Source organism: Nonomuraea soli (assembly GCF_013761175.1).
In the GTDB taxonomy this organism is placed as follows: Bacteria; Actinomycetota; Actinomycetes; order Streptosporangiales; family Streptosporangiaceae; genus Nonomuraea; species Nonomuraea soli.
Window position 1 is genome coordinate 1 of sequence record NZ_JACDUR010000004.1, and the last position, 455,407, is coordinate 455,407.

Genomic DNA, 455,407 nt, shown 5'->3' on the forward strand with positions numbered 1-455,407 from the left:
AGAAGGGTGTTGAGGTCGTTCGTCACACATCGATCCTCGACACCCTTCGCTCTGCCCGCACTGGCATGACAGCGACTTAGGACTTACTCGTCTAGGGGGCCAGGTAGCGCAGCACCTCGGGAGGCAGCTTCTGGCTGGTGGCCTCCTTGAAGGCGGTGAAGCACTCACCCTGCGCCGCGACCGTGCCGGCGCCCTTCATGCACTCGGTGTAGGCGGAGTACTCGTCCATGAGGTACAGCTGCATGCCGGTGGCCATCAGCGAGAACAGCAGCACGACGGAGGAGACGACGATGCTGCCGACCGCGGTGCCGCGCGGTTTGTTCTCCTGCCGGAGCAGGGGCAGCGCGCGGATGCCCGCGACCAGGGCGAACAGTGCGAGCACCAGGCCCGCCAACGGCAGCATGAACACCATGGCGAGCGCCGCGATGGACAGCCAGATCGCCCTGCGCCCCGCGGCCTCCGCGGACGCGCGGACAGGTGTGACCACGTACCCTCCTCTGCTTCACCGGTGACGGAACCGATACCCTGGCTACCCACCCAACACTGGAGCGTGCGTGTCCAATTCTGTGGGGCGGCTCGTCGTCCTCGTCTCCGGCTCTGGAACCAACCTACAGGCCTTGCTCGATGCTGCGGTCAATCCGTCGTTCGGCGCGCGAATCGTCGCGGTGGGCGCCGATCGCGAGGGCATCGAAGGACTGGCCAGAGCCGAGCGAGCGAGCATCCCCACCTTCGTGGAACGGGTCAAGGACCACCCCTCGCGTCAGGAGTGGGACGAGACGATCGCCAGACGCATCGCCGTACACGAGCCTGATCTCGTGGTCTGCGCCGGCTTCATGAAGATCCTGGGCGCTCCGACCCTCGACGCCTTCCCCGTGCTCAACACCCACCCCGCGCTGCTGCCCTCCTTCCCGGGCGCTCACGGCGTGCGCGACGCGCTGGCCGGCGGGGTCAAGGTGACCGGCTGCACGGTGATGCTGGCCGACGCGGGGGTGGACACCGGGCCGATCGTCGCCCAAGAGGCCGTGCGGGTCTTCGACGGCGACGACGAGGAGCGCCTGCACGAGCGCATCAAGACCGTCGAGCGAGGCCTGCTCGTCGACACCGTGGGCCGTATGGTCCGCGAAGGCTGGACCGTTACCGGGCGAACAGTCCGGATCGGCAACTAACCAGGAGGATCAGGAACGTGTCACGCATTGCCATCCGGCGAGCGCTTATCGCGGTGTACGACAAGTCCGGGCTCGAGGAGCTGGCCCGTGCGCTCGACGCCGCCGGGGTGGAGATCGTGTCCACGGGCGGTACGGCTGCCGCCATCGCGTCCTACGGCATCCCCGTGACGAAGGTCGAACAGCTCACCGGCTTCCCCGAGTGCCTCGACGGCCGGGTCAAGACCCTGCACCCGCGCGTGCACGCCGGCCTGCTCGCCGACATGACCAAGCCGCACCACGTCGCCCAGCTCGAAGAGCTCGAGGTCGAGCCGTTCCAGCTGGTCGCGGTCAACCTCTACCCGTTCCGCGAGACGGTCGCCTCCGGCGCCGCCGACGACGCGGTGGTGGAGCAGATCGACATCGGCGGTCCCGCGATGATCCGCGCCGCCGCCAAGAACCACGCCACCTGTGCCGTCGTCGTCGACCCGTCGGGCTACGACGAGGTCGTCAAGGCCCTGGGCGAGGGCGGCTTCACCCTGCACGAGCGCCGCAGGCTCGCCGGCCGGGCCTACGCGCACACCGCCGCCTACGACGTGGCCGTGGCGAGCTGGTTCGGCAACGTCTACGCCGCCGAGCAGGACAGCTGGCCGGCGTTCATGGGCGCCACCTGGGAGCTCGACGACTCCCTGCGCTACGGCGAGAACCCCCACCAGAGGGCCGCGCTCTACACCTCGGGCCAGGGCGGGCTCGCGGGCGCCGAGCAGTTGCACGGCAAGGAGATGTCGTTCAACAACTACCTCGACACCGACGCCGCCTGGCGCGCCGCCTGGGACTTCTCCGAGCCCGCCGTCGCGATCATCAAGCACCAGAATCCGTGCGGCATCGCCGTCGGCGCCGACGTGGCCGACGCCCACCGCAAGGCGCTGGCGTGCGACCCGGTCTCCGCCTACGGCGGCGTGGTCGCGGTCAACGGCCTTGTCACCGCCGAGCTGGCCCGCCAGCTCACCGAGGGCTTCACCGAGGTCCTGGTCGCTCCCGCCTACGACGACGAGGCGCTGCGGATCCTCAAGGAACGCTGGAAGAACCTGCGCATCCTGCTCTGCCCCCAGGGGCCGTCCAACTCCGCCGAGTTCCGGCGGATCGACGGCGGCCTGCTGGTGCAGTCGGCCGACCGGATCGACGCCCCCGGCGACAGCGCGGCGGCCTGGGAGCTCAAGGCGGGCGCGCCCGCCTCGCCCGAGCTGCTGAAGGACCTGGAGTTCGCCTGGCGCGCCTCGCGCTCGGTCAAGTCCAACGCGATCCTGCTGGCCGCCGACGGCGCCACCGTGGGCGTCGGCATGGGCCAGGTCAACCGGGTCGACTCCTGTAAGCTCGCCGTCATGCGGGCCGGCGAGCGGGCGGCGGGCTCCGTGGCCGCCTCCGACGCCTTCTTCCCCTTCGCCGACGGCCCCGAGGTGCTCATCGCCGGCGGCATCAAGGCCATCGTCGAGCCGGGCGGCTCGATCCGCGACGAAGAGGTCATCGAGGCCTGTGAGAAGGCCGGGGTCACCCTCTACTTCACGGGGACCAGGCACTTCTTCCACTAACGTGGAGGCGTGGACAAGCTGCGCGCCTGGTGGGCACACCGGCAGGGGCTCGACGGCGGGCTGACCGGCGCCCCGCCCGCCCAGGTGCTGGCCGAGACCGGGTGGGCGAGGTCGGTCGGCGGGTCCAACCCGTACCTCACCTTGTTCGCCCGGGCGGGCAGCTCCCGCGAGCAGGCCGACCGGGCGGCGGCCGGCCTGGAGGTCTGCGAGCTGCCCAGCGCCCGCGGCTGCACCTACGTGCTGCCCGCAGCCGACTTCGCCCTCGGGCTGACCGTGGGCTCGGGCGCGGCACAGGGCGAGGCGGCCAAGGCCATCAGGCTCGGCGTGAGCGAGAAGGAGCTCGAAGAGCTGGCGGCGGGCGTGCTGTCCGTCACCGGCGACGCGCCCCTCGACCCGGCGGCGCTCAAGCCCCTGCTCGGCGATCTGGTGCGCAACCTCGGCGAGGCCGGCAAGAAGGCCGGCGTCACCACGACCCTGCCCGTCGTGCTCGGCCTGCTCCAGGCCGCCGGCGAGATCCGCAGAGTGCCCGTCAACGGGCGCTTCGACCAGCAGCGCTTCGGCTACGTGAGGTGGGGGCTTGGCGGCATGCCCGTCGACAACGCCCGGGTCGAGCTCGCCAGGCGCTACCTGCGCTGGACCGGTGCGGCCACGCTGGCCAACCTGCGATGGTTCACCGGCTGGACCGTGCGCGACGCCAAGGCCGCCGTGGCCGAGCTGGAGCCCGTCGACCTCGGCGAAGGACTGCTGACGCTCGACGCCGACGCCTACTTCGCCTACGAACGTCCCGCCGAGCCGCGCTACGCGCTGGTCGCGGGCATCGACGGCATCACGCTGCTGCGCAGGCAGATCGACACCCTCGTCGACGGCGACGAGACCAAGGGGCAGCTCGACCTGCAGAGCCACGCCATCCTCGACCGCGGCAGGCTCGTCGGGCTGTGGGAGTACGACCCGGCCGAGGGCGAGCTGGTCTGGGGCACCTTCGAGCCGCCCGCCGACGCCGACGCGCTGCGCGAGCAGGTCGCCAGGACCGAGGCCTTCGCCCGCGAACAACTCGGCGACGTGCGGAGCTTCAGCCTCGACAGCCCTGCGTCCAGAGCGCCGCGACTGGCCGCAATACGCGCGATGGACAGATGAGGGTGACGGTAAGGAGACATACCAAAGCAGGTCAATCACTCGTCAAGTTCGGCTAGCCTGTGCCGAACGGCCGTGCGGATGACACGGTCATCAGTGTCGTCCTGCCTTGGAGTCCCCCTTGCTCGATGTGACCCTGCATGCCTTCGTGACCGTCATGGGCATCTCCAGCAGCCCGTTCGTCCTGATCGCCCTGGCCTTCGTGGGGGCGTTCCTGGGGAGCAAGCTCGTCGAGGTCATTCCGGCCACGAAGCGGATCATCGAGCGTCGCGAGGCGCAGTGGGCCGAGCGCCAGTAACCGCGGGCTGAGCGGCAGTGGCCGTGGCTTGAGCGCCCTTGGCCGTGGGCTGAGCCGCAGTGGCCGACCACGCCAGCCTGGCCGCTCCGGCCAGGCCCGCCCGCACTCCCAGGGTGCTGCGGGTGATCTCCACCGACTTCACGAACGCCAGGCCCCCCAGGTCATCGACGGCCCGCCGTAGCGGGGCGAACAACACCTCACCGGCGTTGGCGACACCGCCGCCGATGACGACCTTGCGCACGTCGACGACGGCGGTGGTGGAGACGACCATCGCGGCCAGCGCCCTCGCACCGCGCTCGAACGCGGCGACGGCAACCGGATGCCCCGCGGCGGCATCCTCGGCCAGGGACCGCGCATCGACCGCCCGCGTGCCCAACGCGCCGGCCCGCCCATCGCCCGAGCCGGCCCGCCCGTCGGCCGAGCCGGCCTGCCAGGCGCGTGCGTCCGGGTGCCAGCCCTGTTCGACCGCCCATCGCGTCAGATGCGGTCCGCTGGCGTAGCGTTCGACGCAGCCGCGGCCGCCGCAGTCGCAGGGCTCGCCCGCCACCTCGACGGTCATATGCCCGACATGGCCGGCGTTCCCCGTAGGCCCGAGCAGCGGCACGCCGCCCATCACCAGGCCGCCGCCGATGCCCGTCGAGACCACCACGCCCAGCAGCGCCTCGCTGCCCTGCCCGGCGCCCAGCCAGTGCTCACCCAGGGCGAAACACTGCGCGTCGCCCGCCAGCGTCGTCGGCAGCCCGGTGAGCGCGGCCACCTCGTCCCGCACGGGGAAGCCGCGCCAGGTGCCGATGTTCACCGGGCTCACCGTGCCCGCCGCCAGGTCCAGCGGCCCGGCGCACCCGATGCCGACCGCGACGGGGGGCGGGCCGGAGCCGGTCAGCTCGGCGATCAGCGAGGCCAGCGCGCCGAAGACGTCGGCGGGCGGGGTGGGCCGCTGGGCTGAGGCGAGGATCTCGCCGTCCGCGTCGACCAGCGCGCCCGCCAGCTTGGTGCCGCCGATGTCGATCGCCAGCACATGGGGTGTCGTGGGCATCAGTGCTTGTGGTGGTTGTCGGGCTGGCGGGGGTCGCCTGGATGCTCCAGGCCGGGGACGAGGTCGACCTTTTCCGCCCTGAGCCGGTCGAGCCACTGCGCGAAGAACCGCCGCTTGGCGGCCTCCACAAGGGCCGGATGACCGGCCGCCCCCCTCGTCCCGCCGACGCCGGGGCCGAGGGAGGGGTTGAGGGCGGGACGGGGAGCGGGAGCGGGGGCGGTGGCCGGTGCGGGGGCGGTGGGCGAGGTGGTGCCGCGGGCGGAGGTGGTGCCGGGGGCGGCGGTGGGGACGGGGGCGATGGGCGGGTTTTGTGTGCTCGCCGACGCCGGGTGGGCGGTGGCGAGGTGCCAGCCGAGCGCGTCGTGCACCGGTCCCACCACGGTCCCGTACGGCGAGCGGCGCAGCTCGGCGGCCACGGCGGCGGGCAGGGAGGCGAGTTCCACCACGCCCAGGTCTTCCAGCGCCTCCTCGCCGCCGGGTCGTCCGGCGAAGCGGCGGTGCCGTACGTGGAACAGCTCGCCCGCCTCCGCGGCCTGCGGGGGCTGCCAGGCGGAGGGCACCGTCGCGTCTGCGGTGACGTGGTCGAACAGTGCCCGCACCCATGGGTTGCCGTTGAGCGCGGCCGCGTTGATGGAGCCGAGCTCGACCGATGCGAGGCGGTCCAGGGCGGGGCGCTCGACGGGGGAGAGGCCGAGTGAGCGGGCCTCGTCCTCGCACAGCACCTCGGTCAGGATCACCTGCGTCAGCCACCGTGCGAGCTGTCGGTCTTCCGGGCTGCCCGGGGTGGGGAGGGCGGCGTTCATGGGTCCGGCGCGCAGTTCGCCGATGCGGCGGTCGAGGGGTGCACGGGGCACGGGACGGCCGTTGACCCAGCCGATGACGGTTCCGCCGAGGGACGATCCGGTTGCGGGCGGCCGCGTCCTCAAGGGAGCGGGCGCGGGAGCGTGGGAGTGACCGTGGCTCATCGGGTGACCTCCAGGCGGACGACGGGGGCGTACTGGCAGCGGCCGAACCACATGACCTTCGCCAGCGCCCACGCGTGACCGGCTGGCATGCCGAGCGGCACCTCCACGGGAAAGGCCAGGTCGACGGTGGCGCCGGGGGCGACGGTGAAGCCCTGGACGACCGAGGGCAACATCTCCCACGTCCCCCAGGGCGCCGCGAGCTGGCCTTCGCCGCGGATCTCGGCCGAAGTGGTGTTGGCCAGCCGTACGACCAGGGACCCGCGATCGCCGGGACGCAGGGTGAGCGTGTCGGCGGGGGAGGTGACGACGAGCCCGGTGGCGCGGCCCTCGGTGGCCTTGGTGCCCTGGGCTGCGACGCCGTCCTCGGGGGCGGTTCCCGGTACGGGCAGCTCGGGCGCATCGCCGAGGGCGACGGTGAGGACGTCCTCGATGACCTGGCCGCCGGCCTCGGTGCGGGCGGTGACGAAGTGCAGGCCCTGCCCGGCGGCCGGGGTGACGGTGATCGGGAAGCGCAGGTGCCCGCCCGCCTCGACGCGGTAGACGCGTTCGGCGGGTGAGACGCTCCAGCCGTCGGGCACCTCGAAGCCGACGACGCCTTCGACGGCGGTGTCGAGCAGGTGGGAGGCGACGACGACGTCGGCCTCGAACGGGCCGTCCTGGGTGACCAGGCCGGGGGAGACGGCGATGGAGACGGGCAGGTAGCCGAGCGGTGCCGGGCCCTTGTTGTGCAGCCAGTAGCGGCTGTACACGGGCTGGGCGGTCTCGGCGGTCTGGCCGAGCTCGGCCCCTTGGGTGAGGGTGGCGGGCGCGAGGTAGGTGGCGACCTCGGAGCCTGCCAGTTCCAGCCTGGCGGGGCCGCCGGGCGCCTCCAGCAGGTCCGATTGGATCAGGGAGCCGAGTGGCAGGACGGGGGAGTCGAGGGCGGCCCGAGCGCCGAGGCCGGTGGACTCCACCAGGCGGATCGTCACGCCGTCGCCGGGTGTGGCGGCCAGTCCGTGGGCGTGCGGGTTGCCGGTGGCCTTGACGGTGCCGAAGAGTACGTCGCGGGCGGGCTCGACGCTGAGCAGCGAGTGCACGGCGGGCCAGCGGCCGTCCTGACCGGGGACGTACCGGGGCAGCAGCGGGGTGATGAACTCCTGTCCGGCCGAGGGCAGCTTGAGCGCGCGCCAGTCGCCGGGCCCCGCGGCCAGGCTGTAACGGAACTCGTGGGTCCAGTGCTGCAGCTGGAAGGCCGATCCGTCGGGGGCGGTACGGCGGGGCGGGTCGAGCCACACGCCCGAGGGCCAGCCGGTGCACGAGCGCATGAGCGACAGGTGCAGCGCCCCGGAGGGGTCGACGGCGAAGCCGGGCAGGCCGTACGTCAGCAGGGTGACCGTACGGTCCTCCAGCACCTCCTCGCCGAGCGGGCAGGCCGCTTCGATGGCGGCGTCGGCCAGGTCGGCGACCAGTTCCTCGACCGGTCCCGTGACGATCAGGGCGGGCAGGGCGCGCAGGTCACGGAGGTCGGCGCTGGGTCGCCAGACCTCGCGCAGCGGCTTCTCGGCGGGCACCCACACCCGGCCGGTCTTGGCGAGCGTCTCGGCGAAGACGTCGTCGACCAGCTCCAGCAGCTCGCGTGCCAGCGGGTTGTCCTCGCCCACGATGATGCGCACGTCGGGCAGGTTGGAGTCGACGTCGAGCCAGCCGTACCTGGATCCAACTGCGGTGGAGGTCGTGGCGGTGACGCCGACGCGAGCCAAAGCGACGAGCAGGTCACGGGCCACCGGGGCGTCGTCGAGCGTGGGCACGACGACCTCGGCCACGCCGATGGCTCGCTGTCCCGCCTCGCCGAGGTCGACGCGGGCGGTGCTCGACAGGCCGAACCAGGTGTTGGCGGGGTTGTCGAGCGTCCACGGGTGCTCGGCGGAGTCGGCGTCGGGCAGCGCGAAGCCACGTCCGATGACGGCGCCCGCGACGTCGGAGACGGGCAGGGCGCCGGGGACGTGGGCGGGGAAGCGCACGCGCAGCAGCCGGTCCTGGCCGGTGTAGTCGAGGATCCTGGTGGTGAAGTCGACGTTGCCGGAGCCCGCCCACAGGGTGACGATCTGCTCGAAGGCCAGGCCGTCGAGCTCTCCTGTGATGATCAGCCGGGAGCCGAGCGCCGAGTTCTCGGCCCGTACGGCCGCGGCGGAGGCGCCCTGGCCGATGGCTTCCCCGGTGGGCATCAGGTGCCAGGGCCCCTCGCCCATGTCGGGGTGGTGCGGGTATTCGCCGTAGAGGCGCAGCTCGTTGCCCGCGCCGGTGAGCAGTTCGCGGCCGTTGTCGAGGATGGAGGTCAGGGTGCCGCCGCGCGCGGGGTCGGCGGTGATGCTCCAGCGGTCGTTCTCGATGCTGACGCCGTCAACAGCCTGCCATCCCTGGGGAGCGCCCTCGATGACCGGGTAGCTGCGCCAGCCCATGGCGGGCACGTCGGTGGCCAGGAAGGTGAGGACACCGTCCTCGTGAAGAGCGGGCGCGTCCACGGTGAGACCCTCGGCGAGCCGTACCCTGACCAGGCCGTCGCGGGCGAACGACAGCGTGTTGGTCACCACGATGCTCCGGCCCTCGACGGAGATCTGGCCGGTCAGCGCGTCGAGGGCCCGGTCGCGGGCGTCGGCGGCCAGGTCGTGGGCCTCGCGCCAGCCGGTCAGCAGGTCGATGTAGACCTGGTCGGACTCCGAGCCGGTGATCGCGTCGTGGTGGGCGCCGTAGGCGAGCTGCCGCCACACCTTGTCGAGCGCGGTGTGCGGGTAGGCGCCCAGGCCCAGCAGGGAGGCGAAGGCCGCGAGCTTCTCGGCGTCGGTCGCGGCGACCTCGGCGGCGCGCTGTGCCTGCTTGGTGTCGATGTAGGAGACGTCCTTGCCCGTGTAGATGGGGTTCATGTCACGGGTCTGCGGGCTGAAGAGGCGTTGTTCGGAGCGGACGGCGTCGAGGAAGTCGCGCGGTGTCCCGCACACGAATCTCGGCCACACGTACGCCTCGGCGAACGAGCGGTGGATGTCGGTGACCCACTTGTTCGGCGGGGTGTAGTCGGTGCCGACCGGCAGCAGGATGTTGCGCGTGGCCGCGACCGGCTTCAGCGCCCGGTAGAGCTCGAAGACGGCCTGCGTGGCCTCCTCCAGCGAGGCGGAGGAGTCCATCCACCAGCCGGCCGAGTAGTGCGCGGGCATGTAGTGCGTGAGCACTCCGGCGCCGGAGGGCGAGATCCACTCGAACTCGCTGGGGAACTGCATCAGCGTGGCGTCGTTCTTGGCGGCCTTGAAGTTCTTGCTGATGGGCCCCCACTGGTGGAAGGGGCCACGCGCCCAGGCGGAGCCGGTGAGCCCGGCGGCGGCCAGGTAGCCGGGGAACTGCGGGTCGTGCCCGAACGCGTCGAGCTGCCATGCCGTGCGAGGGTCGCCGCCGAGGATGTCACGCTGGTAGCCGATGCCGTAGACGATGTTGCGGATCGTGGTCTCGGCGCCGGTCAGGTTGGTGTTGGGCTCGTTGTAGGTGCCGCCCATCAGCTCGACCCGTCCGTCGGCCATCAGGCGGCGCAGGTCGGCGCGGCGCTCGGGGTGGGTGTCGAAGAACGGCTTGAGATAGTCGATCTCGGCGAGCACGAACTTGTAGTCCGGGTCACGCAGCGCGAGGTCGATGTGCGCCTCGACCAGGGCGAAGGCGTTGCGCTCCCACAGCGGCCTGGTGGTGGCGTCGCCGGAGAGGAACTCCCACGGCGAGGTGTAGGCGGCCTGGGTGTTCCACCACACCGGGTCGTAGTGGAAGTGGGAGACCATGTACATGGTCCAGCCCGGCTCCTCCACGGTGACATCGACGGACAGCTCGGCGTCCGCGGCGGTGACGACGCAGGCCACCCGGGTCCCGTGGTCCCGCGTGATCCGCAGCGGCACCTCGACCACGATCTCGCCGTCGCCGGCGGGCACGACGACGGGCGACGCCGGTCCGACGCCCTCTCCCCGCACGTCGAGCGGGGTGTCCACCTCGCCCCGCGCGACTGTGACCTTCAGGATCTGGTACGGCTCGGCCTCCGTTCCGACGAACAGGTCGGTGGACTGGGCGGACAGCAGGCGTACGGGCACGGCGTCTCCCCGGGGGATGCTTCAGTGGCGAACGCCACCCTAATGGCAACGTTGTCATCAAGCTAGAGGCCCATGGAGAGCCGCCGAGAAGATAACGTTGTCACCCGTGACACGTCGCCCGACCATGAAAGATGTCGCCGAAGCCGCCGGAGTGGCGCTCAAGACGGTCTCGCGCGTGGTGAACGGCGAGACCACGGTGGCCCCCGAGACGCTCGGCCGTGTCCAGGCGGCCATCGACCGGCTCGGCTACCGGCGCAACGAGGGCGCGCGCCAGCTGCGCCAGGGCAGGTCACAGGCGATCGGGCTGGTCGTGCGCGACATCGCCGACCCCTTCTTCGCCGCCATCGGCAAGGCCGTGGAGACCCGCGCCGAGGAGGACGATCTCGTCGTCATGATCGGCTCCAGCCACGACGACCCGGCGCGCGAGCGGGACGTGGCGCTCGGCTTCACCGCCCGCCGTCCCAACGCCCTGATCCTGGCCCCCATCGCCAAACGCCAGGACTACCTGCTTCCCGACATCTCCGACGGCCTGGCGGTCTGCGCCGTGGACCGTCCCGCCCAGGGAATCGCGTGCGACGCCGTCCTCAGTGACAACGCTGTCGGGATCAGGCTGGCCGTGGAACACCTGCTCAAGCAGGGTCACCGCCGCATCGGCTATCTCGGCGACGACCCGGCTGTCTTCACCGCCCGCGAGCGAGTCACCGCCTTTCGCGCCGTGATGGCCGAACACGGCGTCCCGGTCGACGAGCACGAGGTACGGCTCGGCAGCCCGAGCCCCGAGTTCGTCACGAGCGTCATGCGCACGATGCTCGACGAGTCCGACCCGGTCACCGCGCTGATCACCGGCAACAACCGGATCACGCTGGAGGTGCTCAAGCGCCACCCGTCGCTCCCGGCCGCGCTGGTGGCCTTCGACGACCTCGAACTGGCGGAGCTGCTGCGGCCCGGCCTCACGGTCGTCGCGCAGGATCCGGAGGCGATCGGGCGCACGGCGATGTCGCTGCTCTCCGACCGCCTGGCCGAACCCCTGCGCGAGCCTCGGGAGATCCGCGTGCCGGTGCGCCTCATCCCTCGTGGATCGGGTGAAACCCTCCTACGATGACGATCGTGCGCAAGGTGGACAGAGGGTCATCAGAGGTCGGTTGCCCCGTCGAACGCGGCGACGACGGCGTGTGGCGGATCCGCGGCCACGCCCAGGGCCGGACGGTGTTACGCAGCACCGAGACCGTCCAGGCGGGCCTGGGCGTCGAGACGATGGACAGGCTTCCCAAGAAGATCAGGCGGGCCGTGCTCTACCGCGACGGCCCCGAGCACCGCGAACACCGGCGGCAGACCGCCCGCTACTTCACCCCGAAACGTGTCGACGAGAAGTACCGCGAGCTCATGGAGCGTGTCTCCGACGAGCAGATCGCCAGGCTGCTGCGCGACGGCAGCGCCGACCTGGGCGAGCTGAGCTTCAACGTGGCCGTCGAGGTGGCCGCGGCGGTGATCGGGATGACCGAGAGCAGGCCGGGCCTGTCCGCCCGGCTCGAACGGTTCTTCCCCGAGAAGTGGGGCCGGCCGGGCTTCACCAGCTTCCACGGCATCTACTGGTTCTTCCGCCAGATCCGCACCTTCGGCTCCATCTACTTCAAGGACGTACGGCCCGCGGTGAAGGCCCGGCGTGCCGAGCGGCGCGACGACCTGATCAGCCACCTGCTCGACGAGGGCTGCCACGGCGGCGACGTGCTCGGCGAGTGCGTGACCTTCGCCGCCGCCGGCATGGTGACGACCCGCGAGTTCATCAACATGGCCGCCTGGCACCTGTTCTCGCAGGAGGAGCTGCGCAAGCGCTACGTCGGGGGCTCCCAGGCCGAGAGGTACGCGATCCTGCACGAGGTGCTGCGGCTCGAACCCGTCGTCGGCAACCTCAAGCGGCGCACCGTCGCCCCGCTCGACGTCGACGGCACGGTCATCCCGGCGGGGGAGATCGTCGACATCGCGGTCAGCGCCACCAACCTCGACGGCTCGGCCGTCGGGCCCGACCCCGCTGACCTGTGTCCCGGGCGCGCGGTGGCCGACGGCGTCTCGCCCCACGGGCTGACCTTCGGCGACGGGCCGCACAAGTGTCCCGGCGCCCACCTGGCCGTGCAGGAGTCCGACGTCTTCCTGACGAGGCTGTTCGCGGTGCCGGGGCTGGCCATGCGCACCCCGCCGCGCGTCACGATGAAGGAGGAGATCTCCGGGTACGAGCTGCGCGGCATGATCGTCACTGCCGGTTCCTGAAGACCTCCAGCGCCGCCCTGGTCGCCTTGAGCGCGGCCTCGGCGGTGTCGTAGGTGCGCTGGGCCAGGCCGACGAAGATGCAGTCGACGATGAGCAGCTGGCTGATCCGGCTGGCCAGCGCGCCGGGGCGGAAGGCCGTCTCGCGGCCCGCCGACACCAGCGCGTGGTCCGACAGGAGGGCCAGCGACGAGCGCGGATTGTTGGTGATCGCCACCACCAGGGCGCCCGCCGCCTTGGCCGTGCGCACCGGCACCAGCACGTCGGGCGTCTCACCGCTGTAGCTCACCGCCACCACGACGTCGTCACTCTTCAGCAGGGCCGCACTGGTCAGCGCCAAATGCGCGTCGCTGAAGGGGCGGCTGGACAGGCCGATGCGCAGCAGCTTCTGCGACAGGTCGGTGGCGACCAGGCCCGAGGTGCCCACACCGTAGACGTCGACCCTGCGGGCCTCGGCGATGGCGGCCACGACCGCTTCCAGCTGCTCGGGATCGAGCTGGGCCGCGGTGTCGGCCAGCGCGTCGGACTCGGCCCTGGTCACCTTGGCGATGACGTCGGTGAGCGGGTCGTCAGGGCCCAGGTCGCCGGGGACGAGGCGTTCCGGCGTGTCTCGGGCGACCGCGGCGGCCAGGGCGAAGCGCAGCTGGGAGTAGCCGGAGTAGCCCAAAGCCCTGGCGGTGCGCACGATCGTGGCCTCGCTCGTGCCCGAGATGCCGCTGAACTCGGTGATGGTGCTGCGCACGACCACGCCGGGATCGTCGAGGATGATGCGGGCGATGGCCTGCGCGGCGGGCGTCAGCGACGGCAGCACGGCGCGCACCGCGGTGACGGGGTTGGCCGGCTCGGTCATGCGGTCTCACCGGTCGTGTGCGCGTCCGCCTGTGTCGTTGGCTCCGCCAGCCATTCCGCGGCGGCGATCGCCGATGCGCGGGAGATGCCGTGGGTCTCCAGGTAGGAGGCGCCGACCGGGGTGTCGGGGATGCCCGTCTCGACGACGATGGCGTCGGGGCGCGCCGCGGTCAGGCCGGCCAGCGCCTGCCGTACCCAGGGGTGGCGGGCGGCGTCGTGCACGACGAGCACGACCGGGCCCTCGGGCAGGGGCGGCAGGTCGTCGCCCATCGCGACGCGCACGCGGGTGGTGCCGGGCAGGCGCTCGGTGAGGGCGGCGGTCAGGCCGGTGGGGGTGCCGGGCCCGACGGCGAGATTGAGGCGGGGGTTGATCTCCAGGACGTGGGGCGGGGCCGTGAGCCTCGCGGCGCCGGTGACGGTGAGCGCCGCCCGCGCCGCCTCCAGCCCGACCGCCAGGTCGGGGGAGCCAGGGCCGGTGGCCGCCCGGCCGTGGGCCGCACCCGGGGAGCCGGTGGCCGCGTGGAGGGCCGCCTCCGTGGCGCGTGCGCCCTTGCCGTACCAGGCGGCGACGGCGGCGACCCGCGCGGAGGCCTCGGCCAGACGCTCCTCGGGCAGCGACCCGTCGCGTACGGCGGCGACGACGGCCTCGACGATCTCGGCCAGCCCCTGCTCGGTGGTCTGGCCGACGCAGATGGCGTCGCACCCGGCGGCCAGCGCCCGCACGGCGATCTCGCCGGGGGAGTGCAGCGCGGCGACCGCCTTCATCTCGATGGCGTCGGTCACCAGCATGCCCTCGAAGCCGAGCTCGCCGCGCAGCAGGTCGGTGAGGATCGCCCGGCTCAGCGTCGCGGGCCCCGAGGGATCCAGTGCCGGTATCAGCAAATGTCCGCACATGATGGCTTTGACCCCGGCCTCGATCGCCGCCCTGAACGGCGGCAGGTCACGCTCGTGGAAGAGCTCCGCCGAGGCGTGCACGGTCGGCAGCGCCAGATGCGAGTCGGTGACCGTGTCGCCGTGCCCGGGGAAGTGTTTGGCGCACGCCGCCACGCCCGCGCTCTGGTGCCCCTCGATCCACGCGGCGGTGTGCCGGGCGACCAGCTCGGCCGTCGGCCCGAAGGATCGCACGCCGATCACCGGGTTGGCCGGGTTGGCGTTGACGTCGGCCGACGGCGCGTAGTTCAGGGTGATGTCGTGCGAGCCGACCAGGGAGCCGATCGCGTGACCCACACGACGGGTCAGGTCGAGCGAGTCCGCGACCCCGAGCGCGCGGTTGCCGGGAAAGGAGCTGCCGGCGACGGCCTCAAGGCGGGTGACGACCCCGCCCTCCTCGTCGATCGCCACGACGACGTCGGCATTCTCCGCCCGGAGCTCGTCGACGAGCTCGCGACGCGGCAGGTTGCGGGCGAACAACACGGCGCCGCCGAGCCCCTGGCCCAGCGCACGGCGCAGCCAGTCGGGAGCGGAGGTACCGTCGAAACCCGGTTGCAGCACGCTGAGAGCCAGCTGGGAGAGCATGACATTTTCCTTCATCAATATTGATCGGAAGGTAATTTTCTGTCATCGTCGCCCTGGATGACAACACCCCCCAGGAGTTCACGATGAGCGCGCCCTCCAGAAGGACTGTCCTGCGCGGCCTGGCGTTGGCCGCGGCCGCAACCGCGGTGCCGCTGCCCGCCTTCGCAGAATCGGTCGCCGTGCCCCCGCCGCTGCACCAGATGCGCGGCATGTGGATCGCCTCGGTGCTCAACATCAACTGGCCCTCCAAGCCCGGCCTCACGGTCGAGCAGCAGAAGGCTGAATACATCGCCTGGCTGGACGTCGCCCAGTCGCGCAAGCTGAACTCCATCTTCCTGCAGATCCGCCCCACCGCCGACGCCTTCTGGCCGTCGGCCTACGAGCCGTGGTCGCAGTACCTGACCGGGACGCAGGGCCAGGACCCCGGCTACGACCCGCTGGGCTTCGCCGTGGAGGAGACCCACAAGCGCGGCCTGCTGCTGCACGCCTGGTTCAACCCCTACCGCGTCTCGATGCAGGCCGACCCGGCCAAGCTGCACCCCGAGCACCCCGGACGCAAGAACCCGACCTGGATCCTGCCCTTCGGCGGCAAGCTCTACTACAACCCGGGCATGCCCGAGGTGCGCAAGTTCTGCCAGGACGCGATGCTCGACGCGATCACCCGCTACGACCTCGACGGCCTGCACTTCGACGACTACTTCTACCCGACCAACACCACAGCCTTCGACGACAGCGCGGCGTTCGCGCAGTACGGCGCCGGCTTCCCCGACCTGGCCTCCTGGCGGCGCAACAACGTCGACCTGATGGTCTCGGAGATGCAGCAGCGGGTGCTGGAGGTCAAGCCGGAGATCGCCTGGGGCATCTCGCCCAGCGGCATCTGGCGCAACAAGGGCACCGACCCGCTCGGCTCGGAGACCAACGGCGGCCAGTCGTACGACAACCTGCACGCCGACACCCGCGGCTGGGTCAAGAAGGGCTGGCTCGACTACATCGCGCCGCAGCTGTACTGGTACATCGGCCAGCCGCCCGCCGACTACTCCAAGCTCGTGCCGTGGTGGTCCGACGTCGCCAAGGGCACCGGCGTCGAGCTGTGGATCGGCCAGGCCGCCTACAAGGCGGGCGACCCCGTCCAGGCGCCCGAGTGGCAGGACCCCAAGGAGCTGTCCGACCACCTCACGCTCAACAAGAACCACCCCGAGATCGGCGGCGACATCTGGTACAACGCCAACGACGTCAAGGTCGACAGGATCACCTCGATCTCCACCGCCGTCGCCGACCACTACGTACGGCCCGCGCTGGCTCCCGTGCTCGGCCGCCTGGCGAGCGGGCCCAAGCCGCGCCGCCCTGTCGTCGCCGTGGCCCGCACCAAGGACGACGGCGTCGAAGTGCGCGTCGTGGCCACCGGCAGGGACGAGCCCTTCCAGTTCGCCATCTTCCGCTTCGACAGCAGGCCGGGTGAGGGCGCCTTCGGCACCGCGGAGAACCTGGTCGCGCTCGTCCCCGGCGACCGCCACGTCACCGTCTACGACGCGAAGGGCAAGGAAGGCCAGTACTACTACGCGGTGGCCGTCGACCGGGTCAACCGGACCAGCGGGCCCAGCAACGGCTTCCGGGTGATCTTCTAGATGCGTGTCCTCGGCCTGATGTCGGGCACCTCCCACGACGGCATCGACGCCGCTGTCGTCGACTGGGAGCTGCGCGGCGACACCCTCGTCGGAACGGTGGAACAGGCCGGGGAGACGCCGTACCCACCCGAGCTGCGGGAGCGTATCGTGGGCGCGCTCCCGCCCGGCCGGGTCGACCTGGCCGAGGTGTGCGCGCTCGACACCCTGATCGGCCAGGCCTTCGCCGACGCCGCCGAGCCATACGAAGCGGACCTGATCTGCTCGCACGGCCAGACGCTCTACCACTGGCCTGGACTGGGCACCCTGCAGATGGGCCAGCCCGCCTGGATCGCCGAGCGCACGGGCCTGCCGGTGGTCTCCGACCTGCGGGTGCGCGACATGGCGGCGGGCGGGCAGGGCGCGCCGCTGGTGTCGTACCTGGACCTGCTGACGCTCCCCGAGCGGTCGGGGGCGCTGAACATCGGCGGCATCGCCAACCTGACCGTGCGCGACACGGGCCTCGCCTACGACACCGGGCCCGGCTGCGCGCTCATCGACGCCGCGGCCCCGCCGTACGACAGGGACGGACGGCTGGGCGCGGAGGGACGGGTCGTCCCCGACCTGCTCGACAAGCTGCTCGCCGAGCCGTACTACGCGCTGACCCCGCCCAAGACGACGGGCAAGGAGCTGTTCACGCCCGACTACGTCGACGCCGGCGTACGGCAGGCGGACCTGGTGGCGACGCTGACCGCGCTGACGGCCGAGACCGTCGCCGCCGAGATCAGGCGGCACGCGCTGCGGCGCGTCGTCGTGTCAGGCGGAGGCGTGCGCAATCCCACGTTGATGGGCATGCTGCGCGCACGCGTGGACGCCGAGGTGACCGTGCACGAGTTCGCCGACGCCAAGGAGGCCATCGCCTTCTCGCTGTTCGGCTGGCTGACCGCGCACGGGCTGCCCGCCACGGTGCCGAGCTGCACCGGGGCGTCCGGCCCTCGCATCCTCGGGACGATCACACCCGGCTCCGGGCCGCTGAGGCTGCCGGAGCCGGTTGCCGTGGGACCGCTCCAAGTGCTCCTTCAGGACGCGCGTCGTCCGGCGGGCTGACCTTCGGGCGCGGGCGTGGCCGAGCGCTGCGGCGGCACCACAGGTGTGGGCCTGACCAGGCCCAGCGCCACCACCTCGTTGGCCAGCCTGGTGCGCCGGTTGGTGCCCTCGGGGATGCGGAACTTCTGGTAGAGCCGCAGCAGGTGCTGCTTGACCGCCGCCTCGGTGACGACCAGGTCGTCGGCGATCTCGCGGGCGGTCGCCGGGGCGACGAACGCCTCGTCCGACAGCGCCGGACGGCACAGCGACGTCAGCACGTCGACCTCTCGCCTGGTCAGCTCGGGCGCGGCTGCGCGGCGCAGCTCCACCTCGGGTGCGAAGTCCTCGCGAGGCACGCCGCCGACCCGGCATCGAGCGGCACCGAAGGAAACGACGTCGCCGTCGTCGAGCACCCTCCGGGCGATCGGCCTGCCGTTCACCCGTGTGCCGTTGCGGGACAGGCCCAGGTCAACGACGTACAGGTAGGGTCCTCGGCGTACGAACTCGGCGTGGAGCCGAGACACGCTCGGGTCGGTGAGCCGGATGTCGACACCCCGGCCTCTCCCGACCGTCGTGATCTCGGGGCGCAACGGGACCACGTCACCGGTGTCCTCGATGCGGATGAAAGGCCCCTCCACTGCGTGTCCTCCCTAGCAGTCGCAGCAATTCACAGGCGCTGCTTCTCGCGGCACGAACGTTCCTCCCAGCTAGCCCGGCATTACTGTTGCTACAGATCCGGCTTACCCAGGCGGACGGATGTGGAATCTCCTTTGCCATAAGGAGAATCCGGCGTGAAATTGGTCTGGACCTCCTCCGCGCCTTTTACCTGCTCACAGGTAGACTTCGGGGACAGATAAGCGGAGGAAACACTTATGGCGGACAAGCCCACCAAAGGCCTCGCCGATGTCGTAGCCGCGTCGACAGCGCTGTCCGACATCGACGGCAAGGCCGGTCGCCTCTTCTACCGCGGATACGACATCCACGACCTGGCCGGCCGAGCAACGTTCGAAGAGACCGCCTACTTGCTGCAGCGCGGCAAGCTGCCGACCCGCGAAGAACTGGCGGACTACGGTCAGGAGCTGGTCAGGGGACGCGAGCTCGGGGCACTCGTCTCCCAGAACATCGCGGAGATCGCCGAGAAGCAGAAGCCCATGGAGGCGCTGCGCTCGCTCGTCTCGCTGGCCGGCGCCGACGATCCCGACAAGGACTCCATCACGCCCGAGGCCAACCTGTGCAAGGCGGCCCGGCTCGTGGCGCAGCAGCCGCTGCTGATCGCGCGCTACCACGCGGCCCGCACCGGCGGCTCCGCCGTACCGGAAGCCGACGACTCGCTCAGCATCGCCGGCAACTTCCTGCTCCAGGTGACCGGCCGCGCCCCTGACGCGCGCGCCGCGGAGATCTTCGACGAGTGCCTCGTCCTGCACGCCGACCACACGATGAACGCCTCGACCTTCGCCGCCCGCGTCTGCGCCGCGACGTTGTCGGACATGCATTCGGCGATCGTCGCGGCCATCGGCACGCTCAAGGGCCCGCTGCACGGCGGAGCCAACGAGCAGGTCATGCGGACCCTGGAGTCGCTGGACCAGTCGCAGGTCGCCCAGTCCGTGCGCGACAAGCTCGCCGCGGGCGAGAAGATCATGGGATTCGGCCACCGCGTCTACAAGACCGAGGACCCGCGCGCCACCCACCTGCGACGGATGTCGGAAGAGCTGTCGGCGAACGGCGACCCGAAGTACTACCGTATGTCCAAGGACATGGAGGAGGTCGTCTTCGAGACGAAGGGCCTCTACCCGAACGTCGACTTCTACGCCGCGTCGGTCTACCACTACCTCGGTATCCCGACGGACCTGTTCACGCCGGTCTTCTCGGTGAGCCGGATGTCAGGGTGGACCGCCCACGTCATCGAGCAGCACGCCGACAACCGGCTGATCCGGCCGGACAGTGAGTACATCGGGGAGCGCGACCAGAAATGGAAGCCTATTGACGAGCGATGAGACCTGGGGACCGTACCCGCTGATCCTGGCGGGTGCGGTGTTCGGCGTGCTCGCAATCTTCTGGTTCGACCCGGAATGGGGGGCGTTCGCGCTGGGGTCGGTCATGCTCGTGGCCGCCGCGTTGCGCTTCGCCGGGTACGGCGGGCAGCTGGCTGTACGCTCCCGCCGTACCGACATGATCGTGCTCGGCCTCATGGGCTCGGGCCTCGTCACCGCCTCGTTGTTCATGGAGTTCGGCGACGTGCTCAAGCCCATGGTGCTCGACCTGTTCGGCTAGAGGCTCGCGAGGGCCTCGTTGAAGGTCTTCGACGGCCGCATGACCGCCGCCGCCTTGGCCGGGTCGGGCTGGAAGTAGCCGCCGAGGTCGACCGGGGAGCCCTGGACGGCGAGCAGCTCGGCCGCGATGGTCTCCTCCTGCTCGGTCAGCGTCTCGGCCAGCTTCTTGAACGACTCGGCCAGCTGCGCGTCGTCGGTCTGCCTGGCCAGCTCCTGGGCCCAGTACATGGCCAGGTAGAAGTGGCTGCCGCGGTTGTCGATGCTGCCGAGCTTGCGGGCCGGCGACTTGTTCTCGTTGAGCAGCGACGCCGTCGCGCGGTCGAGCGTGTCGGCCAGGATCTGCGCGCGGGCGTTGTTCGTGGTGGCGGCCAGGTGCTCGAAGCTCGCGGCCAGCGCGAGGAACTCGCCCAGGCTGTCCCAGCGCAGGTAGTTCTCCTTGACGAGCTGCTGCACGTGCTTGGGAGCCGAGCCGCCCGCGCCGGTCTCGAACAGGCCGCCGCCGTTGAGCAGCGGGACGATGCTCAGCATCTTGGCGCTGGTGCCGAGCTCCAGGATCGGGAAGAGGTCGGTCAGGTAGTCGCGCAGCACGTTGCCGGTGACGGAGATGGTGTTCTCGCCGCGGCGGATGCGCTCGACCGACAGCTTGATCGCCTCGACCGGGGAGAGGATCTTGATGTCCAGGCCCTCGGTGTCGTGCTGCGGCAGGTAGGCGTTGACCTTCTCGATGAGGCTGGCGTCGTGGGCGCGGGTCTCGTCGAGCCAGAAGACCGCGGTGTCGCCGGTCGCGCGGGCGCGGGTGACGGCGAGCTTGACCCAGTCCTGCACCGGGATGTCCTTGGTCTGGCACATGCGCCAGATGTCGCCCTGGCTGACGACGTGCTCCAGCACCACGGTGCCGTCGGCGTCGGTGACCTTCACGGTGCCGGTGACCGGGATCTCGAAGGTCTTGTCGTGCGAGCCGTACTCCTCGGCCTTCTGCGCCATCAGGCCGACGTTCGGCACCGAGCCCATGGTGGCGGGGTCGTAGGCGCCGTTGGCGCGGCAGTCGTCGATGACGACCTGGTAGATGCCGGCGTAGCTGCTGTCGGGGATGACCGCGAGGGTGTCGGCCTCCTCGCCGTCGGGGCCCCACATGTGGCCCGACTGGCGGATCATGGCGGGCATCGACGCGTCGACGATGATGTCGGACGGCACGTGCAGGTTGGTGATGCCGCGGTCGGAGTCGACCATCGCCAGCGCCGGGCCGTCGTTCATCTCCTCGAGGAACGAGGCCTTGATCTCCTCGGTGGTCGCGGCGAGGATCGTGCCCAGGCCGTCGTTCGGGCTCAGGCCCGCCGCCGCGAGCTGCTCGCCGTACTTGGCGAAGGTGCCCGGGAAGAACGCGCGGATGACGTGGCCGAAGATGATCGGGTCGGAGACCTTCATCATGGTGGCCTTCAGGTGTACCGAGAACAGCACACCCTCCTGCTTGGCGCGGGCGACCTGCTCGGTGAGGAACTCGCGCAGGGCGGCCACGCGCATGACCGCGGCGTCGACGATCTCGCCGTCGAGGGTCTTGACCCCGTTGTGGAGCACGGTCGTGCTGCCGTCGTCGCCGTGCAGCTCGATGCGCAGCGTCGTGGCCTTGCCGAGGATCGCGGACTTCTCCGAGGAACGGAAGTCGTCGGCCGTCATGTGCACGACGTTCGTCTTCGACTCGGGGGTCCACTTGCCCATGCGGTGCGGGTGGGCCTTGGCGTAGGCCTTCACGCTGGCGGGCGCGCGGCGGTCGGAGTTGCCCTCGCGCAGCACCGGGTTGACCGCGCTGCCCTTGACCTTGTCGTAGCGGGCGCGGATGTCGCGCTCCTCGTCGGTCTGCGGGTCTTCCGGGTAGTCGGGCAGGGCGTAACCCTGGCTCTGCAGCTCGGCGACGGCCGCCTTCAGCTGCGGGATGCTCGCCGAGATGTTGGGCAGCTTGATGATGTTCGCCTCGGGCGTGTTGGCGAGCTCACCCAGCTCGGCCAGCGCGTCACCGATCCGCTGCGCCTCGGTCAGGCGCTCGGGGAAGCTGGCGATGATCCGCCCGGCGAGGGAGATGTCACGACTGTCCACCCGCACGCCCGCCGTGGCGGCGTACGCCTGGATGACCGGCAGGAACGAGTACGTGGCCAGGGCTGGGGCCTCGTCGGTGTGCGTGTAAATGATGGTCGAATCAGTCACGGGAAGTCCGCTCCACGTATGCGAGATTGCTTGATATCAAGATATCGGGTGCCCGGCGCCGCTGCGACCTGGGTGACTTTTCATGATCTGGCTGGCTAGTCTTCGCATATCCGACGAGGAGGTTCCGGTGGAGATCGACTCGACGACCCCGAGCGTGGCGCGGATCTACGACTTCTTCCTGGACGGCAAGAACCACTACGAGGCCGACAGGGTCGCCGCGGAGCAGATCATCCGGGCCTATCCCAACGTCAGGCAGCTGGCCAGGGAGAACAGGGCCTTCCTCGGCCGTGCCGTACGGCACATGCGAGCATGCGGAGTCGAGCAGTTTCTCGACCTCGGCACCGGCCTGCCCGCCACCGGCAACGTCCACGAGGTGGCCGGTCCCGACGCCCGCGTCGTCTACGTCGACAACGACCCCATCGTGGCCGCCCACGGGCGGGCGCTGCTGGAGAACACCCAGGCGGTGCTGCTGCAGCGCGACGTGCGCGACGCCGAGTCCGTCCTGGCCGACGCCGCCTCCCACCTCGACTTCTCCCGGCCGGTCGGCGTGCTGTTCGTGGCGATCCTGCACTTCATCCCCGAAGGCGCGCACGAACTCGTCGCGCGCTTCCGCGAGGCGCTCGTGCCGGGCAGCTTCCTGGCGATCACGCACGGGTTCTGGGACGAGGAGACCGAAGCCGACCCGCTCGACGTCTACAAGCGCACCAACGCCCCCGTCACCGTCCGCACACGCGGCGAGATCCTGACCTTCTTCGGCGGCTTCGAACTCGTCGAGCCAGGACTCGTCGACGTGTCGCACTGGCGTCCCGACGAGCCCGAGCCGTCCGAGCCGTCCGAGCGCCTCTGGCTGGCCGCGGGGGTCGCCCGCCGCCCCTGACCTTGGGGATCTCTTGCCCACCGGCACGGCGTGGCATCTCCGATCTTGCGGTAGGAGTCCCCGTGACTGACGTCCGGGTTTCGGGGGGTGTGGGCATGCGTAGAGGGATTCTCGTGGTGGTCGCGGCTGTGTTGTGCGGGTGCGGGACGCCGCCGCCCGCGCAGGTGGCCAAGGTCGCCGACGACGCCGCCAAGGTGAAGCAGGCCAAGGAGGCCAGGGCGGTCGCGGCCAAACAGGTGAAAGCCAACGAGCTCGGCCAGATCCCGGTGCTGATGTACCACCGGATCATCGACAACCCCGGCTCCCAGGACGACCGCACGCCCGCCAAGTTCCGCGCCGACCTGGCCCGGCTGGCCAAGGACGGCTACGTGCCCATCACCGCGGCCGAGTTCGTCACCGGGAAGATCGACATCCCGGCGGGCAAACACGCCGTCGTCCTGACCTTCGACGACTCCTCGCCCTCGCAGCTGTCGCTCGACGAACTGGGCAACCCCAAGCCCGACACCGCGGTGGCCATTCTGCGCGAGGCGGCGGCCAAGTACGAAGGCTTCAGGCCGGTGGCGACCTTCTACGTCACCCGCGACATGTTCGGCAAGTCGACGCCGGAGGAGCAGGCGCAGACGCTGCTGTGGCTGAAGGACAACGGGTTCGACATCGGCAACCACACGCTGGACCACGTCAACCTGCGCAGCCGCTCGCGGGAGGAGGTGGCCAGGCAGATCATGAGCGTGCAGAAGATGGTGAGCAAGTTCGCCTACCACACGCCCGTCACGCTCGCCCTGCCGTACGGTAACCAGCCTCGCAAGCAGGCGTGGGCGCAGAAGGGCAGCGGGTACGCGCACAAGGGCGTGTTCCTGGCGGGGTACACGCCGTCGAACGCGCCGTTCAGCAAGAGCTTCGACGCGCTCAACATCCCGCGGATCCGGGCGATGGACCGCAAGGGAGACTGCGCGCAGTTCTGCTCGACGGCCTGGCTGGACTGGCTGAAGGACAACCCGGACATGAGGTACACCTCGGACGGGGACGCGGCCACGGTGGCGTTCCCCAAGTTCAAGGCACCCTTCCTGCGCTCGTCGTTCGCGGCCAGGGCGTTGCCGTACTAGGAGAACGTGATCCCCGCCGCGTGCAGCCGTCGGATGAGCGGCTCGCCCATGGCGCTGGCCGTCGTCACCGAGCCCGCGATCTTGGGGGTGTCGTCGAACGCCAGGCACAACGCCGACTCCGCCAGCATCTTGGCCGTCTCGTCGTAGCCGGGGTCGCCGCCGGCGACGTGCGTCACCACACGGCGGCCGCCGCCCTGGCCGAGGAAGGTGGCGCGGAACCAGTGGGCGGCGCGCTGCGACGGGGTGGGGCCCGAGCCGGCGGGCAGGCGGCGGGCGAGCCACGAGCGGGCCGGCGGGATCTGGGCGAGGGCGACGAGCGACAGGGCTCCGGCGCCCGCCGACAGGGCGGCGGGCAGGGAGCCCGCGCCGTAGTACTGGCGGTAGGTGAAGTCGGGGCCGTAGCGGTCGAGGAGGCGGGCCGAGCGGCCGACGATCTGGTGGTCGATCGTGGGCATGGGGATGGCCCAGCCGCCGACGTAGCGGAGCAGGCCGGGCTGCGAGCTGATGCGGCGGCCGTGCGGGGACGGGTCGGCGGTGCGGCGCTGAGCCCCCGCCTCGATCATGTGGGGCAGGCGCGAGAAGGCAGTCAGCGCGGAGGCCAGGGTGCCGCCGGAGGCGCGCAGGTGACCGCGCAGGAAGCCGCGGACGGTGATGGGCACGCCTTCGGGCAGCTGCAGCACGGTGTGGAGCACTCCGAGGTCCCACGGGATGGAGTCGAAACCGCACGCGTGGACGATCTTGGCGCCTGACGCGGCCGCCACGGCGTCGTAGCGCAGGAACATGCGGTCGACGAACTCCGGCTCGCCGGTCAGGTCGAGGTAGTGCGTGCCCGCCTCGGCGCACGCCTTGACCAGCGGCTCGCCGTAGCTGACGTAGGGCCCGACGGTGGTGGCGATGACGCGCGCCTGCGCGGCCAGGGCGGCCGGGTCGGAGGCGTCGGCGACGATCACCGGGACGTCGAGGCCGAGTGCCTCCAGCTTGGCCCGGTCGCGCCCGGCCAGGGCCCAGCGCACGTCGGGTCCCGCATGCCTGGCCAGGTATTCGGCGGTGAGCCTGCCGGTGAAGCCGGATGCGCCGAACAGCACGATGTCGTACACGCTCACCAGAATGTCACTCTGGAGGCTTCCGGTCGATCGTGGGCGGTCCGTAACGAACGACTAACTGTTAACTGTGGACTTCCTGAGCGTCGTAAAGTTTGCCTCGTCAGGCTTTGTGCTACGTGGGGATGACGAATGCCGCAGATCGCGCCACTGGTGGCGGGCGATCCCAGAGAACTGGGCTCGTTCAAGCTGGCCGGGCGCATCGGCGAGGGTGGCCAGGGGGTGGTCTACCTCGGCGAGAACGGCCAGGGCGAGCGTGCGGCGATCAAGTTGCTGCACATCAAGTTCAGCGGGGACAAGTCGGCGAGATCGCGTTTCGCGAGGGAGCTGAAGGCGGCCGAGCGGGTCGCGTCGTTCTGTACGGCGCGCGTGGTCGAGGCCGACCTGGAGGGTGACACTCCGTACATCGCCAGCGAGTACATCGACGGCCGCCCGCTGCGGGAGGTCGTCGAGAGCGACGGGCCGCTGAGCGGCGCCAAGCTCGACCGCCTGGCGATCGGGACGGCGACGGCGCTGGTGGCCATCCACCACGCCTCGATCGTGCACCGCGACTTCAAGCCCGACAACGTGCTGATCGCGGCCGACGGTCCGCGCGTCGTCGACTTCGGCATCGCGCGCATCATCGACTCGACCGGCACGATCACCAGCCGGGCGATCGGCACGCCCGCCTACATGGCGCCGGAGCAGATTTCCGGCGACGACGTGGGCCCCTACACCGACGTGTTCGCCTGGGGCGCGACCATCGCGTTCGCGGCGACCGGCCAGGCCGTCTTCGAGGGCACCTCGATCGCGGTGGTGCTCAACCGCATCCTCAACCACGAGGTCGACGTCAGCGGCATCCCGCAGCCGCTGCGCGGTGCCGTGCAGGCGGCGCTGACCAAGGAGCCGGGCAAGCGGCCCACGGCCGACCAGATCCTGCTCAGGCTGCTGGGCCAGCCGGAGACCCACGGGGCCGACACGGCGGTGCTCAGCCAGGGCGCGGTCCTGGCCAGCGACGACACGGCGCCGATCCCGAGGCAGCGGCTCACGGTGGCCGAGCCGTCGCAGCCGATCCCGGTCCCGGTGCCGGTCCCGACCGTCGAGTCGGCGGGCCCCGAGGTTGCGGCACGGCAGCGCAGGAAGGGCCCGTGGATCGGCCTGGCCCTGGGCGTGGTGCTGGTGGTCGCGGCGGTGGTGGCACTGGTGATGCAGGGTGTGATTCCGCTCACCTTCAGCCAGCGGCCCACGGCCGGGCCCACCAGCCCCCCGGAGGAGAAGTTCTCCTCGCTGGCCGACAAGGTGGCCAAGACCGGGAAGATCGTGATCGGGGTCAAGGCCGACCTGCCGAACATCGCCCTGGAGGACAAGAACACCGGCGTCATCACCGGTCTCGAGGTGGAGCTGGGCAGGCGCATCGCCCTGGCGCTCAATCCCAAGGCCGACATCACCTTCAAGCCCGTCGCCCGCGCCGATCGCGCCAAGTGGCTGGCCAACGGCACGGTCGACCTGGTGATCGCCACCTACACGGTCAACGACAGCGACAAGGTCACGTTCGCGGGGCCGTACTACATGGCCCACCACGACGTCCTGGTGGCCGACGGCGCGGGGATCGCGAGCGCGGAGGACCTGGAGGGCAAGGCCATCTGCGCGCAGCCCAGCGCGGCCGTGGGCAGCCTGCAGGACGTGCTGAAGGACTACAAGATCGTCCGCGGCCTCGACTACGGCGACTGCATGAACCTGCTCAAGAGCGGCGCCGTGCACGCCGTCCCCGGCGAGGACTACCTGCTGGCCGGGTTCGCCCAGCGCGAGCCGGTGCGCTACCGGGTGCTCGGGCTGAAGATGAGCAACGAGCCGTACGGCATCGGCATCAAGCAGGGGGACGTGCGCACCTGCAAGGCCGTCAACGGCATCATCTCCGACCTGTACTCCAGCGGCCGCATGGCCAAGCTCATGCGCCAGTACTTCGGCAAGGTGCGCTTCGAGGCCGAGACCAGGCAGCCCACCGCCACCCCCTGCGATTGACGGGCGGTAACATCCACACGTCACCATCCAACTGCGAGTGAGGGGAAGGCCATGGCCACGCCCGTCAAGGTAACCGTCACCGGAGCCGCCGGCCAGATCGGCTACGCGCTGCTGTTCCGCATCGCCTCAGGGCAGCTGCTCGGCGCCGATGTGCCCGTCAAGCTGAGCCTGCTGGAGATCCCCCAGGCGGTGAAGGCGGCCGAGGGCACCGCCATGGAGCTCGACGACTGCGCGTTCCCGCTGCTGTCGGGCATCGAGATCACCGACGACCCCAACGTCGCCTTCGACGGCGCCAACGTCGCCCTGCTGGTCGGCGCGATGCCGCGCAAGGCCGGCATGGAGCGCGGCGACCTGCTCAGCGCCAACGGCGGCATCTTCAAGCCGCAGGGCCAGGCGATCAACGCCCACGCCGCCGACGACATCCGCGTCCTGGTGGTCGGCAACCCGGCCAACACCAACGCGCTCATCGCGCAGCAGAACGCGCCCGACGTGCCGGCCGACCGCTTCACCGCGATGACCCGCCTCGACCACAACCGCGCGCTGGCCCAGCTGGCCGCCAAGCTGCAGGTCCCGGTCACCGAGATCAAGAACATGACGATCTGGGGCAACCACTCCTCGACCCAGTACCCCGACCTGTTCCACGCCGAGGTCGGTGGCAAGATCGCGGCCGAGCAGGTCGACGAGGCCTGGTACAAGGAGACCTTCATCCCGACCGTCGCCAAGCGCGGCGCGGCGATCATCGAGGCCCGCGGCCTGTCCAGCGCGGCCAGCGCGGCCAACGCCGCGATCGACCACGTCTACGACTGGGTCAACGGCACCGACTGGACCTCGGTCTCGCTGCCTTCCGACGGCTCGTACGGCGTGGCAGAGGGCATCATCTCCTCCTTCCCGTGCCGTTCGGTCGGCGGGCAGTGGGAGATCATCCAGGGGCTGGAGATCAACGAGTTCTCCCGCCAGCGCATCGACGCCTCCGTCGCGGAGCTCACCGAGGAGCGCGACGCGGTCAAGGAGCTCGGCCTCATCTGACCGGCGCCCCGTTTGGGGTGTGTCGGACAACCCGTTCCCCCTGGTCACAGCGTTGAATGTGACCAGGGGGTTTTCAATGGGGCGCTTTCCGGCACAGTTGTGCGCCGGTCTTGTCGGCATGGCGGTGATCGTGGCACCCGGCGCGGTGTACGCGGGCGAATGGGGCAGCGCGGACCTTTCGGTTCAGCTCAGTTCGCATCCGGGAATCGCCCAGCCCGGCCAGCCCATCCTCTACCGCGTACGGGTGAAGAACGCCGGGCCCGGCGACGCCGTGCTCCCGGTGCTCAAGGTGACCCTGCCCCGCGACGTCGACATCGTCGGGGTGAACGTGGCGACCTGCCGTCCCGGCCGCACGGCCCACGAGGTGACCTGTCCCTCGTCGTCCGACGTGCTCGCGGGCGGCACCGGTGAGGTGCAGATCAGCGGCGTCGTCCGGCCGGGCGCGATCGGGCCGCTGCGCGCCGTCGCCTCCCTGACCTCGGAGGTCTCCGACGACAACGAGGCCGACAACACACACATGACCTTCACGCGGGTGGACGAGGGCGCCGACCTGCAGGTACGGCTGCGCTCGGCGGGCAGCCACCAGCTGTCGGCGGTGGTGCGCAACCGCGGGCCGCGTGCCGTACGCGACGCGCTGCTCTACTTCCGCACCGGGGCCAGCAGGCTCATCTCGGCGCAGGGCGCGCGGTGCCGGCCCCGCCCCGGCCACGTGTTGTGCCGCCTGCGGACCGTCGGCTCGGGCAAGCGGCTCAGGCTGCGCCTGGCCCTGGGCGGGCGGCGGCGGCCGGTGGTCGCCAGCGTCTACTCGACCGTGCTGGGCGACCGGCGGCCGGCCAACAACGTCTCGCGGGTGATGCTCAGGCCGTGACCGCGACGGTCTCGCGCGGGCGGCTGCGCTCCGCCCAGCGGGTCGCGGGCGGTACGGCACAGCCGGCCGCGACGAAGACGAGCCCGATCAGCAGCCAGCCCGGCCAGCCCCAGCCGATGATCACGGCGGTGAGCAGGGCGGGGGCGGCGACGTTGGCCGCCTGCCAGCTCATGTTGTACAGGCCCTGGTACTGCCCCAGGGCGTGGGCGGGTGCCAGCTCGTACGACAGCCCCCAGGAGCCGGCCGCCTGGAGGATCTCGCCGAAGACGTGCAGGATCGCACCCGCCGCCAGCACGGTGATCGCCAGCCACGCCGGCTGACCGGCGGCCAGCGCGAACAGGCCGCAGGCGATCAGCAGCAGGACTCCGGCCCGTCGCTGGGCGTTGGCGGAGCCGGTCAGGTCATGGGTGTTGCGGCTCAGCCGTACCTGCAGGAACGTGACCATGACCGTGTTGATCAGGCCGATCGCGGCGACCATGAGGTTGGGCGCGCCGACGTGCTTGACCCACATCGGCAGGATGACCATGAGAAGCGGCCCGTGGATGACCAGGATCGCGTTCAGCACGGCCAGCAGCGCGTAGGGGCGGTCGCGCAGCACCACCCAGGTGGGGCCGTCCTTGGGCTTGGCGACCGGCTGGACGTCCGGCACGCGCAGCGTGAGCGCGGCGGAGGCCAGGTAAGCGGCGGCGCAGCCGTACAGCATGACCAGGTAGGCGGGACGGGTGCCGACCGCCAGCGCGATCATGGCCACCAGGCCGCCGAGCGACCAGCCGACGTTGGTGACCGCGCGCAGGTAGGCGCGCACCTCGACGCGCCGTTCCGCCGGTACGGCGCCGCCGATGAGCGTGGCGCGGGCGGTGCCGTCCGCGGCCTCGGCGAAGGAGACGAGGGCGGCGACCAGGGCGAAGCCGACGAAACCGGTGACGAAGCCGTAGCAGGCGACGAGCAGGCCTCCTGCGGCGCAGAAGGCGACGTTGACCGCGCGGGGCCCGATCACGTCGCACAGGCGTCCGGCGGGCAGGCTGCCCAGCAGGCCGGCGACGCCGGCGATGGTCAGGCCGAGGCCGATCTGGGTCTCCGAGAGGCCGACCACGTTGAGGAAGTAGAGCACGCTGACCGTCAGGAACAGCCCGCGACCGGTGGATCGCAGGAGGACGGCGAGGGAGAGCGCGCGAACGGGGCCGGGTTCGGGGAGCATGCCCGGAAGATTACCGTTGAGGCGTTTTATCCCGATTGAGGGGTGCAGGTGGACTGCGGCACGCGCGCCGGAGCGGGTGCGGATGTCGCGAACACCACTCCGGCCGCTGCCAGGCTGCTGCCGACCAGGATGAGGGCGACAAAGATCAACCTCGTGACCCTTGGTGAAAAGCTCCTCACATTCGGCATCACAGCATACTTTCAGCTTTGGCGCGCTATTTCAGGGGAAGCGCCTCCCAGGCATCCCTGACGATGTCCGAAATCTCGGTTTTCTCGGGCTTCCAGCCCAACTCCTGCTGGATCTTGTCGCTCGAAGCGACCAGGGTCGCCGGGTCGCCCTCCCGGCGCGGCCCGACCTCCGTGGGGATCGCGTGACCGGTCACCTCGCGGCAGACCTCGATCACCTCCTTGACCGAGAAACCCGTGCCGTTGCCCAGGTTGTAGATGCGGTGCTCGCCCGGCGTGCAGGCCTCCAGGGCCAGCAGGTGGGCCCTGGCCAGGTCGGAGACGTGGATGTAGTCCCTGACGCAGGTGCCGTCGGCGGTCGGGTAGTCGGTGCCGAACACGTTGACCAGGGACTTCTCGCCGGTCGCGACCTTGAGCACGTTGGGGATGAGGTGCGTCTCGGTGGTGTGCCGCTCGCGAAAGCTCTGGTAGGCGCCGCCCACGTTGAAGTACCTGAGGCTCACCGCGCCCAGGCCGTACAGCCCGGCGAAGGTGGTCAGCGCGGTGTCGACCGCCAGCTTGGAGGCGCCGTAGGGGCTGGTAGGGCGGGTGGGGGCGCTCTCCAGGATGGGGGAGCCCTCGGGATTGCCGTAGACGGCCGCCGTGGAGGAGAACACGATCCTGTTCACGTCCGCGCGGCGCATCGCGTCGAGCAGGGCGAGGGTGCCGCCCAGGTTGTGCGACCAGTACAGGCCCGGCTTCTCCACCGACTCGCCCACGAGGGACTTGGCGGCGAAGTGCAGCACCGCCTCGATGCCGTCGAGCGGGGGCTCGGCGATGTCGCCCCGGACGAAGCGCGCGCCGCCGGGGACGGCGTCGGCGTGCCCGGTGGACAGGTCGTCGAGCACGGTCACCTCGTGTCCCGCTTCGAGCAACTGCGCGGCGACGACGCTGCCGATGTAGCCCGCGCCTCCGGTGACCAGAAGTCTCATGTTCACCTCTGTTGGAATAAGTTTGAATGTGTAGGTCTTCTCAGCATACGCCTCCCGAGTACGCTGGCACCGCCGTGAACGCGCTAATCGCCAACATCGCCCTCGTCCTGCTCTTCATTGTGGTGGGCGGGTACTTCGCCGCGGCCGAAATGGCCATGGTCTCCCTGCGTGAGTCTCAGGTGCGCAAACTCAGCACCCGGGGCCGACGCGGAGCCCACGTGGCCAAACTCGTCCGCGACCCCAACCGTTTCCTGTCCGCCGTGCAGATCGGCGTCACCCTGGCCACGATGCTCTCGGCCGCCTTCGGCGCCGACCGCTTCGCGGCCGTGCTCTTCCCCGTGCTCGAATCCTGGGGAGTGCCGCACGCCATCTCGCAGGTCGTCGCGCTGGTGCTCGTCACCATCGCCATCTCCTACGTCTCGCTCGTGCTGGGAGAGCTCGCGCCCAAACGCCTGGCCAGGCAACGAGCCGAAGGCTTCGCGCTGTTCGTGGCGCCGATGCTCGACCGGATCGCCTCTCTGTCGCGGCCGGTCATCTGGCTGCTGTCCAAGTCCACCGACGGTGTCGTACGGCTCCTGGGCGGCAACCCCGAGGCCGACCGCGAGAAGATGACCACCGAGGAACTCCGCGACATGGTGGTCGGGCACGCCGAACTGACCGCCGACGAGCGCAACCTCATCGCCGAGGTCTTCGCCGCAGGCAAACGGCAGCTGCGCGAGGTCATGCTGCCGCGCACCGAGGTCGAGTTCATGGAGGCCGACACCCCTCTCGCCGAAGCCGCCGTGCTGGCCGCGGCCATGCCGCACTCCCGCTTCCCCGTCTACCGCGAGTCATACGACGAGATCCTCGGATTCGTCCACGTGCGCGACCTGCTCGACCCGGTCCTGACCGGCCGCATCGAACCGATCAGCCAGCTCGTGCCCATCCGCCCCGTCAAGATGGTGCCCGCCTCCAAGAGGATCCTGTCGACCCTGTCGGAGATGCGCGGCGAAGGACACCACCTGGCCATCGTCGTCGACGAGTACGGCGGCACCGCCGGCATCGTGACCCTGGAGGACCTCGTCGAGGAGCTCGTCGGCGACATCCGCGACGAGTACGACTCCGAGGACGCCACCGTGCGCCTGCCGGGCGAGATCGAGATCGACGGGCTCACCAACCTCAACGACTTCGCCAGCGAGACCGGCATCCGCCTGCCCGACGGGCCCTACGAGACCCTCGGCGGCTTCGTCATGGCCGCGCTCGGCCACGTGCCCGACCTCGGCGAGCAGGTCGAGATCCCCGGCTTCCGCATGACCGTCACCGAACTCGACGGCCGCCGCGTGGCCCGCGTACACGTCAAGCGGCACGCCGTGATCGAGTCGCCCCCCGCCGCCGAAAGCTGACACAATTGACGGCTATGGCCAGACCTCGTGTTCTCTCCGGCATCCAGCCCACCGCGGACTCCTTCCACCTGGGCAACTACCTGGGTGCGGTCCGCCAGTGGGTCACGCTGCAGGAGACGCACGACGCGTTCTACTGCGTGGTCGACCTGCACGCGATCACCGTGCCGACCGACCCCGCCGACCTGCGCCGCCGCAGCCGCGTCGCCGCCGCGCAGCTCTTCGCCTGCGGCCTCGACCCGTCGGCCTCCACGGTCTTCGTGCAGTCGCACGTGCGCGAGCACACCGAGCTCGCCTGGATCCTCAACTGCATCACCGGGATGGGCGAAGCCGCCCGCATGACGCAGTTCAAGGACAAGTCCGCCAAGTACGGCGAGAGCTCCGCCAGCGTCGGGCTGTTCACCTACCCGATCCTGCAGGCGGCCGACATCCTGCTCTACCAGGCCAACCGGGTCCCCGTCGGCGCCGACCAGAAGCAGCACCTCGAACTGACGCGTGACCTGGCCCAGCGCTTCAACCACCGGCTCGGCGACACCTTCACGCTGCCGGAGCCGTACATCCTCAAGGAGGTCGAGAAGATCACCGACCTCCAGGACCCCACGGCCAAGATGTCGAAGTCGTCCTCCTCGCCCGCCGGCATCCTCGACGTCCTCGAGCAGCCGGGACCGCTGCGCAAGAAGGTCATGCGCGCCGTCACCGACACCGGGTCCGAGGTGCTGTTCGACGAGGAGGGCAAGCCGGGCGTCTCCAACCTGCTGCGCATCCAGTCGGCCCTGACCGGCACGCCCATCCCCGAGCTCGTCGAGCGCTACGTGGGGGCGGGCTACGGGACCTTCAAGAAGGACGTGGCGGAGGTGGTGGTCTCCACCTTCGAGCCCATCCGCGAACGCACGGAGAAGCTGCTCGCCGACGAGGCCGAGCTCGACCGGCTGCTCGCGGCCGGTGCCGCCAAGGCCCGCGCGGTGGCGCAGGAGACCATGACGCAGGTGCGTGACCGGGTGGGGTTCCTGCCCGGGGTGTGACGCCCGGCTCGTGACGGAGTTCACCGGAGGTCAGGCGCAGCTCCTCCGCTCCACCGCGCAGACCTTGACCTCCGGATGGCCCGCCGATGCCCGGTCGAGCATGGGCTGCGGCGTGCCGCGCAGGTGCAGATCGAGGAAGGCCGCCACGTAGGCACGGGTGATCTCCATCGATCGGGCGGCGGGCAGCGTGGCTCCGGTGCGCAGCCCGGCCTGCTCGCCGAGCAGGCCGGTGTCGGTGAAGGAGGCGTGTTCCGCGCCGGTGACCACCAGCCAGCGTTTCCATCCGGTCAGGTTCCGCCAGGCCGTCTCCCATGAGGCGGCCTCCCGGGTGCCGGGAGTGCGGGTGGCCTGCGCGCCGAGGAAGAGGAAGGGCTTGCCCAGCCCGCTCGGAGGCACGGGCACGATGGCCAGGCCGTCGATGTTCATTCCGGCCTTGATCCTGGCATCCTTCAGCAGGGCGGCCACCGACCCGGCGCCGCCGGCCGAGTGGCCGACCATGGCGATCCTGGAAGTGTCGATCCTGTCGTAGCCGTCCCACGCCGAGGGCAGCCGGTCGAGCACGAAGGAGACGTCGCCGGCGCGGGTGGCGCCGACCTTGTCCCAGAAGGCCTGGTCGTGCGGGTGCACCTGGCAGGCTCGGCAGGCGGCCACGCGGCCGTCGGGGAAGACCGTGGCGAGGTTCTCGTGCGTGTGGCTGATCGCCGCCACGGCATAGCCTCTGCTCGCCAGGTCCTCGGCCAGGCCGGTGAGTGAGCTGAGGGTCTTCTCGAACCCCGGGGAGAGCACGACCAGAGGCAGCTCGCCCGCCCTGCCCGCCGGCGGGGCGTCGACGCGGGCGTGGGTCCTGGTGCGCGCGAGCAGATCGGACGGGACCCCGGCGACGCCGGCGCCCTTCAGGGTGAGCTCCGACTCCTTGACGCTCATGTACGGCGCCGCCCGCCCTGCCGTCTCCGTGGCGGGGTACCACAACGAGACCATGAGCTCTCTGGTCTTCGACGCGGGATCCCATGGGTCGGGGCGTGCGGTGTCGGTGAGGTGGAGCGAGACGGTCCCGACAGGCTGCGAGCCGGTCGGTCCTGGCAGGGAGAGCGCGACGGCACGCGCCGTCCTGGGCGGCTCCGCCGGGGCGTTCGGTGAGGGGTTGCGGGACGGGCGGTCCACCGGGACGTTTCCCGTCCCTGGTGCGGGCACCGACGCGCACGAGGCGGTGATCGCCACGAGGAGCAAGCCGGCGGCGAAGGCCGTACGACGCATGATTCGCCTTTCGAAGATGGACGGCGACGACGCTAGGCGCGGGCGGTGCCCTGCCGCGTCGGCCTTCGTGTCGATATCCGGGGCCAGGTCATCCTTGCGATGTAGGCACGCCGGCCGACGCGGCCCTTATCGGACATACGGGACACTGTGCGGGTGTCTTCGTGGCTGGCTCTCCTGCGCCCCGACCGGCGTCGTCCGCGTCCGTCCCGGCGGGCGCTGGCCGCCGACGTGCTGGTGGCCCTCGTCCTGACCGTCCTGGCGGTGTCGGCTGCCCCTTCCGGCCCCGGCGGCGCTCATCGGGTGCCGCTGGCGGAGTCCTTGAGGTTGCAGCCCCTGCCCGTCCCCTCGGCGGCGGAGGCGCAGCCCGTCGTGCCCACACCGGATCCGGCGCAGGGCCCGCTCCTGCCGCTGGTGATCGCCACGGCCCTGCCGCTGGCGGCGCGGCGGCTGAGCCCGCTCGGCGTCTTCTGGGTGGTGCTGCCCGCCGCGCTGGTCATGCACGACGACGCCACCTGGATCACCGTCGCGACCTGTTCCCTGGCCGCCTACAGCGCGGTGGCGCACAGCCGGCACCAGGGTGCGGCGATCGGCGCCCTGGCGGTGGCGACGGTGCTGGCGGGCGTGGCCTTCCAGGACTCGGTCGGGCGCCTGCCCGCCTGGCTGGGGCCGTTCACCGTCCTGCTGAGCGCAGGGGTGGCGGCCGGCTCCGTCCGCCTGTGGCGTCGGCGGTCGGAGGAGGCGAGCCGTGCGCAGGAGCGGGCCATGAGCCGGGCGGTGGAGCGGGAACGCTCCCGGATCGCGCGTGAGCTGCACGACGTCGTCACCCACAACGTGAACGTGATGGTGATCCAGGCCGGAGCCGCGCGCAAGGTGATGGACGCCGCGCCAGAACGCTCGAAACAGGCCATGATGGCGGTCGAGGCGAGCGGCCGGGCGGCGATGGCCGAACTGCGGCACGTCATGGGCCTGCTGGCCGGTCCTGGCGAGCCCGGGCGAACCCCCGCCGACGGGCTGGAGCCGCAGCCGGGGCTGGACCAGCTCGATTCGCTGATCGAGCGGGTGCGCGCGGCAGGAGTGACCGTGAGCGCGGAGGTGGCCGCCCCGCCCGAGCCGCTGCCGCCCGGGGTGGAACTGGCCGCCTACCGGGTGGTGCAGGAGGCGCTGACCAACGTCATGAAGCACGCCGACGGCGCGAGGGCGTCGGTCACGATCCGCTACCACGAGGACGGCATGGAGATCGAGATCAGCGACAGCGGCGGTAAGCACGCGGCCCGAGCGGCGGCCGGGCAGGGCCGAGGGCTGGCCGGGCTGCGGGAACGGCTGGCGATCTACGGCGGCGCCCTGCGGGCGGGGCCGGAGGGCGACGGCTACCTGGTGCGAGCCCATCTGCCGTGGGGCAGATCGTGAGCCGGCCGCTGCGGGTGGTCATCGCCGACGACCAGGCGCTGGTGCGCAGCGGGTTCGCGATGATCCTCACCGCCGACGGCATCGAGGTGGCCGCCGAGGCGGCCAACGGCGCGCAAGCCGTCGCAGCAGTACGGCGGAGCGCGCCCGACGTGGTCCTGATGGACATCCGCATGCCCGACATGGACGGCATCGAGGCCACCAGGCGCATCATCACGGGCGGCTCCGGCGACACGCGCGTCCTCATCCTGACCACCTACGACCTCGACCAGTACGTCTACGCGGCGCTGACCGCCGGAGCCAGCGGCTTCCTGCTCAAGGACGTCACCCCGGAACAGCTGGTGGCCTCGGTCCGGCTCGTGCGCACGGGCGACGCCCTGCTCGCCCCGGCCATCACCCGCCGCCTGGTCGAACGCTTCACCCTGCGCGACGGGCCGGTCCACCGTGACCTGTCCGGCCTGACCTCCCGCGAACTGGAGGTGCTGAGCCTGATGGCCACCGGACTGAGCAACGCAGAGCTGGCCGACCGGCTGGTCCTCAGCCAGGCCACGGTGAAGACTCATGTCGCGCGCATCCTGGCCAAGCTGGATCTTCGCGACCGGGTGCAGGCGGTGGTGCTCGCCTACGAGGTCGGGCTGGTCACCCCGGGCCCCTCCAGGAGTACAGGCGCCTGATCTACTGTGATCCGCATGTTCGTCGTCCTGGTCAACGGCCTGCCGGGCGCGGGGAAGAGCACCCTTGCCGTGCGCCTCGCCCATGAGCTCGGCCTCCCGCTCCTCAGCAAGGATCGTGTCAAGGAGGCTCTGGCCCACACCCTGGAAGCGCCCCAGGAGATGTGCCCCCGCGCCTGGAGCCGGCGGCTGGGGGCCGCGGCGGGGGAGACGTTGTGGGCCGTGCTGGCCGATTCGGCGCGCGGGGCGGTGCTGGAGAGTTTCTGGCGTCCCGGTCTTCGCCAGGTGGCGGTGGAAGGCCTGCGGCGGGCGCACGCTGGCGCCGTGCACGAGGTGTGGTGCGAGGTACCGGTCGCGCTGGCGCGCGCGAGGTACGAGGCGCGCGAGCCGTACCGGCACGCGGTGCACCACGGCGCTCTCGGCGGCGACGACGACTGGCGGCGGATCGCCGAGGAGGCCGGGCCGCTGCGGTTGCGGTGCACCCACGTGGTGGACACCGGGCGTGAGGTCGATGCGGCGGAGCTGGCCGCCGGAGTGCGCGGCTGCCTTGTCGGTGGGCTCGGTTAGGTTCCCGGGCATGAACGAGCCCGGCTTCCTGAGCGCCACACGCGACTCCTACGACGCCGTCGCCGCCGACTACGCCGAGAAATTCCGCGACGAGCTGGCCGCGACGCCGATCGAGCGAGGGCTGCTGGCCGCGTTCGCCGAGGAGGCCGTGGGGGCGGTGCTCGACGTGGGGGCGGGGCCGGGGGGCGTGACCGCCTACCTTCACGGGCTGGGCGCCGACGTCTCGGGGCTCGACCTGTCGCCGCGGATGGTCGAGCTCGCGAGGCGGGCCCATCCGGGGGTGCGCTTCGAGGTGGGGTCGATGACCGCCATCGCTCGCGGTGACCGGTCGCTGGGCGGACTCGTCGCCTGGTATTCGATCATTCATGTGCCCGACGAGCGGCTGCCCGAGGTGTTCGCGGAGTTTCGCCGGGTGCTGGCGCCCGGCGGGCGGGTGGCGCTCGCGTTCCAGGTGGGTGACACCACCCGGCACCTCACCGAGGCGTTCGGGCGTGACATCTCGCTGAGCACCCGGCTGCGGCCGGTGGAGCGGGTGGCGGGCCTGCTGGACGCGGCAGGGCTGCCGGTCGACGTGCGGATGGTGCGGTCGCCGGAGGGGGTGGCGCCCCGGGCGTGTCTGATGGGGCGCCGGGTGGAGTAGACGGCCGTTCACCAGGGCGGCGGCCCGCCCCGGCAGGGCACGTCACTCCCCGGCCGCCGCGCGCCCGCGAGTCAGCACCTCCAGGACCGGGCGGGCCGCTGCCGCCGGGTCGTCGCCGACGAAGGACGGCAGGGCGCCGGTCAGCCACAGGTTGGCGAACCCGTGCGCGGTCGACCACGCGGCGATCGCCCCCGCCCAGTCGCCCTCGACGTTCCCCGGCAGCGAACGGGATCCGGACACGAGAATCTCCCCTGCTCGGCCACGGGCACGCACCACCGAGGCGTCGTCGGTGTCGTACAGCTCCGGGCTCCACATGACCTCGAAGTAGGCGCGACGCTCGACGGCGAAGCGCACGTACGCGACTCCGACGTCGAGGAAGTCGTCACCGGCGGCGCCGAGGGCGTCGGCGAACAGCTCGAACCCCTCGGCGGCGACGGCCGTCAGCAGTCCGGCCTTGTCGCCGAAGTGGTGGGCGGGCGCGGCGTGCGAGACGCCCGCGCGTCTGGCCAGCTCGCGCAGGCTCCAGGTGGCGGTGCCGGTATCGCCGATCGCCTCGACGGCGGCGTCGATGATGGTTCGCCGCAGGTTCCCGTGGTGGTACGACATCGTGCTCCCATCTTGTCATTGACAAGTTTAGCGCATCGTGGCATCTTGTCAGTGACAAGATTGGAGTTGGTTCCCATGGCCCCCCTCGTTTCCCTCATCGGTGGATTCATCGTCCTGCGCCTGATCGGCCTGGCCGGGGTGGAAGCACTCGACGGCTGGCAGCCGGCGTTGCGCGGCGGGCTGGCGTTGATGTTCACGGTCACCGCCAGCGCCCACTTCGTGCCCGGCATGCGACGCGACCTCATCGCCATGGTGCCGCCCTCGTTGCCCAACCCCGGACTGCTGGTGACCGTCACCGGCGTGCTGGAGCTGGCCGGTGCCGTCGGGCTGCTGATCGAGCGCACGGCCACCGCGGCCGGCATCGCGCTGGCCCTGCTGCTGGTCGCGATGTTCCCCGCCAACGTCTCGGCCGCCCGCAGGCAGATCACCATGCTCGGCAAGCCGGCGACACCGATCGTGCGCAGATCCCTCGAGCAGGTCCTCTACCTCGCCGCCGCCGTCGCGGCCTCCCTCTGAAAGGACACACCATGCCCACCATCCCGTGGATCAAGACCGGTGACCACGACGGCGAGGCCGTCGTCATGGCCTCCCGCCTGGAGGTCACCTCGCTCCGTGACGTCCCCCGCTTCTTCCTGAAGTCGATCTCCGTCTGGCGCCAGGCGCTGCGCTCCCCGGGCGCCCTGGGCGTCTCACTGCGCGCCGACCTGACCAAGCGCACCTTCTGGACCGTCTCCGCCTGGACCGACAAGAAGGCCGTCTACGCCTACGCCGCCGCGGAGCCCCACAAGACGACGATGAGAAAGCTGCGCGGTGTGATGAAGGAGTCGACCTTCGTCTTCTGGCAGGCCGACGCGAGCACGCTCCCGATCGACTGGACCGAGATCGAGTGCCGGATCACGACCGAACGCGACGCAGAGCTGTCCAGGTGAGCACGGTCGCCACCAGCCCTCCTGTGCCCGCCACGACGAACGCCACAGGCGGCGAGGTGATCTCCAGCAGCGCCCCGCCGCCCAGGTACGACAGCGCCGCGGCCACGCCGATGGCGCCGTAGAGGGTGCCGAAGACCCTGCCGAGCAGCTCCGCGGGAACCTCCCGCTGGATGAGCGTGTTGGAGGCGACGTCCATGGCCGCGATCCCGAGCCCGCGAACGACCTGCACGGCCATCGCCGCCCACACCGCCCACGCGAAGCCGGTGGCCAGGTTGCCGGCACTGCTGACGGCGAATCCGAGCAGCAGCAGCGTCACCATCGACAGCCGGACCGTCCTGGTCAGCAGCAGGTATCCGGCGAACAGCCCGATCCCCACCCCGGCCAGCAGCAGTCCGGCGGCCGCCTCGCCCGCGTCGAAGGTCTCGGTGGCCAGGAACACCAGCGCCACGTCGTCGATGCCGTTGAACAGCACCACCGAGAAGAAGCCGAGGCCGACCGCCCGCACCAGGCGCGTCGTGAAGATGTAGCGCAGCCCCTCGCGCGTGTCGCCGAGCAGGGAGCCGCCAGGCTCCGGGGCCGAAGGTGAGGCGGGCATGCGCAGGAGCAGCACGGCGGAGACGGCGAAGGTGGCGGCGTCGACCAGCAGCACGCCCCTGATGTCGGAGACGGCCAGCAGGGCCGCCGCGGCGATCGGCCCGAGGGCCTCGCCGCCGTTGGTGCCCAGCCCGAGCAGGGTGTTGGCACGCGCCAGCCTGGCATCGGGGACCAGCTCCGGCACGACCGAGCGGGAGGCGGCCTGGAACAGCTGCCCGGCGATCGCCCGCAGCCCGACGAGCACGAGCAGCACGGGAAGCGGCGGCAGCCAGATCGCGATCGCCGCGACCAGCAGGCCCTGGACCACCTCGCACCCCACCATGACGCGCCGCCTGCCGTACCGGTCGGCGATCGCGCCGGTCAGCGGACCCAGCAGGGCGGGCGCGAAGTCGCCGACGAGCAGCAGCAGCGCGACCGCCAGGGCGCGGCCGGTGGAGTCCGCGACGTGGACCATCAGCGCCACCAGGCTCAGCGAGTCGCCGGTGAAGGAGATCGTCCGGGCTGTCCACAACCGCCAGTAGGAAGCCGTCAGCGAGGGCACGGCGCCGATCATAGGTTGACCATCCACCGGGTGGCACGTGGGTTTTCGTCGGGCAGCCCTACAGCGTGGGGGTGTATGAGACCAATCTGGCGATCGCCCTGATCATGGCGCCGTTCTTCATCGTGCTCGGCGCGCTGCCGTTCGTCTCGCGGCAGTACGCCAGGTTCGGCAGGGTCGGGCTGTGGTCGGGGCTGGTGGCGGCCGCGCTGGTGCTCTACGCGTGCGCGGTGGTGGCCTTCACGCTGTTCCCGCTGCCCGAAATCGATGACCCTGCGCAGTTCTGCCGCGCGCACGCCGCGCTCGCCCACCCCCAGCTGCGCCCGCTGGCCTCCCTGGACGACATCGTGTACGGCGCCGACCGCGAACAGGCCTTCCTGCAGGTCTTCTTCAACTTCGTGCTCTTCGCCCCGCTCGGCTTCTTCCTGAAGTACCGCTACGGCCGCGGGCTGACGCACAGCGTCGTGGTGGGCCTGGCTCTCTCGCTGACCGTCGAGTTCACCCAGCTGACGGGGAACTGGGGCCTGTACCCCTGCCCCTACCGGCTCTTCGACGTGGACGACCTGATCACCAACACGGCGGGCACCGCGATCGGCTGGCTGCTGGCCGTACCGCTGATGAAGGTCCTGCCGTCGGCGTGGCCGCGGCCGCGCGCCGACCTGCGGCCTCCCGGTCTGGTACGGCGGGGCCTGGGCGACCTGCTCGACTTCGCCGTCTGGTGGCTGGCGGCCGCGGCGGCCTCGATCGTGCTGGCCGTGTTCGAGATCGACTCCGAGCTCGCCGGCGACGCGATGCTCTACTTCATCGGCTTCATGTGCCTGCTCGGTCTCCCGCTGATGCGGAGGGACCGGTCCGGACCCGGCCGGGCCTCGCTGCACCTGGCCCTCGCCGAAACGGGCAGGGCGGGGCCGGCGAGCAGGATGCGGGTGTTCGTCAGGTTCCTGGTGTTCCCGCTGCCTTTCGTGGTGCTCTTCGCACTGGAGGAACCTCTGTGGATCGGGGGGCTGGCAGTGGCACACTTGATCGTCGCACTGACCGGCCGCAGTATCGCCGGGCGCCTGAGCGGTACATCCACGGTGACGAGGGCAGTGGTGATGGGGCGATGAAGCTGATCGAGCGGGCCAACTCGGCCAAGGAGCGGGGCAGGCGCCTCGTCGACCACTGGCGGGTGCGACGACACTGGATCGACCACCTGATCAGGACCGTCCAGCGTTACCAGCTGCTGTTCGGCGACCGCCTGGCCGGGGCGGTGACGTATTTCGCGTTCCTGTCGTTCTTCCCGCTGATCGTGCTGGCCTTCTCGATCTTCGGCTTCGTCCTGGCCGACAACGCCGAACTGAAGGCGGAACTGAACAAGGCGATCGCCGACCAGTTGCCGGGCGTGGCCGACAAGCTCGACCTGCAGGCGATCGCCGACTCCAGGGCGAGCGCCGGGATCATCGCCCTGATCGGTCTGGCCTATGCCGGGCTGGGTGCGGTCGACGCGCTGCGCGGGTCGCTGCGCGAGATGTACATGACCACCACGCCGCCGCTCAACTTCTTCCTCGGCAAGCTGCGTGACGTGGCCTCGCTGCTCATGGTCGGCGCCACGCTGCTGGCCTCGGCGCTCGTCACGGGGTTCGCCACGACGGCCACCAGGACCGTCGCGGGGTGGCTCGGGCTCCAGGACGTCAGCACCGTCTGGTTCACCGGCACGCTGGCCTCGCTGCTGGCCGACTGGCTGATGTTCGTGATCGTGCTCGGCTGGGTGGCCAGGCCCGTGCAGCCCTTCAAGGTCATCGCCCGTGGCGCGCTGCTCGGCGCGATCGGCTTCGGGATCCTCAAGCAGCTGGCCTCGCTGCTGCTCGGGCACACGCTGGGCAACCCGATCTACGGCACGTTCGCGGTGATGGTCGGCCTGCTGGTGTGGATCAACTTCTCGGCCCGGCTGGTGCTCTACGTGGCGGCGTGGACGGCCACGGCGGGCATGAACCCGCCGCCCTCGCCGACCCCGCCGCCAGGCAACGGCGACTCACACCCGTGAGCGGCGCCTGCGCCGCAGGCCGTAGCCCAGCCAGACCAGGCCGAACAGCAGCCCGGCGCCGATGACCGCCAGGCCGGCCGTACGGCTGGTGCCGTCCTGGCCGTCGGCCACCGCGTCGGTGAGCGGCTGCGCCCGAGCGGGCACCGACGCCGATGGGGTGGCGCTCGGCGCGGAGGCCTGGGCGATTGCGGGGTCGGGCAGCGGGTCGACCAGCTGTCCCACCGGGGCGACCTTGCCGCTGGCGGCGAAGCCCCAGTCGAGCAGGTCGGCCACCTCCTCCCAGAAGTACCCCTCGTGCCGCATGACGGCCACGATGATGGTCTTGTCGCCCCTGGTCGCGGCGCCGACGAAGCTGCCCAGGGCCTTGGAGGTCCAGCCGTTCTTGACCCCGATCATGCCCTTGTAGCGCCACAGCAGCTTGTTGTGGTTGGCGATCTCGTACCACTTCTTGGGCGCGGGGAACTTGGCGACCTTGGTGGTGATGTATTCGCGGAAGGACGGGTTCCGCAGCCCCGCCCTGGCGATGAGCGCCAGGTCGTAGGCGGAGCTGCTCTGCCCCTTCTTGTCGAGGCCGCTGGGCGTCTTGGCCACGGTGTCGAACGCCTGCAGCCGCCGCGCCTCGGCGTTCATGTCGGCGAGAGTCCGATCGAGGCCGCCGTTGGTCTCGGCCAGCGCCATCGCGGCGTCGTTGCCCGACGACATCATCAACGCCCTGAACAGGTCGGAGACCTTGTAGGTGGTCTTGACCGACAGGCCCACGGCCGAGCCCTCCTGGTTGACCGCGTTGGCGCTCGGCCTGACCTTGAGGTCGGGATCGAGCTTGGGGATCAGGGTGAGCGCGGTCAGCGCCTTGAGGGTGCTGGCCGGAAGGTAGCGCCCGTGGGCGTCCTTGGCGGCCAGCACCTGTCCCGTGCCCGCGTCGGCCACGACGAAGGAGGTGGCCTTCGTCTTGGGCGGCGCCTTGATGCCCTCGGGCCGGACGATCCCCTTGTTGCCCAGCAGGTCGCCGCCGACCGGGGGAGTCTGGGCGAGTGCGGGCGCCTGCCACGCGACAACGCCCACAAGTGCCGCGGACACCACAAATCTCTTCGCCATAGCGCTCTCAGCGTAGCCGCCCATGTGGCGACAGTTCCCCGAAGATCAACCCGCGATACTCGAGGGATGATGATGTCACGAAAGGTCGCCGCATTCCTGATCGGGCTGGCCGCATTCATGATCTTCGAATGGATCAGCCTTGGGTTTAACCTGGCCGACGATCACCCCACCGCCTTCTACGTGGTCCACGGCATCCTGATCGGGGTCAACCTGGTGCTCGCGGCCGTCCTGGGGATCATCGGGTTGCGGGGCATAGGACGCGGCGCGTGAGCGCGTGCAGCTCGTCGGCTTCCTCCCTGGAGTTACCGATCGTGGTGAAGCCGAGCTTGCCGTACTCCGGGATGGCGCCCATCAGGTGCAGCACGTTGCCGGTACGGCGGGCGTGGTCGAAGCCGAGCCCCGCCGCCTCGACGGCACGGATGGCGTCGGCGGGCGTGCGTCCCTTCATGCAGGTCGTGTAGCAGTTGTCGGTGGCGGTGTAGTACTTCGGCTGGTCTCCCGCCATGAGCAGCCCCGAGGCCGGGTCGTAGGTGGCGCCCGTGGTCAGCAGGGTCGCGCCGAAGGGGTGCGTCGTGCCGCCGATGCGCAGGTTGATCTCGCACAGCAGGGCCGCGTAGCCGGCGTCGGTCTTCATCGCGAAGAAGTCCATGCCGAAGATGCCCACCACGCCGTGCCCCGCCAGCGTCTTGGCGATCCTGGAGGCCGAGCGGGTGACGTGCTCGCGGTACTCCGGGCGGGCGGGGAAGGTGCAGCCCTGGTAGACGTGGCCGTCGAGCACCTGGTCGTGGGTGGCGACCACGTCGTAGTGGCCTCCGGGGGTGATGCGCGCCAGCGCGCTGGGGTAGAACAGCGGCCGGTGCTCGATGAACTCCTCGACCACGCCTCCGCGTTCGGCGAACTTGGCCATGAAGCTCTGCCAGGTCTCGCCGTCGGCCGAGAAGTCGATGGCGTTCCAGTCGTCCTTGGGCAGGATGGCGTTGCCCAGGCCGGAGTAGCCGTCGTTGAGCTTGACGATCACGCGTTCGCCGGGAAGGGAGTCGACGGCGTCCTCGATCTCCGCCACGGTTCGCAGGTCGCCGAAGCCTCGTGCCATGGGCACGCCCGCCTGCCTGCCGATGTCGCGCGAGCCGCTCTTCGAGCCGAAGTAGGCCAGCTCCATCGCCGGTCCGTAGATGGGGATGCCCAGGTAGTCGGCGAGCCGTACCTCCATGTCGCTCATCACGAAGGGCACCAGCCACGCGTCCTGTCCGGCGAGCATCTCGCGCATGCGCTCCACCATCTCGCGTCGTCGCAGGATGGTGCGGGTGAGGGGCTGCGAGTCGGGTTCGTCCAGGCTGATCATGGTCAACCGCTCGCGGGCGTCATCCGGGTCGGGCAGGAAGCCGAAGTAGTAGTCGACGATGGCCGGGTCAACGGGCGCGGACGACAGGTAGATCACCTTGACGCCGGGTTCCTTGAGGGTCAGTAAGAGGAACAACAACCGTTCCTCGTAGCACCTGGCCCCCGTGATCCTGCGGAGTTCGTCCTGCGGCAGCGAGAGAGAGGGCACGACCACCAGGGTCCCCTCCCTCGGTTCGAAGATGCTCAGATGTGCATGCTTCGCCTCGAACGGGATATTGGTGATCATATAGCGAGTGAAACACGCATTCTTCTCAAATGCATGCCTCGATGGAGTGTGATGAACAGCACCGGAGGTGACAGGATTCGGGGCCAAGCTCAAGTTTGAAAGTAAGCACTTCGGGTGATGATCTAATGATCCCTTGTGACTATTTCGTGGGTCGCGCATCGTGACGACCTGCGGTTTCGGTCGTGCCCGAGGTCAACTTTTGGTGTAGTTGTCCACGTCGAGGGCAGGCGGAGCGTTAAAGTTGGTGTCATCGTTATCGGGGTCCCACCCTTCAGCCTCTCTGACGATCTCGGCACCGACACCAGCGGGTGCGATCATCGGACATTCCTCGCGTCGCCTGGCGGCGCTTTTCTCAGTTCGGGACGGTGAACAAATGCAGGGACGTGAGCTGCGGGGGGAACTCGACGCGTTCCTGGCGGAGACCGAGCGGGAGCTCAAGGCATTCCGCCGTGACCTGCACATGCACCCGGAGCTCGCCTTCGCGGAGTACCGCACCACCAAGCTCATCGCCGAGCGGCTGACGGCGGCCGGTTTGTTCCCGTCGATCCTTCCCCGGGGCACCGGCCTCATCTGCGAGGTCGGCAGCGGCGACGGTCCCCTCATCGCGCTGCGCGCCGACATCGACGCGCTCCCGCTCCAGGACGAGAAGGACGCTGCTTACCGCTCCACCGTCCCCGGCGCCTGCCACGCGTGCGGCCACGACGTCCACACCACGATCCTGCTCGGCACCGCGCTCTTCCTGGCCCAGCAGGCCGACGCGGGGCTTCTGCCCGGCCGGGTCCGGCTGATCTTCCAGCCCGCCGAGGAACTGCCAGGCGGCGCCCTCGAGGTGATGGCCCACGGCGGCATCACCGGCGTCGACCGCATCTTCGGCCTCCACTGCGACCCTCGCGTCGACGTCGGCCAGGTCGGGCTCAAGACCGGCCCGATCACCTCCGCCTGCGACAAGCTCGCCATCAGGGTCAGCGGGCCCGGCGGCCACACCGCCCGCCCGCACCTGACCGCCGACCTCGTCTTCGCCCTGGCCAAGATCCTCACCGAGCTGCCCGCCGCGCTGTCGCGCCGCGTCGACCCGCGCTCGTCGTTGTCGCTGGTGTGGGGGCGCGTCGAGGCCGGCACCGCCGCCAACGCCATCCCCGACGAGGGTGTGGCCGAGGGCACCGTGCGCTGCCTCGACGAGAACGCCTGGCACAGCGCCCCCGACCTGATCAAGGCCCTGCTGGAGTCCGTCGCCGCGCCCTACGGCATCGAGGCGACGATGGAGTACACCCGCGGCGTGCCGCCCGTCGTCAACGACGACGCCTGCGTGCAGATGTTCGCCGAGGCCGCGGCCAGGGCGCTGGGCGACGGCTCCGTCGTGCCGACCCAGCAGTCGCTCGGCGGCGAGGACTTCGCGTGGTACCTGGAGTCGATCCCCGGCGCCTTCGCCCGGCTCGGCACCCGCTCGCCGGAGACCGGGGTGACCTACGACATCCACCAGGGCACCTTCGACGTCGACGAGCGGGCCATCGGGATCGGCGTGCGGCTCATGACCAACACCGCGCTGACCGCCCTGTTCGGTCAGGTGACCGAGCCGGGGAGCGTGCCCCTGGCCCAGCACGCCTGAGGTCCTAACGCCTGGCGTGCGTCACGGCCGTCAGCGACGTCCAGATCAGGGCGAGGGCGATGGCGGCCGCCAGGGCGAGGTTGCCCGCCCGCGACCCCTGCAGGGCGAAGAGCGCCAGCCACGACGCCAGGAAGAGTGTGCCGACGCCCGCGCTGAAGGCCGCCCAGCCGCCGCGTCCCTCGGCGGCGAACCTGCGGGCGAACACGAAGCAGGCGGCGATCAGGGCGAGGAAGGCGAGCCCCGACACCAGGAAGTGCACCAGGCCCTGCCAGCTGACGGTGAGGGGCGGCCCGGCCGGGGTGCCGGGCGGGAAGCCGTCGACCGGATCGGCGGAGAAGAGCGCGGCGGCGACCATTCCGGCCCCGAACACGCCGATCAGGCGCGGTCCCCAGGTGCCGGCGCCCACCCGGCGCAGTCCGGCCGCGCCGGCGACGAAGAGCAGGCCGGTGACCGCGAAGTTCCCGATCTGCAGCCAGCCCAGCTCGCCGTTGCTCAGCACGCTCGCGGGATGGCGGCCGATGTCGTAGCCGTCCCTGACGAGCAACTGCAGGACGACCACGACGATGTAGAGCGGCCCGGCGGCCGTCCCGCACAGGAGCAGCGTCCTGGTCGGCCCCGCGACCTCAGCCCTCTTCACCGGTGCCCGCCTGCGGGGCGAAGTGCTGCACGCCGAAGGCGACGGCCGCCGCGATGTCGTCGTCGCCGATGCTCCACGCGGCCTGGACGACCGCTCCCCACGCGTGGCAGGAGCGGGCGGCGAACTCCCTGGCTTCTGCCGAATCCTCCCAGGTGACGGGATCGAACTCGGCGCCGGTCAGGTGCAGGTCGAGGCCGAGCAGGGTCAGGTCCCAGCCGCCGCCGATCCCGATGGTGCCGCCAGGACCGTAGGCGCGCACCATCTCGTCGACGATCGCGGCCGGGCTGGAGTGCACCAGCTCCAGGTCGGTGCGCTCACCTTGGCCCGGCGTGAGGCGGAGTTCGACCTCGGTGTTCATGGCCTCGCCCAGCACCCAGGTGACCTTGAGCAGGCGGGGCTCCTCGCACCGGAGGATCGTCCCGCCGGCGTTGTCCTTGAGCTGGTAGGTGCCGCCGGGCCGCAGATCGCCTTCCACCGGCGCCAGCCATCGGCCGAGCCGCTCGGGGTCGGTGCAGGCGTCCCACACGTCGTCGATCGCGGCGTCGTAGGTACGGCGGAGCACCAGCGATCGCCCCGCGCCCTCGGCGACCGGGTGTTCACCGAGCTCGCGGGTGGTGGCGTTGATCTGGTTGACGATGTCGATCATGGACCGTCCTCGCTCGTTTCAGGGGGTGGTGCGGCGGCGTTGGTCCGCCTGCCCGACGGCCCGAGCGCGTCGAAGGCTTGCATGTCGGCAAGAATTTCAGCTATGACTTATATAAGTCAACTCTTAAGGAAGGTGGAACATGGAACCGGAGTACGAGTGGGGATGAGCCGTCAGGGAACCCCGACCTCGCGGCCGGGGTTCCGGTCAGGCCGTCAGGCGATCCTGCCCAGCACCACCGGCAGGACGATCGACGAGAGCCCGGGGGTGACCTCGACGGTCGTGCCCTCGGGATAGCGCAGGGTGAAGTCGCGGTCGGTCGAGGTGATCATCAGCCCGATGCGGTGACCCTTCTTGAAGACGTAGTCGTTGGGCTGCAGGTCCCAGCGGAAGGTGTAGTCCCTGCCCGCCCTGATCGGCTCGGTCCTGCTGTCGCTGTGCCGGTTGCGCACGTCGATCCAGCCCCGGGTGACGATCTTGAAGGGCGCCTCGGCCACCGCGTGCCTGCGCAGCCCCAGGCAGCCGGAGTCGCCCGGCACGCTCTCGCCGTAGCAGTAGGTCTCCCCGGTCAGCACCGAGCCGCCGGTGGGCCGCGCGTCGGTGCCGAAGTCGACGAGGAAGGCACTCAGGTACGGCGACGCGCCGGACTTGACGGCCGCCCTGATCGACACCGACGGCGTGCCGGAGACGCGCACATCCGTCGGCAGAGCAGAGGTGAGCCACGCCAGCCGGTTGGGGTCGGCGGCGGGTGCGCTCGCGACCAGCTGCTCGGCCGTACGGCTCTTCTGGTCGACGTACGACTCGCGGGGTGACAGCGGCCCGGGCAGCAGGCCGAGCCTGGCGCCCGACGAGGGCCACAGACGCACCGGAACGGCGCCCGGCAGCGGCCACGAGCGGTGTTGCCCCCAGACGCCCGGGGCGCTCTCCACGTCGGCCGCCGGCTCGCGGTCGATGCCGGTGTCGAGGCCGTGGAGCCACTTGTCGAACCACGCGTGCAGCTGGCGGAACCACTCCTGGGTGCGCAGGCTCCACGGGTCGCGGTGCCCGCTCATGTGCAGCCAGATCTTCTTCGGGGTCCTGATCCGCTCCCACCACTGGGAGAACTGCTTGGTCTTGACGTTCCAGTCGTTGAGCCCGTGCACCACGAAGACGCTGGCCCTGACCTTGCTCACGTCGTTGAGGTAGTTGCGGGCGTCCCAGAACGCGCTGTAGTCGCCGGTGACGCGGTCCTGGGTGGCGGTCAGCTGGTCCATGACCGGGCGGCAGATCTCCTTGCCGTCGCGGGTGAGCACAGCCTTGGCCAGCACGTCGGCGTCCTCGCCCTGGTAGCCGCCGGGGGCCACGACGCCGCCGTTGGCGCGGTAGTAGTCGTACCAGGAGGAGATCGCGGCGATCGGCACGATCGTCTTGAGCCCTTCGACGCCGGTCGCGGCCACGGCGTTGGGCAGGGTGCCGTTGTAGGAGGTGCCGATCATGCCGACGTTGCCGGTGGACCAGAAGGCGCTGACCGGCGCGCCCGCCGCGTCGAAGCCCCTCGCCCTGCCGTTCAGCCAGTCGACGGCGGCCTTGGGGCCCGCGGTCTCGTTGACGTCGCCCGTGGTCGGGCAGCCGGTGGCGCGGCCGCTGCCCAGGTTCTCCACCAGGGCGATGGCGTAGCCGCGCGGCAGGAAGAAGTTGTCGTAGTAGCCGTCGAAGGCGAAGGACCTGGGCGTGGCCTCGGCGGCCAGGAGGGAGGGCAGCGGGTTGCCGTTCTCGTCCACGTCCACGACGTGGTTGGGGACGGTGAAGTCGATGCCGGCGTAGTACGGGCTGGCCTCCATGATCGTGGGCACCTTGAGTCCCTGGTCGGTCTCCTTCGGGCGCAGGATGTCGACCGCGACGCGGTCGCTCTGGCCGTCGTGGTCGCTGTCGGTGCCGGCGACCTCCACGTAGACGGTCTGCAGGACGGCGTCGGCCCGGGAGAACACCGGCTGGGTGGCGTTGTTCTCGACCTTGACGCTCGGGGGCTCTCCGGCGATGGCCGGTAACGGCGGCAGCAGGGCGCTCGCCAGGAGTACGGCGAGCACGATCGCAATTCTTCGCATGAGCGCAATGTCGGTCAGGAGGCCGATCCAGGCAAGACCAAGGTCGGCTTCGAGACCTCTACCACGGCGCCGGGAGGGTGCCTCAGCGTGTAGTCGCGATCCGTCGAGGTGATCACCAGGGCGATGCGGTGGCCCTTCTTGAAGAGGTGGTCCTGGGGGGTGAGCTCCCAGGTGTAGGTGCCCTTCTGGTCCCTGGTGTCGAGCCACCCCCTGGAGACGATCTTCCACGGCGAGCTCTTCGTCTCCAGGCGGAACAGGTCGTAGCAGCCGCCGCCCGGGAAGCAGTGGTTCTCGCCCGTCGGCTCCTGCGAGCCGGTCGCCCTGGTGTCCTTGCCCACATCCACCAGGAGGGCGGTCAGGTAGGGGGAGGGCCGGACGGCGCCGAGCGTGACCTTCGGGGTGCCGGCCAGGCGGAAGTCCTCGGCCAGCTCGGCGCTCTGCCAGAGGGCCGCGTGGGGGTTGCGGGCGACGAGCTGCTCCGCCGTACGGGAGCGCTGGTCGGTGTAGGTCGCGCGGGCGGGGCCTTCGAGCACGGCCCTGGTCTGCTGGGTGCCGGGCGGCGGCCAGGCCGACGACGTGTGCCACTGGCCCGGCGCCGTCTCCACGTCGACCGCGGGCTCGGTCTCGATGCCGGTGTCGAGGTCGTACAGCCAGCGGTCGAACCAGGCGTGCAGCTGCCGCAGCCACTCGGAGGTGCGCAGCGTCATGGGGTCGAGGTGGGCGCCCTGGTGCAGCCACATCTTCTTCGGCGACCTGAGCGCCTGCCACCAGCGGGTGGCCTGGTCGGGGCGGACGTTCCAGTCGTTGAGCCCCTGGACGACGAAGACGCTCGCCCGCACGCCGTCGGCCTGCCGTACGTAGTCTCTGGCTCGCCAGAAGGCGTTGTAGTCGCCCGTCTCGCGGTCCTGGGCCCTGGCCATGTCCGACAGGATGCGCTCGCAGGCCTTCGGCGGATCGGGGCGCGTCAGGATGAAGCGGCCCGCGACGTCGGCGTCCTCGCCCTGGTAGCCCTGGGGAGCCACGACCGCGCCGTTGGCCCGGTAGTAGGAGTACCAGGAGGAGATCCCGGCGATGGGGACGATCGTCTCCAGGCCCTCGACGCCCGTCGTGGCCACGTTGTTCGGGATCGAGCCGTCCCACGACACCCCGATCATGCCGACCTTGCCCGTCGACCACGTCGCCTCGGCCGGCCTGCCGTCGCGGGTGAACGCCCTGGCCCTTCCGTTGAGCCAGTCGATCACCGCCTTGGCGCCCGCCGCCTCCACCGCGTCGCCCACCGTCGGGCAGCCCGTGCTGGTGCTCGTGCCCAGGGCCCTGACGTCGACCGTGGCGTAGCCCCTGGGCAGGAAGTAGTCGTCGTAGTAGGAGTCGGGCTCGGTGCCGGGGGAGCCCTCGTCGGCCTGGCCCCTGCCTTCCGGCTCGCCGCGCGCGTCGAGGTCGACGGCGTGCATCGTCACCGGGGCGCCGCCGCCGGAGTAGGGGCTGATGGTCATGATCGTGGCGACCTTCAGGCCCAGCCGGGTCTCGCGCGGGCGCCTGACGCTCACCGCCACCCGGTCCGCCCGGCCGTCCGCGTCGCTGTCGACGCCCGCCACCTCGACGAAGAGCGACTCGTGGATCGCCTCGGCGAGGGAGAAGACCGGCTGGGTGGCGTTGCCGCGGACCTCCAGGCCAGGAGGGTCGGCGATCGGGAACAGGGTCGTCATGGCGACGAGCAGGCTGGCGAGCAGACGCATCCGGCCTCCTATCGACAGCCATGCTAATCGCCGGATTCTTTGCCAGAAGGCGTAGTTGGCCATACCGGAAGCCGGTCACTGAAGGGAGTAACGGGCTTAAAGAAGGAGATACCGTGCGTTCCATCACCAGGCTCCTGGCCGTCGCCGCCCTCATGACCGCGGCCGCCTGCGGTTCGTCCGACAGCGGCGGCTCGTCGAACTCCGGCGGCGGCGGTGCCACCGGCGGCAGCAGCTCGATGAAGGTCGGGCTGGCCTACGACATCGGCGGCCGAGGCGACCAGTCCTTCAACGACTCCGCCGCGGCCGGGCTCGACAAGGCCAAGAAGGACTTCGGGCTCGCCGAGACCAGGGAGCTGGAGGCCGCGAGCGGTGAGACCGACGCCCAGAAGGAGGAGCGCCTGCGGCTCCTGGCGGACGCCGGCTACGACCCGATCATCGCGGTCGGCTTCGCCTACGCGACCTCGCTGAAGAAGGTGGCGGGGGAGTTCCCGGACGTGAACTTCGCCATCGTCGACGACGCGTCGGTGACCGCGAGCAACATCTCCAACCTCGTCTTCGCCGACGAGCAGGGCTCCTTCCTGGTGGGCGCGGCCGCGGGGCTGAAGACCACCAAGAACAACGTGGGCTTCGTCGGCGGCGTGCAGGTGCCGCTGATCAAGAAGTTCGAGGTCGGCTACGCGCAGGGCGTCAAGCACGTCAAGCCGGACACCAAGGTGCAGACCAAGTACCTCACCCAGCCGCCGGACTTCAGCGGCTTCGCCGACCCCGCCAAGGGCAAGACGGCCGCCGAGGGCATGTACGACGCCGGCGCGGACATCGTCTACCAGGCCGCGGGCGGCTCGGGCGCCGGTGTGTTCGAGGCGGCCAAGGCCGCCAACGCGTGGGCGATCGGCGTCGACTCCGACCAGGCGCTGACCGCGTCGGCGGACGTCCGCGACCGCATTCTCACCTCAATGGTGAAAAAGGTGGACGTGGCGGTGTATGACTTCATCGGTTCCAACGTCAACGGCAAGGTCCAGACCGGTACGGTGATGTACGACCTGGCCAAGAACGGTGTCGACTACGCCACCACGGGTGGTCACGTCGACGACATCAAGGCGCAACTCGACGAGCTGAAGCAGCAGATCATCGACGGTGAGATCAAGGTGGCCGCAAGCTAGACAAATCACGAACAAGCCTGAGGTGGATAACGGACCTGTTGCGGAGCTATGCCCAGGTTCTTAGCACTCCCCGTCAACAACTATCTTCCCTGTGTGAGAGTTGCCGTGCGTTCCGCGCGTGCGACGTGTTAGTGCGCACGGAGAGGGAGTTCCCACCTTGCTTCGCAACCGAGTCAGTAAGCTGGCCGTCACTGGAGTGACCGGCGCTCTGCTCATGGCTGCCGCCGCCTGTGGCGGCGGCGGCACCACCGCCACCGAGAGCCCCGCCCCGGGCGGCGCCGCCTCCTCCGCCCCGGCCGAGCCCGCCAAGTCCGGCGCCAAGGTCGGCCTGGCCTACGACATCGGCGGCCGCGGCGACCAGTCGTTCAACGACGCCGCCGCCGCGGGCCTCGACAAGGCCGTCTCCGAGTTCGGCCTGGAGCCCAAGGAGCTCGAGGCCGCCAACGGCGAGACCGAGGCGCAGAAGGAAGAGCGTCTGCGCCTGCTCGCCTCGGGCGGCTTCAACCCGATCATCGCGGTGGGCTTCGCCTACTCCGGCCCGGTCGGCAAGGTCGCCAAGGAGTTCCCCGACGTCAAGTTCGCGATCGTCGACGACGCCGTCGAGGGCGCCAACATCTCCAACCTCCTCTTCGCCGAGGAGCAGGGCTCCTTCCTCGTCGGCGCGGCCGCCGCGCTGAAGTCGAAGTCCGGCAACATCGGCTTCGTCGGCGGCGTCGACGTCCCGCTGATCCACAAGTTCCAGGCGGGCTTCGAGGCCGGCGCCAAGGCCGTCAAGGCCGACATCAAGATCCAGACCAAGTACCTCACCCAGCCGCCGGACTTCAGCGGCTTCGGTGACCCGGCCAAGGGCAAGACGGCCGCCGAGGGCATGATCGACGGTGGCGCCGACGTGGTCTACCAGGCCGCGGGCGGCTCCGGCGCCGGTGTGTTCGAGGCCGCCAAGGCCTCGAACACCCTGGCCATCGGCGTCGACTCCGACCAGGCCCTGACCGCCGACGCCGCGGTCAAGGACGTCATCATCACCTCGATGCTGAAGAAGGTCGACGTCGCGGTCTACGACTTCCTCAAGTCGGTCGACGGCGGCACGGTCAAGGCCGGCCCGACGATCTACGACCTCAAGGCGGGCGGTGTCGACTACTCCGTCACCGGCGGCAAGGTCGACGACATCAAGTCGAAGCTCGACGAGTACAAGCAGCAGATCATCGACGGGAAGATCACTGTTCCCCAGAAGTAGTCTGATCTGAGACTTTATGAGGGCCCGGTGCTCATCACACCGGGCCCTTTGAGTTACCGTCAGTAATCAAACGAAAGATCCGGGGCCGTCCAGTGAGGGAGGCCGACATCAGCGCTCAGCCGCCTGCAGTCGAGCTCGTGGGAATCACCAAACGATTCCCCGGCGTCGTCGCCAACCGCGACATCCACCTCAGCGTGGAAAAGGGACAGATCCACGCCATCGTGGGTGAGAACGGAGCGGGCAAGTCCACGCTCATGAAGATCCTGTACGGCATGCAGAAGCCCGACGAGGGCACGATCGCCGTCAACGGGACCAAGGTGAGCTTCCACTCTCCCGCGGACGCGATCAACGTCGGCATCGGCATGGTCCACCAGCACTTCATGCTCGCCGACAACCTCACCGTGCTCGAGAACGTGATCCTCGGCAGCGAGCCGCGCAAGGGCGGGGTCGGCATCGACTTCGGCGCCGCTCGCAAGAAGATCAAGGAGATCTCCGACTCCTACGGCCTGGGCATCGACCCCGACGTCCTGGTGGAGGACATCGGCGTCGGCACCCGCCAGCGCGTCGAGATCCTCAAGGTCCTCTACCGCGGCGCCAAGATCCTCATCCTCGACGAGCCCACGGCCGTGCTGGTCCCCCACGAGGTCGACGAGCTCTTCGAGAACCTCAAGGGCCTCGTGCGCGAGGGCCTGACCATCATCTTCATCTCCCACCACCTCGACGAGGTGCTCAAGGTCGCCGACGCCATCACGGTGATCAGGCGCGGCACCACGGTGGCCAGCGTCGACCCGGCGTCGGTGACCGCGCGCCAGCTGGCCGAGCTCATGGTCGGCAGCGAGCTGCCCAGCCCCGAGACCCGCGAGTCCACCGTCACCGACGTCGTGGCCGTGTCCGTGCGCGGCCTCACCGTGCTCTCGGCCGACGGCCGCCCCCTGATCGACAACATCAGCTTCGACGTGCGCAAGGGCGAGGTCCTGGGCATCGCGGGCGTCGAGGGCAATGGTCAGGCCGAGCTGGTCGAGGCCATCATGGGCATGCGCGTCGCCGCCGGCACCATCACCCTCGGTGAGGCCGACATCTCCGCCTGGCCGACGCTCAGGCGCCGCGAGGCCGGGGTCGGCTTCATCCCCGAAGACCGTCACCGCCACGGCCTGCTGCTGGAGTCGCCGCTCTGGGAGAACCGCATCCTGGGCCACCAGACGCAGAAGCCCAACGTCAAGGGCCCGTGGATCGACCGCAAGGGCGCGCGCGCCGACACCCAGCGCATCGTCGAGGAGTACGACGTGCGCACCCCCGGCATCGACGTCAAGGCGGCGGCCCTGTCGGGCGGCAACCAGCAGAAGCTGATCGTCGGCCGTGAGATGAGCGGCGACCCGGTCTTCCTCATCGCCTCCCACCCCACCCGCGGTGTCGACGTGGGCGCGCAGGCGGCCATCTGGGACCACCTGCGCCACGCCCGCGCGGCGGGCCTGGCCGTCCTGCTGATCTCCGCTGACCTGGACGAGCTGATCGGCCTGTCCGACACGCTCAAGGTGATCCTGCGCGGCCGCATGGTGGCCGACGTGGACCCGGCGAACGTCACGCCGGAAGAGCTCGGCTCCGCCATGACCGGCGCCGGAGAGGCGACATGAACCAGACAAGTCCTGCGACGAAGGACAGCTTCCTCAACCGGCTGCTCGGCCGCATCCCGCTGAGCGGATGGCTGGCCCTGGCCGCGCCCGTCGTGGCCATCCTGTTCGCGGGCATCGTCACCGCGATCGTGCTGGCCGTCACCGGCAACCCCCCGCTCGAGACGATCGGCATCATGGTGGAGTACGGCACGCAGCCGCGCACCATGGTGCTGACGCTGAACCTGGCCACGCTCTACTACATCGCGGCCCTGGCGGTGGCACTCGGCTTCCGCATGAACCTCTTCAACATCGGCGTCGACGGCCAGTACCGCCTGGCCGCGATCATGGCGGCGGCGCTGGGCGGTTCCGGGCTCAACCTGCCGGGCTGGCTGATGATCATCCTGATCATCGTCACCGCCGCGGTCACCGGAGCGGTGTGGGCGGCCATCGCCGGTCTGCTCAAGGCCTACCGGGGTGTCAGCGAGGTCGTCTCCACGATCATGCTGAACTACATCGGCACCAGCGTCGTGGCCTATCTGCTGGTCAACGTCTTCGGCGTGGCGGTCGCGGGCAGCAACAACATCGGCACCGCTCCCATCCCCGAGGACGCGCGGGTGCCGGGCGTGGCGTTCATCCCGGGCACCGAGGCCAAGGTGTTCGGCCTGATCTTCCTGGCCATCGCCCTGGGCATCGGCTTCCACGTGCTGCTCAACAAGACCCGCTTCGGCTTCGACCTGCGCACCACCGGTCTCAACCAGGAGGCGGCGGTCGCCAGCGGCGTCAACGTCAAGCGCATGGTCGTCACCGCCATGGTCCTGTCGGGCGGCGTCGCCGGCCTGATCGGCATGCCCCAGCTGCTGGGCGCCTCCTACAGCTACAGCCTCGACTTCCCGTCGGGCATCGGCTTCACCGGCATCGCGATCGCGCTGCTGGGCCGCAACAACCCCATCGGCATCGCGTTCGGCGCGATCCTGTGGGGCTTCCTCGACAGCTCCTCCAACATCCTCAACCTGCACGACATCTCACCCGAGATCGTCCAGATCATGCAGGGCATCATCGTGTTGTCCGTGGTCGTCGCCTACGAGCTGGCGCACCGCTACCGGATCTCGGCCGAGCAGCGCCGCGTCAGCCGCGAACTGGCCGCTCCCGTCAAGGAAGGGGCCTCGGCATGAGCGTCACGACGGCGGCTCCCGCCGCACCGGTCAGGGCTCCGCGCAAGTTCAAGCTGACCTGGCGGACGCTGCTGCTCGGGCTGCTTGGCCTGCTCGTGCTGCTGTCGGTCACCCGTGTGGTCTCCGGCGCCAACGACATCACCTCGGCGGGCACCATGTCGGCCGCGCTCGCGGCGGCCGTGCCGATCGGCCTGGCCGGTCTGGGCGGTCTGTGGTCGGAGCGGGCCGGTGTGGTCAACATCGGTCTCGAAGGCATGATGATCTTCGGCACCTGGTTCGGCGCGTGGGGCGCGATCATCTCGGGCAACCCGTGGGTCGGCGTGATCATGGGCGCGCTGGGCGGCGCGATCGGCGCGGTCCTGCACGCGATCGCGACGGTCACCTTCGGCGTCGACCACGTCGTCTCCGGTGTGGCCATCAACATCCTCGGCCTGGGCGTGGCCAAGTACCTCGCCGCCGCGGTCTTCGCCGACATGAAGGGCGGAGGCGACACCCAGTCGCCGCGCGTGCCGTCCATGGGCACCTTCAGCGTGCCGGGCATCGGCGACCCGCTGAAGTCGCTGGAGCAGACGCACATCTTCTTCCTGTCGGACCTGGCGGGCGTGCTGCGCGGCCTGACGCAGAACGTCTCCTACTTCACGATCCTGGCGATCCTGCTGGTGCCGCTGACCTTCTGGATCCTCTGGAAGACCGCGTTCGGGCTGCGCCTGCGCTCCTGCGGCGAGCGGCCGGTCGCCGCCGAGTCGCTGGGCGTCAACGTCTACTTCTACAAGTACGTGGCCGTCATCGTCTCCGGCGTCATGGCCGGGCTGGGCGGCGCGTTCCTGTCGCTGATCGCCGCGGGCATCTACCGCGAGGGTCAGACGGGAGGCCGCGGCTTCATCGGTCTGGCCACGGTCATCTTCGGCAACTACCGGCCTGGCGGGCTGGCGGGCGGCGCGCTGCTGTTCGGCTACACCGACTCGCTCCAGCTTCGCCAGGGCGGCACCTCGGTGCACGCCCTGCTGTTCACCATGGCGCTGCTGCTCGCGGGTGCGGCGGTCTTCCTGCTGGTGCGCCAGCAGCGCACCGTCGCCGCCGTGGTGACCGGGGTCATCGCGATCCTGGTCTTCTGGGTCTACGCGATCACCGACACGGTGCCCGAGCAGTTCACCACCGCCGCGCCGTACGTGGTGACCCTCCTGGTGCTGGCCTTCGCCTCGCAGCGGCTGCGCATGCCCGCCGCCGACGGCGTGCCGTACCGGCGCGGGCAGGGCCACTGATGGTCGATTGGGCGGTCCTGCGCACGGCCGCGCGGAAGGCCATGGAGCGGGCGTACGCGCCCTACTCCGGCTTCCCGGTGGGCGCGGCCGCCCTGGTCGACGACGGGCGCGTGATCTCCGGCTGCAACGTGGAGAACGCCTCCTACGGCCTGGGCCTGTGCGCGGAGTGCGGACTGGTCTCGGCGCTGCACGCGACCGGCGGCGGACGGCTGGTCGCGTTCACGTGCTGCGACGGCGAGGGCAACCTGCTCATGCCGTGCGGGCGCTGCCGCCAGCTGCTGTACGAATTCGGGGGCGACGACCTGCTGGTCGAGACCCCCGACGGGCCGCAACGCATGGCGCAGGTGCTGCCCTACGCGTTCGGCCCCGACAATCTCTCGCGGGGAGCGTGACATGGACGTCATCGAGGTCATCAGGACCAAACGTGACAAGGGCGAGCTGAGCACGGGCCACATCGACTGGGTGATCGACGCCTACACGCGTGGCGAGGTCGCCGACGAGCAGATGTCGGCCCTGGCCATGGCGATCCTGCTGAACGGCATGAACCGCAGGGAGATCGCCGACTGGACCGCGGCCATGATCCGCTCGGGCGAGCGCATGGACTGGTCGATGCTCGACCGGCCGACCGCCGACAAGCACTCCACGGGCGGCGTCGGCGACAAGATCACTCTGCCGCTGGCCCCGCTGGTGGCCGCCTGCGGCGCCTACGTGCCGCAGCTGTCGGGCCGCGGGCTCGGCCACACCGGCGGCACGCTCGACAAGCTGGAGTCCATCCCCGGCTGGCGGGCGTCGTTGTCGAACGACGAGATGCTCGGCGTCATCCGCTCGGCGGGCGCCGTCGTCTGCGCGGCCGGCACCGGCCTGGCCCCGGCCGACAAGAAGCTCTACGCGCTGCGCGACGTCACCGGCACGGTCGAGTCGATCCCGCTGATCGCCTCGTCGATCATGTCGAAGAAGATCGCCGAGGGCACCGGCGCGCTCGTCCTCGACGTCAAGGTCGGCTCCGGCGCGTTCATGAAGGACGTCGCCAACGCCCGCGAGCTCGCCGCCACCATGGTCGCCCTGGGCAAGGACGCGGGGGTCAGCACCGTCGCCCTGCTGACCGCCATGGACCGGCCGCTGGGCCTGGCCGTCGGCAACGCCCTGGAGGTCCAGGAATCGATCGAGGTCCTGGCCGGCGGCGGCCCCGCCGACGTCGTCGAGCTGACGGTACGGCTCGCGCGCGAGATGCTGCGGCTGGCCGGGGTCAACGGCAAGGACCCCGAGGAGGCGCTGAAGGACGGCTCGGCGATGGACGCCTGGCGCCGGATGATCTCCGCTCAGGGCGGCGACCCCGACGCCCTGCTGCCCACCGCGCCCGAGAGCACGGTCGTGGTCGCGCCCGCCTCCGGCGTGGTCACCCGCATGGACGCCTACGCCGTGGGCCTGGCCGCCTGGCGGCTGGGCGCCGGGCGGGCGCGCAAGGAGGACCCCGTCTCCTTCGGCGCGGGCATCATGCTCCACGCCAGGCCCGGCGACATCGTGCGGGCGGGCCAGCCGCTGATGACCCTGTACGCCGACGAGACCTCGCGCTTCGAGCGCGGACTCGAGGCGCTGGAGGGCGGTTTCGAGGTCGGTCCCGCCTCCGTCGAACAGTTGCCGCTGATCATCGACCGGATCGAATAGCAGAACCGAGCCTTGCTCGGGAGCCTTCTCTTTGGCAGGGTTCGGGCATGGCCGAGCCGCTCACCCTGGCCGGGTGCCCCGTGCACGAGCTGCTGGAACGCCAGACGCGCAGGCTGGCGCGGCAGCTCGTGCAGGCGTTCGCCGACGAGATCCCCATCTACCGGCGGCTGCCGAAAGAGGAGCTCGACGGCGAGATCCTGGCCATCGTGGAATACAACCTGCGCACCATCGGCCGCATGTTCCGCGACCGCCGCTCGCCCACCCGCGCCGAGCTGGCGCCGCTGCGCGCCTCCGCCGCCCGCCGCGCGCAGGAGGGCGTGCCGCTGGAGGCGCTGCTGGCCGCCTACCACCTGGGCGCGCGGGTCATCTGGGAGCACCTGTTCGCCGGGGCCAAACCCGACGACTTCGCCGACGTGCTGGCCGCCAACCGGCTCGTCCTCGTCTACACCGAGGCCGTCACCGCGGCCGTGTGCACCGCCTACGTCGAAGAGCGCGAGGGCATGCTCAGCCAGGAGCAGCACGCCATGCACGCCACCGTCTCGGCGCTGCTGGCGGGCGACCAGGAGGCGCTGGCCGGCGTCCGCCTCGCGGCCCGCTACCTGGTGCTGGCCGTGGCGATCGGGCCGCACCCCGACGAACGTGCCTCCGAGCCCGGCGCGGTCATCGCCGGACGCCGCAAGCTGCACCGCATCAGGAACCTGATCCAGCGCCACTCCGACGAGCAGGTGCTCTCCGTGCTCGACGGCACCGGCGGTCACGTGCTGATCCCGCTGCAGGGGGAGGAGCCCGAGCTCGCCGAGCTGGTCGAGGCGGTGAACACCGCGGCGAGCGCGCCCGTGTGGATGGCCGCCGAGGTGGCCGCCCCCGACGGGGTGCCAGGGGCGGCGCACCTGGCCAGGGAGGTGCTGGAGGTGGTGCAGGCCTTCCGGCGGCCTCCCGGGTGTTACCGGCTGGCTGACGTGTTGCTGGAGTACCAGCTGACCCGGCCGAGCGAGGCGACCGCGGGACTGGCGGGACTGCTGGATCCGCTGCTCGACCACCCGGACCTGCTGCGGACGCTCAAGGTCTACCTCGACTCGGGCCTCGATCGGCGCAGGACCGCCGAGCTGCTGCACGTGCACCCGAACACCGTCGACTACCGGCTGCGCAGGACCGTGCAGCTGACCGGGCTGGACCCGGTGGATCCGGGCCATCTGCAACGCATCGGAGCGGCGATGGCGGCCCGGCGCCTGGCCGGACCGCCTGCCGTACTGAGTGTCAGTGAGCCGCGGAGACGGAGGCTATGACGGCGGTGGCGAAGCCGCGCATGCCGTTGGCGTTGGGGTGGAAGGGCGTGGCCGGGTTGGCCGGGACGTAGGGCTCGATCCAGCGGGTGTTCGGCCCGGTGCACGGGTCGTGGCCCACGCTGGGCGACTGCAGGTCGATGAAGCCGACTCCGGCCGCGGCCGCCTGCTCGGCGAGCATCTGGTTGAAGTACACGAGGGTCGAGCGGATGTAGTTGGCGTCACGGCGCAGGATCGGCACCGTCGGGTAGCAGCCGTTCTCGCGGGCGTAGGTGGCGTAGCCGACGACGAAGATCCTCGCCTGCGGGGCACGGGCCCGGATGTCGGCGGCGAGCTGCACCAGCACCGGACGCAGGTTGTCGGTCTTGACCCGCCACTCGTCCTGCCCGCCCGACTGGTAGTCGTCGTAGCAGTAGTCGCCGACCGGCGGCGGCAGCAGGTTCAGGCAGTCCTCGATGAAGCCGGTCAGGCCGACGTCGTTGGCGCCGATCTGCACGGTGACCAGGGTGGTGTCGGCGCTGAGCGCGTCGAGCTGCGGCGGCATGGAGCCGAGGTCGGTGTTCTGCGACTGGTACATGTCGCGGGTGTCGGCGCCCGAGCACGTCACGTCGCGGAAGGTCGAGGCCCCGATGGCGGCGGCCGTCAGGTGGGCGTAGTTGCGGTCGGAGCGGAAGCAGCCGAGCTGCGGCAGGACCTGGTTGGGGATGAGGGGGCCGGAGGCGGCCGAGTCGCCGAGGGCGACGTAGACCTCACCGGCCGCGGCCTGCGCGGGGATGGTGAGTCCGACGAGAACGAGGACGGCGGCGAACAGGGTACGGACGGTACGGATCACGCGGCGCTCCTTTCCAGACGGGCCGAACGGGACCTGAGCAGGAAACCGGCCGCCGTCGCCGTGAAGAACATCAGCACGCCGTAGGTGGCCGAGGGGATCGACATCTGGTCGTTGGCCAGCAGGGTGGTGGCCACGGTGATCGAAAGGGTGGCGTTGTGGAGGCCGATCTCGAAGCACGAGGCGATGGCCTGGCCGCGCTCCACCTTGGCCAGGCGGGGCGCGTAGTAGCCGATCGCCAGGCTGACCGCGCTGAAGATCAGGCAGATCAGCCCGACAGAGGCGATGTAGTCGCCGAGGTTCTCGCGCTCCTTGATCAGGACGGCGGCGATGACGAGGAGCAGGACCACCGCGGAGGTGATCTTGACGGGCTTGGCCATGCGGTCGGCGAAGGCGGTGGCGTAGGCGCGGACCAGCATGCCGATCGCGACCGGGATCAGCACCAGCGCCACGACCTTGGCGAACTCCGCGAACTCCAGGCTCAGCAGGGTGCCGTCGGAGGCGAAGTAGCCGATCGAGAGGTTGGTCACCAGCGGCAGCGTGATGATCGCCAGCACCGAGTTGATCGCGGTGAGGGTGATGTTGAGCGCCACGTCACCGCCGAACAGGTGGCTGTAGAGGTTGGCGGTGGTGCCGCCCGGCGAGGCGGCCAGCAGCATCATGCCGACCGCGAGCACCGGCGGCAGGCCGAACAGGATGACCAGGCCGAAGCAGAGCGCGGGCAGGACGACGATCTGGCACCCCAGGGCGACCAGGGTCGCCTTGGGGTAGGCGAGCACACGCTTGAAGTCGGCCAGGGTCAGCGACAGGCCGAGACCGAGCATGATGATCGCGAGCGCGAAGGGCAGGAGGGTGGCGGCGAGAGCCATGCTTCTCAACCTCTCGGGGGGTGCTCCTGTGGTGGGTTTTTTCTAGTGTCTGAAAGGCCCGGTGACCTCGTAGGTGATGCCGCCGGTCCCGGCCCGCTCGCCGCTCGTCCCGCGCTGGGAGGAGAAGTAGAGGCGGGATCCGTCGGGTGAGAACGCCGGGCCGGTGATCTCCGACTGGCTCTGGCCGTCGAGCCTGATGACCGGTGCGATGATCCCGTCCGGCGTGATGATGTTGATTTCCATGTTCCCGCCGTCCTCGGCCACGTACAAGTCACCCGACGAGACGCCGGTGATGTTGTCGATGCCGTCGAGGCTGCCGCCGCCGTCGTAGACGAATCCCAGCGTGTTGCGGTTGGCGTCGTAGGCCCAGACCTTGCGGTCGCCCTTGGCGGTGAAGTAGCAGATGCCGCCGCCGTAGTGACAGCCCTCGCCGCCGTCGAAGTGCAGGGCCGAGCTCACCTGGTGGCGCGTCTGCGTCTGGAACACGCCCGGGGTGGCGTCGGGGACCGGCCGCCACACCGGGCCCTCACATAACACCTCCAGGCGGCCGCTCGACAGGTCGCCCCAGGTGGTGGGGATGAAGCGGTAGAAGCAGCCGTCACCCTCGTCCTCCGTCAGGTAGACGACCCGGTGGTCGGGGTCGCAGGCGGCGGCCTCGTGCTTGAACTTGCCCATCGCCGGACGCTGGACCGCCGCGCGGTTGCCGAACGGGTCGGTCTCGTAGACCTTGCCCCGGAAGATCTCCTCGCACGACAGCCAGGTGTTCCACGGGGTGCGGCCGCCGGCGCAGTTGAGGTTCGTGCCGCTCAGGATGCGGTAGGCGCGGTCGACGGAGCCGTCGGCGCGGAACTTGATGGCCGAGGCGCCGCCCGCCAGGGGGATCTCGGAGTTGGAGACGTAGATCCAGCCGGTGCCGTCGGCGAAGCAGGCGCCGCCGTCGGGCGCCGGGTGCCAGAGCGTGCCGCCGACCAGCTGGCCGGTCCTGGCCACGACGCGGCTGCGGAAACCCGCCGGGAGCGCGACGCCGTTGGCGTCCGGCGCGCCTAGCGGGCCGTACGGGCTGGCCCCGGCTCTGGTGGAGGCGAGAGCGGCCTCCTGCCACATGGCTCCGGAGAAGGCCACGGCGCCCAGTCCTGCGAGGAAGGTACGTCGCTGCACGTGCGGACTCCCTTTGATCGAGGTCAGGTGCAGAATCAATGAAACGATGCGGCCACCCGCCAGGGAACTGGACAGCGCAGTAAAGCTATGGGTCAGGCTTTGTGACCCATCACAAAGGTGATTGACGGGGGTGAGCCGGGCGCTCGACCATGTGGCGCGTGCGCCCCCTCAGCCTGCTCGCCGCGCTGGTCCTCTCCAGCACGTTGCTCGTCACGCCGGCCGCCGCCTCGGAAACCGCCCTCGCTCAGGGCACCGCCCTCGCTCAGGGCACCGCCCTCGCCCAGGACCCGGCCTTCGCTCAGGACCCGGCCGTGTGCGACCCGATCGACCCGGCCGCCTGCCTGCTGCCCTTCCCGAACGACTTCCTCACCGTCGCCGACCCCGCCACCGCCACCGGCCGACGGGTGTCCTTCGCCCCCTCGGCCATGCCCGTCACCGTGGCGGGGACGCCGATCGACCCGGCCGAGTGGAACCGCAACGACGGCTTCTCGCCGGGCTCCATGCTGCTGGCCAGAGTGCCCGGCCTGGACCTCGGACGCACCGGCGCCGCCCCGATCACCGACATCGGGCGATCGCTCGAGCGTGACGCGCCCATCGTGCTGCTCGACGCCGACACCGGCGAACGCTGGCCGTACTGGGCCGAACTCGACGCCAACGCGCCCGCCGACCGGCAGCTGCTGATCATCCGGCCCGCGCGCAACCTGAACGAGGGCCACCGCTACGTGGTCGCGCTGCGCGGCCTGCGCGACGCGGGCGGCGCGCCGATCCCGCCCGGCGCCGCCTTCGCCGCCGTCGCGGGCCCGCCGCTCCCCGCCGGACACGAGCTCGCCGCACGGCAGCGCCAGCTCGCACCCGCGCTGAGGCAACTGCACCGGCACGGCGTGCGCGACCCCTACCTGGCCTGGGACTTCACCGTCGCCAGCGAGCAGAACCTCGCGGGACGCGCCCTGTCGATGCGCGACCAGGCGCTGCGCGCCCTCGGCGGGCGCTCGCCCGCCTTCGAGGTCACCACCGTCACGGAGTTCACGCCCGAACAGGACTCCCAGATCGCCCGCCGGGTCGAGGGCGTCGTCCGCGTGCCCAGCTTCCTCGACCGGCCGGGCGGGCCCACCGGCTCCCGCCTCCACTACGGCCCCGACGGCCTGCCCGCCCAGCTGCCCGGCAACGAGCAACTCGCCCGCTTCCGCTGCGAGATCCCCCGCACCGCCCTCGACCGGCCCGTCCGCTTCTCCCTGTACGGCCACGGCCTGCTCGGCAGGCACACCGAGGTGGGGGCGGGCAACGTCAAGACCATGGCCCAGGAACGCGGCTTCGCCTTCTGCGCCACGCCGTGGATCGGCATGGCCGAGGACGACATCCCCACCGTGTTGTCGTCGTTCGCCGACATGTCACGCTTCCTCGCCGTGCCCGACCGCAGCCAGCAGGGCTTCCTCAACGCCATCTTCCTCGGCCGCGCCATGACCGCGCACGACGGCTTCACCTCCCACGACGCCTTCCGCGCCTCCGGACGACCGCTCGCCGACATCCGCAAGGGCCTCGTCTACGACGGCAACAGCCAGGGCGGCATCCTCGGCGGCGCCCTCGTCGCCCTGTCGCCCGACATCAGGCTCGGCGTGCTCGGGGTCACCGGGATGAACTACAGCACCCTGTTCAACCGCAGCTCCGACGCGGCGCCCTTCCAGCAGGTCTTCGACCGGTCCTATCCGGACAAGCTGGACCAGCAGCTGGTGCTGGCGCTGATCCAGATGTTGTGGGACAGGGGCGAGACCAACGGCTACGCGGCGCACCTGACCGGCTCGCCCTACCCGGGCACGCCGCGCCACCAGGTGCTCATGCAGGTCGCCTTCGCCGACCACCAGGTGGCGATGGTCTCCGCCGACGTGCAGGCCAGGACGATCGGGGCACGCGTGATGTGGCCCGCCGTGGGCGAGGGACGCAGCCAGGACCGCGTGCCGTACTGGGGCATCAAGCGGGCCGGGGGCGCGGTGTGGCCGGGGTCGGCGCTGGTGGTGTGGGACAGCGGCACACCGGCGCCGCCGCTCACCAACACCCCGCCCACGCAGGGCACCGACCCCCACGAGGACCCCCGCCGGACGCCCGCGGCGCAGCTGCAGAAGTCGGTGTTCCTCAAGACGGGGCTCGTGGCGGACGTCTGCGGTGCCGGCCCCTGCCTGACCTCGGCCCATCCGTAATTGGGAATTTAGCAACTATTAGCTGGATTTTCGGTCTAACATTCCGCTATTGCGGCATTCGATCGCCGAGTGATGCCTTTTCTGTCGGTGTCTCGTGTTTCCATCTGACACGTAGCCATTCCGGCTGAATTCGATCACCAAGGCGAGGGGAAGATCGGCATGCCGCAGGACAAGTACTGGCGACGAGGCCATTACGTCAGGCGCCGCAGGGTGAGCAAGAAGACGTCGGGCTGGGTCATCCTGGCGGTCGCGGCGGTGGTGGGCTGGTTCGCGGTCTCCGGGTTCGGCGCGCAGGCGGAGGGGGATCCGCCTGCGCCCACGGAGACCCAGGTCGTCGTCCCCGCGCACGAACCCCAGGTGGAGCCGCCCGCCGAGGTCTGGCCGGTCATGCCGTCGGGCGGGTCGTGACCGCCCGGCGCCGGCCGTCGTTCCTGCCCCGCCCCCGCATGCCGGTGGGCGGACAGGAGTGGATCGCCGCTGCGGTCGTCGGCGTCATCGCCACCGCCGCGCTCACCCGGATCATTCCGGCCATTATCGAATGGCTGTTCAGTGATTGGAGAATATGTGCGGCCATGACGGCCGCCGCATTTCTCGGGATAGTGGCATGGCAGTGGTGGAAGTCCGCCGTGCTCCTGCGCCGCGCCGCCAGGCTCGAGAATCTCCGGCTGTCGCTGGAACAGATCGACGTGATGTCGCCGACGTGTTTCGAATGGGCGGTCCGCGACCTGATGATCCGCGACGGCATGCAGGCCCAGCACGTCGGCCAGCGGGGCGACAAGGCGGCCGACGTCATCGGGCACGACCGCCGCGGCCACCGGATCGTCGTGCAGTGCAAGCACACCGTCACCAGCAGGAAGGTGACCGCCCAAGTCGTCTACCAGGTCAACGGCACGGCGCGGCCCGCGCACGGAGCCGAGTTCGCCGTCATCGTCACCAACGGCGATTTCACCCGCGACGCCCGCAAGGCGGCGGGCGACTTCCGTATCCAGCTCGTGGGCCGGGGAGAGCTGGAGCAGTGGGCGTCGAACGGCGTCTCACTCGCCGCACTGCTCGGCCTGGGCGCCCCGCTCCGGCATCGCCGGCGCCTGCGCAGGACGGCTCCCCTGCTTCACCCCCGAGCCCACGACGAGGCCAACGATCGTTGACCTCGTCAGGTTCTCACTCGTCGCGGGCGGCCGCTCGTTCGATGGCCGCCCGTACGAGGCCGAAGATCGCCCCCTGGATCGCCGCCGCGACGAGGACCTCGCCCCAGCCGTACTTGGTCGAGTCCGCCACCGGCGGTTCCGGCTTGCCGGAGGCGAGCTTCCACACATGCTTGAAGATGGTTCCGGCGACGAGGCCGCCGAGCACGCCCCCCGCCATCCTGGTCGGTTTCGCCATGGTCTGCTTCATGAGGTTCGCGCTTACCCACATACCGCGCTCCTAGTCGCGGCGGGGCAGCGGCCTGGTGGCGGGGCCGTTCAGCACCTGGCCGTCGGTGCCGAAGCGGGAGCCGTGGCAGGGGCACTCCCACGCCTTCTCGTTCTCGTCGAAGGCCACGACGCAGCCCAGGTGGGTGCAGAGCGCCGAGAGCTGGTGCAGCTGCCCTGACGGGTCGCGGTAGACCGCTCGCCGCTCGCCGCCGACCCTGACGATGGCGCCGCTGTCCGGGCCGATGTCGTCGACGTGGTCGGCGTGGGTGCGCAGCCGGTCGCCGACGAAGTGCCGCGCCACCTTCAGCTGCAGTTTGGCCATGGGGGCCGCCTCGCGCAGCGGGTGCAGCCTGCGCGGGTCGTACAGGTCGCGGTAGGGCGAGTCCTGGCCGGTCAGCTCGGCGGCGAGGAGCCGCCCCGACAACACGCCGGTGCTCATGCCCCAGCCGTTGAAGCCGGTGGCGACGTGGACGTGCTCGCTCCCGACGTGGAAGCGGCCGATGTACGGCAGGCGGTCGGTGGTCTGGTTGTCCTGCGCCGACCAGGCGTGTGTGACGCGCAGCCCGGGGAAGCGTTCCTGGGCCCAGGCGCGCAGCCGCTCGTGACGCTCCCGGGCGTCGCGTGATCCCGGCTCGTGCCGCTCTCCCGTGACGATCAGGAACCTCTCGCTGTCGCGGTATGGGGCCGTGCGCACAGAGCGGGTGTCGTTCTCCACGGTCAGGAACATGCCGCCCGGGTCGCTGCCGGCCGGGATGGGGCCGGCCACCACGAGCTCCCTGCGCGGCTCCAGCCGGGCGAACAGCAGGGCGCGGTCGAAGACCGGGTAGTGGGTGGCGACCACCACGTCCTGAGCGGTGACGGTGTGGCCGTCCTCGGTGACGAGCCGGCACGGGCTGCCCTCGTGCAGTTCCGTCACGCGGGTTCGCTCGTGGATCACGACGCCCTGTCGTGCCATCAGCTCGGTCAGGCCGAGCAGGTACTTGCGCGGGTGGAACTGGGCCTGGTTCTCGACGCGGACGGCCGCCGCCACGCCGTACGGCAGGCCGGTTCCGGTGACCAGCGTCGCCTCCAGCCCGGCGGCGCGGGCGGCCGAGGCCTCCGCCTCGATGTCGGCCACCGCGTCGGCGGACTCGGTGTAGGTGTAGGCGGGCAGCCGTTCGAGGTCGCAGTCGATCGCGAACTGCGCGGCGGTCGCGGCGACGTGCTCGACCGCCTCCTGCTGCGAGGCGGCGTAGAGGGCGGCGGCCTGTTCGCCGGCCGACTTGCTCAGCTCCGCGTAGATGAGCCCGTGCAGCGCGCTCAGCTTGGCCGTCGTGTAGCCCGTGACGCCGGCCGCGACGCGGTCGGCCTCCAGCACCACGACCGTGCGTCCCGCCCGGCTCAGTTCCCAGGCCGTGCTCAGCCCGGCGATGCCGCCGCCGACGACGGCGACGTCCGCGTCCAGGTCGCCGGTCAGCGGCGGATGGGACGTCGCCGGGGCGGTGTCCATCCAGTACGACTCGCGTTTGTCACCCATGCATGCCGTCTTCCCGCAGGTCACGTCAGCATGCATGGGGCCTGCCCGGGTAGTCGGCGGGTATGGACGACGGCATCACCGTCGGTGTGGAGGAGGAGTTCCTGCTGCTCCACCCGGCTTCGGGGGAACCGGCCGCGCGGGCCGCGGAGGTGTTGCGCGCCGCGGGCCGGCACGCGGCCGCCGACGAGTACGGCGGTTTCCACAGGGAGCTCTTCCAGACCCAGGTGGAGGCGGCGACCGGGGTCTGCCGCACGCTCGGCGCGCTGCGCTCGCAGCTCCGGTACGGCAGGGCCACGCTGGCGGAGGCGGCCAGGTCGCGGGGGCTCACGCTGGTGTCGGTGGGTACGCCCGCCGAGCCCGGGGCGCCCCCTCTGACCCCGGGCGAGCGGTTCGAGCGGATCGGCGGCATGTACGCGGGCGTCATCGCCGACTACCAGAGCTGCGGCTGCCACGTGCACGTCGGCGTGGGCGACAGGGAGACGGCGGTCGCCGTGCTGAACCACCTGCGGCCGTGGCTGCCCACCCTCCTGGCGTTGTCGGCCAACTCGCCGTACGGCCCGGCAGGGGATTCCGGCTATGCCAGCTGGCGCATGGTCCAGCAGTCACGCTTCCCCGGCTCGGGAGTGCCGCCGGTGTTCGGCTCGGCGGCGGACTACGACCGCGCGGTGGACGCCCTGGTGTCCTGCGGCGTGCTGGTGGACGCCTCGATGTCGTTCTGGCTGGCCAGGCTGGGCTCGCGGCTGCCGACGGTGGAATTGCGCGTGGCCGACGCGGCGGCCACCGTGGACGACGCGATGCTGCAGGCGGCTCTGTCCAGGGCGCTGGTCAGGACGGCCCTGGCCGATCTGGCCGCTGGCCGGGCCCCTGCCACGCCGTCGGACCAGCTGTGCGCCGCGGCGGTGTGGAGCGCCGCCAGGTACGGCATGGACGGCCCCGGCGTCGACCTGGTCGCCGGGCGGCGCCGGGACGCATGGGAGGTGGCGGAGGCACTGGTGGAGCACGTGGGCACGGCCCTGGAGGAGGCGGGTGACCTGCTGGAGGTCAAGCGCTTGATGGAGTGGATGAGGCACGACGGCACGGGAGCCGAGCGGCAGCGACGCGCCGCCGTCCCCACGATCGAGGAGGACACTCATGAACGGTGACGCGCCGAAGCTGCCGTCCCCGCGCGGACCCCTCTCGGAGGCGGTCGTCGCGACGCTCTCCGGGCGCAAGGACGTGGTGGCACCGCCCGTGGGTGACGCCGATCCGTTCGGCGAGGATCTGCAACTGGCCCTGTACGTCTGCTACGAGCTGCACTACCGGGGTTTCTGCGAGGTGGACGACGCCTGGGAGTGGGATCCCGATCTGCTGCGCGTGCGCGGGCGGCTGGAACGGGCCTTCGAGGCCGGACTGCGTGCGGGTGTGCCCGGCGGCGACGACGTCGACGAGGTGCTGGAGCCCCTGCTGGTCGAGCCGGTGGACGGCGACGGCCTGTCCTACCACCTGAAGGACCGCGGTGACCGGAGGCAGTTGCGGGAGTACGTCGCCCACCGCTCCATCTATCACCTGAAGGAGGCCGACCCGCACGCCTGGGTCATCCCGAGACTGACGGGCCGGGCCAAGGCGGCGCTGGTGGCGGTGGAGTTCGACGAGTTCGGCGGCGGCCGGGCCGAGATGATGCACTCCCGCCTGTTCGCCGACCTGATGGAGGAGCTGGACCTGGACCCGGCCTACGGCGCCTATCTCGACGTGGCCCCGGCCCAGATGCTCGCCGTGGTCAACATGATGAGCCTGTTCGGCCTGCACCGGTCCCTGCGCGGCGCGCTGGCCGGGCACTTCGCGGCGGCCGAGATCACCACCTCACCGAGCGCGCGGCGCATGACCCAGGCCCTGGAACGGCTAGGGGTGGGCCCGCGCGGCACGCTGTTCTTCACCGAGCACGTCGAGGCGGACGCCGTCCACGAGCAGGTGCTGCGCACGGACGTGCTGGGCGACCTGCTGGAGCGCGAGCCGGAACTGGCGGCCGACGTGGTCTTCGGTGTGCAGGCGACCGAGCTCGTCGAGGAGCGTTTCGGCGCCCACGTCCTCGGGTGCTGGAGGGCGGCGGAACCGGTGTCCTCGCTGCTGAAGCCACTGCCGTGACGTTACTTGTGTCTGTTTCGAGGTAGTTGAGTGTCATGTTCTTGCTGAGGCCGCCGGGGGTCTACCGGCCGCAGGGCGACACCGCTCTGCTGTCGGAGGCGCTCGGCCTGCTGGATCCGCCTGACGGCGCCAGCATCCTGGACATCTGCTCGGGGACCGGGGTGATGTCGGTCATCGCCGCCCGCCATCCGGGTGCGCGGGTGACCGCCGTGGACCTGAGCCTGCGTGCCGTCTTCGCCGCCTGGTTCAACACCGTCGTGCGCGGCAGGCGGGTGCGCGTGCTCCGCGGCGACCTGTTCGACCCGCTCGCGGGCGAGCAGTTCGACGTGATCCTGGCCAACCCGCCCTACGTGGCGGGGCGGGCGGCGGCGCCCGGCGCGCACAGCAGGGCGCGGGCCTGGGACGCCGGGCTCGACGGCCGCAGGCTCGTGGACCGCATCTGCGCGGCCGCGCCGCGTCACCTGGCGCCAGGAGGCTCGCTGCTGATGGTGCACTCGGCGCTGAGCGGCGTGGAGGCGTCGCTGCGGCGCCTGCGCGCGGCGGGCCTGCGGACCCACGTCATGACTCGCAGGCCGGAACGTTTCGGCCCCGTCATGCGGGCGCGGGTCGCCCAACTGGAGGCGCAGGGCCTCATCCGGCCCGGCCAGCGGGAAGAGGAACTGGTGGTGATCTGTGCCCAGCGACAAGCGGCAGAAGAACGGCGGATCGCCTGACGGGACCAGGGTGAGGCTCGTCCAGGGCGGACCCATGCTGGTCGAGGGCCCGGTCGAGGTGGTGCTCGACGACGGGTCCACGGCCAGGTCCGACCGGTTCCTGGTGGCGTTGTGCACGTGCAGGCGCAGCCGCGCCTATCCCTTCTGCGACACCAGCCATCGGCGCCGCGAGCGGCCGCCCGGCTGAATCTGTTTGCCGATTCCGGCACTGCCGTTGGTGCTGGCCGCGATCGGAGGTGGCAAGGCTCTCCTACGGAGAGGACCTGTGCATGACTACCGCCGAACCGCAGGCCGTACTGGCGCCGCTGACCAATGCCGCGATCTTCGTTGTCGTCGTGCTCGGCGACGGGACCCAGGACGCCGTGCGCGACCTGTGCGACGACCTGCCGGGGCTGGTACGGACGGTGTCGTTCCGCGAGCCCGCCGCGCGCCTGTCGTGCGTGATCGGCTTCGGCTCGCGGCTGTGGGACACGCTCGGGGCCGGGAAGAAGCCGTCGGGGCTGCACACGATGGCCGAGATCCGCGGCATGCACCACGCCGTCTCCACTCCTGGCGACCTGCTGCTGCACGTGCGCGCCGAGCGCATGGACCTGTGCTTCGAGCTCGTCAGCCTGATCATGGCCAGGCTGGGCGACGCGGTGGCGTACGCGGACGAGGTGCACGGGTTCCGCTACTTCGACGCCCGTGACCTGCTGGGCTTCGTCGACGGCACGGAGAACCCCGAGGGGGCGCTGGCAGCCGAGTCGGTGCTGATCGGCGCCGAGGAGCTCGAGTTCGCCGGCGGCTCCTACGTGATCGTGCAGAAGTACCTGCACGACCTGGCCGCCTGGGAGAGGCTCACGGTCGAGGAGCAGGAACTCGTCATCGGCCGCACGAAGTTGTCGAACGTCGAGCTCGACGACGACGTCAAGCCCGCCAACGCGCACAACGCCCTGACCGTGATCGAGCGCGACGGTCAGGAGCTGAAGATCCTGCGCGACAACATGCCCTTCGGCAGCGTCTCGCGCGGGGAGTTCGGCACCTACTTCATCGGCTACAGCCGCACGCCGGACGTCATCGAGCTGATGCTGACGAACATGTTCGTGGGGGATCCGCCGGGCAACTACGACCGCATCCTCGACTTCTCCACGGCCGTCACCGGGTCGCTCTTCTTCGTTCCTTCCACGGAGTGGCTGAAGCGGCTCGCCCAGCCGCCGCCACCCGCCTACGCCGGATCGCTGGACGTGGGCAGTCTCAAGGGAGTGCCGTCAGCATGAACAACCTGCACCGCGAACTGGCCCCGGTCTCCGAAGAAGCCTGGGAGCAGATCGAAGAGGAAGTCCTGCGCACCTTCCGCCGCCATCTGGCGGGGAGGCGGGTCGTCGACGTGAAGGGCCCCGAGGGCCCGTCGTTGTCGGCCGTGGGCACCGGCCACCTGACGGCCGTCGAGGGGCCCGCCGGCGGGGTGGTGGCCCGGCAGCGGGAGGTGTCGCGCCTGGTCGAGCTGCGCCGCCCGTTCACGCTGGCCCGCGCGGCCGTCGACGACGTCGAGCGGGGCTCTGGTGACTCCGACTGGCAGCCGGCCAAGGACGCCGCGCATGACCTGGCCGTCGCGGAGGACCGCGCGGTGCTCGACGGGTATCCGGCGGCGGGCATCGCGGGCATCATCCCGACCGCGACCAACCCGCCGATCGTCCTGCCCGGCGACGTGCGGGCCTATCCCGACAGCATCTCCCAGGCGCTGAGCAGCCTGCGGATGGCGGGCGTGGACGGTCCCTACAGCGTGCTGCTGGGCGCGCAGGCCTACACGGGCGTGAGCGAGACCAGCGACCACGGATACCCGGTGATCGACCACATCCGCCGCCTGATCGACGGCGACATCGTCTGGGCCCCGGCGCTGAGCGGCGCGGTCGTGCTCACCACCCGTGGCGGCGACTTCGAGCTGCACCTGGGCCAGGACCTGTCGATCGGGTACCTGGGGCACACCGGGTCCGAGGTGACGCTCTACCTGCAGGAGTCGTTCACCTTCCTGCCGCTGACGGGCGAGGCCGCGGTCTGGCTGCGGCCCGGTCAGTCGCCCCAGTAACGCTGCTCGTGCCACGGGTCGCCGTAGTTGTGGTACCCGGCGGTCTCCCAGAAGCCCGGCTCGTCCTGGTCGAGCAGGCGGATGCCTCTCACCCACTTGGCCGACTTCCAGAAGTACAGGTGGGGGACCAGCAGCCGGGCAGGGCCTCCGTGCTCGGGTGCCAGCGGCCGGCCGTCGAAGGCGTAGGCGATCCAGGCCTTGCCGTCGAGCAGGTCCTCCAGCGGCAGGTTGGTGGTGTAGCCGCCGTAGCTGGACACCAGCGCGTACTCCGCCGCGCTCTCGACGTCCTCCAGCAGGACGTCGAGCGAGACGCCCTCCCAGTCGGTATCGAACTTCGACCAGCGGGTGACGCAGTGGATGTCGACGTGCGGCGTGCTCTTGGGCAGAGCCATCAGGTCCTGCCACGACCAGGTGTGGCGGGCGCCGTCCTCCGTGTCGATGGTGAACTGCCACTCGTCGACGGAGATGTACGGCGTGGGGCCGGCCGACAGCACCGGGAAGTCGTGGGTCTCGTACTGCCCGGGCGGCAGCCTGTCGTCGCGCCGGCCGCGGCCCTGGAAGCCCTGTGAGATGACGGACATCGTGCTCCTCCTAGATGGGTACGGCCAGCCAGCGCAGCCCGGCCAGGCGGGCCAGGATCCTTCCCGGCGCCTCCACGAGCGTCATCAGGACGTTGTCGCAGGTCGGGCAGCGAAACACGGTGCCGGCCGCTTCGCCGTACACGACGGCCTCGGCCAGCGGGCCGTTGTGCCCGCATGATCCGCAGGTGCCGTGCGCACCTGTCATGTCCCGCGCGAAGACCTGCGTGAGCAGGCCGGCGGCGGCGTTGCCGTCCACGTGCATGGGATCCTCCCGGTCAGCCGTAACGTTCGGTGCGGATGTCGCCGGCCCGGTAGCCGAGGTCGAGCAGCGCTCCGGAGAGGTGCTCGACGAAGGCGGTGGGCCCGCAGACGTAGGCGAGGGGAGAGTCGACGGGCGGCCAGGCCACCTCGCGCAGGAGTCCCTGGTCGATGTGCCCGGCGGGCCTGGGCCAGCCGGGTGGCGTGGTCCTGGTGTAGACGAGGTGCTCCGCCTGGAGCTCCTCGCGGTAGATGACGAGTTCCGGCGCGCGCACGGAGTAGACCAGCCGCATGGGCGTGGGGTCCGCGCTCTGGCGGTGGTGGCGCAGTATGGAGCGCAGCGGCACGACGCCGGAGCCGCCGCCGACCAGCAGCACGGGCCGGTACGGCATGGCGGGCTCCCACACGAAGTACCCGCCGACCGGGCCGCGGATCTCCACCCGGTCACCCGGCCTGGCCACGTCGACGAGGTAGGGCGAGACCTCCCCGTCGGCCACGCGGGCCACGGTGATCGCCGGCTGCTCGCCCGGCGCCGAGGCCAGGGAGTAGCTGCGCACCGCCTGGTAGCCGTCGCCGGCGGTCAGCCGTACGTCGACGTGCTGGCCGGCGCGGTGGCCCGGCCAGCCGGGCACGTCGAGCACCAGCGTGCGGGCCTGTGGCGTCTCGGCCCGCGCCTCGGCGATGACGGCGGGCAGCCACGTCAGTCGTTGAAGTAGCGCTGCTGGCGCCATGGGTCCCCGAAGTTGTGGTAGCCGGACTGTTCCCAGAAGCCGGGCCTGTCCTCGTCCATGAGCCACAGCTCGCGGATCCACTTGGCGCTCTTCCACAGGTAGTGGCCAGGGACGAGCATGCGGACGGGCCCGCCGTGCTCCGGCGTGATCGGTTCGTCGTCGTAGAGGTACACGAGCCAGGCCTTGCCGCCGGTGATCTCGGCGACGGGCAGGTTGGTGGCGTAGCCGCCGTAGCTGACGGCGAGGCCGAAGGCCGCGTCGTGATCGGCCTCGGCGAGCAGGGTGTCGAGTGGTACGCCCGTCCACGTGGTGTCGAGCTTGGTCCAGCGGGTGACGCAGTGGATGTCGACGGTGAACCGCTCGGCCGGCAGCGCGAGCAGGTCGTCCCACGTCCATCTGGGCTCGGCCCGGCCGCCGCGGATGGTGAAGCTCCACAGGCCGGTTTCGATGTGCTGGGTGGTGCCCGCGGTCAGGACGGGGAAGCCTGCGGCCAGATACTGTCCCGGAGGCACCCGGTCCGCCAGTTCGGGGCCGGGCCTGCGGAAGTGCGTGCCGCTGAACCCGCGCGAGACGGTTCCCATGAGCAGGGGCATCCCCGCGTGCTCATCGCGCGCATCTCAAGGGATGGCACGCTTTGGGAAGATCGCCGCTCAGCGCGCGGGGGCGAAGATCTCGTGGAGCACGGCGCGGTGGGTGGGCAGGGCCTCGGCGTGCTTGGCGCGGCCGCTGTCGGTGATGCACACCGCGACGCCGCGTCGGTCGCTCGGGCAGACGCCGCGGCTGACCAGCCCGGCCTTCTCGAGCCTGGCCACGACCCGCGACAGGGCGCTCTGGCTGAGGTGGACCTCGTCGCACAGCTCCTGCACCCGGGCGGTGCGGTCGAGATTGACCATGCGGTCGAGCACCTCGAACTCGCTGGGGCCCAGGTCGTGTTTGGCGCCCAGCTCGCGCTCCAGCGCGCACATGGTCTTGGCGTGCTTGGCGAGTACCTCGCGCCAGGCCTCAACCTCGTTCATGAGCCGGAGGTTACCATGCCGTTAAATCGTATGCAACGGAATTAAATGCTGTTGCATTAGATGCAAGTGCATGTAATGTAGCCCGCATGACCTCCTCTTCCTCAAAATTCGCCTGGGGCGCACTGGCCGTGCTCTCCACAGTGATCTTCCTTGACGCGCTTGATGTGTCGATGGTCGGCGTGGCGCTCCCCGCCATCCAGGCCGACCTGGGTTTGAGCACCTCCTCCCTGCAGTGGGTGGTGAGTGGCTACGTGCTGGGTTACGGCGGTCTGTTGCTACTCGGGGGCCGGACCGCCGACCTGCTCGGCAGACGCAGGGTCTTCTTGGTGGCACTGGGCGTCTTCGCGGTCGCGTCCTTGCTCGGCGGCATCGTCGACGACGGCGCCCTGCTGATCGCCGCCCGGTTCGTGAAGGGCGTGAGCGCCGCGTTCACCGCCCCGGCCGCCTTGTCGATCATCACGACGACCTTCCCCGAAGGACCGATCAGGAACAAGGCGCTGAGCATCTTCACCGCCGCGGGGGCCAGCGGCTTCTCGCTCGGCCTGGTGCTGTCGGGCTTCCTGACCTCGCTCGGCTGGAGGTGGACGTTCCTCATGCCGGTGCCGGTCGCGATCATCGCGCTCTTCGCCGCGATCAAGACCCTTCCGAAGGTCGCCGAGGAGAAGGCCGAGGGCGGCCACGACATCTTCGGCGCCATCCTGATCACCGCCTCGATGCTGCTGCTGGTCTTCACCGTCGTGCAGGCTCCCGAGGCCGGCTGGGTCTCGGTGCGCACCATCGGCTCGCTCGTCGTGGCCGCCGCCCTGCTGACCGCCTTCGTCGTGCTGGAGCAGCGGCTCAAGCACCCGCTGGTGCGCCTGGGCATCCTGCGCTCCGCGCCGCTCGTGCGGGCCAACCTCGGCCTGGTGATCCTGTTCGGCTCCTACGTCGGTTTCCAGTTCGTGATGATGCAGTACTTCCAGAACCTGCTGCACTGGTCGGCCCTGCAGACCGCCCTGGCGTTCCTGCCCGCGGGCCTGCTGGTGGCGCTCACCTCGACCAAGATGGGCGACTTCGCCGACCGCTTCGGCACCGGCAAGCTCATCGCCGTCGGCTCGGCGGCCCTGGTCGGCGGCTACGTCTTCTTCCTGAACATCGACACCGACCCGAGCATCGGACTGCTGGTCCTGCCGGGCATGATCCTGCTGGGCATCGCCTTCGCGCTGTCGTTCCCCTCGCTCAACATCCAGGCCGTGGCCGGGGTGAAGGACGAGGAGCAGGGCCTGGCCTCCGGCCTGCTGAACACCTCGGGCCAGGTCGGCGGCGCGATCGTGCTCGCCGTCGGGACCGCGGTGCTCACCTCGCAGTCCACCTCGGGGCTGACCATCGAGGCGCTGCGCTCGGCCATCTGGGTCTCGCTCGTCCTCGGCGTCATCGGCCTGGCGATCTCGCTGACCGGGCTCAGGGCCCGCAAGGCGGTCCCGGTGGCCGACGAGGCCAAGGTCTTCGAGACCGTCTGACCGATCCGCGCCCTCGACGGGCCCCGCCGGACTCCGGCGGGGCCCGTCGCCGTGCCGTGCTCCCGCCCGTGTCATGCCCGTCCGTGATACTGCGAGCATGCGCGGTAGCGGTGCTGGGAATCTAGGGAACATGCGTCCCTCACACGCCACAACAGCCCTGATCGGCCTCCTCCTGCTCGCCGGATGCGGCGGCACGGGGCCGGGCGAGACCTCGGCCGGCGTGTCACCCGGCAGCCAGGAGCCCACGAGCCAGACCACGGGCCAGAGCACCACGGGCCAGAGCACCGCCGCGCCGTCGCCGGCGAGCCCCGCTCCGACGATCACCAACACCAAGGCGGTCCAGGTCGACCGCGACGGTGAGCCCGCCATCGTGACAGGGGTACGGCACGCGGCCCACCCCGGCTTCGACCGCGTCGTGATCGACTTCAAGGGCGAGGTGCCCGGATACACCGTCGAGTGGCAGGACGAGCTGACCGAGGACGGCTCCGGCGAGAAGATCGACGTGCCGGGCGTCTACCTGCACGTCAGGCTGACCCCCGCCAACGCCCACGACGACGACGGCAAGCCCACCTGGGTGGGCGGCCCCATCTACCAGGCCGACCTGGGCAACGTGCGCAACGTGGTGCGCACCGGCGACTTCGAGGCGCACGTCGGGGTCGGGATCGTGCTCGACAGAACGGCGCCGTTCCAGGTGAAGGCCTACGACGACCCCGCGCGTCTGGTGATCGACATAGCGAGCTGACTATTGTCGGCCTCATGCCAGCCCCGTTACCCCCGGGAGCCCCCTCCCGCATCGCCGGCTACACGCTGACCGGTCTGCTCGGGGAGGGCGGCCAGGGTGTCGTCTACCTGGGAGAGGACGACGACGGCCGGCAGGTGGCCATCAAGGTGATGCACGCCGGCGCGCTCGACGGCAGGTTGCGCAAGGAGGCCGAGGCCGCCCAGCGGGTCGCCTCGTTCTGCACGGCGGCGGTCCTCGAGGTCGAGCTGACCGGCGAGCGGCCCCACATCGTCAGTGAGTACGTGCCGGGCGAGTCGCTGCAGGCCCGGGTGCGGGCCGAGGGGCCGCGCTCGGGCGGCGCGCTGCACCGGCTGGCGCTGGCCACCGCGACCGCGCTGGCCGCCATCCATCGTGCGGGCGTGGTGCACCGCGACTTCAAGCCCGGCAACGTCCTGCTGGGGCCCGAGGGGCCGGTCGTCATCGACTTCGGCATCGCCCGCGCGGTGGACGCCAGCCTGACCCGCTCCGGCGTGGTCGGCACCCCGGCGTACATGTCGCCCGAACAGGTGGCCGGCCATCCCGTGGGCCCCCCGTCCGACGTGTTCAGCTGGGCGGGGACGGTGCTGTTCGCCGCGACGGGCCGCTCGCCGTTCAGCGGGGTGACCGTTCCCGAGGTGCTCAGCGCGGTGCTCTACCGCCACCCCGACCTGTCGTCGCTGCCCGAGCCGCTGCGCGGCCTGGTCGGCGCGGCCCTGGTCAAGGACCCTCGCGGCAGGCCCACGGCCGGCCAACTGGTCCAGGCGCTCAGCGCCGGAGCGCAGGAGCCCGCCGTACGGCAGGCGGCCACGATCGAGCGGAGGCGCCCGCGCACGGCCCTGCGCGCGGGTGTGGCCGGCACGCTGGCCGTCGCCGCGCTCGCCGTCCTGGTGACGGTCTCCCTCCAGGATTCGGGCACGACGGGCACGTCGGGGACCTCCGCCTCCTCCTACCGCCCGCCCACGACGTGGCGGCCCCAGACAGGCGGATGGGCCGAGCCCGTCCGCGAGGCCGGCGACCGCTACAGCCGCGTCCGGGCACTGGCGATCGCCACGGCCGGAGGCAGGCCCGTGGCCCTGACAGGGGAGTACGACGAGGTGCGCGGCTGGGACCTGACCACCGCCGCCGCCGCGGGCGAGCCCCTGAAGACCCGCGTCGACACCCTGGCCGCGCTCGAGCTCGACGGCAGGCAGGTGACGCTGATCGGCGGGGACGAGAGCCTGGGCGTCTGGGACTCCACCACCCGCGAGCGGCTGAGCACGATGCGCGTGCCGGGCGAGGACCAGGAGGCCTTCGGCGCGATCGCGACGGCGGGCGGGAAGCTGGCCGTCACGGGAGGGGCGTGGGCGCGCCTGGTCGTGTGGGATCTGAAGGCCGCCAAGCAGGTGAGGCAGATCGCCACCGACCACACCGGCACCGTGCTGGCGCTGGCTGTCAGCGGCCGGACGGTGGTCTCGGCAGGCGGCGACGCGACCGTGCAGCGCTTCGACCTCGACACCGGCGAGCCCCTCGGAGAGCCGATGATCGGTCACAGCCAGGCGGTCGCCGCGCTGGTGGTGACCGACGGGCTGATCGTGTCGGCCGGGTACGACGGCACCGTGCGACGCTGGGACCTGGAGAGCGGCAGGCCCGTGGGCGCCGCGATGCGCGGGCACGACGGCGCCGTGACCGACCTGGCCCTGGCCGAGGTCGGGGGCAGGCGGGTGCTGGTGTCGGGCGGCGCCGACGGCACCCTGCGGATGTGGGATCCGCGCACCGGCGAGCGGCTCGGCCAGCCCATCGACGCGCACCAGGCCGCCGGCCAGGAGACGGGCATCGCCGGTCTTGAGGCGACCACCGTGGACGGCGCACCCGCCGTGGTCACCACCGGCCAGGACATGACGCTGCGGCTGTGGCGGCTGGAGCTGCCCTGATCAGTCGCGCAGCTCGGCGATCTGGAGCAGCAGCACGTCGACCTGGGCCTCCTTGAGCGCGACCTCGGCGGCGTAGGTCTGGCCCCAGTAGTCCTGCTTGGCGCCTGCCGTCCAGAACACGCGCCACGTGTCACCGCGCACGGCGCACGACACCGTCAGCTTCTGCTCCTTGGAGCTGTAGGTGAAACGTCTGACGGTCTCGCACGAGCCCAGCTTCTTCTTCTTGGTGTAGAGCATCATGCGGCCCACCGCCGCGCCCCTGCCCGAGCCCTCCCCGACGGTCATCGTGACCTTCATCGTGCACGCGGAGCCGTCGCACGAGCCCCACTTGAACGTCGTGAACGCCTGCGACGACCACATCGAGGCCGCCGTGCGCAGGCCGTCGACCGCGTCGACGAGCTCGTCGTAGACGGGCTGGCGCTCGAACCGTGGCACCACCGTGTAGGTCAGGTCGTACACGCGGCCCTGGTTGACGTCGGTGCGGACCTTGAGGGTGAACTCCTTGGGGTCGTCGGAGAGCCAGAACTCCTGGCGGTAGTCGCCCTCGCCCAAGCTCCACGCGATGCCCTTGCCGTCGGCGGTGTAGCCGGTTCCCCGCGAGGCGGCCAGGTCGAGGGTGTTGGCGATGGACGAGGGCGTCAGGCCGATGTGCAGGTCGTGGCCGAGGCCGTCGCCGTTCTCGTACCAGTGGCCGGCCAGCAGCCAGGCGTACTCCTGGTCGTCGTCGTACTGGTCCCACCACCAGGTGACGTCGCCGTTGACGAACTGCTTGCCGTAGGCCACGACGACCCGCGCCCTGCCCTTGCCCCTGACGTACTCCCCGACCGCGAGGTCGTCGCGCACGTAGACCACCTGGCCCGTGACGTCGGCCTTCTCCGAGGCGGGGCGGTAGCTCAGCTTGACGACCTGGCCGCTGGTGAGGAGCGCTGAGGCCTGTTCGAGCTGCTCGGCTCGCTGCTGGGGGCTCGGTGACGACGTCGCCGCCCGCTTGCCCGTCTGCGGGGCCGTACGGAGCACGAGGGCGACGAGCAGGGCCAGCAGGGCGAGCAGGACCAGCCCGCCGAGCAGGACGGCCGTGACGATGACACCGGTGTAGCTCTTCCGCATCGGCCACCTCGCGAGCACCCTAGCAGCGCGTGACAAACTGGGTCGATGGTGAGAATTCTGGAGGGTGCCACCCGGATCCCCGTTCCGGGCGGCAAGGTCATCGCGGAGCACATCGGGCGCGTCAACAGCGGCGACGAGGCCATCTCGATCGCGCACATGGTGGCGCCCGCCGGCTGGGAGGAGCCTGCCCAGACCCCGCTGTTCACGGAGTACACGGTGGTCCTCAAGGGCGCGGTGATCGTCGAGCACGCGGGCGGCACCTCGACGGTGAAGGCCGGCCAGTCGATCGTCACCCCGGCGGGGGAGAAGGTGCGTTACTCCACCGGCGACGAGGGGGCGGAGTACATCGCGGTCTGCCTGCCCGCCTTCTCCCCGGATACCGTGAACAGGGACGAGTGACCATTAAGATGACGAGATGAGCCAGCGACCCACTCTCGAGGAGATCCGCCGCGCGCCCAAGGTGCTGCTCCACGACCATCTCGACGGCGGCCTCCGGGCCGAGACGATCGTCGATCTGGCGCGGGAGACCGGCTACTCGGCGCTGCCGACCACCGACGCGGGCAACCTGCGCCAGTGGTTCGAGGAGGCGGCGGACTCCGGCTCGCTCGAACGTTACCTGGAGACCTTCGACCACACCGTCGGTGTCATGCAGACCAGGGAGTCGCTCGTGCGCGTGGCCGCCGAGTGCGCGCAGGACCTGGCCGACGACGGCGTGGTCTACGCCGAGGTGCGCTACGCGCCCGAGCAGCACACCAGCGCGGGGCTCTCGCTCGACGAGGTGGTCGAGGCCGTCCTGGAGGGCTTCAGGCTGGGCTCGGAGGGGCGCAACATCCGCGTCGGCACACTGCTGACGGCGATGCGCCACAAGGCGCGCTCCATGGAGATCGCCGAGCTCGCGGTGCGCTACCGCGACGTCGGCGTCGTGGGCTTCGACATCGCCGGCGCGGAGGCGGGTTTCCCGCCCACCCGCCACCTCGACGCCTTCGAGTATCTGCAGCGCGAGAACGCGCACTTCACGATCCACGCGGGCGAGGCGTTCGGCCTGCCGTCGATCTGGCAGGCCATCCAGTGGTGCGGCGCCGACCGGCTGGGCCACGGCGTGCGCATCATCGACGACATCTCCGGCGACGGCACCAAGCTGGGGCGCCTGGCCGCCTACGTGCGCGACAAGCGCATCCCGCTGGAGATGTGCCCGACCTCCAACCTGCAGACCGGTGCGGCGGCCTCGATCGCCGAGCACCCGATCGGCCTGCTGCGCCGCCTGCACTTCAGGGTCACGGTCAACACCGACAACCGGCTGATGAGCGGCACCTCCCTCTCGCGGGAGTTCGCCAAGCTGGTCGAGGCCTTCGACTACGACTGGGATGATCTGCAGTGGTTCACGGTGAACGCCATGAAGTCGGCGTTCATCCCCTTCGACGACCGCCTGGCGCTCATCAACGGCCTCATCAAGCCCGGCTTCGCCCAGCTGAAGTGGCGCGCATGAAACCGACGACCTACCGCTCGACGACCGCCTTCGTCTTCGGGTGGATCTGGCTGGCGTTCGTGGCGTTCAACGTCTACGACCTGACCGTGCGCTTCAACGGCAAGTGGACCCTGGTGGCCGCGGCGGTGCTGGCCGTGCTGACCGCGGTCGTGTACCTCACGAGCCTGCGCCCGGCCACGATCATCGCCGACGAGGGGCTCAAGGCGCGCAACCCGCTGCGCAACGTCGAGGCGCCCTGGTCGGCGCTGGGCGAGGTGAAGGTCGGCCACTCCGTCTCCGTCGAGTACGGCGAGGGCAGGCTGATTCGCCTGTGGACCCCGATGGCCTCGGCCAGGGAGCGGGCCAAGGCGCAGCGGCGGGCGATGCCGCGCGTCGAGCGTGGCAAGGTGCGCACCGAGCCCGTCTTGTCCAAGGGCGAGCAGTCCGCGCACGACGCCCTGGCGGGCAAGACCCACGCCGACTGGGTGGGCGAGCAGATCACCCAGAAGGTCGAGACGGCCAGGCTTCGCAAGGAGGAGCCCGGTCAGGTCCGCAATGTCCTGGCTCCCGACGCCATCGCGGTGATCGCGCTGGCCGTGGTCATGATCGTGATCGCCGCGCTCGCCTGACATCGCACGAAACGCAGCGCCTCCATCGGTGATGGGGGCGCTTTTTCGTGTCTTGCGCGTGCGGGGGAGTCGTAATTAGGTATGGCTTGCCTAACTAAGGCATGCCTTACCTAAGTCAGCAAGGATTCTTCATGTCAGACGCACGGCTGGTCGAGCAGGCCCACGCCGCGACCTACCGCTGGCCACTGGACCTGGCCGGGTTCGAGGCCGAGCTCGTCCTCACCGAGGACGGCCGGGCCCACACCGGACACCTGTCCGTGGAGCTGCGGCCGGGCAAGCCGCCGAAGGTCTCGGTCACCCTGGAGGGCGCCGCGACCGACCAGGTGCACTGGACCACCCGGCAGCTCACCCGGATCGTCACCCACCGCCAGGAGAGCCCGTTCGCCAAGGAGCTCACCGTCGTCCCCGAGGAGCGTGAGCACCCCCTGGGTGTCCTGCTCAAGGCCGACGACCGCTTCTCCAGCCTCTTCCGGGTGCGCGGCGACTGGATCACCGAGGTGACCAGGACCATGGCCGACACCGTCAACCGGGTCTTCCACCTGCGTCGCGAGAGCGCCCCCGACGGCCGGCACCTGCCCGCCGTCCTGGCAAGCACGCGCAGCTCCCTCGACGGCCAGATCGTCCAGGTCGAGCTCATCGAGGACACCTACGCCGAGGTTGGCGGGCTGATGTTCCCGCGCAGCCGCTCGGTCATCAGCCAGAGCGCCACCGGCGTGCACACCCGTCTGATCGAACTCAACGTCAAGGAGGTGGCCAGGTGAAGCGCGTCGTCGCCCTCCTCGCCCTGGCCGGAGCCCTGGTCGCCTGCGGCACTGCCCCCGCCGCCCAGCCTGCCACGCAGCCCGCCACGCAGTCCGCCGGCTCCGAGGCTCCCGCCGCCGCTCTGCCGGTCACCATCAAGTCGGCCGACGGCACGGACGTCGAGGTCAAGGACGCCGGCCGGATCATCCCGCTCAACGGCGAGATCGCCGAGATCGTCTTCGCGCTCGGCCTGAAGGACAAGGTCGTCGGCGTGGACCTGTCGGCGATGGGACTGCCGGAGGCGCAGGGCAAGCCCCAGGTCGGCTACGCCCGCACCCTGGCCGCCGAAGGAGTCCTCGCGCTCAAGCCGACCGTGCTGGTCGGCACCACCGACGCCGGGCCGCCCGAGGTGCTGGCGCAGATCAAGAACGCGGGCGTGCCGCTGGTGCAGGTGCCCACCGCCGCGGACTCCGTCGACTCGGTGCCCGCCAAGATCGAGACGGTCGCCGCGGCCGTCGGCGAGCCGGCCAAGGGCAAGGAGCTGGCGGCCAGGGTGGCCGCCGAGATCGCCGCGGCCAAGACCAAGGGCGCCGCGGTCACGACCAAGCCCAAGGTCGCCTTCCTGTACCTGCGCGGCCAGCAGAAGACCTACATGATCGGCGGCAGGGGCGCGAAGGCCGATGCCATGATCACCGCCGCGGGCGGCATCGACGCCGGCTCGGAGGCGGGCATCCAGGGCTACAAGCCGATCACCGCCGAGGCCATGGTCACCGGCGCTCCCGACATCATCCTCGTCATGGACGACGGGCTGGAGTCGGTGGGCGGGATCGACGGCCTGCTCAAGCTGCCGGGCGTCGCCCAGACCCCGGCGGGCAGGAACAAGCGCGTCGTGTCGATGGACGGGCTCGAACTGCTCGGCATGAGCCTGCGCACCGGGCCCGCGCTCGACAAGCTCGTCGCCGCCTTCCAGGCGACATGACCCAGCAGGTCCGGGGCGCCCGGCCTGACAAGACGGCGGCACGGACGGACCACCGTGCCGCTGCCGGAGCGGCGGGCGTCGCGCGGTCGCCCGCCGCCTCCCGGCTGCTGATCCCCGCCCTCGCGGTGCTGCTCGCCACGCTGTGCGTCGTGTCGGCGGGGATCGGCGCGGTCCAGGTGCCCTTCGACGAGGTACTCGGAGCGCTCACCGGCACCAGGACCGAGCACTTCGAGGTGCTCTGGGCGATCCGCTTCCCCAGGGTCGTCCTGGCCCTGATGATCGGCGCCGCCCTCGCGGTGGCCGGCGCCGGCATGCAAGGCGTGTTCGGCAACCCGCTGGCCGAACCCGGCGTGATCGGCGTCTCCTCCGGCGCCGCGGTGGGCGCGGTCGGCGCGATCGTGCTGGGCTTCAGCGCCCTGGGCGGCTGGTCGATCACGGTGGCCGCCTTCGCGGGCGGCTTCGTGGCGACCATCGCCGTCTACGCGCTGGCCAGGAACGGCGGCCGCACCGAGGTCGTGACGCTGGTCCTGACCGGCGTCGCCGTGAACGCGGTGGCCGGCGCGGTCGTCGGCATCTTCACCTTCGTCGCCGACGACGAGGAACTGCGCTCGATCACCTTCTGGAGCCTGGGCAGCGTCGGCGGAGCCAGCTGGGCGGTGGTGGCCGCGATGGCGCCGTTCGCCCTGCTCGGACTGGCCGCGATGCCGTTGTTCTCCAAGGCGCTCGACCTGCTGGCGCTGGGGGAGCGCAGCGCCAGGCATCTGGGCGTCGACACCGAGCGGGTGCGGATCGTGGTGATCGGCCTGGCGGCGCTGCTGACCGGCGCGGGCGTGGCGGCGGCCGGCATCATCGGCTTCGTCGGCCTGGTCGTGCCGCACCTCATCCGCCTGGTCGCCGGGCCCTCGCACCGGATCCTCATCCCCGCCTCCGCGCTGGCCGGTGCCGGCGTGATGCTGCTGGCCGACCTCGCCGCGCGGATGGTGGTCATCCCCGCCGAGCTGCCGATCGGGGTGCTCACCGCGCTGCTGGGCGGGCCGTTCTTCCTCTGGTTGCTGCGCCGTACGAGAAGGGAGCAGGGAGGATGGGCATGATCGACGCGGCGGGGATCACCTGGCGGGCCGGCCGGGCCACGCTGCTCGACGACGTCTGCGTCGAGGCGGGCGAGGGCGAGCTGGTCGCGATCGTCGGACCCAACGGTGCGGGCAAGTCGTCGCTGCTCGCGGTGCTGGCGGGCGACGTACGGCCCGACCGGGGCAGCGTCACGATCGCGGGCGCCGCCCTGCGCGGGCTGCGCCCGGCGGCGCTGGCCAGGCTCCGGGCCGTGCTACCGCAGAAGGTCACGCTGGCCTTCCCGTTCACCGTCGCCCAGGTGGTGGAGATGGGACAGTACGGCAGGCCGTACGACGAGCGCACCCAGCGCGAGGTGATGGACGCGACCGAGGTCGCCCACCTGGCGCACCGGGCCTTCCCCACGCTGTCGGGCGGCGAGCAGGCGCGCGTCTCGCTGGCCAGGGTCCTGGCGCAGGGCGCGCCCGTGCTGCTGCTCGACGAGCCGACCGCCCCGCTGGACCTGCGCCACCAGGAGCAGGTCATGGGCCTGGTGCGGCAGCGCGCCCGCCTGGGCGACACGGTCGTCGTGGTGCTGCACGACCTCAACCTGGCGGCGGCCTACGCCGACCGGATCGTGGTGATGCGCGAGGGCCGGGTGGCCGCCGACGGAGCACCCGGTGACGTGCTCGACGCCGGTTTGCTGAGCGAGGTCTACGCCTGCCCGATCGAGGTGCGCGACAACCTGGTGCTGCCGGTCCGTCACTGCGACTTCTTCCCCGAGGTGCGGCTCCCGCTCGGCGGGCCATCTCGCACCAGTTCTTCCGCCCCTGCCGGGTGACGTTCGACTTCACCTCGATGCGGCTGGAGATACTGGACCCTGACACCGTGTGAGGTCCTAAACCTGGAGGAGTCATGTTCAGCATCGGAGACTTCGCCAGGCTCGGCCGCGTGTCGGTGCGCATGTTGCGCCACTACGACGCCATCGGCCTGCTGCCCCCCGCCCACGTCGACCGCTACACCGGCTACCGGTCCTACCAGGCCGCCCAGCTGGCCAGGCTCAACCGCGTCGTCGCGCTCAAGGATCTCGGCTTCACCCTCGACCAGGTGGCCAGGATCCTCGACGAGAAGCTGAGCGCCGAGGAACTGCACGGCATGGTACGGCTGCGCAGAGCCCAGCTGGAGGCCCAGATCGACGCCGACCTGGCACGGCTGCGCGGGGTGGAGTCGAGGCTCCGGATGATCGAGAGAGAAGGCGCCATGCGAACCGCCGAGATCGTCGTCAAACAGGTCCCCGCCGTCCGCGTCGCCGAGCTCAGCGCGGTGGCCGCCAGCTACGAGCCCGGAGACATCGGTCCCGTGATCCAGCCGCTGTACGACCGGATCATGGAGCGGATGGAGGCCGCGGGGTCGCCCTTCGCCGGGCCCTCCATCGCCTACTACCTCCCGCTCGGCGACGGGACCGTCGAGGTGCACGCGGCCTTCCCCGTCACGGTCGCGAGCGTGCCCGGCCTGACCATGGTCGACCTGCCCGCCCTCGCCGAGGCGGCCACGCTCGTGCACCACGGCCCGCTCGACACCGCCGACGCCTCGATCCAGGCGATGGCACACTGGATCGAGGACAACGGTTACCGCTCGCGCGGCCTGTCGCGTGAGGTCTACCTGCACTGCCCGCCCGACACGGGCCAGGCCGACTGGGTGACGGAGCTGCAGATGGAGATCGCCAAGGCATGACCGACGTGCTCGAACACCACCGCCAGGCCCTGACCGGCTACTGCTACCGCATGCTCGGCTCACCCTTCGAGGCCGAGGACGCCGTGCAGGAGACCCTGGTCAGGGCCTGGCGTACCTTCGACGAGTCCCGGGGGCCGCTGAAGGCGTGGCTGTTCAGGATCGCCACGACCGTCTGCCTCGACATGCTGCGCGGCGCCCAGCGGCGGGCCCGCGCCCTCGACCTGGCCGCTCCGTCCAGGCCCGGCACTCCGCTCGGCCCGCCGCTGCCGGAGAGCTCGTGGGTGCTGCCGATCCCCGACGACCGCCTCGACCCCGCCGAGCTGGCCGTCGCCCGCGAGTCCGTACGGCTGGCGTTCGTCGCGGCGCTGCAGCACCTGCCCGCCCGCCAGCGCGCCGCCCTCATCCTGCGCGACGTGCTCGCCTTCTCCGCCGCCGAGACCGCCGAGCTGATCGGCACCAGCGTCGCCGCGGCCAACAGCGCCCTGCAGCGGGCCCGCGCCGCGCTGCCCGCCACGCCGGAGGCGGAGCCGGTCGACGAGGACCTGGTGGAGCGCTACCTCGACGCGTTCATGCGCAACGACGTCGACACGCTGGTCAAGCTGCTCCACGCCGACGCCACGATGACCATGCCGCCGTTCGCCTGGTGGCTGCGCGGACGCGACGACCTGGAGGCCGTCCTGCGGCTCTCGGGCACGCCCTGCCACGACAACCGGTTCGTTCCCGCGATGGCCAACGGGGGCAGGGTGTTCGGGCAGTATCTCCCTGACGGCACGCCGTTCGCCCTGCTCATGCTGGAGACGCGGGGCGGGCTGGTGGTCGGGAGCTCGACGTATCTCGACGCGGAGAGAATCTTCCCGCTCTTCGATGAGTTCCGGGCGGCGGCGTCGTAGTAAGGAGTATGGAACCGACAATCATCGACCGTCCCGCGCAGCCGTACATGGGCATCAAGGGCACGGTCACCATGACCAGCTTCGCCAAGATCGCCGACCGCATCCCCGAACTGGCCGGCTGGCTGCCCGCCCACGGCCTGCAGATCGTGGGGGCGCCGTTCTTCCGCTACTACGTCATCGACATGGACGGCGACCTCCAGCTCGAGGTGGGCTTCCCGGTGGCGTCCACGACGGAGGGCGAGGGCGACATCAAGCCGGGCGAGCTGCCCGCCGGGCGCTACGCCTCCGTCATGCACCACGGTCACCCCGACGGGCTGAAGGAGGTGACCGCCGACCTGCTCGCCCGCGACCTGGCCTGGGACGTGCGGGACGATCGCTGGGGCGCCCGGCTGGAGGTCTTCCACACCAACCCGGCCGAGCAGCCCGACTGGAACGAGTGGGACACCGAGCTGCTGTTCAAGCTGAAAGACTAGCTCGGTATACGTAACTCATCCGATGCGCCCGCCGGGGCCTCGCCCGTAGATTCCGGACGAGGTGAGCCGAATGCGCAAGCTAGTTGTGCTGTTATCGACCGCGATCCTGGCCGCGTTCCCCGCGGGCGCCGCCGTAGCGGAGAAGAAACCACCACCACCAGCCCAGTCCGAGGTCGTCTACCAGCGCGCCGATCTCGGCGCCGGGCTGAGCTTCGGACAACCGGCGGGCACCATCGAGTACGGCGGAGCCACCTGGGAGTACTCCCAGTGGACGGGCCAGGACAGGCAGATCGGTTTCGGAGCCACCGAACTGATCGCCTCCTGGACCGCCGACACCCCGGCCGGTACCTGGATCCAGATCGAGATGCGGGGAACCGCGCCCGACACCAAGTGGTATGTCATGGGCCGCTGGGCCTACGGCGAGTCCGACATCCAGCGGACCTCCGTGCCGGGACAGGGTGACGCCGACGGCACGGTCTCCGTCGACACGTTCGTCGCCGCCGCGGGCAAGCCGATCGACTCCTACCAGCTGCGGGTGACGCTCTACCGCAAGCCGGGCGCCACCGGCGGACCCACGGTCCGCACCCTGGGGGCGATGGCCTCGGCGGTCCCCGAGCGCAAGACCGTCCCGGTGAGTCCGGGCGGCGAGGCCTGGGGCGTCGAGCTGAACGTGCCGCGCCGCTCGCAGAGCATCCACCAGGGCCACTACCCCGAATGGGACGGAGGCGGCCAGGCCTGGTGCAGCCCGACGTCCACCACGATGGTGCTCGGCTTCTGGGGCAAGTGGCCCAGCGCGGCAGACACGGCCTGGGTGGATCCCGCGGACCCCAGCCCCGAGGTCGACTACGCCGCCAGGTACGTCTACGACCACGCCTACCAGGGCGCGGGCAACTGGCCGTTCAACACCGCCTACGCCGGCCGCTACGGGCTCGACGGCTTCGTCACGCGGCTGCGGTCGCTGACGGAGCTGGAGAAGTTCGTCAAGGCAGGCATCCCCGTGATCACGTCGCAGTCGTTCAAGAAGGGCGAGCTGCCAGGAGCCGGGTACGGCACCAACGGCCACATCTTCGTGGTCATCGGGTTCACCGCCACCGGCGACGTGATCGTCAACGACCCGGCCAACTCGCCCGCGAACGACGACGCGCGCCGCGTCTATCCCCGCGCCGACTTCGAGAACGTCTGGCAGCGCAGCTCCAGCAGCGGCGGCATCGTCTACATCATCCGGCCGCCCGGCCACCCGCTGCCCGCGGGCGTGCCAGGGGTGCCGGCCAACTGGTGAGGTTCAGGCCGGGCCCGACCTCTGGCGGGTGGCCGCCAGAGGTCGCTACAGGCCCAGCGCGGCGCTCAGGTCGCGCTTGATCGCCTCCAGGTCGGCGGCGGCCCGCTCGCGCGAGTCGCCGACGACCTCCAGGTAGCACTTGAGCTTGGGTTCGGTGCCCGACGGCCGGACCACGATCCGGCCGTCACCGGCCAGCCGGTAGCGCAGCCCGTCGGTGGGCGGCAACTGCGCCGAGCCCTCGCTCAGGTCGTCGGCCGCCTCGACCGCGCGCCCGCCCAGCGAGGTGGGCGGCTCGGCGCGCAACCTGGCCATGGCGCCGGTGATCAGCGACAGGTCGTCGACGCGCACCGACAACTGCGAGGTCAGGTGCAGCCCGAACCGGCGCGCCTGGTCGTCGAGCAGGTCGAGCAGGGTGCGTCCCGACCGCTTGGCCTGCGCGGCGATGGCGGCGACGGTGAGCGCGGCGCTGATGCCGTCCTTGTCGTGCACCGGCAGCCCCGCGTCGGAGCCGACGCTGTAGCCCAGCGCCTCCTCGTAGCCGAAGACCAGGCCCTCACCCGCCCGCATGATCCACTTGAAGCCGGTGAGCGTCTCGGTATAGCGCACGCCGTACTCCGCGGCGATCTTGCCGAGCAGCGTCGAGGAGACGATCGTGGTGGCCACCAGTACATCACCCGAGGTGTGGGTGAGCACGTACTCCCCGAGCAGGCCGCCCACCTCGTCGCCGGTGAGCATGCGGAAGCCGCCGCCCGGCAGGGGCACGCCCACCGCGCACCGGTCGGCGTCGGGATCGTTGGCCAGCACCACGTCGGCGTCGATCTTCCTGGCCAGCTCGAAGGCCAGGTCCATCGCGCCCGGCTCCTCCGGGTTGGGGAAGGAGACCGTCGGGAACTCGGGATCGGGCTCACGCTGCGCCTCGACCGGCACCGGAGCGTCGAACCCGGCCGTCAGGAACGCGCGCTCCAGCAGCTCGGCGCCGACCCCGTGCAGCGCGGTCGAGGCGATGCGCAGCTCACGGGCGTCGCCCAGCGGCAACGCCGTGACCGCCTTCAGGTAGGCGTCGACGATCGGCTCGCCGAGCGTCTCCCACGAGTCGCCCAGCGGCAGCTCGTCGACCCGGCCCACGGCGTCGATCGCCGCGGAGATCTCGCCGTCGACCGGCGGCACGATCTGCGAGCCGTCGCCCCAGTAGACCTTGTAGCCGTTGTCGCGCGGCGGGTTGTGGCTGGCGGTGACCATCACGCCCGCGTCGGCGCCCAGCTCTTTGACGGCGAAGGCCAGCAGGGGAGTGGGCAGGTGGCGCGCCATGATCGACGCCTTCAGCCCGGCGCCCGTCAGCACCGCCGCGGTGTCGCGCGCGAACACGTCCGACTTGTGACGGGCGTCGAAGCCGATGACCACGTGCTTGCCGGGGCCGAGGACCGCGGCCAGGCCCGCCGCCGCGCGCATCACCGTCACGCGGTTCATGCGGTTGGGACCGGCTCCGAGCTCACCGCGCAGGCCCGCCGTACCGAACTCGAGCTTGGCCCCGAACCGCTCGGCCAGCTGTGCCGGGTCGCCCAGGATGGCTTCCAGCTCGGCCCGCGTGTCGGGATCGGGATCCTGCGCCAGCCATTCCTCGGGAGTCACAGGCGATCGACCACCTTGGCCAGCAGCACGCCCATGCGCGCCGCGGTCGCCTTGCCGACCTCGAGGACCTCCTCGTGGTTGAGCGGCTCGCCGACCAGGCCCGCGCCCGGGTTGGTGACCAGCGAGACGCCCAGCACCTCCAGCCCGGCCTCGCGGGCGGCGATGGCCTCGAGCACCGTCGACATGCCGATCATGTCGCCGCCGAGCGTGCGCAGCATCCGGATCTCGGCGGGCGTCTCGTAGGTGGGGCCGCGGAAGGCCACGTAGACGCCCTCGGCCAGGGTCGGGTCGATCTCGCGTACGAGAGCGCGCAGCCGCTTGGAATAGACCTCGGTGAGGTCGATGAAGGTGGTGCCGCTGATCGGGACCGCGCCCGTCAGGTTGATGTGATCGCTGATCAGCACCGGGTCGCCGACCTTCTGCGTCTCCGGCCGCAGGCCGCCGGCGGCGTTGGTCAGCACCAGCGTGCCCACCCCCGCGGCGGCCGCCGTCCGCACGCCGTGCACGACCGGGTCCACGCCGCGGCCTTCGTACAGGTGCGTGCGGCCCAGGAAGATCAGCGCATGGCGGCCCGTGTCGGTGCGAACGACGCGGATCTTGCCCCCGTGGCCGGCGACGGCCGGGGCCGAGAAGCCGGGCAGGTCGGTGAAGGGGATCTCGGCGACGGCCTGGCCGATGGCCTGCGCAGCCGGGACCCAGCCCGAACCCATCACCAGGGCGACGTCGAAGGACTCGAGCCCGGTGGCGGCCTTCAGCGCTGCCGCGGCCTCTTGGGCGAGGGTGTACGGATTGGTGCTCACTTTCAGTAGTTTAGGAGCAGCCTGTCCAGCACCCTCACACCGAACCGCAATGCTTCGACCGGCACTCGTTCATCGACCCCGTGGAACATCGCCGCGAAGTCCATGTCCTTGGGCAGGCGCAGCGGCACGAAGCCGAAGCCCCTCACGTTCAGGTCGGCGAAGAAGGTCTTGTTGTCCGTTCCGCCCGACATGCAGTACGGCACGGCGCGCGCGGTCGGGTCCTCCGCCTTGAGCGCGGCGATCATCGCCTCCACCAGGGCCCCGTCGAAGCCGGTCTCCAGCGCGATGTCGTGGTGGATGGACTCGCGGCGCACCTTGTCGCCCAGCAGGGAGTCGACGGTCTTGAAGAACTCCTCCTCGTGTCCCGGCAGGAAACGCCCGTCGATCACGGCCTCGGCGCGCCCGGGGATGACGTTGGCCTTGTAGCCGGAGCTCAACTGGGTCGGGTTGGTGGTGTGCTGCAGCGTGGCACCGACGAAGCGCACCAGCGGGCCGATCTTCTCCAGCAGGTTCGACGGGTCGGACTCGTCGAACGGCAGGCCGAAGGCGTCGGCGATCTCGGTGAGGAAGGTGCGCACGGTCGGGGTGTAGGTCAGCGGCCACTCGTGCGAGCCGATGCGCGCCACGGCTTTGGCGAGCTCGGTCACCGCGTTGTCGGAGTTCAGCATGGAGCCGTGACCCGCGCGGCCGTCGGCGACCAGCCGCATCCAGGCCAGCCCCTTCTGAGCGGTCTCGATCAGGTAGAGCCGCAGGCTCGGGTCGACCTCCAGGGAGTAGCCGCCCACCTCGCTGATCGCCTCGGTGACACCCTCGAACAGCTCCGGGTGCGCCTTGGTGAGGTACTTGGCGCCGTACTCCCCGCCCGCCTCCTCGTCGGCCACCCACGCGAACACCAGGTCGCGCCGGGGGCGGCGGCCCTCGGTGACCATCTGGCGCAGCACCGCGAGCATCATGGCGTCCATGTCCTTCATGTCCACCGCGCCCCGGCCCCAGATGTAGCCGTCCCTGATCTCGCCGGCGAAGGGATCGACCGTCCAGTCGGCCGCGTTGGCCGGCACCACGTCCAGATGGCCGTGGACCAGCAGGGCGGGCAGGCTCGGGTCGGTGCCCTCGATGCGGGTGACCACATTGGCCCTGCGGTCGGCGCTCTCGCTGTAGTGCGCCTCGACGCCCACCTCCGCCAGCCTGGCCATGACGATCTCGGCGGCCTCACGCTCGCCCGGTCCGCTGCCGTCGCCGTAGTTGCTGGTGTCGGCACGGATCAGCTCCACGCACAGGTCGGCCACTTCGTGTTCAGCGTGCGTCATGACTGCTCTTTCCTGAAATGTGCGCTGGTGAGTCGATCTCACGGTATCGACCTGGTGACACCGGTGATGAACGCGGCCATGGCGGCGGCGCACTCGGCCCAGTGCGTTTCCAGCAGGAGGTGGCCCGCGTCGAAGACGTGCATCTCGAGCCGGTCGACGGTCCGCGCGTACCCCATGATCTCGGCCAGGTCGAAGAACGGGTCGTGGCGGCCCCAGAACAGCAGGCACGGCGGCCGGTGGGTGCGGTGGTAGCGGGCCAGCTCGCCGAAGCGGGCGACATGCGAGGCGTAGTCGGTGAAGAGCTGGAACTGCACGTCGATGTTGCCGGGCCGCGACATGCGCTCCCAGTCGAGATGCCACGACTCCGGCGGGTGCAGGTCGCGCACCCGCTCGGGCAGCCCGCCCAGATACTGCTCGCGGGTGCCCTCGAAGTTCAGCCACTCGGGCAGCTTGGCGCGAGTGGCCTCGGAGGGTTCGGCCCAGAAGTCCCTGACGACGTCCCACTGGCTGCCCAGGCCGTCCTCGTGGGCGTTGCCGTTCTGCACGATGAGCCCGAGAATCCGGTCGGGGCGCCGGGTGGCCAGGTGGTAGCCCACCGGCGCGCCGAAGTCGTGCAGGTAGACGAAGAACTTTTCGACGCCGATCTGATCGAGGAACGCCTCCATGGTGTCGGCCAGGTTGGCGAAGGTGTAGTCGAACTCGTCGACCAGGGGCGCGGACGAGAAGCCGAAGCCCGGCAGGTCGGGTGCGACGACCCGGCTCACCTCGGCCAGCGGCGCCATCACGTGGCGGAAGGTGTGCGAGGAACTCGGGAAGCCGTGCAGCAGCAGCACGCAGGGCAGGTCAGGCCCGCCCGCCTCCCGGTAGAAGATCTCGAGTCCGTTCACCTCGACGGTGCGGTGGCGGGTCTTGCGCATGAGCGGGCTCTCCTCGGCTGATCCGCGGTGCGACGGCGCCGACCGGCCGGCATCGGATCAGCTCCCCCGTGCGACCAGGTCGCGCCCTTCCACTCCCACGGCTACCCGGGCAACCCCCGCCTACCCCCTAGAGGCTGTTGCAGGGCCTGGCCCGCAGCTCCTTGACGTAGTCGTCGGGCGCTCCCGCCAGCTCGGCCGCGTCGGCCAGGATGCCCAGGTATCGGGCGCTCGGCAGCCCGCCCTCGTAGGCGTCGAGCACGTAGAACCACGCCAGGACGTCGCCCTCCAGGGTGTGCACCCGCAGCCGGATCTTGTGATACAGCCCCCTGCTGGCGCCCTCCCACTGGTCCAGCTCGGACTCGTCCCACTCGGGCACGTCGTAGAGCACGACGAAGACCTGCTGATTCGGCTCCTCGACGATGGTGGCGAGCGCGCCCTCCCAGCCGAGATCCTCCCCGCCGAACGTCAAACGCCATCCGCTGACCCAGCCAGATCCCCTGATCGGGGAGTGCGGAGCCCGGATGGCCATCTGCTTGGGATCCATGTTGGAGCCGTAAGCGGCGTAGACCGGCATAGCCACCTAGGGTACCGCTTCACCTCCTGCTTGGCGGATGCGGGAGAATGGGATACGTGACGAGGATCGTGATCATCGGTGGCGGACCTGGCGGATACGAGGCGGCATTGGTGGCCGCGCAGCTAGGTGCGCAGGTCACCATGGTCGAACAGGACGGGCCAGGTGGCGCCTGCGTGCTCACCGACTGCGTGCCCTCCAAGACCCTCATCGCCACCTCCGTGCGTAAGCAGGCGCTGCTCGACGCCCCCTCACTGGGGGTGCATTACAGCGGTGGCGCCGACGGCGACGCAGGCACGGCCGAGATCGACGTGCCGCTGGTCAACCAGCGTGTGAAGGAGCTGGCCCAGGCGCAGTCGGTCGACATCGGCACCCGCCTGGCCGCCGAGGGCGTCGAGGTCATCAAGGCGGCCGGCCGCCTGGTCGACCCGCAGGTCGTCCGGGCGGGCGACCGCACCATCCGGGCCGACGTCGTCCTGGTCGCCACCGGCGCCACCCCGCGCGTGCTCAAGGGCTCCGAGCCCGACGGCGAGCGCATTCTCACCTGGCGTCAGCTCTACGACCTCAAGGAGCTGCCCGAACACCTCATCGTGATCGGCTCGGGCGTCACCGGCGCCGAGTTCGCCGGCGCCTACCGCTCGCTCGGCTCCGAGGTCACCCTGGTCTCCTCGCGCGACCGCATGATGCCCAACGAGGACGCCGACGGCGCCGAGGTGCTCGAAGAGGTCTACCGGCGGCGCGGCATGAACGTCATGGGCCGCTCCCGCGCCTCCTCGGTGCGCCGCACCGCCGACGGCGTGGTCGTCACCCTCGAAGACGGCAGGATCGCCGAGGGCTCCCACGCCCTGATGACCGTCGGCATGGTCCCCAACACCTCCGGCCTCGGCCTGGAGGAGGCGGGCGTCCAGCTCGACCAGGGCGGCTTCGTCAAGGTCGACAAGGTCTCACGCACCTCCGCCCCCGGCGTCTACGCCGCGGGCGACTGCACCGGGGTGCTCATGCTCGCCTCGGTCGCCGCCATGCAGGGCCGCATCGCCGTCTGGCACGCCCTCGGCGAGGCCGTCCAGCCCCTGCGCCTGGCCACGGTCGCGAGCAACATCTTCACCGACCCCGAGATCGCCTCCGTCGGCGTCTCGCAGAAGCAGATCGAGGCCGGCGAGATCGAGGCGAACGTGGTCAAGCTGCCGCTGGCCACCAACGCCAGGGCCAAGATGCAGGGCTTCCACGACGGGTTCGTCAAGCTCTTCTGCCGCCCGCACACCGGCATCGTGCTCGGCGGCGTGGTCGTCGCGCCGCGCGCCTCCGAGCTGATCCTCGCGGTGTCGGTGGCGGTGCAGCAGCGCCTGACCGTCGACCAGCTCGCCCACACCTTCGCGGTCTACCCGTCGTTGTCGGGCTCCATCACCGAGGCCGCGCGCCGGCTCATGCAGCCCATGGCCGCCATCGGGATCTAGACGAGCGGTCAGTCCCAGGGGAGCCAGGTGTCGGTGGGGATCCGCAGGTTGAGGGGATCAGGCAGGGCGATCGCCTCGCCGAACGGCCAGACCTCCTCGTGGAGGTAGGCGGCCGAGGCGGCGTCGGGGATGGAGTAGAGGGTGGTGGCGGCGACCTTGGGGTCGAGGTCGACGAGGAGGTAGTAGGGGACTTCGGCGCGGGCGTAGGCGCACCATTTGCCGGTCCCCTTGCCGGGGCGGTCCCGGCGGGCGTTGCCTTGCGAGGTGATCTCGACGATCACCTCGGCTTGATCGGGGACGAGCCGGGCGGATCGCGCCTCCACGGCGTCCTTCAGGAGGTCGTGGTCCAGGAGCATGATGTCGGGGATGTAGCCGTCCTCCCAGGCCATGAAGTCGAGCTGCGGGCCTTGCAGCGCCCTCCAGGGGTAGCCGGGGTTCTCGAACTCGCGCCGGTACACCGCCTTGCAGATCGTTTCGGCGATGTAGGCGTGGGGCACGCCGGGGGCTACCGACACGACGATCTCTCCATCGATGATCTCGACTCGGCTCCCGTCGGGAACGTGCAGGTAATCGTCGAGGGTGCCTTCCAGCCACATGCGATACGGAGAATCCGGGAGAAGGACGGGTCCGTGCATTTGGGCGATGGTCACCTTACGCACCTCCTCGTTCACGATCAGCTCCCGTCACCCTAGCGATCACTCTTACTCAGAGTAAGCCAAATGAGCGAAGAGCAACCGATCCAGCCCCTCATCGTCCAGCCGGGTGCTCACGTACCAAGCATCCCCGTTCCGCGTGATCGCCGGGGTGCCGTCCGGGTAACGCACCACCGCCGAGGCCCCCCGCAGCTCCACGGACTCGCTCCACGCGGCGGCCGTGCTCCCGTCCGACAGCTTCACCGGTTCCGCGAGCGGCCGGAACTCGTCCACCCGCACGCCCAGGCGCTCGCGGAAGGCGCCCGGGTGGCCGCCGAGACGGACGCGGTTGTGCTCGTCCGTGACGCCGCTGAAGAACGAGACGACCAGGGTCCCTGGGAAGGCGCGCAAGCGTGCGGCGTCGGCGTCGGAGACGGGAGGCAGGCAGGGGACGAGGATCATGCGATAGGGGGAAAAATCGGCGGAAGGGCTGACGAAGTCGATGGTGATGCCCCGCCGCGACAGCACCCGGTGCGCCTGCCGCATCGCCTCCCAGTAGTCCAGGTCGGGCGAGGGCAGCGACGGCGACTGCAGTGACCACCACGCCTGGTCGTCCCAGACGATCGCGACCTGGGCGGGACGCGACGGGGGCAGGCCGAGCAGGTCGCGCGCGTCGTCGGCCGAGGAGATCCCGCCGAGCGTGCGCCCCAGGTCGCAGACCTCCCTGAAGGTCCGGCTGTCCGCTCCGGCGTGCGGGACCATCCCGTGGTGCCACAGCTCGGCGCCGCCGCGTGAGGCGCGCCACTGGAAGAACAGCACCCCGGACGCCCCCGCGGCGACGTGGCGGAGGCTGTGCGTGGCGAGCTCGCCCGGCGCCTTCGGCAGTGTGCGGCCGCCGGAGTAGACGACGCCGGCGGCCTGCTCCATCAGCATCCACGGCTTGCCCGCCGCCCACGATCGGGCCAGGTCGGCGGCGAAGGCGCTCTCCTCGTCGGCCGTGTCGGGTGAGGACGGGTAGTGGTCGACGGCGACGACGTCGACCTCGCGCGACCACGCCCAGTGGTCGACGTCGACCCACGGGCCGAACACGTAGTTGGTGGTCACGGGCTTGCCGGTGGGCGCCAGGAGGCGTTTGGCGTCAAGGAAGTGTTCCAGCATCGCGTCGGAGCGGAAGCGCCGCCAGTCGAGCACGTGGGCGGGGTTGGGGTGCCACTGGGTCTGCAGCGGCGGCGTGATCTGCTGCCACGAGGAGTAGCGCTGGCTCCAGAACGCGGTGGTCCAGGCGTCGTTGAGCGCTTCCAGCGTGCCGTGGCGCTGCTCCAGCCAGGTCCGGAAGTCCTCGGCGGCGTGCTCGCAGTGGCAGGCGGAGCCGTACTCGTTGTGCACGTGCCACATGGCCAGGGCGGGATGCGTGCCGTACCTGGCGACCAGTTCGGAGACGATCGCCCGCGAGTGTTCGCGGTAGACGGGGGAGTGCACGCAGTAGGTGTCGCGGCTGCCGTACGCGAGGCGGACCCCGGAGGCGGTCACGTTGCGGGCCTGCGCGGGCATCCACGGCGGCGGCGAGGCGGTGGGGGTGGCGAGGTCGACCTGGATGCCGCCCTCGTGCAGCAGGTCCATCACCCGGTCGAGCCAGCCGAAGTCGTAGACGCCGGGTGAGGGTTCCAGGCGTGACCAGGCGAAGACGCCGACGGTGACCAGGTTGACCCCGGCCTGGCGCATGAGGGCGACGTCCTCGTGCCAGACCTCTTCCGGCCACTGCTCCGGGTTGTAGTCGCCGCCGTAGTACACGTCGCCTCCGATTGACGTTTGTTGGTATGGCGACCAAACTAATTGAGAGAAGAGCCCGCTGTGAAGGAGCCGTCATGCCCTACCGCCCTCCTCTGGTCGCGCGCGAGTACTTCGTGGCCGACCCGCCCGAGCTACCGGTGCGCGCGCACGGTGAAGAGGGTCTGTCCGCCGTGAGCACCGCCGAGGTGGTGGCCGCCGACGACGCCGGGGTGACCCTGAAGGGGAGCACCTCCGCCGAGGAGACCCTGGTGGTCCAGGTGGGCGTGGCCGGCGAAGGGGTGATCAGGGTACGGCTGGCGCAGGACGCCGAGGCCCGCACCCGCTCGGCGCGCGCGATCTCCATGGTGACGCCGGGCGACTACCCGGACGCCAGGGTGGAGGTCCACGAGGACCGGGTCACGGTGGACGCGGGCTCCCTCAGGGCGGAGATCACGCTGTCGCCGTGGCACCTGCGCTTCACTGACGCAACAGGAAGATTGCTGGTCGAGCAGGACGGCGGCCATACCGACATCAGCGGACGCCTGCGCACCCTGCCCTTCGGCCGCTCCAGCGTCGACGGCGGCACCGTCGCCTACCACGAGAGCTTCGCCGCCGGCCCCGACGAGGCCTTCAGCGGCTTCGGCGAGTCGTTCACCCCGCTCGACAAGCGAGGCCAGCGCCCGCTCATGTGGAACTTCGACGCCTTCGGCGCCGAGTCCCAGCGCGCCTACAAGAACGTGCCCTTCTACCTGTCGAGCAGGGGGTACGGCATCGCGGTCGACAGCGGCATGCCCACCGAGTTCGACGTCTGCCAGACCACCCACAGCACCGTGCAGATCGTCGTCCCCGACGACCTGATCGACTACTACGTGATCGCCGGGCCGACCCCGCCCCAGATCCTCGACCGCTTCGACGGCATCACCTGCCGCCCCGCCCTCCCGCCTGACTGGGCCTTCGGCACCTGGATCTCCTCGGGCTTCTTCGTCGACTCCCAGGAGCGCGTGCTCGGCCGCGCCCGCACGATCAGGGAGAAGGACATCCCCTGCGACGTGCTGCATCTCGACACCTACTGGCAGACCGAGGGCCACTGGTCGGACCTGCGCTGGGACGCCGAGCGCTTTCCCGACCCGACCGCGATGCTGCGCGAGCTCGACGAGATGGGCTTCAAGGTCTGCCTCTGGATGAACCCCTACATCTCCCACCTGTCGCCCGTCTTCTCCGAGATCTCGGAGTTCTTCCTGAAGACGCCCGGCGGCGAGCCGTACGTCGCCGACTGCTGGCACGGTTCCTTCCCGGCCTGCGCGATCGTCGACTTCACCAACCCCGACGCCGTCACCTGGTTCAAGGACCAGCTGCGCCCCCTGCTCCAGCAGGGCGTGCAGGTCTTCAAGACCGACTTCGCCGAGGGCGTGCCGCACGACGCGGTGGCCTTCAACGGCATGACGGGCACCGAGCTGCACAACGTCTACACCCTGCTCTTCAACGACGTCGTCGCCGAGGTCACCCACGAGGTGCACGGGCACACCCTGGTCTGGGCGCGCTCCAGCTTCCTGGGCGGGCAGCGGCACGCGGCCCAGTGGAGCGGCGACATCTACACCAGCTACGCCGCCATGGGCAGCACCATCAGGGGCGGCCTGGCGCACGGGCTGTCGGGCATCCCGTTCTGGAGCCACGACGCGGGCGGCTTCACCGGGCGGCCCACCGACGACCTGTACGTGCGCTGGACCCAGTTCGGGGCGCTGTCGCCGCTGCTGCGGCTGCACGGCACCACCACCCGCGAGCCGTGGGAGTTCCCCGAGGTCGAGGCCGAGGCGATCGCCGCGCTCAAGCTGCGCTACCGGCTCATGCCGTACATACTCAAGGCCGCACGCGAGGCCGCCGAGACCGGCGCGCCGATGATGCGCGCGCTCTGCGTCGACTACCCGGAGGACCCGGTCAGCTGGCAGGCCGACCTCGAATACCTGCTCGGGCGCGACCTGCTGGTCGCGCCGATGATCTCCCCGGAGGGCACGCGCCAGGTGTACCTGCCGCACGGGGAGTGGGTCGACTACTGGACCCGCGAAGTGCTCATCGGGGGGCGCTACGTCCAGGTCACCAAGCCCCTGGACCAGATCCCGCTCTACGTCAGGAGCGGCGCCGTCATCGAGGAGACACCGTGAGACGCATAGCAGTTGCCGTACTGGCCCTCGCCCTGGTCGGCTGCGGAGCCGACGCAGGAGACCCCCAGCCCGCCGCCTCGGGCAGCGCGTCGGGAGGCGCGGCACCCAGGACGCTGACCCTCTGGCACTACGAATCGGCCGACGGCGCGATGGGCAAGGCCTGGGCCGAGGCCGTCAAGAAGTTCGAGGCCACCCACCCCGGCGTGACGGTCAAGTTCGAGCAGCAGAGCTTCGAGCAGCTGCAGAAGACCGCGAGCCTGGCGCTCAACTCCGACTCGGCGCCCGACGTGATGGAGTTCAACAAGGGCAACGCCACCACGGGCCTGCTGTCCAAGCAGGGCCTGCTGACCGACATGTCCGCGGAGGTGACCAAGCGCGGCTGGGACAAGAAGCTCCCCGGCGGCCTGCAGACCACCTCCATGTACGACGAGCGCGGCGTGATGGGCTCGGGCAAGTGGTACGGCGTGACGAACTACGGCGAGTTCGTGATGGCCTATTACAACAAGGCCCTGTTCGACAAGCACGGCGTCCAGGTGCCGACCACCTACGACGAGCTCGTCAAGGCGCTCGACGCCTTCGTCGCCAAGGGCGTCACCCCGATCGCCAACTCGGGCCAGGAGTACCCCGCCCAGCAGATCTTCTACTCCCTGGCGTTGTCGAAGGCCGACAAGGCCTGGGTGGACGCCTACCAGTCCTACAAGGGCACGGTCGACTTCCACGGACCGCAGTTCACCCATGCCGCCACGACCTACGCGGACTGGGTGAAGAAGGGTTACGTCGCCAAGAACTCGGCCGGCCTGGTGGCCGAGGACATGGGTGTGGCGTTCATGGGCGGCAAGTTCCCCATCATGATCTCCGGCAGCTGGTGGTACGGCCGCGTGCAGTCCACGGTCAAGGACTTCGAGTGGGGCATCTTCCCCTTCCCCGGCAACACGCTGCACCCGGGCTCGGGCGGCAACCTCTGGGTGGTGCCGGAGAAGGCGAGGAACAAGGATCTGGCCTACGACTTCATCGACATCACGATGAGCCCCGAGATCCAGAACATCATGGGCAACTCCGGCGGACTGCCCGTCGCCGCCGAGGCGAGCGCGATCACCGACGCCAAGTCCAAGGAGCTCATCGAGACCTTCGGCAAGGTCTCCAGCGGCCTGGCGTTCTACCCCGACTGGCCCGCGCCCGGCTACTACGACGTGCTCGTGGGCGGGGTGCAGAAGCTGATCAACGGCAAGGCCGAGCCCGCCGCGGTCCTCGACGAGCTGGCCAAGCCCTACCAAGAGAACCTCGAAAGCCTTGGCAACTAGACGCTGGTGGCTGTACCTGCTCCCGAGCCTGGTGCTGTTCGCCGTGGTGATCGTCGGGCCCTTCCTGATGAACATCGCGGCGAGCTTCACCAAGTGGTCGGGAGTGGGAACTCCGCGCTGGGCCGGGCTCGACAACTACGCGCGGCTGCTGGAGGACGAACGTTTCTGGGCGTCCTTCCAGAACAACGTGGCGCTCATCCTGGCGATGGCGGTGGTGCCGACCGTCCTCGGCCTGGTGCTGGCGGCGGTCCTGTTCGACCTGCGCGGCCGCTCGTCGGTGGTGCTGCGGGCGTTGTACTACCTGCCGCAGGTGCTGCCGGTCGCGGTGGCCGGCGTGGTGTGGCGCTGGATGCTGCACCCGGAGCACGGTCTGAAGGTGGACTGGCTCGGCAACCCGGACACCGCGCTGGCCACGGTGATGGCCGTCATGGTGTGGTTCCAGCTCGGGTATCCGCTGGTGATCTTCATGGCCGGGCTGGGGCGCATCGATCCCGCTCTGGGCGAGGCCGCTTCGATCGACGGCGCCGGCTGGTGGCGGCGCTTCTGGAACATCACGCTGCCGCAGCTGCGGCCGGAGATCTTCGTGGTGCTGGCGACGTGCACGATCGCCGCGCTGAAGGTGTTCGGCCCGATCTTCGTGCTGACCCGGGGCGGGCCTTCCGACGCGACCCTGGTGCCGTCGTACTTCTCCTACCTCAACTTCTTCACCAAGCTCGACGTCGGGTACGGCTCGGCGATCGCGACCGTGCTCGCCCTCGTCATCGTCGTGGTGACCGCCCTGTTCCTGCGCGCCCAGGAGCGGCCATGAGACGCGGATCGTTGATGGTCGCCCTCTTCACCCTGGCCGGGGCCATGATCTTCCCGTTCGTGCTGGTGGCGCTGAACGCGGTCAAGTCGCCCGCCGACTACAGCACCAACGGGCCGTTCAGCCTGCCTTCCGAGCTCTACTTCAAGGGCCTGGTGGACTTCTGGTTCCGGGTCGACTTCGGGGAGAAGATCTGGAACAGCTTCCTGATCAGCGCCTCGGTGGCGGTGCTGGCCGTGGTGCTGTCGGTGCTCAACGCCTACGCGCTGGGCATCGGCCGGATCAAGGGGCGCCTGTGGGTGCTGGTGCTCTTCCTGGTCGGCAACACGCTGCCGCAGGAGGCGCTGGTCTTCCCGCTGTTCTACCTGGCCCGCGAGGTGGGGCTCTACGACACCCACCTCGCCATGATCATCATCTTCACGGTCGTCCAGGCGGCGTTCGGTACCTATCTGCTCAGCGCCGTCCTGGGCCAGTTCCCGCGCGAACTGATCGAGGCGGCCTCCATGGACGGGGCCGGGCGCTTCACGGTCCTCATGCGGGTCGTGGTGCCGATCAGCCGTCCCACCCTGGCCGTGCTGCTGATCTTCTTCTTCATCTGGACCTGGAACGAGTTCTTCCTGCCGCTCATCTTCCTGGTCTCCAACGACCTGCAGACCGTCCCGGTCTCGCTGGCCGTCCTGCAGGGCGAGAAGTTCATGGACGCCACCACCTCCAGCGCCTCCGCCCTGCTCGGCATCGTTCCCGCCGTCGTCTTCTTCCTGCTCTTCCAGCGCACACTCACCCGTGGCATCACCGTAGGAGCCATCAAGTGATCAGACGCACGCTTGTCGCGGCCTGCCTGTTATCCACCCTCCTCACCGGGGCGGCCGACCCCGGCCTCCCCTTCCAGGACCCGTCCAGGCCGGTCGCCGAACGCGTCGACGACCTGCTCGGGCGGCTCACGCTCGACGAGAAGCTCGCCCTGCTGCACCAGGCCCAGGCGGCCATCCCGCGGCTGGGCATCGCCTTCCACAAGAACGGCACCGAGGCGCTGCACGGCGTCGGCTGGTCCAACGACCAGAACGACGGCTGGAAGCAGAAGATCGCCGGCGGGACCGTCTTCCCGCAGGCGCTCGGCCTCGGCTCCACCTGGGACCCCGCGCTGATCCAGCGCGTGGGCTCGGCCGTCGGCGACGAGCTGCGCGGCCTCAACAGCGAGAACCCGGACCTGTGGGGCCTGCAGGCCTGGGCGCCCGTGGTCGACCTGCTGCGCGACCCGCGCGCCGGGCGCAACGAGGAGGGCTACTCCGAGGACGCCCTGCTCACCGGGGCCATCTCGACCGCGTACGGCAAGGGCCTGCAGGGCGACGACCCCGCCCACCTGAAGGTCGCGCCGGTGCTCAAGCACTACTACGCCTACAACAACGAGAACCGCCGCGGCCTGGAGTCGTCCGACCTCACGCCGCGCATCGAGAAGGAGTACTACCAGCAGGCGTTCAGGACGGCGATCTCCGCGAACGCCGCCACCGGTGTGATGGCCTCCTACAACAAGGTCAACGGGCGCCCCACCCACGTCGACGCCGACCTGAACGCCGAGGTCCGCTCCTGGACCGACCAGAGGCTCTACAACGTCAGCGACGCATGGGCGCCCCACTCGCTGACCGACTACCAGCAGTACTTCGCCACCAAGCCCGAAGCCTTCGCCGCCGTGATCAAGCAGGGCCTGGACAGCTTCACCATCGACGACAACCGCGCCCAGCCGATGATCGACATCCTCAAGGAGGCGCTCGCCAAGGGCCTGCTCACCGAGGCCGACGTCGACGACTCGGTGCGCAGCGCGCTGACCATCAGGACCCGGCTGGGCCACTTCGACCCCGACGGCGGGCCGTACAAGAAGATCACCAAGGACGTCGTCGACAGCCCCGCCCACCGCGCGCTCAACCGGGAGACCGCGGGCAAGGCGGCGGTGCTGCTGAAGAACTCCGGCCTGCTGCCGCTCAAGAACCCGTCGTCGGCCGCCGTCGTCGGGCCGCTGGCCGACGCGCTGCACCGCGACTGGTACGGCGGGCAGCCGACCTACCAGGTGACGCCGCTCGCGGGCGTCAAGGAGAAGGTCGCGGACGTGAGCACGGGCACCGGCCTGGAGCGCATCGCCCTCAAGCACCTCGACACCGGCAAGTACGTCACCGCGACCGACGGCAACGTCGTCGTGGCCGACCGCACCGCCCTGTCCGAGTGGGACCTCACCGACTGGACGGGCCCGGTCTCGACCCTGCGCAACGTGGGCAACGGCAAGCTGCTCGGCGGCAACTGGGGACCGTTCAACACCGTGGCCGACAACCCCGACGGCTGGTACGTGCAGCAGCAGTTCGCCCTGGAGAAGCAGGCCGACGGCAGCTACCTGGTCAAGTACGAGGGCTACGAGATCGACGAGGGCTGGTTCTGGATCGACGAGCCCTATGTGACCGTCGGCGCCGACGGCGTGCTCGGCATGGGCACCAAGGACCAGGCCGCGCGCTTCGCCAAGGAGGTCCTCGTCGACGGCATCGCCGAGGCGGCCAGGCAGGCCGCGTCCAAGGACGTCGCCGTCGTGGTCGTCGGCAGCCACCCGTTCGTCTACGCCCGCGAGTTCCACGACCGTGACGACCTGCGGCTCGGCGACGGTCAGAAGCGCCTGATCGAGGCGGTGCGCAAGGCCAATCCGCGCACCGTGGTCGTCCTGGAGACCAGCTACCCGGTCATCGTCGACACCCCGAACCTGCTGTGGACCACGCACGCGGGCGCCGAGACCGGCCACGCCGTCGCCGACGTGCTCTTCGGCGCGGTCAACCCGGCCGGGCGGCTCACCCAGACCTGGTACTCCACCGACGACCTGCCGAGCATCCTGAACTACGACATCGCCGCGACCGGCATGACCTATCTCTACAACCGCCAGCCGACCCTCTACCCCTTCGGCCATGGTTTGTCGTACACCACCTTCGGCTACCAGGGCCTGAAGGCGCAGGGGAACCAGGTGAGCGTCAAGGTCACCAACACCGGCAGGGTCGCGGGCGACGAGGTGGTCCAGCTCTACACCAGCCAGCAGGAGTCCCGCTTCAAGCAGCCGGACAAGCAGCTGAGGGGCTTCCAGCGGGTGTCGCTCAGGCCCGGCGAGTCGAAGACCGTCACCTTCACCGTCGACTTCTCCACCTGGGACCAGACGCGCAACAGGTGGATCGTCGAACAGGCCACGCATGACGTCCTCGTCGGCTCGTCCTCCGAGCGGATCAGGCAGCGCACCACGCTCCAGGTCAGGGGCGAGGTCGTGCCGCCGCGCGATCTGACGGCGACGACGCGGGCGATGGACTTCGACACCTACGCCGGTGTGAAGTTCGTGCCGGAGACCCTGCTGCGGGGCGACGCTGTCGCCGGGCCCGGCACGATCTCCTTCACCAAGGCGCGCTTCGGAGCGGCCTTCACCGCCCTGGCGGCCGGGACAGGCACCATCGAGGTCCGCCGGGGCACCACCCTGATCGGCACCGTGAGCGTCTCCTCGGCCGAGTGGAGCACCGTCTCCGCCGCGGTCAGGGCCGGGAGCGGTGACCTGCGCCTGGTGCTGTCGGAGGGGGTGAGGCTCAGCTCCTTCTCACTGAAGTAGCAGCGCCAGCAACGGCACGGTCGCCAGGGACAGCAGGCTCGACACGAGGATGGCGTCCCTGGCCAGACCGGCCGGCCTGCCGTACACGGTGGCGTAGACGAAGGTGTTCTGAGCGGTTGGGAGCGCCGCGAAGACCACCGCCGACATCAGCGCCGCCGTGTCGAGTCTGAGCACGAAGCGCCCGATGAGGAAGGCGAGGGCCGGGTGAGCCAGGAGCTTGACGGCCACCACCAGGCTCACCGGGCGCAGGCGGCTCAGCTCCGCCCTGGGCACGTCGAGAGACATGCCCAGGGCGAAAACCGCCAGCGGTACGGCGGCCCCGCCGAGGGAGTCGAGCGTGCCCGCGATCACTTCGGGCAGCTCCAGGCCGGTGGCCGCCACCGCCAGGCCCAGCGCCGCGGCGACCATGTTCGGCGTGCGCAGCGGCGCCCACGAGAACCGTTTCTCGGAGCCGAGCGCCATGAAGATCGGGGGAGACATCACCATGATCTGGAAGAGCATCACCGAGAGCGCGAACGTGACGTCGTTCAGCAGGTAGAGCGCCACCGGCAGGCCCAGGTTGCCCGCGTTGACGTACGACGCGGCCATCGTGCCCACGATCCGCTCGTGCAGCCTGCCCTTGAGCACGAGCAGCATCACGCCGGCGACGACCGCGGTGGCGGCGGCGAAGGCGGCCAGCGGCTCGAAACGCACCTCGGCGAGGTCGGTACGGCTCAGCGTGGTGAACAGCACCGCCGGCATGGCCAGGTTGAAGGTGAACCAGGTGAAGACGCCCTGGGCGGGTGCGGGTACCCGCTTGCTACGGCTCGCCGCCCATCCGAGGAAACCGAGAGTCCAGATCGGGACAAAAGCGGCAAGGATCGATTGCACCCGCCAAACCCTATCAACCTGGTAATAGTTGGTTTTCAAAACAAACTATTGACCAGATCTTGCCCCTATGTGAACCTCGGTGTGCAGCAGTTACGCGCCGGCGTACGGCGACGGTCAGGGTCCCGGAACCGGTCTTTCGCACGCCTCCGAGAGGACCCACACAGATGCGCAGAGCACTCTTAGCCCTGCTCGTACTCGCCTGGCTGATCACCGTCCCGCAGAGCCCGGCGATGGCCGTCGCCGCCGAGCCGTACACCTTCAAGAACGTGAACATCGGCGGGGGCGGCTTCGTCCCCGGCATCGTGTTCAACCAGAAGGAGAAGGACCTCATCTACGCCCGGACCGACATCGGCGGCGTCTACCGCTGGGACAAGGCCACGGGCAAGTGGATCCCCCTCATGGACGGGATCGCCGGCTGGGACACCTGGAACCGCATGGGTGGCGTCAGCGTCGCCACCGACCCGGTGGACCCCAACCGCGTCTACGTCGCCGCCGGCATGTACACCAACGACTGGGACGCCAGGAACGGCGCGATCCTGCGCTCGACCAACCGCGGCGCCACCTGGGCCGTGACCGAGCTGCCCTTCAAGGGCAGCGGCAACATGCCCGGCCGCGGCATGGGCGAGCGCCTGGCGATCGACCCCAACAAGAACAACATCATCTACTACGGCACCGCGAACGCCAACGGCCTGTGGAGGTCGACCGACTACGGCGTGACCTGGGCCAAGGTCACCAGCTTCCCGAACGTCGGCAACTTCGCCCAGGACCCCAACGACACGCAGTACAACTACAACACGATGACCCAGGGCATCCCCTGGATCACCTTCGACCCGCGCACCGGCACGGCGGGCAACGCCACCCAGACGATCTACGCGGGCGTCGCCGACAAGGAGAACAACCTCTACAAGTCGACCGACGCCGGAGCGACCTGGACCCGCGTCGCCGGCCAGCCCACCGGATACGTGCCGCACAAGGGCGTGCTCGACCACGTCAACGGCTACCTCTACCTGGCCACCGGCGACACCGGCGGTCCCTACATCAACGAGGACGGCGAGGTCTGGCGGCTCACCACCGCCACCGGCGTGTGGACGGAGATCACCCCGACCCCCGACGCCGACCGCTACTACGGCTTCAGCGGCTTCACCATCGACCGGCAGGACCCCTCGACCATCATGGTCGCCTCGCAGGTCTCCTGGTGGCCCGACAACATCATCTTCCGCTCCACCGACAGCGGCGCCACCTGGACCAGGATCTGGGACTGGAACGGCTACCCCAGCCGCACCTTCCGCTACACCCAGGACATCTCCTCGCACCCGTGGCTGACCATGGGCAAGCAGTCGCAGCAGCCCGAGGTCGACCCCAAGCTGGGCTGGATGACCGAGGCCATGGAGATCGACCCGTTCGACTCCAACCGCCTGCTGTACGGCACCGGCGCGACGATCTACGGCACCACCGACCTGCTCAAGTGGGACAACAACCAGCAGATCACGATCAAGCCGTTCATCGCCGGCCTCGAAGAGACCGCCGTGCTCGACCTGATCAGCCCGCCCACCGGCGCCAACCTGCTCTCGGCGGTCGGTGACATCGGCGGCTTCCGCCACACCTCGCTCGACGCCGTCCCGTCGATGATGTACCGCACCCCGCTGCACGTCACCACGCGCAGCATGGACTACGCGGAACTGTCGCCCTCCACGATCGTGCGCGTCGGCGACACCAGCGAGACCGGCGTCACCCACCTGGGCGTCTCGACCGACGGCGGCGCCAACTGGTGGCAGGCCAACGGCGAGCCGGGCGGCATCACCGGCGGCGGCTACGTGGCCATCTCGGCCAACGCGGGATCCATCGTCTGGGCGCCGGGCGGCGCCGCCCCGCACTACTCCACCACCCTCGGCAGCTCCTGGACGGCCGTCTCCGGCCTGCCCACCGGAGCCCAGGTCCGCGCCGACCGCGTGACCGCGGGCAGGTTCTACGGCTACCACGGCGGCAAGTTCTACGTCAGCACCAACAACGGCGCGACCTTCACCCAGACCGCCGCGACCGGCCTGCCCACCGGCGGCGCCGGATGGGGCGTCGAGGGCGCGACCACCACCACGGTCCGCTTCAAGACGGTGCCGGGCCAGGCGGGCCACGTCTGGATCGTCGCGGGATCGCCCTCGACGGGGCAGTACAACAACGGCATCACCTACGGCGTGTGGAAGTCGACCGACGGCGGGACCAGCTTCACCCGCCTGTCCAACGTCACCGCCGCCGAGAACATCGGCTTCGGCAAGGCCGCCACGGGCGCCTCGTACATGGCCGTCTACCTGGTCGGCATGATCGACGGGGTGCACGGGCTGTTCCGCTCCAACGACGGCGGCACCTCCTGGGTGCGTATCAACGACGACCAGCACCAGTACGCCAACATGGGCGAGGCGCTGACCGGCGACCCGCGTGTCTACGGGCGCGTCTACCTGGGCACCAACGGCCGCGGCATCATCTACGGCGACCCGTCGGGCACCCAGACCGACACGCAGGCGCCGACCAAGCCGGGCACCCCGGTGGCGTCGGCGGTCACCTCGTCGGGCGCGACGCTGACCTGGACGGCCTCGACCGACAACGTCGCGGTGACGGGTTACGACGTCTACCGGGGCAGTACGCTGGCCGGCTCCACGACCGCGACCTCGTTCACCGCGACGGGCCTGTCGCCGGCCACCGCCTACACCTTCACGGTCAGGGCCAAGGACGCGGCGGGCAACACCTCGGTGGCCTCCGACGGGGTCACCTTCACCACCACCTCCGGCACCGACACGCAGGCGCCGACCAAGCCGGGCACCCCGGTGGCGTCGGCGGTCACCTCGTCGGGCGCGACGCTGACCTGGACGGCCTCGACCGACAACGTCGCGGTGACGGGTTACGACGTCTACCGGGGCAGCACGCTGGCCGGCTCCACGACGACGACCTCGTTCACCGCCACCGGGCTGTCGCCCAGCACCGCCTACACCTACACCGTCAGGGCCAAGGACGCGGCGGGCAACGTCTCGACCGCCTCCGACCCGGTCACCTTCACCACCTCGCAGGGAGGCACAGGCAAGGCCTGCACCGCCACCTACACCAAGAACAACGAGTGGCCCGGCGGCTTCGGCGCCAACGTCACGGTGGCCAACACCGGCTCGGTCGCCATGACCGGCTGGACCGTGACCTGGACCTATGCCAACGGCCAGACCGTCACCAGCCACTGGAGCGCCGACCTCGTGCAGACCGGTGCGAACGTGACGGCCAGGAACCTGTCCTACAACGGCGCCGTCGCCGTGAACGGTTCGACGAGCTTCGGCTTCAACGGAGCCTGGTCGAACGCCAACACCAACCCCACGCCGACCTGCACGCCGGCGTAAGGGGTTCGCTGGACGTACGGCCGGCGCCGGCCTTCCGCAGGCTTCGCTCGGTGCCGGCCGTACTCGCTTAGCCGGTGAACATGCGGGGATTTATCCCTGCATGTTCACCGCAAAGTCCATCGGCTACTGGATCGCCCTGGACGCCCCCGTGGCCACAGAACGCATCGCCCGGCTGGGCTACGACTACGTCGTGCTCGACGGGCAACACGGCTTCATCGACCAGCAAGGGCTGCTGGCCGGCCTCATGGCCATCGAGCTCGCGGGATGCGCGGGCCTGGTGCGGGTCGAGGCCAACAACCCCACCCCGATCGGCCGCGCCCTGGACGCGGGGGCACGCGGCGTCATCATCCCGCTGATCGACTCGGCCTCGGACGCGGCGGCCGCCGTCGCCGCCGCCCGCTTCCCGCCCCTCGGCACCCGCTCCTATGGCCCCATGCGCGACCCTGCGGGAACACGTCCGAAACCGGCCGACGTCAACGAGAACGTCACCGTCGTCGCCATGATCGAGACCCCCAGGGCGCTCGCCTCCGTCGAGGAGATCTGCGCCGTGCCCGGCCTCGACGGCGTCTACATCGGCCCCTCCGACCTCTCCCTGGCCCTGGGCGGCGCCTATCCCGGCGACCCGGCCATCGCCGACGTCTTCGAGCAGGCACTGGAACGGATCCGCAAGGCCGCCGCCGCGAGCGGGGTGGCGGCGGGCATCCACACCCCGACGGGCGAGGTGGCCGCCCGCCGCCTGGCCGAGGGATTCGTCTTCGCCACCATCTCCGGCGACCTGTCGCACCTGGAGCAGGCCGCCGCCGCCCACCTCGACCGGGCCAGGCGCTAGAAACGTGTACGGCTCCCGCCACCACGCGGGAGCCGTACGAGGTCTCAGCCCTTGACGGCGCCGATGATCACACCCTTGATGAAGTGGCGCTGGATGAACGGGTAGATGAGCACCACCGGGATCATCGCGAGCACCAGCACCGCCATCCTGACCGAGGTCACCGGCACCGCCGAGAGGCCCAGCCCGCTGGCGTCCATGACCCCCGAGGCGGTCTGCATGGGCTGGCCCTGCAGGATGTAGGTCCGCAGGACCAGCTGCAGCGGCCACTTGCCGCTGTCGTTGAGGTAGAGCAGCGCGTTGAAGAAGGCGTTCCAGTACGCCACGGCGTAGAACAGCCCGATCACGGCCAGCGCCGCCTTCGACAGCGGCAGCACGATCTTGCGGAAGATCTGGAAGTCGGTCGCCCCCTCGATCCTGGCGCTCTCGATCACCTCGCCGGGGATGGCCATGAAGAACGCCCGCAGCACCACGAGGTTGAACGCGGAGATCGCGGCGGGCAGGATCAGCGACGCGTAGCTGTCGAGCAGCCCGAGGCTGTAGACCATGATGTACGACGGGATGATGCCCGGCCCGAACAGGAACGTGATCAGCACGGCGAACAGCAGCGGCCGGTGCAGGAGCGAGCCGGGCCGCGACAGGCCGTAGGCGGCCATGGCGGTGACCGACAGGCTCAGCGCCGTCCCCACCACGGTGATCCCGATGCTGACCGTCAGCGCCTTCAGCACGACCCCGCCGCCGAGCACCTCGGCGTAGGCGTCGAAGCTGAAGCCGTTCGGCACGATGACCAGTCCGCCCGCCTCGTTGATCGCTTGGGCGGAGGAGATGCTGGTCAGCACCACGATGTAGAGGGGGAAGAGGACGGCGAGCGTCACGAGGGCCAGGGCCAGAGCCTTGCCGATCTTCCCGAGCAGCGAGGGTTCCTCGTCCCAGACGGGCCGGAGTGAGGTTTGCGTGACAGTGCTCATGATCGTTGGTAGATCCCCTGCTCGCCGAGCTTGTGGGCGACTTTGTTCGCGACCAGAATCAGGATGAGGCCGACGACTCCCTTGAACAGCCCGGCCGCGGCGCCGATGCTCCAGTCGCCGGTCAGCAGGCCCAGCCAGTAGACGTAGGTGTCGAGCACCTCGGCGGCTCCCGCTCCGACCGCGTCGCGCTGGAGGATGAACTGCTCGAATCCCACGTTGAGGGCGTCGCCCAGGCGCAGGATGAGCAGGAGCACGATGACCGGGCGCAGGCCCGGCAGGGTGATGTGCCACAGGCGCTGCCAACGGCTGGCCCCGTCGACGGCGGCGGCCTCGTAGAGGTTGGGGTTGATCGTGCTGAGCGCGGCGAGGAAGATGATCATCCCCCAGCCGGCGTCCTTCCAGATCGCCTGGACGGTGACCAGTCCGATGAAGGTGTCGGGGTTGGTCATCAGGTCGATCGGGCTCATGCCCCAGTCGCGCATCACCTGCGCCGTGAGTCCCGCGCCTCCGATCATCTGCTGGAAGACCGTGACCACCAGCACCCACGAGAAGAAGTGCGGCAGGTAGACGATGTTCTGGATGACCGCACGCAGCCTGGGACGCAGCACGCTGTTGAGCAGGATGGCCAGGGCGATCGGCGCCGGGAAGTAGAAGACCAGCTGGAAAGCGGTGATCGTCACCGTGTTGCCGACGGCGTGCCAGAAGGCGGGCTCGCCCATGAGATAGACGAAGTTGCCCCACCCGACGTACGGGCTGTTGGCGATGCCGTCGATCGGGGTGTAGTCGAGGAAGGCGATCATGTTCCACAACGTCGGCACGTAGTGGAAGAGCCCGAGCAGGCCGAGCGCGGGCACGACCATCAGGAGCAGCTGCCAGTCCCTGCGCAGGCGGCTGAGGAACGACGACTGGCTGGGGCGGCGGCGCTCGCGCCTGTCCCGCGGGCGTGCAGGGGTCGTCCCCGTGGCCGGGCTGCGCTCGGCCACGGGAACCGCACGACGATCAGACACGGCCGTTGTCCTTGAGGACCTTCATGAAGAAGGTGCGTGCCTCTTCGCCGCCGGCGTCACGCCACTCCTGGACGATCTTGGCCAGGTCCTCCAGCGGGCGGCGCCCCTTGACCACGTCGCGGACCTTGTCCTCGGTGGGCTGCTGCGCGGCGGCCAGCTTGGAGGGGTCCTGCTTGCGGATGCCCTCGAAGGGGTACTTCTCGCGGCTGTTGTACCAGGCCAGCTTGAGGTCGCCGGCGGCCTTGATGTAGCCGGGGAAGTACTCGCTGTCGGGCTCGACCTGGCTGGAGAGGAAGAAGAAGGTCGGTGGCTGCGACTCCTGCTGGCCCTTCTTGGTGTAGGCGGGGAACTCACCGGGCTTCTGCGTGTAGTGCACGTCCTTCACGCCGTAGCGCCACAGGTGGTACTCCTCGGTGCCGATCGGCGAGCCGAACCAGTTGAGGATGCGCAGGACCTCCTCGATCTTCTCCTTGGGCAGATCCTTGCGCAGGAACAGGTACATCCACGCCGGCTCCTGGTACCAGCCGAACGGCTGGCCGCCGTCGTGGGTCCAGTAGTGCGGGCTCATCACGAAGTCGGGGTTGACCGGCGCCTGGCGCGTCACGGCCTCGTGCCAGGCGCCGAAGCCGTCGTCGGTGATGACGGCCTGGCCGCCCTCGAACAGCTCCTTGCCGGCCGGGGAGGTGTAGCCCTGCGCGACGATCGTCGGGTGCACGAGCTCGGCCTCGTAGAGCTTGCGGATGAAGGCGATGGCGTCGGCGTACTCCTTGGTCTCGAACTTGTGGAGCAGCTTGCCGCCCTCCAGCCTCCAGCTGCTGGGAGCGCGGAAGGCCCGCTCGATCTCCTGGTGGATGCCGCCGAAGGCCCAGCGCTTCTGCTTGGCGTCGGTGATCTTCTTGCCCAGCTCGAAGAGCTCGTCGGCGGTGTTCCACGGCTGCACGCCGAGCTTGTCGAAGATGTCCTTGCGGTAGTACGTCACGCGGGCCGGGCTCTGGCCGGGGTGCGGGATCGACATGAGCTTGCCGTTCCACACGCCGAAGGCCCACGCCTCCTCGCTGATGTTGGCGAGCATCGGGTAGGCGGCCGACTTGTCGCCGGACAGGTAGGGGCCGAGGTCGGCGAAGAGCCGGTCGACGGTGCGGTCGAAGTCGGCCAGGGCCTGTACGTTCCAGCCGGGCACGGCGGTGATCTCCGGCACGTTGCCCGCGGCCAGCATGGGGCCGAGCTTGTCGACGTAGGCGTTGCCGTCGACGATGTTGAGCTTGACGGTGGCGCCGAGCGCCTTGTTGACGCCGTCGTAGTACTCGTTGGGCACCGGCGGCGGCGGTCCCCACAGGGGCGTCATCGCGGTGAAGGTGCTGCCCTTGCCCGGCACCTCGGGGATCGCCTTGACCAGGGTCTGCGGGTAGGAGGTGTAGCCGATCGAGACGGGGTTGCTGACGTCGGGCTTCACACCCGCGTAGGGGATGTGCTTGGGCAGCAGCTGGGTCAGCTTGTCCACCGCCTCGGCGGTGCCGGAGCCCTTGCGCGAGACCGGCGCGGTGCCGCCGCAGGCAGCGGCGAACGCGGAGAGTCCGGCAAGGGTGAGAAAGCCGCGGCGGTTGATCGCGCCCTTCGAGGACGATGTCACGGCGCGCTCCCTTCTGGTTCTCGAGCAGGGGACCCGATAGAGTTAGTTCGTCTGATAGCCAAACAAATTAGTTCAGTGTCAGACTGGCCACAAGGTGTGGCAGCGGTCACAGATTGATGACGGGAGCGCGATGCGGCGTTTCGGCGGACTCCATGTTCACGGTATGGGGCAGTCATGAGGCATGATGGGGCGGATCCGGAGTGGGGGCGGCTTTGATCACATCGAACATCGATCCGCAGCCGGCTGACTTCGCCGACGTCCGCGCCACCAACCTCTCGGTGGTCCTGCGCTTCGTCCGCGACCATGCGCCGTGCTCGCGGGCCGACATCGCGGCGGGGACCGGCCTCAACAAGGCGACGGTCTCCAGCCTCGTGGCCGACCTCATCGAGCGACGGCTGGTCCGCGAGATCGGGCTGACCGAGAACCGGGTGGGCAGGCCGGCGATCATGCTGATGCTCGACGGCGCGCCGTACGCCGCCATCGGGGTGGAGATCAACGTCGGCTACGTGAGCGCCGTCGCCGTCGGGCTGGGCGGCGAGCGGCTGCTGTCGTGGCGACGCGCCTTCGAGGCGGGGCAGCACGTCGGCGAGGGTATCGCGGCCGTCGCCGCGATCATCAGGCGCGTGGTCGCCCGCATGGCCAAGCAGAACCGCCAGGTGCTGGGGCTCACGGTGGCGGTGCCCGGCCTGATCGACGCCCAGGGGGCCGTACGGCTGGCGCCCAACCTCGGCTGGCGCGACCTCGACCTCGGCGGAGACCTGGCCAAGGCCCTGCGCGACCCCGGCTTCCCGATCCAGGTCGACAACGACGCCAACCTCGCGGCCCTGGCCGAGCAACGGTTCGGCGAGCACGCGGGTGCCACCGACCTGGTCTACCTGACCGGCGAGATCGGTGTGGGCGCCGGCGTCATCATGGACGGCGCCCTGCGGCGCGGCGCGCTCGGCTTCAGCGGCGAGATCGGCCACATCCAGCTCGACGCCTCAGGTCCGGCCTGCAGGTGCGGCCGGGTGGGCTGCCTGGAGGCGATGGCCGGCATCGGCGCCCTGCTCGACACCGTCTCCGGCGCCGAGGTCGAGGAGATCGAGCGCCTGGCGGGTGCGGGCGACGCTGCCACGATCGCCCGGATCGAGAGCGTCGGGAGCAACCTCGGCAAGGGCGTGGCCATCGTCGCCAACCTGCTCAACCCGTCGGTGGTGGTGCTGGGCGGCTTCTACGTGCCGCTGGCGCCCTGGCTGCTGCCCGCGCTCGAGACGGAGCTGCGTGCCAGGGCCATCGCGCCGGAGGTGACGGTGGTCGCCTCCTCGCTCGGGCTCGACGCCGCCGCGCTCGGGGGAGCGGCCCGCGTGCTCGACTCCGTCGACTCCGGCCGCCTGCCCTCGGTCACCTGACCCACGGCGGGCGGGCGGAGGGCTCGGCCGCCGGGTCCTGGCTGCTCGCCCGCACGGACCCTCCCCGGCTCTTGACCTTCGCCACGGAGGGGTGCACCCTTCTTGAAACACCGCGAAATCCCCCAGAAACCTCTCCGGCAACCGATCGAAGCGCTTCGACATGGGCCGTCGAAGCGCTTCGACAAGAGGATGACGATGAACGAGACGTTCCGCGACCCCGATCTCCCCCTCGCCGAGCGCATGGCCGACCTGATGGCCCGGCTCACCGTGCCGGAGAAGATCGCGTTGCTGCACCAGTACCAGCCCCCCATCGACCGTCTCGGCATCGACGCCTACCGCACGGGCACCGAGGCGCTGCACGGCCTGGCCTGGCTCGGCCAGGCCACCGTCTTCCCGCAGGCCGTCGGCCTGGCCAGCACCTGGGACCCGGACCTGGTCGCCAGGGTGGGGGAGGCGACCGGCGAAGAGGTCGTCGCCTTCCGCCACAAGGGTGCGGGGCGCAACGTGTGGGCGCCCGTGGTGAACCCGCTGCGCGACCCGAGATGGGGACGCAACGAGGAGGGCTACTCGGAGGACCCGTGGCTGACCGGGCTCATGGGCGAGGCGTACGCCCGCGGGCTTCGTGGGAGCGCTCCCGTGATGCGGACGGCCCCCACGCTCAAGCACTTCCTCGGCTACAACAACGAGACCGACCGCTGCGTGACCAGCAGCAACCTGCCCCCCAGGGTGCTGCACGAGTACGAGCTGCCCTGCTACCGCCCGGCCCTGGAGAGCGGCGCCGCGGTGGCGGTCATGCCCTCCTACAACCTGGTCAACGGCCGGCCCGCCCACCTCAGCCCGCTGATCAACGAGATCCTGCGCGCCTGGGCGCCCGACGACATCCACGTGGTGAGCGACGCCTACGCCCCCGGCAACCTGACCGGGCTGCAGGCCTACCACGACGACGCGGCCGAGGCCTACGCCCACGCGATCAAGGCGGGGCTCGACAGCTTCACCCAGGACGACGACCGCCCGCAGGACACCCTGGACCACATCGCCGACGCCCTCGCCCGCGGCCTGCTCACCGAGGACGACCTCGACGTCGCGGTACGGCACGCGTTGTCGATCAGGTTCCGCCTCGGCGAGTTCGACCCCGCCACGCCGTACGACCACATCGGCGAGGACGTGGTCAACAGCCCTGAGCACCAGGAGCTGGCCCGCGAGGCCGCGCGGCGCTCGATGGTGCTGCTGCACAACGACGGCTTACTGCCCCTGGCGCGCACCGCCAGGATCGCGGTGATCGGCCAGCTCGGCGACACGCTCATGGAGGACTGGTACTCCGGCAGCCTGCCGTACGCCGTCACCGCCAGGAAGGGGCTGGACGCGGCCGTCTTCTGCGAGGGCGTCGACCGGATCAGGCTCGCCGTCGAGGACGGACCCGAGCTGGGCTACTTCGACGTGTTCGACTGGGGCGGCGGCGCGCTGGCGCTGCGGTCCGTGGCCACCGGGCGGTTCCTGGGCGCGACCGAGGACGGCCAGCTGATCGCCGACCAGCCGGGGCCCAACGGCTGGGAGGTGCGCCAGACCTTCCGCTGGGTCGGCCGTTCGCTGCGCAACCTGTCGACCGGCCGCTACGTCGGCGCCGGAGGACTCCAGGAGGACCCGCTGCCGCTCACCGTCGAGGTGCTCGTCAACGGGGCCGAGCAGGCGGCGGAGGTGGCCAGGGACGCCGACGTCGCGATCGTGGTCACCGGTGACCACCCGCTGGTCAACGGCCGCGAGACCGAGGACCGCTCCGACCTGGCGCTGCCGCAGGCGCAGCAGGCCGTGCTGAAGGCGGTCGCCGCCGCCAACCCCGACACCGTGCTGGTGATCAGCAGCGGCTACCCGTTCACCTGGACCGGAGCCGAGCGCGCCGCCGTCTGGTCCGCGCACGGCGGACAGGAGTACGGCAACGCGCTGGCCGACGTGCTCTTCGGCGACGCGGAACCCGAGGGCCGCCTCACCCAGACCTGGTACAGGGACGCCTGCGAGCTGCCCGACCTGCTCGACTACGACATCATCACCGCCGACGCCACCTACCTGTACTACCTGGGCACCCCGCTCTACCCCTTCGGCCACGGCCTGTCCTACACGACCTTCGACTACTCCGGCCTGGTCGTGACCACCACCGCCGACGAGATCAGGGCGAGCGTGACCGTCACCAACACCGGCTCGCGCGAGGGCGGCGAGGTCGTCCAGTTCTACTCGCGCCAGCGGGTCTCCCGCGTCAAGCAGCCCCAGCGCAAGCTGCGCAGATTCGCGAGGGTACGGCTGGCGCCCGGCGAGAGCCGTACGGTGTCGGTCGCCTTCCGGATCGACGAGCTCGCCTTCTGGGACGTCACCCGCGGCAGGTTCGTCGTGGAGAGCGCACCGCACCAGCTCATGGTCGGCCGCAGCGCCACCGACCTGCGCCTGAGCGCCCGCTTCGACGTCGCGGGCGAGGTGGTCCCGCCGCGCACGGGACCTCTGGACGCGGTGGACCACGACGACTACGACGCGATCACCTTCGTGGCGGCCTCCAGGGAGCGCGGTGAGGCCGTCAAGGCGGAGGCGGACGGCGCCTGGGTCCGCTTCCGCCAGGTCGACCTCAAGGGCGCCAGAAGGTGCGAGATCGAGGCGGGCAGCACCGAGGGCGGCGTCATCACGCTGCGCCGCGACGATCCGCTGGGCGGTCAGGTGCTGGCCTCCTTCCCCGTGCCCAGAACCGACCGGTACGAGGCCGTGGTGAGCAGGTCCGCACTTGCCGAATACGAGGGTGTGCACGACCTTTATGTCGTGCTGGAAAACTGCGGGATCACCGTGCGCGGGCTGTGCTTCGCATGAAGGGCAGGGATGTGACGATCGCCGAGGTCGCCCGGCACGCGGGCGTCGCGGTGAGCACGGTCTCCTACGTGCTGAGCGGCAAGCGGGCGATCTCCGCCGAGACCCGCCGCCGCGTGCTCGACAGCGTGCGCGCGCTCGGCTACCACCCCAACGCCGGCGCGCGGGCCCTGGCCAGCAAGCGGGCCAACGTGATCGCGCTGGTGCTGCCGCTGCGCGCGGGCATGCACGTGCCGGTGCTGATGCAGTTCGCCACCTCCGTGGTCACCGCCGCCCGCAGCTTCGACCACGACGTGCTGCTGCTGACCGCGGACGAGGGCACCGACGGCATCCGCCGTGCCGCCGCCAGCGCCCTGGTCGACGGCCTGATCCTGATGGACATAGAGGAGCACGACGAGCGCGTGCCGGTGCTGCGCGAGCTGTCGGAACCGACCGTGCTGATCGGCTTCCCCGCCGACTCGGCCGGGCTGACCTGCGTCGACCTCGACTTCGAGGCAGCGGGCAAGCTGTGCGTGGCGCACCTGGCGGGCCGCGGCCATCGCGAGATCGCCCTGCTCGGCGCCCCCGCCGTGGTCTACGAGCGCGGCACCGGCTTCGCCCGCCGCACCCGCTCCGGCTTCGCCGACGCGATCGAGGCACGGGGCCTGTCCGGCGTCGCGCTGCCCTGCGAGGAGGGTTTCGACGACGTCCGTGTCACCGTCAAGCAGCTCCTGGCCGACCATCCTCAGGTCACCGGCCTGGTGGTGCACAACGAGGCGGCCGTCGGGCACGTCCTGGCCACCCTGCGCGAGCTCGACAGGCAGTTGGAGGTCGTGGCGATCTGCCCCGACGACATCGCCGACCGCGCCCGGCTCGCCTCGGTGCTGATCCCCGCCGAGGAGGTCGGCAGGGAGGCGGTGCGGCTGCTGATGGAGAAGCTCGAAGGCCGCCAGGTGCCCGCCTCGACCCTGCTCCAGCCCAGGCTCACCTACAGGAGGGCGTAGATCGCGATCAGCGCGGCGGGCACGGCACGTTCACCTACGGCCACGGCTCGCCGCTGAGGGAGCGGCCGGTGAGGTTCGTCAGGTGGCCGCCCAGCAGCAGGCGCGGCGTCCCACGGAATTGCGGAGAAAGTGGGCAAATAAGAAGGGGTGCACCCGTCGGGTGCCCCCCTTCCCGCGAGACTGCTTACCAGTCGCCGCCGCCGAAGTCTCCGCCGCCGAAGTCGCCTCCGCCGCCGAAGTCACCCCAGCCGCCGGCGTCGCCGCCGAAGTCTCCGCCACCCATGTCACCGGCGGCCGCGCCGTCGGCGTAGCCGGCGCCGTAACCGCCCATGCCCATGCCGCCGAACATCATGGAGCCCATCATCGTGCCGATGAACATGCCGGTCATGACGTCGCCGAAGCCGCCGTAGTAGCCGTAGGCGTAGGGCTGGTAGGCCGGGCCCGCGTTGTAGTAGGGCACGCGCTGGCCGTGGACCATGACCTCACGCGGCTGCGGGTCGTAGCCCTGCTCGACCGCCTGGGCGTCCATGGCGCAGGCCGGCACCTCGCGCACGGCGCCGCCGGGCGGGGCCCAGCGCACGTCGCGCACGGACGGGCCGTGCTGCGGGTTGAAGAAACAGGGAGCGCGGCGCTCGGGGATCGGCTCGTTGGCGACCTTGGCCTTCACCACGGCCAGCGCGTAGCGGCCGTCCTCGAGCGTCTGGGTGACCTCGCGGATCTGGTCGGCCTTGGTGACCGCGGCGAGCTGGGTCTTGGCCCGCTCGTAGGAGTCGAGGGCCTGCTGCCATTCGCCGATGTGCTGGCCGCCCTCGCCCTGAAGGGTGACGTCGGTGTCGAGCGCGGTGATCTCCTCACCGAACTTGGTGACGTCCTCCTCCACGGTGGACTTGACCGCGGCCAGGTCGCGGGCCTCCTGCTCCAGGCGCTTCTTCTTGGCGTTGCGCGAGTAGAGGAAGTAACCGCCGCCGCCGACCACGGCCAGGGCGCCGAGCGCGATCAGCACGCCGGAGCCGCCACCGCCGCCGCTGACCGGGCTCGAGCTCAGAGCCGAGCGGGTCTTGCCCGCAGCGGCCAGGTCGACGCGCTCGGTCCACTCAGCGATGCCCTTGGCGAAGTCGCCGCCGGCGTTCTGGATGGCCAGGCCCTGGATGCGGTTGAGGGTGGCCTGGTTGACCACCGTCGAGTCGGCGTACATCCGCGTGCCGACGAACATGGCGATCGTCGCGTCGGGGCGTCCGGCCGCGTCGAGCTCCTTGCCCAGGGTCTGGATGAAGGCGCCGGCCTCGGCCTCGGTCGCGGCGCCGTCGGCCACGGCGACACCGTAGATCTTGGAGCTGGCGTCCTTGAAGTCGTTGGTGATGTCGGACTGCTGGTCACCGCTGAGCGGTGATCCGGAGTCGACGTAGAGCGGGTCGCCCGACTTCCATTCGGCCATCACGGCGGTGGCATCGGGAAGCGCGGCGGCGTGGGCCGCTGGTTGGAATGCGAGAACAGCGAACAGCCCGGCGAGCAGCGCAACGAGCGCGGCCCCTGCCCGGCGCAGCGAGTGGGTCATCGGCAGCTAGCCTCCTTCGCCCATAGGGACGAACCGGCGATCGGCAAAGTTCCTCCTCCACCGAACTTACCTGCTATACGTCCTTGATCTCGCAGATAGCCGCGCCAGCCGTCACGGTCTGACCGACGGCCGCGTCGAGGCCGGTGATGGTGCCGGACTTGTGCGCCGTCAGGGGTTGCTCCATCTTCATCGCTTCGAGGACCACGACCGTGTCACCCTCGGCCACGGTGTCGCCGTCGGAGGCGACCACCTTGACGATGGTGCCCTGCATGGGCGTGACCAGGGCGTCGCCGCTCACGGCGCCGGCTTTCCTGCCGCCGGTCGCCGCGCGCCTCGGGCTCTTGTTCGCTGAGGGCTGAGCGGTGCGGGCGACGCCGAAGCCCGCGGGGAGCACGACCTCGAGCCGCTTGCCGCCCACCTCGACCGTCACCCGCTCGCGCGGCTCGGCCTCGGCGGTGTCGACCTCGCCCGCGTAGGGCTCGATCCGGTTGTCGAACTCGGTCTCGATCCAGCGGGTGTGCACGGAGAAGGGCTCGCCCGTGAACGCGGGGTCCTCGACGATCACGCGGTGGAAGGGCAGGACCGTGGGCATGCCCTCGATCTCGAACTCGGCCAGCGCCCGGCGCGAGCGCTCCAGCGCCTCCGCGCGGGTGCGCCCGGTGACGATCAGCTTGGCGATCAGGGAGTCGAAGGTCTGCGGCACGGTCATCCCGGACTCGTAACCGGAGTCGAGGCGCACCCCCGGGCCGCTCGGCGCCCGCATCGCGGTCAGCGTGCCGGGGGCGGGCAGGAAGCCGCGCCCTGCGTCCTCGGCGTTGATCCGGAACTCGATCGAGTGGCCGCGCAGCCGCGGGTCGTCGTAGCCGAGCTCCTCGCCCTCGGCGACGCGGAACATCTCGCGCACCAGGTCGACGCCGGCCACCTCCTCGGTCACCGGGTGCTCGACCTGCAGGCGGGTGTTGACCTCCAGGAAGGAGATCGTGCCGTCCTGGCCGACCAGGAACTCGCAGGTGCCGGCACCCACGTAGCCGGCCTCCCGCAGGATGGCCTTGGAACTGGTGTAGAGCAGGTCGAGCTGCTCCTGGTCGAGGAAGGGCGCGGGCGCCTCCTCCACCAGCTTCTGGTGGCGCCGCTGCAGCGAGCAGTCACGGGTGCTGACCACCACGACGTTGCCGTGGGCGTCGGCCAGGCACTGGGTCTCCACGTGGCGCGGCTTGTCGAGGTAGCGCTCCACGAAGCACTCGCCCCGGCCGAAGGCGGTGACCGCCTCGCGCACCGCGCTGTCGAACAGCTCGGGGATCTCCTCGATCGTCCTGGCCACCTTCAGGCCGCGGCCACCGCCGCCGTAGGCCGCCTTGATGGCGATGGGCAGCCCGTGCTCCTGCGCGAAGGCCACCACCTCCTCGGCACCCGCCACCGGGTCCTTGGTGCCGGCCACCAGGGGCGCGCCCACCTTCTGCGCGATGTGCCGCGCCTGGACCTTGTCGCCCAGCGCCGCGATGGCGCTCGGCGGCGGGCCGATCCAGGTCAGCCCGGCGTCGATCACCGCCTGGGCGAAGCCGGCGTTCTCGGCCAGGAAGCCGTAGCCCGGGTGGACGGCGTCGGCCCCGGTCTGCTGGGCGATCTTCAGCAGCTTGGCGACGTCGAGGTAGGTCTCAGCGGGAGACTGGCCGCCCAGCGCGTGCGCCTCGTCGGCGACCTTTGCGTGCAGGGAGTCCAGGTCCTGGTCGGCGTAGACGGCCACGCTGGCGATCCCGGCGTCCTTGCAGGCACGGGCCACCCGCACGGCGATCTCGCCGCGATTCGCGATCAGAACCTTACGCACGTTCTTCCCTTCCCGATTGACCCGGATCGAGTCTAACGACCCAGGTAAGCGCCACCATTGACGTGGACCACCTGTCCGGTCACATGCCGGGCGCCGGGCGAGGCGAGGAAGACGGCGGTGCCGGCCACGTCCGACGGCGTGCCCGCTCTGCCGTTGCGAGTGCCCTCGACTCGTCGCTTGATGCCCTCGTCCGTCAGGCGTCCCTTGAAGAACTCGGTCTCCACGACCAGGCCGGGGGAGATCACGTTGGCGGTGACACCCCTGGGGCCCAGCTCGGCCGCCACGTCCGCGGTCCAGGCCTCCAGGGCTGCCTTGGCCGCGCCGTACGAACCCGACCCGGTGCCGCGCGCGGCGATCGAGCCGATGGAGATGATGCGGCCGCCGTCGCTGATCCGGCGCTGGAGCGCCTTGGTGACCAGCACCGCCGACAGCAGGTTGGCGTTGAGATTGGCCCACCACGACTCGGCGACGTCCATGAGGTCGTCGGAGTCGGCCCTGTCGAGGTTGGTGTTGCCGCCCGCGTTGTTGACGAGCACGTCGACCTTCACCGGCAGCCGGCCGAGCGCGTCGTTGACCGCGACGGGGCTGGCGGCGTTGAAGGCGACGTAGGGGAAACCCGTCTCCTTCAGCACGTGCTCGCGGCGTCCGGTGACGGTCACGCTGTCGCCGAGCTCGGCGAACGCCTTCGCGATCGCCAGCCCGATCCCCGTGCCCCCGCCGGTCACCACAACCTCGCGCACAGTTGCTCCCCATAGATCCGAATAATCCTCTGGAAGACCATAGCCGCTCGCTATATCGCCGGGCGATGCCTTGATCCGAGACCTATCGTTGGGGCGCTTCTAGCGTCGATCCAGGAGGTACGGCATGAGCCAGAGCCTGCTCGGTGGCAATCCCGCTGAAATGCAGCAGATGGCGACGCAGTTCACCCAGCAGTCGGAGACCGTACGCGCCACCATGGCCGCGCTCGACCGGGAGGCTGCCAAGGTCGGCACCGCCTGGACCGGGCCCGGCGCCGACCGGTTCGGCAGTGCCTGGCAGAACTACCGGGCGGCGTTCCAGCGTATGACGGAGGAACTCGCCGAAGCGTCCCGCGTGATCAACACCTACCGGGGCAACATCGAGTCCGCCACCCGCTGACGACTCGGCCCACCACCGGGGTGCCCGCGCCGGCACCCCGGTCAGTCTTTATGGGGATAACTGCGCCATGTCTGGATTTGTGACTATTGTGATGGCTGTTATCTCTGAGACTGACGGTAAAGGGGAGATCCATGGGCGACGCTAAGGTCGGTGGAGTCATCGCGGACATGGAGAAGATGTCCCAGACCTTCAAGACCCAGTCGGGCGCGGTCCTGGACGCCAAGAAGGCGCTCGACGGCGAGGCGAACAAGATCCCGGCTTCGTGGTCCGGTCCCAACGCTGACAAGTTCAAGTCCGCGTGGGAGGCGTACAAGTCCTCCTTCGACAAGGTTTCCCAGGCCCTTGAGGAGGCCCAGGACGGCATCCGCAAGAACAAGGAAGCCATCCAGGCCGCGACCGGCGCCTGAGCTACACCGAAAGAGGGGCCTCCCGCCGAGGGAGGTCCCTCTTCGCGCGCAGGGCCGCTGAGAACAGGCCCGCGATGCCGCACAGCGCCAGGGGCGCGCACAGGATCAGGATCGCGGGCGCGGCGCCGGCGTACTGGCTGAGCACGCCGCCGAGCAGGGGAGCGAGCGGCGTGGCGCCCCCGAAGGCGACGCCGATGACGCCGTGGACCCGCCCCTGCATGTGGTCGGGCGCGGTACGGGCGATCTCGACCTCGATCGCGATGTTCAGCGCGGGCGCCGCCAGCATGGCGACGAACAGCACCACGGCTGCCCAGTAGGTGCCCAGCGGCAGCACCAGGAACGGCAGCACGGCCGCCAGGAACCACACGCCCGCGAGCATGAGGCGCCCGGTGGGGAGCAGGCGCATCAGCCGGGCCGAGATGGCCGCGCCCGCGAGGCCTCCGACGCCCAGGGCCGCCATCACCAGGCCGACGTCCGCCGGGGTGGCGACCATCACGATGATCGGCAGCTTCATCGCGTTGACCACCAGGTTGATCACGAAGGCGAGTGCGGCGGACGCCCTCAGCACGGGCTGGTTCCACAACCAGCGGAACGCCTCGCCGATGCCCTCACGCATGCTCTGCGGCTCCGCGGGCGTCTCCGGGCGTCTGGGCACCCGGGCGAACGCCACGCAGACGAACGAGACCAGGTACGTCACGGCGTCGACGAGGAACGGGATCGCGCGACCCAGGGAGAACAGCACGCCGCCCAGCGCCGGGCCCGCCAGGCCCGCGGCGTGCTGGCGGGTCTGCTCCTGGGCGTAGGCGGTCGGCAGTTGCTCGCTCGGCACCAGCGCGCGCAGGGAGGCGCCGTGCGCGGGCCAGAACAGCGCGCTCGCCACGCCGTTGACCACGGCGACGGCGAGCAGGTGCGGCATGGTCAGCGCGTCGGCCAGCAGGGCCAGCGCCAGGCTCGCCATGGCGGCCATGCGCACGAGGTCGGTGCCGAGCAGGACGCGCCTGCGGTCCCATCGGTCCACCAGCGCCCCGGCGGGGATGCCGCAGATGATCTCGGCGCCCACGGCGACGGCGCCGACCAGGCCCGCCTGCGTGGGGGAGCCGGTCAGGGCGAGCACGAGCAGGGGATAGGCGAGCCAGGAGAGCGTCGAGCCCAGCTCGGAGGCGGCCGATCCCATCCAGAACAGCTGGAAGCGGAGGTTCCTTCTCAACGGCTGCATGGTTCAACAAGATAAGTTGTACAAGAACTCTTGTACAAGTCTCTCGATAGGATCTCTTCCGTGGAGCAGACACGGCGGCACCTCGGCCCCGACGACGTGGGCACGCTCAAGGCGATGGCCCATCCGACGCGGGTGCGCCTGCTCATGGCCGTCGCCGAGATCGGGCCCGCCACCGTGGGCATGCTGGCCGCGCGCGTGGGCGAGGCGGTCGGGGCGGTCAGCTATCACCTGCAGCAGCTGGGGCAGCACGGGCTGGTGGCCGAGGCGCCCGAGCTGGCGCGTGACAAGCGCGAGCGCTGGTGGCGCTTCGTGCCGACCGACAGCCTGTCGATGACGCCCTCCGACTTCGCCGGCGACCCCGTCGGGCAGCACACGCAGCGGGCCGCCCTGCTGGCGTGGGTCGACGCAGCCGCCGAGCGCAACCGGCGGTCGGTGGAGGCCATGCACAGCCTGCCGCAGGAGTGGCAGGACGTGACGCTGCCCAGCGTCAACGGGCCCATGGAGCTGACCGCGGACGAGCTGAGGCAGTTCTACGACGACTTCAACGAGCTGATCGAGCAGTGGCGCGAGCGCGGCAGGGCCGCCGCCGATCCTGCTGACGACCGGCGGCGGGTCAACGTCTACATCCAGCCGATGGTGTACCCGCCCGCGAGCTAGGCGCTCGCCACCTGCACCAGCTCCCACGTGCCGCCCAGCACCATCAGCCCGCGACCCGCCGGTCCAGAGCCGGTGGCCAGGCTGCGCGGCAGTCGTACCCCGAGCAGGTCGCCCTGGCTGGTGGAGGTCGGCCGCAGGAGCAGCCCGTTGCGCGCCTTCTTCATGGCCACGACGGGACCGCGGTACATGGAGTCGAGGTCCTCGACGCTGCCCGCGCCGATGACCAGGTTGCCGGTGTCGCGCACCTCGCTCACGTAATCGGTCAGCCACTCGGCCAGCTCGCTGTCGTTGCCCAGCAGCTCCAGGTCGTCGACCAGCAGTGCGTGCTTGCCGGACAGCGCCTGCCTGACCTCGTCGGGCGAGGCCTCGCCGCCGAAGGAGGCACCGGGCAGGTCGCGCACCGGTGAGCGGCGCGGCGTGATGGTGACCAGCGTGTAGCCCCGCTGGGCCAGCCAGGTGCCCATGGTGACGAGCGTGGTGGAGCGCCCGCTCTTGGGCGGGCCCGCCACGACGAGGGCGGGGCCGTGCTCATCGGCGCGGAAGGCGCGCAGGCCCAGCGAGTCGCCGCCCACGCCGAACACGACCGCGTCGGAGGGCAGCGCCTCGTCGGCCATCGCCACCGCCTCGGCCAGCGTGATGCCGGTCGGCAGCGCGTCGACGCGGAAGGGACGCAGGTGCCGTGCCAGCTCGCCGAAGCGCAGCTTGGCCTCCCTGCCGAGCTGGTGCAGCGCGGCGACCTGCGCCGTGCCCGCCACATCGGCGGCCAGCAGGCCGACCTGGACCTCGCGCACCACCGTCGCGGCGCGGAAGCCGCGTCCAGGAGGCATGTGATCGGGCACGTCCTTGGCGCGCATGCCCACGTAGCTGTAGTCCGCCGGGTCCGACAGCTTGAGCACCAGGCGGTCGTCGAAGAGCGTGGAGATGCGCCCGACCAGCGTGGTGCGATCGCCCGACATCACCACCTTGACGCCGACGCCCGCGCCTTCCTGCAGGATCTGCAGCCACTGGTCGACGAGCTTGCCGCCGTCGTAGGACTCGAAGGCCGCGTAGAAGCCCTCCCAGCGGTCGAAGAGCACCAGCAGATACGGCAGGCGCTCGTGCTCCGGCACCGCCGCCCGCTGCTCGCTCAGGTCGGCGAAGCCCTGCCCGGCCAGCAGCTGCTGGCGCCTGGCGATCTCGCCGAGCAGCCGGTCGGTCAGGCGGGTGAGGCGGTCGGGCGAGTCACGGCCGACCACGGCGCCGGTGTGCGGCAGGCCGACCAGCGGGAGCAGGGCGTTGTTGCCGCAGTCGACGGCGTACAGGTGCACGTCACGCGGCGGCGCCTGGACGGCGACGGAGGCCGCCAGCGCGCGCAGCACGGTCGAGCGTCCTGAGCGGGCCGAGCCACACACCAGCAGGTGGCCGGAGGCCGCCAGGTCGTAGACCTCGGTGGAACGCATCTGCAACGACGGGACGTCGGCCAGGCCCAGCGGCAGCTTGGTCCAGGTGTCGGCCGGCTCCAGCTCGGCCAGGGTGAGCGTGTCGGCCAGCGGCTCCAGCCACGGGCTGCGCTGCTGGGAGACGCCCATGGCGCGGGCCGTACGGCCGATCACCTCGACCAGCACCGACAGGTCGGTCTCCATCAGCGACTCGTCCTCGGCCTGCGCGCGTGAGTCGAGCGGGGAGCCGAGCCTGATCCACGTGATCGGGCTGATGTCGATGAACTCCGTCTTGGCCTTGCCCTGGCCGGGGCGGCGTCCTCCGATGCGCGCCGACTGCACGGCGTGCAGCGAGGCGGCGCCGGAGCGCACGTAGCAGCGGCCGGGGGTGGTCTTGGAGATCTGCGCCGCGACCGGCGCGTTGATCACGTCGGCGGACTCCTCGTTGCTGGTCACGCGCAGCGCGATGCGCAGGTTGGTGTTGGCGGCGATGTCGGGGGTGACCACGCCGCCGGGGCGTTGGGTGGCCAGGATCAGGTGAACGCCGAGTGACCGGCCCCGGCGGGCGATGTCGACCAGGCCGACGATGAAGTCGGGCAGTTCCTGCACCATCGCCGCGAACTCGTCGATGATCAGGATCAGCCGCGGCATGGGCTCCAGCGCCATGCCCTGATCCCGGTAGTCGTTGTAGTCCTCGACATCCTTGGCATCGGCCCTGAGCAGCATGTGCTCGCGCCGCTTGAGCTCGGCGGCCAGCGATTCCAGGGCCCGCTCGGTGAGGTGGCCGTCGAGGTCGCTGACCATGCCGACCGTGTGCGGCAGCTTGGCGCAGTCCTTGAAGGCCGAGCCGCCCTTGTAGTCGATGAGCACGAAGTTCATCTCGTCGGGCCGGTTGTGCACGGCCAGCGAGGCGATGAACGACTGCAGCAGCTCCGACTTACCGGCGCCTGTGGTGCCGGCGACGAGGCCGTGCGGGCCGTCCAGGCGCAGGTCGAGGGTGTAGAGGCCGTCGGCGCCGATGCCGATCGGCACCCGGGTGGTGCGCCCGCGCGACCAGTAGGAGGCGATCTGCTCGGGGGCGGGGTCGGGCATGCCCAGCAGGTCGAGCAGCCTGGCCGAGGTGGGGATCGCGGAGTCGGCGTCCTCGCGGCTGACGTCGCGCAGCGGGGCCAGCGCCCGGCCGAAGCGGTCGCACCAGGGGCTGTTGACCTGGTCGGCGATGACCTCCGCGCTCTGCATGGCGCCGCTGAGCCGGACGAAGGCGGGCCTGTCGAGGTCGCAGACGGCGACCGTGGTGCACTCCTCGGGCAGCAGGCGCTGGTCGTCGTCGATGCAGATGCTGTAGACGCCGACGGTCGGGCCGAACTGCAGGATCTGCGGCATGCCGGGCAGGCTGCGCAGGGCCCGCGCGCCGTCGAGGACGACCAGGATGTCGTACGGCTTCTCGCTGGCGTACCCGGCGAAGGCGCGCTTGTCCTCGTTGAGGCCGCCGAAGCCGCCGAAGTCCATGTTCGACTTCTTGCTGGCCCGCCGCGCCTGGATCTTGTTGACGAGTTCGACCGCCCGCCTGGCCGCCGACTCGGGGTCGGCTCCGACCAGCGACAGGCACTCCTCGCCCTCGTGCGGGGCGGCGTGCGGGAGCCAGCGCACCCAGTTCCAGCTCGCCTCGCCCTCGTGGTCGGCCGACAGCACCACGATGGCCAGGTCGCGCGGGCTGTGCAGGGCGGCGGCCTGGGCGACCAGCCAGCGGCCGAGCGCCCGCGAGGTCTGGCGCGCGCCGGTCAGGCCCAGCACGCCGACCTGCGGCATCGGCACAGCCAGGGGTACGGCATGCGAGACCGGCACCGAGGGCAGCTCCCGGTTGGAGGCGTTGCTGCCGTGCTCGACGATCAGCTCGATGAGCGAGGTCTGGTCGGCCACGCCCACGCGCAGGTGGAGCGTGTCGGCGTCGTGGCTGCGGCGCTCCCACAACCTGCGTCGCGGACCGGTGGCGGTCAGCAGGGTCTCGGCGGGGTCGGGCAACTGGGCGCGCCGCTCGGCCTGGTCGTCGAGGCGCAGGAGTTCGAGCGCCTGGGCGAAGGTGTCGCGCTTGAGGCGGAACTCCTTCAGCGCCTGCTTGTGGCTGCGTTTGCCGTGGCGGCGGTCGCTGTACCACTGGCCGACCATGGTGAGCGGGGTCAGCAGCGCCATGAGCAGGAACAGCGGCTGGTTGAACGCGATGGCCATGACCACGCCGCCGACACCGAACAGCACGCTCGTCAGCAACTGCAGGCGCTGGTGGGTGGGGCGCTGCGGCTCGATCGGCACCTCGATGGGCTTGGTGCGGGGCGGCTGGCTCAGCCGCGGCGGCCGGTTGTAGGCCAGCCCGCTCTCGATCGGCGTCAGGTGCGCGTCGGGATTCTCCGGCAGCATGAGGGTCAGGACACTGGCCCCGGTGATGAGCACCTGCCCGGGAGTCCAGCGTTCCGGACCGGCCAGCTGCCTGCCCTCCAGCAGCACGAAGGCGCCGGGCGCGGGCTCGACCATGGCCTCGTGCACCGTCACGTGCACCGAGAAGGCGTGCGGCCCGGTGTTCTGGTCGGGCAGTTGCACCGAGCAGCCGGGTGAGGTGCCCACGGAGTAGGTGCCGAAGCCGAGCCGGTGCACGGCGCCGGCCGCGGGGCCGCTGGAGACGCGCAGCTCGACCGCTCCGCTGGGCTCGCCCCGATGCGTGGCGGCGGCGGCCGCCGGGTCGAAGGCGACGATGTCACCGTCACGCAGCACCTGCCCGGCGGGCGTCGACGGGTCGACGGGCCGGCCGTTGACCCACAGGCCGCCCAGGTGCCCGGCCCGCTGGTGCAGCGGACCGCTGGCCCAGGCGGGATGGGCGACGACCTGGGCGCGGGGCTCGCCGAGCGACTCGCCCAGCACCTCGGCGAAGCGCCCGGCGGTGACCGTGTCGTCGGCCTGGGCGACCACGTCGCGCGGGCCGTTACGGGTGAGCGCCGTGAGGGAGATGCGCATCATGGGACCAAAGCTTATGCTTCGCCCTGACCTGTCTGCAGGAAACCGACTACGCCGGAAATGGCGCGTCTTGTCAGAGTAAGTGGGTTGGTGTCCGCTCCCAGCAGGATCAGGGCCAGCGCGACCTCGTACGGCCCCGCCTCCGGCGACACCGTCACCGTGGTCGTCGACCCCAGGGGAGCGTGCGAGCGCACCAGGCCGGCCAGCTCCTCCACGTTGGCGCCCGTCGCCAGGTAGGTGTAGTCGCGGCCGCCCATCGAGATCTTCAGCGCCCGATCCTTCCTGGCCAGGCCGCGCCCCTGCGTCACGATCACCGGCAGCTCGCCGACCGTCAGCGTCGTGCGCTCGTCGAGCGGCACCCGGCCCTCCCGGGAGGTGTCGGGGTGGCTGAGCACCGCCCTGGGCAGCCCCGGGCATTCGAGAGTGGCCATGCGGGGGCGCTTGGCCACCGTGACCTCGATGGACCCGTACGGCTGAGTCGTACCGGACAGCACGATGACCGCCCCTGGTGGGACACTGCGCGTCAGGACGATCACGACGACGGCGGCTCGTCGGGGATCAGGTTGACGATCCGGTCCCAGAGCTCGCGCGCGTCGGCGAAGACCAGGCGCAGCTCGCTGTCGGGGGTCACCTGGCCGGGCAGGATCGGCTCGGCGGGACGCTCGCGCACCCAGTAGCCCAGCGGACCGCAGTCGAGCACCGCCATGCCGTGCACGTCGGTGCCCTTGCCCTCGGCGTTGGGCCAGGCCACGGTCATGCGCCAGTTGCCGGTCAGCTGCAGCAGCAGGTGGGTCAGGATCGTCAGCTCGGGGTCGGCCAGCCCGCTCGCCCGCGCGATGGCCGCCCGCACGGGCTCGGCCGCCTCGCTGGTGCTGTCGGTGTTGAGTCGGCCCAGCTCGGCGAAGCCGGCGTCCATCGCGGCCATGGTGGTGTGGATGACCGGCGCCTGCGGCGGCTTGGCGTCGCGCTCGCGCAGGCCCACCACCCGGGCCAGCGACCAGACCAGCGTGGACAGGTCGGTCGGGACGTACTCGGACTCGACCTCTCCCGGCCAGGTCTCGTAGACGTAGCAGGAGTCGTTGCCGACGATCGCGCCGTTGCCCGTGATGCCTTCAGGCCCCGTGACCTCGATGTTGACCACCATGACGGGCTCGGCCAGGGCGCTCACCAGCGGGGCGAGCTCGGGCATGGCGCTGTCGTCGTCGGCCAGGAACCCGGCCTCGCGCAGCTCCAGGTGCGCCTCGCGGAGCTCGGCGGGGATCGCCTCACCTGAATACAGGCAGCCGAGCACGCCCAGATGCGCCTGGGCCAGGCGGAAACGGTCACGGGCACTGTCATGCGAAGGCATCTGCGCGATCCTTAGTCGAACGGGTTGAGTGACTTGACGAGATCCTTGGCCTTGTCGACCACCTTGCCGGCGCCCTCCTTGATGTCATCCCAGTGTTCCACCACCTTGGCGCCCACGTAGACGGCGCCGAAGACCACGGTGGCGCCGATCGTGATCGGGTTGGGCGCGATCATGGCGGCGGTCAGCGAGGCGTTGAAGCCCAGCTCGGCGACATCGGCGACGTACCCCGCGCCCTTGCGCTTGAACGCGTCGACCGGGTTGCCCTGCGAGATGACGTTCGCGCCCGAATACAGCGTGGAGGCCACGCCGCCCGCCACGCCCAGCATGCGCAGGCCGCCCGCGCTCTTGGCGAGCACGCCCATGCGGGTCAGCTTCGACGGGTCGGCCTTGAGGATGACCGCGGCGGCCTCGAGCTTCTTGGGGTCGGCGGTGGCCGCCCAGACCTTGAAGAGGTTGGCCTGCCCGGCCAGGGTGGCGGTCTGCCCGGAATGGGTGCTGATCTCCAGCGCCTTGACCAGGTTGTTGTTGCCGAAGGTCAGGTTGATGAAGTTGTTCACCCGGGCGCCGAGCAGGGCACGGCCCGCGTTGGTGGCCTGGCCGACCCGGTCCATCTCGGCGTACTCGGGCAACATCGCGACGTAGTCGCGGTAGAGCTGGCTCTTCATGAAGAGCTTGCGGGTCAGCGTGCTCAGGTAGGTGCCGGGAGCGGTCGCCGACCTGGTCTGGATCGTCCACCTGCCGCCGGTGAGCTTGTTGATGAGCGGCTGCCAGGCCTTGTTGTTGGCCATCAGGCGCAGCAGCGCGGCGCTCTGGGCGGTGACGATCGGCGTGGCCGTGGCGACGCCGCGCGCGTCGCCGAAGACCTTCAGCACCTTGGCCACGGTCTCCTGGTGCGGCTCCAGCGCCGGGATGACCTTGGCGACCGCCGCGGCCTCCAGCCGCTTGAGGTAGTCGTCGATGCCCTCGCCCGGCTTGCGGCTCAGGTCGGTCTTGCCGTTCTCCGCCGCCCACGCGGCGACGGTGTTGACGTAGACCAGCGTGGTGGGGTCGAGCTTGTCGCCGTTGGCGGAGATCTCGAGGGGGGAGAAGCCCGCCCAGGCCAGCCCGGCGAAGGGATCGCCGGTCTGCAGCCGGAGCAGGGCCGCCCGCTTGCGCAGGTCGGGATCCTGCTTCTGGGCCCAGCCCGGCAGCTCGCGCAGCGCCGACATCTGGGGGGTCACACCCAGCGAACTGGCCCGTTTGAAGGCCTCGTCGGCCGACGTGCCCAGCCGGCCCATCATGCCCGCCAGTCGCTCCAGTTGGTCTGGTTTGAAGCCGCGGTCTCCCATGACGTGCCACTGTATATGTCAACAAAAGTCAGGAAGTAGGTGATTCACATATGCCGCCTCCCGAAGTCGAGGAGATGCAGGGCAAGGCGAAGAAGCTGCGCGACTTCGCCGACCATGTGGAGAAGCTGGTCGACGAGGTGCGCGACTACGCCGGCAAGATGGACTGGTCGGGCCCGCTGACCGACCGGGTACGCGGCGAGATCGGCACGTGGCGCACCCGCTGCTCCGAGACCGCGGGCAAGATCCGCGACGAGGCGGAGCGGCTCGACAAGGCGGCCACGGACCTGCTCAACCAGAAGTGATCTTGACGTCCACGGCGTCGTGGGCGCGCTGCCAGACGTTCCAGATCTCCACGAGGGTCAGGGTGCCTCCGGGGATCTCGATCGTCTGGCCCTTGCGCACCGTGGTCTCCTGGTGGGTGCCGGAGATGCCGAGGAAGACCTCGTCGTCGCCGAGCACCGCGTTGAGCGAGACCGTGCCGCCCGGGTAGCGGTGGTCGAGCGGGGGCAGGCCGGAAGCCCGCGGCAGCGTGAGCCGGGTCAGCCCCGCCGCAGGAGCGGGCGGGCGCTCGTTCCAGGCGAGCACGCCCATCACGGCGCCCGCCACGATCAGGGCCAGACCGGCGGCGACGACCCAGCGCCACCTCATTTCTCCTCCCCGCTGACCTCGACCCGGTTGAGGAGCGGGAAGGAGTTGTGGGCCCGATCCTTGATCCACTCCAGCGGGATCTCGACCTTCTGCTCGGGCCCCGGTCCCCAGGGGTTGGACAACAGGACCATCTCCTTGCCGCTGGAGTCCTTGAAGACCTTCTCGATGACGTAGACGTGGTCGCTGACCAGCTTGTTGCCGGGTCCTGTGCGACCGTCGAAGTTCACCTCGTTGGGAACACTCATCGTCATCGGCACCTTCTTGTCGACCAGGTCCTTGAGCCGGTCGTAGGTGATGTCGTCAGCGTCCATGGCCGGGCGGTCCTTGCCGGTCAGGTCCTCCCACGGCCGCAGGATGTGGCCGTCGCGCCAGCGGTTGGGCGAGAAGTACTCGCCCACGTCCGGGATGTACTCCGAGTCGCCCTCGATGCCGCGGAACCGGCCGTTGCCGCGGAACTGGGCGTAGGCCTTCTCGAAGATGTTGACCAGGGGCGGCCCGTTCTGGCCGTTGGACGAGACCTGCCCGTCGACCCGCACCTTCACCGGCTTTCCGTCGCGGAAGAACGTGACCGTGTACGTGCCGTCGGGATTGAGCACCATGCGCTTGGACAGGAAGTTCGGATCGCGCTTGAGCTCGGCGATCAACCCCGCCAGGAACCAGCAGTCGCCGATGCCGCCCTGCGACACCTGCTCCCAGTCGATCGGGAGCTTGGGGTCGGGCGGCGGGTGCAGCGGGCTGTAGGTCCCGCCGTTCAGCGTCTCCGGATTGGGCACCGTCAGCTTCTCGGCCCAGTCGTTGACGATCGTGTCCAGGGTCTTCTGGATGTCGCCGTGCGGGCTGGTGAAGCCGCGCTTGGTCTGGGTGAGGCCGAGTACCCGCGCCATCAGGCCCTCGGCCGGGTTGGGCCCGTTGGGGTTCATGCGCTCGTAGTTCTGCTGCGACTCGAGTGTGGCCGCGTTGACGAAGCGCGACAGCGGGCCGACGAGCTTGTCGTCCTTGATCTGCACCCAGCCCCACGCGTCGCCCGACACCATGGCGCTGATGCGCTCGAAGTTGTCGGAGTAGATCTGCGTGGCCGCGAAGGGGTTGCGCGCCGCGGCGTCGAGGAGTTTGGCGATCGTGTAGTTCTGGGCGCCGTCCTTGAGACCGCCGTTGACGATCTTGACGACGGTGTCCTTGTTCCAGGTGCCGTGCATCATCAGGTCGGCGAGCATGTTGTAGTCGGTGCCGCGGCCCATGGGGTCGAACTTCTTCAGCCAGTCGTCGTTGATCACGCCGCGGTGGCTGGCCACGGCCAGGATGTTGGCGATGGCGGTGAAGCGGCCTTCGGTGTCCTCGTCGTCGTCGCCCCACGAGTCGGGGTTCTTGGCCCGGCCGGCCAGCCAGCCGATCTTGTCGGGGCCGAGCTCCTTGGCGAACGCCTCGGCGAAGTCCGGGTCGAATTGATACGTCCGGATCTGCTCCCAGACGTCGGCCGGGAACTCGCCTGGATGCTCGTACTTTGCCGCCAGCTCCTTGGCCTTGGCCTGGGCCTCTTCCTTGCTCTTGAAGTGGCCCGTCCACTCCGACTCCACCATCGACCCGGTGAAGCCGTAGACGCCGTGCTCCTTGGAGATCTGCTCGGTCATCGACTGGCGCCTGCGTAACATCGGCAGCTCGCCGTAGATCCAGTCGGAGACGGTCTTCAGCGTGGTGATGTGCTTGGTGCCGAGCCCGGCGCGGCCGAAGTCGCGGTCAAGGTTGGACGTCTTCTCGTTGATCAGCGACTTGACGTCGTCGAGATCACCGATCATGGCCTTCAGCTGCACCGGATCGATGCCCGCGAACTCGCCGCCCTGGGGCTCGGGGGCCATCAGTACCTCGAGGTGCGGTTATAGGAGTTGACCTGCTGGTGCCAGCGGTCGGCCTCCTCCTGCGAGCACTTGCGCGGCGTGGCCGACAACATCGCCGACACCTCGTCGTCGAGCGCGCCGACCGCGCCGTTGTAGGCCTTCACCCGGTCGTGCAGGTGGCCCTTCCACTCCGTGGCCGTCTTGCTGGTCCACACCTTGCCGCTGTCCATGGCGTTGGCCGGCTTGTTCAGCTTCTTGTCCATCGCCCCCTGGATGGCGTGCACCTTGTCCAGGAGGTTCTTCAGGTACTCCCACTTGGGGTTGTCAACCTCGGCCATCGTCGTCACCTCGCAGCTTGGTCATCAGGACGTCGACCTCTTCCTTGCTGAGAGGCGGGTCCGGGGGCAGGGGGACGAGCTCCTCGATCTCGGCCTCCACCTGGCCGGGATGGCTGGCGGAGACGGAGATCCAGTCGACGCCCTCGAAGGGGCTCTCGTCGTCGAACCAGGTCGCGTCGGCCACGTCGGCGTCGCCCTCGACCGGCGCCTGGACCCCGAGCAGGCCGAGCACCTGGCCGACCAGCGTCACCGAGTCGCCCTCGCGCACGCCCAGGTCGGCCGTGACCATCCAGGTCCCCTCGATCTTCCAGTACGGCTCGGCGGACACGTCGCCGTAGCCCCCGAGGCGCTCCAGGATCGGGGTGGCGAGCCGCTCGACCTCGTTCCTGCCGGGGGCCGCCACGTTCAGCGTGATCGTCACCTGCCTGGCCATCAGTTGCCCACCCGCCCGGTCTCCCATTCGACGTTGAGATGCTTGCCGTCGGCGGTGAGCTTGGCCAGGCCGCCGTCCTTCTTGACCTGCACGTCCCATTCCTTGCCGACGTTGTTCTGGCCGCGGCCGTGCTGCTTGCCGCGCTGCCACACGTTGCCGAAGGCGTCGGTGATGCCGCTTCCCGCGTTGGCGCGGTTGGGGTCCCAGTTCTTCGGTGGCACGAACGGTACCGGTCCGTCGGTGGGCAGGCCCAGCTTCTTGGCCCGTTCGGCCCACTTGGGGTACTTGGCATAGATCTTGGCCGCGTCGGTGTGGAGGCGGTTGACGACACCGAGGGCGTCCATGACCTTGCCGGGGTTCTTCAGGTCGACGTTCTTGAGGGTGTTCTTGAGGTTGTCGAAGCCCTCAGTGATGACCTTGACGTAGGCCTTGAGCTTGTTGGCGTCGGTGGCGACGTCGTCGGGCACCTTGAAGAAGATCTTGAGTGCCGGGAAGGCCTTCACCAGCGTCATGAAGGTCTTGATCGGCTTGGCGGCGGCGTCCCCGAAGTAGGGGACCATCGCCGCCATGGAGAGCATGGCGCCCTTCCAGTCGCCCTCGCCGAGCGACATCAGGCCCGAGACGCCGTCGGAGATGGGCGTCGGGTCGAAGATGCCCACCAGGTCGGCGACGAGCTGGACCGACTGGTACCAGGTCAGCCCGCCCTCGGGAAGCAGGTCCTCGGTGTAGGTGCCCTTGAAGAAGCGCTGGACGATCTCGATGAAGGCGTCCTCGACGCCCTCGAAGGGGAACCGCTCGTCCTTGTGCTCGGCCACTTCCTGGAAGAGCTTGAGCACCAGCTCGTCGGCGGGGTTCTTGGCGCCGGGGTTCATGCGCTCGAACACGTCGGCGGCGTCGACCGTGGCGGCCTTCATGAAACGGCCCAGGGGATCGCCGAGCTGGGGGCTCTTGGTGTTGATCCACCCGATGTGCTTGCCGTACGCCATGGTGTTGATGAGCTCGAAGTTGGTCTTGTAGAGCTCGTGGGCGGCGATCGGGTTGCGGGCGACGGCGTCGAGGATCTTGGCGGTGATGACGTTGCCGCCGCCGAGCTGCATGCTCTTGAGCGCCTGGTTGCCGATGCGGACGAGGGTCTGGGTGTTCCAGGTGCCGTGCATCATCAGGTCGGCCATGAGGGGGAGACCCATCTTCTCCACCCACTTGTCGTCGATGACGCCCCGGTGGCTCGCCACGGCCAGGATGTTGGCGAGGGCGGAGAAGCGGCCCTCGGTCGCCTTCTCGTCGTCGCCCCAGGCGTCGGGGCTCTTGGCCCGAGCGGCGAGGAGCTGGAGCTTCTCCGGGCCGAGCTCCTTGGCGAAGGTCTCGGCGAAGTCCGGGTCGAACTGATATTTCCGGATCTGCTCCCAGACGTCGTCGGGGAACTCCGCCGGGTGCTTGTACTTCCCCGCGAGCTCCTTCGCCTTGGCCTGGGCCTCCTCCTTGGTCTTGAAGTGGCCCTCCCACTCCGACTGGACCATCGAGCCGGTGAACCCGTGGACGCCCTGTTCCTTGGAGATCTGCTCGGTCATGGAGTGGCGGCGCCGCAGCATGGGCAGCTCGCCGTGGATCCAGTCGGAGACGGTCTTGAGCGTGGTGATGTGCTTGGTGCCGAGCCCGGCCCGCCCGAAGTCGCGGTCGAGGTTGGACATCTTCTCGTTGATCAGTGACGTGACGTCGTCGAGGTCGCCGATCATGCCCTTCAGCTGGACCGGGTCGATGCCTGCGAACTCGCCGCCGCTGTCTCTGTCTGGAGGAGGCACGAGGGACACCTTACGATCATTTGCCGGACTCTCGCAGTTCACGGGCCTCGCGACGGAGGTTCTCGGCCGTCGTACGGCACGCCGAGCCCAGGTCGCTGAGGTTGTTGCGCTGCGTCTTGAGCGTGCCGTTGAACCGGTCGGCCGCCGGGCCCGTCCAGATCTCCCGCCCGCCCGAGGGCGTCGTGGTGATCTCCTTCAGCAGGCCCTCGACCTCCCCGGCCCAGCGGTCGAACTTCTTTGCCAGCTCCTCCTTGGCCGCGGCCTGGGCCGCCTTGTCACCCACGCTCAGCCTCCGCGCTTCTTCAGGGCATCGACCACGGCCTCGGTGTAGAAGCCCTGGATGGCGTTCTTGAGCAGCACCCGGTCCTCGGGACTGAGCGGGGGTGCGCCGGCGGCCTTGAGCCGGTCCTCGTAGGCCTTCATGTGCTCCTCCGACAGCTCGATGACCAGGTCGCTGGCCTCGCCGTTCTCGTTGCCGCCGAACAGCCCGCCGATGAGGGGCAGCTTCTGGAAGAAGTTGTCCTCCTTGTCGAGGGTCTTGGCCAGGTTGCCCGCGACGGGCCACTTGAGCCGCTCCTCCAGGAGGTTCTTCCAGATCGTGCTGGAGACCTCGCCGGGCACCAGCTTGCCCAGGCGGCCGATGGTCAGGTCGATCGGCAGGATGAGCGTCTCGACGACGATCTTGCGGCGCTCCTCCTCCTTGAGGTCGATGTCGTGCACGGCCCCGACCATGAGGCTGCCCAGGGCGCCCAGCTGCGCCATGGCGAGGGTGAACTTCTTGCGGTCCTCGGGGTTGTTGAGGTCACCGCCGCCCATGTCGAGCGAGCCGGTGAGCAGGCGCATGCCGTCCGAGAGGGTCTGGCGGCCCTCGGGGCGCTGGAAGATCCCGGCGATGAGGTTGGTCAGGTCCTTCTCGCTCAGGTTGTCCCAGCCCTTGCCGGGGTTGAGGTAGCCGAGCTCCTTGTCGTTGCGCGAGGCGGTGAGCGCGGCGATCTCCGGCAGCCAGGTGGCGGCGTGCTTGGCGACGATCGCGTTGATCTCGGCGTCGCCGAGGGCGGCCGGCTTGAGCCCGCGCGCGGACAGGGCCTTGGCGAGCGTCTGGAAGGCCTCCCTGCCGGTCTTCGGGTCGCCGAGTTCGGTGTTGAGCGCGTCGACGAGGGCCTTCTTGAGGACGGGGTCCTTGCCGAAGGAGTCGGTGTAGGCGGCGGCCGCGTGGGCGAGTGCCTTGCGCCGCTCGGGCCCGGGGAAGCCGCCCGTGAGCGCCTTGGCGATCGCCCCGCTGACCAGGGCGTCCAGGCCCGGCGGGCGGCCTTCCTCCAGGACCAGGGGCTGCAGCAGCCGGTCGGCGGTCGTCTGGTCGGTGGCCAGCAGCGCCTGGAAGGCCTCGGGATTGCCGTCGAGCGCCTTGAAGAACCAGTACAGCCGCCAGTTGTCCTCCGGTCCCGTGTGACCGGTCACCGCCGAGGCCAGGTACTTGCCCGCCTCGACGATGAACTCCTTCGACTGCGGAGCGGCCGCCAGCAGTGCCGTCATCACGTCGGGCCCGGAGGTGGTCAGCAGGTGCTTGCGCAGGTCCGGCACGAGCCCGGCGGCGTCAGCGGCGGCGAAGGCGTCGACCAGCGGGCCGAGCTCCTTCTTGAACTCCTCCAGCTCCTTGGGCGTCAGGCCCTTGCCGTACGGGTCCTTGTTGTACTCCATCCACTTGGCCATGATGTCGCCGTAGGCCTTGTGGCCCAGCTTGTTCAGGAAGCCCGCGGCGAAGGCGGGGTCCTTCATCTGGTCGCTCTTGAGCAGCTTGAGCATCTCGTCGAAGTTGCTCATGCGCGGGTCCTTCTCGTAGGCCGCCCACGCGTCCTTGAGCTTCTGCGCCTCGTCTTCGCCCGCTCGCTTGGCCGCGTCGGCGCTGGAGTAGGGGAAGTCGGCCACCCGGAAGTCGTCACGCACCCGCCGCGCGCCTGGCACGGACTGGATGGTCTGGATCCGCCATTTCAGGTCGCGCTCGGAGTCGCTGAGGAAGGTCCCGCACTGGCCGATCTGCTCGGAGCCCCTGGCCCCGCTGGGGAAGGCGGCGCCCGCTTCCGCGATGCCGCCCGACAGTGCGCCCTTGAGCGGACCCGCGGATTCCGCGGCCGTTTTGAGTGCGGTGGCCAGCTTGGTCGCGGCGCCTGGATTGAGCCCCACGAACTCAGTCATGTCGTGTCACTTTCATAACTTTTGTGACGCTATAGCCATGGAACGTGCCACGGCCGATCTTTCGGAAACGTTCACTATTCCGTCACTCTCGTGGCTGAGGGTGTTTCTGTGGTCGGTGTGACTTGACACGCTTCGGCTCGGTATTGTCGGAATTCGTCACCAGCGTCCCCTCAACTCTGGAGCCCCTGTAGATGAAGGCCACCGAGCAGTCCTTCCGCAGGCCCGAGGCGCAGCGCTTGGCTGATCAAGGTGTTCCCTCCCAGCCTGCACCGAGTCGCCGACTGCCCTCCGCGCCGCGTGAGCGCAAGCCTGCTCTCGCCGCCCTCGCGGTCCTGCTGATCGTCGGTGGCGCCCTGCTCACCGCCTACCTGGTCCTGCAGATGGGCAACCGGGTGCCGGTGCTGAAGCTGGCCAGGGACGTCCCCGCCGGCCAGAAGTTCCAGCAGGGCGACTTCGTCGAGGTCGACGTGCCCAAGGACATGGACGTGCAGTACATCCCGGCGGGCCAGATCGACCTGGCCCAGCAGAAGTACGCCAGGTTCGGCATCCCCGCGGGAACCCTGCTCACCGAGGCCCTGACCATGGACTCGCCCGAGGGACTCGTGGCCGGCAAGGCCGTGGTCGGCCTCTCGCTCAAGGCCGGCCAGGTCCCCGCGATGATCAACGCGGGGCAGCGGGTGCAGGTCATCTACGTCTCCGGTGACGAGGGCACCGCCGGCACCGGCAAGGTGCTGGCCGACCGCGCCCTGGTCCAGTCCGTCACCAGCCCGGAGAGCGGCAACGTGCTGGTCGACGTGGTCATCGACAAGGCCGCGGCGGCCAACGTCTCCGCCGCCGCCTCCGCCGGCCGCATCACCCTGGCCTACCTGCCCGGCGGCACCGGCAGCCAGGGCCAGCCCGCGGTCACCCCGACCCCGCAGCCCTCGGACTCCTCCACGGAGGACCCGATCGAGCCGACCACGAAGCCGTCCAAGGAGCCCACCAAGCAGTCGACCAAGCCCACCGCCAGCCCGTCGGCCACCGAGAGCGGGTGACGCATGGCGCTCATCGCACTGGCCGCCGACAAGGGCGCGCCCGGAGTGACCACCGCGGCGACCGCGCTGGCCGCCGTCTGGCCGCGCCAGGCGATGCTGGTCGAATGCGACCCCGCGGGGGGCGATCTGGCCTACCGGCTGCCCGGCGAGCACGGCCAGGCGCTCAACCCGGGCCAGGGCCTGCTCTCCCTCGGCGCCGCCGCGCGCAAGGGCCTCGGACCCCAGCAGATCGGCGAGCACACCCAGCGCCTCATCGGCGGCCTGGACGTCCTGCTCGGCCTCACCGCCTCCGAGCAGGCCGCCGGCCTGACCTGGTTGTGGGACCCGCTGGCGCAGGCGCTGCGCGGCCTGCCCGGCACCGACGTCGTGCTCGACTGCGGCAGGCTCGGCGCCTACCAGCCGCTCAACGGGCTGCTCGCCGCCTGCGACATGATCGTCCTGCTGGTCCGGCCGCAGCTGGACCAGGTCGCGCACCTGCGCGACAGGATCACCTCGCTCGGCGCAGCGCTCGGCGAGCGCACGCGTGCCGTACCGCCGCTGGGCGTGGTCGTGGTGGCCGAGCCCAAGCAGTACGGCAGGGCGATCGGCGAGGTGCGCCGCGTGCTCTCCGGAGCCGGGATGAACGAGAACATCGTCCTGGGCGGGCTCGCCCACGACGTCAAGGGCGCCGAGCTGCTGCGCGGCGAGTGGGGCGGGCGCCTCGACCGCACCCTGCTCATCCGCTCCACGCGCGAGCTGGCCACCACCCTGACCGGGCACCTGGCGAGGGTGGCGATGCCCCAATGATTGATCACGGGCTCGTCAAGCGGTTCCGTCAGGAGGTCGGCGACCGGCTGGCCAGCCAGCGCCGCATCGACGCCGCCAACGGCCTGGCCCCCATGACCGGCGAGGACGAGCGCCAGTTCGCCCGCGCCCTCATCGCCCAGGTCCTCGAAGAGCACGCGCGCAACGAGATCGGCATCGGCCGCACCCCGCCCAACGCCGAGGAGGAGGAGGCCCTCGCCGCCGGCATCCACGCCGCGCTCTTCGGCGTCGGCCGCCTCCAGCCGCTCCTGGACAACCAGGAGATCGAGAACATCGACATCAACGGCTGCGACAAGGTCTTCATCAGCTACGCCGACGGCCGCGAGGAGCTCGGCGAGCCGGTGGCCGAGTCCGACGAGGAACTCGTCGAGCTGATCCAGATCCTCGCCGCCTACTCGGGCCTGTCGTCGCGCCCGTTCGACACCGCCAACCCCCAGCTCGACCTGCGCCTGCCCGACGGCTCGCGACTGTCGGCGGTCATGGACGTCGCCGTACGGCCCGTGCTGTCGATCCGGCGCGCCCGCCTGGGCAAGGTCTTCCTGCCCGACCTCATCGGCAACGGCACCGTCAGCCCCGAGGTGGGCCGCTTCCTGGCCTCCGCGATCGCCGCGCGCAAGAACATCATGATCGCCGGCTCCACCAACGCCGGCAAGACCACGCTGCTGCGCGCCCTGGCCAACGAGATCCCGGTCAACGAGCGGCTCATCACCGTCGAGCGAGCGCTGGAGCTGGGCCTGGACCAGTTCCCCGAGCTGCACCCGAACGTGGTCGCCTTCGAGTACCGCCTGCCCAACGCCGAGGGCCAGGGCGAGATCACCATGGCCGAGCTGGTCAGAAGATCGCTGCGTATGAACCCCAGCCGCGTCATCGTGGGTGAGGTGCTCGGCGACGAGATCGTCACCATGCTCAACGCGATGACGCAGGGCAACGACGGCTCGCTGTCGACCATCCACGCCAACAGCTCGATGGAGGTCTTCAACAGGATCGCCACCTACGCGCTGCAGGCCTCGGAGCGGCTGCCGATCGAGGCCACCCACATGCTCATCGCGGGCGCCATCGACTTCGTCGTCTTCATCACCAAGCGCAACGACTACCACCAGGGAGGGCGGCTGCGCCGGTTCGTGTCGTCGATCCGCGAGGTCACCGGCGTCGACGGCAGGGTGCTGTCGTCGGAGGTGTTCGCGCCGGGACCCGACGGCGCCGCCGTACCGCACGCGCCCATCCAGTGCATCGAGGAGCTCGCCTACCACGGCTACCACCCCGGATACGGGGGCGGCTGGCGATGAACACCCTGATGATGTCGATCGTCGGAGGCGGCCTGATCTTCGGCGGGCTGTTCCTGCTGGGGCTGTTCATCAGGGGCACGGAGGTGCGCACGCGCGCCGCCACGCCCGCCGACCGCAAGGAGCAGCTGCGCAAGCTCACCACCAAGGTGGGGCTGGCCGTCGTGGTCGGCGTCGTGGTGCTGGTCCTGACCCGCTGGCCGGTGATCGCCGTCGGCTCCGGGCTGCTGGTGCTCGGCTGGAACGGCCTGGCCGGCGGCGCCGCCGAGGAGCGGGTGGCGATGAAGAACCTGGAGGCCCTGGCCGCCTGGACCGAGTCGCTGCGCGACACCATCGCCGGTGCCGCCGGCCTGGAGCAGGCCATCCCGGCCTCGATCCGCGCCGCCGCCCCGACGCTGCAGCCCCACCTGCGTGCCCTGGTCGACCGGCTGCACATGCGCGTGGCCCTGCCCGACGCGCTGCACCGGTTCGCCGACGACCTCGACGACCCCTCGGCCGACCTGGTCATCGCCGCGCTGGTGCTCAACGCCAAGCTGCGCGGCCCCGGCCTTCGCGAGGTGCTCACCGCGCTGGCGTCGTCGGCGCGCGAGGAGCTCGACGTGCGGCGCAAGGTCGAGGCGGAGCGGCGTTCCACACGGCGGTCCATGCAGATCGTGGTGGGCGCCTCCGTCGGATTCGCCGCCCTGCTGGTGATCTTCAACCCGTCGTACGTCCAGGAGTACCAGGGGTGGCTGGGGCAGGTCGTTCTGCTCGTGGTGGCCGGGTTCTTCGGCGCGGGATTCGCGTGGATGAGGCGGCTGGCCAAGTACAACAAGCCCGAGCGGCTCCTGGCCCGGGTCGCCCCCGCGGGTGAGGAGGTGGGTGCACGATGACCTTGGCCCTGCTCGGAGGCGCCCTGATCGGACTGGGCATCTTCGCCCTGTCGCGTTTCCTGTTCCCGGCCCGCCCCGGCCTGGCCGCGCGGCTGTCGGCCACCGACGGCCTGCGCCGCGAGGCGGCCGCCTCCTCCATCAGCGTGATCACCCGCGAGGAGGTCAGCCCCTTCAAGCAGCGCCTGGGCGAGTCGATCGGCCGCTTCTACGCCGCCCGCGGCTGGGAGATGCGCTCGGCCCGCGCCGACCTCGCGCTGCTCGGCCGATCGTGGGACGGCTTCCTGGCCACCAAGTGCCTGCTCGGCGCCGGCGGCCTGCTGTCGGCGCCGCTGGTCGCCGGATGGATCTCCCTCATGGGCTGGGACTTCAACCTGACCGTCCCGGTCTGGGGTGCGATCCTCATCGCACTGGTCTTCTTCATGCTGCCCGACGTGCAACTCAAGAAGGACGCCGCCGCCAAGCGCCGCGACTTCAGGCACGCCGTGGGGGCCTTCCTGGACCTGGTGTCGATGAACCTGGCCGGAGGCCGCGGCGTGCCCGAGGCGCTCATGATGGCCTCCTCGATCGGCGACGGCTGGGCGATGGTCCGCGTCCGCGACGCCCTGTCGAACGCCCGCATCGTCGGCATCACCCCCTGGCAGGCCCTGGGCCAGCTGGGCGAGGAGGTCGACCTGGACGAGCTCAGAGACCTGTCATCCGCGCTCGGGCTGGTGGCCGAGGACGGCGCCAAGGTGCGCCACTCGCTCGCCGCCAGGGCCGAGACCATGCGCCGCCGCGAACTGGCCGAGGTCGAGGGCCAGGCCGGCGAGCGCTCCCAGTCCATGCTCGTCGCGCAGCTGCTGCTGTGCGCGGGCTTCCTCATTTTCCTGAGCTTCCCAGCCGCTATGAAGATGTTGGGATCATGAAAGGGGACGTGTCCCAGTGAACTCACCTCTCGTCGTCTACCTGAGGGCCATGCTCGGCGTGCGCATCGAGCGCGCCCGCAAGGCACCCAGCCGTGGCGCCTCCGCCGTCGAATGGGTGATCATCACCGCCATCATCGCCGGGGTGGCGATGGGCCTGGCCGTGGTGATCAAGGGCCTGGTCGAAGGCAAGCAGGCCGAGATCTCTCAAGGTTTCGGCAACGGGGGAGAAGGCGGCGGCGGCTAGCCGGAGCCGATCCCATGACCGCCTCCCCTCCCACCCGCGAACGCGGCGCCTCGACGGTCGAGCTGGCCATCATCATGCCGATCGTTCTCGTGGTGATCCTGCTGATCGTGCAGTTCGCGCTGATCTTCCACGGGCGCCAGGTGGCCGACGCCGCCGCCCGTGAAGGTGCGCGGGTGGCACGCTCCGCCGGAGCCGAAGCGGCAGGGTGGGAGACGGCTGCCACCAAGCGGGCCAAGGACATCCTGCGCAACATGGGCCCGCAGATGCTCGAGAAGGCGACCGTGACCACCTGGCAGCGCGGCAGCCAGCGCGGCGTCACCGTGCGCGGCAACGCCGTGGCCGCCGTGCCGCTGCTGCCGGGCATGAGCTTCACGATCACCTCGGAATTCGGCGGGCCGATCGAGTGCTTCCGCCCGGACGACGGCTCGGGAGGCTGCCAGTGAACCGCGAACGCGGCTCCATGGCCGTCGAGACCGTGCTGCTCGCGCCGGTGCTGCTGCTGTTCATCCTCTTCCTGGTGGGGGCGGCGGTCATCGTGGAGCACCAGGGCGAGGTCAACGGCGCCGCCCGCGACGCCGCCAGGGCCGCCTCCGTGCAACGCGACTACGGCGGCGCCCAGCGGGCCGCCACCGACGCGGCCCGCGCCTCCCTGGCCAACGGCTCCTGCAAGGGAGCGAACGTCAGCCTGGCGGGATCCAACTGGACAGAGGGCGGAGAGGTGCACGTCGAGGTGAGCTGCACGCTCGACCTGGGAGCGGTGGCCGGGTTCGGCTTCGCCGCCACCAAGAGCATGACCTCGACGGCCGTCGCTCCGCTGGAACAGTTCCGGAGGATCGAATGAGGCGGCACCTGCCCAGGTTCGCGACAGCCGTACGGCAGCGCCCCGACCGCGGGAGCACCGCCGTCTTCGTGGTCATCTTCTCCCTGGCGCTCTTCCTGCTGGCGGGCCTGCTCGTCGACGGCGGCGCCGCGATGAACGCCCGCCTGCGCGCCGGCGACATCGCCGAGCAGGGCGCGAGGGCCGCGGCCGACACGATCGACGAGGACGAACTGCGCGCCTCCGGCACCATCCGCATCAGGGACGAGGCCGCCGCGTGCGGCCGGGCCCGCCGGGTGGTCGGCGCGCACAAGGAGGCCAAGGCCCAGATGACCCGCTGCAACGTCACCGGCGGCAACCGGGTCGACGTGAGCGTCGAGATCAAGTGGAACGCGATCCTGCTCAGCGTGATCGGGATCAACGAAGGAACCATGTCGGCCGAGGTGTCGGCCGGACCGGAAACGGGCGATTAGGGATGTCAAGACAACCAGTGCGAGTGCAGTCGCGATCGGCGATGGACGTCGTCCTCGGCATCCTGTCGATCATCGCGCTGCTCGGGCTCGTGGGCGGCGTGCCGTACGCGCTCATCCGATTCTTCGGCAACCCGCTCCCCGAGAGCATCTCCCTGGAGGCGCTGACCCAGCAGGTCGGCTTCCAGACGGTGCTCGACATGCTGGCCATCCTCGTGTGGCTCGCCTGGGCGCAGCTGGCCGTGTGCGTCTTCGTCGAGCTGTGGTCGGGCGTGCGGCGGGTGGGCGTGCCCGCCCAGGTGCCCTTCGCCCGCGGGCCGCAGGCGCTGGCACACCGGCTGGTCACCGCGGCGCTGCTGCTGTTCACCGCCGCCGCCGTGGTCGCGCCGATCGTCAACGCGGTGTCCGCCCCCTCCAGCGCCAAGATCGCCGCCGCCCAGCAGGCCGTGCCGCAGCCGGTCGTGCAGGAGGCCGAGTCGCTGACGCCGGTGAAGAAGGTCAAGAAGGTCTACACCGTCCAGCCGCCCGAAGGGCGCCACCACGAGTCGCTCTGGGAGATCGCCGAGAAGTGCCTCGGCGAAGGCCGGCGCTACAAGGAGATCTACGAGCTCAACAAGCACAAGGTGCAGCCCGACGGCACCAAGCTGCACATCGCCAGCCTGATCAGGCCCGGCTGGGTGCTGGAGATGCCCGACGACGCGCGCAACGTGCACATCGTCAGCGAGGACGACTCCCGTCCCGAGATCCTCCAGAACCACCCCGACAAGCCGGCCGAGCTCGACGGCAAGAACACGCACGTCGAGGTCAAGCAGGACCGCGAAGGCGACCGCTCGCGCGACGCCGGACCCTCCAACGACGCGTTCGACCCCGAGCAGACCATGAACGTGCGGCCCTCGGTGGTCCAGGACGCTCTGGGGCAGAACCCGCTGGAGCAGACCCAGAACGTGCGGCCCGACATGGTGCAGGCCCCGGCCGATGACGGCCTGGACCTGTCCGCTCTGCCCGACTACGTCGCCGCCGCCTCGCTGGCCGCGGCCGGACTGCTGGCCGCGCTCGGCCGACGCCGCCGCGAGCAACTGTGGGCGCGGGCCTTCGGGATGCGCCAGCCGATGCCCTCCGGGCCCGGCGCGCTGGCCGAGAAGGCGCTGCTGCTCGGCGCCGACGTGCAAGGCACCCGCCTGCTCGACCTGGGCCTGCGGCACCTGGCCAAGGAGCTCGGGGCCGCCGGCCGTACACCTCCCACGGTCTACGGCGCCTTCCTCGCCCCGACCCACCTCGACCTGTGGATCCACCCCGGCGACAAGGAGGCGCCCGCGCCCTGGCAGGCCGTCGACGGCGGCGCGGTCTGGCGGCTGGACGCCACGCAGGGCCTGCGCCTGTCCGAACAGGGCCTGAGCGGCGTGCTCGCGCCCTACCCCGGCCTGGTCTCGCTCGGCGCCAACGACGGCGGCCGGGTCCTGGTCGACCTGGAGGCCGCGCACGGCATCATCAACCTCGGCGGCCCGCCCGAATACGTGACCGCCGCGCTGGCGGCCGTCGCCGTCGAGCTGGCCACCAACACCTGGTCCGACCACATGAACCTGGTGCTCGTCGGCTTCGGCTCCGAACTGTCGATGGTCGCGCCCGAGCGCATCACCTCGGTGGCGACGCTCGCCGAGGCGCTGCCGGTGCTCGAGACCGCCGCCGGCGAGATCCGGAGCGCGCTGGCCGCCGTCGGCGCCGACTCCGTCCTGACCGGCCGGGCCCGCGGCGTGTACGGCGAAGCCTGGATGCCCACCTACCTGATCTCCGCGGTCCCGCCCACGGCCGAGGAGGCCCAGCGGCTGGCCGCACTGGCGCGCACCGGATCGCGGCTGTCGTCCGGCTACCTCATCGCGGGCCAGGCGACGCCCGGCGCGGTCTGGCAGTGGTCCGTCGACGCCTCAGGGCAGGCCACGCTGCCCGCCCTCGGCTTCAACGTCAAGGCCCAGCTGCTCCCCGCCGACCAGTACCAGCAGGTCATCGACCTGTTCAGAGCCGCCACCCGCCGCGACGGCCAGCCCATGCCCGACCCCTCGCCCGCGGGACCGGTCGGCCACCAGCTCCAGGCCGGCTTCCAGGCGCTCGCCGAGATCAGGGTGCTCGGACCCGTCGACGTGCAGGCCATGAACCCGCTCGAAGCCGACCGGCTGGCCCAGTGCCAGGAACTGCTCGCCTACGTCGCCACCCACCCCGGCGGCGTGCACCCGCGCGTGCTCGCCGGCGCACTGTGGCCGCGCGGCGTCGAGGAATCGGTGCGCGACGCGGTCATCGACCGGGCCATGGACTGGCTCGGCGACGACACCAACGGGCGGCCCAACCTCTTCCTGGACATGGAAGGGCGGCTGCACCTCGGACCGTTCGTCCGGGTCGACTGGGAGATCTTCAAAGAACTGCTGCGCCTGGCCCGCCAGGACCCGCAGCAGGAGGTCGCCATCCTGGAGTACGCCCTCAACATGATCCGCGGGCCGCTGCTGGCCGACCGGCCCTCCGGCCGGTACCTGTGGCTGGCGGGCGACCCCGTCGAGTCCGAGGTGACGGCGCGGATCTCCGACGCGGCCCAGCGGCTGTGGCAGCTGCGCATGGGCTCCTCCGACGCCGAGGGCGCGATCTCCGCGGTCCTCGCCGGGCTGCGCGTCTCCGAAGGAGACGAGGCGCTGTGGCGGGCGCTGCTGCGGGCCGCGCACGCCACCGGCGATGCCAACACGCTGCAGTTCTGGGTCGGGACGCTGAGGCAGCGCGCGGCCAACGCGCAGTACTGGGGGCGGCTGGTGCCCGAGACCGAGGCGCTCATCGAGGAACTGCTGCCCTCGGCCGTACCGTCGCAGGTGGCCGGATGACTCCGAGACGCGTGGTCACATGGGCCGCCTGCGCGGGGGCGGTGCTCGCCCTCGCCGCCTGCGGCCCCACCCCTAGGGCCGGCACCGGCTTCGGCTCGCCCACCCCGGCGCCCGTCGTGGTCTCGCCCTCGCAATCCGCCGCCCCATCGTCGGCGCCCTCGACAGCCCGGCCTCGCGTCAAGCTCGCCGACTACCCCTACCCCAAGGACTTCAAGGTCGTCTTCCCCGACTACCCCGGCGAGGACGCCGAGATCGTGGGAGTCTTCCGCGACTTCTGGGGCGCCTGGTGGTACTCCGTCACCACGCACGGCCGCGACCACCGCTACCGCGACTACCTCACGCTCGACGACCCGCTGAGCGGCGGGCTCACCGTCTTCCCCGAAGTCGTGAGCAGCTGGCAGCGCGAAGGCGTACGACCCACCGGCACCCTGCGCGTCGACAAGCTCCGCTCGACCCTCGTCGAGAAGGACAAGTTCGGCTTCGTCGGCTGCGTCGACGCCTCCAAACTCGGCACCAAGGCGACCACCTCCGGCGAGGAGCGCTGGACGCTCGGCAAACGCAAGACCTCTCGTTATCAGATGCGCGTCATGATGACGCACACCGCGGACGGCTGGAAGGTCAGAGCCTTCATGTCCGACTACGAAGCTAAGGAGTGCCGATGAAACGGCGCCTGGTCGCAGCGGCCCTGGCCGTCTCCGTCGTCTTCTCCGCCGCCCCGGCCCACGCCGACGACCCCAGCGTCGGAGGCGGGGGCGATGGCCGCGAATACTACGTCAACACCCAGGTGACCGTCTCAGGCAACGGCACCACACCCGGCGGCGACGTGCACATCCCGCCGGACTTCGACCCGCCCAAATGCTGGTGGGAGCCGAAGTTCACCTACGCCGAGATGGTCGAGTGGCTGACCAGCATCAAGAAGGCCTTCGACAGCACCTTCTTCGGCAGCCTGATCGAGTTCATCGTCGACGGCATCCTCAAGGAGTTCAAGCAGTACGAAAGCTGGCCCGGCAAGATCTTCTGGCTGCTCACCGACGACAAGACCGCCGAAGGCGCCGCCTGCTACCAGGCGACCGAGCCCAAGTGGCGCGTCATCCGCCAGGTGCCCGTCGCCGAGGGCGACAAGCTGATCGACCCGTGGGACCTGGCCAAGATCGCCCGCGCGAACCTGCGCCTGCCCCGTCCCGTCGTCACCATCAACCCGCCCGACGGCACCTCCTACGTCGGCCTCGAGACCTGGGTCGGCGTACAGCCGCAGGAGAACCTGTCGGTCACCGCCGCCGTCACCGGCTACCCGGAACTGTCGGCGACCATCAACGCCCGGCCCTCACGCGTCCAGATCACCACGACAGGGCCCGGCCAGATCAAGGACGGCGCCACCTGCCCGCCCTACCAGAAGGGCGCCTCGCTCGCCTCCGGGTGCTGGATCAAGTACAACAAGTCCTCCCTCGGCAGCCGGTACACGATCACCGTCACCCAGTTCTGGGAAGTGACCAGCACACCAAGCTTCAACCTGCCCCAGGGCGAGGTCTCGTCCACCGCCACCATCCGGATCGACGAGATCCAGTCGACCGTGCGAAAGTGACCACGTGAAAACGGTGCTCGTCTACGGCGCGACCGGCATGATCGGACAGGGCGTGCTGCGTGAATGCCTGCTCGACCCCCAGGTCGAGCAGGTCGTCGCGGTCACGCGGCGCCCCACCGGGGTCAGCGACCCCAAACTGGTCGAGATCGTCCGTGCCGACGTCACCGACCTGAGCGGGCTGCCCGACACGATCGACGCCTGCTTCTTCTGCCTCGGCATCTCGTCCATTGGCATGTCGGAAGACGACTACCGCGCCATCACCAACGACCTCACCCTGGCCATCGCCACCCCGCTCGCCGCCCGGCACCCGTCCATGACGTTCGTGTACGTCTCCGGCGCCGGCGCCGACGGGCGCGCGATGTGGGCGCGCGTACGGTCGAAGACCGAACAGTCGGTGCTCGCCCTGCCGTTCCACGGGTACGTGGTGCGCCCGGCCTTCATCCAGCCGATGCACGGCGAGGCGTCGCGGACGGGATGGGTGCGGGTGGCGCTCGACGCCACCCGGCCGCTGCAGTCGCTGATGGTGCGCTACGTGCCCAGCTACGCGACGACCACGGAGCAGATGGGGCGGGCGATGCTGGGGCTGGCCCGTCACGGGTTCCCGCGTCGGGTGCTGGAGAGCATCCACATCAACGCCGTGCGCGCCTGATGGGTGGCGAGCCGCTGGCGGAGATCCGTGAGGAGTCGGCCAGGGCCGCGTGCCACGGTGGCGGCTGAGCTGACGTTCGGCCCTGTGGCGGTTGTACGGGGATCGCGGGGGTCGTCGGCTGGCTTACGAGCGGGTCTACTTCGAGCACCGCCGCCGCTTAACGGCCCTGCTCCTCGACGCACACCTTCCCAGCGCGCCCGCGACGGACCCGGCCACGCGTTTCAATTCCGTTGGTGAGCCACCGACCCAGCCCAGCGCCAGCCTCGGGCCTCGCCCCCTGCTTCCCGGCCTCAGCCAGTCCCAGTCCCGCCCTGGGCCCAGGCAAGTGTCAGTCCCAGTTCAGGCCTCGCCCGGCCCTCACGCTCTGCCCTGGCCCAACCCCCGCGCTCTGCTGCGGCCAACCCTCCACGCTCAGCCCTGGCCCCCCGCTCAGCCCCGGCCCGACCCCAGGCTCAGGTCCAGCCCCTGCCCTCCCCCCAGCCCCTGCCCCCTGCCCCCTGCCCCCAGCCCCTGCCCCTGCCCCTGCCCCCAGGCCCAGCCCGGCCCCCAGGCTCAGCCCTGGCCCGACCCCAGATTCAGCACCAGCCCGGCCCTGCCCTCTGGCTCAGTCCTCAGCCCAGCCCAGCCCAGGCTCAGCCCAGCTCAGCTCAGCTCAGCCCGGCTCAGCTCAGCCCGGCTCAGCTCAGCCCGGCCCAGCTCAGCCCGGCCCGGCCGGCTCGGCCCCAGGCTCAGTCCATGGTCCGGCCCAGCCCAAGGTCAGGCTCGGCACGCATCCGTCACAGCGGGATCGGATCGGGGAGGGCAGCCTGGATCGGAGTGATCGTGCCCATCGTGAGCAGCAGCCCACGACCGGGTGGCCCGCCTACGGCGCCCCGCGGTAGCCGTACCGTGAAGAGATCCCCGTCGGCGGGGCTCTGCACGGACAGAAGCAACCCGGTGCGGGGTTTGCGGGCTTCGGCGACGAAGCCGCGGTAGGCGGTGGAGAGGTCGCCGGTTGCGCCGGCGATGATCAAGCCGTGGTCGCCGTCGCGGCCTGTTCGGAGGATCTCGTCCAGCAGTAAGCCGAGTGGGGCGTCAGGGTTGATCAGTTCGGCGTCGTCGACGATCACGACGTACGTGTCAAGGTCGGCGATCAGTTCCTGTAGGCCTATGCCGTTGCCGTCGAGGACGGCTCGGGCGCCTTCCAGGTCCCGCAACGGGCTGCGGCGTGGGACGACGGCGATCACGGGGGTGCCCTGAGCGATCAAGGAGCGAGCGGCTGTCACCAGGACGGATGAGCGGCCTGAACGGGGTGGGCCGGCGATCACCGCGCCGGGGCCTTGGGCGAGGAGGTCGATGCCCATGGGGGTGAGGGCGTCGCCGCCTACGCCGATGAGCGCCCAGAGGGGGGAGGGTGGTGTGAAGCCGGGCTGCAGGTCGAGGGCTTGGCCGGCGGTGATGCGGTTGGGGATGGAGTCGACCCGCAGCGGGGGCTCGCCCTGCCACGGCCAGGGGTTGGGGGTGGCCGCTGCTGGCCTTTGGCCGGGGGTGGGTGCGTCGGCTGAAGTGGCCGTGGCCGTGGCCGTGGCCGTGGCTGGGGGTGGGGCTGTGGCCGTGTGCGGTGCCGAGTCCGTGTCAGGGGTCGTGAGCAGGCGCGTGGTGGTGGCCGGGGTAGGGGCGGGGGAGTCTGTTTGCCAGGTTTGTCTGGCGAGGGTCTGGAGGACCGCCACCTGGGCTGGGCCTGATGGATCGGCGGCCAGGAGGGCGATCTGGCTCTCCTCCACGCCCTGCTCGCCCATGGTGAGTGCTCGGCCGGGGGGCATCGAGGTGGGGAGGTCCTTGGCGGGGAAGCCGGCCAGGGCGTAGTCGGAGGGGTCCGACAGGCGGAGCAGGAGGCGGTCGTCGAAGACGGTGGAGACCTGGCCGATCAGGGCGGAACGGTCGCCCGTCACGATGGCGCGCAAGCCTACGGCGGCGCCCTCTCGGAGCAGTTGCAGCAGGGCGTCGGTCAGTTTGCCGTAGTCGTAGCCCTCGAAGGCGGCGACGTAGCCTTCCCAGCGGTCGAGCATGAGGATCAGCCAGGGGAGGTGGTTGCCCGCTTGGCGGTATTCGGACAGCGAGGCGTGGCCGGCTTCGGCGAGTAGTTGCTGCCTCTGGCCCACTTCGGTGCGGAGGCGGGTCAGGAGGCGTTCGACGCGGTCGAGCTGGTCGCGGGTGACGACGGCGCCGCAGTGCGGCATGGCGACCAGGGGGAGGAGGGCTCCGGAGCCGCAGTCGATGGCGTGGAGGTGGACGTCGGCGGGGGAGGCGGTGGCGGCGATGCTGCCTGCCAGGGTGCGCAGGGCTGTGGAGCGGCCGGAGCGGGCGCTGCCGGCGATCAGGAGGTGGCCGCCGTGTTCGAGGTCGAAGGTGAGGGGGCGGCGTTTCTGAGCCCAGGGGAGGTCTGTGACGCCGAAGGGGAAAGGGCCGGGGGTGTGGGGGTGGGTGCGCCCGTGTGTGGAGGAGGTTGGGGGCAGGGAGGAGGTTGGGGGCAGGGCTGGGGATGTGGGGAGGGCGGAGGATGTGCGGAGGCCGGGGGTTGTGGCGAGGTCGGAGGATGCGGGGAGGTCGGGGATTGCGCGGAGGTCGGGGGCTGTGGGGAGGGCGAGGACGAGGTGGGCGGGGAGGGGGTCCAGCCAGGGGGTGGGCTGGGTGGGGGTGTTGGTCAGGCGTGCCGCGTCTGCGAGGGCGTCTACGAGGATGGCCAGGTCGGTGACGTCGTTGGTGTCCGTCGTCTCGCGTGGTGGGGGGAGGGGGCGGCCGAGGGTGCGCCAGGTGAGTTCGGAGACGCGGACGGGGCCGCGGGTGGTTGAGGTGGTGGCTCTGCCGCCGATTCGGGCGGTTTGTACGGCTGTCGCGGCGCCCACGCCTGAGCGGACGTAGCAGCGGCCTGGGGTGGAGCGCAGGATGTGGGCGGCGTCGGGGACGTCGATGACGTCGGTGGATTCGGAGGGTTCTGTCACTCTCAGGGCGATGCGGAGGGAGGTGTTCGCCTGGATGTCGGCGGTCACCACTCCGGCGGGGCGCTGGGTGGCGAGGATCAGGTGGACACCGAGGGAGCGGCCGCGGCGGGCGATGTCGACCAGGCCGGTGACGAAGTCGGGGAGTTCGGTGACCAGGGCTGCGAATTCGTCGATGATCAGGACGAGGCGAGGTAGGGGCTCCAGGTGGCGGTCTGTGGGGTCGGGGGTGTGGGGCAGAGAGTTGGGAGAGGGGGCAGCCTTGGGTGGCTCGCCGGTGGTGGGCCAAAGTGAGTGGGGGCTGGGGGACTGCGCCGCGGCGGAGGTGTGGGGGCCGGGCGTGGATGCCTGGGTGGGGTTGAGCGTGCGAGGGCCGGGGGCCTGGGCTGAGCCGGAGGACTGAGACCCGGGTGAGGGTGCGGAGGCGGCGGGGCTGGGGCCGTGGAGGTTCGACGGATGGGGATCCGACGAGTGGGACCGCGTTGATGTGTTGGGGGCGGGTGATTCGGCCGGATGGGGGGTGGCTGATTGGTCCTCGGTGTCGCGGGGGGTGGGGAAGGACCAGGTGCCCGATGGTTCGCCTGGGCGGGGGGCTGAGGGGCCGCTGGCGGCTGATTGTTCGTCGAGCAGGCGTGGGAGGTCGAAGGCGCGGCGGGAGAAGCGGGCGAATGGGGTTGGTTCGCTCGCGTAGGGGCGCTGGGTGGGTGCCGTGGTGCCGGGGGGTGGCTGTTTTGGGATGGGGGCGATGGGGGTCCATGTCGATGAGTGTGGGCGGGATGGTCCCGGCTCGGCGGGCGTGGGGTGGGGGCGGGTGGGGCCTTTCGGGGTGGGGGTTCTGCGGGGGGTGAGCGACGGGAGGTGCGGGTGGGTGGGGCGGGATTGGTGGAGCTTGTCCAGGTAGTCGTCGATGTCCTTGGCGCCTGCGGCCAGGAGGAGGCGCTCGCGGCGCCGGATCTCGGCGGCGAGGGAGTCGAGGGCTCGCTTGGTGAGGTGGCCGTCGAGGTCGGTGACCATGCCGACGGTGTGCGGGAGCCGTACGCAGTCGTTGAAGGCCGCGCCGCCCTTGTAGTCGATCAGGACGAAGGTGAGCTGGTCGGGGCGGTTGGCGACGGCCAGGGAGCAGATGAGCGTTTGCAGGAGTTCGGACTTGCCCGCTCCCGTGGTGCCGGCGATGAGGGCGTGTGGGCCGTCTTGGGTGAGGTCGACGGAGTAGGGGCCCTCGGGACCTATGCCGATCTGGGCGTTGGTGGTGCCTCTGACCGGCCAGCGGGAGGCGATCTCGTCGGCCGTGGGGGTGGGGAGGGCCAGGAGGTCGAGGAGGCGGGCGGAGGTGGGAAGCTGGGCGGACTGGTCTTCGCGGCTGACGTCGCGGACGGGGGCCAGGGCGCGGGCGAGCCTGTCGCACCAGGACGCCGAGACCTGGTCGGCGAGGATGGGGCCCAGCGAGTCGAGGCCGCCGCCGCGAAGCCGTACGTGGTCGTCGTCGCCGCACGTGGCGACCGTGGCGCACTCCTCGGGGAGGAGACGCTGGTCGTCGTCGATGGCCAGGGTGTAGACGCCGGCTCGTGGGCCCTGGCGCAGGACCTGGGGCATGCCGGGCAGACCGCGCAGGACCTGGGCGCCGTCGAGGATGACGAGCACGTCGAAAGGGCGTTCGTCGTAGGTGGCGAAGGCAGGCTCCGTGGGCGTGGCGGGGCCGCCCAGGTCGTCCCAGCCTGTGGGGATCTTGCCGAGCTCGGGGATGGCGGTGTCGAGGCGTTCGTCGATCAGCGAGGTCAGCTCGGCGACCCTGCGGGCGGCGGTCTCCGGGTCGGTGCCGGCCAGCACGAGACTGTCGGCGGCCAGCAGCCCGGGCGCGGCGCAGTGGGGGAGCCAGCGCGCCCAGCCCCAGCGTGACTCGCCGTCGGAATGCGCGGAGAGGATCACCACGGCCAGGTCGCGCGGGCTGTGCAGCGTGGCTGCCTGGCCGATGAGCCAGCTGACCAGGGCGGTGGAAACCGCGCGCGGGCCGGTCACACCCGCCACGCCGAGGCGGCGCATCGGCAGGGCGACGGGTACGGCACGGCAGGTGGGAGGGTCGATGGCGCTTCCGCGTTCCTCGCTGAGCTCGAGATTGGCGGGCAGATCGGCCAGGCCGACGCGCAGGCGCAGCGCGTCGGGGTCGTGGATGCGGCGCTCCCACAGGCGGCGGCGGGGGCCGGTGGCGGTGAGCAGCACCTCGGCGGCGTCGGGTGCGTCGGAGCGGCGGGTCAGCTCGTCCTGGCGCCTGGCGTGCTCGACGCTCTCGTCGTAGTCGGCGAGCAGCTCCAGGTGTTCGCGCATCGCCCGCCGGTGCTGCTTGCGGCCGTGGCGGCGGTCGCTCCACCACTGCCCGAACATGATGACGGGGCTCATCAGGGCGATGAGCAGGAAATACCACTGGTGGAGGAAGTAGGCGAGGGCCAGGCCGATGATCAGGGGGAGCAGGGCGGCCAGGAGCTGGAGCCGCAGCCCTTCGGTGCGGGTGGGCTCGCGGGGGCGCTCGAAACGACGCTCAGGCTCGGCTCTGCGCAGCCTGGGCGGGCGGTTGTAGGCGACTCCGCCCTCGGGCCTGGGGGCCAGGTGAGCGTCGGGCGACTCGATGGCGGTCAGGGCGAAGACGGAGGAGCCGCAGGTCAGCAGCACGTGTTCCGGCCAGTCGCGTCGCTCCGTCAGGGCGGCGGCGTCGAGGTGCAGGTCGCTGGGGTCCTCCGGGGGTTTGGGGGCGCGGGACTCGGCTCGGTCGAGAAGCTGGGCGACGTCTTCCGCGTAGCGGCCCTTGAGCTTACGGCGTGGAGCGAGGGCGGGGCGGGCGTGTCGTACGGGCTCGATGGTGATGGTTTCCGCGGTGATGCGCAGGACCGCGGTTTCCGGGGGGAGGCTGCGGTCGGGGACGGAGATGGCGCACATGTCGTCGGAGCCGATGACGTGGACGCCCAGGCCGAGGCGGTGGACGATGCCCGCGCCCGGGCCGCCGACCACGCGGATCTCGGCGACGCCGCCTGGCTCGTCGGTGACGGTGAAACGGGCGAGGGACTCTGTGAGGGCCACGCGGTCGCCGTCGCGGAGGACGGCACGGGCGGGGGCACGGGAGTCGAGGAGCTGGCCGTTGCGCCACAGGGTGGCGGTGGCGGGCGTGGTGAGGTCGCTTGGAGCGTGGGCCTCTGTCCTGGTGTCGTCGTGTCCGGGGGCTGCGGTCGACACGTGCGGGCGGGTGCGCTCCGATGAGGGGGAGTGGTCGCGGTCCGATGTGGGTGAGGTGTACGGGGGGCGGTCGCGTTCGGCGGGTGAAGGGTACGGCGGGCGGGTGCGCTCCGATGAGGGCGGGGGGTACGGCGGCTGGGTGTGTTGTGCGGGTGGGGTGGGTGACAGGCCGTAGGGGGCGCGGTTGAGGCGCACCACCTTGGCCAATGGCTCGTCGTGGCCGCGCAGCGCTTCCGCGACCCGGCCGACCGACAGGTTGTCGTCGCCCTCGATGACCACGTCACGATCGCCGCGCTCATCGAGCACGGTGAGCATGATCCGCATGTGCCGACTCCCTTTGACTGCGACCGGGGACAAGGTAACGCCGGTGACCAAGTTAAGCCGGGCGAATGACGGCACCGGCATGGCACACAAGATCTGTGGATAACTCGAAGCCTGTGGAAAACATTCCGGGATTTTGCCCATCTGCCTTGGGTGAGCTGTGGAAAGGGCTGTGGACGGCAAAGGAGTCTGTGCAGGTGAGCGGCGCGGAAGAGGCTCCGGGGCCAGGTCGCATGGCGTGATAAATCAGGGAAAAATGCGCCACATGTTAATGATGTGACTCCTATCACGATAAATCGAGCAAATGCAACTGACTCAATAAAACGAGTATGGAAAAGTCCGAGTTGACATCCGCCCACCTGCGAAACGAGCATGGTTCCCCGCATTCGCCCCCCGGTCCAACAATCGGGTGCACATAATGGCGTGAATTCCACAATTTCGTAATGGGAGCCCCCCACCCATGAGGACCACTGAAAAACCCGCCGTGAACTCGGCGGGCCCGGCCGGCGCGCTCTCCGGACCCGCCTCGCGCAAGCTTCCGGTGCCTCCGCGCGAGCGCAAGCCGGCGCTCGCGGCGCTCGCCGTGCTCCTCATCCTGGGCGGAGCGCTGGCCAGCACCCTGCTGGTCATGCGCAGCGGCGAGCGGATCTCCGCGATCAGGGTCACCCAGCAGATCGGTACCGGACAGCCCATTCCAGCCGAAGCTCTCGAAGAGGTCCAGATCGCCGACACCGGCATCGAGTACGTCGCCTGGGGTCGCCGGTTCGAGGTCGTGCAGACCTTCGCCGCCGCGACGATCCTGCCCGGTACCTTGCTGACCAGCCAGATGACCGTAACCGCGAGCCAGGAGCTGGGGCCCGGCAAGGCCAAGGTGGGCCTGGCGCTCAAACCGGGACAATACCCAGCCGGTCTGGCCAGGGGTGACCGGGTGCAGGTGGTCTACGTGCCCGGACGGTCCAGCCAGGCGCAGAGCCGGGTCATGGCGGCGAGCGCCCTGGTGCACAGCGTCAGCGCGCCGGGCCGTACGGGATCTTCCGGTCAGATCACCATCATCGTCGACTCCTCCGTCTCCCCGGAGATCCTCGCGCGCGCGTCCAGCGGCGAGATCGCCGTGGCCGAGTTGCCCGGAGCTCGCTGACGTGGCGCTGATCGTGCTTGCCGCCGACAAGGGCGCGCCGGGGGTGACCACGGCCGCGACCGCGCTGGCCGCGGTCTGGCCACGGCCGGTCCTGCTCGCCGAGTGCGATCCGTCCGGCGGCGACCTGGCCTACCGGCTTCCCGCCCAGGACGGCGGGGTGCTCAACCCCGGCAAGGGACTGCTCACGCTTGGCGCGATCGCGCGCCGCGGGCTGGAGCCCGTGCAGATCCACGAACACACGCAGAAGATCGTCGGGGGGCTCGACGTGCTGGCGGGGCTCAGCCATGGGGAGCAGGCCGCGGGCCTCGGGTGGTTGTGGGGGCCGCTGGGGAAGAGCTTCGCGGCCATGCCCAACGCCGACGTTCTCGCCGATTGCGGGCGGCTGGGGGCGCATCCGCAGATCGCCGACTTGATGAACGAGGCCCGGCTTGTGGTGCTCTTCACGCGGGCGAGCCTTGATCACGTCGCTCATCTGCGCGAACGGCTCAATCTCACGAAGGCCGAGCGGCTGGGGGTCGTGGTGATCGCCGATCCGCGGCAGTACCGCGCCTCGATCGACGAGGTGCGGCGCATCGTGGGGCCGTCCGTGTCGTTCGTGCACGGGCTGGCGTATGACACCAAGGGGGCTGAGCTGCTGCGCGGTCAGTGGGGTGGGCGGCTGGACCGGTCGCTGCTGATCCGTACGGCACGCGAGCTGGCCGGGCGGCTGCACGGGAGGCTCGCGTGAAGGCGATGCGGAGTGACGCGCGAATCAGGCGGCCGGCTCGCCCGACGGCGATGTGGAGTGATGCGCGAATCAGGCGGCTGGCTCGCCGGACGGTGACGTGGAGTGATGCGCGAATCAACCGGCCGGCTCGCCCGACAGTGACGTGGAGTGACGCGCGAGCCGACCGAGGGCCCCGCGCGACGGTGGCCGGTGCTCGTGGAGCGGGGAGGCGGCCATGATCGACCACGCCCTGGTCAAGCGTTTCCGCCAGGAGGTCGGCGACCGCCTGGCCCACCAGCGCCGTCTCGACGCCGCCAACGGCCTGGCCCCCATGACCGGCGAGGACGAGCGCCAGTTCGCCCGCGCCCTCATCTCCCGCGTCCTGGAGGAGCACGCCCGCAACGAGATCGGCCTCGGCCGTACGCCTCCCACCATCGAGGAGGAGGAGGGCCTGGCCGCGGGCATCCACGCGGCCCTGTTCGGCGTGGGCCGCCTGCAGCCGCTGCTCGACGACACCGAGATCGAGAACATCGACATCAACGGCTGCGACCGCGTCTTCGTCAGCTACGCCGACGGCCGCGAGGAGATCCATGATCCCGTGGCCGAGTCCGACGACGAGCTGATCGAGCTGATCCAGATCCTGGCCGCCTACTCGGGCCTGTCGAGCAGGCCGTTCGACACCGCCAATCCTCAGCTCGACCTGCGCCTGCCCGACGGCTCGCGGCTGAGTGCGGTCATGGACGTCACGATCAGGCCGTCGGTGAGCATCAGGCGTGCCCGCCTCGGCAAGGTCTTCCTGTCGGATCTCATCGGCAATCACACCCTGACCCCGGAAGTGGGACATTTCCTGCAATGTGCGGTGGCTGCCCGCAAGAACATCATGATCGCGGGCAGCACCAATGCGGGAAAAACCACCCTCCTGCGCGCCCTGGCCAACGAGATCTCGCCCACCGAGCGCCTCATCACCGTCGAGCGAGCGCTGGAGCTGGGCCTCGACCAGTTCCCCGAGCTGCATCCCAACGTCGTCGCCTTCGAGCAACGCCTGCCCAACTCCGAGGGCCAGGGCGAGATCACGATGGCCGAGCTGGTCAGAAGATCGCTGCGGATGAACCCCAGCCGCGTCATCGTGGGTGAGGTTCTCGGCGACGAGATCGTCACCATGCTCAACGCGATGACGCAGGGCAACGACGGTTCCCTGTCGACCATCCACGCCAACAGCTCGATGGAGGTCTTCAACAGGATCGCCACCTACGCGTTGCAGGCCGGCGAGCGCCTCCCCATCGAGGCCACCCACATGCTCATCGCGGGCGCCATCGACTTCGTCGTCTTCATCGAGAAGCGCAACGAGTACGAACGCGGCGGCACCCTGCGCCGCTACGTCTCCAGCGTGCGCGAGGTCACCGGCTGCGACGGCCGCGTGTTGTCGAGCGAGGCCTTCACCCTCGGTCCCGGCGGCGCCGTACCTCACGCGCCGTTGTCGTGCCTGGAAGAACTTGCCGCTCACGGCTACCACCCGGGGAGCTGGTAGATGCCCATCATCGACCCGCTGGTCCTGCTCGCAGGCGCCGCCGCAGGGGGAGGCCTCTTCCTGCTGATCATCGCCCTGTACGGCATGCGCCCGCGCCCCTCTCGCCCCAAACGCGAATCCGCCAGGAACCTCACCACCCGCACCGCGGTCGCGGCCATCGCGGCGACAGCCGTACTGGTTACCACCGGCTGGCCCGTCGCGGCGGTCGGCACCGTGCTGCTGGTGTTCGCCTGGCGCGGCCTGGCGGGCGGCGCGGCCGAGGAACGCGCGTCGATGCGGCGCCTGGAGGGACTGGCCGCGTGGACCGAATCCCTGCGCGACACGATCGCCGGCGCCGCCGGGCTGGAGCAGGCGATCCCCGCCTCCATCAGGGCGGCCGCGCCCATGCTGCGCCCGCACCTGCGGTCGATGGTCGACCGGCTGCACACCCGCATGGCGCTGCCCGACGCGCTGCGGTTGTTCGCCGACGAGCTCGCCGACCCCTCCGCCGACCTGGTGATCGCCGCGCTCATCCTCAACGCCAAGCTGCGCGGGCCCGGCCTTCGCGACGTGCTCGGGGCGCTGGCCGTCTCCGCGCGGGAGGAACTCGACATGCGCCGCCGGGTGGAGGCCGAGCGGCGGGCGACCAGGAAGAGCGTGCAGATCGTGGTGGGGACTGCGCTGGGGTTCGCGGTGATTCTGGTCGTCTGGAATCCGGGATACGTGGCCGAGTATCGCTCGTGGCTCGGCCAGGCTGTGCTGCTTGTGGTCGCGGGGCTCTTCGGTGCCGGTTTCGCGTGGATGCGCAGGCTGGCGCGCTTCGACAAGCCGACACGGCTGCTCATGGGCGGCCAGGCGACGGCAGCCGACAAGGCGACCCCAACGGCTGCGGACAGGGCGAACCCGCTGGCAGCCGACAGGGCGAACCCGACCGCAGCGGACAGGGCGAACCCGACGGCAGTCGACAGGGCGACCCCGACGGTAGCCGACAGGGCGACCCCGACGGTAGCCGACAGGTCGGCCGCAGCCGGCGCCACCATGACCGGTGCCGAGCGGGCCGGCCCGCCATCGCCGAGGGGGAACCATGGTTGAGACGGTCCTCGCAGGCAGCGGACTCGGGCTGGGGCTCTTCCTGCTCCTCCGCGCCCTGTTCCCCGCGCGCCCGGGCCTGGTCGCGCGCCTGCTCGCGCTCGATGCAGTACGGCAGGACGACGGCCCCAGGCTGCAGCTCGTCCTGCCCGACGAGGAGGTCGGCGCCTTCCGCCGGGGCCTGGGCGTACGGCTGGCGCGGCTGTACGCCGCCCGCGGCTGGGGCTCCCGCTCCACCAGGTCCGACCTGGCGCTGGTCGGGCGCTCCTTCGAGGGGTTCCTGGCCACCAAGGTGCTCCTGGCGGCGTCGGGGCTGCTCGCCTTCCCCGTGCTGCTTGCCTGGCTGCTCCTCATGGAGTGGGGTGTGTCGTTCGCGGTGCCGTTCTGGATGGCGTGCTTCGTGGCGCTCCTCTTCTTCTTCCTGCCCGACCTGCAGATCCGCCGCGACGCCGCGGCACGGCGGCGCGACTTCCGCCACGTCGTGGGGGCCTTTCTCGACCTGGTCTCGATGAACCTCGCCGGAGGTCGCGGCGTGCCCGAGGCGCTGCTGATGGCGGTGTCGGTCAGCGGCGAGCAGCCCAACTGGGCGATGCACCGCATCAAGGACGCCCTGTCCGGGGCCCGCATCGTGGGCATCACCCCGTGGCAGGCGCTGGGGCAGCTCGGCGAGGAGATCAACGTCGACGAGCTGCGTGATCTGTCGGCCGCGCTCGGGCTCGTGGCCGACGACGGGGCCAAGATCCGCGCCTCCCTGGCAGCCAGGGCCGCGACGCTCCGCCGTCGTGAGCTCGCGGAGGTCGAGGGGCGAGCGGGGGAGCGTTCGCAGTCGATGCTCGTCGCGCAGCTGTTGTTGTGCGCGGGCTTCGTGATCTTTCTCAGTTTCCCGGCCGCGATGAAGATGTTGGGGTCCTAGCCATGAACCATCCCTGGGTCGTGTACTTCCTCGCCTACCTGGGCGTGCGCATCCACCGAGCTCGCACCGCGCCGAGCCGCGGTGCCTCCGCCGTGGAGTGGGTGATCATCACGGCGATCATCGCCGGGGTCGCGCTCGGTCTGGCGACGCTCATCAAAACGCTCGTCGAGCAGAAGCAGAGCGAGATCCAAGGCAGCTTCGGCGGAGAGGGCGGCGGTGACGAGTGAGACCGTCGCCCGCCGTCGCGAGCGCGGTGCCACCGTCATCGAGCTGGCCCTGCTCATGCCCGTCATCCTCGCCGTCTCGCTGCTGGTCGTGCAGGTGACGTTGTGGTTCCACGGGCGCCAGGTGGCCGAGGCCGCCGCCCGGGAAGGGGCGCGGGTCGCCCGCTCCTCCTCCGACGGCGGATGGGAGGCCGATGCGGTCGACAAGGCCAGGGCCATCGCCGCCGCCGTGGGGCCGAAGCTGCTCTCCGACCTGCGGGTGAGTGTCGCCGAGCGCGAGGGCGACGAGCGGTGGGTGACGGTGACGGGCAACGCCGTCCAGGTGATCCCGCTGCTGCCGGATCTCACGTTCACGATCACCGCTCACTCGGGCGGGCCGGTGGAGTGTTTCCGCCCTGACGACGGCAGCAACAGCTGCGAGGCGGGGGGGACCCCATGACGGCGGTCCACGCGGTGGGGCACAAGGGCACGTCGTGCGGTCGCGAGAGCCGTGCGGAAGGTGCGCCCGCGCGCCGCGGCAGGTCAGCCGATCGCGGGTCGATGGCGGTCGAGACCGTGATGCTCGCCCCCGTCTTCCTCCTCTTCCTGATGTTCCTCGTCGGCGCGGGCCGCCTGGTCGAGGCGCAGGGCGAGGTGAGCGGGGCGGCGCGCGACGCCGCGAGGGCGGCGTCGGTGCAGCGCACGATGTCCGACGCCGAGCAGGCCGCGCAGAGTACGGCCACGCACGCCCTGGAGGGCCGGTGCGTCTCCCCGCAGGTGTCGCTGGCCGGATCCCGATGGGAGGAGGGCGGCCAGGTCACGGTGAGGATCGCCTGCGAACTCGACCTGGGCTTCCTCGGCTTCACCGCGACGAAGGAGCTGACCGGCACCTCGGTGGTGCCCCTGGAGACGTTCCGGAGGGTCGAGTGAGGAGGCGGGACCGCGGTTCGATGTCGGTGTTCACCGTGCTGTTCTCGGTCGTGGTGTTCCTGCTGGCCGGGCTGCTGGTCGACGGTGGCGCGGCGATCAACGCCCGGTTGCGCGCGGCCGATGTGGCCGAGCAGGCGGCCAGGGCGGGCGCCGACCGTGTCGACGTGGAGCACCTGCGGGAGACGGGCGAGGCGAGGCTGCTCGGCGGCGGGGAGGCGTGTGCCAGGGCTTGGGAGGTCGTCGACGCGCACGGCTCCGATGCGCTGCAGGCGGGCACGTGCGAGGTGGGCGACGGCAACACGACCGTGACGGTGACCGTACGGGCCGAGTGGACGGCCTTCTTCCTGGGAGCGATCGGGTTCCCCGGGTCGTGGATGGAGGGGCGCGCGACGGCGGGGCCGGACGCGCGGTGACAGATGGTGCGCGGTGACAGGCGGTGCGCGGTGAGGCGGCCCCGTGGGGACCTGAGCCTGATGGCGAGATAGACCGAAACCCACCACTCGGTGGCGTTGAGGACGGTCCAACGAAGACGCTGGACGGGAAAGGAGTGGCGATGCCGTCGGGTAAGAGCCCTGGGCAGGCACGCCCCGGAGCGTCGCGGCCACGAGCGGGCGGGCCCGGGCGCGGCAGGGGTGCGCCGGTGCGCATCCCGCAACGCCGTACGGCAGGAGACGTGCTCGCCGGGCTGGGCGCGCTGGTCGTGCTGGCGCTGCTCGTCGGCGGCGTGCCGTACGCACTCCTGACCCTGGCGGGACCGCCGATCTCTCCCGAGCTGCTCGACCTCGACCTGTTCACGAGCACGGTGGGTCCGAGCACGATCATCGCGGTGCTGGTGCTGCTGGTCTGGCTGGCCTGGTTCCAGCTGGTGGTGTGCGTGATCGTGGAGGTGTACGCCGGGGTGCGGCGGGTCGGCATGCCGGCCAGGGTGCCGCTGTCCGGAGGCACCCAGGCGCTGGCCAACCGGCTGGTCTCGGCGGTGCTGGTGTTGTTCACGGCGGGCGCGGTGGCGGTGCCGATCGCACACATGGGCAAGCCGGTGCCGGTCAGGGTGGCCCCGGTGGCGTACGCGGCTCCGGTGGCCGAGACGGCGACGCTGGAGACGTTCCGGACGACGAAGAAGGTCTACGTGGTGCAGCCGCCTCACGGGAGGCACCACGAGAGCCTGTGGGAGATCGCCGAGAAGTGCCTGGGGGATGGGCGGAGATATCCGGAGATCTACCGGCTCAATCAGCACAAGGCGCAGCCTGACGGGACACGGCTGCAGATGGCGGATCTGATCCGGCCCGGGTGGGTGCTGGACATGCCGGACGACGCGCGCAACGTGCACGTCGTGCCGAGCGAGCAGAAGCGGGCCGAGACGCTGGAGCTGCACCCTGGACGGGCCAAGGTGGTCGACAAGCCCGAGCCCAGGACCGGGGTGGAGGTGGGTGGCAAGAGCCTCGACCTGACACCGCCCGCCCAGCGCACCCAGGAGCCCCGGGAGGAGAAGCCGTCCCAGGAGCCCGCTCAGGAGCCGGCGACCGAAAAGCCGCGAGCCGAGGAGCCGCGAGCCGAGGTGCCGCGAGCCGAGGAGCCGGGCGCTCAAGAGCCGAGCGCTCAAGAGCCGAGCGCCGAGAAACCCGAGACCGAGAAGCCGCAGGCCGAGAACCCGCAAGCCGAGAAACCGCAAGCCGAGCAACCGGCCCCCGACGAGTCCACGCCCGGCCTTGACCTGGTCGACTACCTGGCCGGTGCGTCGCTGGCCGCCGCCGGTCTCCTGCTCATCCTCGGCCGCCGCCGCAGGGAGCAGCTCTGGCGCCGAGCCTTCGGCCACCGCGTCGCCCGCCCGAGAGACGACGCCGCCAAGGCCGAGACGGCCCTGCGCCTGGGCGCCGACGCCCCGGGCACGAGGATGCTCGACACCGGCCTCAGGCTCCTGGGCGCCGAGCTGGCCGCCCAGGACCGCACGCCTCCCACGGTCTACGCCGCTCACCTGTCGCCCCGCCGCCTCGACCTGTGGGTGCATCCGCCCCAGCAGAACGCTCCCGCCCCCTGGCAGGCGACCGACGGAGGCCAGATCTGGCGCCTGGCCGCCCACGAGGGCAGGCTGCTGGAGGAGCAGCCGGGCGGCGCGCCGTACCCTGGCCTGGTCTCGCTGGGCACCAACGGCGCGGGCAGGGTCCTGGTCGACCTGGAGGCGGCGCAGGGCCTGATCAACATCACCGGCCCCCAGACCACTGCGGCGCTGGCGGCGCTGGCCGTGGAGCTGGCGACGAACCGCTGGTCCGACCGTATGCGGGTCACTCTGGTGGGTTTCGGCGAGGAGTTGACCGCGATCGCACCCGACCGCATCAAGGCGGTCGGCAGCCTGGCCGAGGTCCTGCCCGATCTGGAGGCCACCGCCGCCCCGCGCGAGCAGGTGCTGAAGGGCCGCGTGACCGGCAGCCCGCGTGACGCCCACTACCTGCTGTGCGCGGTCACGCCGACGCACGACGAGGTCAGGCGCCTGGCGTTGCTGGCCAAGAACGACACGGCGGGCTACGTGGTCGCGGGCGAGATCGCCCACGCGACGTGGACGGTCGAGATCATCGACGACGGCCGGGCGAAGCTGCCCGAGCTGGGCCTGGAGGTCACCGCCCAGCTCCTGCCGCGCAGGCACTACAGGGCGCTGGTCGACCTGTTCGTCACGGCGGAGAACATGGACGGCGAGGCGGTGCCGGAGGCGGAGGCGCTCGACATCCTGCACCCGCCGATGGTGGAGATCAGGATGCTCGGCCCGATCGAGGTCATGGGTGCGGAGGCGCTGGAGGACGGCCGCATGGATCTGGCGGCCGAGCTGCTGGTCTACCTGGCCACGCATCCGGGCGGCGTGCATCCGGTGGTGCTCGGCGGGGTGTTGTGGCCGCGCGGGGTGCAGACGATGGTCCGCGACGCGACGATCGCGCGGGTGATCGACTGGCTGGGGCCCGACCACCTGTTCACCGACGAGGCGGGCAGGCTGCGGCTGGGGCCCGGGGTGCGCACCGACTGGGCGCTCTTCCGCGAGCTGGTGCGCCGTTCGCATCACGATCACTCGGCCCGTGCCGTCCTGCTGGAGCGGGCGCTCGGCCTGGTCAGGGGGCCGCTGCTGAGCGGCCGTCCGCGCGGGCGCTACGCGTGGCTGGCGGCCGACGAGCTGGAGTACGACGTGAGCGCGGGTGTGGCCGACGCCGCGCATCGCCTGTGCGAGGTGCGCCTGGCGCACGGCGAGCCGGAGGGTGCGATCGCGGCGGTGCGCGCGGGCCTGCTGCTGGCCGCCGACGACGAAGGGCTCTGGCGCGACCTGCTGCGGGCGACGCACGCGACGGGCGACGTCGTACGGCTGCGCGCGGTGGTGGAGGGCCTGACGCGCCGTTCGGCTTCGCATCCGTACGGCTCGGGCCTGGCTCCCGAGCCCGAGGCGCTGATCGACGAGTTGCTGCCGTCGTGGCGCATCCACGTGGTGAGGGAGTCGACGGCGTGACCAGAGTCCTGTTGCTGCTCCTGCTCGTGGCGGGGTGTGCCGGCCCCGACAAGCCGTTTACGCCCCGCCAGGCCGAGCGGCCCACCGGGCAGGCGGTCGCCAGCACCCCCAGCGCCGAAGTGATCACGATCGACGAGCAGATGTCGGTGTCGGTGGAGTGGCCCGCGGGCGCCGACACCACGATGCTCAGAGCCTTCACCGACCTCTACCTCGACTCCTGGCGTTCGGTGTTCACCGGCTCGCAGGCCTACCTGGAGCTGGTCGAACCTCCGGCCAGCGCCCAGGCCCACGACTGGGTGAAGAGCTTCGACGGCGCCAAGGTCAAGGGCTCGGCCCGGCTGTACTCCCTGCGGGTCAGCGCCGTCGTCGACGACGGCGCCGAGGTCAACGCGTGCGTCGACGAGACGGGCGTGCGCCTGCTCAACCGCAGCGGCAACGTGCACACCCGCCAGCCCCGCTGGACCCGCACCCCCTACCTGCAGGCCGTCGTCCTCCACAAGGGTCAGGACGGCACCTGGCGGGTCAAGGACTTCCGTCACGATCTGAAGGGATGCGCCTGATGTTGCGCCTGCTGATGGCCGGCCTGCTCCTGCTGGACCCCGGCGGCCCCCGAGGAGAGGGCTTCCAGGACGACCGTACGGCAGGCGTCAAGCTGGAGAACTCCGACATCGTCATCACCGGCAACGGCGCCCGCGGCGGCAGGGCCGACGGCTACCGGGTCAAACGCCCGTGCTGGTACGAGCCCGGTCCCGACGCCGGCCAGATGGCCAAGACCCAGGAGGAGCTGCGCGCCCAGTGGTTCCACCAGAACCCGCGCGGCACCGAGGAGCAGTTCCAGAAGTTCCTCAAGCAGTTCAAGGACAAGGTCGGCCAGCAGGGCCGCTGGTGGAAGCCCGCCTACAACGCCAGTGATCCGAAGGGGTACGCCTGCTGGGGCGGGCTGAACCCGTTCGTGTGGGTGCCGCCGGGCGCGACCCCGCCTGCCGGGATCACGCTGGAGGAGCTCTACCAGATCGCCCGCGCCGCGCTCACCGTGCCGGAGCCGCGGATCAAGCTCAATCCCGACGCCAAGAGCTACGTCAACCTGCCGACGTGGGTGTGGCTCGACGGGGTGGGCCAGACGTCGCGTTCGGTGACGGCGACCTTGCCGGGCATCATGTCCGCGACGGTCACGGCGCAGCTGGAGGACATCAAGATCGACGCGGGCACCAAGGACGCCGAGGTCCGCGAGAACTGCGGCAGCGCGGGCAGGCCGTACGTCAGGGGAGGCGAGTTCACCTGCGGCGTGCGATACCTGCGCGCGTCGATCAACGAGCCGCGCAAGGTCTACGTGCTGACGGTGACCACGGTCTGGCCGGTGGAGGCGGACGCCGACGACGACGTGGTGCCGTTCGCCTACGACCCGATCGAGGCGGGCGGCACCCGCGACGTCCCGGTGGGCGAGGTGCAGAGCACGGTCCAGGGCCGCTAGACCCCGGACCGTGCGGCGGGCACCTCAGCGAACGCCTTCGTGCTGCAGCAGCCATTCCTTGACGTGGGTGCCGTAGTAGTAGCCGCCGAAGCCGCCGGTGGTGGGCAGCACCCGGTGGCACGGGACGAACGGGGCGATGAGGTTCTGCGCGCAGGCGCTGCCCGCCGCTCTGGCGGCCGTCCTGGGCAGGCCGGCGCGTTCGGCCAGTTCGCCGTACGACACGGTGGTCCCGGCCGACACCTCGCGCAGCGCCTTGTGCAGCGCCTTGCGGGTGCTGCTTCCCGGCTGCTCGACGGGGATGTCGTCGATCGCCTCCAGCTCGCCGCCGAAGTAGCGGGCGACCTTGTGCGAGATGTCGCCCAGGTCGGCGACCCGCTCAAGGCCCTCCGACCGGAGCGACGGCGACAGCCGTGCGAACATCTCCTCCGGGTCGGCGGTGAAGCCCGCCGCCACCAGCACGCCGTCGCGGGTCAGCAGGGCCAGGGGGCCGATCGGGGTGGTCTCCACGCTTGCCTTGATCATGATGCACTCCACAGGTGAAGGGCGGCGTAGGCCCGCCAGGGCCGCCACCGCTCGATGTGATCGTCGGGGATGTCGAGGGCGGCCATGCGCTTGCGCAGCACCAGGTCGCCATCGGGCCAGGCGTCGGGGTCGCGCAGGGCGCGCAGCCCGATGTAGCCGGCGGTCCACGGGCCGATGCCGGGCACCTCCAGCAGGGCGTTGAAGGCCTCGCCCGGCTCCTGGCCGCCGTCGAGGTCGATCTCGCCCTCCGACACCCGCTCGGCGAGCGCCTTGAGGGTGGCGACCCGTCTGGTGGTCATGCCCAGGCCGGTCAGGTCGGCGTCGGCCAGGCTCTCCGCGGTCAGGAAGCCGGTCCTGGCCACGATCCTGCCCAGCAGGGTGCGTGCTCCCGCGACCGAGATCTGCTGGCCGACGACCGCCCTGACGGCCATCTCGAAGCCGTCGAAGGCCCCCGGCACCCGCAGGCCGGGCCTGGTCGCGACGAGCGGGGCCAGCGAGGTCTGGGCCAGGGCCTCTCCGATGGCCATCGGGTCGGCGTCGAGGTCGAGCAGCCGCCTGGACCTGGCCACCAGCCTCGACAGGCATCGGGTGTCCTCGACGGTGGCGTCGAGGGTGATGTGGCCTTCATGCGGGGTGAGCGTGATCGTCCCACCGGGTACGGCACGCGTGTAGCGGGTCGTGTCGGCCTCCTCCAGGCCGGGAATCGCCCTGGCGGCCAGGAAGCGGAAGATCGCCTCGGCGTCGTAGGGGTCGCGGCGGTGCAGCTTGAGCCGCAGGCTCGCCGTACCTCCGTCGGTGGGCGGGGTGGCGGCGCCCGCCCCGCGCGCGGTGGCGCGCAGCTCGCTGGGCGTGAATCCGTACGTGTCGCGCATCGTGGCGTTGAACTGGCGCACGCTGCCGAACCCGGCCGCGAACGCCACGTCGGTGACGGGCAGGTCGGTCTCGGTGAGCAGCTGCTTGGCCAGCAGCAGCCGCCTGGTGCGGGCCACCGCCAGCGGTCCGACGCCGAGTTCGGCGACGAACAGCCGGTGCAGGTGCCGTTCGGTGATGTGCAGGCGGCGGGCCAGGCCGGCCACGCCCGCGTCGGCGGAGCCGTCGTCGATGAGCCGCAGGGCCCTGCCGACGAAGTCGCCGCGCACGTCCCAGCCGGGGTCGCCGGGCGACAGCTCGGGTCGGCACCGTTTGCAGGGACGGAACCCGGCCGCTTCCGCGGAGGCGGCGTGCCGGTAGAAGCGCACGTTGCGCGCCGCGGGGGTGCGCGCCGGGCAGATCGGCCGGCAGTAGATCCTGGTGGTCTTCACCGCCGTGTAGAACCGCCCGTCGAACCGGGCGTCCCTGGCGGATACCGCGCGGTAGCAGGCGTCGAAGTCGAGGTTCTGAGCGGTCATGTGCATGACTCTACGGCGCTGGAGTACCCTGCCACTGGCGGGAATCGGACCCGACCGTGAAACGGCAGGTCAGCTGGTCAGGACCGGTGACTGGCGGAATTCGGACCGCGCCAGCGGCAGCCAGCTGAGGGCCATGACGGCGGCTCCCGCCCACAGTGCCGCCGTGACGCCGAACGCCTCGCCGATCACCCCGGCCAGCAGTCCGCCGATGCCGACGGCGCCCATCAGGATCAGGCGCATCGTCGCGTTCATGCGCCCCTGGAGCTCGTCGGGGGTGACCCGCTGGCGGAAGCTGACCAGCATCACGTTGTTCATCCCCGTCCGGAAGGTGAGCACGAACCAGCCCGCGGCGGCCACCCAGATCGCCTGCTCGGCGAACGGCACCAGGAACGCGGCGGGCGTGGTGGTGAGGCTGACCAGCCAGACCGCGCGGGCGTTGCCCAGCCACCGGCCCATCACGTGCGCCAGCGACGAACCGGCCAGGACCCCGGCGCCACCGACGGCCAGGAACAGCCCGAGCAGCCACGCGGGCCTGATGACCATCGGCAGCAGCACCGACATCAGGGGGAAGCCGACGTTGACCATCGCGCCCTGCAACGCGATCGGCCGCAGCACCGGGTGGTGGACCACGAAGCGCACGCCCTCGGCGACCTGCGGGCCGAGCCGTTCCCTGCCGGGCGCCGGCGCGGGCGAGGGCAGCCTGCGCAGGAACAGCGCGGAGACCAGGTAGGAGACCGCGTCGATGACGATCGCCAGCGGCGGCCCGGCGAGCCCGACCAGCACGCCGGCGAAGCTGCGCCCGGCGATGTCCATGCCGGCGCTCGTCCCCACCAGCAACGAGTTGGCCTTGGTCAGGCCGTCGCGCCCGACGATGTGGGGCAGCACGCTGTGCGAGGCGACGTCGAAGAAGAGCGTGCCCACGCCGGTCAGCATCGCCACCAGGTACAGCTGCCAGATCGTCAGCCCGCCCAGCCACCACATCAACGGCAACGATCCCAGAAGGACGGCACGCGCCAGGTCGGCCGTCACCATCACCGGCCGCTTGCGCACGCGGTCGATCCAGGCGCCGGCGGGAAGTCCCGTCACCAGGACGGTGATCGTCGCCAGCGAGCTGAGCAGCCCCAGCTCGGCGGCTCCGGCGTCCAGGGCGGTCACGGCGAGCAGGGGAAGGGCGACATAGCTGATCTGGGAGCCGAACTGGCTCACCGCCGCCGACAGGTAGAGATTGCGAAAGCTCATACGCCCAACGCTGCTCATGGCCGCCATGAGCCGCTATTAATTAAGTGTGGAGCTAATCTTCACCACGCAGGACGTGGCCAACACCCGCTTCGCGATCTCCCCGCTCTGGGAGGTCGTGGCCAGCGTGCGCGTGGTCAAGAACCCGGCCGCGCACTCCCTGCTCAGGCCCTGGGCCGAGCAGGTGTCCAGGCGGCTGCGCGACGTCGACTGGCGGCTGCTGTCGGACCTGGTCCCGGTGCCCACGCCCTACATCCCCGGCTTCGTCTGCCCGCCGCCCGCCACCTCGGTGCCCGACCTGGAGGTGGAACTGGCGGCCATGCGGGCGCTGACCGACGACCTCACCGACCTGCCCGACACCCGGCACACGCGGGCGCTCCTGGCCGATCCGGAGCGCGGCCTGGAACGGCTCTCGGAGGAGATCAGGAACTACTGGGCCGCCGCGATCGAGCCGTACTGGGCCCGCATCGGCGCGCTGCTCGAAGGCGACGTGCTCTACCGTGCCCGCACGCTGGCCGGGCACGGCCTGCGGCAGATGCTGGCCGACCTCGACCCCGGGGTGAGCTGGGAGGGGGAGCGGCTGCGGCTGCCCAGCGTGCACTGCACGGGCGAGCGGCCCCTGCGCGGCATGGGGCTGCTGCTGGTGCCGTCGGTCTTCACCTGGCCGCGCGTCTTCTCCGTCACCGCGCCGCCCTACCAGCCGACCGTGCGCTACCCGCCGCGCGGCCTGGCCACGTTGTGGGAGCACGCCGAGGTCGAGCCGCCGCAGGCGCTGGCCGCGGTGCTGGGCCGTACGAGAGCCAGGTTGCTGGCCGAGCTCGACCAGCCGGCCTCCACCCGCGAGCTGGCCCAGCGCACGGGCCTGACCGAGCCCGGCGCGAACCAGCACCTCACCGCGCTGCGCAAGGCCGGGCTCTGCTCGGCGCACCGCACCGGGCGCTTCGTGCTCTACGCCCGTACGGCGGTCGCCGAGACGCTGTTGCGTCAGGACGCCCGCGCGTAGCGGGCCCGGCTCACTTCGACGAGATGCCCACGCCCAGGTCGAACTCCCGGTAGACGCGCGCCCAGAAGCCGTCGCGCAGCCACACCCTGGCCTCGGGGTAGGGGCGCAGCGAGTGGCCGAGCTCCTTCTCCGCCTCGATGAGCAGCTCGGTGTCGATGACCGTGGGCAGGATCGGCCCGGGCAGCAGGTCGCGGATGTTGTCGCGGCCGCGGGTGAGGATCCACTTCTGCGCGACGTGCTCGCCCACCTCCTCGACGCGAGGCCGGGAGGGCCCGAGCTTGGCCACCTGGCCGGGCTTGAGCGAGGGCTTGACCGGCTGGGTGCGCCCAGCGAAGACCTGGGCGGGCGAGGGCGTGGCCACCGTCGGGGCGACGACGGGCACGGGCTGCGGAGCACGGTTGAAATAGGGACGCAGGAAATCGGCCGAGATGACCTCAACAGTGTCGGACTCCCACACCAGGCGCTCGGCCTGGTTGGTGCCGTACGGCGGCTCGACACCCCACAAGTGGATCCGCACGCCGTACGCCTGCGCGGCCTCGACGGCGGGCACCATGTCCTCATCGCCCGCAAGCAGGATCGTGTCGGTCACGGCGTGGTGCCTGGCCAGGGCCTCAAGGTCGCTCCTGATCTGCGCGTCGACCCCCTTCTGCTGGCCACGGGCGTTCAGGTTGCCAAGACGGACCTTGACCCAGGGCAGCTGGGCGATGACCCGCTGGTCAACGGTGGGCACTCGGTCGCGGGCGGCGTCATACCAATAGATCCGCAGAAGTTCGCCGGAAATTTTCACTTCGGCATGTTTCTGCAGGGCCTGGATCAGCTCATCGGCGGCCACCCGATATTCCTTGCGCTCCTTGGCCCCAAGGAGCACTTCACCTGCGGCAGCGTACAGATAACCGACATCCACGAGCACGGCGTACTTCGCTGCGACAGGATGCGGCGTGAGGTCTGGGATGGCCATGTGTCCTCCAGGCCGCGACTTAGTTGATCGGCTGACTATATACGCCTATTTTCTAGATACTCCCAAGTCTCGGGGAAGTTGACACCCGATTCTTCGGATCCAACTATGGTAGGGCGCTGTTCCGCCATGCCGACTTCCCTGGCACCAGCTGCTTACGCATGGATCTGGCAGGGTTTCGCCATGATTCGGGCTTCGCCTCTGTCGCGGTCGCGGGGTTCTCGCCGCGCGCGGCCAGCACGGCGACCAGCGCGGCGATCTCCTCGGGTGTCGCGTCGCCGCTGACGACCTGCATGTGGTTCACAGCGGGATGTTCCCATGCTTCTTCGGCGGCAGCGAGGCCCGTTTGTTGCGCAGCGCCCTGAGGGCCTTGACCACCTGGGCCCGGGTTTCGGATGGCCGGATCACGGCGTCGACATATCCGCGTTCGGCGGCGATGTACGGGTTGGCCAGGGTGTCTTCGTACTCCGTCACCAGCCGGGCGCGCTCGGCGTCGGGGTTCTCGGCCCCGGCCAGCTCGCGGCGGTAGAGGATGTTGACCGCGCCCTGGGCGCCCATGACCGCGATCTGCGCGGTGGGCCAGGCCAGGTTGATGTCGGCGCCCAGGTGCTTGGAGCCCATGACGTCGTAGGCTCCGCCGTACGCCTTGCGGGTGATGACCGTGACCAGCGGCACCGTGGCCTCGGCGTAGGCGTAGAGCAGCTTGGCGCCGCGCCTGATGATTCCGTTCCATTCCTGATCGGTGCCAGGGAGGAATCCCGGTACATCGACAAATGTCAAGATTGGAATATTGAACGCATCACAAGTGCGAATAAATCGGGCCGCCTTCTCCGATGCGTTGATATCGAGGCATCCCGCGAAATGCATGGGCTGGTTGGCCACCACCCCGACGGGCCGCCCGTCCACGCGTCCGTATCCGACCACGATGTTGGGCGCGAAGAGCGCGTGCACCTCCAGGAACTCGTCGACCACGTGGTCGATGACCTGGTGCATGTCGTAGGGCTGGTTGGCCGAGTCGGGGATGATCGCGTCGAGCTCGGGCACCGGCTCGTACGTCTCGACGGGATCGTAGGCGGGCGCCTCGTCGAGGTTGTTCGAGGGCAGGTAGGACAGCAGTGCCCTGACGTACTCCAGCGCGTCCTTCTCGTCGGAGGCCTGGTAGTGCGCCACACCCGACTTGGTGTTGTGCGTGTGGGCGCCGCCGAGCTCCTCGAAGCTGACCTCCTCGCCGGTGACGGTCTTGATGACGTCGGGCCCGGTGATGAACATCTGCGAGGTCTGGTCGACCATGACGACGAAGTCGGTGAGCGCGGGGGAGTAGACGTGGCCTCCCGCCGCCGCCCCCATGATCAGCGAGATCTGCGGGATGACTCCGCTGGCGTGCACGTTGCGCTTGAAGATCTCGGCATAGAGGCCGAGGGCGACCACGCCCTCCTGGATGCGGGCGCCGCCGCCCTCGTTGATGCCGATGATCGGGCAGCCGGTCTTGACCGCCAGGTCGAGGATCTTCACGATCTTCTCGCCGTAGACCTCGCCGAGCGAGCCGCCGAACACCGTGACGTCCTGCGAGAACACGCAGACCTGGCGGCCGTCGACCGTGCCGTAGCCGGTGATCACGCCGTCGGAGTACGGCCGGCGGTTCTCGAGCCCGAACATCGTCGAGCGGTGCCTGGCGAACTCGTCGAACTCCACGAACGAACCCTCGTCGAGCAGCGCCAGGACCCGCTCGCGCGCGGTCATCTTGCCCTTGGCGTGCTGTTTCTCCACCGCGGCCGCGGACCCTGCGTGCGCGGCCTCGTCGAGGCGCCGCTCCAGGTCGGCTATCTTCCCTGCCGTGGTGTGAATGTCGATCTCGGCGCTCATACGCACCAGGCTAGTACGTGTTCTACCTGCGGTTGAAGATCATAGGGCCGCTCGTCGGGAACCTTCTCGCTCTAGGCTGGCGGGTATGACAGTGGACGCGGTTCGCACGCACGGGCTGGCCAAGCGCTTCGGCCGCCAGGTGGCCGTGGCCGGGGTCGATCTGACGGTCCCGGCGGGCAGCTTCGCGGGCCTGGTCGGACCCAACGGCGCGGGCAAGACCACCACGCTCAGCATGATCACCGGCCTGCTCCGGCCCGACGGCGGCGGCGCCGAGGTCGCGGGCTTCAACGTCTGGCGCGATCCCGTCGAGGTCAAGGCGCGCATCGGGGTTTTGCCCGAGGGCCTGCGCCTGTTCGAGCGGCTGTCGGGGCGCGAACTGCTCATCTACAACGGCCGGCTGCGCGGGCTCCCGCGCGCGGAGGTCGCGGGACGGGCCGAGGAGCTCCTGCGGGTCATGGACCTGACCGAGGCGGCCGACAAGCTCGTCGTCGACTACTCCACGGGCATGCGCAAGAAGATCGGCCTGGCCGCCGCGCTGCTGCACAACCCGTCGGTGCTCTTCCTCGACGAGCCGTTCGAGGGGGTCGACCCGGTCAGCGCCAACACCCTGACCGAGGTGCTGCGCCGCTTCACCGCCTCCGGCTCCACCGTCATCTTCTCCAGCCACGTCATGGACCTGGTCGAGCGGCTGTGCGACTGGGTGTCGGTGATGGCCGGCGGGCACATCGTCGCCCAGGGCCCGCTGGACGAGGTCCGAGCCGGGCGCAGCCTCAACCAGGCCTTCCTCGACCTCGTCGGGGGCGGCAGCCGCGACTCCGGCGACGAGGGGCTGAGCTGGCTGGGGGCCCAGCGGTGAACACCTTCCGGCTGTTCGCCGGGCTGAAGCTCAGGCTGATCGCGGGCAACCTGCGCGGAGCCGTCGAGCGCAAGGTCGGCTTCGTCTTCACGCTCATCGCCGCGGCCTTCGTGGCGGGCATCGGATTCCTGTCGATGTCGGCGATCCGCTTCGCCGAGCCGGATCTGGCCGCCGACCTGGGCGTCGTCGTGTTCAGCGCGCTCGTGGTCGGCTGGGCGGTCATCCCGCTGCTGTCCTTCGGCGTCGACGACACCCTCGACCCCTCCAGGCTCTCGCTCTTCCCCCTGCGCACCAGGGAGATGGCGATCGGCCTGTTCGCCGCCTCGGCGACCGGGGCATGGCCGCTGGCCACCCTGATCGCCCTGCTCGGCGGCGTCGTGGGCCTGTCGCGCGGCCTGGCGGGCGCGCTCGTCGGCATCGCCGCCGTGCTCCTGGTGTTCGCGCTCTGCCTGGTGGTGTCGCGGCTGATCACCACGGCGCTGTCGAGCGCGCTGCGCTCACGCAGGGGCCGCGACGCCCTGGCCGTCGCGGCGATCGGGATCGTGCTGCTGTTCCAGCTCCCCAACGTGATCGTCAACCGGGGCGTCGGCGACCCCACGGCGCTGCTGCACGGCGCGGCCGGCGTGCTGCGCTGGACCCCGCCTGGCCTGGCGGCCACGTCGATCTCGACCGGCAACCCGCTGTGGCTGGTGCCGGTCGCCGCCGCGATCGTGCTCATCGGCTGGTTGTGGATCAAGGCGCTGGCCCGTGCCCTGGTCACGCCCGACTCCAGCAGCCAGGCCGCCTCGGTGCGCGGCTCCACCGGGCTGCTCGACCGCCTGATGCCCGACGGCCCGCTCTCGGCGGTCGTCTACAAGGAGCTGCGCTACATCCGCCGCGACCCGCGCTTCCGGGTGGGCTGGCTGGTCTCGCTCGTCGTCGTCGGGGTGCTGGCCTTCTCCCAGAGTGGCGGCGACTCGACGGCCGGTCCCGGCCTGGTGATCTGGCTCACCTGCCTCGGTGCGGTCATGATCGGAGCGCAGCAGCAGTTCGGCAACATGTTCGGCGCCGACGGGCGTGCCCTGTGGATGAACGCGGTGGTGTACGCGACCGACCGCGACCTGCGCACCGACCTGCGCGGGCGGCACCTGGCCGCCACCACGATCGCGGTGCCGCTCATCGCCGTGCTCGCCGTGGCCGCCGGAATGTTCACCGGCGCGACGTCAGGAATTCTTCCCGCCATGCTCCTGGGCTGGGGACTGCTCGGCGTGGCGTTCGGATCCGGCGCTCTGACCAGCGTGCTCGTGCCGTACACCATCCCCGACCGGCTCAACGCCTTCACCGGTGCCGCGCCCGGCCAGGGCGGGCAGGCCTTCCTGGGCTCGATGGGGGCGATGATGGCGACCGGGGTGGTCGGGCTGCCGATCATCGTGCCCGTGGTGCTCGGAATCGGCTGGATGGGCGTGGTCGCCCTGCCGTACGGCGTGGCGATCGCCCTGCTCGGTGAGCACCTGGCGGCGAAGATCGCCCGGATGCGCATGCCGGAGATCCTGGACGCGGTCACGAAGGCCGCGTGAGCAGTGGTCTAGTCCAATACCTGAGACCGGTATCCAGCGTTCGAGAAGGCCTCGCTACTCTCGGACCTATGGTTGCGCGCCACAGTGCCGTCGTTGAAATGCCCGATGAGCTCCGCCGAGACGTGCGGCTGCTCGGAGCCCTGCTGGGTCAGGTGATCGCCGAACAGGGCGGTCCCGATCTGCTGGAGGACGTCGAACGGCTGCGTAAAGCCGTCATCGGCGCCCGTCGTCGTGAGGTCGCCTTCGATGAGGTGGCGGCCATGGTCGGCGAGTGGGACATCGACCGCGCGGTGCAGATCGCGCGGGCCTTCACCTGCTACTTCCACCTGGCCAACCTGGCGGAGGAGCACTACCGCATCCTGACCCTGCGCGAGCGTGACGCCGACGGCGGCGTGCAGCGCGAGTCGATGGCCTCCGCGGTCCAGGACCTGGGCGCTGAGCGCGTCGCCGAACTGGTCGGCGGGCTCGAACTCCACCCGGTGCTGACCGCCCACCCGACCGAGGCCAGACGCCGCGCCGTCGTCACGGCGATCCAGCGCATCAGCCACCAGCTGGCCGAGTACAACACGCCCGGCAGGGGCTCCACTGAGCAGGACGAGAGCAAGCGCCGCCTGCTGGAGGAGATCGACCTGCTCTGGCGTACGGCCCAGCTGCGCAACACCAAGCTCGACCCGCTCGACGAGGTGCGCACCGCCATGGCCGCCTTCGACGAGACGCTCTTCCGCGTGGTCCCGCAGGTCTACCGCTCGCTCGACAGCGCGCTCGGCGAAGGCTCCGGCACCCGGCCGCCGCTGGCCCGCTCCTTCATCCGCTACGGCAGCTGGATCGGCGGCGACCGCGACGGCAACCCCAACGTCACCGCCAAGGTGACCCGCGAGGCCCTGCTGATCCAGGCCGAGCACGTGCTGACCGCGCTGGAGACCGCGGCCACGCGCATCGCCCGCACGCTGACGGCCGCCGCGCAGTTCACCCCTCCGTCCTCCGAACTCCTGGGCGCGATCAAGGCCGCCACCGACGCCAGCCCCGACCTGGTCTCCGAGCTGGCCACCCGCTCGCCCGCCGAGCCGCACCGCCAGTGGCTGCTGTACGTGGCCGCCCGCATCGGCGCCACCAACCGGCGTGACCTCGACCTGGCCTACCGCTCGCCCGAGGACCTGCTGGCCGACCTGCGCCTGGCGCAGGACTCCCTGGCCAAGGCGGGCGCCGTGCGCCAGGCCTACGGCGAGGTGCAGCACCTGATCTGGCAGGTGGAGACGTTCGGCTTCCACCTGGCCGAGCTGGAGGTGCGCCAGCACTCACAGGTGCACGCCGCCGCGCTGGAGGAGCTCTCAGGCGAAGGGCCGGTCTCGGAGCGCACGGACGAGGTCCTGGCGACGATCCGCACCATCGCCTGGATCCAGGAGCGGTTCGGCGTCACCGCCTGCTCCCGCTACGTGGTCTCCTTCACCCGCAGCGCCCACGACATCGCCACCGTCCACGAGCTGGCCCGCCACGCGCTCGGAGAGCGCGCGCCCGTGCTCGACGTGGTGCCGCTCTTCGAGTCCGGTCAGGACCTCGACAACTCCGTCGAGGTGCTGACGGGCATGCTGGAGATCCCGCAGGTCCAAAAGCGCCTGGAGAGCAATGACCGGCGCATGGAGGTCATGCTCGGCTACTCCGACTCCGCCAAGGAGCTCGGTCCCGCCGCCGCGACCATGAAGCTCTACGAGGCCCAGGAGCGGCTGACCGCCTGGGCCGCGGCCAACGACGTCAAGCTGCGCCTCTTCCACGGCCGCGGCGGCGCACTCGGCCGCGGCGGCGGCCCGGCCAACCGGGCGGTTCTCGCCCAGCCGCCCGGCTCCGTCGCCGGTCGCTTCAAGGTCACCGAGCAGGGCGAGGTCATCTTCGCCCGCTACGGCCACCAGGCCATCGCGCGGCGGCACATGGAGCAGGTCGGCAACGCGGTCCTGCTGGCCTCCTCGCCGAGCGTCGGCCAGAGCGCGGCGGCGGCGGCCGACCGCTTCCGCGCCGTGGCCCACCGCGTGGCCGCCGCCTCCGAGCAGGCCTACCGGGCGCTGACCGAGGCGCCCGGCTTCCCGGAGTGGTTCGGCCTGGTCAGCCCGCTGGAGGAGATCGGCTCGCTGCGACTGGGCTCGCGCCCCGCCCGCCGCGGGCTGGGCGCGCCGCGCTCGCTCGACGACCTGCGGGCCATCCCGTGGGTGTTCTCCTGGGCGCAGACGCGTGTCAACCTGCCCGGCTGGTACGGCCTGGGCAGCGGTCTCGAGGCCGTGGCCGAGATCGACGAGCTCCAGGCGGCCTACCGCGAGTGGCCGCTGTTCAGCTCGCTGCTCGACAACGTCGAGATGTCGCTGGCCAAGACCGACCGCTCGATCGCCAAGCGCTACCTGGCGCTCGGCGGGCGCCCCGACTTCGCCGAGCAGGTCCTGGCGGAGTACGACCGCACCCGTGACCTGGTGCTGCGCGTCACCGGGCACACGCGGCTGCTGGAGAACCGCCGGGTGTTGTCGCGTGCCGTCCAGCTGCGCGACCCGTACGTCGACGCCCTGTCGCACCTGCAACTGCGGGCGCTGACCGCGCTGCGCACCACGGAGGACCTGTCCGAGCACGAGCGGGAGCGGTTGTCGACGTTGCTGCTGCTGTCGGTCAACGGCGTGGCGGCCGGGCTGCAGAACACCGGATGATCAGAGCGGCCCTCCCGGACGACGTGCCCGCGATCGAGGAGATCGTCCAGGCCGCCTACCAGCCGTGGGCCGAGCTCATCGGGGTACGGCCCAAGCCGATGGACGAGGACTACCCGGCGCTGCAGGCGGCCGGGCGGATCTTCGTCCACGGCTCGCCCGTCGACGCGCTGATCGTGCTGGTGCCCGAGCCCGGGGTGCTCTACGTCGACAACGTCGCGGTCAGGCCCTCGCTGCACGGGCGGGGCGTGGGCAGGCGGTTGCTGGCCTTCGCCGAGGAGCGGGCGCTCGATCTCGGGCTGCCCGCCCTGCGGCTGATCACCAACGTGATGATGAAGAGGAACATCGCCCTCTACGAGAGGCTCGGCTACGTGATCACTTCGGTGGAGCCGATCGGGCCGCGTGAGGTCGTCTCGATGAGGAAGACCCTGCGTAGGTGACCCTGCGCAGGAGCATCTCGACCGGGCCCTGCTGGTGGCTTCTCAGCCACCGGCGGCTCAGCGCCAGCAGTGTCGCGTAGATCAGCGCCGCGACCCCCATGACCGCGATCGGCGGCAACCGGCCCGCGAGGCCCAGGCCGTACCCGGAGAAGACCAGGCAGGCCAGGACCGACTGGCCGATGTAGTTGGAGGCGGCCATACGGCCGGCGGGGGCGATCGTCCGGACCAGGCGCGGCAGTCGCAGCAGGGTCGCCACGTAGGCCGCGGCCAGCAGGGGCGCGGTCAGGGTGGTCAGCGCCAGCGCCAGCACGCTCGCGGCGCCCTCGGTGCCGGAGGTCAGGCCGAACAGGACGGCGACCGGCAGTCCCGCGCCGTACCCGATCCACTGGATCCTGCCGAGCGGCAGCGGCCGCTCCAGGACGCGCGACTTGCCCGCCGCCAGGCCGAACAGGAACATCGCGAACGCGGGCGGACCCTGGAAGACCCAGACGAGCGCGGCGAGCGACGGGTAGGTCTCCAGCTGGAAACGCAGCATGCCCAGCGGGCCGTCGGTGAACGTCGTCTGGCTCACCGTGGCGACGGGCGCCGCCTGCTGGCCGGGGTCGAGCATCGCCAGGCCGGCCAGGGCGAGCCACAGGACGGCCCAGACGCCGAGGATCCAGCTGCCGGCCTTGACCGCGGTGCGCGGCGCCATGTCGCGCATCGGCAGCAGGAGCAGGCCGAGAACGGCGTAGAGCGTGAGGATGTCGCCGATCCACAGCAGCAGGCCGTGCGCGACGCCGAGCACGAGGAGAGCCAGGCACCGCCGTACGGTCCTGGCCTTGGTGTCGTCGCCCGCAGAGCGCATCTGGAGGGTGAAGGAGTAGCCGAACAGGAACGAGAAGATCACGTAGAACTTCGACAGGACCAGGGTGTTGACCAGGAAGGCCACCGGGCCTTGCTGGAGGGAGACGGTCATGCCGACCTCTGACAGGCCGGGGTTGGCGAAGAAGCCGATGTTCGCGACCAGGATGCCGGCCAGGGCGAAGCCGCGGATGCCGTCGATCTCGGTGACTCTGTTCACCCTTCCGATAATGGAAAGCGGCCAAGGTCCGAGTCATCGAACCTTGGCCGCGAGCCGTACCGACTTTAGTGGGTGAACTCCACGTCGTCCCTGGCCTGCTTGGGGAGCAGGAGGCCGACCACGAAGGTCACCGCGATCATCGCCGCCGCCACCGCGAAGGTGATCGTGCCGCTCTTGGTGGTGAAGAAGATGGTGCCGAGCACCGCCAGGCCGAGCGCGTTGCCGATCTGCTGGACCGCGGTCAGGGTGCCCGAGGCGGAACCGGTCTCGGAGGGGTCGACCGCGGCCAGGACGATGTTGTAGAACGGGCCCATGATCAGGCCGCTGCCCAGGCCCACGAAGACCAGGGCCGGAGCCAGCTGCCACGGCGAGACGGCGGGGTTGGCGATGGCGACCACGGCCAGCGAACCCAGGCCCATGACCACCGCGCCGGCCAGCAGGACCTTGCGACCGTACTTCACGGTGGCCTGGGCGATGCCCATGCCCACGATCATGCCGACCGAGGAGGGGACGCTGGTCAGCGCGGCCTTGAGCGGGGTGTAGCCCAGACCCTGCTGGGTGTAGAAGCCGAGGACCGCGAAGATGCCGCCGAAGGCCGCGAAGTAGATGGCGCCGACGGCCAGACCGGACAGGAAGGCGGGCTTGCGGAACAGGCTCGGGACGATCAGCTGGTCGCTCTTGCGCTTCTTCTCGTAGATCACGAAGAGGGCGAAGACCACGACCGAAGCGGCCATCATCGCGAAGCTCCACAGCGGCCAGCCGTGCTCGCCGCCCTGGATCAGCGGGAAGACGATCAGGACGGTGCCGAGCGAGGCCAGGAGCGCGCCGGGGATATCGAGCTTGACGCCGCCGGCCGGCCGGGTGCTGGGCAGGAACTTCATGGCCGCGACGGCGGCGGCGATGCCGATGGGCAGGTTGATCAGGAAGATCATCCTCCAGCCCGGCCCGCTGACCAGCGCACCGGCCAGGATCGGGCCGCCCACCGCGGACAGGCCCAGGACCGGACCGAACAGACCGAACGCCGCGGTCAGTTCCTTGTCGCGGAACATCTCCTTCATCAGGCCCATGCCCTGCGGGATCATCGCCGCGCCGAACAGGCCCTGGATGATCCTGGCGCCGATGATGGTCTCGGGGGAGACCGCGATCGCGCAGAGCAGCGAGCCGACCGTGAAGCCGGCGATGCCGATGAGGAACATGCGCTTGCGCCCCACGATGTCGCCCAGGCGGCCGCCGATCAGCAGGCCCGCGGTCATCGCCAGGATGTAGGCCGCGCCGAGCCACTGGATGAGGGAGTTGCCGCCGCCGAGGTCGGCGCGCATCGTCGGGCCGGCGATGTGGGTGACGGTCGCGTCGAGGAGCTCCATGACGGAGCCGGCGAGGATCACGCCCAGGGCTGCCCAGCGCCACCTGTAGGCGGGAGCCTCGACCTCGGGGGTCTCGGTGACCTCTGCGGGCCGGATGTCGAGAGCGGTCATGTCGGGCCTCCATGGAACGGAACGGCTTGTTCTGTTCCAGAATAGCAGAACGGAATGCTTCATTCCATACCGCTTCCAAGATTCTTCCGGCCGGGCTACCGGAGGGTGGCGAGGCGCTGGTGTTGGTGAACCAGTAGAGGGCGACGTTCGTGAGGATCACGTCCGGGCTCGCGACGTCGCCCAGGAGTTGCCCGCTCCAGGCGACCTGGCCGGCGGGGGGAGTCCGACGGTGCGGGCCTGGGGGATTTCGATCCTGAAAGGAGTGATTGCAGCCATGTAAAGCTTCTTTCGTGGCCTTTGTGAAATAAGAGGGAAGTTAGTCGGAAATACCCCGCGCCCCCGTCTGCCTGGGCCTATGCGGCCTCGGGGAGCATCGCAGAGAGTACTTATCGCTGATCTATGTGACTGGTATGGGCCGAAGCTATAAAAGGCGATATAAACCGACCTGACCGGTGATGTCGGCGTTGGAGGCGGGGATGAGGTTCGTCATCCTGGGTCCGGTGATGGCCTACGGGAAGGATGGCCAGGTGCCGCTGGGGCCGCCGAAACGCCGGCTGCTCCTCGCGCTGCTGCTCACCTCGGGGGAGCGCGCCGTACCGCTGGAGACGGCCGTCCAGGCCGTCTGGGGCGGCAACCCGCCCGCGTCGGCCGTGCAGAACCTCTACCAGCACATCTCCCACCTGCGCCAGGTGCTCGGCCACGACACCATCGCCGGGCAGGGCAGGCCGGGCTACACCGTGGCCGGGCTGCCCGGCAACCTCGACGCCCACACCTTCGAGGACCTGGCGGAACGCGGCTCGCGCGCCCTCGCCGGCGGCGACGCCCCCACGGCCGCGCGCAGCTTACGGCAGGCGCTGGCCATGTGGCGCGGGCCCGCCTTCGGTGACCTGGCCGGCGAGCCCGCCCTCCACCAGGAGGCGGAACGGCTGGAGGAACTGCGGCTCGCGGCGCTGGAGAATCGCATCGAGGCGGACCTGACCCTGGGGCTCCACGAGCCGGCCATCGCCGAACTGCTCGTGCTGACCAGGAGCCACCCCTACCGGGAGCGGTTCGTCACGCAGCTCATGCATGGGCTCAGGGTGGCGCAGCGGGCCAGCGAGGCTCTGGAGGTGTACAGGCGGACGCGGGCGCTGTTCGTCGAGGAGCTCGGCATCGAGCCGGGGCCCGTGCTGCGCCGGTTGCACCAGGCGATCCTCACGGGCGAGCCGTACACCACCGGCCCGTCCGCAGGCTCCGTCCGGCCTTCCGCCATCGGACCGGCGGCGCCTGACGACGAGCCCGCACTCGCGGGCGTGGCCGTGCCTCACGAACTGCCCGCCGGAGTCGCCCGCTTCGTCGGCCGCCGGGCCCAGCTCCGCGAGCTGGACCGGCTCCTCCCGCGCACCACCGACCGCACCCCGCCGACCGTGATCGTCGCCGCCGTCGTCGGTACGGCAGGCGTGGGCAAGACCGCGCTGGCGGTCCACTGGGCCCACCGGGTGGCGCACCGCTTCCCCGACGGCCGGCTCTACCTCAACATGCACGGCTACTCGGCCGAATCTCCCCGGCAGCCGCTCCACGCCGTATCGGCGCTGCTGCGCTCGCTCGGCATGCCCGCCGAGCAGATCCCCGTCGACCTGGCCGAGGCGGCCGCCCGCTACCGATCCCTGATCGCCGGGCGCCGCATGCTCATCGTGCTCGACAACGTCCGGTCGGCGGCCCAGATCCGCCCGCTCCTCCCAGGAGAGGGCGCCTCGTTCGTCCTGGTCACCAGCCGTGACCGGCTCACCGGTCTCGTCGCGCAGGATGGAGCCTGCCGTCTCACACTCGGCGTCATGACGGAGAAGGAGTCCGTCGCCCTGCTCGCGCGCACACTCGGCGCCGGCCGCGTCCACCACGAGCCGCAGGCGGCCGCCGCGCTCGCGGCACGCTGCGCCCACCTCCCGCTGTCGTTGTGCATCGCGGCCGCGCTCCTCAGCGACCACCCCAAGCAGGACATCACCCACTTCGTGGGGCAGCTGGCCGGCGGCGAGGCCCTGGCCGGGCTGACGGTCGACGGCCAGGAAGACGGCGAGATCGCCGTCCGCGCCGCGTTCGACCTCTCCTACCAGGCGCTGGACCCGTCGCTCCGCAGCGTCTTCCGTGGCCTGGGCCTGGTCGGCTGCCCCGACTTCACCGCGGAGGCCGTGGGAGCCCAGACCGGTGCGGAACCCGCCGCGGCCGACCGCGCGCTCCGCCGCCTGGCGGCGGCGCACCTCGTCGAGGAGTCGCAGCCCGGGCGCTACACCCTGCACGACCTGCTGCGGGAGTACGCGAGCCGGCTTGCCACGACCACCGACGACGAGGAAACGCTGGCCGCCGCCAGGCGACGGCTGTGCGACTGGTACCTCACGACGGTCACCACCGCCCAGCGCCTGCTCCACGCCGGACAACGGCAGAGCCCGCCCGAGGACTTCGTCGGTCACGCCCCGCCCGCCCTGACCGACTACGACTCCGCCCTCGCCTGGCTCGACGCCGAACGCCACAACATCGTCGAGGTCGTCAAATGCGCCTCCCGCCACGGACTGGACGCCATCTGCGTCCACCTGGCCGACCGGCTGCGCGGCTACTTCGACCTGCGGCGCCACACGGCCGACTGGGAAACCGTCGCGCGGCTCGCGCGGGAGACCGCCGCGAGAGGCGGCGACGAGACCCTCCACCCGATAGCCCTCCACGGCGCCGCCCACCTCGGCTTCGTCCTCGCCAGATACGCCCAGGCCATCACCTGCGTCAAAGAACTGATGGCGCTCACACCCGCGGACGCCCCCGCCAAAGCCCGCGCCGACCTCATGTGCAACCTCGGGTACCTCCTGACCAGGGTCGGCCGTACGGCAGAGGCGGAATCGACGCTCGACGAGGCCCGCGTCCTGGCCCGTACGGCAGGCAGTACGGCCAGCCAGGCGGCCATCCTGCTCAACCTCGCCAATCTCCACCTCGACTGCGGCAGCCTCGCGGAGGGCAGGACCGCGGCCCTCACCGCCCTGCGCCTGTCCCGCAACAGCGACGAGCCCCGCTGGGTGGCCATGTCGCTGGGGACACTCGGCGAGCTGGCCCAACTCCAGGGGAGCTACGCGGAGGCCATCAGCTACTTCGACGACTGCTTGGAGATGCACCGGCGGCAGGGCGACCGGCCCGGGGAGCTGGCGTCGTTGTCGTGGCTGGCGCGCACCTGCCTCGACCTGGGGCGCTGGGAGGAGTGCCACCATAACGCGTCGGCGGCTCGTGACCTGGCTCGTGAGATCGGCGACCGGCATCAGCTGGTGCACTCGGTGACCGTGCTCGCGGCGCATTCACGCGCCACGGGCGACCTGGAGGCCGCCCTGTCCACCTCCCGGACCGCGCTCGGCATGGCGGCGGAACTCGGCGACCCGTACCTGGAGTGCGACGCCGCCTTGGAGGCGGCGCACGCCGCTGCGGGGACGGGTTCGCAAGCCGAGCAGCTGGCCCGCCGAGCCCTCACCATCGCCCGCCGATGCCGCTTCCGCCTGCTCGAAGGCCGCGCCCTCACCCTGCTCGCCACGCTCGCCCACGAGCGGGCCGATCACCACGCGGCGGTGGAACAGGCCTTCCACGCTCTCGCCGTCCATCGCTCCACCGGCCACCGCCTCGGCGAGGCCCACACGCACGCCCTCCTCGGCCAGGCCCTGCGCGCAGCCGGCGACCCCCGGGCCGAGGAACACGGTCGAGCAGCGGAGCGGACCCTCGCCGACCTCGGCCTGACAGGCCGCCTCAAGAGCTGACCTGCGTCAGGTCAGCACCGACCGCGTGACCAGCCGGCCGATCCGAGCCAGCAGCTTGCGAGGCCGCCGGGGCATGAGATGCGCCATCGGGAAGTTCGCCGCCCCCGGCACCACGTAGCCGCGGTCCCGCTCCAGCCCTCTGAGCGCCGCCTCCACCACCGCACGCGGCGTGGCCATCCGGCCCCCGATCGCGGCCTTCCGCGTGCCGATCACGTCGAAGAACGCGGTCTCCACCGGTCCAGGCGTGACCGCGAGTACCTTGACGCCCCGCCCGCGCAGCTCACTCCACAGCGCGAGGCTGAAGTTGAGCACGAACGTTTTGGACGACCCGTAGGTCGCGAAGTACGGCGCGATGTTGAACCCGGCCGTGGACCCCACGTTGATAACACCGCCCGAGCCCCGCTCGACCATCCCCGGCACCACCGCGTGCGTCAGCCCGACGAGCGCCACGACGTTCACCATCAGCTCGTCGCGTTCGCGCTCGGCCGGGATCTCCTCGAATCGCCCCGTCGTCCCGAACCCCGCGTTGTTCACCAGCAGATCGACCTGGATGCCACGGGCTTCGAGCTCCCGCTCGACCCTGGCCGCGGCGTCGGGCTCCGCCAGGTCCTGACCGATGACCTCGACGTGCACCCCGTCGAGCTCCTTGGCGAGGGTTTCGAGCCTGTCGACGGACCGGGCCACCAGGACCAGGTTGTGGCCCCGCGCGGCCAGCTGACGGGCGAACTCCGCCCCGATGCCAGAAGACGCCCCTGTTACAAGTGCAGCAGTAATCATGGACATAACGTAGCAGCTTCTCAGTTATCTGCAACAGATCGTCTCAATTAATCATGCGATACGGTCTATCCATGAGCACCAACACGGGCCGCAAGCTGCGAGCGGACGCCGAACGCAGCATCCGCACGATCATGGAGGCGGCGGAGCGCCTGCTCAGCCAGAACCCCGCCGCGACCATGGAACAGATCGCCCAGGCCGCCGGCGTCGCCCGTGCCACCATCCACCGCCGCTTCGCCAGCCGCGAAGAACTCATCGACACCATGACCGCGGCCGCCTGGAACGACATCGCCCAGGCCGTCGAAGCCTCCCGCCCCGCCACCGCCCCACCGCTCGTCGTCCTCCACCAGGCGACGGCCAACGTCCTGCAGATCAAGTCCGGCTGGCGCTTCGCGCTCGCCCAGACCACCCCTCCCGGCGCCGCGGCCCAGCAGACCTTCGCCGAGGTCATCGCGGTCTGCGACGCCCTCTTCGCCCGAGCCAGGGAAGATGGCCTGATCAGGCAGGACGTCGACCTGGTGTGGGTGAGGCGGATCTACCTCGCCCTCCTCGGCGAGGCCGCCCACGGCGGCATCACCGGCCAAGCCCCGGCCGAACACCCGGACACCGTCGCCGCCAGGGTCGTCGACACCCTCCTGCACGGGGTGGGGTGAAGGCCGCCCACCGCGCTACGAGGGCTTCGAAACGTGGGGCACCGAGGTTCGTCTTCGGCCATCACCGCTTGGCCCTCTGGAGGTTCTACGGCTGGGTGTGAGGTGAGCCCGGACTCCCGGCCTGATCTTCGCGGTCGAGCCCGGCCAGAAGCGCATCGAGCCCCGCCTTGACCTCGGACGCCTCCCGCTCCCGATGGATCACCAGGTTGGCCGCGAGCGGCGCGAGCAGCGCATCGGCCAGGAAGGCCGCATCGGCCGCGTGACCCAGCCGGCCGATCAGCATGGCCAGATGCTGATGGTAGGCCTGATAGGCGCCGCCGAAGCGCGCGAACTCCCCGGCGGTCTCGGCCATGAGCAGCAGGTCGAGCTGGGCGAAGGTGCGATCGGTCAGCGCGTGCAGGAACGCGCGCACCCGCTCGGCGGGCGGCGCGCCGGGACCGAGTGGCGGGGGGCCGGCGAGGAAGGCCTGCTGGAACTCGCGCTCCTTCTCGTCGATGAGCGCGTAGGCCAGCCCGGATCTGTCGCCGAACCGCCGGTACAGCGTGCCGACCCCGACGCCGGAGGCGGCCGCGACGTCGGCCATCGCCAGTCCGCGCACACCCTGGGCGGCGACGATCTCGGCCGCTGCGGCGAGGATCTTCGACCTGTTCCTGGCGGCGTCGGCCCGTTCCTGTGCCACGAAGCCACTGTAGCGACCTTGCTAAGGGGAATAGATTCCGTTTACTCTCACAAGTGGAATCAATTCCGCTTATCTCTCCTTGGGGGCATCATGCTGAACGGCAAGGTCGCGCTCGTCACGGGCGGCAGCAGGGGCATCGGGGCGGCCATCGCCCGCGGCCTGGCGGGGGCGGGCGCCGAGGTGGCCATCACCTACGCCACCTCCGACGTCCGGGCCGAAGCCGTGCTCGCGCAGATCGAGGCGACCGGCAGCCGCGGACTGGTCATGGCCGCCGACGCCGCCGACGCGGAGGCGCTGCGAAGAGCCGTCGCCCGCACCGTCGCCGTGCTCGGCCGTCTCGACATCCTGGTGAACAATGCCGGAATCGCTCCCTACGGCCCCCTTGCCGAGGTCTCCCTGGACGAGGTGGACCGCACGCTGGCCGTACACGCGAGAGCGGCGTTCGTCACCGCACAGGCGGCCGCCGCGCACATGGGCGCCGGCGGGCGGATCATCACCATCGGCAGCAGCCTGGCCGAACGCGTGACGACCCCGGGCTGGGCCCTGTATTCGATGAGCAAGTCCGCCCTGATCGGCCTGACCAAGGGCCTTGCCCGCGACCTGGGCCCCCGCGACATCACGGCCAACCTCATCCATCCTGGCTCGACCGACACCGAGATGAACCCCGCCGACGGCCCCGACGCCGACGGCGAGCGCTCCTACACCGCCCTGGGCCGCTACTGCACCCCGGAGGACATCGCCGCCACCGTCCTGCACCTGGCCGGACCGGCCGGGCGCAACATCACCGGCACGGCGATCGCGGTGGACGCGGGGACGACGGCCTGATGGCCTGGCTGTGGCTGCTGGGCGCCGCCGCCCTGGAGGTCGTGTGGGCGATCGCCCTGGAGCGTTCGCAGGCGTTCACCCGCCCGTGGCCGGCCACGATCGCGATCTCCTCGGCGGCCGCGAGCTTCGTCATGTTGTCGCTGGCGCTGAAGGACCTGCCGGTGGGCACGGCCTATGCGGTGTGGGTCGGGCTGGGCAGCGTGGGGGTGGCCGTCGCGGGAATCGTGCTGCTGGGGGAGGGGTCATCCCCGGTACGGCTGGCATGTCTGGCGCTGATCGTCGCCGGCGTCATCGGCTTGAAGGTCACCTGAGGCGCAGGCCGGGGGCCGGAAGGCCCCCGGCGGAAGGGCTGCCCATGACGAGAAGGGTCAGGGCAGGAAGAAGGCTCGCAGGTCGTCGGCGAGCAGGTCGGGCGCCTCCATGGCCGGGAAGTGCCCTCCACGGTCGAACTCCGACCAGTGCGAGGCCGCCCCCGCGGCCCCGACGGCCGAGCGGATGCTGTTGTCGGCGGCGAACACGGCGACTCCCATGGGCGGTCCCTGCGGCGGCGCGAAGTCCGGTGCGGAGTCCGATGCCTCGTGGGACGACGCCATGGCCTTCCACGCCTGCATGCCCTCGTACACCATGTGCGCCGAGCTGGCCCCCACCCCGTTGAACCAGGTCAGCGTCACGTTGGTCAGCAACTGGTCCCGGTCGATGGCCGACAGGTCGTGGGACCACTCCCGGTACTTCTCCACCATCCACGCCAGCTGCCCCACGGGCGAGTCCTGCAGCGAGTACCCCAGTGTCTGCGGCCGCGTCGACATGATGTGCAGGTACCCCGCCCCCTCCGAGCGGAAGGTGTTGAAGCGTGCCGCCCGCTCCTGGTCCTGCGGTGACAGCCCGGCGGGGTCGATCGGCGGGCCGAACGGCATGGGTGTGGGCCCGGAGATGTGCACGCCGACGACCGCTTCCGGGGCGACCATGGGGATCAGCCCCGCGACTCCCGATCCGACGTCGGTGCCGTGCACGCCGTACCTGGTGTAGCCGAGCCGGCCCATGATGGTGGCCCAGGCGCCCGCGACGCGGAAGATGTTCCCCCACCCCTCCTCCTTCACCGGGGTGGACCAGCCGTACCCGGGGAGGGAGGGCATGACCAGGTGGAAGTCCTTGGTCAGGAGGTCGACGAGCTTGATGAACTCGACGTTGGAGCTGGGCCAGCCGTGGGTGAGGATGAGCGGCAGCGCGTCGGGCGAGGCCGAGCGGATGTGGAACAGGTGGACCGGCTGCCCGTCGACGGTGGTCATGAGCTGCGGGTAGGAGTTGAGCAGGGCTTCCTGGGCGCGCCACGAGTAGCCGTCGCCCCAGTAGGCGACGAGGTCGCGCAGGAAGTCGAGCGGCACCCCGCGTTGCCAGCCCTGGCCGGGGATCTCGGAGGGCCAGCGGGTACGGCTGAGCCGCTCCTTCAGGTCGTCGAGGTCGGCCTGTGGCACGTCGATGGCGAAGGGGTTCATGGGTGGCTCCTTTGGGCGATGGGAATGGGGGCGGGCTATGACACGGTGCGGGCGTAGTCGGCGGCCCACTGCTCGGGGGTGCGGGCAGGCCGGCCGGTGACGCGTTCGATGGTGTCCGTCACGCGCGCGGGCCCGTCGAGGTGGCGCTCCCAGGCGGCGAAGAGCACGTCGGCGGGGGCGTAGGGGCTCATGGCGGCGCGGGCCTGCTCGGCCGGGAGTTCCTCGTATCGCAGGGGCCGGCCCAGGGCCTTGCCCAGCAGGCCGATCTGCTCGGCGTGCGTGAGCGAGACGGGTCCGGTGACGTCGTAGGTCCGGCCTTCGTGCGCGTCGGAGGTGAGGGCGGCGATGGCGATCGCGGCGAAGTCGGCCGGGTGGATGGGCGAGGTGGAGGCTTCCGCGTACGGCCCGCGGACGACGTCGCCCGCCTTGAGCTGGCCGGGGACGTCGTAGGCCCACTGGAGCGGGTCGGCGGAGCCGATGTCGAGGCGCAGGAAGGTCCAGCCGAGGCCTGAGGCGCGGATCTGCTGTTCGAGGTCGTGGTGGAAGGCGGCGACGTCGTCGGGCTGCGGGTCGGCGCCGTCGACGATGGCGCCGCTGGACTGGAACACGATCCTGCGTACTCCTGCCTCGCGCGCCGCCTTGAGGAAGGCGGGGGCGAAGCCGGGCACGACGGCCAGCAGGAAGACGGCGGTGACGCCCTGGAAGGCGGCGGCGAGGGACTCGGCGTCGCCGAGGTCACCGGCGGCCACGTCGGCGGCGGCGGGCAGGCCGGAGTTGGCGGGGTCGCGGGTGAGGGCGCGGACAGGGGTGCCGGCCTCGACGAGCTGCTCGACGATGGAGCGGCCGACGGGGGCGGTGGAGGCGGTCACGAGGATCATGAGTGAGTCCCTTGTTCGAGGTAGAGCACCACATTAGGAAGTAATGCGGAAAAGTTCGTTCCTCATTGGCCGGAGGTGTGTCTCACGCTATTTCGCGGGATCCAGCGGCGAATCAGTAGCGCATCAGCATTCGTCCAGCGGGGGTGACTAGCGTCGCGGGCATGTTGCGCGGGCGTTCCGCTGAGCAGGCACGCATCGACGGCCTGCTGGCGGGGGCGGTGGCCGAGTCGAGCAGCGGGTGCCTGGTGGTCCGGGGGGATCCGGGCATCGGGAAGACGGCGTTGCTCGACTATGCGGATGCCGTCGCGGAGGGGGTGCGGATTCTGCGGTGCACGGCGGTCGAGTCGGAGGCCGAGCTGCCGTTCGCGGGACTGCATCTGCTGCTCAGGCCGGTGATGGGGTATGCCGGCCGGCTGCCGCCGCGCCAGGGGGCGGCGCTCAGGGGTGCTTTCGGGCTGGGGGCCGGGCACCGGGGCGCCGCCCCCGACGAGGTGGCGGGTGATCCGTTGCTCGTCGGCCTCGCCGTACTGACGTTGTTGTCGGAGGTCGCCGAGGAGCGCCCGCTGTTGTGCCTCGTGGACGACGCGCACTGGCTCGACCAGGCCTCCGCCCAGGCTCTCGGCTTCGCCGCCCGCCGCCTGGAGGGCGAGGGCGTGGTGATGCTCATCGCCGCCCGCGACACCTTCGCCGCCGACGGCCTGCCGTGCCTGCGGCTCGAAGGTCTCGATCGGCCCTCGGCCGTACAGCTCCTGGCCGACAGGGGAGCGCCGGCCGGCGAGCAGCTCATCGCGGAGTCGGCCGGCAACCCGCTGGCCCTGATCGAGCTGTCGGCGCGTCCGGCCGTCGAGACGCCGTTCCAGGTCGGGCCGGTCCCGCTGACGGGACGCGTGCAGGAGGCCTTCCACCAGCAGGTCAGGGTCCTGCCGGGGGCGACGCAGCAGACGCTGCTCCTGGTCGCCGCCGACACGACCGGGCGCCTTGAGGTGATCATGAAGGCGGGCCCGGAGCTGGGTGTCACGGTGGCGGACCTGCAACCGGCCCTCGACGCGCGCCTGGTGATGGCCGACGGCGGCGGGGTGGCCTTCCGCCACCCGCTGATCAGATCCGCGACCTACCACGGCGCCCCGCTCCACGCCCGCCTGGCCGCCCATGCCGCGCTGGCGACGGCGCTCGACGGCGACGGCGACGCCGACCGGCGGGCCTGGCATCGCGCGACGGCGGTGGCGGGCCCTGACGAGCAGGTGGCGGCCGAGCTGGAGCGCACGGCGGCCAGGGCGGCGGCGCGCATCGGTCACGTCGCCGCGGCGGCGGCCTACGAACGTTCGGCGCAACTGTCGGCGGAGGCCGGCGCCAGGAGCAGGCGGCTGACCCTGGCCGCGGAGGCGGCCCTGGCCGCCGGGCAGCTGGAGCGGGCGGTACGGCTGGCGGCGCTGACCCGCGAAGGCACCCGCGACCCGCTGCTGCTGGCCCGCCTGGACCAGATCAGGGCGGCGGGCGCCCTGGCGGCCGGAGAACTGCGCACCGCCTACGACATCCTGCTCGACGGCGCCGCCTCGATCGGCGGGTCCGATCGGGAGCGGGCCTTCTGGATGGCCATGGAGGCGCTGTACTGCGCCTGGTTCCTGCCGCTCGACACGGGCCTGATGAGCGGCGGCCTCGACCGTCTCGCCGAGCTCGGGCAGGCGGCGGGCGAGCCGTACCTGTCGCTGGTGTGGCTGATGCGCTGGGACACCGCGCCCCTGCTGGGGCGTTCGACGCGCGGCTATCCGCCGCTGGCCGAGATCATGGCGCCGGCCCGCGAGGCGGGCGCGCGGGAGGGGCTGCGCGGCCTGGTGCTGGTCGCGGGATGCGCGCTGATGATCGGCCACGAGCAGGCCGCGCGCGAGCTGGCGGCGTCGATGGTGGAGCGCAGCCGCCGGAAGGGGGCGATCACCTGGCTGGTGCCGGGGCTGACCATCCTGGCCGAGGCGGAGCTGCTGGCGGGCAGGACCCGCGAGGCCGGCGAGCACCTGGCGGAGGCGCGCAGGGTGGTGCGTGACACCGGGCAGCGCCAGTGGGACAACCACATCGGCGGCGCCCTGGCCTACCTGGCGGCGATCAGGGGCGAGGCGGACAGGTGCCGTGCGCACGCGGCCGAGGCGCTGACCGGGGCCAGCTCGGCGGCGGGCTCGGTGGGGATCATGTGGGCGCAGTGGGCGCTGGCGCTGCTGGACCTGGGCCAGGGCAGGGTGGAGGCGGCGCTGCTGCGGCTGCGCGAGATGGCCGGGGGCACCCGCAGCCACCTGCTGCCCGGCATGCGCTGCCTGCCGGACCTGGTGGAGGCCGCCGTACGAGGCGGTCATCGCGAGCTCGTGGGCCCGCCGCTGGCGCGGTTCTCCGAGTACGCCGAGCGTATGGGCCGGCCCTCGCTCGACGCGCTGCTGCACCGCTGCCTGGCCCTGGCCCAGGACGACGAGGCGCACTACGAGGCCGCGCTGCGCCTGGACAACGGCGTGTTCGAGCAGGCGCGCACCCGGCTGCTGTACGGCGAGTGGTTGCGCAGGGCACGCAGAAAAGCGGAGGCCCGCCTGCAGTTGCAGGCGGGCCTGGAGAGTTTCGAATGGCTGGGAGCCGTGCCGTGGGCCGCGCGGGCCCGCGCCGAGCTGGAGGCCGGCGGGGCCCAGCCGAGCGGGCCGCCCGCTCCCGGCGAGCCGCTCGACGGCCTCACGCCGCAGGAGCTGCAGATCGTCCGGCTGGCAGCCCGCGGGCTGTCGAACCGCGACATCGCCGCCCAGCTCTTCCTGAGCCCCAAGACGGTGGCCTACCACCTCTACAAGGCCTATCCCAAGCTGGGCATCTCCTCGCGGAACGAGCTCAGAGAGAGGTGAAGAACTCGCGCACGTCGCGCACGAACAGCTCGGGCGCCTCCAGAGCGGCGAAGTGGCCGCCTTCGTCGAACTCGTTCCACCGCACGATCGTGTTGGCCTCCTCGGAGAACTGCCTGATGGCGATGTCCTGGGCGAAGTTGGCCACGGCGGTCGGCACGCCCGAGTTGTAGGGCCAGTTGGAGCTGTGCATGCTCTCGTAGTACATCTGTGCCGACGAGGAGCCGGTGTTGGTGAGCCAGTAGATCATCGCGTGGGTGATCACGTGCTCCTTGTCGATCGAGCCGACCGGCTCGGCCCAGTCGTGGAACTTCTCGGCGACCCAGGCCAGCTGGCCCACGGGCGAGTCGGCGAGGGCGAAGCCGAGGGTGTGCGGCTTGGTGGCCTGGATCTGGAAGTAGCCGTTGCCGTTGTTCATGTAGTCGTTCATCCGGGCGAGCCTGACCTGCTCGCTCTCGGTGAGGACGGCGTCGCCGGGGCCCTGGAACGGGATGAAGCCCATGGTGGCGGCGTTGACGTGCACACCCACGACCCGGTCGGGGGCGACCCTGGCCAGGTCGGGGGCGATGAAGGCGCCGTAGTCGCCGCCCTGGGCGCCGAAGCGCTCGTATCCGAGGCGGTTCATCAGCTCGGCGTAGGCCTTGGCGATGCGGAAGCTGTCCCAGCCCGCCCCCGCGGGACCGGAGAAGCCGAAGTTGGGGTGCGACGGGATGACCAGGTGGAAGTCGGCCGACAGCGGCTCGATCACGTCGAGGAACTCCACCACCGAGCCGGGCCAGCCGTGCGCGAGCAGCAGCGGCAGCGCCTCGGGGTTCTCGGAACGCACGTGGATGAAGTGGATGTTCTGGCCGTCGATCTCGGTGGTGAACTGCGGGTGGCTGTTGAGCCGCTTCTCCCAGGTCCGCCAGTCGTAGCCGCCGGCCCAGTAGGCGACGAGCTCCTTCAGGTGGTCCAGCGGCGCGCCCCGGTCCCAGCCCACGCCTTCGACCTGGGCGGGCCAGCGCACATCTGCCAGGCGGCGCTGCAGGTAGTCGAGCTCGGACTGCGGGATCTCGATGCGGAACGGGTTCATGGCAGGTCCTTTCAGGTGGAAGTGATTACTTCAGGCCGGCGAAGAAGGTCTTCACGTCCTGGGCGAAGATCTCCGGTACCTCATGGGCGGCGTAGTGGCCGCCGACGTCGTAGAAGTTCCACTGCGCGATGGCCTTGTGGTCGCGTTCGGCGAAGCGGCGGATCGACTGGAAGTCGTTGGCGAAGTTGGCCAGGCCGATCGGGACGGTGGTCGGCTCGGTGAAGGGCTCGGCGCGGGTGTTCTCGTAGTAGAAGCGCGCCGAGGAGGCGGCGGTGCGGAAGAACCAGTGGATGGCGATGTTGGAGACGACCCAGTCGAGGCCCAGCTCCTCGCCGAGCAGCTGACCCATCCAGCCGAGCAGTCCCGCGGGGGAGTCGGCCAGGGCGTGGGCCAGGGTCTGCGGCGCCTGCGACTGCATCTTGTCGTAGGCGCCCATGTTCTCCCAGAACCACTGCAGGAACTGCAACCTGGTCTGGTCCTCCTCGCTCAGGCCCTCGAACTCGGCGGGGTCGCCCGAGGGGAAGGAGAAGACCTGGGTGACATGGACGCCGACGACGTGCTCGGGGTCCACGCGGCCGACGGTCGGGGAGACGATCGAGCCGCCGTCGTTGCCGACCGCGCCGTAGCGCTCGTAGCCGAGCCGGCTCATCAGCTCCGCCCAGGCCCGGGCGACGCGGATGTGGTTCCAGCCCTTGTCCCTGGTCGGGCCGGAGAAGCCGAAGCCCGGCACCGACGGGATGACCAGGTGGAAGTCCTGCGAGAGCGGCTCGATGACGTCGACGTACTCCATCACCGTGCCGGGCCAGCCGTGGGTGAGGATCAGCGGCAGGGCCTCGGGATTGGCCGACCTCACGTGGATGAAGTGGATGTTCTGGCCGTCGATCTCGGTGGTGAACTGGGGGTGGGCGTTGAGCCTCGCCTCCAGGGCCCGCCAGTCGAACTCGGTGCGCCAGTGCTCGACCATGCGCTGGACGCGGCCCACGCTGACGCCGTAGTCCTCGCCGGATTCCGGGAGTTCGTCGGTGAAGCGTGTCGCCGCCAGTCTCGCCTGGACCTCGTCGAGCTCGGCCTGCGGGACCTCGATGCGGAAGGGATGAATCATGCCCTGCTCCTTCGTCTGCGTTGCTTCCATAGTACCAGAACGGAATCATCTATTCCACTATCTGGAGGGGCACCACTGACGTTAGGAGGAACGGCGCAAGGCCGAATCAGGAGCGCATAGGTAACACCAGCGCCAGAAATGTGGGTGTTCAGTACAGTTATCGGCATGCTGTTCGGGCGGGACGACGAGATGACAGCCTTGACCGGCATGCTGGACCGTGCCCGGGGCGGTGAGAGTTCGGCGCTGGTGATCATCGGACAGCCCGGCATCGGCAAGACGGCCCTGCTCGACTACGCGGCCCAGGCCGCGACGGGCCTGCGCGTCCTGCGCGGCACGGCGATCGAGTCGGAGACCGAGCTGCCCTACGCCGCGCTGCACCTGCTGCTCAAGCCGCTGCTGCCGTACGCCGACAAGCTGCCTGAACGGCTGGGCACCGCCCTGCTCGGCGCCTTCGGGCTGGCGCCGGAAGGCGCCGGCGACCCCTTCCTGGTGGGCCTGGCCGTGCTGACCCTGCTGTCGGAACTGGCCGAGGAGTCACCGCTGCTCTGCCTCGTCGACGATGCCCAGTGGCTGGACCAGGCCTCGTCGGAGGCGTTGTTGTTCGCGGCCAGGCGGCTCGAGGGCGAGGGCATCGTCCTGATCTTCGCCCGCCGCGAGACCGGTCACGAGGCGCCCGTGCGCGGGCTGCCCAGCATGCGGCTGGAGGGCCTCGACCCCCGGTCGGCGGCCGAACTCCTGGAGGCCCAGGGCACCAAGGTGGGCGCGGCGCTCGCGGCCCGCATCCACAGCGAGACGGAGGGCAACCCGCTGGCGCTCATCGAGCTGCCCGCGCTGCTGGCCACCGACTTCGCCAGAGACTCCTACCTGGTCCGTCCCGTCCAGCTCACCGGCCGCGTGCGAGAGGCCTTCCACCAGCAGGTCCGCAGCCTGCCCGAGGCCACCGGCACGCTCATGCTCGTCGCCGCCGCGGGCGGCACCGGCGACCTGTCGGTGCTCCTGCGCGCGGCGGGCAGGCTCGGGGCCGGGGTCGCCGACCTGCACCCGGCCGAGGAGCGCGGGCTGGTGAGCATCGACGGCGCCCAGCAGCTGATCTTCCGCCATCCCCTGATCCGGGCGGCGACCTATCACGGCGCCACCACGAGCGCGAGGCTGGCCGTGCACGCGGCGCTCGCGGAGGCGCTCGACGCGCCAGAACACGCCGACCGGCGCGCCTGGCACCTGGCGTTGGCAGCGACGGGACCCGACGAGCGGGTGGCCGTCGAGCTGGAGAAGACGGCCGCCAGAGCCGCCGCCCGCATCGGTCACGCGGCGGCCGCGGCCGCCTACGAGCGGGCCGCGCAGCTCGGCACCGACCACGGCGCGATCGGCCGCCGCCTGACGTTCGCCGCGGAGGCGGCGGTGGCCCACGGCGCCTTCGGCCGGGCCGGCGGCCTGGCCCAGCAGGCGCGCGAGCGCACATCGGATCCCGTGCTCATCGCCAGGCTCGACCAGATCCGCGCGATCGGCGGCCTGGCCCAGGGCGAGCTGCGCGTCGCCCACGACATCCTCGCCGAGGGCGCACGATCCATCGCCGAGCTCGCCCCCCAGCGGGCCTTCTGGATGCTGATGGAGGCGCTGCACTGCGCCTGGTTCCTGCCGCTCGACGTGGAGCTGCTGGGAGCCAGCATCGACCGCCTCGGCACGCTGGCGCTCGACCCCGACGACCCGCTGCTGGCGCTGGTGTGGCTGCTGCGCTGGGACACCGCCATGGCGCTGGAACGCGACACCGCAGACTTCCCGCCGATCGCCGGGCTCATGGACGCCGCCCGCAGGGGCAGCGGCGCGGGCGGCCAGCGCGGCCTGGTCTCCGCGGCCGGCTGCGCGCTGCTCGTCGCCCAGGACGAGCCCTCCAGGGAGATGGCCTCGACCCTCGTCGAGCAGAGCCGTGCCCAGGGCACCATCACCTGGCTCGCCCCCGGGCTCGCCTACCTGGCCGAGGCCGAGCTCTTCCTCGGCCGCCACCGCGAGGTGCACGTGCACCTCGCGGAGGCGAGCGGCGTCGCCCGCGACACCGGCCAGCTGCAGTGGCTCAACCACATCAACGGCGTGACCGCCTACCTCGCCGCCGTCCAGGGGGCGGAGGAGACCTGCCTGGCCCACGTGGAGGAGGCCCTCAGCGGGGCCACCGCGGGCGCCGGCTCCGTGGGCATCGTCTGGGCGCAGTGGGGCCGGGCCATGCTCGACCTCAGCCTCGGCCGTATGGAGGCGGCGCTGTCGAGGTTCGAGGAGATGGCGCGCGGGCCCAGAAGGCACCTGATCCCCGGTGTGCGCAGCCTCACCGACCACGTCGAGGCCGCGGTCCGTGCGGGCAGGCCGGAGCTGGCCGCCGAGCCGTACTCCCGTTTCGCCGGCTACGCGCGCCGGATGAGCCAGCCCGCGCTCGACGCGCTCGAACGGCGGTGCCTGGCGTTGCAGAGCCCCGACGACGAGGCCGAGCGGCTGTACCTGGACGCGCTGGCGCTCCACGACGCCGACAGCCGCCAGTTCGAGCACGCCCGCACGCGGCTGCTCTACGGCGAGTGGCTGCGGCGTGGCCGCCGCAAGAGCCACGCCCGCGGGTTCCTGGAGGCCGCGCTCGAGGCCTTCACGGCGCTCGGCGCGGCGCCGTGGGCCCAGCGTGCTCGCGCCGAGCTCGCGGCGACCGGCGCCGTCGCTCCGCACGGGGCCACCGACCTGTTCGCCTCCCTCACGCCTCAGGAGCTGCAGATCGTACGGCTGGCCGCCCAGGGCATGTCCAACCGCGACATCGCCGCCCAGCTGTTCCTGAGCCCGAAGACGGTGGCCTACCACCTCTACAAGGCCTATCCCAAGCTCGGCGTCTCCTCCCGGGGTGAGCTCAGCGAGGTGCGGTGACCGACGCGTAGCGCTCGCGCACGGCGGGCTCGGGGCGCCCCTCGAAACGCTCCGTCCCGCCCTGCTCCCACTCGGGCGGCTCGGCCTGGCCGCCCAGCAACCACGCCGCCTGCCTGGCCGCACCGTCGGCCACGTACTCCCCGGGCTCCGGCACGATCACCGGGCGCCCGAAGACGGACGGTGCCAGTTCGCGCACGGCCTTCGCCCGCGCGCCGCCGCCGATCAGCAGCACCCGTTCCGGCTGCTGGCCCAGCGCGTCCAGCGCGTCGGCCAGATGACACAGCAGTCCCTCGACGGCGGCGCGTGCCAGATGCGCGGGAGCCGAGGTCTTCAGGGTCAGGCCGTGCAGGGTGCCCGTGGCGCCGGGCAGGTTCGGGGTGCGCTCTCCTTCCAGGTACGGCACCAGCACCAGGCCGTCGGCGCCCGCCGGTGCCCGCAGCGCCAGCTCGCTCACCTCGTCGAGGCCGACGCCCAGCATGGACGCCGCGGCGTCGAGCACCCTGGCCGCGTTGAGCGTGCAGACCAGCGGCAGGAACCGCCCCGTCGCGTCGGCGAAGCCCGCCACGGCTCCGCTCGGGTCGCGGCTCGGCCCGTCGGCGACCGCGAAGGCGGTGCCCGAGGTGCCGATGGAGACGATCACATCGCCCGGCCTGGCGCCCACCCCTAGCGCGGCGGCCATGTTGTCGCCGGTGCCGGGGGCGACGCGGGAGGCGGCCTCGGCACGCGGGCCCAGCACCATCGGGAGGTGCGGCACCCGGCCGAAGGCCGCCTTCAGCAGGTCGGTCCGATACTCCCCGGTGATCGGCGACCAGTAGCCGGTCCCCGAGGCGTCGCCCCGGTCGGTGGTCAGGCGCTCCAGCGGCGGCGCGGGCGCGTCCTCGGTCAGCGTGCCCGACTCCAGGGCCCCGGCCAGGCGCCAGGTCAGCCAGTCGTGCGGCAGGCAGACCGCGGCGGTGCGGCGGGCGTTGTCCGGTTCGTGCTCGGCCAGCCACCGCAGCTTGGTCACCGTGAAGGACGCCACCGGCACGCTGCCGACGGCGTCCGCCCAGGCCTGGGGACCGCCCAGCTCGGCCACCAGGTCGGTGGCCGACTGGGCCGAGCGGGTGTCGTTCCAGAGCAGGGCATCGCGCACGACCTCGCCGGAGGCGTCGAGGCAGACCATGCCGTGCTGCTGCCCGGCCACGGAGATCGCCGCCACGTCGTCGAGCCCGCCCGCCTGCCGTACCGCCTCCAGGAAGGCCGTCCACCAGTGGCGCGGATGCACCGACGTGCCCTCCGGGTGAGCGGCGCGGCCCTGTCGTACCAGCGCGCCGGTCTCGGCGTCGCGGACGACGACCTTGCAGCTCTGCGTGGAGGAGTCGACCCCGGCCACCAGGGTCATCGGACGCCCAGCAGGTGCTCGAGGGCGAGCTGGTTGAGCCGGGTGAAGTGGAAGCCGCGGGCGGCCACGGCGTCGATGTCGAAGTCGTCGCCGTCGAGCGAGGCCAGCGTCTCGCCGCGTCCGAGGGTCGGGATCGTCAGGTCGGGCACGCGCGAGGCCGCCAGCGCCTCCTGCACCTCGGGGTCGGCGCGGTACTGCTTGGACTTCTCCTTGAGGATGAGGTAGGTCCGCATGTTGGCCGCGGCCGAGTCCCACACGTCGCCGACGTCCTCGGTGCGCAGCGGCTTGTAGTCGAAGTGCCGCACGCCCTCGTAGCCGCCGTTCTCCAGCAGGTCGACGAGGAAGAAGGCGCTCTTGACGTCGCCGTGGCCGAAGATCAGGTCCTGGTCGTACTTCGGCCCGTGCTGGCCGTTGAGGTCGATGTGGAAGAGCTTGCCCTGCCAGAGGGCCTGGGAGATGCCGTGCACGAAGTTGAGCCCGGCCATCTGCTCGTGCCCGACCTCGGGGTTGAGCCCGACGAGCTCGGGGTGCTCCAGCTCCTGGATGAAGGCCAGGGCGTGCCCGATGGTGGGCAGCAGGATGTCGCCGCGCGGCTCGTTGGGCTTGGGCTCGATCGCGAAGCGCAGGTCGTATCCCTGGTCGAGCACGTATTGCCCGAGAATGTCGAAGGCCTCCTTGTAGCGGTCGAGCGCGGCGCGCACGTCCTTGGCGGCGTCGGACTCGGCGCCCTCGCGGCCGCCCCAGCAGATGTAGGTGTCGGCGCCGAGCTGGGCGGCCAGGTCGAGGTTGCGCTTGACCTTGCGCAGGGCGTAGCGGCGCACGTCGCGGTCGTTGCTGGTGAACGCGCCGTCCTTGAAGACGGGGTGGGTGAAGAGGTTGGTGGTGGCGGAGGGACACTTCAGGCCGGTGTCGGCCAGGCCCTTGGTGAAGTTGGCGACCGCCAGGTCGCGGTCGGACTCGACGGCGAGCAGGTCGTCGTCGTGGTAGTTCACGCCGTAGGCGCCCAGCTCGGCCAGGCGGTGCAGGGTCTCGACCGGGTCGAGCGCGGGACGGGTGGCGTCGCCGAAGGGGTCGCGGGCCGGCCAGCCCACGGTCCACAGTCCGAAGGTGAAGCGGTCTTCGGGGCGAGGGGTCAGAGAATTAGTCCACATAATGCACTTAATATTGGAAGGTGACGATGAAGCCGTCAAGACACGACTCGATGCGAGCCAGCAATCTGGCCCTGGTGCTGGGTGAGATCCACCGCCGCGGACCGCTCACGCGCGCCGCCCTCAGCGAGCTCACGGGACTGACCAAGACCACCTGCTCCAAGCTGGTCGGCGACCTCGTCGAGGCGGGGCTCGTGGTGGAGAGCGGCGCCCTGCGCGACGGCGAGCGCGGCCGTCCCGGCGTCGAGGTACGGCTCAGCGGCGATCGTGTGGCGGCGCTCGGACTCGAGGTCAACGTCGACTACCTGGCCGTGTGCATCGTGGACCTGACCGGCCGGGTGCGTCAGCGCCGCCAGGTGCACGTCGACAACCGAGGCTCCCGGCCCGGCCGCACCCTCGCCGACCTGAGGGAACTCGCTGAGGCGGCCGTCGCGGAGAGTGGCCTGTCCATCGCCGGCGCCGCGCTCGCCGTCCCGGGACCCGTCCACGACGGCGTGCTGCAGCACGCGCCCCACCTCGGCTGGCACGACGTGCACGTGGACCTCGGCATGCCGCTCACCGTCGACAACGAGGCCAACCTGGCCGCCCTCGGGGAGTTGTGGTTCGGATCGGGGGCGCGTGACTTCCTCTACGTCTCCGGCGAGATCGGCATCGGCGCCGGCCTGGTCGTCGACGGCGCGCTGTTCCGCGGGGCGTACGGCTTCGCGGGCGAGCTGGGTCACGTCGTCGTCTACCCCGACGGCCCCGGCTGCCGGTGCGGCGCGCGGGGATGCCTGGAGGTGTACGCGGGGCAGGAGGCGCTGCAGGCGGCGTCGTCCATGGAGCGGGCGGGCGAGGCGCTCGGGCTGGCGCTCGCCTCGGCGGTGCACCTGGTGGACCCCGGGCGGATCATCCTGGGCGGTGTCTTCGCGCCGCTCTTCCCGCAGCTGGAGAAGCCGGTGGAGCGGGTGTTGTCGGCCAGGTTGGGCGGGATGCGGACGCCGCCGTCGCTGGGAGTGTCGGAACTGGGCTCCGACGCGGCGATCCTGGGCGCGGCGGGCCACGTGATCCGCCAGGTGGTCACCGACCCCGCGCCCTACACCTCGACGCGTTCCGCCCCCGCGTAGACGTTGCACCGCTCGTCGCGCAGGAACCCGACGAGCGTCATGCCGAACTCCCTGGCCAGGTCGACCGCCAGGGAACTGGGCGCGGAGACCGCGCAGACCATGGCGATGCCGGCGGCCAGCGCCTTCTGCATGATCTCGTAGCTGCTGCGCCCGCTGACCATCAGCACATGGTCGGAGAGCGGCAGCAGACGCTGGAGCGCCGCCCAGCCGACCACCTTGTCGACCGCGTTGTGCCTGCCGACGTCTTCGCGGACGGCCAGCAGCTCGCCCGCCGCCGTGAAGAGCCCCGCGGCGTGGAGCCCGCCGGTCCTGCCGAAGACGCCCTGCGCCTGGCGGAGCTTGCCGGGCAGCCCGTAGAGCGTGGAGGCCGTGACCCGCAGGGCGGACTCGAGCCTCACGCAGCGGTGGTGGAGCGCTTCGAGACTGGCGGAGCCGCAGACGCCGCAGGCGCTGGAGGTGAGGAAGTGCCGTTCGAGGGCGGGGAGCTCGGGGAGCGGTCCGGCGACGCGGACGGTGACGGTGTTGTAGCGGGCCTCGGGCGGCACGTCGTCGTCGGTGCAGTAGGCGATCGCCTCGATCTCGCCCGCCAGGCCCTCGCCGTGGAGGAACCCGGCGGCCAGCTCGAAGTCGTGGCCGGGGGTGCGCATCGTGATGGCCACGGTCCGGCGTTCCGGCGGGCTGGCCAGGCGGATCTCCAGCGGCTCCTCGGTGGCCAGGTCGTCGCGGCGGTCGCGGGCGGCCAGGCCGGACAGGGCCAGCACGCGGGTGCGGGTCGTGGGACCAGGGCGGTCGGTCACGGCGAGAGCTTCCGCAGGGTGACGACGGCGTTGTAGTCGGGGATCTTGGCGTCGGGGGAGCGGCGGGCCTCGTCGAGCAGCACGTTGCCCTCGGGCCAGTGGATCTGCAGGTTGCCCGGCACCAGAGGGGCGCGCAGGATTCGGCCCGTGAACGTGCGGGCGCCGTTCGACAGCTCGACCGGGCACCCGTCGGGCAGGCCGAGGCGGTCGGCGTCGTAGGGGCTGATCAGGACCGCCTCGCGGGTGGCGCCGTTGAAGCCGTCGAGGCGCTCGTGGACCATGCTGTTGAACTGCTTGCCGCGCCGGGTGGCCACGGAGAAGGCGCCGTCGGGGCGCCGCAGCTCGGGCACCGGCACGGCGGAGAAGCGGGCGAGCCCGTCGGGCGTCTGGAAGCGGCCGTCGGCGAACAGGTGCCGCCCGCCGTACTGCACGTTGTCACCGAACTCGCGCAGGGCCGAGATGCCCTCGTAGAACGGGACCGCGCGTTCGATGTCGTCGCGGATCTGCGGGGTGCCGGTGTAGCGCACGTCGGCGTCCGGCCGCACGAGCGAGGCGAGCTCGGTGAAGACCTTCCACTCCGGCCACGCCTCGCCGACGCGCGGGCCCTCGACCTCGGGGGAGAAGATGACGCGCCGCTCGGTGGAGGTCTCGGTGACGCCGCCGACCATCTCGTAGCGGGTCTGGGCGGGCAGCAGCAGCACGTCGCCCTCGCCCGGGACCAGCATCTGGGAGCTGAGCACGATGTCGATGTGCACGCGCAGCCCGAGCCGGGACAGGGCCTCGCGGCAGTAGGCGGGGTCGGGCAGCACTTCGAGGAAGTTGCCGCCGCTGGAGACGAGGGCGTCGAGCTCGCCGGAGTGGGCCGCGTCGATCATCTCGGTCGCGGTCAGGCCGGGCGAGCCGGGGACCTCGAATCCCCACATGTCGGAGAACTTCGCGGCGTTCTCGGGTGTGATCGGCAACCCGCCCGGCAAACCGGTGGCGTAGGCGCCCATCTCCGCCCCGCCCTGGACGCCGCTGTGCCCGCGGATGGGCATGAGCCCGCACCGGTCGCGCCCCACGAACCCGCGGGCCAGCGCCAGGTTGACGATGGAGCGCACGTTGTCCTCGCCGAAGGCGTGCTGGGTGATGCCCATCGACCAGACGAAGACGGCCGACTTCGCCTCGCCGAGCAGCCTGGCCAGGTGCAGCATCTCGGCGCGGGTGGAGCCCGACAGCGCTTCGAGCTCCTCCCAGCTCTGCTCGGCCAGCGCCTGCCGTACGGACTCGAAACCGCTGGTGCGGGAGTCGACGAAGGCCTTGTCGATCCAGTCGTTCTCGACGAGGTGCTTCAGCACGCCGTTGAGGAAGCCGATGTCGCCGCCGACGTTGACGCCGAAGAACTCGTCGGTGATCTTGGTGCCGAAGAGCGCGGACTCGGCGTTCGACGGCACCCAGTACTTGTCCATGCCCGGCTCGCGATAGCTGTTGACCATCGCGATCCTGGTGCCGGCCTTCTTGGCGTGGAAGAGGTACTTCATCGCCACCGGCTGGTTGTTCGACGGGTTCGAGCCGATGAAGACGATCAGGTCGGAGCCGATCCAGTCGGTGTAGGAGCAGGTCGTCGCGGCCGCGCCGATGGTCTGCTTCAGCGCCACGGTCGAGGGCGAGTGGCAGATGCGCGCGGCGTTGTCGATGTTGTTGGTGCCCATCGCGCGCACGGCCTTCTGGGCGGCGAAGTAGTTCTCGTTCGGCACGCCGCGGCTGGTCAGGTAGGCGCCGAAGCGCGCCCCGCGCAGGCCCTCGGCGGCCACGCGCAGGGCCTGCTCCCACGACAGCCGGGTGAAGCCCGGCTCGCCCGCGCGCCTGATCATGGGGTACGGCAGGCGCCCCAGGTCGCGCAGCTCCGCCGACTTCTTGCCCGCCAGCCCGGAGACGTCGGCCAGGAGCCGGTGGTCGAGCGCCGGCATGGTGTTCAGCGGCAGCAGGCGCAGCCGGATGTTGCACAGGTGGATCTCGTCCATGGTCCAGTCGCGCATGCCCATCGTGCCGAGCGCGCACCCGTCGCAGGTGCCCTGGTTGAGGATGCGCCAGGCGAATCTCCTGTTGCCCTTCACGGCCTTGAAGGCCTTCCAGAGCTCCAGGTAGTTGTTGGGTTTGCGCAGGCCCAGGCCGAAAGGTCGCCACGAGGCCCAGTTGCGCGGATCAGGACGCTTGCTCACCTAGACATCTTCTCTCGCGTGCCGAGCCGGGGCGACAACGCCTCCGGCACCCTAAGGTTGAAAGGTGTCCGACTCCCGCTACACCGATCTCGACCGGCCGCCGCTGTCGCAGGCGGCGCTGACGCGCGCCCTCATCCGCCCGGGCGGCCTGTGGACCGGCCTGACGGTGGTGGACCGGACCGCTTCGACCAACTCCGACCTGATGCAGTCGGCGCGCGGCGGCTCGCCCGAGGGCATGGTGCTCGTCGCGGAGATGCAGTTCGCCGGCAAGGGCAGGCTCGGGCGCACCTGGACCGCTCCGCCGCGCTCGGGCCTGGCCTTCTCGGTGCTGCTGCGCCCGCGCGTGCCCGCCCAGCGGCAGGGGTGGCTGCCGCTGCTGTTCGGCGTGGCCGCGGCCTCTGCCGTGCGCAGGCTGGCCGAGCTCGACGTGCGCCTGAAGTGGCCCAACGACCTGCTCGTCGGCGATCGTAAGCTGGCCGGCATCCTGGCGGAGCGCTCCGACGACGCCGTGATCGTGGGCACGGGACTCAACGTGTCGATGCGCGAGAGCGAGCTGCCCGTGCCGACCGCGACCTCGCTCGGCATCGAGCTGGCCGGGCGCAAGCTCGACCGCGAGCGCACCTCGGGCCTCGACCGCGAGCCGCTGCTCCGAGAGATCCTGCGCGAGGTCGAGGCCCACTACCGCGAATGGGTGGCGGCCGAGGGCGACGCCGACCGTTCCGGGCTGCGCGCCGCCTACCAGGCGGTCAGCGCGACGATCGGCCGCGAGATCCGGGTGGAGCTGCCCGGCGAGCGCATGCTGACCGGCGTGGCCACCGGCGTCGACCGCAACGGCCATCTGGAGGTCGACGACAAGCACACGCTGAGCGCGGGAGACGTCGTCCACGTGCGGTGAGGAGGCTCTGGCCCCAAGCGTGAGCCTCCGTCATGATTGCTCCCGACGGAGCGATCATCTGGAGCCCCTCATGGCCACAACCGACCCGTTGGCCCCTTCCGCCCTCGCCGAGCCCGAGCGCCCGGTCCGCGGAGGGTGGATCGCCGCCTGGACGGCGGCACTGTTCGGCATGTACGCCGCCTACTACGGCATCGCCCAGATCGTCCTGCCCAAGCAGGCCGACGAGCTGTTCGGCGACAGCGGCAAGGTCCCCCAGATCGCCTGGGCGACCGGCGTCTCGGCGCTCGTCACCGTCGTGGTGGTCCTGCTCGTGGGCATGCTCTCCGATCGCACGACGGCCGCGCGGGGCAGGCGCCAGGTCTGGGTGCTGGCCGGAGCGGTGGTCGCGGCGCTGGCACTGGCGGGCCAGGGGCTGGTGACCGGCGCGCTGGCGTTCGTGGCGGTCTGGGGGCTGGCCAACGCCGGCATCTCGGCCATGACCGCCGCGCTCTCGGCGGCGGTGCCCGACGAGGTCCCGGTCAACCAGCGGGCGTTCGTCTCGGCGTTCATGGGGATCTCGGTCTCCGCCGGGCCGCTCGTAGGCGTCGCGCTGGTGGCGCTGGTCGTCACCGACGTGCTGCCCGGCTACCTGGCGCTGGCCGGCCTGCTGTTGCTGCTGGCCCTGCCGTACAGCCTCGGGACTCGGGGGACGCGGCTGCACCCGCACGAGCGGCCGCGCGCCTCGGCGGGCGACTTCCTCAGGGGGATCGTGGCGCCGCTGCGGCACGCGGACTTCGCCTGGGCCTGGTCGGGGCGCTTCTTCATCCAGCTCTCCAACGCGCTGGCCCAGGTGTTCCTCTTCTACTACCTCCAGGATTTCCTGAAATATCCGGACCCGGAGATCGGCACCTTCATCCTCACCGCCATCTACGCCGCCGGCGTGTGCGCCGTCGCCGTCCCCGCGGGACGCATCTCCGACCGCACGCTCAAGCGCAAGCGCATGGTCTGGATCGCCTCCGCCCTCCAGGGCGCCACCGGGTTGATCTTCGGCTTCGTCCCGGTCTTCGAGGCCACCATGGTCGGCGCGCTGCTGCTCGGCATCGGCTACGGCGCCTACGCGGCCGTGGACCAGGCGCTGATCACCCAGGTGCTGCCCAGGCCGGAGGACCGCGGCAAGGACCTGGGCGTCATCGGCATCGCCAACGTGCTGCCGTACGCCGCCACCGGACTCATCGGCGGCATCGTCATCGAGGCGTTCGGCTACCCGGCCCTGATGGTGCTGGTCCTGGTCACCGGCCTGATCGCCGCGGCCACCGTGGCGCCGATCAAGAGCGTGCGGTGATCCTGGCCGGCGGCGGCGCCTCTCGACGACGGCGGCGTTTTCTGTGGCGCACGTCCCCCGAGACTCGGGCCCTGAGCAGTACATTTCACCCATGACACTCCCCGACCATCACTTGACCCAGGGCGAGCGGCGCATCCGTGCGTTCCACCCGCACTGGAAGCGGCTCGTGGGGCCGTTCCTCGCGCTGATCCTCATCGCGCTCGCGGCGGGCGCCGGTCTGTACTTCATCCCGGGCGACTGGGAGTACTCCACCTACGCGCGCATCGCCGTCGGCGTGATCGCGCTCCTCCTCCTGACGGTCTGGTCGTTCGTGCCGTACCTGCAGTGGAAGAACACCGGCTACGTGCTCACCACACACCGCTTCACGATCAGCACCGGCGTGCTCAACAAGTCGACGGACGAGATCCCGATGACGAAGGTGAACACGGTCAGCTCCGACCAGACCTTCTTCGAGCGCATCCTCGGCTGCGGCACCCTGACCGTGGAGTCGGCGGGGGAGAAGGGCCAGATGCTGCTCAAGGACATCCCCGAGATCCAGGACGTGCGCGCCGAGCTGTTCCGGCTGGTTGAAGACGCCTCAGACGGTGATATCTCCCAGCATGACTAGGCCGACGGCCGAGGAGATCGAGCGGCTGTTCGTCGGCCCCGGCGCCAGCTACACCCGGCTGCAGGTCGCGCAGGCGGCCGGGGTCTCCTCGGCGCTGGCCGAGCGGCTGTGGCGAGCCCTCGGCTTCGCCAGCCCGACCGACGACGAGGTCGTCTTCACGGAAGCCGACGTGGCCACCCTGCGCAGGGTGCGGACCATGCTCGACACCGGCCTGCTCGACGAGGCGACCTCCATCCGCATGGCCCGTGCCCTGGGCCAGACCACCGCCAGGCTGGCCCAGTGGCAGGCGGAGATCATGATCGGCGCCCTGCTCCCCGCCGACCCCTCCGACGCCGACCTCGAACGGGTCCTGCTGGCGGCGGAGAAACTGCTGCCCGACTTCGAGCAGGTGCTCGTCCACGTCTGGCGGGCCCAGCTGGCCGCCGCGGGGACCAGGCTGCTGACGATGGCGGACCTGACCGACGAGACCGTGCCCACCCGGGCCACCCTCGCCGTCGGCTTCGCCGACCTGGTCTCCTTCACCCGTCGCTCTCGCGAGCTGGGCGAGGACGAACTGGCCGAGCTCGTCGAGGGCTTCGAGTCGCGGGCCGCCGACGTGATCGCCGCCCACGGCGCCCGGCTCGTCAAGACCCTCGGCGACGAGGTGCTGTTCACCGCCGCCGACCCCGAGCAGGCGGCACGCGTCGCGATGGAGCTCGTCGGCGACGACATGCGGATCGGCCTGGCCTACGGGCCCGTCCTTCCGATGCTCGGCGACGTCTTCGGCACCACGGTCAACCTCGCCTCCCGCCTGACCACGCTGGCGCGGCCGGGCACCATCCTGCTCGACTCCGCCCTCGCCGAGGCTCTCACCGGCTTTCGGCTGGTCAGGCTCCGACGCCGGGCGCTGCGCGGGCTGGGATTGGTCCAGCCTTTCGTCTTGCGGCGATGACCCCGGTGATCCACGATGGCTGGCATGCCGTACGAAGTTCAAGGCGTCATCGCGCGTGGCAAGGGTGAGGCAGTATCCGTCGAGACCGTCCTGATCCCCGATCCCGGGCCAGGCGAAGCGGTCGTGAACATCAAGGCGTGCGGCGTGTGCCACACGGACCTGCACTACCGCGAAGGCGGTATCAACGACGACTTCCCGTTCCTGCTCGGCCATGAGGCGGCCGGCGTGGTCGAGGCGGTCGGTCCCGGCGTCACCGGGCTGGAGCCCGGCGACTACGTGATCCTGAACTGGCGGGCCGTGTGCGGCCAGTGCCGTGCCTGCCTGCGCGGGCGGCCCTGGTACTGCTTCGCCACGCACAACGCCGCGCAGAAGATGACCCTGATCGACGGCACGGAGCTCAGCCCGGCCCTCGGGATCGGCGCGTTCGCCGAGAAGACCCTCGTCGCCGCCGGGCAGTGCACCCGCGTGCAGGTCGAGGCGCCCGCCGAGGTCGCCGGCCTGCTGGGGTGCGGCGTGATGGCGGGCATCGGCGCGGCCATCAACACCGGGGGAGTGACCCGCGGCGACACCGTCGCGGTCATCGGCTGCGGCGGCGTCGGCGACGCGGCGATCCTCGGCTCGTCGCTGGCCGGCGCCTCGAAGATCATCGCGGTCGACGTGGACGACAGGAAACTGGAGTGGGCGCGCGGCTTCGGCGCCACCCACACGGTCAACTCCCGCTCGGCCGACCCGGTCGAGGCGATCCGCGAGCTCACCGGGGGCTTCGGCGCCGACGTCGTCATCGAGGCGGTCGGCAGGGTCGAGACCTACAAGCAGGCCTTCTACGCCCGCGACCTGGCGGGGACCGTGGTCCTGGTCGGCGTCCCGACGCCGGAGATGACGCTGGACCTGCCACTGCTCGACGTCTTCGGCCGCGGAGGCTCGCTGAAGTCGTCGTGGTACGGCGACTGCCTGCCCTCGCGTGACTTCCCGATGCTCATCGACCTGTTCCTGCAGAACCGCCTGCCACTCGACAAGTTCGTCTCCGAGACGATCGCGCTCGACTCGGTCGAGGAGGCGTTCGCCAAGATGCACCGCGGCGAGGTCCTGCGCTCGGTGGTGCTGCTTTGATCGACCGCGTCATCACTTCGGGGACCTTCTCGCTCGACGGCGGCACCTGGGAGGTCGACAACAACGTCTGGCTCGTCGGCGACGGGCGCGAGGTGATCGTCATCGACGCCGCCCACTCGGCCGAGGCCATCGCCGAGCGGGTGGGTGACCGCACCGTGCGGGCGATCGTGTGCACGCACGCGCACAACGACCACATCAACGCCGCCGCCGAGCTGGCCCGCCTGACCGGCGCCCCGATCCGGCTGCACCCGGCCGACCAGGTGCTGTGGGAGATGGAGTACGGCTCGGCGGTGCCGTACGACGACCTCGGCGACGGCGAGACGCTCAAGGCCGGCGGCGTCGCCCTGACGGTGCTGCACACCCCGGGCCACTCGCCGGGGGCGGTCTGCCTGTACGCGCCGGAGCTCGGCGCGGTCTTCACCGGCGACACGCTCTTCCAGGGCGGGCCGGGCGCGACGGGCCGGTCGTACTCCTCGCGGGAGACCATCGTGGAGTCGATCAGGACGAGGTTGCTGACCCTGCCCGCCTCGACGGTGGTGCACACCGGACACGGGGATTCGACCACGATCGGCGCCGAGGTACCCAACGTGGCGGACTGAACACGTTACGCCACGGGGGAATGTCCTCTCCTGGGAGGTTTGTGCCTGTGTCGTCCCTCACATAGGCAAGCCTTACCAATGTGAGGTACCTTAGGAGAGCCTTACCTATGGATCGAGAGGGCTTCCTCCGTGGCGTACATCTGTGTCTGTCGTGCAGTGACCGAAGGTGAGGTCCACGACTGCATCGCCGCAGGTGCGAAGTCCGCCAAGCAGATCCGCGACACCACCGGCGCCGGGGGCGACTGTGCCTCTTGCGTCAGGAAGATCTGTGCGATGCTGAAGCGGTCTGAAGACGTTGTTCCGATCGCACAGCACAAGGAGCCCGTTGATGCAGGGCGACAAGCAGATTATCGAGCTGCTTAACGAACAGCTCACCGCGGAACTGACCGCGATCAACCAGTACTTCCTGCATGCCAAGATGCAGGAGAACTGGGGCTACACCAAGCTCGCGAAGCACACCCGTGAAGAGTCGATCGACGAGATGCGTCACGCCGAGCGTCTCACCGACCGCATTCTCTTCCTTGAGGGCCTGCCGAACTACCAGCGGCTGGGCACGCTTCACATCGGGCAGACCGTCGAGGAGCAGCTCAAGGCCGATCTTGAGGTCGAGCTGAGCGTGGTGGCACGGCTCAAGCCGGGCATCCAGTTGATGCGCGAGAAGGGCGACACCACCTCGGCGCGCCTGTTCGAGGACATCCTTGAGGACGAAGAGCACCACATCGACTACCTCGAGACCGAACTGTCGCTCATCCAGAGCCTCGGCGAGCAGCTCTACCTGGCGCGTTATGCCGAGCCTCCCTCGGCTGACTGATCTTGTCATTGCGCGACACGCCCGCCGAGAGAACAACCGGCGGGCGTGTCGCATTTGTGCAACGGCCGGTTTTCCTTAAGGGCTGGGAGTTCGCGGTTATTTAACCCCGACTAACCGACATTTATCTGCGTTTGCCCAGGTCAATGGATAGGTCAACGACAAGTCAAACCGTGCGCTGTAGCCGGGAAACGATCGCTTAAGGTCCTACGATCGCTTCATGACCAGCGTACTTCTCGCCGAGGATGACGCCTCGATCTCGGAGCCGCTCGCTCGCGCCCTGCGCCGCGAGGGCTACCAGGTCGAGGTGACTCCCGACGGCCCCCAGGCCCTGGAGCGGGCTCTTTCTGGTGGGATCGACCTCATCGTGCTCGACCTGGGCCTGCCCGAGATGGATGGCCTGGAGGTCGCCCGCCGTATCCGGGCCGAGGGACACGGCACCCCTGTGCTCATCCTCACCGCCCGCGTCGACGAGGTCGACACCGTGGTCGGCCTCGACGCCGGCGCCGACGACTACGTCACCAAGCCCTTCCGCCTGGCCGAGCTGCTCGCCCGCGTCCGGGCGCTGCTTCGGCGCGGCACCTCCGAGACCCCCGTGGTCCAGGGCGTGCGCATCGACGCCGACTCCCGCCGCGCGTGGATGGGCGACAAGGAACTCCACCTGACCACCAAGGAGTTCGACCTGCTGCGCGTCCTGGTGCGCGACGCGGGCAAGGTGGTCACGCGCGAGCAGATCATGCGCGAGGTGTGGGACACCAACTGGTGGGGCTCCACCAAGACGCTCGACATGCACATCTCGTGGTTGCGCCGCAAGCTGGGCGACGACGCCGCCAAGCCCCGTTACATCACCACCGTCCGGGGAGTCGGCTTCCGGTTCGAGCGCGAGTAGGCGATGCGGCGTCGCCTGCTCTCCTCCACGCTGGTCGTCGCGGTCATCGCGGTGTTGCTGCTCGGGGTGCCGCTCGGCATCGTCGTCAGCCGCCTGATCGTGGACGAGGCCGCCGCGGAGCTGCAAGGAGAGGCCAACCGCCTGGTACAGGAGGTCGGCTACGCGCAGATCCAGGATGCCCCGATCGACCCAGAGCAGATCGAGCAGAACTACCCGGACCGCTACATCCAGATCTACACCACCGGCAATCCCCCCAAAGCCCTGATCGTCGGCACCGAGGTGTCGTCCGATCAGGCCATGTGGGAGGACGCCAAGTCCGACGACGGCATCTACGTCCGCGTGACCAGAGACCGGGGTGAGGTCGAGGCGGACGTTCGTGCTCGCCTCCTGCTCATCGTGGCCCTGGCCGCCGCGGCCCTGGCCGTGGCGGTAGGGCTGGCCATCGTGCAGTCGCGGCGGCTCACCCTGCCCCTGCAGGACCTGGCCAAGATCGCCGAGCGGCTGGGTTCGGGTGACGCACGGCCCAGCAAACACCGCTACGGCATCGCCGAGCTCGACCGGGTGGCCGAAGTGCTCGACCGCAGCGCCTCGCGGATCTCCGACCTGCTCACCCGCGAACGCGAGTTCGCCACCGACGCCTCCCACCAGCTGCGCACCCCGCTCACGGGGCTGACCATGCGGCTGGAGGAGATCGTGGCCGCCTCCGACCAGCCCGTCATCGTGCGCGAGGAGGGCGAAGCCGCGATCGTGCAGGCCGAACGGCTCACCGCGGTCATCGACGAGCTCCTGGCCGCCGCCCGGCGGCAGCGTCACGCCCAGGCCGAGCCGATGTCGGTCGACGAGATCCTCATCCAGCAGATCACCGAGTGGGAACCCGCCTTCCGCCGCGCCGGGCGCGGGCTGCTGCTCGAAGGCTCGCGCGGCCTGCGGGCCCTGGCCACGGAAGGCGGCTTCGGCCAGGTCGTGGCGACGTTGCTGGAGAACTCCCTGCGCCACGGCGGAGGAGTGGTCACGGTCACCACCAACCTCAGCGACAACTACGTCGTGATCGAGGTCGCCGACCAGGGCTCGGGCATCCCCGACGAGCTGGCGCCGAAGGTCTTCGAGCGCAACGTGAGCGGTGGAGGCGGAACCGGGCTCGGACTCACCCTGGCACGAGCCCTGGCCGCCGCCGACGGCGGGCGCCTGGAGTTGATACGGCGCAAGCCTGCGGTGTTCGCGTTGTTCCTGCGCCCGGCGAACGAGCGCAACCGGGTGGTTACCGGTCCTGCTTGACGCCGGGCAGCTCGGCGGGGATCTGCTCGGTGGCCTCCAGGAAGACCCAGCGCCGGTAGGACCAGAAGCGGAACAGCGTGCCGAAGCCGGTGCCCACCAGGGAGGCGATGTTGTTGGCCAGCAGGCTGTTGTAGCCGAGCGTGTATTTGCTGAAGCCGAGGCAGAGGACTTCGATCAGCAGGCCGATGCCGTTGAGCATGAAGAAGAGCAGGTATTCGCGCCCCAGGCCGTTCTGCTCGCGGTTGCGGTAGGTCCAGTAGCGGTTGCCGAAGTAGGCGAAGGTGGTGGCTACCACGGTGGCGATGACCGCCGCGGTCACGGTGCCTTCTGTGCCCCACCACAACCACAGGAGGTTGCGGACTCCGTAGTTGATCACGAAGGCGACGAGGCCGATCGTGCCGAACTTGGCCAGTTCGAGGACCATGCCGCGGATCCGCTGGTAGGCGCGTCTGAGAAGCTGCACGTCTCCTGCACGATCCTTTCCTGGTCAACCCGACACGACCTTCCCAGACTACCGGCGCCCGTGTGAGGTCGGGGTCGGGGAGGTTTCATCACCTTCGCACAAAGTGCGCTCCCCTAAATATCGGTCTATGAACGGAAATGTCGTAGGCGTCCCGTTACGCTGGCGTGGCCGATCGAGCTCCGGGAGCCCCTCGTGCCGCGACGACCGTCCGCTCTGCTGCTCGGCCTCTGCCTGGTCACAGCGTGTGGAAGCGCGCCTGCGGTCCAAGGGACCTCGGTGGTCGACACGCCCTCCCAAGGGACCTCGGCTGACCCGCTCTCACCGGGAAGGGCCGACACCGTCGCCGCCGAAGCCGCCTTCGGCCTGCTCGGACAGCTCGACAAGGCCTGGCGCGCGCTCGACTGCGCCGCCGTCGAGCACTTCACCACCTGGGCCGAGAACGTGCTGGGCGGCCGTGCCTGCGAGGCCGCCCGGAAGGACCGCCCGGCATCCCCGCCCGGCCGCCCGCCCTCCTCGGACTCCTCGCCGCCCGACCTGGGGGAGTACTCCGCGCCCGAGTTCTTCCTGCCCGCCGAGGACGACTGGTTCGCCGCCATCGCCACGAAGCCGTCGCCCGCCTACTTCGTCTTCGTCCGCGAGGACGACGACTGGCGCCTGGCCGCGGGGCCGATCCCGCTCGTCGACGAGGTGCCGTCGCTCGCCTCCGACGTCACTCCCGCCCCGGAGACCGCGGTCAAGGCCCGCCTCGTCCCCCAGCGGCACGTCACCTACCTCACCGACCCGGCGGGCGTCAGCGGCGTGCGCTTCCCCTCGGGTGACCCGGTCAGAGACCTGTTCTCCTCGACCACCAAGAAGCAGGCCGACGTGAAGCTCGTCCCCGGGCCCACCCGGGCCCTGGCCCTGGCCGACGGCGCGATGCTCGTCTTCCACGCGCTGGAGATCGACGCGTCGGACTACGCCGTCCTGGCCACCAGGATCACTCCCGGCAACAAGCTGTCGACCGTCGCCATCCGCCAGACCTCCGTGGGCTGAGCTGTACTGCTGGGCCAGAGCGTGGAACGCGCAGGTTCCCAGGTACGGCGGGCACACCGCCTGGCCTGCCGTGGGCAGGGCGCACGCGGCCCGATCGACGCCGGCGCCCTTGGTAAGCTCAGGACACGTGAGCACCCCAGTAGTCGGCATCGTCGGCGCAGGCCAGCTGGCCAGGATGACCCAACCACCGGCGATCGCACTCGGCGTCGAGCTGCGCGTGCTGGCCAACTCCCACGACGAGGGCGCCGCCAAGGTGATCGTCGACACCCGGATCGGCGACTACAGGGCGCTGGCCGACCTCCAGGAGTTCGCCAAGGGCTGCGACGCGATCACCTTCGACCACGAGCACGTCCCCACCGACCACATCAGGGCGCTGGTGGCCGAGGGGGTCAACGTGCATCCGGGCGCCGACGCCCTGGTGCACGCCCAGGACAAGGCGGTGATGCGCGAGCGCCTGACCGCGATCGGCGCGCCCTGCCCGGCCTGGAGCCGTGTCACGACCGTCGACGACGTCGAGCGTTTCGCGCAGGAGCACGGCTGGCCGGTGGTGCTCAAGGCGGTGCGCGGCGGTTACGACGGCCGCGGGGTCTGGGTGGTGCGCTCGGCCAAGGAGGCGCGCGAGACCGTCGCCACCGGCGTCGAGCTGATGGCCGAGGCGTTCGTGCCGTTCCAGCGTGAGCTCGCGGTGCTGGTCGCCCGCTCGCCCCACGGCCAGGGGGTGAGCTATCCGGTGGTGGAGACCGTCCAGGAGGACGGCATCTGCGTCGAGGTCATCGCGCCCGCCCCGGCGATCGATCCCGAGGACGCCGCGCAGGCGCAGCGCATCGCGCTGAAGATCGCCAACGAGCTCGGCGTGACCGGGCTGCTGGCCGTCGAGATGTTCGAGACCGAGCACGGCCTGGTCGTCAACGAGCTGGCCATGAGGCCGCACAACTCCGGCCACTGGACCATCGAGGGCGCCCGCACCTCCCAGTTCGAGCAGCACCTGCGTGCCGTACTGGACCTGCCGCTGGGCTCGCCGAAGCTGACCGCCAAGTGGGTCGTCATGGTCAACCTGCTGGGCGGCGACGAGCCCGACATCTTCAAGCGCTACGAGCACGTGATGGCCCACGACCCTGGCGTCAAGGTGCACTTCTACGGCAAGGACGTACGGCCGGGCAGGAAGATCGGCCACGTCACCGCACTCGGCGACGACCTCGACACCGTCCGCGCCAAAGCCAGGCACGCGGCCGTCTACCTGACCTCTGGGGAGTACACATGATCGGTATCGTCATGGGCAGCGACTCCGACTGGCCGGTCATGAAGCTGGCGGCCGAGGCGGTGGCCGAGTTCGGCCTGCCGTTCGAGGCCGACGTGGTCTCGGCGCACCGCATGCCCGCCGAGATGATCGAGTACGGCAGGCAGGCCGCCTCCCGCGGCGTCAAGGTGATCATCGCGGGCGCCGGTGGAGCCGCGCACCTGCCCGGCATGCTCGCCAGCGTGACGCCGCTGCCGGTCATCGGCGTCCCCGTCCCGCTGAAGTACCTCGACGGCATGGACTCCCTGATGTCGATCGTCCAGATGCCCGCCGGGGTGCCGGTGGCGACGATGGCGATCGGGGGCGCCAGGAACGCGGGTCTGCTGGCCGTACGCATCCTGGCCGCCACCGACGAGGCTCTGCGCGAGCGCGTCGTCGAGTTCCAGGACGACCTGCGCCGTCAGGCCTATGCCAAGGGTGACAAGCTTCGCGAAGAGGCGGCCAAACTGACACTCGGCTGACGAGGTCCTGCTTCACTACGCTCAGCGCGTGGACGTAGAGAAGCAGCACGCCGAGCGGGTGCGCAGGGCCGATCCGCTCGTCGCCGTCCCTGACACGCTTCCCGCCCCCGGTCCGGGTGAGCAGCTGGTCAAGGTGAAGGGCGCCGTGGGCGTGGCCGCGGTCAGCCGTACCGACCCCGGGTCGCTCAACGCGGCCTGGGGGCCTCTCGTCAAGTACACGCTCCAGCCCAGGGTCGCCACGGCCGAGGCATTCGGCGACCTGCTCGCCAAATGGCAGGCGGGGATCAGCGCGAGAGGCGACGACCACGCGCTGTCGGTCACCTGGCCCTCCCGCGACACCTCCACCGTCCTGGCGCTGGCCAGGCGCGGGTTCGCGCCGACGTCCGTCATCGCCGTCCGTACGGCCGGGCGTGCGCCGGGACGGCCCACCCCTCTCGCCGACGGTTACGGCGTACGCCGGGCGGTGCCGTCCGACCTGGAACGAATGAGCGTCCTGTACGAACAGCTCGTCGCCTACGAAGCCCAGTTCGGCTGGTTGCGGCTGCGGCCCTCCACGGCCAGGGGACTGCGCGGGCACCTGGGCGAGCTGCTGAACGCCGGCGAGTCGTGGTGCTGGGTGGCCGAGCGCGGCGGGCACGTCGCCGGGATGATGACCGTCGAGCCGCCCTCCGCCGCGGACTGGATCGCCTCGCTCACCACCGCGTCACCCGTCGCCTACCTGGGCCTGGCCTTCCTCGACCCGGCGCTGCGGGGTGTCGGCGTGGCCGACGCGATGGCCGCCAGGGTGGGCGCGCATCTTGACGCCGCGGGGGTGGGCGCGACGCTGCTGCACTACCAGGTGGCCAATCCGATGTCGGGCCCGTTCTGGGCGCGCCAGGGATACCGGCCCCTGCTGACGACGTGGGGCAAACACCTGGCCGCCGGGTAGGGTTCCCCGCTTCGTCAGCGAGATGACGGAGGCCCGGTCGAGGGGTGAACCTTCGCGCCGAAGGCTAGGGCCGGCCCAGGGCGCGGTAGTGCCAGCCGGCGGCGCGCCAGCGGGCCGGGTCGAGGGCGTTGCGGCCGTCGACGATCTTCCGCGTCGCCACCACCGCCCCGAGCTCCTCCGGGTCGAGCTGCACGAACTCGTTCCACTCGGTCAGCAGCAGCACCACGTTCGCCCCGCGCGCCGCCTCGGCCGCGGAGGTCGCGTAGCTCAGCTCGGGATGCGCCTTGCGCGCGTTGTCGAGCGCGATCGGGTCGTAGACGGACACGAGCCCGCCCTGCTGCCCGATCGTCGCCGCCACGTCGAGCGCCGGGGAGTCGCGGATGTCGTCGGAGTTCGGCTTGAACGCCGCGCCCAGCACACCCACCGTGCACCCGTGGAACGACCCGCCCGCCAGCTCGCGGGCCAGGTCGACCATGCGCGCCCGCCGCCGCATGTTGATCGCGTCGACCTCGCGCAGGAACGTCAGCGCCTGGTCGGCGCCCAGCTCGCCCGCGCGCGCCATGAAGGCCCTGATGTCCTTGGGCAGGCACCCGCCGCCGAACCCGAGCCCGGCGTTGAGGAAGCGCCCGCCGATCCTGTCGTCGTAGGACAGTGCCGTGGCCAGCTGCTGCACGTCGGCATGCGCCGCCTCGCACACCTCGGCCATGGCGTTGATGAAGGAGATCTTGGTCGCCAGGAAGGCGTTGGCGGCGGACTTGACCAGCTCGGCGGTGGCGAAGTCGGTCACCACCATCGGCACCTCGCCGAGCGGCCGGTAGACCTCGCGCAGGGTCTGCTCCGCCTTCTGCGACCGTACGCCGATCACGATCCGGTCCGGCTCGAGGGTGTCCTGTACGGCGAAGCCCTCGCGCAGGAACTCGGGGTTCCACGCCAGCTCCGCACCCGCGCCCGCCGGGGCGAGCCGCTGGATCTTGGCCGCCAGCCGCTCGGCCGTACCCACGGGCACGGTCGACTTGCCCACCACGAGGCACTCGCGGCCGAGATGCGGCGCCAGCGCCTCGACGGCGTCGTCGAGCTGGGAGACGTCGGCGGCGTACTCGCCCTTCTTCTGCGGCGTCCCGAGGCACATGAAGTGCACGTCGCCGAAGGCGGCGACCTCTTCGTAGGACGTCGTGAAGCGCAACCGCCCGGACTCCAGCCCGCGGCGCAGGAGTGGTTCGAGGCCCTCCTCGTGGATCGGCAACTCGCCGTTCTGGAGGCGGCGGATCTTGTCGGCGTCGATGTCGAGGCCGAGGACCTCGAAGCCGAGATCCGCCATGCACGCCGCGTGGGTGATCCCTAGGTATCCGGTTCCGATCACCGTCAGGCGAATTGGCACGTGGAGGCTCCCTTCATCGGCACGCATGTTACCGGCCCCCCACCACTACCTACCTCTGTGCCTCCACTCTGAGGACACAAACCGTACCCGCTAGTAACAAGATGGTAGGACGTCCTAGTATTTGTCCCATGTCTTTCTACGCGCCCACCGAAGAGCACGAGATGTTGCGCGAGACCGCCAGGGCCGTCGCCGACGAGAAGATCGCCCCCCGCGCCGCAGAGACCGACGAGACCGAGGAGTTCCCCTCCGACGTCTACAAGTCGCTGGTGGCGGCGGACCTGCACGCCGTCCACGTGCCTGAGGAGTACGGCGGCGCGGGTGCCGACGCGCTGGCCACGGTGATCGTCATCGAGGAGGTGGCCCGCGCCTGCGCGGCCTCGTCCCTCATCCCCGCCGTGAACAAGCTCGGCACCGTCCCCTTGATGCTCTCCGCCTCCGAAGAGCTCAAGCAGCGCTACCTGCCCCCGGTGGCCCGCGGCGAGGCGATGTTCTCCTACGCCCTGTCCGAAGCCGACGCGGGCTCGGACGCCGCGGCCATGAAGACCCGCGCCGAACTCGACGGCGACCACTACGTGCTCAACGGCACCAAGATGTGGATCACCAACGCCGGCGTGTCCGACTACTACACCGTCATGGCCGTCACCGCGCCCGGCGAGGGCGCCAGGGGCATCTCCGCCTTCGTCGTCGAGAAGTCCGACGAAGGCGTCTCCTTCGGGCCCAAGGAGAAGAAGCTCGGCATCAAGGGCTCGCCGACGCGCCAGGTCATCCTGGAGAACGTCCGCATCCCCGCGACCCGCATGATCGGCGAACCGGGCACCGGCTTCAAGACCGCCCTGGCCACGCTTGACCACACCCGCATCACCATCGCCGCCCAGGCCCTCGGCATCGCCCAGGGGGCACTCGACTACGCCCTCGGGTACGTCAAGGAGCGCAAGCAGTTCGGCAAGCCGATCGCCGACTTCCAGGGGCTGCAGTTCATGCTCGCGGACATGGCCATGAAGCTCGAGGCGGCCAGGCAGCTCACCTACCACGCGGCGGCCAAGTCCGAGCTCGCCATGCACGGACAGCCGCAGAAGGACCTCACCTTCCTGTCGAGCGCCGCCAAGTGCGCGGCCTCCGACGCGGCTATGGAGATCACCACGGATGCGGTGCAGTTGCTCGGCGGGTACGGGTACACGCGGGAGTTCCCGGTGGAGCGGATGATGCGTGATGCGAAGATCACGCAGATCTACGAGGGGACTAACCAGATCCAGCGGGTGGTCATGGCTCGCCAGCTGCTCAAGTAATCCCTCTTTTCTTTTTCGGTGGACGGCGAGGTCCCTCGCTGCGCTCGGGGCTGTGACAGTGGGGCTTCGCCCCACACCCCGGCGAGGGCGAACCCTCGCGCTCCCCGCGTGGTTGCTGTCTTCGGGTGCCGCCCGGTCTCGGCTGGGCGGGCCGAAGACGGCCGCGATGGGGCTGCCTGGCACGAGCCGACGGGGTGTTCACGATGCCCAAGAGTGATGACGGCGAGTTCCTCGACGTCATCCTCATGCACCGGGATGGACCCACATGTTCGGCCTCGGCCGTGATCCGCACCCCGGGGAAGCGCCGGATCTTTGAGCTCTACTTCGCAGGAGAGGTCGGTTCAGGGCTCGAGCCGCTGTATCTGCATTACGACGGAGAAATGCTGGGCGACATCCCCCCGCCGGCTCGTGAGGCCAGGCCCATGGTGGTCGGTGCCTCGGATCTACTACCGGATCGCCACTCCAGGGGAAGCGTCCTGACGAAGCTCTCAGCAGGCGCAGCACGTGTCGCCGCGCCAGGCCTCCCGGCCCTCCTTGGCGGCAACCCCGGCGATCACGAGCGCCGCCACCGGGTCGGCCCACCACCACCCGAACGCACTGTTGAGCGCCAGCCCCACCAGTAGCACTCCCGAAAGGTACGTGCACAGCAGGGTCTGTCTGGAGTCGGCAACCGCTGACGCGGAGCCGAGCTCCCGACCCGTGCGGCGCTGGGCGCGTGACAGCGAGGGCATGACCACGAGGCTGAGTGCGGCCAGGACCAGCCCCGCCGTCGAGTGCTCGGCCTGCCCGCCGCCCAGCAGGGCGCGCAGGGCGTCGAAGGTGACGTAGGCGGCCAGGGCGAAGAACGAGACGGCGATGACACGCAGGGCTGTGCGCTCGCGGCTCTCGTGGTCGGCGGTGGAGAACTGCCAGGCCACGGCGGTCGCGGAGGCGACCTCGACGATGGAGTCGAGGCCGAAGCCGATGAGTGCCGCCGAGGAGGCGGCGGTTCCGGCGGTGATGGCGACGATCGCTTCGATCACGTTGTAGGTGATGGTGGCGCCGACGAGCCAGCGGATGCGGCGCTGGAGCACGGTGCGGCGGGCGGGGGAGGGGCCCAGGGGGAGGGTGCTCATCAGCGGGTCCCCAGCGGGCTGCGCAGGGGAAGGGCGACCGTCTGCGGTCCGCGCCCGGGAGGGTGACCGTCAGTGGGCGTGCTGGCATGGGGAGTGTCACGGGGCCTGCGTGGCGTGGTGACCGTCAGTGGGCCGTGCCGCTGGAGGGTGGCCGGCAGGGGATCTGCTGCCGTGGCGACCGTCACGGGACCTCTCGGCAGGGTGATCATCAGGGCGCCGGGCGCAGCGTGACCGTGTGGCCGGTGGCTGAGAGCAGGTGTTCGGCCGAGGCGAGCAGGTCCATGAGCTCCGGGCGCGTCAGCGCGTAGAACGACTGCCGCCCCTCGGCCCGGTAGTCGACCAGCCCGCAGTCGCGCAGGCACGCCAGGTGCTTGGAGACCGTCGACTGGGCCAGGCCGAGCTCTGTGGTGAGATCGACGACACGGGCCTCTCCGCGCGCCAGGCGCCGCACGATGCGTAGCCGCGTCTCGTCGGACAGCGAGTGGAACAGGGCCGCGGCGGGTGAGACTCCTGCCGCGATGTCGGCGGAGACGCATCTGCCCGCATCATTGATCGCCATGTGGCGATGATAGCTGTGAAAGTGAATGAAAGGACAGACCCCCCGCATGCCTGCCGACCGCATCCGCCATGTCGCCCTCTCCTCCGTGACCCTCCCCTTGGCCAACCCCGTGAGCGATGCGAAGGTCCTCACGGGGCGCCAGAAGCCGATGACCGAGATCGCCTTCCTGTTCGCCGAGATCGCCACGCATGACGGGCAACGCGGCACAGGGTTCGGCTACTCCAAGCGAGCCGGGGGGCGGGCGCAGTACGCGCATGCCAAGGAGGTCGCCGAGGGCCTGCTGGGCGAGGATCCCTCGGACATCGGCCGGGTGTACGACAAGCTGTTGTGGGCCGGGGCGTCGGTGGGCAGGTCGGGGGTGGCCACGCAGGCGCTGGCGGCGATCGACGTCGCCCTGTGGGACCTGAAGGCCAGGCGGGCGGGGTTGCCGCTGGCCAAGCTGCTCGGTTCCTACCGCGACGAGGTGCGCACGTACAACACCTCGGGCGGGTTCCTGCACGCGCCGATCGAGGAGGTCAAGGAGCGGGCGAGCGCGTCGCTCCAGGCGGGGATCGGCGGGATCAAGATCAAGGTCGGCCAGCCTGACACCAAGGCCGATCTGCGGCGGCTGGCGGCGGTCCGCGAGCACATCGGCGACGACGTGCCGCTGATGGTCGACGCCAACCAGCAGTGGGACCGTGCCACCGCCTTGCGGTTCGGCCGGGCGGTGGAGGAGTTCGGGCTGGTGTGGATCGAGGAGCCGCTCGACGCCTACGACGCCGAGGGGCACGCCCGGCTCGCGGAGGCGCTCGACACCCCGATCGCGACCGGTGAGATGTTGTCGAGCGTCGCCGAGCACGTGCGGCTCATCGAGGCCAGGGCGGCCGACGTCATCCAGCCGGACGCGCCCCGGGTCGGCGGCATCACGTCGTTCCTGCGGCTGGCGACGCTGGCCGACCACGCCGGGCTCGACCTGGCGCCGCACTTCGCGATGGAGATCCACCTGCACCTGGCCGCCGCGTACCCGAGGGAGGCGTGGGTGGAGCATTTCGAGTGGCTGAACCCGCTGTTCGAGGAGCGGTTGGAGACGCGGGGCGGGCGCATGGTCGTGCCTGACCGTCCTGGGCTGGGGTTCACGTTGAGCGAGCAGTGCCGGAGGTGGACGGTCGAAAGGGTGGAGTACGGCAAGGCCTGAGGGTCGAGAGCCTCAGGCCCGGCGGGCGAGGTCGCGGGTGACGAGGATCCCGTCGTCGTCGCTGTAGAGGGTCGCGCCCGGCTGAAAGGTGATCCCTCCGAACGACACCGGCACGTCGCGCTCCCCCGTGCCCTCCTTGCCGCTCTTGCGGGGGTTGGACCCCAGGGCCTTCACCCCGAGCGCCAGCTCCCGCAGCGCCACGACGTCGCGCACCGCCCCGTTGATCACGACTCCCGCCCACCCGTTGGCCACGGCCGACCCGGCGATGAGGTCGCCCATGAGTGCGGTGTGTACCGACCCGCCGCCGTCGACCACCAGCACCCTGCCCTCTCCCGGCTCGCCCAGGATGGCCTTGAGCAGGGCGTTGTCCTGATGGCAGCGAACGGTCACGATCGGCCCGGAGAACGCCGCGTGCCCGCCGTACTGTCGTAGCTGCAGGTCGCAGGAGTCGAGCTCGTCGCCGCGCTCGTCGAACAGGTCAGCAGTCGAGATGCTCATGGAAGCTCACGCTAGTCGCAGGTGATCCCGGCAGGACAGGCGGCCGGCCGGGTGGCGGAGCCGTGGAACGTCACGCGGGTGCCCGCGGGGACGGTGATCGTGTAGTCCGCGCGGCATCCTTCGTCGCACGAGTAGCCGATCTCCAGGGCGCCGTCGTCCCAGGATTGGCTGTGCTCCAGCGGCCCGGCCCAGCTGCGCCTGCTGGTGACCTGGATACGCCCCGCCGTACCCGTAACGAGGGCGAAGCGGACGGGCCCGCTGGCGGAGATCGAGAAGGTGTCGCCCGTCAGCTCGTAGGCGGCGGTCTTGATGTCCGACTGAGGGACGGGCGGCTCGCGGTCGAACGGGCCGTTGGCGGCGAGGAGCGCTCCGCCGGCGACGAGGGCGCCGACGAGCAGGACGGGGGCGGTTCGCATGCCTCGACGATAGGAACCAGGTCGGTGGCGTGGCGATGGGGCGGGGTGCCGGTCTGCTGGTGGAGCCAGCACCACCACAAAGGCTGACTTGTCCAGACAAGTCAGTGCTGTGTACACGTGGGGTTCACGCCGCGCCGACAGGCTGTCCCCATGCGCAAGATTGTCGTGCTGACGGCGGCAGCCGTACTGGCTCTCATCACAGCGGCCCCGGCCGCGCAGGCGGCTCCCGACGGCGCCATCACCCCCGTCTCGACCACGGTGAAAGCGGGCGATCCCGCCACCTTCGCCTACACCACCCCCAGACCACACAAGAAGAACTGGATTGGCCTGTACACCGACCCGGGCAACGGCCCGGTGGACCAGAAGTACGTGGGCCCGTCGCTCGCCTGGGTCTACGTCCCGGACGCCACGGGTACGGCGAGCCTGGACACCGCGGGGCTGGAGCCGGGCGACTACGTCGCCTACGCCCTGGCCCAGGACGGCTATGAATGGCTGGCCCAGCCTGCGAAGCTGCGCATCGTGAGCAACGAACCGCTGCGCTTCGCCACCGATCGCATCCCCCTGCGCAACGCCCGTGCCAAGAGCGCCTACGCGGCCACGATCGCCGGCCTGGCCAGGGGCAACACCGAAGGGCTGAGCTTCGCCAAGACCGACGGTCCCGCGTGGGTGAACGTCTCCGCCGACGGCCGGGTGACCGGCACCCCGCCGGCGAGCGCCTCGGCCAAGACGGCGCGGGTCGGCGTGGCGGCGTCCAACGGCGCGGGCGAGAGCCGTACGGCGGAGCTGACGATCGACGTGCGCCCGCCTGGCGGCCCGCTGGTGCCCGAGCTGAAGGCGCTGAGCTGGAACCTGTGGCACGGCGGCAGCCAGGTGAACCACGGCAGGGACAAGCAGCTGAAGTTCCTGCTCGACCACGACATCGACGTCGTGGGCCTGCAGGAGACCTCCGGCACCGCGGCCAAGGCCCTGGGCGAGGCGCTGGGCTGGGACTACTACCAGAGCTCGGGAAGCGTCGGCGTGATCAGCCGCTACCCGATCACCGCGCGCACCGCGCCGGGCGGCCTGCCGGTCGTCGCCACCCGGGTCGACCTCGGCGGCAGGCAGCTGTCGTTGTGGAGCGCCCACCTCGGCTACACGCCCTACGGCCCGTACGACGCGTGCTTCGGCAAGATGACCGTCGAGCAGCTGCTCGCTCAGGAGGCCGCATCCGGCAGGACCGCGCAGATCGAGGGCATCGTCCGCGCGATGGCCGCAGACCTGGAGGCGGCGGGCCGCGGGACGCCGGTCCTGCTGACGGGCGACTTCAACGCCCCTTCGCATCTCGACTGGACGCGGGCGGCCGCCCGCTGCGGCTACGCCCAGGTGCCGTGGCCCACCTCGGTCCTGCCGGAGCAGGCGGGCCTGCGCGACTCCTTCCGCGTCGCCCATCCCGATCCCGTCGCCGAGCCGGGTGTCACGTGGTCGCCCATCTACCCGATCTTCACCGGGGGATACGGCCACGACGGTCACAAGGGCGAGCCCGAGCCGCAGGACCGGATCGACTTCATCCACTTCACGGGCGCCCTGGAGGTCGTGAGCTCGCGGACCGTCGTGACCGGCACGCCGGCGCCGGTGCCCGGCCACCGGGACAACGAGTGGACCTCCGACCACGCGGCCGTGCTGACGGTGTTCAGGGCCGGATGAGCAGGCCGGGCATGCTGGCGGTGATCAGGGCTGGGTGAGAACACCCGGCGTGTTGGTGATGATCCCGTCCACCCCGGCCGCGATGAGCCGGCGGGCCGCGGCGCGTGAGTCCACCGTCCACGGGAAGATCTTCATCCCGTGGCGGTGCACCTGCCGCACGTACGACGCGGTCACGTCGCGGTAGGGCGGGTTGATGTGGGTGGCGAAGCGCGCCAGCTCGTCCAGGCGTGACACCGCAGGGGTCCCGAGCAGGCCCACCGGCACGTCGGGGGCCCAGCGGTGGAAGCGCCGCATCGACGCCCAGTCGAACGACTGCACCAGAGCCCGCACCCCCGACGAGCTCAGTTCCGTCGCGACCCGCTGCTCGATGCCCTGGTACAGGCGCGGCGCCTTGAGCTCCACGAGCGCTCCCGCCCCGCTGCCGCGCAGCTCGCCCAGTACGGCACGCAGGGTCGGCACACGCTCGCCCCTGAACCGCGCGCCGTACCAGGATCCGGCGTCGAGGCGGCGGATCTCGGCCAGGGTCAGGTCGCGCACCCGCCACGGCGAGCGCCCGGGGAAGACCCGTTCGGCGTCGGTGGTGCGGGCCAGGCTGGTGTCGTGCATGAGCACCAGCTTGCGGTCCCTGGTCTGCTGGACGTCGAACTCGACCAGGTCGGCGCCGTGCCGCAGGGCGAGTTTGACGGCGGCCAGGGTGTTCTCGGGGGCGTCGGCCGAGGAGCCGCGGTGGGCGACGACCGTGACGGTGGCGGCGGCGGCGGGTGAGGCGGCGAGCAGCATCGTCGTGATCAGGAGAGCGCAGAGCGAGTGACGCATGCCGGGTATATGACCAAGATCACTGACTGTGAGTGGGACAAGTGAGTAACTTCAGCCGACCATGAGATGAGCGTTACCGCAGAAACCGGCGAAAGCCGCAAAGCGGTAGTTTGTCCGCGTGGGATCCGCGACCCTTGTCCCCCAGACGCGCACGATGGAGCTGTCCGCCGACGACGCCTGGACCACCCTGCGCCAGTACGGCCTGCGCCGCCTGGCCCATGACTCCTTCGTCCGTTTCCGCTACGGCGACGGCATGAGTCACTCGCGCGCCCTGGCCTTCCAGATGTGCCTGTCGATCATCCCCGGCGCCATCGCCCTGGTCGGCCTCAGCTCGGTCGCCCACCAGGAACACCTCGGCCAGGTGCTGCAGCTGGCCCTGAGCAACCTGGCGCCGGGCGAGGGCGGCGCCGCCGTGCTCGACATCCTCAACCGCGGAGCCAGGACCAGGGACGCGGTCGCCCTCTGGCTGGGCCTGGTCACCGCGGTGGTCTCGTTGACCAGCACGATGGCCCAGGTCGAGCGGGGCGCCAACCGGATCTACGGGATGGAGCGCGACCGTCCCTTCCACCGCAAGTACGGCAGGGCCATCGTGCTCGCGCTCACGGCGGGCGGCCTGATGGTGATCGGCTTCGTCGTCATGGTCGGCGGAGGCGCGATCGGCGACGCGCTGGCCCGGGTCTACCAGTGGGGCCCCGGTCTGCGCACCGCCTTCGACGTGGTGCGCTGGCCGGTGGGCTTCCTGCTCGCCCTGGTCTCGACCTCCGTACTGTTCCGCACCTCGCCCCGGCGCAGGCAGCCAGGGCACACGTGGCTGGCCTTCGGCGCGCTCGTGACGCTCGCACTCTGGATGATCTTCACGCTGGGCCTCGCGCTCTACACCACCAGGAGCGGCACCTTCGGCAGCACGTACGGCCCGCTGACCGCCGTCATGGCGCTGCTGCTGTGGTCGTTCCTCAGCTCCATCGCCCTCTTCCTGGGCCTGGCCTTCGCCGCGCAGCTGGAGAGCTGCAGGGCGGGCTGCCTCGACCCCGCCCTGCCCGATTCCGGCCCGACCGCCCACGAGGAGCGCGAACCGCTCGTCGGCGCGGTCGGCTCCGCGGCCATCGCGGCGACGAAGCGGCTCATCCGCCTAGCTCAGCGGAACCGTCCACCACTCGGACGCGACCGTGAGCCCGGCCAGCCGCAGGGCTGAGCGTTTGGCCTCGTCGGCCTGCCCGCACACCACCACGACCTGGACCGCGCCACGGGAACGCGCCTCGTCGCACGCCGCCTCCAGCAGCGCGACGCCCACCGTGCGCCAGGAGGTGTCGTCGATCACCGAGAAGTCGTCGATGAGGCAGGTGAGCCCGCCCGGGTCGTAGACCGGGGGAGAGGGCACCAAGGTCGCGATCACGAAGCCCGCGAAGCCGTCGGAGGCGGCCACCAGGCTGATCGCCGAGGGCTGCTCGACCAGCTTGGCCAGGAAGGCCGCGTGCCCCTCCTCGGCCCCTTCCGCACGCCGCCAGAACAGCGGCTGGTAGTGCTCGTACTGCTCACGCCGCCGCGCCATGAGCTTGACCATGTCGTCCACGTCGCCGGGTAACGCCGCACGGATCATGGATTGAGCGTAACTATTCACTATGTGTATAGTCGCGCCATGTCGATCGCTCACGTGCTCCTCGGTCTGCTCGCCGAGGGACCCAAGCACGGCTACGAGCTCAAGAAGGGGCACGACGAACGCCTGCCGGGCAACCGCCCGCTGGCCTACGGCCAGGTCTACGCCACGCTCCAGCGCCTGGAGCGCGACGGGCTGGCCGAGGTGGCCGAAACCCAGCGAGAAGGCGGACCTGAGCGCACCGTCTACGCCGTCACCGAGGCGGGCAGGGCCGAGTTGTCCAGGTGGCTGGAGGAGACCGAGCCGCCCGTGCCGTACATCTCCAGCCCGCTGTTCGCCCGCGTCGCCGTCGCGGGAGAGCGCGCCGACGGATACCTGGTCAGGCAGCGCGCCGCGCACCTGGCCCGCATGCGCGAGCTCACCGCCGAGAAGGGCGCGGGTACGCCCGCCCAGGTACTGGCGGCCGACTTCGCGCTGCAGCATCTCGACGCCGACCTGCGCTGGATCGAGACCGCCCTGGCGCGGTTGAAGGGGGACGATCATGCTTGAGGGCCGCAGCCTGATCAAGTCGTACGGCAGGACCACGGCCTTGTCGGGGGTCTCGCTCCGCCTGGAAGCGGGCGAGATCGTCACGCTGGACGGCAGGCGCATCGACACCCTTGGCGAGGCCGAGCTCACCCGGTTACGCAGGGAGAGCTTCGGGGTGATCTTCCAGTTCGGCGAGCTCGTGCCCGAGCTGACCGCGCTGGAGAACGTGGCGCTGCCGCTGATGTTCAACGGCCACGGCAGGAACGACGCGCTGGGCGTCGCGGCCGGGTGGCTGGACAGGCTGGAACAGACCGAGCTCGGCGGCCGGCGCCCTAGCGAGTTGTCGGGCGGCCAGATCCAGCAGGTGGCGCTGACCAGGGCGCTGGTGACCGGGCCGCGGATCGTCTTCGCCGACGAGCCCACGGGGGCGCTCGACACCCTGGCGGGGGAGCGGGTCATGCGGCTGCTCACCGACACCGCCCGCGCGAGCCGTACGGCCGTGCTGATCGTCACCCACGACAACCGCGTCGCGGCCTACGCCGACAGAGAGATCGCCCTGCGCGACGGCGTGGTGCTCGCCGGGAGCGCCCGATGACGGACCTGTTACGCATGCTCCGCCGCGGCCGCTCCCGGGCCGAGCGGATCCGCGACCGCCTCACCGCCGCAGGTTCCGCGATGGCCGCCTTCCTGCTCTGCTACGGCATCAGCCTGGTCGACCTCGGCGACGAGTGGAGCTCCCTGGCGGGCCTGGCGCTCGGCATCATGGCCGTTCCCGCCGCCGGGCTCATCCACCAGGCCCACCGGCTGGCCACGACCACCAGGGAGCGCCGTCTGGCGGCCCTGCGCCTGGCCGGGGCCACGCCCGCCGAGGTGCGGCGCCTCGGCGCGCTCGAAGGCGGCAGGCTGGCGCTGCTCGGCTCCCTGGCCGGGTCCGCCCTCTACCTGCTGACCCACCTGACCGGGCCGTACACCCAGGTCCCCGTGATCGTCGCCCTCGTGACCGCCGGCGGGGTCGTCGCGGGCGCTCGCGCGGGACGGCATGTCGTCGCCACCCCGCTCGGCGTGGTCCGCCGCGCGCGACGGCGGGGGCCGCGCGTGCTTGACCTGCTGCTGGCCGTCGCGGGCGTCGCCATGGTGGTCACCGGCTTCTTCGCGAGGGGCCGCTTCCCGCTCTTCGGCAAGTACGGCACGGCGGTGCTGATCGCGGCCGGCCTGGTCCTGATCCTCTTCGGGCTGACGCTGGCGGCGACGTGGCTGATCCGCGCCGTGGCCCGGCGGATCGGCAGCCGGGCGGCGAGCCCCGAGACGCTCCTGGCCGCCCGCGCCGTCGAGGACGACCCGCGGGGCTGGGCCAGGGCTCTGTCGCTGGTCGCGCTGGCGGTCTTCTTCGAGGGCGCGGCCGGGGCGCAGCAGGCGCTGATGGGCCGATACCTCGTGGCTCACGCCCTGGTCGACACCGCCGTGCTGATCGCGCTGGGTACCGCGGCGGTCGCGCTGGTGGTGCACCAGGCCGAGGAGCTCATCGACCGCCGCCGCTCCTACGCCACCCTCTCGGCGGCCGGAGTGCCCGCGCGCGCTCTGGGCAGGGTGCTGCTCAGGCAGGCGATGATCGCCTCGGCTCCGGTCTGCCTGGTGGCCTCCGCCGCTGGCCTGCTGGTCGTCGTCGCGGTACCCTCGCCCGATCTCGAAGGTATCGGGTGGGCCGTCTCCAGGGCGGTGATCGCGGCCGTGATAGGAGTCGCGGCCGCGGCCCTGGTGGCCATGGCGGCCCGCCCGCTCCTTCGGCAGGTCCTCAGCTCAGCGCGGCAAGAAGCTCGCTGACGTGGCGCAGCGGGTCGTCGTGGTCGGCCGGACGCAGCACCACGGTGTGCGCGCCCGCCCGGTCGAGCTCGGCCAGGCGGGCGGCGGCCTGCTCGGCGGTGCCCGACACCGAGAAGACCTCGCTGGGGTCGATCTTGAGGAAGCCCGCGGTGCCCTGGACGATCGCGTCGGGCAGGGTGCCGATCATCAGGTTGGTGAGGACCACGATCTCGTGGTCCGGCGCGGGGGCGATGTGCTTGAGCGCCTGGGCGAGCAGGGCGGGCCCGTAGCCCTCCGGCACGATCGTGCCCTGCGCGAGCCGTCCCGACGCCGCCAGTGACCGGGGGCCGAGGACGCCCGCCATGATCGGCGGGACGGCGGCGGGCGGGTGCACCAGTGCGACGTCCGACAGGTGCACCTCGCGTCCGTCGAGCGTCACCCGCTCGCCGCGCAGCAGCGCGCCCACGGCCACGATGGTCTCCTCCAGCAGCCCCAGCGGCGAGCGGGCAGCCGCGCCGACCTGGCGCATCCAGTCCTGCACGCCGTGGCCGATGCCCGCCACCAGGCGTCCGGGGTGCAACCGGGCCAGGTTGCCGAGCTCCATGGCGAGCAGCGCGGGGTTGCGCAGGGGAGCGGGGGCGATGCCGAGGCCCACCCGCAGGCGTCCGGTCACCGCCAGGGCGGTGGCGGCGGAGGTCAGCCCGCCGGTCCAGCCCAGGTCCTCGACCACCCACAGGTCGTCGACGCGGGGCATGGCGTCGAGGGCCCGCGCGTAGGGGATCAGCTGCTCCGGCGCCAGGTCGCGGTCGAACATCACGCCGATTCTCATCCGGATCTCCAGTAGTAGCGGAACAGCCGCCCGGTCTGGGCGTATCCGGCGCGGGCGAAGGCGGCCGCCATGGGAGCGTTGCCCACGTCGGTCGCGGCCACGATACGCTCCAGCCCCGCCTCGGCCAGGGTCCGGGTGCCGCGTGCCAGCAGGTCGTCGACCAGGCCGTGGCCGCGCAGGTCGGGGACGACGCCGATGTAGGCGATCGAGTGGTCGTCGGGCACGACCAGCCCGACCGGCCGGTTCCCCGAGAAGCCGACGACGAACCAGTCGGGCTTGCCCTTGCGGTGGACCAGGTCGGCGTACATGCCCGTGGCCTCGTGCAACGCGCCGCGTGTGGCGACCTCGATCCTGGTGTCGTGGTCGAGCGAGCCCCGCGAGATCTCCACGAGCAGGTTGACGACGTAGGGCGCCCCCAGGTCGCGGGCGGGACGGTAGGTCAGCCGCCCGGACTCCTCCGGCAGGTCGCTGCCCGCCGCCCACTCGAACCGCAGCCGCTCGACCTCCAGCCGGAATCCGGCCTCCAGCACCGCCGTGTGCTCGATGGAGCGATCCAAGGAGGGTGTCAGGCCGGGGCTGAGCGCGATGTCGTGGATCATCTTGTCGACGCCGAGCGAGGCCAGGCCCTCACGCAGCAGCGCGGCTCCCGCCGACGCGTCGAGCCCGGGCTCGAAGTACCAGGTGATCACCGGGTCGGCGCCGCGATAGGGAGCCCAGAAGCACACGCGCGCCTGATCCTTCACGAAACACCACTCGGGCCTGGTCCGGCCCTCTTCGCCGGCGGCGACCAGCGCGGAGCGGGCGGGCTCGGGGAACTGCTCGAACAAGGTCAGAGGCCTCCGGGGAAAGGGCGATCTCCTCCCAATCGATCATAGCCGGACGAGCCGGAAGAAGGCCCGGACCTCCTCGACGAACACCTCGGGCTGTTCCATGGCCGCGAAGTGCCCGCCCTTGTCGAGTTCGTTCCAGTAGCGCAGGTCGGCGTAGCGTCGCGCGGCCCAGCGGCGCGACGGGCGCGGCACCTCGCGGGGAAAGATGGAGCCCCCGGTGGGCACGGTGATGCGGTCGGTGGTGGCGGTGGTGAACCACGAGGACACCTCGCGGATGCTCTCCCAGTACAGGCGCGCAGAGGAGGCCGCCGTGCCGGTCAGCCAGTAGAGCGTGACGTTGTCGAGCAGCCGGTCGCGGGAGAACGGCATGCCGTCGCTCCAGGCGTGGAACTTCTCCACGATCCACGCGCACAGCCCGGCGGGGGAGTCGGTCAGGCCGTAGCCGAGGGTCTGCGGGCGGGTGGCCATCTGGCCGGAGTACCCGGACTCCCACTGGGCGGCGTGCTCCAGGTCGGCCAGGGCGGTGCGTTCGGCCGCGGTCAGGTCGTCGTGCAGCGGCGCGGCCAGGGGAGCGGCGAGCGGCGGCACGAGGTGGATGCCGGCCAGGCGTTCCGGGTGCTTCTTGGCCAGGAGGGTCGAGATGGTGGTGCCCCAGTCGTGGCCCTGCGCGCCGTACGTGTCGTAGCCGAGCCGGTCCATCAGCGTGGCCCAGGCCTCCGCGATGCGGTGGACGGTCCAGCCGGTGTGCGCGGGACGGTCGCTGAAGCCGTAGCCCGGCAGCGAGGGGCAGATCACGTGGAAGGCGTCACGGGGATCGGGCGGGTCGGTCAGCGGGCCGATCACGTCGAGGAACTCCAGCACGGAGCCGGGCCAGCCGTGCGTCATGATCAGCGGCATGGCCTCGGGATGGCGGGAACGCGCGTGCATGACGTGGATGCCGACGCCGTCGATCCGGGTGCGGAACTGCGGCAGGGCATTGAGGCGTGCCTCCACCGCGCGCCAGTCGTACTCCTCGGCCCAGTAGCGGCACAGCTCGCGCAGGTACGACAGCGGCACGCCCTGCGACCAGTCGCCGACCGGCTCCTCATCGGGCCAGCGTGTACGGCGGAGCCGATCGCGCAGGTCGTCGAGGTCGGCCTGCGCCGCCTGGATCCTGATCGGTTCCAGGCCCTCGGGTGATCCCGGGCTCGAACCGGTGGCTCCGGGAGACCCGGGACCCGAGGGCGTGGGCGCACCCGATGCGGGCGGCGGCACCCGTCAGGCCGCCGCGTCCAGGGCTTCGCGCATCGAGCGCGTCGTCCGGAAGTGCCCGTCGAGGTTGGTGATGGTCAGCAGCCGCTCGATCATCCCGGGCCCGACCACCAGCACCAGCGAGCCTCCCGCGTGCCGTACCCGCTGGAGCGTGCGCACCAGGAGCCCGAGCCCGGAGGAGTCGCAGAACGGCACCTCGCTCAGATCGAGGACGAGATGAGGAGGTTCCCCGGCCGGCCACGCCTGATCGATGAACGCTCGCACCCGCGGGACCGCGAGGTGGTCCAGCTCGCCGTGGAGCTGGAAGACAGTACAGGGGCTCTCCTGCTTCATCTGGACAACCATGGCTCTACCTCCGAACCAGGAGCTGCCCTAATTGAGAGGTTGTATGCCTATTTCTTGCAGATATTCTGACTTGCTGTTCGAGTCGCCGGAGCGGTCGAGGTGGGACCAGGGGTCGGCGTTACGGTGACTTTGACCTTGCGCACCTTGGGCTGGTCGGTGCCGAGCACCAGCTCGACGCCCTGGACGTCGGTCTGCTTCAGCTCCGCGCCCGGAATCGCCGCCGCCAGGGTGCGGGCGGAGTCTTCGCGTCCCGCGCCGTAGCGGATGACGGTCTTGGTGAAGTCCTTGCGCGCGGTGTTGCCCGCCGTCTCGGGCACCAGGAATCCCGCGCCCAGCAGCGCGTCGCGGGTGCGCGCGCCCATGCCCTGGATGTCGGTGCCGTTGAGCACCCGCACCTGGATGCGCTCGGGCGGCACGGTCAGCGGAGGAGCGCTGGGCGAGGCCGACGCCGACGCCGAGGGCGACGGCTGGGCGGGCTCGGCGACGTCCTGGTCCGCCTTGATCCTGCCGAACAGCTGGGCGGCGCCGTCCTTGTCCCACAGCACCGCCGACTCGCCGGTCGGGGTCTTGAAGTCGACGTCCGAGATCGGGATCTGGGCGAACCTCACGTTGTCGAGCGAGGTGTCGCGCAGCTGGGTGACCAGGGCGTTCAGGTCCTTCTGCGGGTCGATCTTGACGCTCGCCTGCACGCTCTGGATGAACTTGCCCAGCGCGGCGGGATCGGTCAGGGTCTGCGGGCTGAGCACCTTGTCGAGCAGGGCCGACATGACCTGCTGCTGGCGGTCGATGCGGTCGAGGTCGGAGCGCACGGTGGCGCGGGTGCGGGCGTAGAAGAGCGACTGCACGCCGTCGAGCTGGTGGGTGCCCGCCGCCAGATTGAACTTGATCTTCTGGTCGTTGATCGGCACCGGAGTGCAGACCGTGATGCCCTTGACGGCGTCGACCACGTCGATGAAGCCCAGGACGTTGACCTCGACATAGAGGTTGATGGGCAGGCCGGTGGCCTCCTGGACGGTCTTGACCGTCAGCTTCGGGCCGCCGAGCTGGTAAGCCGAGTTGATCTTGTGGTCACCCTTGCCCGGCACCTTCACCCAGGTGTCGCGCGGCAGGCTGACCACGGTGACCTTGCTGTGGTCCTCCGACAGATGGATGATCATCATCGTGTCGGTGCGCTGGCCCACCTCGCGGCCCAGCTTCAGCTGGCGCTGGTCGCGCCGCGACAGGTCGTCGCGCTTGTCGACGCCGACGAGCAGGATGTTCATCGCGCCCTCGGACTGGATGCCGGACGCGCCCGCGTCGACCGAGCCGAAGCCGCTCAGGCCGTACGTGGAGGTCGCCCACACCGCGCCGCTGCCGATCAGCACGACGCCCGACATCGCACCGGCGAGGATCAGGTTGCGCCGGCGCCTTCGCGGAGCCTTGCGCGGGGAGCGTGGGATGGTGACCCCGCCGTAGGCGTCGCCGCCCACATGCACACCACCGTCATCCACGCGCGCCCCCCGTTGGAGAAGGTTGCCCAACCACCCTGCTCGTACAGTAGCGTGAGCCCCGCTATGAAGCAGTTCCCCGACGCGCCGTCCACGCAGACCGGACTCTGGCCTCCCGTCTCCGTGATCATGCCCGTCCTCAACGAGGAGCGCCACCTCGACGAGGCCGTGACCATGGTCCTGTCGCAGGATTACCCAGGCCAGATCGAGGTCGTCCTGGCCGTGGGTCCCTCCCACGACCGCACCCAGGAGGTGGCCGACGCGATCGCAGCCCGCGATCCGCGCGTCACCGTGGTGCCCAACCCGACCGGCCGCACCCCCAACGCCCTCAACGCCGCGATCGCCGCCACGACCTGCGAGATCATCGCCAGGGTCGACGGCCACGCGATGCTGCCCTCCGACTACCTGAAGGTCGCGGTCGAGACGCTGCGCGAGACCGGCGCCGACAACGTCGGCGGCGTCATGGCCGCCGAGGGCGTCACCGCCTTCGAGCAGGCCGTCGCACGCGCGATGACCTCCAAGATCGGGGTGGGCGCCGCCGCCTTCCACGTGGGCGGCACGGCGGGACCCGCCGACACCGTCTACCTCGGCGTGTTCAGGCGCTCGGCGCTGCTGCGGGTCGGCGGCTACGACGAACACTTCCAGCGGGCGCAAGACTGGGAGATGAACCACCGCATCCGCCAGACCGGCGGCCTGGTGTGGTTCCAGCCGCGCATGCGCGTGTCCTACCGGCCGCGCCCCAACGTCAAGGCGCTGGCCAAGCAGTACTTCCACTACGGCCGCTGGCGGCGCGTGGTGGCGCGCACCCACGAGGGCACGATCAACCTGCGCTACCTGGCCCCGCCCGGCGCGGTGCTGGCGATGCTGGCCGGGCTGCTCGTGTCGCCGTGGTTCCCGCTCGGCCTGATCATCCCCGGCGGCTACCTGCTGGCGATCGGCGCGGGCACCGTGCTGACCGGCAGCGGCCTGCCTTCCGGGGTGAAGGCCAGGCTCATGCTCGTCTACATCACCATGCACCTCTCCTGGGGCTGGGGTTTCCTCACCAGCCCTCGAAAGCTCTCTCGACCGACCTCCTGAAGCGCGTCAGCGCGTCCGGGTAGTCGGGTCCGAGCTGGTAGGTGCGCAGCTTGCGGCGGGCCTCGGCCAACGTGTCGGGCCCGTCCAGCAGCACGTCGAGGCCCTCCAGGTCCTGGCCGATCAGCACACCCGCCTCCGAGCTCGGATAACGCTCGGCGAAGGCGCGGTCGGGCATGCCCGACACGTTGGTGACCGCGTACGGCTTGCCGCTGGCCAGGAAGTCGGAGACGACGCTGGAGATGTCGCCGATCATCACGTCGGCGTTGTTGAAGCACTCGTAGAGGTGCGGCTGCTGCCCGGCGACGATCAGGTGGGTGATGCGCGAGCCCGCCCCGCCCGACGACGGGTGACGGGCCTTGGCGTTGGCCAGGTTGGCCGACTCCAGCATGGCGACGATCTTCTTGCCCGCCCGCCTGGCCGCCTTGTCGCGGTGCCCGGTCAGCGGGTGCGGCTTGTAGATCACCCGCACCCCGCGCTCCAGGAGCGCCTTGACCAGGCGCGGGCCCATCGTCGTGAGCGACGTGTGGTACAGGTCGTCGGTCCAGCCCTCCCACGTGGGGGCGTACAACACCGTCATGTACGGCAGGGCGGGCCCTTCATGGGAGACCCCGTCGAGCTGCGGCCTGCCCACCTCGTGGACGTTCTCGTCACGCACCCCCACCCTGGCCTTCCGATAGCGGTCGCGCCCGGCGGGACCCGCCACCCACACCTCGTCGTAGACCTTGGAGAACGGGTTGAACGAGGCCTCCTTGTCGCTGTCGCCGTGGCCGATGAACGCGCTGCGCATGCCCTGGATGCGCAGCATGTGGATGTTCTTGCCCACGTTGGCGACGTAGAGGCACAACCGGGCGCTGGACAGCGCGTGGAAGCCCATGAGGTCGGCCGACGACGGGATGCACACGACCGGCAGGGAGGTCGCGCCCAGCAGCTCGGCGATGCCCCGCTCGCGCAGCACCACGATCGTGCGCCGGCCGGCCCGCTCCATTGTCCCGAGCCACATGCGCACCTGGTAGGCGCCCTGCGGCACGCCGGAGAAGTAGAGGACCACCTCCGGCTCGTACGCCCTGACCTGGCGCTCCACGACCTCCAGGACCCTCGCCGCGTTCGTGAGCGGCTCCGCCCGCCGTACGTAGGGGAGCAGGGCGGCCGAGCCCGCCAGGCCCAGCAGCAACGCCACGCCCGCGCCGACCGCCCCGGCCGTCGCGCTCACCGCGGCGCCCAGCACGGGCAGCGCGTCCAGGTAGAGGAAACGCACCCCCCGGTAGTTGGTGAGGAACTCGGGAGGCTCCGAGGGGATCCGCAGCTCGGAGACGTCGAGGTTGCGCGTCGTCACGGGCATCTGCGCCAGCGTGTGGCGCAGCCGTACGGCCAGGCCCGTCTGGACCGCGCGCACCCCGTGCATCGCGAACAGCCCGGCGGCCAGGGCGATGAACCACGGCGAGTCGGCGCCGGCCGTCCTGGCCACCAGCAGCAGCGCCGCCATCTCGCGGATCGTGAACCGCAGCGTCGCGCCCAGATGCACCTTCGACAGCACGGCCAGGAAGGAGCGGGGCGCGACGAGTTCGGCGGCGTAGGAGACCACGGCGACCGCGGCGAACCACAGCGGCGACGGCCACAGGGCGGTGATCAGCAACAGCGGATACACGCCCAGCAGCACGGCGATCGCACAGAGTCTCCTCATGTGATCACACGGTAATCGCCCCATCCAGCCGAACATCGACGACCTGGCCGGTGAGGTCGGAAATCAGTACATCGATGGAGGTCTGGGCCACCGCGCGAGGCGAGAGCAGCGTGTGCGCCGGCTCCTCGCCGAAGGCCCGCTCCCGCATCGGCGTGCTCGTGCGCTCCGGGTTGACGCAGTTGACCCTGATGCCGTCGCTCGCCCACTCGTCGGCCAGGGCCTGGGTCAGGTTGACCACCGCCGCCTTGGTCGAGGAGTAGATGCTGTAGTCGGCGCGGCCCCTGGTGTACGACGAGGAGGTGTAGAGCAGCAGCCTGCCGCGCGTGTCACGAAGGTACGGGTAGGCGGCGCGGGCCACGTTGACCGGGCCCAGGTAGTTGACGCCGACCGTCTCGGCGATCGTCTCCTCGCTGGACTCGGCCAGCTTGCCCATGTGCAGCACGCCCGCCGTGTTGACCACGTAGTCGGCGCGGCCCACCGCGGCCAGGGCCTTGGCGACGCTGTCGTAGTCCTCCACCCTGGTGTCGTTCTGGGTACGGGAGAAGGAATGCACGGTCGCGCCGTAGCCGCGCGCCAGCTCCACCACATCGGCGCCGATGCCGTACGAACCCCCGAAGACCACCACGGTCTTGCCCGCCAGCGCCTCGCGGTAGGCGAAACTCGACGGCAGCGGCGCGGTCACCGCGGTCAGCTGGAAGAGCTTGTCGGCGATGTGCACGTCGACCGGATGCGTGACCTTGATGTTGTGCTCGCTGCCCGGAACGATGTAGATCGGCACGTCGGGCAGGTAACGCAGCACCACACCGCAGTCGTCGGTCGCGGGATGCTTGTCGAAGTCCGCGTCGGCGAAGGCCCGCTCGTAGGCCTCGCGGATCACGCTGAGCCTGAAGCACTGCGGCGTCTGGCCCCTGCGCAGCCGCGACCGGTCGGGGATGTCGCGGATGATCTCACCGCGCGGCCCCGGCGCCGCCACCACGATCGTGTCCGAGCTCGGGATCGCGACGTCGACCGCCTCGTACAACTTCAGCGCCTGGACGCACTCGGTGATGATCGAAGGCTTCAGCAGCGGACGGACCGCGTCGTGCAGCAGCACGTTGCACTCCTGCGGCCCCAGCGCCTTCAGCGCCCGCCAGGTCGTCTCCGTACGGCTGGCGCCGCCCTCCAGCACCTGGCTGACCTTGCCGAACCCGGACCTGGCCACGAGCTCCTCGGCCTCGCCCGCGAAGCCGGGCGTCATCAGGACGATGATCTCGTCGATCTCCGGTGCGCCGTTGAACAGGGCGAGAGTGTGCTCCAGGATCGTCTTGCCGGCAATCTTGATGAGCTGTTTGGGCGTGTTCAGCCCGATCCGTTGCCCCACCCCTCCGGCAAGGACGACGGCCACGGAGCGAAGTCGAGAATCGCCAGTCATACGGCGAGGGTAACGGGGCTTTCGGGGGTTGCCTCGCTACGCTGTGTTCACGCACTCCCTCGCGACCGGGAGGAGACCTGCGCTTTGCCGGAACAGATGACCCGCGAGAGCACCACCACCGCCGCGGTGGTCCTGGCCACCACACCCGCCTGCCGGCTCGCCTGCGCCGACGGCACCCTAGTCGACCGGCTGAGCGGCCAGCTGGGCGAACTACCCGTCCGTGAGGTGCACATCGTGCCCTCGGGCGGCGGCCTGGCCGACGACCTGCGAGCCGTCGCCCAGCTCGCCCGCCTGACCCACGGCCCCGTCGTCGTGCTGCCCGCCGACATCGTCGCGCACACCGAGTCGCTCGCGCTCCTGCTCGAGCACCCGTCGCACGACACCGCCGCCCTCGTCTCGCCCGACCGCCCGCCAGGGCCCCTGCACCCGCCCGTACGGCTGCAAGGCGGGCGGGTCGCCGCCGCGGGCAGCTCCTTCCACACCGTCCCCGAGGCCAACGCGACCTTCCTGTCCGTGCTCCAGGTCGGCGAGGCCGACCTCGGCTGCCTGGCCGACATCTCCGACGAGCTCGCCGACCTCGTCGCCGCCGGACGCCTCGGCCCCGTCACCGCCATCGAGGCCACCGACCTGCTCCTCGTCGGCCTCGTCCGCTCCGGCGTCGGCGTACGCGCCGCCCAGATCGGACCCCTGCACTGCGGGCGCGTCACCGGGCAGAGCGGCGTCGACTCCGCCGTCACCCGCCTCGCCGACGTCGACGAGGCCCGCGTACGGCTCGACACCGCGGTCAAGACCGACGACGGCTTCTTCGCCACCCACTTCGTCTCGTCATGGAGCAAACCGCTGGTACGGCTCGCGGCCCGGCTCAAGCTGAAGCCCAACTCCGTCACCGGGATCTCGATCGGCCTCGCCGTCCTGGCAGCCGTATGGTTCACCTACGGCGCACGCTGGGCGCAAGTGCTCGGCGGGGTGCTGTTCTACCTGTCGTTCGTGCTCGACTGCGTCGACGGGCAGCTGGCGCGCTACACCCGCGAGTTCACCCCGCTGGGCGCGTGGGCCGACGCCATGGCCGACCGGTTCAAGGAATACCTCGTCTACGCCGGCCTCGCCATCGGCTACGCGGCCGGCCTCGGCAACCCCGACGGCATCTGGTACCTGGCCGTCGGCGCGATGATCCTCCAGGTCACCCGGCACACCGTCGACTTCTCCTTCGCCGGGGCAGTCTCCGACGCCGCCCGCGTCGGCGCCGCCTGGGCCCGGCCGCCCCGCTCCCTCATGGAACCCGCCGACCAGGGACCCCACGGCATCCGGGCCCGCCTCGAACGCGACACACTCACCCGATGGCTGAAGAAGATGATCGTCCTGCCGATCGGCGAGCGCACCGCGCTCATCGCCATCACAGCCGCCGTCTTCAACGCCCGCGTCACCTTCCTGTCACTGCTCGGCTGGGGGGCCGTAGCGCTGCTCTACCAGCTCATCGGGCGGATCGAGAGGGCCTCGACATGATCTCCGTGCACATGACGCCCATCCCGCGCAGCTCCGTCGTCGCCTACCGCGACGACGGGCCCATCTCACGGGCCATGGGATTCATGGTCGCCGGGCAACTACCCCCGCTGCCGCCCCTCGTCGTCGCGGCGTTCGTCATCGGCGTGCTGATGGTGATCGGGATCGCCGGGTCCAACGACTGGGCCGTGCTGGCGCTCGCGATGACACTCTTGCTCGCGGGGCCGGGCAGCTCACACCCCCACGACGGGCGCTACGACTGGATGGCGCCGCCGCTGTTGCGGGGGATCGAGTACATCTGCATCGCGGCGGTGGGATTCGCGCACGAGGTGGGACCGCTGTGGATCTTCGCGTTGCTGGGGGCGATGGCGTTTCACCACTACGACCTGGTGTATCGGCTCAGGCAGAGGGTCTACCCGCCGCCCTGGCTGTCGACGTTCGGGCTGGGATGGGACGGGCGGATGATCGCCGTCTCGCTGGGAGTCGTGGCGGGGTGGCCCACGGTGGGGTTCGGGGTGCTGGCGGCGTATTTGTGGGTGTTCTTCGGGTGGGAGAGCCTGACGTGCTGGCTGGCGGCGCCTCGGGGGGAGCGGCAGGGGTAGGTCTGCATCGTTCGGCACTCGTCAGGGGCTTTGTCGGTGCCTGGCTCGCTATGCGGCCCTCGTCATCTGCCGTCTCGCCAGCCCGCCTTGTCTCGCTAGCCCTTTCTAGCCCGCCCTCTCTCGCCAGTCCGCCCTCTGTCGCTAGCTCGCCCGCCCTCTAGCCCACCCTCCCTCTAGCCCACCCTCCTTCTACGCTCATCGCCGCGCGAAAGGTCCTCGCGAGCGGGCGCTGCGCACTTGCAGCTCGGGCTGTTCTCCCAGCCGCGCCAGGTCGCGGCCCCCGGTCGAGCTCGCTCCGCTCGCACGTCTCGCCCAAGGCCCGTGCTTCGCCCGGGCACCCCATGGTGAGGCGCCGGGTGAAGCCGGGCACTGTGGGCGGAGCAGTCATGCGAGCCCCGAGGCTAGCTCCCTGTGGGGCCGCGTGGCCTCGGGTCGACGGGGGTGTGCCGGAGTGCGCGAACCTTGGATGGAAATGCTCTGCTCGGTGAAGCTCCGCGGCCATTCTCGGGGCCGAGCGGCGTGGAGCTGCGCGGCCATTCCCGGGGCCGAGTGGCGTGGACTCAGACGGCTAGGACCTCGGCGGTGGTTGGGCATGTGAGAGCGCGGCGGATCCAGAGGTCAAGTTCGGCCAGATCCGTGCAGCCCTCGATGCGAGCGCGTTGCTCGGGTGACACGGTGAGGCCACGGGCTCCGAGCGTGATGAGCAGCGCTTCGACCTTGCCCTCGGCGCGTCCCTCGGCCTTGCCTTCAGCGCGGCCCTCTGCCCTGCCTTCTTCCCTGCCCTCGGTGCGGCCGATGCCCCGTTGTTCCTTCGCCATGTCGCTGTATGCGGGGATCTGGAGCCGCGTCACTGGACGACAGAACCCAGGACCTCGGCGGTTGTTGGGCATGTGAGAGCGCGGCGGATCCAGAGGTCAAGTTGGGCCAGATCCGTGCAGCCCTCGATGCGAGCGCGTTGCTCGGGTGACACGGTGAGGCCACGGGCTTCGAGCGTGATGAGCAGCGCTTCGACCTTGCCCTCGGCGCGTCCCTCGGCCTTGCCTTCAGCGCGGCCCTCTGCCCTGCCTTCGACTCGTCCCTCTTCCCTGCCCTCGGTGCGGCCGATGCCCCGTTGTTCCTTCGCCATGTCGCTGTATGCGGGGATCTGGAGCTTCATCGTCGCCTCCATGCGCTGCCTGATTGTCCGGGTGGCCTTGGCTGCCGCGTGTTCATAGTAATACGCCGCGTAGTCGCGAGGGAGGTGTGCCATCCCTCGGCAGAACGCCTCCGCCACGTCTGGCCGGTCTCCGTGGGCGATCACCGACAGGACGAACAGGGCGGGATCGGTCTCCATCATGGCGGGGTCGGTGATGGCGGGGATGTCGTCTGGTCCCACGAAGCAGATTTCCACCGACAGGGTGAGGCATCCCGACGTCACTGTGACCTCGCGGTCGAACTTCTTGTAGGTCGGGTCGGGTGTGAAGAAGACGATGTGGATCGGCTTGCGGTAGTGGAGCCACAGCGTGGCCGCGTAGCGGATCGTCTGATCCAGCTTGCCCTGGGTGATGCGGGTCTCGATCTCGCTGATGAGGGAGAAGCTGCGGTCGTGGATGGGGCCGCCGACGAGCACGGTGTCGGCGTAGCACGAGGTGGACACGCGGTCGTTGAGCTCGCCGTCGGTGGCTTGCACGGGGACGTCGGGGAGGGTGACGTGCCCGACGGTGCGCAGGAATCGTACGGCGAGCTCGGGATGTTCCCTGATCAGACTGTTGGCCGCGTCGTGGGAGGGGGTGGGCATGCCGAATATGTTCGGGCTTGGCTACACAGAGTGTCAACGCGATTTCGAAAATAGTAACGAGTTCTCGGTGGGTCAGTAGGGGAGGTAGTAGCTGAGGATGTCCGCGCTCAGTGGGGGGAACAGCGCGTGGAAGAGCTCTTTGTCCCTCGCGTACACGTCTGGGCGGAGGCGGGCCAGGCCTTCGGTTCCCAGGGGGCCGAAGAGTAGCGCCGGGAGGTAGTCGGGGGCGACTCCGATGCCGCCGGCGGATCCGGGGCTCTGCATGGCGCGGCCGGTGACGACCTCGCCGAGGCCGTTCTCCAGGACGGGCAGCCTGTAGTGCTTTCCGAAGGTGGAGATCACGATCTGCTCGCGCTCCAGGCCTGCTGCGGTGAGGCGCTGCCACAGGACGGGGCGTAGGTGGTTGAGGAGGGTCGCGGGGTCGGGGATGCGGACGTAGTACTGGTTCGCCTGGGTGTGGGGTTCCGGCTGGAGGTGCCGCTGCCAGGTGGTGCCGGTGACCGTACCGGATCGGTGGACGACGCGGACGCCCGCGTGGGCCGCCGAGGCGGCGCGCAGGAGGTCGGCGGCTGCCGCTTCGTCGGCCGCGGTGGCCTCGGCGAGGAGCACCTCGCCGTCGTCGGGCGGGGTGACGCGGGCGCAGGCGACCACGGTGCCGGAACGTTCGAGGACCCACAGGGTGCTGGAGTCGTGCGCCAGCAGCCAGCGCCAGCGGGGCGCGGGGTGCGGCATGGCGACGTCGAAGCGGCTCTGGGCCGCTTCCTGGAGGGCGATCATGGCGGGGATGTCGGCGGGCACGGCGGGCCGGAGGACGGAGCCGCCGGTGGGGGAGCCGGCGCCCTGCGAAGCACCGTCGCCCGTGCCTCGTACGGTGAGTGCCGGTGGGATGTCGATCGCGTACTCATACCCGAACACCCGATAGAAGTACGGAATCCCGATCATCACCTGCACGACCTGCCCCCGAGCCGCCGACCGCTCGTGGGCCCACGCCATGAGCGCCCTGACGAGCCCCCGCCCCTCGTAGGCCCGGTCCGTGGCGACCAGCTCGACCTGACCCGCGCCGAGCCGTACGGAGCCCACCCGGACGACCTCGTCCAGCAGCGTCGCCGTGGACACCACCCGGTCCCCGTCGACGACCACGGCGCAGGCGTCCCAGCCCACGTCGGGGTCCTCGACGACGAGCCGGTGGTCGAGGGCGTCGGCGGCGTCGCCGCGTTCGGTGAGGAGGGCGGTGATCTGGTCGAGGTCGGAGGGCCGTCCGGGACGCAAAATCAGGCCGTCGCCCAGGGGAGTCTCGGTCACGGCGGAGTACTATCGCACCGCCCGGTCCGCCCGTCCATCGGATTTCCACTCGACCGATCAGGGCCGCCTGGCAACTAACCTATGGACGTGGAGATTCTCCACGAATGCAATATCGAGCGGCCGAAGGCCTCTCGAAGCCTTTGGACCCTCCGGGAGTTTACGTTGCTGGGAATGGTGCTGGCCGCTGGGGCCGGACGACGGCTGCGGCCCTACACCGACACGCTGCCCAAGGCGCTCGTGCCGGTCGACGGCGACACCACGATCATGGACATCTCCATCCGCAACCTGGCCGCGGTCGGCCTGCGGGAGATCGTCATCATCGTCGGCTACCAGGCTCAGGCGGTCCATGAGCGCAAGGACGGCTTCGAGAAGCGCTACGGCGTCAAGCTCGAGCTCGTCCACAACGACAAGGCCGAGGAGTGGAACAACGCCTACTCCCTGTGGTGCGCGCGCGACTACTTTGCGCAGGGCGCGCTGCTCGTCAACGGTGACACCGTGCACCCGGTGAGCGTCGAGGAGACCCTGCTGGCCGCTCCGGAGACCAGCGACATCCTGCTCGCGGTCGACAACGTGAAGAAGCTGGCCGACGAGGAGATGAAGGTCACGCTCGACGGCGGCGACCTCAAGCGGATCACCAAGCTGATGGATCCGGCCGACGCCTACGGCGAGTACATCGGGGCGACGCTGATCCGGCCGGGTGCGGCCGAGCGGCTGGCCGACGCGCTGAAGACGACCTTCGAGGGCGACCCGCAGCTGTACTACGAGGACGGTTACCAGGTGATGGTCGACCGCGGCGAGAAGATCCACGTCGCGCCGATCGGCGATGTGAAGTGGGTCGAGGTCGACAACCACGACGACCTGGCCAAGGCGCGTCAGATCGCCGGCGGGTACGAGGCCGGCGCGTGACGCGCCGGCCCACCCGCCACGACGGCGGCGCGGCCGTCGTCATGAGTCCGACCGAAGTCCGCGACGCCGACGTCGCTTCCTGAGAGGGTGCGTAGATGCCGCTTCTCGCGAGGATGTTGCCCGCCCCCCTGACCATGGACGTACGGCGGGGCGCGGTCGCGCAGCTCGGCGCGGTCCTGGCCGACAGCCGGGTGGCCACCTCGGGCAGGGTCGCCGTGGCGGTCGGCCCCGGCCAGGGCGATGTGATCGAGGGCCTGATCGCCCCCACCCTCGCCGAGGCCGAGGTGTTCCGCGTGGCCGACGGCTCGGTCGACGCCGCCGTCTCGCTCGGCGCGGATCTGCGCAAGGGCGCCTACGAGGTGGTCGTGGGCGTGGGCGGCGGCCGTACGATCGACGCCACGAAGTACGCCGCCTCGCTGGCGGGCATCCCGATGGTGGCGGTGGCCACCAATCTCTCGCACGACGGCATCTGCTCGCCGACGGCCTCGCTCACCTACGAGGGCGGCAAGGGTTCCTTCGGCGTGCCGATGCCGCTGGCGATCCTGGTCGACCTGGATTTCGTGCACAACGCGCCCGAGTCGCTGGTGCGTTCCGGCGTCGGCGACGTGATCAGCAATCTGTCGGCGATCGAGGACTGGCAGCTGGGCAACGTCGAGCGTGGGGAGCCGATCGACGGCCTGGCCTGCTCGATGGCGCGCACGGCGGCGGAGGCGCTGGTGGGGCGGCGCGACTCGATCGAGTCCGACGCGTTCCTGACGGTGCTGGCGGAGTCGCTCATCCTGTCGGGCATGTCGATGGTGATCGCGGGGTCGTCGCGTCCTTCGAGTGGCGGTGACCATGAGATCCTTCATGCCGTGGATCAGCTTTTTCCCGGCACGTCCAACCATGGGGAGCTCGCCGGCATCGGCGCGGCCTTCTGCTTCTTCCTGCGGGAGGACCGGCAGCGCCTCGACCAGGTGAGCGACTGCCTGCGTCAGCACAAGCTGCCGCTGCTGCCGGATCACATCGGGCTGACCAACGAGCAGTTCACGCAGGCTGTGCTGTTCGCGCCTTCGACCCGTCCCGGCCGTTACACGATCCTCGAGCACCTGCGCCTGTCGGAGTCCGAGGTTCGGGATCGGGTGGAGGACTATGTCCGCACCGTCGGTAGCTGAGCTCCGGGCCGTCGCCCAGCCGGAGGGTCACCTCACGCGGCGCAACGGCGAGCACTGGGCGGGCGTGATGTACATGCGCCGCCTGTCGATCTACGTCACGTGGTTGCTGACCAAGACGTCGATCAGCCCCAACCAGGTCACCTGGATCATGACGTTCGCCGGCATTCTCGGCGGCGTCGTGCTGGCCTTCGACGGCCTGCTCGCCGCGGTCGGCTCGTTCCTGCTGATCCAGGTCTACCTGCTGCTCGACTGCTCCGACGGCGAGCTGGCCCGCTGGACGGGCAAGACCTCGCTGGCGGGCGTCTACCTCGACCGGGTGGGCGCGTACTTCACCGAGGCGGCGCTGCTGATCGGCCTGGGCTGGCGGGCGTCGCAGAGCCTGCCCGACTGGTACACCGTGCTCGGTTTCGCCGCCGCGCTGGGCGCGATCCTCATCAAGTCGGAGACCGATCTCGTCGACGTGGCCAGGGCGCGTGCGGGGCTGCCGGCCGCCACGGAGGCCAGCGCCGGCCAGATCAGGTCGGGTCTGCTGGCGCTGGGCCGGCGGATCGTGGGCTCGACCAAGTTCCACCGGATCGTGCAGCCGGTCGAACTCTCAATACTCGCCCTGATCACGGCCGTGATCGATATGGTGGTCGGCAACCTGACTGCGACGCGAGTGCTGACCGTGGCCTGTGTGGTCGCCGCCGCGCTGCAGGTGGTGCTTCACCTGGTGAGCATTCTCGCATCGAGGCGGTTGAGATGATCTGGAACCGGCCGGGGGGACTGTCCGTCGTACTGATCGGACGCCCGCGGTTCGGTGGGGGTTCACTGGCGGTTCCGATACTCTTGTCGACATCAATACCAGGACATAGTCAGACCAACAGACTCGGTGATCATGACAGAATGCCACGCCCGTGCTCTCGACGCGTCAAGGCGATGACCCGTTGAAGATCTCGTGCGTCGTCCTCACCATGGGAAACCGGGTCGCGGAGCTGAACCGGGCGGTCGAGTCCGCGCTGAACCAGATCGACGGCGACGTCGAGGTGGTGATCGTGGGCAATGGCGCCGACGTGCCCGAGCTGTCGGCTACGCCACCCGATGGCTCCTCGGCGACCGTCAAGACGGTCCGGCTGGAGGAGAACGTCGGCATTCCCGCTGGCCGTAACCGTGGTGTGGAAGAGTGCTCGGGCGATGTCGTGCTGTTCCTCGACGACGACGGCTGGTACGCCAACCAGAAGGTCGCCGCGCACGTGCGCGACCGGTTCGCGACCGAACCCGACCTCGCGGTGTTGTCCTTCCGGGTCATGGACCCTGAGGGCACCGGATCGCAGCGCCGCCACGTGCCGCGGCTGCGCGCGGGCGACCCCGAGCGTTCCTCGCCGGTGACCACGTTCCTCGGCGGCGCCTCTGCCGTACGGCGGAGCGCTTTCCTGCAGGTCGGCGGGCTTCCGGAGCGGTTCTTCTACGCCCACGAGGAGACCGACCTGGCCTGGCGGCTGCTGGGCGAGGGCTACCGCATCGAGTACGACGCCGAGACGGTCATGTACCACCCGTGGGTGCCGCCGACCAGGCACGACAACTTCTACCGGCTCAACGCGCGCAACCGCGTCTGGCTGGCCAGGCGCAACCTGCCGTGGCCGCTGGCGGCGCTCTACCTCATCGACTGGGTGGTGCTGACCCTCTTGCGTGAGCGGTCCGGCCAGGCGCTGAAGGCGTGGTTCGGCGGCTTCGTGGAGGGACTGCGCACTCCGGCGGGCGAGCGCCGCCCGATGGCGTGGCGCACCGCGTGGCGCATGGTGAAGCTGGGCCGCCCGCCGATCGTCTAGGCGCCCTCCCAGGCGGCGCCGTCCCAGACGGTGGCCTCGCCGAACTCCGCCGCGGCATGCCCTGTCACGCTGGTGAACAGGGCCCGCTTGGGCAGTCCGAGCTCGCTCAGCTCCTTGGCCACCGGATGGTTGCCCAGCCGGATCAGCGCCCCGCCCGGCCGTACCCTCGCCCCGGCGAAGGACGCCCTGGCGGGCACGGTGCGGGTCACCCCGTCCTGGTGGGTGTAGGCGGTCACGGGCATGAGCCCGCTGCCGCCCGGCATGGGCAGGCCCGGCCGCAGCAGCAGGTCGACCACCATGCGCCCGTCCTTGCGGACGATGCACCTCTTGTACGGCGAGGCGAGCCGCAGGTCGATCTCCGCCAGTTCCTTGGGGAAGCCCCAGATGCCGCGTCCCGCCGACAGGGTGAAGCCCTGGTCGACCGGCAGCCAGTGCACGAAGGCCCCGGCGTTCCTGATGTCGGACAGTCCGGGCGTGGCTTTCACGCCGGGTGGGCGGACCAGGAAGGTCACGCCGAACTCGTGGTAGGTGTCCAGGTCGCCGTCGCGGTAGTCGACGAAGACGAGCATGCAGACGGCCTTCCCGGGGAGGAACTCGGCGACGTCGAGGCCGGAGTAGGCCAGGACGGCGCGGGCGGAGTCGGCCCGTACGGCGTAGGCGGCTGTGCACACCGTCGCGTCGCGGATGCGCACCGGCATCTCGACGGTCCGGCCCTGGATCAGGTGCGATGCCATGCTTCAAGTACATCAACCGTGAGGCTCGGTGACCAGGAGAGTCCGGCGTATCTCTCCATCAGCCGCACGAAAGCCGGGGCGTGGTCGGGCCAGTCGTGGCGCAGCCGCGCCTCCACGTGGCCGCGGGTGCCCAGCAGGCCGCGCAGTCCGGGGTCCTCCTTGAGGTCCAGGACGGCCTGCAGGGCGGCCTCGACGTCGAGGGGCACGACCCGTCCGCAGCCGACGCGCTCGACGATCTCCTGCGGGGTGCTGACCACCGGGACCCCGCGCCCCATGTAGTCGAGGATCCTGGTCGGCAGCCCCTCGCGCCGGGTCAGCGACAGGCCCGCCAGCGCCCCCTCGGTCATCCTGAGGGCGTGCCGCAGCGGGACGTACCCGAACCAGTCCAGCAGCCCTTCCCGTTGCGCGTCGCGCAGCATGGGGCGCACGGCGGGGTCGGCGGCGCCGATGAGGTCGAGGCGAACGCCGTGCGGCGCCAGCCGCCTGGCCAGGCCGATGAGCTCGGCGACGCCGGACTCGGCCGACAGCCGGCCGAGATGGACCACCCTGGTGTCGCCCGGAGGCGGGGGAGACGGGGACACCAGGGTGGCCTCGGGAACGGAACCGGAGTCGACCACGTGGTGGCGACGGTGCGCACGCGCGGCTGTGAGCCTGTTCAGAGGCCCGTCCACGTGCTCGCGCATGTCCCAGACGACGGGAGGCCGTCGCAGCGGCAGGAGGCGCAGCAGGTCGATGTCGTGGGCGATGAGCAGGTCGGCGTCGCGGCAGCCGCGGCGAAGGGCGTGGCGGGCGGTGTTGAGCCCGCCGCCCCGCCGTACGTCGATGGCCCTGACCTTGGCGGTCGGGGTCACGTTGTAGAAGGAGAAGGGGGCGACATAGGTCACCTCGTGGCCCGCGTCGAGCAACGCCCTGATCTGCCTGTGCCTGATCCGGGCGTCCTCGGGGTGGTGGACGATCGTGGCGACGCATACCCGCATACGTCGATGCTGCGCTTTGTCCCCTTCGCTGACGTTAATGCGGGCGGAACTACGGCTTAACTTCCGCCGGAGGGGGCGCGGTCGACGGGCGGCGGTAGAGCCAGGTCAGCCTCGGCTCGATGATCCACTTGAAGACCGTGCGCGTGATCGGCAGGCACAGCACGATGGCCAGGGCGAAGGCGCTGGTGGCGATCGCCATCGCGCCCAGCGGCCCGTGGAGCCACGGCAGGTCGAGCAGGCCGGTCTCCTTGGCGATGAGCACCGGGATGCCGTGGAGCAGGTAGCAGTAGAGGGTGCGGGTGCCCAGGTCGGTGTACCAGGTCTCGCGGCGCGGTACGAGCGCCAGGAAGGCGAAGCAGACGGCCAGCGAGGCGCCCAGGATCGCCACGTGTTCCAGGAGGCCCATCCACCACGACAGGCCCATGTCCTTGTAGCTGTGCTTGAAGTAGAACGGCTTGAGCGAGAAACGCTTCAGGGAGATCAGCATCGCCACGCCGGCCGCGCCGAGCAGCGTGACCGCGGCCAGGATCTTGACCCAGCGGCGGTTGAGCCGGTCGAAGTGCTCCGGCTGCAGGGTCAGGCCGATGACGAAGAAGGGCATGAGGCCGAAGAAGCGGTCCATGCTGAACTCGCCGGAGATCTGCGAGAAGCCGGCGAACAGGTAGACGGCGATCGCCGCCGGGATCGGGAACTTCATGCGCTTCCACACCGGGGTGGAGAGCCGCCAGAACAGCAGCGCGACCAGGTACCAGTTCAGCCAGGCCGGGTCGATGATCGTCAGGCTCCACTTCTGCCCGAGGGCGGTGCGGAGCGCGGCGTAGCCCACCTCGACGATCACGTAGGGCACGAGGAAGGTGTCGACCAGCTTGTTGGTCTTGGCGTTGGAGTTCCAGAAGTTTCTGGACAGGTAGCCGCTGATGATGACGAACAGCGGCATGTGGAAGGTGTAGATGAAGATGTAGAGCGACCTGGACGAGTCGGCGTTGAGTGTGGGCACCAGGGAGTGCCCCACGACCACCGTCGCGATCAGCAGGAACTTGACGTTGTCCAGGTACGGCTCGCGGCCGCGCTTGGGCGGTGGTGCTTCCTGCTGCTCGGGCTCGGATTCCGGCTGGGGCTCCTGCCACTTGGTCCACAGGTCCCGGTCGTCGGGGCGAGCCGACTGCGCGGGGACCGCTGGAGAGTGTCGGGTGTCAGTCACGGAGGAAGACGCTCTTTCGGGGGATCAGCAGAACGGGCCTCCCTTTCAGGAGACCCGATCTAGCGTATCGTCCGGACTTGACTCCCACTTGCCCAAGCCTTGTTTCCACAGAAACCTTGCAGCTCAGGCGCACACGTTCTTCTGGTCGGCGGTGACGGTGTTGGCCTGGACGGCCTTGCTGGTGGTGGTCGGCACTCGTACGCCCTGGTAGTCGGCCCCGATGATCACCTGGACGATCGGGCCCTCCTTGACCTCGCCGGTCGCCTCGGGGGCCGTCACGCCCGCGCTGGGCGTGTAGGGGTTGAGGGTGGCGGGCTTGACCTTGGTCGCCTCGGCGGGCTTGGTGCCGCTCATCTTGGCCGCCGCGAGCTGGGCGTAGGGGGCGTCGGCCTCGGACTTGGCGGAGTAGAGCACCTTGGTCTTCCCGGCCTGCTCCTTGGTGTTGCCGATGCCGACGACCTTGAAGCCCCACTTGGTCAGCTCGTCGGCGACCCGCTGCGCCTCGCCCTGCCGGTCGGAGCCGTTGAGCACCTGGATGCGCACCTCCTGCGGCTTGACCGTGACCTTGGGCGCCGTGGCGGCCGGGCTCGGCTCGACCTCGATGTCCTGGGCGATCTGCTTGAACAGCTCGTTCGCCTCCGGCTGCTGCCACTGCACCCGGTTGGGGTCGGCCGGGTAGGCCACGACGGGCACCTTGATGAACTTGACTCCACTGGCGCTCAGCGACTTGGCGCTGGCGGCGATGTCGAGCAGCGTCTGCGGGTCGTTGGCGAGCTCGGGGTTCATGGTGACCGACTTGCCCGCCACCTTGATCAGTTCGAGCAGCTTGGCGGGGTTGGACAGCAGGCCCTCCTGGGTCACCTTCTTCACCATGTTGCTGAGGAGCTGCTGCTGGCGGGTGATGCGCTGCAGGTCGCTGCCGTCGCCGTAGTGGCGCAGGCGCATCACGGCCAGCGCCTGGTTGCCGGTGAGCAGGTGGTTTCCGGCGGTGATGTTGAGCTTGGAGTTCTTGTCCTGGACGGGCTGCTTGAAGCAGAACGACACGCCGTCCATGGCGTCGATGATGTTCTTGAAGCCGGTGAAGTCGACCTCGACGAAGTGGTCGATCGCGATGCCGGTGAGCACCTGGATCGTCTCGATCGTGCACGTGATGCCGCCGGTGTTGTAGGCGGAGTTGATCATGTCGGTGCGGCCCGCCTGGACGGCGCCGTTCTCCGCCTTGCACTGCGGGATCTGCACCATCGAGTCGCGGGGGAGGCTCAGCACCTGCACCTTGTCGCGGCTCGGGGAGATGTGCATCAGCAGGATCGTGTCGGTGCGCTTGCCGCCCGCGTCGGCCTGGCGCGACAGGGCCCTGCCGTACTTGGCGTTGTCGCCCTCGCGGGTGTCGGAGCCGACGATCAGCACGTTGAGCGCGCCGGTCTGGTTCACCGGGGCCTTGTTGATCAGGTCTTTCTTGAAGTCCTTGGTGTTCACCGCGCCGAACGCGTCGCGGTAGAGCCAGTAGGCCGTGAGCGAGGTGCCCACCATGATCACGGTGAGCGCGATGCTGACCCAGGCGAGGACCCGCATCTTGCCGGGGCCTTCCGGCTGCTTGGCGCGGCGGCCTCGTGGCGGCAGGTCGTCGGGGGGCGGCGGAGCGGAGGCACGGTGGGAACGGCCCGGCTGGGTGGGCGCCACGCGGCGATCCTGGACGGACACGCCTCGATAGTCACTCATACAACCATTCCTCTGCGCACACGGCCCTCCTCGTCCCGAAGATCGCCAGGCCGCTTACGCTGGCTCGGTCGCTCGGTCATCCGCGCCATGAGAGTAAGTCACCCGCGGCGCGCCCGTCGCCATGATCGAAGGAAATCGACCGTGACCCAGGCGTGATGTATCCGCCAGAGAGCATACTCAGACTCGGACATTTCGTGGAATAACAACGTGAAAAGCTTTACGGATCGCGACGAATCGACACCGCTGCGGCCAGGCACGCGAGAGGTACGGCGGGCAGGACGTAGCGGTAGTCGAACTCGGCCACGGCGGGCGGAGTCGCCAGCAACGCCCACGCGGTCGTCCAAGGCAGGAGCCAACGGGCAGGCTGGGAGCTTCTGACCTGCCGGAACTTCCGCGTCACGGCCATCGCCGGGGGGACGAGGAGGATCACGAGGAGGACCGCCCCCGGCAACCTCACGATTTCCTGATAATTCCGCATCCATCCGGCATACGGCTCGACAATCCGCGTCGAGATGTCGCCCTGCTCGTACTCCCTGGCGAAGTCGGCGCCCACCACGGCCGCGTGCCGCGTCGGCGCCGCAGGAGGCGTGGCGGGGAACCGGTAGTAGCCGTAGATCTCCGCGTCGGGGTAGACCGGACGGCCCCACATGAACGACCTGACCAGCTCGCCGCCGACCGACGCCAGGTAGTCGAGAGGCTGGGTGCGGATCGCCAGCAGCGCGAAACGCATCGCCAGCGCCTCGTTCTCCCGGGTGAAGGTCTCGCCCGGCAGCTTGACCAGGGGAGCGCCGGGCGACCAGACGTACTCCTGCGAGGGCGGGCGCTCACCGGCCGGCCTGGGGTCGCAGAGCACCGCCAGGTCGGGCGGCGGCCGCATCTTCTCGCAGTCGGCGAAGGACATCGTGCGGGCGTACAGGAAGACGCCGTTGGCCCCCACGATGCCCAGCCGCTGGTAGGTCGCGTAGAACCAGGCCCCGTAGGCGAACACCGGGACCAGCGCCGCCACCAGCAGGACCGTGGCCTTCCTCGGCCGCCTGCGCAGCACCATCCACGCGGCCACGACCACGATCAGGGGCAGGCCCACCGTCCTGGTCAGCGTCGCCGCCGCCAGCAGCAGGCCGATCGCCACCGCCGGAGGGTCGTCCCTCATCGCCAGCACCACGGCGGCGACCACCAGGGCCATGAACAGCGTGTCGGAGACCAGGAGGTGCTCGAGCTCGATCTGGTAGGCGTCGAGCAGCACGGGAGCCGCCGCCAGCGTGGCCGCCCAGCGCGGGCCCTTGCGCGAGGCGGCCCAGTAGACGAGCACGCCCACGGCGAGACCGAGCAGGTGCTGCACCCCGGCGACGACGGCGAAGCTGCGGAAGGGCTCCAGCAGCTTCATGAACATCGAGTAGCCCGCCGGGCGCACCAGGTCGGGTCGGGGGCGCATGACCGTCACGACGTAGGTGTAGGAGTCGGGGAACCACAGGGCGGGGCGGTAACCCAGCATCGTGATCACCCGCAGGGCGGTGGCGACGGCCAGGAGCGCCACGAACCACGGATGCCGCCGTGCCGTACCGGCGGCGCGTGCCCACACCCTGGACGCCGCGCCCGAGAGACCGGTGGCGCCTTGCCCCACCATGGAAACCGCGCCCGCGAGGCCACCCCGCACCCCGCTCACCTCCCGCACGTCCACCGTCTCCGGGTACGCTACCGGCCCCCGGCACTGCTCAGGGCGTCACCGGGCGCGTCGGCGCGGGCATTGGATACGCTCGCGATCACCGATGGCGACCCTGCGCTCCACCACACGCCCGTCGGCGGGCCGCGTGCTCGCCGTGGCCTCCGTGCTGCCCGCGCTCCTGCTCGCGGGCTGGATCCTGGCCGGACTGCCGCTGCTGCTCGCGGGCGGCTTCCATGCGCTGCCCGCCGTCCTGCTCGCCGTACCCCTCATGGCCGCCCTGTGCTGGGCGGCGCTGCGGCGGCCCGTCGCCGCCGTCGAGGCCACGGCCCGGCAGGTCGCCGCCGTCTTCGCGGTCGCCGCGGCGTCGGGGGTCTTCAACGCCGTCTTCCACAGCGAGCAGCTGATCGTCCGCCGCGACCCGGCGACCTACGCCCAGTACGCGATCTGGATCGCCGGGCACGGCTCCCTGCCGATCCCCTTCCAGGAGGCGGCCTTCGGCGGCCCCGACCCCGCGCTGGTCTTCGGCAGCGTCGGCTTCTTCGAGCAGCCCGAGGGCGTGGTGCCGCAGTTCATGCCCGGCTCGCCGCTGCTGCTGGCGCTGGGCGAGTGGCTCGATGTGCTGCTGCTGACCCCGGCCCTGATGGGGGCGCTGGCCGTCGTGGTCGTCGCGGGGCTGACCGCGCGCCTGGCCGGTGCCCGCTGGGCCGCCCTGGCGGGGCTGACGTTCGCGGTGGCGATCCCGGTCCTCTACACCTCGCGCACCACCTTCAGCGAGATCCCGTCGCTGGTCCTGCTGTTCGGCGGGATGATCCTGCTCCACGAGGCCCTGTCCGCGAGGCCGCGCGCGCTGGGGGCGGGGCTGGCCGGGCTGGTGTTCGGCTGCGCCGTCCTGGTCAGGATCGACGGCCTGCGCGACGTGCTCCCGGTGCTGGCCTTCGCGGGGCTGCTGATCGCCCTGTCACGCGTGCGCAGAGCGCGGGCCCAGGGGCCGTCCGGAGGGCTGCGGGAAGGGCTCGGCCGCTCCGGCGCCGCCCTCCTGCTCGGCCTGGCCGCCGGTGTCGCCCTCGCCTTCCTGGTCGCCTACCTTCTGGCCCGCCCCTACCTGACCTATCTGTCGCGCTCGGTCGTCCCCCTGCTGGGCATCTGCGCCGCCGTTCTCCTGCTCACCGCCCTCGGCGCCCTCCTCGCGCCCCGGCTCGCCCGCCTGCGCCTGCCCGCGCGCCTGCCCGACCTGGCCGCCGCCCTGGTCGGCCTGCTGATGCTCGGCCTGGCCGTACGCCCGTGGCTGCAGACCGTGCGGCGCACGCCGGTCACCGAGGAGGACCGGCTCACCTACGAGTTCCTCAAGCGCCTCGACGGCGACGGCACCCGCCTCTACTTCGAGGACTCCCTGTGGTGGGTGATCTGGTACGTCGGCCCGGTCACCGTCGTCCTGGCCACCCTCGCCGCGGCCGTGCTCGTCCGCCGGCTGCTGCGTGGCGGGAGCAGGTGGCAGGAGTGGCTCCTGCCGCTGGCCCTCATCGGCTGGACCACCGTCACCACCCTGCTGCGCCCCGAGATCACCCCCGACCAGCCGTGGGCCTCCCGGCGCCTGGTGCCCGTCGTCCTGCCCGGCCTGATCCTGCTGGGCGCCTGGGGCCTGGCCTGGCTGCGCGGCCGCACCACCCGCTCCTGGCCGATCGCCGTCGCGGCGGTGCTGCTGTTCTTGCCCGGCGCCGTGGTCTCGATCGGCACGGCCTTCACCCCCGTCGAGCGCGGCGAGCAGGCGGCGGTCGAGTCGATGTGCTCGCGCATCCCCGCCGACGCCTCGGTGCTGATCGTCGAGCGGGTGACCGGCGACAGGTTCACCCAGGTCGTGCGCGGCCAGTGCGGTGTCCCCGCCGCCCAGGTCCGCCGGCCCGAGGGCGCGGACATCCCGCCGGAGGCCGAGGTGCGGCGGTTGATCGATCGGGTCAGGGCGGCGGGCCGGGTGCCGGTGGTGCTGGCGGCGGAGGAGTCCCAGGTCTCGGCGTTCGGTACGGCGGAGCAGGTGATGGCCCTGGTGACGCGGCAGGACGAACGGTCGCTGACGTCGCCGCCGAATGGCACGTGGGGGCTGACGGTCAACGTGTGGATGGGGCGTCCGGGGTAAAGGAGTAGTACGGCCCGATCCTGGAGTAGTGCACTCGGCCCTATCCGGGGCAGGGTAGCCTCAAGCCCCGTGAGCAGCACTGGACCCGCCGTGGATGAAGCGCCGTACGTAACGATTGTCCTGCCGTGCTACAACGAGCAGGATCACGTGATCGACGAAGTCGACCGCATCTGCAAGGCGATGGACTCCAGCGGCTACACCTACGAACTGGTCGCCGTCGACGACTGCTCCACCGACTCCACCCTCGCCCGCCTCCAGGAAGCGGTCTCGCGCTACCCCAACATGCGCATCCGCGCCTTCCACCGCAACGGCGGCTCGGGCACGGTGCGGCGCATCGGCACGCAGGAGGCGCGCGGCGAGATCGTCGTGTGGACCGACGCCGACATGACCTACCCGAACGAGCGCATCCCCGAGCTGGTCCAGCTCCTGGAGAAGGACATCACCATCGACCAGGTGGTCGGGGCGCGCACCTCGGAGGAGGGCTCGCACAAGATGTTGCGGGTCCCGGCCAAGTGGGTGATCAGGAAGGTCGCCGAGCGCCTGGCGAGCCAGAGGATCCCCGACCTGAACTCCGGCCTGCGGGCCTTCCGCAAGAGCGTGGCCAGGCCCTATCTCCGGCTGCTGCCTCCCGGCTTCTCCTGCGTCACGACGATCACGCTGTCGTTCCTGATGAACCAGCACGACATCTACTACCTGCCGATCGACTACGCGAAGCGGGCGGGCACGTCGAAGTTCAGCTTCATCTCCGACGCCTACCGCTACATCCTGCAGGTGCTGCGGATGATCATGTACTTCAACCCGCTCAAGGTGCTGATGCCGCTGGCGTTGTGGCTGGTCGGGATCGGGCTGGCCAAGGCCGTCTACGACAACGTCAAGACGCCGTTCTACCTGGCCAACAACACCATCATGATCTTCATGTCGGGTCTGATCATCGCGGCGGTGGCGTTGCTGGCCGACCTGATTGTGCGGTCCAGGGGCGAATGAGGATCGCGATCGTCGGCCCGACCTACCCCTACAAGGGCGGCGGGGCGCAGCACACCACGGAGCTGGCGCGCAGGCTCGCGCAGCAGGGCCATGACGTGGTCATCGAGTCGTGGCGGGCGCAGTACCCGAAGTTCCTCTACCCGGGTCAGCAGACGATCAGTGATCCGGAGGGTGTGCCCTACCACCGCACCAGGCGCGACCTCGACTGGCGCAACCCTTTCGGATGGGTGGCGTGCGGGCGGCGGCTGCGGCGCGCCGACCTGGTGATCCTGGCGGTGCTGAGCCCCGTGCAGGTGCCCGCCTACCTGGGCGTCCTGGCCGGGATCGGCGGGCGCACCAAGACGGTCACGTTGTGCCACAACGTGCTGCCGCACGAGCGCAAGCCTTACGACAAGCCGCTGATGAAGGCCCTGCTGAACAGGGTCGACGCGGTCCTGGCGCACTCCGAGCAGCAGGCCGACCTGGCCAGGGAGCTGACCGCCAAGCCGGTGAGCGTGGCGGCGATGGCGCCGCACCTGCCCTCGACGACGGGCGAGCGCAACCTCGAGGTGCACAGGCGGCTGCTGTTCTTCGGCATCGTCCGGCCTTACAAGGGTCTCGACCTGCTGCTCAGGGCGTTGCCGTCCGACGTCTCGCTCACGGTGGCGGGGGAGTTCTGGGGCGGGCTCGACGACACCAAGCGGCTGATCGAGCAGCTGGGCAACGGCGACCGCGTCGAGCTGCGGCCCGGCTATGTGGCCGCAGACGACGTGCCGGCGTTGTTCGCGCGGGCCGACGCGCTCGTGCTGCCCTACCGCAGCGCCACGGCCAGCCAGAACGTCTGGCTCGGTCACGAGCACGGTGTCCCGGTGATCGCGACGCGGGTCGGCGCGCTGGCCGACCACGTGACCGACGGCGTCGACGGCCTGCTGGTCAAGCCCGACGACGTCGCCGACCTGCGCGCGACGATCGAGCGGTTCTACGAGCCCGGCGTGCCGGAGCTGCTGCGGTCGGGCGTCAAGGCGGTCGACCCTGAGCCGTTCTGGTCGTCGTACGTCGAGGTGCTGCTCGACCTCTGACGGCCGAGCACGAAGAAGTAGGCCGCGGCCATGATCAGCTCGGAGAGCGTGAAGACCAGCCGCGAGACGATCCCGATGGCCAGCGCGGCGGGCACGCTCCCCAGCGCGACCCACAGCGCTCCCTCTCGCACGCCGATGCCCGAGGGGATGAAGAAGGCCAGCAGCCCGGTCGCCCAGGCGAAGGCGAAGGCGCCGGTCGACAGCAGGTAGGCTCCGCCGCCGAGAAGATGGACGTGCAGGCCCCAGCAGGCCCAGCCCAGCGCGGTCCAGCCGACCGCGACGAGCAGCGCCCGGCCGGGCAGGACACTCTCCAGCGGCTCCTTGCGGGCCAGCCGCAGGGCCAGGTTGAGGCCCCACGTCAGCACGCGGGGATGCAGGCAGACGATGATCACCGGGATCAGCAGCATGAGCCAGCGCGCCTCGGCGAAGGCCTGCTGGGCGGTGGCGGCCGCGATCGTCAGCGCCACGCCCAGGTTGATCACGAGCCCGAGCGAGATGACGGCGAAGGTGCGGCGGGGCGGGCTGCCGTGTCTGGTGCCCAGCTCCATCATGGCCGCGTAGGCCCACACGGTGCCGGGGATGTACTTGCCCAGCTGCCCCACGAACATGATCCGCCCGGCGACACCGACCCGCATCGGCGTGCCCAGCCCGGCCATGATGCGGCGCCAGGCCATCAGCATGCACTGCTGCCCGGCGAGCACGGCGCCGAGCGCCGCCACGACGGACCACACCGACATGTCGGCCAGGGCCTTGCTGGTGTCGTCCCAGTTCGCGGCCACGCTCCACCCGAGGAAGGCCAGGGCGACCAGGGCGAGCAGGACCCTGACCCACGGGGAGGTGCGCAGCCGGGTGAGCATCCGCACAGCCTAACCCTGTGATCTCAGGTAGAGCCAGGCTCCGGTCCCGATGACGGCCAGCGCCGCCAGCACCGCGAAGGCGATCTTGAGAGCGCTGTAGGGCCGGTCGCCGTCGACCTCGCCGCTCATGCCGTTGATCAGCACCTGGTAGGTCGTGCCGCCGAACAGGTAGCAGCCGATCCACACCGGCAGTAGGAGCAGCTTGAAGTAGCGGCTGGAGTAGTCGGTCGTGACCGAGTGCACCCGCTGCACGTCGCCGCCGATGTCGTGTCGCACGTCCTGCTCGATGACCTCGGCCATCTCCTGCTTGGCCAGCTCCAGCCCGGCCTGCGGCTCGATGTCGTAGCGCAGGCTGTGGTGCCCGGTGACGAAGCGGGTGTCGAAGGCGGTGGCCCGCTCCAGCGGCCACGGCTCCAGCTTGCCGAGCCGTTCCTTGGTGGCGTGGGTGGTCGCGGGCACGAGCACGTCGTCGAAGCCGCGCGCCACGGTGCCGCTGGCGGGGTACCAGCGGGTCTTGCGCACCCGCCGGGTGCGGCTCTTGCCCTCGGAGTCGGTGTAGCTCTCGCTTTCCCAGTAGTGCTCGCCGCGCTGGCCGGTGTAATCGGAGACGGTGTGGGCGTCGAAGGTCCAGTGCGGCAGGTAGGTCGACTTCATCGACTCGGCCTCGGTGACCTTCTTGAGCCGGTTCGGGGCGAACCAGCGGGTGCGCACCCACGAGCGCAGCGCGTCGCGGGCGCCCGCGCGGTCCAGCGCGAACGGCAGCACCGCCTCGGGGGCGATCTGGTCGCCCGAGCCGACGTCGGCGATCAGCGGGCCGCCGCAGAACTGGCAGAGCTTGGAGATCGCGTCGCTCTCGGTGCGCGCCTGGCAGCCGGGGCAGACCAGCCGGTTGGGCGCGAGCGCCACGACCCGCGGCTTGGCCAGGAACGCGTCGTAGGAGTGCTCGGCGATCGTGCGCTCGGCCGGGTCGATACGCTGCTCGTGACCGCAGTACGGGCAGCGCAGCAGCGTGGTGCCCGGCGCGAACTCCACGCCGGCGCCGCAGCCGTCACAGGGGGACATCATGCTCCAGGCAGTGGGGGCGGGGTGAGCCCGAGCTCGGGCACCTGGCTCGCCGGCAGCCACTGGGGCATGCCGGCTTTCCAGACGAGGGTGTCGGGGGTGAGCGCGGGCAGCGCGTCGCGGGTGAACGGGCCGAGCTGCTGCCCGTCGCGGCCGACGAACCACTGCTCCTGGGGGAGCGCGGGAGGACGGTTGACCATCTGCTGGGCGGCGGCGATCCCCATGCCGAGGCCGACACCCTCGCTCACGGCGCCGGCCGTGCCCAGGGCGTTGGCGGTCTGGTACTGGGTGTAGCGGCCCAGGTCGCCGAGCACGCCCATTGACGCCCGCTTGTCGAGGGCGGCCTCCACGTCCGGCGGGAAGGAGACGTTGGCGATGAACAGCGCGGGAACGCTGACGCCCACGGCCGCGAGCTGCTCGCCGACCGTACGGCCCAGCAGCTCGCCCAGCTCGCTCTGCCGTACGGCCAGGTCGAGCGCGGGCACCCCGGCGAGGGCCGCGGCGATGCGGCTGACGATCTGGCCGCGCAGGAAGCCCTCGACCTCCTCGGTGCGGAAGCGGGCGTCGGTTCCGGCCAGCTCGGCGAGGAACCTCGCGGGGTCGGTGACGCGGGCGGAGTAGGAGCCGAAGGCGCGCAGCCGTACCGGGCCGAACTCCGGGTCCCGCACCATGATGGGGTTCTGGGTGCCCCACTTGAGATCGGTGAACTGCCGGGTGCTGACGAAGTAGACCTCGGCCTTGAAGGGCGAGTCGAAGCCGTGCTTCCAGCCCTGGAGCGTCGACAGGATCGGCAGGTTGCGGGTGGCCAGGGTGTGCGTGCCGGGCGGGAAGACGTCGGCGACACGGCCCTCGTTGACGAAGACGGCCGTCTGCGATTCGCGCACGACGAGCTGTGCGCCGTTCTTGATCTCGTTGTCGTGGCGAGGGAAGCGCCACACGATCGTGTCGCGGCTGTCGTCGAGCCACTCGATGATGTCGATGAACTCGCCGCGGATGCTGTCCCAAAGTCCCACTAAATCCCCCTTTGTCGTGAGACCGGAAAGCCTAGTGCTCCTGGATTGATGACGGATTGACACAGCCGCACGGGTACTGTGGGGCAGCGTGGCAAGGCAAAAGCAGCTCGAATACTCCGAGTTCCAGGGCGCGATGCTCGACGAGGGCAAGCGCCGCAGGAAGGCCGCCAAGATCATCGCGGTGCTGGAGCACTTCCGCGGACCGCTCGGCGGGCTGACCGTGGGCGACGTCGGCTGCTCGGCGGGATTCATCGCCGACGAGCTGTCGAAGGTCTCCGGCCACACCTTCGGCGTCGACATCGACGTCCCCGGCCTGCGCAGGGCCGCCGACCGTTTCGGCGCCACCGTGGCGTTCGTCTGCGGTGACGGCACCGCGCTGCCCTTCCCCGACAACTCGGTCGACGTGCTGGTCTTCAACCACATCTACGAGCACGTCGTCGACCCCGACGCGGTCGTGGCCGACATGCACCGGGTGCTGAAGGACGACGGGGTGCTCTACCTCGGGCTGGGCAACAAGCTCGGCATCATGGAGCCCCACTACAAGCTGCCGTTCCTGTCGTACCTTCCCGAGAAGGCGGCCGACCGCTACGTGCGGGCCTTCGGCCGGGCCGACCACTACTACGAGCGGTTCCGCACCCGGCGCGGGCTGCGCCGCATGCTGCGCGCCTTCCACGTGTGGGACTACACCTTCCCCGTGCTGGCCACCCCGCAGAGCTTCGCCGGGGGCGAGCTGTTCCCCGGCGCCGTCGGCCGGGCGGCGCAGGCCGTGCTGGCCCGCGCGCCGCGGGCGGCGCTGCGGCTGGTCCTGCCCCTGGTGCCCACCTACATCTGGGTCGCCACCAAACGCCCGGCACGTCCCGCCGGGGCCGCGCTGCCCCAGCCTCCGCAGCCGCTGTGAAGAAGATCGTCAGGATCGCCTTCCTGGCGGTCGCTCTGGGATTCGGCGCGTGGGCGATCTACCGGCAGTGGGACGAGGTCGTCGCGGGCTTCGCACGCCTGTCGTGGCCGATGGTGGCGCTGTCGCTCGTCGCGGTGGTGGCCGCGCTGCTCGGCGCCATGCTCACCTGGCGCAGCCTCCTGAACGACCTCGGCTCCCGCCTGTCGTTCCGCGACGGCGCGAAGGTCTTCTTCGTGGGCCAGCTCGGCAAGTACATCCCCGGCGCGCTCTGGCCGGTCATCGCGCAGATGGAGATGGGCAAGGACCTGGGCGTGCCGCGCTCGCGCAGCGCCGCCGCCTTCTTCCTGATGATGCCCATCCAGCTCGCCACGGGGCTGCTCGTCACCCTGGCGACACTCGGCTGGAGCAGCTACGGCTGGGTGCTGCTGGCCATCCCGGTGCTGCTGGTGCTGCTGGAGCCGAAGGTGATCAACTACGTGATCTCCTTCGTGCTGCGCAAGCTCAAGCGCGAGCCGCTGGAGCACCCCCTGTCGCGCAAGGGCATGCTGACCGCGCTCGGCTGGGCGCTGACGGGCTGGCTCGCGTACGGCCTGCACCTGTACTTCGTCGTGGGCAGCGACCTGATCTTCTGCATCGGCGCCTTCGCCCTGTCGTGGTGTCTCGGGATCCTCACCTTCGTCGTACCCGCCGGGGCGGGAGTGCGCGAGATCGCCATGGTCGCCGTGCTCGCGCCGCTGCTCCCGCAGGGTGACGCCATCGCCGTGGCGCTGGTCTCGCGCATCGTCATCATCGCCGGCGACGCCCTCTGCGCCGGGCTCGCGGGCCTGACCGCCAAGCGCGCGGGTGTGTGATACATGCCACAAGGCGGCGCCGCGGATTAGGGTAAAGGGGATGCAAGGTCTTGAGGGGAGAGATCTGCGTGATGCCTCGGGTGCTCATCGACGCGGCAGCGGTCCCCGCCGACCGCGGTGCTCTGATCCGCTACGTCGACGGCCTGACAGGAGCGCTCCATCGGGCCGGCGCCGACCTGATCATCGTCTGCCAGCGCGCGGACGCCGACCGTTACTCCCGGCTCGCTCCATCCGCGAGGGTGATCCCCGGGCCGCCGTCGATCACCAACCGGTCCACCAGGCTCACCTGGGAGCAGACCAGCCTGCCCGTGCTCGCCCAGCAGGCGGGCGCCCAGGTGATCCACGCGCCCTACTACTCCATGCCGATGCGCTCGGGGCTCCCGACCGTGGTCACCGTGCACGACGTGACATGGTTCACCGACCCGAGCAGGCACGGCCTGGAGAAGGCCTCCTACATCCGCTCGGCCACCCGCACCGCCGCGCGCCGCGCCAACCGGGTGATCGTGCCCTCCAAGGCCACCCGCGACGAGCTCATCCGTGTCCTGGCCGCCGACCCCACCCGCATCGACGTCGCCTACCACGGCGTCGACCAGGCGATCTTCCATCCTCCCTCGGAGGCGGAGATCAAGCGGGCCACCAACCGCTGCGGGCTGCACGGCCGGCCGTACGTGGCCTTCCTCGGCGCGCTGGAGCCGCGTAAGAACGTTCCCAACCTGATCCGTGGGTTCGCCCGGGCGGTGGAGGGCATGACCGACCCGCCCGCGCTGGTGATCGGCGGAGGCGTGCACGAGGAGGACGTCGACGCCGCCTGCCGCGAGCTGGCCGCGACGGTCCGCGTCGTGCGGCCCGGCTACCTGTCGAACGGCGAGATCTGCGGCTTCCTCGGCGGCGCCCAGGTGGTGGCCTTCCCGTCGATGGGCGAGGGCTTCGGCCTGCCGGTGCTGGAGGCGATGGCCTGCGGCGCCCCCGTGCTCACCACCCACCGCACCTCCCTGCCCGAGGTCGGCGGTGACGCGGTCGCCTACACCGAACCCGACGCCGCCGCCATCGCCGTGGCCCTGCGCCAGCTGCTCGACGCCCCGGAACGCCTGGCCCAGCTGAGCGCGGCGGGCCTGGCCAGAGCGCGCGAGTTCACCTGGGACGCTTCGGCCGAAGCACATCTCGGCGCCTATCTACGCGCCGTCGAATAGACTCCCCCAGGTGATGGAGCACTCTTTGCCGAACCTGGAGGCGGTCCTCCTTGTCGGAGGGCTCGGGACGCGCCTGCGGCCCCTCACCCTCGACTCGCCCAAGCACCTGCTGCCGACAGCCGGGGTGCCGTTCCTGGCACACCAGCTGGCCCAGGCGCGCTCGTTCGGCGTCCGTCGCATCGTCTTCGCCACCTCCTACAAGGCCTCGATGTTCGAGCCCGTCTTCGGAGACGGCTCCGCGCTCGGGCTGGAGCTCGTCTACATGGAGGAGGAGAGCCCGCTGGGCACCGGCGGCGCGATCCGCAACGCCGCGGACGCCCTGACGTGCGCCGACGACGCTCCGGTGCTCATCCTGAACGGCGACATCCTCTCCGGGCACGACGTCGGCGCCCAGGTGCGTGAGCACGTCTCGCGGCAGGCCGCCGTCACCCTGCACCTCACCGAGGTCGACGACCCGACCCGCTTCGGGTGCGTCCCCACCGACTCCACCGGCCGGGTCACCGCCTTCCTGGAGAAGACGCCCAACCCCGTCACCAACCGCATCAACGCCGGGTGCTACGTGTTCACCCGCTCGGTCATCGACACCATCCCCGCCGGTGAGGTCGTCTCCGTCGAGCGGCAGACCTTCCCCGGGCTGATCGAGTCGGGCGCGCTGGTGCTCGGCTACGCCGACCAGGCCTACTGGCTCGACGTGGGCACGCCCGCCGCGTTCGTACGCGGCTCCGCCGACCTCGTCCTCGGCAGGCTCTCCTCACCGGCCCTGCCGGGGCCGGTCGGAGAGTCGCTGCTGCTGCCGGGCGCCGACGTCTCGGCCGAGGCCAAGGTCGACGGCGGCACGACCGTCGCCGCGGGCGCGGTCGTCGAGGCCGGCGCCACCGTCACCGGCAGCGTGCTGCTGGAGGGCAGCGTGGTGGCCTCGGGGGCGACCGTCGTCGACTCCGTCGTGGGCAAGGGCGCCCGCGTCCGCTCCGGCGCCTCGGTGCGCGACGCCGTGGTGGGCGACAGATCCGTCATCGGGGCGGGCAACGAACTCCAGGCCGGGATCCGCATCTGGCCCGACGTCACCCTGAGCGACTGCTCCGTGCGCTGGTCGAGCGACATCTGACGATAAAGTCACCCCCTATGCAGATCATCAAGGGCGCAGGGGAATGGGCTCAACCGGAAGCGAGTGACTGGGTCGAGCACCTCAAGGTGCCCGACCTGTCGATCGGCACGTACTGCATTCCCGTGGGCGGCGTCGACAAGCAGAGCCCGCACACCGAGGACGAGATCTACGTGGTGACCACCGGCCGGGCCCGGATCGTGACCCCGACCGGGGAGGAGCAGGTCGGCCCCGGTGCGGTGATCTTCGTCCCGGCGGGTGAGGAGCACCGTTTCGTCGACATCACCGAGAACCTGACCCTCCTGGTCGTGTTCGGCCCCGCGTACGGCTCGCGGGCCGGACGCTGAGGCCTCAGCGGCGCACGATGTGCACATGGGTGGCCGCGGCGGTGCTGACCTGCTCGGCCACCCGGTAGGCGCTCGGCAGCGTGTCGAGGCCGTCGAAGAGCCGTTCGCCGGCGCCGACCAGGACCGGTGAGATCGCCAGCCGCATGTCGTCGACCAGCCCGGCGGCCAGGTACTGCCGGATCGTCGCCGCTCCGCCCGCCAGGTGCACGTCCTTGCCGCCCGCCGCGGCCCTGGCCAGCTCCAGCACCTCGGCGGGGGAGCCGTCCACGAAGTGGAAGGCGTTGCCGCCCTCCAGCTCGAAGCTCGGGCGCGGGTGGTGGGTCATGACGAAGACGTCGTTGTGGTAGGGCGGGTTGTCGCCCCACCAGCCGGTCCACGACAGGTCCTCCCACGGCCCGCGGGAGGCGCTGAACATGTTCCTGCCCATGATCGTGGCGCCGAAGTGGCCGACGGCGCCCCTGACCCACTTGTCGTCGGGGCTCTCCACGCCGCCTTCCAGGCCGTGGGTCTCGTGGAAGGCGCGCGTGCTGGTCATCCAGTCGTGCAGGTGGTCGGCCCCGTCGCCGAAGGGTGCGTCCTGCCGCTGGCCGACCCCGGCGGCGTAGCCGTCGAGGGAGATGGTGAAGGTGGAGACGACGAGCTTGGACATGGGGTTCTTCCTCACGGTCGAAGGTGTCTTTCACCCCTTGGTCGGAGCCGACGTCGTGTTCTCTACATCCATTACCGTGACAACGTGATGGAACGGATGTGGGCGCCGGAAGGGCCGCTCGACGTGGGCGGCATCCTGGGCCCGCACCAGCACGGCGGCGGCGATCCCACCTTCCGCCGCACGCCCGACGCCGCCGTGTGGCGCACGAGCCGTACACCGCTGGGTCCTGGCACGCTGAGGATCACCGCGGGCGGCGGCACGGTCAGGGGGCAGGCCTGGGGCCCGGGAGCGGAGTGGCTGCTCGACACCCTGCCCGCCCTGCTCGGGGCCGACGACGATCCGGCGGGGTTCGTGCTCCACCACCCCCTGCTCAAGGAGGTCGTCAGGAGGCACAGGGTGCCGCGGATCGGGCGCTCGGGCAGGGTGATGGAGGCCTTGGTGCCCGCCGTGCTGGAGCAGAAGGTCGTGGGCCAGGAGGCCTGGCGGGCGTGGCGGTGGCTGCTGCGCCGCTACGGCGAGGCGGCGCCAGGACCGGCGCCGGAGGGCATGCGGGTGGTGCCGGAGGCCGCCGTGTGGAGGCGGATCCCGGCGTGGGACTGGCACCGGTCAGGCGCGGAGGCGGTACGGGCCAGGACCATCGCGACCGCAGCCTGGCATGCCGAGAAGCTGGAGTCGGCCAAGGACAGCGCCGAGGCCGACCGCCTGCTGCGGGCGCTGCCCGGCATCGGCGTCTGGACCTCGGCCGAGGTCAGGCAACGTGCGTTCGGCGACCCCGACGCGGTGAGCGTCGGCGACTTCCACCTGGCCAAGATCGTCGGCTACGCGCTCACCGGCGAGAAGACCGATGACGCGGGGATGATGCGGCTGCTGGAGCCGTACGAGGGTCATCGTCACCGCGCCACGATCGTCATCGGCCTGAGCGGGCTGCGGCCGCCCGCCAGGGGGCCGCGCAACTCCGTCAGGGACTATCGCGCCTTCTGAAGCCGTGTTCGGCTCCGCGACTTCAGAAAGCCGCCCTAACCGATCACCTGCCCGCGGCTGACGTTGACCACCGTCGCGGTCATCGCCCGCGCCTGGTCGGAGACCAGGAAGAGCGCCACGTCGGCGAACTCCGTCAGGGTGAGGTTCTCCCCGAGCAGGGTCTCGCCCGGCTGGTTCAGGAACTCCTGCAGGGGCACGCCCGCCCGCCGCGCGAACTCGGTCCAGATCTCCTTGGCGTGCGAGCCCGCATACGCGCTCTCGGAGATGCCGTTGGCGCGCAGGCACACCAGGCGCACGCCGCTGGGCCGCAGCTCGGCGGCGAGCTGGCGCGACAGGTGCTCCACCGCGGCGCAGGCCGTACCGAACCCGCCGGTCGGGGCGGCGGGAACCCCCGAGGCGGTGGCCGACAGCGTGAGGATCACCCCGCCCGGTCGCATGCGGCGGGCGGCTGCGGTGGCGGTGACGAAGGTGCTGCGCGTGTAGGCGGCGATCGGCACGGAGTACTCCTCCGGGCTGAGTTCCAGGAGCGGGCGCCCCTGGAGGTGCGGCACGCCGATCGCGTTGGCCGAGATGTCGAAGGCGCCCAGCGCCTCGGCGTGCGCCTCCACCGACCTCGGGTCGAGCGCGTCGACCTCGGCCGCCCCTGCCGCGCCGATCTCCGCCGCCAGCTTGCCCAGATCGCGCCCGGCGAGGTGCACCTCGGCGCCCGCCTGGACGAAGGCCCGCGCGAGCGTGCCGCCCAGGGCCCCGCCCGCGCCGTAGACCACGGCTGTCTTTCCGTTGAGAATCATCGGTTCCTCCTTGTGGAGCACCGACGAATCAGCCACCCCCGGAATCGACACCGGCGAGCATCTTCCGCAGATGTCGTCGCTCCACCTCGGTGGGCGCCAGCTCCAGGGCCTCGCGGTAGGCGGCCGCGGCCTCCTCCGCCCGGCCCAGCCGCCGCAGGAAGTCAGCCCGTACGGCGGGCAGCAGGTGATAGCCCGGCAGCGACAGCCGATCGACGGCGGCCAGGCCCGCCCCTGGCCCGTCGGCCATGCCGATCGCGACCGCCCGGTTCAGCTCCACCACCGGCGACGGCACGAGCTTGGCGAGATGGCCGTAGAGCCCGGAGATCTGCGGCCAGTCAGGCCCGCCCGGTTCCACGTGGCAGGCGGCGATGGCGGCCTGCACCTGGTAGGGCCCAGGTCTCCTCCTGCGCAGGGCCGACTCCAGCAGCGAGCGTCCCTCGGCGATCAGCTCGGGGTTCCAGCGCTCGCGGTCCTGGTCGTCCAGCGTCACCAGTTCGCCGTCGGCGTCGAGCCTGGCCGGCCGCCTGGCCTCGTGCAGCAGCATGAGCGCCAGGAGCCCGAGCGCCTCGGGCTCGTCGGGCATCAGCCGGGCCAGCATGCGGCCCAGCCTGATCGCCTCGGCGCTCAGCCCCGCCTCCACGACGGAGTACCCCTGGTTGAACAGCAGATAGATGACCGCGAGCACGGCAGCGGTGCGCTCGGGCAGCTGGTGGTCGGGCGGCACGCGGTAGGGGATGCCGGCGTTGCGGATGCGTCGCTTGGCGCGCACCAGGCGCTGCGCCATCGTCGCCTCGGGCACCAGGAAGGCCCTGGCCAGCTCGGCGGTGCCCAGGCCGAGCAGTGTGCGCAGGGTGAGGGCCACCTGCGCGTCCAGCGACAGCGCAGGGTGACAGCAGGTGAAGATCAGGCTGAGCAGGTCCGTGTCAGGTTCGCGTTCCTGGCTGGTCACCGCCGCCTCCCGCAGCTTGGCCGCGCCGACCGCCTCCCGGCGCAGCAGATCCTTGGCCCGGTTGCGGGCCACCGTGGTCAGCCACGCTCCGGGCCTGCTGGGCAGCCCGTCGCGCGGCCAGGTCTCCAGGGCGCGCATGCAGGCGTCCTGGAGGCACTCCTCGGCCAGGTCCCAGTCACCCGTCAGCCCGATCAGCGTGGCCAGGACCTGGGCGCGTTCGTCGCGGAAGACCTGCTCGATCACTCCCACAACGGCCGCACCTCGATCACTCCGACCCGTGCCACGGGATGCGCGGCGGCGACCTCGATGGCCTCGTCGAGGTCGCGGCAGTCGAGCAGGGCGAAGCCGGCGATCTGCTCCTTGCTCTCGGCGAAGGGACCGTCGGCGATCAGGACGGCGTCGTCGCGCACCTGGACGCTGGTGGCGTCCTCACTGCCGCGCAGGCGCGCCGCGGTCACCAGGACGCCCCGCCGCCGCATCTCCCGGAGCCAGTCGCCGTGGGCGGGATCGGCGACGACCTCCTCGTCGGAGGGCAGTGCCGACTCCAGGCCCGCGATCATCATCAGATACCTCATACCCATACGACGAACGGGGGTTCCGGATTTCGACAGGCCCTTCCCCCGGACCTGGGTGCGGCGTCGGAACCCAGAGGGCCGTAATGTGCCCGTATGACTCTGGTCAGCGACACCGCCCTCCGCCGAGCCCTCGCCCGCGCGCGCGACGGGAAGGCCCTCGACACCACCGAGGCGACGGTTCTCCTGCACGCCCGCGACGGGCACCTCGACACCCTGCTCGACCACGCCTCCCGCGTGCGCGACGCCGGGCTGCGGGACGTCGGGCGCGAGGGGATCATCACATACAGCAAGAAGGTCTTCATCCCGCTGACCCGCCTGTGTCGCGACAAGTGCGGCTACTGCACGTTCGCCACCGCGCCGCACAAGCTGCCCAGCGCCTTCCTGAGCCCCGACGAGGTGCTGGAGATCGCCCGCCAGGGTGCGGCCATGGGCTGCAAGGAGGCCCTGTTCACCCTCGGCGACCGGCCGGAGGACCGCTGGCGCCAGGCCCGCGAGTGGCTCGACGCGCACGGGTACGACGACACCCTGTCCTACGTCAGGGCCATGGCGATCAGGGTGCTGGAGGAGACCGGCCTGCTGCCGCACCTCAACCCGGGCGTCATGTCGTGGCGCGACCTGCAGCGCCTCAAGCCCGTCGCGCCGTCGATGGGGATGATGCTGGAGACGACCTCGCGGCGGCTGTTCGAGGAGAAGGGCGCGGCCCACTACGGCTCGCCCGACAAGGACCCCGCCGTACGGCTGCGCGTCCTGGAGGACGCCGGGCGGGTCAACGTGCCCTTCACCACCGGCATCCTCATCGGCATCGGCGAGACCGTCGAGGACCGCGCCGAGTCGATCTTCGCGATCCGCAAGGTCGCCCGCGAGTACGGCGGCATCCAGGAGGTCATCGTCCAGAACTTCCGCGCCAAGCCCGACACGGCCATGCGCGGCATGCCGGACGCCGACCTCCAGGAGCTGGCGGCGACGATCGCGGTGACCCGCCTCGTGCTCGGCCCGCGCATGCGCGTGCAGGCGCCGCCGAACCTCGTCGACTCCGAGTACGACCTGATGATCAGGGCCGGGATCGACGACTGGGGCGGCGTCTCGCCGCTCACCCCCGACCACGTCAACCCCGAGCGCCCCTGGCCGCACATCGACGACCTGGCCGCCCGTACGGCGGAGGCCGGATTCACGCTGCGCGAGCGCCTGACGATCTACCCGGAGTACGTGCTGGCCGGAGAGCCGTGGCTCGACCCGCGGGTCGCCGGGCACGTGGCCGCCCTCGCCGACCCCGTCACCGGCCTGGCCGCGGACGTCATCCCCACCGGCAGGCCCTGGCAGGAGCCCGACGGCGGATTCGCCGCCACCGGCCGCGTGGACCTGCACGTCGAGGTCGACACCGAGGGCCGCTCCGCCGACCGGCGCGACGACTTCGACTCCGTCTACGGCGACTGGGAGGCGCTCAAGGAGCGGCTCGACTCCTCCGGTCCCGCCGTCATCCTCGGCGAGGTGCGCCAGGCCCTGCGCAAGGCCGAGGCCGACCCCACGTCGCTGACCGACGCCGAGGCCGTGGCGCTGCTGAGCGCCGACGGCGAGGAGCTGCGGGCCCTGACCGGGCTCGCCGACGAGCTGCGCAGGCAGGCCAAGGGCGACGACATCACCTACGTCGTCAACAGGAACATCAACTTCACCAACGTCTGCTACACCGGCTGCCGCTTCTGCGCCTTCGCCCAGCGCAGGACCGACGCCGACGCCTACACCCTCAGCCTCGACCAGGTGGCGGTCAGGGCCCAGGAGGCCTGGGACGCCGGGGCGACCGAGGTCTGCATGCAGGGCGGCATCCACCCCGACCTGCCGGGCACGGCGTACTTCGACATCGCCAGGGCCGTCAAGCAGAAGACCCCTGACATGCACGTGCACGCCTTCTCGCCGATGGAGGTCATCAACGGCGCGAGCCGTACGAACCTGTCCATCGAGGACTGGCTGCGCGCGGCCAGGGAGGCGGGCGTCGACTCCCTGCCGGGAACGGCCGCCGAGATCCTCGACGACGACGTGCGGTGGGTGCTGACCAAGGGCAAGCTCCCGACGCGGGAGTGGATCGACGTGATCACCACGGCGCACAGGGTCGGCATCCCGACGACGTCCACGATGATGTACGGCCACGTCGACACGCACGAGCACTGGGTCAAGCACATCAGGCTGATCAGGAGCATCCAGGAGGAGACCGGCGGCTTCTCCGAGTTCGTGCTGCTGCCGTTCGTGCACCACAGCGCACCGATCTACCTGGCGGGCATCGCCCGTCCCGGGCCCACGGCGCAGGAGAACCGCGCGGTGCACGCGCTGGCCCGCATCCTGCTGCACGGCGCGATCGACAACATCCAGTGCTCGTGGGTGAAGCTGCGCGACGCCCTGTGCCAGGAGGTGCTCGACGGCGGCGTCAACGACCTGGGCGGCACGCTGATGGAGGAGACCATCAGCCGCATGGCCGGATCGGAGAACGGCTCCTACAAGACGATCAGCGAGCTGCGCGCGATGGCCGCCGCCACCGGCCGCCCGGTACGGCAGCGCACGACGGAGTACGGCGTGCCCGATGCCGAACGGCAGAAGGCCGCCGAGGCGAGCGACGGCGTGTGCAAGTCTGTTCTGCGGGTGGTGCCGCTGTAACGAGTTCTCTATGCTCCGACGCAGGTTGTAAGCCACGGAAAGGTCAGTTGTGCGGCAAGGTCGACACCGCCCCTTGCTGACGCCCGAAGGCCGACGTCGCAAGGCGTTCTGGCGGGGTGTCACGGCAGGGCTGGGCGCTGTTGCGCTGATAGCCGCGACGCTGGTGGCGATCTCCGTCGCCGGCGAGCGCGGGTGCGTGGCGCGGGATCCGGTTCTGGTCAGCGTGGCCGCGGCGGTCGACGTGGCGCCCGCGGCGATGGAGGCCGCGGGCCGCTTCAACAGGACCAGGGCCTCGGCCGACGGCCGGTGCGTCCTGGTCCAGGTGAGCGAGCAGCCGCCGGCCCCGGTGCTGCGCACGCTGATCGGCGACCACGCGGGCGTCGGGGAACGCCCCGACGCCTGGATCACCGACTCCTCGGCGTGGATCCGGCTGGCCGGGCTCCCGGGAGAGCCGGTGACCGTGGCCACCTCGCCGCTGGTCTTCGCCACCCGCTCGTCGCTGGCGGCCACGTTCGCGGTCAGTCGTACGGAGATGAACTGGCGCATGGTCTTCCCCGCCACGGTCCGCGGCAGGGTGGCGCCCAACGACGACGAGCCCGACATCGTGCGCGTGCCCGACCCGTCGCAGGCGGGCGCGGGCATCGCCACGGTCGCCGCGGCGCGTGACGTGGTCGGCGAGAGCCCCGACGCCGACAAGTCGCTGACGGCCTTCGTGCGCTGGGCGCAGGCGGGTTCGGCACCCGACTACCGCACGCTGCTTGCGGGCATGGAGAGCTCCTTCTGGAAGCGGCCCGTGGTGATCGTGCCCGAGCAGTCGGTGTGGGCGCACAACCTGCAGGGTGCCGCCGATCCCGTGGTCGCGCTGCATCCGCGCGAGGGCACCATCAACCTCGACTATCCCTACGCGGTCACCGCGAACGACGGGCCCGCGGCCGAGGGCGCCAGACTGTTCGGCCAGTGGCTGCGGGGGAGCGAGGCGCAGGACATCGTGCGCCGCGCGGGCTTCCGGTCGGGCGACGGGAGCCTCGGGCCGATCTCACCGGGACCCCAGCTGCCCACCACCGAGCCGAAACTGCGCGAGGCGGTCACGCCCACCGACCTCGACGAGGCGCTGGGAGCCTGGAGCCGCCTGGCCCCGCCGACGAACATGCTGGTGCTGGCCGACACCTCGCGCCACATGGCCGAGCCGCTGAAGGACAGCACCCGGCTGGGCGTGGCGATGGAGGCCGCCAAGCTGGGACTGCAGCTGTTCCCCGACTCCACGCACATGGGCATGTGGGAGTTCGACGAGGAGCACCGCGAGCGCATCTCGCTGGGGCCGGTCAACGAGCCCGAGTCGGGCCAGACCGTGCGGCGCGGCCTGCTCATGGAGACGATCGCCACGCTGAAGCCCCGCAAGAAGCGCGACAGCTCGCTCTACGAGGCGATCGCCGACGGCTTCCGCGAGATGGGCGAGCGCTACGACGAGGGCATGAACAACACCCTCCTGGTGATCACCTCGGGCCGCGACGACGGGGGCTCGCGCAGCCGCCTGCTCGAGCGGCTGCGCGAGGAGTGGGATCCCGACCGGCCGATCCAGATCGTGCTGATCGCGTTCGGGTCGGGGGTGGACCGCGACGGCCTGGGCGAGATCACCTCGGCGACCAACGGTTCCCTGCATGTGGCCCAGGAGCCGGGCGAGATCATCGACGTGTTCCTCGCCGCTCTCGCCCGGCGCCTGTGCCATCCGACCTGTCGTTAGACGCGTTCCCAGAGAGCGGGAACGTTCGGGGGCTCCCAGCCCGCGATCGCGGTGTGGGACTGGCGGCAACGGTAGGTGAGGCCGCCGTAGGTGACGGTGGTGCCGGCGCTGTAGGCGGTGCCGGCCTTCCAGGTGCCTCCAGGCGAGCTCGTCGGCGTGGGCGTGGGGGTGGGGGTGGGGCTCTGCGTGGCCGTGGGCGTCGGTGACGGGCTGGGCTGCGGCCCGCCGCCGATGTTCAGGTCCAGGCAGGCGTAGAAGGCCATCGGGGTGTCGGCGACATTCCAGATGGCCAGGACCTTCTGCCGGCCGCTGAAGCCGGAGAAGTTGACGGTGTGGCTGAAGCTCGCCGGAGGTTGCCTGCCTCCGTCGTTGAAGACCGCCACGCGCGTGCCGCCGATGTAGTACTCCCACGTGCTGGTGGAGTGACGGGCGGTGATCTTCCAGGTCAGTGTGGCCGTGGTGCCGACGTTGGTCACCGGCCACGGCTTGCTGTCGTCGTTGAGCGGCGCCCAGCGGGAGTCACCCGCGTGGCAGTTGCGCTGGCCCTTGGGTCCCTCGACGCTCTGAGGTTCCCAGATGATGGGCCCGCAGTTGGCCACGCGCCCGGCGGCGCAGTGGTCCTGCCGGCTGGAGGGGTTGGTGATCCAGCCGTGCGCTTGTGCCGGACTGCTCGTCACGACGATGGAGGTCGCGATCCCCATGAGGACCGCGAAGAGTAACGTGAGTGCCCTTCTCATCGAGTATGGCTCCTCTACTTGGGGGGATGGCTCCAAAGTAAAGGAAAGTTTCCTAACGGTAAACGGGTTCTGACAGTTTCGGTCAGCCTCCGTGCCCGACTTCGATGACGCCCGCGGCGTCGTCCATGGTCCAGCGGGAGTCGAGCCCCTCCATCGCGAGCTGCACAAGCACGTTCTGCACCGCCGCGCCAAGGGCGAGCAGCCGGGCGGGCGTGGGTTCGCCCACCACCGACGGCACGATCCGGTACGGCGAGGCGTCGCCGTCGACCGTGAAGCGCCACGCCTTCTCGCCCGTGGGGGAGGCGGCGGCGTCGGCCGCCATGAGTGCCCGCCGTACCGCCTCGGGGTCGACGGGCCGGTCGGTGAACGACGTGACCGTACGGCGCGCGAACACCACGTCGCGCGAGCCGTACCTGAACATGTCCTCGTCGGCCGGACGGACCAGCGGGCGCACGCCCGGCCCGTCGTCGTCGGTCACCAGATGCGACAGGCCGCGCACGATCGCCACCGGGACGTTGCCGAGCTTGCCCTTGACCAGCTCGGCCGCCGAGGCGATCTCGTCGGCCAGCGCGGTCACGGTGGCGCTCAGCGGATTGCCGTGCGTGTCGGTGCCGCCGCGGAAGTCCTCCAGCGGGAGCACCCCGGCGGCGCCGATCGCCACGTCGGTCAGCCCGTGGCGCCACGGCCGGCCGAAGGTGTCGGTGACGATGACGCCCACCCGCCCGCGCAGGCCCTTCCTGATCCGCCTGGCGGAGGCGTCGGGGTCTTCTGGCAGCAGCAGGATCGTGCCGGGCGCGGTGTTGGAGGCGTCGACGCCCGCCGCCGCCATGACGAAGCCGTGGCGGGTCTGGGAGATGACCGTGTCGCCGCGCCTGGCGACCACCCGCACGGTCTCCTCCATGATCGCGGCGGTGCGGTCGGGAGCCTGGCGCACCCGGCCCTCGGCCTTGCTCACGATCTTCGAGGTGACCACGACGATGTCGCCGTCCTCCAGATCGCCGATCAGGCTGGCGATGTCGTCGCCCGGGCCGACCTCGGGAATGCCGAGGACCGGCAGGATCTCGATCATCGTGCCAGGTCCAGGGCGAGATCGAGAGCGGCCCCGGCCAGGGCGCGGGTGGCGTCGGGGTCGCTCATGAGCAGCGGGCGGGCCTGGACGGTCACGCCGTCGAGGGCGACGCCCGCGTCCTCCTGCGCCACCAGCCAGCCGTCGAGCAACGGCCTGCCGTACAGCTCCAGCACGGCCTGGGCGCTCGTCTCCACCCCGATCGCGGCCAGCGTGGCGTCGGCCATGCCGCGCACGGGCGCGCCGCCGATGATGGGGGAGACGCCGACCACCGTCTTGGCGGCGACCGCGTCACGGATGCCCGGCACCTGCAGGATGGTGCCGACGCTGACCACCGGGTTCGACGGCGGCAGGATCACGACGTCGGCCTCGGCGATCGCCTCGAGCACGCCAGGAGCCGGCTTGGCGGTGTCGACGCCGACCAGGGCGATCGACTCGGCGGGTACCGAGGCGCGCATCCTGACCCACCACTCCTGGAAGTGGATGGCCCGCTTCCCGCGCTCGTCGGTGATGACCACATGGGTCTCGCACCGGTCGTCGCTCATCGGGATCAGCCGGACACCCGGCTGCCAGCGCGCGCACAACGCCTCGGTGATCTGGCTCAGCGGGTAACCCGCCTCCAGCATCTGCGAGCGCACGATGTGGGTGGCGAAGTCGCGGTCGCCCAGGCCGAACCACTGCGGCTCGACGCCGTAGGCGGCCAGCTCCTCCTTGACGGCGTGCGTCTCCTTCTCGCGGCCCCAGCCCTGCTCCTCGTTGATGCCTCCGCCGAGGGTGTACATGACCGTGTCGAGGTCGGGGCAGACCCGCAGGCCGAACAGGGTGATGTCGTCGCCGGTGTTACCGATCACGGTGATCTCGGCGTCGGGGGCGGCGGCCTTGAGACCTCGCAGGAAGCGGGCTCCGCCGATGCCGCCGGCCAGGGAGACGATACGCATGCCGCCCAGTCTGTCACCCCTGTCTTGGAGGTAAGGCTTCACCTCCCGGCACACAGGTATAGGGGCATATTTGATGAATTGTGATAGATGCGGTTGGTGGGTCGGCCGACGTCCGAGTGCCTTCTGTGGCAAACTCCACTCCGGACCAAAGGGTCCAAATGGGGGTGCTGTGAGTAAATCTGACGTCAACCGGCTCCGAGAACCAGCCGCCTGGGTGATCATCGGCTGGGCCGGTGTGAACATCCTGGGCGGGCTCGTCGAGTCGTTCATCGGTGACGCTCCCTCCTTCACAGACCGCGCGGCCGCCTACCTGTCGCCGCTCACCTCACCGCTCAGCACCGCGCTGCTCTTCGGCGCGCTGCTGCTCGTCACCTCCTTCGGCGCACCGCCGCTGCGGGCCAAGGCGATCCCGGCCGCCATCGCCGGAGAACTGGCCGCCTCAGGTCTGCTCGGCGGGCTCGGAGTGCTGCTCACCCTCGGCGCGGCCGAGGGGTCGAGCGTGGTGTGGGCGCTGCTCAGCGGCCTGCTCGAGGTCGGGCTGATCGTGCTCGCACTGCTCTACGTGCGGCCGCTGGTGCTCGGTGGCAAGCCCTCAGGGCCGGTGTTCAGCTCGGCGCAGCCGTACACGCCGCCGTCGGGGTTCGCGCAGGAGGGCTTCGGCCAGCCCGCGTACGGCCAGCCGCCGGTGCCAGGCTCCGGAGTGCAGCCGATTCCGGGGGCGGGCGTGCAGCCGCAGTACGGCCAGCAGCCGGTTTCCGGGGTGCAGCCGATCCCGGGGGCCGGGGTGCAGCCGATCCCTGGCGCCGGGGTTCAGCCGATGGGGGGCCAGCAGTTCGGCCAGCCCGCCTACGGGCAGCCCGCCTATGGCCAGCCTTCTTACGGCCAGCCTTCCTACGACCAGGCTGACGCGCCTTCCTACGGCCAGCCCGAGGCCCCGCAGCCCGCTTTCGGCCAGCCCGACATCGCGCAGCCCTCGTACGGCCAGCCTTCCCAAGCCCAGCCCTCGTACGGCCAGCCCGATGTCCAGGCGGCGCCCATGCAGCCCTTCCCGGCGCCGCAGCTCTCGCCCGACCCCCTCCAGGCGTCCGAGCCGGCGGCCCCGAACACGCTGCCCGCGCTCCCCGCGCCGATGCCGGGCGAGTACACGCCCCCGCCGTACGTTCCCGCCGACGCGCAGCCCTCGGTCTACCAGGGCGCCGACAGCATGCCGAACACCTACGCGCCCCCGCACTCGCAGGGCGGCTACCAGCCCGCCGAGACCCGGCCCGACGTCTACCCGCCGGCGGAGGCTTACCAGCCGCCCGTCGAGGGATACCAGTCCGTCGACAGCCAGCCCGGCGGCTACCAGTCGTTCGAGAGCCAGCCCGGCGGCGGTTACACCCCCTCCCACTCGGCCCCGTCGCTGCCCGGCTACATCCCCGCCGAGACGCAGCCGGAGCTCGGCCACTCCGCCCCCGAGCAGCAGCCGTACTACACCCAGCCGCCCGCCTTCACGCCTTCCCCGGCCGAGCAGCAGGGTGGCCAGCCGTTCACCGGCTTCTCGGGCCACGAGTTCGCCCAGCCGTACCAGCAGGAGCCCGAGCCTCCGGTCGACCCGCGCTCGCAGCAGCTGCTCGACGCCTACCAGCAGGCCGACTCCTACCAGGCGTCCTCAGGGGTTCACCAGCCGCTGAGGGTGCCCGACTACAGCGCTCCGCAGCAGGCGCAGCCGTACGACGACCCGTTCGGCCACCCGCAGCAGCCTTCCCACCAGCAGTCCTCCCACCAGGCGCCGCAGCCGTGGCCCGCCGAGCAGCCGCCGGCCGAGTCCACCGTGCGACTCGACGCCTCGATGTACCGGGGCGACGCGCTGGCCTCGCCTCCGGGAGCCGCCGGAGACGACCCGATCGATCCCACCGCCATCTACACGCCAGATCCACGCAGGTAAGAGCCGGGCAAAGAGCGGCTAGAGAGAAGGTGAGCCACGGGCGGCAGTCAATCCCGCCCTGGTACGGTTCCGACCGCTGACAGCGTTGAACGAGTCAGGCCAACGCCATGGATAACGGCGTCGGCCGCATCGCAACCGCACAGGATGAGCACACCGGGGCGAGCTGGTCTTTCCCCGGATACCGGCATGCCGCTTGACGTCCCGTGCTGCACACGCGTGTAATTACAGCCATGTTGTTACGCCTCCGAGATGGGTAAGAGGGAGGCGAATCATGGGGGGCTCCATTGCGGGCGGGCGGCAGGGAGGTGTGCAGTGGCCGATCTGGTCATCGCACCTGAGGACATGGACGGCGAGGAGCTCGGGTGGCAGGAGCGTGCGTTGTGCGCGCAGACTGACCCCGAGGCCTTCTTCCCTGAAAAGGGAGGATCGACCAGAGAAGCGAAGAAGGTCTGTCGCGCCTGTGAGGTGCGTGCGGAGTGTCTTGAATACGCGTTGGAGCACGACGAGCGGTTCGGCATCTGGGGTGGGTTGTCCGAGCGCGAGCGTCGTAGGCTGAAGCGTCAAGCGGTCTGAACGACTTTTTCGAAAAAGGGTCACCTTCGGGTGGCCCTTTTTCGTGGGCCCGATTCCCGGGGGTCAGCGGCCGTCGTAGCCGGGGTCGACGGCGTCGGGCGACAACCCGAGAAGCGTGGCCACCTGCTCGACGACCACGTCGTGGATGAGCGCCCCGAGAGTGTCGCGGTCGCGGGCACGCGCCTCCAGCGGGCGGCGGTAGACCACGACGGCGGCGGGGTTGCGGCCGCTGGCGGCGTCCGCGCGGCCGAACGGCACCGTCTCGGGACCGGGACGGCCGGGACCGTCGCCCAGCTCCGACAACGGCGGCACATCCTCCACGGCGAACTCCACCGACGCCAGCTGCTTGCCCCACTGCGGGCGCAGCCGGTCGACGGCGTCGAGCACCAGATCGTCGAAGCGTTCGCTGCGGGAGCGCGCCATCGGCACCCACGAAGGAGCGAGCGGGCCGCGCAGGCCCCTGCCGTGCCGATCGCGGCGGCGGGGGCTCACGGGCACTCGCTTGGCTGTGTCACGGAACCAGTCTACGAAAAGGCTGTGATAGGTGTCCGAATTGTGGCGACACGATCGGTAAGAGTGCTGAGGTAGTGGCGCCGGGGTCGCTTACCGGATACGGTCCCTCCGTGAGCCCCGTCCGCCGCTGTTCCCGCACTGCTTGCAGTCAGCCTGCCGTCTTCACGCTCACGTACGTGTACGCCGATTCGACCGCCGTGCTCGGCCCCCTGGCGACGTACGCGGAGCCACACTGCTATGACCTGTGCGCCGAACACGCCGAACGGCTGACAGCACCCCGCGGCTGGGAGGTCGTGCGCCTGCCGACCGACTCCTCCGCCCCCAGCACCGACGACCTCGAAGCGCTGGCCAACGCCGTGCGCGAAGCCGCCAGGCCCGCGCCGGGCGGCACCGAACCCGTCGGCCAGGGCGTGGAGGTGAGCCGGCGCGGCCACCTGCGGGTGCTGCGGTCGGCGCAGCAGCAGCGAGACCGATAGGCTCGTCAGCGATACATGTAGTCGACACTGGGTGGAGCTGACGCGTGGGCGACCTCGCCAGGATCTTCAAGGCGTACGACGTTCGCGGCGTGGTGCCAGACGAGCTTGACGAGCCGACCGCCGAAGCCGTGGGGGCGGCGTTCGTCGAGGTGACCGGCGCGTCGTCGCTCGTCGTCGCGCGCGACATGCGGGTGTCGGGCAAGGCGCTCGTGGAGGCCTTCGTCAGGGGCGCGCTCTCACGCGGCGCCCACGTCATCGACGCCGGGCTCGGCTCCACCGACCTGCTCTACTACGCCAGCGGCAGCCTCGGCCTGCCCGGCGCGATGTTCACCGCCAGCCACAACCCGGCCCGCTACAACGGCCTGAAGATGTGTCACGCCGGAGCCGTGCCCGTGGGCTCCGACACCGGGCTCACCACCATCCGCGACCGCGCCGCCGAGCTCCTCGGCACCTCGCCCGGCGAGCCGACCGGCACCGTCGAGGAGCGCGACTTCCTGCCCGGATACGCCGACCACCTCAAGTCGCTGGTCGACCTGTCCGGCATCCGGCCGCTCAAGGTCGTCGTCGACGCCGGCAACGCGATGGGCGGCCACACCGTGCCCGCCGTCTTCGCCGGGCTGCCCCTCGACCTGGTGCCCCTCTACTTCGAGCTCGACGGCACCTTCCCCAACCACGAGGCCAACCCGCTGGAGCCCGACAACCTGCGCGACCTGCAGAAGGCCGTCCTCGACCACGGAGCCGACCTCGGCCTGGCCTTCGACGGCGACGCCGACCGCTGCTGGGTCGTCGACGAGCGCGGCGAGTCCGTGTCGCCCTCGGCGATCACGGCGCTGGTGGCCACGCGCGAACTGGCCAAGCATCCCGGCAGCGTGATCATCCACAACCTGATCACCTCGCGTGCCGTACCCGAGATCGTCACCGAGCACGGCGGCCGGCCCGAGCGCACCCGCGTCGGCCACTCCTTCATCAAGGCCGAGATGGCCCGCACCGGTGCCGTCTTCGGGGGCGAGCACTCCGCTCACTACTATTTCCGTGACTTCTGGTTCGCCGACTCCGGCATGCTGGCCGCACTCCACGTGCTGGCCGCGCTGGGGGAGCAGGACCGGCCGCTGTCGGAGGTGGTGGCGATCTACTCCCGCTACCACGCTTCGGGCGAAATCAACAGCACCGTCGCCGACGTCCCGGCTGCAATGGAGCTCGTACGGCAGGCGTTCGCCGGGAGGGGAGAGGTCGACGAGCTCGACGGGCTCACCGTCACCGGCCCCGGCTGGTGGTTCAACCTGCGCCCGTCCAACACCGAGCCGCTGCTGCGCCTGAATGCCGAGGCCGACGACGAGGCGACGATGACGACGATCCGTGACGAGGTACTTCGGAGGTTGGCTAAGTGAAGATCGACGACTGGCTGCTGGAGATCCTGGCCTGCCCGGCGTGCAAGTCCCCGCTGCGGGCCGAGTCCGAAGAACTCGCCTGCACCTCGTGCGGCCTGATCTACCCCGTACGCGACGACATCCCCGTGCTGCTGGTCGACGAGGCCAGGAAGCCGTCGTGATCTGGCAGGAACACCTGCTCGACGACCAGACCCACCTGACAGAGACCGACCCGGGCGGCATGCTGCCCTCGGTCGCGAACGCAGCCGCCCACGTGCGCACCGCCTACCGCATCGCGCTGGAGAGCGGCGTCGACAAGCTCCAGGGCCGCCCGCGCGCCATCGTGGTCGTCGGCATGGGCGCTCCCGGGCTCGTCGGCGACATCCTGGCCACGGTCTGCGGCCCCGGCGCCCCGGTGCCCATCCTCACCGTCAGCGCCCACCGGCTGCCCGGCTGGGTCGGCGCCGCCGACCTGGTGATCGCCATCTCCGGCTCCGGCTTCGGCCGCGAAACCGTCGCGGTGGCCACCGAGGCGGTCAGACGCGGCTGCCACCTGCTTGCCGTCGGCCGCGCCGGCTCGCCGCTGGAGGCCATCGCCAAGCAGGCGTCGGCGATGTTCGTCGCGGTGCCCACGCACGGGCCCTCGCGCTCCAACCTGTGGCTGCTGGCCATCCCCGCGATGGTCGCCCTGTCCTCGCTCGGCCTCATCCGCGCCGACGCCGACGACTACGAGCAGATGGCGGTGCTCCTCGAAGACATCGCCCACCGGTGCCGGCCGAGCAGCGAATCGTTCGTCAACCCGGGCAAGACGCTCGCCATGGAACTGGCCGGGAACGTACCGCTCATCTGGGGCTCCTCGGCGGTCGCCGCCGTGGCCGCCCATCGCATGGCTACCCAGCTCGGCAAGAACGCCAAATACCCCGCGCTCCACGGCGCCCTGTTCGACCAGGTCGCCACCTTCGACGGGCCCATGGCCGAGCGCGACATCTTCGCCGACGAGCCCGGCTTCTCCGTGCGCCTGGTGGTGCTGCGCGACCGCGACGAGGACCCGGAGCTCACCCGGCGTCGCGTGTTGTCCATCCAGCTCGCCGAGGACCGCGGCGTTCCGGTCTCCGAGATCATGGCCGAGGGGGAGCACGCCATCCAGCGCCTGGCCACGCTGATCGAGCTGGTCGACTACGCGAGTGTCTACCTGGCCCTGGGGTATGGGCTCGATCCGACCCCGGTTTCGGCCGTCGCGGAGCTCAAGTCCAGAATTTCCCAATAGGATCCCCTGGACGTGAAAACGATCAGATGAGTGGAGTGGACCAGTGAGTGCTGGTGGCGGTACCAAAGCGATCATCGCGGCCCTTGCCGCCAACATATCCATCGCTATCGCAAAGTTCTTCGCAGCCGCCATGACGGGCTCGTCCTCGATGCTGGCCGAAGGCATCCACTCGGTCGCAGACTCGGGCAACCAGGTCCTGCTCCTCGTCGGCGGCAAGCGCGCCCAGCGCGCGAGCACCAAGGTCCACCCCTTCGGCTACGGCCGCGAACGCTACTTCTACGCCTTCGTCGTCGCGGTCGTGCTCTTCGCCATCGGCGCGGTGTTCTCCATCTACGAAGGCATCCACAAGTGGAGCAGCGACGAAGGGCTGAAGGACCCCTGGTGGGCCGTCGGCGTCCTGGTCTTCGCGATCATCGCCGAGACCTTCTCCTTCCGCACCGCGATCATCGAGTCCAACCGCGTGCGCGGCAAGCAGTCCTGGGTGGCGTTCGTACGGCGGGCCAAGTCGCCCGAGCTCCCCGTCATCCTCCTGGAGGACCTCGGCGCGCTCCTCGGCCTGATCTTCGCCCTCTTCGGCGTGAGCATGGCCATGATCACCGGCGACGTGAGATGGGACGCCCTGGGCACCCTCATGATCGGTGTCCTGCTCGCCGTCATCTCCGTCATCCTGGCCGTCGAGACCAAGTCCCTCCTCATCGGCGAAAGCGCCGACCCGGGCACCGAAGACCAGATCCGCGCCGCCCTCGAGAACGCACCCGAGGTCGACCGCATCATCCACATGAAGACGCTGCACCTCGGGCCCGAGGAACTACTGGTGGCGGCCAAGATCGCCGTCCAGCACGACGACACGGCGGCAGAGGTCGCCCGCGGCATCGACGAGGCCGAGCAGCGCATCCGCGAGGCGGTGCCGATCGCGCGGGTCATCTACCTGGAGCCCGACCTCGACCGTAGCGCCAAGCCCCTCACCTGACGGCTCGGTCCTCGCTGGTCGGGCGCCTTCGGCGCTGGTGGGGCTTGGGCTGTGCTTGGCGGGGGTGGTCCTTCGGCCCACCCCCAGGCCCCGTGGTCGATGGCCCGGGGGCCATCGACACCCCGTCCGGGGTTCTCGCTCTGCGGCCCCTTCCACGGGCATGGGCCTCGCGGGGTCGTGCGCCTTCGGCGCCGGCGGGCTCGGGCTGTGTTCAGTGGGGGGTGGTCCTTCGGCCCACCCCCCACACCCCCGTGGTCGATGGCCTGGGGGCCATCGACACCCCGCTCGTGGTTCCCGACGATGCCCCTTCCCGGCTTGGGCCTCGCTGGTCGGGCGCCTTCAGCGCTGGCGGCCGAGGGCGCGTTCTCTTGCACGACACGGCCGGGACGTGTGCCCGGATGCCCCCGTTGACGCACGGCCGCCTGCCCGCCAGGTCAGTCCGTAGCGTCGCGGACGTCCTTGCCCTGTTCGACGAACGCCTTGAAGTCCTGCATGTGCTGGAGCGACTGCTTGCGGAAGGCGCCGGGCATCAGCAACCCCACCAGCTTCATCACCACCCCGTTGAACCGGTACTCGTTCTCGCTCTCCCAGAGCGTCGTGTCCGGCCCGGTTTCGGTCAGTCGTTCGCGTGCGGCGCTCCACATGCCGTCGGCGACGATCTCGCGCTCGAAGTGGACGACGACGTTCGTCGGGATCTCGCGCAGGTCGGCCGGTTCCCGGCGGGTGATGGTCTCGGTGGCCTCCATCTTCTGCTTGCCCGTCTGCATCACGACGCGCGACCGGGTGCCGAGGTGTCCGTGTTCCCCGTTGAGCGGCTCGTGCACCACCAGGCCTCGCAGCCAGTAGGGCAGCTGGGCGGGGTCGGCGAGCAGGTGGGCCACCTTCTCCCGGGGCTGGGCGATCTCGATGGAGACGGTGTACTTCATGGGCGCATCATTCTTTCCTTCTGGGTGCTCGCCAGTGCTCGCTTCACGATTCGTCGGGGGCGTAGAACCGGGTGGTGGCCTCGACTGCGGCGGCGACGTGCGCCGGTTCGCCTCCGGCGGCCAGATGGGCCTGGCCCCAGGCGGCGGCGCTGCGCCGGCTGAACTCGCGGCCTTCCGGCGACCGCTCGAACTCCTCGTGATCGGAGAGCTCGCCGTCGGTGAGGAACCGGGCGAGGGTGAGCAGGGCCAGGTCCCAGCCGACGCCGCCGGCGCCGGGGCCGTAGGTGGGGAAGGAGGGCTCCTCGATGAAGGCCGCGTGGATCAGTTCGAGCTGCGTGGCGCCGCCGCGGCCCGGGCTCAGGCGCACTTCCACCTCGCTGGTGCCGGGCCAGGCGTCGGCGTCCGGTCCGTAGAGCCAGGACACCTTGAGCAGATGGGGCGGCTCACACAGGAGGATGTCGCCGTGCTCGCCGCTGCCCAGCTGGAAGGTGCCGCCGAGCCGGAGGTCGCCGCTGACCGAGTTCAGCCAGCGGCGCAGGCGTCCGGGGTTGGTGATGGCGTCCCAGACGTCGTCGATCTCCGCGTCGTATCGGCGCCGCAGTTCCACGGTGTACGCCTCGCCGGCGGGCACGGTGCCGCTGCCCATGGTCCGGTGGACGGCGGCGAGCTCGTCGAGTACGTCTTTCACGTCGTGCCTCCGTCGGTGCCGGGCCCGGTCTGCGCTGTGGTGTCCCCGGCGGTCCGGGGTCGGCGCGCACGTTTGCCGCGGGCCAGCTCGGTTCCCAGGGCGTCGAGGTGTTGCTCCCAGAACCGGCGGAACCGGTCGAGCCACGCGTCGACCTCGCTCAGCGGCCCGGGCTCGACGGCGTAGATCCGCCGGGTGCCCTCGGCCCGCACTGACGCGAACCCGTTGTCGCGCAGCACGCGCAGGTGCTGGGAGACGGCGGGCTGGGAGATGGCGAACTCGGCCCGGATGACGTCCGTGATCGCCCCGGAGGTCTGCTCGCCGTCGGCGAGCAGCTCCAGGATGCGACGGCGTACGGGGTCGCCGAGGATGTCGAAGGCGTGCACGACGAGGAGTGTACCGGTCTGCGGTTATATAAGCGAAGCCTGATTCTTCTGGCTGCAGGAAGCTCCGGCGCTCCCGGACGAAAGCGAGAGCAAAGCGGTCCCGGATACCGTCCGCTGACGAAGACGGGCGCAGCCCCGTCACAGTCGAAGGGACAGCATTGACATCATCCCCCTCCTAAAGGAGGGGATTCCCACGGTCACCCGTGAGACCTTCCTGCTTCACAGCCGACTGCCCGCCAGAGAGGACTCTCCTTGAGGTCTAACGTCAGCTCCACAGGCGTTTCACCTCTCCGCCAGCCCGGCGGCGAGCACGTTCTTGGCCGCGTTCACGTCCCGATCGTGGGATGCGCCGCAGGCGCACACCCACTCCCGGACGTGCAGCGGCATCTTCTCTTGCAAGGTTCCGCACGCCGAGCACAGCTTGGAGGAGGGGAACCAGCGGTCCACCGCGACAACGGTCCGCCCATACCAGGCTGCTTTGTACTCCAGCATGCTCCGGAGTTCTCGCCAGGACGCGTCCGAGATGGCGCGGGCCAGGCAGTGGTTCTTGACCAGGTTGCGGACGGTCAGGTCCTCCACGGCGATCACTTGGTTCTCGCGAACAAGCCGTGTCGTGACCTTGTGCAGGTGGTCCCTTCTGCGGTCGGTGATGCGGGCGTACACCCTGGCGACCCGCAGTTTCGCCTTGGCCCGGTTCGCGCTGCCCGTCTCTTTACGGGCCAGGGCCCGCTGCGCCTTGGCGAGTTTGCGCCGGTCAGCTTGTTCGTGGCGCGGGTTGGCGATCTTCTCTCCGGTGGAGAGTGCGGCCAGCGCCGTGATCCCGGCGTCGATCCCCACCTTCGACGCCACGGGCGGAAGCGGGCTGATCTTCTCCTCGACCAGGATCGAGACGAACCAGCGTCCGGCCGTGTCCTTCGACACGGTCACCGTGGACGGCCGCGCTCCCCGCGGCAGCGGACGCGACCACACGATCGCCAGCGGACTGTCCATCTTCGCCAGCGTCAGCGCGCCCTCTCGCCAGCGGAACGCCGAGCGGGTGTATTCCGCCGACAGTCGCGACCTCTTACGCGACTTGAAGGCAGGGTACTTGGCTCGCTTGGCGAAGAAGTTCGCGAACGCCGTCTGGAGGTGGCGAAGCGCCTGCTGGAGTGGCACGGACGACACCTCGGACAGGAAGTCGTAGTCGCCGCTGCGTTTCCACTGCGTGAGTGCGGCCGATGATTCCACGTAGGAGATCCGGCGCCCTTCGAGGGCGTAGGCGCGGGTGCGCTCGTCGAGAGCTTTGTTGTAGACGAGGCGGACGCAGCCGAACGTCCGGGCAAGCTCTTGGGCCTGCTCGGTGGTCGGGTGGAAGCGGTACTTGTAGGCCCGCTTCACGGTCTGCGCCACTCCCCTCACATCCTACCGCGCAATCAGCTGAGAATCGTGCGCATGTTCTCATCGCCGGTCCGCCTAGCGGCGAATCGGCTACCCCTGTCCTGCTCCGCAGGGGTCCGATGCCTCCTCCGCCTGAAGGCGGGGGTCTCCTCGGAGGTTCCCGATGAAGTTCGGAGTCAGCTGCATTCTGGCGACGATGGCAGGCGCTCTCCTGGTCACCGCCGCCCCCGCTTCCGCGAGCGCCGGCGCCATCACCTTCACCTGCCGCTACGACGCCAACGTCCGTAGCTCTCCCTACACCGGGCGTCCCAACGTGATCGACATCTGCTACACGGGGACCCGCATCAACCCGCGCTGCTGGGTGCGTGGCGGCTGGTCCAACGGGGACAACCGCTGGTACCGGCTCTACCTCGGCCAGCAGACGCGGGAGCAGGCTTTCATCCACTTCAGCCAGGTGTCGACCTCGGGAAGCGGAGGAATCGGCGCCTGCTAGACACGATGCGGGACCGCGCGTGATCAGTTCATCCGCTGATACCCCGTCCCTCCGTCGAGCAGTTCCCGGATGATGTCCAGGTGCCCGACGTGGCGGGCGGTCTCCTCGATCATGTGGCACAGGACGTACCGCAGCGACGCCGCCCGCTCCTCGGGGCGGCCGCGTTCGACGGCGTCCAGCGGCAGGCCGGCGATCGCCGCGTTGGAGCGCGCGCACTCGGCGTCGTAGTCGTCGAGCAGCCGCGCCAGGGGCACGTCGTCGACGAACATCTCCGCGTCGACGTGCCCGTCCTTGGTCCACGGCGTCTGGCCGGTGTCGGGGACGCCGAGCAGGCCCAGATGGAACCAGGAGTACTCGACCCACCGCAGGTGCGCCACCACCCCGGCCACCGTCATCAGCGGTGACGTGGGCAGGAGCGCGCGGTGGGAGTCGTCCTCGCTGAGGCCTTCGCATTTCATCCGGACGAACGAACGCTGAAGGTCGAGCCATCCGGTCAGTTGTGCTCGCTCGCCGGCGGTCAGCGGCGGGCGTCGGGTTTCGGTCATCGAGAAGCTCCAGATGCGTGAAGTGGAGCCGCCCGGGTGGTCAGCCGCGGATGCGGCGGACGGGCGGCACGATGGTCGAGCTCGACATCGCGCTCACCTCCTCTCCGTCGCCGAAGGGGTGCCGGGCTCTCCGGCAGTCGCACCGTACAGGCCGGGTTCTCGATGGGGGAACCGGTTTTCCGGCGCCCACCGGAGGTCACCGCCACCCCAGCAGCTCCTCGCACGCCTCCACACCGGCGACCCGGACCTCCGGCCGGGGCGCCCACTCCTCACGCACCAGCCGGAAGCGCATCTCGGTGCCGATCCCGCGCCCCTGGAACGACGTGCTCAGCCACGAGCCCGACGTTTTCCCGACAGGCCAGCCGTGCGGGTGAGGGGTTTCCGCCGGGCGGCTGAGGCCGTACGGCGGGCGGGGCTGCGAGGGTCGTCGCATTCTCCCTGGAAGGACGTCCCATGTCAGACCCCCACCGGCTCAGAAGGCTCGCGGCCGGTTCCTCCCTCCTCGTCACGCCCGTGCTCTACATCGCCGGAGTGGTCATCGACCCGGCGCTGCGCCAGGGCGGGGGCGACACCACCGGCGTGTACGGCCGGTTCCCCGAGCAGGTCTCGGTCAGCGCCACGCTCCTGCACTGGAGCTGGGTGCTGCTCGTCCCCGGGATCATCGGCATGATCCACCTGGTCAGGCGCCGCCATGTCCTGCTCGGCCACATCGTCGGCGCCGTCGCGCTGCTCGGAGTGGTGAACTTCTCCGCGCTCATGCTCAGCGACTTCGTCTACAGCACCCTGGAGCGCGCCATGCCCCCCGCCGTGGGAGCCAAGCTCGCGGACGAGGCGCTGGCCGATCCGGGGGCGACGTTCGGCTTCCAGATCCCCGGTTTCGCCGGGCTGGTGGCGCTGCTGCTGCTCGGGCTGGTGCTGGCCGCTGATCGCCAGGTGCCGTGGTGGGCGCCCGTCGCGATGCTGGCGGGCGTGTTCACGGCGCCGATCTTTCCCATCGGGACCGTCGTGGGCGGTGTGCTCTTCCTGGCGGGCTCGGGGGCGATGGGCCTGCGCATGCTGCGGATGAGCCAGCAGGAGTGGAACGGCGTGTCCGCTCAGCCGGCCGCGGTGGCCGACGGGAAGCACGCCAGCACCCGGTAGCCGCCGCCCGGTGCGGCGCCCGTGGTGAGCGTGCCGCCGTGGAGGGTGACGCGCTCGCGCATGCCGATCTGGCCGAACCCGCCGGCGTGCCCGGCCGTGGCCGGACCTGCGCCGTCGTCGGTCAGCTCGACGGTCACCTGCCCGGGGGCGTAGGTGACGGTGAGCTCGACCCGGGAGGCGCCGGCGTGCTTGAGCACGTTCGTGAGGCTCTCCTGGACCACCCGGTAGGCCGCAAGGTCCACGTCGGAGGGTACGGCACGGCGGGAACCGGCGATCGTCAGCGTGACGTCCACGCCGGATTCCTCCATCTGGGCCACGAGGTCGCCGAGCCGGTCCAGGCCCGGGCGGGATCCCTCGGAATCCTCCACCTCGCGCAGCATGCCGAGCATGAGGGCCAGCTCGCCGACCGCCTCACGTCCGGCCTGCTCGACGACCTGGAGCAGCTCGCGTTCCCGTGTCGCCTCCTCGCCCAGCATCATGCGGACCCCGCCCGCGTGCAGGGTCATGACGCTCACGTTGTGCGAGATGACGTCGTGCAGGTCCCTGGCGATGCGGGCCCGTTCCTCGGCGACCGCCCGCCTGGCCCGTTCCTCGCGCTCCGCCTCCAGCCGGGCGGTGAGGGCGGCCAGCCGGGTGGTCTGGGCGGTCTGGCGGCGCAGCAGGATGCCGCTGCCGTACGCGACGCCGAGGAAGATCGCGGTGATGAGCATTTCGGGCACATCGGTGATCTCCAGCGTCTGGAGGAAGATGTAGGCGCCGATGACGCAGCCCAGGCCCGCGATGCCGTGACGGCTGCGCAGGTCGTAGGCGGCGGCGATGGTGTGGGCGAGGATGAGCATGGAGTACAGGTGCCAGGCGGCGTAGTAGGCGGTGCCCGGCGACAGCTGCACGACGGCCTCGCCGACCGCGATCAGGACGAGCAGGGCCGTGATGGGGAAGCGGTTCCTCACCAGGAGCAGGGCGCCCGCGGCCAGGGTGCCGGCGGCGAACAGGTGCGGGCTGCCGATCTCGCCGGGCGATCCGCCTCGCCTGCCGTACGACTCGACGAGGCCCGCGGCGGTGACCGACAGGGACAGGAACACGTCGAGGCGGCTGGGCCGCCGGCCCCGCGCCGGGGCGGTGATCACGCGTGCCCCGGACGGATGATCCCCGTCTCGTAGGCGAAGACGACGGCCTGGGTGCGGTTGCGCAGCCCCAGCTTGTGCAGCACCTGGGCCACGTGGGTACGGATGGTGGCCTCGCCCAGCACGACCTGCTCGGCGATCTCCTTGTTCGACAGCCCGCGTGCCATCAGCATCAGCACCTCCCGCTCCCTGCCGGTGAGCGCCTGCAGCTCAGGGCTCGCCACGGCCTCCTCCTGGGCGGCGAAGGTGCTGATGAGCCGCATGGTCGCGGCCGGATCGATGAGCGCGTCGCCCGAGGCCGCCACCCTGATCGCGTCGATCAGCCGCTCCGGCGCCGACGACTTGAGCACGAAGCCGTGGGCCCCGAGCCGGAGCGAGGCGTGGAGGTTCTCGTCGGTGTCGAAGGTGGTGAGCATCAGGACCCTGGGCGGGTCGGCGTCGGCCAGCAGGTGCCGGGCGGCGCGCAGCCCGTCGAGCCTGGGCATGGTGATGTCCATCAGCACCACGTCGGGCCGGGTGCGGCGGGCCAGGTCGAGCGCGTCGACACCGTCGGCCGCCTCGCCCACGACCTCGATGCCCTCGCTCTGCTCGACGACCAGCCGGATCCCCGCCCTGATGAGCGCCTGGTCGTCGGCGATGAGGACCCTGATGTCCGGCATGGGCACAGCCTAGTGGGACCTTCCGCCCCTCCCCGGTGACGGTTCATGTCCCGGCCATCTGCGCGACAGCGACCAGTCATGACTCATCGTGATACTTCGCCACATGCGCACCACCACGATCCTTCGCCTGGCCGCCTGCGGCCTGGCACTGTCCACGACGCTCGTCACGGCGAACACCGCCGACGCCGCCTCTCCCCAGGGCATCGAGCTGACCTTCCTCGGCCGCTACACCGCCGGATCCGTCGGCGTCGGCGCCCAGGAGATCCCCGCCTACGACCCGGCCACCCGCCGCGTGTTCGTCATCAACGCCGAGGCGGGCACCGTGGACGTGCTCGACATCCGCGACCCCCGCGCGCCGCGCAAGGTCGCCACCCTGACCGCACCCGGCGCCAACAGCGTCGCGGTCCACGGCGGGCTCGTCGCGGTCGCGCAGCAGGGCACAGCCAAGACCGACCCGGGCAGCGTGGCGTTCTTCGACGCCAGCACCGGCCGCAAGCTGCGTCAGGTCACCGTCGGAGCGCTGCCCGACATGCTGACCTTCACCCCGGACGGCAGGCAGGTCGTCGTCGCCAACGAGGGCGAGCCCGAGTCGTACTGCGCGGGCCAGGAGAACGACCCCGAAGGCTCGGTCAGCATCATCGACGTACGGCGCGGCACCGTGCGCAGCGCGGGCTTCCAGGCCTGGAACGGCCGCGAGGACGAGCTGCGCGCCCAGGGTGTGCGCATCAGCGGCCCCGGCGCCGCCGCCGCGAACGACCTTGAACCCGAGTACGTCACCGTCGAGGGCGGCACCGCCTGGGTGACCCTCCAGGAGAACAACGCCCTGGCCGTCGTCGACCTGCGCAGCGCGAAGGTGCGGAGCATCCTCCCGCTCGGCCTCAAGGACCACTCGGCCGAGGGCGCCGGCCTGGACGCCTCCGACCGCGACGGCAAGGCCGACATCCGCACCCACCCGGTCAAGGGCATGTACATGCCCGACTCGATCGCCGACTTCCGCTCGCGTGGCCGTACCTTCCTGGTCACCGCCAACGAGGGTGACAGCCGCGACTGGGACTGCCACTCCGACGAGGCGCGGGTCAAGAGCCTCAAGCTGTCGCCCATCGCCTTCCCCGACGCCGCCGCGCTCCAGAAGGACCCCGAGCTCGGCCGTCTCACCGTCGCCGCCGACTCGCCCAAGGACGCCACGGGCGCCTACACCGAGCTGCGCGTCTTCGGCGGCCGGTCGATCTCCGTGCGCTCCGCCTCCGGCGAGCTGGTGTGGGACTCGGGTGACCAGCTGGAGCGGCTGATCGCCGAGAGGTACCCGGCGAACTTCAACGCCGACCACGAGGCCAACGACTTCGACACCCGCAGCGACAACAAGGGTCCCGAGCCCGAGGGCGTCACCGTCGGCGCGGTCAGGGGACGCACCTACGCCTTCGCCGGGCTGGAGCGGGTCGGCGGGATCGTCGCCTACGACGTGACCGATCCGAGCGACGCGCGCCTGGCCGGCTACGTCAACTCGCGTGACTTCTCCGGCGACGTCGAGGCCGGGACCGCCGGTGACCTGGGGCCCGAGGGTGTGCTGTTCGTCGCGGCCCACGACAGCCCCACCCACCGCCCCCTGCTGGTGGTCGGCCACGAGATCAGCGGCACGACCGCGATCTACGAGGTCCGCTGACGACCACGCGGGACCCGGCCGTACGTCACCGCGTCCAGAGCGCCGTGAAGTACGGCCGGGCGGCCGTCCCCGCGACCTGCACCGACACCGGGCGGTACCCGCGCGGGGCGGTCCTGACGCGGGCGGCGTCGCCGTACATGAAGGTCCTGGCCTTCGCCTTGCGCCACACGACGGTGTAACGACGGTCGGGGCTGGCGGCGACGGTGAGCGGCCGGTGATCGGGATGGGCACGCTGCCAGCGGCGCACCGTGGACCAGCTCTGGTCGACGGTCGTGGTCCATTCCTGCGCGCCCTCGTCCGGCTCCCACACCGCCGCGTACCTCCGGTCGCCCGGCGGGCCGTAGACGTTGACCCAGCGCAGCGTGTGGTCTCCCCGGGCCCTGATGGCGCGGTTGCGCGCGACGAACTGCTTCTCGGTCAGCCGCCAGAAGCACAGGTTGTACGGCGTGCGCTGCCTGATCATGACGCCGGAGTACCTGGCACGCCGCCACGAGCCCGTCCCGGCGATCAGCTTGATCCGGTAGCCCTGCTTCACGCTCTCCGCCAGGAACCGGCTGGTCGCGGTGGAGCTGAGCCCGGTGAAGAACCGTTGTTGCGGCCCCGGGGCCCGGGTCCACACGGCGGTGTAGCGCTCGCCGCGCGACAACGTGAGCGAGGTGAGCCGGAAACCCTCCACGACCAGCTCGGCCATGCGGGCCTGGTGCTTGGCGCGGCTGAAGTTGTAGTAGACGCGGGTGGTGGGGGTGGTCGCCTCGGCGGGGAAGGCGGAGCGCGGCTTGGACTGGTGGTCGACCGGGGGCGGCGGCGTGGTGACCGGGGTGGTGGGCGGCGGCGCGACCCGCACACAGCCCGCCGTTTCGGGCGGCAGGGCGCTGACGACCAGCACCGCCGCGGTCAGCGCGGCGGCCGAGCCCGCCAGCAGGGGGAGCTGGGTGCGCTTGAAGCGTCGCGGGGCAGGCGCGGGTTCGCCGTCGCTGAGCCGTACGAGCAGCTCGGCCGCGCTGGGACGGGCGGAGGGCTTCCTGGCCAGCGCGGCCCGCACCGGGGCGCGCAGTTGCTCGGGCAGGAGAGACAGGTCCGGAGCGGTGGTGGCGTGGTCGCCGGTGGCGGCGAGGTAGACGACGCGGCCCCAGTCGAAGACGTCGGCGGGTTCGCCGATCCCCGCGCGGTGGATCGCGGCCAGTCCCCTGGCCAGCGCCGACGCGGGCCCGACGAGCTCCCGCGAGGCCGCCGGGTCTTGGTCTTCCCCGTACTCGCTGACGATGTACGTCAGCGAGCCCTCGACGTCGGCGTCGAGCACCCTGGCCATCCAGCCGGGGTCGGCCCGCAGGGAGTCCTCGACCTCGCGGATGAACCGGGCGCCCTCCCGCAGGACCCTCAGCGTGACCTTGCTGCCGTCAGGCGCGAGCGCGAGGAAGCCCGCGTCCTGGTCGTCGCCCAGCCGCGCACGGAGCAGGTAGGGCCCGACCTGGCGTGGATCGTGCTCCGCGAGGGACTGCATTCACCGGATAATAGTGATTCAACAGACAGAAACGTCGGCCTGGGAGAACAAGCAGCGATTGTCCTTGTCGGCGAGAACCGCCTTCTTGATCGACGGGAACTGCGTCAGATTCGCCTTGAGCGCGTAAATGATGACCGCGTCGCCGAGATGTCCGGGGCCGTAAGCCGTACGGCAGAAGCGCACGCGCGCCGTCTCCTGCTTGATCGTGATCTGGAAGTCGCCTCCGCAGTCGGAGGGGCCGATGAGCTTGAAGTTCGAGAACATGCCCCTTCGCCGCTCGGCCTTGGTCGGGCCGGCGACGAACTGCTGCACGACGAAACGCGCCAGCCCCAGGTCGGGCGAGACGCGCTTGGCGGCGGCGAGCTGGGGCGGGTAGTTGCCGTCGGTCGGGAAATAGACCTTCACCGGGTGGCCGGACGCCTGCGGGAACATGAGCGCCACGGCTAACAGAATCTCTTTCACGTTCTGTTGGACGCCTGACCCCGGTTCTGCGTTAGCAGCCGCAGCGCCTTCTCCTTCTCGAAATCCAGCGCCCGGCGAGGAGCCTGCAGCCGCCCGATCCGCAGACCCAGGTCTCGTACGGCCTGCGCCACGGAGGGCTCGCTGAGCACGCGCAGGGCGAAGGCGAGCTCGGCCGGCGAGACGTCGAACCTCTTCTCCAGCTCCACCCCCTGGGCCACCGCCGCCAGCTCCTCCTCGCCGAACCTGCGGTGCGCGCCCCGCTCCCTGACCGGCGGCAGCAGGCCCAGCGCTTCGCGGTATCGGAGCATGCGCGGGGACATGCCCAGACGCTTCGCGGCCTCGGTGATACGCATTCTTACATTCTTATGGAAGATTCCCCGTCCACAAGATGCGACCCGGTCCGGAGCGGCCTAAACTCGTCCGCGACGACATTCGTAGAGGGGAATCAGATGGACTTCAAGGTCGCCGACCTGTCCTTGGCCGACTTCGGCCGCAAGGAGATCCGGCTCGCCGAGCACGAGATGCCCGGCCTGATGGCGGTCCGTCGCGAGTACGCGGAGTCCCAGCCCCTCCGCGGCGCCAAGATCATGGGCTCGCTGCACATGACCATCCAGACCGCCGTCCTCATCGAGACGCTGGTCGCGCTCGGCGCCGAGGTGCGCTGGGTGTCGTGCAACATCTTCTCCACCCAGGACCACGCCGCCGCCGCGGTCGTCGTCGGCCCCGAGGGCACCGTCGAGAACCCGCAGGGCGTGCCGGTGTTCGCCTGGAAGGGCGAGACGCTGGAGGAGTACTGGTGGTGCACCGAGCAGGCGCTCAACTGGCCCGGCGGTGACGGCCCCAACATGATCCTCGACGACGGCGGCGACGCCACGCTCCTGGTCCACAAGGGTGCGGAGTACGAAAAGGCCGGCGCCGTGCCGTCCGCCACCGACTCCGACCCGGAGGAGTGGCACGTCATCATCGACCTGCTCAAGCGCACCGTCGGCCCCGACAAGACGTGGACGAAGATCGCCGAGCAGATCAAGGGTGTCACCGAGGAGACCACCACGGGCGTCCACCGCCTGTACGAGATGTTCAAGGCGGGCTCGCTGCTCTTCCCGGCGATCAACGTCAACGACTCGGTCACCAAGTCGAAGTTCGACAACAAGTACGGCTGCCGCCACTCCGTGATCGACGGCCTCAACCGCGCCACCGACGTGCTCATCGGCGGCAAGGTCGCCGTGGTCTGCGGCTACGGCGACGTCGGCAAGGGCTGCGCCGACGCCCTGCGCGGCCAGGGCGCCCGCGTCATCGTCACCGAGATCGACCCGATCTGCGCGCTGCAGGCGGCCATGGACGGCTTCCAGGTCACCACCCTGGAGGAGGTCGTCTCCTACGCCGACATCTTCGTGACGACGACCGGCAACTTCAACATCATCACGGCCGACCACATGGCCAGGATGAAGCACAACGCGATCGTCTCCAACATCGGCCACTTCGACAACGAGATCGACATGGCGGGCCTGGCCCGCGTGCCCGGCATCGAGAAGTCCGAGGTCAAGCCGCAGGTCCACACCTGGGCCTTCCCCGACGGCCACCAGATCATCGTCCTGGCCGAGGGCCGCCTGATGAACCTCGGCTGCGCCACCGGCCACCCGTCGTTCGTCATGTCGAACTCCTTCACCAACCAGGTGATCGCGCAGATCGAGCTGTTCACCAAGACCGACGAGTACCCGATCGGCGTCTACGTGCTGCCCAAGCACCTCGACGAGAAGGTCGCCCGTCTGCACCTCGACGCCCTTGGCGTGAAGCTCACCGAGCTGACCAAGGAGCAGGCCGAGTACATCGGCGTCGCGGTCGAGGGTCCGTACAAGTCGGACCACTACCGCTACTGAGTTCTCCGAGGTGCCCGCCGGGGTCTCGGCCCCCGGCGGGCGCCTTTTCGTACCAGAGGGAGACCGGGTGACAGGCGAGGCGAGAATCGGCTGGGCGGCCAGATCGATGCCGGTGCTGACCGCGATCGGGTCCGGCTTCGGCGACGAGCGTCCGTTCGAGGGCCTGAGGATCGCCGCCTGCCTGCACGTGACGGCGGAGACGGCGGTCCTGATGGGCGCGCTCAAGGCCGGAGGCGCGCACATCGCGCTGGCGGCCTCGAATCCGCTGTCGACCCAGGACGACGTGGCCCAGGCCCTCGAGGAGTACGGCATCGCCGTCCACGCCAAGGCCGGGGTCGACAGGGCCACCTACTACCGCCACATCAACCAGGCGCTCGACATCGCGCCCGACATCGTCCTCGACGACGGCTGCGACCTGGTCAACACCCTGCACACCGAGCGCAGAGACCTGCTCGACGGCGTGCGCGGCGGCTGCGAGGAGACCACGACGGGCATCATCCGCCTGCGCCAGATGGCGGCGGAGCAGGCCCTGAGCTTCCCGGTGGTCGCGGTGAACGACACCAGGACCAAGCGCATGTTCGACAACCGCTACGGCACCGGCCAGTCGACCTTCGACGGCATCATGCGGGCGACCAACGCCATGCTCGCCGGGCGCGTCGTCGTGGTCGCGGGCTTCGGCTACTGCGGCAGGGGAGTGGCCGAGCGCGCCAAGGGCCTGGGGGCCAGGGTCCTGGTCACGGAGATCGACCCGGTCAAGGCGCTCGACGCGATGTTGCAGGGCTACGAGGTCAAGCCCATGGAGGAGGCCGCCAGGACCGGCGACGTGTTCGTCACCGTCACCGGCAACCGCGACGTGATCCGCCGCGAGCACCTGGAGGTCATGAAGGACGGCGCCATCCTGGCCAACGCCGGGCACTTCGACGTCGAGATCGACGTGCGGGCGCTGGAGGAGCTGGCCGTCGAGGTGCACCACGGCGTGCGGCCCAACACCGACGAGTACGTCCTGCCCTCGGGTCACCGGCTGCTCCTGCTCGCCGAGGGCCGCCTGGTCAACCTCACGGCGGCCGAGGGCCACCCGGCGGCCGTGATGGACATGTCCTTCTCCGCCCAGGCGCTCGCGGTGGCGTGGCTGGTCAGGGAGCACGAGCGGCTGGAGCCGGGCGTCTACGACGTGCCGGAGGAGATCGACGTCGAGGTGGCCAGGCTGAAGCTGGCCGCGGCCGGTGCGGCGATCGACTCGCTCACCCCGGTCCAGGAGGACTACCTGCACTCCTGGCGGCTGGGCTCGTAACCGGGGCCGCCGACCCCCTTGGTTGAACGTGCAATCTTATGGATAATCCTGCTCACTTCCGTACACAACGGAGTGAAAGGGAGACATCCATGTCCCTCCGTGGCTTATCGAGCCGCATCCTGCTCATCGTGGGCCTGGTCGTCGCAGGAACGGCCGCTCCCGCGAACGCCGCTCCCGAGGACTTCGTCAAGAGCGACAACATCACCCTCCAAGCCCACCTTGACCTGCCCGCCGGCGCGAGGATCAACAGCGACATCGCCTTCCAGGGCGACTACGCCTACGTCGGCAACTTCACCGGCTTCGCCATCTACGACATCAAGCACCCCCAGCAACCCAGGCTCGTCAGCTCGGTCAGCTGCCCCGGCGGCCAGATGGACGTGACCATCCTGGGCGACCTCCTGGTCACCTCGGTCGACGACTCCCTGAGCAACGACTCCTGCCAGGCGGTGCCCCAATCCGCCCGGATCAAGGAGTCCTGGGAGGGCCTGCGCATCTTCGACGTCAGCGACAAGGCCAACCCGCGCTACATCAAGTCCGTCGAGACCAACTGCGGGTCGCACACCCACACGATGGTCCCCGACAAGACCGGTGAGGCGTTCTACGTCTACGTCTCCTCCTACTTCCCGTCGGTCAACTTCCCCGACTGCCAGCCGCCCCACGACAAGATCTCGGTGGTGAAGGTCCCGATCGCCAACCCGGCCGCGGCCGCGGTGGTCAGCACCCCGGCGATCTTCCCCGACGGCACCGGATACCCCGGCGCCGCCAGCACCAGCGGATGCCACGACATCACCGTCTACGCCGCACTCGACCTGGCCGCGGGCGCCTGCATGGGCGACGGTGTGCTGCTGGACATCTCCAACCGCGAGCAGCCGAGGGTCATCGAGCAGGTGACCGACGCCAACTTCGCCTTCTGGCACTCGGCGACCTTCAACAACGACGGCACCAAGGTGATCTTCACCGACGAGCTCGGCGGCGGCACCTCGCCGCGCTGCACCGCCACCGAGGGCCCGACCCGCGGCGCCGACGCCATCTTCGACATCGAGAGCAGGCAGCTCGTCTTCAAGAGCTACTTCAAGATCTCGCGCCTGCAGACCCTGACGGAGAACTGCGTGGCGCACAACGGCTCGCTCATCCCGGTCAAGAACCGGGACGTCATGGTCCAGGCCTGGTACCAGGGCGGCCTGTCGGTGTTCGACTTCACCGACTCGGCCAACCCGGTGGAGATCGCCTACTTCGACCGCGCGCCGTTCAACGACAGCCAGCTCACGCTGGCCGGCTACTGGTCCACGTACTACTACAACGGCTACATCTTCGGCAGCGAGATCGCTCGCGGCTTCGACGTGTTCAAGGTCAACGACCCGCGCGTCAACCAGGCCAACAGCGTCAAGACCGACCTGCTGAACGTCCAGACCCAGGAGCGTTACCGCGAGCGCGGCAACGGCCGTCCCGGAGGCGGGCACTGATCCGTGACGCACGACCCTGATCCGGTACGGCCCCGCCGTACCGGATCAGAGCTCGGCCTGGATGCGCCTCATCCGCCCGATCTCGGCGGACTGCGTGGCGCCCACGTCGTTGGCCAGCTCCAGCACCACCCGGTGCGAGCCGTTGATGACCTCCTTCTCGGCCATCTCCACGGCCCCCTGGTGATGCCTGATCATCAGCTCCAGGAACAGCTTGTCGAACGCCGCCCCCGAGGCCGCCTTGAGCTGCTCCATCTGCTCCGGTGTGGCCATGCCGGGCATGCCGGCGTGGGAGGCGTGGTGGTCGGGCGCCTTCTGGCCCTGCTCCTGCAGCCACGAGGTCATGTACTGGATCTCCGGCGCCTGGGAGTCCTTGATCCGTGAGGCGATGGCCTTGACCTTGGCGTTGGCCGCCCTGGAGGGCGCCAGCACGCTCATGTCGAGCGCCTGGCGGTGGTGGAGGATCATGTCGCTCATGAAGGTGACGTCCGCCGCGTTGACCGTGGGGGTCGGCACCGCCTGCTCGGCCTGCTGGGGGCTGAGCGTCGTGGCCTGCTCGCCTGGTCTGCCGGGGGCGATGACGGGCGCGGTGGAATCGGCCCGCGGCGGCTGCTCGGGTGTCGAGCTGCAGCCGGTCAGCGCCAGCACGGCCGCGCCGGTCAGGGTGATGAGCGCCACGCGCAACGGGTTCTCCTCCGCCGGGGGGTGGTCAGGTGCGCATCGTAACGCCGTGAACGGTATTCATGCCGCTTTGCTTTACATGCCAATGAATCCGGTTATCTCCTGACATGGTGGGCTCGGTCTCGACCCTCATCCGGAGGTCTCCTCGTGGCGTCACGAACCAGCCGGGCCGCGTTGGTCCTGCTCTCCTGCTTCGCGCTCTTCGCCTCTCCCGTCCAGGCCGCGGAGGGCGGGGGAACGGCGAGCTCCAACGTCAAGCTCGTGGCCAACGTGCCCAAGAAGGCGCCGTTCGACGACTCCACGGCCTACGCCACCGACATGGCCTTCCAGGGGCGCTACGCCTTCGTCGGCAACTACAACGGCTTCACGATCTACGACATCGGCGACCCGGCCAAGCCGTCGATCGTCAGCCAGGTGCTGTGCCCCGGCGCCCAGAACGACGTCTCGGTCCACGGCGACCTGCTGTTCCTGTCGGTCGACGAGCCCCGCAGCAACGACTCCTGCAAGAGCGACTTCGGCACTCCCACCAGCAGGAAGTCGTGGGAGGGCATCCGCGTCTTCGACATCAAGGACAAACGCCGGCCGCGCTACCTCAAGGCCGTCGAGACCGCCTGCGGCTCCCACACCCACACGCTCGTGCCGGACAAGAAGGGCGCCGCGGTCTACCTCTACGTCTCCTCCTACGACCCGGCCGACCTGTTCCCCGAGTGCAAGCCGCCGCACGACAAGATCTCCATCGTCAAGGTGCCGCTGAAGAGCCCCAGGTCCGCCAAGGTCGTCTCCACCCCCGTGCTCTTCCCCGAGGGCGGCAACGAATCGCAGGACGGCCTGCTGCTGGGCACCTCCGGATGCCACGACATCACCGTCTACCCGAAGAAGGACCTGGCCGCGGGCGCGTGCATGGGCGACGGCGTGCTGCTCGACATCGCCGACCGCGAGCACCCGAAGGTGATCGACACCGTCACCGACGACAACTTCGCCTTCTGGCACTCGGCGACCTTCAACAACGCGGGCACCAAGGTCGTCTTCACCGACGAGCTCGGCGGCGGCCTCGCGGCCACCTGCACCAAGGCCGTCGGCCCCAAGCGCGGCGCCGACGCCGTCTTCGACATCGCCGACCGCACGCTCGTGTTCCGCAGCTACTACAAGATCCCGCGCCACCAGAAGGCCGGGGAGAACTGCGTCGCCCACAACGGCTCGCTCGTGCCGGTCAAGGGCCGCGACATCATGGTCCAGGCCTGGTACCAGGGCGGCGTCTCGGTCTGGGACTTCACCGACTCGCGCAAGCCCGTCGAGATCGGCTACTTCGACCGCGGGCCGTTCAAACCGCGCGACGTGGCGGGCTCCTGGTCGGCCTACTACTACAACGGCTTCGTCTTCAGCAGCGAGATCCAGCGCGGGCTCGACGTGCTCAAGCTCACCGACAAGCGCACGGGACCGGCGGCCAGGGTCAGGCTCCGGGTCCTCAACGCGCAGACGCAGTACGGCTTCTAGCCCGCTCCGGATCCTCAACGCGCAGACGCAGTACGGCTTCTGGCCCGCTCCGGATCCTCAACGCGCAGACGCGGTACGGCTTCTGGCCCGCTCAGACCGGCGGGGCGAACCCCCCAGGAGTGGCCGGGGGCCGCTCGTCGCGCCGGTCCTGGTGGTACGGCACCGCGGGAGCCGCGAACCCCGGGTGCCGCCCCGGCGGCGGGGGCGCCACGGCCCCCGGCGGAGGTGGCGGCGGGAAACCCGGCTGCTGGTACGGCGGGGCGGCCATCGGGTGGCCCTGCGCGTAACCGGGGGAGACACCTGCCTGCCGTGCCAGCCGTACCTCGGTCCTGGAGCGGCGCTCGGCCAGGACGGCGCTGAGGTAGGCGTGCGGTGGCACGCCGGGCGGAGGCGGCGGTGAGACGACGGCGGCCACCTGGGCGGCGATCCGCATCCCCATCTCGTGCTGGACCTGGGGGCTGAGCTGGTGCCAGCGCACCAGATACTGCCTGGCCGCCGCCGCCACCTCGTCGGGCAACTGCGACAACTCCAGCGTGCGCGCCCACGACGCGAGCTGCGGCGGCATCTGCGCCATGGTGGTCTCGGGCCGCGGACCCCGCTCGGAGATCACGATGGTCCCGGCGAACACGTCGCCGAGCCGCTTGCCCCGCTCCGAGACCAGCGCCGTGATCAGCGCGGGAGCCCCCCACAACATCCAGAACTCCACGAATCCCGCCAAGCCGCGGAACAACGCCTGGCGGAACCGCACAGGACCGCCGTCGTCGCCGACGACCCGCAGCCCGAGCGCCAGCTTGCCCAGGCTGCGCCCGCGGCTCAACGTCTCGAACGCCACCGGATAGCCGATCGTGACCAGCAGGACCAGCAGGATGTTCGCCGCCGCGAACAGGGCGGGATCACTGACGAACGCGAAGAGCGTCAGCAGGAAGAACACCCCGATCAGCACCGTCCACTGGACGACCAGGTCGATGATGATCGCCAGCGCCCTCGTGGGCATCTGCGCGACCCGCACCTCCACGACGACGGCGTCGCCGGTGACTACCTCGGACATGCTCCGAGCCTATTGCGTCACAATGACTGGGTGGATATCGATGCTTTCGTCGCCGTGCATCGCCCGGCCTGGGACCGCCTCGAGCACCTCGTCTCCAGACGCGGCAAGCTGTCGGGTGCGGAGGTCGACGAGCTCGTCGACCTCTACCAGCGGGTCTCCACGCACCTGTCGATCGTCCGCTCGGGGCGTGCGGACGCGCTGCTCGTCGGGCGCCTGTCCGCGCTGGTGGCACGCGCCCGCTCCGCCGTGACGGGCGCCCACACGCCCGCGTGGCGGCAGCTGGCCAGGTTCTTCACCGTCTCCTTCCCCGTCGTCGCCTACCGGGCCCGCTGGTGGTGGCTCGGCGCCACGCTGGCCTTCCTGATCGTCTCCTGGGTCATGGGCGCGTGGATCGCGGGCGACCCCGAGGTGCAGGCGGCCATCGCGACCGACGAGGAGATCACCCAGCTCGTCGAGCACGACTTCGCCGACTACTACTCCGAGAACCCCGCGGCCTCCTTCGCCAGTCGTGTGTGGGTCAACAACGCCTGGGCGTCCATGCTCATGATCATCTCGGCGATCTTCATGGGGTTGCCCGTCCCGTACTTCCTGTGGACCAACGCCGCCAACGTCGCCGTCTCCGGCGGGCTCATGGCCTCGCGCGGCAAGCTCGACATCTTCTTCGGGCTCATCACCCCGCACGGCCTGCTCGAACTCACCGCCGTCTTCCTGGCCGCGGGCGTGGGCATGCGCCTGGGCTGGACCGTCATCGACCCGGGACCACGCCGCCGCCTGGAGGCGCTCGCCGAACAGGGGCGCGCCGTCATCGCCGTCGCACTCGGGCTGGTCGTCGTGCTGTTCGTCTCCGGCCTCATCGAGGCCCTCGTCACGCCGTCGGGCCTGCCGACCTGGGCACGCATCGCCATCGGCGTGGTGGCCGAGGCGGTGTTCCTGGCCTACGTCGTGGTGTTCGGGCGCCGGGCACTGCTGGCCAGGGAGAGCGGCGACATGGAACGCGCCCCCGACGTCGCACCCACAGCCTGACCAAGGCCCTGCCACCGGCCTCCGGGCCTGCCACCCGGCCTCGGGATCCCTGCGTGGCCCCTGCACCCGGCTTCGAGCCCGGCGTGGCCCTGCCACGTCGCCTTGGACCTTGGCGCGGCCCTTACCCGGCCGTAGGGCCCTGGCGCGGTCCTACAAGCGTCCCTGGGACTTGAGCGCGAGGTAGGCGTCGGCCAGGGCCGGCGCGAACTCCTCCGGCACGGCGTCGACCACCTCGACCCCGTGACGCCGCAACCGGGCGGTGACCCGGCGGCGGTCGGCCATGGCCCGCTCGGCGGCGGCCGCGTCGTAGACCTGCTCGGCCGACCCGTGCAAGCCCGCCATCGCCGTCACCCGCGGATCGGACACCGCGGCGACCAGCAGCAGATGCCGCGAGGAGAGCTGGCCCAGCACCGGCATCAGACCCTCCTCCAGCGAGGCGGAGTTGAGGTCGGTCAGCAGCACGACGAGGCAGCGGTGCCTGGCACGCGACAACACGGCGGCGACCATCCCGGGACCGTCGGCCTCGATGAGCTCCGCCTCGATGGGCGCCATCACGTTGACGAGCGAGGGCAGCAGTTCGGTCTTCGACGCGCCCGACAGCCAGGCGCGGACCGAGCGGTCGTAGGCGAGGAAGTCGACCCGGTCACCGGCACGCGCGGCCAGGGCGGCCAGCAGCAGCGCGGCGTCCATCGACCAGTCGAGCCTGGGCCACCCGGGCGCGGGCAGCGGGCCGGGATCGATGAGCAGCCCACCACCGGCGCCGGCGGCGGGTCGGGCGCCCGCCAGCGGGATCGGCGCGGAGCCCACCCGCCCGGCCGACGTGCGGCCCGTGTCGAGCACGATCAGCACCCGCCGGTCACGCTCCGGCCGCCAGGTGCGCACCACCACGTCGTTGCGCCGCGCGGTGGCACGCCAGTCGATCGACCGCACGTCGTCACCGGCGACGTATTCACGCAAGGAGTCGAACTCGGTGCCCTGCCCCCGCACGAGCGCCGGGTGCTGGCCGTCGAGCTCGCGCAGCCTGGCCAGCCGCGAGGGCAGGTGCTTGCGCGACAGGAACGGCGGCAACACCCGCACCGACCACGGCGACGAGTGCCCGCCCTGCCGCGCCGCAAGACCCAGCGGCCCCAGCGACCTGACGGTGACCGCCTCCGACCGCCGGTCGCCGCGCCTGACCGGGGTGAGCACGACGGAGTACCGCCTGCGCTCGCCCGGCGGCACGTCGACGGCCTGCGACCTGGGCCACGCCCCTGCCGAGGGAGCCCAGGCGTCACGCAGCACCCCTCGGACGCGCCGCTTGCCGGGGTTCTCGACGACGAGGTCGACCGTGGCGGTCTGGCCGAGCCGTACGACCGTGTCGCCCGAGCGATGGAAGACGAGCGGGCGCACGGAGCCCGCCAGCGCCAGGTCGAGCACGATGGCCGCCGCCAGCAGCAGGCAGACCCCTGCCACGGCCAGCACCGGGTCGGGGGCGATGAGCACCACCACGATGCCCAGCGCCGCGACGAGCGCCGCGCGTCCGGTCAGAGCCATGCGATCACCGGGGCACGGGGACCGAGGAGAGGATGCCGTCGAGCAGCCCGTCGGCGGTCGCGCCCTCGAGCTCGGCCTCGGGCCGCAGCTGCACGCGGTGGCGCAGCGCGGGACGGGCCAGGGCCTTGACGTCGTCGGGCGTCACGTAGGTGCGCCCCGACAACCACGCCCACGCCCGCGAGGCGGCCAGCAACGCCGTCGCGCCACGAGGGGAGACGCCGAGCTGGAACGAGGGCGACTGCCGGGTGGCCCGGCAGACGTCGACCACGTAGCCGAGCACCTCGGGAGCCACGTGGGTGGTGGCCACGGACTCGCGGGCGACGGCCAGATCCTCGGCCGTGGCCACCGGCCTGATCTCGGACAGGTCGCGCGGGTCGAACCCGTGCGCGTGGCGCTCCAGCACCGCGATCTCGTGCTCGCGCGGCGGCAGCGGCACAGTGAGCTTGAGCAGGAACCGGTCGAGCTGGGCCTCGGGTAGCTGGTAGGTGCCTTCGTACTCGACCGGGTTCTGCGTGGCGCAGACGACGAACGGATCGGGCAGCGCGCGCGGGTCGCCCTCGACGCTGACCTGCCGCTCCTCCATCGCCTCCAGCAGCGCCGCCTGCGTCTTCGGCGGCGTGCGGTTGATCTCGTCGGCGAGCAGCAGGTTGGTGAAGACCGGGCCCTGCTTGAACTCGAACTCCGACGACTTCGCGTCGTAGATGAGCGACCCGGTGACGTCGCCCGGCATCAGGTCGGGGGTGAACTGCACACGCTTGAAGTCGAGCGACAGCGCCGCGGCCAGGGTGCGGACCATGAGCGTCTTGGCCACGCCCGGCACGCCCTCCAGGAGCACGTGACCCCGGCACAGTAGGGCGATGACCAGCCCGGTCACCACGGCGTCCTGGCCGACGACGGCCTTGGCCACCTCGGCACGCAACGCCCCGAGCGCCTCCCGCGACGCGTCACCGCGACCGGCCACCCGGGTCGTTTCCTCAGTGTTCATGGTCGCGACCGCTCTCCACTCGTTGGCATCGCAAGCTCGCTCTCTCGCGGAGAGCTCCTTCGCTCGGGGTTCATGGTCGCGACCGCTCTCCACTCGTCGGCATGGCTCTCTCGCTCGTCCGATCACCGTTCACTGATCTGCCTTTCCAGGTGGTCAAGGTATCCGGCCAGACCGACAAGAGCGCCGTCGTCGGCCGGCGGCGGGCCGTACAGGGCGGCGCCGACCAGATGCGGGTCCTGTCCGGTCCGTACGGCTATCGCGGAGACGACCGCGTCGGCCCCCGAATCGACGGTGAGCCCGAGCCTGGGCAGCACGCGGGCCAGCATGCCCGCCCGCAGCGCCGCGGCGGCACGGTCACGCGCGCGGCGGGCCCGGTAGAGGCCGCCGTGCCCCTCGACGCTCTCGGCCGCGCGCACGACGACCGGGAGCTTCTCCACGACCACGGGCCCCAGCCTCCTGGAGCGCCACACGATGGTCACCAGCAGGGCGATGAGCGCCATCACGACGCCCCAGCCCACGTTCGGCGACATGAGATCGTAGATCGACTTGTCGCCGCCGACGGGGCCGCCCTCGTCGGCGGGCGGGTTGACCAGCCAGGTGACCGCGCTCTTGGAGCTCGCCAGGTTGAGTGCCAGCGCCGCGTTGCCGTCCTCGTCGAGGCGCATGTTGGTCATGAACTGCATGTCGCCCACGACGGTCACGGTGCGGCCGGAGACGGCGTAGGTGAGCAGGGTGGGGCCGTCGGGCGACGGGTAGCAGCCGACGGAACCGCCGGGGCCGCTGAGCGGGCTGCCGCCGAGGAAGACGCTCCCCGCGGCGCGCGCGGCGGGCAGGTCGCACTCGGGCTCGCGGCTGCGCACGCGGGCGCCGTCGAGGTCGCGCCGCACCTCGGGGGCGAGGTCCTCCAGGTAGGGGCTGCCGGCGTCGATCAGCAGGTCGCCGCCGAGCCGGTCCATGTCGTCGTGGTAGACGTTGCCGGTCACCAGGATCAGCCGGTCGCCGCTCAGGCGCAGGGCCGCGTCGACAGAGTCGACCCGGTCGACGGTGACGCCCCGGGCGCGCAGCAGCTGCGCCAGTGCCTTGCCACCGGACAGGGAGGTGTCGTCGGGGTCGAGGTAGCGGGCCTCACGGGCGCCGCCGGACAGCAGCACGCCGATCGTGGCCGCGACGACGAGGAGCACGCCGACCAGCAGCGGGGCTCGCAGGGAACGCCAGATGCCGCGCGTGGTGGGGGAGGTGGAGGTCGTCACCGGCGTCCTCCGGAACGGTGCCCGGCGCGCACGGAGCTGATGGGCGGAAAGGCGGCCACGGCGGGGCCCATGGCAAGGGCGGCCACGGCGGGGCTCATGACGCGCCTCCCTGGTGCGGCCCGTTGGCCGTCGTGGTGCTCAGGGGTGCGGGTCTGGCGCGGCGGAGGCGTTCGTCGAGGTCGGCGATCACGCCGTACGCCTGGGACGTGCCGGGCACATCCCCATAAGTCACGTCGTCGAAGATCCGGGCCGCCTGCGTCAGCTCCGCCGCGAACGCCGGCAGCGCCCGCCCCGCCTCTGCGGCCAGTTCGTCGGCGGTACGGCCGGGCAGCCCGTCGACGAGCGCCCGCTCCTCCAGGTCGCGGGCGATGGCGCGCAGCCGCTCGCGCACGGCGTCGGCCCAGCGTCCCTCGGAGGCGAACCGTTCCGCGTTGCCCCGGTGGTCGGCCGCGCTGAGCGTGCGCTCGCCGAACAGCACGTCCGCCCCAGCGGAGGAGCGCCGCGAGGTGTGGCGCAGCCGCCAGACCACCAGCGCCACGACGGCCGCCAGGATCGCCACGATGAGTACCGCGCCCAGCACCCCGAGGCCGGGACCGCCGGGCACCTCGGGGTTCATCATGTCGCCCAGGAACTGCTTGAGCCGCCGCCACAGCTCGTCGACCAGCGGCTCCTGCTGGTATTCGGGCTTGCCCAGCTCTCGCGCCGCCTCGCCGGCGGCCTCGTCGCGGCCTGTCGGTGTCACTGGCGGGCGGAGTTCGACGGGTGCCAGAGGTCGTCGGCGGAGGCGTGCACCCAGCCCTGCCGCTGCTGCTCGATCGCGGCGGTCTGCAGCACCAGGTCGAACGCCTCGCTGCGCATGCGCCGGTCGGTGTAGAGCAGCCCTGAGACACCTGCCTGGATGGGGTAGGAGATCATCCCGCCGATCATGGTGCCGAGCGTGATGAGGATCGCCGACACGATCAGGGAGCCGGTGGTGTTGCCGCCGAGCATGCCGACGAAAGTGCCGACGAGGGTGAACGGCAGGCCGATGATCGCGCTGACGAACCCGGCCAGCAGCATGGTGACGAGCAGGATGCCGAGCACACGCCAGAAGTCGCCGCTCACCAGCTGCCACGAGCGCCTCATCGCCTCGACCGGCCCGCGCCGCTCCAGGACCACCGCGGGGGTGGCGAAGGAGAAGCGGGTCATGACGAAAAGGGCGTAGGGGGCGTAGATGATCAGCGCGAGGAACATGAAGCCGAGGAAGGCACCGTCGCTCATGCCGGATCCGCCCATGACGAAGAAGAGCGGCACCAGCACCACCAGGGGCGCGATGGTCAGCAGGGTCATCAGGCCCACGACGCCGAACAGCGCGGGCCAGCGGCCCTTCAGCAGCGACCACGCCTCGCCGGCGGTGATGCGCCCGCCGAAGACCGCGCGGCCGAGGATGCGGGTGAGCACCCCGGTCAGCAGCGTGACGGCGATGAAGCCGATGAGGTAGGACAGGATGCTCCCGCCGTAGCTGGACAGGAAGCCGGAGTTGATGCTGCGCTCCACCTCCTGCGGGTCGGCGTACGGGTTGGTCAGCAGGCTGCCCATGGGGCCGAGCAGGAGCGCCTGGCTGATCGCCACGGGGATGGCCACCAGCAGGGCGGTGATCGCCGACAGGCCGAGCACGGCCTTCGGGTTGGAGCGGATCAGCTTGATCGAGCCGTCGAGCACGTCGCCCAGGGACAGCGGCCGCAGCGGGATGATGCCGGGGCGCATCGCCGGGGCATGCGGGTGCTGGTAGCCGCCCTGGTGGCCGGGATGCCCGTAGGGCTGCGGCTGCTGGCCGTAATACGGCTGCTGGCCGTACGGGGCGGCGGGTCCCGCGGGAGGCGGCGCCTCGCCGTACGGCGCGGGCGGCACGGGCGGAACGGGCGGTGCGGGCGGCGCGGGCTGCTGGCCCGGCTGGCTGGGCTGCTGGCCGGGGGCGGCCCAGGGGGAGGACGCGGGGGCCCCATAGGGCGGCGGCTGGTCGGCCGCCCAGCCGGGGGGCCTCTCGTGACCTTCAGACATAGGTCAATCCTGGCATGCGTGGCTTGCACTGCGGTTGCGCGGACGCTCAATAACAGGGCGTTTCGGGGCAAGCCACACCCTGGGGATGGCCTAATGACGGTCGGTTACCGCAGACTGAGATCGGGGGAGAACCATCAAGCGTAAAATTTGACTTTTGACGGTCTCACGTCACATCCACGAGCTGGGCAAGGGTAACCTCTCAGCAATCTGACAGTATGTCCCACAATGCGTAGAACGAATGAGGGGCCATGAAAGGTCGCGTGCTTGTCGTCGACGACGACGCCGCTCTCGCCGAGATGCTCGGCATCGTGTTGCGGGGAGAAGGTTTCGAGCCCTCCTTTGTCTCCGACGGTGACAAGGCCCTGGATGCGTTCCGCGACACCCGTCCGGATCTGGTCCTGCTGGACCTGATGCTCCCCGGCGCCGACGGCATCGACGTGTGCCGCCGGATCCGGGCCGAGTCGGGCGTGCCGATCGTCATGCTCACCGCCAAGAGCGACACCATCGACGTGGTGCTCGGCCTCGAGTCGGGAGCCGACGACTACATCGTCAAGCCCTTCAAGCCGAAGGAGCTCATCGCCCGCGTGCGCGCCCGCCTGCGCCGCACGGACGAGCCGACCCCGGAGATCCTCCAGATCGGCGACATCACCATCGATGTGGCCGGCCACTCGGTCAAGCGGAACGAGGAGACCATCAACCTCACCCCGCTTGAGTTCGACCTGCTGGTCGCCCTCGCTCGCAAGCCGCGCCAGGTCTTCACCCGCGAAGTGCTGCTCGAGCAGGTCTGGGGCTACCGGCACGCCGCCGACACCCGTCTGGTCAACGTGCACGTGCAGCGCCTGCGCGCGAAGATCGAGAAGGACCCGGAGCACCCCGAGATCGTGGTGACCGTCCGTGGCGTCGGTTACAAGGCCGGTCCCGCCTAAGAGGCCGCCGGTATGCCCCCCTCACGGAAACCCTCGACTCGCAGACGGACATTTCGCCAAATACTCGGAGGTGTCCGTAGGCGGGCACGCCGTGCCGCGGGCCGGGTGCGCCGCATGTGGCGGCGTTCCCTCCAGTTGCAGGTGGTCACCAGCACGCTGGTGATCTCGATGACCATGGTCGCCGTGCTGGGCGTCTTCCTGTTCCAGTCGATCAGCACCTCGGTCATCAACCAGCGCAAGGCCTCCGCGATCGCCGACGCGATCAGCGACACCGTGATGATCAGGGACGCGATCTCGTCAGGCTCCGGCGCCGACGAGACGCCCAAGGCGGGAGACCTCGTCTCGCCCCCGCTCGACCGCGCCTTCGACGGACTCAGGCCCCCCGCGGGGAGCGACCGCCGCTACGAGGTCTACATCCGCGCCGAGAACTCCCCCGGCGGCGGCCGCGCCTCCGGCGGCATCCCCGAGGACGCCATCCCCCAGCAGCTCATCCGCGACCTTGAGGACCTGCGCGACAAGGGAAGGTACGGCGACGCCTACCGGCGGGAGTTCACCGGGCTGATCTCCTTCAGGGCGTCGAGCAGGCCGCAGGTCGCGCTCGTCACCGGCGTGGTGATCGACCACGAGTACCAGGTCTACCACTTCTTCCCGCTCGTGGAGGAGGAGGCCACCCTGGCCAACGTGCGCCAGGTCCTCGTCCTGGTCGGCGCCGGCCTGGTGCTGCTCCTGGCCGCCATCGCCTCGCTGGTCACCCGCCAGGTCGTCACTCCTGTACGGCTCGCGCGACAGGCCGCCGAGCGCCTGGCCGCGGGCAAGCTCGACGAGCGCCTGAAGGTCCGCGGCGAGGACGACCTGGCCCGCCTGGCGACCTCGTTCAACGAGATGGCCGCCAACCTGGCGCTCAAGATCCACCAGCTGGAGGAGCTGTCGCAGGTGCAGCGGCAGTTCGTCTCCGACGTCTCGCACGAACTGCGCACCCCGCTGACCACCGTGCGCATGGCCGCCGACCTCATCCACGACGCCCGCGAGGACTTCGACCCGATGGTCTCGCGCTCGGCCGAGCTGATGCAGGCGCAGCTGGAGCGTTTCGAGTCGATGCTGGCCGACCTCCTGGAGATCAGCCGCTACGACGCGGGCGTCGCCACCCTCGACCTGGAGCCCACCGACCTGCGCGACGTGGTGCTGCGCGCGGTGGCCGACTCCGAGTCACTGGCCGAGCGCCACGCCACCCGCTTCGACCTGCGCCTGCCCAACGAGCCGTGCATGACGGAGATCGACAGCCGCAGGGTCGAGCGCATCCTGCGCAACCTGCTCTTCAACGCCATCGAACACGGCGAGGGCAAGGACATCGTCGTGACCGTCGGCCAGGACCGCGACGCCGTGGCCGTGGCCGTACGCGACCACGGGGTCGGGCTCAAGACGGGCGAGGAGCAGATGGTCTTCGACCGCTTCTGGCGCGCCGACCCCTCGCGGGCACGCACCATCGGCGGCACCGGGCTGGGCCTGGCCATCTCCCGGGAGGACGCCGCGCTGCACGGGGGCTGGCTGCAGGCGTGGGGGCAGCCGGGCGAGGGTTCGCAGTTCCGTCTCACGCTGCCGCGCGACGCCAGCGTGGAGCTGAAGGGTTCGCCGCTGTCTCTGGAGCCGCCGGAGATCCAGATCCGGCGGGCCTGGCGCGGGCACATCACGCCGGTGCTCGCACCGGCCACGGGGGAGTTCCATGGTGAGTAAGCGACTGGCCACGCTCGTGGTGGCGGCCTGCGTGGCCTCCACCGGGGCTTCCGGCTGCTCGGTCATCTCCCTGAGCAGCGCCCCCACCGCGCCCGTCCTGTCGGACCACGGCGACACCCTCGGCGAGCCGTTCCACCAGCTGATCCCCTCCGCACCCCAGCCCACCTGGGACTCCAAGCAGGTCGTCGAGGGCATGCAGGCGGCCATGGCCGTCTTCGACGACGAGGGCATCGACAAGACGCTGTGGAAGTACCTCACCGCGGACGCACGACAGGAGTGGAAGCCCGACGGCTCGATCGCGGTGCTCGACTGGGTCAAGGCGGTGCCCGACCCCGAGGCCAAGCCGAACGACGCGGAGACCACGGTCACACTCACCGGCAACCAGATCGCCGAGATCAAGCCCGACGGGCGCTCGGTCCAGCTGACCGACCCGCTGCCGGTCAGCCACCGCATCACCCTGAAGAGGGTCGGCCAGGAGGGCTACCGCGTCTCCGGCTTCGACCACCCCAGGATGTTGCTGACCGCCGCCGACGTCGAGCGCTCCTACAAGAACGCCCGGCTCTTCTACGTCTCGCCCGACGGCAGCCGCATGGTCGGCGACCTGGTGAAGGTGCGGCGCGAGGTCGACCAGAACCTCGCGGAGAGCTACGTCAGCCGCCTCCTCAAGGGCCCCAGCGACGCGCTCGGCAAAGCGGTCAACAGCTCCCTGCCGGTCGGCGCCAAGGTCGGCTACGTGGAGCTGCGCGGAGACAGGGTGGCCGTCAACCTCGTCGGCGGCTTCAGCCCCGGCACCCTGCGCACCAGCGAGCTCAGCGACCAGCTCGGCTTCACCCTCAAGGAGTTCGCGCGCGGGCTCGACATCGAGGTGCTCCACAACGGCGAGCCCTTCTTCGGCAGCGCGTCGCTGGTGATCAGGGCCGCGGAGTACAACGCGCCGCAGTCGTCGAACTGGCCCGCCTACTACCTCAGCGCCGGCCAGGTCTACCAGGAGTCGGAGCCGGGCAAGGACTTCCACGCGATCGGCGAGCCGGCCCCGCAGGGAGCCGCGGCCTCCGACCTGGCGATCTCGCCCGACCGCCAGCACTTCGCCGTGCGCGCCTCCGACGGCATCTGGATGCAGGAGAACGGCACCTGGCGCCCGGTCATCCCGCAGGCCGACCTGCGGGCTCCCGTGTGGCGCAGCGACGGCACCCTGTGGACCTACGACAACGCGCGCTCGTTGTTCCTGCGCTTCGACCCCGTCTCTCAGCAGCGGCAGGAGATCCCCGCGCCGCTGCTCAAGGGCGCGACCGTCGACAAGTTCGCCTTCGCCCGCGACGGCGTGCGCGTCGCGCTCATCGTCAGGGACGTCGTCGGACGGCAGTCGCTCCAGGTGGGCGCGGTGAGCCCGCTGGAGGTGGGTAACTTCCAGAAGCTCGACGAGGCCAAGGAGAAGGACCCCGAGGAGTTCCGCGACATCGCCTGGGAGATCGGCGGGGAGAGCCTGTTCCTGCTGACCGACGCGGTCATCTACCGGGTCAGCCTCATAGGGGGCAGCCCGAAGCCGGAGATCCAGGTCAAGAACGCCGACTTCATCGCCGTGCAGGGGCCGCGGCTGCTCGTGGGGAGCAAGAACTCCGTGCTGACGCTCAACGTGAGCAACCAGAAACTCGACAACCTCGTCGACGGCCAGGAGACGCTGCCGATCTACCCGGCCTTCCCCGCCTGATCCGCGAATCTGTCGGCGGCGCCTGGCACAGTGACGGTCATGCTCGCGGCTCTGGTGGATTTCCTGACCCCGCAGCGCTGCCTGGGGTGTGGCGTGCCGGGGGAGGCGTTGTGCGGGCTCTGCCTGGCTCCTGAGCCCGCCAGGAGGGTGCCTGAGCCGGCGCCGGAGGGGCTGCCCGACTGCTGGTCGGCCGGCGCCTACGAGGGGCCGCTACGGCAGGCGATCCTGGCCTGCAAGGAACGCGGGCGCACCACCCTCACCCACCCCCTGGGCCAGGCCCTCGCCTACGTCCTGACCCACGCCCTGCCCGCGGCCCCGCCCTCCGCGCTGCCCGCGGGCTCGCCCGCCCGGCGCGCGGCCCTGCCCTCCGCCCTGCCGTCTGCGTTGCCCGCCTCCCAGCCCCCTCCGGTGCGTTCCGGCCATCCCGTGGGCCCCGGCGGGCTCGCCGGTGCCCCGCCGCTGGACCCCCGTGCGCTCGACGGAGGACTGACCCTGGTGCCCGTGCCGAGTGCGCGGCGTGCCGTGCGGGGCCGGGGTCACGACCCCGTCGCCGCCCTGGCCGCCCACGCGGCCAGGGCCCTGCGGGCCCATGGCTGGCGGGTGGACGCCAGGCAGGCGCTCACCCAGACCCGCCGGGTCGCCGACCAGGCGGGTCTGGCGGCCGGGAGCCGCGCCGCCAACCTGGCGGGCTCGCTGCGCGCCATCCGCCCCGTCACGGGCCGGGTGGTGCTCGTCGACGACGTGGTGACGACGGGAGCGAGCCTCGCCGAGGCGGCCAGGGCGCTGCGCGCGTCAGGGGCGGAGGCACGGCTGGCCGTGACGCTCGCCGCGACACGCCGAAGATCATGATTTTTTCACCGTCACTCTGGGTAAAAGAAGATCAAACTCTTCGCCCTCACCGGCGGGTCACACCTCTGTATCCCCGCTGCCCCTGCTACCCAGCTCACCGGATGTGAGTGGCGCACACATAAGGGATGCAGCACGCTCGAACAGTGCCCCCTGGGACCCACGACATCTTTGGGAAAATCACGCAAAGTGATCCTTTGGCCCGTCCTCCGGCTGACATTCCCCGCCGTTGCAGATAGCGTTCTGACATGGCACCCGTTCGGGTCCGTGGTTGCGCAGAGCTGGGAGAAGTCCCAGCTCCGCTAGCCGATGCCAGCCGCAGGCAAAACGGTCCACGTAAGGCGACTCTTTGTCGACTGATCACGGTGCGGCTTAGGAGTAAGTCCTGCCTCCCCGGGGGTCCAGATGTCCCCCGACCAGGAGAGAAGGTCGGTAGTGGCACAGAGCCGCGAAATCCTCAGCAGGCGAATGTGGGGTCGAAGACCAGGTCGGCCGGACGGGTGCCGTCGAGATTCCTGGTGATGGTGAGCCGGAAGAGGGTAACGGTGAAGGAGAGACGGACGAACCTCGCACGGCAAGCAGGTAGCCGGGCGCTCTATCGCACTCGCTAGAGGTAGGGGGGTTGTTGCATGGACATCATCGTCAAGGGCCGGCACACCGGAGTGAGTGATCGGTTCCGAGACCACGTGACGACCAAGCTGGCCAGGATCGAGCGGCTGAACAACAAGCTGATCCGCGTCGACGTGGAGGTATCCAAGGAACGCAACCCGCGCATCATCGACCAGCGCGAGCGAGTGGAGCTGACGATCCACTCCCGTGGTCCCGCCATCAGGGCGGAGGCGTCGGCCGACGACCGCTTCGCGGCACTCGATCTCGCCCTCGACAAACTGGAAGGCCGCCTGCGCAGGCTGGCCGACCGCCGCAAGGTCCACCACGGCAACCACGGCACCCCTTCTGTGGGAGAGCTGACCGCCGCCCTCGCCGAGCTGCCTCCGCAGCCCGCGAAGGTCGTGCCGGAGCAGGCCGCCGCCGAGGAGGACGAGGAGTACACCCTCCCGGATCCCAAGCAGTACGACGACCTCGTACCCATCGAGATGGACGGCGACGGGCCGCTCATCGTCCGCGAGAAGTTCCACAACGCCGAGCCGGTGACGATCGACCAGGCTCTGCTGGAGATGGAGCTCGTGGGCCACGACTTCTATCTGTTCCGAGACAAGGAGAGCGGCCAGCCGAGCGTTGTTTACCGGCGGCGCGGCTACAACTACGGCGTGTTGCGGCTCGTCGAGCCCTGATCGCCGGCCAGTAGATCTTCTCGACCACCCAAGGACCGCAAAACCCGTGCCATTATGGCGGTTCAACGGCTCTGGCCCCCCACGAGGAGGAGACGTGAGCAAGCGCAGCGGGCAGCATGGCCCCCATCGCCCTGTCTGCCCTGCGGCTCAGCAGGCGCGACCTTCGGAGGCGGTCGCGTGACGGAAACGAATCGCGATCCCATCCGCGTGCTCATCGTGGATGACCACCAGATGATCCGGCACGGGCTCGCCATGACCCTGACCACCGAGCACGACATCGAGGTGGTCGGGGAGGCGAGCGACGGGCTCGAGGCGGTCGAGATGGCCGACCGGCTCCTGCCCGACGTGGTCCTGATGGACGTCCGCATGCCGCGCAGGAGCGGCATCGAGGCGACCAGGGGCATCAAGTCCTCGGTCCCGAGCACGCGCATCATCATGCTGACCGTCAGCGACGAGGAGGAAGATCTCTTCGAGGCCATCAAGGCAGGAGCGACCGGCTACCTCCTCAAGGACGTCCAGCTCGACGAGGTCCCCGATGCCGTCCGCGGCGTCCACGAGGGGCAGTCGCTCATCAATCCGGCCATGGCCGCCAAGCTCATCAACGAGTTCGCGAGCATGAGCCGCAAGGAGGCCGAACGCCCGCCCCAGTTGCCCGTCCCCCGGCTCACCGAGCGGGAGATGGAAGTGCTGAGGCTGGTGGCCAAGGGCATGAACAACCGTGAGATCGCCAAGCAGCTGTTCATCTCCGAGAACACCGTGAAGAACCACGTGCGCAACATTCTCGACAAGCTGCAGCTGCACTCCCGCATGGAGGCTGTGGTCTACGCCGTGCGAGAGCGGATGCTCGAGATCACCTGACGGACCCGGAGGCCGCCGGTGGAGCCCGGGTCGGAGGATCGGGCTCTTCGCGGCGGCCTCACGTCACCAGGTGCCCGCGCACGTAGTCCTCGTCGATCTCCACCCCCAGCCCCGGCCCCGTGGGCACGCGGGCCACGCCGCCCGAGACGTCCACGCCGGGTCCGAGCACGTGCCGCGAGATCACGAACTGGCGACCGTTGAGGTCGGCGGGAAAGGTCATGCCGAAGGCCGCGAACAGGTGGAGCGAGGCGGCCAGGCCCAGGTCGCAGTCGGTGAGTCCCGAGCCGATGAGGGAGAGTCCGAAGTCCTCGGCCAGGGCGCACATCCGGCGCGACAGGTGGAGCCCGCCGCTGCGCTGCACCTTGGCGACGGCGATGTCGAGCGCGCCGAGCCTGGCGAAGGCCGCCAGGTCGGTGGGGTGCACCAGGCTCTCGTCCAGGGCGACCGGGATGGGGCTGCGGCGGCGCAGCTCGGCGTGGCCGATCGGGTCGTTGGCGCGCAGCGGTTGTTCCAGTACGGCGACGCCCAGCGGGTCGAGGGCGCGGGCGAGCCGCAGCGCGTTGCCGAAGGTGTAGGCCTGGTTGGCGTCGACCCAGAGGGTGGCGTCCGGCGCGGCCGCGCGTACGGCCTCGACGCGCCGCACGTCGGCCTCCAGCGAGCCGAGTCCGACCTTGACCTTGAAGGCGCGGTAGCCGGCTTCCAGCCCTTCGTCCACGTCGTCGGAGGCGATCCAGCACAGGGGGATCTCGCCGACTCGCCGCTGGCCCCACAGCTCGCCGACCGACAACCCCAGGGCGCGTCCGAGCAGGTCGTGCAGGGCCAGGTCGAGCGCCGATCTGGCCAGCGGCATGCCCATCGTCAGGCCCGCCCTGATCACCTGGTCGAACAGCCGCACCGCCCCGTCGAGGTCCCACACGGGATGGCCGATCAGCGCGGGCGCCAGGTAGCGGGTGATCGTCGAGGTGATGCTCTCGGTGGTCTCGTAGGTCCAGGTGGGCGCGGGGGTGGCGGCGCCCCAGCCGCTGAGGCCGCCCGCGCGGACGCGGACGAGCACCCTGGGATGCGTGCCGCCGCCGCGCGTGACCACCCCGCCGGCGATCGAGAAGTCTCGTACGGCAGGCAGATCCACGACATAACAGTCGATCTTCTCCACCAATAAAGAATGAATTCCTGCCTTTTTGTGAGCGTTCATCTTTCCAGTGAAGCACGAAAAACCGCTATTGACGCCGGTTGATTCATAAAGCATGATTCCGGCCATGACGAGCGCTGATGACAGAAATTCATTCCCCAAGGGAATGAAATCTGCCCTGGTGGCCGAACGCCTCCGCGAGGAGATCGCCTCCGGCCGCTGGCCGGTCGGTATGCGCCTGCCCACCGAACCGCACCTGGCCGAGACCTACGCCGTGGGGCTCAACACGGTCCGGCGCGCGGTGGGAATCCTGGTCGCGGAGGGCGTCGTGGACCGCCGCCAGGGTTCGGGCACCTACGTGACGGCCATCCCCGCTCGCAGCGCGGGCAGCGGGCACCTCGTCGGGGTCCTGGTGCCCTCGACCTCCTACTACTACCCGCGGGTGATCGAGGGCATCGAGCGGGTGCTGGCGGCGGCCGGCGCGGGCGTCATCCTGGCCAGCTCGGAGTACCGCCCCCACCTGGAGGGCGAGCGCGTCGCCAGGCTGCTCGACAGCGGCGCCCAAGGGCTGATCCTGGTGCCGAACCTGCACGTCATGGACGATCCGCAGGCCCACGTCGACTCCCTGCGCGAGCTGCCCGTGCCGTACATCCTGGCCGAGCGCCGCCCGCCGAGCCCGGATCCCGACGACCCGACCTCCTACGTGGTCACCAACCACGCGGGCGGTGTGTACGCCGCGATGCGGCACCTGGTCCGGCTCGGGCACACCCGGATCGGCCACCTGGGCAGGGTCAGGACCGGCACCGGGAAGATCATCACGGACGGCTACGAGCGGGCCGTCCAAGGTCTGGGCACCACCCGGATCCCCGAGGCGATCGTCGCCCACGAGGAGTGGGCCCCCGACGGCATCTTCGAGTTCGCCCGCGCCTGCCGCGACAACCAGGTCACCGCCGTGTTCTGCCACGGCGATCGCGACGCCGCGACCCTGCTGGCCAGCGCGCGCAGGCTCGGCATGCGCGTGCCCGACGACCTGGCCCTGGTCACCTACGACGACGAGGTGGCCGAACTGGGCGACCCGCCGCTCACCGCGGTGGCGCCCCCGAAGGGCGAGCTCGGCGCGCTGGCGGCCGAGCTGCTGCTGCGGCGCCTGACCACCGGGCCCACCGTGCCTCCGCACCGGGTCGAGCTGCAGCCCCGCCTGATCGTCCGCGCCTCCTGCGGCGCGACGGTCACCTCTCAGCACTGAACGGAAAGGATCACCCCCCATGCGAGCAAGGACCCCCGCCGCCCTGATCGCGCTCCTGGCCATGGCCGCCTGCGGCAGCGGGCCGGCCGCCGAGAGCGACGGCAGGACCACCATCACCCTTGGCTACTACGCCGAGGCGGGAGGCCCCGCCGACGGCACGATGCGCAAGCTCGTGGCCGACTTCATGAAGGCCAACCCCACCGTCAACGTCAAGATCGAGTCGGCGGCCTACGACGAGTTCTACACGCGCCTGCGCACCCAGCTGGCCGGTCGCAAGGCCCCCGACGTGTGGCTCTCGGACGGCGCGCTCGTCCAGGAGTACGCCGGCCGCAAGAGCCTGCGCGACCTGAACGACCTGGCCAAGAGCCTCAACGCCGACGACTACTACGGCATCGACCTGATCAGGAAGTCCGACCCCCAGGGCAGGCTCTTCGGCTTCCCGCAGGGCGCCCAGACGGCCGTGCTCTTCTACAACCGGACGATGTTCAAGCAGGCGGGCCTCGCCGAGCCGACCGGCGAGTGGACCTACGACGACCTGATGGCCGCGGCGAAGAAGCTAACCAAGGACACCAACGGCGACGGCAAGCCCGACGTGTACGGCTTCCGCAGCTACTCCAAGAGTTTCACCGAGAGCTGGTGGCCCCTGGTCAAGGCCTTCGGCGGCGACATCCTCGACGACGGCGGCAAGGTCGCCGTCGACTCCCAGCCCGCCCGCGACGGCCTGAACTGGATGCTCAAGGCCATGCACGAGGAGAAGGTCTCGCCCGACGTGGTGACGACCGACGCCCTCGGCGGCTCCCAGACGCTCTTCCCCAGCGGCGTCGTGGCGATGCAACTGGGCATCTACGCCCGCATCCAGACCGCCGCCCAGGGCGACATCGACTTCGGGGTCGCCCCGATGCCCAAGGGCCCCGGCGGCAAGCGCGGCGAGATCGCCAACATCAACTCCTGGGTGATCAACAGCGCCTCCGCCGACCCGCAGGCCAAGGCCGCCTGGAAGTGGATCGAGTTCTTCAGCGGCGAGGGCCCGCAGACCGCCTGGACGCAGATCGGCGAGGCCGTGCCGATCAACAAGAAGGTCGCCGCCTCGCCCGCCTTCCTGGAGCCGGGCAAGCCTCCGGCGGGCCGCCAGGTCTTCCTCGACGCGCTGGCCGTCGCCGACGACCTCGGGCTGAACCCGGTGTGGAGCGAGTACACCGGCGCGCTGGCCAAGCCGATCACCTCGGCCCTGTCGAAGGAGGTGCCGGTGGACGCCGCACTCAAGACCGCCCAGGCCGACGCCCAGGCGGCGATCGACCGGTTCACCCCCGGTGGCTAGCCTCAGGGACCGGTTGTGGGCCACCCTGTTCGCCTCGCCGTACCTCGCTCATCTGATCCTGCTGACGGCCTGGCCGGTGCTTGCGCTGGCCTACCTCAGCTTCACCGACTACGACACGGTGTCCGACCCGGAGTGGGTCGGGCTGGACAACTACACACGGCTGCTGGGTGACGAGGCCTTCTGGTCCAGTCTGGGCAACACCGGGGTGTTCGCCCTGCTCTACGTGCCCGCCCAGACCGTGCTGGCGCTCGTGCTGGCCGTGGCGCTGAACCAGAAGATCCGCTTCATCCCGCTGCTGCGCGGCGCGTACTTCGTTCCGGTCGTCTCCTCGTGGGTGGTCATCGCCTACGTCGCCGACTCGGTCTTCAACCCGCGCACCGGCTCGGCCAACACCGTGCTCGGCTGGTTCGGGATCGACCCGCAGGCGTGGCTGAACAGCCCGGCGCTGGTCATCCCGACCCTGGCGGCGGTGGCCGTGTGGAAGGGCGTCGGCTACATGATGGTGCTCTTCCTGGCCGCCCTCCAGGCGATCCCGCAGGAACGCTACGAGGCGGCCATGGTCGACGGCGGCAACGCCTGGCACCGCTTCCGCCACATCACCGTGCCGGGCGTCTCCGGCACGACCTTCCTGGTGCTGGTGCTCTCCACGATCACCACGCTGCAGGCCTTCGAGCAGGTCTACGTCATGACCGACGGCGGCCCGAGCGGGGCCAGCGAGCTGACCGTGCTCTACATGTACCGGCAGGGCTTCCAGTTCTTCCAGCTCGGCTACGCGGCGGCGATCGCCTGGGTGCTGTTCGCGATCATCCTGCTCTTCACGCTCGTCCAGCTGTGGTTGCAGAGGCGGTGGGTGCACTATGCCTAAGCGCCTGGCCTACCTGGTGCTCGTCGCGGGGGCCGCGGTCATGCTGCTGCCGTTCCTCGCCTCGTTGTTCAACTCGCTCAAGACCTACGCCGACTACATCGCCGTGCCGCCGGGCTTCCTGCCCGACCCGTTCGAGTGGTCGAACTGGACGCAGGTCTGGGAGCGGGCGCCGTTCGGCGTCTACGCGGCCAACAGCCTGCTGATCGCCTCGCTGGCGGCCTTCGGCAACGTGCTGAGCAGCGCGATGGTCGGTCACGCGCTGGCCAGGATGAAGCTGCCCGCCCGCGGCGCGCTCCTGACGGCCGCCCTGGCGACCATGATGCTGCCGACCGTCGTCACGATCATCCCGTCGTTCATCCTGTTCCGCGAGTTCGGCTGGCTCGACACGTTCCTGCCGCTGATCGTGCCGTTCTGGCTGGCCACGCCGTTCGGGATCTTCCTGATGCGGCAGAGCTTCCTGGCCGTGCCCAAGGAGTTCGAGGAGGCCGCGACCATCGACGGCGCTGGTCCGTGGCGGGTGTTCACGAGGATCCACCTGCCGCTGGTCAAGCCGGCCCTGGCCACGCTGACCGTGTTCACCTTCATGAGCTCGTGGGGCGCGGTCCTGGAGCCGACCGTCTACCTCACCTCGCCCGACAAGCTCACCCTGCCGATCGGGGTGATGGGCCTGCGCGGCCAGTTCGTCGGCAACGACCAGCTCGTCACGGCGGCGGCGCTCATGTCGCTGCTGCCGATTCTCGTGCTCTTCCTCATCGCCCAGCGCTATTTCGTGCGCGGAGCGATGGCCGCCGGCCTCAAAGGCTGATCTAAGGAGATTGTTCAGTGCACACCAACGAGCCTTTCCGGCTCGGGATCATCGGTTCCGGCATCGTCGCCGCCCTCCACGTCAAGGCGGCCCGCACGCTGCCCCAGGTCGAGGTGGCGGCGGTCTGCGACATCCGGACCGACGCGGCCGAAGCCATGGCCGCCGACGCGGGGGCGGCCGCCTACCCGGGGCATCGCGAGATGCTCGCGGCGGAGCGGCTGGACGGCGTCATCGTGACCTCGCCGCACACGCTGCACGCCCAGCAGACCCTGGACGTGGCGGCTGCGGGCGTGCACGTGCTGGTCGAAAAGCCCATGGGGACCTCGGTCGAGGACTGCACGGCCATGATCGAGGCTTGCCGTACGGCCGGCGTGACACTCGCCGTGGGCCACGTCATGCGGTTCAGCGAGACCGCCAGGATGGCCGAGAAGGTCGTCTCCTCCGGCGAGCTCGGCCCTGTCAGGGCGATCACCCACCGGCGTTCCGCCCGCTACAGCCGCGACTCGCGTCCCGCCTGGTTCTTCGACCCGGCGCTGGCCGGGGGCGGGATCGTGATGAACGTCGGCACCCACGGCCTGGACCGCATCCAGTGGCTGGGCGGCGGCGAGATCGAGACCGTCCACGCCCACGTGTGGCACCGGGGCGGGCTGGAGATCGAGACCGACGCCATCGGGGTGGCCGAGCTGTCGAGCGGGGTCAAGGCGGGCTTCACCTTCACCACGGCCGCCGTGCCGTACACGGACGAGACCCTCGTGCTCTGCGAGGACGGTTCGCTGCGCTGGTCGGCCACCGAGGGCCTGTGGGTCAGCAGGGACGGCGAGGCGGAGGCCCGGCTCGCCGACCCCGACGAGGAGACCGCCGACGCCTTCGCGGCGCAGCTCGCCGCCTTCGTCGAGTCGTGCAGGACCGGCACGTCCCCGGCCGTCACCGGAGAGTACGGCAGGCAGGTGGTCTCCACCGTGCTGGCGATCTACGAGGCGGGGTCATGAGGGCGGCGTTCAGCACGCTCGGCTGCCCCGGCGCCCCGGTCGAGCAGGTCATCGCGTACGGCTTCCCGGGCGTGGAGCTGCGCTGCGCGACGGGCGAGCTGCTGCCGCCCGACGCCTCCGACCGTACGGCCAGGCGTGTCGGCTCCCGGCTGGCCGAAGCGGGCGTGCAGGTCGTGTGCCTGGCGACGTACGTCCAGGCGGGCATCCCCGACGACGGCGTGGAGGAGTCGCTGGCACGCCACATCGAGCTGGCCGACCAGGTGGGCGCCTCCTTCGTCCGGGTCTTCGGCGGCGAGCCCGGCGACCCCGGCGTGGCCGCCAGGGCGGCGGCACGGCTCGCCGCCTGCGTCCCCGCGGCACAGGAGGCAGGGGTGACGGTGCTGCTGGAGACGCACGACGCCTTCCTCACCGGGCGGGCGGTCGCAGGCGTGCTCGACCTGGTCGCCTCACCGTCGGTGGGGGCGTTGTGGGACGTGGTCAACCCGTGGCGGGCGGGGGAGCCGCTCGCCGACACCGCCGACCTGCTGCGCCCCTGGTTACGGCACGCGCAGGTCAAGGACGTGGCCTCCACCGGCGAACTGGCGCCCGTGGTGCCCGGCACGGGCGCGGTGCCGCTGGAGGCCTTCATGGCCGAGCTGGGCCGCATCGGCTACGACGGCTGGGTCTCCCTGGAGTGGGAGGCCGCCTGGTACCCGCAGGCTCCCGCGCTCGACGAGGCGCTCCCGGCCTTCCGCGCGCTGATGAGGGAGCGGGTGCGATGAACACGGTCGCCGAGCTCCGCGACGCCCTGTCCACCCCCTCGCCGGAGGTCGTCGAGAGCCTGGCACGCGGCGAGGGCGACATCATGCTCCTCGGCGTCGGCGGCAAGATCGGCCCCGAGCTCGCGGTGATGGCCAGGAAGGCGCTCGACCTGGCGGGAAGCCGGGCCCGGGTCATCGGTGTGGCCCGCGGCCTGCCGGACGACACCGACCTCTACCTGAAGCGGGCGGGCGTGCTCGTCGAGCGCGCCGACCTGATGACCGGCCTGCACCGCCTGCCCGACGCCTCCCGCGTCGTCTATCTCGCCGGCCGCAAGTTCGGCACCTCAGGGGCCGAGCACGGCACCTGGGCGCTCAACACCTACCTGCCCGGCCGGGTCATGGAGCGCTTCCCGCACAGCCGCGTCGTGGCCTTCTCCACCGGCAACGTCTACCCGCTGGTCCCGGTCACCAGCGGCGGCGCCGACGAGGACACCCCGCCGGGCCCCGTCGGCGAGTACGCCGCCTCCTGCCTGGGCCGCGAGCGGATCATCGAGCACTTCTCCAGAGCCAACGGCACCCCCGCGGCGATCGTCCGCCTCAACTACGCGGTCGAGGCCCGCTACGGGGTGCTGCTGGAGCTGGCCACGGCCGTGCACCGGGGAGACCCCGTCGACCTGGCCACCGGCAACGTCAACGTCGTCTGGCAGGGCGACGTGAACGCCACGACGCTCCGGCTGTTCGAGCACTGCGCGGCTCCGCCGTACGTGCTCAACGTGGCAGGACCGGAGACCGCCTCCGTGCGCTGGCTGGCCCGGCAACTCGCCGCCCGGCTCGGCACCGAGGCCCGCTTCACCGGCTCGGAGGAGCCCACGGCGCTGCTGTCCAACGCCGCACGCTGCGCCGCGCTCTTCGGCCATCCCACCGTCCCGCTGCACCGGCTGCTGGACCTGACCGCCGACTGGGTGCGGTCAGGGGCGGCCGTCCACGGCAAGGACACCCACTTCCAGGAACGAGAAGGACGCTACTGATGCCGGCCATCCTGGCACCCCCCGCGGAACGCACCCTGCTCGAAGGCGTCATCATCCCCGCACACCCCCTCGTCATCACCTCCGGCGGCACGCTCGACGAGCGCCGCCAGCGGGCGCTGACCCGCTACTACCTCGACGCCGGAGCGGGCGGGCTCGCCGTCGGCGTGCACACCACCCAGTTCGGCATCCGCGGCGCGGGGCTCCTGGAGCCCGTGCTCGCCCTGGCCGCCGACGAGGCGGCCGGCCGCGCCCCCGTGCTGGTCGCGGGCGTGGCGGGCGGTACGGCCCAGGCCGTGTGCGAGGCCGCCCTGGCCGCCTCCCTCGGCTACGACCTGGCCATGGTCATCCTGCGCGGCCTGGACCACCTGTCCGACCGCGAGCTGGTCGCCCACCTGGCCGAGGTCGGCGAGGTGCTGCCGCTGTGCGGCTTCTACCTGCAGCCGGCCGTCGGCGGCCGGGTCCTCGGCGTGGACTTCTGGCGCGAGGTGGCCCAGCTGCCCGCCCTGCGCGCGGTGAAGATCGCCCCGTTCGACCGCTACCGCACCCTCGACGTGGTCCGCGCGGTGTGCGAGTCGGGGCGGGCCGACGAGATCGCCCTCTACACGGGCAACGACGACAACATCCTGGTCGACCTGCTCACGGAGTACTCCGTGGGAGACGTCACCAAGCGCATCGTCGGCGGGCTGCTCGGCCAGACGGCCGTGTGGACACGCCGCGCGGTGGAGCTGCTGAAGCTGGCCCACGAGGCGGTCAGGACCGGGCGCGTCGACAACTCGCTGCTCACCCTGGCCGCCCAGCTCACCGACGCCAACGGCGCCGTCTTCGACGTGGCCAACGGCTTCGCCGGCTGCATCGCGGGCGTCCACGAGATCCTGCGGCGCCAGGGACTGCTGGCCGAGGTCAGGCTCCTGGACCCGGAAGAAGGGCTCTCGCCCGGCCAGGCCGCCGAGCTCGACCGCGTCATCGCCGCCTACCCGCAACTCCTGGACGACGAGTTCGTCGCCCGCCACCGTGACGCGTGGCTGGCGGCGGCATGAGGCGCCCGATCGCCGCCCTGGCCGCGCTGCTGGTGGCCGTCGCCCCGATCCACGCGACCCCGGCATCGGCCGTGACCGCCACCGCCGGGGTGAACCTCGTGCCCAATCCCGGCTTCGAGGCGGCCACGCCCGCCACCGAGGCCTGCCCGGCCCCCGCCTGGTGCACCCCGTGGCAGAGCTCCACCTACGCCATCGACACCACCGTGGCCGCCGAGGGCAGCCGCTCGATGCGGATCGACGGCTCGCCGACCAAGAAGATCGGCGGCTTCGTCACCGTCCCCCTCAACCAGGCCACCACCCCGATCGTCCGCATCTCGGCCCAGGTCAAGCTCGACGCGATCACCATGGCCGACTACACCGACTTCCCCGGCGCGGCCCGCGTCTCGCTCAACTTCAGCTACGTCAACAGCGCGGGAACCACCGTCTACACCGGCTCCGGCCTGCTCGGCGGCATCCTCACCGGCACCCGCGACTGGACCGCGCTGGAGGGCACCTTCAAGGTGCCGCCGCTGACCACCAGGGTCCAGATCATCAACACCGTCCAGACCTCCACCGGCACCATGTGGGTCGACGACGTCCGGGTGACACCCGGCTCGGCCTGGCTCCACCCCGAAACCGCCACCAAGCGGGCGGCCCAGGGGAGCGAGGCCACCTTCCTGGTCACGGTCACCAACCGGCGCGCCGTGGCCGACTCGCTGCGACTCGCCGTGGACCACGGCACGGTCACCCCGGCGGTCACCGGCGAGCTCAAGCCCGGAGAGTCCGCCCTGGTCATGGTGAAGACCCCGGCCTCGGCCGTCCTGACCGCGACACCCGGCGGCGACGCCTCACTCGCCCAGCGGGCCACGCTCACCGTCGAGCAGGCCACAGCGAAGAGCGGCGAACCGCGCGTCTACGCGACACCGGCCGAGCTCGACGCCCTCCGCGAGCGGATCGCCGGGCAGCCGTGGGCGGCCAGGGCGTTCGACACCACCGTCAGGGCGGAGGCCGACGCCTGGCTGGCCAGGCCGCTGGACCAGACCGTCTTCCACGGCGGCTGGAGCGGCAACTTCAAGTGCCCCGGCACCAACACCATGCTGACCTTCGACTACTCCAGCCCGGCCGCGCACCGCTGCCCCCTGGACGGCAAGACCTACAGCGGCGAGCCGTACAACAGCGCGTGGGTGGAGATCTGGCACAACAACGCCGCCCAGGCCGCCTCCGACCTCGGCCTCGCCTACCGCATGACCGGCAAGGCGGAGTACGCCGCCAAGGCGCGCGACATCCTGCGCTACTACGCCGACCGGTTCCTGGCGGTGCCACTCAACGCGCTCTACGGGCGCATCCACTACCAGTCGCTCGACGAGGCGGTCGCGGCCATCGGGCTGATCGACGCCTACGACCTGGTGCGCGACACCCTCACCGAGGCCGAGCGGGTCGACGTCGAGGGCAATCTGCTGCGCCCGCTGGCCGAACTGCTGATCTCCAGCCCCATGGCCACCTCCAACTTCCAGGCCTGGACGGCGGCGGCGGTGCACGGGGCGGGCGCGGCGATCGACGACGACGCGCTGCGCTCCGCCGGCCTGGCCGACACCGAGTTCCTGCTCGACAAGGCCATCGTGAGCGACGGCTGGTGGTGGGAGGGCTCGGCCAGCTACCACGTGTACGCGCTCCAGGCGCTTACGCAGGTCGCCATCTCGGCGCGCGAGCGCGACTACCGGAACGATCCGCGCTTCAAGTCGATGTACACCACGCTCCTGCCCTACCTCCACCCCGACCAGACCGTTCCCGCCGCGGGCGACGGCGGCACGTGGGGTCGCAGGTTCGGGCCGAACTTCACGATGTTCGCCGAGTGGGCCTACGCCGCCTACGGCGACCCCGACTTCGCCGCAGGGCTCGGCCTCGCCTACCACAACCTGGGCACGCCGCGGATCGACCGCTGGGCCCTGCGGTTCGGCGCCGACGAGATCCCCAAGGGCCCGGGGACGAGGCAGCGCAGCACCACGTTCCGAGGTCTCGGCGAGACCGTGCTGCGCGGCGGCGAACCGGCCAACCTGATTCCCAACGGCGACCTGGAGGAGGCCGCGCTCGACTCCGCGCAGCGGCCCGCCTACTGGAAGCTGGAGGGTGACTGGGACGGCCACACCGTCAAGGGACGGGCCGGCCAGGTCTTCCCGGTCGACGGCACGAGGCTGGCGCACCTGCGGCTCACGGCGCTGGGAACCGGCACGGTCAAGCTGACCTTCCTCGACTCCAGGGGCCGGACGGTCGGATCTGCCGAGGGCGGCGCGGACGTCACCCTCGACGTGCCCACCCGCACGCGTGCCGTACGGCTCGCGATCGACGGCGCCTTCGAGCGGCTGGACCTGTGGCCCGCCGACCTGGTACGCGACGGCGGGTTCGAGGACGGCGGCGCGGGCTGGACCCGCAGCGGGACCACCCTGATCTCCCCGCTCGCCCACCGCGGCGAGAAGGCGGCGATGGCCGCCAGAGGACGGTGGAGCAGCGACATCCCCGTCACCGGCGGCCAGGTCGGGACCGTGGCGCTGCGAGCGCGCGCCCAGGGACTGGGCACGGTCGAGCTGTCGTTCGTGACCAGGGACGGCTCGGTCACCACCCCCGTCACCAGGTCCTTCGCCGGCACGTGGAAGGCGCTGGCCATCGAGTCGGCCGTGCCGCGCGAGGCCGTCGCGGCACGCGTCACCCTCGCGGCCGACCGGGCCGCCGGCTTCTTCGACGACGTCGCCCTGCTGTACGGCTCGGCCGTCGACCCCTTCCAGGCCGACGCGCTCCGGCTGGACCACGGCATCCCGGGCGGCAGCCACGGACATGCCGACAAGCTCCACCTCGACGTGACCGGCGGCGGGCTGCAGTCGACGGACCTGGGCATGGTCTACGGCTCCGACAACGCCGACCTGACCAACAACTGGTACCGGGAGACGGTCTCGCACAACACGGTCATCGTCGACGGCCGCAGCCAGGACCGGGCCATGCGGGGTTCGCTGACGTTCTTCGGCGTCACCCCCGGGCTGCGGGTCGTCGACGCCGGGGCCAAGGACGGCGACGTGGCGATCCGCCGCGCCGACCTCATGACCGACCGCTACACGCTCGACGTGTTCGACGCGACGGGCACCGCCGCCCACCGCTACGACCAGTCGTGGCACGGGCAGGGCACGCTGGAGGTGAGCGGGCCCGCCATGACGCCGCCGCCGTGCGGCGACTGTGTACTCAACCCCGCCGACACCGACTTCGGCTATCACCGGCTCAAGCGGGTCGCCGAGGGTACGGCGGCCGACGGCAGGTGGCAGGCACAATGGACCTCCGACACGGCCGTGCTGTCGCTGCGGTCGCTGGAGCCGGTCCCGACCGGGGTCCTGCACACCAGCGGGCCGGGCGAGGCCACCACCGGGCAGCCGATCCCGTTCCTGCTGGCCAGGCGGGAAGGACAGGCGCGCACCCGCTTCACCACTCTCATCGAGACCCGGTCGCGGGCCGACCGGGCGGCCGTGGACGACGCCCGTCGCGTCGCCGACGGGCACGTCCAGGTCGACCTGGCCGGCGGGCTGCGCGACGACGTGCTCTTCGACTCCGGCTACGCGCTGCTGAGGCGCACCTCGGGCGGCGCCCCCGTCGGGGTGGACCTGATGCGGCGCTCGTCGGTGACCGTGGACGGCGTCGAGTGGGTTACGGTCTCGCAGCCGATCGAGCGGGCCTCCGTCGCCTACGCGGGCTCCGACCTGCGGCTGACCGTGCCACGGGGTACGGCGGGGCGGTACTCGGTGTCCGTCCACGCCCCTGGCATCCGTAATGTCACTTTGAATGGCGAAGCCGTGTCATTTGTCCGGTCCGGCGACAAGATCACCGTCGCCGTCACCATCTCCTAGGAGCACCCCATGACGGCGCACCTGCGGCCCTACCACCCCTCCGACCTGGCAGGGATCTACCGGGTGTGCCACGAGGTCGACGGGGCGGGACGGGCGGAGGCACCGCGCTTCCACGACCCCGACCTGCCCGGTCACCTCTACGCCGGGCCGTACGCGGTCCACGAGCCCGGCCTGTGCTTCGTCGTCGCCGATCGCCGCGGCGTCGCCGGCTACGTCGTCGGCACCGCCTCCACGCCCGCCTTCCTCGACTGGGCGCGCCAGCACTGGTGGCCGGTGCTGCGCGCCCGCCACCCCCGCCGCACCGACCCCGGCGACGGCACCCTCGACCACCGGTACGTCGATGCGATCCACGACTACCCGGACGTGCGCGAGCCCTGGCTCACCAGCCACCCGGCCCAGGCGCACATCAAGCTCGCGGCGCGGCTGCAAGGACAGGGCTGGGGCCACCGCCTCATGTCCGCCCTCACCACGTCACTGCGCGAACGGCAGGCGCCCGGCCTGCACCTCGGCGTCGCCGAGGCCAACGGCAGGGCACTGGCCTTCTACGCCGCGCTGGGCTTCACCGAAGCCCGGCGTCACCCCTGGGGACGCACGCTCGTCCTCGACCTCTGAGACAGGAGCCAGTCCATGAGAGGAAAGGTCCTCACCGCACTCGTCTCCTTATTCACCCTCATCCCCGGCACGGCCGCCCTGGCCGTGCCACGCGTCAACACCTTCGAACGCCCCGAAAGAGGCGCCGCCTACACCCTGGCCGCCTGGGCCGCCGACGGCTGGAACGCGCCCTGGGAGGAGGGCATGAGCACCCGCACCTGGATCGACGGCTACAACTTCAGCCACTCGGGCGGCAAATCGCTGCGCGTCTTCTACCCGAAGGGCAAGATCGGCCCCGCCGACTCCGGCGCGCAGGCGCCACTCGCGCTGACCCCCGCCCGGGAGTACTACCTGTCGTACTGGGCGCGCTACAGCAGCGACTTCAGCTGGGGCACCACGGAATTCGCCGGCAAGCTCGGGCTCGGGCTGGCCGGCGGAGCGTCATGCTCGGGCGGCCAGGTCTGCGACGGCTACAACGGATTCAGCTCACGCATGATCTGGCGGCGCAACAACGGCCAGGCGGCGATCTACTACTACCACATGGGTCACGCGGGGCAATACGGCGACTACGCCGTGCTCAAGCGCGACGGCGCCGACATCCTGTATCCGCGCGGGCAGTGGTTCAACATCGTCCAGCGGCTCAAGGTCAACACCGTCACCAACGGCAACGCCAACGCCGACGGCGAGATCGAGATCTTCTACAACGGCGTCTCCGCCGCCCAGGTCACCGGGCTGCGCTTCGTACGCAACGGCGACCTGATCGACCGGGCCTACTTCTCGTCCTTCTTCGGAGGCGCGACCACCACCTTCGCCCCCGCCAACGACTCCTACATCTGGTACGACGACCTCAAGGTCGCCACCAGCCGGGCCGACATCTGCGAGCTCGCACCGGGCGGCTGCCACACCCGCACCTTCCAGGCCGAGGGCTACACGGCCATGAAGGGCGTCATCACCGAGCCCACCCCCGACACCGGAGGCGGGCAGAACGTCGGGTCGTTCGACAGCACCGACTGGATCGCCTTCGGCGGGGTCACCATCCCGTCGGCCGGACGCTACCTCGTGGAGTACCGGGTGTCGTCGCCCGGCAGCGGGGCGACGATCTCGCTGGACATCGGGGCAGGTGCCACGCCGCTCGGGAACGTCAGCGTGCCGAACACGGGCAGCTGGGCGAGCTACCGGACGATCTCGCGTGAGGTCGACCTGCCGGCCGGCACCCACCAGTTCGGGGTGTACGCGGTGACGGGCGGATTCAACCTCAACTGGTGGAAGCTCACCAAGATCTACTGAGCGCGCCGGGCTCACCGGGCTCGCCGGGCTCGGTGAGCTGAGGTCTAGTGCGGCTCTCTCGCCAGTTCGGCGGCGAGCTGGGGCGGGTCGACGCGCTCGACCCGCACCGAGTCGCACCCCACCCACGAGGCCGCCTCCCACAACGCGGCCCTGATCCCCTCGACGGCTCGGGCCGGGCTGATGCCCGGCTCGAGGCCGATCTGGCGGGCGACGAAGGTGGTGCCCTCGCGGGCGGGGTCGACGCGGGCGATCAGGCGTCCGCCGGAGAGCACGGGCATGGTGAAGTAGCCGTGGACCCGCTTGGCCTTGGGGACGTAGAGCTCCAGGACGTAGTCGAAGCCGAACACGCGCGAGGTGCGGCCCCGGTGCCAGATGAGGGAGTCGAAGGGGGAGACCAGCGTGGAGCGGTGCCTCCCGCGCACCTCGGACTCCAGCAGCGCCGGATCCACCCACGCGTTCGGCACCTTCGCCGGCCCGGCCGCCGCCGCCGAGCCGACCGCTGCGGACCCGGCCACCGCCGAGCCCGCCGTCGCCAGGCGGGTGCTTCCCGCCGAGCCTGCCGTCGCCAGGCGGGTGGTTCCCGCCGGGCGGCGGGCTTCCGGCCAGCCCGTCACGTGCGCGGGCACCAGGCCCGCCGCGCCGCTCAGCAGCGCCTCGTCGAGCAGCGCCGCGTACTGGTTCTTCACCCGCAGGAAGTCGACCAGGTCACCACGCGTCGCCACCCCCAGCGAACGCCCGGCGATCCGCGCCAGCGCCACGATGCACTCGGCGTCGGACAGCTCCTGCGCCAGCGCCTCGGCGGGAACCGCCCGCTCGGCCAGGTCGTAGACCCTCCGCCAGCCCACCCTGCGCGTGCACACCAGCTCGCCGATGTCGAGCAGCCACTCCAGCCCGATCTTGGAGTCGGACCAGTCCCACCACGGCCCGCCGTTCTTGGCGCCGCCCACGTCGGAGGTGGTGATGGGCCCGCTGTCGCGCACCTGGTCGAGCAGCTTCTCGACCCCGTCGGGCACCTTGTGCCAGCGCACCCCGCGCTCGCGGAAGGCGCGGCGGCGGAAGCCGTACAGGGGCCAGTGCTCGATCGGCAGGATGCACGCGGCGTGGCACCAGTATTCGAAGCTGCGGGCCGGTGAGTCCCAGTAGGAACGTTCGACGGCCGGTCTGCCGATGGCGCCCAGGCGGGAGTAGGCGACGAGTTCGTGGGAGCGGGCCAGCACGGAGACGGTGTCGAGCTGGATGGCCCCGAGGCGGCGCAACATGGTGTGGGCGCCGCCGCGCCGGGCGTCGGCTCCGATGAACCCCTGGGCGCTCAGGACCAGGCGGCGTGCCTCGTCGGCCGTCAGCTCGACCGTCAACTCCGTCATGTCCGCGAAGCGTAGCGGGGGCCACCGACAGAACGGACTCGGGCCAAGGCCGCACGGGACGAAAGCCGCGAGAGCCAGGAGCCGCGTGGGACAAAAGCCGCGAGAGCCGGGGGCCGCACGGGACGCAAAACCCGCAAGAGCCAGGGACCGCATGAAACAGAAAGGGCACCGCCGTACTTCCCCGGCGATGCCCGCTCCGTCAGTTGCTACCGCTCAGCGGTGGTCATCCGATGACATGCCCGCCCGGGGCGCGTCGATCACGACATCGGACATGATGTCGAAGACCAGGGCGAGAATGCCGCCCACGACGATGACGCCGACGCCGATCCAGACGAGCAGCCAGTTGGCCTGGGTCAGCCCGAACCCGCCCACGACGACTCCGAGGAACATGACGGTGACCGCGAGCCACGAAGACGCCCTGCCGCCGTGGCTGCCGAGGTTCTGTTCGCCCGCCATGGCCTTTTCTCCTTTACCCCTACGAGTGCTGTGAAAGGCATTCTCGCAGAACGGGTCGGCGGACCGCTCGTCGCGGTGGCTGTGTCTGGTGGCTGAACCGCCTACGATGGCACTGGGGAAGTATGTCTCGGCCTCTCCACCTGGCGGTCGCGCCGGGGTAGACCTGCGAGGAGCTTTACATAAAGTGGCAGCCATTCTGGACAGAATCCTTCGCGCCGGCGAAGGCAAGACCCTGCGCAAGCTGAAGCGGATCGCCGATCAGGTCAACTCCATCGAGGACGACTTCAAGGGCATGTCCGACGCCGAACTCCGGGCGATGACCGACGAGTTCAAGCAGCGTCATGCCGACGGTGAGTCCCTCGACGACCTGCTGCCCGAGGCGTTCGCCACCGTGCGCGAGGCGGCACGTCGCGTGCTGCACCAGCGCCCCTACGACGTGCAGATCATGGGCGGCGCCAACCTCCACCTGGGCAACATCTCGGAGATGAAGACCGGTGAGGGCAAGACCCTGACCTGCACCCTGCCCGCCTACCTCAACGCGCTGTCGGGCAAGGGCGTGCACGTCGTCACGGTCAACGACTACCTCGCCTCGCGCGACGCCGAGAAGATGGGCCGCATCCACCGCTTCCTCGGGCTGGAGGTCGGCTGCATCATCTCCGGCCAGTCGCCCGACGAGCGCCGCAAGCAGTACGCCGCCGACATCACCTACGGCACGAACAACGAGTTCGGCTTCGACTACCTGCGCGACAACATGGCGTGGTCGCTCGAGGAGTGCGTGCAGCGCGGCCACAACTTCGCGGTCGTCGACGAGGTCGACTCCATCCTCATCGACGAGGCCCGTACCCCGCTGATCATCTCCGGCCCCGGCGAGCAGTCCGGCAAGTGGTATGCCGAGTTCGCCAAGCTGGTGCCCCGCCTCCGCCGCGGCGTCGAGGCGAAGAACCCGGGTGAGGAGTCGACGGGCGACTACGTCGTCGACGAGAAGAAGCGCACGGTCGGCATCCTCGAGGCCGGTGTGGCCAAGATCGAAGACTGGCTGGGCATCGACAACCTCTACAAGCCCGAGAACACCCACCTCGTCGGCTTCCTGAACAACGCCCTGAAGGCCAAGGAGCTGTTCAAGAAGGACAAGGACTACATCGTCACCAACGGCGAGGTCCTCATCGTCGACGAGTTCACCGGGCGCATCCTCCACGGCCGCCGCTACAACGAGGGCATGCACCAGGCCATCGAGGCCAAGGAAGGCGTGGCGATCAAGGACGAGAACCAGACTCTCGCCACCGTCACCCTGCAGAACTACTTCCGCCTCTACGACAAGCTCGCCGGCATGACCGGTACGGCCGCGACCGAGGCGAACGAGTTCCACCAGACGTACAAGATCGGCGTGGTCCCCATCCCGACCAACAAGCCGATGATCCGCAAGGACCAGCCCGACCTGATCTACCGCACCGAGGACGCCAAGTTCATGGCCGTCGTCGAGGACCTGGTCGAGCGGTACGGCAAGGGCCAGCCCTGCCTGGTCGGCACCACGAGCGTCGAGAAGTCCGAGCGCCTGTCGAAGATGCTCAAGCGCCGCGGCGTCCCGCACGAGGTGCTCAACGCCAAGAACCACGCCCGTGAGGCGACGATCATCGCCGAGGCGGGGCGCAAGGGCGCCATCACCGTCGCCACCAACATGGCCGGTCGAGGCACCGACATCATGCTCGGCGGCAACCCCGAGTTCCGCGCCGACCTCGAGCTCAAGGCCAAGGGTCTCGACCCGGTCGATACGCCGGAGGAGTACGAGAAGGCCTGGCCCGGCGCCCTGGAGACGGCCGAGGCCGCGGTCAAGGCCGAGCACGACGAGGTCACCGAGATCGGCGGCCTCTACGTCCTGGGCACCGAGCGCCACGAGTCGCGACGCATCGACAACCAGCTTCGCGGCCGTTCCGGCCGTCAGGGTGACCCGGGCGAGTCGCGCTTCTACCTGTCGCTCGGCGACGACCTGATGCGCCTGTTCAACTCGCCCCGCGTCGAGGCGATCATGATCCGCATGAACATCCCCGACGACCAGCCCATCGAGTCGGGCATCGTCACCAAGGCCGTCGCCTCCGCCCAGCACCAGGTCGAGCAGCAGAACTTCGAGATCCGCAAGGAAGTTCTGAAGTACGACGAGGTCATGAACCGCCAGCGCAAGGTCATCTACGCCGAGCGCCGCCGCGTCCTCGAGGGCGCCGACCTGCACGACCAGATCCGCGGCTTCATCGGCGAGGTGATCGACGGCTACGTGGCCGGCGCCACCTCCGAGGGCTTCGCGGAGGAGTGGGACCTCGACAAGCTGTGGAAGGCCTTCGCGGAGCTCTTCCCGATCCAGATCACCGTCGACGACGTCGTCGAGGCGGCCGGCGGCAGGGAAGACCTCACCGCCGAGCTCCTCGCCGAGAAGGTCAAGGACGACGCCTTCCGCGCCTACGAGGCCCGCGAGGCCGAGCTGGGCGCCGAGACCGTCCGTGAGCTGGAGCGCCGGGTCATCCTCTCCGTGCTCGACCGCAAGTGGCGCGAGCACCTCTACGAGATGGACTACCTGCGCGAGGGCATCGGCATGCGGGCCTACGCGCAGAAGGACCCGCAGATCGAGTACCAGCGCGAGGGCTTCGAGATGTTCTCGGCGATGCTCGAGGGCATCAAGGAGGACACGGTCGGGTTCCTGTTCAACCTCGAGGTCGAGGTGCAGGAGTCGCCCATCGTCGAGGAGGAGTCGGCCGAGATCGCCGAGACCCGGAGCATCATCGCTCGTGGGCTGCGCGGTCCCGAGCGGCCCGCCCAGCTCGACTACAGCGCTCCGGGCGAGTCCGGCGAGGTGGAGCACACGCTCGTGCAGACCACGCCCGAGCAGCGCGCCGCCTACGGCAACGTCGAGCGCAACGCGCCCTGCCCGTGCGGTTCGGGCAAGAAGTACAAGCGCTGCCACGGCGACCCGAAGCACGCCGCGTAGCCGCTGACCATCGAAGAACGGCCCGCCGGGGGAGTCCCCCGGCGGGCCGTTCGCGTGTGGCGGTGCGTTATTCGTCGGGCCCCTGGGTGTTCCAGGCCCGGGTCCTCATCTGGTTGTCCGGGCAGATCACCTCCGACACGCTGGTCCCGCCGACCATGGGGCCGTGGGTCGGAACGCTGGCGATGAAGGTGCAGTGCACATGCACCTGGTGCCAGTGCCTCCAGGTGCCGGGCGGGCAGATCGAGCGGGCGCCCTGCCGTTCGTCGACCGAGAAGGTCAGGACGTAACAGGGTCCGACCGGGTCGGCGGCCACGGGCGCCGGGCAGGTCAGCGACAGGCCGATCATCGCGCCGGCGAGGAGGATCGTTCGCTTCATACTCGCGCCCTTCTAGCGCTGGTGGAGGTTGATGCAGCTGGCCCAGCCGTTGCCGACCTTCTCTCCGGTGTCCCGCCAGGTGCTGCGGTAGTAGTTGTTGATCCGGTCGTCGGTGTGGTCGTAGGTGAAGTCGATGCGGCCCTGCCGCCACCCCCAGCTCATGTACTTGCTGTAGTTCTTCTTGTCGCAGTCGTTGGCGAAGGGCCAGTCGGGGTCGGCGCTGGCCGGCTGGGCGACCAGCAGGAGAGAGCCCGCGGCCACGAGGGCGGTCGTGAGCGTCGCTGCGAGCTTGGCGGGTGCGTTCATGGGTGACTCCTGTGCTCGGGGCCGGCGAAGGGGCCGGCGCCTGTGGATCGTGCGGCGGATCGTGGTTGCCCGATCACCGCCGGTGAGCACAGCCAACCTGGCCGGGCGTGGTGTCCAACAGGGCCGCGGCCACACTGGGCCGGTCCCGGACGATCTCCAGCCGATCTCGGACACGCTCAGTGATCGCTTGTAAACTGTCCAGCGCTGAACGGCCCGTCAGGAGAGGGATGCGGACGATGAGTGAGGCTCCGGGCGGCGGACAGCATCCCGACATCTCCAGGGCGCTGGAGTCCGTCACCCGGCACGAGGATCTGGTGAAGCTGCTGGTCGAGCAGTTCGCCCGGGCCGACGTGTCGCTGCGCGAGCTGGAGGCTCGGGCCGACAGGCTGGGCGGCGCACGCCTGCCGCGCACCACCTGCGCTGACATGCTGGCCGGGCGGCGCTTTCCGAAGAAGGCCGTCATGGTGGCGTTCCTGCGAGGATGCCGCGTGCCCGACCGTCAGCTTCCGGAGTGGGAGCGGGCCTGGGAGCGGGTCAGGGTCCACCAGCTCCCGGCAGCCGTCGCGGCCACCGGGCAGGTCCACCGCGCTCCGGCGACCGAGCAGGCCCCGATGGCCGACCCCGCGTCGGCGGTCGAGCGGGCCCCGATGGCCGACCGAGAGTCGGCGGTCGAAGGTGCTCCGGTGGCCGACCCCGCTTCGGCACCCGCGGGTTCCCCAGCGGCCGACGCCGCGTCGGCGATCGAGCGTGTCCCGGTGATCGGGCAAGCTCCGGTGATCGGGCAGGCTCCGGTGATCGCGCAGGCGCCGGCGACCGCCGGTCCCGCCTGGGTGATCGAACGGGCCCCCGTGAACGAGACGGACCGCTGGCGGCGCATGGCGCTGCTCACCGGAGCGGCCGCCGTCGTGGCCCTGGGGGTCGTGGTCGTTCTCGTGTGGCGCCCGGAGGGGCAGGAGCGCGAGTCTCCCGACGCGATCGCCGATCCGGCCCAGATCGTCACCGACGACGGCCGTGCCTTCCCGCTGGGAGGATCGAGCCGGTTCACCGTTTCGGTCCATCCGGGCAACACCGGCGTGCGCCTGACCCGGCGGCTGGACGCGGGAGTCGGGCTGCAGCACGCCGTCATCACCATCGACGGCGTGAAAGCCGCCGAGTGGCGCCCGCTGCTGGAGGACAGTGTCTACAAGTGGAGGAACCAGGTCGTGACCATCCCGCCGCATCTGACGGCGGGGCGCGGCACGCTGACCGTCGTCAACACGTGCGTGTCGCCGTCGGGGTTCAACGAGTTCCTCTACGTCGTGGAGCACGAGGTGAACGGCATGTGGTCGACCGCCGACACGGTGGACGTCGGCAGGGGGCACGCGGTGAGCGAGTCCTCGCACGACTATCGCGTCGTGGGGGAGGACTGGGCGGACACGCAGACGTTCGCCTACCCACCGCACGCCGAGGACCGCAGCGTCCGCTGAGTCCGCCGTGTGAGCCAGAGCGGGCCGCCCGCCCGAGCCGACCGGGCCGCCCACCCGAGCCGACCGGGCCGCCCGCCCGAGCCGACCGGGCCGCCCACCCGATGACCGGGGAGGCGGCCCGCGAAGACCGGCGCGTCAGGCGGTCTCGAAGTCCGTGCACACCCACTGGACCCCACGACGCTCCAGCCGTACGGCAAGCGCGTGGCTCCTGGTGCCGCAGTGCACGAGCACGCACATCTCCACGGCCCCGTCGCGGGGCTCCTGCACGTGGGGCGCGCCCACGAAGGGCGGCCGGTCGGTCCTGAGCATGCGCCCGGCGCGCACGAGTTCGCGGTAGGCCCGGTCGCTGAGCCGGTCGGCCAGGCTCGACGGCGGGCGGCGGCCGGCGAGGACCTCGGCCAGGGCCTGCCCGAAGTGCCTGAGCCTGCGCTCGTCGGGCGCGGGCTCGGCGGGAGTCCAGACCAGGTGCTGCGGAAGGGGGAAAGACAAGGTGCCTCCTCGTTCGAGACGGTCACCTCTAAGAGGATTCGGCCGCCCCGCCGGATACCTGGCGGCCGAGATCGCAGCGGGTTGGGAGGGTTACGTCGCGAAGATCCCCCAGGAGCCGGGCATTAAGGTCGTCGGCCGCGACCGGGCGGATGCCCGGAATCAGGCCGGCTTCTGGGCGGTGGACGACTCCGGGTCCTCCTCGGGTTCGCGCCCCGGCGTCATGATGTTCAGCTTCCTGATCAGGAAGCTGAAGATCGCGTAGTACACGACGAAGTACACCAGCCCCATCACGATGATCAGGAACAGCCCCTGCGTGTTGGACTTGGTCGCGTTGAGGAGCATGTCGATGCCGCCGGCGGAGAAGCTGAAGCCGAGCCTGGTGTCCAGGAAGGCCATCAGCGCCATCGACACCCCGGTCAGCAGCGCGTGCACGACGAACAGCACCGGCGCGACGAAGATGAACGCGAACTCGATCGGCTCGGTGATGCCCGTGACGAACGCGGTCAGCGCGCCGCCGATCATGATGCTGCCCACCGCGGCCTGCCGGTGCTTGGGCGCCGCCCGCCAGATGGCGAGTGCCGCGGCGGGCACGGCGAACATGAGCACGGGGAAGAAGCCGGTCATGAAGATGCCCGCGCCCTGCTGCCCGATGGCGTAGCACTTGAGGTCTCCGGCGGCGTGCACCCCGTTGACGGTGCATTCGGGGATGACCGTCCACACGATCGAGTTGATGAAGTGGTGCAGCCCCAGCGGGATCAGCAGCCGGTTGGCCACGCCGTAGACGCCAGCGCCGATCACCGAGTTGGTCGCCAGCCAGTCGCCGAAGCTGGTCAGCCCCTCGCCGATGGGCGGCCAGATCAGGCCGATGATCACGCCGAGCGCCATGGCGGCCACGGCGGTGACGATGGGCACGAAGCGGCGCCCGCCGAAGAAGGCCAGCCAGGTGGGCAGCTTGATGCGGTAGTAGCGCTGCCACAACACGGCCGCGAGCAGGCCGATGGCGATGCCGCCGAGCACGCCGGTGGGCTGGCTGGAGGCGGCCTGGTTGATGACCGTGCTGCCGTCCTGGAGGGTGAGCGTGACCTTCTGCTGGATCGATTCGGCGTCGGAGTTGAAGAACATGCGCCGCGTGACCTGGTCGAACACGAGGTAGCCGACGAGCGCGGCCAGCGCGGTCGAGCCGTCGGCCTTCTTGGCGAAGCCGATGGCCACGCCGATCGCGAACAGGATCGGCAGGTTGTCGAAGAGCGCTCCACCGGCCGCCGCGAAGATCTCGGCCACATTGGCCGACCAGGCGAAGCCGGGGACGTCGGCCAGGCCGCCGGGCTCGGCCCCGTTGGAGCCGAGCATGTCGGGCTGGCCGAAGCGCAGCAGCAGACCGGCCGCGGGCAGGACGGCGATGGGGAGCATCAGCGAGCGGCCGATGCGCTGCAGCACGGCGAAGGCCGACGACCAGAACGACTTGCCGCCTTCGACGGCCGCTGTGCTCATGCCAGAACCCCTCGATGAATCCGAAGGGGGATGCCGGAGTCCTTCCCCGATTGTCAAGGCATAGCACCAGGTTCTGGTCAAGTGTTATGCCCGCGTGCCGTACCCGGAAAAGCGGGTCTGACCTGGGCGTACGCCCTTCCATAAGACGGTGTGGGGAGTGAGGTGATATGGCCGCGGCGGCGAACGTTCTCGTTACGTTTGCGGCGCACCCCCCAATTCGAGGAGAGATCTACATGCTCCGCAAGCAAGCCGCGGGGATGGGCGTCACCCTCGCCCTCGTCCTCGCCGCGATTCCGGCGGTCGCCCAGGCCACCGCCGAACCGCCCAACCCTTACACTCAGGCCCAGCAGGAACACAGCGCCGTCTCCGACCCCGACCCCAAGCTGGTCGAGGCGGTCAGCCGTGACCTGGGGATCACCGCCGACCAGGCCGAGGTGCGGCTCGTCAACGAGGCCGCGGCGGCCCAGGTCGAGTCGCTGTACGCGGGCAAGCTCGGCGCCTCCTTCGCTGGCCTGTGGGTCTCGGGACCGACGGCCACGCTGTCCATCGCCACCACCTCCACGGCCCAGTTGCAGACCATCCGCGACCTGGGCGGCACCCCGATCCTGGTCGCCGACCCGCTCACCACGCTGGAGGGCGTCAAGGCCAGGCTCGACTCGCTGAAGCTGCCGCGCGGCGTCGCGTCGTGGTTCGTGGACGTGCGGGCCAACAAGGTCGTCGTGCTCACCCGTGACGTCGGCCGCACCCAGCTGTTCATCGACGCCAGCGGCGTCGACACCGGCAAGGTGCTGGTCCAGTCCACCACCGAGCGGCCCGTACCGTACTACGACGTGCGCGGCGGCGACGCGTACTACATCGGCAGCGGCAGCCGCTGCTCGGTCGGCTTCCCCGTGCAGCGCGCGGGCAGCCAGGGCGGGTTCGTCACCGCGGGTCACTGCGGTTCGACGGGCCAGACGACGACCGGCTACAACCGGGTCGCGCAGGGCACCTTCCGCGGTTCCTCGTTCCCCGGCAACGACTATGCCTGGGTCGAGGTCAACAGCCAGTGGACGCCGACCCGCCTGGTCAACGCCTACAGCGCCGGCCTGATCACGATCACCGGCTCGACGCAGGCGGCCGTGGGCTCCTCGATCTGCCGTTCCGGCTCGACCACGCAGTACCACTGCGGCACGATCGGCCAGCACGGCACCAGCGTCACCTACCCGCAGGGCACCGTTTCCGGCGTCACCCGCACCTCGGTCTGCGCCGAGCCGGGCGACTCGGGCGGCTCGTTCTTCTCCGGCAGCCAGGCGCAGGGCGTCACCTCGGGCGGCTCGGGCAACTGCAGCTCCGGCGGGACGACCTACCACCAGCCGGTCAACGAGATCCTGCAGACCTACGGCCTGTCGCTGGTCAGCACCGGCGGTCCGACCAGCTCGCCGACGAGCTCGCCGACCGGCTCGCCCCCCGGCGGCACCTGGGCGCCGTACACCGCGTACGCGGTCGGTTCCACGGTGACGTACGGCGGAGCCAGTTACCGGTGCATCCAGGCCCACACGTCCCTTCCGGGCTGGGAGCCGTCGAACGTGCCGGCCCTGTGGCAGCGCCTCTAGCCGGTTCTTGAAGAGGGTTCGCCGGAGTCCACGTCGGGCTCCGGCTCCCTCCCGGGGGTGAGGATGTTCAGCCGCTTGATGAGGAAGCTGAACACGAAGTAGTAAATGACGGCATAAATCGCCCCTAGTGTGAGCACCGCCCACAGGTTCTGCGTGTTCGACTTGCTGGCATTCAGCAGCAGGTCGATGAGCCCCGCCGAGAACCCGAACCCGAGCTGGGCGTCGAGCAAGGTCATGATCGCCATCGCGGCCCCGGTGAGCAGCGCGTGCACGACGAACAGCACCGGCGCGACGAAGACGAAGGCGAACTCGATCGGCTCGGTGATGCCGGTGACGAACGAGGCCAGGCCCGCCGACAACATGATGCCGCCCACGGTCGCGCGGCGGTGCGGGGGAGCCGCCCGCCACATGGCCAGCGCCGCGGCCGGCAACGCGAACATCATCACCGGGAAGAAGCCGGTCATGAACTCGCCCGCCGTCGGGTCGCCGGCGAAGTAGCAGTTCCAGTCGCCGCCCAGGGTCTTGCCGTCGACCTGACACTCGGGCACCAGGTACCAGACGATCGAGTTGGCGAAGTGGTGCAGTCCGAGGGGGATGAGCAGCCGGTTCAGCACGCCGTAGATCCCCGTGCCCACGGCTCCCGCGCCCGCCAGCAGCTCGCCCGCGTGCTCGATCCACTCCGCCAGCACCGGCCAGAGCCACCCGATCAGCACGCCCAGCAGCAGCGCCACGATCGAGGTGATGATCGGCACGAACCTGCGCCCGCCGAAGAAGGCCAGCCACGCGGGCAGCTTGATGCGGTGGAAACGCTGCCACAGCAGGGCGGTGACCAGGCCGATCAGGATGCCGCCGAGGATGCGGGTGGGATTCTGGGTGCCGTAGTTGATGACCTCCTCGAGCGAATCGGTCCTGATCAGGACCTGCTCGCGGATGCCGGAGCCGAGGAACATCGTCCGCGTCACCCGGTCGAAGACCAGGTAGCCCACGACCGCCGACAACGCCGTGGTGCCGTCGGACTTGCGCGCGAAGCCGATGGCCACACCGACGGCGAACAGCAGCGGCAGGTTCTCCAGCAGCGCCGCTCCGGCCGCGGCGATCACCGCGGCCACGTCGGTCATCCAGTGGAAGCCCGACACGTCGGCCAGGCCGCCCGGCTCCGGGCCGTTGGAGCCCAGCATGTCGGGCTGGCCGAAGCGCATCAGCAGGGCGGCTGCCGGTAACGCGGCGATGGGCAACATCAGCGAGCGGCCCAGGCGCTGCATCACGCCCATCAGTCGGGCGAACGGCGAAACGGTCGCTGCGGTCTCGTTCACCGGGGATCCTCGGGAGGTGCGGGGGGAGAACAGGAACAAGGCCGCCGTGCCGTACGGCACAGCGGTCAGGGGCGGCGCGCGGGCATCTCCAGGCTGGTGCGCAGCTGGTAACGGTCGGCACGATAGGTGGAGACGCCGAGCTCCGCGCAGACCCCGCCGGAGAAGGAGCGGCGCGACAGCAGGAGCACGGCCCCGCCGCGGTCCAGCTTCAGCAGGTCGGCGTCGGACGGGTCGGCGATGCCGCCGTCGATGGTCAGCTCTCCGGCGTCCATGACCAGCCCGTGGCGCTTCTCCAGCAGCTCGTAGAGCGAGCGCTCGGCCAGATCGTAGTCGCCCAGGTCGGGCGCCAGGTAGACCGGGATGTGCGCGCGCTCGATGGCCAGCGGTTCGCCGTCGGCCGTGCGCAGCCGTTCGATGAAGTGCACCTCGTCGCCGGGCTGGATGCCCAGTTCCTTGGCCAGGTGGGCGCTGGCCCTGACGACGCGCCGGTCGAGGTCGCGCGAGCCGGGGACGAGCCCGCGTGCGCGCATGTCGTCGGTGAAGGAGGTGAGCTGGAGCGCGAGCTCGATCTTGGGGCGGGCCACGAAGGTGCCCTTGCCGGGCACGCGGTGCAGGCGTCCCTCGCTGACCAGGTGGTCGACCGCCTGGCGCACCGTCATCCGCGACAGGCCGAAGCGCTGGCAGAGCTCGCGTTCCGACGGGATCGCCGCCCCGATGCTGAGCTCGTTGTTCTCGATGAGATCCAGCAGGATCTCGCGCAGCTGGAAGTACTTGGGCACCGGACTGTCCGGATCGATATGCGCCACAAAGCCTCCCGTAAGCTATGGTTCGTACTGGTCTAGTCCGGACTAGACCAGCTTGCCAAGATATTAGTTGATAGGAGCAGTATGGCCACCCAGATGCGTAGCGAGATCGCCGAACAGCCGGCGGCACTCCGAGCCACACTGGAGGCCCTGCTGCCCCGTGTCGGCGAGGTGCGAGCGCTCGGCGAGCAGACCAAGAGCCTGCTGTTCATCGCGCGCGGAACGTCCGACAACGCCGCAGTCTACGGGCGTTACCTCATCGAATCGCACGCGGGACGCCTGGCGGCCCTGGCCGCGCCCTCGATCGCGACCACCTACAAGCGCAAGCTCGACCTCGACGGCGTGCTCGCGGTGGCCATCTCCCAGTCGGGCAAGACCGAGGAGATCGTCGAGACCCTCGCGTGGGCCAAGGACTGCGGCGCCGCCACGGTCGGCATCACCAACGGTGGTCCGGACAGCCCCCTCGCCCAGGCGGCGGACCTGGCGCTGTGCACCGAGGCGGGCGTCGAGAAGGCCGTCCCGGCGACCAAGACCTACACCACCCAGCTGGCCGCCCTGGCCGTGCTGGCGATCGGCCTGGGCGCCGACGTGAACCCCGACGACCTGCAGAAGGTGCCCGACGCCGTCGAGCGCCTGATCGCCGAGCCCGGCGACCTGGAGGCCGTCGTCGAGGGCCTGGCCGACAAGCCCGGCGTGGTCGTCTCCGGCCGCGGCCTGGCCTTCTCGACCGCCCTGGAGACGGCGCTCAAGCTCAAGGAGGCCTGCTACCTGCACGCCATGGGCCTGTCGTACGCCGACCTGCTGCACGGGCCGATCGCCGTCGTCGACGAGGACACCCCCGCGCTGCTGGTGGCCGCCGAGAACAGTCCGACCCTGCAGGGCACGGTCGCGCTGGCCGAGCGGGTCGTCTCCGCGGGCGCCTCGGCCTTCACCGTCGGCGGCGGCGCCGCTCTGGCCAAGGCGGGCACGGCCGCGCTGAACGGCCCGGACCTGCCCGAGTGGGTCGCCCCGATGGGCCTGATCGTCCCCGGCCAGCTGCTCACCGAGGCGCTCGCCCGCCGCCTGGGCATCGACCCCGACGCGCCGAGAGGCTTGAACAAGGTCACGCAGACCGACTGATCTACCCTGGTCAGCAAGGGGGAACAACCATGGCAGCAAGTGCAGAGGCGATCATCGCCGGGCTCGGTGGCGCCGACAACATCATCGAGATCGAGCCATGCATCACGAGGTTGCGGACCGAGGTGCACGACGCGTCCAAGGTCGACCAGGCGGCCCTGAAGGCCGCCGGCGCGCACGGCGTCATGGCGGCGGGCAACGTCGTCCAGGTCGTCGTGGGACCGGAGGCCGACACCATAGCCAGCGACATCGAGGACATCATCGGCTGAGACCATGACCACCACTGTTATCGCCCCCGTGGAGGGGTCGGCTGTGGGCTTGGCGGCGGTGCCGGATCCGGTGTTCTCCGCTGGCATGGTCGGTCCGGGAACGGCTATCGACCCGATTCGGGGACCGGGTAAAGCGGTCGCTCCCATCGCCGGAAAAATCATGAAGTTGCATCCGCACGCCTACGTCATCGTGGGGGACGACGGCAAGGGCGTGCTGGTCCATCTAGGCATCGACACGGTCCAGCTCAAGGGCGAGGGCTTCCAGCTGCTCGCCGCGGAGGGCGACCGGGTCAGCGCGGGCCAGCCCGTCGTGGCCTGGGATCCCGCGGCGATCGAGGCGGGCGGGCGTTCGCCCGTCTGCCCGGTCGTGGCGCTCGACGCGCCCATCGAGTCAGTGACGGGGGTCGCTCTGGGAATGGTTCACGTAGGTGATGAACTGTTCCAGTTGGGATGATCTGACGGAAAGGATGGTGCACAGATGGCTGAGCGCAAGGTGACCGTGGTGGCCGAGGTGGGACTGCACGCGAGGCCCGCCGCGACCTTCGTCCAGGCCGCCGCCAAGGCGGAGGGCGAGGTGACGATCGCCAAGCCGGGCAAGGACCCGGTCAACGCCAAGAGCATCCTGGCGGTGATGGGGCTCGACGTGCGGCAGGGCGAGGAGGTCGTGATCGCCGGCGACGACGAGATGTTGCTCGACGAGCTCGCGGCCATAGCGTCGGCGCCATGAGACTCCAGGGAGTCGGTGTCAGCACCGGGGTCGGGTACGGCCCTGCCTACGTGATCAGTGACGCGATTCCCGAACCCCCCGCCGGTGAGCGCCACGACGGAGACGCCGAGGCGGAGCAGGACCGGGCCGCCCAGGCCGTGGAGCGCGTGGCCGAGGATCTCGAGCTACGCGGCTCCAAGGCCGGCGGCCAGGCCCGCGACGTCCTCGGCGCGCTGGCCATGATGGCGCGCGATCCCGGCCTGGCCGTCGAGATCAAGGATCTCGTGGCCACCGGCCTGTCGGCGCCGCGAGCCATCTTCGAGGCCTTCCAGAAGTACCGCGACCTGCTCGCGGCGGCCGGCGGCTACCTGGGCGAGCGGGCCGCCGACCTCGACGACATCCGCGACCGCGCCGTCGCCGTGCTCACCGGGCGGCGCATGCCGGGCGTGCCCGCGGAACCGGCCGACGGCGCCCGGCCGTACGTGCTCGTCGCCCGCGACCTGGCGCCCGCCGACACCGCGCTGCTCACCCCGGCGATCGTGGCCGCGTTCGTCACCGAGGACGGCGGGCCGACCAGCCACACCGCCATCCTCGCCCGCGCGATGGGCGTCCCGGCCGTGGTCGCCTGCCACGACGCGCTCTCGCTCACCGGGGACCTGCTCGTCGACGGCGGCTCCGGCCTGGTGGTCCAGGAACCCGCGAGCGACGAGGTCTCCTCGGTACGGCAGGCGGACGCCTCACGCCGCGCCCTCCTGGAGGCCGCGACCGGCCCGGGGCGCACCGCCGACGGGCATCCCGTGCCGCTGCTGGCCAACGTGGGCGGCCCCGCCGACCTGGAGCTCGCCCTGCGCAACGGGGCGGAGGGCGTGGGCCTCTACCGCACCGAGTTCCTCTTCCTCGACCGCGCCGAGGCCCCGACCGCCGCCGAGCAGGCCGAGGCCTACCGCGCGGTCCTGGAGGCCTTCCCGGACGGCAAGGTCGTGGTGCGCACCCTCGACGCCGGGGCCGACAAGCCGCTGGCCTTCCTGCCGCCGCCGGGGGAGGAGCCCAATCCGGCGCTGGGGGTGCGCGGCCTGCGCATGTTCAGGATCTTCCCCGACATCATGTCCGGTCAGCTCGGCGCGCTCGCCGAGGCGGCTGCGGGCCTGACCGCCCAGGTCCAGGTCATGGCGCCCATGGTCGCCACCGCGCACGAGGCCGCCTGGTTCGCCGCCGCCTGCCGTACCGCCGGATTGCGTGAGGCCGGGGTGATGATCGAGGTGCCGGCCGCCGCGCTGCGCTCGGACGACCTCGCCGCCGAGGTGGACTTCCTCTCCATCGGCACCAACGACCTGGCGCAGTACACCTTCGCCGCCGACCGGCAGCTGGGCACGCTCAGCAAGCTGCAGAACGCCTGGCAGCCCGCGCTGCTCGACATGATCGCCGCCGCGGTCGGCTCGCACGGCAAGCCCTGCGGCGTCTGCGGCGAGGCCGCCGCCGACCCGGCGATGGCCTGCGTGCTCGTCGGGCTGGGGGTGACGTCGTTGTCGATGGCGGCGCCCGCCCTGCCCGCCGTACGCGCGGCACTGGCCGGGCACACGCGCGAGCAGTGCCGTGCGGCGGCTCGCGCGGCACGGGCCGCCACCACGGCGGACCAGGCCCGCGAGGCGGCACGGGGGATGTTGCCGGGGCTCGGGGACCTGGGGCTGTAAGGGGTCAGCCGAAGGCGTTCTGCTGCTTGAGCGCCTCGCCCTCCATGGCGTCGAAGTACGCGCGGAAGTCGACGGCCACCTCCTCGGCCAGTTTCCTGTCCATGCCCTGGCCGACGAGCAGGTCGGTGAACGCTGCGACGTAGCTGTCGCGCAGTCCCTCGGCGTACTGCTCGGGCGTGATGTCGTCGGGCTGGCCCGCCAGCCATTGCGCGAACTTGTTGGCGCCCAGCTGCGCGGCCACCCCGGCCAGCGACGACAGGGCCGCATCACTGATCTTGGCGGTACCAAGGCCGGTGAAGAAGCCCAGGTAGAGCTCGCGCTCCTGCTTCGACGAGTCTTCGCGGCGCAGGTTGTCGCCCTGCGCGGAGTAGATGGCGCCCATGACGATGCCCAGGGGCCCGAGGGCGGCGACCATCTCGTCGTTGAGCGCCGGGTCCGCCGCCATCTTCTCGTAGTCGCCGCCGTGCTCGGCGAGCAGCGTCTCGAACCCGCTTCCCGCCATCAGCTCGGCGACCTGCCGTGCGAGGGCGTCGGACGACGACTTGTGCACGATCGCGCCCCCGAGGAAGTCCTGCACCATCTCGGGCGTCACTCCCGCCGGCAGGAGCGGCTCCCTGGCCGGCGGCAGGTCGAGGCCGGGCACGCCGTCGACGTAGGAGGCGGCCATCAGGTGACCGGCGTTCTCCAGATACGGCAGGAACGCCGTGGTCAGCGCGAGCGACAACGCTTCGTCTCCGGCCATGGCGTCGACGAAGTAGTCCTGCGAGCCCAGCCGCAGCACGTTGCTCCAGGCCCGGTCGAGGGTCTCGGGGTTGGAGGTGGTCTGGTCCAGCGCGCCGGGCAGCGAGGCGGCCAGGGCCTTGCGATACTCGGGGTCGGCCAGCATGCGGGGGTCGAGCAGCAGGTTCGCGGTCGCCGGGTCGGCCAGCAGCTCCTGCAGCAGCTCCGGGTGATGGCCCAGGGCCGTCATCGTGAGCGAGGTGTTGTAGTCGGTGACGCCCACGGCCAGGCCGAACGTCTGGGTGAGGACGGGCACCGCCGCGCGGACGAAGTCCTCTGGCATCCGGGTCGAGACCAGCAGCACCGCCATGGCGTCCAGGCCGAGGCGGTCCAGGAGGTGGGCGCGCAGCTCGGGGTCGTCGGCGGCCGCGATGGCGTCCATGAGCGGCTGGAACCTCTCCTGGAAGTAGGCCAGCTGCTCGGGGCTGAGCCCGAGGTGCGAGCCGGGGCCGTACGCCTCGGTGGCCTTGTTGAGCAGGGCCACGACGTTCTCCTTGCCGAAGGCGCGCAGGAAGGCCGCGGCGTACTCCGGATCCTTCAGCTCGTCCTGGTGCGCGGCCAGCCACTCCTCGACCGCCCGCCAGTCGCCGTCGCGTTCTGCCTTGGCCCACAGCTCCTTGAACTCCGCGCCGTCGGCCGCGCCCTGCTCGGCGGCCTTCTTCGCGCTCTCGAACCGGGTGCTGCCGTAGACGGTCTCGCCGTCGACCGTGGCGTCGGGGGCCGAGGTGATCACCTTGACGCGCCACGTCAGCTCGCGGGCCGACTCCTCCAGGAAGGCGCGATACCTCTGATAGACGGTGAAGGACGCCTGCGCCTCCAGGACGGCGTCCGACTGGGCGACGCACAGGGCGTGCTTGAGATCGGCCAGGAAGCCGTCGGAGATCGCGTTCCTGGCACTGTCCATGGCGGCCACCAGCTCGCGGGCGCCCTCCGGGTGGATGCCGACGTAGCTCATCGGTTGCGGTTCTCCTCGAGCTTGTCCGCCGACCGGCGCAGGTTGCCCGCGGTGTCGAGGTAGGGGTTGCGGTAGCCGGGGATCTTCTTGGCGAACGCGGGATCGCCCAGCAGGGCCCGGTGGAACGGCTCGGAGGCCGGTCCGGACCAGACCGGCTCGCCGTCCCGTTCGAGTTTGGCGGCCACGTCCTTGGTGAAGGAGGCCACGGTGCCCGCCCACTCGTCGAACCTGCGCGCCGCGATCCGCTTGGCGGACGCCTCGTCCGCGGAGGAGTTGAACGTCAGCGGCGGGAAGGCGCTTCCGCCGCCTCCCGCGCTGTCCTCGTATGCCATGCCGTGGGACGCTAAGGCGGGCCGATATGGTTTCGCTTTTGCGTGGCTATTGGCCCCAGGTGCGGTCCGTGCACGTCGTCACCTGGATACGGTGGGTGTCATGGTTCGAGGCATCCGCACGGCACGGCTCCTGGCGATCGCGACCGTGATGACGGCCTGCGCGGCCACGGCCCCCGCCCAGTCGCCGCCGACCGCGGCCAACGTCGTCAGCCCGCGGCCCTCCGCCGCTCCGGCGACCTCCGCGGCCTCGGATCCGGTCAAGCGGGTGCTGGCCGGGATGAGTGTCGAGGAGAAGGTCGGCCAGCTGCTCATGCCGGTGCTGCCGGGCACCGCCGCCGATGCCAGAACGATCAGGAAGTACCACCTCGGCGGCGTGATCCTCTTCCCCGACAACATCAAGACCGTCCCGCAGGTGGTGGCACTGACCAACGGCCTGCAGGCGGCGGGCAAGGTGCCGATGCTGATCGGCACCGACCAGGAGAACGGCATCGTGTCGCGGGTCGGCGCGCTGATGACGAAGTTCCCCGGCGCCTCGGTGATCGGCGACACCGGCGACCCCGCGCTCTCCCGCGCCGTGGCCGAGGCCACCGGCGAGGAGCTGCGCGCGCTGGGCGTCAACCTCGACTTCGCGCCCGTCGCCGACGTCAACGTCAACCCGCGCAACCCGGTCATCGGCCGGCGCGCCTACGGCGACGACCCGGCCAAGGTCTCCACGATGGTGGCCGCGGCCGTCAAGGGTTTCGCCGACTCGGGTGTGGCCGCCACAGCCAAGCACTTTCCCGGCCACGGCGACACGACCACCGACAGCCACACCGGGCTCCCGGTCATCAAGCACACGCGTAAGCAGTGGGAGAAGCTCGACGCCCCGCCCTTCAAGGCGGCGATCGCGGCGGGCGTCGACGCCATCATGACGGCCCACATCGTCATCCCCTCCCTCGACCCCTCCGGCGATCCGGCCACGCTCTCCAAGCCGGTGCTGACCGGGCTGCTGCGCGGCAAGCTGGGGTTCAAGGGCGTCATCAGCACCGACGCGCTCAACATGGAAGGCGTGCGCACCAAGTACGGCGACGGCGAGGTGGCCGTGCGGGCCGTGCTGGCGGGGGCTGACCTGCTGCTCATGCCGCCCAGCCTCGACAAGGCGTACGGCTCGGTGCTGGCGGCGGTGAAGTCGGGGCGCATCTCGCAGCAGCGGCTCGACGAGTCGGTGACGCGGCTGCTGCAGCTGCGCCAGAAGCTGGGGATCCTGCGCAAGGCCCCGGAAGCCTCGGTGGCGCGGGCGCAGGAGGTGCTGCGGTCGGCCGAGCACCGCAGGCTGGCCGCCAAGGTGGTGCGGGCCGGCCGTTAGGGAGCGGCCACGTGCCCCAGGAAGAGCGGGGTGCGCGTCGGCAGGTGGACGATCACGAAGGCGAACGGGTGGTCGGCACGGACCACCGCCTCCGCCTGCGGTCCGGCCGACGCGGGGAAGGCCATGCCGGTGACCGCCGCGGCCTCGGTGCCCTGCTCGTCGACGGTGATGGTCGCCCGGTGGATCGCCGCGCCGAGGAAGAGGCCGTCGGCGATGCCGGAGAAGTCGTTGCTCTTCAGCGGGATCCGCTCGCGCAGGTCGATCGAGGTGCCGAAGTCCCACTTGGGCATCGCAAGGTCCACCGGCAGCTCCTTGAGCGAGCTGCCGACCTGCCGCAACGTCTGCGGTGACAGCAGGCCCGCCGGAGCGGTGCCCGCGGGCGGGACGAGGACCCACATGGCCAGCTCGCTCTCGGCGTAGCGCAGCTCGACGGCCTGCCAGCCCTCACCCTCGGCGTAGCGCAGGGGCGTCTTGTGGCGCATCAGCGTGGTCTGGACCGTCGTGCCGTCCCCGCGGGTGAAGGCGGCCTGCTCCGGCGGCTCCTTGCCGAACGGCTGGTCCCAGTCGGCCCTCAGGTAGACGGCGTTGGTGATCACGGCCTTGGTGTCGGGGTCGAGCCGGTCGAAGACCTTCTTGATGCGCCCGGCCGTCTGCTCGTCGGCCCAGGCGTCGATCACCTTGGTGGCGTCGCCGCGGAAGTCGACCTCGCGCACGCCGGTGCCGTACTGCGCGGCCAGGGTGTGCAGGAAGGGCTGTTTCGGCGTGAAGCCGCGCTGGGTGAACAGGCCGTTGGCGATGGCGACCACCGGGGGCTCGCGCCGCTGCTCGTTCTCCTCCCGCTCCCGAGCGGGTGGCGGCGGGCCGTACGTCGTGACGATCTGGCTGGTGAGCAGGTTGAACGCGGTGTGCGGGCCTTCGGCGGGGAAGCCGAAGAGGGCGTCGAGCTCGGTGCCCGTCGCCGGGGCCGCGCCCGCCCTGGCCATGCCGTAGGCGTAGGCGATGCTCAGCGGGGAGATCACGTGGTTCTCGGCGGGGCGGGCGGTCCTGCCGTACAGCTCGCAGGCGAAGGCGGTCAGGCCGCGCACGGTCTCCTCGACCGGCGCCTCGCGGACGGTCTCGCGTTCCACTCCCACCGCGGTGATCACGTCGGCGTCTCCCGTGGATCCGCAGGCCGCCACGAACACCAGCAGCCCGGCCAGTAGTCTGCGCACACCTCTAGGACGGCGCGGCGGATCTCCTGGGTTCATCTAGAATCTAATTCTGTGATCAAAGGTGTACTTATCGACTGGGGTGGGGTGCTGACCGGCTCGATGGGCGAGTCGATCATGCACTGGATCGAGACCGACCGCATCGACCACGACCATTACCGCGAGGTCATGCGCGACCTCGTGGCGGAGGCCTACTCGCGCGACACCGCCGACAACCTGATCCACGCGCTGGAGAGGGGCGAGATCCCGCCCGCCGACTTCGAGGAGCGGCTGGCCGTCCAGCTGCGCACCCTCGACGGCGTGCCGCCGGTGGCCGCCGGCCTGATGAGCCGCATGTTCGCGGGCTTCGCGCGCGACGAGGCCATGTACGGCATGCTGCGCGAGGTGCGCAAGCACGGCGTCAAGACGTGCCTGCTCTCCAACTCGTGGGGCAACTCCTACCCTCGCGAGGGCTGGGACGAGCTCTTCGACGCGATCGTGATCTCCGGCGAGGTCGGCATGCGCAAGCCGGAGCCGCGCATCTTCCACCACGCGCTCGACCTGATCGGGCTGCGCCCGGACGAGTGCGCGTTCATCGACGACATCGAGGCCAACATCGCCGCCGCCGAGGCGCTCGGCATCAACGGCATCCTGCACAAGGACGCCGCCACCACCATCGCGGAGCTGGAGCGGCTGTTGCGCTCGCCCTGAGCCGGTCCCGGCTTCGCACGTCACCCTCGCTGGCATGATTGACCTCATGCGTGTCTATCTGCCGTGCACCATCCCGGCCCTGGCCCGAGCGGCCGAGACCGGGGAGGTCGGTCCAGCTCCTCTCACGGGCTTCGCCGTGACGCCCTCGCTCACCGAGTGGTACGCCTCGGGCGACACCGAGGAGCTGGAGTACGTCGCCCTGACCGAGGCGGCCCGCGCCTCGCTGCGCATGCTCGCCGCCGACCGGGCCGACGGCGTCGTCGCGCCCGGGCGGCGCGTCGTGATCGCCGCCGACGTGCCCGACGACATCGTCGTGGCGGGAGCGGCGCTGGAGGAGCGGGCCAGGGTACGGCTGCGCGAGGCGGTGCCGATGGCCAAGGTCGCCGCCGTGCACGTCGACGACCGCTTCGCCGCACGCGACATCGAGGAGGCGGTCGTCGCTCTTCCCGCCGCCGACCAGGGCGACGACGACGCCAAGTTCACCGTCGACGGCGCCGAGGCGCACGAGCTCCTGTGGTACGCGACGCAGGAGATACCTGACATCCTCGAAGATGTAAGGCATGACTGAACACATTCTCTGGGACTGGAACGGCACCCTTTTCGACGACATCGACGCCATCGTCGGTGCGACCAACGAGGTCTTCCTGCCCTACGAACTGCCGCCGCTCGACGCCGACGGCTTCCGCGCCGTCTACACCCGGCCGGTGTGGGCGACCTACGAGGTCATCCTCGGCCGCGAGCTGCGCGAGGGCGAATGGCGCCTGCTCGACGACGGGTTCCACGAGAGCTACTTCCGCCTGATGACGGCCTGCCGGCTGGCCGAGGGCGCCGAGGCCATGATCAAGGCCTGGTCCGGCACCCAGTCGTTGTGCTCCATGGCGCCCCACTCCCACCTGGAACCCCTGGTGACCTCCTTCGGGCTCGACACCTACTTCGTGCGCGTCGACGGCCTGCGCGACGGGGCCACCGGCGGCGAGAAGGCCGATCACATGCTGGCGCACATCCGGGCGGCCGGGGTCGACCCGGCCAAGACCCTCGTGATCGGCGACAGCGTCGACGACGGCGTGGCCGCCAGGCACGTCGGCGCGCGGGCGGTGCTGTACACCGGCGGGATGACGCCGCGGGCGAAGCTCGAAGAGACGGGATTCCCCGTGGTGGACAGCCTTGCCGAAGCGCTCAACCATGCTTAAATCGGTCGTCCCATCGGTTTGAAGGGCCTGCCGGCCGTACCCTTGTGCCCGTGAAGTCCCGCCTCGTGCTCTGGAACGTCGACCTCACGCTCGTCGACGTCCCGATCGTCACCCGCGACGCGTACGCCGAGGCGTTCCGCGTCGTGACGGGCCGCCCCCTCGTGAAGCTCGCTCCCGCCCTCGGACGACCGGAGTCGGAGATCGTCTTCGACGTGTTCGCGCGCAACGGGATCCAGCCGGAGGACGACTACCTGCCGCGCTTCCTGGCCGCGCTGGCCGTGTCGTTCGCCTCCCGCGCCGACCGGATCGCCGCCACCGGCCGCATGATGGCCGGCGCCCGCGAGGCGCTCGAGGCGGTGGCGCGGCTCGACGGCGTGGTGCAGTCGCTGCTCACCGGGTCGATCAAGAGCAACGCCGTGCACAAGCTGCGGGCCTTCGGGCTCGACGGGCACGTCGACTTCGAGATCGGGGGGTACGGCGAGGAGGTCTACCCCAAGGCGGCGCTGGTGCAGGTGGCGCAGGGGCGGGCCAAGCAGAGGTACGGCACGGCGTTCGCGGCGGCGAACACGGTGGTGATCGGCGACTCCACGCACGACGTGCAGGCGGCCCGCATCGGCGGGGCTGCGGTGATCGGGGTGGCGTCGGGCCGGTCGATGGCCTCCGAACTGCGGGAGGCGGGAGCGGACGTGGTGCTGCCCGACCTGTCCAACGCCTCGGAGGTCGTGGCCGCGGTGGCCGGGCTGACCTCGCCGGTGGACCGCAAGGCGGGATAGCCCGATCCGGCGGTGACGCGCCGGTCTTGGCGCGAGCGCGCACAGCGGTCATCATCGGCCTATGCGGCTGCTGGTGCGCTTGTGGGTGATGGTGCTCCTGGCCCAGTCCCAGCCAGGCATCACGCCCCCCGGCAACGGACGGTCGGGCGACCAGGGCGTCCTGTGTCCCCACTGCCGTGTCCCGCAGTCCGCGCGGCCGCCGCGCCACACGTGCAGCCGCTGCCGGAAGTGTTTCCTGGTGCGGGCGTGCACTTCGCGCGCCAAGGAGAGCCACTACATGGTGAACGGCGGCGACAGGCACGGCTGGCGGTGCGACGTGGACAACCGTGTCATGGGCTACGACCGCCCCATCGCCGCGCTGGTGAAGTGTCCCGAGCGCCGATGCGGCTGTTTCAACGTGCGCACCGGCGCTGTCATGACATGCGAGTATTGCGGCCAAAGATTCAGAACCAGCTGAGGTCACAGATGGCGAACCTGCTCTCGGGCGCGTCCGGAGGCATCACCCGGATCGGGCGCTATTTCACGATCGTCAGCGCCATTCCCGCCGCGCTGTTCGCCACCTACCTCTACGTCCTCATCAAGAGCGGAGCCTGGACCGGCACGCTGGACTGGGCGAAGGTCTTCGACGGGCTGCAACTGGCCGACGTCGCGCTGCTGACGATCCTCACGGCGGCGGGGGCGCTGGCGGCCAACCCCCTGCAGTTCATGCTCATCCAGTTCATGGAGGGCTACTGGAACGGTGCGCTGCTACGGCCCCTGGCCCTCCTGCGCACCCTCCACCACCGCCGCCGATACCAGGAGACCGAGGACCAGATCGACGCCAGCGCCTGGTACCTGAGCCGGCTCGACGCCGACCACCGGCCTCCTTCGCGCCGAGCGACGCTCGACGCCCTTCGCGCGGACGCCCTGAACGCGGAGATGCGCCGCATCCGGGCGGGCTACCCCGACGGACTCGACGAGGTGCTGCCCACCCGGCTCGGCAACATGCTGCGCCGCTACGAACGGCGCGCGGGCTCCATGTACGGCATCGACTCGCTCGTGGCCGTTCCGCGCATGGCCATGACCGCGCAGGCGCCGGAGCTGAGCTACCTGACCAATCAGCGCACCCAGATGGAACTGGCCGTGCGCACGGCCGTTCTCGGGTTCGTCGCCGCTGTCGTGACGATTCCGTTCATGTGGCACCAGGGCGCCTGGCTGCTGCTGGCGGCTGTTCCCTACGCCATCGCCTACACCTCGTACCGGGGCGCGGTGGCGCTGGCCGCCGAATACGGCACCGCGATCGCGACGCTCATCGACATGAACAGGTTCGCCCTCTACGACCGGCTCCGGCTGGCCCATCCGGACGACAGTGCGGTCGAGCGTGAGCGCAACGTGGTCCTGATGAAGATCCTCGAGGCGGACCCCCGCACCCGCGAGGCCGCGCCGCTCCTCGCCTACGTCCCGCCCGCACAGCCGCCGGAGGCGGTCGCGGAGCAGGCGACGGATCCGACATCCGGCGAGGAATGACCGAGTGACAGAGACACCCGCGCAGACCACGGCGCAGGCGGCAGACGACAACGATCTCCCCCTGGGCCTGCCCGTCACCGACGAGGACCTCAGGCCGCCCGCGAGCCCGCCCGCCCCGGCCCGGACTCCCGGGCGTGAGCTGCGGGGACGCGATCGGTGGTTGTGGTTGTGGCCGCTCCTCACCCTGGGCGTCATGGTCGGCGTGGGGATGCTCTGGGGGTCGCTGGGCACCTTCCTCAGCGGCGTGATCGTCGTGGCGGCCCTCATCCTGTTCGTCGGCGACGAGGTGCTCCAGACGGCTCACCGGCTGGCGGTGACGATCCTGGCGGTGGTACTCGTCGTGATCGGCTGGATGGGATACCAGCGCGGTGTGCCGTTCTTCTCCACGGAGACGCTGAAGGCCGGCGGAGCCTCCCCGTCCGAGAGCGCCCCGTCGCCCGTGGACCTTCGCGGCAGGAAGCTGACCGCCGACGACCTCAAGGGGGTCAACCTGCGCGGCGCCGACCTCGCCGGCGCCGTTCTCGACGGACTGGACCTGCACGGCGTCGATCTCAGCGGGGTCAACGCCCAGGGAGCATCGTTCCGCAGGTCGATGCTGGACCGGGCGCAGCTGAACGACGCCGATCTGCGGGGCGCCGACCTGCGCGAGGCCTGCTTGTACGGCGCGCAGCTGCGCCGGGCGGACCTGCGCGGCGTGGACGCGACCGGTGCCGACACCACGGACGTCGTGGCCGACACGGAGACGCTGGAACGGGCGGCGTCATGGCCTGACGAAGGCACGGCGGGTAGATGCGGCTCCAGCTCTTGAAGAACTTAAGTTCTTCGAGTTGAGAGCTTAAGAAAATTAAGGTTCAATGAGGGCCATGGTGGACTGGCAGGAGCTGACGGATCTGACGCGCGGGCAGCCGTTCGTGGTCGAGCGGGTCCGGCTCACCGGCAGCGGCATCGCGGTCGAGGGGCAGTTCGAGCCGCCGCAGCTGGCCCGGCTCGGCGTCGAGGACCAGGTGTTCGTGGCCGCGTTCGTGCGGTCGCACGGCTCGATCAAGGAGATGGAGCGGATCTTCGGAGTGAGCTACCCGACGGTCAAGTCTCGCCTGAACCGGATCGCCGAGCAGCTCGACTTCGTCGACACCGACCCGGCGCCGATAGGCGCCGACGTCGTCGAACGCCTGCGCCGCGGGGAGATCGGCGTTCAGGAGGCGCTGGCCGAGCTGGAGCGTCCACGATGATCCCGATGCTGGTGACGATCCGCCGTCGCCGCCCGGGCGGGCGCTGGAGGCGGCTCGCGGTGCCCGTGCTCCCTGTGCTGCTGGTGCTGTCGCCGCTGCTGCTGCTCGCCGTCCTGGCGGGGCTGGTGGCGTGCCTCGTCTTCCGGGTGAATCCGGCGCAGGCGCTGGCCGTCGCCGGGCGGGTGGCGGGGGCGCTGCCCGGCACCCTGATCGAGGTCGACGACGGGCGTACGGCCCTGCGGATAAGCGTGAGATGAGCGAATGTGAGCAACGGATGAACGAGCAGCGCCGCCAGATCCTGCAGATGCTCGCCGACGGCAAGATCACGGCGGGGGAGGCGGAGCGGCTGCTCGACGCCCTCGACCGCGAGAAGCCCGCGTCGCCGCGGGCGAGGCCCCGATACCTTCGGGTCCTGGTGAGCTGGGACGACGACTTCGACGGGCCGGGCAGGGTCAACGTCAGGGTGCCGCTGCAACTGCTGCGGGCCGGCGTGCGGCTCGCCAGCCTCCTGCCTCCCCAGGCACTCGCCAGGGCCAACGACGAACTGGCCAGATCGGGCGTGCCGATCGATCTCACCCAGCTCAAGCCGCAGCACCTCGACGATCTCGTGGAGCACCTCGACGACCTCACCGTCGATGTCGACCAGCCCGACGCCAAAGTACGGCTCTACTGCGAATGACCACCGACCGTGATGAAGGGAAGATGCCGGCCATGACCGAGTTGCGAGCGTCCGACGAGGACCGTGATCGGGTCATCACGGTGCTGCACGCCGCCGTGGGCGACGGCCGCCTCGACCCGGTCGAGTTCGACGAACGGCTCGACGCGGCGCTGACCGCCCGCACCGTCGCCGCGCTGACCCCGCTCGTCGCCGATCTGGTCGCCGAGCCCGGCGGCTTCGGGGCGCTCGCGCTGCCCGCCGACCCGCCCGCCGAGTCGCTGACCATCAAGGAGAAGCACGGCTCCGTGCGCCGCGACGGCCGCTGGACCCTGCCGCGACGGCTGGAGCTGCGCACCGCGTGGAGCGACGTGCTGCTCGACCTGACCGGCGCGGTGCGCAGCGGGCCCGAGCTGGTGATCGAGATGCGGGTGAGCGGCGGGGCCGTGGAGTTGCTCCTGGCGCCCGGCATGGTGGTCGACGCCAACGAGCTGTCCGTACGACACGGGGTGGTCGACATCGCCCGCGACGGCGACGACGGCACGCCGCAGACGTTGCGCGTCCGCCTGGTGGGCCGCATGCGCCACGGCAGGATCGGCGCCAGGTGGCAGGCCGCCCGCCGTACGGCCATCGGGTCGTGAGGCTCGCGGGTCGTGGAGCTCGCGGGTCGTGGAGCTCGCGGGTCGTGAGGCTCGCGGGGCGTGGGCCGGGCGGGCGGTGACGGCGCGGGGCGCGGTCACCAGGTGACCGGCAGGCGGTGCACGCCGTAGAGATCCATGTCGTGGCGCATCGGGATCTCCTCGGCGGGCACGGCCAGCCGGAGCGCCGGGAATCTACGCATGAGCGCGGGCAGGGTCACCCGCATCTCGACCCGGGCCAGCTGCTGGCCGAGACACTGGTGGATCCCGTAGCCAAAGCCCAGATGACCGGTGGCAGCACGACGCAGGTCGAGGACATCGGGGTTCGGGTACTTCACCGGGTCGCGGTTGCCCGCCACGACCGACAGGGCCACACTCTCCCCGGCCGACACCAGCCGGCCGCCCACCTCGACGTCTTCCAGGGCCGCTCTGGCGCCGGTGTGGACGATGCTGAGGTAGCGCATCAGCTCCTCCACCGCGCTCTCCGGGCTCTCCTGGAGAGCGGGGAGCTGGTCAGGATGCTCCAGGAGCGCGTAGGTGCCCAGGGCGATCATGTTCGTGGTGGTGTCGAGTCCCGCCCCGAGCAGAAATCCTCCGACGCCCGCGAGCTCGTCGTCGCTCAGGTCGGTGTCGGTCAGGTCGCTGAGCAGGTCGTCGGTGGGGCGGGTGCGCTTGGCCGCCACGAGCTGCCTGACGTATTCGCCGATCGCGCCGAACGTGGCGTACTGCTCCTCTGGTGTGGCGTCCAGCCTGCTCATGCGGGCCGCGTGGCCGGCGAAGTCCTCCCGGTCGGCGTACGGCACGCCGAGCAGCTCGCAGATCATCAGCGCCGGGACCGGCCGGGCGAGAGACTCCACCAGGTCGACGGGCGCGCCCTGCCCGGCCATGGCGTCGAGGTGCTCGGCGGTGAGCTCCTCGGCCCGCTCGGTGAGCTGGTTCATGCGGCGCACGGTGAACTTGCCCGCCAGCAGCTTGCGGTAGCGGGTGTGCTGGGGCGCGTCCATCCCGGTCAGGTCGCCGACGGGTGCGGGCGGCATCTGGCCCACGTCGGCGAGCGGGTAGTGGAGCAGCTCGTAGCGCGAGCTGAAGCGCTGGTCGGCCAGCACGGCGCGGATCAGGGGATAGCTCGTCACCAGCCAGCCGAGGTGGCCGTCGGGGAAGCGCATCCGCGTGATCGGCCGCTCGGAGCGCAACCGGGCCAGCTCGACGGGCGGGTCGAAAGGGCGTCCAGCGGGCCGCCGGGTGGGGAGCGTTACCTCGGTCATGCCTAGCCTCCTGTGAACAGCGTACTGAATATGTGAACACTGTACGCAGCAGTTTGCGCTGTGCGCAATCGCGTTACACTGTGCATGAACAGGAGGGCCGCATGCCGAACCCAGACAGCCCGATCCCGTCGGTGTGGACCCGCCCGCCGAAGAAGGCGCCCGCCCTCAGCCGCGAACAGATCGTCGCCGCGGCCATGAAACTGCTCGACACCGAAGGGCTCGAAGCGCTGAGCCTGCGCCGCCTGGGCGTCGAGCTCGGCGCCGCGGCCACCGCCTTCTACCGTCACGTCGCCAACAAGGACGAGCTCATCGAGCTGGTCGTGAACGAGGTCTACGGCGAGCTGCGGATCGACGGCGAAGCCCCGTGGCGCGAATCGGTGACCGTGATCGCTCACAGCTTCCGCGCCGCGATCCTGCGCCATCCGTGGTTCGTCTCGGTGATCGGCGAGGTCGGCCTGGCCTACCTCGGGCCCAACGTGATGGGCAAGACCGACCAGATGCTCGCCGTGCTGGAACGGGCCGGATTCGCCCTGGAAGATGCCGATCTGGCGATGACCGCCGTGTTGTCGTTCGTGGTCGGCCACACCACCAGCGAGGCGGCCTGGCTGACCACGCTCGCCCGCAGCGGCCGGAGCGAGCAGGAGTGGATGGACGGCCTGGTCCCGGTCGCCGAGCAGGCCGCCCAGCCGTACCCGGCCCTGCGGCGCCTGTTCGAGCTGCAGCGACGATCCGGTGCGGCGACGCGGGAGGACAGTTTCGCCTACGGTCTCGAGCTCATCCTCGACAGTCTGGAGCGGCGAATGCGATGAATCTTGGCGGGTTGCTTCGCTCATGCCGGTCGATAGCGGCTTTCTCCCTCGCATATGCGGATGTAGGCTGATGTCGCCGCGTCCCGTCATGGTGTGAGGAGCCCCAGTGAAGCTCGGCCGTGTTCACCGATGGGCGATCGCCGCCCCCGTCGCCCTCGCGCTGGCCGTACTGTCCGGATGCGGCACGAGCGAGCCGTCCGCCGCGGGCGGACCGGCCAAGGAGCTCACCGTCTTCGCCGCCGCCTCGCTGACCGGCACGTTCACCGAGCTCGGCAAGACCTTCGAAGCCGCGCACCCCGGAGTCACGGTGAGGTTCAACTTCGGCTCCAGCGCGACGCTGGCCCAGCAGATCGTCCAGGGCGCCCCCGCCGACGTGTTCGCCGCGGCCAGCCCGGCGACCATGAAGACCGTCACCGACGCCTCCCTGGCCGCCGCCTCGCCCGCCACGTTCGTGCGCAACAAGCTGCAGATCGCGGTCCCGGCCGCCAACCCGGCCAAGGTCGACGAGCTGAAGGACCTGTCCGACCCGGCCGTGAAGGTGGCGTTGTGCGCCGAGCAGGTGCCGTGCGGCGCCGCCGCGCTCAAGGCACTGGAGGCGGCCGGGGTGAAGGTCACGCCGGTCACGCTGGAACAGGACGTGAAGGCGACGCTCACCAAGGTCGAGCTGGGCGAGGTAGACGCGGCGCTGGTCTATACGACAGACGTGATCGCGTCGGCGGGCAAGGTGACCGGCATCGCCTTCCCCGAGGCCGACAAGGCGGTCAACGACTACCCGATCGTCACGCTGTCGAAGGCTCCGGCGGCGGAACTGGCCGGGCAGTTCGTCGAGCTGGTGTTGTCGCAGCAGGGCAGGGACGTGCTGACCAAGGCGGGCTTCGAGGCTCCCTGACGGTGTGCGCCCGGAGCTCCCAAACCGCGCACTCCAGGCACCGGTTCAGGCGGCTCCCAGGCTCGGCGTCGTCCCGGTACAGGGCGACCCCCCTACGGCACCGCCCCCGTGGGGGCCGTATCGGGACGAGCCTAAGCCGGGGGAGCCCCGCACACCCATGACCAAACGCGCCAATACCCTCCAATTTGGTGCCACCATGTCAAAAGTCCTGACTTATGGCGTGATGTGCGGCGCATTGTTACGATCTCCGCCCGTGGAGGAAGCGACGGATTGCATCCTGCTGCCCAAGCTCCTGATCGAGACATCAGGCCTGGACCCCGAGCGGACAGCGGAACACGTGGGCATCCCCGGCTGGGCCATGGGCACCGACCACGCCGCGGTCGCCAGCGCCTGCTACCTGCGCACCTGGGAACTCGTCGAGCACGCCGTAGGACGCTCCGACATCGGCCTGGTGATCGCCCAGCACTACGTCGTCGGCGCGCTCGGGCTCTACGACTACCTGTTCATCACCGCGCCGACCATGGCCGAAGGCTTCGCCGCCACCGGAATGTTCATGGACACGGTGAGCACCAACTGGCATTTCGAGCCCGGCACGGAGACCGAGCAGGAGATCTCCTTCAACGTCCAGCTCAGAAGCGGCGGCGGCCGGGGCGGCGAACTGGCCATGCAGTTCGGGCTCGCCGGCGTCTTCAGCCGCGCCCGCAGGGTCACCGGCCGGCCCATCAGCCCGATCCGGGTCGCCTTCCGCCAGCGCGCGCCGCGGCACCAGGAGTCGTTCCGCGCCGCCTTCGGCTCCGGCGAGATCGAGTTCGGTGCCCCGGTCGACTCGGTCACGCTGCGCAAGGCCGACATGCGCCTGCCCTTCCTCGGAGCCGACCCGCTGCTGGGGAACATCCTGCGGCGCTATGCCGAAACCCTCACGCCGCCACCCGCCGCGACCACCTGGCTCGACCGCTTCCGCCAAACCGCCGCCGCCTCCCTCGGCGCGGGCCCGTCGTTGAACGGCGTGGCGGCACGGCTGGGGGTAAGCCCGCGCACGCTGCAGCGCCGCCTCGCGGAGGCGGGGACGACGTGGCGGGTGGAACTGGACCGGTTGAGGCGAGCGGAGTTCGAGCGGGGGCAGGGAGCGGGGGCGGCGGACCTCACGCGACGGCTGGGGTACGCGGACGCCCGCTCGTTGTCCCGCGCGGTGCGGCGGTGGCGGTAGGGCTTGGCTTCAGGGTGTGCCATTGCCTGCGCGAAGGCTGTCTTCACGCTTCCACCCGCTCCGCTCACGTGCCATCACACGTTGACGTCGTCATCGGAGTGACCTGCACCCACCCGCCGGCGTCGCATGCTTGAACAACGCCGAGATCGACCGCCGAAACCGCGCCTGCGACGACGGACCCTGCAACCGCCCGTCAAGCTCGCCCTGCTCCCGTGTGGTCCTACGCCTTGATCCGGCAATCTCCAAACAACGAAGCGCCCGGCGACACCGAATCAACGGCAACGACCGGGGGGTCCGGGGGCCGGAAGGCCCCCGGCAGGGGGTCTTGGGGGGCTGGGCCCCCCAATGAGGGGAGCCCGAGCCCGCCCCGCGCCGAAGGCGCACGACCCGCGAGGCCCATGCCGTCAGGGGAGGGTGGTGGGCAGCCCGTTGAGGAAGCGTGCCGCGATGGGTGCCGCCACCGCCGACCCCGCGCCCCCGCCCTCCACCACCACGGCGAATGCCAGATCCCCCCGGTACCCGATGAACCAGGCGTGCGACGGCGGTTCCGCCCCCGACCCGTACTCCGCCGTCCCCGTCTTGCCGGCCGTTCCGTCAGGGAAGGGCACCGAGTGCGCCGTCCCTTCTGTCACCACGGCGGGCATGAGCGACCGCAGGGCCTTGAGCACCGGCGGCTCGAGGGTGCGGGTGGCGGGCTGGTCGGCGAGGAGGTCGGCGGGCAGGAGCCGGGGCGGGCGCCAGGTGCCGTCGGCGATGGCGGCGGCGACGGCGGCCATGTTGAGCGGGCTGGCCAGCACTCTGCCCTGCCCGATGGAGGCGGAGGCGAGGTCGGTGGCGTCCTTGGGGGCCGGGAAGTCGGCTCGTACGGCGGGCACGCCGGGGTTGATGGGCACGCCGAATCCGAAGTCCCCGGCGACCTTGGCCAGCCGCGAGGCGCCGAGGTCGGCGACGGTCATGGCGCCGAAGGTCGTGTTGCACGAGTGCGCGAACGCGTCGCGGAAGGGCAGTGTGCCGTAGTCGCGGAATTTGGCGTTGTGGAACGGGAAGCCGCCGATGTTCTGCTCGGCCGGGCATTGCACGGTCTGTTCGGCGGAGACGCCGTCGGCGACGAGGGCGGAGGCGGTGACGACCTTGAAGGTCGATCCGGGCGGGTATTTGCCCATCAGCGCCCGGTCGAAGCCGCCCCGGTTGTTGACCACTGCGAGGATCTCGCCGGTCGACGAGCGCAGGGCGACGAGGGAGGCGGGTGCGTCCACGTCCTCCAGGGCTCGGGCTCCGGCGCGGTGCACGCGCAGGTCGAGTGTGGTGCGGATGGACGGGCGATTCTTGACGGAGGTGGCGGCGAGGGTCCTGACCAGCCGGTCGCCCTGGTAGACGGCCAGCCGCGAGCTGCTGGCGCCGCCGTCTTCGTCCTTCAGCCCGGCGACGATCTGCTGGACCGATCCCGGGACGTCGCCCGTGTCGATCCTGGCTCCGGTGGCCGACAGGATGGGCACCTTCTCCTGCGAGGTGAGCAGCCGCAGGCGCCGTCCCGGCTTGAGGTCGGGCTGGATGGTGGCGGGTGTCCAGGACACCTTCCAGGTGCGGTCGTGCTCGATGAGGGTCAGCTTGTGCGTGTAGGAGAGCGTGCCGACGCGTGCGGTGAAGGCGCCGTCGGCTCCTGCTTCGATGGTCATCTTCGGCAGCCCCCGGTGCCAGGGGACGAAGTCGGCGGGTGGCTCGGCCACCAGGGCCTTCATCGCCGGATAGTCTCGCCGCCCCCAGGCCGACAGGTAGGCGGCGGCGGTCTCCTCGGGGGATCCTTCGGTCCTGGTGAACCATACGACCCCCGCGGCGGCGACCAGAGGCACCACCAGCCCTGCTGCGATGTAACGTCCCTTCCCCATGACCCCAGAGGACACCAGAGACCGGACATTGATGTCCAATATCGATATCAGCCCCAGAGTCATATAAAAATGGATATATGGACCTGGTCAGGCACCTCCGCTACTTCGTGGTCGTCGCCGAGGAACTGCACTTCGGCAACGCCGCGATCCGGCTCGGCATGGCCCAGCCGCCCCTCAGCCAGCGCATCAAGCGCCTCGAGACCGAGCTCGGCACCCGCCTGTTCGACCGCTCCGCCCGCCAGGTGCGCCTGACGGAGGCCGGCAGGCTCCTGCTCGGCGAGGCGCGCGAGATCGTCGCCCGCGTCGACCGGCTCAAGGAGCTGGCGCGCACCGGCGAGGGCACGGTGCTCAAGGTCGGTGTGCCGCCCGACCTGGCCGCCGCCGTGATCGCCGAGCTGGTGGCGGCCTTCCGCGAGGACAACCCGGAGGTACGGCTGGCGCCGGTGGAGCTGTGGACGGCCGAGCAGGTCGCGGCGCTGGCCGACGGGACGATCGACGCGGGCCTGGTCAGGCATCCGATCACCGCGGCGGGCCTGGGCTTCGGCCCGGCGCTGGTCCAGGTGCCCGGCGTGCTGCTGGCGGAGCAGGACCCGCTGGCGCGCTTCCGCGAGGTGCACCTGGCCGACCTGGCGGGGCGCGATCTGCTCATGCCTCCCGAGGACGGGCTGCTCGCGGAGACCCTGGCCGAGTGCCGCCGGCGCGGGTTCGTGCCCGCCCAGCTCCACCACGGTGTCGGGCTCGGGCTGGTGCTGGCGGGGGCGGCGGTGTCGTTCGGTGCTCCCGCCCAGGTGCCGGGGCTGGCGTGGCGACCGCTGCTCGGCTCGCCGCTCGCGTGGCGGGTCTCTACCGCCTGGCGTGCGGAGACGCCTATGATCGCCCAGTTCGCGGCGGCAGCCGTACGGACCTTGAAAGGCAGGGCCGGGATGAGCGATGAGGGTTCCGCGCCCGCGCGGCGGGTCAGCGGCCGTCCGGGGTTCCTGTCGTGAGCCTCGGAAGGGATGGGGCCGGGGTTTCCGTCGTGAACCTCGAAAGGGAGTTCCGGATGGCCGGGGTCGACGGCTGGCTGCACGCCGTCGATCTCGACAGCGGCGCGCAGGTGGGGCACGGGCCCGACACGCCCGTGGTCACAGCCTCGATCTTCAAGGTGCCGCTGCTGGTCGAGCTGGCCAGGCAGGCCGACGCGGGCGTGCTCGACTGGGCCGAGCAGGTCACCGTCACCGACGCCGACCGGGTCTTCGGCCCGACCGGGGTCTCTGCCTTCCTCGACGACGCCACGCTGTCGCTGCGCGACCTGGCCCTGCTGATGATCGCGCTGAGCGACAACACCGCCGCCGACCTGCTGCTGGCCAGGGTCGGAGCGGACCGGGTCAACGCCATGCTGGACGGCTTCGGGTTCACCGGGACACGCGTGGTGTCGGGCGCGGCCGGGCTGTTCCAGAGCACGGTCGAGGACGTGGGCAGGGCCTGGCCGGTGGTCGATCCGGAGGAGGTCGCCAGGCTCCGGGTCCTGGACCCGGCGCAGACCAACCGCAGCACGCCCCGGGAGTGCACGGGCCTGCTCGAACTCATCTGGACCGACCGTGCCGCCTCTCCGGAGCGGAGCGCCTGGATGCGCACGGTGCTGGGCCGCCAGGTCTGGCCGCACCGGCTGGCCTCCGGATTCCCGTACGACGATGTGGGCGTCTCGGGCAAGACAGGCACGCTGCCGACGGTGCGCAACGAGATCGGCGTGGTGGAGTACCCCGACGGGGGCAGGTACGCGGTGGCGGTCTTCACGCGTGCGCATTCCACGGCCTACAACCAGCCGAGGGCCGACGCGGTCATCGGTACGGCGGCGCGTATGGCGGTGGACCACCTACGTGGGTAACCCGATATGTGTGCCCCCATGATGACTTCGCACGAAGGGCAGGCCAGGATGGGACATATGGTTGCTGAAGGCGAGCTGCTCTGGGAGCCCACGGAAGAGGCCGTCGCGCAGGCCAGGATCACGCGCTACTTCCAGGCGCGCGGCCTGAGCGACTACGAGCAGGCATGGCAGTGGTCCGTGGACGATCCAGAGACGTTCTGGAGCTCCATCTGGGACCACTTCGACGTGATCGGTGAGCGTGGTGACGGGCCCGTCATCACTGGGACGATGCCCGCGGCCGAATGGTTCACCGGCAGTAGCCTCAATTACGCCGAGAACGCGCTCCGTCACCGTGAGGGCAAGGCGGTCGTCTTCCGGTCCGAGCACGGCGTACGGCAGGAGCTGTCCTGGCAGGAGTTGCGCGGCGAGGTCGCCCGGGTGCGCACCGGCCTGGTCAAGCTGGGTGTCGGCCGCGGTGACCGGGTCGCCGCCTACCTGCCGAACATCCCGCAGGCGCTTGTCGCGTTCCTGGCCACCGCCTCCTTGGGGGCGATCTGGTCGGCGGCCTCGCCCGACTTCGGCGTGCCCAGCGTGGTCGACCGGTTCACCCAGATCGAGCCCAAGGTCCTCATCGCCGTCGACGGCTACCACTACAACGGCAGGAGCTTCGACCGCTCGCAGGCCGTCCACGACATCGCCGCGGCGCTTCCGTCGTTGCGCGCGACCGTCTGGATCCCGTACCTGACGGCCGCCGAGGAGCACCGCCCGCCGCAGCAGGCCGAGCCGGCGCCCGGTCACGGCTCGGCGCTGCCCAGCGGCGAGGTCATCGGCTGGGAGGGGCTGCGCCAGGAGGAGGGGCCGCTGGAGTTCGAGCGCGTGCCCTTCGGCCACCCCTTGTGGATCGTGTACTCCAGCGGCACCACCGGCCTGCCCAAGCCGATCGTGCACGGCCACGGCGGCGTGGTGCTCGAACACGTCAAGGCGCTCAGCTTCCACCAGGATCTGGGCGAGGGCGATGTGTTCTTCTGGTACACCACCACCGGCTGGATGATGTGGAACTACCTCGTCGGCGCCCTGCTGGTGGGAGCGGTTCCGATCCTCTACGACGGGGCTCCGGGCGACCTGTGGGCGCTGGCGCGCGAGGAGGGCGTCAGCTACATGGGCGTCGGCGCGCCGTACATCCTGGCCTGCATGAAGTCCGGCGCCAAGCCCGACGGGCTGCGGCTGCGCGGGCTGGGCTCCACCGGCTCGCCGCTGCCGCCCGAGGGCTTCGCCTGGGTGGCCGAGAACCTTCCCGGCGTGCCGGTCGGCTCGTTCTCCGGCGGCACCGACGTCTGCACCGGCTTCGTCGGCTGGACGCCGCTGCACCCGGTGCGCGCGGGTGTCATCTCGTGCCGGTCGCTGGGCGCGCGCGTCAAGTCCCTCGACCCGTCGGGCAAGCCGGTGATCGGCGAGGTGGGGGAGCTGGTGGTGACGCGGCCCATGCCGTCGATGCCGGTCATGTTCTGGAACGACCCCGACGGGTCGCGCTATCGCGACAGCTACTTCGACGTCTACCAGGGGATCTGGCGGCACGGCGACTGGATCAAGATCAACGACGACGGCTCGTGCGTCATCTACGGCCGCTCGGACTCCACGCTCAACCGCGGCGGCGTGCGCATGGGCACCAGCGAGTTCTACCGGGTCGTCGAGCGCTTCCCCGAGATCGCCGACTCGCTCGTCATCGACACCGGCCAGCTCGGTCAGGACGGCAGGCTGCTGCTCTACGTGACCATGGTCGAGGGCGCCACGCTCAGGGACGACCTGGTCATGACCCTGCGCCGCACCCTGCGCGAGGAACTGTCGCCGCGGCACGTGCCCGACCAGATCATCGAGGTGCCCGGCATCCCGCGCACCCTGTCGGGCAAGAAACTGGAGGTGCCGGTGAGGAAGATCCTGCTCGGCACCCCCGTGGAGGAGGCGGCCAACCGGGACGCGATGGCCAATCCCGACGTTCTACGCTTCTTCCGCCCCTAGGAACGGCAGGCACGCCTCCAGGCCGTGGATCTCGATGTCCGGCCTGGGGGTCCAGTCCTGCACGGCAAGGCGGAACAGCCTGACGTTGACGCGCCTGCCCTGCCGGTTGTGGGTGCGCATGCCGTCCTCGTGGTAGCCGAGCTTGCGGGTCACTCCCAGCGAGGCCAGGTTGTCCTCGAAGACGTCGGTGGTGGCGTAGTCGGCCTTCAGCCCGGCGAAGGCCAGGTGGAGGATGGCGCCGCGCATCTCGGTGCCGATGCCCTGCCCCTGGAACCTCCTGCCGATCCACGAGCCCGACAGCACCTCCTTGCGCACGGCGAAGTCGGAGGCGGTCAGGCCCTGGAAGCCGATGGCCCGGCCGTCGTGGACGACGGCCAGTTCCAGGCTCCAGTCCTCGGGCGTGACGCCGCCCCACAGGCGGAACTGGTGCTGGATCACGCTGAGTGCCCGCTTGCCCGGCGTGGTGTCGCTCCACGGGAAGGTGAAGGGCATGAATCCCGGCTCGTGCACTCCCTCGGCGGCCACGTCGGCGATCTGCTCGAGGTCATCGAGGCTCGGGAACCGCAACTCCAGCCGAGGCGTGGTGAGCTTCAGATCGAACAGAGGGAAGTGCCGCATTGGTGAAGTGTGCCAGGTCAGTCCACCTGTAGGCGAAATGATTATGCATGCGCGTCAGCTCCAGCAGCCGCATCACGGACGGCGCCGGGTCGAGCAGGAGCAGGCTCTCGGTCCTGTGCGCGATCCGCACCAGCGCCGTCAGCCCGGCCGCGTCCATGAAGGTGACGTGCGAGAGCGACAGTCTGATGTGCCGCGCCCTGGTGGCCGCGACCACCATCATCAAATGGCTGGTCGAGGAGACGTCGAACTCCCCCGCCACCAGCAGCAACGCCGTGTCGTCGACGCTGTGGATCTCAATGCGAAGGCCCATGGCCGCTCCAGACATGCCGTTGGCGGAAGGCCGCCGGGGTCTGGAGCGGTTGGTCGGTCAGGTATTGCTGTCTGTAGTCGTACCAGGTTGCGGAGCGCGCTGCCACCCCTTCCCCTCGATCACCGCGAGAGCGATGTCCGAGAGGCGGTGGTTGCCGCTCCTGGCGAAGCGGCGCAGCTCTTCGAAGGCGGCGTCCACGGTGGTGTCCATCCGTTCCGCCAGGACACCCTTGGCCTGCTCGATGACGACGCGGCTGTGCAGGGCGTGCTGGAGCTGCTCGGCCACCAGCTCGCGCTGCCTGGCCGTACGCTCCTGCAGGATCCCGATCGTCGCCACGTCGGCCAGCGCCTGCGCGATGCGCACCTCGGTCTCTCCGAGGGGCGCCGGCGAGGCGCGGAAGAGGTTGAGCGCGCCGATCACGGAGCCCTGGTGCCTCATGGGCAGCGCGCACACCGAGGCGAAGCCCGCCCGCTGGGCCGCCCGCGAGAACGAGGGCCAGCGCCTGGGCTCGGTCGCGGTGAAGTCGACCCGCTGGCCGCTGCGATAACACTCGACGCACGGCCCCTCGTCGGCCTGCAGCTGGAACAGTTCCAGCACCCTGGCCTGCTCGGAGGAGGCGGCGACGAGCTGCAGGCGTTCGCGGTTGCCCGCCAGCAGCAGTCCCGCCGCGTCGACCGCCAGCAACGAAACGCAGTGGCCGGTGAGGCCTTCGAGGAAGTCGATGACGTCGAAGTCCTCGACGAGCGTGTCGGCCAGGCCCACGAAGGCGTCGGCCAGTTCGGCGTCCCTGCTCATGACCGGCCTCCTTCCGTGAATCTCAGGCGGCGCTCCAGCACCCTGCGCGACACCTCCGACAGGCGCATCTCGTGCTCGCGCGCGTACTGACGCAGGTGCACGAAGGCCTGTTCCAGGCTGACCCCCAGCTGGACCGAGACCATCCCGGTGGCCTGGTGGGTCTCGATGGCGCCGGTGTCGGCCTCGGGGTAGTAGGCGGCGCCCGACAACATCACCTCGAGCAGCCCGCCGGCCAGCCCGAGTGCCTGGCCCCAGGCCCAGCGCGACAACCCTCCCGGCCTGGTTCGATACAGGGAGACCCCGCCGAGCCGGATGGCTCCCTCACGGAGTGGCAAGACGAAAACGGCGCGTACCCCGCTGCCGAGCGCCCCCAGGGTGAAATCGGGCCAGCGGGTCTGGAAATGGGTGAGGTCGAGGTCCGTCGCCGCCACCGGGCCTCCGGTGCGCCAGGCGTCGAGTGCCGGTCCCTCACCGAGCGTCGACTGCATGTCCTCCAGCCGGTCGGCCAGATCGTCGCTGCTGTAGAGCAGCGACAGGGACTGGCCACCCACCCACGCGGCCACGGCGTCCATGCCGAGCGCATCTTGGGCCGTGGCGCACAGGCGAGAGATCACAGCTTGCTCGGCAGCACCGACCGCGACTGTCATTGACCCCGCCTCGTCCCGCTTCTCCTCCTGACCGGACGTTGATTGATTGACCGTCATGACCATCACGACTGCCCTGAAATGCGGGTTCAGAACCCCTGGGGCAGCCGGAACAGGCGATCGGGGTCGTAGGCGGCCTTCACCTGGGCCAGTCGCGCGGCGTTGCGGCCGTAGTAGGCGGTGCGCCAGGAGGCCAGGTCGGGATCGATGTAGTTGACGTACGCGTGGTCGCCCAGGTGCGGGGAGAGCGCCCCGTGCACCCCGCGCACCCAGCTCCGGTCGCGGCCCGGCGCGTAGTACTGCACGCTGAACAACGCCTGCCGGTGCGGGAAGGCCGTCGCTCCCTCGGGGACACGGGCGACGGCGCCGCCCATCGCGTCGAGCAGGACGGTGTGGCGGCCCTTCCTGGCCACCCAGGCGACCAGGGCGTCCACGCCCGCCGCCGGGATCCTGCGGTAGGCGAAGTGCGACTTGGCGGTGAAGGCCTCGCGCGACAGCCGCCCGTCGCGCGTCTGGCCGGGCAGGTGGCACTGGGAGACCGACAGCCCCGAGCAACCCGCCATGATCATCATCGCGTCGTGGTGCGTCGTCTGCCGGACCAGGCGTGACGACGGGGCGCCCAGCCGGTCGGTCAGCGGCTTGAGCAGGGGGGCCAGCCCGGCCTGCGTGCCCAGGAAGAGCCCGCCGATCTGCACGTCGAGGCCGCCGGTGTCGCGCGACAGGTGCAGGTTGGCCCACAACGCGTCGGGCGCGGCGGGCGCCCACGACTGCCAGGCCCTGACCGCCTGCGCGGCCTTCTTCCACGGCCAGTGCAGGAAGAACGCGGTGACCTGCGCGGTCTGGTGGGCCAGGAAGGTGAAGGAGACGGCGACTCCCACATTGCCGCCGCCCCCACCCCTGCACGCCCAGAACAGCTCCGCGTGGTGCTGGGCGTCGCACGTCAGGAGCCGCCCGTCGGCGGTGACGATCTGCACCGACTCCAGGGCGTCACAGGTCAGTCCGTACTTGCGGGCGACGACGCCGATGCCGCCGCCGAGCGTCAGCCCGCTCACGCCCACGGTCGGGCAGGTCCCGGCGGGGATGCTCACGCCGTGGCGGGCGAGCTTGCCGTAGACGTCGACGAGCTTGGCGCCCGCTCCGACGGTCGCGCGGCCGTCGCGGTAGGTGACGCCGTTCATCCGGGACACGTCGACGACCAGGCCGGGGCCGGTGGACCAGCCCGCGTAGGAGTGGCCGCCCGACCTCGGGTGCACGGCGAGCTGGTTCTTGCGGGCGAAGGCCAGGCAGGCCGAGACGTCGGAGGCCCCGGCGCAGTAGGCGACGCCGCCGGGCCGTACGGAGTCGAAGGCCGGGTTGAACAGCCTGCGGGCGCCGTCGTAGGCCCGGTCGCCAGGGCGCACGAGGGTGCCCTTGAGAGTACGGCCCAGCCCCGCCCAGTCGGGCGGAGGCGCGAAGGACAGCAGCGGGGCCAACGCCGCAGATTGCAGGAAAAGCCGTCGATCCACGCATGTGAGACGGGCGAGTGCCCCATGAGGTTGGGTCACAGATGTGTCACCGACGCGGACACCACCTCAGCGGCGGGTCCACACCGGCTGGCGGAAGTGCGCCACCCTCGACTCGTCCGCCGCCCGCCCCAGCAGCACGACCTCGCGGAACTGCCACAGGATCGCGCCCGTCGGCGCGTGGATGCGCATGTCCGGCGCGAGCCACATCTGCAGCAGCGGCGGACCGTCTGGCAGGTCCACCCACTTCGGCACGTCGTCGGCCGCCAGCCGCTCCAGCGGCACCCGGTGCGCCGAGTGCACCTCCTGCGGGTCGGGCCGCAGCGGCTGGGCGACGGCGGGCACGGCGACGATCGGCGTGATCGCGAAGCCCGACGCCGCCGGGAAGTCGTCGAGCCTGCCCACCACGTCGGCGGGCCCGGCGACGAGGCCGAGCTCCTCCTCCAGCTCGCGCAGCGCCGCCCGCTCCGGCGGCTCGCCCGGCTCGGCCCTGCCGCCCGGCAGCCCCCACTGGCCGGCGTTGCGGCCGCGATAGGCGCGCTTGATGACGACCACGCAGGGCGAGCCGTCGTCGCCCGGCACCACGCACAACACCACCGCCGCGGCCCGCATGCCGGGCGCGCTCTCCAGGGTCGTGTGCTCGTAACCGGCGAGCCGTTCGCGAGCGGCCCGGCGGAACTCGGTCACTCGCGAGGGCGTCATGCCGCCGATCATCCCTGATCGGTCACCGATCGCGCATCCCGCGCCTCGATCACGGGGATCGCGGTCAGGACCAGGTCGCCGATGCGTCCCGCCGCGCGCAGGTCATCGCCGACCTGGGCGAACCTGGCCAGCTGTCCGGCCGTGCCGTACAGCTCGAAGCGGTCGAGGCCCGCCCTGAGCGACAGCTTGCGCGCGGACTTCTCGCCGCGGATGGCCGACAGCGCCGCCCCCGCCGCCGCCAGCAGCTCCGCGTCGCCGCCCGCCGGCAGCTCGCCGGCGGCGGGCCAGCTCGCCAGGTGGATCGAGCCCTCCCGCCACCACGACCAGACCTCCTCCGTCACGTACGGCAGGACGGGCGCGAGCAGCCTGAGCACCACCGACAGGGCGGTGCGCAGCGTGGAGACCGCCGAGGCGTCGCCCGCGTAGGCGCGCTCCTTGACCAGCTCCAGATAGTCGTCGCAGAACGACCAGAAGAACCGCTCGGAGACCTCCAGAGCCGTGGTGTAGTCGAAGGACTCGAAGGCGTCCGTGGCCCGCTCCACGACCTGGCGCAGCGCGGCGAGCAGGGCCAGGTCGAGGGGCCGCGACGGCTTCCCGCCCGCGTCCTCGAACGACAGGATGAAACGCCCCGCATTGAGGATCTTGGTCGCGAGCCTGCGCCCGACCTTCATCTGGCTCTCGTCGAAGGGCGTGTCCATGCCCGGCCGCGCACCCGCCGCCCGCCACCGCACCGCATCGGTGCCGTACCTCTCCAGCACCCCGATCGGCGTCGTGGCGTTGCCCGCGGACTTGCTCATCTTCCTGCGGTCGGGGTCGACCACCCATCCGGAGATCATCGAGCTCCTCCAGGGCAGCGCGCCGTGCTCGAAGTGTGCCCGCAGCACCCTGCCGAACAGCCACGTGCGGATGATCTCGTGCGCGTGCGTGTTGAGATCCATCGGGAAGGTGCGCGCGAACAGGTCGGGATCGCGCTCCCACCCGCACACGATCTGCGGCGTCAGGCCCGAGGTGGCCCAGGTGTCCATCACGTCGGGATCGGCCGCGAAGCCGTACGGCACGCCGCGCTGCTCCTCGGTGAAACCCTCGGGCACGTCGAGGTGGGGGTCGACCGGCAGCCTCGACTCCTCGGGCAGGATCGGCCGGTCGTGGATCGGCTCGCCGTCGGCGTCGAGGGGGTACCAGACGGGGAAGGGCACGCCGAACCAGCGCTGGCGGCTGATCAGCCAGTCGCCGTTGAGGCCGTCGACCCAGTTCTCGTAGCGGTGGCGCATGAACTCCGGCGCCCACCCCAGCTCGCGGCCCCTGGCCTTCAGCGTCGCGCGCAGCTCCGGGTCGCGCCCGCCGTTGCGCAGGTACCACTGGCGGCTCGTGACGATCTCCAGCGGGAGCTCGCCCTTCTCGTAGAACTTCACCTGGTGAGTGATCGGGCGCGGCTCCGCGAGCCCGAGCTCCTCGACGATGCGCTTCCTGGCCTGCTTGGCCGTCAGCCCTTCATGAGGGGTGCCGGGCAGGAACCGCCCGTCCCTGCCCATGATCGCGCGGACCGGCAGGTCCAGCTCGCGCCACCAGATCACGTCCGTCACGTCGCCGAACGTGCAGACCATGGCCAGCCCGGTGCCCTTGTCAGGATCGGCCAGGTGGTGGCTCAGGACCGGCACCTCGTACCCGTACAGGGGGACGGTCGCCGTCGTGCCGTACACGTCCTGGTATCGCGGGTCGTCCGGGTGCCCGACCAGCGCGACGCACGCCGGCAGCAGCTCGGGCCTGGTCGTGTCGATCTCCAGGTCGCCGAATCTGATCCGGTGATAGGCGCCGGGCCGCTCGCGGTCCTCCAGCTCCGCCTGGGCGACCGCCGTCTGGAAGGTGACGTCCCACAACGTGGGCGCCTCCGCCTGGTAGGCCTCGCCCCTGGCCAGGTTGCGCAGGAACGCCAGCTGCGAGACCCGCGCGGAGGCGGGGCCCACGGTCGTGTAGAGGTGGTCCCAGTCGACCGACAGGCCCAGCCTGCGCCACAGCGCCTCGAAGGCCGCCTCGTCCTGGGCGATCAGCTCGTGGCACAACTCCACGAACTTCGTCCGGCCCACCTCGGCCGGCGTGATGCCGTAGTGGTTCTGCACGCGACGCTCGGTGGGCAGGCCGTTGTCGTCCCAGCCCATCGGGTAGAAGACCGCGTAGCCGCGCATGCGCTTGTAGCGGGCGATCAGGTCGGTGTGGGTGTAGGAGAACACCTGGCCCGCGTGCAGCGAGCCGGAGGCGGTGGGGGGAGGGGTGTCGATGGAGTAGACACGCTCGCGCGGCTGGGAGCGGTCGAAACGGTAGGTTCCCTGGCTCGCCCAGCGGTGGTTCCACTTGGCTTCGAGGCCGTCAAGGGATGGCTTGTCCATGGTTGTTCCATGTGGGAAGGCACGCCGGTCGGGCGTGAAAGGATCGGGGACGCGAAGGCGGCGCCTATCGGCGCACGGCTACTCGCGCCCGGGCGTTGCCGAGGCGCTGCACGCGTGTGAACGATCCTTGAGCCATCGGCATCAGGATAGCCGATGGCTCTAAGCCAGGCGGAGGGCGAGCGCGGGGCACATCTCGACGGCACGGCGGGCCTCCTTCGCCATCCAGCCGGGCACCGTACGGAACGACGGATAGCCGAACTCGTCCAGGTCGACGAACTCCGGCAGCAGGTGCGCGCAGAGCCCGTGCCCCTCGCAGCGGGTCCAGTCGACGTCGAGCCGGTAGCTGGGCTCGTCCGACGACTCGGGCAGGGGCAGCACCCCGCGCACGGGCCGGCCGCAGGTGCCCGACTCCAGGTGGGCGGCGACGTCGTCGGCGAAGGCGTCGAGGGCCGACAGGACGAAGCGCGCGGTGCCGTCGGGGTGGAAGCAGGCTCCACGCCGCTCGACGGCCCGTACGGCACGCCGCACCGAGTCGGACGAGCCGTGCCCCTCGCACAACGCGACCAGCGCGCGGGCGACCTCGGGCAGGCCCATCCTGCAGGGCCCGCACTGCCCGGACGACTGGGCGGCCAGGTAGGCGGCCACCCGGGTGGTCTCGCCCAGCGGGCAGGTGTCGGAGCCGAGGGGGACGATGATGCCCGCGCCCAGGGTGGCGCCCGCGGCCTCCAGCCCGAGACGGGAGATCTCGACGCCGGGCGGCGGTGGCGCCTGCGGTGACGCCTGAGGGAGCGCGGGGAACGGGTCGGTGGGCGCCTGCGACAGCGCGGGGAAGGGGCCGGTGACGGGGGCGGGGAAAGGGTCGGTAACAGGGGCGGGGAAGGCTCCCGTCACCGGGGCGGGGAAGGGTCCCGTCACCGGGGCGGGGAAGGGTCCCGTCACCGGGGCGGGGACGAGGGAGAGTACGGCGGGGGCCGGAAGTGGCGGCTCGCTCACCGCCGATGGGGGCCCGACCGCCGATCCCGGCAGCCACGAGCCGTGGTAGCCCCCCATGAGCACCCCGTCGCCCGCCTCCAGCGAACACAACTCCAGCACCGCGGCCAGCGGCGTGCCGTACGGCACCTCGACCACGTGCGTGCCGCCGACGGTCAGCAGCGTGGTGCCGGGCTCGCGCGAGGTCCCCACCGAGGCGTAGCCCTCCACGCCGTGCTCGGCCAGGATCGCCAGCTGGGCGAAGGTCTCGGCGTTCGACAACAACGTGGGCAGCCCGTCCACCCCGGCGGTCGCCGCGCGGCGTTTGCGCCCCGGAGGCGAGGCGTCCAGCCCGTTGACCCCGCGCACGAGCGCCCCGCCCTCACCGGTGATGAACCGCTCGGGCAGGCCGACGACGCGGATCGGCAGATGGGATTCCGCGGCCCCGGCCACGCTGGCGGCGCGGCGCTCGGCGACGGCCGCCTCGACGGAGGCCAGGGGCACGCTGCCGGCGGCGACGGCGACGACCACCTCGCGCGCGTGCAGCGACTCGGCCGCCAGGACCGCGCCGTCGAGCACCAGGTGCGGGGTGCGCACCAGGAGCATCGCGTCCTTGCAGCTGGCGGGCTCACCCTCGGCGGCGTTGACCAGGACGACGCTCTCGCGCGAGCCCGCGGAGACGGCGCGGAGCTTGCGCCCGAAAGGGAAGGCGGCGCCCCCGCGCCCGCGCAGATCCACCTCGTCGACCTGGGCGATGAGGTTCGTCAGGTCGCGTGGCGCGGGGGTGCCGTGCAGGGTGCGGTGAGCCGGCAGGTCCAGCCGGCGGCAGTGGTCCAGCCCGGCGGTGAGGCGGGCGGGCCCGATGCGCAGGACGGGCGGGACTCGGTGGGGGATCATCGAATCTCCTTGGGTATAGAACCGCTGGGCTCCACCGCGAATCGAACAAAGATGCGATAACTGCTTGATCGCCCAGTAGAATCTGAGGCCTGGCGCAGTTGGTGAAGCGGGCCTACAACAGGGCGTTGGACGAGCGGACCTTCGCCTACGCGTCCGGTGGTCGTCGGGCGTCGTATGCGGAGTCGTCGGCCGCGCTCACGGAGTGGAAGAAGACCGAGGAACTGGCCTTCCTCAACGAGGTGTCCTGCGTTCCGCTCCAACAGGCGTTGCGGCATCTGCAAGCTGCCTTCGTGAATTTCTTCGCTCGACGCGCCGGATACCCGACGTTCAAATCGCGCAAGAAGTCGCGCGCCAGCGCGGAGTACACCCGCTCGGCGTTCCGCTGGCGCGACGGACGCCTCATCCTGGCGAAGATGGACAGCCCTCTCGACATCCGCTGGTCGCGTCCACTGCCCGAGGGGGCGGAGCCGTCCACTGTCACGGTAAGTCGGGACCCGGCCGGGCGTTGGTTCGTGTCCATGCTGGTCGAGGAGGAGATCTCGGCGCTGCCGCCAGTGGAGGCGTCGGTAGGTGTGGACGCGGGAATCGCGACGCTGGCCACGCTCTCGACGGGCGAGAAGATCGTGAACCCGCGTCATGAACGTATCGACCGGCGCAGGCTCGCCAAGGCTCAGCGGGCGCTGGCTCGAAAGCAGAAGGGGTCGAACAACCGGGCCAAGGCCCGTCGGCAGGTAGCGAAGGTGTACGCACGGATCGCCGACCGCAGGCGAGACCACCTGCACAAGGTCACCACTCGGCTTGTTCGCGAGAACCAAGTGATCGCCGTGGAAGACCTGGCCGTCCGCAACCTGGTCAAGAACCGTGCGCCGGCCCGAGCCATCTCGGATGTGAGCTGGCGGGAGTTCCGCTCGATGCTGGAGTACAAGGCCGGGTGGTACGGGCGCACATTGGTGGCGGTGGACCGCTGGTTCCCCTCCTCCAAGCTTTGCTCGCTCTGCGGGGCCATGCGCGAGTCGATGCCGCTCAACGTCCGTGAGTGGCAGTGTGACTGCGGCGCGCGCCACGATCGGGACGTCAACGCCGCGATGAACGTGCTCGCCGCCGGGCTGGTGGAGAGCTGAAACGCCTGTGGAGCCGGCGTAAGGCCCGGGCAGCGCAAGCTGGACGGGCGGCTGGCGGTGAAGCAGGAAACTCGATCCGTGAGGATGGGAGTCTCCCGGGTTCACCCGTGGGGAGGATGTCAACCGGCTCTCCGGTACTGGGCGAGGTCGACTGGGGCGTTGACGGCGGGGACGGTGGTGGTGGACGGCTCGGCCGGGGCCTCGGCGGTGACCTCGGGCGCGTGCACCTTCTCCGGTACGGCAGGCGGCCTGATCAGCGTCGCCCAGAGCCGGACGAGCAGGGCGGCGCCCACGGCGGCCAGGCAGGCCAGGTAGGCCCAGGTGACCCAGCCCGCGGGGGCGCGTCCCGCGGACAGGCCGTGCATGATCGCCATGGGCCAGGCCAGGTAGGAGGCGCCGTGTAGCATGCGCCACAGCCCCGGCCTGGCCGTACTGGCGAACCGGCCCCGCAGGACGCCGCTGGTGGCGGCCATGAGCACGAGGGCGGCGGCGGCCAGCCCGAGCGCGGAGACCCGGTCGATCTTCATGGCGATGTGGATCGTGAGGAAGGCCACCCCGGCCGCGGCGGCGATGCGGTGGGCCAGCTGGACCCGCACGCGGTTGGGCGCGGCCAGCAGCACCCGTTCGCTGGCCAGCAGGCCGAGGGCGACGGTGGCGGTGAGCGAGACGAGCGAGAAGACGCCGACGTAGAAGTCGAGGAAGACGAGCATTTCCAGGCCGCGGGGGGAGCGGGCCAGCGCGATCACGGACAGGAGCACCGCGGTGAACGAGGCGATCGCGCCGAGCCTCATGTTCCGGGTGTCGAGCGTGGTGGCATGCCGGGGTTGGCGTCGATGAAGCATGGGTTCCTCTCCCAGGGGTCGCTTGAGGGTGCTGCCCGGGAGGGTCACCTAGCAGCGGCGGCCGCGGTTGATGCAGTTGACGACGGTGGCCATCAGCCGGTCGGGCATCACGTTGGCGAAGTCGGCGTGGTCGGTGATCGGGTTGTGCTTCTGCTCGGGGAAGGCGTCGAGGGCGTAGGAGGGCCCCGTGGGCACCGAGTAGGTGAGGATCATCCGCAGTTGCGGGATGGCGCGCGTGCCTGCCGGGCACCTGCCGCCCTGGGGGAAGAGCACGTGGGTGCGGTGGTTGGCGCTGTCGGTGTTCTGGCCGTCCCAGCAGCTGGGGAAGTCGAGGATGCGCACGACCTGGCTGCCGCGCGGGCACAGCGGGTACTTGGTGGTGACCCGGTTGGTGAAGCCGGTGCACGTCCACTGGGCGCGGGCGTTGGCGCCGCCGTTGGTGGCGGCCTTGGCGTCGCCGGTGATCATGCGCAGGAACCTCGGCATGGCGCTGACCCGCTGGCCGGGGCTGCGGAAGAGCATGATCGCCTGGCGGGGCCTGAGCACGACGCCGACGTTGCCGTCGGGGTCGTCGACGTTGGCGTCGATCTTGCGGTTGCGCAGGACCGGCCAGAAGTAGGTCGAGCGGTCGTTCAGCCGGCAGGTGGTGCCGGCGGCGGCCAGTGACTGGTCGGTGGAGAACGCGTCGGTCGAGAGGTTGCCGACGTAGTCGTGCAGGTGGTGGGCGCCGTTGCTGACGCCGGGGGCGACGATGAAGTTGTCGGGGTTGTTGTGGCCGTTGCCGTTGGTGCCGCACTGCGAGACGAAGCTGCCGCCGCGGCCGAACAGGTTGGCGTTGCCGTTGGCGGGCACCTGGCGGATGTTGACGAAGTCCTCGACGAACGGGCCGAGGTCGGCGCACTCGTCGTTCGTCTGGGTCGGCGAGGGCGAGGCGGAGGCGGACGGCGAGGCGCTGGGGTCGCCGGTGGGCTCCTCGGTGGGCTGCTGCGTCGGGTCGGGCGGCGCCTCCTCCGACGGCGTCGGGGTGGGCCTGCGGCGCCGGCTGTCCTGGGACGGCTCCTCGGTGGGCTCCTCCTGGGCGGTGGGTTCCTGCGACGGGTCGGGCGGGGCCTGCGCCCCGGCGTTCTGCTGTTCGGAATTCTGCTGCTCCGGGTTCTGCTGCTGCTGGTTCAGCTGGTCCTGCCGGGAGTGGCCGGCAGGGTCGCAGTGGTCGGCCAGCACGGGGGCGGCGGTGAGCACACCCGCGGTGACGAGGCCGCCGGCCAGTACGGCAAGCGCCGAACAGGCGGCAGCCAGGCGTTTCGATCTCATGTGATCCCTCCTGGAAGTGGTGAGGGCGTGGGCGGTTCCGGCAGCGCGAAGTGGTCGACGAGCCCGGTGGACTCCAGGAGCGTCATGTGCCGCATCACGACCACGACGGCCTTCTGGGCGAACTTGCGGATCTCGTCGTTGCGTGTGCCGGCCCGGACCGCGGCCACGACGGTGAAGACCTTGCCGTGGGCGGCCCTGAGCAGGTTGGCGAAGTCCCGGTCGTAGGAGGCGCCGGTCTTCGACGACAGCTGGGCCATCCAGCGCTGCTGGTCGGGGGAGGCCGCGCTGGGCAGGTCCACGCCGAGCTGGGCGGCGACCTTGCGTACCTCGATGTCGAGCTTGGTGTGGTCTTCGACGAGGTGCCTGCCGACGTCCTTGACCTTCTCGCTCTGGGCGCTGGTCTGGGCCTGCTGGCCGGTGGGGATCTCCCACAGGCCCGCCTGCCGTACCTTGATCAGGAAGTCGATGTCGGCGGGCCCCAGGGGGCCGGTCGAGGTGGCTCGCCAGCCCGCTCCGAGGGCGGGCTGGCCGGCCGACGGCAGCACGAGCGCGACGGTGACCACGGCCGCCAGCGCGAAGCCGCCGAGCATGACCGTCGTGCCGGCGATATCGGCGAATCGTCTTCGCATGATCCGAGGTACGCGGGCCCTGCCACCCCGGTTCACAAGATGTGCACAGATAGTCAGAAATGACTGGAGTTATCAGAGTGACTACCGAGGCGATAACGAAGATGTAAAGATGTGCGCCGTGTTAGCTCACTCCAAGGACGATGAGCAACGCATCGCGCTGCTCTACCAGCAGTTCGGCGGGCCGCTCTTGCGTCACGTGCGCAGATCGACCGGCAATGATCTCCAATGGGCGGAGGACGTCGTCCAGGAGACCATCGTCCGGGCCTGGCGCAACTCCGCACGGTTGCACTGGGAACCCGGGCTCCTGTGGGCGTGGCTGCTCACCGTGGCCAGGCGCATCGTCATCGACGGCCGCAGGCGTCGCAGCGCCCGGCCGACCGAGGTCGAGCCGCCCGAGGCCGACACCATCTCGGTGCCGGACGGCGCCGATCGGACCCTGTCGGCGATCGTGGTCGCCGACGCGCTCGGGCATCTGTCCGACGAACACCGCGAAGTCATTGAACAGACCTACCTGCGGGACCGTACGATAAGTGAAGCGGCGGAGATACTGGGGATTCCGCCGGGCACGGTGAAGTCGAGGCTCTACTACGCGATCAGAGCCCTCCGTGAGCTGCTGCGTGAGAAGGGGGCGGCCGGCTGATGCATCCAGAGGTGGCGGCCTACGTGCTCGGTGTCCTCGACGACGACGAGACCGAGCGCTTCGAACGCCATCTCGACGGCTGCGCCGACTGCCGGCGCGAGATTCAGGAGCTGCAAGAGGTGCCCCTCGCCCTCGACGAACTGAAGCAACAATCCTCCCGCGTTGACGATTAGCCGCTTTTCGGGTGGTATCAGGAACGTGCGTGGGGGAGATGGCATGCCATCGAACAGGCAGTTCGGCGAGGAGGGCGGTCGGCTGTCCTACGGCGCCTACCTTCGGCTTCCCGAACTTCTCGCCCAGCAGTTGCCGCAGTCGAACGCCCCCGACGAGTTGCTGTTCATCACCATCCATCAGGTCTACGAGCTGTGGTTCAAGCTGCTGCTGCACGAGCTCGAGTCCGCGCGAGAAGCCATGTTCAACGACGAGCTGTGGCAGGCCCGGCATGTGTTCCGCCGGGTCCACGCGGTCGAACGGGTGCTGATCGAGCAGGTGGAGGTCCTGGAGACGATGACTCCCCAGGACTTCCTGGAATTCCGTTCCAAGCTGGCCCCGGCCAGCGGCTTCCAGTCCGTGCAGTTCCGCGAGCTGGAGTTCCTGTCGGGGCTGAAGGAGGCGCGCTACCTCACGGGGTTGCGCGACGCCAGCGAGGACGAACTCGCCCGGCTGCGCCGCCGCATGGACGAGCCCACGCTGTGGGATGCTTATCTCACCGCCCTCTCTCAGCGCGGCCTGGAGACCTCCGACGAGGAGCTCATGGGGTCGCTGCTTGCGGTGGCGAGGGACCGCAGGACCTACGACGACCTGTGGCAACTGGCCGAAGATCTGCTGACCCACGACGAGACGGCCGCGCTGTGGCGTATGCGTCACGTCCAGATGGTCGAACGGCAGATCGGCACCAAATCCGGCACCGGGGGCTCCACCGGGGCTCCGTACCTGCGGGGCCGGACACGAATGCACTACTTCCCACTGCTGTGGGAACTAAGGGCCTGGCTCTAAATCATGGTTAAACCCTCACAAAGGAGTGAGAGCGACATGCCGCTCGAAGAGGCCAAGGACGAACTGCTCCAGCGGGCGGCGCACCAGTGCGCCGACGTGCCTCCGGAGGAGGCGCTGGCATTTCTCCGGGTCTATTACCGGCACGTCGCGCCCGAGGATCTGCTCGAGCGCAACCCGGTTGACATCTACGGTCCGGCCATGTCGGAGAAACATCTTGCGGAGGTGCGGCCCCAGGGCCGCGCGCTGGTGCGCGTCTACACGCCCACCGTGGAGGAGAACGGCTGGGATCCCGGCCACTCCGTGGTCGAGGTGGTCACCGACGACATGCCGTTCCTGGTCGACAGCGTCACGATGGAGCTGACCAGGCACGACATCGGCGTGCACCTGATCGTCCACCCGCAGATGCGGGTGCGCCGCGACATGACGGGACGGCTGCTGGGCCGCGGTCAGGAGGACATCACCGGCCAGATGCAGGTCGAGTCGTGGATGCACATCGAGATCGACCGCCAGTCCGACCCGACCAGGCTCAAGGAGCTGGAGGCCGATCTCCAGCGGGTCCTGGCCGACGTACGGCACGCGGTCGAGGACTTCGTGAAGATGCGCGCCCTGGCGGTGCAGACCGCCGAGGACCTGTCCGACAACCCGCCCCCGCTGGAGCCCGCGGAGGTCGAGGACAGCATCCACCTGCTCAAGTGGCTGGCCGACGGGCACTTCACCTTCCTCGGCTACAGGGAGTACCGCCTCGACAGCGCCGAAGACTCCCTGCGCGCGGTGCCGGGCGCGGCCCTGGGCATCCTGCGCGACGACAAGGCGGGGTCCGACAGCTTCGCGGCCATGCCGGCCGAGCTGCGCGCCAAGGCCCGCGAGCGGCAGCTGCTGATCATCACCAAGGCCAACTCCCGCGCGACCGTCCACCGCAGCGCCTACCTCGACTACGTCGGCGTCAAGCTCTTCTCGCCCGAGGGCGAGGTCATCGGCGAGCGCCGCTTCCTGGGCCTGTTCACCCATGTCGCCTACAACGAGTCGATCTCCCGCATCCCGGTGCTGCGCCGCAAGCTCGCCGAGGTGCTCGACGCCGCCGGGCTGACCCCCGAGTCGCACGACGGCAAGGACCTCATCGAGATCCTCGAGACCTTCCCGCGCGACGAGCTCTTCCAGACCTCCGTCGAGCAGCTCGTCCCGATCGCCCAGGGCGTGCTGCGGCTGCGCGAGCGCAAGCAGGTCAGGCTGTTCCTGCGCCGCGACGACTACGGCCGCTTCATCTCCTGCCTGATCTACCTGCCGCGCGACCGCTACACCACCAAGGTCCGGCTCAAGATGCAGGAGCTGCTGCTCAAGGCGCTGGGCGGCGCCACGCTCGACTACAGCGCGATGATCGGCGAGTCGGCGCTGGCCCGGCTGCACGTGGTCGTGCGCGGCAGGCGGGGCGAGCCGCTCCCGCAGCCGAAGGTGGATGTCGAGGAGCTGGAGTCCCGGCTGGCCGCGATCACGCGGTCGTGGGAGGACGACCTGGCCGACGCGCTCACCGAGATGACCTCCGAGGTCGACGCGCCCCAGCTCGCCAGGCGCTACCAGAACGCCTTCCCCGAGGGCTACAAGGTCGACTTCCCGCCCAAGCTGGCCGTCGTCGACCTCAAGCGGCTCGAGGAACTGGTCGGGGCCTCGCCCGACGAGATCAGCATCAACCTCTACGAGCCCTACGACGTGACCGAGGGTGAGCGGCGGCTGAAGATCTACAAGCTGGGCTCGCCGATCTCGCTGTCGAAGGCGCTCCCGCTCATCCAGCGGCTCGGCGTCGAGGTCGTCGACGAGCGACCCTACGAGGTCGACCGCGACAACGACCCCTCCACCAAGAACGCCTGGATCTACGACTTCGGGCTGCGCTACAGCCCCTCGCCCGAGGTGGGGCGCGAAGACTTCAAGCGCCTGTTCCAGGACGGCCTGTCGGCGCTGTGGAACGGCAGGGCCGCGGCCGACAACTTCAACGCGCTCATCCTGGTCGCCGGGCTGACCTGGGAGCAGGTCGAGATCCTGCGGGTCTACGCCAAGTACCTCCGCCAGGCGGGCTCCACCTTCAGCCAGCGCTACATGGAGCGGGTGCTCACCGGCAACGTGCGGCTGGCGCGGCTGCTGGTCAGCCTGTTCGAGGCGCGGCTCGACCCCAAGCGTTCGGAGGAGACGCGCCACGAGATGGCCGAGGCGCTCACCGAGGAGATCCTCGGCGCGCTCGACGAGGTGGCCTCGCTCGACGAGGACCGCATCCTGCGCGCCTACCTGGAGATGATCCAGTCCACGCTGCGCACCAACTACTTTCAGCACGGCCCCGACGGCAAGCGCAAGCCGTACATCTCGCTGAAGCTGGACCCGCAGGCGATCAGCGTGCTGCCGCTGCCGCGGCCCAAGTACGAGATCTTCGTCTACTCCGCGCGCGTCGAGGGCGTGCACCTGCGCTTCGGCAAGGTGGCCAGGGGCGGACTGCGCTGGTCCGACCGCATGGAGGACTTCCGCACCGAGATCCTCGGCCTGGTCAAGGCGCAGATGGTGAAGAACACCGTCATCGTGCCGACCGGCTCCAAGGGCGGGTTCGTCGTCAAGAAGCCGCCGGTGTCGGGTTCTCGCGAGGATGTGCTCGCCGAGGGCGTGGCCTGCTACCGGATGTTCATCTCCGGCCTGCTCGACGTCACCGACAACCTGGTCGAGGGCTCGGTCGTGCCGCCGCCCGACGTCGTACGGCACGACGGCGACGACACCTACCTGGTGGTGGCGGCCGACAAGGGCACCGCGACCTTCTCCGACATCGCCAACAGCGTGGCCAAGGAGTACGGCTTCTGGCTGGGCGACGCCTTCGCCTCCGGCGGCTCGGTCGGCTACGACCACAAGGCGATGGGCATCACCGCGCGCGGCGCCTGGGAGTCGGTGAAGTACCACTTCCGCACGACGGGCGTCGACATCCAGACCACCGACTTCACCGTCGTCGGCATCGGCGACATGTCGGGCGACGTGTTCGGCAACGGCATGCTGCTGTCGCCGCACATCCGCCTGGTGGCCGCCTTCGACCACCGGCACATCTTCGTCGACCCCGAGCCCGACTCGGCCGCCACCTTCGAGGAGCGCAAGCGCCTGTTCGAGCTGCCGCGCAGCTCGTGGGCCGACTACAACGCCGAGCTGATCTCCGCGGGCGGCGGGGTGTGGCCGCGCTCCGCCAAGTCGATCCCGCTGTCGCCGCAGCTGCGCGCGGCGCTGGGCATCGACGGCAACGTCAACGCGATGGCGCCCAACGACCTGATCAACGCCATCCTCAAGGCGCCCGTCGACCTGCTGTGGAACGGCGGCATCGGCACCTACGTCAAGGGCGGCGCCGAGTCGAACGCCGACGTCGGCGACAAGGCCAACGACGCCCTGCGGGTCAACGGCGCCGACCTGCGCTGCAAGGTGGTCGGCGAGGGCGGCAACCTGGGCCTGACCCAGCTGGCCCGCATCGAGTTCGCGCTCAACGGCGGGCTGGTCAACACCGACTTCATCGACAACTCGGCGGGCGTCGACACCTCCGACCACGAGGTGAACATCAAGATCCTGCTCGACGAGGTCGTGCGCGACGGCGAGCTCACCGACAAGCAGCGCAACCAGGTCTTCCGCGAGATGACCGACGAGGTCGCCGACCTGGTCCTGCGCGACAACTACGCGCAGAACGTGGTGCTGGCCGCCGCCCGCGCCCAGTCCGTGGAGATGCTCCACATCCACGCCCGCTACCTGCGCAGGCTGGAGCGCGACGGGCTGGTCAACCGCGAGCTGGAGTTCCTGCCCTCCGACAAGACGCTGGCCGAGCGGCGCCAGGCGCGGCTCGGGCTGACCGCGCCGGAGTTCTCGGTGCTGCTGGCCTACACCAAGCTCGTGGTCGACGCCGAGCTGCTCGCCTCCGACCTGCCCGACGACCCGTACCTGGCCTCCTGGCTGGTGTCGTACTTCCCGTCGGCGTTGCGCGAGCGGTTCCGCACCTACATGGACGCCCACCCGCTGCGCCGCGAGATCATCACCACCTGCGTGACGAACGAGCTGGTCAACTCCACCGGCACGTCGTTCATGTTCCGGCTGGGGGAGGAGACCGGCGCGTCGGCCTCCGACATCGCCAAGGCCTGGCTGGTCACCCGCGAGGTCTTCGACCTGCCCAGCTTCTTCCGCGCCGTCGAGGAGCTCGACAACAAGGTCGACACCGCCACGCAGATCGCCATGCTGCTGGAGGCGCGCAAGCTCTGCGAGCGCGGCACCCGGTGGCTGCTGACCAACCGGCGGCCCCCGCTCGACCTGGCCGGCTCGGTCGCCTTCTTCGTCAAGGGCGTCAACGGGCTGCTCACCCACATGCCCAAGCTGCTCACCGGGCCCGACCTGGCCGCCTTCGAGGATCGGCGCGACTCGTTCGTGGCGCGTGCCGTACCTCTGGAGCTGGCCGAGCGGGCGGCGGCGATGGTGCCGGCGTACTCCACCTTCGACCTGGTCGAGACGGCCTTCTCGGCCGGCAGGCCGGTCGGGGAGGTGGCCGAGGTCTACTTCGATCTGGCCGACCGGCTGCAGCTCGCGCGCCTGCGCGAGCGGATCATCGCCCTGCCCCGCGACAGCCGCTGGAACTCCATGGCGCGCTCGGCGCTGCGCGACGACCTCTACGCGGCGCACGCCTCGCTGACCCGTGACGTGCTGGCGCAGAGCACGACCGGGCAGTCGCCCGAGGAGCGGCTGGGCTTGTGGACCGAGGCGAACTCGGCGGCGGTCTCGCGGGCCAGGCAGACGCTGTCGGAGATCTGGGAGAGCGACAACTTCGACCTGGCGACGCTCTCGGTGGCCCTGCGGGCCATCCGCACCCTGGTGGCGTCGAGCGGCCTGCCGCACACCGAGGCGTGAGCCGGAGGGTACGGCAGGCGCCGCGCGCCTGCCGTACCCCTCTAGTTGTCGGCCTTGGCCTGGTAGACGCCGCCGTCGTGGGCGATCACGACGGCGGGCTTGGTCGAGTCGATGGGCGGCACGGCGGTGGCGTACTGGTGCATCTCGGAGGTCTTCAGCGACAACTGCGCCCACAGGCTCGGCTCCAGGCCGCGCAGTTCCTCGGGCACCGGGATGCCCAGGCCCTTCTTGTCGAGCCGGTTGGTGATGGAGGTCGACTGGTTCAGTGAATACTGCACCAGCGCGCCGCCGCCAGTGGTGCGCAGCGCGAAGGTGCGCAGCTCACCCGCCGAGAAGATCGAGTCGTAGTCGTAGCCCAGGCCCTTCCACCGCTTGCGGTCGGCGGCGATCTTGTCGGCCGTCTCGGTGGTGTAGGGGCCGGGTGCGATGAGACCGGCCGCGATGCCCTCGGGACCGGCCTCCGCCACCGACGCGTGCAGGGGCGCCATGAAGGTGGGGCTGATGGCCACGCTCTTGTCGGTGCTCGACAGCGGCGTGGCGTAGCCGTCGGCGTCGAGCTCGACGGCGGGCGGCTCCTGGCCGGGCTCCAGCACCGCCACGGAGGTCAGCAGCCAGTCGGCGCCCTGCCCGACGAAGGTGACGATCGCCGGGCGCCCGTCGCGCTCGGCGATCGCCGAGAACCACGGGTTGCGGTCGCCGGCCGCCAGCCTCGGCACCCACACCGTGGGCTTGCCCCACCTGTGCGGCGCGGGGAACCGGCTGGCGTCGTACTCGGCCATCGTCAGCGTGGCCCTGCCGCCGGTCACCTGGTCGCGGGCGTACCACTGGAAGCCCGCGCCGCGATTGACCGCGTCGGTCGCCACGTAGGCGTTGAACACCTCGCGCGCCTCGCCGGGCGTGATGGGCGGCTTCTCGGCCGTCGCCGTGGCGGAAGCCGCCGCGACCGGCGACTGTCTGGGCTGTTCCACAGGCGTGTCGCTGCACCCGGCCACCGCCAGGAAGGCGGCGGCGAGCGCCAGCACTCCCCGCCGACCGTATGCACGCACCTCGACATGTTACGGCGTGCCGTACCCTTGATAGACGTGGCAGACAAGGATCCGGCAGAAGAGATCGGCGAGCTCTCCAACACCCTCGCCAGCATCAAGGACGTGCTCGACCTCGATGCGATGCGCAAGCAGATCGCCGCGCTCGAAGAGCAGGTGGCCGCGCCGGATCTCTGGGACGACCCCGAGCAGGCGCAGAAGGTCACCAGCAAGCTCTCGCACCTCCAGGGCGAGCTCAACCGCGTCGAGGCCCTGGTGCGGCGCCTCGACGACCTGGGCGTGCTGTTCGAGCTGGCGGCGGAGGAAGACGACCCCGACACGCTCGCCGAGGCGCACCGCGAGCTGGGCTCGCTGCGCGGCGACGTCAACGCCCTCGAGGTGCGCACCCTGCTCTCGGGCGAGTACGACGCCCGAGAGGCTCTGGTGACCATCAACTCCCAGGCCGGTGGCGTCGACGCCGCCGACTGGGCGCAGATGCTCCTGCGCATGTACCTCCGCTGGGCCGAGCGCAAGGGCTACCCGTCGGAGGTCTACGAGACCTCCTACGCGGAGGAGGCGGGCATCAAGTCGGCCACCTTCACCGTCAAGGCGCCCTACGCCTACGGCACGCTGCGCGGCGAGCACGGCACCCACCGGCTGGTGCGCATCTCGCCCTTCGACAACCAGGGCCGCCGTCAGACCTCGTTCGCGGGCGTCGACATCGTGCCGGTCGTCGAGCAGACCGACCACATCGACATCAACGAGGACGAGCTCCGCATCGACGTCTACCGGTCGTCAGGACCCGGCGGCCAGGGCGTCAACACCACCGACTCGGCCGTCCGCATCACCCACCTGCCCACCGGCATCGTGGTCTCCTGCCAGAACGAGCGCTCCCAGCTGCAGAACCGCGCCACCGCGATGGCGGTGCTTCAGGCCAAGCTGCTCGAGCGCAAGCGGCAGGAGGAGGCGGAGAAGATGTCGGAGCTGCGCGGCGCCACGACCACCTCGTGGGGCACCCAGATCCGCAACTACGTGCTGCACCCGTACCAGATCGTGAAGGACCTGCGCACGGGCACCGAGGCGGGCAACCCGACGGCCGTGCTCGACGGCGACATCGACGACTTCATCGAGAGCGAGATCCGCTGGATGCGGCGCCAGGAGTCGGGCGCCGAGTAGCCGGCGTGGTCAGAGGCCGGCGCGCACCTCGTCGGCCCTGCGCATCACCTCGTTCAGCACGCGGTGGGCGACTTCGAGGTCGGCTGGATCGAAGTCGCCGAAGACCTGGCCCGTGATGGGGGCGATGGTCTCCGACAGGCGCGTGTGGAGGGCGGCGCCCTCCTGGGTGGTCCTGGTCAGGCCGTCGTCGCCGACGCCGATCAGGCCGCGGGCCGCCAGGTCGTCGAGGAGGGCGGCGGCGCCCGCCGGGTCGAGGCCGAGCTGCCTCTGCCCGGCGAGGAAGTCACGCAGGTCGCCGGGGGCCATCGGCCCGCGCAGGGTCAGCACCCTCAGCGCGAGGTAGCCGTTGCCGCTCACGCCGGTCGGCGCGAGAACTCCTTCGAGCAGGCCGCGCAGCGCGCCTTGCGCTTCCGCGATGTCCTGGCCGGTCAGTGCGGGTGGCTGGGTCATGATGTCGCTCCCGTCTCCGAGCAGTGTCTTGAGTGTCTCCACGAGTTGCCGGGTGCGCGGGCTGTCGAGCCCGCCGATCGGCGCGGTGTTCTCCTGTTGCAGGTCGCGGATGACCGCGATGGCGCGCAGGGCCGTCTCGGCGCCCGCGGGGGTCAGGGCGAGCTGGACGGCTCGCGGATCGTGGGGGTGTTCGATGCGGGTCAGCAGGCCGGCAGTCTCGAGAGCCCGGGCGAGCTTGGAGACGTAGATCGGCTCCAGGCCCGCGAAGTCGGCCAGTTGCCGCTGGCTGGGCTGCGCGCCCCGGCGCGAGAGGCCGTAGAGCGAGGCGAGCAGTGAATACTGCGCGTGGGTCAGCCCGAGAGGCGTCAGCGCCCGGTCGGCCGCGGCGCGCCACTTCATCGTGAGCCGCCACAGGAGATAGCCGGGAACCTCACTAGCTGCCATGGACATAATGTACATGGCAACTATGTGACGCGAAAGAGGCCGGGGACGGGGTCCCCGGCCTCTTTTTCCCTCGCCTCAGGAGTGCGGGCAGGTGTTGCGGTACTCCGAGATGTCACGGTCGCCGACCGGCGGCGGGCACAGGAACTGCTCGTAACGCAGGTCGTCGTCGATGAACCGCTTGAGCCACGCGACGCTGAACTTGCCGATGGTCGGGTTGGTGGTGTTCGGCGCGAAGTGGCTGGCGCCGTCGAGCTCCAGGTAGGCCTTGTCCAGCGAGCTCGGCAGGCTGTTGTAGAACGGCTCCGAGTGGCTGGTGACCGAGGCGATCGAGTCGTTCTCGGCACCGATGATCATCGTCGGCACCTGGACCTCCGACCAGCTCTTGTCGAGGTTCCACGGCGTGAGCGGCACCGCGGCCTGCAGTGACGGCCTGCTGGCTGAGGCCTCCAGGGTGCCGCCGCCGCCCATCGAGTGGCCCATCACGCCCAGCCGCGAGGCGTCGAGCCTGCTGCGGACGGTGCTGCGCTCGGTCAGGTAGTCGAGCGCGGCCAGGAGCTGCCTGCCACGGCTGGCCGGCTGGTCGCTGCGGGTGATGGTGTCGATGTTGAACACCACGAAGCCGTGCGAGGCGATGCGCTCGGCCAGCCACGCCATGCTCGACCGCGAGGCCGTGTAGCCGGGGGCGATGGCCACACCGCCGAAGGTGCCTTCCGCGGTGCTGGTCGGGTAGTAGATCGTCCCGCCGCCGAAGCCGGTCACCACGAGCGAGGAGACCGTGGTGTCGGAGACGGAGAACGGCCCGCGCGAGGCTTCGAGCACGGCCTCGGTGGGGTCGGGGCCGCGCTGGTACGGGCTGGCGGAGGCATGGGCAGGTGCGGTCGCCACCACCACCGAGGCCAGTGTGGCCAGGGCGGCGAGGGTGCGGGCGAAGGTGAGTTGCATGCGGCTGACTCCCTGTCCGATGGGGGGAACACGGAGCATTGTTCTGTTGGCGGAGCCTTCTGCGCATCGGTGAAATCGCCAGTCAAGACAGCAGCCGTGCCAGATCCACCCGCGACCTGATCCCCAGCCTGGTGAAGACGTTGCGCAGGTGGTGGTCGACCGTGCGCGGGCTGAGGAACAGCTGCGCGGCCACCTCCCGGTTCGTCGCGCCCTCGGCGACCATGCGGGCGATCTGCAACTGCTGGGCGGTGAGCGTGTCCAGGGAGGCGGGGCGCGGCGGCCCCACGGTCTCGCCCGACGCCCGCAGCTCCGCGCGTGCCTGCTCGGCCCACAGGCGCGTGCCGTACCTCTCGAACGCCTCCAGGGCCTCCTGCAGGTGCTCGCGGGCGGCGCCCGGCTGACGCTCGCGCCGCAGCGCCCCGCCGTACAGCAGCAGGGTCCTGGCCCGCTCGAACTCGCAGGCGCCATGCCGGTGCAGCTCGATCGCCTCGCGGAAACTCTCGCGGGCGGCGCCCGGCGCGGCCAGCAGGGCGTGGCACCTGGCCGCCAGCGCCCGCCTGTCGGGGTTGCGCATGCTGCCGGTCCAGCGGTCGAGCGCGGGCATCGCCGACTCGGCGCGCTCCCGGTCGCCCGCCCGCACGGCCGCCTCGACCAGATTCGGCGTCGCCATGATCCGGATCACCACGTGATCGTGACGGCCGCGCGGACGCAGCCGCTCGGCCGCGCTGCCCGTACGGCCGGCCGCCAGGTCGAGATGGCCCAGCGCCCAGTCGCCCAGCGCTCCCGCCACGCCGACCCCGTGCGCGTCGGCCAACTCCATCGCCGCCGTGGCGCGGATGCGGCACGTCTCCGCGTCCCCCTGGACGGCCGCGACCACCGCCAGCCAGCCCAGGTGCTGGGCGGCGCTGTTGAGCTGGCCGGTCTCCCTGGCCAGGCGCAGGCCCTCCATCGCGTGCTCGGCGACCGAGGCGTAACGCCCGCGCCAGATCTGGACGTGGATCATCGTCTCCAGCACCTGCGGCACCACCGAGACCGCGCCGCGCGCCCTGGCCGTGGCGATGGCCCTGGCCGACAGCCGCACCGCCTGGCGGTCCTCGCCCAGCATCAGGCTGGCGACCGTCGCCCACACCAGCACCGACGGGTTGTCCACAGCGGGAGCCAGCTCCAGCACCCGGTGCAGCGGCGCCGCGGCCTCGGCGTGGCGTCCGCGGAAGGTCGCCGAGACCCCCGCCAGGTAGTCGAACATCAGGCGCACCTCCGGCGGGTCGTCGGGGGAGCGCAGCGCGGCCGCCTGACGCGCGACCGCGACGAAACGGCGGTTGTCGGCGGCCAGATAGCTGGCCTCGGCCGCCCTGACGAGCGTGCGTACGGCCAGCGCCCGGTCGTGGTCGAGCAGCGACCTGGCCGCGGTGAGCAGTTCCTCGCAGGCGCTGGCGGTCTCGCCCAGGCGCAGCTCCAGGCTGCCCCGCACCAGCCCCGCCCGGCCGCGTACCTCCTCGGGGACGGCCAGGGAGCCCAGGCGGGAGAGCAGGTCCCTGGCCCGCCACGGACGTCCCGCCGACCACGCGTGCCTGGCCGCGGCGGCCATCCGGGCGGCCTTGAGGTGGGTTCTCGCGGTCAGCTCGGCGGCACGCTCGTAGGCGCGCGAGGGGTCGGGGAAGCTGCCCTCGGGGGCCGAGCCGTACGGCGCAGCGGTGGCCAGCTCGTCGGCCAGGCGCTCGGCGGGACCGTCGAGCGCGGCGGCCCGATGCCACGCCAGCCGCCGCCTGCGCCCGTCGGCCGGCGCCTGCGCGGCCTTGGCGGTGCCGGCCTCGGCCACGGTTCCGCCGATCTCCACGTCAATCGTGGAGGTCTCCGACAGCGCCCGCGCCAGCGTGCGGTGGGCCGCGAGGCGGTCGGCCAGGCAGGCGCCGTGGTAGATCACCGTGCGCAGATGCGGGTCGGCGATCTCCCATCGCCCGCCCGCCGGCCTCACCAGCCCGGCGGCCTCCGCGGGCTCCAGCGCACCCAGATCGGCCCCGCACGCCCGCACCAGCGTCGCGCAGTCCAGCTCGGGATCGGCCGCGACGAGCAGCAGCACCCGCCTGCTGGCGCACGGCAACGCCGACAGCCGCTCCGTGTGAGCCCTCCACAACCGCCCGCCGCGCGGGATCACCTCGGGCGGAGGCTGGCGGTGGAGCGCTCCCGCCAGCTCGGCCAGCGCCAGCGGCACCCCGTGGGCCGCCCGGTCCAGCGCCGCGCCCACGTCGTCGGCCATCCCCGGCACCAGGTCCGCCAGGAGCGCCCGGCTGCTGGAGCTGTCCAAGGGGGCGAGGTCCAGCACCGGGATGCCCTCGACAGGCCCGAGCTCGCCGCGCGCCGTGAGGACCATGGCCACCGGCCGCCCGGCCAGCCGCCGGGCCAGGAAGAAGAGCGTCTGTCTGCTGGGCCCGTCGAGCAGGTGAACGTCGTCGACGCACACCAGCACCGGACGCTCCAGGGAGTCGAGGAGCTCCAGCACCGCCACCGGCAGGGCCAGGCCGGACGGCGGCGTGCCGTCCAGGGCGGGGGAGCCGTCGAGCGTGTGCAGGAGGGCGTGCAGTCCGGCGTACGGCAGGCGGCTCTCGTCGCCCGCGCCGCATCCCTTGAGCACGAGGAAGCCCTTCGCCGCGGCCGCCCGGCCCGCCACGACTGTCAGGCCCGCCATCGTGACCGCCTGGTCCAGCAGGGCCGTACGGCCCAGGCCGGGCCCGCCGGTCAGCAGCAGCGCCCCTCCGGAGCCCGCCGCGGCGCCCTCGACGAGCCGCCGCAGCGCCTCCTCCTCGCGCTCCCTGCCGTACAGCGAAGATGAGGCAGACACACGTCCAGTGTTACGACGGCATGACGAATCTGAACAGGCCCGATTAACGGCCGGTGATTTCGCCGATGCGGATCGGACGACGCGGGGTCAGACGAGGTGCTGCAGGAGGACGAGCGTCAGGAGCAGCGTGGCGAGCAGGATCGCGGCGACGGTCGCCGGCGTCAGGGCGAAGCCGTGGCGATGCATGCGCTCTCGGTTGGCGCGGCACGTGGCGCACCGGCCCTCGATGACGGGATGTGCGCAGTTGGCGCAGACAAGGTGTTCGCAACTCATACTGCTCCCCAGTCTAGGCGCTCAATCGTTTTGTTTCCGTTATGGACGTTCCATGCCAGTCTTCCCCCTAGACTGTCCTCCAGCCAATCGGAACGTCGATCATCAGTAAAGATAGACGCCCCCGATCGGTCAGCGGTGGGAAGTGGGCTTGTGCCGCCCGCTCTCCAGCTTGGCCCCTAGACTGGTACGCCGTGATGCTCTCGTGATCCATTTCGACAACGTCACCAAGGTCTACGCGAATCAGAACAGGCCCGCGCTGGACCATGTCTCCGTAGACATCGACAAGAGCGAGTTCGTGTTCCTGGTCGGTCCGTCCGGCTCCGGGAAGTCGACCTTCCTGAGGTTGATCCTCAAGGAGGAGCGGCCCAATTCCGGTGCCATCCACGTGGCAGGCAAGGATCTCGCCAGGCTGTCCAACTTCAAGGTGCCGCACCTGCGCCGCCGCATCGGCTGCGTGTTCCAGGACTTCCGGCTCCTGCCCAACAAGAACGTCTACGAGAACGTGGCGTTCGCGCTCGAGGTCATCGGCAAGCCACGGCGGTTCATCCGCAAGGTGGTGCCCGAGGTGATCGAGCTGGTCGGCCTTGAGGGCAAGGCCCACCGCATGCCCGACGAGCTGTCCGGCGGTGAGCAGCAGCGTGTCGCGATGGCGCGCGCGTTCGTCAACCGCCCGATGATCCTGCTGGCCGACGAGCCGACCGGAAACATCGACCCTGCCACCTCGATCGGCATCATGAAGGTGCTCGACCGGATCAACAGGACCGGCACCACCGTCGTCATGGCCACGCACGACGCGGCCATCGTCGACTCCATGCGTAAGCGGGTCGTGGAGCTGGAGGACGGCAAGATCGTCCGAGACCAGTCGCGTGGCGTGTACGGCCAGGCGTACTGACCAAGGAGAAGCATGCGCATCAATTTCATCCTCTCCGAGGTCTGGATCGGCCTTCGCCGAAACCTGACCATGACGGTCGCGGTGATCGTGACCGTCGCCGTCGGCATGGCCATGCTCGGTGTCGGTTTCCTGATCACCACGCAGGTCAACAGCATGAAGGACTACTGGTTCGACAAGGTCGAAGTCTCGGTATTCCTCTGCAGCAAGAACTCCGCCGACCCCGACTGCAAGGGCAAGGGCGCCACTGCGGCCGAGATGGAGACGTTGAAGGCCAAGCTCGAGAGCATGCCCGAGGTCGAGGGGGTGATCTTCGAGAACAAGGCCGCCGCTTACAAGAACTTCCAGGAGAGCAGCGCCAGCAAGACGCTCCTGGAGGTCACCACCGCCGAGGACATGCCCGAGTCCTTCCGGGTGAAGCTGAAGAACCCCGACATCTCCACGCCGGTGCTCCAGGCCATGCAGGGCCAGCCCGGCGTCTCCAGCGTGGTCAACCAGAGAGACCTGCTGGGCGGGTTCTTCGGGCTGCTCGATGCGCTGCGCAGTGCTTCCTACGTCCTGGCGGGCGTGGTGGTGATCGCCTCGATCCTGCTGATCGCCAACACCGTGCGACTGTCGGCGTTCAACCGTCGGCGGGAGACCGGCATCATGCGCCTCGTCGGCGCCTCCAACCTCTACATCCAGCTGCCCTTCGTGATGGAGGGCATGATCGCCGGACTGATCGGCAGTGTCGGCGCCGCGATCATGCTGATCCTCGCCAAGGTCTTCGTGTTCGAGGAGTTCCAGACCTTCCTGGCTCCCGGATCGCAGCTGCAGTGGGACTCGGTGGCGTGGGCGATCGTGTGGACGCTTGTCATCGGTGTGGCGATCTGTGTCGTGGCCTCCTTCGTCACCCTGCGCCGCTACCTGCGCGTCTAGCCGTCGGATGGGGCGCGCACGCGCCCCATCGGCGGGGCGCGGCAGAACGGTAAGGTGTACGTATGCCACGTGAGACCGGGCGGAAGCTCATCGCCCAGAACAAGCGTGCCCGGCACGACTACCACATCGGCGACGTCCTGGAGGCGGGTCTCGTCCTGCAGGGCACCGAGGTCAAGTCGCTGCGCGAAGGCCGGGCCTCGCTGACCGACGGCTATGCCACGGTCGAGAACGACGAGGCGTGGCTGCTCAACGTCCACATCCCCGAATACGCCCAGGGCACGTGGACCAACCACACCGCGCGCCGCAAGCGCAAGCTGCTGCTCAACCGCAAGGAGATCGACAAGCTCGCCGCCAAGCTCAAGGAGGGCGGGCTGACGATCGTGCCGCTGTCGCTCTACTTCAAGGACGGCCGGGCGAAGGTCGAGATCGGCCTGGGCCGCGGCAAGAAAGACTGGGACAAGCGCCAGACCCTCGCCGAGCAGCAGGCCAAGCGCGAGATGGCACGCGAGGTCCGCGCACGCACCCGCTGATCCACCCTTGGCGCGGCCGGCCGTGCCCTATCGAGTTGTGAGTCGAACCAGCCCGTGAAACGAAGCAGCCGAATCAAGCGCACCCTGTCCGCGACCGCCGTGCTGGCGCTCGCGAGCATGACGCTGACCGCCTGCTTCGAGGAGCCCTCGCCGCACGAGGCGATCCGCGACTTCCTGGTGGGCTGGAAGCAGGAGCAGTACGACCTGGCCGCCGCGCGCACCGACGCCGACCCCAAGATCGTCGCCAAGGCGCTCAGCGACGCCAAGCTCGACCTCGACGCCAACTCCTTCGAGTTCAAGATCAATTCGGTGAAGCGCAGCGGCGACCAGGCCAAGGCCGACTTCACCGCCGAGGTCGACCTGGGCGAGAACAACCCGCTGTGGGTCTACGACGGGGCGCTCCCGCTCCGCGTGGTCGACGGCCGGTGGAAGGTGCACTGGTCGCCCTCGGTCCTCCACCCCAAGCTCGGCGAAGGACAACGCTTCGCCGTACCCACCAAGCCCGTCGGGCGGCGGGCCATCGTCGACCGCGACGGCGCCTCGCTCCAGACCGACATGCAGCTCTACGTCGTCGGCGTCACCCCCGGCCAGCTCGGCGCCGACGCGGAAGAGGTGTGCAACCGGCTGGCCGGCATCACCGGCTACGCCGCCGACCGGCTGCTCAGCAAGGTGCGCTCCTCCCCGCCCAGCGACTTCGTGCCGCTGGTCACCCTCGGCGCCAAGCGCCACCAGGAGCTCAGGGCGCAGCTGCAGGACATCAAGGGCATCCAGATCAACCAGGAGCCGCACCCGGTCGCCCCGGCCGATCCCAAGGGCATCGTCGGCTCGGTGAGCACCCTGACCGCCCGCGGCGAGCAGCAGCTCGGCGGCCCGCAGCGGGCAGGCGACTCCATCGGCCGCAGCGGCCTGCAGCGTGCCTACCAGGATCACCTGACCGGATCCACGGTCACCAAGGTCGTCACGCTCGACCTGAAGACCGGGGAGGAGGTCGCGGTCCTCGACGAGCTCGAGAGCCAGCGCGACGCGGTCGAGGTGCACACCACCATCGACTCCTCGATCCAGCGGGCCGCGCAGACCGCCGTCCAGGGCATCTCGGCCGGCACCCTCGTCGCCGTCGAGGCCTCCACCGGCAAGATCCTCGCCGTGAGCACCGCGGGCAGCTTCGACCAGATCAAGGACAGCCTCGACGGCCAGTATCCCGGCGGCACCGCGATGTCCATCGTCGCCGCCTACGCCCTGCTCAAGGCCGACCGCGACCCCAAGATGAAGCTGCCCTGCGCGCCCAGGCGCACCGTCGGCGGCGCCTGGTTCGAGAACTCCGGCGCCCAGTCGGTCCAGCCGACGGCCTCGGGCACCCTCCAGAGCAACTTCGCCAACGGCTGCGTCACCGGCCTGGCCTCGCTGGCCCGCCTCGTCGACGCCGAGCAGCTGGCGCGCAGCTCGGAGGAGCTCGGCATCGGCAAGCCGTGGAAGCTGCCGCTGGCCTCCTTCAGCGGCAAGTGGCCCAAGACGCCGGGCGACGCCGAGAAGGCCCAGGCCATCGCCGGCCAGAACATCGAGATCAGCCCGCTCGGCATGGCCCTGATCGCCGGCTCCCTGGCCTCCGGCACCTGGAACCCTCCGCTGCTGGTCACCAAGCCGACCTCGCCCGACCCGTCCCAGGCGACCCTCCCGCAGGCGCAGCCCGCCGCCGTCCCGCTCGACGGCAAGGCCCGCGACTCGCTGGTCTCGATGATGCGCCTGGGCGTCAGGGCCGGCACCGCCCGCCCCGCCGGCACCGTCAACAACGTCCACGGCATCCGCGCCGACGTCCCCGGCAAGACCCTGAGCTGGTTCGTTGGCTGGCAGGGCGACGTGGCCATCGCCGTCCTCGCCGACAAGGCCGACCCCTCCGCCCTCGCAGGACGCTTCTTCAGCGCCGTTGGCAACTCTTCGTGATTAATTCGTGACAGCGAGCAACCTTTTCGGTCACGCTGTGCGTCTTCCCTAATGACTGGATCGCTCGGGGGGTTGCGGTCCCAGTCGCTGTGATGAGATAGGGCTTCATCTCGGGGGAAGCCCTGCCGTCCGGACCGGCTCGACCCTGCCGGTCGGCCCTCGGGGATGCGTGCTGCTTGCCGTGTTCCCGAGGGCTTCGGCATTTAGTGGAATGCGCTTCACCTCGCAGGTGTTGTAAGGTCTTAGACAGTTCACACCTGGGGGTGATTGGTCTCGACTTTGACCTTGCAAGTCAGGAGAAGCGGGCCGAGGACGGCGGACATAACCTCGTAAATCCTGTGACCGCAAACCACAAGTGCCAACTCTAAGAGCACTGTCGAGGCGAAGTCCAACTTCGCCCTCGTCGCCTAAACAGCGACCGACTGTCAGCCTGAGACTGCCTTCGGCTCAGGACCTGGCATCGCTAGAAGGCTCAACCGCTAGCCCCGGTCACGGGGGCGTGCGGGAAATCTAACAGTGACTGGGCCCGTCGGTGATCCGCCTGCGGAAGCACCGGGGCCGAGAAAAGCGTCAAGCAGGCTGCGCCCGGAGAAGCCCTGGTTTGGGGTTGAAGGACGCGGGTTCGATTCCCGCCACCTCCACCAGAGGTAACCGCCTCTGACCTGCCGATACGGCACAAGGTCAGGGGCGGTTTTCTTATCTGTGCACGCGTGGTGGAAGCTCCTTGGCCACCTTCGTAGATCTTGATGAGCCAACCCCGACCGAGTATGGGCGATACCTGAGGGACCCATGTCCTTGAACACCGTTCCGGATGGGGACAGGCCGGTCGGGCCTCGATCTGGGAAGAGCTCGAACCAGAGCCGACTCCTCGCGCCCGGATCTGGTGAACGAGCGCCCGCTCCCTTACCCTGCGCGCAGGGGCAAGAAATCTTCAGAAACGGGGCGCACCACTTCATGATCTCGCGATTAACGAGGGCACTTCTGCCTGCCAGCCTGCTCCTGGCGCTGGCCGCGGCACCCGCGCAAGCGGCCACCGTCACCGCAACCGTCACGCTCAGACCCTCTGCCTGGGCCTACGTCTCCTCCTCTGAACCCAAGAGCGAGTTCATCGACGTCCAGGAGCCGGCGACGCTCGGCCTGCAGGGAGGCTTCGGGCAGGCGCCGGACGAACCGGCGAGCATCAGGAGGTCGTTGTTCACCTACGACCTCGCCGGCCTGCGCAACGTGCGCGTCACCGGCGTGAGCTTCACTTTCGTGCCCACCGTCGAGCCCGGATGCGACAACCGGGTCCGGGGGTTCTCCTTCTGGCGGACCGGCCCGATCGACAAGCACACGTCCTGGGACCGCCAGCCGCAGTGGGAGGAGCGGATCGGCGCGGCCATGGGCGACTGGGGCGGGCCATGTGCCCCCAACGACGTGTTCTGGCCGTACGTGATTCCGGTGCAGGACGCGTTTCCCGCCGGGGCCGAGACGGTGACCGTCGGGATCCGCGGCAGCGAGACGGTCTCCCAGGGAAGACTGCTGCTGGACAACAGACCGGCGATGGTCGTCACTTATGAGTACGACCGGCGCGAGTATCCGATCGTGACGACCCTGCCGTACCAGGAGCTTCCTGAGACGGCCTTGGCGTACGTGGAGTCCGGGCACCAGAACGTGCCTCACTGGAACCCGACGGGGAAGGACGTCATGCGGGTCGGCTCGCCCGACGGGCACCGGCGTTACCGCTCGTTCATCCGCTTCGACCTCTCCTCGCTGCGGGACGACCCGATCTATCACGCCCGCCTGTACTTCCTCGACGCCGAAGCGTGCCGCGCCGGAGAAGGGCCGGTCGAGGCGTGGGAGACGGGGGCGATCTCGGAGGAGACGACCTGGCACCGGCAACCGGTGTGGGAGCGGCTGATCGACACCTACGTCTGGGGGGAGTGCGGGGACTGGCCCAAGATCTCCTTCGATCTGACCAGGGCGATCAAGGAGGCGCGGGAGGCCGGCCGCACGACTGTGACCATCGGGCTGCGCTCGGTGAACGAGACCGACCGGCTCGGCTCGATGAAGTTGGGGACCGGGACGAGGCTCAAGATCTCGTTCCGTCACCCGCTGCAGACCCCCGTCGATCTCATGACCGATCCCGATGGGTTCTGGCGGCCGAATCTCCCGCCAGCGCCGCCGGTTCCCTGCCTCAGCGGGGAGGCCAGGCGCTATGTGTCCTTCGTACCGATGCCCAAGGCGGTCTTCAGCGGCGGCGGACCGCAGTGGCGGGCGACGTGGCAATGGCAGACGCTGGACGGTCAGCCCCGCCACGAGGAGACCGGCGAGTTCACGACGGAAACGGTTGCCCGCGCCTCGCGCATCGGCACCGACGGGGAGGCGCTGCGCTGGCGAGTGCGAGCCGAGGACTCCACCGGAGAGGTCAGCGAGTGGAGCCAGTGGTGTGAGTACGTCGTGGACACCACGCGGCCAGACGTCGCACCCGGGGTGACGGGCAGGCCGTACACCGGCTATGACCCGGTGGGGGCGCCCGGAGTGCCCGGCACCTTCACCTTCACCACGCGCGGGGTCGCGGACGCCGCCGAATTCGCTGTCATACCGTACGGCCACAGCATGCCGACCTATGTCCCCGTCGGGGCGGACGGCACGACGACCTGGACCTGGACGCCCACCCAGAGCGGGTTCCACCAGGTGTTCGTCGCCACCGTCGATCGGGCGGGCAACTGGAGTCCTGGGACGTTCTACTACTTCCTCGTCGGGCAGGCGCCACCGCAGTAGGCCGGCCTTCGCGCTTCCTCGGGGGTGGGTGCTTCACCCCCGAGGTGTGCGCGCCGATCAGTGTCAGGCTCGTCCGCTGGCTTTCTGGCTGCGGCGGCTGACCGAGTCGATGACCACGGCGGCCAGCAGCACCGCGCCGGTGACCATGAACTGGATGGAGTTGCTCACGCCCTGCAGCGCCATGCCCGAGGCGATCGACTGGATGACCAGCATGCCCAGCAGAGCCGAGAAGGTGCTGCCACGGCCGCCGAACAGGGAGGTGCCGCCGATGACGGCCGCGGCGATGGCCATCATGAGCACGTTGCTCTGGCCGGTGGCCTGGCTGGCGCTGGCGATGCGGGAGGCGGCGAAGATGCCGCCGAGCGCGGCGAAGGAGCCGGAGATGGCGAAGACCGACATGCGGATGAAGGCCACGTTGATGCCGGCCCGGCGGGCGGCCTCGATGTTGCCGCCGACCGCGAAGATGCTCCTGCCGTACTTGGTACGGCGCAGCACGAAGTCGGTGACGACCACGACGGCCAGGAAGATCAGCAGCGCGAGCGGGAGGCCGCGGTAGAGGTTGAGGATGTAGGCGGCGCCGAAGGCCACCACGGCCAGCACCGCCGTACGGAAGACGATGTCGCCCATCGAGCGCGACGGCACGCCGGCTTTGCGGCGGCGGGCGTTGCCGGCGAGCGAGACGATCAGGAACGCGGCCGTCGCCAGGGCGGCCAGGCCGTAGGCGGCGATGACGTAGGCGAAGTAGGTGCCGGTGAGGTCGGAGATCAGGCCGTCGGGCAGGTTGATGGTGCCGTTCGGGCCGAGCACCCACAGCTGGAAGCCGGTCCAGGCGAGCATGCCGGCCAGGGTGACCACGAACGACGGCACGCCGATCTTGGCGAAGAAGAATCCGTGGATCAGGCCCATCGTCGCGCCCACCGCCACCGAGACGATGATCGCCAGGACCGGGTTCCAGCCCTGGTTGACGCTGAGCACGGCCAGGATGGCCGCGCAGGCGCCGCTGACGGCGCCGGCCGACAGGTCGATCTCGCCGAGCAGCAGCACGAAGACGATGCCCACGGAGATCAGGCCGGTGGCCACGATGTCGACGCTGAGGTTCGACAGGTTCTGCGCCGACAGGAAGCGGTCGTTGAGGGTCTGGAAGACGATCCAGATGACGACCAGGCCGATGATCACCGGCAGCGGGCCGAGCTCGCCGCCCTTGATGCGGCGTCTGGCCTCGCCCAGGTAGCCGGCCAGGCCTTCCTCTCGCACCAGCAGCCGCGGGTCGACCTGGGCGTCCGACGCGGGGCCCTGGGTGTCGCTCATGTGCCCCCCTCGGAGCGTTGCCGGCGGCGGGACACCGCGTTGTCGGACGCGCCGGTGATCGCGGCGATGATCTCTTCCTGGGTGGTGGTCCTGGCGTCGAAGACGCCGTTGTTCTGACCGAGCCGCAGCACCGCCACCCTGTCGGCGACCGCCTTGACGTCGACCATGTTGTGGCTGATGAGGATCACGCCGAGGTTCTGGGCGCGCAGGCGTTCGACCAGGTCGAGCACCTGGGCGGTCTGCTCGACGCCGAGGGCGGCGGTGGGCTCGTCGAGCAGGACGACCTTGGGTTCGCCCAGCAGGGAGCGCGAGATGGCGACGGTCTGCCGCTGGCCGCCGGAGAGCGAGGCGACCGGGATGCGCACGCTCGGGATCTTGATCGAGAGCGTGTTCAGCAGGTCGCGTGAGCGCTTCTCCATCGCCACCTCGTCGAGCACGCCGAGGCGGCGGATCTCGTTGCCGAGGTAGAGGTTGCCGACGACGTCGAGGTTGTCGCAGAGTGCGAGGTCCTGGTAGACGGTGGCGATGCCGAGCGACTGCGCCTCGCTCGGGCTGTGGATGGTGACCGGCCGGCCCTCCCAGTGGATCTCCCCTTCGTCGGGCGGGCCGACGCCGGCGATGACCTTGATCATCGTGGACTTGCCGGCGCCGTTGTCGCCGACCAGCGCGACGACCTCGCCGGCGTGGACCTCGAGTGAGACGTCCTTCAACGCCTGCACGGCGCCGAAGCGCTTGGAGATGCCCTCCAGGGCCAGGACCGGTGCCACGTCATTCCAGCCCGGCGGCCTTGCAGGCCTCGGCGACCTGCGCGGTGCAGATCTCCTGGACGGTCCAGAAGTTGTCCTTCACCACGGTGTCGCCGATGTTGTCCTTGTTGACGACGATCGGGGTGATGATCTTTGCCGGGATCGCGTTGTTGGTCCCGTTGTCGACCGTGCTCGTGCTCTCGACCTCCTGGCCGGTGCCGAGCGCGATCGCCATCTTGGCGGCGCTCTCCGCCTCGGGCTTGATCGGCTTGTAGATCGTCATGGTCTGGGTGCCCAGCAGGATGCGCTGGATGCCCGCGAGCTCGGCGTCCTGGCCGGTCAGCGGGGTGCCGGGCTTGACGCCCGAGTTCTGCATGGCTTTGGCGATGCCGCCGGCCATGCCGTCGTTGGCGGAGTAGACGCCGATGACGTTCTGCGCGCCGAGCGCGGTGAACGCGCCGTTGGCCTGGGTGTTGGCCTGGTCGGGGCTCCAGTCGGGAGTGTCGTACTCCTTGCCGATGGTGACCTGGCCGTCGAGCACCTCGTGGGCGCCCTTCTTGAAGTCGGCCGCGTTCGGGTCGGTGGGCGAGCCGTTGATCATGACGATCGGACCCCGCTTGGGGTCGCCGCCTGCCTTCAGCGCGTCGAGCAGGGCCTGGCCCTGCATCTTGCCCACTTGAAGGTTGTCGAAGGAGATGTAACCGGCGACCGGGCCGCCGGCCAGCCGGTCATAGGCGATGACCTTGGCACCCTGGTCGGTCGCCTTCTTCACCGAGGCCGCGATGGCCTTGGCGTCCACCGCGTCCAGGATCAGGACCTTCACCCCGTTGGTCAGCATGGTGTCGACCTGCTGCTGCTGGAGGTTCGGGTCCTGGTTGGCGTTGTTGTAGACGACCTCGCACTTGGGGCAGAGGCTCTTGATGTTGTCGGTGATGTAGGGCCGGTCGAACTTCTCGTAACGGGCCGTCTTCGACTCGGGAAGCAGCAGGCCGATCTTGAAGCCCTGCTCCACGGTGCCGATCGCGCTGGCGCTCCCCGTCGGGGTGCCGCCCGCGCTTCCGCCGCCTGATTCGCCTGCCGTGCCGCAGGCCGTCGCCAACCCAAGGACGGTCAGCAGACCGCCGATAACCTGTGCTTTCACACGGCGAGCCGTACCCACGCGGACACCTCAAGGCGCGCCGCCCTCGGTAGCTTTGCGCCGTTGTGCCGCTTTCTTGGCCATTGTCGGCACGACCGGCAGGCGGGGAGGTTCTTTTGCGGACGCCCGGCGCTACTGCGGCCGGTGAAGGGAGAAGTCGTCGAACTCGACCCTGATCGTGCCGTCCGCGCTCTCCGAGGTCTCCACGACGAGCCCGGCCTTGGACTTCTGGCCCCCGGTGAACACCTCCTCGTCGGTGGTCTCGACGACCTTCTCGCCGTCGACCCACATCGTCAGCCGGCTGCCCGCGCACGTGGCCTGCAGCTTCGTCGCCCGGCCCACCTCGGGGGCGGCGACCCTGGCCGGGCCGCCGAGTGGCGTGCGGGCGCCGTGGGAGACCTTGAAGAGCCTGACCTGGCCGTCGAGGCGGAGCAGGAACATGTAGCCGTTCGGGACGTCCTCGTCGTGGCGGCAGAGCAGGCCGAACTCGCCGTCCGGCGTGGAGGCGTCGCGCAGGACCGCGGTGACGCCGATCATGGAGTCCCGCAGGTTGTCGGTCGGGGCCAGGCTGACGTTGACGGGGTAGGTCCTGGCCGCCTGCATGGCGTAGACGCCGCGGGTGATGTCGTGGCCGCGGATGCCGCCTCCGGCAGGGTCGAACGCCCAGCCGTCCCAGCCGCGTCGCTCCAGGAAGTCGTCCTGGAACAGGGGTGTTCCGGCGGCGGCTACGCCCGCTCCCGGCTGGCCGCCGCTGAGCCGTACGGTCAGGACGACGGCGGCGGAGACGGCGAGCGCGGCCACGGCCGCGCCGACGGCCAGCACCCGCCCGCTCGGGCGACGGCGACCGCGGGACGGCAGGGTGTCCGGCCTTGCGGCATCCGGGGCCGGGCCGGAGGGCACGGCGTACGGCGGGCCGTCGACTGGCGTGGTGTACGGCGCGCCGTCGGTTGACGGGGTGTACGGCGGGCGGCCGGGTGGCAGGGTGTCGCGGTCTGTGTCACCCGTGCCCCAGGAGACGTCCCCGGGCACGTGGACGGTCTCCGGGCCGGGGAAGGCGCCCGGCGCGGCGGCGAGGGCCTCGGGCGTGGTGGCGTCACCCACGAGTACGGCAAGCAGGTGCCTGGCCGTGGGCCGGGCGGCGGGGTCTTTGGCCAGGGCGGGCACCACCAGCTCCCTGATCGCCGGCTCCAGCCCGTCCAAGGACGGCTCCCCGTGCAGGATCTGGTTGATCGTCGCAGGCAGCGTCCCCCTCTCGAACGGCGTGCGCCCGGTGCCCGCCATCGCGATCAGGCACCCCCAGGAGAACACGTCCGACGCCGGTGTCGCCGGCTCCCCGCCGAGGATCTCGGGAGCGATGTAGTGCGGCGTGCCGATCAGCTCGCCGGAGCCGGTCAGCGCGCCGACGTCGTCCAGGGCGCGGGCGATGCCGAAGTCGATCACCCGCGGCCCGACCGGCGACAGGAGCACGTTCGACGCCTTGAGGTCGCGGTGCACGATGCCCGCCTCGTGGATGGCGATCAGGGCCGTGGCGACGCCCACGGCCAGCGCCTCCAGGCTCGCCCCCGACAGCGGCCCCCGCTCCTGGATCGCTTCGAGCAGGGTGGGGCCCTCGACGTACTCGGTGACCACGTACAGCCGGTCGCCCTCGTAGCCGGACTCGATCAGCGGGGCGGTGCAGAACCGCCGCACCCGCTTGGCCGCCTCCGCCTCCCTGGCGAACCTGCGGCGGAAGGTGTCGTGCTCGGCGAGGCCGGGGTTGATGACCTTGACCGCGGCCTGCCTGCCGTACTCGTCGACCCCGAGGTAGACGGTGCCCATGCCGCCGTGACCCAGCCGGCCGAGCAGACGGTAGCGGCCGATCCGCCGGGGGTCGGAGGTGCCGAGCTCGTTCATCGCTGCCTCGCGTCTCGAGGAGTTCCACCTTACGTAGGTAGTCGCTCGGCGGGCCCCCGGTGTGACACCTAGGCGGGCGGCTCCAGCATCGGGACGAGGAAGCGCCGGGCGACGGCGGCGAGCTGGGTGTCGTCGTCGAGGTCGATGATGGCGCTCGGGATCGCCAGGAAGGAGGTCGAGATGCGCACCATCATCTCGGCCACGAGGTCGACGTCGAGGTCGTCCGAGACGTGGCCGGCGCGCTGTTCGCGGCGGAGCTGGCCGGCGACGAACTGGCGGACGGTGGCGAGGGTCTGGCCGCCGTCGGCCATCATGGACGGGACGAGGAGGTCGGGTTCGGTGACGATGAGGCCGCCGATCAGAGGGTTGTCGCGGATGGCGCGCAGCGAGCTGACGAAGCCGAGCACGACCCTGTCGGCGGCGGTGTCGGCCTGCTCGATGTCGATGAGGAACCGGTCGAAGTAGCGGCGGAACTCGCGGCGCACCACGTGTTCGACGAGCGTGTCCTTGGTGTCGAAGCGGCGGTAGACGGTGATGCGCGAGACCTTCGCCAGCCGGGCGACGTCTTCCATGGTGGAGCGGCGGATGCCTATCCGGCAGAACTGCTCGTAGGCCGCGTCGAGGATGCGGGTCCTGAGCTCGTCGGGGTCGCCGACCTGTTCGACGGCGTCGAAGTAGGCGCGTTCCAGCAACGACTCCGAGTCCGACGGTGCCATGAATCCGGACAGCACAGATTCCACGATCACCCTCCTGTGCCGATTCTGCCTCAGATGCGGGCCTTGTGATGCCTGTCACACTGTGGTCTGATGATGAATGATACACAGATTCATGGTTTGTATCTAAGTATCAAGGCCTGAAGCACATGCCCCGAGCGAGACCCCCCACCTCGAAGGAGTGCAGGCATGGCAGAGTTGAGCAGGCGCACGATGCTGATCTCGGGCAGCGCCCTGGGAGCGCTCGGCGCGTTAGGAGTGGCCTCCCCGGCCCAGGCCGGAACCCTGGCCGACGGGTGGACCTGGCCCGCGAGCGGGTCGATCGCGGGGTCGGGCACCGGCGCCGACCCGCGGTGGGTCTGGGACGACGAGGCCGACCCGCTCCTCGCCTCGCTGTTCGAGCGCGGCCTCATCCCCGAGGTCAACCGGCTCCTGTACGACTGGAACCGCAACGACCAGCCCCTGCCCGCCGGGCTCCCCGAGGACCTGCGGGCCTTCATGGAGCAGGCGCGCCAGCTCCCGTCATGGGCCGACCCCGCCAACCTGGCGGCGGGAGCCGGATTCCACGCGCTCAAGGGCAACTACATCGTCGTCCTCACCATCGTCGGCGCCGGCATGCTGGCCACCTCCATCCCCAAGGAGGCCCGCGCGGTCTACTACTCCGCGGGCGGGGCGGACCTGAAGGACCGGGTCGCCAAGACCAACATCCTGGCCTACGCGGTCAGGCCCGCCAACGCCTGGGCGGCCGGCGGCACGGCCGTCGTCGAGGCGGTGAAGACGCGGCTGGTGCACGCGGCCGTCAGGCACCTGCTGCAGTCGTCGCCGTACTGGACGGGCCCCATCCCGATCAGCCAGGAGGACATGCTCGTCACCTGGCACACCCTGGCGACCTACTCCATGCGCGGGATGCGCGACTGGGGCGTGCGCATCTCCTCGTCCGAATCCGTCGGCTACCTGCAGTCGTTGCAGGTCATGGGGCACATGCTCGGCATCAGGGACGAGTTCATGCCCGCCACCTGGGAGACGTCGTACACCCAGTCGGACATCGTCCTGCCCAGGAACATGGGTCCGACCAGGGAGGGCGTGGAGCTCAACGCCATCCTGCGCACCATGCTCGCGGAGATGACCAGCGGGCCTGGCGGCATCGACAAGCCCCTCGTCAACGCGTTCTCCCGCTACCTCACGGGCAACCAGGTGGCCGACTGGAACGGCATCCCGCGCGAGCCGCTGTGGGACCCGGTCGTCAGGACGGCTTGGCCGCTGCTGGTGAAGTTCAGGGAAGGGCTGATCGGGCTGCCGCTGGTACCCGCCACCGCGTGGCTGCTGGACGAGATGATCAAGAAGTGGAGCACGTACTACCTCACCAGAGGCGCGGAGACCAAGATCGTGATCCCGACGGGCAACCGCCCGAGCTGACCCCTCGGATCCTCGGCTCACGGGCAGGTGGATGATCAGGCGGCCCGCAATCACCGATCAAGCGGCATGCAATGCGCACCCGATACACCTGTGGAGGCACCCAGAACAAGGAACAAAGAGGAACCCCCGTGGCAAGCACCGGCATCATCATGGCCATCGCCATCACCCTCGGAACGACGCTCATCCTGGCCCTCGTCGGCCTCCCGTTCTTGCTCGGCGCACTCCGCGGCAGGCAGTTGCTGACCAGCGGCCTCCCGCGCCAGGCCGAGATCGAGTACATGGGCGACACCGGCGTCACCGTCAACGGCCAGCCGATGGTGAGCTTCGGGCTCATCGTGCACCAGCCCGAGGGGGCCGCCTACCGCGTCACTCACCGGCAGACGTTGCCGCGCATCCCGATGGGGCTGATCGTGCCGGGCGCCGTGGTGCCGGTGCGCGTCGATCCGCAGCGTGGTGACCGGGTGCACATCGACTGGGCCGCGTGGCGGCCGGCGTATCCCGGCGCGTGAGGGAGGCGGGCCCGCGATCCGGCGGGCGAGGTCCAGGTGATCGCCCCTGATCAGTTGATCGGGGGCGTTTTCGCGTCATTTGGGCCTTGTGGGGGCGGGGAGGGGCGCTTATTGTCTCGCTTGTTCGTTAGGAAGCTTTCCTAACCATCGAAGGAGACGCACCCCCCATGCTCCGATCCCTCACTGTGGTCGCGCTGGCGGCGATCGTCGCCGCGGGCTTACCGGCCACACCCTCCCAAGCCGCCCCCACCAGGTACGAGGCCGAGAACGCCACCGTCTCGCAGGGCCTGGTGGAGTCGAACCACGCCGGATTCAGCGGCGCCGGGTTCGTCAACTACGACAACGTCACCGGCTCCTCGGTGGAGTTCACCGTCGACGCCGCGAGCGCGGGCACCGCCACGCTGACCCTCCGCTACGCCAACGGCACCACCGCCAACCGGCCGATGGCGATCTCGGTGAACGGCGGGGCGGCGGTCAATCGCGACTTCCCCGGCACCGGCGCCTGGACCACCTGGACCTCGACCACGCTGACCGCCCCGCTCAACGCGGGGAGCAACACGATCAGGGCGACCGCCACGACGGCCAACGGCGGCCCCAACCTCGACTTCCTCGACGCCGAGGTCGCGGCGCCGGCGGCCGACTACCAGGCCGAGAACGCCACGATCTCCCAGGGCGTGGTGGAGTCGAACCACGCCGGGTTCACCGGCACCGGCTTCGTCAACTACGACAACGTCACCGGCTCCCACGTGCAGTTCACCGTCAACGCCGCCCAGGCGGGCAGCGCCGCGCTGACGTTCCGCTTCGCCAACGGCACCACGACGAACCGGCCGATGGCGATCTCGGTGAACGGCGGGGCGGCGGTCAGCCGCGACTTCCCGGGCACCGGAGCCTGGAGCACCTGGCAGGAGGTCACCGTCGACGCCCAGCTCAACGCGGGCGCCAACACCGTCAGGGCGGCGGCGACCACCGCCAACGGCGGGCCGAACCTGGACCGGCTGGCCGTCTCGGCGAGCGGCCCGCCCGACACCCAGAAGCCGTCCGTTCCCGGTAACCCGAGGGTGACCGGCACCAGCTCCAGCTCGATCAGCCTGGCCTGGGACGCCTCCACCGACAACAGCGGCACGATCAAGGACTACCGGGTCCGCGAGGGCGAGACCGTGGTCGCCACCGTCACCGGCACGACCGCCACGATCAGCGGCCTGGCGCCCGCGACCAGCCACACCTACACGATCACCGCTCGCGACCCGTCCGGCAACGAGTCCGACCGTGGTGCCGCCGTCACCGGCACCACGGGCACGGGCGGCGGCGACACCCCGGTCGAGGCCAACGGCCAGCTGCGGGTGTGCGGCCTGAAGTTGTGCAACGAGTCGGGCAAGCAGATCCAGCTGCGCGGCATGAGCTCGCACGGCATCCAGTGGCACTACGACTGCCTCAACACCGCCTCGCTCAACGCCCTGGCCGCGGACTGGAAGTCCGATGTCCTGCGCATCTCGATGTACATCCAGGAGGACGGCTACGACACCAACCCGCGCCTGTTCACCGACCGGGTGCACAACCTCATCGAGCAGGCCACCTCGCGCGGCATGTACGCCATCGTCGACTGGCACATGCTCAACCCCGGTGATCCGTACGCCAACGGCAACCTGGCCAAGGCCAAGACCTTCTTCACCGAGATCGCCCAGCGGCACAACGACAAGAAGAACCTGCTCTACGAGATCATGAACGAGCCGAGCGGTGTGGCGTGGTCCCGCATCAGGAACTACGCCCACGAGATCATCCCGGTGATCCGCGCCAACGACCCCGAGAGCCTGATCCTGGTCGGCACCCGCGCCTGGTCGTCGCTGGGCGTCTCGGAGGGCTCCGACGAGAGCGAGATCGTCGCCAGCCCGGTCAACGCCACCAACATCATGTACACGTTCCACTTCTACGCGGGCTCGCACGGCAGCGAATACCTGGACACCCTCTCCAGCGCCGCCGACCGCCTGCCGATGTTCGTCACCGAGTTCGGCACGCAGACCGCCTCCGGTGGAGGCTCGAACAACTTCACCAGGTCGCAGCAGTACATCGACCTCATGAAGGCCAAGAAGATCAGCTGGGTGAACTGGAACTTCTCCGACGACCCGCTGTCGGGCGCGGTGTTCACCGAGGGCACCTGCCCCGGCGGGCCCTTCACCGGCACGACGAGGCTGAAGGAGGCGGGACGCTGGATCCGCGACCAGGTCCGGCTGCCTGACGACTTCTGAAAGAGGATCTGAAGGACTTCCGAAGCCCGCCGCGGCATCGTCAGGGACATGAGAAACGACCTGACGATGACCACGGTGGGCAGGAAGACCGGGCGGCCGCGCCGTACCGAGCACGCGTTCGACCTCGACGGCGAGCGGCTGGTGCTGGTCGGGGTCGGCTCGGAGCAGGGCCCGTTGCTGCCCGGCTGGTACCGGGACCTGATGGTGCACCCGGACGCCGAGGTCCTGGTGGGCCGGGAGAGCTTCCAGGTGAAGGCGCACACGGCGCGAGGAGCGGAACGGCGGCGGTTGTGGAAGAAGGTGGTGGCGAAGGAGCCGATCTACCAGCGTTACGCCGACTCGGCGAGAGGTGAGGTGCCCGTCGTGGTGCTGGAGAAGGCCTAGATATCGGTCATCCGATATGGTCAAGATCCGGCAAAGAGAGGGGTTGCCATGCGGCGGACCGTCGCCCTCACCGCCCTGGCGGCGGCACTGACACTGACCGGATGCGGGCTGGCCGAGGAGCCCTCGACGGCGCGGGAACCCAAGGCGGCGCAGGAGCCCACGACGGCGCCGACGGCCACTCCGACCGTCGGGGTGCAGGTCGAGGAGGGCAAGGCGATCGCGGGCACGATCGCCGACGTCTCCGCCGGAGGCCAGACCGGCAAGGCCAAGCTGGAGATCATGTCGCTGAAGCGGCAGGGCAAGACCACCACGCTGAACTTCACCGTCACCGCCCTCGACGGCAAGGTCAACATGCACAACGGCATGGGCGGGCACACCCTGGACTTCACGGTCTCGGGTGTCAGCCTGATCGACCCGGTCAACGGCAAGCGATATCGGGTCGCCCGTAACGGCACCGACGACAAGGCGGAGTGCGTCTGCAGCGGCACGCAGGGCATGTTCCTGGCCCCCGGCGACGACGCCTCGGGCAGCGCCTACGCGGTCTTCGGCGCGCCGCCGGCCGAGGTGACCAAGGTGGACGTGGAGTTCCCGATGATCGGCGTGATCCACGATGTCCCGCTCTCTTGAGCTGCTGCTGGCGCTGACCCTGGCCGTCGACCCGAGCACCCCGGTGGAGGACCTGGTCTTCCCGGTCGAGGACATCGTGGCCGAGGTCGAGTCGATGGACGGCGCGCAGAGCGAGAGCACCCGCGACGGCGAGGTGACGGTGGCGCTCACCAGCGACGTGCTGTTCGCGCTGGACAGGTGGGTGCTGACGGCCAGGGCCAGGCAGCGCCTGACCCGGGTCGCCGACCAGGTCGGGCGGCGGAGCGCCGGCGGGACGATCCGCATCGAGGGGCACACCGACGACCAGGGGTCCGACGCCTACAACGTGGCGCTGTCGCGCAAGCGCGCCGAGGCGGTCAAACGGTTCCTGGCCTCGCGGCTGGAGGGCGCCTTCGAGGTCCGTGGGTACGGCGAGGCCAGGCCGAAGTGGCCCAACGTGGTCGAGGGCAGGGCGGTTCCGGCCAACCAGGCGAAGAACCGCCGCGTGGAGATCGTCTTCACGGCCAAGCCGTCAGGGTGAGTCGTCCTCGGGAGCGAGTCGGCGTGCCCGGGGTACGGTCACTGCGCCTGGAGTTCGCCCAGGGTCACGGTGACGGTCTGGGTGGAGCCGTCGGGCCTGACGATCTCGACCTTGGCCTGGTCGCCGGGTTGCAGTCCGGCCAGGACCTCGGCCAGCGCCCCCATCGTGGGAGTCTCGACGCCGTTGACCGACAGGATGATGTCGCCCGGCTTGATTCCCGCCTGCGCGGCGCCGCCGTTCGGGACCACCGAGACGACCTGTACGCCGAGCGGGCGGCCGTCGGGGCCGAGAACGCCGCTGCCCTGGATGCCGAGGGCGGCCCGGTGGGTGTTGGTGACCTTGCCGTCCTTGATGATCTGGTCGGCGATGTCGGTGGCGGTGTTGCTCGGGATGGCGAAGCCGATGCCGGGCGCGGCGCTGTCGCCGAGTTCGGGGTTGGTGGCGGCCAGCGTGGGGATGCCGACGACCTCGGCGCTGAGGTTGACCAGCGCGCCGCCGCTGTTGCCGGGGTTGATGGCGGCGGAGGTCTGGATGGCGTTGGCGATGACCCCGCCGGGCGGGGGTTCAGAGACCGTACGGCCCAGCGCGGAGATGATGCCGTTGGTGACGCTGCCCGACAGGCCCAGGGGGTTGCCCATGGCCAGCACGATCTGGCCGACCCGCGCCTTGGCCGAGTCGGCGAACTTGGCCGGGCGCAGCCCCGTGGCGTCGGAGACCTTGATCACCGCCAGGTCTCCTTCGGGGAAGGAGGCGACGAGCTCGGCGGGCCGGGACGCGCCGCCGGTGGCCAGGGTCACCTCCAGCTGCGTGGCCTGGCCCACGACGTGGGCGTTGGTCACGATGTGCCCGGCGGTGTCGTAGACGATGCCGGAGCCCAGTCCCACCTTCGTGTTGATCTGCACGACGGAGGGCATCACCTGGGTGATGACCTGTTCGTAGGCGGCTTCCAGGGCGAAGGCGCCTGCGGTGGGCTGGGCCGCGGGCGTCGTGCCCGTGGCCGTCGGGGTGGCGGTCGAGGTGGTGGGTGCGGGGGAGGAGCACCCGGCGGCCAGTGCGAGCAGCAAGGCGCAGAGCTTGATCCTCATGCGCCGGTATCTTCCCTGATCAGCGGGAAAGATACGCCTCCCGGACGTCGGTCCTGCTGAGCTTGCCGGTGGGGGTGCGCGGCAGCGTCCGCCTGAACTCGATGACCCTCGGGTGTTTGTGGCGGGCCAGGCGTGCGGCGCACAACTCCAGCAGGTCGGAGGCCGAGACCTCGGCGCCCGCCACGGGCTGCACGAGGGCGACCACGCGGTGGCCCCACTCGGGGTCGGGCACGCCGATCACCGCCGCGTCGGCCACGCCCGGATGCTCGACCAGCACCGCCTCGATCTCGGCCGGGTAGATGTTCACCCCGCCGGAGATGATCAGGTCGGTCCGCCGGTCCAGCAGGAACAGGTAGCCGTCGTCGTCGAGGTAGCCGATGTCGCCCGGGGTGTAGTCGCGCCCGCGCATCGCGGAGGCGGTCTTGCCGGGGTCGTTGTGGTACTCGAAGCGGTTGATGCCGCCGATGTAGACCAGTCCGGGCTCGCCTGGCGGCTGCTCGTGGCCGTCGTCGCCGACGATGCTGAAGCTCATGCCGTCGAGCGCTCTGCCGACCGTGCCGGGCTTGGCCAGCCACTCGGCGGAGGAGACCATGGTGGCCACGGCCGCCTCGGTGGAGCCGTAGTACTCCCACACGACGGGCCCGACCCAGTCGATCATGGCCTGCTTGACCGCCGGAGGGCAGGGGGCGGCGCCGTGGTAGAGGTGGGTGAGGCTCGACAGGTCGTACTTCTCACGATCGGGTACGGCCAGCAGCCGGTGGAACATCGTGGGCACCATGAACGCGTTGGTCACCCGGTAGCGCGCGATCAGCTCCAGCGTCGCCACCGGGTCGAACCGCTCGGGCGCCACGACGGCGTGCCCGAGGTGCAGGGCCATCATCGCCTGGCCGTACGGAGCCGAGTGGTAGAGCTGCGAGCAGACCAGGTGCACGCCCCCGAAGGGCAGCTGGAAGTGCCGCCAGCTCTTGCGCATCAGGATCGGGTGGAGATCCTCGGGAGGCAGCTCCAGCAGGCGGCGCCGCACTCCCTTGGGGCGGCCGGTGGTGCCCGAGGTGTAGAGCATCATCGACCCCGCCCAGCGCTCCCCGGGTGGCCCGTCGGGGCCGTCGGGCAGGTCGCCGGGGGAGGTGATCACGACCTTGGCGCCGCAGTCGGCGACGATGTAGTCGATCTCGTCGGTGGTGTAGTGCCAGTTGACCGGCACGTGGTAGGCGCCGATCTGGTAGGTGGCCAGCATCAGCGTCAGCGCCTCGGGCCCGTTGGGCAGCACGCTGACGACCGTGTCGCCGCGGCCGACGCCCCGGGCGAGCAGCCCGTTCGACACCCGGTTCACCCGCGACAGTAAGGCGCCGTAGGACAGCTCGTGCTCCGGCAGGGCGGGCCGATCAGGCTCCGCTGCGGCGATCTCGTAGAAGCCCCTCATGGTCGGGACTTTATAGAACAACGTTCTGTAGGCAAAAGGGCTCAGGCCCTGACGTACTCTCAAGCGCATGGGCGACGATTTCCTGCCCTCCCATGAAGCGCCCACGGCACCCTTCCAGCGTGTCGTGGTCCCCGAGGAGCCACGACCCGACCGCAGGCGGCCATTGATCCTGCTCGGCGCCGCCGCCGCGACCGCCGCGGCGGTCGCCGGGGTCTTCGCGCTCTTCTCCGGTGACCAGCCGCGCAAAGGGGCCGCCACCCCGACGCCCGTGCGCGCCGAGGCCTCGCCCTCCGCCACGGCGACGGGGCTGAGCGGTGCGCCGGAGAGCCTGCCGTACGCCGGGTTCGACGGCGAGACCAGCAAGATCACCGGGACGATCGCCGACAAGCACTCCCTGGTGAGCTATCCGCACCTCGGCAAGCCGTGGGTGCCCAAGAACTACGCGCCGTTCGCCGTCGCCCAGCGGGTGGGCGAGGTGGCCACGCCGCACACCCTGATCGGCTCGGCCATGGTGCCGATCAACGACCTGCCCGAGCCCAAGAGCGAGGCCGACTACCGGCGCTACGCCGAGCGCGCGGTCGGCTGGGCCCTGCGCACCCACTTCCCGGAGGGAAGCGCGGCCACGTGGACCGCGTCCCAGAAGCTCGCCAAGGGCAAGGGCTGGCTCCTCGGCTTCACCGCCACCTACCGGGGCGGCACCTCTCAAGGCCTGCTCGCGGTGGTCGAGGTGGGCAAGAAGAAGCCCGCGATGGTGCTGGCCGCCGTGCCCGACACGCGCAAGGAACTGTGGCCCGACCTCAACACCCTGGTCAAGGGGGTACGAAAATCATAGAAGCATCCTCTAGAATAACCTTCTAGCCAGTTTGACGACACTGTCGACGAAGGAGCTTCCATGGCGATCGGGTTGAGCGAGGAGCACGAGGCGCTCCGCGAGTCCGTGGCGGGCTGGGCCGAGCGGCACATCGCCCCCCGCGAGACGGCGGAGGGGCGCCCCGGCTTCTGGGCCGGGCTGGCCGAGCAGGGACTGCTCGGACTGCACCTGCCCGAGGAGTCCGGCGGGTCCGGATACGGCCTGCTGGAGACCGCCGTCGCCATCGAGGCGCTGGCCGAGCGGGTCGCGCCGGGGCCGTACGTGCCCACCGTGCTGGCCAGCGCGGTGATCCACGCCTCCAAGCGCCACGACCTGCTTGCCGGTCTGGCCGACGGCACGCTGACCGGCGCGGTGGCCCTCACGGGCTCGCTGAGCGGCACCCGCGGCGACGACGGGGTCCTCACGATCTCCGGTACGGCGGACCCGGTGCTCGGCGCCGACCTCGCCGACATCCTGGTGCTGCCCGTCGGCACCTCCGAGGGCGAGGAGTGGGTAGCCGTCGACGCGGCCGCGCTCACCGTCACCCCGGTCAAGTCCCTCGACATCACCCGGGCCGTGGCCAAGGTCGAGGCCGATGGCGTGGCCGTACCCGCCGAGCGTGTGCTCGACGGCGTCGAGGGTCCCGACGTGCTCAACCTCGCCGCGATCCTGCTCGGCGCCGAGGCGGCGGGCCTGGCCTCCTGGTGCGTGAAGGCCGCTTCCGACTACGCCAAGGTGCGCGAGCAGTTCGGCCGCCCGATCGGCCAGTTCCAGGGCATCAAGCACAAGCTCTCCCGCATGCTCGTCGCGCTGGAGCAGGCGCGTGCCACGGTGTGGGACGCCACCCGGGCCGAGGGCAAGGAGCTGGAGTTCGCCGCCGCCGTCGCCGGTGTCATGGCGCCCGACGCGGCCGTGCAGTGCGCCAAGGACGCCGTGCAGACCTTCGGCGGCATCGGCTACACCTACGAGCACGACGCCCACCTCTACCTGCGCCGCGCGCTCACCATCCGGGCGCTGCTCGGCTCCAGCTCCGAGTGGGCCGCCTCCGTCACCTCTCTCGCCCTGTCCGGTGTCAGCCGCGAGATGGAGATCGACCTGCCCGAGGACGCCGAGCCGCTGCGCGAGGCGATCCGGGCGGAGATCGCCGCCATCGCCGCTCTGAGCACCGAGCCGAACGGCCACGCCAACCGCGGCAACGACCAGAAGCGGGCGCTGGCCGACCAGGGCTTCGTCATGCCGCACCTGCCCAAGCCGTGGGGCCGCGCCGCCTCCCCGCTGGAGCAGGTGCTCATCCACCAGGAGCTGCGGGCCGCCAAGGTCAAGCTCCCGCAGATGATCATCGGCGCCTGGGTGGTGCCCTCCATCGCGGTGTACGGCACGCGCGAGCAGCAGGAGCGTTTCCTGCCGCAGACGCTGTCCGGCGAGACGATCTGGTGCCAGCTGTTCTCCGAGCCCGGCGCCGGCTCCGACCTGGCCAACGTGCAGATGAAGGCCGAGAAGGTCGAGGGCGGCTGGAAGCTCAACGGCCAGAAGATCTGGACCTCCGTCGCGCACGTCGCCGAGTGGGGCATCTGCATCGCCCGCACCGACAGCAGCAAGCCCAAGCACGACGGCATCACCTACTTCCTGGTCGACATGAAGTCGTCCGGCGTGACGGTGCGCCCGCTCACCGAGATGACCGGCGAGAACCTGTTCAACGAGGTCTTCCTCGACGACGTGTTCGTCCCCGACGACCTGGTGGTCGGGGAGGTCGACGACGGCTGGCGGGTGGCGCGCAACACGCTGTCCAACGAGCGCGTCTCGTTGTCGTCCGGCTCGGGCGGCACCGGCTCGTCCGTGCCCGACCTGCTGGGCCTCGTCGGCCGCCTGGGCCGCGAGCTCACCCCGGCCGAGGCCGTCGAGCTGGCCCACGTCGTGTGCGAGGGCCACTCGATCAACGCCCTGTCGCTGCGGGTCACCCTCAAGCAGCTGGCGGGCAACGAGCCTGGCGCCGACGCCTCGGTGCGCAAGCTGCTGTCGACCTCGCACGCCCAGCACGTCTCCGAGACCGCGGTGAACCTGCTCGGCGCCGCCTCCGTGGTCGCGGCCGACATGCGCCTGGGAGACGCGGGTTACTGGAACCGCGCGGTCCTGGCCACCCGGGCCATGACCATCTACGGCGGTACCACCGAGGTGCAGCTCAACATCATCGGCGAGCGCATGCTCGGCCTGCCGCGCGACCCGGAGCCCGGCAAGTAGGCCCCCGGTGGGGGATCGGTGTCAGCACCGATTCCCCACCGGATCCGGCGCTGTCATCATCGGACCATGAAGGCTGCGCTGGCCGTGGGCGGCATCGCCGCCGTCGCCTCGGCGATCTCGTTACGGGCCTGGGCCGAGGGTTTCCAGTACGGCGGCAACAGCCCGTTCCTTGTGCTGTCGATGGCCGTCGCCGTGGTCGTGACCTACCTGGCGGCGCAGCGGCGACGGTCGCTCCTGGCGGTCGCCGCCGCCCTCATGCTCTACCTGGTCTCCACGGCCGTAGCCGTGGAGCTCGCCGGGCTGCGCGGACAGCGCGACCCCTTCGCGGTGGTGGCGGTGATCGTGCACGCCTGCGGTTACATCCTGCCCGTCGCCCTGCTCCAGGCCGCCTTCATCGCGGCGGGGGAGCGGCTGGGGGTGGTGCGCCGCCGTGGACGGCTGCTCGCGCGGTGGGTGGTCGGCTACGCGGCGGTCTACTGGATCGTGGCCGCGCTGGCCGTGCCGGTCGGCGTGCCGTACGAGGACATCCAACCGCTCCTGGACCTCGGCGAGGACTGGAGCTGGGCGCTCGCGCTGCCCTGGATGCTGGGCGTGCTGGCCGGTCCCGTCGTGATGTGGCGGGCGGTACGGCGGGCACGGGGCGAGCCGCGCGCCCGCGCCCTGGTGGTGGCGGTGCTCAGCCTGGCGCCGATCGTGACGATCGTGTTCTGCGTGTTGGCGGGCTTCATGGCGTTCGACTTCGGCCTGCTCAGCGTCGAGTTCGGGGAGTGGGCCCTGGCCATCGCCTTCTCCCTGCCCTTCGTGGTGTGCGCGCCCGGGCTGCTCCACGCCCTGGGCTCCGCGCAGCCCTCCCCTTCCGAGCGCTGGATGCGCGTCCTGGCGACCTTCGTGGCGCTGCCCCTCGGGATCGTGGTGGTGGCGGTGAGCTCGATCGTCGGGAGCAGGTTCGGTTCCGTGCTGCCGATCGTGGTGGCCACGCTGGCCGTCGCCGGGGCGATCGCGGTGGTGCGGCGCAGGCTCGTGCGTTTCCTGGTGTTGTGGGCCGACCCGGTGCGGGCGCGCACCGCACGGCTGGTGCGCGAGCACGACGGCAGCCTGCGTCCCGCCGCCGGCGTCGAGGCGATCCTGCGGCAGTCGCTGGGGGAGCCGGAGCTCACGCTGCTGCTGCGCCTGCCGGAAGGCCGGGGGTGGGTGACCGTCGACGGCACGGCGTGTGACGAGCCGGGCACGGCCTTCGGCGACTCGGCGCGGCTCACGGGGCTCACCGAGGACGGCGACCTGCCGGGCTGCCTGGCCGAGGTGGCCCCCCTGATCGACAGGGCGGTGCTCGAAGTGGCCGTGCGCGACCAGGCCGCCCGCGTCGAGGAGGCCGTCTCCGGCGAGCGCAGGCGTCTCGAACGCGACCTCCACGACGGCGTCCAGGGGCGCCTGCTCGCGCTGGCCCTCGACCTGAAGATGGCCGAGCACACCGTGGGCGGCGAGGCGCGGCTCCTGCTGAACGATGCCGCCGAGAGCCTCGGCGCGGCGATCGGCGAGCTGCGCTCCCTGGCCGGCGGCGACATGCCGGAGCTGCTCAGCAGACGCGGGCTGAAGGCGGCGCTGGCGGACCTGACCGGGCGCATGCCGGTGCCGATCAGCCTGGCCGTCACCGACTTCCGGCTTCCCGCCCAGCAGGAGACGATCGCCTACCTGGTCGTCTGCGAGGCGGTCACCAACGCGCTCAAGCACGCCAGGGCCGACTCCATCGACGTGGAGGTCGTGGTGGAGGCGGGCCGCGCGACGGTGACCGTGCGCGACGACGGGTGCGGCGGCGCCGACCTGCGCGCGGGGACGGGCCTGCGGGGCCTGGCCGAGCGGGTGCGCAGCGCCGGAGGGCACCTGATGGTCAGCGACGCCCGGCCGCGCGGCACCGTGCTGGAGGTGACGCTCCCGTGCGAGTCGTGATCGCCGAGGACCTGGTCCTGCTGCGCCAGAGCATCGCCCGCCTCCTGGAGCAGCACGGCATCGAGGTCGTGGCCCAGGCGGGCGACGCGGCGGCCCTGGTCGACGCGGTCGTGGCGCACCGGCCCGATCTCGTGATCGCCGACGTGCGCATGCCGCCGACCTTCACCGACGAGGGGGCCAGGGCGGCGCTGATGCTCCGCGACCGCTATCCGGATCTGGCGGTCCTGATGCTCTCGCACATCGTCGAGCCCGCCCTGGCCATGCGCCTGGCGGGCGGCCGTCCGGCGAGCTTCGGCTACCTGCTGAAGGACCGCGTGCTCGACCTCGACGACTTCGTGGCCGCCGTCGAACGGGTCGTCGGCGGCGGCACCGCCATCGACCGGCAGGTGATCGACCACTACCTGGTCGGCACCTCGCTCAGCGGCCGCGAACGCGAGGTACTCGGCCTGCTGGCCCAGGGGCTGAGCAACCAGGCCATCGCCCGCCACCTGGTGCTGTCGGAGCGCACGGTCGACACGCATCTCGCCTCGATCTTCGTCAAGCTCGGCCTGCCGCAGGACGGCGAGCACAACCGCCGCGTGCGCGCCACCCTGATGTGGCTGCGGAACCGGAGCTAGCACCGAGGCGTACGGCAGGGCCGCAAACCTACCGTCAGCCGCATGACCACCATCTCCCTCCTGGGCCGCCTGGCCCCGCTCGGACCGCTCGCCATGGCGGGCTGGGCCCTGTCCGTCCCGTACCAGCTCTCGGAAGAGCCGCGGACCTGGATCCCCAGGGCGGCCGCCGAGTCCGGCCGCCTCCAGGTGGCCTTCGTCATGCTCCTGCTGTTCGCCATGACCGCCACGGCGGGTGCGATCGTCACCGGGCTCGTCGCCAGGCGGGCCTCGCTCGGAATCGGGACGACCGGCCTGGTGCTCACCGTGACCGGCTTCGGCGCGGTCTCCTTCAGCGGCGCGGGCTACGACGCTGCGGCCGTCGCCGCGCACCGGGTCGGCGCCCCGGCCGAGCGGGTGCTCGCGGAGCTCGACACGTTCGCGGCCCCCATGATCGCGGGCGCGGTGTTCGTCCCGCTGATGGCGCTGGGCGTCATCCTCATGGGCGTCGCGTTGTGGCGGGGCAGGGCGGTGCCGCGCTGGGCGGCCGCGCTGCTGATCGCCGCCTTCCCGGTGATCCTGGTCGGCGGCGCCTTCTCGACCATCGTCAACGCCGCGGGCTGGCTTTTGATGGCCGTGGGCTTCTGGGCCGCTGGTGAGGCTTTTGTACGGCAAAGCGCGCGCTACCCTGTAGCCCCCTCCGGAATGTGAGCACCTGTGACCGTCGTCCGGCGCCTGGCCCCCGCGCTCCTCGGGGTCGCGCTGGCCGTGCTCGCCCTCGGCCCGGCCCTGGGGCCCGGTTTCGTGCTCCGCTACGACATGGTGTTCGTGCCCGACCCGCCGATCCTGCCCGACACCGGCGGCTTCCCCCGGGCGGTGCCCAGCGACCTGGTGATGGCGCTCCTGTCGCGGGTCGTGCCCGCGCAGCTCGTGCAGAAGGCCGTACTGGTGGGGATCTTCGTCCTGGCGGCCACGGGGGCGGCCGCGCTGGTGCCGAAAGGCACCCTGGCCAAGCTCGCCGCGGCGGCCTTCTACGGATGGAACATCTACCTGGCACAGCGGCTCCTGCTCGGCCAGTGGGCGTTGCTGCTGGGCGTGGCGGCACTGCCCTGGGCGATCAAAGCCCTCGCCCCCGGCTCCGGGCGCGCCGCGTGGTGGTGGTTGCCGCTGGCGCTGCTGCCCGCCGCCGTGGGCGGCTTCCAGGCGATGCTCGTCTCGGCGCTGGCGCTGCTGCCCGTCGCCGCCTTCGTGCGGCGGCTCCCGGCCGCGCTGCTCTGGCTGGCGCTCCTGTCCCTGCCGTGGCTGGTGCCGGCGCTGGCCGCGCAGGCGGTGACGGACCCGGTGGGCGTCGACGCCTTCGCGGCCCGCGCCGACGGGCCGTTCGGGGTGCTGGGCAGCCTGCTGGCCGGGGGCGGCATCTGGAACGCCGAGGCGGGGGTGCCTGGCCAGGACGACTGGTGGCAGGCGACCGCCCGCCTGCTGCTCGCCGTCGCAGGGCTCGCGGGTTTCGTACGGTTGGGCAGGTCGAAGGAGCGCCCTGCATGGTGGACGGGCCTGGCGGTGGCCTCGGCGGCGGGCCTTGTGATCGCCGCGCTCGGCCCGCTGGTGCTGGAGCAGCTCATCGCCCTGTGGCCCGGATTCGGCCCCCTGCGCGACGGGCAGGTCTACGTGGCGCCGATGGTGCTCGCGGTGGCGGTCGGACTGTCGTCGCTGCCGGTGCCCCGGCCCTTGGTCATCGTCGCACCGCTCCTGGTGCTGCCGACCTTCGCCCTGGGCGCCTTCGGCAGACTCGACGCGGTGCGTTACCCCGGCGACTGGCGGGCCGTCCAGAGGATCGTGAATGAGGATTCCGCGCCGGGGGCGCTGCTGACGTTGCCGTGGAGTGCCTACCGTGCTCACGCGTGGAACGAGCACCGGGTGATCCTCGACCCGGCGACGAAGCTGTTCGACCGCCGTGTGGTGTGGAACGACGGGCTCAGGATCGGCATGGCGGACGGCCGGGTTCTTGTCCTTGATGTCGAAGATCCGCTCGCCCGAAAAGTGGGTGAGCAACTAGGCCGAAACGTCCTCGACGAGTCCACAATCCGTTACGTTCTGCTTCCCGCAAGTGAGAACACGTTCCTCACGGACGACCCTGCCTGGCGGCCTGTGTTCCAAGGCCGGGAGCTCTTGCTGCTGCGGCGATAAGCAAAAAGTCTGGGGTACCCGAGAGTAACTTGCTTTGTTACGGTTTGACCAATGCACTGGCCATGGTCATGAACGCGTTCTAATCTCACAGAACTCGCATGCATCTGGAGGGAGAGCCCGGTGGTTCGAATCCTCGCGGCCCTGATCATCGGCGCCGTACTGGCGGTAGGGGCTTCGGCTGCGGTTGTCAACGTGGCCGCGCCGACCGCGGAGGCGCCGCCCAATCAGCCGCTCTACAACTACGGCAACAGGTGACCTTGATCCTTCCGGCCTGACGGCCAAGTCAACGAGTTCGGGGCGTGGCTTCGCCATGCCCTAGAAGAGGAGCGATCGTGGTCATGACCGGTGGGCAGACGGAGACGCAGACGCTCACCGGACAGCTGAGCGGCCTCCGGGTCGCCCTGTGCAACTTCCGCGAGCCGCGGCAGGCGGCCGCGGGAGGCGCAGAGGAATACGCCTGGCAGATCAGCCGGTACTTCGTCGCGGAGGGCGCTGAGGTCACCTTCCTGACCAGCAGGGAGCCCGGCCAGTCTCGCCAGGAACGCTGCGACGGCATCGACCTGCGTCGTATGGGCAACCGCTTCCTGGTCTACCTGCTGGTGCCCCTCTGGCTGCTCCTGCGCCGGCGCCGCTTCGACGTGGTCATCGACTGCATGAACGGCATCCCGTTCTTCTCCCCGGTGGTCGTGCGCCGCCGTACCACCGTGATCAGTCTCGTCCACCACGTGCATGACCGGCAGTTCCACGCGTTCTTTCCGCGCTGGCCGGCCAGGGTCGGCTGCTTCGTCGAAGGACCGGTCGCGCGCCTGGTCTACCGGCGCTGCCCAACCGTGACCGTCTCGGAGTCGTCACGCCACGATCTGCGCGAGAAGCTGCGGTGGCTCGCCCCGATCCAGGTGATCCCCAACGGCAGCCCCGCCCGCGTCAGGACCGAGGGACCGCCCGCCAGCGGCGAGCCCGCGCTGGTCTATGTCGGCAGGCTGATCGGGCACAAGCGCGTCGAGCAGGTGGCCGACCTGGCCGAGCAACTCGCCGACGACTATCCCGCGCTGCGCGTGCACATCGTCGGCCGCGGCCCCGAGCTGGAGCCCCTCGCCGCGGCCGGGCGCGAGCGGGTGCACGTCCACGGTTTCCTCGACGACCCAGCCAAGGATGCCATCCTCGCCTCGGCGCTGCTGAACGTCACCGCCTCGGAGTTCGAGGGCTGGGGGCTGACCGTCATCGAGGCCGCCGCGCTGGGCGTGCCCACGGTCGCCTACGACGTGGCCGGTCTGCGCGATTCCGTGCGCGACGGCGAGACCGGGTGGCTGGTCAAGGAGGGCGAGACCTTCGCCGATGTCGTACGGCGAGCGGTCAAGGAACTGTCGGACCCGCGACGCCGTACGGAGATCCAGTTGGCGTGCGTGACCTGGGCGGGACAGTTCTCGTGGTCCCGGACCGGCGCTAATATGACCGAGCTCTTGCTGACAAATTCCGATATCAAGAGATCTGAGTGACTTCGAAGGCCGACGAATCAGGAACGGGAATCCGCCACCGGCTACGCCTGATCGCGGGATGCCTGTTTCTGACGGCGGTCGCGTTCAACACGATGCCCGAGCGGATCCTGTCGGAGACCAAAGTCGACATGGCCGTCGATCCGGTCGGCTTCCTGTCCAGGGCGTTGTACCTGTGGGACGACAGCTACTTCGGCCACCTGCAGAACCAGGCCTACGGCTACCTGTTCCCGATGGGCCCGTTCTACGCCGCAGGACTGGGCCTGGGCATCCCCGCGTGGAACGTTCAGCGGATGTGGATGGCCCTGGTGCTATGCGCGGCCTTCGTCGGAGCCGTGCACCTGCTGCGTGCGCTCCGCATCGGCAACCATTGGACCCGCTTGGTGGCAGGCCTGGCCTACGCGCTGGCCCCACACGCGCAGGCCCTGGTCGGCATCAACTCCTCGGAGTTCCTGCCCAGCGCCGTGCTGCCGTGGATCATGCTTCCGCTGGTGCACGGGGCGCGCGGGCGCTGGGGGCCACGCAGGGCGGCGCTCCTTTCGGCCGCGGCGCTTCTGTTCGCCGGAGGCGTCAATGCGGCCGCCGAGCTCGCGGTGCTGGTCATCCCCCTGATCTACCTGCTCACCCGGCGCGGCCCAGGACGACTCAGGATGCTGCTGTGGTGGCTGCCCGCAGTGGCGCTGGCGAGCACGTGGTGGCTGGCCTCGCTGGTGCTGCTGGGCCGCTACATCTTCTCCTTCCTGCCGTACATCGAGACCGCGGGGGCCGTCACCTCGGTCACGTCGCTGGCCAACGTGCTGCGCGGCACGTCCAGCTGGCTCGGCTTCCTGCGCGTGGACGGCCGCGACTGGGTGCCCGCCTCGGCTGAGCTGTCCACTCATCCGTGGCTGATCGCCGCCACGCTCGCGGTCGCCGCGCTGGGGCTGGCGGGCCTGGCCGCGCGGCGCAATCCAGAACGCGCCTTCCTGCTGATCACCCTGCTCGTCGGGGTGGCGGTGGTCTCCGCCGGCCACGTCACCGATCTCGCCACCCCGCTCACACCCGCGCTGCGCGAGCTGTTCGACGGGCCGCTCGCGGCCTTCCGCAACCTGCACAAGTTCGACGCGCTCGTCCGCCTGCCGCTGGTCGCGGGCCTGGCGATGCTGCTGGCCCAGGTCAAGCCGCGGCGCGTCGTCGTGCCCGTGACCGCCGCACTCGTCGGGGTGACCATGCTCCCTGTGGCCGCCTTCGGGCTGTCGACGGGCGGGTCGTTCTGGAACTTCCCCGACCATTGGCAGCAGGCGGGCGCCTGGCTCGACGAGCACGCGGGCGAGGGCCTGGTGCTGGCGGTGCCGGGCTCGCGGCGCGGAGAGTACGACTGGGGCCGCCCGCTGGACGAGCCTATGCAGTCGCTGCTGAAGAAGGCCCGCTGGGCCACCAGCAGCAACATGCCCTGGGGCTCCGCTGGCGTGAGCAGGCTGCTGCGCGCGATCGACGAACGGTTCGCCGGAGGGCAAGGCTCTGAAGGGCTGACCACCGTGCTGCGCCGCATGGGGGTGCGCTACCTGCTGGTCCGCAACGACCTGGATCGCGCCACCATCACCGAGGGCTGGCCCGCCCGCGTACACGAGGCCATCGAGGAGTCGCCCGGCCTGTTCAGGGTCGGCGGGTACGGCAAGCAGGTCGGCATCCCGCAGCACACCACCGCCTCAGGCTGGATCGACCAGCCGTACGACGCCCTGGAGATCTACGAGGTCGCCGGCACCGCCCCACTCGTGGGGACCGTATCCACGGCCGGGACCATCCGCGTCACCGGAGGTCCTGAGGCGCTGCTGCCGCTGGCCGACGAACAGCTGCTCACCGACGACAGGCCCACCCTGATCGGCGACGACAGCCCGGGCACCGAGGTGCCCACGGCCGACACCGTGCTCACCGACACCCTGCGCAAACGCCAGCTGGCCTTCAGCGACGTTCACCGGGCGACCTCGGCCACCCTCGCCGAGGGCGAGAAGTTCGCCAGGAAACCCCCGGCCGACGACCTGACCGATCCCGCCTGGACCGGCTACACGACCACGGCCGCCTACCACGGCGTCTCCGGCGTCACCGCCTCCTCCTCCGAGGCAGAGCTGGACGCCACCTCGCAGACCCGCGACGCGGGCCGCCTGCCGTACGCAGCCCTGGACCGGGACCTGCGCACCGGCTGGCGCAGCCACGGCTGGGACGGCGCGATCGGCCAGTGGCTGGAGGTGCGCTTCAGCCGGCCCGTACGGCTCGGTATGATCACGCTGGCTCTCGACCGCAGCGTCGAGGTGGCACCGGTGGCGCAGATCCGCGTCGACAGCGATGCGGGCAGCCGCCTGATCGACGTCGACCCCGGGCAGGTCCGGCAGACGCTGCTGGTGCCCACCGGGCTCAGCAGCCGGCTGCGCGTCACGGTGACGCGGCTGGCCAGGCCCGACCCCTTCCGGGCTCCGCCCAGAGTCGGCATCCTGGAACTGACCATCCCCGGCGTTGATGCGGCGCGGACCCTGTCGGTTCCCGGCGTGAAGGAGGACGGCAAGGGCGTGCCGACCGCCGTGCTCAGCCGCCAGGGCGGCGCGTCGCCGTGCATGCACGGCTCCTATGCCTGGGCCTGCTCGCAGCGCCTGGCCATTCAGGGAGACGATGGCAACGGCTTCGACCGCACCATCGTCACCCAGGAACCGGGGGAACGGGTGATCACCGGCCGGGCGGTCATGACGTCGCCCGGCGCGCTGGCCAGGCAGCTCGAATCGCCTGGTTCCCCGATCAAGGTGCGGGCCTCCTCCGTGGCGGTGGATCACAGTGCCGTGGGAGCGCGCTCCGCCATGGACGGCGACCGGCGCACCGCCTGGTACGCCCACCCGGACGACCTGCGTCCCACCCTCACCGTCGACCTGGGGGAGACCAAGAAGCTGTCGTGGCTGCGGGTGCGCCTGCCCGACGCCTACCTGGGCGCGTCGCCGATGCGGCTGACCGTGCGGTCCGGCTGGCAGAGCCGTACAGGATGGGTGGGCGCCGACGGCCTGTTCACCTTCGCGCCGATCACGGCGAGCGTCTTCAAGCTGGAGTTCACGGCAGCCGCACGCCAGGAGGTTGAGGTCATCGAACTCCAGGTGCCGGGGACCGATCCGCTGCCGTCGCTGGAGGGGCAGCAGGCCCGGCGGTCGTGCGGCTTCGGTCCCAGCCTGGAGGTCAACGGCCGCCGCGTGCCGACCGAGGTGGTCGGCGGCACCCTCGACGACCTGGCGCACGGCAGGCCGGTCAGCTTCCGCAGCTGCGCACGGGTGGCCGTGGCGGCGGGGCCGATCAGGATCGTCTCGCCCTCGACCGACGACTTCCAGATCCAGTCGATGGCGGTGCGTCCCAAGAGCTCGCAGGTTGACAGGCCCCAGGTGCGGATGACCGCCGCCAAGCCGCTCAGCTGGACCCCGGCCGAGCGGCGGGTGCCGGTCAGCACCACCCAGGAGAGCTACCTGATCGTCAACGAGAACTTCAACGTGGGCTGGCGGGCCAGCCTCGCCGGGCGTGTGCTCACCCCCGTACGGCTCGACGGCTGGCGGCAGGCCTGGCTGCTGCCCGAGACGGCGTCGGGCGTGGTCGCCATGACCTACGTGCCCGACCGGCCCTACACCTGGACCCTGGCGGGCGGTGGGGCGCTGGCGCTGCTCGTGGTGCTGGCCGCCCTGATCCCCTCGCGTCCGAGGGCCCCGCTGCGGCCCGCCGGGCTGTCGGCGGCCGGGCTGACGCTGGTCCTGGCAGGAATCGGGCTGGCGACCGCGGGCTGGGCCGGGCTCTCCGTCGCGGTGGCGGGTTTCCTGATCTTCCGGCAGCTGAGTACAGTCGCGGGCGCGGAACACCTGCGTCCGCCCTTGTCGCGGCTGGCCCGCCGGATGGCGAGCCCGTGGCTGATCCCCGTGGCGCTGGCTGGAGCATGGGCCACCCTGGGGCTCCCGGTCGCGCAGCTGTTCTGCCTGTTCGCCCTGGCCCTGCTCGCCGCGGCCAATTGGAGTCTGGAAGCCAGGTGGCCGCATGAGGCTGCGTAGCGTGGCGCTCGTGCTGATCGCGCTGTCGGTACTGGTGAAGGGCCTGATCGTGCAGGAGGCGTTCTTCAAGGAGGACGACTTCGAGTTCAGCGCCCGCGCGGTCGAGGACAGCCTCGGCTGGGACTACCTGACCAGGATGCATCACGGCCAGTTCATGCCCGGCGGCTTCCTGCTGGCCTGGGTGCTGACCCGCATCGCGCCCTACTCTTGGGGCCTGGTCACGGGGGTCGGCCTGGTCGGCCATGCGCTGGCCGGCTTGGCCGTGCTTCACATGCTGACCGTGGTGTTCGGCCGCCGCCGGGGGATTCTGGTGCCACTGGCGATCTTCCTGTTCAGCGTGCTGACCGTGCCCGTAACCGCCTGGTGGGCCGCCATGCTGAACACCATCCCGCTGCTGATCGCCCTGCCCATGGCGGTGGCTGCCCACGTCAAGCACCTGCGTACCGGCCGGCTGCCGCTCGCGCTGCAGGCCGTCGGATGGGTCCTGTTCGGCCTGGCCTTCTTCCTCAAGGCCGCCGTCATCGTCATCCTCCTGCTGGCTCTGACGCTCGGCTACTTCCGCGACCGCGCACGTGTCGGACCCCGGACCTGGATCCTGTACGGCACGGCGCTGGCTGGATACGTGATGCTCTACTTCACGCTCGGAGGCGGTGGAGCCGACGAGGGATCGGGCTTCCCCGGCGTCCCCGTCGCCCTGGACCTCACCTGGCAGCTGCTCGGCAGAACCCTGGCCACCAGCGTGCTGGGCGGGCCGGGCCGCTGGTTCTCCGGACACGACTGGGCCACGGTCAGCCCCCTCCTCACGGTGGTGATCGTCGCACTGGTGCTGCTGGCCGTGCTGGTGGCGCTGACCATCCGCTACCGCCGCCGGGCGGTGTGGGCCTGGCTGATCCTGCTCGGCTACGTGCTGGCCGCCGGCCTCGCGCCGGTGCTGGTCGGCAGGGCGCACATGCTAGGTGGCTTCCTCGGCAGCGACACCCGCTACCTGGCGGATGCCGTCCCGGTGATGGCCCTCGTCATCGGGCTGCTCACCATGCCGGTGGTGGGCGAGGCGGAGCCGTACAGGAGGGAACTTCCCAGCCGGGAGGTGCGCTTCGGGACCGGCGGGATGCTGCTCGGGGGTTTCCTGGTCGGCTCGCTGATCTCGATCACCTTGTTCGGCACTCACCTGGGCTCGCGCAGGGCCGAGTTCATCGCCAACGCCCGTCAGGCACTGGCCGAGCTGCCCAACGACCGGCCGATCTTCGACCGCGTGGCGCCCGACTTCATGATCTCGCCGACCTACGGGGAGTACGCCCTTCTCTCCCGGATCGTCCTGCCGCTGGCCCCGCAGCGCATGCTGGAGCTCTACCTGCCCGGCGCCGGCCCGGAGGGGCTCGTCTTCGACGACCAGGGCAGGCTCAGGCCGGTCACCGTGGACGGTCGGAAGGTCGACCCGCCCGGGTCGTGCTGGAAGGCCGACGGCACGGACGTCGTGGTGCCGCTGCACGAGCCTGTGCCGCTCGGCGGGCTCGTCAGGCTCGGCACCTACTCGCCGGGACCCGGCCGCGTCACGCTGGTGCTGGGCGACGACAGGAAACATGTGGAGGTTGGCGAGGGGCTGTCCCAGATCTACTTCACCGCGCCGGGCGACCTGCGCAGCGTACGGCTCACCGAGATGACCCAGGGGGTGAAGATGTGTTTCGGCGACCTCACGATCGGTCGGCCCGTCGCGGCGCCATGAGGCGGCTCGCCATGGCCACGGCCGGGATCGGCTCCTTCCTGCTCGTCATGGCCGTCCTGCTGCCGTTCGCCGTGTATGGCAGGGCGCTGGCTCATCCCGTCGACCCGGCGCTGACCGTGCGCATGGAGGGTGATCGGGGCACCGTCTTCGACACCGCAGAGCTGCGCGAACGGACAGGGGAGTCGCTGGTGCAGACCATCGTCCTGTCGGGCGACCGCGGCGCCGCCGACTCCGAGGTGGCCGTCTGGACCGAGTTCGCCACGCTCAACCGGTCGGGCGGCGAACGGGTCGACTACCGGCAGCGGCGGCTGGGCTTCGACCGGCGAACTGGATTTGCCGTCGACTGCTGCGCCGCCTACCCTGCCAAGGCCAGTGGCCTGGCCTTCCGCTGGCCCTTCGACGCGAGTCGGCGCGACTATCCGCTCACCGATCCGGTCACCGGGCAGAGCTTTCCCGCGCGGTTCCAGGCCGTGGAGAGTCTGCACGGCCTGACCGTCCACCGCTATGCGCAGACCGTGCCGCGCACCTTCACCGGGGAGGGCATCGCCCTGCCGTACTCCGTCCTGTCGGTTCAGGGCAGGGGCCAGGTGACACTGGAACGGCACGTGGCGATCACGAGGAGCGTGTGGGTCGAGCCGGTCAGCGGCATCCCGGTGAAGGTGACGGAGCAGCGGGTCGACACGTTGGTGGCTCCCGGCGGTCAGGAGGCCAGGACCCTGCTGCGGGCCGAACTGACGACGAGCGCGGCCGACACGGCGGCGCTGGCCGCTTCGGCGCGGCGGGTGGTGCTCTACTCCGCCCTGATGCGGACCGTGCTACCGCTGGTCTTCGGTGGGCTCGGGCTGGTGATGACGGCAACGGGCTTGTGGTCGGGGTGGCGGGTCAGCTCCGCGCCTCCGCCGGCTCGGCAGGAGCAGGCGCAGGACGAGAGCGCGCCCGGGCCCCGAGCCGCTGAAGCGGGCGCTCCACCAGGCGATAGCTGACATCGGACACCGCCACCGTGATGGCGGACACGGCCAGCAGGTTCGTGAGGAAGCCTCCGGTCCACTGCTGCTGTCCGGTCAGCTCGTACCAGGCGTACAGGACGACGAACTGCCACAGGAAGATGCCGTAGGAGATGCGCCCCAGGTAGGCCATCACCGGGCTGCCGAGCAGCCTGCCCGGCAGGCTGGCGTCCGCGGCCACGGGCGCCAGCAGGAAGAACGCCACCACCGTGTAGAGCATCAGCTCGAACATGCTGGTCCAGAGGTGGTCGATGCCGAAGAAGCGCGGCCCGCTGATCGGCGTGGCGGCGATGGCGTAGGTGAATGCGGCCGCCAGCCAGCACGAGCCCCACGAGCCCGCCAGCGCGCGGCTCAGGCGTGCGCCGCGTCCCTCCGGATCGGCCACGGCCCACACCGCCACGACGGTGAGGATCATGCCGGCGCTGAAGTACGTCAGGCCGCGCGGCAGCCACAGCGACATCGACGGGGAGTGGACCGGGTAGTACGTCAGCACGCACCATACGTAGGACAGCGCGGCCAGCACCCCCAGGCCCAGCAGCAGCCGCTTCGCCCTGGCGTCCACGCTCTGCCCGCCGCGACGGGCGAAGGCGTCCAGTGCCCAGGCGATCAGGGGCAGCGCCAGGTAGAAGCTGACCTCGACGCTGAGGCTCCACATTTGGGCCAGTCCACGCGGCCCCAGGTTCGGCGCCCACCACTGGTCCATGTCGTAGACCTGGCCGAGCAACAGCAGCTCGATCCAGGTCACCACGTTGTCGAGATGTTCGCGGCTCCACAGCAGCATGGCGGTGACCACCACCAGCCAGTAGGCGGGCAGGATGCGAAGGGCACGCTTGCGGAAGTAGGACCGCAGATCCGGGCCGGGCCGGTGGAGCAGCAGCCGCATTGCCCAGGGGCGGTAGAGCAGCAGGCCGGAGAGCGCGAAGAAGATCGGGACGGCGACATCGCCGCGGGCCAGCAGGCTGGGGTAGAAGCCGGGCTGCATCCCCGCTCCGGTCTCCATGGCCACGTGGAAGGTGAGCACCACGAAAGCCGCGACGGCACGAACGCCGTCAAGCGGAGTCTGGTGACCGTCGACCCGTGGGGTAGAACCTGTTTCGGTCACTATTTCGCATCCCTCGGTGACGTTGCTCACTGGCGGCACTAACATTACCGCTCAGTAGAAATCTCATTTCAGTACATAGAGGGTCCTCGTCTCAAGCCCCCAGCAGGAGGATTCATGCGCCGGATTGTCTCTGTCGTGCTTATCGGTCTCGGGGCGTTCTGTATCGCGCTCGCACCGCTGGTGAAGTTCTGGGCCGCCGACAAGATCATCTCGTCCGGGGTCAAGTCCAACCAGTTCGGGGTCAGCAACCTGGAGGCCAAGGGGGCGCAGTACTTCTCCCGGCAGGACCTCAAGGTCCTGACCGCCGACCTCGACATCATCGTCACCACGCGCGGCGACGTGAAGGAGGCCAACGCCGACCGCGTCGTCTGGGACGAGGCCACGGTCGTCAACGACCGCACCAACAACCGCCGCGTCATCGACCTGTCCGAGCGGCGCAGCGCCTTCGACCGCGCCAGCGGCGTGGGCGTCAACTGCTGCGGCGTCAACGTGCAGAAGGAGCCGGTCCAGATCGAGGGGCAGATCTACAAGTTCCCCTTCGGTGTGGAGAAGAAGACCTACAAGGTCTTCAACAGCACCGTGCGCAAGGCCTACGACGCCACGTTCGTCAAGGAAGACGTGGTCAACGGCCTGCCGGTCTACGTCTTCGAGCAGACCGTGCCCGCGACCAAGACCCAGACCCTCACCGCTCCCGCCAACGTCTTCGGCATGACCCAGACCGGCGACGTGCAGCTCGACCGCTGGTACGAAGGCAAGAACACCTACTGGATCGAGCCGGTCACCGGTTCCCCGGTCAAGCAGGAGCAGCAGCGCAACGAGGTGCTCAAGAGCTCCGACGGCGTCGAGCGCTCCAAGGCCTTCGTGGCGACCGCGGTGATGACCCCCGACACGATCAAGGGCCTGGTCGACAGCGCCTCCAGCGGCAAGAGCCAGATCAACCTGATCACCAACACCCTGCCGCTGATCCTTCTCGTGGTGGGTGCGGTGCTGCTGGTCGGCGGAATCCTGATCGGGCGCCGCAAGACTAACTAGAACCTGTTTCACTTCAGTTGTATCGTCTGGGGCATGCGGACCCGTGTCACAGACATGCTGGGAATCGAGTTACCGATCTTCGCATTCAGTCACTGCCGCGACGTCGTCGCGGCAGTGAGCCGCGCCGGGGGCATGGGTGTCCTCGGCGCTCTCTACTTCACCCCCGAAGAGCTCGAGATGGAGCTCAAATGGATCGACGACCACGTCGACGGCAAGCCCTACGGCGTCGACGTGGTCATGCCCGCCTCCTACGCCGGCGCGGACTTCGCCCCTGAGGAACTCGTCGGGCGACTGCAGGGCATGATCCCCGAAGGGCACCGGGCATTCGTCGACGACCTGCTGGCCGCGCACAACGTGCCCGAGTCGAGCGGCGAGGCGGGCAAGGTGCTGCTCGGCTGGACCGACGCCACAGCCAGGCCCCAGGTCGAGGTGGCGCTACGGCACCCGATCGCGCTGCTGGCCAACGCGCTCGGCCCGCCTCCGGCCGACGTGGTCGAACTGGCCCACCAGCACGGCGTGAAGGTCGCCGCCCTGGCCTCCACCCCGCGCCATGCCGTCAAGCAGGTCGAGGTGGGCGTCGACATCGTCGTCGCGCAGGGCACCGAGGCCGGAGGGCACACCGGGGAGATCACCACCATGGTGCTCATCCCCCAGGTCGTGGACGCGGTCGACGTGCCGGTGCTGGCGGCGGGCGGGATCGGCGACGGCCGCCAGATGGCCGCGGGCATGGCGCTGGGCGCCGAGGGCGTGTGGACCGGCTCGATCTGGCTCACCGTCGAGGAGGCCGACACCCCGGCCATGGCCCGGCAGCGCATCCTGGCGGCGACCTCGCGCGACACCGTGCGCTCGCGGTCGTGGACGGGCAAGCCGGCGCGGCTGCTCAAGAACGAGTGGACCGACGCCTGGGAGTCGGAGGACTCCCCGGGGACCCTGCCGATGCCGCTGCAGTTCATGCTCGTCTCCGACGCGCTGCGGCGCATCGGGCGCTCGGACGCCTCCGAGCTGGCGACGTTCCCGGCCGGGCAGATCATCGGGACCATGAACCAGGTCAAATCGGCGAAGGACGTCGTGTTCGACCTGGTGTCCGGCTACATCGAGGCGGTGGAACGGCTCGGCGGCCTGGAGAAGTGACTCTCAGCGGCCCTCGTACGTCGCGGGCCGCTTCTCCTTGAAGGCCCGTGATCCCTCCTTGGCGTCCTCGGAGCCGATCACGGGCCAGCCGTACTCGTCGGAGACCTTCAGCGCCTCCGGCTCCGCCATGCCCAGCGTGTCGCGATAGGTGCGCAGGATCGCCTGTACGGCCAGCGGCCCGGAGGAGGCGATGTCGTCGGCGATCTCCCGCGCGCTCTGGAGCGCCTGACCGTCGGGGACCACCCGGTTGACCAGCCCCATCCGCAGCGCCTCTGCCGCGGTGATCGAGCGGCCGGTGAGCAGCAGGTCCATGGCGTGGCAGTAGGGGATCTGCCGCGGCAGCCTGATGGCGGCGCCGCCCATCGGGAACAGCGCCCGCTTGGCCTCGAACAGCCCGAGCGTGGCCGACTCCGCCACGACCCGCAGGTCGGTGCCGATCAGCAGTTCGGTGCCGCCGGCCACGGCGTAGCCCTCGACGGCGCAGACGATGGGCTTGGTGGGCAGCTCCAGACGCAGCAGGCCCTTCCAGTGGTAGTCCTGGATCCTGGCCGCGCGTTCCTGGACCGCGGGGTCGGTGGAGGGCGTGCCCATGGCCTTCAGGTCGGCGCCCGCGCAGAAGACGCCCTCGGCGCCGGTCAGGATGGCCACCCGGACGCCGGGCTCCTCGGAGATGTACGCCCAGGCCGAGGCCAGTCCGACCAGCATGTCGGAGGAGAGCGCGTTGCGCGCCTCCGGGCGGTTCATGGTCACGGTGACGACATGGCCGTCGCGCTCGATGCGGCAGTGAGGGGTGCTGATCGGCAGGAGATCCATGCGCCCCACACTAACCAAGCAATCGCTAGCTCACCAGGTGCGCGTAGACGATGATGTTGTCCTCGTAGTGTCCCGTCGCCTGGTCGAACGCGCCACCGCAGGTGATCAGCCGCAGCTCGGCCGCGTCAGTCTTGCCGTACACCTTGCCGGTCGGGAAGGCGTCCTTGCCGACCTGCTCCAGGGCGTCGACCGCGAACCTGGCCGTGGTGCCGTCCTCGCGGTCGACGGTGATCACGGCGCCCGGCCTCAGGTCGTGGACCTTGGAGAAGACGGCCGGCTTGCCGTACGCGTCGACATGGCCCACCAGGACGGCCCCGCCCGCCTCGCCGGGCGTGGGGCGATGCTTGTACCAGCCGACCAGGCCGGGCTCGGCCAGCGGCGGCACCTCGATCGTCTGGTCGGCGTTGAGGCCGACCGGGTCGATCACCGCGTCCTTCACGCCGATGTCCGGGATGCTCATCGACACCGGCTCCGACTCCGGCAGCTCGGCGACCTCCTCGGCGAACATGCCCACCGGCTCCGGCGCCCGCGTGGTGGCCGCCGCCACCGGCCGCTTCTCGGCGGCCTGCGCCGGCAGCGGCTCGCCCTTGATCGCCCCCGCGACCATCAGGCAGCCGCAGAACACCAGGATCGCCGCCAACGTCTGGAACATCGTGCGCTTCAAGCTCTTCCCCCTGTTCGGTGCTGGATAGCAGAGTGCCGCCGCGGCCCCTTCACGGGGCCGAGGCGGCGAACTCCCAGTCGGCTCTGGGCCGACTCTGCTCAGGCCTGCTCGGCCTTGCGGCGGCCCCACACGGCCGAACCGGCGCCACCGGCGATCAGCAGACCGCCCAGCGCCACCCCGGCCATGTTGTTCTGAGCCAGGCCGCCGCCGGTCGCCGCGCCACCCTTGGGGGTGAAGTCGTCCGACTGCGCGACCACGCGGGTCCTGACCGTGAGCTTGTCGGCGTCGGAGGCGCCGTTCACGTAGGCCTTGAACCAGTACCCGCCGGCCTTGACGTAGGACGGCACGTGGAAGCGCTTGGCGGCCACGCCGAACCTGTTCACCGAGACCTTGAACGCCTTGCCGTTCGGGTCGACGATGACGACCTTGGTACCAGGAGCCACGTGCTTGGTCGCGACGAAGGCGGTGAACTTGCCGCCCGCGACGACCGAGCCGGGGTTGAGCTCAAGGTTGACCTGGGCCTTCGGAGCGGGCTTCACCACGGTGAGGGTGGCGGAGTCACGCTTGCCCGCGACCTCGGCGGTCACGGTGTAGCGGCCGGGCTTGGTGCCCTTGGGCGCGGTCAGCTTCACGCGGGCCGTGCCGTACGCGTCGGTCCTGGCGTAGTGACGCTTGCCGCCGGGGTCGGTGAAGGTGACCAGGCTGCCGGGCTTGACGTTCTTGGTCGTCACGCCCGCGTGGTAGCTCTGGCCGGCGACCACGGCGCGCGGCTCGAGGCCGAGGTCCACGCTCGGCGCGGCCTGCTCGCCCTTGATGGTGACCGAGGTCCTGGCGCGGCCGACCTCGGCGCCCGCGGCATCCTTGAAGACGACGAACACCGGGTAGGTGCCGGGCTTGGCCCCGGGGTTGGTGGCGACCTGCCCGGTCCTGGTGGTGCCGAGCGTCATGTTCTCGGTGATCTTCGCCCAGAACGCCGGCGACTCGATGTAGGCGTCGGCGGCCTTGCCGGTCACCGTGTAGGTGACGCGCTCGCCGGCCTTGACGGCGGCGGGGGAGACCGAGATGCCGAAGGCGACGGGCTTGTCGGCCTCGACCGTGATGCTGCCCTCGGCCTTGCCCCAGCGGCCGAAGTCGGCGCGGACCGCGCTGCTGCCCGGCTTGGCGTCCTTGGCGATGACGGCGGTGAAGGTGGCGCGGCCGACGCCCTTGCCGGCGTCCTTCAGCGGCACGGTGTAGGTGCGCTCGAAGGCGTCGCCGCTGACGATGGCCTCACCGGCGCGCAGGTCGCCGACGACGTCGACGGTCACCGACTCGCCCGGGACGACGACGTGCTTCATGCCGATGCGCGGCTCGATGGAGGCGACCTCGGTCACCTTGAGCCGGGTGCTCACCTTGCCGAAGCGGTTGGCGTCGGCGCGCACGTCGAAGGTGCCGCTGTCGGCTTGGGCCGGGACGGTGAAGGTGTACTCGGCCACGCCGTAGCCGTCGCTGTCGCCGGACAGCGGGACGGTCTTGGCGCCGAACAGGTCCGAGCTGAAGATGATCTCGCCGGCCCGGGAGTCGGCGTGGGCGCGCACGGTGACCTGCTGGCCGGCCTTGGCCTCGTAGGTGCTCAGGCCGATCTTGAGCTCCTGGGCCACCTCGGTGACCTTGAGATTGGCGCTGTCGGACCTGCCGCCCGCCGTGACGGTGACGGGGAAGGTGCCGCTGTCGGCCTTGGCGGGGACGGTGAAGGTGATCTCGCCGAAGCCGCGGTCGAGCTTGACGGTCCGGGTGCCGAACAGGTCGGAGCTGAACGTCGCGGAGTCGATCCGGTGCGAGGTGTGCACGCGGGCCGTGACCTGCTGGCCGGCCTTGGCCTCGTAGGTGCTCAGCCCGAGCTTGACGTTGTAGTGGCCCGTCCCGGCTTCCGGGGTCTGGGCCGGCGGGGTCGGACGCTCGGTCGGACGCGCGGCGGGCTTCTCGGCCGGCTTGCCCGAAGGCTGCTCCGAAGGCTGCTCGGAAGGCGCCGGCGACTGCTGCTCGACGGCGGCGGCCAGGTCCGCGGGGATCTCGTCGGCCATCGCGGGGGCGGCGGTGAGGACCGCGAGGCCCAGCGCGCCGGCCACGGCGAGTGACTTGCTGAAACGCATCTTCTTCCAATCGACGAAGGAAGGCGCGGGGTTCGGGAGACCCCCGATCTCGGGAAACACGCCACCTTCGCGCTGGACATCATGTCGTACAAAGACACCGTAAAGCGGACAAAAACGGCAGCCCTTGGGATCTTTTGCACTTTCATTACCAAACCGCAACGAAACGGACTAATGGGACTAGAGTGTACTGGTGAGGTGATCATCCCAAGCGCTTGCTAGGTAAGCCCTGGCGGGGTTAGTCTGCGGCCACCGAACGAGAACCTGTTCTCGTTCGGTCGTTCGGAGCCTTGCCGTCCCGCCCGGAACGTGATTCGCTCCGATCGCCGTCCCGAGGGGAAGACCGCGAGGGAGTTCCGATGGGCACGCTCGGCTTCTGGAGATTGGCGCAGGCGGATCCCGAGTGGGTCGCCGCGGTGGATCCCGACGGCACGGAACACCGTGCCGGGGACCTGCTCGCGCGGGCCAACCGGATGGTGCACGGCTTACGCGAGCTGGGGCTGCAACCCGGCGACGGCTTGTGCGGCCTCGTCCCGAACGGCGTCGACGGGCTGGTGCTCTACCTCGCCGCCCTGCAGGCCGGCTGGTACTACACCCCGATCAACTGGCACCTGACCGGCCCCGAGATCGGCTACATCGTGGCCGACAGCGAGGCCAAGGCGTTCTTCGTGCACCCGAGGTTCGCCGAGGAGGGCGGGCGGGCCGCCGAGGCGATCGACGCCTCGCGCCGCTTCGCCTTCGGTGAGATCCCCGGGTTCAGGCCCGTCGGCGAGCTGGTCGACGCCATGCCCGACACGCTGCCTGGCGACCGTACGGCGGGCGCCACGATGCACTACACCTCGGGCACCACCGGCAAGCCGAAGGGAGTGCGCCGCAGGCTCAGCGGCCTGGACCCCGACGACGGCGCCGAGCTGATGACCTTCCTGCTGTCGCTGTTCGGCATGACGCCCGGCAAGCCCAACGCCCACCTGGTCACCTCGCCGAACTACCACACGGCCGTCACCCAGTTCGGCGGCACGGCCCTGCACATGGGCCACACCCTCGTCTACATGGACAAGTGGGACCCCGAGGAGACGCTGCGCCTGTGCGAGCGCCACCGGGTCACCAACTCCCACCTCGTGCCGACGCACTTCAAGCGCCTCCTGGCCCTGCCCGACGAGGTGAAGGGGGCCTACGACCTCTCGTCGCTGCGCTGGATGATCCACGCGGCCGCGCCCTGCCCGGTCCCGGTCAAGCAGGCGATGCTCGAGTGGTGGGGCGACTGCGTCTACGAGTACTACGCGGCCACCGAGGGCGGCGGCACGATCGCCACCCCCGAGGACTGGAAGGCGCACCCGGGCACCGTCGGCAAGGCCTGGCCGATCAGCGAGCTGCTCATCGTCGACGACGAGCTGAAACCTGTTCCAACCGGCACCCCCGGCACGATCTACATGAAGATGATGGGCGTCTCCTTCGAGTACAAGGGCGACCGGGCCAAGACCGAGGCGGGCCGGCTCGACGACTACTTCACCGTCGGCGACATCGGCTACCTCGACGACGAGGGTTTCCTGTTCCTGTGCGACCGCAAGGCCGACATGATCATCTCGGGCGGGACCAACATCTACCCGGCCGAGATCGAGAACGAGATCATGATCCACCCCAAGGTCGCCGACGTCGCCGTGTTCGGCGTCCCCGACGAGGAGTGGGGCGAGCAGATCAAGGCCGTCATCGAGGCCGCTCCCGGCTCCACCCCCGGCCCCGAGCTCGCGCAGGAGATCCTCGCCTCGCTGGAGGGCCGCCTGGCCAGGATGAAGTGGCCCAAGAGCGTCGACTTCATCGCCGAGATGCCCCGCGAACCCAACGGCAAGCTGCTCAAACGCAAGTTGCGCGATCCCTACTGGGAGGGACATGGCCGTGCCATCTGAGGACCTCGTCGCCGATCACGTGCTGGAGTTCCCCGGCGGTTACACCCGCACCACCGGGCCGGTGATCGGGCGCTTCCTCACCGAGTTACGCGACGGCCGGATCCTCGGCGTGCGCACCCAGGAGGGACGGGTGCTGGTCCCGCCCCTTGAATACGACCCCGGCACCGGCGACCCGGTCACCGGCGAGTGGGTCGAGGTCGGGCCCTCCGGCACGCTGGCCGCCTGGTCCTGGGTGCACGAACCGCGACCGCAGCACCCGCTCGACCGGCCCTTCGCCTGGGCGCTGATCAAGCTCGACGGCGCCGACACCTGCCTGGTCCACGCCGTCGACGCGGGTGACCCCAAGACGCTCAGGCCGGGCACCAGGGTCAGGCCACGCTGGAGCGCGGAACGCACCGGGTCGATCACCGACATCGCCTGCTTCGTGCCCGAGGTGACGCGCATCGTCTCGCCGGTGCGCGTGCCGTACAAGATCAGGGCCGGAGCCTCGCTCAGCCGCTTCCTGGAGGGCATCCGCGCCGGGACCTTCCTCGGCAGCCGCTGCACCACCTGCGACAAGGTCTACGTGCCGTACCGGTCGTCGTGCCCGGAGTGCGGCAACGCCATCAGCGGCGAGGTCACCCTGCCCGACACCGGCACGGTCACCACGTTCGCGATCAACAACCTGCCCGACCCCCGCGCGCCGCAAGTGCCGTTCGTCTCGGCGTACATCCTCATCGACGGCGCCGACGTGCCGATGATCGCCCTGCTCGGCGACGTCCCGGCCCACGAGGTACGGCAGGGCATGCGCGTGCGCGCGGTCTGGGTCCCGGAGGAGGAGCGTACGGCGGGCATGGGCAACATCAAGTGGTTCGCGCCCACCGGCGAACAGGACGTGGAGCTCTGATGCGGGACGTAGCGATCGTCGCCTTCGCCCAGACCCGGCACACCGCCACCGACTCCGGACTGTCCGAGCCCGAGCTCATGCTGCCCGTGCTGGAGGAGATCCGCTCCCAGACCGGGATGCGGCGCTTCGGCTTCACCTGCTCGGGCTCCTGCGACTACCTGGCGGGCGCCCCGTTCTCCTTCGTCTCCGCGCTCGACGCCGTCGGCGCCTGGCCGCCCATCGCCGAGTCGCACGTCGAGATGGACGGCGCCTGGGCACTCTACGAGGCCTGGGTCAGGCTCCAGCACGGCGACGTCGACACCGCCCTCGTCTACGGCTTCGGCAAGTCGTCGCTGGGCGACCTGCGCTCGATCATGACCCTTCAGCTTGACCCGTACTACCTCTACCCGCTCGGACTCGACCAGCTGTCGTACGCCGCCCTGCAGGCCTCGGCCCTGGGCGCGTCGCGGGCCGACCTCGACGCGGTGGCGCGGCGCAGCCGCGAGGCCGGGGCTACCAACCCCCACGCGCTCGAACTGCCCGCGGAACCGGGCGATCCCGTGGTGGACCCGCTGCTGGCCTGGGACATCGCGCCGATCACCGACGGCGCCGCGGCCGTCGTCCTGGCCGCAGGCGACGCGATCGCCGACCTGGCCGCCCGTCCCGCCTACATCACCGGCATCGCCCATCGCATAGACCCCCACTACCTGGGTATGCGGGATCTGGCCCGGTCGGCCTCCGCCGCCGATGCCGCACGAGCGGCGGGGGTCGGCAAGGGTCACGTCGACGTCGCCGAGCTCCATGCCTGCTTCAGCCACGAGGAGCTCATCCTCCGCGAGGCCCTCGGCCTGCCCGATTCCACGCTCGTGAACCCGTCGGGGGGAGCGCTGTGCGCCAACCCCGTGATGGCCACCGGGCTCATCCGCATCGGCGAGGCCGCGCGCCGCGTCATGGACGGCACCGCCTCCCGCGCGGTCGGCCACGCCGCGAGCGGGCCGTGCCTCCAGCACAACCTCGTCACCGTCCTGGAGGGGTGAACGACCGTGAGCAACCGTTGCGCGGTGATCGGCGTCGGCCAGACGGCCTACACGACCAAACGCCACGACGTGTCGATCGCGGGCCTGGTCCGCGAGGCGGCGCTCAGGGCCCTGGAGGACGCGGGCCTGACCTTCAAGGACATCGACGCCGTGGTGATCGGCAAGGCCCCGGACCTGTTCGAGGGCGTCATGATGCCCGAGGCGTACCTGGCCGACGCGCTGGGCGCGGCCGGCAAGCCGATGATGCGCGTCCACACGGCGGGCAGCGTCGGAGGATCGACCGGCCTGGTGGGCGCCAGCCTCATCCAGGGCGGCGTGCACGAGAGAGTCCTGGTGGTCGCCTTCGAGAAGCAGTCGGAGTCGAACGCCACCTGGGCGCTGTCGACCCACCTGCCGTTCAACGCCTCGCTGGTGGTGGGCGCGGGAGGCTACTTCGCGCCGCACATCAGGGAGTACATCAGGCGCTCCGGCGCCCCCGACCACATCGGCACGCTCGTCGCGGTCAAGGACCGGCTCAACGCGCTGAAGAACCCCTACGCCCATCTGAAGATCCCCGGGATCAACCGCGAGATGGTCGAGAGCACCCCGATGTTGTGGGAGCCGATCCGCTACCTGGAGACCTGCCCGTCGAGTGACGGGGCCTGCGCGATGGTGCTGTCGTCCGAGAGCAAGGTGACCGGCACCCCCGCCTGGGTGCTCGGCACGGCCATGCGCTCGGAGCCGATCTTCCGCGCGGGCCGCGACACCGTCAACCCGCAGGGCGGCAAGGACTGCGCGGCCGACGTCTACGCGCAGGCGGGCATCACCGACCCGCGTCGCGAACTCGACGTGGCCGAGGTGTACGTGCCCTTCTCCTGGTACGAGCCGATGTGGCTGGAGAACCTCGGCTTCGCGGCCGAGGGCGAGGGCTGGAAGCTGACCGAGTCGGGCGCGACCGCGCTCGACGGCGACATCCCGTGGAACGCCTCGGGCGGGGTGTTGTCGAGCAACCCGATCGGGGCGTCAGGGCTGATCAGGTTCGCCGAGGCGGCTCAGCAGGTCAGAGGGATGGCGGGGGAGCACCAGGTGGACGGCGCGCGGCGGGCGCTGGGCCATGCGTACGGCGGAGGCGCCCAGTTCTTCGCCATGTGGATCGTCGGGAGCCGCAAGCCCTGAGGAGGAGCCGATGGAGTTCAACCACGCCGACCTGTTCGAGGGGCTGGTCGACACGGTCGGGGAACGCACCGCGCTGGTCTGCGGTGAGGACCGGCGCACCTTCCTGGAACTGGAGGAGGAGGCCAACCGGCTGGCCCACCACCTCCAGGCCCAGGGGGTGGGGCCAGGCGACCACGTCGGCATGCAGCTCTACAACGGCGTCGAATACGTGGCCACGCTGCTGGCGACGTTGAAGCTCCGCGCGGTGCCGATCAACGTGAACTACCGCTATGTCGAAGCGGAGCTGCGCTACCTCTACCAGGACTCCGACATCGTGGCGCTCGTCTACGACGTGGAGTTCGCCGGCCGGGTGGCGGCGTCGCTGACGCCCAAGATCACGACGAGGGTCGTGGTGGGCGGGCAGGACGAGGGCGCCGTGCCGTACCAGGAGGCCCTGGCGGCCGCCTCGCCGGTCAGGGACTTCGAGACCCGTTCCGGCCAGGACGTCTACATCATCTACACCGGCGGCACCACCGGCATGCCCAAGGGCGCGATGTGGCACGTCGAGGACCTGTTCATGGCCTTCGGCGGCGGCAATCCGTACGGCGAGCCGCGCGCGACGCCGCAGGAGGTGATCGACGCCGCGGTCGCCGCCAACCCGTTCGTGATGATGGCGGCGCCCCCGCTGATGCACGGGGCGGCGCAGGTGGGCACGTTCCTGGCGTGGTGGATGGGCGCGGCGATCGCCTACGTGCGGCGCTTCGACGCCGACGAGGTGTGGCGCACGGTGGAGCGCGAGCGGGTGCTGACGGTCAACATCACCGGTGACGCGATGGCCAGGCCGCTGGCCGACGCGCTGGAGCGCAACAGCTACGACCTGTCGGGTCTGATGGTGGTCAGCTCCACGGGCGCGATCCTGTCCGGCGCGGTGCGTGACCGGCTGCAGGAGCTCTTACCCAACGTCATGATCCTCGATAATTTCGGATCGACCGAATCCGGGTACACGGCTTCGGGGGTTCCGGGGTCGACTCCGGAGAAGGGTCTGAAATACCAACCCAACGCGACCTCGAGAATCGCGGTCCTCGACGAGAAGCTCCAGCCGGTCGGACCTGGCCAGATGGGCACGATGGCCAAAGCCGGGCACATCGCCTTCGGTTACTACAACGACCCCGAGAAGACCGCGAAAACCTTCGCCACCGACGAGAACGGCACCCGCTGGCTGCTCACCGGCGACCTGGCCACGATCGACGACGACGGCATCATCACCATCCTGGGCCGAGGCTCGCAGTGCATCAACACCGGCGGCGAGAAGGTCTTCCCCGAGGAGGTGGAGGCCGTGCTCAAGGGCCATGAGGCGGTCTTCGACGCGGTCGTGACGGCGGTGCCCGACGAGTTGTGGGGGTCGCGGGTCGCGGCGGTGGTCGAACCCCGTCCCGGTGTCGAGGTGACGCAGGAGGATCTCGACGCCCACTGCAGGGAGCGGCTGTCGGGCTACAAGGTGCCGCGCACGTATGTGTTCGTCGAGCGGATGCAGCGTTCGCCCGCGGGCAAGGCCGACTATCGCTGGGCACGGGAAACGGCCGAGGCCGCAAGCTGACGGGAAGTGCTACGTCGTGGCACGACGGCTCCGGTCGTGCCACGACGCCGTTGAGGAGAAGCTCCTCTAGCTCTTGGACGTGGCCAGGTAGGCGCCCAGGCCCAGGTAGATCAGCCCGCTGCCGACGTTGAGCCGGCGGCGGGCCCTGGCCGAGCCGCGCAGCTTGCCGGCCAGCGCCGACGCCAGCAGCGCAAAGGCGCCGTCGGAGGCCAGGCCCAGCACGATCCACACCGCGCCCAGCAGCGCGATCTGCGGCGCCACCGGGTGGGCGGTGTCGACGAACTGCGGCAGGAAGGCCAGGAAGAAGATCGCGGTCTTCGGGTTGAGCACGTTGACCACGAAGCCCTCCCAGAACAACCTCTTCTTGGAGTGCACCTTCAGCTCCACCAGGTCCGCGGTGTCGCGCTTGATGATCGCGCGGACGCCGAGGTAGACGAGGTAGGCCACGCCCAGGACCTTGACGATGGTGAAGGCGGTGGCGCTGGCGGCCAGCAGGGCGCTGATGCCCAGGGCGGCGGCCACGACATGGACGACCGAACCCGCGTGGATGCCCGCCACCGAGACCAGGCCGGCGGCCCTGCCTTGCGCGACGCTCCTGGTGACGATGTAGACCACGGCGGGTCCTGGCACCACGAGCAGCGCCAGCGTGGCGGCGCAGAACAGGGCGAGAGTCGTCAGATCTGGCATGTCACCAGCGTAGAAGCGCCGTCAACGGGTTATGCACAGGGCGTCGAGCAGCGCCGCGGTGCTGGGCTGGTCGGGCGGCTCGCCGTACACGGCCGCGTAGACGTGCCTGGTCGAGCCGGGGATGGGCGCGATGCCGACGGCGGGATGGCGGTGCGCCTGCAGCGCCAGGCCAGGCAGGACGGTCAGGCCCAGCCCGGCCGCCACCAGCGCCTGGACGGCGACGATGTCGTCGCTGGTGAAGGAGATCGACGGGTCGAACCCGGCACGCGCGCACATGTCGAGCAGGTGGCTGCGGCAACGGTCGCACCCGGCGATCCAGTCGGCGTCTCGGTGGTCGGCGAGGTCTCCTGACAGCTCGGAGTCCGGGCCGATCAGGTAGCTCGGGTCGTCGAGCAGGTGGATCATGCGGATGTCGCCGTCCTCCGGCTCGGTGTCGTCGTAGCGGAAGATGACCGCCACGTCGACGCGCCCCGCTCGCAGCAGGCGCAGGGCCTCGGGCGGCTCGGTCTCGGTGAGCTGGAGGCGCAGGCCCGGATGCTCCCGTGACAGGCGGCGCGCGGCCTCCGGGACGAACGTGCCCAGCGCCGAGGGGAAGGCCGCCAGCCGTACGCGGCCCGACCTGAGCCCGACGTGCGCGGCGAGTTCCTCGGAGGTGGCGTCGAGCCGTTCGATGATCTCGGCCGCGCGCTCGGCGAGCAGCCGTCCCGCCGAGGTCAGGCGGATGCCCCGGCCGACGCGCTGCAGCAGCTTGGTGCCGGTCTCGGCTTCGAGGCGCGACAGGTGGTGGCTGACGGAGGGCTGCGAGTAGTGCAGGTCGCGCGCGGCGGCGGTGAGCGACCCCCGGCGCGCCACGGCGACCAGGACGCGGAGCCGGGTTACATCAAGCATGTCTATATATAACCCCAAACACTTCTGTTGGACCTATAGGTGGGTCGTGGAGCAGTGTAAGAGGGGAAGGAGAAATAACTCTATTCCCTAGGGGGAAACCATGAATATGGTCGCGACCCTGACC

Annotated in this window: 411 protein-coding genes, 1 other RNA gene and 2 pseudogenes (1 of these 414 cut by a window edge); 244 read left to right on the forward strand and 170 right to left on the reverse strand. The window is 70.6% G+C overall.

Annotation, left to right across the window (positions count from 1 at the left end; genetic code table 11):
* Window positions 1-91: 91 nt before the first annotated feature.
* Entirely contained in the window at window positions 92-487 is a 396-nt protein-coding gene (locus tag HNR30_RS18485) for a hypothetical protein (protein WP_181611166.1), read from the reverse strand.
* Window positions 488-554: 67 nt separating this feature from the next.
* On the opposite strand from HNR30_RS18485, the gene purN reads away from it, so the two are divergent.
* The 4 genes from purN to HNR30_RS18505 all read left to right on the forward strand — a co-directional run bounded on the left by purN (window position 555) and on the right by HNR30_RS18505 (window position 4,160).
* Complete coding sequence (gene purN, locus HNR30_RS18490; RefSeq protein ID WP_181611167.1) at window positions 555-1,166, forward strand: phosphoribosylglycinamide formyltransferase; 612 nt, start codon at window positions 555-557, stop codon at window positions 1,164-1,166.
* A 17-nt stretch (window positions 1,167-1,183) separates the two neighbouring features.
* Entirely contained in the window at window positions 1,184-2,731 is a 1,548-nt protein-coding gene (gene purH, locus HNR30_RS18495) for a bifunctional phosphoribosylaminoimidazolecarboxamide formyltransferase/IMP cyclohydrolase (RefSeq protein ID WP_181611168.1), read from the forward strand.
* 9 nt (window positions 2,732-2,740) lie between these two features.
* A complete protein-coding gene (locus HNR30_RS18500; protein WP_181611169.1) occupies window positions 2,741-3,865 on the forward strand; it encodes a DNA glycosylase AlkZ-like family protein in 1,125 nt (374 codons plus the stop codon).
* A 118-nt stretch (window positions 3,866-3,983) separates the two neighbouring features.
* Window positions 3,984-4,160, forward strand: a complete 177-nt coding sequence (locus HNR30_RS18505) for a hypothetical protein (RefSeq protein WP_181611170.1) — start codon at window positions 3,984-3,986, stop codon at window positions 4,158-4,160.
* Here HNR30_RS18505 and HNR30_RS18510 read toward each other — a convergent pair.
* The 3 genes from HNR30_RS18510 to HNR30_RS49330 all read right to left on the reverse strand — a co-directional run bounded on the left by HNR30_RS18510 (window position 4,120) and on the right by HNR30_RS49330 (window position 10,258).
* Window positions 4,120-5,196, reverse strand: coding sequence for an ROK family protein (locus tag HNR30_RS18510; RefSeq protein WP_181611171.1), 1,077 nt, complete (start codon window positions 5,194-5,196; stop codon window positions 4,120-4,122). The genes HNR30_RS18505 and HNR30_RS18510 overlap by 41 nt on opposite strands.
* Window positions 5,196-6,050, reverse strand: coding sequence for a DUF7158 domain-containing protein (locus HNR30_RS18515; RefSeq protein ID WP_181611172.1), 855 nt, complete (start codon window positions 6,048-6,050; stop codon window positions 5,196-5,198). The genes HNR30_RS18510 and HNR30_RS18515 overlap by 1 nt, the downstream gene beginning before the upstream one ends.
* 107 nt (window positions 6,051-6,157) lie before the next feature.
* Window positions 6,158-10,258 carry a glycoside hydrolase family 38 N-terminal domain-containing protein gene (locus HNR30_RS49330; protein ID WP_181611173.1) on the reverse strand — a complete coding sequence of 1,367 codons (4,101 nt, stop codon included), beginning with the start codon at window positions 10,256-10,258 and terminating at the stop codon, window positions 6,158-6,160.
* A 106-nt stretch (window positions 10,259-10,364) separates the two neighbouring features.
* Between HNR30_RS49330 and HNR30_RS18525 the strand changes: the two genes are divergently transcribed.
* Window positions 10,365-11,360: a LacI family DNA-binding transcriptional regulator gene (locus tag HNR30_RS18525; RefSeq protein ID WP_312894485.1), complete on the forward strand. Its 996-nt coding sequence runs from the start codon at window positions 10,365-10,367 to the stop codon at window positions 11,358-11,360.
* Window positions 11,361-11,365: 5 nt separating this feature from the next.
* A complete protein-coding gene (locus HNR30_RS50170) occupies window positions 11,366-12,523 on the forward strand; it encodes a cytochrome P450 (RefSeq protein ID WP_220133769.1) in 1,158 nt (385 codons plus the stop codon).
* On the opposite strand, the gene HNR30_RS18535 is transcribed toward HNR30_RS50170, so the two are convergent.
* On the reverse strand, window positions 12,507-13,370 hold the full coding sequence (locus HNR30_RS18535; protein ID WP_181611175.1) for a MurR/RpiR family transcriptional regulator: 864 nt from the start codon (window positions 13,368-13,370) through the stop codon (window positions 12,507-12,509). The genes HNR30_RS50170 and HNR30_RS18535 overlap by 17 nt on opposite strands.
* Window positions 13,367-14,884, reverse strand: coding sequence for a glycoside hydrolase family 3 protein (locus HNR30_RS18540; RefSeq protein ID WP_246378875.1), 1,518 nt, complete (start codon window positions 14,882-14,884; stop codon window positions 13,367-13,369). The genes HNR30_RS18535 and HNR30_RS18540 overlap by 4 nt, the downstream gene beginning before the upstream one ends.
* Window positions 14,885-14,967: 83 nt before the next feature.
* Between HNR30_RS18540 and HNR30_RS18545 the strand changes: the two genes are divergently transcribed.
* Together HNR30_RS18545 and HNR30_RS18550 are read left to right on the forward strand one after the other, a co-directional pair.
* Complete coding sequence (locus HNR30_RS18545; protein ID WP_181611177.1) at window positions 14,968-16,509, forward strand: glycoside hydrolase family 10-like protein; 1,542 nt, start codon at window positions 14,968-14,970, stop codon at window positions 16,507-16,509.
* Window positions 16,510-17,592: an anhydro-N-acetylmuramic acid kinase gene (locus HNR30_RS18550; RefSeq protein ID WP_181611178.1), complete on the forward strand. Its 1,083-nt coding sequence runs from the start codon at window positions 16,510-16,512 to the stop codon at window positions 17,590-17,592. It abuts the gene before it with no gap.
* Here HNR30_RS18550 and HNR30_RS18555 read toward each other — a convergent pair.
* Window positions 17,565-18,209 carry an FHA domain-containing protein gene (locus HNR30_RS18555; protein ID WP_181611179.1) on the reverse strand — a complete coding sequence of 215 codons (645 nt, stop codon included), beginning with the start codon at window positions 18,207-18,209 and terminating at the stop codon, window positions 17,565-17,567. The two genes, HNR30_RS18550 and HNR30_RS18555, sit on opposite strands and share 28 nt — an antisense overlap.
* Window positions 18,210-18,443: 234 nt before the next feature.
* Between HNR30_RS18555 and HNR30_RS18560 the strand changes: the two genes are divergently transcribed.
* Window positions 18,444-19,565: a citrate/2-methylcitrate synthase gene (locus tag HNR30_RS18560; protein WP_181611180.1), complete on the forward strand. Its 1,122-nt coding sequence runs from the start codon at window positions 18,444-18,446 to the stop codon at window positions 19,563-19,565.
* On the forward strand, window positions 19,552-19,842 hold the full coding sequence (locus tag HNR30_RS18565) for a DUF3017 domain-containing protein (RefSeq protein WP_181611181.1): 291 nt from the start codon (window positions 19,552-19,554) through the stop codon (window positions 19,840-19,842). The genes HNR30_RS18560 and HNR30_RS18565 overlap by 14 nt, the downstream gene beginning before the upstream one ends.
* Here the strand turns inward: HNR30_RS18565 and HNR30_RS18570 are convergent.
* Window positions 19,839-22,040, reverse strand: a complete 2,202-nt coding sequence (locus HNR30_RS18570; protein WP_181611182.1) for an NADP-dependent isocitrate dehydrogenase — start codon at window positions 22,038-22,040, stop codon at window positions 19,839-19,841. The genes HNR30_RS18565 and HNR30_RS18570 overlap by 4 nt on opposite strands.
* Window positions 22,041-22,167: 127 nt before the next feature.
* On the opposite strand from HNR30_RS18570, the gene HNR30_RS18575 reads away from it, so the two are divergent.
* On the forward strand, window positions 22,168-22,917 hold the full coding sequence (locus HNR30_RS18575) for an SAM-dependent methyltransferase (RefSeq protein ID WP_312894487.1): 750 nt from the start codon (window positions 22,168-22,170) through the stop codon (window positions 22,915-22,917).
* A gap of 95 nt (window positions 22,918-23,012) precedes the next feature.
* Window positions 23,013-24,020, forward strand: a complete 1,008-nt coding sequence (locus HNR30_RS18580) for a polysaccharide deacetylase family protein (protein ID WP_181611184.1) — start codon at window positions 23,013-23,015, stop codon at window positions 24,018-24,020.
* Here the strand turns inward: HNR30_RS18580 and HNR30_RS18585 are convergent.
* Window positions 24,017-25,126 (reverse strand): saccharopine dehydrogenase family protein, encoded by a 1,110-nt coding sequence (locus HNR30_RS18585; RefSeq protein ID WP_181612090.1) that lies wholly within the window; start codon window positions 25,124-25,126, stop codon window positions 24,017-24,019. The genes HNR30_RS18580 and HNR30_RS18585 overlap by 4 nt on opposite strands.
* Window positions 25,127-25,252: 126 nt before the next feature.
* Between HNR30_RS18585 and HNR30_RS18590 the strand changes: the two genes are divergently transcribed.
* The 3 genes from HNR30_RS18590 (at window position 25,253) to HNR30_RS18600 (ending at window position 29,015) form a co-directional block, all read left to right on the forward strand.
* Window positions 25,253-27,121: a serine/threonine-protein kinase gene (locus HNR30_RS18590; protein ID WP_181611185.1), complete on the forward strand. Its 1,869-nt coding sequence runs from the start codon at window positions 25,253-25,255 to the stop codon at window positions 27,119-27,121.
* A 51-nt stretch (window positions 27,122-27,172) separates the two neighbouring features.
* Complete coding sequence (locus HNR30_RS18595; RefSeq protein ID WP_181611186.1) at window positions 27,173-28,147, forward strand: malate dehydrogenase; 975 nt, start codon at window positions 27,173-27,175, stop codon at window positions 28,145-28,147.
* Window positions 28,148-28,265: 118 nt separating this feature from the next.
* Window positions 28,266-29,015, forward strand: a complete 750-nt coding sequence (locus tag HNR30_RS18600; RefSeq protein ID WP_181611187.1) for a CARDB domain-containing protein — start codon at window positions 28,266-28,268, stop codon at window positions 29,013-29,015.
* Here HNR30_RS18600 and HNR30_RS18605 read toward each other — a convergent pair.
* Window positions 29,005-30,213 carry an MFS transporter gene (locus tag HNR30_RS18605; RefSeq protein ID WP_181611188.1) on the reverse strand — a complete coding sequence of 403 codons (1,209 nt, stop codon included), beginning with the start codon at window positions 30,211-30,213 and terminating at the stop codon, window positions 29,005-29,007. The two genes, HNR30_RS18600 and HNR30_RS18605, sit on opposite strands and share 11 nt — an antisense overlap.
* 214 nt (window positions 30,214-30,427) lie before the next feature.
* Entirely contained in the window at window positions 30,428-31,369 is a 942-nt protein-coding gene (gene galE / locus HNR30_RS18610; protein ID WP_181611189.1) for a UDP-glucose 4-epimerase GalE, read from the reverse strand.
* Window positions 31,370-31,443: 74 nt separating this feature from the next.
* Between galE and HNR30_RS18615 the strand changes: the two genes are divergently transcribed.
* A complete protein-coding gene (locus tag HNR30_RS18615; RefSeq protein ID WP_312894488.1) occupies window positions 31,444-32,751 on the forward strand; it encodes a hemolysin family protein in 1,308 nt (435 codons plus the stop codon).
* A gap of 14 nt (window positions 32,752-32,765) precedes the next feature.
* Entirely contained in the window at window positions 32,766-33,770 is a 1,005-nt protein-coding gene (trpS, locus tag HNR30_RS18620; RefSeq protein ID WP_181611191.1) for a tryptophan--tRNA ligase, read from the forward strand.
* Between the two features lie 30 nt (window positions 33,771-33,800).
* Here the strand turns inward: trpS and HNR30_RS18625 are convergent, their stop codons facing one another.
* Window positions 33,801-35,024 (reverse strand): alpha/beta hydrolase family protein, encoded by a 1,224-nt coding sequence (locus HNR30_RS18625; RefSeq protein ID WP_181611192.1) that lies wholly within the window; start codon window positions 35,022-35,024, stop codon window positions 33,801-33,803.
* A 153-nt stretch (window positions 35,025-35,177) separates the two neighbouring features.
* Between HNR30_RS18625 and HNR30_RS50175 the strand changes: the two genes are divergently transcribed.
* The 4 genes from HNR30_RS50175 to HNR30_RS18645 are packed head-to-tail and all read left to right on the forward strand — an operon-like array spanning window position 35,178 to window position 38,306.
* Window positions 35,178-36,431 (forward strand): sensor histidine kinase, encoded by a 1,254-nt coding sequence (locus HNR30_RS50175; RefSeq protein WP_312894489.1) that lies wholly within the window; start codon window positions 35,178-35,180, stop codon window positions 36,429-36,431.
* The gene (locus HNR30_RS18635) at window positions 36,425-37,102 is read left to right on the forward strand and encodes a response regulator (RefSeq protein WP_376771755.1); all 678 of its coding nucleotides are present in this window, start codon (window positions 36,425-36,427) and stop codon (window positions 37,100-37,102) included. Before HNR30_RS50175 ends, HNR30_RS18635 begins: the two co-directional genes overlap by 7 nt.
* Window positions 37,103-37,117: 15 nt before the next feature.
* Window positions 37,118-37,666, forward strand: coding sequence for a P-loop nucleotide/nucleoside kinase family protein (locus tag HNR30_RS18640; protein ID WP_181611194.1), 549 nt, complete (start codon window positions 37,118-37,120; stop codon window positions 37,664-37,666).
* A gap of 10 nt (window positions 37,667-37,676) precedes the next feature.
* Window positions 37,677-38,306: a class I SAM-dependent DNA methyltransferase gene (locus tag HNR30_RS18645; protein WP_181611195.1), complete on the forward strand. Its 630-nt coding sequence runs from the start codon at window positions 37,677-37,679 to the stop codon at window positions 38,304-38,306.
* A gap of 42 nt (window positions 38,307-38,348) precedes the next feature.
* Here the strand turns inward: HNR30_RS18645 and HNR30_RS18650 are convergent, their stop codons facing one another.
* Window positions 38,349-38,912 (reverse strand): TetR/AcrR family transcriptional regulator, encoded by a 564-nt coding sequence (locus tag HNR30_RS18650; RefSeq protein ID WP_181611196.1) that lies wholly within the window; start codon window positions 38,910-38,912, stop codon window positions 38,349-38,351.
* Window positions 38,913-38,987: 75 nt separating this feature from the next.
* Between HNR30_RS18650 and HNR30_RS18655 the strand changes: the two genes are divergently transcribed.
* On the forward strand, window positions 38,988-39,428 hold the full coding sequence (locus HNR30_RS18655) for a DoxX family protein (protein ID WP_181611197.1): 441 nt from the start codon (window positions 38,988-38,990) through the stop codon (window positions 39,426-39,428).
* Between the two features lie 11 nt (window positions 39,429-39,439).
* Window positions 39,440-39,841, forward strand: a complete 402-nt coding sequence (locus HNR30_RS18660; RefSeq protein WP_181611198.1) for a DUF3291 domain-containing protein — start codon at window positions 39,440-39,442, stop codon at window positions 39,839-39,841.
* Here the strand turns inward: HNR30_RS18660 and HNR30_RS18665 are convergent.
* Window positions 39,807-40,976, reverse strand: a complete 1,170-nt coding sequence (locus tag HNR30_RS18665; protein WP_220133770.1) for an MFS transporter — start codon at window positions 40,974-40,976, stop codon at window positions 39,807-39,809. The genes HNR30_RS18660 and HNR30_RS18665 overlap by 35 nt on opposite strands.
* A gap of 71 nt (window positions 40,977-41,047) precedes the next feature.
* Between HNR30_RS18665 and HNR30_RS18670 the strand changes: the two genes are divergently transcribed.
* Window positions 41,048-42,079: a VanZ family protein gene (locus HNR30_RS18670; protein WP_181611200.1), complete on the forward strand. Its 1,032-nt coding sequence runs from the start codon at window positions 41,048-41,050 to the stop codon at window positions 42,077-42,079.
* The gene (locus HNR30_RS18675) at window positions 42,076-42,996 is read left to right on the forward strand and encodes a YihY/virulence factor BrkB family protein (protein WP_181611201.1); all 921 of its coding nucleotides are present in this window, start codon (window positions 42,076-42,078) and stop codon (window positions 42,994-42,996) included. The genes HNR30_RS18670 and HNR30_RS18675 overlap by 4 nt, the downstream gene beginning before the upstream one ends.
* Here HNR30_RS18675 and HNR30_RS18680 read toward each other — a convergent pair.
* The gene (locus tag HNR30_RS18680) at window positions 42,985-44,073 is read right to left on the reverse strand and encodes a D-alanyl-D-alanine carboxypeptidase family protein (RefSeq protein ID WP_312894490.1); all 1,089 of its coding nucleotides are present in this window, start codon (window positions 44,071-44,073) and stop codon (window positions 42,985-42,987) included. The two genes, HNR30_RS18675 and HNR30_RS18680, sit on opposite strands and share 12 nt — an antisense overlap.
* 84 nt (window positions 44,074-44,157) lie before the next feature.
* On the opposite strand from HNR30_RS18680, the gene HNR30_RS18685 reads away from it, so the two are divergent.
* Window positions 44,158-44,361, forward strand: a complete 204-nt coding sequence (locus tag HNR30_RS18685; protein ID WP_181611203.1) for an SCO4848 family membrane protein — start codon at window positions 44,158-44,160, stop codon at window positions 44,359-44,361.
* On the opposite strand, the gene HNR30_RS18690 is transcribed toward HNR30_RS18685, so the two are convergent.
* Window positions 44,327-45,718: a peptide ligase PGM1-related protein gene (locus HNR30_RS18690; protein WP_181611204.1), complete on the reverse strand. Its 1,392-nt coding sequence runs from the start codon at window positions 45,716-45,718 to the stop codon at window positions 44,327-44,329. The two genes, HNR30_RS18685 and HNR30_RS18690, sit on opposite strands and share 35 nt — an antisense overlap.
* A 373-nt stretch (window positions 45,719-46,091) precedes the next feature.
* Here HNR30_RS18690 and HNR30_RS18695 point away from each other — a divergent pair, with 373 nt between their 5' ends.
* A complete protein-coding gene (locus HNR30_RS18695; RefSeq protein WP_181611205.1) occupies window positions 46,092-47,324 on the forward strand; it encodes a M20 family metallopeptidase in 1,233 nt (410 codons plus the stop codon).
* A gap of 4 nt (window positions 47,325-47,328) precedes the next feature.
* On the opposite strand, the gene HNR30_RS18700 is transcribed toward HNR30_RS18695, so the two are convergent.
* The 4 genes from HNR30_RS18700 to HNR30_RS18715 all read right to left on the reverse strand — a co-directional run bounded on the left by HNR30_RS18700 (window position 47,329) and on the right by HNR30_RS18715 (window position 52,424).
* Window positions 47,329-47,961 (reverse strand): DUF998 domain-containing protein, encoded by a 633-nt coding sequence (locus HNR30_RS18700; protein WP_181611206.1) that lies wholly within the window; start codon window positions 47,959-47,961, stop codon window positions 47,329-47,331.
* The gene (locus HNR30_RS18705; protein WP_181611207.1) at window positions 47,948-48,607 is read right to left on the reverse strand and encodes an SRPBCC domain-containing protein; all 660 of its coding nucleotides are present in this window, start codon (window positions 48,605-48,607) and stop codon (window positions 47,948-47,950) included. Before HNR30_RS18705 ends, HNR30_RS18700 begins: the two co-directional genes overlap by 14 nt.
* Before the next feature lie 212 nt (window positions 48,608-48,819).
* Window positions 48,820-50,688, reverse strand: a complete 1,869-nt coding sequence (locus HNR30_RS18710; RefSeq protein WP_181611208.1) for a Xaa-Pro dipeptidyl-peptidase — start codon at window positions 50,686-50,688, stop codon at window positions 48,820-48,822.
* A 14-nt stretch (window positions 50,689-50,702) separates the two neighbouring features.
* The gene (locus HNR30_RS18715) at window positions 50,703-52,424 is read right to left on the reverse strand and encodes a Xaa-Pro dipeptidyl-peptidase (protein WP_181611209.1); all 1,722 of its coding nucleotides are present in this window, start codon (window positions 52,422-52,424) and stop codon (window positions 50,703-50,705) included.
* A 113-nt stretch (window positions 52,425-52,537) separates the two neighbouring features.
* Here HNR30_RS18715 and HNR30_RS18720 point away from each other — a divergent pair, with 113 nt between their 5' ends.
* The 8 genes from HNR30_RS18720 to HNR30_RS18755 all read left to right on the forward strand — a co-directional run bounded on the left by HNR30_RS18720 (window position 52,538) and on the right by HNR30_RS18755 (window position 61,813).
* Window positions 52,538-53,584, forward strand: coding sequence for a BMP family lipoprotein (locus tag HNR30_RS18720; RefSeq protein WP_312894491.1), 1,047 nt, complete (start codon window positions 52,538-52,540; stop codon window positions 53,582-53,584).
* Window positions 53,585-53,741: 157 nt separating this feature from the next.
* Complete coding sequence (locus tag HNR30_RS18725; protein ID WP_220133771.1) at window positions 53,742-54,818, forward strand: BMP family lipoprotein; 1,077 nt, start codon at window positions 53,742-53,744, stop codon at window positions 54,816-54,818.
* A 107-nt stretch (window positions 54,819-54,925) separates the two neighbouring features.
* Window positions 54,926-56,449, forward strand: coding sequence for an ABC transporter ATP-binding protein (locus HNR30_RS18730; RefSeq protein ID WP_181612094.1), 1,524 nt, complete (start codon window positions 54,926-54,928; stop codon window positions 56,447-56,449).
* Window positions 56,446-57,600, forward strand: a complete 1,155-nt coding sequence (locus HNR30_RS18735; RefSeq protein ID WP_181611210.1) for an ABC transporter permease — start codon at window positions 56,446-56,448, stop codon at window positions 57,598-57,600. The genes HNR30_RS18730 and HNR30_RS18735 overlap by 4 nt, the downstream gene beginning before the upstream one ends.
* Window positions 57,597-58,862 carry an ABC transporter permease gene (locus HNR30_RS18740; RefSeq protein ID WP_181611211.1) on the forward strand — a complete coding sequence of 422 codons (1,266 nt, stop codon included), beginning with the start codon at window positions 57,597-57,599 and terminating at the stop codon, window positions 58,860-58,862. Before HNR30_RS18735 ends, HNR30_RS18740 begins: the two co-directional genes overlap by 4 nt.
* Window positions 58,862-59,254: a cytidine deaminase gene (locus HNR30_RS18745; protein ID WP_181611212.1), complete on the forward strand. Its 393-nt coding sequence runs from the start codon at window positions 58,862-58,864 to the stop codon at window positions 59,252-59,254. Before HNR30_RS18740 ends, HNR30_RS18745 begins: the two co-directional genes overlap by 1 nt.
* Window position 59,255: 1 nt before the next feature.
* The gene (locus HNR30_RS18750; protein ID WP_181611213.1) at window positions 59,256-60,527 is read left to right on the forward strand and encodes a thymidine phosphorylase; all 1,272 of its coding nucleotides are present in this window, start codon (window positions 59,256-59,258) and stop codon (window positions 60,525-60,527) included.
* Window positions 60,528-60,574: 47 nt separating this feature from the next.
* Complete coding sequence (locus tag HNR30_RS18755) at window positions 60,575-61,813, forward strand: PucR family transcriptional regulator (protein ID WP_181611214.1); 1,239 nt, start codon at window positions 60,575-60,577, stop codon at window positions 61,811-61,813.
* Here the strand turns inward: HNR30_RS18755 and HNR30_RS18760 are convergent.
* The 3 genes from HNR30_RS18760 to HNR30_RS18770 are packed head-to-tail and all read right to left on the reverse strand — an operon-like array spanning window position 61,785 to window position 64,666.
* Window positions 61,785-62,642 carry an SGNH/GDSL hydrolase family protein gene (locus tag HNR30_RS18760; RefSeq protein ID WP_312894492.1) on the reverse strand — a complete coding sequence of 286 codons (858 nt, stop codon included), beginning with the start codon at window positions 62,640-62,642 and terminating at the stop codon, window positions 61,785-61,787. The genes HNR30_RS18755 and HNR30_RS18760 overlap by 29 nt on opposite strands.
* A complete protein-coding gene (locus HNR30_RS18765; RefSeq protein ID WP_181611215.1) occupies window positions 62,639-63,508 on the reverse strand; it encodes a bile acid:sodium symporter family protein in 870 nt (289 codons plus the stop codon). Before HNR30_RS18765 ends, HNR30_RS18760 begins: the two co-directional genes overlap by 4 nt.
* A gap of 42 nt (window positions 63,509-63,550) precedes the next feature.
* Entirely contained in the window at window positions 63,551-64,666 is a 1,116-nt protein-coding gene (locus HNR30_RS18770) for an alkaline phosphatase PhoX (protein WP_312894493.1), read from the reverse strand.
* 158 nt (window positions 64,667-64,824) lie between these two features.
* Between HNR30_RS18770 and HNR30_RS18775 the strand changes: the two genes are divergently transcribed.
* The 3 genes from HNR30_RS18775 (at window position 64,825) to HNR30_RS50180 (ending at window position 68,003) form a co-directional block, all read left to right on the forward strand.
* Complete coding sequence (locus HNR30_RS18775) at window positions 64,825-66,858, forward strand: hypothetical protein (protein ID WP_220133772.1); 2,034 nt, start codon at window positions 64,825-64,827, stop codon at window positions 66,856-66,858.
* A 159-nt stretch (window positions 66,859-67,017) separates the two neighbouring features.
* Complete coding sequence (locus tag HNR30_RS18780; protein ID WP_181611217.1) at window positions 67,018-67,266, forward strand: hypothetical protein; 249 nt, start codon at window positions 67,018-67,020, stop codon at window positions 67,264-67,266.
* A complete protein-coding gene (locus HNR30_RS50180; protein WP_181611218.1) occupies window positions 67,263-68,003 on the forward strand; it encodes a restriction endonuclease in 741 nt (246 codons plus the stop codon). Before HNR30_RS18780 ends, HNR30_RS50180 begins: the two co-directional genes overlap by 4 nt.
* A 13-nt stretch (window positions 68,004-68,016) precedes the next feature.
* On the opposite strand, the gene HNR30_RS18790 is transcribed toward HNR30_RS50180, so the two are convergent.
* The gene (locus HNR30_RS18790) at window positions 68,017-68,238 is read right to left on the reverse strand and encodes a DUF4235 domain-containing protein (RefSeq protein WP_246378876.1); all 222 of its coding nucleotides are present in this window, start codon (window positions 68,236-68,238) and stop codon (window positions 68,017-68,019) included.
* A gap of 42 nt (window positions 68,239-68,280) precedes the next feature.
* A complete protein-coding gene (locus HNR30_RS18795; protein WP_181611219.1) occupies window positions 68,281-69,786 on the reverse strand; it encodes an FAD-dependent oxidoreductase in 1,506 nt (501 codons plus the stop codon).
* Between the two features lie 62 nt (window positions 69,787-69,848).
* On the opposite strand from HNR30_RS18795, the gene HNR30_RS18800 reads away from it, so the two are divergent.
* The 6 genes from HNR30_RS18800 (at window position 69,849) to HNR30_RS18825 (ending at window position 74,685) form a co-directional block, all read left to right on the forward strand.
* Complete coding sequence (locus HNR30_RS18800; RefSeq protein ID WP_220133773.1) at window positions 69,849-70,928, forward strand: carboxylate-amine ligase; 1,080 nt, start codon at window positions 69,849-69,851, stop codon at window positions 70,926-70,928.
* Window positions 70,918-71,907, forward strand: a complete 990-nt coding sequence (locus HNR30_RS18805) for an iron-containing redox enzyme family protein (protein WP_181611220.1) — start codon at window positions 70,918-70,920, stop codon at window positions 71,905-71,907. The genes HNR30_RS18800 and HNR30_RS18805 overlap by 11 nt, the downstream gene beginning before the upstream one ends.
* Window positions 71,908-71,942: 35 nt before the next feature.
* Window positions 71,943-72,620: a HemK2/MTQ2 family protein methyltransferase gene (locus HNR30_RS18810; RefSeq protein ID WP_181611221.1), complete on the forward strand. Its 678-nt coding sequence runs from the start codon at window positions 71,943-71,945 to the stop codon at window positions 72,618-72,620.
* Between the two features lie 34 nt (window positions 72,621-72,654).
* Window positions 72,655-72,807, forward strand: coding sequence for a CDGSH iron-sulfur domain-containing protein (locus tag HNR30_RS18815; RefSeq protein WP_181612099.1), 153 nt, complete (start codon window positions 72,655-72,657; stop codon window positions 72,805-72,807).
* Between the two features lie 82 nt (window positions 72,808-72,889).
* Entirely contained in the window at window positions 72,890-73,876 is a 987-nt protein-coding gene (locus tag HNR30_RS18820; protein ID WP_181611222.1) for a Dyp-type peroxidase, read from the forward strand.
* Entirely contained in the window at window positions 73,873-74,685 is an 813-nt protein-coding gene (locus HNR30_RS18825) for a family 1 encapsulin nanocompartment shell protein (RefSeq protein WP_181611223.1), read from the forward strand. The genes HNR30_RS18820 and HNR30_RS18825 overlap by 4 nt, the downstream gene beginning before the upstream one ends.
* Here HNR30_RS18825 and HNR30_RS18830 read toward each other — a convergent pair.
* Genes HNR30_RS18830 through HNR30_RS18850 form a run of 5 tightly spaced genes read right to left on the reverse strand, consistent with a single transcriptional unit; the run spans window position 74,670 to window position 77,271 of the window.
* A complete protein-coding gene (locus HNR30_RS18830) occupies window positions 74,670-75,266 on the reverse strand; it encodes a sulfite oxidase-like oxidoreductase (RefSeq protein WP_181611224.1) in 597 nt (198 codons plus the stop codon). The two genes, HNR30_RS18825 and HNR30_RS18830, sit on opposite strands and share 16 nt — an antisense overlap.
* A 10-nt stretch (window positions 75,267-75,276) precedes the next feature.
* Window positions 75,277-75,528 (reverse strand): DUF6510 family protein, encoded by a 252-nt coding sequence (locus tag HNR30_RS18835; protein ID WP_181611225.1) that lies wholly within the window; start codon window positions 75,526-75,528, stop codon window positions 75,277-75,279.
* 13 nt (window positions 75,529-75,541) lie between these two features.
* Window positions 75,542-76,255, reverse strand: a complete 714-nt coding sequence (locus HNR30_RS18840) for a ferredoxin reductase (protein ID WP_181611226.1) — start codon at window positions 76,253-76,255, stop codon at window positions 75,542-75,544.
* Complete coding sequence (locus HNR30_RS18845; RefSeq protein ID WP_246378877.1) at window positions 76,225-76,848, reverse strand: molybdopterin-dependent oxidoreductase; 624 nt, start codon at window positions 76,846-76,848, stop codon at window positions 76,225-76,227. The genes HNR30_RS18840 and HNR30_RS18845 overlap by 31 nt, the downstream gene beginning before the upstream one ends.
* 57 nt (window positions 76,849-76,905) lie before the next feature.
* Window positions 76,906-77,271 carry a MarR family winged helix-turn-helix transcriptional regulator gene (locus HNR30_RS18850; protein WP_181611227.1) on the reverse strand — a complete coding sequence of 122 codons (366 nt, stop codon included), beginning with the start codon at window positions 77,269-77,271 and terminating at the stop codon, window positions 76,906-76,908.
* An 86-nt stretch (window positions 77,272-77,357) separates the two neighbouring features.
* Between HNR30_RS18850 and HNR30_RS18855 the strand changes: the two genes are divergently transcribed.
* The 3 genes from HNR30_RS18855 (at window position 77,358) to HNR30_RS18865 (ending at window position 81,440) form a co-directional block, all read left to right on the forward strand.
* Window positions 77,358-78,770: an MFS transporter gene (locus HNR30_RS18855; protein ID WP_181611228.1), complete on the forward strand. Its 1,413-nt coding sequence runs from the start codon at window positions 77,358-77,360 to the stop codon at window positions 78,768-78,770.
* A gap of 130 nt (window positions 78,771-78,900) precedes the next feature.
* Window positions 78,901-79,512: an AMIN-like domain-containing (lipo)protein gene (locus HNR30_RS18860; RefSeq protein WP_181611229.1), complete on the forward strand. Its 612-nt coding sequence runs from the start codon at window positions 78,901-78,903 to the stop codon at window positions 79,510-79,512.
* Window positions 79,513-79,526: 14 nt separating this feature from the next.
* Complete coding sequence (locus tag HNR30_RS18865) at window positions 79,527-81,440, forward strand: WD40 repeat domain-containing serine/threonine protein kinase (protein ID WP_181611230.1); 1,914 nt, start codon at window positions 79,527-79,529, stop codon at window positions 81,438-81,440.
* On the opposite strand, the gene HNR30_RS18870 is transcribed toward HNR30_RS18865, so the two are convergent.
* Complete coding sequence (locus tag HNR30_RS18870) at window positions 81,441-82,547, reverse strand: hypothetical protein (protein ID WP_181611231.1); 1,107 nt, start codon at window positions 82,545-82,547, stop codon at window positions 81,441-81,443. It abuts the gene before it with no gap.
* A gap of 45 nt (window positions 82,548-82,592) precedes the next feature.
* Here HNR30_RS18870 and HNR30_RS18875 point away from each other — a divergent pair, with 45 nt between their 5' ends.
* The 11 genes from HNR30_RS18875 (at window position 82,593) to HNR30_RS18925 (ending at window position 91,784) form a co-directional block, all read left to right on the forward strand.
* Complete coding sequence (locus HNR30_RS18875) at window positions 82,593-82,946, forward strand: cupin domain-containing protein (RefSeq protein WP_181611232.1); 354 nt, start codon at window positions 82,593-82,595, stop codon at window positions 82,944-82,946.
* 16 nt (window positions 82,947-82,962) lie between these two features.
* Entirely contained in the window at window positions 82,963-84,033 is a 1,071-nt protein-coding gene (locus HNR30_RS18880) for an adenosine deaminase (RefSeq protein WP_181611233.1), read from the forward strand.
* Complete coding sequence (locus HNR30_RS18885; protein WP_181611234.1) at window positions 84,030-84,641, forward strand: PH domain-containing protein; 612 nt, start codon at window positions 84,030-84,032, stop codon at window positions 84,639-84,641. Before HNR30_RS18880 ends, HNR30_RS18885 begins: the two co-directional genes overlap by 4 nt.
* A 131-nt stretch (window positions 84,642-84,772) precedes the next feature.
* Window positions 84,773-85,402, forward strand: coding sequence for a DUF3386 family protein (locus HNR30_RS18890; RefSeq protein WP_181611235.1), 630 nt, complete (start codon window positions 84,773-84,775; stop codon window positions 85,400-85,402).
* Entirely contained in the window at window positions 85,399-86,361 is a 963-nt protein-coding gene (locus HNR30_RS18895; protein WP_181611236.1) for a heme/hemin ABC transporter substrate-binding protein, read from the forward strand. The genes HNR30_RS18890 and HNR30_RS18895 overlap by 4 nt, the downstream gene beginning before the upstream one ends.
* A complete protein-coding gene (locus tag HNR30_RS18900) occupies window positions 86,358-87,452 on the forward strand; it encodes a FecCD family ABC transporter permease (RefSeq protein ID WP_181611237.1) in 1,095 nt (364 codons plus the stop codon). The genes HNR30_RS18895 and HNR30_RS18900 overlap by 4 nt, the downstream gene beginning before the upstream one ends.
* Window positions 87,443-88,249, forward strand: coding sequence for a heme ABC transporter ATP-binding protein (locus HNR30_RS18905; RefSeq protein ID WP_181611238.1), 807 nt, complete (start codon window positions 87,443-87,445; stop codon window positions 88,247-88,249). The genes HNR30_RS18900 and HNR30_RS18905 overlap by 10 nt, the downstream gene beginning before the upstream one ends.
* Window positions 88,250-88,323: 74 nt before the next feature.
* A complete protein-coding gene (locus HNR30_RS18910) occupies window positions 88,324-89,142 on the forward strand; it encodes a MerR family transcriptional regulator (protein WP_181611239.1) in 819 nt (272 codons plus the stop codon).
* A complete protein-coding gene (locus HNR30_RS18915; RefSeq protein ID WP_181611240.1) occupies window positions 89,139-90,032 on the forward strand; it encodes an RNA polymerase subunit sigma-70 in 894 nt (297 codons plus the stop codon). The genes HNR30_RS18910 and HNR30_RS18915 overlap by 4 nt, the downstream gene beginning before the upstream one ends.
* An 8-nt stretch (window positions 90,033-90,040) precedes the next feature.
* Window positions 90,041-90,505 (forward strand): GyrI-like domain-containing protein, encoded by a 465-nt coding sequence (locus HNR30_RS18920; RefSeq protein ID WP_181611241.1) that lies wholly within the window; start codon window positions 90,041-90,043, stop codon window positions 90,503-90,505.
* 70 nt (window positions 90,506-90,575) lie between these two features.
* Window positions 90,576-91,784 carry a C39 family peptidase gene (locus HNR30_RS18925; protein ID WP_181611242.1) on the forward strand — a complete coding sequence of 403 codons (1,209 nt, stop codon included), beginning with the start codon at window positions 90,576-90,578 and terminating at the stop codon, window positions 91,782-91,784.
* Between the two features lie 45 nt (window positions 91,785-91,829).
* Here the strand turns inward: HNR30_RS18925 and HNR30_RS18930 are convergent, their stop codons facing one another.
* The 5 genes from HNR30_RS18930 to HNR30_RS18950 form a co-directional block, all read right to left on the reverse strand.
* The gene (locus HNR30_RS18930; RefSeq protein WP_181611243.1) at window positions 91,830-93,413 is read right to left on the reverse strand and encodes a phospho-sugar mutase; all 1,584 of its coding nucleotides are present in this window, start codon (window positions 93,411-93,413) and stop codon (window positions 91,830-91,832) included.
* Window positions 93,410-94,213 (reverse strand): purine-nucleoside phosphorylase, encoded by an 804-nt coding sequence (locus tag HNR30_RS18935; protein ID WP_181611244.1) that lies wholly within the window; start codon window positions 94,211-94,213, stop codon window positions 93,410-93,412. The genes HNR30_RS18930 and HNR30_RS18935 overlap by 4 nt, the downstream gene beginning before the upstream one ends.
* Window positions 94,214-94,215: 2 nt before the next feature.
* Entirely contained in the window at window positions 94,216-95,520 is a 1,305-nt protein-coding gene (locus HNR30_RS18940) for a M20/M25/M40 family metallo-hydrolase (protein WP_181611245.1), read from the reverse strand.
* Between the two features lie 38 nt (window positions 95,521-95,558).
* Window positions 95,559-96,437: an alpha/beta fold hydrolase gene (locus HNR30_RS18945; protein ID WP_181611246.1), complete on the reverse strand. Its 879-nt coding sequence runs from the start codon at window positions 96,435-96,437 to the stop codon at window positions 95,559-95,561.
* Between the two features lie 127 nt (window positions 96,438-96,564).
* Entirely contained in the window at window positions 96,565-97,011 is a 447-nt protein-coding gene (locus tag HNR30_RS18950) for a gamma-glutamylcyclotransferase family protein (RefSeq protein ID WP_181611247.1), read from the reverse strand.
* 56 nt (window positions 97,012-97,067) lie between these two features.
* Between HNR30_RS18950 and HNR30_RS18955 the strand changes: the two genes are divergently transcribed.
* Window positions 97,068-98,462, forward strand: a complete 1,395-nt coding sequence (locus tag HNR30_RS18955; protein WP_181611248.1) for an NAD(P)H-quinone dehydrogenase — start codon at window positions 97,068-97,070, stop codon at window positions 98,460-98,462.
* An 8-nt stretch (window positions 98,463-98,470) separates the two neighbouring features.
* Here the strand turns inward: HNR30_RS18955 and HNR30_RS18960 are convergent, their stop codons facing one another.
* Window positions 98,471-99,112 carry a Uma2 family endonuclease gene (locus HNR30_RS18960; RefSeq protein WP_220133775.1) on the reverse strand — a complete coding sequence of 214 codons (642 nt, stop codon included), beginning with the start codon at window positions 99,110-99,112 and terminating at the stop codon, window positions 98,471-98,473.
* Window positions 99,113-99,163: 51 nt separating this feature from the next.
* Entirely contained in the window at window positions 99,164-100,885 is a 1,722-nt protein-coding gene (locus tag HNR30_RS50185) for a beta-galactosidase (RefSeq protein WP_181611250.1), read from the reverse strand.
* A gap of 74 nt (window positions 100,886-100,959) precedes the next feature.
* Here HNR30_RS50185 and HNR30_RS18970 point away from each other — a divergent pair, with 74 nt between their 5' ends.
* The 5 genes from HNR30_RS18970 to HNR30_RS18990 are packed head-to-tail and all read left to right on the forward strand — an operon-like array spanning window position 100,960 to window position 108,745.
* Window positions 100,960-103,023 (forward strand): TIM-barrel domain-containing protein, encoded by a 2,064-nt coding sequence (locus HNR30_RS18970; RefSeq protein ID WP_246378878.1) that lies wholly within the window; start codon window positions 100,960-100,962, stop codon window positions 103,021-103,023.
* Window positions 103,020-104,324: an ABC transporter substrate-binding protein gene (locus tag HNR30_RS18975; protein ID WP_312894495.1), complete on the forward strand. Its 1,305-nt coding sequence runs from the start codon at window positions 103,020-103,022 to the stop codon at window positions 104,322-104,324. Before HNR30_RS18970 ends, HNR30_RS18975 begins: the two co-directional genes overlap by 4 nt.
* The gene (locus HNR30_RS18980) at window positions 104,314-105,132 is read left to right on the forward strand and encodes a carbohydrate ABC transporter permease (protein WP_246378879.1); all 819 of its coding nucleotides are present in this window, start codon (window positions 104,314-104,316) and stop codon (window positions 105,130-105,132) included. Before HNR30_RS18975 ends, HNR30_RS18980 begins: the two co-directional genes overlap by 11 nt.
* Window positions 105,129-105,941 carry a carbohydrate ABC transporter permease gene (locus HNR30_RS18985; protein ID WP_181611251.1) on the forward strand — a complete coding sequence of 271 codons (813 nt, stop codon included), beginning with the start codon at window positions 105,129-105,131 and terminating at the stop codon, window positions 105,939-105,941. Before HNR30_RS18980 ends, HNR30_RS18985 begins: the two co-directional genes overlap by 4 nt.
* Entirely contained in the window at window positions 105,938-108,745 is a 2,808-nt protein-coding gene (locus HNR30_RS18990; RefSeq protein ID WP_181611252.1) for a glycoside hydrolase family 3 C-terminal domain-containing protein, read from the forward strand. Before HNR30_RS18985 ends, HNR30_RS18990 begins: the two co-directional genes overlap by 4 nt.
* On the opposite strand, the gene HNR30_RS18995 is transcribed toward HNR30_RS18990, so the two are convergent.
* Window positions 108,734-109,615, reverse strand: a complete 882-nt coding sequence (locus HNR30_RS18995) for an AEC family transporter (protein WP_181611253.1) — start codon at window positions 109,613-109,615, stop codon at window positions 108,734-108,736. The genes HNR30_RS18990 and HNR30_RS18995 overlap by 12 nt on opposite strands.
* A gap of 164 nt (window positions 109,616-109,779) precedes the next feature.
* On the opposite strand from HNR30_RS18995, the gene HNR30_RS19000 reads away from it, so the two are divergent.
* Complete coding sequence (locus tag HNR30_RS19000; RefSeq protein WP_181611254.1) at window positions 109,780-112,986, forward strand: cellulose binding domain-containing protein; 3,207 nt, start codon at window positions 109,780-109,782, stop codon at window positions 112,984-112,986.
* A 100-nt stretch (window positions 112,987-113,086) separates the two neighbouring features.
* The gene (locus tag HNR30_RS19005; RefSeq protein WP_181611255.1) at window positions 113,087-113,815 is read left to right on the forward strand and encodes an HpcH/HpaI aldolase family protein; all 729 of its coding nucleotides are present in this window, start codon (window positions 113,087-113,089) and stop codon (window positions 113,813-113,815) included.
* Window positions 113,816-113,859: 44 nt separating this feature from the next.
* Here HNR30_RS19005 and HNR30_RS19010 read toward each other — a convergent pair whose 3' ends face one another.
* The 3 genes from HNR30_RS19010 to HNR30_RS19020 are packed head-to-tail and all read right to left on the reverse strand — an operon-like array spanning window position 113,860 to window position 117,417.
* A complete protein-coding gene (locus HNR30_RS19010) occupies window positions 113,860-114,780 on the reverse strand; it encodes a carbohydrate ABC transporter permease (RefSeq protein WP_181611256.1) in 921 nt (306 codons plus the stop codon).
* The gene (locus tag HNR30_RS19015) at window positions 114,777-115,787 is read right to left on the reverse strand and encodes an ABC transporter permease (protein ID WP_312894497.1); all 1,011 of its coding nucleotides are present in this window, start codon (window positions 115,785-115,787) and stop codon (window positions 114,777-114,779) included. Before HNR30_RS19015 ends, HNR30_RS19010 begins: the two co-directional genes overlap by 4 nt.
* Complete coding sequence (locus HNR30_RS19020) at window positions 115,780-117,417, reverse strand: extracellular solute-binding protein (protein ID WP_181611257.1); 1,638 nt, start codon at window positions 117,415-117,417, stop codon at window positions 115,780-115,782. Before HNR30_RS19020 ends, HNR30_RS19015 begins: the two co-directional genes overlap by 8 nt.
* 212 nt (window positions 117,418-117,629) lie before the next feature.
* Between HNR30_RS19020 and HNR30_RS19025 the strand changes: the two genes are divergently transcribed.
* The 3 genes from HNR30_RS19025 (at window position 117,630) to HNR30_RS19035 (ending at window position 122,629) form a co-directional block, all read left to right on the forward strand.
* On the forward strand, window positions 117,630-118,805 hold the full coding sequence (locus HNR30_RS19025; protein WP_181611258.1) for an ROK family transcriptional regulator: 1,176 nt from the start codon (window positions 117,630-117,632) through the stop codon (window positions 118,803-118,805).
* A gap of 195 nt (window positions 118,806-119,000) precedes the next feature.
* Window positions 119,001-121,649 (forward strand): glycoside hydrolase family 3 protein, encoded by a 2,649-nt coding sequence (locus tag HNR30_RS19030; protein ID WP_181611259.1) that lies wholly within the window; start codon window positions 119,001-119,003, stop codon window positions 121,647-121,649.
* Window positions 121,646-122,629 carry a LacI family DNA-binding transcriptional regulator gene (locus HNR30_RS19035; RefSeq protein ID WP_181611260.1) on the forward strand — a complete coding sequence of 328 codons (984 nt, stop codon included), beginning with the start codon at window positions 121,646-121,648 and terminating at the stop codon, window positions 122,627-122,629. The genes HNR30_RS19030 and HNR30_RS19035 overlap by 4 nt, the downstream gene beginning before the upstream one ends.
* Before the next feature lie 184 nt (window positions 122,630-122,813).
* Here HNR30_RS19035 and HNR30_RS19040 read toward each other — a convergent pair whose 3' ends face one another.
* The 3 genes from HNR30_RS19040 to HNR30_RS19050 all read right to left on the reverse strand — a co-directional run bounded on the left by HNR30_RS19040 (window position 122,814) and on the right by HNR30_RS19050 (window position 126,749).
* Window positions 122,814-124,184 (reverse strand): hypothetical protein, encoded by a 1,371-nt coding sequence (locus tag HNR30_RS19040; RefSeq protein WP_181611261.1) that lies wholly within the window; start codon window positions 124,182-124,184, stop codon window positions 122,814-122,816.
* 73 nt (window positions 124,185-124,257) lie between these two features.
* Window positions 124,258-126,009, reverse strand: a complete 1,752-nt coding sequence (locus HNR30_RS19045; protein ID WP_181611262.1) for an acetyl/propionyl/methylcrotonyl-CoA carboxylase subunit alpha — start codon at window positions 126,007-126,009, stop codon at window positions 124,258-124,260.
* 32 nt (window positions 126,010-126,041) lie between these two features.
* Window positions 126,042-126,749: an SDR family NAD(P)-dependent oxidoreductase gene (locus HNR30_RS19050; RefSeq protein WP_181611263.1), complete on the reverse strand. Its 708-nt coding sequence runs from the start codon at window positions 126,747-126,749 to the stop codon at window positions 126,042-126,044.
* Between the two features lie 124 nt (window positions 126,750-126,873).
* Between HNR30_RS19050 and HNR30_RS19055 the strand changes: the two genes are divergently transcribed.
* Together HNR30_RS19055 and HNR30_RS19060 are read left to right on the forward strand one after the other, a co-directional pair.
* Window positions 126,874-127,146 (forward strand): WXG100 family type VII secretion target, encoded by a 273-nt coding sequence (locus HNR30_RS19055; protein WP_181611264.1) that lies wholly within the window; start codon window positions 126,874-126,876, stop codon window positions 127,144-127,146.
* Between the two features lie 131 nt (window positions 127,147-127,277).
* Entirely contained in the window at window positions 127,278-127,553 is a 276-nt protein-coding gene (locus tag HNR30_RS19060; RefSeq protein ID WP_181611265.1) for a WXG100 family type VII secretion target, read from the forward strand.
* Between the two features lies 1 nt (window position 127,554).
* Here HNR30_RS19060 and HNR30_RS19065 read toward each other — a convergent pair whose 3' ends face one another.
* The gene (locus tag HNR30_RS19065) at window positions 127,555-128,760 is read right to left on the reverse strand and encodes an MFS transporter (RefSeq protein ID WP_181611266.1); all 1,206 of its coding nucleotides are present in this window, start codon (window positions 128,758-128,760) and stop codon (window positions 127,555-127,557) included.
* A 69-nt stretch (window positions 128,761-128,829) separates the two neighbouring features.
* On the opposite strand from HNR30_RS19065, the gene HNR30_RS19070 reads away from it, so the two are divergent.
* A complete protein-coding gene (locus HNR30_RS19070; protein WP_181611267.1) occupies window positions 128,830-129,426 on the forward strand; it encodes an ArsR/SmtB family transcription factor in 597 nt (198 codons plus the stop codon).
* Here HNR30_RS19070 and HNR30_RS19075 read toward each other — a convergent pair.
* From HNR30_RS19075 to HNR30_RS19090, 4 genes are read right to left on the reverse strand one after another with little or no spacing between them, the layout of a single operon-like run.
* Window positions 129,423-133,850: an FtsK/SpoIIIE domain-containing protein gene (locus HNR30_RS19075; RefSeq protein WP_246378881.1), complete on the reverse strand. Its 4,428-nt coding sequence runs from the start codon at window positions 133,848-133,850 to the stop codon at window positions 129,423-129,425. The genes HNR30_RS19070 and HNR30_RS19075 overlap by 4 nt on opposite strands.
* Before the next feature lie 11 nt (window positions 133,851-133,861).
* Window positions 133,862-134,383, reverse strand: coding sequence for a hypothetical protein (locus HNR30_RS19080; protein WP_181611268.1), 522 nt, complete (start codon window positions 134,381-134,383; stop codon window positions 133,862-133,864).
* A complete protein-coding gene (locus HNR30_RS19085; protein ID WP_181611269.1) occupies window positions 134,380-135,195 on the reverse strand; it encodes a hypothetical protein in 816 nt (271 codons plus the stop codon). The genes HNR30_RS19080 and HNR30_RS19085 overlap by 4 nt, the downstream gene beginning before the upstream one ends.
* Window positions 135,196-135,206: 11 nt before the next feature.
* Window positions 135,207-136,523 carry a PE-PGRS family protein gene (locus tag HNR30_RS19090; RefSeq protein ID WP_181611270.1) on the reverse strand — a complete coding sequence of 439 codons (1,317 nt, stop codon included), beginning with the start codon at window positions 136,521-136,523 and terminating at the stop codon, window positions 135,207-135,209.
* A 50-nt stretch (window positions 136,524-136,573) separates the two neighbouring features.
* Here HNR30_RS19090 and HNR30_RS19095 point away from each other — a divergent pair, with 50 nt between their 5' ends.
* The gene (locus HNR30_RS19095) at window positions 136,574-136,825 is read left to right on the forward strand and encodes a hypothetical protein (RefSeq protein WP_181611271.1); all 252 of its coding nucleotides are present in this window, start codon (window positions 136,574-136,576) and stop codon (window positions 136,823-136,825) included.
* Here the strand turns inward: HNR30_RS19095 and HNR30_RS19100 are convergent.
* From HNR30_RS19100 to HNR30_RS19130, 7 genes are read right to left on the reverse strand one after another with little or no spacing between them, the layout of a single operon-like run.
* Window positions 136,812-137,171: a hypothetical protein gene (locus tag HNR30_RS19100; protein ID WP_181611272.1), complete on the reverse strand. Its 360-nt coding sequence runs from the start codon at window positions 137,169-137,171 to the stop codon at window positions 136,812-136,814. The two genes, HNR30_RS19095 and HNR30_RS19100, sit on opposite strands and share 14 nt — an antisense overlap.
* Window positions 137,168-139,024, reverse strand: coding sequence for a C2 family cysteine protease (locus tag HNR30_RS19105; protein ID WP_181611273.1), 1,857 nt, complete (start codon window positions 139,022-139,024; stop codon window positions 137,168-137,170). Before HNR30_RS19105 ends, HNR30_RS19100 begins: the two co-directional genes overlap by 4 nt.
* Window positions 139,024-139,341: a hypothetical protein gene (locus HNR30_RS19110; RefSeq protein WP_181611274.1), complete on the reverse strand. Its 318-nt coding sequence runs from the start codon at window positions 139,339-139,341 to the stop codon at window positions 139,024-139,026. Before HNR30_RS19110 ends, HNR30_RS19105 begins: the two co-directional genes overlap by 1 nt.
* Entirely contained in the window at window positions 139,328-139,774 is a 447-nt protein-coding gene (locus HNR30_RS19115; protein ID WP_181611275.1) for a hypothetical protein, read from the reverse strand. The genes HNR30_RS19110 and HNR30_RS19115 overlap by 14 nt, the downstream gene beginning before the upstream one ends.
* Entirely contained in the window at window positions 139,774-141,573 is a 1,800-nt protein-coding gene (locus tag HNR30_RS50190) for a polymorphic toxin type 17 domain-containing protein (RefSeq protein ID WP_181611276.1), read from the reverse strand. Before HNR30_RS50190 ends, HNR30_RS19115 begins: the two co-directional genes overlap by 1 nt.
* Window positions 141,574-141,589: 16 nt before the next feature.
* Window positions 141,590-141,856, reverse strand: a complete 267-nt coding sequence (locus HNR30_RS19125; protein ID WP_181611277.1) for a WXG100 family type VII secretion target — start codon at window positions 141,854-141,856, stop codon at window positions 141,590-141,592.
* Window positions 141,857-141,858: 2 nt separating this feature from the next.
* Complete coding sequence (locus tag HNR30_RS19130; protein WP_181611278.1) at window positions 141,859-143,766, reverse strand: hypothetical protein; 1,908 nt, start codon at window positions 143,764-143,766, stop codon at window positions 141,859-141,861.
* Window positions 143,767-143,957: 191 nt separating this feature from the next.
* Between HNR30_RS19130 and HNR30_RS19135 the strand changes: the two genes are divergently transcribed.
* From HNR30_RS19135 to HNR30_RS19195, 13 genes are read left to right on the forward strand one after another with little or no spacing between them, the layout of a single operon-like run.
* Complete coding sequence (locus HNR30_RS19135) at window positions 143,958-144,800, forward strand: CpaB family protein (RefSeq protein WP_181611279.1); 843 nt, start codon at window positions 143,958-143,960, stop codon at window positions 144,798-144,800.
* Between the two features lie 3 nt (window positions 144,801-144,803).
* Window positions 144,804-145,586: a hypothetical protein gene (locus tag HNR30_RS19140; protein WP_181611280.1), complete on the forward strand. Its 783-nt coding sequence runs from the start codon at window positions 144,804-144,806 to the stop codon at window positions 145,584-145,586.
* Complete coding sequence (locus tag HNR30_RS19145) at window positions 145,583-146,890, forward strand: TadA family conjugal transfer-associated ATPase (protein WP_181611281.1); 1,308 nt, start codon at window positions 145,583-145,585, stop codon at window positions 146,888-146,890. Before HNR30_RS19140 ends, HNR30_RS19145 begins: the two co-directional genes overlap by 4 nt.
* Window positions 146,887-147,759: a type II secretion system F family protein gene (locus HNR30_RS19150; protein WP_181611282.1), complete on the forward strand. Its 873-nt coding sequence runs from the start codon at window positions 146,887-146,889 to the stop codon at window positions 147,757-147,759. Before HNR30_RS19145 ends, HNR30_RS19150 begins: the two co-directional genes overlap by 4 nt.
* Entirely contained in the window at window positions 147,756-148,664 is a 909-nt protein-coding gene (locus HNR30_RS19155; protein ID WP_181611283.1) for a type II secretion system F family protein, read from the forward strand. The genes HNR30_RS19150 and HNR30_RS19155 overlap by 4 nt, the downstream gene beginning before the upstream one ends.
* A gap of 16 nt (window positions 148,665-148,680) precedes the next feature.
* A complete protein-coding gene (locus tag HNR30_RS19160; protein WP_312894498.1) occupies window positions 148,681-148,908 on the forward strand; it encodes a hypothetical protein in 228 nt (75 codons plus the stop codon).
* A gap of 14 nt (window positions 148,909-148,922) precedes the next feature.
* Window positions 148,923-149,351: a TadE/TadG family type IV pilus assembly protein gene (locus HNR30_RS19165; RefSeq protein WP_181611284.1), complete on the forward strand. Its 429-nt coding sequence runs from the start codon at window positions 148,923-148,925 to the stop codon at window positions 149,349-149,351.
* Window positions 149,348-149,749, forward strand: a complete 402-nt coding sequence (locus HNR30_RS19170) for a TadE/TadG family type IV pilus assembly protein (RefSeq protein WP_181611285.1) — start codon at window positions 149,348-149,350, stop codon at window positions 149,747-149,749. Before HNR30_RS19165 ends, HNR30_RS19170 begins: the two co-directional genes overlap by 4 nt.
* Entirely contained in the window at window positions 149,746-150,198 is a 453-nt protein-coding gene (locus HNR30_RS19175) for a pilus assembly protein TadG-related protein (RefSeq protein ID WP_181611286.1), read from the forward strand. The genes HNR30_RS19170 and HNR30_RS19175 overlap by 4 nt, the downstream gene beginning before the upstream one ends.
* 41 nt (window positions 150,199-150,239) lie before the next feature.
* Window positions 150,240-153,053, forward strand: a complete 2,814-nt coding sequence (locus tag HNR30_RS19180; protein ID WP_246378882.1) for an AfsR/SARP family transcriptional regulator — start codon at window positions 150,240-150,242, stop codon at window positions 153,051-153,053.
* Window positions 153,050-153,715 (forward strand): hypothetical protein, encoded by a 666-nt coding sequence (locus HNR30_RS19185; RefSeq protein WP_181611288.1) that lies wholly within the window; start codon window positions 153,050-153,052, stop codon window positions 153,713-153,715. Before HNR30_RS19180 ends, HNR30_RS19185 begins: the two co-directional genes overlap by 4 nt.
* Window positions 153,712-154,635, forward strand: coding sequence for a hypothetical protein (locus HNR30_RS19190; RefSeq protein ID WP_181611289.1), 924 nt, complete (start codon window positions 153,712-153,714; stop codon window positions 154,633-154,635). Before HNR30_RS19185 ends, HNR30_RS19190 begins: the two co-directional genes overlap by 4 nt.
* A gap of 4 nt (window positions 154,636-154,639) precedes the next feature.
* Entirely contained in the window at window positions 154,640-155,284 is a 645-nt protein-coding gene (locus tag HNR30_RS19195; protein WP_312894500.1) for an NAD-dependent epimerase/dehydratase family protein, read from the forward strand.
* A 776-nt stretch (window positions 155,285-156,060) separates the two neighbouring features.
* Here the strand turns inward: HNR30_RS19195 and HNR30_RS47900 are convergent.
* Window positions 156,061-161,808 carry an FtsK/SpoIIIE domain-containing protein gene (locus HNR30_RS47900; protein ID WP_246378883.1) on the reverse strand — a complete coding sequence of 1,916 codons (5,748 nt, stop codon included), beginning with the start codon at window positions 161,806-161,808 and terminating at the stop codon, window positions 156,061-156,063.
* Window positions 161,809-162,265: 457 nt separating this feature from the next.
* Here HNR30_RS47900 and HNR30_RS19205 point away from each other — a divergent pair, with 457 nt between their 5' ends.
* The 12 genes from HNR30_RS19205 to HNR30_RS19260 all read left to right on the forward strand — a co-directional run bounded on the left by HNR30_RS19205 (window position 162,266) and on the right by HNR30_RS19260 (window position 173,243).
* On the forward strand, window positions 162,266-162,943 hold the full coding sequence (locus HNR30_RS19205; RefSeq protein ID WP_181611290.1) for a hypothetical protein: 678 nt from the start codon (window positions 162,266-162,268) through the stop codon (window positions 162,941-162,943).
* 1 nt (window position 162,944) lies between these two features.
* Entirely contained in the window at window positions 162,945-163,670 is a 726-nt protein-coding gene (locus HNR30_RS19210; protein ID WP_181611291.1) for a hypothetical protein, read from the forward strand.
* 214 nt (window positions 163,671-163,884) lie between these two features.
* Entirely contained in the window at window positions 163,885-165,177 is a 1,293-nt protein-coding gene (locus HNR30_RS19215; protein WP_181611292.1) for a TadA family conjugal transfer-associated ATPase, read from the forward strand.
* Window positions 165,178-166,248 carry a type II secretion system F family protein gene (locus HNR30_RS19220; RefSeq protein ID WP_246378884.1) on the forward strand — a complete coding sequence of 357 codons (1,071 nt, stop codon included), beginning with the start codon at window positions 165,178-165,180 and terminating at the stop codon, window positions 166,246-166,248.
* Window positions 166,241-167,158 (forward strand): type II secretion system protein, encoded by a 918-nt coding sequence (locus tag HNR30_RS19225; protein WP_181611293.1) that lies wholly within the window; start codon window positions 166,241-166,243, stop codon window positions 167,156-167,158. The genes HNR30_RS19220 and HNR30_RS19225 overlap by 8 nt, the downstream gene beginning before the upstream one ends.
* A gap of 2 nt (window positions 167,159-167,160) precedes the next feature.
* Complete coding sequence (locus HNR30_RS19230) at window positions 167,161-167,385, forward strand: hypothetical protein (RefSeq protein ID WP_181611294.1); 225 nt, start codon at window positions 167,161-167,163, stop codon at window positions 167,383-167,385.
* Window positions 167,375-167,821, forward strand: a complete 447-nt coding sequence (locus tag HNR30_RS19235; protein ID WP_312894501.1) for a TadE/TadG family type IV pilus assembly protein — start codon at window positions 167,375-167,377, stop codon at window positions 167,819-167,821. The genes HNR30_RS19230 and HNR30_RS19235 overlap by 11 nt, the downstream gene beginning before the upstream one ends.
* The gene (locus HNR30_RS19240) at window positions 167,818-168,291 is read left to right on the forward strand and encodes a TadE/TadG family type IV pilus assembly protein (RefSeq protein ID WP_181611295.1); all 474 of its coding nucleotides are present in this window, start codon (window positions 167,818-167,820) and stop codon (window positions 168,289-168,291) included. Before HNR30_RS19235 ends, HNR30_RS19240 begins: the two co-directional genes overlap by 4 nt.
* Window positions 168,288-168,704, forward strand: coding sequence for an Rv3654c family TadE-like protein (locus HNR30_RS19245; RefSeq protein ID WP_312894502.1), 417 nt, complete (start codon window positions 168,288-168,290; stop codon window positions 168,702-168,704). Before HNR30_RS19240 ends, HNR30_RS19245 begins: the two co-directional genes overlap by 4 nt.
* Before the next feature lie 140 nt (window positions 168,705-168,844).
* Window positions 168,845-171,772, forward strand: a complete 2,928-nt coding sequence (locus HNR30_RS19250) for a BTAD domain-containing putative transcriptional regulator (protein ID WP_220133776.1) — start codon at window positions 168,845-168,847, stop codon at window positions 171,770-171,772.
* On the forward strand, window positions 171,769-172,332 hold the full coding sequence (locus tag HNR30_RS19255) for a hypothetical protein (protein ID WP_181611296.1): 564 nt from the start codon (window positions 171,769-171,771) through the stop codon (window positions 172,330-172,332). The genes HNR30_RS19250 and HNR30_RS19255 overlap by 4 nt, the downstream gene beginning before the upstream one ends.
* On the forward strand, window positions 172,332-173,243 hold the full coding sequence (locus HNR30_RS19260; protein ID WP_246378885.1) for a hypothetical protein: 912 nt from the start codon (window positions 172,332-172,334) through the stop codon (window positions 173,241-173,243). Before HNR30_RS19255 ends, HNR30_RS19260 begins: the two co-directional genes overlap by 1 nt.
* 24 nt (window positions 173,244-173,267) lie before the next feature.
* Here HNR30_RS19260 and HNR30_RS19265 read toward each other — a convergent pair whose 3' ends face one another.
* The 3 genes from HNR30_RS19265 to HNR30_RS19275 form a co-directional block, all read right to left on the reverse strand.
* Complete coding sequence (locus HNR30_RS19265) at window positions 173,268-173,765, reverse strand: methylated-DNA--[protein]-cysteine S-methyltransferase (protein WP_181611298.1); 498 nt, start codon at window positions 173,763-173,765, stop codon at window positions 173,268-173,270.
* Complete coding sequence (locus HNR30_RS19270) at window positions 173,762-175,153, reverse strand: DNA-3-methyladenine glycosylase 2 family protein (RefSeq protein WP_181611299.1); 1,392 nt, start codon at window positions 175,151-175,153, stop codon at window positions 173,762-173,764. The genes HNR30_RS19265 and HNR30_RS19270 overlap by 4 nt, the downstream gene beginning before the upstream one ends.
* A 69-nt stretch (window positions 175,154-175,222) precedes the next feature.
* Window positions 175,223-176,392: an MFS transporter gene (locus HNR30_RS19275; RefSeq protein WP_246378886.1), complete on the reverse strand. Its 1,170-nt coding sequence runs from the start codon at window positions 176,390-176,392 to the stop codon at window positions 175,223-175,225.
* A 46-nt stretch (window positions 176,393-176,438) separates the two neighbouring features.
* On the opposite strand from HNR30_RS19275, the gene HNR30_RS19280 reads away from it, so the two are divergent.
* On the forward strand, window positions 176,439-177,392 hold the full coding sequence (locus HNR30_RS19280; RefSeq protein ID WP_181611301.1) for an ArsR/SmtB family transcription factor: 954 nt from the start codon (window positions 176,439-176,441) through the stop codon (window positions 177,390-177,392).
* A 10-nt stretch (window positions 177,393-177,402) separates the two neighbouring features.
* Here the strand turns inward: HNR30_RS19280 and HNR30_RS19285 are convergent, their stop codons facing one another.
* The 3 genes from HNR30_RS19285 to HNR30_RS19295 all read right to left on the reverse strand — a co-directional run bounded on the left by HNR30_RS19285 (window position 177,403) and on the right by HNR30_RS19295 (window position 180,210).
* Window positions 177,403-178,350, reverse strand: a complete 948-nt coding sequence (locus HNR30_RS19285; RefSeq protein WP_181611302.1) for an NYN domain-containing protein — start codon at window positions 178,348-178,350, stop codon at window positions 177,403-177,405.
* 103 nt (window positions 178,351-178,453) lie between these two features.
* On the reverse strand, window positions 178,454-178,642 hold the full coding sequence (locus HNR30_RS19290; RefSeq protein WP_181612111.1) for an acyl-CoA carboxylase epsilon subunit: 189 nt from the start codon (window positions 178,640-178,642) through the stop codon (window positions 178,454-178,456).
* Window positions 178,643-178,647: 5 nt separating this feature from the next.
* Window positions 178,648-180,210 carry an acyl-CoA carboxylase subunit beta gene (locus tag HNR30_RS19295; RefSeq protein ID WP_181611303.1) on the reverse strand — a complete coding sequence of 521 codons (1,563 nt, stop codon included), beginning with the start codon at window positions 180,208-180,210 and terminating at the stop codon, window positions 178,648-178,650.
* 85 nt (window positions 180,211-180,295) lie between these two features.
* On the opposite strand from HNR30_RS19295, the gene HNR30_RS19300 reads away from it, so the two are divergent.
* The 4 genes from HNR30_RS19300 (at window position 180,296) to HNR30_RS19315 (ending at window position 185,740) form a co-directional block, all read left to right on the forward strand.
* Window positions 180,296-181,066, forward strand: coding sequence for an ABC transporter ATP-binding protein (locus HNR30_RS19300; RefSeq protein WP_181611304.1), 771 nt, complete (start codon window positions 180,296-180,298; stop codon window positions 181,064-181,066).
* On the forward strand, window positions 181,063-182,622 hold the full coding sequence (locus tag HNR30_RS19305; RefSeq protein ID WP_181611305.1) for a hypothetical protein: 1,560 nt from the start codon (window positions 181,063-181,065) through the stop codon (window positions 182,620-182,622). The genes HNR30_RS19300 and HNR30_RS19305 overlap by 4 nt, the downstream gene beginning before the upstream one ends.
* A gap of 98 nt (window positions 182,623-182,720) precedes the next feature.
* On the forward strand, window positions 182,721-185,303 hold the full coding sequence (locus HNR30_RS19310; RefSeq protein WP_181611306.1) for a phosphoenolpyruvate carboxylase: 2,583 nt from the start codon (window positions 182,721-182,723) through the stop codon (window positions 185,301-185,303).
* Window positions 185,300-185,740, forward strand: coding sequence for a GNAT family N-acetyltransferase (locus HNR30_RS19315; RefSeq protein ID WP_181611307.1), 441 nt, complete (start codon window positions 185,300-185,302; stop codon window positions 185,738-185,740). Before HNR30_RS19310 ends, HNR30_RS19315 begins: the two co-directional genes overlap by 4 nt.
* Here HNR30_RS19315 and HNR30_RS50195 read toward each other — a convergent pair.
* Window positions 185,676-186,803 carry a DUF418 domain-containing protein gene (locus HNR30_RS50195; protein WP_220133777.1) on the reverse strand — a complete coding sequence of 376 codons (1,128 nt, stop codon included), beginning with the start codon at window positions 186,801-186,803 and terminating at the stop codon, window positions 185,676-185,678. The two genes, HNR30_RS19315 and HNR30_RS50195, sit on opposite strands and share 65 nt — an antisense overlap.
* Before the next feature lie 65 nt (window positions 186,804-186,868).
* Window positions 186,869-188,278, reverse strand: a complete 1,410-nt coding sequence (locus tag HNR30_RS19325) for an MFS transporter (RefSeq protein WP_181611308.1) — start codon at window positions 188,276-188,278, stop codon at window positions 186,869-186,871.
* A gap of 476 nt (window positions 188,279-188,754) precedes the next feature.
* On the opposite strand from HNR30_RS19325, the gene HNR30_RS19330 reads away from it, so the two are divergent.
* Entirely contained in the window at window positions 188,755-192,036 is a 3,282-nt protein-coding gene (locus tag HNR30_RS19330) for an AfsR/SARP family transcriptional regulator (protein WP_181611309.1), read from the forward strand.
* 6 nt (window positions 192,037-192,042) lie between these two features.
* Here the strand turns inward: HNR30_RS19330 and HNR30_RS19335 are convergent, their stop codons facing one another.
* The gene (locus HNR30_RS19335) at window positions 192,043-192,813 is read right to left on the reverse strand and encodes an SDR family NAD(P)-dependent oxidoreductase (RefSeq protein WP_181611310.1); all 771 of its coding nucleotides are present in this window, start codon (window positions 192,811-192,813) and stop codon (window positions 192,043-192,045) included.
* 71 nt (window positions 192,814-192,884) lie between these two features.
* Between HNR30_RS19335 and HNR30_RS19340 the strand changes: the two genes are divergently transcribed.
* Window positions 192,885-193,463, forward strand: coding sequence for a TetR/AcrR family transcriptional regulator (locus HNR30_RS19340; protein ID WP_181611311.1), 579 nt, complete (start codon window positions 192,885-192,887; stop codon window positions 193,461-193,463).
* An 85-nt stretch (window positions 193,464-193,548) separates the two neighbouring features.
* Here the strand turns inward: HNR30_RS19340 and HNR30_RS19345 are convergent, their stop codons facing one another.
* Window positions 193,549-194,142 (reverse strand): TetR/AcrR family transcriptional regulator, encoded by a 594-nt coding sequence (locus HNR30_RS19345; RefSeq protein WP_181611312.1) that lies wholly within the window; start codon window positions 194,140-194,142, stop codon window positions 193,549-193,551.
* Window positions 194,143-194,232: 90 nt separating this feature from the next.
* On the opposite strand from HNR30_RS19345, the gene HNR30_RS19350 reads away from it, so the two are divergent.
* Window positions 194,233-194,967 carry an SDR family NAD(P)-dependent oxidoreductase gene (locus HNR30_RS19350; protein ID WP_181611313.1) on the forward strand — a complete coding sequence of 245 codons (735 nt, stop codon included), beginning with the start codon at window positions 194,233-194,235 and terminating at the stop codon, window positions 194,965-194,967.
* Entirely contained in the window at window positions 194,967-195,278 is a 312-nt protein-coding gene (locus tag HNR30_RS19355) for a DMT family transporter (protein ID WP_181611314.1), read from the forward strand. Before HNR30_RS19350 ends, HNR30_RS19355 begins: the two co-directional genes overlap by 1 nt.
* 57 nt (window positions 195,279-195,335) lie before the next feature.
* Here HNR30_RS19355 and HNR30_RS19360 read toward each other — a convergent pair whose 3' ends face one another.
* Complete coding sequence (locus HNR30_RS19360) at window positions 195,336-196,460, reverse strand: epoxide hydrolase family protein (RefSeq protein ID WP_181611315.1); 1,125 nt, start codon at window positions 196,458-196,460, stop codon at window positions 195,336-195,338.
* Window positions 196,461-196,495: 35 nt separating this feature from the next.
* A complete protein-coding gene (locus tag HNR30_RS19365) occupies window positions 196,496-197,338 on the reverse strand; it encodes an NAD(P)H-binding protein (protein WP_181611316.1) in 843 nt (280 codons plus the stop codon).
* 161 nt (window positions 197,339-197,499) lie between these two features.
* Between HNR30_RS19365 and HNR30_RS19370 the strand changes: the two genes are divergently transcribed.
* Window positions 197,500-200,205 (forward strand): helix-turn-helix transcriptional regulator, encoded by a 2,706-nt coding sequence (locus HNR30_RS19370; protein ID WP_181611317.1) that lies wholly within the window; start codon window positions 197,500-197,502, stop codon window positions 200,203-200,205.
* Here the strand turns inward: HNR30_RS19370 and HNR30_RS19375 are convergent.
* Both HNR30_RS19375 and HNR30_RS19380 read right to left on the reverse strand, forming a co-directional pair.
* Window positions 200,192-201,274 (reverse strand): epoxide hydrolase family protein, encoded by a 1,083-nt coding sequence (locus tag HNR30_RS19375; protein WP_181611318.1) that lies wholly within the window; start codon window positions 201,272-201,274, stop codon window positions 200,192-200,194. The two genes, HNR30_RS19370 and HNR30_RS19375, sit on opposite strands and share 14 nt — an antisense overlap.
* 25 nt (window positions 201,275-201,299) lie before the next feature.
* A complete protein-coding gene (locus HNR30_RS19380) occupies window positions 201,300-202,376 on the reverse strand; it encodes an epoxide hydrolase family protein (protein WP_181611319.1) in 1,077 nt (358 codons plus the stop codon).
* Between the two features lie 165 nt (window positions 202,377-202,541).
* Here HNR30_RS19380 and HNR30_RS19385 point away from each other — a divergent pair, with 165 nt between their 5' ends.
* A complete protein-coding gene (locus HNR30_RS19385; protein WP_181611320.1) occupies window positions 202,542-205,268 on the forward strand; it encodes an ATP-binding protein in 2,727 nt (908 codons plus the stop codon).
* On the opposite strand, the gene HNR30_RS19390 is transcribed toward HNR30_RS19385, so the two are convergent.
* Window positions 205,252-206,649, reverse strand: a complete 1,398-nt coding sequence (locus HNR30_RS19390; protein ID WP_181611321.1) for a xylulokinase — start codon at window positions 206,647-206,649, stop codon at window positions 205,252-205,254. The two genes, HNR30_RS19385 and HNR30_RS19390, sit on opposite strands and share 17 nt — an antisense overlap.
* Window positions 206,646-207,800: a xylose isomerase gene (xylA, locus tag HNR30_RS19395; protein WP_181611322.1), complete on the reverse strand. Its 1,155-nt coding sequence runs from the start codon at window positions 207,798-207,800 to the stop codon at window positions 206,646-206,648. The genes HNR30_RS19390 and xylA overlap by 4 nt, the downstream gene beginning before the upstream one ends.
* Before the next feature lie 50 nt (window positions 207,801-207,850).
* Here xylA and HNR30_RS19400 point away from each other — a divergent pair, with 50 nt between their 5' ends.
* Window positions 207,851-208,903: an ROK family transcriptional regulator gene (locus HNR30_RS19400; RefSeq protein ID WP_246378887.1), complete on the forward strand. Its 1,053-nt coding sequence runs from the start codon at window positions 207,851-207,853 to the stop codon at window positions 208,901-208,903.
* Here HNR30_RS19400 and fdhD read toward each other — a convergent pair.
* A complete protein-coding gene (fdhD, locus tag HNR30_RS19405; RefSeq protein ID WP_181611324.1) occupies window positions 208,873-209,700 on the reverse strand; it encodes a formate dehydrogenase accessory sulfurtransferase FdhD in 828 nt (275 codons plus the stop codon). The two genes, HNR30_RS19400 and fdhD, sit on opposite strands and share 31 nt — an antisense overlap.
* Window positions 209,697-211,901 (reverse strand): FdhF/YdeP family oxidoreductase, encoded by a 2,205-nt coding sequence (locus tag HNR30_RS19410; protein WP_181611325.1) that lies wholly within the window; start codon window positions 211,899-211,901, stop codon window positions 209,697-209,699. The genes fdhD and HNR30_RS19410 overlap by 4 nt, the downstream gene beginning before the upstream one ends.
* A gap of 64 nt (window positions 211,902-211,965) precedes the next feature.
* Between HNR30_RS19410 and HNR30_RS19415 the strand changes: the two genes are divergently transcribed.
* The 10 genes from HNR30_RS19415 (at window position 211,966) to HNR30_RS19460 (ending at window position 220,336) form a co-directional block, all read left to right on the forward strand.
* Window positions 211,966-212,796 (forward strand): biotin--[acetyl-CoA-carboxylase] ligase, encoded by an 831-nt coding sequence (locus HNR30_RS19415; protein WP_181611326.1) that lies wholly within the window; start codon window positions 211,966-211,968, stop codon window positions 212,794-212,796.
* A 70-nt stretch (window positions 212,797-212,866) separates the two neighbouring features.
* Window positions 212,867-214,117 carry an MFS transporter gene (locus HNR30_RS19420; protein WP_181611327.1) on the forward strand — a complete coding sequence of 417 codons (1,251 nt, stop codon included), beginning with the start codon at window positions 212,867-212,869 and terminating at the stop codon, window positions 214,115-214,117.
* A 91-nt stretch (window positions 214,118-214,208) separates the two neighbouring features.
* Complete coding sequence (locus HNR30_RS19425) at window positions 214,209-214,724, forward strand: PH domain-containing protein (protein WP_181611328.1); 516 nt, start codon at window positions 214,209-214,211, stop codon at window positions 214,722-214,724.
* The gene (locus tag HNR30_RS19430; protein ID WP_181611329.1) at window positions 214,717-215,655 is read left to right on the forward strand and encodes an adenylate/guanylate cyclase domain-containing protein; all 939 of its coding nucleotides are present in this window, start codon (window positions 214,717-214,719) and stop codon (window positions 215,653-215,655) included. The genes HNR30_RS19425 and HNR30_RS19430 overlap by 8 nt, the downstream gene beginning before the upstream one ends.
* Before the next feature lie 24 nt (window positions 215,656-215,679).
* On the forward strand, window positions 215,680-216,765 hold the full coding sequence (locus tag HNR30_RS19435; protein WP_181611330.1) for an S-(hydroxymethyl)mycothiol dehydrogenase: 1,086 nt from the start codon (window positions 215,680-215,682) through the stop codon (window positions 216,763-216,765).
* On the forward strand, window positions 216,762-217,364 hold the full coding sequence (locus tag HNR30_RS19440; protein ID WP_181611331.1) for an MBL fold metallo-hydrolase: 603 nt from the start codon (window positions 216,762-216,764) through the stop codon (window positions 217,362-217,364). The genes HNR30_RS19435 and HNR30_RS19440 overlap by 4 nt, the downstream gene beginning before the upstream one ends.
* Window positions 217,365-217,493: 129 nt before the next feature.
* Window positions 217,494-217,727, forward strand: a complete 234-nt coding sequence (locus HNR30_RS19445) for a (2Fe-2S)-binding protein (RefSeq protein ID WP_181611332.1) — start codon at window positions 217,494-217,496, stop codon at window positions 217,725-217,727.
* Window positions 217,693-218,175, forward strand: a complete 483-nt coding sequence (bfr, locus tag HNR30_RS19450; protein ID WP_181611333.1) for a bacterioferritin — start codon at window positions 217,693-217,695, stop codon at window positions 218,173-218,175. Before HNR30_RS19445 ends, bfr begins: the two co-directional genes overlap by 35 nt.
* Before the next feature lie 217 nt (window positions 218,176-218,392).
* Entirely contained in the window at window positions 218,393-219,061 is a 669-nt protein-coding gene (locus HNR30_RS19455; RefSeq protein WP_084963617.1) for a response regulator transcription factor, read from the forward strand.
* Between the two features lie 3 nt (window positions 219,062-219,064).
* The gene (locus HNR30_RS19460) at window positions 219,065-220,336 is read left to right on the forward strand and encodes an ATP-binding protein (protein WP_181611334.1); all 1,272 of its coding nucleotides are present in this window, start codon (window positions 219,065-219,067) and stop codon (window positions 220,334-220,336) included.
* Here the strand turns inward: HNR30_RS19460 and HNR30_RS19465 are convergent.
* Window positions 220,320-220,799, reverse strand: a complete 480-nt coding sequence (locus HNR30_RS19465; RefSeq protein WP_312894505.1) for a GtrA family protein — start codon at window positions 220,797-220,799, stop codon at window positions 220,320-220,322. The genes HNR30_RS19460 and HNR30_RS19465 overlap by 17 nt on opposite strands.
* Window positions 220,800-221,075: 276 nt before the next feature.
* On the opposite strand from HNR30_RS19465, the gene HNR30_RS19470 reads away from it, so the two are divergent.
* The 4 genes from HNR30_RS19470 to HNR30_RS19485 all read left to right on the forward strand — a co-directional run bounded on the left by HNR30_RS19470 (window position 221,076) and on the right by HNR30_RS19485 (window position 224,517).
* On the forward strand, window positions 221,076-221,831 hold the full coding sequence (locus HNR30_RS19470; protein ID WP_181611335.1) for a hypothetical protein: 756 nt from the start codon (window positions 221,076-221,078) through the stop codon (window positions 221,829-221,831).
* A 127-nt stretch (window positions 221,832-221,958) separates the two neighbouring features.
* Window positions 221,959-223,092: a 5-(carboxyamino)imidazole ribonucleotide synthase gene (locus HNR30_RS19475; RefSeq protein WP_181611336.1), complete on the forward strand. Its 1,134-nt coding sequence runs from the start codon at window positions 221,959-221,961 to the stop codon at window positions 223,090-223,092.
* Window positions 223,089-223,589: a 5-(carboxyamino)imidazole ribonucleotide mutase gene (purE, locus tag HNR30_RS19480; protein WP_181611337.1), complete on the forward strand. Its 501-nt coding sequence runs from the start codon at window positions 223,089-223,091 to the stop codon at window positions 223,587-223,589. Before HNR30_RS19475 ends, purE begins: the two co-directional genes overlap by 4 nt.
* Window positions 223,590-223,617: 28 nt before the next feature.
* On the forward strand, window positions 223,618-224,517 hold the full coding sequence (locus HNR30_RS19485; protein ID WP_181611338.1) for a GNAT family N-acetyltransferase: 900 nt from the start codon (window positions 223,618-223,620) through the stop codon (window positions 224,515-224,517).
* A 64-nt stretch (window positions 224,518-224,581) separates the two neighbouring features.
* On the opposite strand, the gene HNR30_RS19490 is transcribed toward HNR30_RS19485, so the two are convergent.
* A complete protein-coding gene (locus HNR30_RS19490; RefSeq protein ID WP_181611339.1) occupies window positions 224,582-225,895 on the reverse strand; it encodes a UDP-glucose dehydrogenase family protein in 1,314 nt (437 codons plus the stop codon).
* 128 nt (window positions 225,896-226,023) lie between these two features.
* Between HNR30_RS19490 and HNR30_RS19495 the strand changes: the two genes are divergently transcribed.
* Entirely contained in the window at window positions 226,024-227,181 is a 1,158-nt protein-coding gene (locus HNR30_RS19495; RefSeq protein WP_181611340.1) for an acyl-CoA dehydrogenase family protein, read from the forward strand.
* A 488-nt stretch (window positions 227,182-227,669) separates the two neighbouring features.
* Here HNR30_RS19495 and HNR30_RS19500 read toward each other — a convergent pair whose 3' ends face one another.
* Both HNR30_RS19500 and HNR30_RS19505 read right to left on the reverse strand, forming a co-directional pair.
* Window positions 227,670-228,296, reverse strand: coding sequence for a cation efflux transmembrane domain-containing protein (locus HNR30_RS19500; RefSeq protein WP_181611341.1), 627 nt, complete (start codon window positions 228,294-228,296; stop codon window positions 227,670-227,672).
* Between the two features lie 208 nt (window positions 228,297-228,504).
* Complete coding sequence (locus HNR30_RS19505) at window positions 228,505-228,855, reverse strand: ArsR/SmtB family transcription factor (RefSeq protein WP_181611342.1); 351 nt, start codon at window positions 228,853-228,855, stop codon at window positions 228,505-228,507.
* Window positions 228,856-228,901: 46 nt separating this feature from the next.
* Between HNR30_RS19505 and HNR30_RS19510 the strand changes: the two genes are divergently transcribed.
* Window positions 228,902-230,029 carry an L-talarate/galactarate dehydratase gene (locus tag HNR30_RS19510; RefSeq protein WP_181611343.1) on the forward strand — a complete coding sequence of 376 codons (1,128 nt, stop codon included), beginning with the start codon at window positions 228,902-228,904 and terminating at the stop codon, window positions 230,027-230,029.
* Between the two features lie 12 nt (window positions 230,030-230,041).
* Here the strand turns inward: HNR30_RS19510 and rraA are convergent, their stop codons facing one another.
* Together rraA and HNR30_RS19520 are read right to left on the reverse strand one after the other, a co-directional pair.
* Window positions 230,042-230,527: a ribonuclease E activity regulator RraA gene (gene rraA, locus HNR30_RS19515; RefSeq protein ID WP_181611344.1), complete on the reverse strand. Its 486-nt coding sequence runs from the start codon at window positions 230,525-230,527 to the stop codon at window positions 230,042-230,044.
* Between the two features lie 11 nt (window positions 230,528-230,538).
* Entirely contained in the window at window positions 230,539-230,943 is a 405-nt protein-coding gene (locus HNR30_RS19520; protein WP_181611345.1) for a hypothetical protein, read from the reverse strand.
* 150 nt (window positions 230,944-231,093) lie between these two features.
* Between HNR30_RS19520 and HNR30_RS19525 the strand changes: the two genes are divergently transcribed.
* Window positions 231,094-232,626: an endonuclease/exonuclease/phosphatase family protein gene (locus tag HNR30_RS19525; RefSeq protein WP_181611346.1), complete on the forward strand. Its 1,533-nt coding sequence runs from the start codon at window positions 231,094-231,096 to the stop codon at window positions 232,624-232,626.
* Window positions 232,627-232,650: 24 nt separating this feature from the next.
* Here the strand turns inward: HNR30_RS19525 and HNR30_RS19530 are convergent, their stop codons facing one another.
* Window positions 232,651-233,442, reverse strand: a complete 792-nt coding sequence (locus tag HNR30_RS19530; RefSeq protein ID WP_181611347.1) for a glycerophosphodiester phosphodiesterase — start codon at window positions 233,440-233,442, stop codon at window positions 232,651-232,653.
* A gap of 118 nt (window positions 233,443-233,560) precedes the next feature.
* Here HNR30_RS19530 and HNR30_RS19535 point away from each other — a divergent pair, with 118 nt between their 5' ends.
* Window positions 233,561-234,634, forward strand: a complete 1,074-nt coding sequence (locus tag HNR30_RS19535) for a YihY/virulence factor BrkB family protein (protein WP_181611348.1) — start codon at window positions 233,561-233,563, stop codon at window positions 234,632-234,634.
* Here HNR30_RS19535 and HNR30_RS19540 read toward each other — a convergent pair.
* The gene (locus tag HNR30_RS19540; protein WP_181611349.1) at window positions 234,572-235,039 is read right to left on the reverse strand and encodes a GNAT family N-acetyltransferase; all 468 of its coding nucleotides are present in this window, start codon (window positions 235,037-235,039) and stop codon (window positions 234,572-234,574) included. The genes HNR30_RS19535 and HNR30_RS19540 overlap by 63 nt on opposite strands.
* A gap of 39 nt (window positions 235,040-235,078) precedes the next feature.
* On the opposite strand from HNR30_RS19540, the gene HNR30_RS19545 reads away from it, so the two are divergent.
* Genes HNR30_RS19545 through HNR30_RS19555 form a run of 3 tightly spaced genes read left to right on the forward strand, consistent with a single transcriptional unit; the run spans window position 235,079 to window position 237,385 of the window.
* Window positions 235,079-235,585 carry a PadR family transcriptional regulator gene (locus HNR30_RS19545; protein WP_181611350.1) on the forward strand — a complete coding sequence of 169 codons (507 nt, stop codon included), beginning with the start codon at window positions 235,079-235,081 and terminating at the stop codon, window positions 235,583-235,585.
* Window positions 235,578-236,159 carry an ABC transporter ATP-binding protein gene (locus HNR30_RS19550; protein ID WP_181611351.1) on the forward strand — a complete coding sequence of 194 codons (582 nt, stop codon included), beginning with the start codon at window positions 235,578-235,580 and terminating at the stop codon, window positions 236,157-236,159. The genes HNR30_RS19545 and HNR30_RS19550 overlap by 8 nt, the downstream gene beginning before the upstream one ends.
* Window positions 236,156-237,385, forward strand: coding sequence for an FtsX-like permease family protein (locus HNR30_RS19555; protein WP_181611352.1), 1,230 nt, complete (start codon window positions 236,156-236,158; stop codon window positions 237,383-237,385). The genes HNR30_RS19550 and HNR30_RS19555 overlap by 4 nt, the downstream gene beginning before the upstream one ends.
* Here the strand turns inward: HNR30_RS19555 and HNR30_RS19560 are convergent.
* The 5 genes from HNR30_RS19560 to HNR30_RS19580 are packed head-to-tail and all read right to left on the reverse strand — an operon-like array spanning window position 237,357 to window position 242,109.
* Window positions 237,357-238,193: an LLM class flavin-dependent oxidoreductase gene (locus tag HNR30_RS19560; RefSeq protein ID WP_181611353.1), complete on the reverse strand. Its 837-nt coding sequence runs from the start codon at window positions 238,191-238,193 to the stop codon at window positions 237,357-237,359. The genes HNR30_RS19555 and HNR30_RS19560 overlap by 29 nt on opposite strands.
* Entirely contained in the window at window positions 238,190-239,020 is an 831-nt protein-coding gene (locus HNR30_RS19565; protein ID WP_181611354.1) for a GNAT family N-acetyltransferase, read from the reverse strand. Before HNR30_RS19565 ends, HNR30_RS19560 begins: the two co-directional genes overlap by 4 nt.
* Window positions 239,021-239,062: 42 nt before the next feature.
* Complete coding sequence (locus tag HNR30_RS19570; protein WP_312894507.1) at window positions 239,063-240,277, reverse strand: epoxide hydrolase family protein; 1,215 nt, start codon at window positions 240,275-240,277, stop codon at window positions 239,063-239,065.
* Window positions 240,278-240,280: 3 nt separating this feature from the next.
* The gene (locus tag HNR30_RS19575; RefSeq protein WP_181611355.1) at window positions 240,281-240,619 is read right to left on the reverse strand and encodes an STAS domain-containing protein; all 339 of its coding nucleotides are present in this window, start codon (window positions 240,617-240,619) and stop codon (window positions 240,281-240,283) included.
* Window positions 240,620-240,666: 47 nt separating this feature from the next.
* Window positions 240,667-242,109, reverse strand: coding sequence for an LCP family protein (locus HNR30_RS19580; RefSeq protein WP_312894508.1), 1,443 nt, complete (start codon window positions 242,107-242,109; stop codon window positions 240,667-240,669).
* Between the two features lie 63 nt (window positions 242,110-242,172).
* On the opposite strand from HNR30_RS19580, the gene HNR30_RS19585 reads away from it, so the two are divergent.
* Window positions 242,173-243,183, forward strand: a complete 1,011-nt coding sequence (locus HNR30_RS19585) for a glycosyltransferase family 2 protein (protein ID WP_181611357.1) — start codon at window positions 242,173-242,175, stop codon at window positions 243,181-243,183.
* Here the strand turns inward: HNR30_RS19585 and HNR30_RS19590 are convergent.
* A complete protein-coding gene (locus HNR30_RS19590) occupies window positions 243,146-244,864 on the reverse strand; it encodes a CDP-glycerol glycerophosphotransferase family protein (RefSeq protein WP_181611358.1) in 1,719 nt (572 codons plus the stop codon). The genes HNR30_RS19585 and HNR30_RS19590 overlap by 38 nt on opposite strands.
* Before the next feature lie 4 nt (window positions 244,865-244,868).
* Window positions 244,869-246,275: a bifunctional cytidylyltransferase/SDR family oxidoreductase gene (locus HNR30_RS19595; protein WP_181611359.1), complete on the reverse strand. Its 1,407-nt coding sequence runs from the start codon at window positions 246,273-246,275 to the stop codon at window positions 244,869-244,871.
* An 84-nt stretch (window positions 246,276-246,359) separates the two neighbouring features.
* On the opposite strand from HNR30_RS19595, the gene HNR30_RS19600 reads away from it, so the two are divergent.
* Window positions 246,360-247,778: a CDP-alcohol phosphatidyltransferase family protein gene (locus HNR30_RS19600; RefSeq protein ID WP_281389726.1), complete on the forward strand. Its 1,419-nt coding sequence runs from the start codon at window positions 246,360-246,362 to the stop codon at window positions 247,776-247,778.
* Complete coding sequence (locus HNR30_RS49345; protein WP_181611360.1) at window positions 247,775-248,377, forward strand: DUF5941 domain-containing protein; 603 nt, start codon at window positions 247,775-247,777, stop codon at window positions 248,375-248,377. Before HNR30_RS19600 ends, HNR30_RS49345 begins: the two co-directional genes overlap by 4 nt.
* 560 nt (window positions 248,378-248,937) lie before the next feature.
* Here HNR30_RS49345 and HNR30_RS19610 read toward each other — a convergent pair.
* The 3 genes from HNR30_RS19610 to HNR30_RS19620 form a co-directional block, all read right to left on the reverse strand.
* Window positions 248,938-249,228 carry an RpnC/YadD family protein gene (locus tag HNR30_RS19610; RefSeq protein ID WP_181611361.1) on the reverse strand — a complete coding sequence of 97 codons (291 nt, stop codon included), beginning with the start codon at window positions 249,226-249,228 and terminating at the stop codon, window positions 248,938-248,940.
* On the reverse strand, window positions 249,225-250,154 hold the full coding sequence (locus HNR30_RS19615; protein ID WP_181611362.1) for an RpnC/YadD family protein: 930 nt from the start codon (window positions 250,152-250,154) through the stop codon (window positions 249,225-249,227). The genes HNR30_RS19610 and HNR30_RS19615 overlap by 4 nt, the downstream gene beginning before the upstream one ends.
* Window positions 250,155-250,226: 72 nt before the next feature.
* Window positions 250,227-251,456, reverse strand: coding sequence for a GNAT family N-acetyltransferase (locus HNR30_RS19620; protein WP_312894510.1), 1,230 nt, complete (start codon window positions 251,454-251,456; stop codon window positions 250,227-250,229).
* 162 nt (window positions 251,457-251,618) lie between these two features.
* Between HNR30_RS19620 and HNR30_RS19625 the strand changes: the two genes are divergently transcribed.
* The 4 genes from HNR30_RS19625 (at window position 251,619) to HNR30_RS19640 (ending at window position 255,324) form a co-directional block, all read left to right on the forward strand.
* The gene (locus tag HNR30_RS19625; RefSeq protein WP_181611363.1) at window positions 251,619-252,362 is read left to right on the forward strand and encodes a phosphocholine cytidylyltransferase family protein; all 744 of its coding nucleotides are present in this window, start codon (window positions 251,619-251,621) and stop codon (window positions 252,360-252,362) included.
* Between the two features lie 95 nt (window positions 252,363-252,457).
* A complete protein-coding gene (locus HNR30_RS19630; RefSeq protein WP_181611364.1) occupies window positions 252,458-253,516 on the forward strand; it encodes an iron-containing alcohol dehydrogenase family protein in 1,059 nt (352 codons plus the stop codon).
* Window positions 253,494-254,261 (forward strand): CDP-alcohol phosphatidyltransferase family protein, encoded by a 768-nt coding sequence (locus HNR30_RS19635; protein ID WP_181611365.1) that lies wholly within the window; start codon window positions 253,494-253,496, stop codon window positions 254,259-254,261. The genes HNR30_RS19630 and HNR30_RS19635 overlap by 23 nt, the downstream gene beginning before the upstream one ends.
* A gap of 181 nt (window positions 254,262-254,442) precedes the next feature.
* Window positions 254,443-255,324 carry a glycosyltransferase family 2 protein gene (locus HNR30_RS19640; RefSeq protein WP_281389727.1) on the forward strand — a complete coding sequence of 294 codons (882 nt, stop codon included), beginning with the start codon at window positions 254,443-254,445 and terminating at the stop codon, window positions 255,322-255,324.
* Here HNR30_RS19640 and HNR30_RS19645 read toward each other — a convergent pair.
* The 5 genes from HNR30_RS19645 to HNR30_RS19665 form a co-directional block, all read right to left on the reverse strand.
* The gene (locus HNR30_RS19645; RefSeq protein ID WP_181611367.1) at window positions 255,321-256,058 is read right to left on the reverse strand and encodes an acetoacetate decarboxylase family protein; all 738 of its coding nucleotides are present in this window, start codon (window positions 256,056-256,058) and stop codon (window positions 255,321-255,323) included. The genes HNR30_RS19640 and HNR30_RS19645 overlap by 4 nt on opposite strands.
* A complete protein-coding gene (locus tag HNR30_RS19650) occupies window positions 256,043-257,035 on the reverse strand; it encodes a glycosyltransferase family 4 protein (protein WP_181611368.1) in 993 nt (330 codons plus the stop codon). The genes HNR30_RS19645 and HNR30_RS19650 overlap by 16 nt, the downstream gene beginning before the upstream one ends.
* 49 nt (window positions 257,036-257,084) lie before the next feature.
* Window positions 257,085-258,236 carry an acyltransferase family protein gene (locus tag HNR30_RS19655; protein WP_181611369.1) on the reverse strand — a complete coding sequence of 384 codons (1,152 nt, stop codon included), beginning with the start codon at window positions 258,234-258,236 and terminating at the stop codon, window positions 257,085-257,087.
* A gap of 123 nt (window positions 258,237-258,359) precedes the next feature.
* The gene (locus HNR30_RS19660) at window positions 258,360-259,955 is read right to left on the reverse strand and encodes an LCP family protein (protein ID WP_181611370.1); all 1,596 of its coding nucleotides are present in this window, start codon (window positions 259,953-259,955) and stop codon (window positions 258,360-258,362) included.
* Between the two features lie 217 nt (window positions 259,956-260,172).
* Window positions 260,173-261,609: a glycosyltransferase family protein gene (locus HNR30_RS19665; protein WP_312894511.1), complete on the reverse strand. Its 1,437-nt coding sequence runs from the start codon at window positions 261,607-261,609 to the stop codon at window positions 260,173-260,175.
* Window positions 261,610-261,721: 112 nt separating this feature from the next.
* Between HNR30_RS19665 and HNR30_RS19670 the strand changes: the two genes are divergently transcribed.
* From HNR30_RS19670 to HNR30_RS19680, 3 genes are all read left to right on the forward strand, one after another.
* Window positions 261,722-263,749, forward strand: a complete 2,028-nt coding sequence (locus HNR30_RS19670; protein ID WP_181611371.1) for a hypothetical protein — start codon at window positions 261,722-261,724, stop codon at window positions 263,747-263,749.
* 90 nt (window positions 263,750-263,839) lie between these two features.
* On the forward strand, window positions 263,840-264,733 hold the full coding sequence (locus HNR30_RS19675; protein WP_181612118.1) for a glycosyltransferase family 2 protein: 894 nt from the start codon (window positions 263,840-263,842) through the stop codon (window positions 264,731-264,733).
* Entirely contained in the window at window positions 264,730-265,791 is a 1,062-nt protein-coding gene (locus HNR30_RS19680; protein WP_181611372.1) for a glycosyltransferase family 4 protein, read from the forward strand. The genes HNR30_RS19675 and HNR30_RS19680 overlap by 4 nt, the downstream gene beginning before the upstream one ends.
* On the opposite strand, the gene HNR30_RS19685 is transcribed toward HNR30_RS19680, so the two are convergent.
* The 3 genes from HNR30_RS19685 to HNR30_RS19695 are packed head-to-tail and all read right to left on the reverse strand — an operon-like array spanning window position 265,692 to window position 268,723.
* Window positions 265,692-266,648, reverse strand: coding sequence for a lysylphosphatidylglycerol synthase transmembrane domain-containing protein (locus HNR30_RS19685; RefSeq protein ID WP_181611373.1), 957 nt, complete (start codon window positions 266,646-266,648; stop codon window positions 265,692-265,694). The two genes, HNR30_RS19680 and HNR30_RS19685, sit on opposite strands and share 100 nt — an antisense overlap.
* A gap of 9 nt (window positions 266,649-266,657) precedes the next feature.
* On the reverse strand, window positions 266,658-267,710 hold the full coding sequence (locus HNR30_RS19690) for a TFIIB-type zinc ribbon-containing protein (protein WP_181612119.1): 1,053 nt from the start codon (window positions 267,708-267,710) through the stop codon (window positions 266,658-266,660).
* On the reverse strand, window positions 267,710-268,723 hold the full coding sequence (locus HNR30_RS19695) for an SPFH domain-containing protein (RefSeq protein WP_181611374.1): 1,014 nt from the start codon (window positions 268,721-268,723) through the stop codon (window positions 267,710-267,712). The genes HNR30_RS19690 and HNR30_RS19695 overlap by 1 nt, the downstream gene beginning before the upstream one ends.
* Window positions 268,724-268,811: 88 nt before the next feature.
* Between HNR30_RS19695 and HNR30_RS19700 the strand changes: the two genes are divergently transcribed.
* From HNR30_RS19700 to HNR30_RS19720, 5 genes are all read left to right on the forward strand, one after another.
* Entirely contained in the window at window positions 268,812-269,621 is an 810-nt protein-coding gene (locus HNR30_RS19700) for a class I SAM-dependent methyltransferase (protein ID WP_312894512.1), read from the forward strand.
* Window positions 269,618-270,472 (forward strand): lysylphosphatidylglycerol synthase transmembrane domain-containing protein, encoded by an 855-nt coding sequence (locus HNR30_RS19705; protein ID WP_181611375.1) that lies wholly within the window; start codon window positions 269,618-269,620, stop codon window positions 270,470-270,472. The genes HNR30_RS19700 and HNR30_RS19705 overlap by 4 nt, the downstream gene beginning before the upstream one ends.
* 71 nt (window positions 270,473-270,543) lie before the next feature.
* Window positions 270,544-271,662, forward strand: a complete 1,119-nt coding sequence (locus tag HNR30_RS19710; RefSeq protein ID WP_220133861.1) for a glycosyltransferase family 4 protein — start codon at window positions 270,544-270,546, stop codon at window positions 271,660-271,662.
* Window positions 271,663-271,675: 13 nt separating this feature from the next.
* Window positions 271,676-272,767, forward strand: coding sequence for a mannose-1-phosphate guanylyltransferase (manB, locus tag HNR30_RS19715; protein ID WP_181612121.1), 1,092 nt, complete (start codon window positions 271,676-271,678; stop codon window positions 272,765-272,767).
* A 17-nt stretch (window positions 272,768-272,784) separates the two neighbouring features.
* Window positions 272,785-273,111 carry a cupin domain-containing protein gene (locus HNR30_RS19720; RefSeq protein WP_181611377.1) on the forward strand — a complete coding sequence of 109 codons (327 nt, stop codon included), beginning with the start codon at window positions 272,785-272,787 and terminating at the stop codon, window positions 273,109-273,111.
* A 4-nt stretch (window positions 273,112-273,115) separates the two neighbouring features.
* Here the strand turns inward: HNR30_RS19720 and HNR30_RS19725 are convergent, their stop codons facing one another.
* The gene (locus HNR30_RS19725) at window positions 273,116-273,760 is read right to left on the reverse strand and encodes a dihydrofolate reductase family protein (protein WP_181611378.1); all 645 of its coding nucleotides are present in this window, start codon (window positions 273,758-273,760) and stop codon (window positions 273,116-273,118) included.
* Window positions 273,761-273,847: 87 nt separating this feature from the next.
* On the opposite strand from HNR30_RS19725, the gene HNR30_RS19730 reads away from it, so the two are divergent.
* Complete coding sequence (locus HNR30_RS19730) at window positions 273,848-274,741, forward strand: DNA-3-methyladenine glycosylase family protein (protein ID WP_181612122.1); 894 nt, start codon at window positions 273,848-273,850, stop codon at window positions 274,739-274,741.
* Window positions 274,742-274,776: 35 nt separating this feature from the next.
* Here HNR30_RS19730 and HNR30_RS19735 read toward each other — a convergent pair whose 3' ends face one another.
* The 3 genes from HNR30_RS19735 to HNR30_RS19745 are packed head-to-tail and all read right to left on the reverse strand — an operon-like array spanning window position 274,777 to window position 277,056.
* Complete coding sequence (locus tag HNR30_RS19735; RefSeq protein WP_181611379.1) at window positions 274,777-275,532, reverse strand: SDR family oxidoreductase; 756 nt, start codon at window positions 275,530-275,532, stop codon at window positions 274,777-274,779.
* Between the two features lie 28 nt (window positions 275,533-275,560).
* The gene (locus HNR30_RS19740; RefSeq protein WP_181611380.1) at window positions 275,561-276,730 is read right to left on the reverse strand and encodes an RNA polymerase sigma factor; all 1,170 of its coding nucleotides are present in this window, start codon (window positions 276,728-276,730) and stop codon (window positions 275,561-275,563) included.
* Window positions 276,721-277,056, reverse strand: coding sequence for a YciI family protein (locus HNR30_RS19745; RefSeq protein ID WP_181611381.1), 336 nt, complete (start codon window positions 277,054-277,056; stop codon window positions 276,721-276,723). Before HNR30_RS19745 ends, HNR30_RS19740 begins: the two co-directional genes overlap by 10 nt.
* A 93-nt stretch (window positions 277,057-277,149) precedes the next feature.
* Here HNR30_RS19745 and HNR30_RS19750 point away from each other — a divergent pair, with 93 nt between their 5' ends.
* Together HNR30_RS19750 and HNR30_RS19755 are read left to right on the forward strand one after the other, a co-directional pair.
* Complete coding sequence (locus HNR30_RS19750; protein WP_181611382.1) at window positions 277,150-279,699, forward strand: bifunctional FO biosynthesis protein CofGH; 2,550 nt, start codon at window positions 277,150-277,152, stop codon at window positions 279,697-279,699.
* Between the two features lie 73 nt (window positions 279,700-279,772).
* On the forward strand, window positions 279,773-281,440 hold the full coding sequence (locus HNR30_RS19755) for a substrate-binding and VWA domain-containing protein (RefSeq protein ID WP_246378888.1): 1,668 nt from the start codon (window positions 279,773-279,775) through the stop codon (window positions 281,438-281,440).
* Here HNR30_RS19755 and HNR30_RS19760 read toward each other — a convergent pair.
* The 3 genes from HNR30_RS19760 to cofD form a co-directional block, all read right to left on the reverse strand.
* A complete protein-coding gene (locus tag HNR30_RS19760; protein ID WP_181611383.1) occupies window positions 281,437-282,177 on the reverse strand; it encodes a lytic polysaccharide monooxygenase in 741 nt (246 codons plus the stop codon). The two genes, HNR30_RS19755 and HNR30_RS19760, sit on opposite strands and share 4 nt — an antisense overlap.
* Before the next feature lie 82 nt (window positions 282,178-282,259).
* On the reverse strand, window positions 282,260-283,246 hold the full coding sequence (locus HNR30_RS19765; RefSeq protein WP_181611384.1) for a coenzyme F420-0:L-glutamate ligase: 987 nt from the start codon (window positions 283,244-283,246) through the stop codon (window positions 282,260-282,262).
* Window positions 283,243-284,181: a 2-phospho-L-lactate transferase gene (gene cofD / locus HNR30_RS19770; RefSeq protein WP_181611385.1), complete on the reverse strand. Its 939-nt coding sequence runs from the start codon at window positions 284,179-284,181 to the stop codon at window positions 283,243-283,245. The genes HNR30_RS19765 and cofD overlap by 4 nt, the downstream gene beginning before the upstream one ends.
* 169 nt (window positions 284,182-284,350) lie before the next feature.
* Here cofD and HNR30_RS19775 point away from each other — a divergent pair, with 169 nt between their 5' ends.
* Together HNR30_RS19775 and HNR30_RS19780 are read left to right on the forward strand one after the other, a co-directional pair.
* Window positions 284,351-286,108: a hypothetical protein gene (locus tag HNR30_RS19775; protein WP_181611386.1), complete on the forward strand. Its 1,758-nt coding sequence runs from the start codon at window positions 284,351-284,353 to the stop codon at window positions 286,106-286,108.
* Between the two features lie 342 nt (window positions 286,109-286,450).
* Complete coding sequence (locus HNR30_RS19780) at window positions 286,451-286,681, forward strand: WhiB family transcriptional regulator (protein WP_181612124.1); 231 nt, start codon at window positions 286,451-286,453, stop codon at window positions 286,679-286,681.
* Between the two features lie 63 nt (window positions 286,682-286,744).
* Here HNR30_RS19780 and HNR30_RS19785 read toward each other — a convergent pair whose 3' ends face one another.
* Entirely contained in the window at window positions 286,745-287,173 is a 429-nt protein-coding gene (locus tag HNR30_RS19785) for a metallopeptidase family protein (RefSeq protein ID WP_312894514.1), read from the reverse strand.
* A 131-nt stretch (window positions 287,174-287,304) separates the two neighbouring features.
* On the opposite strand from HNR30_RS19785, the gene HNR30_RS19790 reads away from it, so the two are divergent.
* Genes HNR30_RS19790 through HNR30_RS19810 form a run of 5 tightly spaced genes read left to right on the forward strand, consistent with a single transcriptional unit; the run spans window position 287,305 to window position 291,274 of the window.
* Complete coding sequence (locus HNR30_RS19790; RefSeq protein WP_181611387.1) at window positions 287,305-287,670, forward strand: DUF3499 domain-containing protein; 366 nt, start codon at window positions 287,305-287,307, stop codon at window positions 287,668-287,670.
* 44 nt (window positions 287,671-287,714) lie between these two features.
* Window positions 287,715-289,058, forward strand: coding sequence for a phosphomannomutase/phosphoglucomutase (locus HNR30_RS19795; RefSeq protein ID WP_181611388.1), 1,344 nt, complete (start codon window positions 287,715-287,717; stop codon window positions 289,056-289,058).
* Window positions 289,055-289,219: a Trm112 family protein gene (locus HNR30_RS19800; protein ID WP_181611389.1), complete on the forward strand. Its 165-nt coding sequence runs from the start codon at window positions 289,055-289,057 to the stop codon at window positions 289,217-289,219. Before HNR30_RS19795 ends, HNR30_RS19800 begins: the two co-directional genes overlap by 4 nt.
* Window positions 289,216-290,304, forward strand: a complete 1,089-nt coding sequence (locus HNR30_RS19805) for an SIS domain-containing protein (RefSeq protein WP_312894515.1) — start codon at window positions 289,216-289,218, stop codon at window positions 290,302-290,304. The genes HNR30_RS19800 and HNR30_RS19805 overlap by 4 nt, the downstream gene beginning before the upstream one ends.
* Before the next feature lie 43 nt (window positions 290,305-290,347).
* On the forward strand, window positions 290,348-291,274 hold the full coding sequence (locus tag HNR30_RS19810) for a cation diffusion facilitator family transporter (protein WP_181611390.1): 927 nt from the start codon (window positions 290,348-290,350) through the stop codon (window positions 291,272-291,274).
* A 434-nt stretch (window positions 291,275-291,708) separates the two neighbouring features.
* Here HNR30_RS19810 and HNR30_RS19815 read toward each other — a convergent pair whose 3' ends face one another.
* From HNR30_RS19815 to HNR30_RS19830, 4 genes and pseudogenes are all read right to left on the reverse strand, one after another.
* The gene (locus HNR30_RS19815; protein ID WP_181611391.1) at window positions 291,709-292,200 is read right to left on the reverse strand and encodes an SRPBCC family protein; all 492 of its coding nucleotides are present in this window, start codon (window positions 292,198-292,200) and stop codon (window positions 291,709-291,711) included.
* 43 nt (window positions 292,201-292,243) lie between these two features.
* Window positions 292,244-292,888 (reverse strand): SRPBCC domain-containing protein, encoded by a 645-nt coding sequence (locus HNR30_RS19820; protein WP_312894516.1) that lies wholly within the window; start codon window positions 292,886-292,888, stop codon window positions 292,244-292,246.
* Entirely contained in the window at window positions 292,885-293,271 is a 387-nt protein-coding gene (locus HNR30_RS19825) for an ArsR/SmtB family transcription factor (RefSeq protein ID WP_181611392.1), read from the reverse strand. Before HNR30_RS19825 ends, HNR30_RS19820 begins: the two co-directional genes overlap by 4 nt.
* Before the next feature lie 175 nt (window positions 293,272-293,446).
* Window positions 293,447-294,660, reverse strand: a pseudogene (locus HNR30_RS19830) (RNA-guided endonuclease InsQ/TnpB family protein).
* Between the two features lie 184 nt (window positions 294,661-294,844).
* Here HNR30_RS19830 and HNR30_RS19835 point away from each other — a divergent pair.
* Window positions 294,845-295,141, forward strand: a complete 297-nt coding sequence (locus tag HNR30_RS19835) for a hypothetical protein (protein WP_181611394.1) — start codon at window positions 294,845-294,847, stop codon at window positions 295,139-295,141.
* 23 nt (window positions 295,142-295,164) lie between these two features.
* Here HNR30_RS19835 and HNR30_RS19840 read toward each other — a convergent pair whose 3' ends face one another.
* Together HNR30_RS19840 and HNR30_RS19845 are read right to left on the reverse strand one after the other, a co-directional pair.
* Window positions 295,165-295,686: a DinB family protein gene (locus HNR30_RS19840; RefSeq protein ID WP_181611395.1), complete on the reverse strand. Its 522-nt coding sequence runs from the start codon at window positions 295,684-295,686 to the stop codon at window positions 295,165-295,167.
* A gap of 196 nt (window positions 295,687-295,882) precedes the next feature.
* The gene (locus HNR30_RS19845; protein WP_181611396.1) at window positions 295,883-296,119 is read right to left on the reverse strand and encodes a hypothetical protein; all 237 of its coding nucleotides are present in this window, start codon (window positions 296,117-296,119) and stop codon (window positions 295,883-295,885) included.
* A 20-nt stretch (window positions 296,120-296,139) separates the two neighbouring features.
* Between HNR30_RS19845 and HNR30_RS19850 the strand changes: the two genes are divergently transcribed.
* Complete coding sequence (locus HNR30_RS19850) at window positions 296,140-296,826, forward strand: hypothetical protein (RefSeq protein WP_181611397.1); 687 nt, start codon at window positions 296,140-296,142, stop codon at window positions 296,824-296,826.
* Here HNR30_RS19850 and HNR30_RS50200 read toward each other — a convergent pair.
* A complete protein-coding gene (locus HNR30_RS50200; RefSeq protein WP_181611398.1) occupies window positions 296,781-297,953 on the reverse strand; it encodes a sensor histidine kinase in 1,173 nt (390 codons plus the stop codon). The genes HNR30_RS19850 and HNR30_RS50200 overlap by 46 nt on opposite strands.
* The gene (locus HNR30_RS19860; protein WP_181611399.1) at window positions 297,950-298,609 is read right to left on the reverse strand and encodes a response regulator; all 660 of its coding nucleotides are present in this window, start codon (window positions 298,607-298,609) and stop codon (window positions 297,950-297,952) included. The genes HNR30_RS50200 and HNR30_RS19860 overlap by 4 nt, the downstream gene beginning before the upstream one ends.
* A gap of 103 nt (window positions 298,610-298,712) precedes the next feature.
* Between HNR30_RS19860 and HNR30_RS19865 the strand changes: the two genes are divergently transcribed.
* Entirely contained in the window at window positions 298,713-300,269 is a 1,557-nt protein-coding gene (locus HNR30_RS19865) for a choice-of-anchor I family protein (protein ID WP_181611400.1), read from the forward strand.
* A gap of 25 nt (window positions 300,270-300,294) precedes the next feature.
* Here HNR30_RS19865 and HNR30_RS19870 read toward each other — a convergent pair whose 3' ends face one another.
* From HNR30_RS19870 to HNR30_RS19880, 3 genes are read right to left on the reverse strand one after another with little or no spacing between them, the layout of a single operon-like run.
* Complete coding sequence (locus HNR30_RS19870; protein WP_181611401.1) at window positions 300,295-301,770, reverse strand: hypothetical protein; 1,476 nt, start codon at window positions 301,768-301,770, stop codon at window positions 300,295-300,297.
* An 18-nt stretch (window positions 301,771-301,788) separates the two neighbouring features.
* Window positions 301,789-302,211, reverse strand: coding sequence for a GerMN domain-containing protein (locus tag HNR30_RS19875; RefSeq protein ID WP_181611402.1), 423 nt, complete (start codon window positions 302,209-302,211; stop codon window positions 301,789-301,791).
* A gap of 17 nt (window positions 302,212-302,228) precedes the next feature.
* Window positions 302,229-302,585: a MerR family DNA-binding transcriptional regulator gene (locus HNR30_RS19880; protein ID WP_181611403.1), complete on the reverse strand. Its 357-nt coding sequence runs from the start codon at window positions 302,583-302,585 to the stop codon at window positions 302,229-302,231.
* Window positions 302,586-302,681: 96 nt separating this feature from the next.
* On the opposite strand from HNR30_RS19880, the gene ahcY reads away from it, so the two are divergent.
* The 3 genes from ahcY to HNR30_RS19895 all read left to right on the forward strand — a co-directional run bounded on the left by ahcY (window position 302,682) and on the right by HNR30_RS19895 (window position 306,863).
* Window positions 302,682-304,109: an adenosylhomocysteinase gene (gene ahcY, locus HNR30_RS19885; RefSeq protein WP_181611404.1), complete on the forward strand. Its 1,428-nt coding sequence runs from the start codon at window positions 302,682-302,684 to the stop codon at window positions 304,107-304,109.
* Window positions 304,110-304,176: 67 nt separating this feature from the next.
* Window positions 304,177-305,400, forward strand: a complete 1,224-nt coding sequence (locus HNR30_RS19890; protein WP_312894517.1) for an adenosylhomocysteinase — start codon at window positions 304,177-304,179, stop codon at window positions 305,398-305,400.
* Window positions 305,401-305,489: 89 nt separating this feature from the next.
* On the forward strand, window positions 305,490-306,863 hold the full coding sequence (locus HNR30_RS19895; RefSeq protein WP_181611405.1) for an LVIVD repeat-containing protein: 1,374 nt from the start codon (window positions 305,490-305,492) through the stop codon (window positions 306,861-306,863).
* A gap of 45 nt (window positions 306,864-306,908) precedes the next feature.
* Here the strand turns inward: HNR30_RS19895 and HNR30_RS19900 are convergent, their stop codons facing one another.
* Window positions 306,909-307,538 (reverse strand): DUF305 domain-containing protein, encoded by a 630-nt coding sequence (locus tag HNR30_RS19900; protein WP_312894584.1) that lies wholly within the window; start codon window positions 307,536-307,538, stop codon window positions 306,909-306,911.
* Between the two features lie 150 nt (window positions 307,539-307,688).
* Here HNR30_RS19900 and HNR30_RS19905 point away from each other — a divergent pair, with 150 nt between their 5' ends.
* Complete coding sequence (locus tag HNR30_RS19905; RefSeq protein WP_312894518.1) at window positions 307,689-309,035, forward strand: LVIVD repeat-containing protein; 1,347 nt, start codon at window positions 307,689-307,691, stop codon at window positions 309,033-309,035.
* A gap of 91 nt (window positions 309,036-309,126) precedes the next feature.
* Here HNR30_RS19905 and HNR30_RS49350 read toward each other — a convergent pair whose 3' ends face one another.
* The gene (locus HNR30_RS49350) at window positions 309,127-310,083 is read right to left on the reverse strand and encodes an RDD family protein (RefSeq protein ID WP_181611407.1); all 957 of its coding nucleotides are present in this window, start codon (window positions 310,081-310,083) and stop codon (window positions 309,127-309,129) included.
* 30 nt (window positions 310,084-310,113) lie between these two features.
* On the opposite strand from HNR30_RS49350, the gene HNR30_RS19915 reads away from it, so the two are divergent.
* Entirely contained in the window at window positions 310,114-311,106 is a 993-nt protein-coding gene (locus HNR30_RS19915) for a stage II sporulation protein M (protein ID WP_181611408.1), read from the forward strand.
* A 150-nt stretch (window positions 311,107-311,256) separates the two neighbouring features.
* On the opposite strand, the gene HNR30_RS19920 is transcribed toward HNR30_RS19915, so the two are convergent.
* From HNR30_RS19920 to HNR30_RS19940, 5 genes are all read right to left on the reverse strand, one after another.
* Complete coding sequence (locus HNR30_RS19920; protein WP_181611409.1) at window positions 311,257-312,639, reverse strand: DUF58 domain-containing protein; 1,383 nt, start codon at window positions 312,637-312,639, stop codon at window positions 311,257-311,259.
* A 4-nt stretch (window positions 312,640-312,643) separates the two neighbouring features.
* Complete coding sequence (locus tag HNR30_RS19925) at window positions 312,644-313,624, reverse strand: AAA family ATPase (protein WP_181611410.1); 981 nt, start codon at window positions 313,622-313,624, stop codon at window positions 312,644-312,646.
* Window positions 313,625-313,746: 122 nt separating this feature from the next.
* Window positions 313,747-314,874, reverse strand: a complete 1,128-nt coding sequence (locus HNR30_RS19930) for a DUF4350 domain-containing protein (RefSeq protein WP_181611411.1) — start codon at window positions 314,872-314,874, stop codon at window positions 313,747-313,749.
* Between the two features lie 94 nt (window positions 314,875-314,968).
* Window positions 314,969-315,616, reverse strand: a complete 648-nt coding sequence (locus tag HNR30_RS19935) for a DUF4129 domain-containing protein (RefSeq protein ID WP_181611412.1) — start codon at window positions 315,614-315,616, stop codon at window positions 314,969-314,971.
* Window positions 315,613-316,914, reverse strand: a complete 1,302-nt coding sequence (locus HNR30_RS19940; RefSeq protein ID WP_181611413.1) for a glycerophosphoryl diester phosphodiesterase membrane domain-containing protein — start codon at window positions 316,912-316,914, stop codon at window positions 315,613-315,615. Before HNR30_RS19940 ends, HNR30_RS19935 begins: the two co-directional genes overlap by 4 nt.
* Before the next feature lie 248 nt (window positions 316,915-317,162).
* Here HNR30_RS19940 and mtrA point away from each other — a divergent pair, with 248 nt between their 5' ends.
* The 6 genes from mtrA to HNR30_RS19970 all read left to right on the forward strand — a co-directional run bounded on the left by mtrA (window position 317,163) and on the right by HNR30_RS19970 (window position 324,275).
* Window positions 317,163-317,840, forward strand: coding sequence for an MtrAB system response regulator MtrA (gene mtrA, locus HNR30_RS19945; RefSeq protein ID WP_181611414.1), 678 nt, complete (start codon window positions 317,163-317,165; stop codon window positions 317,838-317,840).
* A gap of 114 nt (window positions 317,841-317,954) precedes the next feature.
* A complete protein-coding gene (gene mtrB, locus HNR30_RS19950) occupies window positions 317,955-319,571 on the forward strand; it encodes an MtrAB system histidine kinase MtrB (protein ID WP_246378889.1) in 1,617 nt (538 codons plus the stop codon).
* On the forward strand, window positions 319,564-321,279 hold the full coding sequence (locus tag HNR30_RS19955) for an LpqB family beta-propeller domain-containing protein (protein WP_181611416.1): 1,716 nt from the start codon (window positions 319,564-319,566) through the stop codon (window positions 321,277-321,279). Before mtrB ends, HNR30_RS19955 begins: the two co-directional genes overlap by 8 nt.
* Before the next feature lie 39 nt (window positions 321,280-321,318).
* Window positions 321,319-322,128, forward strand: coding sequence for a ComF family protein (locus HNR30_RS19960; protein ID WP_181611417.1), 810 nt, complete (start codon window positions 321,319-321,321; stop codon window positions 322,126-322,128).
* 626 nt (window positions 322,129-322,754) lie between these two features.
* Window positions 322,755-323,417, forward strand: coding sequence for a ribosome hibernation-promoting factor, HPF/YfiA family (gene hpf / locus HNR30_RS19965; protein ID WP_181611418.1), 663 nt, complete (start codon window positions 322,755-322,757; stop codon window positions 323,415-323,417).
* 231 nt (window positions 323,418-323,648) lie between these two features.
* Window positions 323,649-324,275: a LuxR C-terminal-related transcriptional regulator gene (locus tag HNR30_RS19970; protein ID WP_246378950.1), complete on the forward strand. Its 627-nt coding sequence runs from the start codon at window positions 323,649-323,651 to the stop codon at window positions 324,273-324,275.
* 58 nt (window positions 324,276-324,333) lie between these two features.
* Here the strand turns inward: HNR30_RS19970 and HNR30_RS19975 are convergent, their stop codons facing one another.
* On the reverse strand, window positions 324,334-325,428 hold the full coding sequence (locus HNR30_RS19975; RefSeq protein ID WP_220133783.1) for a mandelate racemase/muconate lactonizing enzyme family protein: 1,095 nt from the start codon (window positions 325,426-325,428) through the stop codon (window positions 324,334-324,336).
* Window positions 325,429-325,585: 157 nt separating this feature from the next.
* Between HNR30_RS19975 and HNR30_RS19980 the strand changes: the two genes are divergently transcribed.
* The 11 genes from HNR30_RS19980 to HNR30_RS20030 are packed head-to-tail and all read left to right on the forward strand — an operon-like array spanning window position 325,586 to window position 339,173.
* A complete protein-coding gene (locus HNR30_RS19980; RefSeq protein WP_220133784.1) occupies window positions 325,586-326,650 on the forward strand; it encodes a substrate-binding domain-containing protein in 1,065 nt (354 codons plus the stop codon).
* Window positions 326,651-326,669: 19 nt separating this feature from the next.
* Window positions 326,670-327,968 (forward strand): ABC transporter substrate-binding protein, encoded by a 1,299-nt coding sequence (locus HNR30_RS19985; RefSeq protein WP_181611421.1) that lies wholly within the window; start codon window positions 326,670-326,672, stop codon window positions 327,966-327,968.
* Complete coding sequence (locus tag HNR30_RS19990; protein WP_181611422.1) at window positions 327,961-328,833, forward strand: carbohydrate ABC transporter permease; 873 nt, start codon at window positions 327,961-327,963, stop codon at window positions 328,831-328,833. Before HNR30_RS19985 ends, HNR30_RS19990 begins: the two co-directional genes overlap by 8 nt.
* A complete protein-coding gene (locus HNR30_RS19995; RefSeq protein WP_181611423.1) occupies window positions 328,826-329,638 on the forward strand; it encodes a carbohydrate ABC transporter permease in 813 nt (270 codons plus the stop codon). The genes HNR30_RS19990 and HNR30_RS19995 overlap by 8 nt, the downstream gene beginning before the upstream one ends.
* A 17-nt stretch (window positions 329,639-329,655) precedes the next feature.
* Window positions 329,656-330,627, forward strand: coding sequence for a Gfo/Idh/MocA family protein (locus HNR30_RS50205; protein WP_181611424.1), 972 nt, complete (start codon window positions 329,656-329,658; stop codon window positions 330,625-330,627).
* Complete coding sequence (locus tag HNR30_RS20005; RefSeq protein WP_181611425.1) at window positions 330,624-331,388, forward strand: sugar phosphate isomerase/epimerase family protein; 765 nt, start codon at window positions 330,624-330,626, stop codon at window positions 331,386-331,388. Before HNR30_RS50205 ends, HNR30_RS20005 begins: the two co-directional genes overlap by 4 nt.
* The gene (locus tag HNR30_RS20010) at window positions 331,385-332,395 is read left to right on the forward strand and encodes an NAD-dependent epimerase/dehydratase family protein (RefSeq protein WP_181611426.1); all 1,011 of its coding nucleotides are present in this window, start codon (window positions 331,385-331,387) and stop codon (window positions 332,393-332,395) included. The genes HNR30_RS20005 and HNR30_RS20010 overlap by 4 nt, the downstream gene beginning before the upstream one ends.
* Window positions 332,395-333,432: a dihydrodipicolinate synthase family protein gene (locus tag HNR30_RS20015; RefSeq protein ID WP_181611427.1), complete on the forward strand. Its 1,038-nt coding sequence runs from the start codon at window positions 332,395-332,397 to the stop codon at window positions 333,430-333,432. Before HNR30_RS20010 ends, HNR30_RS20015 begins: the two co-directional genes overlap by 1 nt.
* The gene (locus tag HNR30_RS20020; RefSeq protein ID WP_181611428.1) at window positions 333,429-337,295 is read left to right on the forward strand and encodes an alginate lyase family protein; all 3,867 of its coding nucleotides are present in this window, start codon (window positions 333,429-333,431) and stop codon (window positions 337,293-337,295) included. The genes HNR30_RS20015 and HNR30_RS20020 overlap by 4 nt, the downstream gene beginning before the upstream one ends.
* Window positions 337,296-337,304: 9 nt before the next feature.
* The gene (locus HNR30_RS20025; RefSeq protein WP_181611429.1) at window positions 337,305-337,907 is read left to right on the forward strand and encodes a GNAT family N-acetyltransferase; all 603 of its coding nucleotides are present in this window, start codon (window positions 337,305-337,307) and stop codon (window positions 337,905-337,907) included.
* Between the two features lie 15 nt (window positions 337,908-337,922).
* Window positions 337,923-339,173, forward strand: a complete 1,251-nt coding sequence (locus HNR30_RS20030) for a carbohydrate-binding protein (protein WP_181611430.1) — start codon at window positions 337,923-337,925, stop codon at window positions 339,171-339,173.
* A gap of 44 nt (window positions 339,174-339,217) precedes the next feature.
* Here the strand turns inward: HNR30_RS20030 and HNR30_RS47935 are convergent, their stop codons facing one another.
* Together HNR30_RS47935 and HNR30_RS20040 are read right to left on the reverse strand one after the other, a co-directional pair.
* Window positions 339,218-340,537, reverse strand: a complete 1,320-nt coding sequence (locus HNR30_RS47935) for a winged helix-turn-helix domain-containing protein (protein ID WP_181611431.1) — start codon at window positions 340,535-340,537, stop codon at window positions 339,218-339,220.
* Between the two features lie 213 nt (window positions 340,538-340,750).
* Window positions 340,751-340,993 carry an HGxxPAAW family protein gene (locus HNR30_RS20040; RefSeq protein ID WP_181611432.1) on the reverse strand — a complete coding sequence of 81 codons (243 nt, stop codon included), beginning with the start codon at window positions 340,991-340,993 and terminating at the stop codon, window positions 340,751-340,753.
* A 184-nt stretch (window positions 340,994-341,177) separates the two neighbouring features.
* On the opposite strand from HNR30_RS20040, the gene secA reads away from it, so the two are divergent.
* Window positions 341,178-343,967, forward strand: a complete 2,790-nt coding sequence (gene secA, locus HNR30_RS20045) for a preprotein translocase subunit SecA (RefSeq protein ID WP_181611433.1) — start codon at window positions 341,178-341,180, stop codon at window positions 343,965-343,967.
* Window positions 343,968-344,034: 67 nt separating this feature from the next.
* Here secA and HNR30_RS20050 read toward each other — a convergent pair whose 3' ends face one another.
* Window positions 344,035-344,343, reverse strand: coding sequence for a hypothetical protein (locus HNR30_RS20050; RefSeq protein ID WP_181611434.1), 309 nt, complete (start codon window positions 344,341-344,343; stop codon window positions 344,035-344,037).
* Window positions 344,344-344,355: 12 nt separating this feature from the next.
* On the reverse strand, window positions 344,356-344,649 hold the full coding sequence (locus HNR30_RS20055) for a hypothetical protein (RefSeq protein ID WP_181611435.1): 294 nt from the start codon (window positions 344,647-344,649) through the stop codon (window positions 344,356-344,358).
* Window positions 344,650-344,885: 236 nt separating this feature from the next.
* Here HNR30_RS20055 and HNR30_RS20060 point away from each other — a divergent pair, with 236 nt between their 5' ends.
* The gene (locus tag HNR30_RS20060; RefSeq protein ID WP_181611436.1) at window positions 344,886-346,115 is read left to right on the forward strand and encodes a hypothetical protein; all 1,230 of its coding nucleotides are present in this window, start codon (window positions 344,886-344,888) and stop codon (window positions 346,113-346,115) included.
* A 135-nt stretch (window positions 346,116-346,250) separates the two neighbouring features.
* Here HNR30_RS20060 and HNR30_RS20065 read toward each other — a convergent pair whose 3' ends face one another.
* Together HNR30_RS20065 and HNR30_RS20070 are read right to left on the reverse strand one after the other, a co-directional pair.
* Complete coding sequence (locus tag HNR30_RS20065; protein WP_181611437.1) at window positions 346,251-346,604, reverse strand: Rv3235 family protein; 354 nt, start codon at window positions 346,602-346,604, stop codon at window positions 346,251-346,253.
* Between the two features lie 159 nt (window positions 346,605-346,763).
* Window positions 346,764-348,095, reverse strand: coding sequence for a PTS transporter subunit EIIC (locus HNR30_RS20070; RefSeq protein ID WP_181611438.1), 1,332 nt, complete (start codon window positions 348,093-348,095; stop codon window positions 346,764-346,766).
* 233 nt (window positions 348,096-348,328) lie between these two features.
* On the opposite strand from HNR30_RS20070, the gene HNR30_RS20075 reads away from it, so the two are divergent.
* Window positions 348,329-349,687, forward strand: coding sequence for a carbohydrate-binding protein (locus HNR30_RS20075; RefSeq protein ID WP_181611439.1), 1,359 nt, complete (start codon window positions 348,329-348,331; stop codon window positions 349,685-349,687).
* Here HNR30_RS20075 and HNR30_RS20080 read toward each other — a convergent pair.
* Both HNR30_RS20080 and HNR30_RS20085 read right to left on the reverse strand, forming a co-directional pair.
* Window positions 349,684-351,000 (reverse strand): PTS transporter subunit EIIC, encoded by a 1,317-nt coding sequence (locus HNR30_RS20080; protein WP_312894522.1) that lies wholly within the window; start codon window positions 350,998-351,000, stop codon window positions 349,684-349,686. The two genes, HNR30_RS20075 and HNR30_RS20080, sit on opposite strands and share 4 nt — an antisense overlap.
* Window positions 351,001-351,065: 65 nt before the next feature.
* Complete coding sequence (locus HNR30_RS20085) at window positions 351,066-351,806, reverse strand: GntR family transcriptional regulator (protein ID WP_181611440.1); 741 nt, start codon at window positions 351,804-351,806, stop codon at window positions 351,066-351,068.
* Between the two features lie 93 nt (window positions 351,807-351,899).
* Between HNR30_RS20085 and HNR30_RS20090 the strand changes: the two genes are divergently transcribed.
* The 5 genes from HNR30_RS20090 to ptsP are packed head-to-tail and all read left to right on the forward strand — an operon-like array spanning window position 351,900 to window position 355,585.
* The gene (locus tag HNR30_RS20090; protein ID WP_246378890.1) at window positions 351,900-352,922 is read left to right on the forward strand and encodes an SIS domain-containing protein; all 1,023 of its coding nucleotides are present in this window, start codon (window positions 351,900-351,902) and stop codon (window positions 352,920-352,922) included.
* A 29-nt stretch (window positions 352,923-352,951) separates the two neighbouring features.
* Window positions 352,952-353,188 (forward strand): PTS sugar transporter subunit IIB, encoded by a 237-nt coding sequence (locus tag HNR30_RS20095; RefSeq protein ID WP_181611442.1) that lies wholly within the window; start codon window positions 352,952-352,954, stop codon window positions 353,186-353,188.
* A gap of 4 nt (window positions 353,189-353,192) precedes the next feature.
* A complete protein-coding gene (locus HNR30_RS20100; RefSeq protein WP_181611443.1) occupies window positions 353,193-353,642 on the forward strand; it encodes a PTS sugar transporter subunit IIA in 450 nt (149 codons plus the stop codon).
* 24 nt (window positions 353,643-353,666) lie between these two features.
* Window positions 353,667-353,915, forward strand: a complete 249-nt coding sequence (locus HNR30_RS20105) for an HPr family phosphocarrier protein (RefSeq protein WP_181611444.1) — start codon at window positions 353,667-353,669, stop codon at window positions 353,913-353,915.
* Window positions 353,912-355,585: a phosphoenolpyruvate--protein phosphotransferase gene (gene ptsP / locus HNR30_RS20110; RefSeq protein WP_181611445.1), complete on the forward strand. Its 1,674-nt coding sequence runs from the start codon at window positions 353,912-353,914 to the stop codon at window positions 355,583-355,585. Before HNR30_RS20105 ends, ptsP begins: the two co-directional genes overlap by 4 nt.
* A 4-nt stretch (window positions 355,586-355,589) precedes the next feature.
* Here ptsP and HNR30_RS20115 read toward each other — a convergent pair whose 3' ends face one another.
* A complete protein-coding gene (locus HNR30_RS20115) occupies window positions 355,590-357,320 on the reverse strand; it encodes a dsRNA-binding motif domain-containing protein (protein WP_181611446.1) in 1,731 nt (576 codons plus the stop codon).
* On the reverse strand, window positions 357,317-357,652 hold the full coding sequence (locus tag HNR30_RS20120; RefSeq protein WP_181611447.1) for a hypothetical protein: 336 nt from the start codon (window positions 357,650-357,652) through the stop codon (window positions 357,317-357,319). Before HNR30_RS20120 ends, HNR30_RS20115 begins: the two co-directional genes overlap by 4 nt.
* 100 nt (window positions 357,653-357,752) lie before the next feature.
* On the opposite strand from HNR30_RS20120, the gene HNR30_RS20125 reads away from it, so the two are divergent.
* A complete protein-coding gene (locus HNR30_RS20125) occupies window positions 357,753-358,997 on the forward strand; it encodes a glycoside hydrolase family 3 protein (protein WP_246378891.1) in 1,245 nt (414 codons plus the stop codon).
* Here HNR30_RS20125 and HNR30_RS20130 read toward each other — a convergent pair.
* Entirely contained in the window at window positions 358,994-360,208 is a 1,215-nt protein-coding gene (locus HNR30_RS20130) for a serpin family protein (protein WP_181611448.1), read from the reverse strand. The two genes, HNR30_RS20125 and HNR30_RS20130, sit on opposite strands and share 4 nt — an antisense overlap.
* Window positions 360,209-360,259: 51 nt before the next feature.
* On the opposite strand from HNR30_RS20130, the gene HNR30_RS20135 reads away from it, so the two are divergent.
* The 11 genes from HNR30_RS20135 (at window position 360,260) to HNR30_RS20185 (ending at window position 366,889) form a co-directional block, all read left to right on the forward strand.
* Complete coding sequence (locus HNR30_RS20135) at window positions 360,260-360,895, forward strand: HAD family hydrolase (RefSeq protein ID WP_312894523.1); 636 nt, start codon at window positions 360,260-360,262, stop codon at window positions 360,893-360,895.
* A 46-nt stretch (window positions 360,896-360,941) separates the two neighbouring features.
* Entirely contained in the window at window positions 360,942-361,463 is a 522-nt protein-coding gene (locus HNR30_RS20140; protein WP_181611449.1) for a DUF6912 family protein, read from the forward strand.
* Window positions 361,456-362,085, forward strand: a complete 630-nt coding sequence (locus HNR30_RS20145) for an HAD family hydrolase (protein WP_181611450.1) — start codon at window positions 361,456-361,458, stop codon at window positions 362,083-362,085. Before HNR30_RS20140 ends, HNR30_RS20145 begins: the two co-directional genes overlap by 8 nt.
* A 50-nt stretch (window positions 362,086-362,135) precedes the next feature.
* Window positions 362,136-362,858: an HAD family hydrolase gene (locus tag HNR30_RS20150; RefSeq protein ID WP_376771751.1), complete on the forward strand. Its 723-nt coding sequence runs from the start codon at window positions 362,136-362,138 to the stop codon at window positions 362,856-362,858.
* A gap of 61 nt (window positions 362,859-362,919) precedes the next feature.
* Window positions 362,920-363,315: a hypothetical protein gene (locus HNR30_RS20155; protein WP_181611451.1), complete on the forward strand. Its 396-nt coding sequence runs from the start codon at window positions 362,920-362,922 to the stop codon at window positions 363,313-363,315.
* A gap of 8 nt (window positions 363,316-363,323) precedes the next feature.
* Window positions 363,324-364,364 (forward strand): hypothetical protein, encoded by a 1,041-nt coding sequence (locus tag HNR30_RS20160; RefSeq protein ID WP_181611452.1) that lies wholly within the window; start codon window positions 363,324-363,326, stop codon window positions 364,362-364,364.
* A gap of 4 nt (window positions 364,365-364,368) precedes the next feature.
* Window positions 364,369-365,172, forward strand: coding sequence for a pentapeptide repeat-containing protein (locus HNR30_RS20165; protein WP_181611453.1), 804 nt, complete (start codon window positions 364,369-364,371; stop codon window positions 365,170-365,172).
* Window positions 365,173-365,227: 55 nt separating this feature from the next.
* Entirely contained in the window at window positions 365,228-365,593 is a 366-nt protein-coding gene (locus HNR30_RS20170) for a DUF2089 domain-containing protein (RefSeq protein ID WP_220133786.1), read from the forward strand.
* Window positions 365,590-365,850 carry a hypothetical protein gene (locus HNR30_RS20175; RefSeq protein ID WP_181611454.1) on the forward strand — a complete coding sequence of 87 codons (261 nt, stop codon included), beginning with the start codon at window positions 365,590-365,592 and terminating at the stop codon, window positions 365,848-365,850. The genes HNR30_RS20170 and HNR30_RS20175 overlap by 4 nt, the downstream gene beginning before the upstream one ends.
* 17 nt (window positions 365,851-365,867) lie before the next feature.
* Window positions 365,868-366,272, forward strand: coding sequence for an SHOCT-like domain-containing protein (locus HNR30_RS20180; RefSeq protein ID WP_181611455.1), 405 nt, complete (start codon window positions 365,868-365,870; stop codon window positions 366,270-366,272).
* Window positions 366,273-366,304: 32 nt separating this feature from the next.
* Complete coding sequence (locus tag HNR30_RS20185) at window positions 366,305-366,889, forward strand: DUF1707 SHOCT-like domain-containing protein (protein WP_246378893.1); 585 nt, start codon at window positions 366,305-366,307, stop codon at window positions 366,887-366,889.
* Window positions 366,890-366,984: 95 nt separating this feature from the next.
* Here the strand turns inward: HNR30_RS20185 and HNR30_RS20190 are convergent, their stop codons facing one another.
* The gene (locus tag HNR30_RS20190; RefSeq protein ID WP_181611457.1) at window positions 366,985-368,151 is read right to left on the reverse strand and encodes a cytochrome P450; all 1,167 of its coding nucleotides are present in this window, start codon (window positions 368,149-368,151) and stop codon (window positions 366,985-366,987) included.
* Window positions 368,152-368,252: 101 nt separating this feature from the next.
* Between HNR30_RS20190 and HNR30_RS20195 the strand changes: the two genes are divergently transcribed.
* From HNR30_RS20195 to HNR30_RS20205, 3 genes are all read left to right on the forward strand, one after another.
* Window positions 368,253-368,960, forward strand: a complete 708-nt coding sequence (locus HNR30_RS20195) for a TetR/AcrR family transcriptional regulator (RefSeq protein ID WP_181611458.1) — start codon at window positions 368,253-368,255, stop codon at window positions 368,958-368,960.
* 106 nt (window positions 368,961-369,066) lie between these two features.
* On the forward strand, window positions 369,067-369,849 hold the full coding sequence (gene modA, locus HNR30_RS20200; RefSeq protein ID WP_181611459.1) for a molybdate ABC transporter substrate-binding protein: 783 nt from the start codon (window positions 369,067-369,069) through the stop codon (window positions 369,847-369,849).
* A gap of 253 nt (window positions 369,850-370,102) precedes the next feature.
* On the forward strand, window positions 370,103-371,056 hold the full coding sequence (locus HNR30_RS20205) for an AraC family transcriptional regulator (RefSeq protein WP_181611460.1): 954 nt from the start codon (window positions 370,103-370,105) through the stop codon (window positions 371,054-371,056).
* Window positions 371,057-371,460: 404 nt separating this feature from the next.
* Here the strand turns inward: HNR30_RS20205 and HNR30_RS20210 are convergent, their stop codons facing one another.
* A complete protein-coding gene (locus HNR30_RS20210; RefSeq protein ID WP_181611461.1) occupies window positions 371,461-372,942 on the reverse strand; it encodes a penicillin-binding transpeptidase domain-containing protein in 1,482 nt (493 codons plus the stop codon).
* Window positions 372,943-373,019: 77 nt separating this feature from the next.
* On the opposite strand from HNR30_RS20210, the gene HNR30_RS20215 reads away from it, so the two are divergent.
* From HNR30_RS20215 to HNR30_RS20225, 3 genes are read left to right on the forward strand one after another with little or no spacing between them, the layout of a single operon-like run.
* A complete protein-coding gene (locus tag HNR30_RS20215; protein ID WP_181611462.1) occupies window positions 373,020-373,928 on the forward strand; it encodes a LysR family transcriptional regulator in 909 nt (302 codons plus the stop codon).
* A gap of 32 nt (window positions 373,929-373,960) precedes the next feature.
* Window positions 373,961-374,809, forward strand: coding sequence for a serine hydrolase (locus HNR30_RS20220; RefSeq protein WP_312894525.1), 849 nt, complete (start codon window positions 373,961-373,963; stop codon window positions 374,807-374,809).
* Window positions 374,810-374,866: 57 nt separating this feature from the next.
* Window positions 374,867-376,804, forward strand: a complete 1,938-nt coding sequence (locus tag HNR30_RS20225) for an acetoacetate--CoA ligase (RefSeq protein WP_181611463.1) — start codon at window positions 374,867-374,869, stop codon at window positions 376,802-376,804.
* On the opposite strand, the gene HNR30_RS20230 is transcribed toward HNR30_RS20225, so the two are convergent.
* From HNR30_RS20230 to HNR30_RS47940, 8 genes are all read right to left on the reverse strand, one after another.
* A complete protein-coding gene (locus tag HNR30_RS20230) occupies window positions 376,784-377,422 on the reverse strand; it encodes a GNAT family N-acetyltransferase (protein WP_181611464.1) in 639 nt (212 codons plus the stop codon). The two genes, HNR30_RS20225 and HNR30_RS20230, sit on opposite strands and share 21 nt — an antisense overlap.
* Window positions 377,349-377,732, reverse strand: a complete 384-nt coding sequence (locus tag HNR30_RS20235) for an STAS domain-containing protein (RefSeq protein ID WP_181611465.1) — start codon at window positions 377,730-377,732, stop codon at window positions 377,349-377,351. The genes HNR30_RS20230 and HNR30_RS20235 overlap by 74 nt, the downstream gene beginning before the upstream one ends.
* A 57-nt stretch (window positions 377,733-377,789) precedes the next feature.
* Window positions 377,790-378,527, reverse strand: a complete 738-nt coding sequence (locus HNR30_RS20240) for a GAF and ANTAR domain-containing protein (protein ID WP_181611466.1) — start codon at window positions 378,525-378,527, stop codon at window positions 377,790-377,792.
* The gene (locus HNR30_RS20245; RefSeq protein WP_246378894.1) at window positions 378,524-379,099 is read right to left on the reverse strand and encodes a GAF and ANTAR domain-containing protein; all 576 of its coding nucleotides are present in this window, start codon (window positions 379,097-379,099) and stop codon (window positions 378,524-378,526) included. The genes HNR30_RS20240 and HNR30_RS20245 overlap by 4 nt, the downstream gene beginning before the upstream one ends.
* A gap of 161 nt (window positions 379,100-379,260) precedes the next feature.
* Entirely contained in the window at window positions 379,261-380,643 is a 1,383-nt protein-coding gene (locus HNR30_RS20250) for an FAD-binding oxidoreductase (protein ID WP_181611468.1), read from the reverse strand.
* A gap of 99 nt (window positions 380,644-380,742) precedes the next feature.
* Entirely contained in the window at window positions 380,743-381,375 is a 633-nt protein-coding gene (locus HNR30_RS20255; RefSeq protein ID WP_181611469.1) for an NUDIX domain-containing protein, read from the reverse strand.
* An 8-nt stretch (window positions 381,376-381,383) separates the two neighbouring features.
* A complete protein-coding gene (valS, locus tag HNR30_RS20260) occupies window positions 381,384-383,759 on the reverse strand; it encodes a valine--tRNA ligase (protein ID WP_181611470.1) in 2,376 nt (791 codons plus the stop codon).
* A 159-nt stretch (window positions 383,760-383,918) separates the two neighbouring features.
* On the reverse strand, window positions 383,919-385,625 hold the full coding sequence (locus HNR30_RS47940; RefSeq protein ID WP_246378895.1) for an NADH-ubiquinone oxidoreductase-F iron-sulfur binding region domain-containing protein: 1,707 nt from the start codon (window positions 385,623-385,625) through the stop codon (window positions 383,919-383,921).
* 101 nt (window positions 385,626-385,726) lie between these two features.
* On the opposite strand from HNR30_RS47940, the pseudogene HNR30_RS20275 reads away from it, so the two are divergent.
* Window positions 385,727-386,827, forward strand: a pseudogene (locus tag HNR30_RS20275) (RNA-guided endonuclease InsQ/TnpB family protein); the annotation flags it as partial.
* 38 nt (window positions 386,828-386,865) lie between these two features.
* Here the strand turns inward: HNR30_RS20275 and HNR30_RS20280 are convergent.
* The 3 genes from HNR30_RS20280 to HNR30_RS20290 are packed head-to-tail and all read right to left on the reverse strand — an operon-like array spanning window position 386,866 to window position 389,528.
* Window positions 386,866-387,588 (reverse strand): hypothetical protein, encoded by a 723-nt coding sequence (locus HNR30_RS20280; protein WP_181611471.1) that lies wholly within the window; start codon window positions 387,586-387,588, stop codon window positions 386,866-386,868.
* A 48-nt stretch (window positions 387,589-387,636) separates the two neighbouring features.
* The gene (locus tag HNR30_RS46860) at window positions 387,637-388,899 is read right to left on the reverse strand and encodes a DUF1996 domain-containing protein (protein ID WP_220133788.1); all 1,263 of its coding nucleotides are present in this window, start codon (window positions 388,897-388,899) and stop codon (window positions 387,637-387,639) included.
* Window positions 388,896-389,528 (reverse strand): DUF4142 domain-containing protein, encoded by a 633-nt coding sequence (locus tag HNR30_RS20290; protein WP_181611472.1) that lies wholly within the window; start codon window positions 389,526-389,528, stop codon window positions 388,896-388,898. Before HNR30_RS20290 ends, HNR30_RS46860 begins: the two co-directional genes overlap by 4 nt.
* 118 nt (window positions 389,529-389,646) lie before the next feature.
* Here HNR30_RS20290 and HNR30_RS20295 point away from each other — a divergent pair, with 118 nt between their 5' ends.
* The 4 genes from HNR30_RS20295 to HNR30_RS20310 are packed head-to-tail and all read left to right on the forward strand — an operon-like array spanning window position 389,647 to window position 396,057.
* On the forward strand, window positions 389,647-390,168 hold the full coding sequence (locus tag HNR30_RS20295) for a sigma-70 family RNA polymerase sigma factor (RefSeq protein WP_312894527.1): 522 nt from the start codon (window positions 389,647-389,649) through the stop codon (window positions 390,166-390,168).
* Window positions 390,168-390,341 (forward strand): zf-HC2 domain-containing protein, encoded by a 174-nt coding sequence (locus HNR30_RS20300; protein ID WP_181611474.1) that lies wholly within the window; start codon window positions 390,168-390,170, stop codon window positions 390,339-390,341. Before HNR30_RS20295 ends, HNR30_RS20300 begins: the two co-directional genes overlap by 1 nt.
* Before the next feature lie 43 nt (window positions 390,342-390,384).
* Window positions 390,385-391,164: a tryptophan 2,3-dioxygenase gene (locus HNR30_RS20305; RefSeq protein WP_181611475.1), complete on the forward strand. Its 780-nt coding sequence runs from the start codon at window positions 390,385-390,387 to the stop codon at window positions 391,162-391,164.
* Window positions 391,165-391,200: 36 nt separating this feature from the next.
* Window positions 391,201-396,057, forward strand: a complete 4,857-nt coding sequence (locus tag HNR30_RS20310) for an NAD-glutamate dehydrogenase (protein ID WP_181611476.1) — start codon at window positions 391,201-391,203, stop codon at window positions 396,055-396,057.
* Between the two features lie 41 nt (window positions 396,058-396,098).
* Here the strand turns inward: HNR30_RS20310 and HNR30_RS20315 are convergent, their stop codons facing one another.
* Window positions 396,099-397,103: a DUF8094 domain-containing protein gene (locus HNR30_RS20315; RefSeq protein ID WP_181611477.1), complete on the reverse strand. Its 1,005-nt coding sequence runs from the start codon at window positions 397,101-397,103 to the stop codon at window positions 396,099-396,101.
* 36 nt (window positions 397,104-397,139) lie between these two features.
* On the opposite strand from HNR30_RS20315, the gene prfB reads away from it, so the two are divergent.
* The gene (gene prfB / locus HNR30_RS20320; RefSeq protein WP_181611478.1) at window positions 397,140-398,255 is read left to right on the forward strand and encodes a peptide chain release factor 2; all 1,116 of its coding nucleotides are present in this window, start codon (window positions 397,140-397,142) and stop codon (window positions 398,253-398,255) included.
* 9 nt (window positions 398,256-398,264) lie between these two features.
* Here prfB and HNR30_RS20325 read toward each other — a convergent pair whose 3' ends face one another.
* From HNR30_RS20325 to HNR30_RS49355, 3 genes are all read right to left on the reverse strand, one after another.
* Complete coding sequence (locus HNR30_RS20325) at window positions 398,265-399,149, reverse strand: MarR family transcriptional regulator (RefSeq protein WP_220133790.1); 885 nt, start codon at window positions 399,147-399,149, stop codon at window positions 398,265-398,267.
* Between the two features lie 75 nt (window positions 399,150-399,224).
* Window positions 399,225-400,091, reverse strand: a complete 867-nt coding sequence (bdeA, locus tag HNR30_RS20330) for a bis(hydroxyethyl) terephthalate hydrolase (protein ID WP_220133791.1) — start codon at window positions 400,089-400,091, stop codon at window positions 399,225-399,227.
* 82 nt (window positions 400,092-400,173) lie between these two features.
* Window positions 400,174-402,930 (reverse strand): helix-turn-helix transcriptional regulator, encoded by a 2,757-nt coding sequence (locus tag HNR30_RS49355; RefSeq protein WP_312894528.1) that lies wholly within the window; start codon window positions 402,928-402,930, stop codon window positions 400,174-400,176.
* 475 nt (window positions 402,931-403,405) lie between these two features.
* On the opposite strand from HNR30_RS49355, the gene ftsE reads away from it, so the two are divergent.
* The 6 genes from ftsE to HNR30_RS20370 all read left to right on the forward strand — a co-directional run bounded on the left by ftsE (window position 403,406) and on the right by HNR30_RS20370 (window position 410,241).
* Window positions 403,406-404,095 carry a cell division ATP-binding protein FtsE gene (gene ftsE / locus HNR30_RS20345; protein WP_181611482.1) on the forward strand — a complete coding sequence of 230 codons (690 nt, stop codon included), beginning with the start codon at window positions 403,406-403,408 and terminating at the stop codon, window positions 404,093-404,095.
* A 12-nt stretch (window positions 404,096-404,107) separates the two neighbouring features.
* The gene (ftsX, locus tag HNR30_RS20350) at window positions 404,108-405,010 is read left to right on the forward strand and encodes a permease-like cell division protein FtsX (RefSeq protein ID WP_181611483.1); all 903 of its coding nucleotides are present in this window, start codon (window positions 404,108-404,110) and stop codon (window positions 405,008-405,010) included.
* Between the two features lie 62 nt (window positions 405,011-405,072).
* Window positions 405,073-405,540, forward strand: a complete 468-nt coding sequence (gene smpB / locus HNR30_RS20355; RefSeq protein ID WP_181611484.1) for an SsrA-binding protein SmpB — start codon at window positions 405,073-405,075, stop codon at window positions 405,538-405,540.
* A gap of 54 nt (window positions 405,541-405,594) precedes the next feature.
* Entirely contained in the window at window positions 405,595-407,478 is a 1,884-nt protein-coding gene (locus tag HNR30_RS20360) for a penicillin-binding transpeptidase domain-containing protein (protein ID WP_312894529.1), read from the forward strand.
* A gap of 259 nt (window positions 407,479-407,737) precedes the next feature.
* Window positions 407,738-408,122: a transfer-messenger RNA gene (ssrA, locus tag HNR30_RS20365) on the forward strand.
* A 310-nt stretch (window positions 408,123-408,432) separates the two neighbouring features.
* The gene (locus HNR30_RS20370) at window positions 408,433-410,241 is read left to right on the forward strand and encodes a DNRLRE domain-containing protein (RefSeq protein ID WP_181611485.1); all 1,809 of its coding nucleotides are present in this window, start codon (window positions 408,433-408,435) and stop codon (window positions 410,239-410,241) included.
* Window positions 410,242-410,304: 63 nt separating this feature from the next.
* Here the strand turns inward: HNR30_RS20370 and HNR30_RS20375 are convergent, their stop codons facing one another.
* The 5 genes from HNR30_RS20375 to HNR30_RS20395 all read right to left on the reverse strand — a co-directional run bounded on the left by HNR30_RS20375 (window position 410,305) and on the right by HNR30_RS20395 (window position 416,066).
* The gene (locus tag HNR30_RS20375; RefSeq protein ID WP_181611486.1) at window positions 410,305-411,549 is read right to left on the reverse strand and encodes a sugar ABC transporter permease; all 1,245 of its coding nucleotides are present in this window, start codon (window positions 411,547-411,549) and stop codon (window positions 410,305-410,307) included.
* Complete coding sequence (locus HNR30_RS20380) at window positions 411,546-412,316, reverse strand: ATP-binding cassette domain-containing protein (RefSeq protein WP_181611487.1); 771 nt, start codon at window positions 412,314-412,316, stop codon at window positions 411,546-411,548. Before HNR30_RS20380 ends, HNR30_RS20375 begins: the two co-directional genes overlap by 4 nt.
* Before the next feature lies 1 nt (window position 412,317).
* Window positions 412,318-413,436 carry a sugar ABC transporter substrate-binding protein gene (locus HNR30_RS20385; protein ID WP_312894530.1) on the reverse strand — a complete coding sequence of 373 codons (1,119 nt, stop codon included), beginning with the start codon at window positions 413,434-413,436 and terminating at the stop codon, window positions 412,318-412,320.
* A gap of 129 nt (window positions 413,437-413,565) precedes the next feature.
* Window positions 413,566-415,326, reverse strand: a complete 1,761-nt coding sequence (locus tag HNR30_RS20390; RefSeq protein WP_181611488.1) for a serine/threonine-protein kinase — start codon at window positions 415,324-415,326, stop codon at window positions 413,566-413,568.
* Between the two features lie 68 nt (window positions 415,327-415,394).
* A complete protein-coding gene (locus HNR30_RS20395; RefSeq protein ID WP_376771752.1) occupies window positions 415,395-416,066 on the reverse strand; it encodes a TetR/AcrR family transcriptional regulator in 672 nt (223 codons plus the stop codon).
* 162 nt (window positions 416,067-416,228) lie between these two features.
* Between HNR30_RS20395 and HNR30_RS20400 the strand changes: the two genes are divergently transcribed.
* The 6 genes from HNR30_RS20400 (at window position 416,229) to HNR30_RS49360 (ending at window position 421,717) form a co-directional block, all read left to right on the forward strand.
* Complete coding sequence (locus HNR30_RS20400; protein ID WP_181611489.1) at window positions 416,229-417,455, forward strand: oxygenase MpaB family protein; 1,227 nt, start codon at window positions 416,229-416,231, stop codon at window positions 417,453-417,455.
* A 128-nt stretch (window positions 417,456-417,583) separates the two neighbouring features.
* A complete protein-coding gene (locus HNR30_RS20405) occupies window positions 417,584-417,964 on the forward strand; it encodes a hypothetical protein (RefSeq protein ID WP_181611490.1) in 381 nt (126 codons plus the stop codon).
* Between the two features lie 167 nt (window positions 417,965-418,131).
* Window positions 418,132-420,207 (forward strand): cellulase family glycosylhydrolase, encoded by a 2,076-nt coding sequence (locus tag HNR30_RS50210; RefSeq protein WP_181611491.1) that lies wholly within the window; start codon window positions 418,132-418,134, stop codon window positions 420,205-420,207.
* 48 nt (window positions 420,208-420,255) lie between these two features.
* Entirely contained in the window at window positions 420,256-420,591 is a 336-nt protein-coding gene (locus HNR30_RS20415; RefSeq protein WP_181611492.1) for a nitroreductase/quinone reductase family protein, read from the forward strand.
* Between the two features lie 48 nt (window positions 420,592-420,639).
* Window positions 420,640-421,218 carry a hypothetical protein gene (locus tag HNR30_RS20420; RefSeq protein ID WP_181611493.1) on the forward strand — a complete coding sequence of 193 codons (579 nt, stop codon included), beginning with the start codon at window positions 420,640-420,642 and terminating at the stop codon, window positions 421,216-421,218.
* Window positions 421,202-421,717, forward strand: coding sequence for an OmpA family protein (locus HNR30_RS49360; RefSeq protein ID WP_181611494.1), 516 nt, complete (start codon window positions 421,202-421,204; stop codon window positions 421,715-421,717). The genes HNR30_RS20420 and HNR30_RS49360 overlap by 17 nt, the downstream gene beginning before the upstream one ends.
* 38 nt (window positions 421,718-421,755) lie before the next feature.
* Here HNR30_RS49360 and HNR30_RS20430 read toward each other — a convergent pair whose 3' ends face one another.
* On the reverse strand, window positions 421,756-422,802 hold the full coding sequence (locus HNR30_RS20430; RefSeq protein ID WP_181611495.1) for a S1C family serine protease: 1,047 nt from the start codon (window positions 422,800-422,802) through the stop codon (window positions 421,756-421,758).
* A 19-nt stretch (window positions 422,803-422,821) separates the two neighbouring features.
* The gene (locus HNR30_RS20435) at window positions 422,822-424,225 is read right to left on the reverse strand and encodes an AMP-binding protein (RefSeq protein ID WP_181611496.1); all 1,404 of its coding nucleotides are present in this window, start codon (window positions 424,223-424,225) and stop codon (window positions 422,822-422,824) included.
* 67 nt (window positions 424,226-424,292) lie between these two features.
* Here HNR30_RS20435 and HNR30_RS20440 point away from each other — a divergent pair, with 67 nt between their 5' ends.
* The 11 genes from HNR30_RS20440 (at window position 424,293) to pgfA (HNR30_RS20485) (ending at window position 440,279) form a co-directional block, all read left to right on the forward strand.
* A complete protein-coding gene (locus HNR30_RS20440; protein ID WP_181611497.1) occupies window positions 424,293-425,057 on the forward strand; it encodes a hypothetical protein in 765 nt (254 codons plus the stop codon).
* A gap of 60 nt (window positions 425,058-425,117) precedes the next feature.
* Entirely contained in the window at window positions 425,118-427,313 is a 2,196-nt protein-coding gene (locus HNR30_RS20445; protein WP_181611498.1) for an acyl-CoA dehydrogenase family protein, read from the forward strand.
* Between the two features lie 66 nt (window positions 427,314-427,379).
* Entirely contained in the window at window positions 427,380-429,257 is a 1,878-nt protein-coding gene (locus HNR30_RS47970) for a sensor histidine kinase (protein WP_181611499.1), read from the forward strand.
* A complete protein-coding gene (locus tag HNR30_RS20455; RefSeq protein WP_181611500.1) occupies window positions 429,245-429,874 on the forward strand; it encodes a response regulator transcription factor in 630 nt (209 codons plus the stop codon). Before HNR30_RS47970 ends, HNR30_RS20455 begins: the two co-directional genes overlap by 13 nt.
* A gap of 42 nt (window positions 429,875-429,916) precedes the next feature.
* Window positions 429,917-430,561 carry a hypothetical protein gene (locus HNR30_RS20460; protein ID WP_181611501.1) on the forward strand — a complete coding sequence of 215 codons (645 nt, stop codon included), beginning with the start codon at window positions 429,917-429,919 and terminating at the stop codon, window positions 430,559-430,561.
* Window positions 430,562-430,567: 6 nt separating this feature from the next.
* A complete protein-coding gene (locus tag HNR30_RS20465; protein WP_181611502.1) occupies window positions 430,568-432,037 on the forward strand; it encodes an MmpA family trehalose lipid delivery protein in 1,470 nt (489 codons plus the stop codon).
* A gap of 120 nt (window positions 432,038-432,157) precedes the next feature.
* Window positions 432,158-432,292: a hypothetical protein gene (locus HNR30_RS49365; RefSeq protein WP_281389809.1), complete on the forward strand. Its 135-nt coding sequence runs from the start codon at window positions 432,158-432,160 to the stop codon at window positions 432,290-432,292.
* A gap of 83 nt (window positions 432,293-432,375) precedes the next feature.
* Window positions 432,376-433,533, forward strand: coding sequence for a glycosyltransferase family 4 protein (locus tag HNR30_RS20470; protein WP_181612143.1), 1,158 nt, complete (start codon window positions 432,376-432,378; stop codon window positions 433,531-433,533).
* The gene (locus HNR30_RS20475; RefSeq protein WP_181611503.1) at window positions 433,530-437,573 is read left to right on the forward strand and encodes an alpha-(1->3)-arabinofuranosyltransferase domain-containing protein; all 4,044 of its coding nucleotides are present in this window, start codon (window positions 433,530-433,532) and stop codon (window positions 437,571-437,573) included. Before HNR30_RS20470 ends, HNR30_RS20475 begins: the two co-directional genes overlap by 4 nt.
* A complete protein-coding gene (locus tag HNR30_RS20480) occupies window positions 437,560-439,296 on the forward strand; it encodes a hypothetical protein (protein WP_181611504.1) in 1,737 nt (578 codons plus the stop codon). The genes HNR30_RS20475 and HNR30_RS20480 overlap by 14 nt, the downstream gene beginning before the upstream one ends.
* Complete coding sequence (gene pgfA, locus HNR30_RS20485; protein ID WP_181611505.1) at window positions 439,293-440,279, forward strand: cell envelope lipid trafficking protein PgfA; 987 nt, start codon at window positions 439,293-439,295, stop codon at window positions 440,277-440,279. The genes HNR30_RS20480 and pgfA (HNR30_RS20485) overlap by 4 nt, the downstream gene beginning before the upstream one ends.
* On the opposite strand, the gene HNR30_RS20490 is transcribed toward pgfA (HNR30_RS20485), so the two are convergent.
* Window positions 440,179-441,402 (reverse strand): acyltransferase family protein, encoded by a 1,224-nt coding sequence (locus HNR30_RS20490; protein WP_312894532.1) that lies wholly within the window; start codon window positions 441,400-441,402, stop codon window positions 440,179-440,181. The genes pgfA (HNR30_RS20485) and HNR30_RS20490 overlap by 101 nt on opposite strands.
* A gap of 135 nt (window positions 441,403-441,537) precedes the next feature.
* On the opposite strand from HNR30_RS20490, the gene pgfA (HNR30_RS20495) reads away from it, so the two are divergent.
* Together pgfA (HNR30_RS20495) and HNR30_RS20500 are read left to right on the forward strand one after the other, a co-directional pair.
* A complete protein-coding gene (gene pgfA, locus HNR30_RS20495; protein ID WP_312894533.1) occupies window positions 441,538-442,434 on the forward strand; it encodes a cell envelope lipid trafficking protein PgfA in 897 nt (298 codons plus the stop codon).
* Between the two features lie 33 nt (window positions 442,435-442,467).
* A complete protein-coding gene (locus tag HNR30_RS20500; protein ID WP_181611508.1) occupies window positions 442,468-443,565 on the forward strand; it encodes an NAD(P)H-dependent flavin oxidoreductase in 1,098 nt (365 codons plus the stop codon).
* 3 nt (window positions 443,566-443,568) lie between these two features.
* Here HNR30_RS20500 and HNR30_RS20505 read toward each other — a convergent pair whose 3' ends face one another.
* The 3 genes from HNR30_RS20505 to HNR30_RS20515 all read right to left on the reverse strand — a co-directional run bounded on the left by HNR30_RS20505 (window position 443,569) and on the right by HNR30_RS20515 (window position 447,174).
* Complete coding sequence (locus HNR30_RS20505; RefSeq protein ID WP_181611509.1) at window positions 443,569-444,378, reverse strand: crotonase/enoyl-CoA hydratase family protein; 810 nt, start codon at window positions 444,376-444,378, stop codon at window positions 443,569-443,571.
* Window positions 444,379-444,403: 25 nt separating this feature from the next.
* The gene (locus tag HNR30_RS20510) at window positions 444,404-445,042 is read right to left on the reverse strand and encodes a class F sortase (protein ID WP_181611510.1); all 639 of its coding nucleotides are present in this window, start codon (window positions 445,040-445,042) and stop codon (window positions 444,404-444,406) included.
* A 98-nt stretch (window positions 445,043-445,140) separates the two neighbouring features.
* Window positions 445,141-447,174 (reverse strand): hypothetical protein, encoded by a 2,034-nt coding sequence (locus HNR30_RS20515; protein WP_181611511.1) that lies wholly within the window; start codon window positions 447,172-447,174, stop codon window positions 445,141-445,143.
* Window positions 447,175-447,530: 356 nt separating this feature from the next.
* Here HNR30_RS20515 and HNR30_RS20520 point away from each other — a divergent pair, with 356 nt between their 5' ends.
* The 5 genes from HNR30_RS20520 to HNR30_RS20540 are packed head-to-tail and all read left to right on the forward strand — an operon-like array spanning window position 447,531 to window position 453,708.
* On the forward strand, window positions 447,531-449,075 hold the full coding sequence (locus HNR30_RS20520) for an acyl-CoA synthetase (protein WP_181611512.1): 1,545 nt from the start codon (window positions 447,531-447,533) through the stop codon (window positions 449,073-449,075).
* On the forward strand, window positions 449,059-449,961 hold the full coding sequence (locus HNR30_RS20525; RefSeq protein ID WP_181611513.1) for a Zn-ribbon domain-containing OB-fold protein: 903 nt from the start codon (window positions 449,059-449,061) through the stop codon (window positions 449,959-449,961). The genes HNR30_RS20520 and HNR30_RS20525 overlap by 17 nt, the downstream gene beginning before the upstream one ends.
* Window positions 449,961-450,977, forward strand: coding sequence for a thiolase family protein (locus HNR30_RS20530; protein WP_181611514.1), 1,017 nt, complete (start codon window positions 449,961-449,963; stop codon window positions 450,975-450,977). The genes HNR30_RS20525 and HNR30_RS20530 overlap by 1 nt, the downstream gene beginning before the upstream one ends.
* 6 nt (window positions 450,978-450,983) lie before the next feature.
* The gene (locus HNR30_RS20535; protein WP_181611515.1) at window positions 450,984-452,132 is read left to right on the forward strand and encodes a thiolase family protein; all 1,149 of its coding nucleotides are present in this window, start codon (window positions 450,984-450,986) and stop codon (window positions 452,130-452,132) included.
* A 10-nt stretch (window positions 452,133-452,142) separates the two neighbouring features.
* Window positions 452,143-453,708, forward strand: coding sequence for an acyl-CoA synthetase (locus HNR30_RS20540; RefSeq protein WP_181611516.1), 1,566 nt, complete (start codon window positions 452,143-452,145; stop codon window positions 453,706-453,708).
* Between the two features lie 66 nt (window positions 453,709-453,774).
* Here HNR30_RS20540 and HNR30_RS20545 read toward each other — a convergent pair whose 3' ends face one another.
* Together HNR30_RS20545 and HNR30_RS20550 are read right to left on the reverse strand one after the other, a co-directional pair.
* A complete protein-coding gene (locus HNR30_RS20545) occupies window positions 453,775-454,395 on the reverse strand; it encodes a LysE family translocator (protein ID WP_181611517.1) in 621 nt (206 codons plus the stop codon).
* Between the two features lie 21 nt (window positions 454,396-454,416).
* Window positions 454,417-455,283, reverse strand: a complete 867-nt coding sequence (locus tag HNR30_RS20550) for a LysR family transcriptional regulator (protein ID WP_181611518.1) — start codon at window positions 455,281-455,283, stop codon at window positions 454,417-454,419.
* A 100-nt stretch (window positions 455,284-455,383) separates the two neighbouring features.
* Here HNR30_RS20550 and HNR30_RS20555 point away from each other — a divergent pair, with 100 nt between their 5' ends.
* Window positions 455,384-455,407, forward strand: partial view of a cysteine dioxygenase family protein gene (locus HNR30_RS20555; protein WP_181611519.1) — the beginning only. The gene runs 504 nt beyond the window's last position; 24 of the gene's 528 nt are visible here — the first part of the coding sequence; its start codon is at window positions 455,384-455,386; its stop codon lies off the right edge, out of view.

Excerpts from the sequence above, each read along its gene's own strand:
- HNR30_RS18510 (WP_181611171.1), bottom strand. The coding sequence starts at position 5,196 with ATGCCCACGACACCCCATGTGCTGGCGATCGACATCGGCGGCACCAAG.
- HNR30_RS18535 (WP_181611175.1), bottom strand. The coding sequence starts at position 13,370 with ATGACCGAGCCGGCCAACCCCGTCACCGCGGTGCGCGCCGTGCTGCCG.
- HNR30_RS18540 (WP_246378875.1), bottom strand. The coding sequence starts at position 14,884 with ATGCTCTCCCAGCTGGCTCTCAGCGTGCTGCAACCGGGTTTCGACGGT.
- HNR30_RS18545 (WP_181611177.1), top strand. The coding sequence starts at position 14,968 with ATGAGCGCGCCCTCCAGAAGGACTGTCCTGCGCGGCCTGGCGTTGGCC.
- HNR30_RS18550 (WP_181611178.1), top strand. The coding sequence starts at position 16,510 with ATGCGTGTCCTCGGCCTGATGTCGGGCACCTCCCACGACGGCATCGAC.
- HNR30_RS18560 (WP_181611180.1), top strand. The coding sequence starts at position 18,444 with ATGGCGGACAAGCCCACCAAAGGCCTCGCCGATGTCGTAGCCGCGTCG.
- HNR30_RS18580 (WP_181611184.1), top strand. The coding sequence starts at position 23,013 with ATGCGTAGAGGGATTCTCGTGGTGGTCGCGGCTGTGTTGTGCGGGTGC.
- HNR30_RS18590 (WP_181611185.1), top strand. The coding sequence starts at position 25,253 with ATGCCGCAGATCGCGCCACTGGTGGCGGGCGATCCCAGAGAACTGGGC.
- HNR30_RS18595 (WP_181611186.1), top strand. The coding sequence starts at position 27,173 with ATGGCCACGCCCGTCAAGGTAACCGTCACCGGAGCCGCCGGCCAGATC.
- HNR30_RS18600 (WP_181611187.1), top strand. The coding sequence starts at position 28,266 with ATGGCGGTGATCGTGGCACCCGGCGCGGTGTACGCGGGCGAATGGGGC.
- HNR30_RS18605 (WP_181611188.1), bottom strand. The coding sequence starts at position 30,213 with ATGCTCCCCGAACCCGGCCCCGTTCGCGCGCTCTCCCTCGCCGTCCTC.
- galE (WP_181611189.1), bottom strand. The coding sequence starts at position 31,369 with ATGAGACTTCTGGTCACCGGAGGCGCGGGCTACATCGGCAGCGTCGTC.
- trpS (WP_181611191.1), top strand. The coding sequence starts at position 32,766 with ATGGCCAGACCTCGTGTTCTCTCCGGCATCCAGCCCACCGCGGACTCC.
- HNR30_RS18625 (WP_181611192.1), bottom strand. The coding sequence starts at position 35,024 with ATGCGTCGTACGGCCTTCGCCGCCGGCTTGCTCCTCGTGGCGATCACC.
- HNR30_RS18640 (WP_181611194.1), top strand. The coding sequence starts at position 37,118 with ATGTTCGTCGTCCTGGTCAACGGCCTGCCGGGCGCGGGGAAGAGCACC.
- HNR30_RS18645 (WP_181611195.1), top strand. The coding sequence starts at position 37,677 with ATGAACGAGCCCGGCTTCCTGAGCGCCACACGCGACTCCTACGACGCC.
- HNR30_RS18650 (WP_181611196.1), bottom strand. The coding sequence starts at position 38,912 with ATGTCGTACCACCACGGGAACCTGCGGCGAACCATCATCGACGCCGCC.
- HNR30_RS18655 (WP_181611197.1), top strand. The coding sequence starts at position 38,988 with ATGGCCCCCCTCGTTTCCCTCATCGGTGGATTCATCGTCCTGCGCCTG.
- HNR30_RS18660 (WP_181611198.1), top strand. The coding sequence starts at position 39,440 with ATGCCCACCATCCCGTGGATCAAGACCGGTGACCACGACGGCGAGGCC.
- HNR30_RS18675 (WP_181611201.1), top strand. The coding sequence starts at position 42,076 with ATGAAGCTGATCGAGCGGGCCAACTCGGCCAAGGAGCGGGGCAGGCGC.
- HNR30_RS18685 (WP_181611203.1), top strand. The coding sequence starts at position 44,158 with ATGATGATGTCACGAAAGGTCGCCGCATTCCTGATCGGGCTGGCCGCA.
- HNR30_RS18690 (WP_181611204.1), bottom strand. The coding sequence starts at position 45,718 with ATGATCACCAATATCCCGTTCGAGGCGAAGCATGCACATCTGAGCATC.
- HNR30_RS18695 (WP_181611205.1), top strand. The coding sequence starts at position 46,092 with ATGCAGGGACGTGAGCTGCGGGGGGAACTCGACGCGTTCCTGGCGGAG.
- HNR30_RS18705 (WP_181611207.1), bottom strand. The coding sequence starts at position 48,607 with ATGATCGACATCGTCAACCAGATCAACGCCACCACCCGCGAGCTCGGT.
- HNR30_RS18710 (WP_181611208.1), bottom strand. The coding sequence starts at position 50,688 with ATGCGAAGAATTGCGATCGTGCTCGCCGTACTCCTGGCGAGCGCCCTG.
- HNR30_RS18715 (WP_181611209.1), bottom strand. The coding sequence starts at position 52,424 with ATGCGTCTGCTCGCCAGCCTGCTCGTCGCCATGACGACCCTGTTCCCG.
- HNR30_RS18735 (WP_181611210.1), top strand. The coding sequence starts at position 56,446 with ATGAACCAGACAAGTCCTGCGACGAAGGACAGCTTCCTCAACCGGCTG.
- HNR30_RS18740 (WP_181611211.1), top strand. The coding sequence starts at position 57,597 with ATGAGCGTCACGACGGCGGCTCCCGCCGCACCGGTCAGGGCTCCGCGC.
- HNR30_RS18745 (WP_181611212.1), top strand. The coding sequence starts at position 58,862 with ATGGTCGATTGGGCGGTCCTGCGCACGGCCGCGCGGAAGGCCATGGAG.
- HNR30_RS18750 (WP_181611213.1), top strand. The coding sequence starts at position 59,256 with ATGGACGTCATCGAGGTCATCAGGACCAAACGTGACAAGGGCGAGCTG.
- HNR30_RS18755 (WP_181611214.1), top strand. The coding sequence starts at position 60,575 with ATGGCCGAGCCGCTCACCCTGGCCGGGTGCCCCGTGCACGAGCTGCTG.
- HNR30_RS18765 (WP_181611215.1), bottom strand. The coding sequence starts at position 63,508 with ATGGCTCTCGCCGCCACCCTCCTGCCCTTCGCGCTCGCGATCATCATG.
- HNR30_RS18780 (WP_181611217.1), top strand. The coding sequence starts at position 67,018 with ATGCCGCAGGACAAGTACTGGCGACGAGGCCATTACGTCAGGCGCCGC.
- HNR30_RS18790 (WP_246378876.1), bottom strand. The coding sequence starts at position 68,238 with ATGGCGAAACCGACCAGGATGGCGGGGGGCGTGCTCGGCGGCCTCGTC.
- HNR30_RS18795 (WP_181611219.1), bottom strand. The coding sequence starts at position 69,786 with ATGGGTGACAAACGCGAGTCGTACTGGATGGACACCGCCCCGGCGACG.
- HNR30_RS18800 (WP_220133773.1), top strand. The coding sequence starts at position 69,849 with ATGGACGACGGCATCACCGTCGGTGTGGAGGAGGAGTTCCTGCTGCTC.
- HNR30_RS18805 (WP_181611220.1), top strand. The coding sequence starts at position 70,918 with ATGAACGGTGACGCGCCGAAGCTGCCGTCCCCGCGCGGACCCCTCTCG.
- HNR30_RS18810 (WP_181611221.1), top strand. The coding sequence starts at position 71,943 with ATGTTCTTGCTGAGGCCGCCGGGGGTCTACCGGCCGCAGGGCGACACC.
- HNR30_RS18815 (WP_181612099.1), top strand. The coding sequence starts at position 72,655 with ATGCTGGTCGAGGGCCCGGTCGAGGTGGTGCTCGACGACGGGTCCACG.
- HNR30_RS18820 (WP_181611222.1), top strand. The coding sequence starts at position 72,890 with ATGACTACCGCCGAACCGCAGGCCGTACTGGCGCCGCTGACCAATGCC.
- HNR30_RS18825 (WP_181611223.1), top strand. The coding sequence starts at position 73,873 with ATGAACAACCTGCACCGCGAACTGGCCCCGGTCTCCGAAGAAGCCTGG.
- HNR30_RS18830 (WP_181611224.1), bottom strand. The coding sequence starts at position 75,266 with ATGTCCGTCATCTCACAGGGCTTCCAGGGCCGCGGCCGGCGCGACGAC.
- HNR30_RS18835 (WP_181611225.1), bottom strand. The coding sequence starts at position 75,528 with ATGCACGTGGACGGCAACGCCGCCGCCGGCCTGCTCACGCAGGTCTTC.
- HNR30_RS18840 (WP_181611226.1), bottom strand. The coding sequence starts at position 76,255 with ATGGCGCCAGCAGCGCTACTTCAACGACTGACGTGGCTGCCCGCCGTC.
- HNR30_RS18845 (WP_246378877.1), bottom strand. The coding sequence starts at position 76,848 with ATGCCCCTGCTCATGGGAACCGTCTCGCGCGGGTTCAGCGGCACGCAC.
- HNR30_RS18850 (WP_181611227.1), bottom strand. The coding sequence starts at position 77,271 with ATGAACGAGGTTGAGGCCTGGCGCGAGGTACTCGCCAAGCACGCCAAG.
- HNR30_RS18855 (WP_181611228.1), top strand. The coding sequence starts at position 77,358 with ATGACCTCCTCTTCCTCAAAATTCGCCTGGGGCGCACTGGCCGTGCTC.
- HNR30_RS18860 (WP_181611229.1), top strand. The coding sequence starts at position 78,901 with ATGCGTCCCTCACACGCCACAACAGCCCTGATCGGCCTCCTCCTGCTC.
- HNR30_RS18865 (WP_181611230.1), top strand. The coding sequence starts at position 79,527 with ATGCCAGCCCCGTTACCCCCGGGAGCCCCCTCCCGCATCGCCGGCTAC.
- HNR30_RS18870 (WP_181611231.1), bottom strand. The coding sequence starts at position 82,547 with ATGCGGAAGAGCTACACCGGTGTCATCGTCACGGCCGTCCTGCTCGGC.
- HNR30_RS18875 (WP_181611232.1), top strand. The coding sequence starts at position 82,593 with ATGGTGAGAATTCTGGAGGGTGCCACCCGGATCCCCGTTCCGGGCGGC.
- HNR30_RS18880 (WP_181611233.1), top strand. The coding sequence starts at position 82,963 with ATGAGCCAGCGACCCACTCTCGAGGAGATCCGCCGCGCGCCCAAGGTG.
- HNR30_RS18885 (WP_181611234.1), top strand. The coding sequence starts at position 84,030 with ATGAAACCGACGACCTACCGCTCGACGACCGCCTTCGTCTTCGGGTGG.
- HNR30_RS18890 (WP_181611235.1), top strand. The coding sequence starts at position 84,773 with ATGTCAGACGCACGGCTGGTCGAGCAGGCCCACGCCGCGACCTACCGC.
- HNR30_RS18900 (WP_181611237.1), top strand. The coding sequence starts at position 86,358 with ATGACCCAGCAGGTCCGGGGCGCCCGGCCTGACAAGACGGCGGCACGG.
- HNR30_RS18905 (WP_181611238.1), top strand. The coding sequence starts at position 87,443 with ATGGGCATGATCGACGCGGCGGGGATCACCTGGCGGGCCGGCCGGGCC.
- HNR30_RS18910 (WP_181611239.1), top strand. The coding sequence starts at position 88,324 with ATGTTCAGCATCGGAGACTTCGCCAGGCTCGGCCGCGTGTCGGTGCGC.
- HNR30_RS18915 (WP_181611240.1), top strand. The coding sequence starts at position 89,139 with ATGACCGACGTGCTCGAACACCACCGCCAGGCCCTGACCGGCTACTGC.
- HNR30_RS18920 (WP_181611241.1), top strand. The coding sequence starts at position 90,041 with ATGGAACCGACAATCATCGACCGTCCCGCGCAGCCGTACATGGGCATC.
- HNR30_RS18925 (WP_181611242.1), top strand. The coding sequence starts at position 90,576 with ATGCGCAAGCTAGTTGTGCTGTTATCGACCGCGATCCTGGCCGCGTTC.
- HNR30_RS18940 (WP_181611245.1), bottom strand. The coding sequence starts at position 95,520 with ATGACGCACGCTGAACACGAAGTGGCCGACCTGTGCGTGGAGCTGATC.
- HNR30_RS18945 (WP_181611246.1), bottom strand. The coding sequence starts at position 96,437 with ATGCGCAAGACCCGCCACCGCACCGTCGAGGTGAACGGACTCGAGATC.
- HNR30_RS18950 (WP_181611247.1), bottom strand. The coding sequence starts at position 97,011 with ATGCCGGTCTACGCCGCTTACGGCTCCAACATGGATCCCAAGCAGATG.
- HNR30_RS18970 (WP_246378878.1), top strand. The coding sequence starts at position 100,960 with ATGCCCTACCGCCCTCCTCTGGTCGCGCGCGAGTACTTCGTGGCCGAC.
- HNR30_RS18985 (WP_181611251.1), top strand. The coding sequence starts at position 105,129 with ATGAGACGCGGATCGTTGATGGTCGCCCTCTTCACCCTGGCCGGGGCC.
- HNR30_RS19000 (WP_181611254.1), top strand. The coding sequence starts at position 109,780 with ATGCGCAGAGCACTCTTAGCCCTGCTCGTACTCGCCTGGCTGATCACC.
- HNR30_RS19005 (WP_181611255.1), top strand. The coding sequence starts at position 113,087 with ATGTTCACCGCAAAGTCCATCGGCTACTGGATCGCCCTGGACGCCCCC.
- HNR30_RS19010 (WP_181611256.1), bottom strand. The coding sequence starts at position 114,780 with ATGAGCACTGTCACGCAAACCTCACTCCGGCCCGTCTGGGACGAGGAA.
- HNR30_RS19030 (WP_181611259.1), top strand. The coding sequence starts at position 119,001 with ATGAACGAGACGTTCCGCGACCCCGATCTCCCCCTCGCCGAGCGCATG.
- HNR30_RS19035 (WP_181611260.1), top strand. The coding sequence starts at position 121,646 with ATGAAGGGCAGGGATGTGACGATCGCCGAGGTCGCCCGGCACGCGGGC.
- HNR30_RS19040 (WP_181611261.1), bottom strand. The coding sequence starts at position 124,184 with ATGACCCACTCGCTGCGCCGGGCAGGGGCCGCGCTCGTTGCGCTGCTC.
- HNR30_RS19055 (WP_181611264.1), top strand. The coding sequence starts at position 126,874 with ATGAGCCAGAGCCTGCTCGGTGGCAATCCCGCTGAAATGCAGCAGATG.
- HNR30_RS19060 (WP_181611265.1), top strand. The coding sequence starts at position 127,278 with ATGGGCGACGCTAAGGTCGGTGGAGTCATCGCGGACATGGAGAAGATG.
- HNR30_RS19075 (WP_246378881.1), bottom strand. The coding sequence starts at position 133,850 with ATGATGCGCATCTCCCTCACGGCGCTCACCCGTAACGGCCCGCGCGAC.
- HNR30_RS19085 (WP_181611269.1), bottom strand. The coding sequence starts at position 135,195 with ATGCCTTCGCATGACAGTGCCCGTGACCGTTTCCGCCTGGCCCAGGCG.
- HNR30_RS19090 (WP_181611270.1), bottom strand. The coding sequence starts at position 136,523 with ATGGGAGACCGCGGCTTCAAACCAGACCAACTGGAGCGACTGGCGGGC.
- HNR30_RS19095 (WP_181611271.1), top strand. The coding sequence starts at position 136,574 with ATGCCGCCTCCCGAAGTCGAGGAGATGCAGGGCAAGGCGAAGAAGCTG.
- HNR30_RS19100 (WP_181611272.1), bottom strand. The coding sequence starts at position 137,171 with ATGAGGTGGCGCTGGGTCGTCGCCGCCGGTCTGGCCCTGATCGTGGCG.
- HNR30_RS19105 (WP_181611273.1), bottom strand. The coding sequence starts at position 139,024 with ATGGCCCCCGAGCCCCAGGGCGGCGAGTTCGCGGGCATCGATCCGGTG.
- HNR30_RS19110 (WP_181611274.1), bottom strand. The coding sequence starts at position 139,341 with ATGGCCGAGGTTGACAACCCCAAGTGGGAGTACCTGAAGAACCTCCTG.
- HNR30_RS19115 (WP_181611275.1), bottom strand. The coding sequence starts at position 139,774 with ATGGCCAGGCAGGTGACGATCACGCTGAACGTGGCGGCCCCCGGCAGG.
- HNR30_RS19130 (WP_181611278.1), bottom strand. The coding sequence starts at position 143,766 with ATGACTGAGTTCGTGGGGCTCAATCCAGGCGCCGCGACCAAGCTGGCC.
- HNR30_RS19135 (WP_181611279.1), top strand. The coding sequence starts at position 143,958 with ATGAAGGCCACCGAGCAGTCCTTCCGCAGGCCCGAGGCGCAGCGCTTG.
- HNR30_RS19140 (WP_181611280.1), top strand. The coding sequence starts at position 144,804 with ATGGCGCTCATCGCACTGGCCGCCGACAAGGGCGCGCCCGGAGTGACC.
- HNR30_RS19145 (WP_181611281.1), top strand. The coding sequence starts at position 145,583 with ATGATTGATCACGGGCTCGTCAAGCGGTTCCGTCAGGAGGTCGGCGAC.
- HNR30_RS19150 (WP_181611282.1), top strand. The coding sequence starts at position 146,887 with ATGAACACCCTGATGATGTCGATCGTCGGAGGCGGCCTGATCTTCGGC.
- HNR30_RS19155 (WP_181611283.1), top strand. The coding sequence starts at position 147,756 with ATGACCTTGGCCCTGCTCGGAGGCGCCCTGATCGGACTGGGCATCTTC.
- HNR30_RS19165 (WP_181611284.1), top strand. The coding sequence starts at position 148,923 with ATGACCGCCTCCCCTCCCACCCGCGAACGCGGCGCCTCGACGGTCGAG.
- HNR30_RS19175 (WP_181611286.1), top strand. The coding sequence starts at position 149,746 with ATGAGGCGGCACCTGCCCAGGTTCGCGACAGCCGTACGGCAGCGCCCC.
- HNR30_RS19180 (WP_246378882.1), top strand. The coding sequence starts at position 150,240 with ATGGACGTCGTCCTCGGCATCCTGTCGATCATCGCGCTGCTCGGGCTC.
- HNR30_RS19185 (WP_181611288.1), top strand. The coding sequence starts at position 153,050 with ATGACTCCGAGACGCGTGGTCACATGGGCCGCCTGCGCGGGGGCGGTG.
- HNR30_RS19190 (WP_181611289.1), top strand. The coding sequence starts at position 153,712 with ATGAAACGGCGCCTGGTCGCAGCGGCCCTGGCCGTCTCCGTCGTCTTC.
- HNR30_RS47900 (WP_246378883.1), bottom strand. The coding sequence starts at position 161,808 with ATGCGGATCATGCTCACCGTGCTCGATGAGCGCGGCGATCGTGACGTG.
- HNR30_RS19205 (WP_181611290.1), top strand. The coding sequence starts at position 162,266 with ATGAGGACCACTGAAAAACCCGCCGTGAACTCGGCGGGCCCGGCCGGC.
- HNR30_RS19215 (WP_181611292.1), top strand. The coding sequence starts at position 163,885 with ATGATCGACCACGCCCTGGTCAAGCGTTTCCGCCAGGAGGTCGGCGAC.
- HNR30_RS19220 (WP_246378884.1), top strand. The coding sequence starts at position 165,178 with ATGCCCATCATCGACCCGCTGGTCCTGCTCGCAGGCGCCGCCGCAGGG.
- HNR30_RS19225 (WP_181611293.1), top strand. The coding sequence starts at position 166,241 with ATGGTTGAGACGGTCCTCGCAGGCAGCGGACTCGGGCTGGGGCTCTTC.
- HNR30_RS19230 (WP_181611294.1), top strand. The coding sequence starts at position 167,161 with ATGAACCATCCCTGGGTCGTGTACTTCCTCGCCTACCTGGGCGTGCGC.
- HNR30_RS19240 (WP_181611295.1), top strand. The coding sequence starts at position 167,818 with ATGACGGCGGTCCACGCGGTGGGGCACAAGGGCACGTCGTGCGGTCGC.
- HNR30_RS19250 (WP_220133776.1), top strand. The coding sequence starts at position 168,845 with ATGCCGTCGGGTAAGAGCCCTGGGCAGGCACGCCCCGGAGCGTCGCGG.
- HNR30_RS19260 (WP_246378885.1), top strand. The coding sequence starts at position 172,332 with ATGTTGCGCCTGCTGATGGCCGGCCTGCTCCTGCTGGACCCCGGCGGC.
- HNR30_RS19265 (WP_181611298.1), bottom strand. The coding sequence starts at position 173,765 with ATGATCAAGGCAAGCGTGGAGACCACCCCGATCGGCCCCCTGGCCCTG.
- HNR30_RS19270 (WP_181611299.1), bottom strand. The coding sequence starts at position 175,153 with ATGACCGCTCAGAACCTCGACTTCGACGCCTGCTACCGCGCGGTATCC.
- HNR30_RS19275 (WP_246378886.1), bottom strand. The coding sequence starts at position 176,392 with ATGAGCTTTCGCAATCTCTACCTGTCGGCGGCGGTGAGCCAGTTCGGC.
- HNR30_RS19285 (WP_181611302.1), bottom strand. The coding sequence starts at position 178,350 with ATGGCCATCCCAGACCTCACGCCGCATCCTGTCGCAGCGAAGTACGCC.
- HNR30_RS19290 (WP_181612111.1), bottom strand. The coding sequence starts at position 178,642 with ATGCAGGTCGTCAGCGGCGACGCGACACCCGAGGAGATCGCCGCGCTG.
- HNR30_RS19295 (WP_181611303.1), bottom strand. The coding sequence starts at position 180,210 with ATGAGCGCCGAGATCGACATTCACACCACGGCAGGGAAGATAGCCGAC.
- HNR30_RS19300 (WP_181611304.1), top strand. The coding sequence starts at position 180,296 with ATGACAGTGGACGCGGTTCGCACGCACGGGCTGGCCAAGCGCTTCGGC.
- HNR30_RS19310 (WP_181611306.1), top strand. The coding sequence starts at position 182,721 with ATGCCCGATGAGCTCCGCCGAGACGTGCGGCTGCTCGGAGCCCTGCTG.
- HNR30_RS19315 (WP_181611307.1), top strand. The coding sequence starts at position 185,300 with ATGATCAGAGCGGCCCTCCCGGACGACGTGCCCGCGATCGAGGAGATC.
- HNR30_RS19325 (WP_181611308.1), bottom strand. The coding sequence starts at position 188,278 with ATGACCGCTCTCGACATCCGGCCCGCAGAGGTCACCGAGACCCCCGAG.
- HNR30_RS19330 (WP_181611309.1), top strand. The coding sequence starts at position 188,755 with ATGAGGTTCGTCATCCTGGGTCCGGTGATGGCCTACGGGAAGGATGGC.
- HNR30_RS19335 (WP_181611310.1), bottom strand. The coding sequence starts at position 192,813 with ATGATTACTGCTGCACTTGTAACAGGGGCGTCTTCTGGCATCGGGGCG.
- HNR30_RS19340 (WP_181611311.1), top strand. The coding sequence starts at position 192,885 with ATGAGCACCAACACGGGCCGCAAGCTGCGAGCGGACGCCGAACGCAGC.
- HNR30_RS19350 (WP_181611313.1), top strand. The coding sequence starts at position 194,233 with ATGCTGAACGGCAAGGTCGCGCTCGTCACGGGCGGCAGCAGGGGCATC.
- HNR30_RS19355 (WP_181611314.1), top strand. The coding sequence starts at position 194,967 with ATGGCCTGGCTGTGGCTGCTGGGCGCCGCCGCCCTGGAGGTCGTGTGG.
- HNR30_RS19360 (WP_181611315.1), bottom strand. The coding sequence starts at position 196,460 with ATGAACCCCTTCGCCATCGACGTGCCACAGGCCGACCTCGACGACCTG.
- HNR30_RS19365 (WP_181611316.1), bottom strand. The coding sequence starts at position 197,338 with ATGATCCTCGTGACCGCCTCCACCGCCCCCGTCGGCCGCTCCATCGTC.
- HNR30_RS19370 (WP_181611317.1), top strand. The coding sequence starts at position 197,500 with ATGTTGCGCGGGCGTTCCGCTGAGCAGGCACGCATCGACGGCCTGCTG.
- HNR30_RS19375 (WP_181611318.1), bottom strand. The coding sequence starts at position 201,274 with ATGAACCCGTTCCGCATCGAGATCCCGCAGTCCGAGCTCGACTACCTG.
- HNR30_RS19380 (WP_181611319.1), bottom strand. The coding sequence starts at position 202,376 with ATGATTCATCCCTTCCGCATCGAGGTCCCGCAGGCCGAGCTCGACGAG.
- HNR30_RS19385 (WP_181611320.1), top strand. The coding sequence starts at position 202,542 with ATGCTGTTCGGGCGGGACGACGAGATGACAGCCTTGACCGGCATGCTG.
- HNR30_RS19390 (WP_181611321.1), bottom strand. The coding sequence starts at position 206,649 with ATGACCCTGGTGGCCGGGGTCGACTCCTCCACGCAGAGCTGCAAGGTC.
- xylA (WP_181611322.1), bottom strand. The coding sequence starts at position 207,800 with ATGTGGACTAATTCTCTGACCCCTCGCCCCGAAGACCGCTTCACCTTC.
- HNR30_RS19400 (WP_246378887.1), top strand. The coding sequence starts at position 207,851 with ATGCGAGCCAGCAATCTGGCCCTGGTGCTGGGTGAGATCCACCGCCGC.
- HNR30_RS19420 (WP_181611327.1), top strand. The coding sequence starts at position 212,867 with ATGGCCACAACCGACCCGTTGGCCCCTTCCGCCCTCGCCGAGCCCGAG.
- HNR30_RS19425 (WP_181611328.1), top strand. The coding sequence starts at position 214,209 with ATGACACTCCCCGACCATCACTTGACCCAGGGCGAGCGGCGCATCCGT.
- HNR30_RS19430 (WP_181611329.1), top strand. The coding sequence starts at position 214,717 with ATGACTAGGCCGACGGCCGAGGAGATCGAGCGGCTGTTCGTCGGCCCC.
- HNR30_RS19435 (WP_181611330.1), top strand. The coding sequence starts at position 215,680 with ATGCCGTACGAAGTTCAAGGCGTCATCGCGCGTGGCAAGGGTGAGGCA.
- bfr (WP_181611333.1), top strand. The coding sequence starts at position 217,693 with ATGCAGGGCGACAAGCAGATTATCGAGCTGCTTAACGAACAGCTCACC.
- HNR30_RS19455 (WP_084963617.1), top strand. The coding sequence starts at position 218,393 with ATGACCAGCGTACTTCTCGCCGAGGATGACGCCTCGATCTCGGAGCCG.
- HNR30_RS19460 (WP_181611334.1), top strand. The coding sequence starts at position 219,065 with ATGCGGCGTCGCCTGCTCTCCTCCACGCTGGTCGTCGCGGTCATCGCG.
- purE (WP_181611337.1), top strand. The coding sequence starts at position 223,089 with ATGATCGGTATCGTCATGGGCAGCGACTCCGACTGGCCGGTCATGAAG.
- HNR30_RS19495 (WP_181611340.1), top strand. The coding sequence starts at position 226,024 with ATGTCTTTCTACGCGCCCACCGAAGAGCACGAGATGTTGCGCGAGACC.
- HNR30_RS19500 (WP_181611341.1), bottom strand. The coding sequence starts at position 228,296 with ATGAGCACCCTCCCCCTGGGCCCCTCCCCCGCCCGCCGCACCGTGCTC.
- HNR30_RS19505 (WP_181611342.1), bottom strand. The coding sequence starts at position 228,855 with ATGGCGATCAATGATGCGGGCAGATGCGTCTCCGCCGACATCGCGGCA.
- HNR30_RS19510 (WP_181611343.1), top strand. The coding sequence starts at position 228,902 with ATGCCTGCCGACCGCATCCGCCATGTCGCCCTCTCCTCCGTGACCCTC.
- rraA (WP_181611344.1), bottom strand. The coding sequence starts at position 230,527 with ATGAGCATCTCGACTGCTGACCTGTTCGACGAGCGCGGCGACGAGCTC.
- HNR30_RS19520 (WP_181611345.1), bottom strand. The coding sequence starts at position 230,943 with ATGCGAACCGCCCCCGTCCTGCTCGTCGGCGCCCTCGTCGCCGGCGGA.
- HNR30_RS19525 (WP_181611346.1), top strand. The coding sequence starts at position 231,094 with ATGCGCAAGATTGTCGTGCTGACGGCGGCAGCCGTACTGGCTCTCATC.
- HNR30_RS19530 (WP_181611347.1), bottom strand. The coding sequence starts at position 233,442 with ATGCGTCACTCGCTCTGCGCTCTCCTGATCACGACGATGCTGCTCGCC.
- HNR30_RS19540 (WP_181611349.1), bottom strand. The coding sequence starts at position 235,039 with ATGATCCGTGCGGCGTTACCCGGCGACGTGGACGACATGGTCAAGCTC.
- HNR30_RS19545 (WP_181611350.1), top strand. The coding sequence starts at position 235,079 with ATGTCGATCGCTCACGTGCTCCTCGGTCTGCTCGCCGAGGGACCCAAG.
- HNR30_RS19550 (WP_181611351.1), top strand. The coding sequence starts at position 235,578 with ATGCTTGAGGGCCGCAGCCTGATCAAGTCGTACGGCAGGACCACGGCC.
- HNR30_RS19555 (WP_181611352.1), top strand. The coding sequence starts at position 236,156 with ATGACGGACCTGTTACGCATGCTCCGCCGCGGCCGCTCCCGGGCCGAG.
- HNR30_RS19560 (WP_181611353.1), bottom strand. The coding sequence starts at position 238,193 with ATGAGAATCGGCGTGATGTTCGACCGCGACCTGGCGCCGGAGCAGCTG.
- HNR30_RS19575 (WP_181611355.1), bottom strand. The coding sequence starts at position 240,619 with ATGGTTGTCCAGATGAAGCAGGAGAGCCCCTGTACTGTCTTCCAGCTC.
- HNR30_RS19585 (WP_181611357.1), top strand. The coding sequence starts at position 242,173 with ATGAAGCAGTTCCCCGACGCGCCGTCCACGCAGACCGGACTCTGGCCT.
- HNR30_RS19590 (WP_181611358.1), bottom strand. The coding sequence starts at position 244,864 with ATGAGGAGACTCTGTGCGATCGCCGTGCTGCTGGGCGTGTATCCGCTG.
- HNR30_RS19595 (WP_181611359.1), bottom strand. The coding sequence starts at position 246,275 with ATGACTGGCGATTCTCGACTTCGCTCCGTGGCCGTCGTCCTTGCCGGA.
- HNR30_RS49345 (WP_181611360.1), top strand. The coding sequence starts at position 247,775 with ATGATCTCCGTGCACATGACGCCCATCCCGCGCAGCTCCGTCGTCGCC.
- HNR30_RS19615 (WP_181611362.1), bottom strand. The coding sequence starts at position 250,154 with ATGCCCACCCCCTCCCACGACGCGGCCAACAGTCTGATCAGGGAACAT.
- HNR30_RS19630 (WP_181611364.1), top strand. The coding sequence starts at position 252,458 with ATGCCGCTTCTCGCGAGGATGTTGCCCGCCCCCCTGACCATGGACGTA.
- HNR30_RS19635 (WP_181611365.1), top strand. The coding sequence starts at position 253,494 with ATGTCCGCACCGTCGGTAGCTGAGCTCCGGGCCGTCGCCCAGCCGGAG.
- HNR30_RS19645 (WP_181611367.1), bottom strand. The coding sequence starts at position 256,058 with ATGGCATCGCACCTGATCCAGGGCCGGACCGTCGAGATGCCGGTGCGC.
- HNR30_RS19650 (WP_181611368.1), bottom strand. The coding sequence starts at position 257,035 with ATGCGGGTATGCGTCGCCACGATCGTCCACCACCCCGAGGACGCCCGG.
- HNR30_RS19660 (WP_181611370.1), bottom strand. The coding sequence starts at position 259,955 with ATGAGTGACTATCGAGGCGTGTCCGTCCAGGATCGCCGCGTGGCGCCC.
- HNR30_RS19670 (WP_181611371.1), top strand. The coding sequence starts at position 261,722 with ATGGCGACCCTGCGCTCCACCACACGCCCGTCGGCGGGCCGCGTGCTC.
- HNR30_RS19680 (WP_181611372.1), top strand. The coding sequence starts at position 264,730 with ATGAGGATCGCGATCGTCGGCCCGACCTACCCCTACAAGGGCGGCGGG.
- HNR30_RS19685 (WP_181611373.1), bottom strand. The coding sequence starts at position 266,648 with ATGCTCACCCGGCTGCGCACCTCCCCGTGGGTCAGGGTCCTGCTCGCC.
- HNR30_RS19690 (WP_181612119.1), bottom strand. The coding sequence starts at position 267,710 with ATGTCCCCCTGTGACGGCTGCGGCGCCGGCGTGGAGTTCGCGCCGGGC.
- HNR30_RS19710 (WP_220133861.1), top strand. The coding sequence starts at position 270,544 with ATGCCTCGGGTGCTCATCGACGCGGCAGCGGTCCCCGCCGACCGCGGT.
- manB (WP_181612121.1), top strand. The coding sequence starts at position 271,676 with ATGGAGCACTCTTTGCCGAACCTGGAGGCGGTCCTCCTTGTCGGAGGG.
- HNR30_RS19720 (WP_181611377.1), top strand. The coding sequence starts at position 272,785 with ATGCAGATCATCAAGGGCGCAGGGGAATGGGCTCAACCGGAAGCGAGT.
- HNR30_RS19725 (WP_181611378.1), bottom strand. The coding sequence starts at position 273,760 with ATGTCCAAGCTCGTCGTCTCCACCTTCACCATCTCCCTCGACGGCTAC.
- HNR30_RS19730 (WP_181612122.1), top strand. The coding sequence starts at position 273,848 with ATGGAACGGATGTGGGCGCCGGAAGGGCCGCTCGACGTGGGCGGCATC.
- HNR30_RS19735 (WP_181611379.1), bottom strand. The coding sequence starts at position 275,532 with ATGATTCTCAACGGAAAGACAGCCGTGGTCTACGGCGCGGGCGGGGCC.
- HNR30_RS19745 (WP_181611381.1), bottom strand. The coding sequence starts at position 277,056 with ATGAGGTATCTGATGATGATCGCGGGCCTGGAGTCGGCACTGCCCTCC.
- HNR30_RS19750 (WP_181611382.1), top strand. The coding sequence starts at position 277,150 with ATGACTCTGGTCAGCGACACCGCCCTCCGCCGAGCCCTCGCCCGCGCG.
- HNR30_RS19760 (WP_181611383.1), bottom strand. The coding sequence starts at position 282,177 with ATGAGAAGGGCACTCACGTTACTCTTCGCGGTCCTCATGGGGATCGCG.
- HNR30_RS19765 (WP_181611384.1), bottom strand. The coding sequence starts at position 283,246 with ATGATCGAGATCCTGCCGGTCCTCGGCATTCCCGAGGTCGGCCCGGGC.
- cofD (WP_181611385.1), bottom strand. The coding sequence starts at position 284,181 with ATGCGTATCGTCTCCCTGGCCGGCGGCATCGGCGGAGCCCGCTTCCTG.
- HNR30_RS19780 (WP_181612124.1), top strand. The coding sequence starts at position 286,451 with ATGGACGGCGAGGAGCTCGGGTGGCAGGAGCGTGCGTTGTGCGCGCAG.
- HNR30_RS19815 (WP_181611391.1), bottom strand. The coding sequence starts at position 292,200 with ATGAAGTACACCGTCTCCATCGAGATCGCCCAGCCCCGGGAGAAGGTG.
- HNR30_RS19835 (WP_181611394.1), top strand. The coding sequence starts at position 294,845 with ATGGCAGGCGCTCTCCTGGTCACCGCCGCCCCCGCTTCCGCGAGCGCC.
- HNR30_RS19840 (WP_181611395.1), bottom strand. The coding sequence starts at position 295,686 with ATGACCGAAACCCGACGCCCGCCGCTGACCGCCGGCGAGCGAGCACAA.
- HNR30_RS19845 (WP_181611396.1), bottom strand. The coding sequence starts at position 296,119 with ATGCGACGACCCTCGCAGCCCCGCCCGCCGTACGGCCTCAGCCGCCCG.
- HNR30_RS19850 (WP_181611397.1), top strand. The coding sequence starts at position 296,140 with ATGTCAGACCCCCACCGGCTCAGAAGGCTCGCGGCCGGTTCCTCCCTC.
- HNR30_RS19860 (WP_181611399.1), bottom strand. The coding sequence starts at position 298,609 with ATGCCGGACATCAGGGTCCTCATCGCCGACGACCAGGCGCTCATCAGG.
- HNR30_RS19865 (WP_181611400.1), top strand. The coding sequence starts at position 298,713 with ATGCGCACCACCACGATCCTTCGCCTGGCCGCCTGCGGCCTGGCACTG.
- HNR30_RS19870 (WP_181611401.1), bottom strand. The coding sequence starts at position 301,770 with ATGCAGTCCCTCGCGGAGCACGATCCACGCCAGGTCGGGCCCTACCTG.
- HNR30_RS19880 (WP_181611403.1), bottom strand. The coding sequence starts at position 302,585 with ATGCGTATCACCGAGGCCGCGAAGCGTCTGGGCATGTCCCCGCGCATG.
- ahcY (WP_181611404.1), top strand. The coding sequence starts at position 302,682 with ATGGACTTCAAGGTCGCCGACCTGTCCTTGGCCGACTTCGGCCGCAAG.
- HNR30_RS19895 (WP_181611405.1), top strand. The coding sequence starts at position 305,490 with ATGTCCCTCCGTGGCTTATCGAGCCGCATCCTGCTCATCGTGGGCCTG.
- HNR30_RS49350 (WP_181611407.1), bottom strand. The coding sequence starts at position 310,083 with ATGTCCGAGGTAGTCACCGGCGACGCCGTCGTCGTGGAGGTGCGGGTC.
- HNR30_RS19920 (WP_181611409.1), bottom strand. The coding sequence starts at position 312,639 with ATGGCTCTGACCGGACGCGCGGCGCTCGTCGCGGCGCTGGGCATCGTG.
- HNR30_RS19925 (WP_181611410.1), bottom strand. The coding sequence starts at position 313,624 with ATGAACACTGAGGAAACGACCCGGGTGGCCGGTCGCGGTGACGCGTCG.
- HNR30_RS19940 (WP_181611413.1), bottom strand. The coding sequence starts at position 316,914 with ATGTCTGAAGGTCACGAGAGGCCCCCCGGCTGGGCGGCCGACCAGCCG.
- mtrA (WP_181611414.1), top strand. The coding sequence starts at position 317,163 with ATGAAAGGTCGCGTGCTTGTCGTCGACGACGACGCCGCTCTCGCCGAG.
- mtrB (WP_246378889.1), top strand. The coding sequence starts at position 317,955 with ATGTGGCGGCGTTCCCTCCAGTTGCAGGTGGTCACCAGCACGCTGGTG.
- HNR30_RS19960 (WP_181611417.1), top strand. The coding sequence starts at position 321,319 with ATGCTCGCGGCTCTGGTGGATTTCCTGACCCCGCAGCGCTGCCTGGGG.
- hpf (WP_181611418.1), top strand. The coding sequence starts at position 322,755 with ATGGACATCATCGTCAAGGGCCGGCACACCGGAGTGAGTGATCGGTTC.
- HNR30_RS19970 (WP_246378950.1), top strand. The coding sequence starts at position 323,649 with ATGATCCGGCACGGGCTCGCCATGACCCTGACCACCGAGCACGACATC.
- HNR30_RS19985 (WP_181611421.1), top strand. The coding sequence starts at position 326,670 with ATGCGAGCAAGGACCCCCGCCGCCCTGATCGCGCTCCTGGCCATGGCC.
- HNR30_RS19995 (WP_181611423.1), top strand. The coding sequence starts at position 328,826 with ATGCCTAAGCGCCTGGCCTACCTGGTGCTCGTCGCGGGGGCCGCGGTC.
- HNR30_RS20005 (WP_181611425.1), top strand. The coding sequence starts at position 330,624 with ATGAGGGCGGCGTTCAGCACGCTCGGCTGCCCCGGCGCCCCGGTCGAG.
- HNR30_RS20010 (WP_181611426.1), top strand. The coding sequence starts at position 331,385 with ATGAACACGGTCGCCGAGCTCCGCGACGCCCTGTCCACCCCCTCGCCG.
- HNR30_RS20015 (WP_181611427.1), top strand. The coding sequence starts at position 332,395 with ATGCCGGCCATCCTGGCACCCCCCGCGGAACGCACCCTGCTCGAAGGC.
- HNR30_RS20020 (WP_181611428.1), top strand. The coding sequence starts at position 333,429 with ATGAGGCGCCCGATCGCCGCCCTGGCCGCGCTGCTGGTGGCCGTCGCC.
- HNR30_RS20025 (WP_181611429.1), top strand. The coding sequence starts at position 337,305 with ATGACGGCGCACCTGCGGCCCTACCACCCCTCCGACCTGGCAGGGATC.
- HNR30_RS20030 (WP_181611430.1), top strand. The coding sequence starts at position 337,923 with ATGAGAGGAAAGGTCCTCACCGCACTCGTCTCCTTATTCACCCTCATC.
- HNR30_RS47935 (WP_181611431.1), bottom strand. The coding sequence starts at position 340,537 with ATGACGGAGTTGACGGTCGAGCTGACGGCCGACGAGGCACGCCGCCTG.
- HNR30_RS20040 (WP_181611432.1), bottom strand. The coding sequence starts at position 340,993 with ATGGCGGGCGAACAGAACCTCGGCAGCCACGGCGGCAGGGCGTCTTCG.
- HNR30_RS20050 (WP_181611434.1), bottom strand. The coding sequence starts at position 344,343 with ATGAAGCGAACGATCCTCCTCGCCGGCGCGATGATCGGCCTGTCGCTG.
- HNR30_RS20055 (WP_181611435.1), bottom strand. The coding sequence starts at position 344,649 with ATGAACGCACCCGCCAAGCTCGCAGCGACGCTCACGACCGCCCTCGTG.
- HNR30_RS20060 (WP_181611436.1), top strand. The coding sequence starts at position 344,886 with ATGAGTGAGGCTCCGGGCGGCGGACAGCATCCCGACATCTCCAGGGCG.
- HNR30_RS20070 (WP_181611438.1), bottom strand. The coding sequence starts at position 348,095 with ATGAGCACAGCGGCCGTCGAAGGCGGCAAGTCGTTCTGGTCGTCGGCC.
- HNR30_RS20075 (WP_181611439.1), top strand. The coding sequence starts at position 348,329 with ATGCTCCGCAAGCAAGCCGCGGGGATGGGCGTCACCCTCGCCCTCGTC.
- HNR30_RS20090 (WP_246378890.1), top strand. The coding sequence starts at position 351,900 with ATGCGTAGCGAGATCGCCGAACAGCCGGCGGCACTCCGAGCCACACTG.
- HNR30_RS20095 (WP_181611442.1), top strand. The coding sequence starts at position 352,952 with ATGGCAGCAAGTGCAGAGGCGATCATCGCCGGGCTCGGTGGCGCCGAC.
- HNR30_RS20100 (WP_181611443.1), top strand. The coding sequence starts at position 353,193 with ATGACCACCACTGTTATCGCCCCCGTGGAGGGGTCGGCTGTGGGCTTG.
- HNR30_RS20105 (WP_181611444.1), top strand. The coding sequence starts at position 353,667 with ATGGCTGAGCGCAAGGTGACCGTGGTGGCCGAGGTGGGACTGCACGCG.
- ptsP (WP_181611445.1), top strand. The coding sequence starts at position 353,912 with ATGAGACTCCAGGGAGTCGGTGTCAGCACCGGGGTCGGGTACGGCCCT.
- HNR30_RS20115 (WP_181611446.1), bottom strand. The coding sequence starts at position 357,320 with ATGAGCTACGTCGGCATCCACCCGGAGGGCGCCCGCGAGCTGGTGGCC.
- HNR30_RS20120 (WP_181611447.1), bottom strand. The coding sequence starts at position 357,652 with ATGGCATACGAGGACAGCGCGGGAGGCGGCGGAAGCGCCTTCCCGCCG.
- HNR30_RS20125 (WP_246378891.1), top strand. The coding sequence starts at position 357,753 with ATGGTTCGAGGCATCCGCACGGCACGGCTCCTGGCGATCGCGACCGTG.
- HNR30_RS20140 (WP_181611449.1), top strand. The coding sequence starts at position 360,942 with ATGCGTGTCTATCTGCCGTGCACCATCCCGGCCCTGGCCCGAGCGGCC.
- HNR30_RS20145 (WP_181611450.1), top strand. The coding sequence starts at position 361,456 with ATGACTGAACACATTCTCTGGGACTGGAACGGCACCCTTTTCGACGAC.
- HNR30_RS20155 (WP_181611451.1), top strand. The coding sequence starts at position 362,920 with ATGCGGCTGCTGGTGCGCTTGTGGGTGATGGTGCTCCTGGCCCAGTCC.
- HNR30_RS20160 (WP_181611452.1), top strand. The coding sequence starts at position 363,324 with ATGGCGAACCTGCTCTCGGGCGCGTCCGGAGGCATCACCCGGATCGGG.
- HNR30_RS20170 (WP_220133786.1), top strand. The coding sequence starts at position 365,228 with ATGGTGGACTGGCAGGAGCTGACGGATCTGACGCGCGGGCAGCCGTTC.
- HNR30_RS20175 (WP_181611454.1), top strand. The coding sequence starts at position 365,590 with ATGATCCCGATGCTGGTGACGATCCGCCGTCGCCGCCCGGGCGGGCGC.
- HNR30_RS20180 (WP_181611455.1), top strand. The coding sequence starts at position 365,868 with ATGAACGAGCAGCGCCGCCAGATCCTGCAGATGCTCGCCGACGGCAAG.
- HNR30_RS20185 (WP_246378893.1), top strand. The coding sequence starts at position 366,305 with ATGACCGAGTTGCGAGCGTCCGACGAGGACCGTGATCGGGTCATCACG.
- HNR30_RS20190 (WP_181611457.1), bottom strand. The coding sequence starts at position 368,151 with ATGACCGAGGTAACGCTCCCCACCCGGCGGCCCGCTGGACGCCCTTTC.
- HNR30_RS20195 (WP_181611458.1), top strand. The coding sequence starts at position 368,253 with ATGCCGAACCCAGACAGCCCGATCCCGTCGGTGTGGACCCGCCCGCCG.
- HNR30_RS20210 (WP_181611461.1), bottom strand. The coding sequence starts at position 372,942 with ATGGGGAAGGGACGTTACATCGCAGCAGGGCTGGTGGTGCCTCTGGTC.
- HNR30_RS20215 (WP_181611462.1), top strand. The coding sequence starts at position 373,020 with ATGGACCTGGTCAGGCACCTCCGCTACTTCGTGGTCGTCGCCGAGGAA.
- HNR30_RS20225 (WP_181611463.1), top strand. The coding sequence starts at position 374,867 with ATGGTTGCTGAAGGCGAGCTGCTCTGGGAGCCCACGGAAGAGGCCGTC.
- HNR30_RS20230 (WP_181611464.1), bottom strand. The coding sequence starts at position 377,422 with ATGCGGCACTTCCCTCTGTTCGATCTGAAGCTCACCACGCCTCGGCTG.
- HNR30_RS20235 (WP_181611465.1), bottom strand. The coding sequence starts at position 377,732 with ATGGGCCTTCGCATTGAGATCCACAGCGTCGACGACACGGCGTTGCTG.
- HNR30_RS20240 (WP_181611466.1), bottom strand. The coding sequence starts at position 378,527 with ATGAGCAGGGACGCCGAACTGGCCGACGCCTTCGTGGGCCTGGCCGAC.
- HNR30_RS20245 (WP_246378894.1), bottom strand. The coding sequence starts at position 379,099 with ATGGACGCCGTGGCCGCGTGGGTGGGTGGCCAGTCCCTGTCGCTGCTC.
- HNR30_RS20255 (WP_181611469.1), bottom strand. The coding sequence starts at position 381,375 with ATGACGCCCTCGCGAGTGACCGAGTTCCGCCGGGCCGCTCGCGAACGG.
- valS (WP_181611470.1), bottom strand. The coding sequence starts at position 383,759 with ATGGACAAGCCATCCCTTGACGGCCTCGAAGCCAAGTGGAACCACCGC.
- HNR30_RS47940 (WP_246378895.1), bottom strand. The coding sequence starts at position 385,625 with ATGATCCCCCACCGAGTCCCGCCCGTCCTGCGCATCGGGCCCGCCCGC.
- HNR30_RS20280 (WP_181611471.1), bottom strand. The coding sequence starts at position 387,588 with ATGCTTCATCGACGCCAACCCCGGCATGCCACCACGCTCGACACCCGG.
- HNR30_RS46860 (WP_220133788.1), bottom strand. The coding sequence starts at position 388,899 with ATGAGATCGAAACGCCTGGCTGCCGCCTGTTCGGCGCTTGCCGTACTG.
- HNR30_RS20290 (WP_181611472.1), bottom strand. The coding sequence starts at position 389,528 with ATGCGAAGACGATTCGCCGATATCGCCGGCACGACGGTCATGCTCGGC.
- HNR30_RS20300 (WP_181611474.1), top strand. The coding sequence starts at position 390,168 with ATGCATCCAGAGGTGGCGGCCTACGTGCTCGGTGTCCTCGACGACGAC.
- HNR30_RS20305 (WP_181611475.1), top strand. The coding sequence starts at position 390,385 with ATGCCATCGAACAGGCAGTTCGGCGAGGAGGGCGGTCGGCTGTCCTAC.
- HNR30_RS20310 (WP_181611476.1), top strand. The coding sequence starts at position 391,201 with ATGCCGCTCGAAGAGGCCAAGGACGAACTGCTCCAGCGGGCGGCGCAC.
- HNR30_RS20325 (WP_220133790.1), bottom strand. The coding sequence starts at position 399,149 with ATGGCAGCTAGTGAGGTTCCCGGCTATCTCCTGTGGCGGCTCACGATG.
- bdeA (WP_220133791.1), bottom strand. The coding sequence starts at position 400,091 with ATGCAACTCACCTTCGCCCGCACCCTCGCCGCCCTGGCCACACTGGCC.
- ftsX (WP_181611483.1), top strand. The coding sequence starts at position 404,108 with ATGCGCATCAATTTCATCCTCTCCGAGGTCTGGATCGGCCTTCGCCGA.
- smpB (WP_181611484.1), top strand. The coding sequence starts at position 405,073 with ATGCCACGTGAGACCGGGCGGAAGCTCATCGCCCAGAACAAGCGTGCC.
- HNR30_RS20370 (WP_181611485.1), top strand. The coding sequence starts at position 408,433 with ATGATCTCGCGATTAACGAGGGCACTTCTGCCTGCCAGCCTGCTCCTG.
- HNR30_RS20375 (WP_181611486.1), bottom strand. The coding sequence starts at position 411,549 with ATGAGCGACACCCAGGGCCCCGCGTCGGACGCCCAGGTCGACCCGCGG.
- HNR30_RS20390 (WP_181611488.1), bottom strand. The coding sequence starts at position 415,326 with ATGAACGAGCTCGGCACCTCCGACCCCCGGCGGATCGGCCGCTACCGT.
- HNR30_RS20400 (WP_181611489.1), top strand. The coding sequence starts at position 416,229 with ATGGCAGAGTTGAGCAGGCGCACGATGCTGATCTCGGGCAGCGCCCTG.
- HNR30_RS50210 (WP_181611491.1), top strand. The coding sequence starts at position 418,132 with ATGCTCCGATCCCTCACTGTGGTCGCGCTGGCGGCGATCGTCGCCGCG.
- HNR30_RS20415 (WP_181611492.1), top strand. The coding sequence starts at position 420,256 with ATGAGAAACGACCTGACGATGACCACGGTGGGCAGGAAGACCGGGCGG.
- HNR30_RS20420 (WP_181611493.1), top strand. The coding sequence starts at position 420,640 with ATGCGGCGGACCGTCGCCCTCACCGCCCTGGCGGCGGCACTGACACTG.
- HNR30_RS49360 (WP_181611494.1), top strand. The coding sequence starts at position 421,202 with ATGTCCCGCTCTCTTGAGCTGCTGCTGGCGCTGACCCTGGCCGTCGAC.
- HNR30_RS20430 (WP_181611495.1), bottom strand. The coding sequence starts at position 422,802 with ATGAGGATCAAGCTCTGCGCCTTGCTGCTCGCACTGGCCGCCGGGTGC.
- HNR30_RS20435 (WP_181611496.1), bottom strand. The coding sequence starts at position 424,225 with ATGAGGGGCTTCTACGAGATCGCCGCAGCGGAGCCTGATCGGCCCGCC.
- HNR30_RS20440 (WP_181611497.1), top strand. The coding sequence starts at position 424,293 with ATGGGCGACGATTTCCTGCCCTCCCATGAAGCGCCCACGGCACCCTTC.
- HNR30_RS20445 (WP_181611498.1), top strand. The coding sequence starts at position 425,118 with ATGGCGATCGGGTTGAGCGAGGAGCACGAGGCGCTCCGCGAGTCCGTG.
- HNR30_RS47970 (WP_181611499.1), top strand. The coding sequence starts at position 427,380 with ATGAAGGCTGCGCTGGCCGTGGGCGGCATCGCCGCCGTCGCCTCGGCG.
- HNR30_RS20460 (WP_181611501.1), top strand. The coding sequence starts at position 429,917 with ATGACCACCATCTCCCTCCTGGGCCGCCTGGCCCCGCTCGGACCGCTC.
- HNR30_RS20470 (WP_181612143.1), top strand. The coding sequence starts at position 432,376 with ATGACCGGTGGGCAGACGGAGACGCAGACGCTCACCGGACAGCTGAGC.
- HNR30_RS20480 (WP_181611504.1), top strand. The coding sequence starts at position 437,560 with ATGAGGCTGCGTAGCGTGGCGCTCGTGCTGATCGCGCTGTCGGTACTG.
- pgfA (WP_181611505.1), top strand. The coding sequence starts at position 439,293 with ATGAGGCGGCTCGCCATGGCCACGGCCGGGATCGGCTCCTTCCTGCTC.
- HNR30_RS20500 (WP_181611508.1), top strand. The coding sequence starts at position 442,468 with ATGCGGACCCGTGTCACAGACATGCTGGGAATCGAGTTACCGATCTTC.
- HNR30_RS20505 (WP_181611509.1), bottom strand. The coding sequence starts at position 444,378 with ATGGATCTCCTGCCGATCAGCACCCCTCACTGCCGCATCGAGCGCGAC.
- HNR30_RS20515 (WP_181611511.1), bottom strand. The coding sequence starts at position 447,174 with ATGCGTTTCAGCAAGTCACTCGCCGTGGCCGGCGCGCTGGGCCTCGCG.
- HNR30_RS20520 (WP_181611512.1), top strand. The coding sequence starts at position 447,531 with ATGGGCACGCTCGGCTTCTGGAGATTGGCGCAGGCGGATCCCGAGTGG.
- HNR30_RS20525 (WP_181611513.1), top strand. The coding sequence starts at position 449,059 with ATGGCCGTGCCATCTGAGGACCTCGTCGCCGATCACGTGCTGGAGTTC.
- HNR30_RS20530 (WP_181611514.1), top strand. The coding sequence starts at position 449,961 with ATGCGGGACGTAGCGATCGTCGCCTTCGCCCAGACCCGGCACACCGCC.
- HNR30_RS20540 (WP_181611516.1), top strand. The coding sequence starts at position 452,143 with ATGGAGTTCAACCACGCCGACCTGTTCGAGGGGCTGGTCGACACGGTC.
- HNR30_RS20545 (WP_181611517.1), bottom strand. The coding sequence starts at position 454,395 with ATGCCAGATCTGACGACTCTCGCCCTGTTCTGCGCCGCCACGCTGGCG.
- HNR30_RS20550 (WP_181611518.1), bottom strand. The coding sequence starts at position 455,283 with ATGCTTGATGTAACCCGGCTCCGCGTCCTGGTCGCCGTGGCGCGCCGG.